This is a genomic window from Nocardioides astragali, assembly GCF_024436375.1.
GTDB lineage: Bacteria > Actinomycetota > Actinomycetes > Propionibacteriales > Nocardioidaceae > Nocardioides > Nocardioides astragali.
Map to the genome: position 1 here is coordinate 56081 of NZ_JAFMZM010000004.1, position 458456 is coordinate 514536.

Consider the following 458456-nt stretch of genomic DNA (forward strand, 5'->3'; position numbering starts at 1 on the left):
GACCCCAGGTGGGCCGACGCGCTCGACCAGTTCCGGGAGCGGCCACTGGACGGCCGGGCCCTGCAGGTCGTGAAGCCGTGGCGCCGGGTCGTCCGCTGCTAGCCAGCGTGCCCGCGCGCCCTAGACTCGCACCGAGATGACTGACCTTCCCCCCGACGCCACCCAGGCCCCCCCATCCATGGAAGCGCGCCCGGCCGAGACCTTCGCCGAGGTCGAGGACGCCCTGCTGTCGCGCTGGCCCGAGACCAAGCTCGAGCCCAGCCTGGACCGGATCCGTGCGTTCACCGAGCTGCTCGGCGAGCCGCAGGGCTCGTTCCGCTCGGTGCACCTGACCGGCACCAACGGCAAGACCAGCACCAGTCGGATGATCGAGACCCTGCTGCGGGCCCTCGACCTGCGCACCGGCCGCTTCACCTCCCCCCACCTGGAGCGGATGAGCGAGCGGATCAGCATCGACGGTGAGCCGTTGGACGACGAGGCCTTCGTCCGCGCCTTCAACGAGGTCGCCCCCTACACCCACCTGGTCGACTCCGAGCAGGACCACCCGCTGAGCTTCTTCGAGACCATCGTGGCGATGGCGTTCGCGGCCTTCGCCGACGCGCCGGTCGACGTCGCCGTGGTCGAGGTCGGGATGGGCGGCACCTGGGACGCGACCAACGTCATCGAGGCCGACGTCGCCGTCGTGCTGCCGGTCGCGATCGACCACGCCAAGTACCTCGGCGACGACGCCGCCACGATCGCTGCCGAGAAGGGCGGGATCATCAAGCCGGGTTCGGTGGCCGTGCTGGCCGAGCAGACCCCGGAGGTCGCTGCCGTCCTGCTGGCGCGGGCCGCCGAGGTCGGCGCCACCGTCGTGCGCGAGGGCATCGAGTTCGGCGTGGCCGCCCGCACGCCCGCCGTCGGCGGCCAGGTGGTGTCGCTGCAAGGCCTGCGCGGTCGGTACGACGACGTGTTCCTGCCGCTCTACGGCGCGCACCAGGCCCAGAACGCCGCCGTCGCCCTGGCCGCGGTCGAGGCCTTCGGCGCCGGCGCCCTCGACGAGGACCTGGTCCGGGCGGCGTTCGCCGAGGTGACCTCACCCGGCCGCCTGGAGATCATCCGGCGCAGCCCCACGATCGTCCTCGACGCGGCCCACAACCCCCACGGGGCCGAGGCCGCGGCCGCCGCCCTGGAGGACTCCTTCGCCTTCAGCCCGCTCGTCGGCGTCATGGGCGTGATGGAGGACAAGGACCACGAGGGCCTCCTCGCGGCCTTCGAGCCCCACCTGACCTACCTGGTGTGCACGCAGAACTCGACCGGGCGCTCGATGTCCGCCGCCGCCCTGGGGCGTACAGCCGTCGAGGTCTTCGGCGAGGACCGCGTCAGCGTCGTGCCCGACCTCGCCGAGGCCATCGACCGAGCCGCCACGCTCGCCGAGGCCGCCGAGGCGATCGACGTCTCCATCGGCGCCGGGGCGGTGCTGGTCACCGGCTCCGTCGTCACGGTGGGCGAGGCGCGCGCGATGCTGAAGGGCCGCCGATGAGCGACCAGCTCCCCGCGGGTCCTCCCGAGCGCGTCACCAACACCGAGCGCTCGCCACGGCGGGGCATGTGCGCAGCCGTGCTGAGCCTCGAGGCGATCACGCTCGGACTGACCACCCCGGTGATGATCACGATCGCCGACGTCGCGACCGGTACGGCCGTCACCATCGGGCTTGGGCTGGCGGTGGTGTGCCTGCTGCTGGCCGGCATGCTGCGCGCCGAGTGGGCCTACGTCGCGGGCTACGTCGTGCAGGTCGCGGCCATCGGCCTCGGGTTCGTCGTCACCGCCATGTTCGTCCTGGGTCTCGCCTTCGCGGCGCTGTGGGCCGCCGCCGACCTGCTGGGCCGCAAGATCGAGCGGGAGCGCGCCGAGGCCTGGGCGGCCTGGCGCGCCGAGCAGGGGTGAGCCCGGGGGCCAGCGAGCAGGTCGACGCTGGCTAGGCTGCGCCCATGACCGACGTCCAGCGTTCCCTCGTCCTCGTCAAGCCCGACGGCGTCCGCCGCGGCCTCTCGGGGGAGATCCTGCGCCGGATCGAGGCCAAGGGCTACACGCTCGCGGCCGTCGAGCTGCGCACCGCGACCTCCGAGATCCTCGCTGCCCACTACGCCGAGCACGAGGGCAAGCCGTTCTACGGTCCGCTCGTGGAGTTCATGCTCTCCGGCCCCGTGCTCGCCATGGTCATCGAGGGACAGCGCTGCATCGAGGGCTTCCGCTCGCTCGCCGGTGCCACCGACCCGACCGTCGCCGCACCCGGCACTATCCGCGGCGACCTCGGCCGCGACTGGGGCCTGGCCGTCCAGCAGAACCTCGTGCACGGCTCGGACTCCGAGGAGTCCGCGGCCCGCGAGATCGGGATCTGGTTCGCCGACCTCGCCTGAGCCCGTCCGGCCGCAGGACGTGTGACGATCCGGCCGACCAGTTCGCCACACCTCCCGTGACCCGCGCGTGTCCTGCCGGGAACCGGCAATTTCGCTACCTACCCTGAGTCACGGGTCGACTCACGGCAGCGCGGTCGTCCCCTCTTCCCGGAACGACCCGACCTGCGAGGGCAGCAGCGGCATGGCACACAGCATCATCGGCCGAGACATGGCCGTCGACCTCGGCACCGCCAACACGCTGGTCTATGTCCGCGGCAAGGGCGTCGTCCTCGACGAGCCGTCGGTCGTCGCGATGAACACCACGACCGGGGAGGTCCTCGCCGTCGGCCACGAGGCCAAGCGGATGATCGGCCGCACCCCGGACAACATCGCCGCCATCCGCCCGCTGAAGGACGGCGTCATCGCCGACTTCGAGGCGACCGAGCAGATGCTGCGCTACTTCATCCACCAGGTGCACCGACGCCGCTACTTCGCCAAGCCGCGCATGGTCATCTGCGTGCCGAGCGGGATCACCGCCGTGGAGCAGCGCGCCGTCAAGGAGGCCGGCTACCAGGCCGGCGCCCGCAAGGTCTACATCGTCGAGGAGCCGATGGCGGCCGCGATCGGCGCCGGGTTGCCGGTGCACGAGGCCACCGGCAACATGGTCGTCGACGTCGGCGGCGGCACCACCGAGGTCGCCGTGATCAGCCTCGGCGGCATCGTGACCAGCCTGTCGGTGCGCACCGCGGGCGACGACCTCGACCAGGCGATCATCGCGTGGATGAAGAAGGAGTACTCCCTGATGCTGGGGGAGCGCACCGCCGAGGAGGTCAAGATGACCCTCGGGTCCGCCTTCCCGCTCCCCACGGAGCCGGATGCGGAGATCCGCGGTCGCGACATGGTCTCCGGCCTCCCGCGCACGGTCGTCGTCTCCAGCTCCGAGCTGCGCCAGGCCCTCGAGGAGCCGCTGCACGCCATCATCGACGCGGTCCGCTCGACGCTCGACCAGACGCCGCCCGAGCTGGCCGGCGACATCATGGACCGCGGCATCGTGCTCACCGGCGGCGGCGCCATGCTCCGTGGCCTCGACGAGCGGCTGCGCCACGAGACGGGCATGCCCGTCCACGTGGCCGAGGACCCGCTGTCCTCGGTCGCCTACGGCGCGGGCAAGTGCGTCGAGGAGTTCGAAGCCCTCCAGCAGGTCCTCGTCTCGGATCCGAGGCGCTTCTGATGGGCGCCAGCTGATGGGGAGCCTGGGGGGACACGACGGCCGCGAGCGCCGCTGGCGCGGCCTGGACGGTCTCGAGTCGCGCAACCGCCCGCCCCGCTCGCTGCTGGTCGCGCTCCTGCTCGCCAGCGTCACCCTCATCACGCTCGACGTGTCCGGCGGGGGCAGCTCGCCGCTGGAGCCTGCCCGCCGGGTGGTCGGCGAGGCGTTCGGTCCCGCCGAGTCGGCCGCGGCCGCCGCCGTACGCCCCTTCACCACCGTGCCCGCCTGGTTCCGCAGCAAGGGCGACCTCGCCGACGAGGTCCGTGACCTGGAGGCGAGCAACGCCGAGCTCCGTGGCAAGGTCGAGCTCGCCGGCTTCGACCGCAACCGCCTCGAGCAGTACGACGGCCTCACCACGGCCGCCGAGGACCTGGGCTCGGCCCTGGTCCCGGCCCGCGTGGTGGCCCTCGGATCGCGCCAGTCGCAGAGCTTCACCGTGACCATCGACGCCGGCGCCGAGGCCGGGGTCGGTCCGGACATGACCGTCGTGAACAACGACGGCCTGGTCGGCCGTGTCCTCCGCGTCACCCGCAGCACCGCCACCGTGCTGCTGATCATCGACCCCGACTCGACCGTCGGCGGCCGGGTCGGCTCGAGCATGGAGATCGGCTTCGTCAACGGCAGCGGCTCGCTCGACCAGGACGCGAGCCTCGACCTGCGCCTGGTCGACGACGCGTCGGTGCCCGCCCGCGACGACACGGTCGTCACCTGGGGGAGCACCACCGGCCCCTATGCCCCGGGCGTGCCCATCGGCACGATCACCGAGGTCTACAGCTCGTTGCGCGAGGCCTCCCAGCGCGCGGTCGTGAAGCCGTTCGTCGACTTCTCCGCCCTCGACGTGGTGGGCGTGATGGTCCCCAGCGGTGCCGAGAGCGACCGGGCGATCGTCGAGGCCGACGGGAGCCTGCGATGACAACAACTCGTTGGCTGGCCGCATTCGCTGCCGTCGTGGTCGCCCTGGTCGTGCAGGTCTCGCTCTTCCCCCACCTGGCCTGGAACGGCATCGTGCCCAACCTCTGCCTGCTCGTGGTCGTCGCGGCCGCGCTAACGGTCGAGGCTCCGTTCGCGCTGGTCCTGGGCTTCGCCGCAGGCCTCACGCTCGACCTGGCTCCTCCGGCCGACCACATCGCCGGGCGGTGGGCACTGGCCCTGACGATCGCGGCCTTCCTCGCGGCGCGGGTGCGCCAGGACGTGAGACCGACCGCCCTCGCCGTCGTCGGCACGGTCGCTGCCGCGTCCTTCGTGGCGACCTCCCTGTTCGCCCTGTCGGGGGTGCTGCTCTCCGACCCGGCGATGTCGGTCGCCGGCCTTCTGGAAGTCGTCCTGGTCGCCCTTGTGTGGGACGTGCTGCTGACCCCGTTCGTGCTCCCGCCGCTGATGAAGCTCTTCTCGCGGCTCAGCCCTCAATGGGCGACGCAGTGAGTCGCACCACCAGCAGCCGGTTGCGCCTGGTCGTCGTGCAGGCGCTCGCGTTCTCACTGTTCGCGACGCTCTTCGTCCGGCTCTACTACCTCCAGGTCGTCGGCGGGGAGTCCTACCAGGCGCAGGCCGCCAACCAGTCGGTCCGCGACATCGTCGTCCAGCCCCAGCGCGGCCTGATCGTCGACAGCCAGGGACGCCCGCTCGTGGCCAACCGCACGTCCTGGGTGATCTCGGTCGACCGCACCCTCCTCGGCAAGCTCGAGCAGGACCAGCGCACCGAGCTGGTCCGCCGCGTCTCGGTCGTCGTCGGCGCCGAGCCCGAGGACGTCGAGGCCCGCCTCGTCACCTGTGGTGACCCCGGCAGCGTCCGCGACGTCTGCTGGAACGGCTCGCCCTACCAGCCGGTGCCGGTCGCCACCGACGTCTCCAAGGACGTCGCGCTCCGCGTGCTGGAGCAGCCCGAGGACTACCCCGGTGTGCTCGCCGAGCAGCAGAGCGTCCGCTCCTACCCGCGCCCCTACGGCATCAACCTCGCCCACGTCCTGGGCTACCTCAGCCCGATCACCGAGGACGAGTACGACCTCGCCACCGACCGCGACGACCGGTCCCTCAACGGGGCCTCGGTCGTCGGCCGTGCGGGCGTGGAGAAGGAGTACGACGAGTGGCTGCGCGGGCTCCCCGGCTACCGCCGCGTCGCCGTCGACTCGATGGGCCGGGTGCTGGGCGACGACTCCGTCGTCCAGAGCACGCCCGGCGACACCCTGGTCACCTCCATCGACGCCAAGGTGCAGGCCGTGGTCGAGCGCCAGCTCGCGGAGCGGATCGCCTTCCAGCGCACCCAGCTCGACCCGGTCACCGGGCGCAAGTACGCCGCCGACTCCGGCGCCGCGGTCGTGCTCGACGCGAAGACCGGCCGGGTCGTCGCGATGGCCAGCCAGCCGACGTACGACCCGGACGTGTGGACCGGCGGCATCAGCGAGTCCGAGCTCCAGCACCTCTACTCCGAGAAGGCCGGCACACCCCTGCTCTCGCGCGCCACCCAAGGACAGTTCGCCCCGGGCTCGACCTGGAAGCCGTTCATGACCGCCGGAGCGCTCACCAATGGCTACTCGATGGACACCACGCTCCCGTGCTCCTCGGGGTTCCAGGTCGGCAACCGGGTGTTCAAGAACTACGAGTCCGGTGCCTACGGCAACATCGGCTTCGCCAAGGCGCTCGAGGTCTCCTGCAACACCTTCTTCTACCGGGTCGGCTACGACTTCTGGCAGCGGTTCGGCAGCGACCCGGCCGACATCGACGCCCGGGACCCTCTGGTCGAAGAGGCCAAGGAGTTCGGCTTCGGCTCGCGCACCGGCATCGACCTGCCCGGAGAGGCTCCGGGCCGCATCGCCGACCGGCACTGGAAGCGGGCCTACTTCGAGTCGCAGAAGGACTACTACTGCGACCTGAGCAGCAAGCCACAGACGAAGGACACCAGCGACTTCGTCTACAAGTTCGCCCGCGAGTTCTGCCTCGAGGGGAACCTCTACCGGGCCGGCGACGCGGTCAACTTCTCCATCGGGCAGGGCGACACGATCGTCACACCGCTCCAGCTCGCCCGTGCCTATGCCGCGCTGAGCAACGGCGGCACCCTTTATGCCCCCACGATCGCGAAGGCGCTGGTGAGCCCCGAGGGTCAGGTGCTGCGCCGGTTCGCGCCCCGCAAGGTGGGCAGGGTGGACGTGCCGAAGAAGTACCTCGACTACATCGACGGCGCCCTCCAGAACGTCTCCCGCGTCGGCACCATGGCCTGGAAGCTCGTCGGCTTCCCGCTCGACGAGGTGACCATCCGGGCCAAGACGGGCTCCGCCGAGGTCTACGGCAAGCAGACGACCGGCTGGGTCGCGTCCTACACCGAGGACTACGTCGTGGTGATGATGATCAGCCAGGCCGGCACCGGCTCCGGCTCCACGGGCGACGGCATCCGAGCCATCTGGGAGGCGCTCTACGGCGTCGACGGCGAGACCGTACGCCCCGCGCGGGCGGCGACGCCCGGCACCATCCCGCCGGCGAGGCTGCCGCAGTTCCTCGACGACGGGTCGATCATGCCGCCGGCAGTGGGGGAGTGAGCGCGATGACCGCCCTGTCCGCCCGCCCGGCCCGGCCCGGCACAGCCACGAGCAGCCTGCGCGCGCCCGGCCTCGACTGGCTACTGATGCTCGCCACCCTCGCGCTGGTCACCATGGGCACGCTGCTCGTCTGGTCGGCGACCTCGACGCGGGCCGACCTCACCGGCGGGGACGCCAACGCCTACCTGCGCAAACAGCTCGTCAACGTCGCGATCGGCCTCGTGCTGATGGTCGCCGTCATGGCCACCGACCACCGGTGGGTGCGCATCCTGGCGCCCCTGGCCTACGTCGCGAGCGTCACCGGCCTGGTGCTGGTGCTCGTCGCCGGCAGCACGGTCAACGGCTCACGCTCCTGGCTCGAGCTGGGCGGCATGTCGATCCAGCCCTCCGAGCTCGCCAAGCTCGCCGTGGTCATCGGCATGGCCCTGGTCGTGGCCGAGCGCACCGAGCGGCGCTGGGGGCGGGGTGTCGGCACCCTCGAGGTGGTCGCGATGCTCGGCATCGCCGGCGTCCCCGCCGTGCTGATCCTGCTTCAGCCTGACCTCGGCACCATGCTGGTCCTCTCCGCGACCGTCTTCGGCGTCGTCGCGGTCGCCGGTGCCGGACGCTGGTGGCTGGGCGGACTGACCCTCGGCGCCGTGGCCGGAGCAGCCGCCGCGGTGTCGATGGGCGTGCTGAAGCCCTACCAGGTCGACCGGTTCATGGCCTTCACCAACCCCGGCCTCGACCCACGCGGCGCCGGCTACAACACCGAGCAGGCGCGCATCGCCGTCGGCAACGGCGGACTGTTCGGCCAAGGGCTCTTCGAGGGTTCGCAGACCCGGTCCGGCTTCGTGCCCGAGCAGCACACCGACTTCATCTTCACCGTGGCGGGCGAAGAGCTGGGCCTGGTCGGAGCGGGCGTCGTGATCCTGTTGCTGGCCGTCGTGGTCTGGCGCGCCCTCGCGATCTCGGCCGCGGCGGGCGACCTGTTCGGCCGGGTGGCCGCGGCGGGCATCGCCTGCTGGTGGGGCTTCCAGGCCTTCCAGAACATCGGCATGTGCCTCGGCATCATGCCGGTCACCGGCGTCCCGCTCCCGTTCGTCTCCTACGGCGGCAGCTCGCTCTTCGCCGGCATGCTGGCGCTGGGACTGCTGCAGAACATCCACCTCAGGTCGTCGGGATCGGTGCCCTCGCGCCTGCTGGCGTCGGCCACCCTCCGGCGCTGAGCAGGCCCCGGCACTGACTGCCCCGCGCGGTATCCGGACGGCCTCAGTCGCACGTGTCCGGGGTCCTCAGCCGTACGTCGGCCCACAGCCGGTGGTGGTCGGAGGCCCCGGACGCCGCGACCTGGCTGAGGAGCGGGCGCAGTCCGCGCACGAAGAGGTAGTCGATCTTGCGGCCGCCACGGCTCGTCGCCGGGCGGCCCTGGCCGGTCGCGGTCCACGTGTCGGTCAGCTGGCTTGCGATCGCGCCGACGACCGCCGAGGCCGGCCAGGCGTTGAGGTCGCCGCCAAGGATGGTGGGGACCCGGTCCGCGGCGATGATCCCGGCTACCTGCCGCGCCTGCGCGAGGCGTACGGCGGGGTGCGTGGCGTCGAGGTGCGTGTTGTAGACGCGAACCGCCTGCCCGGACACCTCGATGGTGACCCACTGGAGGCCGCGGGCCTCGGACCGAGCGCTGCGCACGAGCGACACCCGGCCCTGCTGCACGATGTCGAACCGGCTCAGGATGAGGGTGCCGTACTGCCCCGAGCCGCGGGCCAGGTTGGCGCTGAACGCCCCGTCCATGCCCACGGCGTCGGCGAGCACCTCGGCCTGGTCGACGGCGCCGCTGCGCACCATCCGCCGATCCACCTCCTGGAGCAGCACGACGTCGGGGTCGAGCTCGAGGATCTCCTCGGCGACGGCGTTGATCGTGCCGGTCGAGCGGTGGGTGTTGAAGGACAGCACGCGCAGCTCGACCGGACGGAGGAACTGCTCGCAGACCAGCTCGTCCAGGCCCTCCGGTGGTGAGGGGATCGTCTCGGGGGCGGTGGTGGGCGCCTCGGACCCCTCTGGATCCGCGGGAGCCTCGGGGAGCTCGGTGGAGGTCGGGACCGGCTCGTCGACCTGCGCTGCCCTCTCCGCCGCCTGGTCGCGCAGGAACAGGAACGCGAGCACGGCGAGGACGAGCACGGCCGCGCCGATGCGCAGCCACTCCTCGCGCCGCCCCATCTCGTGTCCCCCCATCGGTTAGGCCGCACCCCCCGCGGCGACGTAACCTAGATGATCGCCCATGAGGGCAACCGTCCCCGGCAGCGTCTGCTGTGCTTCCGTCCCACATCGAGGTGTTCTACGCATGTCCGTCGCGTCGGTCTTCCCGCGTCTGGAGGCCAAGCTGCCGTCGGTGCAGAAGCCCATCCAGTACGTCGGCGGTGAGCTGAACTCCGTCGTCAAGGACTGGGACTGCGCCGCCTCCTCCGAGTCGGGCGGACCCACTGTGCGGTGGGCCCTGATGTACCCCGACGCCTACGAGGTCGGGCTGCCCAACCAGGGCGTCCAGATCCTCTACGAGGTGCTCAACGAGCGCGACTGGATCCTGGCCGAGCGCACCTACTCGGTGTGGCCCGACATGGAGAAGGTGATGCGGACCGGTGACGAGATGGGGCAGATCCCGCAGTTCACCGTCGACAGCCACCGCCCAGTCGGCGCCTTCGACCTCTTCGGCCTGAGCTTCTCCACCGAGCTCGGCTACACCAACATGCTCAACGCCCTCGACCTCGCCGGGATCCCGCTGCACGCGGCTGACCGGGGCGAGGACGACCCGATCGTGATCGCCGGCGGCCACGCCGCCTTCAACCCCGAGCCGATCGCCGACTTCGTCGACGCTGCGGTGCTCGGCGACGGCGAGGAGGTCGTGCTGGCGATCTCCGAGGTCGTGCGCGAGTGGAAGGCCGAGGACCGTCCGGGTGGCCGCGATGAGCTGCTGCGTCGCCTCGCGGTCACAGGCAACATCTACGTCCCCCGCTTCTACGACGTCGCCTACGCCGAGGACGGCTCGATCGAGGCCGTCGTGCCCAACCGCCCCGGCATCCCGTTCAGGGTCCGCAAGCACACGCTCATGGACCTCGACCAGTGGCCCTACCCGGCCAACCCGCTGGTGCCGCTGGCCGAGACCGTCCACGAGCGGTTCTCGGTCGAGATCTTCCGCGGCTGCACCCGCGGCTGCCGGTTCTGCCAGGCCGGCATGATCACCCGCCCGGTGCGCGAGCGGTCGATCAAGACCATCGGCGACATGGTCGAGAACGGCATCCGCAAGACCGGCTTCGAGGAGGTCGGCCTGCTGTCGCTCTCCAGTGCCGACCACACCGAGATCGGTGAGGTCGCCAAGGGGCTCGCCGACCGCTACGAGGGGTCCAACGTCTCCCTCTCGCTGCCCAGCACCCGCGTCGACGCCTTCAACATCACCCTCGCCAACGAGTTCTCCCGCAACGGCCGGCGCTCGGGCCTGACCTTCGCGCCCGAGGGCGGCTCGGAGCGGATGCGCAAGGTGATCAACAAGATGGTCACCGAGGAGGACCTGATCCGCACCGTCGCGGCGGCGTACTCCCACGGCTGGCGACAGGTGAAGCTCTACTTCATGGTCGGCCTGCCGACCGAGACCGACGACGACGTCCTCCAGGTCGCCGAGCTCGCGAAGAAGGTCATCGCCAAGGGCCGGGAGGTCTCCGGGCGCAACGACATCCGCTGCACCGTCTCCATCGGCGGCTTCGTGCCCAAGCCGCACACCCCGTTCCAGTGGGCCGCGCAGCTCGACGACGTCACCACCGACGAGCGCCTCAAGAAGCTGCGCGACACGGTGCGCGACGACAAGAAGTACGGCCGCGCCATCGGGTTCCGCTACCACGACGGCAAGCCCGGCATCGTCGAGGGCCTGCTCTCGCGCGGCGACCGCCGCGTGGGCCGGGTCATCGAGGAGGTGTGGCGCGACGGGGGTCGGTTCGACGGCTGGAGCGAGCACTTCTCCTACGACCGCTGGATGGGCGCCGCCGAGCGGGCACTGGCCGGCACCGGCGTGGACGTCGACTGGTACACGACGCGTGAGCGCGACTACGACGAGGTCCTCCCGTGGGAGCACCTCGACTCCGGACTCGACAAGGACTGGCTCTGGGGCGACTGGGAGGACGCGCTGGCGACCGCCGAGGGTGCCGACATCGAGATCGAGGACTGCCGCTGGACGCCGTGCTACGACTGCGGTGTCTGCCCGGAGATGGGGACGGAGATCCAGGTCGGTCCGACGGGGCAGCAGCTGCTGCCGCTGAGCGTCGTCTGACGCTCCGCAGGCTCGGCGGGCTGCAGACCTCTGCGAGCGAGAGGTCCGCAACGTATAGCCTGAGCCCCGCACATCGCCCGCCGTCAGACAGGGGAACGCTCACATGAGCGAGGGAACGCCCTCGGAGGACTACTCCGGCACCTACTACGACGACGCACACCTGGGCGGTTACGACAACTACTCGTGGGACAACGAAGAGTGGCGGACGTTCTTCCTCTCGCTCGCGGACCGGGTCGTGGGGATCGTCAACCCGCGCTCCGTCCTCGACGTGGGGTGCGCGCGGGGGCTGTTCGTGCAGGCGCTGGCGGCCAAGGGACTGCAGGCGTCGGGGATCGACATCTCCGAGCACGCCATCGCGAGCGCTCACGTGGACGTGCGCGACCGTCTTCGTGTGGCGTCGGCCACGGAGCCGTTCGAAGGACACTACGACCTGGTTGCCTGCATCGAGGTGCTCGAGCACATGGGCCCGGTCGACGCCCAGCGCGCGATCGACAACATCGCCGCCGCTACCGACCTGGTGCTCTTCTCCTCCAGTCCGACCGACCATGACGAGCCCACCCACATCAACACGCGTCCGGCTGAGCAGTGGGCCGCTTGGTTCGCCGAGCGCGGCTTCTTCCGCCGCACGGATGTCGACCTGTCGTTCCTGTCCCCGTGGGCAGTGCTGTTCGAGCGGCGTGAGCTCACGCTGCACACGCTGGCGCACCGATATGAGCAGCAGCTCGCCGCTGTCAACACCGAGCTGATGGAGAAGCGGCAGGCGCTGCTCGAGTCGCACCGACGCATCAGCTCCCTCAATCAGCAGCTGGAGTCCGGTGTCTCCAAGAAGATGGCCGAGCAGGCCGCTCAGGTCGAGCACTGGCAGGCCGAGGTGCTCGCAGCTCGTCATCAGCTGCTGACGACCCGCGACCACGTGATCGGCACCGAAGCCCAGGTGGCCCGTCTGACCGGCGACGAGCAACGACTCCGCCGCGAGCTCGCCCAGGCTCGCAAGCAGCTCGTCAACGTGCGCGGACGGCTGAAGGAGACCCGGGGCCGGGTCGAGCGGCTGACCCGGAAGAACCGGCAGCTCGCCGCGGAGATCGAGGCGGTCCGCTTGCGACCGTCGTTCGCCCGGCGGGCAGCGCGCAAGCTGCTGGGCGGCCCCCGGTGAGAGGACCTCTCTTCTCGATCGTCACGCCGGTCTACGAGCCGCCCCTCGACGTGCTCGCCGACACGATCGCCTCGGTCCTGGCCCAGGATCACGAGGACTGGGAGTGGATCCTGGTCGACGACTGCTCGCCGAGCGAAGCGGTGCGGGAGCTCATCCGGGAGCAGGCCTCGGCCGACCCTCGCGTGCGGCTCCTCGAGCGCGGGACGAATGGACACATCGTCGCGGCGTCCAACGACGGGATCGACGCGGCGCGGGGCGAGTTCATCGTGCTGCTCGACCACGACGACCTGCTGACAACGGATGCCCTGTCGGCCAACGCCCTGCAGATCGAGGCGCATGAGGACGTCGACTACCTGTACTCCGACGAGGACAAGATCGATGACGAGGGCATCCTCTACGACGAGTTCGCGAAGCCTGACTGGTCGCCCGAGCGCCTGCGCGGTCAGATGTACACCTCCCACCTCTCCGTGATGCGCACCGAGGTCGTGCGCCGCGTGGGCGGGTTCCGAGAGGGCTACGACGGCTCCCAGGACCACGACCTGGCCCTGCGTGTGGGAGAAGTGGCACGTCGAGTCATCCACATCCCTCGCGTGCTCTACCACTGGCGGGCCGTGGTCGGGTCTGCCTCGGCGGACATCAACGCCAAGCCCTACGCCACGATCGCGGGCGCGAACGCCGTGCAGGACCACATGGACCGCATCGGTCTCGCGGCGGAGGTCGGACAGGGGCCGGTCCCCGGCCACTACCGCATCACGCGCCGGCTCGATCCCGACGTGCGGGTCTCGGTGGTCATCCCCACCATCGGCCAGTCGGACCTCATCTGGGGCTCGCGGCGGGTGATGGTGGTCGAGGCCGTACGGTCGCTGCTCGACCAGACTGCCCACGACAACCTCGAGGTCGTCGTCGTCTACGACGAGCCCACCCCGCCGGAGGTGCTGCGGGAGCTCGAGCGAGTGGCGGGCGACAGGCTGGTCCTCGAGCGGTTCACCCGACCCTTCAACTACAGCGAGAAGATGAATGTCGGCTGCCTGCGGGCGACAGGCGACAGGCTCGTGTTCCTCAACGACGACGTCGAGGTCATCTCGCAGGGGTGGCTCGAGCAGCTCGTGGCGCCCCTTGACGAGCTCGACGTGGGTCTGACCGGTGCCCGCCTCTACTTCGGTGACGACACGGTGCAACACGCTGGCCATGCCTATGCCCAAGGCCACTACCTCCACCCGTTCAGGGACCTGCCGCGCGAGTCCTACGGGCCCTTCGGCGCCCTCATCATCAACCGTGAGGCGAGCGGCGTGACCGCCGCCTGCGCCGCGATGCGTCGCGACACCTTCATCGAGATCGGGGGCTTCTGCGAGTCCCTGCCGGCCAACTTCAACGACGTCGACCTCTGCTACAAGGTGCGCGCTCAGGGCCAGCGCATCGTCTACGTCGCCTCCGTCGAGCTCTACCACTTCGAGTCACGCAGCCGCGAGCGCGTGGTCCACGACTGGGAGCGCTCCGTGGTGCGCGGCCGGTGGGGCATCCCGCTCGAGGACCCGTACGTCCGGGGTCTTCGACGTGCCCCGGCCGGGCGAGGCGCCGGCGCAGGCAAGGGACCGGACAAGGGATCCGGCAAGGGAGCCGGCAAGGGATCCGGCAAGGCAACCCGCAAGGGCGCCGCCGGGGCGGCTGGTCGCGCCGTCTCGTCGTAGGCCGGATCCTCGACTCCGGCCTCGACCAGGACTGGCTGTGAAGCGACTGGGAGGACGCCTGGTGGTCGCCGTGCAGCGGCAGGCACCCTCAGCCTAGGATCGCCTCTCGTGTCCTCCACCAAGCCGGCGCAGAAGCCCCGTGCGATGCTGCCGGTGCTGGCGGCCGCCGGTGCCAGTGGTGTCGCCGGCTACGTGGTCCTTGTGCTGGCGGCCCGCGTGCTGGACCCGGCGACCAACGCGACCTTCCTCGTCTACTGGGGGGCGCTCTTCGCCGTCTTCGGCGCTCTGATCGGCGTGACGACCGAGACCACACGCGCCGTGTTCTCCGCCGGTGACAGCGGCTCCGCCCGGGTGGTCCCACTGGCCCTCGGGCTGGGTGGAGCGATCGCGCTGCTGGTGGGGCTGTCGGGTCTGGCGTGGGCGTCGCGGCTCTTCGGTGACGCGTGGCCCGGGCTGGTTGCGGCCATGGTCGTCGGCATCGTGCTCTTCACCTCGCACGCGGCACTCGTCGGCTCCGCGGCAGGGAGCGCGGCCTGGGCCTCGTACAGCCTGCTCGTCGGATCCGAGGCGGTCTGCCGTCTGGTCCTCTGTGCCGTGGCTGCGGTGGTCGGCGCCCAGCTGGTCGGCCTGGCGTGGGCCGTCGCCCTGGCGTGTGGGACGTGGCTGCTGCTGGTGCTCGCCCACCCGCGCTACCGGCGACTCATGTCTGTGCGCGCTCGCGGTAGCCGGGCGAGCCTGATCCGGCGCATGCTGGTGGCCTGCTCGGCGTCAGGGGTCTCCGCCCTGCTGCTGGTCGGTTACCCCGTTCTGCTCCGGGTGACGACACCATCCGACGTCTTCGCGGGCGCCGCTCCGATCGTGCTGTCTGTCTCGCTGTCGCGAGCCCCCCTGATGGTGCCTCTCGGGGTCTACCAGAACGTGCTGGTGACGCGGGTGATCAGCGACGGTGTTCCAGTGATCCGCCCGGTGCTCGCCGGCCTCGCCGCCGGGACCGTCATCGGAAGCGGCCTCGCCTGGCTGGCCGGGCCGTGGCTGCTGCACCTCGTCAATCCCGCTTACGACGTCTCGGGACCGGTGTTCGCGGCTCTGGTCGTGTCGGCTGGACTCATGGCCACGCTCACCATCACCGGCGCCGCGACCGTCGCCCTGGACCACCACGATGTGTACCTCGCCGGATGGATGGCGGCGACCGTGGTGTCACTGCTCGTCCTGCTGTTGCCCGCCGGCCTGGAAGGCCGGGTGATCTCGTCCCTGGTCGCCGGCCCGCTGGTCGGCATGGCGGTCCACCTCCGCTGGGGCCTGCACCGCAGGGGCTAGGCTCCGCGCGATCGCTCGCCCACGCCATGCCCGCCCACGCCATGCCCCGTCGCCGTCCCACACTTCGTCCCGGAGGAGTCATCGTGCCCGGTCGTCCGCTCGTCCTCGTCGACATGCTGTCCTACACCGGCACGAAGGGCGGAATGGAGACCTACACCCGGGAGCTCTACCGCCAGCTCGGCGCCATGGACACCGGCCTGGAATTCGTTGCGCTCGCGAGCAAGGAGGGCGCACGCCTGGACCTGTCGTGGTTCCCCGGTGAGGTCATCAGGTCGGGGATCAGCGGCGAGAACCGTTTCGTGTGGGCCTTCGGGGAGCTGGTGGCCTCGAGCTGGTTCGCCCGCCGCCGGCGTGCCGACCTGGTGCACTCGCCCGCCACGCTGGGACCCATGTACACCTCCATGCCGACGGTCATCACGATCCACGACATGCTCTACTGGAGCAACCCCGAGCTGATGTCGACCCCCATGTACACGCGACCTGTCATGTGGATGGAGAAGCGCGGAGCGGCCAACGCCTCCCATGTCATCACCGACAGCGACGTCTCCGCCAACGAGATCGTCAAGTACCTCGGCTTCCCGCGCGAACGGCTGCACGTCGTGCCGCTCGCCGCCGGCCGCCCCGCAGCCACGGCCGCGTCCCAGCAGACCGAGAACCTCGTCCTGGCAAGCGGCCAGCGCCGACCTCACAAGAACTGGGAGCGACTGATCCGGGCCCTGGCCCTGGTGGAGGAGGACGTCCGCCCGCGGCTCGTGATCACCGGTGCCCGTGGGGAGGACCCGCTCGCCCCGGTCGTCGCGGAGACCCGCATGGAGCGCTGGGTCGAGCTCCGGGGCTGGGTCGACGACGACGAGCTGGCCGACCTCCAACGCCGGGCACGCGCCCTGGCGTTCCCGACCCTCGCCGAGGGCTTCGGCCTCCCGATCCTCGAGGCGATGTCCCTGGGGTTGCCCGTGCTCGCATCCGACCTCCCGGTGCTTCGGGAGGTCGGTGGTGACGCGGCCATGTGGTTCGATCCGCTGGATCTGGAATCGATCGCCGATGCGCTGCGCACGGCTGCCACACGTCCCGACGTGCTGTCGGCGCTCGCCGCGGTGGGGCTCGAACGCGCGCGCCTCTTCAGCTGGGAGCGAGTGGCGCGCGAGACCCTCGAGGTCTTCCACCGCGCACTGACGGACCATCGCTGATGGTGCTTCTCCGTGATCCGGCTGGAAGGCCCTCGGCGCCAGCACGTCCGCGTCCCGGACGACCCCGGTTCGCGCGAGGGTTCGCAGGCGGCGGCGAGGCAGTAGTGCACAATTGCCGCACGTCGTGGTGGCCGGAAGGATGCCGCGCGACGTTCGCCAAGCGGAAGGCACAAGCGGCATGCTCCTGAGGTATCTGGACCAGTTGCCAGACAGGTTCGTGAAGTTCCACCAGAGGACGCCGTTCGTCCTCGCGATCCTGCGGCCGGTGCGGCCGCTGCTGATCAAGACCTTCCAGAGCATCCAACGATGGCTGAAGGAGCGCGACATCCGCAGGCGCAGCCGGGTCGAGGAGATGTCATCACGCGAGCAGCTCGAGGAGTTCTTCGACACTCTCCGCGCCTACGATCCGGGCCTGCCGATGATCCGGCTCGGCGGCCAGGGCGATGGAGGGTACGTGGTTCCTGACGACCTGGACGGTCTGGCCGCGTGCATCTCGCCGGGCGTCTCGACCGTGGCAGACTTCGAACTCGCTCTGGCCGGGCGCGGAGTACCCTCGTTCATGGCCGATGCGTCGGTCGATGCCGCGCCTGCGGATCACCCGCTCTTCGACTTCGAGCCAACCTTCGTCGGAACGGAGGACGCTCCTGGCTGGACGACGCTGGAGAGCTGGTTGCGCCGGAAGGCACCGGACACCGGCGACCTGCTCCTGCAGATGGACATCGAAGGGGCCGAGTGGCCCGTCCTGGGGGCGGTGGACCGCGAAACCCTGCTGCGGTTCCGCATGATCGTCCTCGAGCTCCACGACGTGCACAAGGTCTTCCTCCGCAGCGGCCTGGACGAGGTGGGTCAGGTGCTGAGGAAGCTCCTCGACGACTTCGAGATGGTCCATGTCCACGCCAACAACAACCTGCAGCCAGTTCGTCGTCATGGCTACGAGGTTCCTCCGGTCCTGGAGATGACCCTCCTACGGAAGGACCGCGTCCGGCGCAGGACGCCGGTCGACAAGCTTCCCCATCCGCTCGACGTCCGGAACAACGCGTTCGTGCCCGAGCTCGTGCTCGCCCCCTACTGGTACGCCTGAGCTCCGCCCCGCAGGGGCCCAGACGTTCTGCCGCACCTCGCGGGGGGGGGCATGGGGGTCCTTACCGTGCCACAGCGTGCATCATCACCTGCCGGAGCACCGCTGCGTCTCGGAGCCGGGCGGCCTCGGGAAGGAAGGTGAGCGCGTGCAGCCGCGAGGTCCATCGCCGCTGGGCCGCCCGTCGTGCCCTCGTCCAACCGACGCGCTGCATCTGCTCGGCGGCCTCGGCGAAGTAGCGTCGGTCCTGTGCGAACCTGGTGCCGTCGCGGAGGGCGGCGCCCGACAGGCTGCTCGCGTGACGCCGGTAGGCGAAGGTGACCGCGGGATCCAGCACGAGCGACGAACCGTCGGCCACCAGGTCGATGACCAGAGCGAGGTCGAGGATGATAGGAAGGTCCTGGCGGAAAGCATGCTGCTTGACGCGCGCCGTGCGGAAGACGAGCGAGGGCCAGTAGAGCCAGTTGCCCCGCAGCAGACTGGCGGCCAGCTCTTCGCCCGCAAGCAGGACCGGCTCGCGCACCGACGGAGTCAGCCAGCCCTTGACTCGGTCGCCCAGCGGGGAGATCGTCGCGCCGTCGGCGTCGATCACCCGCACGCCCGGCTGGAAGACGTCGGCCTGAGGGAACTTCATCAGCAGCGCGCGGGATCGCGAGACGAACTCCGGCTCGAGCAGGTCGTCACTGCCGAGGAACATCACGGCATCGCCGCCGGCGAGCTCGAGGCAGCGCTGGAAGTTCGCGGCGATGCCGAGGTTTTCCTCGTTGCGCCGGTAGCGGATGCGCGGGTCGTCCTCGGCGGCGAAGTGCTCGGCTACGGTCCGATCGGGGTAGCCGTCGTCGACGACGGTCACCGTCCAGCGCGGGTCGTCCTGGGCGCGGACGCTCTCGACCGTGGCGTAGAGCAGATCGGGGTCGCCCCAGTAGGGGATGAAGATCTCGAGGTCGGAGGGTTCGAGAGACGCGCTCACGTCGAGGACTCGTCGCGCGTCGGGTCCTCGGGCCGGTTCTGGCCTTCGACGCGCTCGATCTCTAGCCGGAGCAGGGCCACCTCCTCGGCCAGCGTGCGCGTCCTCTCCTCGAGCCGGCTCAACTCGGAGCTGTGCTGCAGCGTCAGCACCAGGATCACGATGGCGGCCCCGAAGAAGAGCAGGTTGGCGGGCACCTCGAGGCCGAGGGCGTCGGACGTCTTCACCAGCAGGACCGGAGCCGCCGCGACGGTGATGACGGCAATGGCGACCACGGCCCAGATCAGCGCGTACTTCTCGCGGAGACGGTGCCGGCGCATCAGCTCGAAGAGTGCTAGCAGGACGATGGCCGACCCGGCGATGCCAAGGATCGTGCTGCCGCTCATGGCTGCCCCTCCCTCTCCGCGTCGGGGAGCTGGACGGGGCGCTCCGGGGCAACCGCCGGACCCGGGGAGTCGATGCCTTCGTCGAACTGGGCCGGCCAGTCGCGTACCAGCGCGAGCATGAGTGCGACCACCGCACGGAAGAGGTAGACCGCCGCCTTGAGGGGCGAGTGGGAGGCCTGTCCGCCCGACCGTGGCCGCATGGTCACGGCCTCCTGGGTGATGCTGCATCCGGCGCGAGCGGCGATGACAAGGGACTCGACCGTGTCGCCGAGGTACTCGGCAGGGTAGTGCTGGGCGAAGAGCGCGATGGCGCGGCGATTGGAGACCCGGAAGCCCGAGGTGACGTCGGTCAGCTTGGTGCGCGCGAGCCGGGACAGCACCCGTGCGAGCAGCACCATCGCCCACCGGCGCGGCCCGCGGACCTTGTAAGGGTCGTCCGCGGTGGCGAAGCGGGCACCGATCACCACGTCGGCGCCGGCGAGGCGCTCGACCAGCCGGGCGAGGTAGCGCGGGTCGTGCTGGCCGTCCGCGTCGATCTGCACGGCGACGTCGTAGCCATGGCGCAGGGCGTACCGGTAGCCCGTGCGCATCGCGCCGCCCACGCCGAGGTTGAACGGCAACTGGCACACCATGGCGCCGGCGTCGGCTGCGACGTTCGCAGTTCGGTCGCCGGACCCGTCGTCGACGACCAGCAGGTCCGCCCACGGCACGGTGTCGCCGATCTCGCTCAGGGTGCGGGCGATGCTCTCCTGCTCGTTCCAGGCGGGGACGATGATGAGAGTCCTGGGATGGTCGCCGGCTGCGGACACGGGCGGGATGCTACCAATCGGGCGGTCCGGCCCGGGCCGCATCACACCTCTCCCAGCGCGAGCGCCAGGCCCCAGGTCACCACGCCGAGCGCGAGCAAGCCGTATCGCATCCATGCGCGCCGGGTATCCACGAGCAGGCCGGCCGACAACAGCGCCCACGGCAGTAGGGAGTTGGCGTAGCGGCTGGGGAGCGGGACGTAGTTGTTCTCGACGAATCCCACCACGATGGCCAGCGCGGGGGCGGCGAGCACGGCGACGAGCACGGTGCTCAGGCCGACGACCCGGTGCGCGGCGCGGACCCCCTTCGAGAGCGCCAGCCCGGTGGCGCCGCCGATGGCGAGTGCGGTGACGGCGGCGTAGACCGGCAGGCTCGCGGGCCCGGTGGCGTACGGCGAGGTGGCGCCGCCGCCCAGGTTCGGGAGGAAGTTCCCGAACTCCACGAGGAGGTTCGCGCCCTTCAACGGAGCGCCGAAACCGAAGGACGGCTGCTCACCGACGGAGAGCGCGGACCGCAGCGCGAGCCATCCCGCCTGAGCGAACACTGGAAGGACCACGGTCGCCAGCGCGGAGACGGAGCGCCGGTCGGTGACGAAGGACCGGAGCCGGGGCACCGCCCTGACTCCTCCAAGATCTGGTCCACGGTTCAGTCCCAGCGCCGCCGCGAAGAGGAGCACCAGCGCCGCCGCACCGAATCCGATCAGGTTCTGAAGCTTGAAGAGTGTGGCGACCACGGCTGCGACGGGCAGGAGGACGAGGGAACCGCGCGCTCCGTCGAGGGCGCGCATGGTGAGCCACGCTGCCAGCGCGCCGGCGGCGAGTGCCGTGGCGTCGGTCGAGATGTACGTCGTCCCCCAGTACGCCGCGAGGGAGCCGACGAGGACGAGGCCGAGGCCGACCGCGACCGGGATGGGGACCCTGGCTCGCCGCAGCGCGAGGTAGAGGAACACGGCGCCGAGGCTCAGCCAGAAGCCGCCCACGGCCCGGCCGGCGCTGACGAAGTCGACGCCTGCCCAGATCAGTGGCTGCGCGAGGACCCGAGTGATGGCGAAGTAGAGCGGCGTGTAGAGATCGGCCGTGGTGCCACCTGCGAGCGGGTACCCCACGCTGTTCGGCTTGCGGCACCCCTCGGGGTTCGGCGGCATCTCCGGGATGAGACGCACGCCGTGGCACACCATGTACTTCCGGGCCAAGAGAGGCATGTCCTCGCCGCGGCGCACGATCCCGTGGTCGGCGACCTTCGCGTAGTACCCCACGTACTGGTACTCGTCGATCGGGGACATCATCTCGTGCTCAGCGACCTGCTCCGACGTGAACACGAAGGAGGCCACGATCAGCGCCAGCACGGCGAGGAGGTCCCCTCGCCGACGCACCCAGGACGCCTTCGTTCCCCCGCCCTCTGCTTGTTCCATGGGACCGGACCCTAGCCAAGCGGAGTGCCGCCACGGAATTCAACGGGTCTAGCCTTGACGCCCGTGCCCCAGAACCAACCCGAGCAGCAAGCTCCTCCGGTCCAGCGCCTCCGCGTGCGCTACGCCAAGCGCGGCCGGCTGCGCTTCACCAGCCACCGTGACTTCAGCCGAGCGTTCGAGCGCGCGGTGTTCCGGGCGCGGATCCCCATGGCGTACTCGTCCGGCTTCAACCCGCACCCGCGCATCTCCTACGCCGGCGCCGCGCCCACCGGCTCCGCGAGCGAGGCCGAGTACCTCGAGCTGGCGTTGGCCGAGGTGGTCGTGCCGGCCGAGGTGCACGCCATGCTCGATGAGGCGCTGCCGCCCGGCCTGGACGTCCTCGAGGTCGTCGAGTCGCCTGGAGGATCGCTGTCCGACCTGCTCGAGGGCAGTCGCTGGCGCATCGACCTCGCCGCCGACGGGGCGGCAGCGGCGGACGCCGTCGCCCGCTTCCTCGCCGCGGACGAGGCTCTCGTCGAGCGGATGACCAAGAAGGGGATGCGCGAGTTCGACGCCCGCGGCGCGGTGGTGTCCCTCGTGGTGCTGCCGGCCGACGACCCGGGACGTACGTCGCTCGACGTGGTGCTGCGGCACGGGACCCCGGCCGTACGCCCCGACGACGTCCTGCGCGGGCTCGAGACCGTGGCCGGCCTCCCGGCGGGTGAGGCCCCGATGATGACCCGACTGGCCCAGGGGCCGCTGCTCGACTCCGGCGAGGTCGGCGACCCGCTGGCCGGTCACGCATAGGGGCTCTCGGCGGCCGGTGTGCGATACTCGCCACGTTCGACGCCCGGGCAACTTCCGGGACCACGTCGAGCCGACGACGTTCTCGCCGGTCACCCCAGTGGCAGGCACCCCGGGTGGGTGGACGTCACCGGACCGCGACGCGGCCACAGGAGTCGGTGACAGCGACTCAGGGGTGGCCCGGCGACCGCGGCAGGTGGCAGACAGCCTTCGGAGACGCACACGCGGAGGGTGTCGCCGCCACTGAAGCTTTGCGTCCCCGGGATCGCCAACACCGAGAGCGGTGGACGCCGTACCGGCACCGTGACGGTGCCCGAGGAGCACGACATGCTCGATTCCGACCAGCCCGACCGGACCGACACCACACTCGGCGACACTCCCGACTCGTCGCCTGACACGCCGGCGGCAGCCGCGCTGCCCGTGGTGACGAGGCGTACGCGCAAGGCGCCGGCCAAGAAGGCCGCCGTAGCCCCCGAGTCGTCCACCGACGCCGTCGCGGACCCGCTCGCCGCCCCGCCCGCCAAGAAGGCCCCCGCTCGCAAGGCACCGGCGAAGAAGGCCGCCGCCAAGCGCACCCCCGCCAAGAAGACCGACGCCGCCGCCGGTCCGGGAGTCGTCGAGGCAACCGAGGCGCCCGAGGCAGCCGAGGCGCCCGAGGCGCTCGACATCCCCGCCCAGGACGAGGTCGCCGCGCCGGCGAAGAAGGCCACCGCTCGCAAGTCCGCAGCGAAGGCCACGGCCAAGAAGACGACCCCCCGCAAGTCCACCGCCAAGAAGGCAGCCCCGGCTCCGGAGCAGTCCGACGAGGCCGCCGAGGCCGCCGAGGCGACCCCCGCCGACGAGACGCCCGCTCACGCGGTGCTCTTCCAGGCACCGGTCGCCACGACCACCCGGCGTACGCGCCGGCGGGCCGAGCCCGTCGCCGACGAGCCGTCCGAGGACGCTGCCACGGCCGAGCCCACCGCCGCGGACGAGTCGGACGAGACGTCCGCCGAGGCTCCCGCCCAGCGCGAAGGCAGGAAGCCGGCCGCCAAGAAGGCCGCCGCGAAGAAGGCGGCCAGCAAGAAGTCGGGCGGCAGGAACGCCGCCGACCTGACGTCCGACGTGGCATCCGACGTGGCATCCGACGTGGCATCCGACGAGGCGGACGAGCTCGACGAGCCGCTGCCGGCGCCGACCGACGACGAGGACGAGTCGCAGGACGCGACGACCCAGGACGACGAGTCGGGTGAGGGCGAAGGTGGTCAGGCGCGCCGTCGTCGCCGCCGCGGCGGTCGTCGTCGGCGCAAGTCCTCCGACGACAACGGCGACGGCTCCGACGAGTCGGGCTCGGCCGATGCCTCCACCGACGCCTCCGTCGACACCTCCGGTGCCACTGCCGAGGCGGCCGCTGCCACCGATGACGAGCCCGGGTCGGACGACGCGGGGGAGGGCAACGGCGAAGGCACCTCTCGTCGCCGCCGCCGTCGGCGTCGCTCGGGCGACGACGGTGCCGCGGACGACGCCGAGCCCAACACCGTCACCCGCGTGCGCAAGAGCCGGACCGCCGAGGACCAGATCACGGCCGTCGCCGGCTCCACCCGGCTCGAGGCCAAGAAGCAGCGCCGGCGCGAAGGACGCGAGGCCGGCCGCCGCCGTGCGCCGATCGTCAGCGAGGCCGAGTTCCTGGCCCGCCGCGAGTCGGTCGAGCGCGTCATGGTGATCCGCCAGCGCAAGGACCTGATCCAGATCGGCGTCCTGGAGGACAAGGTGCTCGTCGAGCACTACGTCGCCCGCGAGTCGCAGACCTCGCTGATCGGCAACGTCTACCTCGGCCGGGTCCAGAACGTGCTGCCGTCGATGGAGGCCGCCTTCATCGACATCGGCAAGGGCCGCAACGCGGTCCTCTACGCCGGTGAGGTGAACTGGTCCTCGCTGGGCCACAAGGAGGGCCAGCCCCGCAAGATCGAGTCCGTCCTCTCCAGCGGCCAGATGATCCTGGTCCAGGTCACCAAGGACCCGATCGGGCACAAGGGAGCTCGCCTGACCAGCCAGATCAGCCTCGCCGGCCGGTTCCTGGTCTATGTCCCCGACGGCACCACCTCCGGCATCTCGCGCAAGCTGCCCGACACCGAGCGCAACCGCCTCAAGACCCTCCTCAAGGAGATCGTCCCCGACACCGCCGGCGTCATCGTGCGCACCGCGGCGGAGGGTGCCAGCGAGGAGGAGCTCACGCGTGACGTCGAGCGGCTGAAGTCGCGCTGGGAGGACATCGAGAAGAAGTCCACCAACAAGGGCTCCGGCCCGCAGCTGCTCTACGGCGAGCCCGACCTCACCCTGAAGGTCGTGCGCGACCTGTTCACCGAGGACTTCGCCAAGCTGGTCATCGAGGGCGACGACGCCTGGGACACCGTCCACGGGTACGTCGAGTCGGTGGCACCGGACCTCGCCGAGCGGGTCGAGAAGTTCGAGCGCGGCAACACCGGGGGCGACATCTTCGCGACCTACCGGGTCGACGAGCAGATCCAGAAGGGCCTGGACCGCAAGGTCTGGCTGCCCTCCGGTGGCTCCCTGATCATCGACCGCACGGAGGCGATGACCGTCGTCGACGTGAACACAGGCAAGTTCACCGGCTCCGGTGGCAACCTGGAGGAGACGGTCACCAAGAACAACCTCGAGGCGGCTGAGGAGATCGTGCGCCAGCTCCGGCTGCGCGACATCGGCGGCATCATCGTCGTCGACTTCATCGACATGGTCCTCGAGTCCAACCGCGACCTCGTGGTGCGCCGGCTCGTCGAGTGCCTGGGTCGCGACCGGACCCGCCACCAGGTCGCCGAGGTGACCTCCCTCGGTCTCGTGCAGATGACGCGCAAGCGGATCGGCACCGGACTCGTCGAGGCCTTCAGCGAGAACTGCGAGCACTGCCAGGGCCGGGGCGTGGTCATCAAGGACCAGCCCGTCGACCCCCACGCGAAGTCCGACGAGGGCGACGGTCGGCGCACGAACGGCCGCCGTCGCGGTCGACGGGGCGCGGGCGACGAGGGCTCCGACAAGCCCACCGAGCAGACCACCAGCGCTCCCTCGCCCAAGGTCATCGCCGCGATGGCGCGGCACGAGAAGGCGGCCGAGCAGACCGACGACGCCCCGACCGAGGCTGAGGCTTCCGACGAGGCTCCGACTGGCGCAGCCGAGGATCCCACTGCGACTCCGGCTGAGGTTCCTGCCGAGGCTGCGGCCGAGTCCCCTGAGGCTCCGGCCGAGGAGACCCCGGCTGAAGCTCAGACCGAGACTCCGGCCGAGGCTCCTGCCGAGACCACGGCTGAGGCTCCTGCCGAGACCCCGGCTGAAGCTCAGACCGAGACTCCGGCCGAGGAGGCTCCGGCCGAGGTCGAGAAGCCGCGCGTTGTCACGCGTACGCGCCGTCGCGCAGCCAGCCGCCCTGCGGGCCCCCCGGCGCTCCCTGACGCGCCGGTGACCTCGGTCGCCGCCGGCAGGCTGCCCGAGTCCGGGCTGGTCGAGCCGGGCACCGTGGCCGTCGAGCCCGGCGTCGGGACGCTGACCGCGGAGCCCGCGTCCGAGGCACCGACGGTGGAGCACGTCCCGATCAAGAAGAAGGGCTCACGCAAGCGCTGAGCCTCTTGGGGAGGTGGCCGGGCGTCGTTTTGCCCGGTCGCCACCCGATCCCGTAGTCTTGACCCTCGGTGTTCGACACACCGATCCCTGCGCGCCCGCCACGCGGCGTACTCGCCCGAAGTTCAGGCGGTGTTGTGCGCAGACCGACGTTTCCGCAGTTCTGACGAGGAGAGTGGCCGTGTACGCGATCGTGCGCGCTGGCAGCAAGCAGCAGAAGGTTGCCGTTGGCGACGTCATCGAGATCGACAAGACCGACGTGGCCGCGGGTGACACCATCACCCTTCCCGTCGTCATGGTCGTCGATGGCGAGAAGGTCACCGCGACCGGCCTCGACAAGGCGAGCGTGACCGTCGAGGTCACCGGTGCCACCAAGGGCCCCAAGATCATCATCCAGAAGTACAAGAACAAGACCGGCTACAAGAAGCGCCAGGGTCACCGCCAGAAGTACACCCAGGTCAAGGTCACCGACATCTCCCTCTGAGCCCGCGCTCGAGGTCGACCACTCATCCCAGACTCTTCGAAGCAGAAGGACTGAACAATGGCTCACAAGAAGGGTGCCGCGAGCACCAAGAACGGTCGTGACTCCAACGCCCAGCGCCTCGGCGTGAAGCGCTTCGGCGGCCAGACCGTCCTGGCCGGCGAGATCATCGTCCGCCAGCGTGGCACGCACTTCCACCCGGGCACCGGAGTGGGCCGTGGCGGCGACGACACGCTGTTCGCCCTGCAGGCCGGCGCCGTCGAGTTCGGCACCCGCCGCGGTCGCAAGGTCGTCAACATCGTCCCCGGCGAGTGACGTCACCGCGACACTGAGCACTTCTGCGAAGGGCGTCCCTGTCTGGGGGCGCCCTTCGCGGCTTTCGAGGCTCCCGCCTCACCACTGACAAGGACATCCCATGGCCATCCCCACGTTCGTCGACCACGTCACGCTGCACCTCGCAGCCGGACGAGGTGGCAACGGTGTGGCCTCGGTGCACCGGGAGAAGTTCAAGCCTCTCGGCGGCCCTGACGGCGGCAACGGAGGTCAGGGCGGGTCGATCATCCTCGAGGTCGACACGAGCGTGACGACCCTCGTCGACTACCACCACAGCCCCAAGCGACGCGCCGAGAACGGCGGGCAGGGCGCCGGTGACCACAAGAACGGCGGAAACGGCAAGGACCTGGTGCTGAAGGTCCCCGACGGCACCCTGGTCAAGGACGCCGACGGCAACGTGCTCGCCGACCTGGTCGGCCACGGCACCACTCTCGTGATCGCCCAGGGCGGTCGCGGTGGGCTCGGCAACGCCGCGCTGGCGTCCTCCAAGCGCAAGGCCCCCGGGTTCGCGCTGCTCGGCGAGCCCGGCGACGAGCTCGACGTACGCCTCGAGCTGAAGGTCGTGGCCGACATCGGCCTCGTCGGCTTCCCGAGCGCCGGCAAGTCGTCCCTGATCGCGGCGATCTCCCGGGCCCGGCCCAAGATCGCCGACTACCCGTTCACCACGCTCATCCCCAACCTCGGGGTGGTCACTGCCGGCGAGACGACGTTCACCGTCGCAGACGTGCCGGGCCTGATCGAGGGAGCGGCGGAGGGACGCGGCCTGGGCCACGACTTCCTGCGCCACATCGAGCGCTGTGCCGCACTCGTCCACGTGGTCGACACGGCCACGATCGAGCCGGGCCGCAACCCTCTCGACGACCTCGACATCATCGAGGGTGAGCTGGCCCGCTACGGCGGGCTCGAGGACCGGCCCCGGCTGGTCGCCCTCAACAAGATCGACGTGCCCGACGGCCACGACATCGCCGAGATGGTCGTCGAGGAGCTGCGAGGGCGCGGCCTGCAGGTCTTCGAGGTCAGTGCGGCGTCGGGAGCGGGCCTGCGCGAGCTGACGTTCGCGATGGCGGAGATCGTCACGGCCTCCCGGGTGGAGACGCCCGAGGTCGAGGCCCAGCGCATCGTGCTGCGGCCGCCGGCTGTCGACGGTGGAGCCGACTTCGAGGTCCTCGCGACCGACGACGGCTGGCGGGTGCGGGGCGCCAAGCCGGAGCGCTGGGTGCGCCAGACCGACTTCAGCAACGAGGAGGCCGTCGGCTTCCTCGCCGATCGCCTCAACCGGCTCGGCGTCGAGGTCAAGCTCGTGCAGATGGGCGCCCAGGAGGGCGACACGGTGCTCATCGGCCCCGAGGACAACTCGGTCGTCTTCGACTTCAAGCCCAGCATCGAGGCCGGTGCCGAGATGCTCGGCCGTCGCGGTGAGGACGAGCGGCTGCGCGAGCAACGCCCGGCCCGCACCCGTCGCCACGAGATCGACGAGGCGATGGAGACCAAGGCGGAGGAGGAGGCGCGCGCCGACGTGGCCCGCCGCCTCGACGCGGAGCGGAAGAAGGGTCCCAACCGCAGCACCGGCAGCTCCGGAGTGGGTCCGATGTCCTACGAGATCGGCACCAAGGACGACCCCGACTGGGACGGCAGTGACGACTGACCGCTCGGCCCTGGTCCGAGGCGCCCGGCGCATCGTGGTCAAGGTCGGCTCGTCGTCGCTGACCACCGCCGCCGGCGGGATCGACCCGGCCCGGGTGCGTCAGCTGGTCGAGGTCCTGGCCGCTGCGCGCAGTGCGGGTGCCGAGGTCGTCCTCGTCTCCTCCGGGGCGATCGCGGCGGGACTGGCGCCGCTGGGCCTCACCAAGCGGCCCAGGGGGCTCGCGGCCCAGCAGGCGGCCGCGTCCGTCGGCCAGGGCCTGCTGGCCCACCGCTACCAGGAGGAGTTCGCCCGCCATGGCATCGTCACGGGCCAGGTGCTGCTCACCGTCGACGACGTGACCCGGCGCGCCCACTACCGCAACGCCCACCAGACCTTCGCCAAGCTGCTCGAGCTCGGCGTGGTCCCGATCGTCAACGAGAACGACACCGTCGCGACGTCCGAGATCCGGTTCGGCGACAACGACCGGCTGGCCGCCCTCGTCGCCCACCTGGTCCACGCCGACCTGCTCGTCCTGCTCTCCGACGTGGACGGCCTCTATGACGGGCCGCCCAGCCGCCCCGGCTCGCGACTCATCCCAGTCGTGCGCTCCGAGGCCGACCTCGCCTCGGTGACGATCGGCCCCGCAGGGTCCTCCGGTGTCGGGACCGGCGGCATGACGACCAAGGTCGAGGCCGCTCGCATCGCGACGGGCGCCGGCATCGACGTGGTGCTCACCTCGGCGGACCAGGCAGCCCCGGCACTCTCGGGCGCCGAGGTCGGCACGCTCTTCGCGTCGACCGGCAAGCGACGACCCACCCGGCTGCTGTGGCTGGCCCACGCGACGTCCGGCCAGGGCACCCTCACGCTGGACGCCGGTGCCGTACGCGCGGTGGTGGAGCGCCGCGCCTCCCTGCTGCCGGCCGGCATCACCGCCGTCGGCGGCGGCTTCGTGGCCGGCGATGCGGTGGACCTGCTCGCACCCGACGGGACCGTCGTGGCGCGCGGGCTGGTGAACTTCGACGCCGAGGAGCTCCCGGCGCTGCTTGGCCGCTCGACCAAGGAGCTCAAGGTGGCCCTCGGTGCGGCGTACGAGCGCGAGGTCATCCACCGCGACGACCTGGTGCTGCTGTAGCGGCTCAGTCGCCGCTGCGGGCGGCCACCAGAGTGGCGTCGAACGCCTGCAACAGGTCGATCACCGCTTGCCGGGGGACCTTCGGCGCCTTGACCCCCAGGTTCCCGAACTCGACGGCGGCAAAGGTCGCCAGAAGCTCGTCGGAGTGGACGAGCGCGCTGCTGGCCGTGCCGCTGGCGGGGACCACGATGGCGATTCCGGCGTCGCCCTCGTCCACCGGGAAACGGTTCTCACGCTGCGCCGGCCGGGCGGCGTCCGCCACGAGCGCATCGGCCTGCTCCTGCGGGATCGGGCCGGCGGTCAGTCGGAGCAGGCGGTCACGCTCGGGGTTGCGGTAGAGGCACTGGATCTTGCCCGCCCCGTCGTCGGAGCCACGTGCCGTGGTCGCCTGGCCGATCACTGCCCGGACCTGGGGGTCGTCCGGGCGGGGGCACGCCTCGGGCAGCAGCACCCGAGGCTGCTCGTCGCGTTCGAGCGACAGCGAGTCGAGGACGGCAAGCAGCTGGTCGGTGGTCTTCTTCCGCTGGGCTGCGCTCCCTTCGTCGAAGCGGCGGGCCGCGCTGTCCTTGACCAGCACCCAGAAGCCCACCTCCTCGTTGGCGTGGTATCCGTAGCCGTTGACGGTGGTGAAGTCCGACGTGGTGATGGCGGCGTAGCCGCGGTCGGTCGCCGTCCCACCGGCCGAGCCAAGGATCTCGTTGACGTCGGTGGGCCCGAACTTCCCGAGGAACCAGCCCCACGCCGCGACGTCGACCTCGCCGCCGTCCTTGTCGGGATGGCTCACGACGCAGCCGTACTTGGTGGTGTCGTCCACGACGAGCGCACCGATCGCGTCGAGCAGGGTGATGGAGCTGGTCAGCTCGGTGTGCAGGCGGACCGACACGCGCTGGGCCGCGGGGACGAAGGAGCGCCACTCCTCCGGGGCGAGGCTCTCGCACGGGTTGATGTTCTCGACCGCGGCGCCGTCGGCGGTCGGCTCGGGCTCCGCAGGCTCCGTCGATCCGTCGGCCTCAGCTGGATCGTCGGTGTCGGTGGACTCCGACGTTCTGTTCGTGGGCTCGCCCTCCCCGTCCGAAGGATCGGACGACCCGCCGCTGCAGCCGGCGAGGAGCAGTGCGGCGAGCAGCGCAGCGAGCAGGGGGCGGAGTCCGGGACGGGCAGGCATCGTCATGGTCGGAATCCTGCCCACTCGCCCGCCAGGTAATCCTCCCGGAACGGGCGACTCGACCTCGGTCGACTCAGTCCTCGGCGAGCGCCTCCTCGATCTCGTCCATCGCGCTGGTGAAGGCCCCGGCCAGGTCGACGTCGTAGGCGTCGGCGAGCGTCAGCACGCTCCAGAGGCAGTCGGCGAGCTCGTGGGCGAGCGCCTCGTCGAGGTCGTCGCGCGGGCGGACGCCCGCCTTGCCCTGCACGAGCTTGGCCAGGTCCCCGACGTCGCCGAGGAAGCCGAGCATGATCTCCTCGGTGCTCCACGAACGGCCGTAGGTCGACGCCTCGACCTCGGCGTAGCGCGACCTGACCGCGCGAGCGCGCTCCTGCATCTGCTGGAAGTCCATGCGGGGGAGTGTGGCCTATCGGAACGTCCGACCGAGACCCAGTGCCCCCGCCAGCTTCGCGGCGAAGGGAGCCCGCTCGTCGGCGCAGACCCAGCGAGCCGCACGGTGCTGCTCGTAGAGCCGATAGCCCAGGAAGCGTGGAAAGACGTGGACATGCAGGTGCCAGACGTCCTGGTTGCCCGCCGGCTCGTTGTGCTGCCGGGTCGAGGTGCCCTCGCACGCGTAGGCGGCGCGCATGGCCACGGCCACGCGCTGCGTGAGGTCCCAGACCGCGTGGCCGACGTCGGCCGGGATGGCGTACAGGTTCTCGTGATGCGCGCGCGGTCACCAGCGCGGCTCCGGGATTCCCTGGCCACCACTTGGGTGAGATGCGGGCGTAGGCGTGCTCGGTGACGGCGACCACGTCCTCGGGCTGGTTGTGCTCGTTGTGGATGCCGTGCTGGATGCCGCAGAACGGGCAGTCGTAGCCGTCCGGCTCGTGGGTGCCGTGCCGGGCCCAGTGCGTGTCGTCCACGCGGTCAGCGTGCCATCCGTCAGCGAGAGCAGGGCGGCCGGCCCGGGGACTAGCGTCGGGGCATGAGCGTCGAAAGGGAGCCGCTGCACCGGACGCCCGCCGAGATCGCCGAGGACGAGGAGTTCTTCCGGTGGTACGGCGACTGGGCGCCGCTGGACCCGGCGGGGCTCGCTGACTTCATGGCCGGCTTCTCACGCCCATGGTGGATCGTCGGCGGCTGGTCGATCGAGGCGTTCACCGGGGTTCCCCGGGAGCACGAGGACATCGACCTCTCGATCCTGGCCTGCGACCTCGATGCCTTCCGCGAGCACGTCGGCGAGGAGTGGAACCTGTGGAGCAACCACGGGGGCACCCTCCGCCCGTTCAACGACCGCCACCCGGAGGTGCTCGACGTGCACAGCCAGGTGTGGGTGCGGCGCAGTGCCGCCGACCCGTGGGTGATCGACCTCCCGATCACGCCCGACCGCGCCGGCCTCTGGACGAGCAAGCGCGACCCCGACCACGTCGCCCCGCTCGGCGACGTCACGTGGGCGGCCGAGGACGGGCTCCGGTACTTGCGACCCGAGATCACCCTGCTCTACAAGGCCGTGCTGCACCGTCCCAAGGACGACCGGGACCTCGCCATGACGTGGCCGCTGCTCGGTGCGGAGCAGCAGGCCTGGCTGCGCGAGGCCGTGGGCCGGCTCTACCCGGGCCACGACTGGGTGGGGCTGCTGGCCTGACTCAGGCAGACCGCGCCCATGCCAGCGCTTCGGCCACGATCTCCTTCGTCGACATGCCGAGCTCCGCCCGGACGCGGGCCTCGACGTCGGCGGGGAACGGGGCGCCCCTGCGACGGAAGCTGTTCATCAGGTCCCACAGCACGTCGTCGCCGCGCGTGCTGGCGAGGTAGTCGCAGGCAAGGTGGGCGAGCGCGTAGTTGAGCCGGGACCGACCCTGGTAGAAGTCGCGCCCCGTCGGCAGGTTCCGCGGTGCCATCGACCCGAGCTGCTGGGCCAGGCCACGGCGGCGCTGGTGCACGGCGTAGACCGCTGAGTAGGCCACGTAGTCCGCCACGCCCTCGCTCAACCACCGCGGACTGCCGTTGTCGGAGGACCCGAGCGCGACGTGCACGAGCTCGTGGCGGAAGAGGATGCCCTGCCACTCCCCGCCGTCGGTGTGGACGGGATTGACCGCGAAGCGGTGGGCCGCGACCTTCTTGCCTCCCGGCCGCGCCATGACCGGGAACGCGATGCCGGCCGTCCGGTCGATCGACATCGAGCTCATCTTGTCGATGGCGTCGACGTCGCTGATGTCGTAGGCGACGACCCGGCCGGACCACGGGGGGACGAGCGGCTCGATGGCGTCGCGGGCCGCGACGATGGCGTCCTGCAGCTCGGCCGCCTCGTCCTTCGTCTCGTCGTCGAAGACACCGAGCACGCCGTCGGACTCCTCGACGGTGATGGCGGTGACGTCCCACGGCGCCGGCAGCCAGCCGGTGAGCGCGTCGTTCTGGAGGTTGCGGTCGCTCGCGAGCCGAACCTCCTCCTCGTCGCCCACGAACGTGTAGATCAGCGGCTGGGTCACGGCGTGCTTGTCGTAGCCGTCGAGGCGCATCGTGAAGTCGACCGGGAGCTGGAGGTCGCCCTCGCCGTGGACCCGCGTCATGACGCCCTCGTCGCCGAGCTCGAGGGACATGTCGGTGGCGGGCAGTCGCGCGAGGTTGTCCCACCACCGGGCCTGCGTCCTCGCGAACTCCTTCGCCGAAGGGTCGATGGTGGCCAGGAACGCGTCGCGGTCACCGTCGACCAGGGCCTGCTCACGTGTCTCCACGAGCTCGAGCGCGGCGTCGCGGAGGGACTCGTCCATGCCCGCGGGCGGTCCGGAGCGCTCCGGCAGACCGGGGTGGCTGGGCTCGTCCGGAGCGGGCGCACCGCCCTGGCAGGCGGCAGTCGGCAGCAGGAGGAGGCAGGCGAGCCAGGCCCGAGGTGCGCGCATGCGCGGAGCCTAGGTCCTCGTGGTGACACGCGAAACGGCCTCGCGGGGTTTCCCCGTACGCTTGGCGGGTCATGACCGATCGGATCGTCTACCTCGACCATGCCGCGACCACGCCGATGCTGCCGGTCGCGGTCGAGGCGATGACCCGCCATCTCTCGGGTGTGGGCAACGCCAGCTCGCTCCACGCGTCCGGGAGGGCCGCGCGTCGCGTGGTCGAGGAGTCGCGGGAGACGATCGCCGGTGTCATCGGTGCCCGCCCCGGCGACGTGGTCTTCACCTCCGGTGGCACCGAGTCCGACAACCTGGCGCTGAAGGGCATCTTCTGGGCCCGCCGCGAGCAGGACCCCCGTCGTACGCGCATCCTGGCCACCGCCATCGAGCACCACGCCGTCCTCGACCCGCTCCTCTGGCTGGGGAGGTACGACAACGCCGAGGTCGAGCTGCTCCCCGTGTCCGCCGAGGGCGTCCTGGACGTTGAGTCGCTGAGAGACTCAATCGCCAGGGACCCGTCCTCGGTGGCCCTGGTCTCGGTGATGTGGGCCAACAACGAGGTCGGCTCGCTCCAGCCGCTCGACGAGGTGGTGGCCCTGGCGGCCGAGCACGAGATCCCCGTGCACACCGACGCCGTGCAGGCGCTCGGGCAGGTGCCGGTCGACTTCGCCGCCTCGGGCGTCGACGCGCTGACCTTCACCGGTCACAAGGTCGGTGGCCCCTACGGCGTCGGCGCGCTCGTCGTACGCCGTGACCTGCCCGTGAGCGCGCTCGTCCACGGCGGCGGGCAGGAGCGCGACATCCGCAGCGGCACCCTCGACATCCCGGCGATCGCCGGCCTCGCCGCCGCGGTCGAGGCCTCGGTCAAGGCGCAGCACGAGCACGCGGCGCGGCTGACCGACCTGCGCGACGACCTGGTGCGCCGGGTGATCGAGGTCGTCCCCGACGCCCACCTGCACGGCGCGCCGTCCGGCCCGCGCCGCCTTCCCGGCAACGCGCACATCGGCTTCCCCGGCTGCGAGGGCGACTCGATCCTCATGCTGCTCGACGCCCGCGGCATCGAGTGCTCCACCGGGTCGGCCTGCTCGGCCGGGGTGCCGCAACCCTCGCACGTGCTGCTCGCGATGGGCTGCGACAACGACCAGGCCCGCCACTCGCTCCGCTTCACTCTCGGCCACACCACCACGCCCGCCGACGTCGACGCGCTCGTCGAGGCGATCGGCCCGGTCGTCGAGCGCGCGCGGGCCGCCAAGGGCCTGTGATGGCGCGCGTCGTCGCCGCCATGTCGGGCGGAGTGGACTCGGCCGTCGCCGCCGCCCGTGCCGCGGAGGCCGGGCACGACGTCACCGGCGTGCACCTGGCGCTGAGCCGCAACCCGGCGTCGTACCGGTCCGGAGCCCGTGGCTGCTGCACCATCGAGGACAGCAACGACGCGCGCCGCGCCGCCGACGTGATCGGCATCCCGTTCTACGTCTGGGATCTCTCCGACCGCTTCCACGAGGACGTCGTCGAGGACTTCATGGACGAGTACGCCGCCGGGCGCACCCCCAACCCCTGCCTGCGCTGCAACGAGAAGATCAAGTTCGCCGCGGTGCTCGACCGGGCCCTGGCCCTGGGGTTCGACGCGGTCGCCACCGGCCACTACGCGCAGCTGCGGGCCGGCTCCGACGGACTGATCGAGATGCACCGTGCCGCCGACCACGCGAAGGACCAGTCCTACGTCCTCGGCGTGCTCACCCAGGAGCAGCTGCGGCACTCGATGTTCCCGCTGGGCGACACCGACAAGCCGGCCGTGCGCCGCGAGGCCGAGGCGCGTGGGCTCCTCGTGGCCGACAAGCCCGACTCCCACGACATCTGCTTCGTCGCCGACGGCGACAACGCCGGCTGGCTGCGCGAGAAGCTGGGCGACCGCGCTCCCAACCACGGGGGCGACATCGTGGACGCGACCACGGGCGAGACCGTGGGCAGCCACACGGGGTCCTACGGGTTCACGATCGGCCAGCGCCGCGGGCTGCGGCTCGGCACACCCGCCGCTGACGGCAAGCCGCGATTCGTCCTCGACATCGAGCCGGTCAGCGGCACGGTGACCGTCGGCCCCCGCGAGCGCCTGAGCGTCGACCACATCACCGGCACCCGGCCGCGCTGGTGCGGCACCGTGCCGGAGCGGGTTGAGGGGACCGTCCAGCTGCGCGCCCACGGTGCCGAGCACCGCGCGGTCGTGCACGTGTCCGGGGACCGGGTCGACATCGACCTGGTCGACCCCGCCGAGGGCATCGCGCCCGGACAGGCAGCCGTGATCTACGACGGCACCCGGGTGGTCGGGTCGGCCACCATCGAGGCGACCCGCTCCGTCGAGGCGCTGAGGTGAGCGCGCTGGCCGAGCGGGCCGGTGCGTTGCTGGGGGCCAAGCACACGACGTACGTCGTCGCGCTGGTGACCCCGGGCGGGGCCGAGGTGGACGCGATGGGGACCGACGTGCATGCCGACGTCGAGCTCGGGTCGGTGAGCAAGGGGATCACCGGGCTGCTGTGGCGCGACTCCGTCGATCGCGGCGAGGTCGCCGAGGAGGCCGTGCTGGAGGACCACCTCGACGTCCCCTCCACGTTGGCCGGGATCCGGCTGTCCGCGTTGGCCACGCACACCTCCGGGCTGCCCCGTCTCGGCGGCTCCGACGTGCTGCGCCGGTCGTGGGAGCTGTGGCGCCGCGGCCGCAACCCCTACCGGGAGGACGTGGCCGGCCTGTTGGCCCAGCTCGAGGACGTGAAGGTCGGCAAGGCCAGGCCCGCCTACTCCAACCTCGGCTTCCAGCTGCTCGGTCACGCGGTCGCCGCGGCCACCGGGTCGTCGTACGCCGACTTGGTCGCCAAGCGGATCGCCGCTCCGCTCGGGCTGGTTGACACCTATGTCCCCACCGCTGCCGACGAGGTCAGGTCAGGTGCCGTCACTCCACGCAACCGCGCCGGCCGGGAGGTCGACGCGTGGGCGGGCGAGGGGATCGCCCCTGCCGGTGGCGTGCGCTCCTCGGCCGCCGACCTCGCGATCCTGCTCCGGGCGTTGCTCGACGGCACGGTCGCCGGGGCCGACGCACTGGAGCCCGTCGCTCCGTTCACGGGCAAGCTGCGGATCGGTGCAGGGTGGTTGTCCGGCCCGCTGCTGCGCCGCACCGTGACCTGGCACAACGGCGGCACCGGCGGGTTCCGGTCCTTCGTCGGGATCGACCGCGACCACGGCGTCGGCGTGGCGCTGGTGAGCGCCTCGACGCGGTCCGTCGACGGCGCGGCCGCCCGTCTGCTGGCCGAGGCAGGCGACGCCGCATGAGCACCGCGACATCGATCGGGTCGATGCCCGGTGCCGAAGACGGCGACTACGCCGAGGCCGTACGCCTCCTGCTGGGGGAGCTGCCCGACCTGCCGCACGTGCCGGAGCTGCCGGGCCGCGGAGTCACCGCCGCCATGACCGGGCGGGGCCTGGCCGTCGTCGACGGGCTGGCCGCCGACCTGCAGCCGGCCGGCTGGCGGCTGACCGACGCCAGCGGTGTCGACCACCGACGGGCGCGCTCGCTGCTGGCGCAGGACCTCGACGTGGTCGAGGAGCAGGCGCAGGACTACGCAGGCGCCTTCAAGACCCAGGTCACCGGCCCATGGACGCTGGCCGCCACCGTCGAGAAGCCCCGCGGCGACAAGGTGCTCAGCGACCACGGCGCCCGGCGTGAGCTGGCCCAGGCGCTGGCGGAGGGGATCGGCACCCACCTGGCCGACCTCCGCCGCCGGCTGCGCGGGGTGGACCGATGGGTCGTGCAGGTCGACGAGCCGGCGCTGGCCGCGGTCGTCGCCGGCCAGGTGCCCACCGCCAGCGGCTTCGGACGTCACCGACGCGTCCACCCACCGGAGGCCTCCGCCCACCTGGAGTGGGTGGTCGCCGCGATCACGGACGCCGGCGGAGAGGCGTGGGTGCACTCGTGCGCTCCGCAGACCCCTTGGTCGCTGGTGGCCGGCACGGGCGTTGCCGGGATCTCGGCCGACCTCGACATGCTCGGTCCGAGCGACCTCGACACCTTCGCCGAGGTGCTGGAGTCCGGGCGGACGGCGGCCCTGGGCGTGGTGCCCTCGACCGATCCCGCCAGCGTGCCGTCGGACGCGCGCGTGACCGAGCGCGTGCAGCGGTGGCTCGACATGCTCGGGCTGGACCCCGAGGTGGTGGAGCGGCTCGTCATCACCCCGTCCTGCGGCCTGGCCGGGGCCGGCCGCGAATGGGCCACCCAGGCCGTACGCCTGTCAGCGACGGTCGCGCGAAACCTCTGACCGTGCCGGCGTCACGGGTCTGCGTGGACGCCCAGCACCTCGAGCGCCGAATCGGCGGCCACGTCGTGCCAGCGGCGTGACCCGGTGATCATGTAGTGGCCGAGTGCTCCCATGTCGTGGAGCTCCGCGCTGCGGGCGACGGGCCGCGCGCGCTCGACGTAGCGGGCGGTCTCCGCGAACGACGTGATGCGGTCGCGACGACCGTGCGCCGCCACGAGCCTCCGGCCCGCGAGGGTGGAGACGGGGTCCTGGGCCGACCACCAGGGCGCGAGCCCGACCACCCCGCGCACGGACGGGTCGTCGGCCACGTGCACCGCCACGCGAGCGCCCATGGAGTGGCCGAGCAGGACGACCGGGACCGCGCCGTGGGTGGCGCGCACCGTGTCGAGCGCCCACCGTGCGTCGGCGGCGCGGTCGACGCCGCCGTTCCACCCGCGCTCGAGGTAGCGCACCAGCCAGACGCCGACACCGGCCTCGTGAGCCCGCGCCGCGATGCTGCGCTGGAGCCACAGCGCGCGCCCCCACGAGGCGCTCCGTCCGTCGATGGCCTCGCTGGAGCGCGGCTTGCCGCCGTGGAGCACCAGGATCACCGCCCGAGCGGCGCCCGGTGCGTCGTACGTCGTGAGGTGCGGATCGGTCACGAGTCTCCTTCGGAGCGGCGGCGCAGTCCGGATGGCCAGGCCGTCGGCGTACTGGGATGCGGACGAGGGAGGACCGCCGTCACCGGAGATCCTCCCTCGCTCGTCATGCGGGTCGTGCGGACGATCAGTGTGCGACGACGCCCTCGGGGCCGTCGGTCGCGAGCTCCTCGTGCTTGACGTCGAGGAAGATCCAGATCACCACTGACGCGGCGAGCATCAGGATCGAGCCCACCAGGAAGGCCTGCGTCGAGCCCTCGGTGAAGATCTGCAGCTCGGCGATCCGTTGCATCTGCTCCGCCACCTCGGGAGAGGGCGCCTGTCCGCCGGCGGCGGCAGCGGCCCCGGCGAGGTCGGCACCGCGGTCCTTGAAGGTCTGCGTCGCCACGGTCGCCAGCACGGCGAGCCCGAGCGCCCCGCCGACCTGCTGGGCCGTGTTGAGCACGCCCGAGCCGATGCCCGACTCCTCGGCCCGGAGGTGGTGGACGGCGGTCAGGGTGACCGGCACGAACGTGAGTCCCATGCCGAACGCCATCAACGTGATGTAGGGGAAGAGATCGACGAGATAGGTCCCCGTCAGCTCGCGGACCGGGAACGAGGTGTCGTAGGGCAGCCTCGAGAACCCGAACAGCGCGGCTGCCGCCAGCAGGGTGCCGACACCCGAGATGATGCGCGGGTCGATCCGGTTGACGAGGTTGGACGCCATCCCGGCGCCGACGACGATGCCCACGGTGAACGGCAGGAACGCCACGCCGGCCTTGAGGGGGCTGTAGCCCATGACGTTCTGGATGTATTGGCTCAGGAAGAAGAACATCGCGAACATCGCGGCGGGCGCCAGGAACATCGCGACGAAGCTCGACGCGCGGGTGCGGCTGGTGAAGATCCGGAACGGCAGCAAGGGGTGCGCGACTCGGCTCTCGACGACGCCGAAGACGAGCAGCAGTGCGGCGCCGGCGATCAGGCTGGCGACCGTGTAGGTGTCGGACCAGCCCTCGCTGCCGGCCCGGGAGAGGCCGTAGACGACGCCGAGCAGACCGGCGGTGCCGGTGACGGCGCCCGGGAGGTCCAGCTCACCGGGGTGCGACTCGGACTCGTTGAGGAAGCGGGGCGCCAGCAGCGCCGCGACGATGCCGATCGGGACGTTGATGAGGAAGGTCAGGCGCCAGCCGTCGATCTCCATGCCGAGGAACTCGGGCGAGGTCCCGGTGAGCCAGCCACCGAGGATCAGGCCGACCGCGGCACCGGCTCCGGACATGGCGGCGTAGACCGCGAACGCCCGGTTGCGCGCCGGCCCGGCGGGGAAGGTCGTGGTGATCAGGGCGAGCGCTGCGGGGGAGGCCAGCGCGGCGCCGAGGCCCTGCAGTCCGCGGGCCGCGAGGAGCAGCGGCTCGTTGGTCGCCAGCCCGCCGAGGAGGGAGGCGACGGCGAAGACGACGAGGCCGACGATGAAGATCCGGCGGCGGCCGTAGAGGTCGGCGAGGCGCCCGCCGAGGAGCAGGAGGCTGCCGAAGGCGAGGGCGTAGCCGGTCACGATCCACGACAGGTTGGCGTCGCTGATGCCCAGGTCGGTCTGGATGTAGGGCAGCGCGATGTTGGCGATGCTCGCGTCGAGCACGACCATCAGCTGGGCGATCGAGATCAGGACCAGGGCCCAGGTGAGGTTGAGCTCGCGTTGTGGCTTGGCCACCGCCTCCGGCGGTGGGGTGGTGCTCGTGGTGTCGGTCATGGAATTCCTTCGTGAGTGGTGGTGAAAGTCCAGCAGAGGGGTCAGACAGTGGGGTCCGGACCGGGAGGCAGCGGGCCGTGCTTGGCCGCCGGGAGGATGACCTCGTCGAGCACGCGGCCCACCAGCTCCGCGGTCACGGCCTCGCCGAGCAGGAACGCGCGGTGCAGGACGATCCCGGCGAGGGACGGAGCAAGGATCGTGAGGTCGACGTCCGGGTGGACCTCGCCACGGTCGCGGGCTCGCTCGTAGATCGCGTAGGAGGTCGCGACCTTGGGGGCGATGAAGTCGCGCCGGTAGACCTCCGCGAACTCCGGGTCGCGTCCCATCGCGGTGACGACGGCGGTGAGGACTGACTTGGCGAGTGGGTCGTTGAGCCCGCCGATGCCGCAGTAGGCCGCCAGCAGGTCGCCGCGGAGGGTGCCGGTGTCGGGGACGACCGGCTCCCCGCCCTTGAGCGCCAGGATCGCGGCGACGACGAGCTCGGGCTTGCCCTTCCAGCGGCGGTAGAGCGTCGCCTTGGACGCCTTGGCGCGAGCGGCGACCGCATCCATCGTCAGCAGGTCGTAGCCCACCTGGTCGAGCACCTCGAGGGTCGCCTCCAGGATCTCCTTCTCGCGCTCGCCCGCCACGCGGGGACGGGTGCCGGTCTCGGTCGGGGTCATGCTCGCTCTCACGTTCGTGGGATGGATCGGAGGAATGAAACGAAACAGTTCCGTTTCGCTGAACAGGACCCTAGGCAGATCTATTCCGATGGAACAAATGAGTTTCATCCGGTCCAGACCGCCGCGCGGCTCGGGCCCCGGCGTGGGTCGTGGGTGCGTGTCGGCGGCGTTCGGCAGACTGTGCCCATGAGCACGTCCGACGAGACCCAGCTCGACTCCGGCCCCGCCTCCGCTGTCGCCACCGCCCCTCCTGAAGCGCGCGAGCGCCATCGCGAGCTCAGCGAGCAGGTCGACGACGCCCGCTGGCGCTACTACGTGCTCGACGACCCGACACTGTCCGACGCCGACTTCGACGTCCGGATGCGCGAGCTGGAGGCGCTCGAGGACGAGTTCCCCGAGCTGCGCACGCCCGACTCGCCCACCCAGAAGGTCGGCGGAGCGGTCTCGACCGAGTTCACCGCGGTCGACCACCTCCAGCGCATGGAGTCGCTGGACAACGCCTTCACCAGCGACGAGCTCGCCGCGTGGCACACCCGCATCCTGCGCGAGGGCATCGAGTCCCCGGCGCTGCTCTGCGAGCTCAAGGTCGACGGCCTCGCCATCAACCTCCTCTACGAGGACGGCCGCCTGGTCCGGGCACTGACCCGCGGCGACGGGCGCACCGGTGAGGACGTCACCCCCAACGTCAAGACGATCGCGTCGGTGCCGCACCGCCTCACCGGCTCCGACGAGCACCCCGTGCCGGGCCTGGTCGAGGTGCGGGGCGAGGTCTTCCTGCCCAGCGCCGCCTTCGAGCGGCTCAACGCCTCGATGGTCGATGCGGGCAAGCCGATGTTCGCCAACCCACGCAACGCGGCGGCCGGATCACTGCGGCAGAAGGACCCCCGGGTCACCGCGACGCGCGACCTGGGGATGGTCTGCCACGGCATCGGCGCGCGCGAGGGGTTCGAGCCGACGGCGCAGAGCGCGGCGTACGACGCGCTGCGGACGTGGGGGCTGCCCACGTCGGAGCAGGTCCGGGTCGTGCCCACCCTCGCCGACGTCCAGGACTTCATCACCCACGTGGGCGAGCACCGCCACACCATCGTCGGCTACGAGATCGACGGTGTCGTGGTGAAGGTCGACGACGTGGCGCTGCAGCGGCGGCTCGGCTCCACGAGCCGGGCGCCCCGCTGGGCCATCGCCTTCAAGTACCCGCCCGAGGAGGTCAACACCCTCCTCAAGTCGATCGAGGTCAACGTCGGCCGCACCGGCCGGGTCACCCCCTACGGCGTCATGGAGCCCACCAAGGTGGCCGGGTCGACGGTCGAGAACGCCACGCTGCACAACGCCCACGAGGTCAAGCGCAAGGACGTACGACCCGGCGACACCGTCATCCTGCGCAAGGCCGGCGACGTCATCCCCGAGATCCTGGGGCCGGTGCTGGCGCTGCGCCCCGACGGCCTCGAGCCGTGGACGATGCCGACGGAGTGCCCCGCGTGCGGGACGCCGCTCGCGCAGCAGAAGGAGGGCGACAAGGACCTGCGCTGCCCCAACCACGAGCGGTGCCCGGCGCAGGTGCGCGAGCGCGTGTTCCACGTCGCGGGTCGCGGCGCCTTCGACATCGAGGGCCTGGGCTACGAAGCAGCCGTCGCGTTGCTCGAGGCGGGCGCGATCACCAACGAGGGCGACCTGTTCGACCTCGACGAGGCGGCGCTGCTGACCGCGCCGCTGTTCACCCGGGCGCCCAAGAAAGGGGAGGAGGGCCCACAGCTCTCCGCCAACGGCGTGCGGTTGCTGGCCAACCTACACGAGCGCAAGACCCAGGTGCCGCTGTGGCGGGTGCTGGTCGCGCTGTCGATCCGGCACGTCGGCCCGACCGCTGCCCGCGCCCTGGCCAACGAGTTCGGCTCCATGGCCGCGATCCGCGAGGCGTCGGAGGAGACACTGGCCGGCGCCGACGGTGTCGGACCCACGATCGCGGCCTCGGTGCGCGACTGGCTCGACGGCGAGGCCGCCCACTGGCACAACGCCATCATCGACTCCTGGGCCGCGGCCGGGGTCGCGATGGCCGACCAGCGCGACGAGTCCGTCCCCCGCACCCTCGAGGGCCTGACGATCGTGGCCACCGGGTCCCTGCTGCACTACACCCGCGACTCGGTGAAGGAGGCGATCATCAGCCGCGGCGGCAAGGCGTCGGGCTCGGTGTCCAAGAAGACCGACTACGTCGTGGTCGGTGACAACGCCGGGTCCAAGGCCGACAAGGCCCAGCAGCTCGGGGTCCGGGTGCTCGACGAGGACCAGTTCACGGTGCTCCTGGAGTCGGGGCCCGAAGGGCTGTCGACCTAGGCGCAGGTTTGGGACACGATGAACGAGGTAGGTACACCTGAACGACCATCACCTCGGGAGTCCACATGCGTCTCGTCCCCACCCTCCTCGCCGCCGCCGCCCTGGCCGCCCCGTTCGCTGCTGCGCCCTCCGCGCAGGCGGCCGTCACCTGTGCCGGGCTGAAGGCGACCGTCGTCGGCAACGACAAGGCCAACGCCATCAACGGCACGGCCAGGCGGGACGTGATCGTGGCGCGCGGCGGCAACGACCGCATCCGTGGCCTCGGGGGCAACGACGTGATCTGCGGCGGCGACGGCGCGGACACGATCCTGGGGGGTGACGGCAACGACCGGATCTGGGGCGAGACCGACTCGCTGCGGATCGACAAGTTCGGCCGGATCGTGAAGACCGGTGACACGATCTCCGGCGGCGCCGGCGACGACGCGATCGACCTCGGCTACGACGCGCGCCCCGCGGGTGAGGGCACCCGGGTGCTGCTCGACGGCGTCTCGTACGCCAACGCGCCGGCCGCGGTCGTGGTCGACTTCCGCGCTGCCGCCACGGTCCCCATCGCGGCGGAGGGCAACGACACGGTCACCGGGTTCGACGGTGGCATCCGGATCTTCGCCTCGCCGCTGGGCGACACCATCAAGGGCACCAACTCCGCCGACGCGCTCTTCGCCCGTGGCGGTGACGACACGATCTTCGGTCGCGGCGGCGACGACACGATCGGCGCCGACACCGCGGGCACGGTGGGCAACGACCGGCTCTACGGCGAGGCCGGTGACGACACCCTCAGCGGCACGGTCGGCATCGACACCCTCGTGGGCGGCAGCGGCGGCGACACGCTCACCTCCACCTCGGAGAACCACCAGGTCCTCCGCGGTGGCAGCGGGGTCGACACCATCACGTTCCCGATCCCGATCGAGTCGGGCTTCGTGGCCAAGGGCCACGGCGGGCAGGACAAGCTGCGTCTGCTGCCCCACTCCAACCCGGCCCTCAAGCCCACCGTGCGGATCGACCAGAAGAAGAAGTCGACGATCCGCGACCTGCAGCCCTACACCCTGGAGGGCAAGATCACCGGGTTCAGCGACGTGCTGCTGCCGACGCGCGCCCTCTCGATCTTCAAGGGCAGCAACGACTCCGAGATCATCACCGCCGACCCCGACTACCGCGCCATGATCTACGGCCGCGGCGGCGCCGACGTGATGACCGGCTCCGAGGAGCCCGACCGCCTCGACGGCGGCCGGGGCTTCGACATCGCCCGCGGACGCGGCGGCAACGACACCTGCAAGGCGGCGGAGAGGCGCTCGAGCTGCTGAGCCGTACCGGCCTGCTACTCCTCGCGTGGGACACGGACGCGGACGCCCTTGACGACGAGGACGGCGGCGATCGTCGCCAGGATCGGTAGCCCGGGAAGGTCGCCCACCACCGCCAGGACGAGCGCGGCCGGGTAGAGCAGCACCACCGCCGCGATCAGCAGGGCAGGTGTGGTTCCTCCGCTCCAGCGCACCAAGCCCCGCCACAGGCGCTCGGCCAGGTGGTCGCGTTCGGCCGGCTCGGGCGCGGTCTCGTCGGGTTGCGGGAGGTGCAGGTCGTCCTTCACCAGGTCGTCGAGACGCCGTACGTGCTCGTCCCCCCGTGCCCATGCCGTGGGGACGAAGGTGAAGCCCCACCCGTCGTGGAGGACCAGGCGACGCGCACCGTTGTCCCACGTGAAGTAGCCGGCCAGGTCGCCGAGGTCGTACTGGTAGTGGTGTCGCGAGTCGCCCACGGTCAGCATGGTGTCGGTGACGCCCAGCCGGTGGTCGTCGGCAGGCCAGCTGGCGCTTCTCGTGCCCTTCGCCGGCGTGGCCACCACCGGCTGCTCGCTGAGCGTGAGTCGGCGGTGGGGCGCCGTGCCCGGCGGCGCGCCGACGATGAGGCTGTCGCGAAGCTCGCTCAGGGCAGGTACGAGCGTGTCGACCTCGATCGCATCGTGCTCGGCGAGCACGTCCTCGAGCTGCTCGACCGGTCGTCCCTGCAATGCCTGGGCCGCGGCCCGGTGCGCGAGGAAGCCGATGTTGTAGGGGTCGGTGAAGGCCTGCCGCGCCGCAGCCTTGACGTCGGCGAGGGCCTCGGGGTCCGGCCCGTGCGTCGCGAGGGCGTCGGTGAGGTCGATGACGTTGCCCAGCAGGGACGGCGCAGTCGTCGGGCTGACGTCCGCCCCGGCAAGCACGAGCGCGTGGTCGGCGTCCACGGCCTCGTAGAGCGAGTAGGGGGCGTACGACGTGCCGTCCTGCTCGCGCAGCCGGCGTCGCAGCGCGTCCTCGAGCATGTGGGCGGCGAACGTGTGGGCGGCCGACCGGGTGACGACGCCGGAGAGCACGAGTCCGACCGGCTCCATGTAGGCCGTGCGCGGATGCTCGACCGGGACGGCCGCAGGAGCGCTGCGTACGCCGTCGCCCTCGGCCAGGTCGAGACCGAGGTCTGCCGGGGGAGGCCCGTCCAGGGCCAGGCTCGCGTTGCTCGCGACGAAGACCGACCGGGCAAGACCGTGGAGGAGCTCGGGCGTGGCGCGGCCGAGGGCGACGTCGTCGTACGCCGCGAGCCCGGGGCCGCGGGCGCCGTAGCGCTGGCCGAACGCCCGGTGCACCGGCCCGCCACGCGTCGAGGCCTCGGCGGCGAGGACACGTCGCTCCCGGTCCAGCTCCGCCATGTCGGGCGAGGTCAGGCGCCTGGTGACCTCGGCGAGCGCGGTGACCACCTGCTCCGCGGGCCCGTGGAAGGTGAACGTGGTCTCCAGCGTCGAGACGGATCCGTTGACGGCCAGGCTGCCTCGGTGGAGCCCATGCAGCGCCAGGTGCTCGAGGAGATGCAGCCACCCGGCGGTCGTCAGGACCTCGTCGGCCCGGCCCGCCCTGAACATCAGGGTCGCCAGCAAGGTGGGCCGACCGGAGTCGACCCACATCGTGCGAACCCCGTCCACGACCGTCTCGCGCACCAGCGTCATGGTCCTCCCCCGTCAGACAGTGAGGCGGAGACTAGTGGCTCGGGCGGGCCGGTGGGGAGATGCCCGGTCGAGTCTGCCCCCGGGTCGCCGCGAGTCCTCTTCCGCCCGCCAGCGTGGCGGTGCAGGATGCGAGCATGTCGCGCGCCAGCCGGTTGCTCGTGCTCGCGGCCGCCTGGGTGGCCCCGGCCGTCTGGGTGGTGGCCAGCCTGCTGGTCGGTCCGTCGGACGGCAGCAGCGTGACCTCCTCCCCGGCACCGACGGGGACTCGCTGGGGCGACTCGGTCCTGGTCGCACGCACCTTCGGTGGAACACCGCTGCTCCCGGGGGACGAGGTGCTGGCCGTGGAGGGGCGGACGATCCCCGACTGGGTGGGCGGCGGAACGACACGAGAGATCGGCGACGTGGTCCGCTACGAGGTACGACGTCCGGGTCCCGGGCTCGACCGGATCCAGCAGGTCGACGTGACCTTGACGCGGTACGACGTCGTGGCCGCGGTGCGCGCCGAGCCGCAGGTGGTGCTGCTGTCCGGGCTCCTGCTCCTCGCCGGCTCCGTCGTGTTCTGGACCCGGCCCAGGGACTCGGCGGCCCGGGCGTACCTCGCCGCGACCGCGTTGTTGCCCGCGCTCGCGACCTCCGCCCCGTTCGGGCCCGGGGTGATCGACCTGGCCGGGGGTGCTGGAGTGTGGCGCCCGGTGCTCGGTGAGGCCATCGCCGCGCTCGGCCTCGTCGCCCTCGTGCTGTCCGTGGCAGGGCTGGTGGACATCGGTCGGCGACGTCGGTGGGTCCTGGCGGCCGCCCTCCTCGCGCCGCTCGCCGGGTACGGCGCCTGGCTGGGACTCGCCCTCGGTGGCGCAGGCTCGCCACCTGCCCGGCTCCAGGTCCTGAGCACTGTCGCGGTGCCCGCGCTGTGGGCGTCCGTGGCTGCCCTGCTGGTCGTCGCTGGCCTCGCGCACACGCGCGCCGAGCGTCGCGAGGACGTCCTCGCGACCCGCCTGGTGCTGCTCGGACTGGGGGCGGGGACGGGTGCCTGGGTGCTGCTCGGCCAGGTGCCCGTCTGGGTCACCGGTAGCGCGCCGGTGCGTGGGGACGTCCTCGCCGGCCTCGCGGCCGGTGTCTCGCTGGGATGCCTCGGCACGGCCGCTGCGCGCTACCGGCTCGCCGAGATCGAGCCACGCGTGCGGCGCGGGCTCGTCCAGGCCCTCGTGCTGGTCGTGATCGGCGCAGCGTTCGTCGGCCTGGTGCGGGCCGTGGACGTCGCCGTCGACATCTCGACGGGGTCGATGCTCGCCGGCGGGCTGGTCGCGCTCCTGCTGCTGCCCGTGGCCGTGGCCGTGCAGCGGGCGGTGCGCCGACTGGTCTACGGCGACCGGGAGTTCCCGGACCGGGTGGTGTCCGACCTGCGCCGGCTGGACGCCCTGACGGCTCCGGAGGACGCCCTGCGCGAGGTCCTCGAGCTGCTGGCCCGTCGTCTCCACCTCTCCTTCGCCGCCGTCGACGTGTTCGCGACGCCGACCTCGCAGCCGATCGCTGCCGCCATCGGGGCGCCGTACGGCCTGCCTGCGACCGTGGACCTCGTTGTCGGCGGGGCGACTCTGGGGCGGCTGCGCGTCGAGGTCGACAGCAGTCACGACCCGTTCGGCCCGGGGGACCGACGGCTCCTCGAGGACGTCGGTGCCCAGGTCGGCGCCCTCGTCCAGGCGGTCACGGCGAACCGTGAGCTCCAGCAGTCCCGGCAGCGACTGGTCGCGGCCCGGGAGGAGGAGCGGCGCCGGCTGCGGCGTGACCTGCACGACGGCCTGGGTCCTTCGCTGGCGACCCTGGCGATGCGCCTGGAGAGCGCGACCGACCTCATCCACGCGGACCCGGCGCGCGCCGCCGAGCTGGTCGCTCGGCTCTCCGACCAGGCTCGCGAGGACATCGGGGAGGTACGTCGACTCGTCGAGGGACTGCGGCCCCCGGCCCTGGACCAGCTCGGGCTGGTCTCCGCGCTGCGCCACCGCGCCGCCGAGCACAACGAGGGTGCGGCGGCGGTGCGGGTGCCGTGGACGGTCGAGGCCGACGACGACCTGGAGCCGCTTCCCGCGGCGGTGGAGGTGGCGGCGTACCGGATCGTCGTCGAGGCCGTCACCAACGTGCAGCGGCACAGCCAGGCCGACGGCTGCCTGGTGCGGCTGACCCGCGAGGACGGTGAGCTCCGGATCGAGATCGCCGACACGGGCACGGGGCTGGCTCCGGAGCGTCCTGCGGGTGTAGGCCTGTCCTCGATGCGGGAACGCGCGGAGGAGCTCGGTGGCTCCTTCGAGACGGTGCCGCGTCCGGGAGGCGGCACCGTCGTGGACGTGAGGCTGCCACTCGGGGACGGGGAGCACTGAGGAGGGAGAATCGGCATGGAGAGCCACCGGGTGCTGGTCGCCGACGACCACGAGGAGTTCAGGCGCGGCCTGGAGGCCCTGCTGGCCGCGGCGCCCGCCATCGAGGTCGTCGGCACGGCAGCGGACGGCGCGATGGCGGTGGCACTCGCACTGGAGCTCCAGCCGGACGTCGTCCTGATGGACCTGCACATGCCGCGGGTCAACGGGATCGACGCGACGGCCCAGATCGTCCAGTCCTCACCCCACATCGGGGTGCTGGTGCTGACGATGATGGAGGACGAGGAGTCCGTGTTCGCCGCCGTGCGCGCCGGAGCCCGCGGCTACCTCCTCAAGGGCGCCCGACGCGGAGAGATCGTCCGGGCGGTGCAGGCGGTCTGCGCCGGCGAGGTGATCTTCGGTCCGGGCATCGCCGACCGGGTGATGTCGTACTTCTCCTCCGCTCGCAGCCGACCTGCTGCCGGTGCCTTCCCCGACCTGACCGAGCGCGAGCGGGTCGTGCTCGGCCTCATCGCGGAGGGGAAGGAGAACGGCGAGATCGCCCGGCAGCTGGGCCTGTCGGTGAAGACCGTGCGCAACCACGCGAGCAACATCTTCACCAAGCTCCAGGTCGCCCACCGGGCGCAGGCGATCGTCAAGGCGCGCGAGGCCGGCCTGGGGTGAGCGATCAGCCGGAGCCGTCGCGGCAGCCACCCTGGAGCCGCGCGTCCTTGAGCGCGTCGGCACCGACGGCGCGGGCCTGGTCGGTGTCCGGGAGGACGACGGCGGCTCCGAACTCCACCGCGAACTCGCCCTTGATGATGCAGGTCGTCGTCTTCTCGGGGTCGACCGTCGTGAGCGCCTGGACGAGGCGGAAGACCTCCGCCGGGGACAGGTCGGTCTGGAGGCCGCCGAGGGCGGCCAGGGCGGCACGCTCCATGAAGCCCTCCTCGTCCTCGGCGGCACGGAGCCGCTCCAGGACGCCGAGCAGCAGCCGCTGGTGGTTGGCGGACCTGTCGAAGTCACTGGCTCCCGGCAGGCCCTCCCGCGTGCGGACGTAGGCCAGGGCCTCCTGCGGGTCGAACGTGTTGCTGCCGCGTCGCACCCGGACCCCGCCGTCCTCGGTGGTGAACGCGAAGGGGGACTCGACGCGGACCTCTCCCACGGCGTCCATCATCGAGAGGAAGCCGTCGAACCCGGTCACCAGGACCAGGTCCGGCTCGATGCCGAGCAGGTCGTCCACCTCGCGTGCCGCGCCCTCGGGCCCACCTTCCTGCAGGGCGGTGCTGATCCGTGCGCGACCCTCCGGCAGCTCGACGTACAGGTCGCGGGGCAGGCCGATGGCCACCGAGCGCCCGGTGTCCCAGTTGACGCCGATGAGCTGGATGGCATCGGTGCGTCCCTGCATGACGTCCTCGCCGGGGGCGGCCTCGGAGCCGAGCGCCAGGACCCAGAGCACCCCCTCGCCCGCGTCGACGGCCTTGGCGGTGCCGATGGTCGTCAGGCTGATGGTCGTCGGGTGGACGGAGCCGCTCGGCACCAGTGCGGCCATCGTCAGGAGCAGGGCCAAGCGCGTGCGCGCGCGGAGCAGCCGCCTCATGGGAGCGACTCCGCGTCGACCTGGGCGCCGTTGTCGAACGCCACGTCGTAGCCGAAGATCGACCAGTCGCCGCGCTCGGCGTCGAGCAGGAAGCGGCCGTCGAGGACCAGTGGTCGCTTCGTGCCGTCCTCCATCGTGGCCTCGAACGCGAAGTGGACCGCCGCCGTGCCCCCGTGGACGTCGTCCCCCTGGGTGAGGAACGAGAGACGGGCCTCCAGCTCGGTCGCGCGTACGTCGGTGGCATCGCGGACGGTGGCGGCGGTGAGCTGGTCGATGTCCGCCGCGGCGGAACGGGCCGCACGGCTGGTAAAGGACTCGAAGGAGCTGACGAACTCCTGACGAGGGAAGTCCTGGAGGAACGCCTCGACCACATAGGCCGAGAGCACGTCGCCCACTTCACCCTCCAGCTCGGCACGGGTGCGCTCGTCGAGCTGGTCGGCCCCGCTGACGGTCTGCACGCGGAGCGCGGCCGACTCCGGCGTGGATGAGTCGCTGTCGTCCGGGGTGTCACCCGTCGAGCAGGCGGCCGCCAGCACCGTCACGGCGGCGACCGCACCCGTCCTCAGCACCGCGCGACCGGTGCTGCGTCGAGGCTGACCCATGCGAACCATCATGGCCGAACACGCGCCCCGTGTCTCAGCTCGCCGGGACCGTGTTGACCGGCGAGAGGTTGAACTGCTCGACGTTGTCCCGCGCCGGGTGCCGCTCGCCGACCGGTCCCCCCGCGAACTCGCGCAGCAGCGTTCCCGTCACCGTCCGCACGAAGCGGGCGGTGGCGCTGCCGAGCGGACGCTCGCACCGGTCGACGAGGGCACATCCCCACCGGAGGGTGCCGGCGTTGAAGATGCCGGCACCGGAGGAGGCGGTGTAGTAGACGGACTGCGCGGAGGTGGTGACGCCGCGGCACGAGTACGGCGAGTGGCTCAGGACCTGCAGCGGGCGCGGCAGACGTCCGTCCGGGTAGACCCGGTCCGCCTCGGGCCCCACCAGTCCGCTGACGTGGTCGCCGCGTCGCACGCCGGTGCCTCGGAAGCCCCACCAGGCGGGGCTGGCGATGACGTAGTCGGTGTCGACGGGGTAGCACTCGTACTGCATGCCGAGCAGGTCGTGCTCGGGGCGGGGGACCGGCGCCTCGCGGAACATCGCGGTCGCGTCGGGCGACCCCTGGGCGTACAGCGGGTCGAGGTGGGCGTCGTGCCGGTAGCCGACCAGCATCCGTGCCGGGCCGGTCGCGCTCGGCTCCAGGCGCACCCGCCAGTACATGGTGTTGGCACCCAGGAACGCCAGGTTGGTCCCGGCGTCGCGGGCATCGAGCACGGCCGCGCGCATCGACGTGGTCCAGTACTCGTCGTGGCCCATCGAGACGTACCCACGGGCGCCGGCCAGGGCGTCCTGCCTCGTGTGGAGGTCGACGTTGGTGAAGTACGACAGCGGGACCCCGGTCTGCTCGGCCCGGACGATGACCGGGATCGCGGCGGTGCGGTAGTCGTTGGCCCCGGTGGCGCCGTTGTAGGGCCGGTCGAAGCTGACCACGTGGCTGCGCGAGTCCCCGTTCGCACCCGCGTAGAGGCTGTAGCCACCCCACTGGTTGTAGGCCTGCCAGGTCGTGACCGGGGCCACGAGAGCGACGGTGCCGGCCGCGGAGGGGGAGGTCACGACGTACGGCACCTGCGTCTCCCAGCCCGTGTCGGTGCGCAGCCGGAAGACGTAGAACCCTGGTGTCCAGGTCGAGGTGTCGACGGTGAGGTCGCGAGTCCACGGCGCGACCACGGTGCGGGTCTCGTGCGAGGCGAACCGCGGCGGTGCCTGCTCGCGACCGAGCCGGAACCCCGACTCCCACACGAACGCGCCCGTCCCGCCCTCGTAGGACCCGATCCGGAAGGCGGCTGCCTCGTAGCCGCCCTCGGTGGTGGAGACCTTGAGCCCGACCCGGGTGCCGGGCACTCCGCTCGCGTGTGTCGTGTACGCCGCGACCTCACCGTCGCGGGACTGCCGGGAGATCCGCCAGTCCTCGGAGCCGCGCGGCTCGGGCTGGGGCTTGTCGTCGGGACTCGCCTCGGCGGCCCGAGGGCCGGGCAGCACCGCGCCGGCCGCCTGCTCGGTGTCCGGAGCCGGTGGGCGCGATGCTGACCCGCAGCCCACCAGGAGGGGGCACAGGACCAGCCCCGCGATCGCCACACCAGTCCTCATCCTGATCACCTCGACCCAAGGCGGCGGACCGTCCGGCGCCCTGAGATCGACGATTCGCCGGGGGCCTGTCCCGGCACATGGGGCAGCGATCCCGGCGGGCCGGGACGTTCGGGACGCCGACCCGACCGGGGGGCGGGACCGCGCGAGGCGTGGACCTAGGATTGCCCGCATGCCTGAGATCTCCCGGGCCGAGGTGGCGCACCTGGCCACGCTCGCCCGCATCGACCTCTCCGACGCCGAGCTCGACCACCTGGCGCCGCAGCTGAGCGTCATCCTCGAGTCCGTCGCCTCCATCAACGGGGTCGCGGGGGACGACGTGCCCCCCACCTCGCACGCGCTCCCGCTGACCAACGTCTTCCGCGAGGACGTCGTCGTCCCCGGCCTCACGGCCGAGGAGGCGCTCTCCGGCGCGCCGGCCGCCGAGGGCCATCGCTTCTCCGTCCCGCGGATCCTCGGGGAGGAGCAGTGACCTCCATCCGATCCACCGCCGCCGAGCTCGTCCAGGCGCTGGCGGACGGCTCGACCACCAGCGTCGAGCTCACCCAGCTCCACCTCGACCGCATCGCTGCGGTCGACACCACTGCTGACGGGCGGGGCGTGCACGCCTTCCTCCACGTGGACGGCGAGGGCGCCCTGGCCCAGGCTGCCGAGTCCGACGTCCGTCGCGCGCGCGGCGAGGTACGCGGCCCGCTGGACGGCGTACCGATCGCGGTCAAGGACGTGCTCACCACCCGCGGCCTGCCGACGACCTGCGGCTCGAAGATCCTCGAGGGCTGGATCCCGCCCTACGACGCCACGGTGGTCGCGCGCCTGCGGGCAGCCGGCCTGCCGATCCTCGGCAAGACCAACATGGACGAGTTCGCGATGGGATCCTCCACCGAGCACTCGGCCTACGGCCCGACCCGCAACCCTTGGGACCTCGACCGGATCCCGGGCGGCTCGGGCGGCGGCTCGGCGGCTGCCGTCGCCGCCTTCGAGGCCCCGCTCGCGATCGGCACCGACACCGGTGGCTCGATCCGCCAGCCCGGCGCCGTCACCGGAACGGTCGGCGTGAAGCCCACCTACGGCGGCGTCTCCCGCTACGGGCTGGTCGCCCTGGCCAACAGCCTCGACCAGGCCGGCCCGGTCACCCGGACCGTGCTGGACGCCGCGATGCTCCACGACCTGATCGGCGGCCACGACCCGCGCGACTCCACCTCGATCCAGCAGGCGTGGCCCTCCTTCACCGAGGCCGCGAAGGCCGGCGCGACCGGCGACATGTCGGGAGTCAAGGTCGGCGTCATCACCGAGCTCGCCGGCGAGGGCTGGCAGGCCGGGGTGATGGCCCGCTTCCAGGAGTCGGTCGACCTGCTGGTCAAGGCCGGCGCCGAGGTCGTCGAGGTGTCGTGCCCGTCGTTCGTGCACGCGCTCGCCGCCTACTACCTGATCCTGCCGGCCGAGGCGTCCAGCAACCTCGCGAAGTTCGACGCGATGCGCTACGGCCTGCGCGTGGTCCCGGACGGCGACCCGTCGGCTGAGGAGGTCATGCGCGCCACCCGCGACGCCGGCTTCGGCGACGAGGTCAAGCGCCGCATCATCCTGGGCACCTACGCCCTGTCCAGCGGCTACTACGACGCCTACTACGGCCAGGCGCAGAAGATCCGCACCCTCATCAGTCGCGACTTCGAGGCCGCCTTCGCCAGCGTCGACGTCCTCGTGTCACCGACCGCCCCGACCACGGCGTTCAAGCTGGGGGAGAAGCTCGACGACCCGATGGCGATGTACCTCAACGACCTCGCCACCATCCCCGCCAACCTCGCCGGCGTGCCCGGGATCTCGGTCCCCAACGGCCTCGCCGACGAGGACGGGCTGCCCAGCGGCTTCCAGGTGCTCGCGCCCGCCCTCGCCGACGACCGCGTCTACCGCGTCGGTGCCGCCCTTGAGGCCATGTACGCCGAGCAGTGGGGCGGCCCGCTGCTCGACCGCGCCCCCGGACTGGAGACCGAGTGATGACCGCCCCCGTGACCGACACGCTGATGCCCTTCGACGACGTGCTGGCGGCGTACGACCCGGCGCTCGGCCTCGAGGTCCACGTCGAGCTCAACACGGCGTCGAAGATGTTCTGCGGTTGCCCGGCCGTCTTCGGCGGCGAGCCCAACGCCGGCGTGTGCCCGACCTGCCTCGGCCTGCCCGGAGCGATGCCGGTGGTCAACGGCAAGGCCGTCGAGTCGGCCATCCGGATCGGCCTGGCGCTCAACTGCGACATCGCCGAGTGGTGCCGCTTCGCCCGGAAGAACTACTTCTACCCGGACATGCCGAAGAACTTCCAGACCTCGCAGTACGACGAGCCGATCTGCTTCGACGGCTACATGGACGTCGAGGTCGATGGTGAGACCGTCCGCGTCGAGATCGAGCGGGCCCACATGGAGGAGGACACCGGCAAGTCGCTGCACGTCGGCGGCTCCACTGGCCGCATCCACGGCGCCGACTACTCGCTCGTCGACTACAACCGCGCCGGCATCCCCCTCATCGAGATCGTCACCCGCCCGATCCTCGGCGCGGGGGGGCGGGCACCCGAGGTGGCGCGCGCCTACGTCGCCCAGCTGCGCGAGCTGATCGTGGCGCTCGGTGTCTCGGAGGCGCGGATGGACCAGGGCAACCTGCGTGCCGACGTGAACCTGTCGCTCGCACCCAAGGGCAGCGGCGTGCTCGGCACCCGGACCGAGACGAAGAACGTCAACTCGTTCCGCTCCGTCGAGCGGGCGGTGCGCTACGAGATGCAGCGCCACGCGGCGATCCTCAGCGGCGGCGGCTCGATCCGCCAGGAGACCCGTCACTGGCACGAGGACACGGCGATCACCACCAGTGGCCGTGAGAAGTCCGACGCCGAGGACTACCGCTACTTCCCCGAGCCGGACCTGGTGCCCGTGGCGCCGAGCCGGGAGTGGGTCGACGAGCTGCGCGGCACGCTGCCGGAGAACCCGACCGTACGACGCGCACGGCTGCAGGCCGAGTGGGGCTTCAGCGACCTCGAGATGCGCGACACCGTGGGCGCGGGCGCGCTCGGGCTGGTCGAGGAGACCATCGCCGAGGGCGCTGCTCCCCAGGCCGCGCGCAAGTGGTGGCTCGGCGAGCTCGCCCGCCGCAGCAACGAGGACGGTGTCGACATCGTGGACCTGCCGATCACCCCGGCCCAGGTCGCGCGCATCCAGGCGCTGGTCGACGACAGGACCGTCAACGACAAGCTCGCCCGTCAGGTCTTCGAGGGCGTGCTGGCCGGTGAGGGAAGCCCGGACGAGGTGGTCGCGAGCCGGGGGCTGGCCGTGGTCTCCGACGACGGTGCCCTCGGTGCCGCCGTCGACAGCGCCATCGCCGCCAACCCCGACGTCGCCGGCAGGATCCGCGAGGGCAAGGTCGCCGCGGCCGGTGCACTCATCGGTGTCGTGATGAAGGAGATGCGCGGGCAGGCCGACGCCGGCCGGGTGCGGGAGCTGATCCTGGAGAAGCTCGCCTGACCGTTGCCCCGGGAGGATTCTTCGCGGTCTAGACAACTTGTTATGGTCGTCGCGAGTCACATTGGTCACATCACCAACCAACGCTCGCATCAACCGGGACTGGCGGCTGCATGCCGTCGTGGGGTCCCCGCGAGCGGGAAGGAAGTCATGCACCATCGCATTCGACCCATCCGATCGGCCGCGGTCGCCCTGTCGACCGTGGCACTCGGGGCCGGCGTGCTCGCCGCTCCGCCTGCCTCGGCGGAGCCGACACCGGCCCTCCGTGCCGCCAAGGCAGCCGCGACCACCGACAGCACTCCTTCGACGATCGCCGCCGAGTGGGTCGCGGGGGAGCTCAGCAACGGACTCATGCCCGGCAAGGCCGGCCCGGACTTCGGCCTCACCATCGACACCGGCCTGGCGCTCTCGACGGTCGTCAGCCAGGGCGGCACCGTCACGGCGATCAACAACTCCCTCGAGCCGCGCATCGGCGAGTACGTCGGTGACGGGACGAAGGAGTCCTACGCCGGCCCGCTGGCCAAGGCCGCGACCTTCGCGCGCACGGCCAAGAAGAACCCCACCAGCTACGGCGGGCGCAACCTCATCACCGAGCTCGAGGCGCGCACTGATGACGCCGTGAAGGACGGCGTGCCGAACCCGATCGCCGGCCGGATCTCCGACAAGTCCGAGTTCGGCGACTTCGCCAACGTGGTCGGCCAGTCGTACGCCGTGCGCGCCCTGTCGCTGGCCAACTCCGCCGAGGCGGGTGCCGCTCGCGACTTCCTGCTCAAGCAGCAGTGTGCGTCGGGCTACTTCCGGCTCAACTTCGACAAGGCCAACGTGCCCAGCCAGTCGTGCACCGAGGGCGTCGCGGGCAGCGAGGCCGACCCCGACGCCACCGCCCTCGCGGTGATCAACCTGGTGGAGTCCGGCGACAAGAGTGCCGCGGTCCAGGGCGCTCTGGCCAAGGCGGGCACGTGGCTCGCCGGGCGCCAACGCAACAGCGGTGCAATCCGCAGCGCGGGCCCGGGAGCGTCGATCAACACCAACTCCACCGCCCTCGGCGGATACGCCCTGGGGCTGCTCAAGAACCGCGACGCGGCCCTCAAGGCTGCCCTGTGGGTCCGCAAGAACCAGCCGGTCGACAAGTACAAGTGCCGCACCGCGCTGACCAAGGACACGGGTGCCGTGGCCTACCGAAGGGACCGGGTCACCGCGGCCACCACCACCGGGATCCCGGCCGACGCCCGTGACGAGTGGCGCCGCGCCACTGCGCAGGCGATCCTCGGCCTCCAGTTCGCCCCGGCGAGCAAGGACAAGCTGCGGATCGTGTCCGTGCGTCGTCAGGCCCGTGCGGGCGACCGCGTCCAGTTCCGGGTCTTCGGCCTGGCGCCCAGCGAGAGCGCCTGCATGCAGGTCAAGGGTGACTTCCGTCGCGTGAAGGGCAAGAAGTCGGGCGCGATGATCGTGCGCAAGCTCACGCTGCCCACCGGAAACCAGCGGCGGGTCGCGCTCGTGAAGACCTCGGACGACGAGGCGCGCACGTCCCTCCGGGTCCGCAACTGACCCAGCAGCACCACCAGTAGCACCCAGCAGCACCGCACCACTTCGGCCCGGCGTCCGCGACGCCGGGCCGAAGTGCGTCCGGCGCGCGAGCGGGGTTACGCTTCGCAGGCCGACCCGTCCGGGACGGCACCCAACACGCCCGAGCTGGGGAAAGCCGGTCCGAAACCGGCGCTGACCCGCAACCGTGGGCACGGGAGCGATCCCGTGCGAGCCGGAACACCCGCCTCGACGCGTCATGATCACCATCGCTGTCGAGGCATGCAGCGGGCGGACCGGCACCTGCCGATTCCCTCACTGTCGCGGCGAGGGAAGGAACCATGAAGCTCTCCGCGTCCCGCGGCTCTCTCTCCCATCTCGCGCTGGCCGTCGCCATCACGGTGCTGGCCCAGCCCCTGTTCGCCACCCCGGCCCGGGCGGCCACCGACGTCCCCGCGCCGGCGGCCGCCCGTGCGGGGACAGGGTGGCTGGCCACGCAGCTCACGGACGGCGTCGTCCACAACGACACCTTCGATTTCGACGACCTCGGCATGACGATGGACCTTGGCCTGGCCATGGACGAGGTCGGTGACCTGGCCATGGTCCGCCAGCTCCGGTCGACGCTCTCGACCCGCGTCGGGGAGTACGTCACCGGTGGTGACTTCGGCAAGCCGGAGTACCGCCTGGCCGGAGAGCTCGCCAAGTCGCTCGTCTTCGCCCAGGTCAGCGGCGCCGACCCGTCGACGTACGGCGGTTTCGACCTGGTCGCCGAGGTCGAGGGGACGGTCGAGGCATCGGGCCCGAGCGCCGGACGCGTCGTCAACCACTCGCCCGACCCCGACGCCCAGGACCCGTTCTGGGACGACTACGCCAACACCTTCAGCCAGGTGCTCGCGGTGCGTGGCCTGTCCGCGGCCCGCTCGGCCCAGGCCGCAGCTGCCACCGACTTCCTGCTCAAGCAGCAGTGCGCCTCGGGCTACTTCCGGATCTTCCTCAATCCCGACCGGGCCGCCGCGAACCAGTCCTGCGTGGACGGCAGCGACCCGATCGACGTCGACGCCACCGCCTACGTCGTGAGCCATCTCGCCGCGATCTCCCCGCGCACGGCCGGAGTCGACGCCGCGATCGACAAGGCCGTCGCCTGGCTGCTCGCGAACCAGCGGACGGACGGGTCGTTCATCGGCAGCCCGACCGTGCCCGAGCCCAACACGAACAGCACCGGCCTGGCCGCGAGCGCCATCGCCGTCGCAGGCAGGTGCCAGCAGGCCGGCCGTGCCGCCGAGTGGGTGTCCACCGCGCAGGTCGGTGCCCAGCCGGGCGGTTCGCCGTTGGAGGGTGAGGTCGGCGCCATCGCGCGCACCCCGGAGAAGCTCACCGACGCCGGCGCCACCGGAATCACCGACGCCGCCCGCAGTGAGTGGCAGCGTGCCACCGTTCAGGCCGTTGCCGGCCTGGCGCACGCGCGCGGCTCGGCGACGACCCTGAGGGTCACGTCCTCGGGCACCGAGCCCGGCCAGGCGGCGACCATCACCGCGACCGGTGGGAAGGTCGGCGAGCGGTTCTGCCTGAGCGGTCCGGGCATCACGGGAAGCCGCACGGTCGTCGTGGGCTTCGACGGCGCCCTGACCGGCAAGGTCACGCTGCCTGCGGCAGCCGGCCCGGCGACGTACACCCTCACCGGTCGCGACGGCGCCACCACCCACACGGTGCCGGTCGCGTCGGCCATGGCGCTCGGCTCGGTCACTGGCGTGCGCCTTCTCGGTCCGGTGGGCTTCCGCCGAGCAGGCAGCTCGGCCGCGCTCGAGGTCCTCGGGGCCGCCCCCCACGCCCGCTTCACGCTGCGCGGACCGGGCGTCGACGTCACGGTGGTGACCGGCTCTGACGGTGCGCTGACCCGCACGGTCACTCTGCCCCGCGCCACGACGACGGCCTCGTACGTCCTGGTCGGCTCCGACGGGCAGGTCACCGACGCCACCCGCGTGCTCGGTCGTCGGACGTTGGCAGTGTCGGTCCGGGCCGCCGCCGGCCCGCGGACGCTGGTGCTGGTCCGCCGCCTGGCCGCCGGCGAGAAGGTGCGCCTCATGGTCGCGGGCCAGCCGGTCGCCCGGGGCCGCGCCAACGAGAAGGGTCGCTTCACTGCGCGGATCGAGCTTCCGCGGGGCCGTGCCAAGGCCCGGATCCGAGCGGTGGGCCAGTTCCCGGAGCTACGCTCAGGCTCCACCACCGTGGCAGTGCGATGAGAGGAGCCGCCGGACGCCGCGTGCTCACCGGCCTCCTGCTGCTGGGGGCCGGTCCGGGGTACGCCCTCGCGTCCGCACCGGCGGCGGGCGCTGCCACGTGCGCGTCCTCCGGCGGTGTGAGCGTCGTCGTCGACTACCGCGAGCTCGGTGGCAGTGCGATCAGCGCGTGCGCGGCCGACGGTGGCGGCAAGAGCGCGGCGGCGATCTTCGCCTCGGTGGGGGTCGAGATCAGCTACGCGACCAGGCAACCCGGCTTCGTGTGCCGGGTCAACGGCGTTCCGACCAGTGACCCGTGCGTGAACGCCTCTCCGGCCGACGCCTACTGGGGGCTGTGGTGGGCCGACGGCTCGAAGGCGTCGTGGGCGTACTCGTCCTCCAGCGTCGGCTCGCTGACCGTCCCCGATGGTGGATCGGTGGGCTGGTCGTGGCAGCAGGACCGCCAGTCCAGCGGCGTCGTCCCGCCGGGCATCGCCCCACCGGTGACGCAGTCGTCGACCTCCACGCCCAGCCCGTCGCCGACGTCGTCGCCCACGTCCTCGTCCCCGGCCTTCTCTCCGACAGCCACGCCGTCGAGCGGCGGCGGGTCCGGGGGTTCGAGCGGTGGCACGCCGACGGCCAGCCCGTCCCAGGGATCGGGCGGTGGCTCGGGCAGCGGTTCGGGCAGCGGTTCGGGCGACGGGAGCTCGGGAGGCTCGGGAGGCTCGGCAGACCCCAGCCCTTCCGCGTCCCCCCAGGCGACCCCGTCCAAGTCGTCGAGCGACCCCTCTGAGTCGCCCCTTGCCTCTGAGTCTCCCAGCGACTCACGGTCCAAGGGTGGCTCGGAGAAGGGCTCCGAGGACCCCTCCCTCGACGATGAGTCTCCCAGCGACTCACCGTCCAGTGAGGACGCCGACGCCGCCGACCTCGGCTCTGAGTCTCCCAGCGACTCAAGCGCAAGCAGCGCCGCAGAGGCGGGTTCGCCCACCGTCGACGAGCCGACGCGGGTCCCGGCCGCCGTCACCTGGAGCATCGTCGGCCTGCTCGCGATCGCGATCGCGATCAGTGCCGTCGTGGCGCGTCGTAGACGGGGGGTCTGACGCGCAGTGACCGGATCGGCCCCGCCATTGAGGGCGCTGCCGCGTGACCTGCACCCGATCGCCTGGTGGTCCTGGGCGATCGGGCTGGCCACCGCAGCGTCCCTGACCACCAACCCGTTGCTGCTGCTCCTCGTCATGGGGACGGCGACGGTCGTGGTCATGGCCCGCCGATCCGGTCACCCCTTCGGCCGCTCGTTCCGCCTCTACGCCCTGCTCGCCGCGGTGACCGTGGTGCTCCGCGTCGTGTTCCGGATCCTCTTCGGCGGTCAGGAGATCGGCCACGTGCTGGTCGACCTCCCGGAGGTCCCGCTCCCTGACTGGGCAGCCGGTGTCCGGCTGCTGGGCCCCATCACGAGCGAGGCCCTGCTGGCCGGTCTCTACGACGGGCTCCGCCTGGGCGCGATCATCCTCTGCGTGGGGGCAGCCAACTCGCTCGCCAACCCCAAGCGCCTGCTCGCCTCGGTGCCGCCAGCGCTCTACGAGGTCGGCACTGCCCTGGTCGTCGCAGTGACGATCTTTCCCCAGCTCGCCGACAGCGCGCGCCGCGTGCGGGCGGCGCAGGCCTTGCGGGGAGGCACGACGACACGTGTCGGCAGGCTCCGCCGTTTCCTGGTCCCCGTCCTGGAGGACGCGCTCGAGCGGTCCCTCGCGCTCGCCGCCGGCATGGACAGCCGCGGCTACGGCCGCTCCGGAGGCGCGACCAGGCGGCAGCGACGGGTCACCGGATCGCTTCTCCTGGGCGCCTTGACCGGCATCTGCGTGGGGACGTACGCCTGGCTCGACCCGACGGCACCGCGGGTCCTGGCCCTGCCGATGCTGGGTGCCGGGGTCCTCGTCGCGGTGCTCGGGCTGGTCAGCGCCGGGCGACGCGTCCAGCGGACCCGCTACCGTCCCGACCCGTGGCGGGCGCCAGAGCTGCTGACAGCAGGCATCGGGATCGCCGTGGCCGCGCTCGGCTGGTACGTCAGCCACACCCAGGTGGCGGTCGCCTACCCGGGCGTCGAGGTCGCGCCCTACCTCTCACCGCTGGCCCTCGTGGTCGGCCTGCTCGGCATCGTGCCCGCTCTCGCGACCCCGGTCCCGGCGACCGCCCTGTCCCGGATGGACGCCGCGCAGGAGGCGACGGCATGACCGACCACGGGGTGATCCAGCTCCGGGACATCTGTTTCCGCTACGACCGGCACGAGGTGCTGCGCCACGTGGACCTCACGCTCGAGGAGGGTGAGCTGGTACTCGTCTCGGGGCGCACGGGCGTCGGCAAGTCGACCCTGCTCGGCGTGGTGACCGGGCTCGTGCCGCGCTTCACCGGCGGCGTCCTCACCGGTGACGTGCTCCTCGACGGAGAGAGCATCGTCGCGCAGCCCCCGCGCGAGCGCGCCCACCTCGTGGGCTACGTCGGCCAGGACCCGCTGGCCGGGTTCGTCGCCGACACCGTCGAGGAGGAGCTCGCCTACGGGATGGAGCAGATCGGAACTCCTCCGGAGACCATGCGCCGCCGCGTCGAGGAGACCCTCGACCTGCTCGGCATCGCCGACCTGCGCGCCCGCGACCTGCGCACCCTCTCCGGGGGACAGCAGCAGCGCGTCGCGATCGGGTCCGTGCTCACCACGCACCCGCGGGTGCTTGTGCTGGACGAGCCCACCTCGGCGCTCGACCCGACCGCGGCCGAGGACGTCCTCGCCACGATCACGCGGCTCGTCCATGACCTCGGGCTGACCGTGCTGCTGGCCGAGCACCGCCTCGAGCGGGTCGTCCCGTTCGCCGACCGGGTCTGCCTGGTGACCGGCGACGGCGGGATCCGGACGGGCCCGCCCCACGAGGTGCTCGCGGACTCACCGGTCGTTCCGCCGCTGGTCGAGCTCGGGCGCCTCGCCGGCTGGGAACCGCTGCCGCTCACCGTCCGTGACGCGCGCCGCCATGCCCGCTCGCTCCCCGTGCTGACGGCTCCCGAGCCGGCGCCTGCGCCGGAGTCCGAGCCGCTGCTCACGGCGAGCGGGGTCACCGTCGTCCACGGCAGCACTGTCGCCGTGCGCGAGGTGGCGCTGACCCTGTGCGCCGGCCGGGTCACCGTCCTGATGGGACGCAACGGGTCCGGCAAGTCGAGCCTGATCTGGGCGCTCCAGGGCTCCGGCAAGCGGCGGTCCGGGACGATCGACGTGGCCGGCGACGACCCGGCCACGCTGGCGCCCGCCCAGCGTCGTACGCACGTGGGGCTGGTGCCCCAGACCGCCGCCGACCTGCTCTACCTCGAGACCGTCGCCGACGAGTGCGCTGCCGCGGACGACGGAGCGCACGCCGCCTCCGGGACCTGCCGGGAGCTGCTCGACCGGCTGGCCCCCGGCATCGACGAGGCCACCCACCCGCGCGACCTCTCCGAGGGCCAGCGCCTCGCCCTCGCCCTGTCGATCGTGCTCACCGCGCGACCGCCGGTCGTCCTGCTCGACGAGCCCACGCGGGGCCTCGACTACGCCGGCAAGGCCGAGCTCGCCCGGATCGTCGCCGACCTCGCTGCGGACGGGCGCGCGGTCCTGCTCGCGACACATGACGTCGAGTTCGCGGCGCACGTCGCCGACGAGGTCGTGGTGATGGCCGAGGGGGAGGTCGTCTCGAGCGGTCCACCGCGGCAGGTGCTGGCCGAGTCGCCGTCGTTCGCCCCGCAGGTCACCAAGGTCCTCGGGCCGCCGTGGCTCGTGGTCGAGGAAGTCGCCGCCGCCCTGGCGAGGGAGGGTCGGCGATGAGCACGGCCGAGCACACGCGCCATGAGCCGGTCCCGCGCGTCGCCCTGCCGATCGGCCCTCGCACCGCCGCCGTCCTCACCCTCGCCTCGATCGCCGGGCTGATGATGCTGTGCTGGCCCTTGGTGCTCGACGCCCAACCGGGGCAGCGGGTCGAGCCGCCGTTCGTCTTCCTGGCCCTGCTGCCCCTGGTGATGGTCGTGGTGCTCGCCGAGATGGGGGAGGGCGGCATGGACTCGCGCGTCCTCGCCGTCCTGGGGGTGCTCTCGGCGATCAACGCGGTGATGCGCGGCCTCGGCGCCGGCACGGGTGGCGTCGAGCTGGTGTTCTTCCTGCTCGTGCTGGGCGGCCGCGTCTTCGGCGCCGGCTTCGGCTTCGTCCTGGGCTGTACGTCGCTCTTCGCGTCCGCGCTGCTGACCGCAGGTGTCGGCCCGTGGCTGCCGTTCCAGATGATCTGTGCGGCCTGGGTCGGGATGGGTGCCGGCTTCCTGCCCCGACGCCTCGGTGGACGCGCCGAGATCGCGATGCTGGCGGCGTACGCCGTCGTGGCGTCCTACCTGTACGGCCTGCTGATGAACCTCAGCTACTGGCCCTTCGCCCTCGGCATCGTCGTGCCCGGGCACGAGGGCTCGCTGGCGTACGTCGCCGGCGCACCCGTGCTGGAGAACGCCCACCGGTTCGGCGTCTACACGCTGCTCACGTCAACCGGAGGGTGGGACACCGGCCGGGCGATCACCACCGCGATCGCGATCGTGGTCCTCGGTCCGGCGATCCTCACCACGCTGCGCCGCGCTGCTCGCCGCGCCGTCGTCAGGGCTGGATGAGGATGATCCGGTCGTCGGCCGGCGTCGGGTCGCCGCGGCCGTCCTGGTTGGACGTGGTCATCCAGATCGTGCCGTCGGGGGACGTGGTCACGGTGCGCAGGCGGCCGTAGTCCTCGGTGAAGTAGGCCGTCGGGCGCGACGCCTTGCCGTTGGCGGACACGGCGATCCGCCACAGCCGCTGGCCGCGCAGGCCCGCCATCCAGAGGTGTCCGTCGGCCCAGGCGAGGCCGCTCGGGGAGGCCTCCTCGACCGACCAGACCAGCTGCGGATCGATGAACTCGGTCCCGCCGCCGGTGCCCTCGACCTCGGGCCAGCCGTAGTTGCTGCCCTTCTCGATGAGGTTGAGCTCGTCCCAGGTGGAGTCGCCGAACTCGGAGGCCCAGAGCCGGCCCTCGTCGTCCCACGCGAGCCCCTGGACGTTGCGGTGGCCGAGCGACCAGACGGGTGAGTCGGGGTCGGGGTTGCCGGGGGCAGGGGCACCCTCGGGGGTGATCCGGAGGATCTTGCCGGCGAGGCTGCCAGGGTCCTGGGCAAGCTCCGGGTCGCCGGTCTCGCCGGTGCTGACGTACAGGTAGCCGTCCGGGCCGAACGCGATGCGCCCGCCGTCGTGGATGAAGCCGCGCGGGATCCCGTCGAGCACGACCGTGGGCTCGCCGAGGTCCATGCCGTCCAGCTCGGCGCTGAGCACCCGGTTGTCCGTGCCGGTCGTGAGGTAGAAGAACAGGGTCCGATCGGTGTCGAACGTCGGCGACACGGCGACGCCCAGCAGTCCGGCCTCGCCCTCCGGGACGGCAGCGGTGATCGCACCGAGCTCGTCGAGGGTGCCTTCCGGGGTGACGTGCAGGACCCGGCCGCTCATCCGCTCGGTGACCACCGCGGCGCCGTCGGGGAGGAAGTCGAGGCCCCACGGCACCTCCAGCTGGTCGACCAGCGCGCCCGCGGCCTTCGGCTCGCCGTTGCCCGTGCTGCCATTCGACTCACCCTCGGACTCGCTCGGTGCCGGCTCGCTGGGCAGGTCGGTCGGCTGCGTCGTGCTAGGCACGGGATCTGCCGACTCCTCGGCGCAGGCCGTCGTCGCTCCCAGCGTGAGCACCAACGAGGTGAGAGCGAGTCGCGATCTCATGTCGGCCCCTTCATGTCGCCAGTGTGCCCGGTGCCGCCGAATGGTCGGACGGGTGCTCGCCCGGCGCCGACCCGGAACGGGTGGCGCCGATCGACGCGGCGACGACGCAGGCGATCGCCACCCACTGGAGCGGCGACAGGTGCTCCTGCAGCACGACGATCGCGGCCAGCGCCGCCGCGGCCGGTTCCAGGCTCATCAGGATCCCGAACACCGCCGGGCGCAGGCTGCGCAACGCGACGAGCTCACAGCTGTAGGGAATGACCGAGCTCAGCAGCCCCACGAGCGCCCCGATGAGCAGGATGCGGCCGTCCCAGAGGCTGCTGCCGGCGGACAGCACGGCGGGCAGGGTCATGCCCGCGGCGGCGACGAGACTGGCGACGGCGAGGCCGTCGAAACCCGCCCACCGGCGGCCCGTGCTCGCGCTGAGCAGGATGTACGCCGCCCACGCGGCGCCGGCCAGCAGGGCGTACGCGACACCCAGGACGTCGAGCCCGGTGCGCTGGAACCCGAGGAGGGCGACGCCGAGCCCGGCCAGCAGGACCCAGACGAGGTCGCGCGCGCGCCGGGATCCGAGGACGGCCAGGGTCAGCGGGCCGATGAACTCGATGGTGACTGCGATGCCGAGCGGGATGCGGGAGAACGACTGGTAGATCGCCCAGTTCATGGTGGCCAGGCTGAGGCCGAAGCCCAGCACGATGAGCCAGTCCTGCCGACTCCGCCCGGCGAACCGCGGGCGTGCGACGGCGACCAGCACGACCGCGCTGGTGGCCAGGCGCAGCCACACCATCGCCGTCGGCGAGATCTCCCCGAACAGGCCCTTGGCGATGGCCGCGCCGAGCTGGACGGACAGGATCCCGATGAGCACCAGTCCCACCGGTCCGAGCAGGGTGCGGCTCGGTGGTGGGGTCACCCGACACAGCCTATTCAGCCGCGTGGTCGGTTCCGTCGCCCGCCTCGTCCAGGCTCGCCAGCGCCCGCTGGGCGTGCCGGGTCTCGGCCGCGAAGTAGTCCAGCCCCCAGTCCGCGACGAGCGCGGGGAACCGGAAGGGCTCGCCCGGGCGGTCGGCTCCGCGCAGGGCCTCGCGGACCTCGGCGAGGTCGTCGAGGGCGCCGTGGAGCTCGGCGACGTAGTCGTGGAGCATCTGGCGGGTCTGCGCCGCCTCGGTGACGTGGCCGACGAGCAGGCGCAGCAGGACGGGGTGCTTGAGCACCGGGAAGCCGGCCGGGGTGCCGTCCATCCACTCCCGTAGCGCCGTCTGCCCGGCGGCGGTGATGGCGTACGACGTCACCTCGCGCCCGCCGTCCGCGCGGGCCTGCGCCGCGACGAGGCCGTGCTCGGTGAGGCGACGCAGCACGGTGTAGATCTGGCTCGTCGCCGGGGAGACCCAGTAGAAGCGGAGCGTCATGTCGGCGCGCTGCTTGATCTCGTACCCCGTCAGCTCGTCGCCGAAGGTGAGGAGGCCGAGGATCGCGTAACCGGTCACCGGGATGTCTTGACTCATCTCTGTCGCAGAGTAGTGTTCCTAATCGGAATAGTCACGGAGCTGACCGCACCACCTGATCGGTCCTGGAGGCCCGGATGTCGCGCACCCTGCTCATGGTCGGAACCCGCAAGGGCATGTGGATGGGCACCTCTGACGAGGCGCGCACGTCGTGGGAGTGGACCGGACCGCACTTCCCGATGGAAGAGGTCTACTCGGTGATGATCGACAAGCGCGGGGACGCCCCCCGGCTGCTGGCCGGTGCGTCGTCGAGCTGGCTCGGACCGCAGGTCGGGCGCTCCGACGACCTCGGGGCGACGTGGGAGGAGACGCCCAACGGCGCCGCCCGCTTCCCCGAGGACACCGGTGCCACGCTGGCGCGTGTGTGGCAGCTGCAACCCGGGCTCTCAGCCGACGGCGGTGACGGCGTCGTGTGGGCGGGGACCGAGCCGGGGGCGGTGTTCCGCTCGACCGACCGAGGCGAGACGTTCTCTCTCGTGCGCGGGCTGTGGGACCACCCACACCGCGAGGAGTGGAACGAGGGCTTCGGCGGTCAGGCCTTCCACACGATCCTGCCCCACCCGCACGACCCCGCCCGGGTGCTGGTCGCCCTCTCGACCGGAGGCGTGTACGTCACTGCCGACGGCGGGGATTCCTGGGCTCCGTCGAACACCGGGGTGAAGGCCGAGTTCTTCCCCGGCGAGCGCAACTACCCCGAGTTCGGCCAGTGCGTCCACAAGGTCGCCCGCGACGCGGAGAACCCTGAGCGGCTCTACCTCCAGAACCACGGTGGCGTCTACCGCTCCGACGACGGCGGCGCCTCGTGGCAGGACATCGCCTCGACGCTGCCGACCGACTTCGGCTTCGCGATGGTGGCGCACCCGCGCCGCGGCGACACGGCGTACAGCTTCCCGATCGACGGTGCCGAGGGGCGCTGGCCGGTCGACGGCAAGGCGCGGGTCTACCGCACCACCGACGCCGGCTCCACCTGGGAGCCGCTGGGTGAGGGCAGCCTGCCCGACGGCTACTACGCCGCGGTCATGCGCGACGCGATGTGCGCAGACGACCACGACGACGTCGGCCTCTACTTCGGCGGACGCAACGGCGGCGTGTGGGCCTCGCCTGACGAGGGGAGCACATGGCAGGAGATCCACAAGGACCTGCCGGACGTCCTCGTCGTGCGCGCCGCGAAGATCGACTGAGCGCCGTTCGACGGGTCTAGGGTCGTCGTCATGGCTGAGTTCTCCCTCTCGCGCAGCATCCGTGTGCAGGCCGACGCTGCCCGCGTCCACGGCTTGGTCGACGACTTCCGCGAGTGGCAGAAGTGGTCGCCCTGGGAGGGCCTCGACCCCGACCTCAACCGCGACTACAGCGGGCCCGACCGCGGCGTCGGCTCGACGTACCACTGGTCGGGCAACAAGAAGGCCGGGGAGGGCGAGATGCGGATCACCGAGTCGACGCCGACGTCGGTCGTCGTGGATCTGCAGTTCCTCAAGCCGTTCAAGGCCAGCAACGTCACGACGTTCGCGCTCACACCTGTCGGCGACGCCACGGACGTGACCTGGACGATGACTGGCACCCGCAGCGCGATCATGGGTCTGATGGGCAAGCTCTTCTTCGACAAGGCGATCGGCGCCGACTTCGACAAGGGCCTCGCCTCCCTCAAGCGGGAGGCCGAGCAGGTCTGATCCTTGCGCCTGAGTCTCTGAGCGACTCACGGTCGAAGGCCCCTGTGTGCGCGCTCTCGCGCCCCCTTTTGTTTGAGTCTCTGGGCGACTCAAGCGCAAGGAAGCCCGGCGGAGGGTGAGGGCCGGGGCGGCGAGTGGCTCGGACGGGCCACGGATCATGCACAGGCACAGTGCGTGCGGCCGTCTGCCACCTTCCTGTGGAAAGCGCTGATCGGTTGTCCGAGCTGTCAGTTGTGATGTCGGGACGACACCGATCACACGGGGGACAGAGATGGGAAGCATGACCTTGACTGACAAGACGGCGTGGACCGACGAGGAGTACGAGTGGTTCTGCATGGGACCGTTCGACGGGGAGGTTCCTGGGCTCGTACGCCGCATCCGCCGCATCCTCGACGTGTCCCAGCGCGGGTTGGCGGAGCTGCTCAAGGTCTCTCAGTCGGTGGTCGCCAGGTGGGAGACCGGACGCACCAGCCCGCGTGTGGGTGTGGTGCACCACCTGCTCCGACTCGCCGGACTTCACGCGTGCTTCCACGACGACGAGACCGGCGAGGAGGTCGAGCCGATGCGGGACGACGGGGCGCGCGACCGCCGCGGGAGGCGCCACCCGGCACACGTGGACCTGAGCGTGATCGGTTGGTGGGCGCCGGCCGGGATGAGGTCGAGCATCGAGTACTACACCTGGCAGGACCGGTCCCGTGCCAGGCGTGACCCGAGGATCCGGTTCCGCACCTGCCGTCACCTCCGCCGCCTCGAGCGCCTGATGTACGGCACGCCCGAGGACCATCCCTCGCTGGACCAGCTCGCCGCCGAGGCGGAGCACCTCGACGAGGTGCGCGAGGAGCGGCGCCGGCGGGCGAGAGCCGGGTTGCGATGGCTGGCGGACCCCGGCTCGGGAGAGCCGCTCACCGCGTGACCCGGGTGAGACGCCGCCAGCCGCGGGAGGGGCCGCCCACTAGCCTGAGGCCATGACTCACGCTGCCGACGCCCCCGATCTCAAGCCCCGGAGCCGCGACGTCACCGACGGCCTCGAGCGGGCCGCGGCCCGAGGGATGCTGCGCGCGGTGGGCATGGGGGACGACGACTGGGAGAAGCCCCAGATCGGCGTCGCGTCCAGCTGGAACGAGATCACGCCCTGCAACCTCTCGCTCGACCGCCTGGCGAAGGCCGTGAAGAACGGCGTGCACGCCGCGGGCGGATTCCCGCTCGAGTTCGGCACCATCTCGGTCTCCGACGGCATCTCGATGGGCCACGAGGGCATGCACTTCTCGCTCGTCAGCCGCGAGGTCATCGCGGACTCCGTCGAGACGGTCATGATGGCCGAGCGTCTCGACGGCTCGGTCCTGCTCGCGGGCTGTGACAAGTCGCTTCCCGGCATGCTCATGGCCGCGGCCCGGCTCGACCTGGCCAGCGTCTTCCTCTATGCCGGCACGATCATGCCCGGCCAGGTCGACGGCAAGGACGTCACGATCATCGACGCCTTCGAGGCGGTCGGCGCCTGCCTGGCCGGCAAGATCTCCCGCGAGAAGGTCGACGAGATCGAGCGCGCGATCTGTCCCGGAGAAGGCGCGTGCGGAGGGGCGTACACCGCGAACACGATGGCGAGCGTCGCCGAGGCCATCGGCATGTCGCTGCCCGGCTCCTCCTCGCCGCCGGCGGTGGACCGACGTCGCGACGGGTTCGCCCACAAGTCCGGGGAGGCCGTGGTCGGGATGCTCCGCCAGGGCATCACCGCTCGCCAGATCATGACGCGCCCCGCCTTCGAGAACGCCATCGCGATGGCGATGGCGCTCGGCGGCTCCACCAACGCGGTCCTCCACCTGCTCGCCATCGCCCGCGAGGCCGAGGTCGACCTGACCCTCGACGACTTCACCCGCATCGGCAAGAAGGTCCCTCACCTGGCCGACATGAAGCCGTTCGGCCGCTTCGTGTGGACCGACTTCGACCGCGTCGGTGGCATCCCGGTCCTGCTGCGCGCGCTGCTCGATGCCGGTCACCTCCACGGCGACGTGCTGACCTGCACCGGCAAGACGATGGCCGAGAACCTCGCGGACCTCGACCCCAAGCCGCTCGACGGCGAGATCCTGCGCCAGCTCGACCGGCCGATCCACGCCACCGGCGGGCTGACCATCCTCAAGGGCTCGCTCGCTCCCGACGGCGCCGTGGTCAAGAGTGCCGGATTCGACGACTCGACCTTCACCGGCACGGCCCGTGTCTTCGACGGCGAGCGCAAGGCCCTCGATGCGCTCACCGAGGGCACGATCCAGGCCGGCGACGTCGTGGTCATCCGCTACGAGGGTCCGAAGGGGGGGCCGGGGATGCGCGAGATGCTGGCCATCACCGGCGCCATCAAGGGCGCGGGTCTGGGCAAGGACGTCCTCCTGATCACCGACGGCCGCTTCTCGGGCGGCACGACGGGTCTGTGCGTCGGTCACATCGCCCCCGAGGCGAGCGACGGCGGCCCGATCGCGTTCCTGCGCGACGGCGACCAGATCACGCTCGACGTCGCCAACATGACCCTCGACGCCCACGTCGACGAGGCCGAGCTGGCGAAGCGCGCCGAGGGCTGGGAGCCGCCGCCGCCCAAGTACACCCGCGGCGTGCTCGGCAAGTACCGCAAGGTCGTGCAGTCCGCCGCCCACGGCGCCGTCTGCTACTGACCGAGCACCGCCCACGGGCACGACAGGACGCCGGACAGAGCGCCGGACAGGGCGCCGGATAGGTTGCGGTGTTGTGAGCACCGCAGCACCCCTCGACGCCGCCGACCCCCTGGCGCACTTCCGCGAGCGCTTCGTCGGCGCCGAGTCCGACCTCGTCTACTTCGACGGCAACTCGCTCGGCCGCCCCGTGGCCGCCACGGCCGGGCGTCTCGGCGCCTTCGTCCGGGACGACTGGGGCGGCCGCCTCATCCGCGGGTGGGACGAGCAGTGGATGGAGCTCCCCACCCGCCTCGGCGACGACCTGGGCAGGATCTGCCTGGGCGCCGCGCCCGGGCAGACCGCCATCGGCGACTCGACCACGGTCTGGCTCTACAAGCTGATACGGGCCGCGGTCGACCACGTCGTCCGCACCGACCCGGCCCGCACCGAGATCGTCATCGACACCGACAACTTCCCGACCGACCGCTACGTCGCCGAGGGCATCGCCGCCGAACGCGGCCTCACCTTGCGCTGGATCGAGGTCGAGACCTCCGCGGGCGTCACCGCCGACCAGCTCCGAGAGGCGGTCGGCGAGCGCACCGCACTCGTCGTGCTCTGCCACGTCGCGTACCGCGCGGCCTGGCTCGCCGACGCCCCCGAGCTGACCCGGATCGCCCACGACGCCGGGGCGCTCGTGCTGTGGGACCTGTGCCACTCCGCCGGCTCGGTGCCTGTCGCCCTGGACGGGTGGGACGCCGACCTCGCCGTCGGCTGCACCTACAAGTACCTCAACGGCGGTCCCGGATCGCCGGCCTTCGGCTATGTGAACGCCCGTCTCCAGGCTGACCTCACCCAGCCGATCCAGGGCTGGATGGGTCATGCCGACCCGTTCCTGATGGGGCCTGGCTACGCGCCCGCGAAGGGCATGCGCCGCTTCATCTCCGGCACCCCGCCGATCCTCGGGATGGTCGCGATGCAGAGCATGCTCGAGCTGGTCGAGGAGGCAGGCATCGAGGCGATCCGCGCCAAGTCCGTCGCACTGACCTCGTACGCCGTCGAGCTCGCCGACACCACGCTTCCCGCGGTCACCCTCGCCTCGCCGCGCGACCCCGCGCAGCGCGGCGGCCACGTCACCCTCCACCACGACCGGATGCGTGCGGTGACCGCCCGCCTGTGGGAGCGCGACGTCATCCCCGACTACCGCGACCCCGGCGGACTGCGGATCGGCCTGTCCCCCCTGTCCACCTCGTTCGACGAGGTCGAGCGCGGCCTCGAGGCCGTGGCGACCGCGCTCCGGGAGACGTCATGACCGCCACCGAGCCGACCACCAACGCGTTCGGCCAGCGCCTCGGCCGGCCCGTCGACTGGACGCCCGCGCGCCCGCCCGAGAGGGCGACCCTCCAGGGCACGGGCGTACGCCTCGAGCCCATCGGTCCGCAGCACGTCGACGACCTGCACGCCGCCGTGTGCGGGGAGGACGACGAGCAGATCTGGACCTACCTGTTCTGGGAGCGCCCGCGCGACCGAGAGGCGATGGCGCAGATCGCCAGCCACGGGGCGGCCGACCCTGGACAGGTGATGTACGCCATCGTCCCGGTCGAGACCGGACGTGCAGCCGGCTTCTGCTCGCTCATGCGCATCGACCCTGCCATGGGCTCGATCGAGGTGGGCGGCATCGCCTTCGGTCGCCGGCTCCAGCGCAGCCGCGCGGCCACCGAGGCGATGGCGCTGCTCATGCGCCACGTCTTCGACGACCTCGGCTACCGCCGCTACGAGTGGAAGTGCGACAGCCTCAACGCGTCCTCGCGGCGCGCCGCGATCCGGCTCGGCTTCATCTGGGAGGGTCGCTTCCGCAACGCCGTGGTCTACAAGGGCCGCAACCGCGACACCGACTGGTTCTCGATCACCGACGGTGAGTGGCCGCGCGTCAGCAGGGCCCTCGACGACTGGCTCGACGACCGCAACTTCGACGCGATGGGTCGCCAGCGCGTACGCCTCGCCGCCCGTCCCCAGGAACAATGAGCAGGAGGACCGAGATGGACCAGCGCGTCAGCTTCATCACCCTCGTCGTGACCGACCTCGACGTCACGAAGCGCTTCTACGTCGACGGCCTCGGGTGGGAGCCCGAGCTCGACGTCCCCGGAGAGGTGCTGATGTTCCGGGTCGCCGACAAGGTCGTGCTGAGCCTGTGGGTCGAGTCGGCCTTCGTCGCCGAGGTCGGGCACGCGCCGGCCCGCGGTGGCGTACCCCCGATCACGCTGGCCCACAACCTCGCCACCACCGACGGGGTCGACATCGTCCTGCAGCAGGCAAAGGCCGCCGGCGCGACCCAGGTGGCCGACGCCGTCGAGCGCGAGTGGGGTGGCTACACCGGCTACTTCGCCGACCCCGACGGTTTCCGCTGGGAAGTGGCCTACAACCCGGGGGAGATCGGGCAGTCTGTGCTCCCGTGAGCGCGCCTCCCGGACCGACCGTCCCCGCCCTCCCGGCCGTTCCCGGCTGGGACGACTACTTCCTCGGCATCGCCGGGGCCGTCTCGGCGCGGGCCAAGTGCACCCGCCGACGGGTCGGGGCGGTGCTCACCATCGACCACCGGATCATCGCCACCGGCTACAACGGCGCCGCGCCGGGGGAGGCCGACTGCCTGCAGGGCGCGTGCCCGCGCGGCCAGCTGGGGTACGACGAGGTGCCGGGGCTCGGCGACTACGACCGGCCCGGCACGGTGGGCTTCTGCATCGCCATCCATGCCGAGGTCAACGCCCTGCTGTTCGCCACCCGCGACACCAAGGGCGCGACGGCCTACATCACCGATCCGCCCTGCCCGGGCTGCCGCAAGGCGCTGGCTGCGGCCGGCGTCGTCAGGGCCGTCTGGCCCGAGGGCGAGCACGACCGCAAGGGCCTCACGGCCTGGTGAGCCAGCCTCGGCTCAGTGGCGCCTGACCCAGATCAGCTCGTCCGAGTCCCACTTCTCCAGGGCCACCGGCACCAGCAGGGCACAGGCGTCCGAGGGGGAGCCGACTGTCAGGTCGCTCACGTGCGTGACGCCGTACGCCTGCCCCGCGGCGTTGTTGTGTGCGTCGACGCTCGAGTCCCTGTGGTGCGGGGTCCCCGCCTCCTGGGCGGCCGCGAGGGTGCGGGCCACGTCGCTGCCGAAGCGGGCGGTCAGCACCGCCTGCCACATGAAGTGCCGCATCGCGTTGACGCGACCCGGGACGCCCCGCCCGTGCGTCGCGGCGGCCCGCAGGGACGCCTGCGAGACGAGCAGCGCCTCCACGGCACCGGAGTGGCCCAGGCCGGCCTGGAGCGCCGCCGTGTAGAGGCGCGGCACCACCGTCGCGTTGTGCAGGGCCTGTCCCAGCAGGTCGGCGAGAGCCATGGAGCAACAGTGCCAGATTGAGGGGCCAGATTCGGAGGGGTGCCAGATCCGGGGGTGCCAGACTCGTGACATGACCTCGTCCGTGCTGCGCTTCCCACGTCCGCTCCGCCCCGGGGACCGGATCGGCGTCACCTCGCCGTCGGCCGGGGCGTCGGGTGATGCGGCGACCCGGATCGACTTCAGCGTCGAGTGGCTCCGCGGCCGCGGGTACGACGTCGTGGTGGGGGAGTGCATGGACGGCTCGGGCCTGACCTCCGCCCCCGCCGAGCAGCGGGCCGCCGAGCTGACCCGGATGCTGGCCGATCCCTCGATCGCCTGCGTGGTCCCGCCGTGGGGTGGGGAGACCGCGATCGACCTCGTGGACCTGGTCGACTGGGACGTCCTGGCCGCGGCCGAGCCCACGTGGCTGGTCGGCTTCTCCGACCTCGCCACCGTCCTCGTGCCGATCACCACCCGGCTCGGCTGGGCGACCCTCCACGGCGACAACCTCGCGGACACGCCGTACGCCGTCCCCGACGGGCTGGCGCACTGGCTCGACCTCGCGGGCGCCGAGGCTCCCGTCGTGCAGCGCGACTCCGGCCTGGTGGCCGGCTGGGTGCGGTTCGAGGACGATCCGCACGCCACGCGGTGGGCGCAGGTGGGGGAGGGACGCTGGGAGGTGCTCGGCGGCGAGGGTGCCGATGCGGACCGGGTCGACGTCTCCGGACGACTGATCGGCGGGTGCATCGAGACCATCGCCAACCTTGCCGGCACGCCGTACGGCGACGTGCGGGCGTGGGCCGAGGGGCTGGACGAGCCCACCATCGTCTACGTCGAGGCGTGCGACGAGCACGCGGTCAACATCTGCCGCTACCTGCACGGCCTGCGCCTCGCCGGTTGGTTCGACCGCGCCGCCGCCGTGCTGGTGGGGCGGACCACCGCTCCTGACCACCCACAGATGACGCAGCGCGAGGCGGTCGTCGACGCTCTCGGCCGCCTCGACCTGCCGATCGTGTGGGACCTCGAGATCGGCCACGTGCCGCCGCACCTGCCCCTGGTCAACGGTGCCCTGGCGCGCGTGGTCGTCGACGGGGACACCCACGAGATCACCCAGACCCTGGGCTGAGTCCGGGGCTGAGCAGTCGGGGCCGGCTTCTCAGGGGGTGGCCGCTGTCGGTCGGCCGTGGCAGGGTCGAGGTCATGAGCGATCCGAAGCAGAAGCTGACCGCCACGGAGGTCCGTGAGGCTCCAGGCCTCGACGACTGGCGCCACCTGCTCACGGGCATCCGTGCCCGGTTCCGCACGGGCGACTTCGCCACCGGCCTCGCGCTGGTGGACCGCATCGGTGCGGCCGCCGAGGAGGCCGACCACCATCCCGACATCTCCCTGACCTATCCCGAGGTCATCGTGACGCTGTCCAGCCACGACGTCGGCGGCATCACCAGCCGCGACCTCGAGCTGGCGCGCCGGATCAGCGGGTTCGCCGCCGAGCTCGGGGCTGAGGCCGACGTCTCGGGCCTCACCGAGCTCGAGCCGGGACTCGACACGTCCGCGCCCGAGCGCCTGGGTCCCTTCTACGCCGCACTCCTCGCCGGCGAGGTCGGCGGTGGTGGGCCCATCGACCCGAGCGGCCAGGTGCCCGGCCTGTGGTTCCAGGGCCCTGGCGACGAGGGCGACGCACCCCTGCCGCCGCAGGACCACGAGCAGCGCTGGCACCTCGACGTGTGGGTGCCCCACGACGAGGGCGAGCGGCGGCTGCAGGCCGTGCTCGACGCCGGTGGCACCCTGGTCAGCGACGCCGAGGCGCCGTCGTTCTGGGTCGTCGCGGACGCCGACGGCAACCGCTCCTGCATCTGCACCCGGCTCAACCGCTAGGGCGCCTCCGGGGAGCTGGCCACGCTCCACATGCTGGGACTCGCGTTCCAGATACTGGGACGCCTGTCACACTGGCTTGACGTCGGACCGTCCCGGCGACGACGGTTGTCGCATGCGCACCGAGATTCTTGTACGCACGCGACGCGTGAGCTGAGGTCACAGGCCGCAGGCACACGCGTCACCCCTCGTCGCCCACCGGGCCGAGGGGTTTTTTGTTGGGCAGAGCACGACCAGACGGAAAGACGAATCATGACGGAGCAGGGCGGACAGGGCACCGGCGCAGTCTCAGGGGCACAGAGCCTGGTGACTTCTCTGGAAGCGGCCGGCGTCACCGACATCTTCGGCATCCCCGGCGGGGCGATCCTTCCGGCGTACGACCCCTTGATGGACTCCACGCGGATCCGCCACATCCTGGTCCGGCACGAGCAGGGCGCGGGCCACGCGGCCCAGGGGTATGCCGCCGCGACCGGACGCGTGGGCGTCTGCATGGCCACCTCGGGCCCGGGTGCGACCAACCTCGTCACGCCGCTGGCCGACGCGCACATGGACTCGGTGCCCCTCGTGGCCGTCACCGGCCAGGTCGGCGCCGCGATGATCGGCACGGACGCCTTCCAGGAGGCCGACATCCGCGGCATCACGATGCCGATCACCAAGCACAACTTCCTCGTCACCGACCCGGCCGACATCCCCAGCACGATCGCGGAGGCCTTCCACATCGCCTCCACCGGGCGGCCCGGCCCGGTGCTCGTCGACATCGCCAAGTCGGCCCTCCAGGCGCAGACCACCTTCGCCTGGCCGACCGAGCTGCACCTGCCCGGCTACCGGCCCGTGACCACGCCGCACGCCAAGCAGATCAAGGAGGCGGTGCGCCTGATCAAGGACGCCCGCCGTCCGGTGCTCTACGTCGGCGGCGGCGTGATCCGCGCCGGCGCCTCCCGCGAGCTCGCCGAGCTGGCCGCCCTCACGGGGATCCCGGTCGTCACCACGCTGATGGCACGCGGCGCGTTCCCCGACAGCCACCCCCAGCACCTCGGCATGCCGGGCATGCACGGCACGGTGGCCGCGGTCGCCGGCCTCCAGAAGAGCGACCTGATCATCAGCCTGGGCGCGCGATTCGACGACCGGGTCACCGGCAACCTCGACTCGTTCGCCCCGCAGGCGCTCGTCATCCACGCCGACATCGACCCGGCCGAGATCGGCAAGAACCGCCACGCGGACGTGCCGATCGTCGGTGACTGCAAGGAGGTCATCGCCCAGCTCGTGGCCCGCCTGCAGACCGAGGGCGCCGACGGCGACTACGAGCAGTGGGTCGCCTTCCTGGCGGGGGTGAAGCAGAGCTACCCGCTCGGCTACGACGCGCCTTCCGACGGCTCGCTCGCCCCGCAGTACGTCCTCGAGCGGCTCGGCGCGATCGCCGGCCCCGAGGCGATCTACTGCGCCGGCGTCGGCCAGCACCAGATGTGGGCCGCGCACTTCGTCGGCTACGAGAACCCCAACACGTGGATCAACTCCGGCGGCCTCGGCACGATGGGCTTCTCGGTGCCCGCCGCGATGGGCGCGAAGGTCGGCATGCCGGACAGCACGGTCTGGGCCATCGACGGCGACGGCTGCTTCCAGATGACCAACCAGGAGCTCGCCACCTGCGCGATCAACGACATCCCGATCAAGGTCGCGATCATCAACAACGAGTCGCTCGGCATGGTGCGGCAGTGGCAGACGCTCTTCTACAACGAGCGCTACTCCAACACCGACCTGCACTCCAAGCGGATCCCCGACTTCGTCAAGCTCGCCGAGGCCTACGGCTGCGTGGGCCTGGCCTGCGAGTCGCCCGGTGACGTCGACGCCACGATCGAGAAGGCGATGGCGATCGACGACCGGCCGGTCGTCGTCGACTTCCGCGTCCACCGCGATGCGATGGTCTGGCCGATGGTGGCCGCCGGCACCAGCAACGACGAGATCAAGTACGCGCGCGACCTGGCGCCTGAGTTCGACGAGGATGATCTCTGATGAGCAAGCACACATTGAGCGTCCTGGTCGAGAACAAGCCAGGCGTCCTCGCCCGGATCGCGGGCCTGTTCTCGCGGCGCGGGTTCAACATCGACAGCCTCGCCGTGGGTCCGACCGAGCACCCCGAGATCTCGCGCATGACCATCGTGGTCAACGTCGAGGAGTCCCCGCTCGAGCAGGTCACCAAGCAGCTCAACAAGCTCGTCGAGGTCATCAAGATCGTCGAGCTCGACGGGTCGGGCTCGGTCAACCGCGAGCTCCTGCTGGTCAAGGTCCGCGCGGACGCGACCTCCCGCGGCGCGGTGCTCGACGCCGTACAGCTGTTCCGGGCCAAGGTGGTCGACGTCTCCCCCGAGGCGGTCACCGTCCAGGCCGTCGGCAACTCCGACAAGCTCGCCGACCTGCTCCGCGTGCTCGAGCCCTTCGGCATCCGCGAGCTCGTGCAGTCGGGCATGGTCGCGATCGGTCGCGGCTCGCGGTCCATCAGCGAGCGCCCGCAGCGCCCCGTCGCCGTACCCGCCCCACCCATGGCCATCTGACCTGAACCCTGATCCGTTCCCGAACCCCGAGAAGCACCCCACACGAAGGAGAGCCCCCAGTGGCTGAGATGTTCTACGACGACGACGCCGACCTGAGCCTGATCCAGGGCAAGAACGTCGCCGTGATCGGCTATGGCAGCCAGGGCCACGCCCACGCGCTGTCGCTGCGCGACTCCGGCGTCGACGTCCGGATCGGCCTGCAGCCGGGCTCGAAGAGCCGCGACAAGGCCGAGGCCGAGGGCCTGCGCGTCCTCACCCCCCGCGAGGCGGCGGAGGAGTCCGACCTGATCGTGATCCTCGCCCCCGACCAGCACCAGCGCACGCTCTACGCCGAGGAGATCGAGCCGGCGCTCACCCCGGGCGACACCCTGGTGTTCGGCCACGGGTTCAACATCCGCTTCGGCTACATCACCCCGCCCGACGGCGTCGATGTCTTCATGGTCGCCCCCAAGGGTCCCGGCCACCTCGTGCGTCGTGAGTACGTCGACGGCCGCGGCGTCCCGGTCCTGGTCGCGGTGGAGAAGGACGAGTCCGGCAAGGCCTGGGACCTCGCCCTCTCCTACGCCAAGGCGATCGGCGGCCTGCGTGCCGGCGGCATCAAGACCACCTTCACCGAGGAGACCGAGACCGACCTGTTCGGCGAGCAGGCCGTGCTCTGCGGCGGTGCCTCGCAGCTGGTGATGTACGGCTTCGAGGTCCTCACCGAGGCCGGCTACCAGCCCGAGGTGGCCTACTTCGAGTGCCTCCACGAGCTCAAGCTGATCGTCGACCTGATGTACGAGGGCGGCATCGCCAAGCAGCGCTGGTCGGTCTCCGACACCGCCGAGTTCGGCGACTACGTCTCCGGTCCCCGGGTCATCACGCCGGACGTGAAGAAGAACATGGAGGACGTGCTCGCCGACATCAAGAGCGGCGCGTTCGCCGAGCGCTTCATCACCGACATGGACAACGGCTCCCCGGAGTTCACCGAGTTCCGCAAGAAGGGGGAGACCCACCCCATCGAGCAGACCGGCCGTGAGCTCCGCAAGCTGATGGCCTGGGTGAAGTCCCACGACACCGACTACGTCGAGGGCACCGCCGCTCGCTGACCGAGCCCACGCGCGGACGACGTACGGCGCGCTGGACAGGACGAGTCTCCTGACCGGCGCGCCGTTCGCGCGTGCAGGCCAGCTACCCGGTGCTTCCTCCCGACCCGGCCGTGCGCGACGATGCGGTCATGAGTGAGACATCGACCTCGACCTCGCGCCGCGAGCAGACCCGCCGGCTCGGAGTCGAGACCACGGGCATCGAGATCATCGAGGAGTCCGAGCGCACCGCCCGGCCCCGGGACCTGTTCTGGCCGTGGTTCGCGGCCAACGTGTCGGTCTTCGGCATCAGCTACGCCTCGTTCGTGCTGGGCTTCGGGATCTCGTTCCGCCAGGCGCTGGTGGTGACGGTCGTGGGCGTCGTGGTCTCGTTCGCGCTGTGCGGGATCATCGCCATCGCGGGCAAGCGAGGCTCGGCACCGACCATGATCCTCAGCCGTGCGGCCTTCGGGGTCGACGGGCAGAAGGTGCCCGGCGTGATCTCGTGGTTGGTCTCGATCGGCTGGGAGACGTTCCTCGCGATCCTGGCCGTCCTCGCGACGTCCACGATCTTCGACCAGCTCGGCTGGTCGGGAGGTACGACCACCAAGGTCGTCGCGACCCTCGTGGTTGCGCTGCTGATCGTCTCGGCGAGCGTCGCCGGCTACCACGTCATCATGCGGATGCAGTCGGTCCTGACGTGGATCACGGGCATCGCGACCGTCGTCTACGTCGCTCTCACCCTCGACGAGATCGACTGGTCGTCGGTGAGCGCGATCCCCGACGGCAGCGCCCAGCAGATGGTGGGCGCCCTCGTGATGGTGATGACGGGCTTCGGCCTGGGCTGGATCAACATCGCCGCCGACTGGTCGCGCTACCAGCACCGCGACGCCAAGGGCTCGGCCATCGTCGGCTGGAACACCTTCGGCGGGGCGGTCGCGCCCGCCCTGCTGGTGGTCTTCGGCCTGCTGCTGGCCGGCTCCTCGCAGGAGCTGTCCGCAGGGATCGTGGCCGACCCCATCGGCACCCTCGGCACGCTGCTGCCGACCTGGTTCCTGGTCCCGTTCCTGCTGGCCGCCATCCTCGCGCTGGTGAGCGGAGCCGTGCTCGGCATCTACTCCTCGGGGCTGACGCTGCTGTCCCTCGGCGTACGCATCCCGCGACCCGCCGCAGCCTTCGTCGACGGCGTGATCCTGACGCTGGGCACCGTCTGGGTGGTCTTCTTCGCCGAGGACTTCCTCGGCCCGTTCCAGAGCTTCCTCATCACCCTCGGCGTACCCCTCGCCGCGTGGGCCGGGATCATGATCGCGGACATCGCGCTGCGTCGGCGTGACTACGACGAGGACGCGCTGTTCGACCCCAGCGGGCGCTACGGCGCGTTCGACTGGACCTCGATCGCCACGATGGTCGGCGCCTCGGTCGTGGGCTGGGGCCTGGTCGTCAACAACTTCGCCGCCGACGCGGCCTGGAACAACTGGCAGGGCTTCCTCCTCCACCCGTTCGGCCTCGGGACCTACGTCGACGACCCGGTCGCGCCCTACTGGGACGGCTCGTGGGCCTACGCCAACCTCGGCGTCCTCCTCGCCCTCGTGCTCGGCTTCGCCGTCACGTACGTCGCCAGGCGGGGCACCGTGCGCCGCCAGGAGTCCGACGCCTGAGTCCGCGACACGCCCGGGACTCGCCGTTGAGTCTCTGGGAGACTCAAGCGCAAGGACGGACGGGAACACGCAGGTCAGCCCCGGTGTTGGGCCGGTCGTGAAGATCGAGATCTGGTCCGACGTCGTCTGTCCCTGGTGCTACATCGGAAAGCGCCGCATCGAGAACGCGCTGGCCGAGTTCGGCCACGCCGAAGAGGTGGAGGTGCACTGGCGTTCCTACCAGCTCGACCCCGGTGCCCCGACCGAGCCGACCGAGGACACCACCACGATGCTGGCACGCAAGTACGGCCAGTCGCCCGCCGGGGCGAAGCAGATGCAGGACCGGGTGGAGGCCGTCGCGGCCGAGGAGGGCCTGATCTACCGCCTCTCCGAGACCCTGCACCTCAACACCGTCGACGCGCACCGCCTGATCCACCTCGCCCACGAACAGGGCGGCAACGAGCTGCAGGGTCGGGTGAAGGAGGCCTTGCTGAAGGCGTACTTCACCGAGGCGCGCAACGTGGCCGACCACGAGGTCCTGCGTGAGGTCGCCGTCGCCGCAGGTGTCGACGCCAGCCGCGTCGACGAGGTCCTGGCCGGCACCGAGTTCACCGCCGCGGTGCACGCCGACATCGAGCAGGCACAGGCGTACGGCGCCAGCGGTGTCCCGTTCTTCGTGATCGACGAGAAGTACGGCGTCTCCGGCGCGCAGCCGACGGAGGTCTTCACCCAGGTGCTCGAGCGTGCGTGGTCCGAGGCGCACCCCAGGATCGAGGTGCTCGCGGCCGGCAGCGACGGTGGACAGGAGTGCGGCCCCGACGGCTGCGCCATCTGACGTCCTCGCTGGTCGAGGAAGGACGAAGTCCTGTCGCGAGACCCGGGGCTACCGAGACGTCTCGCCGCGCGCCGCCTTCTCCGCAGTCGTCGCGACCCGCGCGGCCCGGGTCTCGGGCTTCTTGGCCAGGACGATCCAGGTCAGGATCAGCTTCTGCGCGGAGGGCGACCACGACTCCCAGTGCTCCCGCGAGCCCGGGTGGAGGTCGAAGGCCGCGGCCAGGTCGTCGGGCACGACCCGGTCCTCGACCGGGTCCATGAGCGTCCAGGCACCCGTCTCCTTGGCCGTTGCGACCGCCGCCGCACCGGCGGGCTCCATCAGGCCGGCCTCCTCGAGTCGCGAGATCCGGCCCTTGTTGATGCGGGTCCAGACACTGCCCTTGCGGCGCGGGGCGAACCACATCATCGAGCGGTCCTCGTCGACACCCTTGACCGTGGAGTCGACCCAGCCGTAGCGCAGCGCCTCCAGCACGGAGTCCTCGTAGGAGAAGGCCTGGTCGGCGGCACGCCGCATGTTGACCAGCCACACGCCCTGCGGCTGCCGGTGGTGCTCGCGCAGCCACGCGCGCCACTCCTCGACCGTGCTCGGCTCGACCCGCTCCGCGTCGTCCATGGCGCCCATCGGGTCATCCTAGGAGCCGCCGCGGAACAGACCGTGGGACGGGTTCGGAGGCTTCGCGTGTCGCGGGTACAGTGAACCGCGCACAGCGTCGTGCAGTCCCGGACACACCCTTGACCTCCGCGAGGACCCGCTGTGAGCGCACCCGCCAAGCCAGTCGTACTCATCGCCGAAGAGCTCAGCCCTGCCACCATCGAGGCTCTCGGCCCGGACTTCGAGATCCGCACCTGCAACGGCGCCGACCGCGCCGAGCTGATCCCCGCGATCGCCGACGTCGACGCGATCCTGGTCCGCTCGGCGACCAAGGTCGACGCCGAGGCCCTCGCTGCCGCCAACCGCCTCAAGGTCGTCGCCCGCGCCGGAGTCGGCCTCGACAACGTCGACGTGAAGGCCGCGACCCAGGCCGGCGTCATGGTCGTCAACGCGCCCACCTCCAACATCGTCAGCGCCGCCGAGCTCGCGGTCGCGCTCATGCTGGCCGCGGCCCGCCACATCAGCCCGGCCCACGCCGCGCTGCGGGGCGGCGAGTGGAAGCGTTCGAAGTACACCGGCATCGAGCTCTACGAGAAGACCGTCGGCATCGTCGGCCTCGGCCGCATCGGCGTGCTCGTCGCCCAGCGGCTCAGCGCCTTCGGCATGAAGGTCATCGCCTACGACCCCTACGTCCAGGCCGGCCGCGCCGCCCAGATGGGTGTCCGCCTCGTCGACCTCGACACCCTGCTCGCGGAGTCCGACTTCATGAGCGTGCACCTGCCCAAGACCCCCGAGACCGTCGGGTTGATCGGGGCCGACCAGCTCGCCGCGGCCAAGCAGAGCCTCGTGCTCGTCAACGCGGCGCGTGGTGGCATCGTCGACGAGGCCGCCCTCTACGACGCCCTCAAGACCGGCCAGATCGCTGCCGCCGGTCTCGACGTGTTCGCCAGCGAGCCCTGCACCGACAGCCCGCTGTTCGAGCTCGAGAACGTCGTCGCCACGCCCCACCTCGGCGCCTCCACCGACGAGGCCCAGGAGAAGGCCGGCATCGCGGTGGCCAGGTCGGTCCGGCTCGCTTTGAGCGGCGAGCTCGTGCCCGACGCGGTCAACGTCCAGGGCGGAGTCATCGCCGAGGACGTACGTCCCGGCATCCCGCTGACCGAGAAGCTCGGCCGGGTCTTCACCGCCCTCGCAGGAGAGGTCGCCCAGCAGCTCGACGTCGAGGTGCGCGGCGAGATCACCGAGTACGACGTCAAGGTGCTCGAGCTGGCGGCGCTCAAGGGCGTCTTCGCCGACATCGTCGAGGATCAGGTCTCCTACGTGAACGCGCCGCTCCTCGCGGCCGAGCGAGGCACCGAGGTGCGCCTGGTGACCGACGCCGAGAGCCCCGACCACCGCAACCTGATCACCATCCGCGGCACCCTGGCCGACAGCACCCAGGTGTCGGTGTCCGGCACCCTGGTGGGCATCGCCCAGAAGGAGCGCCTGGTCGAGGTCAACGGCTTCGACGTCGACATCGAGCCCACCACCCACCTGGCCTTCCTCACCTACGAGGACCGGCCCGGCATGGTCGGCACCGTGGGCCGGATCCTGGGCGACGCGGCGGTCAACATCGCGGGCATGCAGGTCTCGCGCCACGACAAGGGCGGCGCGGCCCTGGTCGCGCTGAGCGTGGACTCGGCCATCCCGGCCGACACGCTGGCCGAGATCGAGACGGCGATGAAGGCCTCCTCGGTGCGCGCCGTCGACCTGTCCTGACGAGTCGCTTCTAGGCGACCATCACCCGGCCGGCGGCGCTCTGCGTCGCCGGCCGGGCCGCGTGTGAGGACACGTGCTCCCATGCGGCGGCGAGGCGGCGTACGGCCTCGGCGAGGGTCTCGGGCGAGGCGGTCCACGGGATCCGGACGAAGCGGTCGAGCCCACCCTCCACGGCGAAGACCGGCCCGGGTGCGACCACCACGCCGCGGCGCTCTGCCTCCGCACTGGTGGCCGTGCCGAGGGCCTCGGGCAGCTCGCACCACAGCGCCAGCCCGCCGTCGGGCACCCCGAACCGCCACTGCGGCAGGTGCTCGCGCACGGCGTCCACGAGGGCATCGCGGCCCGTCAGCAGTCGCTCCCGGTGGAGCGGCAGCACCTCGTCGCGGTCCATCAGGTCCGCCAGCACGAGCTGCTCGAGGACCGGGGCACCGAGGTCGAGCCCGATCCGGGCATGGATCAGACGGTCCATCTGGGCCAGGGGAGCGCGCACCCAGCCCAGCCGCAGCCCACCCCAGTAGGCCTTGCTGGCGCTGCCGATCGTGATCGCGTCGTGGGCGTACGCCGCCAGCGGCGGCGGCATCTCGGCCGCCAGGCCGGGCCGCAGCGCCAGCGCCTGGTGGGCCTCGTCGGCGACCGCGACCGTGCGTGTGCGGGCCAGTGCGTCGGCGAGCTCCTCGCGCTGGGCCTCCGACATCAGGTGTCCGGTCGGGTTCTGGAAGTCGGGGATGAGGTAGGCAAGTCGCGGCGAGGACTGCCGGAGGGTGGCGCCAAGCGCGTCGAGGTCCCAGCCGTCGGGGTCGACGGTCGCGGGGACCAGCCGGGCGCCCGCATGCTTCACGGCCTGCGTCGCGTTGGGGTAGGTCGGCGACTCGACCACCACGCGGTCGCCCGGCGCGGTGAAGGCCTGGGCCACCACCGACGCGGCGGCGAGCGCACCGGCGGTGACCATGACCTGCTCGGGGAGCGTCGGCAGCCCGCGGGCGGCGTACGACTCCGCGATCCGCGCCTGCAGCACGGGGACCCCCAACGGGAAGTAGCCCGGGCCGCTGAGATAGGCGGGCAGCTCCTCCGTCGCGCGCTGGTAGGCCTCCACGAGCCCGGGCGGGGCGGAGTGTGCCGCGCAGTTGAGGTCGATGACGTCCTCGCCGCCGGTGCCCGGCATGAGGGCGCGGTCGTGGGCGCGGCGGTGCCCGCCGGGGACCTTCGTGTACGTCCCCGACCCCCGGCGCGCCTCGGCGTAGCCCGACTCGCGCAGCAGCTCGTAGGCCCGGGTCACCGTCGTGCGCGACACGTCGAGGGCACCGGTGAGCTCGCGCTCGCTCGGCAACCGCACCCCCAGGCCGATGCGACCGTCGCCGATCAGCACGCGCAGGCTCTCGGCCAGGCCGAGGTAGGCGGGGGAGCGCGGGAAGTCCCCCACGAGAGTGGCTACGCGCTGGGCACTGACGACAGGAGCCATGCAGGCCACTGTTCCACGATTGGCTATGTTGGGCAAGGCCAATCGCACGCACCATGGTCACATGAGCACGACACCCCTCGATCTCCCCGGCACCGTCCACGCCCCCCGCGGTCTCGTCGACCTCGGCCCCATCGCCCAGCTGCGCGCCGGCAAGCTGGCCCGGCGGCTGCCCCAGCTCTACCTCGGCCTCGTGCTCTACGGCGTCTCGCTGGCGCTGATGGTGCGGGGCGCGCTCGGGCTGGCGCCGTGGGACGTGCTGCACTCCGGCTTCATCCGGCACGTGCCGATGACCCTGGGGCAGGCGGTCGTGCTCTTCAGCTTCGTCGTGCTGGTGCTGTGGATCCCTCTGCGGGAGATGCCCGGGCTCGGCACGATCAGCAACGCCGTCGTCGTGGGCCTCTCCGCCGACGCGACCTTGGCCGTGCTGGACCGGCCCGACGCGCTCACGGCGCGGATCGCCCTGATGGTCGGCGGTGTCGCACTGTGCGGCTTCGCCAGCGCCCTCTACATCGGTGCCCAGCTGGGCCGGGGGCCACGCGACGGACTGATGACCGGCCTGGCTCGGCGGACCGGGCTCTCCCTGCGGCTGGTCCGCACGGGCCTCGAGGTCGGAGTCGTGGTGATCGGCCTGCTGCTCGGCGGCGTGCTGGGCATCGGCACCGTGGCCTACGCGCTGGCGATCGGGCCGCTGACGCAGCTGATGCTGCCGTGGTTCACCGTCGAGCTACCGAGCAGCCCAGTGGGCGGCGACCCGGCTCGCTGAGAGCGTGGAGTGGTAGATCGCGACGTTGTCGAGGTCACCGGTGAAGGCGGGGGTGTGGAACAGCCCGATGCTGCCCTGGCCGACCCGCCAGTACCCGGGGAAGTTCTGCACCACGGACGTGGCGCCGCTGACGGCCGCGACACCGTCGACGTAGATCGTGCTCGACCGGTTGGCCGTGCTGGTGACGACGAGGTGGTGCCAGGCTCCGTCGTTGAACGCGCGGGTGGTGGTGATCGTCTGGCTGCGCTTGGGCCAGAGCCCGAACGTCAGCCTCCCCGACGCCTCCATCGTGACGACCCGGTCGGCATCCGCGCCGAACGAGGAGTATCCGGTGTCGCGGTCGTCCTCGAAGCCGGCGAGGTAGCTCTGCGTGGTGGCGGTGGTGCGGAACCACAGCTCGACCGAGTAGGCGGAGGGAGCGGTCACCGGCTGAGGGCCCAGGATGACGCGGCCGCTCGTGTTGTCCAGGGCCGTGCCGGGGTTGTTGGGCAGGCCACCCTGAGCTCCGAGCGTGAGCGAGCCGAGGTACTCCCCGGTGCGGTTGTTGCCCGAGCGGTCGGTGGCGTACTTCGTACCGCCGGTCTCGTCGAGCAGCCACAGGCCGAAGGGCCGGTCGGTCAGCACTGCGCCGACGTAGGGCTGCGTCCATGTTCCGACGGTCCACTCGTTGCCGGAGTTGGTGGTCCGGTCGGTGAAGGTTGCGCCTGCCGCGCCACTCGTGCCGGCAGCGGCGGCACCCACGGCCACTGCGGTCGCCACGGCCACCTTGGCGCGGCGGGGGCGGGAGGGACCGTGGGAGTCGAGCCGCATCCCGGCCAGCAGGAACGCGGCGATGCTGAGGGCCAGCCAGGCGAGCAGCGGCACCCTGTCCCGAGTGCGGGCCCAGTGCACGGGCAACCCCACATAGGGGACGAGCAGGACCGCTTGGGCGCGAATGCCTGAGGTCTTCAGGGGCGTGATGTCGGTGACGCTGTTGGCGTCCCCCGCGGTGGTGTAGTCGCCGTCGTCGCGCTTCTCGACGACGCGGTGGACGAGCAGCCGCTCAGGACGAGTGGGGTCGTCGAAGACGTAGACGCGGCCCACGTGCACCCGGTGGTCGGCCGCGGTGGGCCGGGCCAGGACGACGTCGCCCACCGAGATCGAGGGTCGCATCGAGTCGGAGGCCACGACGTAGGAGCCCCAGCCCGTCACGAGAGGTGCCGCCGCGATCGCCACGAGCGTGAGCAGCAGCGCCCGGTAGGCGCGGCAGGCGAGCACGACGAGCAGCCGGGTCCATCCGGACCCGGCTGCAGCGCCGTCGTGGGACATGTGCACGTGTGCTCCGAGAGGTGGGGTGTCGCTGGGACCAGGGCGGCCGGCGAGCTCAGGACTCGGTGGTCCGCATCTCCCACTGGATGTCGACGCCGGTCTTGGCACCCTGCAGCTGGTCGATCTGGGCCTGGCTCATCCCGGTGGTGTCGAACTCCCAGGTGATCTGGTAGGTCCGGTTGCTCACGCCGGCGGGGACGTCCCACCCGCCGAGGGCGGTCTCGAAGGTGTTCTTCTGCGAGACCATGGAGAGCGGCGCATCGGAGACGATCACGCCGTTGTTGGCGTCAGCCAGGGCGGTGAAGCCGGTGCAGTCGGCGAAGGTGCCGCCGTTGCCGGCGACGATGGTGATCAGGAGCCGGTTCTCCAGGCCCTGGACCGAGGTGACCGGATTGATGGTGAAGCCCTTGACCGTGCTGGGCACGCTCGCGTCTGCGGTCACCTTGATGCACTTGGTCTCGCTGTCGCCGGGGAGCATGTTGGCGACCCGGAACCTGGCTTGGCCGTTGTCGTCGTCGGTCAGCCGGACCGAGCCGGTCGACCACTCGTTGCCCGAGTTGCGGGTCTGGCCGGTGAAGGCGGCGTACGACGCCTGGTAGACGAGGGCGCCGGCGGCGATGACGGCGACGGGCGTGGTCGCCGCGACCATGATCTTCTGGGCGCGACTGGACGGCTTCTTCATGGGTGCGTTTTCTCCAACCGAGATGTGCTGACGATCGGGCAGGTCCCCCTCGGGGCGCCCGGCACTGGGTGCACGCACAGGATGGAACAGGACGGTAAAGATTTCCGGCGTTCGGTAAAAACTGGTCCCTTTGGTATTGACAAGCCGCCCGCGGCCCACCCGCAGGGGTGGGCGGCGATCCGATCGCGACGAGGTGAGGACTCGCTCAGCCGGCCGCGGCCGACCGTGGAACCGTCAGCGGCGGGTCGCGATGACGGCCGAGGCGTCGGCGGCCACCATCACCTCGACCGCGGTGAACCGCTCGTCGGTGAGCCACTGCTCGCGCAGGGTGTCGACGCGCCCGTAGGTGATCGGCGGCCACGACTCGCACGGTGCGAAGTCGTCGAGCACGACGATGCCGCCGGGCTCGACGAGGTCGATGATCGTGTCGACGCCGACCTCCGAGGGGGTGCCGGAGTCGAGGAAGAGCAGCGAGAACGGCCCGCGGTCGCGCAGCACGTTCCAGTCGGCGGCCAGCACCTCGACCTTGGCGTCGTCCTCGAAGATCTTCGCGGCGGCGCCGGCCAGGGACTCGTCGAGCTCCGCGGTCAGGATGTGGGCGCCGTTGCGTACGCCGCTGCGCAGCCAGGCGGTGCCGACGCCACAGCCGGTGCCGAACTCGGCCATCGTGCCTCCGCGGGTCGCCGCGAGGGTCGCCAGCAGGCGGCCGGTCTCGTTGCGGCAGAAGGCGACGTAGCCCGCCTGGCGGCACACGTCGAAGGCACGGGAGACGACGTAGGGCAGTTCGGGAGGCGCAGACATGAGATCGCGAGTGTGTCATCCCTCCCGGCGAATCCCAGCTCCCGGTCCGACGTCTCACGATCTGACACATTTCGGAATCCGGATGCACGCGCCCGGTGAGCGGTCGTACAGTCAGCGCACCATGCGGAGCGTCTTCGTACTTATCGATCGCCGCGGCGGGGCCTGACGAAAGGCCACCTCGTCGCGGTGTTCGGCGTTGACGAGGTCCGCCGCCCGGCCTTTCGAATCGACTCAGTCGAGTTCGAAGCCGCCGCCTCTGCGGCGGGTCCAGCCTCAGGGCGCGCGATCCGCATCCTGGTTTTCCACGAACGCAGCGCTGGCCGGCAGTCGGGCCCCGGGCGATCCCCGCACTCCCGCTCCCTCACCCGCCGCGGTGTCGGTGGCTTCGGACTCACTTCCTCAGCAGTGCAACCAGGAGTGAGACCCATGTACGACCTGTATCCCGACTCATGGGGCCCCGCGGCCCACGACCCCGAGAACCCCCGCAGCGCGGAGAACACCGCCGCCGCCCTGCAGTCGGCTCTTGACCTGCGAGACAACGGCAGCCTGCGTCCCGACGACAACTAGATTCGCGGCATGCCCGACACCCAGCAGACCTCGCCCGACGTGAGCCGCACCTCGAGCCCGACCCTCGCCGTCATCCCCGGCGACGGCATCGGCCCGGAGGTGACCGCCGAGGCCCTCAAGGTCCTCGAGATCGCCTCGCCGGTGAAGTTCGAGTCGACGCGCTACGACCTCGGCGCCGAGCGCTACCTCGCGACCGGTGAGGTGCTGCCCGACTCGGTCCTCGCGGAGATCCGCGAGCACGACGCGATCCTGCTGGGAGCCGTCGGAGGCAAGCCCAACGACCCCAACCTGCCGCCCGGCATCCTCGAGCGCGGGCTGCTGCTGCGGCTGCGCTTCGAGCTCGACCACTACGTCAACCTGCGTCCGTCGCGGCTCTTCCCCGGCACGGCCTCACCCCTGGCCGACCACGTCCTCGAGCGCGGGGACATCGACTTCGTCGTCGTACGCGAAGGCACCGAAGGCCCCTACACGGGCAACGGCGGTGCCCTCCGCGTCGGCACCCCCGCCGAGATCGCCACCGAGGTCTCGGTCAACACCGCGTACGGCGTCGAGCGCGTGATCCGCGACGCCTACGCGCGGGCACAGAAGCGGCCGCGAAAGAAGCTGACCCTGGTCCACAAGACCAACGTCCTGGTCAACGCCGGATCCCTGTGGTGGCGGCTCTTCGAGTCCGTGGGCGCGGAGTACCCCGACGTCACCACCGACTACATCCACATCGACGCCGCCATGATCTTCATGGCCACCGACCCGGCCCGCTTCGACGTGATCGTCACCGACAACCTCTTCGGCGACATCGTCACCGACCTCGCCGCCGCCATCACCGGCGGCATCGGTCTGGCCGCCTCCGGCAACGTGAACCCCGACCGGACGACCCCCTCCATGTTCGAGCCCGTGCACGGCTCGGCCCCCGACATCGCCGGCCGTCAGCTGGCCGACCCGACGGCCGCGATCCTCTCCGGCGCGCTCCTGCTCGACCACCTCGGCCACGCCGAGGCGGCTGCCTCGATCGAGGCCGCCGTGCTGGCCGACCTCAGCGAGCGCGCACCGGGCACGAGCCGCGCCACGAGCGAGGTCGGCGACGCGATCGCCGCCCGCCTCTGAGCTCGCTCAGAGCCGCCACGTCGGTCGACCGCGCCCCACCCCTCTTGGATAGGTTGACCCCATGCAGATCAGCGCCACCGCCAACCCCGCTCCGGTCGACGACGCCCGGCTCGCCGAGATCCTCGCGAACCCCGGGTTCGGGCAGCACTTCACCGACCACATGCTCACCTACGAGTGGACGCCCCAGGACGGGTGGCACGACGCGCGCGTCACCCCCTACGGCCCGCTGACCCTCGACCCCGCGACGGCGGTGCTGCACTACGCGCAGGAGACCTTCGAGGGGATGAAGGCCTACCGCCACGACGACGGCTCGATCTGGACCTTCCGGCCCGAGCAGAACGCCGCGCGGATGGTGCGCTCGAGCGCCCGCCTGGCCTTCCCGGAGCTCCCGGTCGACGAGTTCGTCGCGTGCGTCGACGCGCTCGTCGAGGTGGACCAGCGCTGGGTGCCGGACAACTCGGCCGGCGGGGAGGGCGAGAAGTCGCTCTACCTGCGACCCTTCATGTTCGCCTCCGAGAAGTTCCTCGGCGTGCGCCCTGCCCAGCACGTCACGTTCATGGTGATCGCCTCGCCGGCCGGTGCCTACTTCAAGGGCGGCATCAAGCCGGTCAACCTGTGGCTGTCGGAGACCTTCACCCGCGCCGGTCGCGGCGGCATGGGCGCGGCCAAGACCGGCGGCAACTATGCCGCGTCCCTGGCCGCGCAGCGCGAGGCGATCGAGGAGGGCTGCGACCAGGTCGTCTTCCTCGACGACCAGGAGTTCCGCTACATCGAGGAGCTCGGCGGGATGAATCTCTTCTTCGTCCACGCCGACGGCCACATCGTCACCCCCGAGACCGGCACCATCCTCGAGGGCATCACGCGCGCCTCGATCATCGAGCTGGCGGGCAAGCTCGGCCACTCCGTGGAGGAGCGCAAGTTCTCCATCGACGAGTGGCGCGACGGCGTCGTCTCGGGCGAGATCACGGAGATCTTCGCGTGCGGCACCGCCGCCGTCGTCACGCCCGTCGGCGAGCTGCGCTCCCCGCGCGGGGTGACCGCCGCGCCGGCCAGCACCGAGCTGACCATGCGGATCCGCGACGCCCTCGTCGGGATGCAGTTCGGCCGCACCGAGGACACCTTCGGCTGGATGCACCGGGTCTGCTGACCCGCGCGGCCGGTCGGCTGACCGACAGGCCTGGCCCCGATCCACCCGCGCTTCTACTACGACGCGATCCAGTACGGCCCACTGCTCCTCGGCCTGCTGTTCCTCGTCGGGGGCAGCGTCCTCGCCGTGGTCACCGCCGTCCGACGGCCGAAGACGCGGTCCTGACCCCGCTGACGCCAGGCCAGCGAGGCGCGGCGCGGCGCGGTGCCGGGATCGACCGGATCGCTCGGCGCCGCCCGTATCCTCGTGTCGTGACGACGTCCCCGAAGGCGCCGCCGCCCGGCCTGACGGTGGGCGGCTACGCGTTGCGTGCCCGGCTCGGCGAGGGCGGCATGGGCGTCGTCCACCTCGGCCAGAAGCCGGGGGAGCGGCCGGTCGCGATCAAGGTGCTGCGCCCGCACATCGTCGGCGACGACGAGGCCCGCCGCCGGCTGGCCCGCGAGGTCAGCTCGCTGAGCCGGGTCCGCAGCCGTCGCATCGCCGAGATCGTCGACGCCGACCCGTGGGGCGAGATCCCCTTCGTCGCCACGCGCTACGTCCCCGGCCTGTCGCTGCACGACCACGTGCAGGAGGAGGGGCCGCTCACCGGCGACGACCTGGTGTGGTTCGCCGACTGCCTCGGCGAGGCGCTCGAGGCGGTCCACGACGTCGGGGTGCTGCACCGCGACATCAAGCCGTCCAACGTGATCATGGAGGGCCGCACGCCGATCCTCATCGACTTCGGCCTGGCCCGGGTCGCCGACGACTCCCGGATCACGATGACCGGTTGGCTGCTCGGCACGCCGGGCTACCTGGCGCCCGAGATCCTCTACGGCGACGACGCCACCGCCGCCTCCGACGTGCACGCGTGGGCGGCGACGGTCGCCTTCGCGGGCACCGGCCGCGCCCCCTTCGGCCGTGGTCCGTCCGTGGCGGTCATGGACCGCGTCCGACGCGGCGAGCACGACCTCTCCGGTCTCGACCCCGCGATGCTTCCGCTGGTCGAGGAGGCCCTGGCCCCCGCAGCCGAGGACCGCCCGTCGCTCGACGAGGTGCGCGACTGGCTGGAGGACCTGGCCGGTGGCCGCCCGCCCCGCCCCGCCGCGCCGATGACGCAGCCGATGGTGACCTCGATGTACGACGACCTCGCCGCGCCGACGCGCATCGGCACCGGCGTGGCTCCGGCAGCCGAGGACACGGTGCACTGGTCGGACGAGTGGAGCTCGCCCCTCGACGACTTCTACGACGACCGCCTCACCCAGGACGGGGGAGATGCAGGGACGGAACCCCATCGCCAGACGCGCGTCCTGCCCGACGGCACCACGGAGTACGTCTCCTCGGAGTACGGCCCCGTCCGGGAGCGCGTGCCGGCGGGGGAGCGGCTGCGGCGGGCTCTGACGCTGCTGGCCGTCGGAGGTGTCGCGACGGCCGGCATCACCTTCGCCCCCTACGTCGCCCTCGCCGCCATCTTCTTCACCGTCTGGCTGCTCCGCAGCGGCTCGAGGGCCGCCGCGTCGGCGGGCAACCGTCGGAGCCGGCGCGGCATCAAGTGGTACGACGGCATCCAGCTCCTCCTCGCCGCTCCCTGGCACGTGCTGGCCGGGCTGGGCGGGACCCTGGTCCTGCTGCTGTGGAGCCTGGGCATCGGTGCTGCCTTCGCCCTGCTCTGCTTCGCCGCGTCGGTGTCGATCACCACGTCGCTCGCTGTCATCGGGGCCGCGTTCACGATCGGGCTGTGGTGGGGGCCCGGATCCGAGCGCCTGCGCTCACCGGTCCACAGAGCCGTCGACCCGCTCGCCCGGCGCGGCGTGGCGTGGCTGTTGGTCACGCTCATGGTCGCCGCCGGGGCGTCCTTCCTCGGCGCGGCCGCATCCGCGCAGGGGCCGGTGTGGACCCCCGACGACTCGGCGCCCCTCTCGGACGTACGCCTTCCCGGCTGGCTCTGACCTCACGGCCGGTGCAGCGGGACCGGGCGCATCCGGGCGACGAAGAGTCGCCCACCGGCGGACCTCCGCCGAGACTCGACCAGCAGCTCGACCACGACCTCACGGCCGTCCCTCCGCAGCACCGGGACGACGACGGGACGGTCCAGGAGAGGACGGCGCCCGTTGCTGAGGTGCAGGGTGAACCCGGCCAGGTGCGCCTGGTGGTAGCGGGCGGGGATGATCGCCACCAGCCGCCGGCCCAGCAGCTCGGCCGGGTCCTGGTAACCGAGCAGCTCGCAGGCATCCGGGCTGACGACCACGATCCGGTTCGTGTCGTCCGCGGCGATCACGGCCTCCCCCTCGGACGCGGACACCTCGTCCCCTCCCGGAATCTCCTGGTGTGTGACGACCGGGACAGCCTCGGGGTCGCTCGACCACGACGTCGGCGGCTGGCCGTCGACCTGTCGAGACACCTCCCGGCACAGCCAGCGTCGCAGGCCACGTAGCTCGGGCTGGATCGGAGGAGTCAGGAACGCGCCAGAGTCTGCCAGCGCGAGGGCCGAGTCCATGGCCGCGTCGAGGACGGCGAAGTGGGGGACGGAGGGGCGAGGCACGCGGAGCACCTCCCGCGGCGACGACACCCCGGGTTCGACCGCGTGCGCCATCAGCTCCTCCGGGTCGTCGCCGAGATGGGGATCGGGCACGTGCTGGTGCAGGAGGGAGATGGCGTCACTGGCCGCCGCGTGCGCCTCCAGGGCATCCGTAGGGTCGTCGGCGTCGAGGCTGACGAGCAGGTACTCGCGGAGCAGCTCCTCAGCGTGCTCCTGCCACGCGGTGTGCAGCAGGAGCGGCACGTTGAGCAGGACGACGTCGACCGCGTCCTCGCCCGGCGCACCGGGAGACGTGCTGGCGGCCTCGGCGTCCGGAGGGGGCGACGAGGCGATCTCCTCCAGGCGGGTGCCGGAGTCGATCTCGAACCACACCGTCTTGCCGTCCTGGTGGGCGAGGGTTCCCCAGTCGTCGACGAGCTGGTGGAGCAGGCGCAGCCCTCGCCCGGTGCCGGCCGTCGTCGCGTAGGTGCGCGGGGCGGGCGGCTGCGTGCTGCCGTCCGTCACCTCGACGCGGAGCCCGGCATCTCCGACGGACGCGTGGAAGTCGATGGGCGTGCCCGCATGCACGAGCGCATTCGTCACCACCTCACTGACCAGGAGCTGCGCGGTCTCGACCAGGTCCTCGCGCCGTGCCTCCGTCAGGACGTCGCGCACCATCCTGCGCGCCGTGCCGACGCTGGAGGGGTGCGCCCGCAGGTGGGCACCGTCGTCACCCCAACGACGGGGGCGGCGAGGTGTGTCGCAACCCATCACGGCTCCTCCGCCCTGATCGCGTCGCGTGCCCACCGGAGTGCGCCCATACGTGTTCAACGACGCGGACGGTCGGAGGCTATCGCTCAGGGCGCGCCTTGATGTCCCGGGGGTGTCGGGACTCGCGACCCATGACAAGCCCCTCGCGCGGAACGAGTGTGGGGAAGCCGCTGATGGCACGACTTCAGGGAGGGTCGTCATGGTTCACGCACAAGCACTCGCTGCTCCTCAGGAGGCTCGTGACCGCCATCAGGTCGATGTCGTCCTCAAGGCTTCGCGCCACGTACCCGCGCTGGACGGGATCCGGGCCGTGGCCGTCACGGCGGTCCTTGGCTTTCACGGCGGGCTGCCGTGGGCGAGCGGCGGCTTCCTCGGCGTGGACGCGTTCTTCGTGCTCTCCGGCTATCTGATCACGGCGCTCCTGCTGGCCGAGTGGACTCGGAGCGGACGACGGATCGACCTGGCTGCGTTCTGGGGACGCCGGGCACGGCGTCTGCTGCCGGCGCTGCTCCTGATGGTCACGGCCGTGGCGATCGGGGCTCGGGCGCTGCTGCCGCCCCAGGAGGTTCGGTTGCTCCGCGGTGACGGGTTGGCGGCCCTCTTCTACGTCGCGAACTGGCGGATGAGCTCCCGTGGTGGTGACTACTTCGCGCAGACGTCTGCGCCGTCGCCGCTGCAGCACACCTGGTCGCTGGGCATCGAGGAGCAGTTCTACCTGCTGTGGCCACTGGTGCTGTGTGCGGTGCTGTGTCGGGGGCGGCGCCGCCCTACGTCGAAGCGAGCTCAGGCGGGCGGTCGAGCCCACCTGTGGTGGCTCCTCGTCGTGTGCGGCACGGGAGCGTTGGCTTCGACGGCGGCACTCGCGGCGGCGTACTCCCCGGACGACCCGGGCCGGGCCTACTACGGGACCGACACCCGCGGTTCCGGACTCCTGATCGGGGCTGCGCTCGCAGTCCTGCTGGCGCTCCGGAGCGAACGGCGCGCCGAGCCGGGCGGCCTGACGGCGGCGTCCGCCACCCCGCGGATGGTCACCGCAGGGTGGCGTCGAGTGGGCCTGGGTGGGGCGGCAGCGGTGGCGGCAGCGGGCACGGTGTGGGCGTCGACCCGTCTGTCAGGCACGGACGACGTGCTCTACCACGGAGGAATGGCCTTGTTCGCACTCGCGGTGGCGGCAGTGATCGCGCACGTGGTGCTGGTCCCGTCAGGGTGGTCCGCCCGCTTGCTCTCGGTGCCACCACTGCCGGCGCTCGGCCGGATCTCGTACGGCGTCTACCTGTGGCACTGGCCGGTGTTCATCGCCGCCAACGCCGATCGGACCGGACTGAGCGGGCTGCCCCTGTTCACGGTGCGTTGCCTCCTCACCGTGGCCATCGCGTCCATGTCGTACGTGCTCGTCGAGCGCCCGATCCAGCTCCGGGTGCGGCTGAGGCGGCCAGCCTTCGCCGCGACCGCGACCGGGCTCGCGGTCGCGGCCGGGGCGGTGGTGCTGGTCGCCACGACCGCGCCGCCTGCGCTTCCGGCGCAGCCGGCGGAGGTGTCGGTCGTCGACGCGGTGGACCGATTCCTGGAGGGCGACGGTGTCGCCGATGACCGCGGGAGGAGTCCGTCCACGAAGAGGACCGGCCCGCGTCAGTCCCCTGCGACGCCACCCCTGCATCACCGGCGTCCCGGACAGCCGGTGGTGGTCGACGTGTTCGGCGACTCGGTCGCCTGGACGCTGGTGAACTACCTGCCCGACCATCCGGAGCTCGACGTGCGCGACCGTACGCTCATGGGCTGCGGGGTGAGCAGGACTGCCCCCTTCCGCTACTTCGGCCGCGACTATCCCGGGTTGATGCCGACATGCCGGAGCTGGCCCAGGATCTGGCAGGCTGCCGTCGCCCGGGACGATCCGGACGTCGCGTTCATCCTGGTCGGGCGGTGGGAGACCATGGACCGGGTCCTGGACGGACGGTGGACGCACATCGGCGATCCCGAGTTCGACGCCCACCTGCGTGCCGAGCTCGAGCTGGCCATCCGCGTGGCCGGAGCGCGGGGGGCGCACGTGCTGCTCGCGACCGAGCCCTACAACCGGCGCGGCGAACAGCTGGACGGGAGTCTGTACCCGGAGGACGAGCCAGAGCGGGTGACCGCCTGGAACGACCTGTTGCGCGGCGTCGCGAGCCGCCATCCGAACGTGACCGTGATCGAGCTCGGCCGACGAGTCTCCCCGGAGGGTCGCTTCACCTGGACTGCCGGCGGCTACCAGGTCCGTTCCGACGGCCTCCACCTGACACCTTCCGGCGTCCAGGGCTGGATAGCTCCGTGGTTGCTTCCTCAGCTGGTAGGTGCCGTACCGGAGTGACGTGCTGTCGGGTCCCCCCTCAAGGGTCTTCCCCACTCGGTCTCGCAGCGCTACGGTCCCCCAACCACAGCGTTGAAAGGGACCACATGAACCTCAGCGTAAGCATTGTCGGGCGCCGGATCGGCGTCGCGATGACCGCACTCACCCTCGGCGTCGGCCTGGCCCACCCGGTCGCGGCGGCACCGGCCGGGGACAGCACCGACTGCATCGACTACGGCGATCTCGCGGACGCCCCCGCGGGCACCATCCCGCGTGACGACCTGCACACCGTGCACAAGGATCCGCTCGCCAAGGCGGTCAAGGCCGCCACGTCCGCCCGGGGCAAGGGCGGCCGGGACACCACGGCCGCCGCGTTCGCGCCGGTCACCATCCCGGTCCGCTTCAACGTCGTCTACAAGGACGTCGGCCAGGGCGGGGGCTATCTGTCCGACGCCCGGATCAACAAGCAGATCCAGGTGCTCAACAAGGCCTACGCCGGCACCGGGTTCTCCTTCGTGCTCGAGGACATCGAGCGCAAGGCCCAGCCCGAGTGGTTCAACCTCGTCTCCGCCAACGGGGCGACGCCGCGCTACTACCGCGGCAGTGGCAAGGAGGTGAAGATGAAGCAGTACTTCTACGGCGACAGCGACTCGGAGACGCTGAACATCTACACCGCCTCGCTCGCGCAGTTCCTGCTCGGCTGGGCCTACTACCCGTCCAGCTTCGACCCCGCCGCCACCGAGGGCAACCCGCTGCCGCAGTACCTCGACGGGGTCGTGCTCGACTACCGCACCCTGCCCGGCGTCAAGGGCGACACCGGTGACACAACGCGAGATTCGGTCTATGGCGAGGGCGACACCGCGACCCACGAGGTCGGCCACTGGCTCGAGCTCTACCACACCTTCCAGGGCGGGTGCACCGAGCCGGGCGACTACGTCGACGACACGGCCGCCGAGGCCTCACCGGCCTTCCAGTGCCCGATCGGTCGCGACACGTGCACGGACACGGGCGTCGACCCCGGCGTGGATCCGATCCACAACTTCATGGACTACACCTACGACGCCTGCATGTACGAGTTCACGCCCGGCCAGGCCACCCGGATGCAGACGGCCTGGACGAGCTACCGCGACATCCCGTAGCCCGAACACGCCCGGACGAGGACCCCGGCCCGGCAGCGGAGGCTCCCGCCCCCGCCGCCGGTCCGGGGTTCGTCTCGTCTACGCGGCGGGGTGCCGCGCCTTCCGGCGCCTGGTGAGGCGGTCCGGGACGGAGACGCCGGCAAGCAGCTGTGCCGCGGACTCGAGCTCGAGCTCCTGGATCCGGGTGCGGAGCCGGCTCTCGGCCGTGCGCCAGAGCGTGGCGGAGTGTGCGAACTGGTGCTGCGCGACGGTCCCCGGCGGAGCACCGTCGCGGCGGGCTTCCTGGGACAGCGCACGGTCGGCGAAGTCGTCAGCTGCTTCCTGCAGCTCACGAATCACCTCGGTCCGCTCGTCGAACGTGCCGCCGTTCATGCCTCGAGTGTCCGCGCGCGGCGTGTGCGTTTTCGGCTGAACACGCGAAAACGTACCGAATTTCGCGCGGTGGACCAGTCCACGACGACTCATCCGCTGCCTCGAGGTGCCCCGTCTCCGCGCCGCAGGAACATGCCCAACACGCGGTATGCGCCGCTCGACGTCCGCGTCGATGCTGATGGCGGGAGGACGTCGTCCACGTGCTCGAGGAGGGCGAGGCCATGACTCGCGTGGGGATCATTCGGGGAACGGGGCGCGCCGTCAGAGGTCCCGGATCCACAGCGGGCTCGCCGGCCCGGTGGCGGATGCTGCTCGCCACTCTGCTGGCCTCCACCAGCGTCACCGCTGTCGCGCTGGGGAGCACAGACGCACGTGGCGCTCTGCCCTCCGGTTTCCAGGAGACGGTGGTCCTCACCGGTCTGACGAACCCGACCGCGGTGCAGTTCGCCCCCGACGGCCGCGTGTTCGTCGCCGAGAAGCGGGGCGTCATCAAGGTCTTCGACTCGCTCACCGACACGACGCCCGACGTCTTCGCCGACCTCAACGTCAACGTGCACAACTTCTGGGACCGAGGACTGTTGGGGATGGCGCTCGACCCCGGCTTCCCGGCCGAACCGTACGTCTATGTGCTCTACACCTACGACCACGTCCTGGGATCCTCCGCCGCCGCCCCGCGCTGGGGAACCCCGGGTGTGTACTCCGACCCCTGTCCGAACCCACCGGGTGCCACTGCTGACGGGTGTGTCGTCAGCGGGCGACTGTCCCGGTTGCAGGCAGCGGGCAACACCAGCACCGGCCCGGAGCAGGTGCTGATCGAGGACTGGTGCCAGCAGTACCCGAGCCACTCGGTGGGCAGCATCGAGTTCGGCGCCGACGGTGCCCTGTATGCCAGTGGCGGCGACGGCGCGAGCTTCAACTTCGTCGACTACGGGCAGGACGGGTCCCCGGTGAATCCGTGTGGTGACCCGCCGGGCGCCGCGGGGACGCCCCTCATCCCCCCGACGGCCGAGGGTGGTGCCTTGCGCAGCCAGGACCTCCGCACCTCGACGGATCCGGTGTCCCTCGACGGCACCGTGATCCGCGTGGACCGCGCTACTGGTGCCGGCGTGGCGGGCAACCCGTTGGCGTCCTCCGCGGACCCGAACGCTCGCCGCATCATCTCCTACGGGTTGCGCAACCCCTTCCGGATCACCGCCCGGCCGGGGACGAACGAGATCTGGGTGGGTGACGTCGGCTGGAACGACTGGGAGGAGATCAACGTCATCCCCTCGGCCGGCCAGATGCAGAACTTCGGGTGGCCCTGCTACGAGGGCGCGCAGCGCCAGGCGGGTTACGACGGCGCCAACCTGAGCATCTGCGAGAACCTGTACGCCTCGCCCGGGGCGGTGACGGCACCGTTCCACGCCTACCACCACAACGCCCGTGTCGTGCCCAACGAGTCGTGCCCGGTCGGGAGCTCCTCGATCGCCGGACTGCAGTTCGAGTTCGCTGCCGGCCAGCACTCCTATCCCGCCGAGTACGACGACGCGCTCTTCTTCGCCGACTACTCCCGCGACTGCATCTGGGTCATGCCCAAGGGAGCCGACGGCAAGCCAGCCCCCGGTCTCGTGCGGACCTTCGTCTCAGGTGCGGCGAACCCCGTCAACCTGCAGGTCGGACCCGGCGGCGACCTGTTCTACGTCGACTTCGACGGCGGGACGATCCGGCGCATCACCTACCAGTCCAGCAACCAGGCGCCAGTGGCCGTGGCCACCGCGACGCCCACCTCCGGGGCGGCTCCGCTCACCGTGGCGTTCGACGGGACAGCGTCGCACGACCCGGACACCGGCGACGTCATCACCTACGCCTGGGACCTCGACGCCGACGGGGCTTTCGACGACTCGACGAGCCCACAGCCGACGTACACCTACACCGTCTCCGGCACCTACGCGGCGTCGCTGCGGGTCACCGACAGCAAGGGCTCCACGGCCTCGGACACGGTCGTCATCTCGGTCGGCAACACGGCTCCGACGCCCACCATCAGCACGCCCGCGTCCGGGACCACCTGGAAGGTCGGCGACGTCATCAGCTTCTCCGGCTCAGCGACCGACGCCCAGGACGGCACCCTGCCGCCGTCGGCGCTGTCGTGGAAGCTGCTGATGCAGCACTGTCCGTCGAACTGCCACAGCCACGAGATCCAGACGTGGGCCGGGGTCGCCGGCGCCTCGTTCACCGCTCCGGACCACGAGTACCCCTCGCACCTCGAGCTGCGGCTCACCGCGACCGACTCCGGCGGAATGTCGGCCACCCAGACCGTCCGGCTGGATCCGCGCACGGTCTCGCTGACGTTCCAGACCAACCCGGGTGGGCTGTCCCTCACCGTCGGAAGCAGCACGTCCAAGGCATCATTCACCAGGACGGTCATCGTCGGATCCAGCAACTCGATCAGTGCCCCGTCGCCCCAGAAGAAGGGCTCCAAGTCCTACCAGTTCGTGTCCTGGTCCGACGGGGGTACGCAGACCCACAACATCATCGCTCCCGCGACCAGCCAGACCTACACGGCGCGGTTCCGCTGATCGGAGGATCTCCGTGCTGGCCCTCAGTCCACCAGGTACTGGTCCGCCCACGCACTGATGATCCGCGCCGCCCGCTTGGCCTGGCCCGGTGCGGTGAGGAGGTGGTCAGACCCCTCGAGCGAGACGAAGCTGCGCGGGTGCCGGGCCGCCTTGAAGATCTCGCTCGCGTTGGCGATGCCGACAGTGTTGTCGGTGGGGGAGTGCATCACCAGCAGCGGCCGACGCAGGCCGACGATCGCGTCGTGCAGGTGCGCGCGGCGTACGTCCTCGACGAACTCACGCTTCAGCTGCAGGGTCTTGTTGCCGAACCGCGCGGGTGCCTCGCCCTCGGCCAGCACCCGCTCGACCACGGCGTCGTACTGGTGCTCGACGTGGGAGGGGTCGTACGGCGCGCCGACGGTCGCGATCGCCCGAGCCTGGGGGACGTCGCGTGCCGCGGCGATCACCGCCGCGCCGCCGAACGAGTGGCCCACCAGGAGCTCGACGTGGCGCCCGGTCGACTCCAGGAAGCGCGCGGCCTGCGCGGTGTCGGCGACCTTGTGGGAGAAGGACCCGTCGCCCCAGTCGCCCTCGGAGTCGCCGAGGCCGAGGTTGTCGAAGCGCAGCATCCCGATGCCTTCCGCCGCGAGCTGCTTGCAGATCCGCGCGGCCGCGGGGCAGTCCTTGCCGAGGGTGAAGCCGTGGGAGAACACACCCCAGCCCCGGACATCTCCCTCCGGGAGGTCGAGGAGACCCGCGAGCGTCTCGCCGGAGGTGCTGGGGAAGCTCACGCGCTCGGCCATGCCGACATCGTGCCCGATCAGCGGCGCTCACGCGCGGCGCAGCCGATGCACGTCCGCGCGGCCGGCAGGGCCTCGAGCCGGGCCTCGCCGACCGGCTCGCCGCAGCGCTCGCACACGCCGTACGTCCCCGCGTCGAGGCGGGCGAGTGCGGCGTCCACCTCGGCCAGGTGGTGGCGCACCTGCTGGACCAGCGCGCCGATCTGCGAGCGCTCGAACGCGATGGTGTGGCCCTCGGGGTCGTGCTCGTCGTCGGCGTTGGTGTCGAGGGACGCCGCGACGACGTCGTCGAAGTCGCTCGTCAGGCTCGCGAGGCGCGACGTCGTCCGACGCCGCGCCTCCTGCAGCCTCTCGCGTGCCTCCACATGGCCATCATGGCTGTCGGCACCGACTGCTTGAATGCGGGCATGAGCCTGGTGACGTGGCAGGACCTCTGCATCGACGCCCTCGACGTGGACGCGCAGACGCGCTTCTGGGCCGCGGTCAGCGGGCTGGAGGTCGCCGACGCCGAGCCGCCGGCTCGCCTCGCGGGCCCGACGAGCAAGCACACGCTCTGGGTCAATCCCGTCGACCGACCGCACCGCACCAAGAACCGCACCCACCTCGACATCGACTGCGCCTCGGTCGCGGAGCTGGTCGCCCTGGGGGCTCGCGTGCTGGCGCCGTCGGAGGAGACCGGCGTCGGATGGACCGTGATGGCAGACCCGGAGGGCAACGAGTTCTGCGCGTTCGTCCGGAGCGCCGACCGGCTCCCCGACTACCGGCTGCACGGGATCGGCATCGACTGCCGCGACCCCGAGACCCTCGCGCGCTGGTGGGGCGAGGCCTTCGGCGCCGACCCCGAGCACGACATGACGTACGACGGCTGGACCCTCACCGGCGTCGCGGTCGACGAGCGGATGACGCTCGACTTCAATCCCGTCCCCGAGCCGAGGACGGAGCCAAACCGCCTGCACTGGGACGTCGTCGGACGCGTCGACGACCTGCTGGCGCGCGGCGCGACCCACCTGTGGGACCAGCCGACGTGGACCGTGCTGGCCGACCCCGAGGGCAACGAGTTCTGCGTCTTCCCTCCCGACTGATCCGGTCTGTGCCCACGGGGCTAGGACGTCAGGACCAACCGGAGGTCCGCACCGAGGATCCCGGCCAACCGGCCGGCCTCCTCCTCGAGCGCCGCGTCGGGCCGTGGGCGATCGTCCAGCCACGTCACCGTCAGCTCGTCACGTCGGCGCGACCAGGTGCCGCACACGACCCCGCCGGCGGTCACCGGGTTGGCCTTGCGTGTCATCAGGTCGCGTCGCGGTGACGGGGTGACGTGGACGTCCTTGGTCCCTGGACCCATCACCCACTGGTCGTGCCCGGGGAGGAAGCGCACCGCCGCGGACGGCCGTGCGAGCGCCAGCGCATCGACGTCCTCGTGCAGGACGTACGCCTCGGTGCCCTCCAGGTCGATCGGGACCAGTCGGTCCCCGAGCTCGGCGAGCCAGCTCCCGAGCCGCTTCCGACCGGCGCTCAGCCCGTCGCCGAGCCAGTGGTGGAGGTTGTCGAGCGGTGCCGGTCCGTAGGTCCGGAAGTAGGCGGTGATCGCTCGCGGACCGGCCTCGTCGAGGTCCGGGATGCCCGCCCACCTCGGGTTGTCGGCGAGGCTGTGCAGAAGGCGCTGTCCGTCACGGACCGCGCCCAGGCTCGCGTCCCCCTGCCACGTCAGCGGCTTGATCAGGGTGCCCGCGCCCTCGTCGAAGACCGGCTGCAGGTGACGGTAGGCACGCTGCCGGGCCAGCGCTTGGCCCAGCTCGGGCACGGTCAGCGGTCCGTCGGCCAGGGCCTCGCGCACCGCGGCCCGGAAGTCGGGCCAGTCCGAGGGAGTGAGCCGGTAGTGGTCGACCCAGCTCTGCAGCTCCCACTGGCGACCGGCGGCCCGGAGTGCCAGGTAGGTGCCGCCCTCCTGGGGGGACAGGTAGTGCATGGCCCCGCGGAGCGCGAACATCTTGATCACCTCGCCGTCGTCCAGCGCACGTGCCAACTCGCCCGGCTGCGACACCTGCCGGCGCGTGCGCACGGCGAGCTCGGCGAGGGACTCGTCCATCGCGAGCACCGCACCCAGGCGGCGTACGACGTCGGCGGGCGACGCGGTGCCCACCGGTTCGAGGAACTGGCGCTCCATCCGCCAGGAGAGCGCCTGCCGCCATGTCGTCGCTGCCTCGGTCGCCCGCGTCATCCCGGCAGCCTCGCACGCGTCGCGGACGCCAGGCGTCCGGCTTCGGACCGGATCGCGAGACGTCGATCTCACGCCGAGCGAATCGGGCACCATCGTCTCGTGACCACCAGCACGATCTTCATTGCCTAGCGCGACGGGACTCCCCGCCGCGCCGACCTCCTGCACCCCAGGAGGTTTTTTTGTACCCACTGACCGAGAGAACTTCCGATGGACCTGCACGGCGCGTTCCACGTCTACGACACCACCCTGCGCGACGGCGCCCAGCAGGAGGGGCTCAACCTGTCCGTCGCCGACAAGCTGAGCATCGCCAGGCAGCTCGACGACCTGGGTGTGGGCTACATCGAGGGCGGCTGGCCGGGCTCCAACCCCAAGGACACCGAGTTCTTCCGCCGCGCCGGTCAGGAGCTGGAGCTGCGCCACGCCAAGCTCGCGGCGTTCGGCGCGACCCGGCGCGCGGGCGTACGAGCCGCGGACGATCCGCTGGTCGCCGCCCTGCGCGACAGCGGGGCGGGTGTCGTCACCCTGGTGGCCAAGTCGCACGACCGCCACGTCGAGCTCGCGTTGCGCACCACGCTGGAGGAGAACCTCGCGATGGTGTGCGACACCGTCACCCACCTGCGCGAGGAGGGGCAGACCGTCTTCCTCGACGCGGAGCACTTCTTCGACGGCTACCGCGGCAACCGGGCGTACGCCCTGGAGGTGCTGCGCACCGCGGCCGAGGCCGGTGCCGAGGTCGTCGCGCTCTGCGACACCAACGGCGGCATGCTGCCCGACTGGGTCTCCGACGTCGTCCTCGACGTGATCGAGTCGACCGGCGCGCGCGTCGGCATCCACGCCCACAACGACAGCGGGTGCGCCGTCGCCAACTCCCTCGCCGCCGTCGCCGCCGGCGCGACGCACGTCCAGGGCTGCATCAACGGCTACGGCGAGCGCACCGGCAACGCCGACCTCGTCACCGTCGTCGCCAACCTCGAGCTCAAGCTCGACCGCAACGTCCTGCCCCCCGGCCTGCTCCGAGACGCCACCCGCATCGCCCACGCCGTCGCCGAGGTCACCAACGTCCCGCCCGCCTCACGCCAGCCCTACGTCGGAACGTCGGCGTTCGCGCACAAGGCCGGGCTCCATGCGAGTGCGATCAAGGTCGACCCCAACCTCTACCAGCACATGGACCCGGTCGGCGTCGGCAACGACATGCGCCTGCTCGTCTCGGACATGGCCGGCCGCGCCTCGATCGAGCTCAAGGGCCGCGAGCTCGGCTACGACCTGTCCGACGACCGCGAGCTGGTCACCCGTGTGACGGCGCGGGTCAAGGAGATGGAGCAGAACGGCCACACCTTCGAGGCGGCCGACGCGTCCTTCGAGCTGCTGCTCGCCGAGGAGGTCGAGGGCACCCGTCCGTCGTACTTCGACGTCGAGTCGTGGCGGGTGATCACCGAGACCCGTCCCGACGGCGAGGCGATCTCCGAGGCGACGGTGAAGCTACGGGCGGAGGGCGTCAGGTACGTCGTCACGGGTGAGGGCAACGGCCCCGTCAACGCCCTCGACGCCGCACTGCGCGAGGCGATCGGCCAGGCCTTCCCCGAGGTCGCGAAGTTCGAGCTGATCGACTACAAGGTCCGCATCCTCGACCAGGGCCACGGCACGGACGCCATCACCCGCGTGCTCATCGAGACCACCGACGGCGAGTCGTCCTGGGTCACCGTCGGCGTCGGCGCCAACGTGATCGAGGCCTCGTGGGGTGCGCTGGTGGACGGGCTGACCTTCGGCCTGCGGCGCCACCACCGCTGAGCTCAGGCGCCGACCACTCGGCGTACGAGGTCGTCCCAGCCCGCCTCGACCCGCTCGACCGGGATCCGGTCGCGGGTGACCTGCTGCTCCAGCACCACCGCCTCGAGTGGTGCGAGCAGGGCCGTGGCGAGCAGCTGCAGGTCGCCGTCGACGCCCAGCTCGCGGAGAAGGTAGCGCGCGTGCAGGTTGGCGAACGACATCGCGGCCACCGACCGTTGGCCCGCCTTGCCGGCGGCCTCGATGAGGGAGGCGTGCGTGAGGTTGGTCCGCAGTCGCGAGTGACCGAACGCCAGCAGCCGCTCCATCGCCGGGGCGCCCGGCCCGAGCGGCGGGGGGCCCGAGAGCACCGATGCCTGCCACTGCGTCTCGGACGTGTTCAGCACCGCGGCCATCAGGCCCTCGCGGCTCTCGAAGCGCCGGAACAACGTCCCCTTGCCGACCCCGGCCTCCGACGCGACCGTGTCCATCGTCACGCTGTCGACCCCCTGCGTCTCCACCAGGCGGAGCGCCGCTGCGAGGATGGCCTCGCGGTTGCGCGCCGCGTCGGCCCGCTCCCGGGCGGGCTCGTCGGCCAGGGGGAGCAGTCGGGTCACGCCGCCAGCCTAGGCACGGAGAAACTTCGTCCGCATCGGAATAGAAGCGGACCGCGGTCCGTTTAAGCCTGCATGACTACTGACAAGCAGACCCGTGTCGCCGTCCTGCTCGGCTCCACCCGCGCCGGAAGCCTCAACCGCCGCATCGCCGAGCACCTCCGCGACCACGCCCCCGCGGGTGTCACCGTCGACGTCGTCGAGGGCCTCGACGACGTCCCGTTCTACACCGAGGAGCTCGACGGCGAGACCGCGCCCGCCAGCGCCTCCGCGCTGCGCCAGGCCGTCGCCTCCGCGGACCGCGTCCTCGCGGTAACGCCGGAGTACAACGGCACCATGCCGGCCGTCCTCAACAACGCCATCGACTGGCTGTCGCGCCCCTACGGCCAGGGCGCCATCGTCGGCAAGCCCTTCGCGGCCATCGGCGCCACCCCGACGCCGTACGGCGGCAAGTGGTCGCACGAGCACGCCCGTCACTCCGCCACCATCGCCGGAGCCGTGGTCGTCGACGGGATCGTCGTCGACGTGGCCGCCCTCGAGGGTGACCCGCTGGCCGACGAGGCGTCGGTCCAACGCCTGCTCGGTGCCCTCGACGACCTCGTCGCCCACCAGGTCGAGGCCGCCGTCGCCTGACCCGGACCGACCGAGCCCGGCCAACTGGCCTGTGGGCCGGTACGGTCGGCGTGTGCTGCACGACCTGACCGCGCTCGAGCAGGGCGACGCCGTACGCAACGGTGACGTGTCGCCGCTCGAGCTGGTCGAGCACTACGCCGGCCGTGCCGACCGGGTCGGTGCGTTCGTCACGACCACCCACGAGCTGGCTCGTGACCATGCGCGCCGGCTCACTGTGACGGGACGACCTGCGGACGCCGGTCCGCTCTGGGGCGTCCCCACGGCCATCAAGGACCTGCACCCCACGGCCGGGGTGCGCACCACCTTCGGCTCGGCGGCGTACGACGACTTCGTGCCGCAGGTGTCCGACGAGCTCGTCGTCTCGATCGAGGCGGCGGGCATGCCGAGCCTCGGCAAGACGAACACCCCGGAGTTCGGCTCGCCCTGCTACACCGAGCCCGACGTCGCCCCGCCTGCGGTGACACCGTGGGACACCACGCGCACCGCCGGCGGGTCGTCCGGTGGTGCCGCGGCCGCGGTCGCCGCCGGGCTGCTGCCGGTCGCGCCCGGCTCCGACGGGGGCGGCTCCATCCGGATCCCCGCCTCCTGCTGCGGACTCGTCGGCCTCAAGCCTTCGCGCGGGCGGGTCAGCGGAGCCCCGATGTACGGCGACCCCGTCGGTCTCGCGACCGCCGGCACGCTCGCGCGTACGGTCCGCGACGCGGCGGCGCTGCTCGACGTCCTGGCCGGCCGTCGGGTCGGTGACCCCTTCTGGGCGCCGCCGCCGTCCGCATCCTTCCTCGCGGCGTGTGACCGGGACCCCGGCAGGCTCCGTGTCGGGCGCTTCGCCGTCCCCGTCATCACCGACACCACCGTCGCCCCGTCGAGCGTCCTCGCCTGGGATGACGCGTCCCGGCTGCTGGAGTCGCTCGGCCACGACGTCGAGGGCGTGGCGGTCCCGATCCCACCCGAGGCGGTCGCCGACTTCGAGACCTGTTGGGCGGTGCTCACCGCGCTGTCGCCGGCGCCGCCGGGTCGCGAGGACCGGCTCCGTCCGCTGACCCGCTGGCTCGCCGAGCGCGGGCACGCGGTCAGCGGCCCGGAGTTCGGGCTGGCCATCGGTCGGCTGCGCCAGCACGCGGCGGCCGCGCTGGCGTCGCTGGCGCCGTACGACGTCGTCCTCACCCCGACCCTCGCGGCCCCTCCGGTCGAGGTCGGAGCGTTGCGCGACGACGCCGACCCCGCGCGCGACTTCGCCAACCAGAAGGCCTTCACGCCCTGGACCAGTGCGTGGAACGTCACCGGGATGCCGGCCGTCTCGCTGCCGCTGCACATGACCGGCGACGGCCTGCCGGTCGGGGTGATGCTGGCCGCGCGGCCGGCCGAGGAGGAGCTGTTGCTGTCGGTCGCCGCGCAGGTCGAGGCGGCTGCCCCATGGCTGGACAGACGACCGCCCGGCTGGTGAGGTGGCGGCATGGGTGAGCTGACGCCGTACATCTGCGTCGCCGACGCGCGCCGCTCGATCGAGTGGTACGTCGACGTGCTCGGAGCCCAGGTGGTGTTCGAGCCGATCGTCATGGACGACGGCCGCATCGGTCACGTCGAGCTCGCCGTCGGTGACGGGCGCTGGATGATGTCCGACGAGTTCGCGAGCGCCGGAGTGGCGGCGCCCGACACGTCCCGCGGTGCGGCGATCTCGCTGCACCTCGAGGTCGACGACGTCGATGCGGTCTGCGAGCGCGTGGTCGGGTCCGGCGTCACGCTGGACCGGGGCCCGGAGGACAGCCCGCCTGCGGGGCGGGTGGCGGTGTTCCGCGACCCGTTCGGGCACCGGTGGTTCGTCAACCAGCCGCTGACCGCGACCTGAACGGCGTTCAGGTTAGGGTGGTCGCGAACGCCTCGTCGACGTAGGACCCAGGCCAGGAGGGTGTGTGGCTCACAACCGCAGCGACGTGCTGGCGCACGCCGTCACCCTGCTCGACACCCACGGACTCGCCGCGCTGACCATGCGCAGGCTGGGGGCCGAGCTCGGCGTGCAGCCGAGCGCGATCTACCACCACTTCGCCAGCAAGCAGGCGCTGCTCGCTGCGGTCGCCGACGAGATCCTGGCCCGTGGTGCCCGTCCGAGGACGGCGGCTGAGTGGCCCGACCAGCTGCGCGAGGTCTGCTCGGAGCTGCGCCACGCGATGCTCGCCTGTACCGACGGCGCCGACGTCGTCGCCACGGTGTGGGCCTTCGGCCTCGGCGCGGAGGCGCCGGTGAAGGAGATGGAGGCGATCCTCACCTCCGCCGACGTTCCGGACGAGCTGGTGGCCGTCGCGTCGCGGACGCTGGTCCACTACGTCTTCGGGCACGCCTTCGAGGAGCAGACCGCGCGCCAGGCGGTCAGCCTCGGCGCGGTCGAGCGGTCCCTGGAGTCGCTGCCCGACTTCGACCTGGGGCTCGCGCTGGTCATCGACGGCCTGCGGGCCCGCCTCCACGGGGCGGCTTGAGCGGCCCCCGGTCCGCTCGACGCGCGGCATGACGCGCGGCAGGCGACCACGACGCGCACCCAGTCGTCAGGCGGAGGTGTCGACAGCGGCGCCGTGGAGCTCCGCGAGGAGCACGGCGCCGGCGAGGTCGAGCCGGGTCCCCTTGAGCACGGCCGCGGAGAGGTCGACGCCGTCGAGGCTCGCGCCGCGCAGGTCGGCTCGGTCGAGGTTGGCCTCCCTCAGCAGCGCACGGTCGAGCCGAGCCCGGGCCAGGGTGGCGAGGGTGAGGTCGGACATCGACAGGTCGGCCTCGCGGAGGTCCACACCAGAGAGGTCGAGCCGCGAGAGGTTCGTGCCGCGGATCGTGACGCCGAGCCACGAGCCGCCGGTCACCGTGAGCGGTCGGAGCACGCACTCGGAGAAGACGCTGCCGACCAGCTTGCAGCCGTCGAGCGTCGCGTCGAAGAACGACGTACGCCGGAAGTCGCAGCCGACGAACGCGGTCGCGGTGTGGGTCGAGGCGTTGAAGCGCCCGCCGTGGAAGGTGCACCGCTCGAACGTCGCGCCCGACGTGGTGGCCTCGGAGAGGTCGACGTCGGTGAAGGTGCACTCGACGAAACGGGCCGCGCCGAGGTCGTCGCCATACCAGTCGTCGCCCCGGAAGTGCTCGCCTGTGGCTGTCCGGGGCTCGGTCACGGCAGCCACCGTATCCGCGGCGCCGGACGGATAGGGTCATCCCCGTGATTGCGTCCCACCGACACCGCTTCATCTTCCTCAAGACCCGCAAGACGGCGGGAACGAGCGTGGAGATCGCCCTGTCCAAGGTGTGCGGACCCGACGACATCATCACCGAGATCAGCCCCGAGGACGAGGCGCTGCGCCAGGCCGCCGGTGGCCGGGCGCCGCAGAACTTCGAGTCGCCGCCTCTGCCGCGCAAGGCCTACAACCACATGGGCGCCAAGGCCACGCGAGACCTGGTCGGGGCGGAGGCGTTCGCCGACTACTTCACCTTCGCGATCGAGCGGAACCCGTGGGACGCGGTCGTCTCGCTCTACTTCTGGAAGTACAAGGACCGCCCCGAGCTGCCGGACTTCGAGGCCTACGTCCAGGAGATCTGGATCGAGCAGCTGGCCAACAACCGCCGGCTCTACCGCATCGGCGGCAAGATGGCGCTCGACCGGGTGCTGCGCTACGAGAGCCTCGACGCCGAGCTCCGCGAGGTCTGGGAGCAGCTCGCCCTGCCCGGTACGCCGGACCTGCCGCGCGCCAAGGGCAACGCTCGCCCGGCGGGGCACTACCGGGAGCTCTACACCGACGCCTCGCGCGAGCGGGTGGCGACGGTGTTCGCGGACACGATCGAGACCTTCGGCTACGAGTTCTGATGTTCGCGCCCGGCGAGGTGATCTCGCGACGCGAGGTGCTCCACGGCGAGCTGTGGCTCTCGCACCCCGTGACGGTGGTCGCCGACGACGGCGACGTCCTGGCGACGCGGCTCGACCCGGGGTCGCCGTTCACCTTCCCCGACCACCCGTTCGGGTCGCATCCGTGGCGCGCACACGCGCAGTGGGGCGGCTCGACCGTCCTCCACCTCACCCGGGCCGGCACGGCGTACGGCGTGTGGAAGTTCTTCGACACCGACGGCACGTTCCGTCACTGGTACGTCAACTTCGAGCCGCCGCTCACGCGCGTGCCGGGCGGCTACGACACAGGTGACCACGGCCTGGACCTGATCATCCATCCCGACGGTCGGCGGGAGTGGAAGGACGTCGAGGACCTCCACCACCAGCGGGCCGAGGGCCGGATCTCGCTCGAGACGGTCGGCGAGGTGCTGGCGACCGCCGCTGGGCTGGTGGGGCTGCTCGATGAGGACCGGCGCTGGTGGGCCGGCTGGGACGACTGGACGCCTTTCGGCTAGGTCGAGGTCCGCTCGCACATGGTGCGAGTGGACGTCGACCTAGGCCGACGCGAGCAGACGCTCGCACTCGGCGATCAGCCTCGCCCGCAGGGGAGCGCCCCGCTCGGCGAACCCGCGCTGCGCCTCGACGTACGCCGCCTTGCCCTCCGCCGTCTCGATCGTGACCGGCTCGAAGCCGAGGTCGGCGAGGTCGTACGGCGCCGCGCGCATGTCGAGCACGCGGATGTCGCGGGCGAGCTCGAAGCAGTCGGCGACCAGCTCGCTGGGAACCATCGGGGTGAGCCGGAAGGCGTGCTTGTAGAGGTCCATCCCCGCATGCAGGCAGCCCGGCTGCTCGAGCTCCGCCCGGTCGTCACGACCCGGCTGGAGGGTGTTGAGCGGGCGCGCCGACGGGGTGAAGAAGCGGAAGGCGTCGAAGTGCGAGCAGGCGATCCGGTGAGACTCGACCACTGCGTCCGTGCCCTGCTGTCCCAGTCGCAACGGCCAGTCGTGGCGGGTCCCGGACCCGGACTGGGAGGCCCGGTGGACCATCGCCCACTCGTGCAGGCCGAAGCAGCCGAACTGCGGTGCGCGCCCCGCGGTGGCGGTGAGGAGGGTGTGCAGCTGCGTGATGAGCGGCCTCTGCGAGGCGAGGTACGACGACGAGACGGCGACGGGGTCGGGGGAGTAGCCCTTGAGGTCGGCGTAGTCAGCTGCGTCCTCGAGGGCAACGCCGAAGCCGGGGTGCCACCGCCGCAGCTGCGCGGGACGCTGGGAGTAGTAGGTGAAGAGGAAGTCGTGGACCGGGTGCTTGACCTTGTCGGCCCGGCGCGCGAGGTGCGGCTCGACGAACTCGTCGACGCGAGTGGCGTGGGCGTCGGCCAGGGGACGCCACTCGGCCGCGGGAAGCACCTTCACTGGCCCGAGTCTAGGGCCAGACCAGTGGCTCATCCGCTCGACCCAGGAGCCGATCGAGCGGACACTGACGAGATGGACAGCGACCGCAGTGCCGGCCTCGACCGCGCGCACGCCCTGGCTCTCGAGTGGCACGCCTCGCTCGCCGACCGCCCGGTGCCGCCCCGCCTGACGACCGAGGGCGTGGCCGGGCGCCTCGACCCGGTCCTTCCCGACGGTCCGACCGATGCGGCGACGGTCGTCGACGAGCTCGCCGAGGCCTGCGGCCCGGGGCTGACGGCGATGCCCAGCGGTCGGTTCTTCGGCTTCGTCATCGGCGGCACCCACCCCGCAGCGCTCGCCGTCGACTGGCTGGTGAGCGCGTGGGACCAGAACTCCGGCCTGCGCATGCTGACCCCCGCCCACTCCGCGATCGAGGACCTCACCGAGACGTGGCTGCTGGACCTGCTGGGCCTGCCTCCGGGCAGTGCCGTCGGCTTCGTGACCGGCGGGACCATGGCCAACTTCACGTGCCTCGCGGCGGCTCGCGACGAGGTGCTGCGTCGCCACGGCTGGGACGTCGCGGCACAGGGACTGACCGACTCACCCGGCGTACGCGTCCTCGTCGGGGCCGAGCGGCACGACACCATCGACCTGGCGCTGCGCTACCTCGGGCTCGGCTCGCCCGAGCCGGTCGCGGCCGACGACCAGGGCCGCATCGAGCCCGCCGCCCTGGCGGCCGCCCTCGACGCGGGCGACGGTCGCCCCACGATCGTCTGCCTCCAGGCCGGCAACGTGCACTCCGGCGCGTTCGACCCGTTCGAGGCGTGCATCGCGGCGGCGCACGACGCAGGCGCGTGGGTCCACGTCGACGGGGCCTTCGGTCTCTTCGCCGCCGCCTCGCCGGCGCGGCGCTACCTCGTCGCGGGCCAGGACGCCGCCGACTCCTGGGCGACGGACGCCCACAAGACGCTCAACGTCCCCTACGACTGCGGCCTGGCGATCGTCCGCGACCGGGCAGCACTGCGCGCGGCGATGGGCATGCACGGCGACTACCTCATCCACGACGCCGCCGGGGAGCCGTTCGACAAGGTCCCCGAGATCAGCCGCCGCGGCCGCGCGTTCCCGGTCTGGGCGGTGCTGCGCTCGCTCGGCCGCGACGGCGTCGCGGCGCTGGTCGACGGGTTCTGCGACCACGCGCGGACCTTCGCCGACGGCATCGCGGCCATCGAGGGGGCCGAGGTGCTCAACGACGTCGAGTTCACCCAGGTCTGCGCGACCTTCGGCGACGACGAGCGCACCCGCGCGGTGGTCGATGCGATGCTCGCCGATGGCACGGCGTGGACGACGGGCTCCCGGTGGCGCGCCCGCGCGGTCCTGCGCGTCAGTGTCAGCAACTGGTCGACGACGACCGAGGACGTGGAGGCCAGCCTCGCCGCGCTGCGGCGCGCAGCCGCTCGATAGGCTCGCGCGCATGCGCATCTGTCGGTTCAGCACGGGCGAGGAGCCGCGGTTCGGCGTCGTCACCGGGGAGGTCGACCAGTTCGGCCAGCCCGCCGAGGACTCGGTCGTGGTGGCCCTCGTCGGCGACCCGCTCTACGTCGGGATCAAGCTCCTCGACGAGGAGCACAAGCTCAGCGACGTACGACTCCTCGCGCCGATCATCCCGCGCAGCAAGGTCGTCGGCATCGGCCGCAACTACGCCGCCCACGCAGCCGAGATGGGCGGAGAGGTGCCCGCGGAGCCGCTGATGTTCCTCAAGCCCAACACCACGGTCATCGGTCCCGGCGACCCGATCTACTACCCGCCCCAGACCTCCGACCTCCACTACGAGGGCGAGCTCGCCGTCGTCATCGGGCGCATCTGCCGCGACGTCCCGGTCGAGCAGGCCACGGACGTGATCTTCGGCTACACGATCGCCAACGACGTGACCGCGCGTGACCTGCAGAAGTCCGACGTGCAGTTCACCCGGGCCAAGGGCTTCGACTCCTTCTGCCCACTGGGACCGTGGATCGAGACCGACCTGGACCCGCAGGACTTCGCCGACGGCCGCGAGGTGCAGACCTACCTCAACGGCGACGTCGTCCAGGACGGCACCACCGCCGACATGATCTTCGACGTGCCGAGCCTGGTCGCGCACGTCTCCTCCGTGATGACGCTGCTGCCCGGCGACGTGATCCTCACCGGCACCCCCGCGGGTGTCGGTCCGATGCATGTCGGTGACGAGGTCGAGATCTCGATCGCCGGCATCGGCGCCCTGACCAACCCCGTAGCCAAGAGAGCCTGAGCACCCACATGTCGTCGCCCGTCCGCGTCCGTTTCTGTCCCTCGCCCACCGGCTCCCCGCACGTCGGCCTCGTCCGCACGGCCCTGTTCAACTGGGCCTTCGCGCGCCACCACGGCGGTTCGATCGTGTTCCGCATGGAGGACACGGACCGGGAGCGCAGCACGCAGGAGTCCTACGACGCGATCCTGGAGCTGTGGCGCTGGCTCGGCCTCGACTGGGACGAGGGCATCGAGGTCGGCGGACCCCACGGTCCCTACAAGCAGAGCGAGCGCGGCGACATCTACCGCGACGTGCTCGCCCGCCTGGCCGAGTCGTCCTACACCTACGACTGCTTCTGCACTAACGACGAGGTCACTGCTCGCCGCCAAGCCTCCGGCTCGAAGATGCAGGGGTACGACGGCTTCTGCCGGGACCTGTCCGCCGAGCAGCGGGCCGCCTTCGAGGCCGAGGGACGCTCGGCCGTCGTGCGGTTCCGGATGCCCGACGGCTCGATCACGTGGAACGACCTCGTTCGCGGCGACATCACCTTCGAGACCGAGAACGTGCCCGACTACGCGCTCTCGCGCGCCAACGGCGACCCGCTCTACACGCTGGTCAACCCGATCGACGACGCGCTGATGGAGATCACCCACGTCCTGCGCGGCGAGGACCTGCTCTCGAGCACCCCACGCCAGCTGGCGCTCTTCGAGGCGCTCGTCGCACTCGGCATCGCCAAGGAGGTGCCGGCCTACGGCCACCTGCCCTACGTCATGGGTCAGGGCAACAAGAAGCTGTCCAAGCGCGACCCGGAGGCGCACGCCCTGGCCTACCGCGAGCAGGGCTTCCTGGCCGAGGGCCTCCTCAACTACCTCGCGCTCCTGGGCTGGGCGATCGCCGCCGACCGCGACGTCTTCACGCTTGCCGAGATGGTCGAGAAGTTCGACATCTTGGACGTCAATCCCAACCCCGCGCGCTTCGACCTCAAGAAGGCCGAGGCCATCAACGCCTCGCAGATGCGCCTGCTCTCCGTCGAGGAGATCACCCACCGCGTCCTGCCCTTCCTCAAGGACGCAGGCGTGGTCGGCGACCCGGTGTCCGCCGCGGACGCGCAGCTGCTCGAGCTCGCGATGCCGCTGGTCGCCGAGCGGATCAACAAGCTCGCCGAGGCACCGGCGATGCTCGGCTTCCTGTTCGTCGACGAGGCCGACTTCGAGCGCGACGCCGACGACGTCGCCAAGCTGCTCGACGACACCGGCCGCGGCGTCGTCAAGACGGCGTACGACGCTCTCGCGGGGCTGCACGTGTGGTCGACCGCGGCCATCGAGGAGGCGCTTCGGGTGGCGCTGATCGAGGGCATGGAGCTCAAGCCGCGGGTGGCCTTCGGCCCCGTCCGGGTAGCGGTCACCGGCAAGCGCATCAGCCCGCCGCTGTTCGAGTCGATGGAGCTGCTGGGCCGCGAGCGAAGCCTGGCGCGCCTGCAGTCCGCGCTGGCCTGACGAGGGCGTCGTGACCACTCCGCTGGCGCCGGACTTCCGGCCGCACTACCACCAGCTGCACCGGGTCGGGCGTCCCGGCTGGTGGCGCTCGCTGGTCGGGGCGCTGCTCCTGCTGGTGCTCGTCTTCGGAGTCGTGCCGCTGGTCCTCGGCGCGATCGCGTTCGTGCTCCTGCTGGCGGTGGGGAACAGCTCCGCCGAGGCCGGCGCCATCCTCGACGTCACAGCAGAGACCACGCCGACGGGGCTGGCGCTGCTCAACATCGTGATCGCGGCGGCGATCCCGCTCACGTGGGCGGTCACGTGGTGGCTGCACCGGCTCAAGCCGCGATGGCTGTCGTCGGTCGGTCCGAGGCTGCGCTGGCGCTACCTCCTCGTCTGCCTCGGCCTGTCCGTGGTGGCGCTGCTGGCGTCACTGGGCGTCAGCCTGCTGCTGCCACTGGCGCCGGGCGAGGCACCCATCGGCGAGGTCAACGAGCTCACCTCTCGCACGCGCGACTTCATGCTGGTGATCCTGCTGCTCACGCCGCTCCAGGCGGCCGGCGAGGAGTACCTCTTCCGCGGCTACCTGACCCAGGCCTTCGGGTCACTGGTGTGGGCGCGGCGGGCCTCGCAGGTGCTCGCCGTGCTGGGACCGGCGCTGATCTTCGCGCTCTTCCACGGGCTCTCCCAGGACGCACCGGTGTTCTTCGACCGCTTCGCCTTCGGAGTCATGGCGGGCATCCTGGTCATCCGCACCGGCGGCCTCGAGGCCGCCATCGCGATGCACGTCCTCAACAACTTCCTGGCCTTCGGGCTCGCCCTCGCCTTCGGCGACCTCACCACCGCGCTGACGGCCACGGGGGACAGCAGCTGGTGGATGATCCTCTCCACGCTGACCCAGTCGCTGGTCTACCTCGCGCTCGCCACGTGGCTCGCGAAGGTCATGGGGATGGTCGACGTGGGTCCGCCGATCGGGCAGATGCTGCCGCCCCCGTCGGGGGACCCCGTTTTGGAGGCCCCGCCTCCGCGCGTGTAACGTTCGGGATCGGTTCTGCAAGAACCGCGTGGTGGTCAGGACGATCGCACAAGGTCGGTCTGATACCCCCATGGGGTATGGTGTAATTGGCAACACGGCTGGTTCTGGTCCAGTTGTTCTAGGTTCGAGTCCTAGTACCCCAGCGAGTCCGGGCCGTCAGGTTCGGATTTGGTGCGTCACTCCAACTTCGGTAGAGTTTCGCCCGCCGCTCGTCGAGCGGCACCTGCAAGCCCCCGTCGTCTAGCGGCCTAGGACGTCGCCCTCTCACGGCGGTAACGCCGGTTCAAATCCGGTCGGGGGTACCAACGCAGAACGAAGGGCCCGGTCTCCGACCGGGCCCTTCGTCGTGCGGTCCTTCGTCGTGCGTGGGCTAGCATCCGCGACCATGAATTCCGGGGCACGACTCGTTGCCGGCATCGACTCATCGACCCAGTCCTGCAAGGTCGTCGTCCGCGACGCCGCGACCGGAGCACTCGTGCGACAGGGGAGGGCCTCCCATCCCGAGGGCACCGAGGTCCACCCGGACCACTGGTGGACGGCCCTCAACCAGGCCGTCGAGGCGGCCGGCGGGCTCGACGACGTGGCCGCCGTGAGCATCGGGGGCCAGCAGCACGGCATGGTCTGCCTCGACGAGAGCGGCTCGGTCGTACGCCCAGCCCTGCTCTGGAACGACACCCGTTCCGCCCCTGCGGCCCGCGACCTGGTCGACGAGCTCGGCGGACCCGATGCGGGCGGACGTGCCTGGGCCGAGGCCGTCGGCGTCGTACCCGTGGCGTCGTTCACCGTGACGAAGCTGCGCTGGCTGGCCGAGCACGAGCCGGAGCACGCCCGGCGCACGGCGGCGGTGTGCCTGCCCCACGACTGGCTGACGTGGAGGCTCTCGGGCAGCACCGACCTCGCCGACCTGACCACCGACCGCAGCGACGCCAGCGGGACCGGCTACTGGTCCGCCGCGACTGGGGACTACCGGACCGACCTCCTCCAGCGCGCCTTCGGCTCGGTGCCGCACCTGCCGCGCGTGGTGGCACCCGGCGCCGTGGCCGGCACGACCCGGGACGGGACGGTCCTGGGAGCCGGTGCGGGGGACAACGCGGCCGCCGCGCTCGGGCTGGGTGCCGGCGAGGGCGACGTGGTCGTCTCGATCGGCACGTCGGGCGTGGTCACCGCAGTGACGAGCACGCCGACCGTGGATCCGTCGGGCGCGGTGGCGGGGTTCGCGGATGCCACGGGGCTGTTCCTCCCGCTCGTCGCAACTCTCAACGCTGCCCGGGTCCTCGACGCCGCCGCCCGACTGCTGGACGTCGACCACGCCGCCCTGTCGGCGTTGGCGATGGCGGCACCGTCCGGCGCCGGCGGACTGGTCCTGGTGCCCTACCTCGAGGGCGAACGCACCCCCAACCTCCCCGACGCGACGGGCTCGCTGCACGGGCTCACCCTCGCCACGGCGACGCGTCCGATGCTGGCCCGCGCCGCCGTGGAGGGCCTCTTCTGCGGCCTGGCCGACGGCCTCGACGCCGTCGTCGCGGCGGGAGTCGACCCCTCGCGGGTGCTGCTCGTGGGCGGTGCCGCTGCCTCCGACGCCGTGCGCACCGTCGCCGCCGAGGTGCTCGGCGTGCCGGTGGACGTGCCGCCCCCCGGGGAGTACGTCGCCGACGGCGCGGCGCGCCAGGCGGCCTGGGCCGAGTCCGGTGCCGATGCTCCGCCCGTCTGGGAGCGGGAGGGGACGCGGCGCTACGAGGCCGAGCCGGTCCCGCACGTGCGCGCGCGGTATGCCGCCGCCCGCGACAAGCACCTCGAGCGGCCGGTCTGAGAAAACCTGCAAGCAGGCCTTGACGTGACGTGTGTCACCGACTTAGTTTGGCGGTCCATCAAACTAATCAGTGACGCAGGTCACAGCAAACGATCGAGGGTCTCCGATGCAGGTGCGCGACAGCTGGCAGGCAGCCGGCTCCGGCGGTGCCGACCAGGGCACCGTCCGCCGCGCGAACCTCAGCCTGCTGCTGCGCAGCCTGCGTGACGGCGGTCCTCGGTCCCGCGCCCGCCTGGCCGCCGACCTGGGCCTCAACAAGGCGACCGTCTCCAGTTTGGTCGGCGAGCTGATCGACCGCGGCCTCGCCCGCGAGGGGAGTGCCGAGCGGGGGGCCGTGGGCCGCCCGGGCACGATCGTGGAGGTCAACGGCAGCGGTGCCTTCGGGGTCGGGGCCGAGATCAACGTGCACCACGTCAGCACGCTGGCGGTCGACCTCGCGGGCACCAAGGTGAGTGAGCGGCGTACGTCCGTCGACACGCGGGGGCTGCGACCCGAGCAGGTCGTCGACAGGCTCGTCGAGCTCCTGCAAGGGACGCTGGGCGACCTCGACGAGCTCGGCGCGGTCCCGGTCTCCGTCGTCGTCGGCGTCGCCGGCCTCGTCGACCGCGACCGCGGCACGGTCTCGGTCGCACCCAACCTGGGATGGCAGGGCGTCGAGCTCGCCGGCCTGCTGCGGACCAAGCTGGGCGACCCCGCCTACCTCGTCGACGTGGACAACGAGGCCAACCTCGCCGCCGTCGCCGAGGCCACCCCGGGGGATCCCGACCGGCGCGACATCCTGGTCGTCCACGGCGAGGTCGGCATCGGCGGCGGCATCGTCGCCGACGGCCGTCCCTTCCAGGGCCGCCTCGGCTTCGCCGGGGAGTTCGGGCACATGGTCGTCGACCGCGGTGGTCGCCGGTGCGGATGCGGGCGTACGGGCTGCTGGGAGACCGTCATCGGACTCAGCAGGCTGATCGAGGTGGCGACCGACGAGGGCGACGCCCTGCGCTCCCCGGACCTGGGCCTGGAGGCGAAGGTCGAGGAGATCAACCGCCGCGCGGCAGCCGACGACGAGCGCATGCTCGACGCCCTGCACGAGGTCGGGCGCTGGGTCGGCATCGGTGCCGCCGCCCTCACCAATGCCCTGAACCCCGGGATGATCGTCCTGTCCGGCTACCTCGGCGAGGTCGGCGAGTGGTTCCAGGACGACGTCGAGACCGAGCTCGCCAGCGGCGTGCTCGCTCCCGACTCCGGGGGCACCCGCATCGGCCTCTCGACCCTCGGGTTCTCGGCGGCAGTCTGCGGTGCTGCGGCCGTTGCCATCGAGCACGTCTTCGACGACCCGACGCTGGTGCGCCGCGCGACCGACTCCCTGGAGGCGATGTCATGACAGAGACCCCGACCGCCCGCTCGGGCCAGCCGCTCCTGGAGATGCGCGGCATCGTCAAGCGCTTCCCCGGTGTCCTGGCACTGGGCGGCGTCGAGCTCGAGGTGCGCGCCGGCGAGGTGCACTGCCTGCTGGGCCAGAACGGCGCCGGCAAGTCGACGCTCATCAAGGTGCTCTCGGCCAGCTACCAGCCCGACGAGGGCGAGATCTTCTGGGAGGGCCAGCCGGTCTCCCTCACGACCCCGCAGGCGGCCATGGACCTCGGGATCTCCACGATCTACCAGGAGCTCGACCTCGTCCCCGACCTCAGCGTCGCCGAGAACATCTTCCTCGGCCACGAGTTCAGCACGGCCGGCTTCAGCCAGCGCGGCGAGACCACCCGGCGGGCACGGGAGCTGCTCGCCCGCCTCGGCCACCGGGAGATCCCCGCGGGCCGGTCCGTGGGGCGGCTCTCACCCGCCGCCCAGCAGATCGTGAGCATGGCCCGTGCCCTGTCCCACGACACCCGCCTGCTCATCCTCGACGAGCCGTCGGCCGTGCTCGACCAGGGCGAGGTCGACAACCTCTTCCGCGTGATCCGCGACCTCACCGCCGAGGGCGTCGCGATCGTCTACATCTCGCACCGTCTCGAGGAGATCCGTCAGATCGGCGACCGGATCACCGTGCTCAAGGACGGCAGCACTGTCGCGACCGGACTCGCCGTGGCGGACACCCCGACGTCCGAGCTGATCAAGCTGATGACCGGGCGCTCGATCGAGTACGTGTTCCCGCCGCGAGGAAAGGCCGTCCCGAGGTCGGCCGAGCCCATCCTCGAGGTGAGCGGCCTCGAGCTGCCCGGGGTCTTCTCCGGAGTCGACCTGAGCGTCCGGGCCGGGGAGATCGTTGGTCTCGCCGGACTCGTCGGCGCGGGCCGCTCGGAGATCCTCGAGACGCTCTACGGCGCGCGCCGACCCTCCGCCGGGACCGTGCGGGTCAACGGGCGCGAGCTGCGGCGCGCCTCGGTCCCAGCCGCGGTCAAGGCCGGCGTCGGCCTCTGCCCGGAGGAGCGCAAGAGCCAGGGCCTGCTGCTCGACCAGGCCGTCTACCGCAACATCACCATCTCCACGCTGGGACGCTTCGCACGTCTCGGCTTCCTCGACAGCCGGGACGAGCGCCGCCGCGCGGCCACGGTCACGGAGTCGCTGGACGTACGTCCCGCAGGCGTCGACCGGCTCGTACGCCTCCTCTCGGGCGGCAACCAGCAGAAGGTCGTGCTGTCCCGCTGGCTGCTCCGGGAGTGCCGGGTGCTGCTGCTGGACGAGCCGACGCGCGGCGTCGACGTCGGTGCCCGCGCCGAGATCTACGCCGTGGTCCGTTCGCTGGCCGACTCCGGTGTCGCAGTCGTCGTCGTGTCGAGCGAGGTCGAGGAAGTGCTCGGGCTCGCGGACCGGGTGCTCGTGGTCCGCGAGGGCCGCGTCGTGCACGAGGGTCCGGCGGACGAGATAGACGAGTCCCGGGTCCTGGATCTGGTCATGGAAGGAAAGGTCGCATGAGCGAGCAGAGCACGAGCCCGGGAGCCGACAAGGGGCCCGACACGGGCGCCGTCGAGAACACCGTGGCCCCCACCACCGACACCGTCCGCGTCGAGACGGCGGCCGCCGAGACCGAACGGGACACCGGCGGCGGGCTGATGAGCGGGTCCTTCGGCCGCAACATCGGTCTGGTCCTGGCGCTGCTGCTGATCTGCGCCGCGGGGGTGATCACCGCGGGCGACCGGTTCGCCAGCATCGACAACAGCCTGACGATCCTCCGGTTCGCCGCCACCATCGGCGTGGTCAGCATCGGCATGACGTTCGTGGTCACCGGCGGCGGTTTCGACCTGTCGGTCGGCGCGATCCTCGCGCTCGCCTCGGTGTGGTCGACGACCTTCGCCACGCAGAACATGGCCGAGGACACGCACTGGATCCTCATGGTGTTCGCCGCGCTCGCCGTGGGCGCCGGGTGCGGTCTCGTCAACGGGGTGGTGATCGCCTACGGCAAGGTCGTCCCGTTCATCACGACGCTGGCCATGCTGGCCGCCGCCCGGGGGCTGGCGGAGATCATCTCCGAGCGGCGTACGCAGATCGTGCGCAACGAGGGCTTCAAGGACTTCTTCTCCGCCGACGTCGCGGGTGTCCCGCTGATCGTCGTGATCTTCGTGCTCGTCTCGGCAGGCGGCTGGGTGCTGCTCAACCGCACCACGTTCGGCCGGCGCACCCTCGCGGTCGGCGGCAACCCCGAGGCGGCGCGCCTCGCCGGCATCAACGTCAACCGACACACGGTGATGCTCTACGTCCTGGTCGGGCTCTGCTGCGGCCTCGCCGCGCTGATGCTCATCGGTCGCACGTCCACCGGCAGCTCGACGCACGGTGACCAGTACGAGCTCGACGCCATCGCCGCCGTGGTCATCGGCGGCACCCTGCTCTCCGGCGGGCGCGGCACCATCGTCGGCACCGTCCTCGGCGTCCTGATCTTCTCCACGTTGAGCAACGTCTTCACCCTCAACAACCAGGACACCTCGACCCAGGCGGTCGCCAAGGGCCTGATCATCGTCGTCGCCGTGCTGCTCCAGCAGCGTCTGGCCCGCCGCGCAACCACGACCTAGCTACCGCCACCCACGACTCGGGAACACCGCACCACACAGCAAGACCAGCACCACCCGCATGGCCGGTCAGCTCGGGCGCCCGGCACGGCACCACCGCACCCAACCAGACCCAAGGAGCACATCTCATGCGACTGCGCACCACTACCCAACGGCAGCAGAGCCGCCGCTACCCCGGCCTCGTGGTCGGCGCGGTCGCCGTCCTGGCCCTCACCGCCTGCACCGGCAGTGCCGAGGACGCCGCCGACGACGACGGTGGCGACTCCACCCCCGTGGCCGCCGCCGGCAGCAATGACGAGGAAGGGGACATGGTCACCATCGGCTTCTCGGCACCCGCGGCGGACCACGGCTGGATGGGCGCCATCACCGAGAACGTCCGCGACCTCGCCGAGCAGTACCCCGACATCGACCTGCAGATCGCGGAGGGCACCAACGACGTCAACCTGCAGATCAGCCAGGTCGAGACCTTCATCAACGACGAGGTTGACGCCATCGTCCTCCTGCCGTTCGACGGGGCCGCGATGACGCCCATCGCCCTCGAGGCCATGGAGGCCGGGATCCCCGTCATCAACGTCGACCGCGAGTTCGACGACCCCAACGCCGCCCGCGTCACCGTCCTCGGCGACAACTACGGCATGGGGGTCTCGGCCGGGCAGTACATGTGCGAGCAGTTCGGCGACAAGCCCGACGCCGTCATCGCCGAGATCGCCGGCATCGACTCGCTGCCGCTGACCCAGGACCGCAGCCAGGGCTTCGAGGACGCCCTCGCCGAGTGCGACCTGGAGGTCTCCAACCGCGTCGCGGCCGACTTCACCGTCGAGGGCGGCGAGGAGGAGGCGGCCAAGCTCCTGCAGGCGGCTCCGAAGATCGACGGCCTCTGGAACCACGACGACGACCAGGGCGTGGGCGTGCTCGCGGCCATCGAGAACGCCGGTCGTGACGAGTTCGTCATGGTGGGCGGCGCCGGCTCGGCCAACGCGATGCGGGAGATCCAGGACGACAGCGGCGTCCTCAAGGCGACGGTCATCTACCCGTCGACCCAGGGTGCCGACGGCGTCAAGCTCGCGCGGCTGCTCCTGCAGCAGAAGGCGATGAGCGACCTCGACGAGGTCGAGGTGCCCCGCACCATCCAGCTCTACGCCCCGGTCGTGACCTCGGACAACGTCGACCAGTACATCGACTCCGCCTTCGAGTCCTGACCGACCGGCCCGCGGCGGCTCTCCGGACCGGAGAGCCGCCGCGGACCCACCCGGCACCGTCTCTCGGCCGGTGTCGCCTGCCCGCTCCCGTCCCTTCGCCCCTGCACGAGGAGGTCCGATGACCACCGCTCCTGACGCCCCCGGCGTCGAACCTGACCTGTCGGTCGGCATGGTGGGGTACGCCTTCATGGGCGCCGCGCACTCCCAGGCCTGGCGCACCGCCCCCCGGTTCTTCGACCTCCCGCTGCGACCCCGGATGACGGCCGTCGCCGGCCGGGACGAGGCCCGCGTCAAGGCCGCCGCCGCCCGCCTGGGGTGGGACTCCACCGAGACCTCGTGGCAGTCCCTGATCGAGCGGGACGACATCGACCTGGTTGACGTCTGCACCCCGGGAGACACCCACGCCGAGATCGTCATCGCGGCCTTGGAGGCCGGCAAGCACGTCCTGTGCGAGAAGCCCATGGCCAACACCGTCGATGAGGCCGAGGCGATGACCCGGGCCGCCGAGAAGGCAGCGCTGTCCGGCGTCCGCTCGATGGTGGGCTTCACCTACCGACGCGTGCCCGCCATCGCGCTCGCCCGCCGGCTCGTCGCGGACGGGCGCATCGGCACCCTCCACCACGTGCGTGCGCAGTACCTCCAGGACTGGATCGTCGACCCCGAGGCACCGCTGTCCTGGCGTCTCGACAAGGACAAGGCCGGCTCCGGCGCCCTCGGTGACATCGGAGCCCACATCATCGACCTGGCGCAGTTCATCACCGGCGAGAGCATCAGCCGCGTCTCGGGCCGGCTGTGCACCATCGTCGACGAGCGACCCCTGCCGAGCGAGCACTCCGGTCTCTCCGGCAAGGCCGGCACGGGAACGGGCAAGGTCACCGTCGACGACGCGGCAATGTTCCTCGCCGAGCTCACCGGGGGAGCACTGGGCGTCTTCGAGGCCACCCGGTTCGCCAACGGGCGCAAGAACGCCATCCGCATCGAGGTCAACGGCTCCCGGGGCAGCCTGGCCTTCGACTTCGAGGACATGAACCTGCTGCACTTCTTCGACGGCACCGAGGACGCCGGCACCGCCGGCTTCCGCCGGATCATGGTCACCGAGGAGCAGCACCCCTATGTCGGTGCCTGGTGGCCGCCCGGCCACATCATCGGCTACGAGCACAGCTTCATCCACCAGGCGGTCGACCTGGTCCGCGACATCGCGGCCGGCACCGACCCCACCCCATCCTTCGCCGACGGCCTCCAGGTGCAACGCGTCCTGGCCGCGGTCGAGACAAGTTCCGACACCGACTCGTGGCAGGAGATCCCCACATGACCGACTACACCCCCACCCCAGAGGACAAGTTCTCCTTCGGTCTGTGGACCGTCGGGTGGCAGGGCACCGACGTGTTCGGCCCGAGCTCGCGCCCGTTGCTCGACCCCGTCGAGGCGACGTACCAGCTCGCCGAGCTCGGTGCCGCCGCGGTCACCTTTCACGACGATGACCTGCTCCCCGACGAGGCGGACCGCGACGCGACCCTCGAGCGCTTCGAGAAGGCGCTGGCTGAGACCGGTCTTGCGGTCGAGATGGTGACCACCAACCTGTTCAGCCACCCGGTGTTCAAGGAGGGCGCGCTCACGGCCAACAACCGTGAGGTGCGTCGCTACGCCCTGGCCAAGGTGCTGCGCAACATCGACCTGGCCGCCTCGCTGGGCGCGAAGACGTTCGTCCTCTGGGGCGGTCGCGAAGGTGCCGAGCACGGCGCCGCCAAGGACGTCCAGGCGGCGCTCGACCGCTACGCCGAGTCGCTCAACCTGCTGTGCTCCTACGTCAAGGAGCAGGGCTACGACATCCGGTTCGCCCTCGAGCCCAAGCCCAACGAGCCGCGCGGCGACATCCTGCTCCCCACGATCGGCCACGCCCTCGCCCTCATCTCCGAGCTCGACGAGCCGTCCATGGTCGGGCTCAACCCCGAGGTCGGGCACGAGGAGATGGCGGGCCTCAACTTCGCTCAGGGCATCAGCCAGGCGCTGTGGCACGACAAGCTCTTCCACATCGACCTCAACGGCCAGCACGGTCCCCGCTTCGACCAGGACCTGCGCTTCGGCGCCGGCAACCTCCGTGGTGCGTTCTGGACCGTCGACGCCATCCTCGGAGCGGGGGCGGGCAAGGCCTACGACGGTTACGTCCACTTCGACTACAAGCCGCCGCGTGCCGAGGCCATCGACGGCGTGTGGGACTCCGCGCGGTCGTGCATGCGCAACTACCTCATCCTCCGCGAGCGGGTGCAGGCCTTCCGGGCCGATCCCGACGTGGCCGCGGCGCTCACCGCCGCCGAGGTGGAGACCCTGAGGACGCCGACCCTCGCCGACGGTGAGTCGCTGGCCGACCTCCGCGGCGCGTCGTACGACGTGGACGGCCTCGCTGCCCGCAGCGTCGGGATGGAGGCCCTCGACCAGCTTGCCCTCGAGCACCTGATGGGGGCCCGCTGACCCCTGTCCCGCGCCCGGTCGGCCGCCGAATCCGGCTGGGCGCACACCGCACGACAGGGGCCGAACGCCCGGGGACCCGCCCTGGAACTCACGGAGCGCATCCGTCGAACACTGAAGGAGTCCGTGGTGGACACCGTCCTCATCACGCGTCTGCGTCTGCTCGTGGCACTCATCGTCGCGGTCGGACTGACCGTACCTCTGGCGCTCGCGCCAGCATCCGCACACGAAGGGCACGGGGAGACTGACCCCTTCGACGCGCTGGTCTTCAGCAAGACCGCAGGCTTCCGGCACGGGTCGATCCCGGTCGCGGTCGCCGCCATCGAGCAGCTCGGTGCGGACCACGGCTTCACCGTGACCGCCACCGAGGACGCGGCGGCGTTCACGGACGCCAACCTCGCGCAGTACGAAGTGGTGATCTGGGTCTCGACCACCGGCGACGTGCTCAACGACTCGCAGCAGGGTGCGTTCGAGCGCTACATCCAGGGCGGCGGCGGCTATGCCGGCATCCACTCGGCCTCCGACACCGAGTACAGCTGGCCGTGGTACGGCGACCTGGTCGGCGCCTACTTCAAGGACCACCCCGCCAACCAGACCGCGGCCGTCAAGGTCGAGGACCCGGCACACCCGTCGACGGCGGGCATGGCGCCCACCTGGAACAGGTTCGACGAGTGGTACAACTACCAGTCCAACCCGCGTGGCGACGTGCACGTGGTGGCCTCGCTCGACGAGTCGAGCTACGCCCCCGGCGGGGGCGCCATGGGCCACGAGCACCCGATCAGCTGGTGCCAGGACTACGACGGCGGCCGTTCCTGGTACACCGGCATGGGCCACACCGACGAGAGCTACGCCGAGCCACAGTTCCTCACTCACATCCTCGGGGGCATCCGCACCGCGGCCGGCGTCCAAGCGGGCGACTGCGCGGCCTCGCTCGACAACTCCTTCGAGAAGATCACCCTCGACGACAACACCGCCAACCCGATGGAGCTCGACATCGCCGACGACGGTCGGGTCTTCTACATCGACCGGGGAGGTGACGTCCGCGTCATCTCCACCTCGGGGACCGTCTCGACCGCGGGTCACCTCAACGTGACCACCGTCCAGGAGTTCGGCCTGCTCGGCCTGGCTCTCGACCCGGACTTCGCGACCAACCGCCACCTCTTCGTCTACTGGTCCCCGGCCAACGAGCCCACCCAGGACCGCGTCTCGCGCTTCACGCTCACCGCGGGCGGCACGCTCGACATGGCCAGCGAGAAGGTCGTGATGGAGCTCGACGTCCAGCGTGCGGAGTGCTGCCACGCGGGCGGTGCGCTCGAGTTCGACAACGACGGCAACCTCTACATCGCGACCGGAGACAACACCAACCCGTTCGCCTCCGACGGCTACGCGCCGATCGACGAGCGCGCCGGTCGCGCCAGCTGGGACGCCCAGGGCACCTCGGCCAACACCAACTCGCTCAGCGGCAAGGTCCTGCGGATCACACCGCAGGCCGACGGCACGTACACGATCCCCGCCGGCAACCTCTTCCCGACCGGGACGGCGAAGACCCGCCCCGAGATCTACGGCATGGGCTTCCGCAACCCGTTCCGCATCGGGCTCGACGAGCAGACGGGCAACGTCCTGGTCGCCGACTACGGCCCCGACGCCGGCTCCGCCAGCGCCACCCGCGGGCCGGGTGGACGCGTGGAGTGGAACATCCTGTCGCAGCCAGGCAACTACGGCTGGCCGCAGTGCGTGGCGGCCAACACGCCCTACATGGACTACGACTTCGCCACCGGGCAGTCGTCGGGCGCGTTCAGCTGCGCCAACCCGGTCAACAACTCGCCCAACAACACCGGCCTCACCAACCTCCCGCCGGCGATCCCGGCGACCATGTGGCAGGGCAACGACGGCACCGCCAACCCCGAGATCGGGCAGAGCGGCGCCCCGATGACCTCCGGCACCTACGCGTACGACGCCGAGCTGGAGTCCGACCGCAAGTGGCCGGCGTACTTCGACGGCAAGGCGGTGTGGGCCGACTGGAACAACAGCCGGATGTTCACCGTGCTGATGAACGCCGACCACACCGATGATGTCGACGTCAGCCGGTTCCTCCAGACCATGCCGATGACGCGTCCGCACGCGCTGCAGTTCGGCCCGGACGGTGCGCTCTACATGATCGAGTGGGGCAGCGGGTTCGGCGGCAACAACGCCGACTCCGGCATCTACCGGATCGACTACGTGCAGGGCAATCGCGCTCCGATCGCAGAGGCCTCGGCCGACAAGACGTCGGGCCCGACACCGCTGACGGTCCAGTTCAGCAGCGAGGGGTCTCGCGACCCCGACGGGTCGCCCCTCACGTACTCGTGGGACTTCGACGGGAACGGCACCGCCGACTCCATCGAGGCGGACCCGAGCCACACCTTCACCGACGCCGGTGAGTTCGAGGTGCAGCTCACGGTCACCGACGAGGCGGGCCGCACGGGTGTCTCCAACCTCACCATCGTCGCGGGCAACACCGCGCCGGAGATCGAGGTCGTGCTGCCGCGCAACGGCGGGTTCTTCGACTTCGGCGACTCGGTGAAGTACGAGGTCACCGGGTCCGACGCCGAGGACGGCAGCATCGACTGCGAGCGGGTCGTCGTGCAGCCTGCGCTCGGCCACGACCAGCACAGCCACCCCTACGGCCAGTACAGCGGCTGCACGGGCGTCATCGCGATCCCCGGCGACGAGGGTCACGTGGGCGCCAACATCTTCGGCACCGTCGCCGTGCGCTACACCGACGAGGGCGCCGCGGGCACCGTCCCGGTCACCACGGAGACGGTGGTGATCCTGCACCCGAAGCGCCGCGAGGCGGAGTACTTCGAGCAGACGGGTCGCCTCGAGGACTCGACATCGGGCGGCAGCCCGGGAGTCCAGGTCGAGGACACTGGTGACGCGCAGGGCGGCAGCAAGAACGTGGGATTCATCGAGGCAGGCGACTGGTTCGGCTGGGACGTCATGAACCTCACGGGGATCGACACGATCTCGATGCGGGCAGCTTCCCCCCTGGGAGGCGGGGCGCTGTACGAGGTGCGTACCGGTGACCCGGACACGGGGGAGACGGTGGCGACCATCCAGGTGGCCAACACCGGTGACTGGCAGACCTACCAGAACTTCTCGGCCGAGGTCACCGGCGACACCACCGAGGTGAGCGGTCCGCTCTACTTCGTCGAGATCAGCGGCGGCAGCAACATCAACTGGATCGACTTCGGCGGCCGCGGCGCGACCGACAACCAGCGGCCGAGCATCTCGGTCGAAGCCACGCCGGTCAGTGGTACGGCACCACTGGAGGTCGACCTCTCAGCCACCGTGGCAGACCCGGAGGGTGACACCCCGCTCACCGTCGACTGGACCTTCGGCGACGGGGAGTCCGGCCAGGGGGCCGACGTCTCGCACACCTACACCGAGCCGGGCACCTACACCGCCCAGGCCACGGTGACGGACTCGCGGGGCGCGGTCAACCACGACAACGTGGAGATCACGGTCTCTGGTGGCGGCCTCGGCTCGTGCTTCTCGGGCCGGTCCGACGACTTCACCGGCACCACGCTCGACCACGAGCGGTGGGACAGCATCGTGCGGGAGAACCAGGACTACTCGGTGTCCGACGGCCAGCTGCACCTGCCGCTGACCGCCACCGACATCCACGGTGGTGGCACGGCGACCAAGACGCCGAACATCATCCTGCAGCACCTGCCCGGAGGGGCCTTCGAGGTCACCACCAAGATGACTCTCGAAGCACGCCGCCAGTACCAACAGGCGGGCCTGATCCTCTACGGCGACGACAACAACTACCTGAAGATGGTCATGCAGGGTCGTACGTCGACCCCTGATGCGGCCGGACGGGTGTTCCAGTTCCTCGGCGAGATCGGTGGCAACCCGACCGAGACCAACACACCCGCACTGGGCGCGGCGTTCCCCGACACCTTCTGGGTGCGCATGTCGAGCAACAACGGCCTCGACGTCAGCGCGTCGTACAGCACCGACGGCATCACGTTCACGCCGATGCCGGGAGCCACCCGGTCCCTGGCCGGCGTGAACGAGCCGCGAGTCGGCCTGTTCGGTGCGGTCAACCAGGAGGCCGCGCTGCCGATCACCGCCCACTTCGACAACTTCCGGATCACGCCCGACGACAGCGTCGCCGCGCCCGACCCGGACGACGAGTTCGGCGGTGACTCCCTCGACGCCTGTCGCTGGAACGCCATCGTGCGTCCCGACGCGGCAGATGTCCGGGTCACGGGCGGCAAGCTGGAGATCGACACGCCCAACGGCGACATCTACGGGGCGGGCAACACCGACCCGAAGAACTTCGTGCTGCAGCAGGCGCCCGAGGGCGACTGGGTGATGGAGACGAAGGTCGACGGGTCGGCGCTGGACGAGCAGTACCAGCAGGGCGGCCTCATCGCCTACGCCGGTGACGACGACTACGTGAAGCTGGACTACCTCACCACCAACACCGCGGGTTCGGCGCTGCAGCGCAACATCGAGCTCCGCAGCGAGGTCGGCGGAGCCATCCAGAACCCGCAGCCCAACGCCAGCCCGGCTCCCACCCAGGGGGTCTGGCACCTGCGGCTGACCAAGTCGGGCGACGACTACACCGCGGCCTACTCGGCGGACGGCACCGCGTGGACGACGCTGGGTACCGTCACCAACGCCAGCCTCGCGGCGGAGAACCTGCGCATCGGGCTCTTCACGATCGGCACCGCCCAGGCGGCGTCGAAGACCGTGACGTTCGACTACTTCCACCTCGACACCGGCGACGAACCGCCGGTCGACGAGACCGCTCCGGAGGTGTCGGCCGCCGTGCTCGGCTCGTTCGCGGGCGACGTCGAGTCCCTCGCGGGCAACGAGATCGGCGGCGAGGCCACCATGGACGTTGCCGCGGACGGGACGACGGCGACGCTGTCGCTGACCGGGCTCGACCCGGAGGGCGTCTACCAGTCGCACCTCCACGTCGGCACGTGTGCCTCGCCGGGCCTGCACTACATGGACGACCCCGAAGGGCCCGGGATGCCGCCCAACGAGCTGTGGCCCGTCTCGGAGGGGATGACTCCCGGCGCCGGCGCCACCATCGAGGTGGCCGCTGACGGCACGGCCGAGGCCGCGGCCACGGTGCCGTGGGCCGCGCGGGTCGAGGCCCGGGCCCTGATGATCCACGACGAAGGAGCCATGGTCGCCTGTGCGACGCTGTCACTGGCCGGTCCGGCCGAGGTGGTGCTCGACGCCACCGACGACCAGTCGGGCCTCGACTCCCTCGACTATCGGGTCGACGGCGGCGAGTGGACGGCGTACGACGAGCCGTTCACGCTCACGGAGCCGGGCTCCTACACCGTGGACTGGCGCGCGGGCGACGTCGCGGGCAACGAGACCACGGGATCGTTCCCGGTCGTGGTGCCCGAGGAGGACGTGGTGGAGCCCCCCACCGGGGACACCACCCCACCGGTCGTGCAGCTCGACCTACTTCCTGCCGGCCCGGACGGGACCGCCGGCTGGTACCGCAGCGAGGTCAAGGTGAAGGCCGGAGCCACGGACGAGAGCCCGGGGTCCCCCAAGGTGGAGTACCGGATCGACGGCGGTGCCTGGACCGGCTACGACGGCGCCTTCTGGATCCGTGACGACGGCACGCACCAGGTGTCCGTCCGCGCCACCGACGCGGCGGGCAACACCTCCGCGCCCCTCACGCGCCAGGTGTCGCTCGACCGGGTGGCGCCGACGGTCACGGTGACCGGCCTCAAGGACGGCGCCGAGCTCGGTCTCGCCGACCTCAGGTCGGTCTCCGTCGCGGCCGGCGACGTCACCTCAGGCCTCGCCACGACGTCGATCACCCTCGACGGCTCGGCGATGACCTCACCGGTCGCGGTGGATGCTGTGTCGCTCCTCACCGGATCGCACACCCTGCGGGTGACCGCGACCGACAAGGCGGGGCACTCCACGACGACGGCACTCGTCTTCGAGGTGGTGGCGACCTACGACGGAGCGTTCGAGCTGGTCCACCGGCTGAAGAAGGACGGCCTGGTGTCCAAGCCGAAGGCCAAGAAGCTGGTCACCGCCCTGCTGGCCGCCCAGCGTGCCGACGTACGGGGTCAGGAGAAGAAGGCACGCAAGGCCCTCACGACGTTCGTCAAGGTCGCTCGGACCGTCGGCGACACCACCGCCCGCACGGCACTGGTGGACGCCGGGAAGGAGCTGCGCGCCGACCTGTGAACCCAGCTCCCGTGCGCACAGCCGCGCACGGCACCGCTCGTCCGTGGCAACGGGCCGACCGGTTCCCCCGAACGACATCGCGTTTCGGCGACGCGGTGCGGGGGACCGGCCGCCCCACGCCCGACGGGGCGCCGCCCTCCGGGGCGGTGCCCGCGGCCGGTGCCGGGACAGCGCGCTCCGTCCCGGCATCGGTTCGCACCAGTCGTGTCGCCGCCCACCATCACGCACCACACCACTTGCCGAAGCGCCACCATCACAACCTGAGGAGCACGCATGCCACGCCCGATCACCCTGTTCACCGGCCAGTGGGCCGACCTGCCGTTCGAGGAGATGTGCAAGCTCGCCTCCGGGTGGGGCTACGACGGCCTCGAGATCGCCTGCTGGGGAGACCACTTCGACCCGTGGGCCGCCGTCGAGGACGACTCCTACGTCCCGGCGAAGCTGGAGATGCTCGAGAAGTACGACCTGCAGGTCTTCGCGATCAGCAACCACCTGAAGGGTCAAGCCGTGTGCGACGACCCGATCGACGAGCGGCACCGCGGCATCCTGCCCGACAGGATCTGGGGCGACGGCGACGCCGAGGGCGTACGGCAGCGTGCGGCCGAGGAGATGAAGATGACCGCCCGCGCGGCGCGCAAGCTGGGTGTCGACGTCGTCGTCGGGTTCACGGGCTCGTCGATCTGGAAGTACGTCGCGATGTTCCCCCCGGCGTCGCAGGACCTCGTGGACGCCGGCTACGAGGACTTCGCCAACCGCTGGAACCCCATCCTCGACGTCTTCGACAGCGAGGGCGTGAAGTTCGCCCACGAGGTCCACCCGTCCGAGATCGCCTACGACTACTGGACGACGGTTGCCGCCCTGGAGGCGGTGGACCACCGCGAGGCGTTCGGCCTCAACTGGGATCCGTCGCACTTCGTGTGGCAGGACCTCGACCCGGTGGGCTTCCTGTGGGACTTCAAGGACCGGATCTACCACGTCGACTGCAAGGACGCGAAGAAGCAGGTCGGCAACGGTCGCAACGGACGCATGGGCTCCCACCTGGCCTGGGCCGACCCGCGCCGCGGGTGGGACTTCGTCTCCACCGGCCACGGCGACGTGCCGTGGGAGGCGTCGTTCCGGATGCTCAACACCATCGGCTACGACGGTCCCATCTCGGTCGAGTGGGAGGACGCCGGCATGGACCGCCTGGTGGGCGCTCCGGAGGCGCTGGAGTTCGTCCGTCGGCTAGCGTTCGACGCGCCGTCGGCGGCCTTCGACGCCGCATTCTCGACCACTTCCTGAGGGCGACGGCTCGATGACCGCACCGACAGGAGACGCGAGGACGCCATGACGAGCAACGAGACGAGCGAACAGGCCAGCGACGAGACCAGGAAGCCCGCCGATGCGGCTGAGCGGACCGGGGTGTGGTTCGTCGGTGCCCGCGGGTCGGTGGCGACGACCGCGGTGGTCGGTGCTCTGGGCGTGTCCCACGGGCTCGCGCCGACCACCGGGCTCGTGACCGAGCACCCGGAGCTCCTCCCCGACGGGCTCCCGGACCTCTCCAGCCTCGTCTTCGGCGGACACGACGTCAGCTCGCAGTCACTCCTCAAGAAGGCCGAGGCGCTGGCGGCCGGCGGCGTGGTTCCAGCAGCCGTCGTCAGCGCCGTCTCCGCCGAGGTGGAGACGGTCGACGCCGAGGTGCGGCCAGGACACGTCTCCGGGGAGGAGAGCACGGCGGAGGCGGTGGAGCGCCTCGCCTCCGACATCGCGAGCTTCCGGGACCGGCACGGGCTGGCCCGGGTGGTGGTGGTCGACGTCGCGAGCACCCAGCCCCCGGTCGACGACCCCGAGCAGATGGTGGGCCTCGAGGACCCCCTGCCGGTCGGGGCGGTCTACGCGCTCGCGGCCTTCCGGGCCGGCGCGCCCTTCGTGTCGTTCACACCCAGCCCCTGCCTGCGACTGCCCGTCGTGGTGGAGGCGGCCGAGCGCAGCGGCCTACCGTACGCCGGGTGCGACGGCAAGACCGGTGAGACGCTGATGAAGTCGGCCCTCGCGCCGATGTTCGTCATGCGAGCACTCGAGCTTCGCTCGTGGACGTCGGTCAACCTCCTCGGCGGCGGTGACGGGGAGACCTTGGCCGACCCGGAGGCCGCGCGGAGCAAGACGTTGGCCAAGCGTGAGGGGCTCGACGCCATCGCCGGGAGGCCGGTCCCTGGCCCGATGCACATCGACCAGGTGGAGGACCTGGGGGAGTGGAAGACGGCCTGGGACCACGTGCGGTTCGACGGGTTCCTGGGCACCCGCATGACCCTGCAGTTCACCTGGCAGGGATGTGACTCGGCCCTGGCTGCGCCGCTGGTGCTCGACCTGGTGCGTCTGGTGTCCGCGGCACACGCCGCCGGACGGTCGGGACCGCTGCCCGAGCTCGCCTTCTTCTTCAAGGACCCCATCGGCGCGACCGAGCACCGCTTGTCGGAGCAGTGGCGCGACCTCGTCGCCTGGCGCGAGGGACTGATCGCGTGACCGCTCTCCCTGCAGCGCGAGACCTGGCCGAGCTCGTGCGGCTGCCGGCAGCCCTGTCGGTCCCCGGCGACGCGTGGTCCGGAGCGGCATGGGCCACCACGTCACCGGGCCGCGGTGACGCGGTGACGCCGCTCGGATCCGTGCTCCTCTACTGGTCCGGCATGGCCCTCAACGACTGGGCCGACCGGAAGGTCGACGCCGTCGAGCGTCCCGAACGCGTGATCCCGTCGGGCCGGGTGACGCCCGCAGCCGCACTCGTGGTCGCGGGCCTCCTCGGCGCTGCGGGCGTCGCCGTGACCGCCGTCGCCGGCGGTCACCGGGCCTTGAGGTTCAGCGTCCCCCTCGCGCTGCTCATCGTCACCTACGACGTCGCCGCGAAGGACTCCCCGGCGGGCCCGCTCGTCATGGCGTCCACGCGCGGACTCGACGTGCTGCTCGGCGGCGCCGCGGCACCCGGGCAGGCCGGCGCCCCGGCCGCTGCCGTCGCCGTGCACACCGCCGGGGTCACGCTGCTCAGCCGCGGCGAGGTGCACGGCACCAGTCCTCTGACCGCGGTCGCGGCCCTGACGGCGACCGGCACCGCGATCGGCGTCCTCGTCTCGACGATGGCGCGCGACGAGGTCCCCCTCGGTCACCGGCGCCTCGCCCTCGGGTTCGCTGCGCTCTACGGCGCCGCCGTCGGCGTACCCCAGGCGCGGGCCGTCGCCACGCCGGACGCCACCCGGGCACGCGCGGCGACGGGCGCCGGCATCGGGGGGCTCACGCTCCTCCAGGCCGCCTGGCTCGCCGCCCGCGGGCGGGTCGTGCCTGCGCTGGTCGTGGCGACCGCCGGTCCCCTGCTCCGCAGGGCGGCACGAGCAGTGAGCCCGACATGAGCGTGCGACTCGGCTACGGGCTCAACGGCTTCGCCGGGCACCGCCTGGTCGACGCCTGCAGCGTGGTCTCCGCCCTCGGTTACGAGGGCGTCGGGCTGACCCTGGACCAACCCCACCTCGACCCCTACGGCGACCTGCCCAGCCAGGTGGCCCACGCCCGGCGCTGCCTCGAGGCGAACGGCCTTGCTTCCGTGGTCGAGACGGGGTCGCGCTACGTGCTCGACCCGTGGCGCAAGCACGAGCCGACGCTCGTCAGCGACGAGGGCCGGGAGCGGCGCGTGGACCTGTTGCGCCGCGCCGTGCGGATCGCCTTCGAGCTGGGCTCGGAGGGGGTGTCGTGCTGGTCCGGCACGGCGCCGGCCGGCGTCGGAGCAGACGTCCTGTGGAGGCGGGTGGTCGACGGCCTCGGACCGGTGCTCGACGACGCCGCGAAGATGGGGGTCCCCGTCTGCGTGGAGCCCGAGCCCGGCATGTTCCTGGCGACCCTCGACGACGTACTGGCGCTGAGGGAGCGGCTCGGCCAGCCCGAGCACCTGCGCGTGACGCTCGACCTGGGCCACCTGGTCTGCAACGAGCCACGCACGCCCGCCGACACCGTGCGGCACGCGGGAGCCCTCCTCGGCAATGTGCAGGTCGACGACATGGTCCGCGACGTGCACGAGCACCTCGAGCTGGGCACCGGGGAGCTCGACCTCGACAGCGTCCTGGGCGCCCTCGTGGAGGCGGAGTACGCCGGCCTCGCCTGCGTCGAGCTGCCGCGCCACTCCCATGCGGCCCCGGTCGTGGCGGCGTCGACGATGGAGGCGCTGCGGGCCTCGCTGGACCGGCTCGGACTCGCCGCCGCCACGAGGAGTGCCCGATGACGTACGTCCGTCCGCTCGTGCCCTCGGAGCAGCTGCGCGCCGCGCTCACCGAGGACGCCGGACGGGCACTCGACGACATGCTGGCCGAGCTGGTGGCCCGGCCCACCACCCTCGGCGTCGTCTTCCCGGCGGCGGCGCGGCGCACTGCCCGTGGCTCGCTCGGCGACGACTGGCTCCTGGTCGAGGACGCCGTGCGGGTCGAGCTGGTGGCAGCGGCGGCGGCGCACCTGGCTCCCGACGCGCTCCACGCCGAGCTGGAGCAGCTCTACCGCTATGGCGACGCGGACGAGAAGCGCGCCGTGCTGCTCGCCCTCTCCTGCCTCGACGACCCAGGGCTCGACGACACAGGCCTCGACGGGTCGGCGCTGCTGCTCGACGCGCTCCGCACCAACGACGTCCGGCTCGTCGCGGCGGCCATGGGTCCGCACGCCAGCCGGCTGTCGCCCCACGACTGGAGGCACGGCGTGCTCAAGTGCCTCTTCGTCGGCGTCCCCCTGCACAGGGTGACCGACCTCGCCCGGCGTGCCGATGCCGAGCTCGCCGCGATGGTGCGGCGCTACGTCAACGAGCGCGAGGCGGCAGGTCGACCGGTGCCGGACGACGCCCTCCTCGTGCTCGACCTGGGCACCCCGGTCCCGACCACGACCACGACCACGACCACCGGCCTGGAGGGCTGAGATGCGCATCTTCGATCCGCACATCCACATGACGTCGCGCACCACTGACGACTACGAGCGGATGCACGCGGCCGGAGTACGCGCCCTGGTCGAGCCCGCGTTCTGGCTCGGGCAGCCGCGGACCAACGTCGGGTCCTTCACCGACTACTTCGACGCCCTCGTGGGCTGGGAGCGGTTCCGAGCCGCGCAGTTCGGCATCACGCACCACTGCACCATCGCGCTCAACCCGAAGGAGGCCAACGACCCCCGCTGCGCCGGGGTCCTCGACGTCCTGCCCCGCTACCTGGCCAAGGACGGGGTGGTCGCCGTCGGCGAGATCGGCTTCGACTCGATGACCAGTGCCGAGGAAAGCGCGTTCCGGCGCCAGCTCGCCCTCGCCGTCGAGTTCGCGCTCCCTGCCATGGTCCACACCCCGCACCGCGACAAGGAGGGAGGCACCCGTCGCACCCTCGAGCTGGTCGAGGAGTCCGGCATCGACCCGGGCATGGTCGTGGTCGACCACCTCAACGAGCTGACGGTCGCCCCGGTGGACGCGCACGGTTGCTGGATGGGGTTCTCGATCTACCCCGACACCAAGATGGACCCCGACCGCATGGTGCGGATCCTCCAGGATCGTGGCACCGACAGGGTGCTGGTCAACTCGGCCGCCGACTGGGGACGCAGCGACCCGCTGCTCACGCGCGCGACCGGAGACGCGATGCTCGCCGCCGGCTTCACCGACGACGACGTCGACCGGGTGCTCTGGCGCAACCCCGTGGAGTTCTTCGGGCAGAGCGGGCGGCTGCTGCTCGACGAGCTCGCGGGCGCCTCGACCGCGTCCACCGTCGATGCCTCGTCGACGTTCGAGGGCAACTCCGTCCTGCGTGGCCAGCAGGTCACCTGATGCGGCTGCGCCACCGCGACGGCACCGTCGTCCACCTGGGCTACGGCACCAACGTGCTGCCGGCCGAGGACGTCGAGGGCCTGGTCGCCCAGGCCACCGGCATGGGTGATCGGATCCGCCGGGCGCTCGACGGCGTCCCTTCGGCCGGCCTCCCTGGCGGGCGCGTCGGGCTCGGGCTCTGGCTGCCGGCGGGCGCCGCTCACCGCCTTGCCGCCGACCCTGACGGTGTCCGCCTCGTCCGGAGCCGGCTGGCCGAGCACGGTGTGGAGGTCGTGACCGTCAACGCGTTCCCCTTCGCCGCCTTCCAGGAGGCCGTGGTCAAGCACTCCGTCTACCTGCCGACCTGGACCTCCCGCGAGCGCCTCGACTACACCCTCGCCGCCGCGGAGGTGCTGGCCGGCCTGCTGCCCGACGACGCCGACCACGGCTCCATCTCGTCCCTGCCCCTGGCGTGGCACAGCCCGTGGTCCCGGGACGACCAAGGGCTCGCCGAGACCCACCTCGCCGAGCTCGCCACCGGACTGGCCGCGCTGGAGGCCACGACGGGACGACGCGTGGTCGTCGGCCTCGAGCCCGAGCCGGGCTGCGTGATCGAGACGGTGGAGGACGCCGTCGACCGGCTCGCGGCGGTCGACCGCGAGTGGATCGGGGTGTGCCTCGACCTGTGCCACCTCGCCGTCGGCTTCGACGACTGCGAGCGGGCCCTGCGCCTGCTGGACGAGGCCGAGCTGCGCGTGGTCAAGGCGCAACCGGCGTCGGCTCTCGTCGTCGACGATCCCGCCGACCCGGAGACCAGGGGCGCGCTGGCGTCGTACGCCGAGGACCGGTTCCTCCACCAGGTGCGGCAGGCTCGCGGACAGGGTCACTGGATCGCAGGCCGCGACGACCTCTCCGAGGCGCTCGACGGTTCCCGGGGGCTTGCCACGGATGAGCCCTGGCGGGTCCACTTCCACGTGCCGGTGCACGCGGACCCGCGGCCGCCCCTCCGCACCGGCCGCGAGGAGCTGCGTGCCTCGCTCGCGGCGCTCGTCGGCGGTCCTTCGGCGCGGGTCGACCACCTCGAGGTCGAGACGTACACCTGGTCGGTGCTGCCGGGTGGCGCCCCAGCCGACGACGACGCGCTCGCGGCCGGGCTCGCGGCCGAGCTCGCCTGGGTGCACGACGAGCTCGTCGGCCTCGGCCTCACCCCACTCTGACTCCAGCTCCCACCCCTACTCACCCTTCTCGGAGGACCTGATGGACAAGCTTCTCGTCGCTGACGTGGTCGGACTCACCCCCGACCTGCTCCAGCACATGCCGCGCCTGCGGAGCCTGGCCGACGCGGGGTCGTCGGCCGTCCTCGAACCGGTCCTGCCGGCCGTCACGTGCAGCGTGCAGTCGACCTTCCTGACCGGCCTGACCCCGGCCGGACACGGCATCGTCGGCAACGGCTGGTACTTCCGCGACCTCGGCGAGGTCCACCTGTGGCGCCAGCACAACCGCCTGGTGCAGGGCGAGAAGCTCTGGGAGACGATCCGTCGGCACCTGCCCGGCTACACCGTCGCCAACGTGTGCTGGTGGTACGCCATGGGCGCGACGACGGACTGGACCGTCACCCCCCGCCCGATCTACTACGCCGACGGCAAGAAGGCTCCCGACTGCTACACGCGACCGCCGGAGCTGCACGACGAGCTTGTCGCCGAGCTCGGCGAGTTCCCGCTGTTCCAGTACTGGGGGCCCACGGCGTCCATCCGCTCGACGGAGTGGATCGTCGGCGCGGCGCGGCACCTGATGCCTCGCGCCGACCTCACCCTCGCCTACCTCCCGCACCTCGACTACGACCTCCAGCGGTTCGGGCCCGACGCGCCACAGGCCCGACAGGCTGCTCGTGCCGTCGACACCGCCCTCGCTCCGCTGCTCGACGACGCCGCGCGGCTGGGCGCCCGGGTCGTGGTGCTCTCGGAGTACGGGATCACCCGGGCGGACACGCCGGTCGACGTCAACCGGGCACTGCGCGCCGCCGGGCTGCTGGAGGTCTACACCCAGGACGGCATGGAGTACCTCGACCCGTGGGCCTCGCGAGCGTTCGCCGTCGCCGACCACCAGGTGGCGCACGTCTACGTCGCCGACCCGGCGGACCTCGAGCGGGTGCGGTCGGTGTGCGCGGGCCTCACCGGGGTGGCTGACGTGCTCGACAAGTCCGGCCGGGCCGAGGTCGGCCTGGACCACGAGCGCGCGGGCGAGCTCGTGCTCGTCGCCGAGCCGACCGCGTGGTTCACCTACTACTACTGGGAGGACGACGACCGCGCACCTGACTTCGCCCGAGGCGTCGAGATCCACCGCAAGCCCGGCTACGACCCCGCCGAGCTGCTCTTCGACCCGGAGGACCGGCTGGTCAAGGCGAAGGCCGCCCTCACGCTGGCCCGCAAGGCGGCGGGCCTGCGCTACGCGATGAAGGTGGTGCCGCTCGACCCCTCTCCCGTGCGGGGCACGCACGGTCGGCTCCCTGCGCGCGACGCCGACGCCCCGATGATGCTGTGTGACCGCCCCGGGGTGCTGGGCGACCGCGTCGCGGCCACCGATGTCCGGGACCTGCTGCTCGACCTGGTGGGCGTGGGGGCCGGGACACCGGCCGGCTCGCCGGTCCCGTGACAGCCGGGGACGACCTCCTCGAACGCGTACGGCAGCGGCTCCGGACGCCTCCGTCGTGCGGAGTACCCGCCGTGGACCGGCTGGTCGTCGATGCCTTGCGACCGGGCAAGCTGCTGCGTCCGGACCTCGTGGTGCGCAGTGCGGCCGCTGCCCTCGGAGGTCCGGACCCGGATCCTGACGCGGAGCGTCGCGTCGTCGAGGGCGCGCTGTCGGTGGAGCTGCTGCACGTGGCCACGCTCGTGCACGACGACATCATCGACACGTCCCTGGTGCGCCGCGGACGGCCGTCGGTGGTCGCGAGCGGGGGAGTCGCGACCGCGATCGTCGTCGGCGACCTGCTGCTCGCCCGTGGCGCAGCCGCGGCCGCAGCGTCAGCAGCGGGGGCTCCTGCGGTCTGGTCGCGTGCGCTCGACTGCATGGCGGCCGGTCAGCTCCGCGAGGTGGGCCTCACCGCGGCGCCGTCGATCCAGGCGCACGCCGAGTACGCGTCCCTCAAGACGGCCGAGCTGTTCCGGTCGAGCGCGGAGATCGGTGCGCTCGCGGCAGGTGCTGCTCCCCATGTCGTCGAGGCCCACGGCGCGTTCGGGCTGCACTTCGGCATGGCCTTCCAGCACGTCGACGACCTCCTCGACACCATCGGCGACCCGCGCCGGATGGGCAAACCGGTCGGTGCGGATGCAAGGAACGGCGTCCCGACAGCGGTGTCCCTCCTGTCCGAGGACGACTCGCTGGAGGACGTGGCGGGCCTCGTCGCCGCCGAGCTCGACGCGGCTCGAGCAGCGCTGCCACCGGATCGCCCTGCCGCGGCCCTCGGCGCGTGGGGAGCGGCAGCACTGCGTCGTGCGTTCGACGCCTCGCTCCCCGAGAAGGATCGGGGTTGGGCCGAGTCGCTGAGCCGGGCCTTCGACAGTCTCGAGCACGAGTCCGGCTCCCACCGGGCCGCGAAGCTCAGGGCATGACACACCTCTCCGACCCCCAGAGTCCCTCCCAGAGCAACGCCTAGGTCGCCTGCTTCGGGTGATCCTCGGGACCCGGGCGAGCGCAACGATCGCACCATGAGTGGATCGGTGATGGTCCTCGTCGGGCTGCTGCTGGCGCTGGCAGGGATCTGGTCGATCCGCCTCGTCCTGGTGAGTTCGGGCGCGGGCGCCTCCTGGCTGCTGGCCGACGCGTTCGGGGCCGGTACGGCGACCGGCCTTGCGCTCGCCGCGGCCGGCGGCGTCCTCGCCTTCGTGACCGGCCTGCTCGCGGCGCGTGTGGTCTTCTTCGTCGTGGGCCTGGTCGTCGGGGCCGTCATCGGGGCGCGTCTGTTCGCGATCCTCGACACCGGCGAGGCGAGCGTCCTGCTGGCCGCCGTCTTCGTGCCTGCCGTCGCCGTCGTCGGAGGCGTGGTCATCGGGCGGTGGCGCGAGCGGGTGGTCGGCTGGGCAACGGCATTGGGGGGCTCGGCCCTGGTGCTCGCCGGCCTGGGCCGCCTGGATGCCGACACCCCAGACGTGCTCAGCGACCCCCGGGGGTACGGCGAGCAGGGACTCGCCGTCGTGGCATGGGCCGCGCTGGCCGTCCTGGGTCGCCTCGTCCAGCAACGCGGCATCCGGCCTCGCGCGCGAACGGGGACGTCGTGACGGGCGCGAATGGGGGACGGGTGACGCCCCACCGGTGCCGGATGCCGACGCGGACCAACGCACCCGTCCGGTCTGGATCCGGCCGGTGCTCGTCATCGTCGTCGTGGCGGTGTGCGGCTGGCTTGCTTCGACGTTCCTCGGTGCCATCGACTGGGCGTCCGTCGGGAAGGCGCTGAGTCGGTTGACGGCGTGGCAGATGCTCGTGCTGGTGGCGGTGCTGCTCGTCCGCCAGACGCTCAACGCGCTGCCGCTGGCTCTTTTCATCGAAGGTCTCGGCGCGGCACGCGCTCTGTTGAACGACCTCGTGGCCTCACTCATGGCCGTCGTCGCGCCGCCACCGGGTGACATCGTCGTACGGGTGGCGATGTTCCGTACGTGGGGCATCGATGCCTCGCGCGGACTCGCCGGGGCGACGATGAACATGGTGGCGTTCTACGTCAACCGCTTCGCTGCTCCCGTCGTCGGCCTGGTCGTGCTCGCCGCCCTCGGCAGTGGCACCCAGCGGGTGGCGGCCGCGATCGCAAGTGGCGTGGTCGCCCTCGTGATGGCGGTGGTGATCTCCCTCATGGTCCGTCGGGAGCGGTTCGCCGCCAGGCTGGCACGGGCGTCTGGGAACGTCGCCCGCCGCGTCCGGTCCTCCGTGGACCCGGAGGCGTGGGTCGGTGCAGCGACCGGGTTCCAGGAGCACGTCTCGGCGGGCTATCGCCGTGCGTTCCCGCGCTCGCTGCTCGCCCTGACCGCGATGGTGCTCTCGGACGCCTGCATCCTGCTGCTGGCTCTCCGGTTCGTGGGCGTCTCCGCGCCTCAGGTGCCGGCCTACGAGGTCGTCGGCATCTTCTTCCTCGCCTACCCCCTGACCCTGCCGCCGATGATGGGCCTGGGCATCTACGACGTCGTCCTGCTCGGAGCCTTCATGGAGCTCGGTGGTGCGGCCCTCGAGCCCGAGCTGGTGGCGGCGATCACGGTGTGGCGGGCCGTGACCCTCCTCGGTCCCGTCCTGATCGGGGGGATCGTGACGCTCGTGTGGCGAAGTCGACCGCGAGGTTCACCAGGAGCGGTGTCGTGACCGAGCAGCCCGCGACCGCGACGGTGCCGGCCTGGGTCGTCGCCCATCGGGCCGACGTGGTCGATCTCTTCGTCTACGTGGTCGTGCTCAACCTCGCTGTGGAGCACGTCCCCGCCGTGATCAGCGAGGGTTTCACCCTCTCGCTGCTGACAGCTGCCCTCCTCAAGGTCACGCTCGAGCTGGTGATCCTCCTCAAGGGCCTCGTCCTGGCTCGCCTTCGCGCGGCAACCACGCGGCGGGTCCAGACGACCTCTGCCGTCATGCTGTGGGTGGTGGCGGCAGGGAGCAAGCTCGTCGTGCTCTGGCTCATCGACATCGTCTTCGGAGGGTCGGTCAGCCTGGGGGGCTTCATCCCCGTGACCCTGCTCGTCCTCGTCCTCCTGATGTCGCGATCCGCTGTGAGGCGGCTGCTCTACGGGGCACCCGCTCTGGAGGAGGGCTGACTCATCGGACCTCGAGGAAGAGCCCCCGGCCGTCCCTGGTCACGACCAGGAGGTGCTCGTGGAGATCGACATTGTGGGCGGGCCCGTCGAGGAGTGCCAGCACGGCCCGCTCCGTCTGGCGCGCGGGGCCGGTGCAGCGTCCGCGCTGGACCGTGGTGTTGGCGAACGCCAGGGTCGTCGCGACGACGCTGACGGTGGTGCGACCGCTCCGGCACCCGGTGAAGAGACGGCTGAGGCCTTCGGGACCGACATCGAGCCTCGGGCGGCGGGTGTTGACCGGAAGTCGGGAGACGGCGCCGTCGGACACGGTGCCGATGACGGTCCAGGTGCGTCCGAGCAGGCCGACGAGGTCGTCCGTCGGCGCGCTGGCCAGCTCGATGGTGACCCCGTCTCCCTCCAGTGTGAGCGCGTCACCCTCCGCGGTCGCCGTGACGCCGGACGTGAGCAGGCCGGCGAGCCACTCGTCCTGCTCGCCCAGCTCGGGGTCGCACATCATCCTGGTGGCGGCCGGCTCCTCGGCCCAGGCGAGGGTGGCGCCGTCCACCTCGAGGGACCCGAACAACGAGTTGCACCCCGCCCAGACCGACATCGTGCCGTCCTCGAACGTCATCTCGATGGCGGACCCGGGCGCCAGCTCGCGGCCCTCGACCGACGTCGACGCGTACGACATCCCGTCCAGCGCGGCCGGGTCGAGGGTGGCGCTGGCGGGCTCCGGTGATGGCGGGGACGAGGTCGAATCTCCGTCGGAGTCATCGGCGCACGCGACGAGCATCCCTGCGACGAGCAGTGCGGCACCGAGCCGGGCGAGCCGCTGTCGGCCTCCGCACACGTGGGACATGACGGGTTCTAGTCCGCGAAGACCTCGCGGATCGCGGCTTCCTGCGCGTCACTGAGGTTGGTGAAGATGAGCTCGGGCCGCTGGTCCGCGAACGCGTCGCGGACCTTGTCCATGACCGCGTCGGACGACATGACGAACAAGGCGGACGTGCCGGGGGAGACCCCGTCCCGGACCTTGTCGATGAAGCGGTCGTCGATGCCGACGTCCCGCAAGGAGCCGGCGAGTGCTCCTGACGCGGCGCCGACGGCGGCGCCCAGGAGCGGCACGAAGAAGATCAGGCCGAACAACAGGCCCCAGAACGCCCCGCCCAGGGCGCCGGCTCCTGCGAGGTTGTGCAGCTGGCGGGTCCTGGGGCGCTTCCTGCCCTCCTCCCATCTGACGGTCGCGGCGTCGTGGATCGTGATCAGGTGCTGGGTGGAGAGGTCTGCCAGCACTTTGGTCGCCGCGTCGGCGCCCTCAGCAGTGTCGAACCTCCAGACCGTGAGGGTGCCCATGCTCGTGTCCTTCGCTTGCGACCTTGCTGACCTGTCCACGAGTCTGGTGAGTGCCCGGACCCGCGACCTCCCCCGATCCGGGGGACAGGTTCGTGCCACCCCCACTCGGCCGCGTACGTGCCGTACGGCGCAGTGCCGCACGGGTCGCTTGTCGCGGGCCGGCCTCGCCCGGAACGGGGGACCCGCTCGCGGTGCCCAGCGCCGGAGGATCGGCCCATGGGCGATCGTGTCCCGCTTCCGCAGCGTGAACCGTCGCTGCTCGACGCCCTGGTCCCCCTGACGACCCTGGTCCTGCTGATCGGCGGTTCGCTGGCGCTCTTCGGGCTGGACGCCCTCGACGGGCCCATCCAGGTGGCGCTCGTCCTCTGCGCGGCGGTAGCGGCACTCACGGCACTCACGAACGGTCACTCCTGGGCGGAGGTCCAGACGGCCGGGCAGGGTGCGATGGCATCGGTCACCAGTGCCGTCTTCATCCTCCTCGCGGTCGGGGCGCTGATCGGCACCTGGAACCTCTCCGGCACGATCCCCACGCTCGTCTACTACGGGATCCAGGTGCTCTCGCCCGGCTGGTACTACGCGGCGAGCGCGATCATCTGCGGGGTGGTTGCGCTGAGCATCGGCAGCTCGTGGACGACGGCCGGCACGATCGGCGTGGGCTTGGTGGGGATCGCCACCATGCTCGGCGTCTCTCCGGCGATCACCGCCGGAGCGGTCATCTCAGGTGCCTACCTCGGCGACAAGACCTCACCCCTGTCGGAGACGACGGTCCTGTCCGCACAGCTGGTCAAGGTGGACGTCCACGACCACATCAGGCGTCAGGTCTGGACCTCGGTGCCGGCGTTCGCGGTCGCGCTCGTCGTGTTCCTGGTGCTGGGCTGGACGCACACGGGCCAGTCCGAGGACACCGTGTCGACCACCACCGAGCTGAGCGCCCTGTCCGAGGTGTTCTGGATCAACCCCGTCAACCTCCTCCCGCTGGTCCTGCTCGCCTATCTCTCCATCCGGAGGGTGCCCGCCTCCCTCGCGCTGCTCGGCTCGGCCCTGTTCGCGGGGTTGATGGCGGCCTTCACCCAGCCCGACGTGGTCGCAGGCTTCGTCAGCGGCACGGGGTCCGTCGTGACCGACGCCGTCAAGGCGACCTGGCAGGCCATGGCGACCGGCTTCGACATGAGCTCCGGCGTCGCCGACGTCGATCGACTGGTGTCGCGTGGCGGCATGGCCTCCATGCTGCTCACTCTCTGGCTGATCTTCGGGGCTGTGACCCTCGGTGCCCTGCTGGAGCACTTCGGCCTGATCGCGCGTCTGGTGGATCCGATGATCTCCTCTGCGAGGAGCACCGGACGGCTCTTCCTGACCGTCTTCGCGTGCGGCTTCGGCCTCAACGTCGTCGCCGGGGACCAGTACATCGCACTGGTGCTTCCCTCGCGCGTCTTCCGCATGGAGTTCGCCGAGCGCGGCCTGGCCCCGACCAACCTGTCGCGGCTGGCCGCCGACAGCGGCACCGTCACCTCGCCGTTGGTGCCGTGGAACTCCTGTGGGGCATTCATGGGCGCGACCCTGGGCGTGTCGACCTTGTTGTACGCGCCGTACGCCGTCTTCTGCTACGCCAGCCCGATCCTGAGCGTCCTCTACGGCTACACCGGTTTCCGGATCGAGAAGATCACGCCCTCCGACACGGCCAGGGAGCTGACATGACCACGTCCGAGAAGGCATCGACCGAGACCGAGGAAGGCGGTGCGGTCCAGAAGATGACGCTGCCGACCCTGACCGCGATGGTCATCGGCGGCATGGTCGGGGCCGGCGTCTTCTCCCTCCCTGGGCGGTTCGGCGTCGCCACCGGGATCCTGGGATCCCTGATCGCCTGGGCGATCGCGGGTGCCGGCATGCTGATGCTCGCGTTCGTCTTCCAGAACCTGGCGCTCCGCAAGCCCGAGCTCGACTCCGGGGTGTTCATCTACGCCAAGGCCGGCTTCGGCGACTACGCCGGGTTCAACTCCGCGGTCGGGTTCTGGGCGAGCACGGTCGCCGGCAACGCGTTCTACTGGGTGTTCATCACCGCGACGCTGGGCGCGTTCTTCGACGGCTTCGGCGACGGGGACACGGTGCTGGCACTGCTGCTGTCCACCGTCGGGGTGTGGGCATTCCACGTCCTGATCGCCCGCGGCGTGCGCGACGCAGCGGTCATCAACCGGATCGTCACGATCTTCAAGATCCTGCCGATCCTCGTCTTCATCGTGGTCCTCCTCCTCTCGCTCGACGCCGGTGTCTTCGCCGACAACTGGACCGCGTACGGGTACGGGGACCTGGGATCGCTCGACGAGCAGGTGCGCAACACGATGATCATCACGACGTTCGTGTTCCTGGGCATCGAGGGCGCCAGCGTCTACTCCCGCTATGCCACGAAGCGCGAGGACGTCGGCAGGGCCACCGTCATGGGGCTCCTCAGCGTGCTCTCGATCTTCTCACTGGTGACGCTGTCGAGCTATGCCGTGATGCCGCAGCCCGAGATCGCCGGCACCCGACAGCCGTCGATGGTCGGGCTGTTCGCGCACGTCGTCGGCGACTGGGGTGAGGCGTTCATCAGCATCGCGGTCATCGTGTCGGTGCTGGGTGCCTACCTCGCCTGGACGTTGATGGCTGCCGAGGTGATGTACATCCCGGCGCGCAACCAGGACTTCCCCGAGTTCCTCGGCCGCGAGAACGACAACGGCACCCCGATCACCGCTCTCGTGGTCACCTCGATCGCCGTCCAGTCTGTGCTGCTCCTGACCCTCGTCGTCGCGGACGCGCTGAACTTCCTCCTCGACCTGTGCACCAGCCTCGCGCTCGTGCCGTACTTCCTCGCTGCCGCCTACTCCCTGAAGCTCTCGCTGACAGGGGAGGGCTACGAGGGGGAGTCACGTGGGGTGCAGCGCAGGGAAGGGATCATCGCCGGGATCGCGACGGTCTACACCCTCTTCCTGTTCGATGCCGCCGGCCTCGAGTTCCTGCTTCTCTCCGCGGTGATCCTCGGGCCGGCCTCGCTCCTCTACGTCAAGGCCCGCAGCGAGTCCGGCCGCCGACTGTTCACTCCCACCGAGATCGGCCTCTTCGTCATCATCGTGGCCGCCGGCGTCACGGGTGTGGTCGGCCTGTGGACGGGCCGGATCACCCTCTGACCACCACCAGGAAGGAATCGGACATGACCACTGAGCAGACGCCTCCGCCGGAGGCACCAGGAGCCGGCGCCTCGTCGGCGTACGGCGTTCACTCTGAGGTCGGAACGCTGCGCAAGGTGCTCGTGTGTGCCCCCGGGCTGGCGCACCGCCGGCTCACGCCGACCAACTCCGACGCGTTGCTCTTCGACGACGTCATGTGGGTGGACAACGCCCGGCGCGACCACGCGGACTTCGTCACCGAGCTGAGGGCGCGCGGTGTCGACGTGGTGGAGCTGCACGACGTCCTGGCCCAGACCATGGCGGTGCCCGGCGCGAAGGACTGGTTGCTCGAGCGGAAGATCACCGCGAACGAGGTCGGCCACGGACTCGTCGACGAGACCCTTGCCTTCCTCCGGACCCTGGACGACGCCCGGCTCGCGGAGCTGCTCATCGGCGGACTGGCGACCAACGACCTTCCCGACAACTTCCGCTCGGGCTTCGTCGCCCTGGCCCGCGAGACGACCGGCTCGCGTGAGTACCTGATGCAGCCGCTCCCCAACACCCTCTACACCCGTGACACGACCTGCTGGCTGTACGGCGGCCTGACCATGAACCCGCTCTACTGGCCCGCTCGACACGACGAGACGCTGCTCTACAAGGCGATCTACCAGTTCCATCCCGACTTCGTCGGCGCGAAGGTCTGGTGGGGTGACCCCGAGATCGACTGGGGACTGGCGACCATCGAGGGCGGCGACGTGATGCCGATCGGCAACAAGACCGTGCTCATCGGCATGAGCGAGCGCACCTCGCGCCAGGCCATCACGCAGGTCGCCAAGGCGCTCTTCGAGCAGGAGGCCGCGGAGTGCGTGGTCGTGGCAGGCATGCCCAAGCTCCGGGCGGCGATGCACCTCGACACAGTGATCACGTTCGCCGATCGTGACCTCGTCACCTACTTCCCGGGAATCGTCGACGGGATCCACGCCTTCACGCTGCGTCCCAGCGACGGCGAGCACGGCATCGAGGTCACTGACGAGGGCGACCGGATGTTCGTCGACGTGGTCGCGGAGGCCTTGGGCCTGAAGGCGTTGAGGTCGGTGGAGACGGGAGGAGACGTCTACGCGTCGGAGCGCCAGCAGTGGGACAGCGGCAACAACGCGGTCGCCGTGGAGCCGGGCGTCGTGTTCACCTACGACCGGAACACCTACACCAACGCGTTGCTCCGCCGTGCCGGCGTCGAGGTCATCCCGATCGTCGGCGCCGAGCTGGGCCGGGGGCGGGGTGGCGGTCACTGCATGACCTGTCCGATCACCCGCGACGCGGTGGACTACTGACGCGCTCGGCGCTCGACCACGCGGATCCCGAGCAGTCCTCGATCACGCCCGACCTGCAGCGCTTCGGCACGTCGTTCCACCCCCAGCTTGCGGTAGATGGACGCCAGGTGCGTCTTGACCGTGTTCTCGGTGACGAAGAGGGCTCGCGCGATGTCGCCGTACGAGCCGCCCAGGGCCAGCTGCTCGAACACCTCCGACTCCCGAGGCGTCAGGTCGGCTATGAGCGGAACACTCGAGGTCCTTTCGCGCGCGGGTGGTACGGCGTGTGCCCCCGCCCGGGCCGCCTCGAGGAGAGGACGACGGCGGGCGAGGTAGGTGAGCTCGTAGGACTCCATGGCCGCCAGCGCCTCGGCGGCGAAGGGATGTGCGTCCTTGCGCCGGACCTCCTGCTTGAGGCTGTCGAGGAAGTCGTCGCCGGCGCGAAGTGCGGCGGTGAGAACATGGAGGTGCCGGTGGGTGGCCACGGTGGTCAGCAGGTGGGGCAGAGCAGCCCGGGCGCCACCGGCGTCGCCGGCGAGGAAGAGGAGGGTGAGCCGCACCGCTTCCACTCCCGACCGGATCAGCAGGCGCGGAGACGGAGTGACTGCGAGCTCGTCGAGGATCTCGATGGCCTCGGTCACCTTGCCGTCGAACGCGGTGCGGACCGCTGAGAACAGCCCGGCCTCGGTGGCGCAACCCAGGGTGAGGAGGGAGTCGATCTCCTCCGCAAGTGCCACATCGTCGCCCGCGGCAACGGCGAGCTGCGCCTTGGTGGCGCCGACGAGCGCGAGTGCGAAGGCCGGCACAGGTGTGGGCACGGCGAACGGCCCGGCCAAGGTCCGCTCCGCGTCCTGAAGGTGACCGCCCTCAAGGAGGAGCCGCGCGCGGAGGACCGTGCCCAGGACCACGACCAACGGGTCATGTGGTGCCGCTGACGTGCGAGCGCGCTCCAGGTCCGCTGCCGCCGCCTCGAGGTCGAGGGCTTGGAACTCGGCCCACGCCAGGGCCAGCCGGGAGCGGTGCGCGTTGATGTCGTCATCCAGCTCGCTCGCGACCGCCAGCCGGAGGCATTCCGCGGCATGCGTGAGTGCCGACTGCATCGCGCCCTCGGCGGCGTCGAGGAGGGCACACTGACCGAGCGCCTCGACGATCAGCTGCTCGTAGCCCAGCGACCTGGCCATGGACAGGGCCTCACGCGAGTGACGCAGGGCAGTCTCCAGATCCCCCTGCCAGCACTCGGCGGCCCCCAGCTCGAGCAGGGTCGCGCAGGTGCGGACGATCGACAGAGTCGATGCACCGGAGGACTCGAGCACGGCGTGAGCCGAGGCGATCGCCGTGCCCAGGTCGGCCCAGCCGAGTCGGGCCTCCCATAGGCGCAGCCGGGTGACGTCGGCACGCAGCTGGACGTCCGCCGGCGCGCTCCCGGGCGCGCCCTCCGGGCCCGTGGCCGCCAAGCCGATCTCGGCGCTGGCGACGAGACTGACTGCTTCGCCGAGGTCGTTGGTCTGGATGCGGCACAGCGCCTCGATACCGAGCAGCTGCGCGTGGGTCGAGCGGTAGGCCGGCGACAGGTGACGCAGGCCGTCATCGACGACATCGACCCGCCCGAGGGCGAGCAGGTCGGGCGCAAGGTCCAGCAGGACGGAGCCGAGCAGCCGCTCCTCCCCGCTCAACATCGCATGCCGCAGGGCCTCGATCGGGTTGCCCGTCGCGCGGGCGAAGGCGGCTCCGCGCACATGAGCGTCGCTGATGGCCTGGGGGGTGCTGTGCATCGCCTGACGGCGCAGGGCCTCGACCAGGAGCGGATGCAACCGCCACACGAGCCCGCCTCCGGCGCCATCCGGGTAGGCCGTGACCAGCAGCCCGGCTCGAGCGAGGTCGGTGAGCCGTTGGTCGGCGTCGGCATGTCCGGACAGGGTGATCGCGGACTCCGCTGTCACCTCGGCCTCGTCACAGATCGACATCAGGACCTGACGCGTGTCCTCCGACAGTCCGTCCAACGACTCGCTCAGGAGGTAGTCCAGGACCGGTTGTTCTGTCGAGCGCATCATGAGGTGCGCGGTCCGAGGATCTTCGGACGCGTCCAGCGTGCGTGCCGCCAGGATCAGCGCCGCCGCCCAGCCTCGCGTGTGCTCCTGCAGCTGTGCCACGTCGGCCGCCGTCGCACGCGGAGCATGCGACCGGACGAGCTCTGCGGCCTCGTGGTCGTCGAAGCCCAGCTGACCGGCTCGGATCATGACGAGCCGCCCCGCGAGGTCGAGCGGAACCAGCGGGAGGGGGAGGTCCCGCCGGCTGAGCAGCACGAGCCGGACGGCCTCCGGGACCGCTGACAGCACGTGGCCGAGCAGCGTGAGGCTGTCCACGGGAAGCTCATGGGCGTCGTCGATCACGATCGTCACCGGCGCAGTTCCGGGAGGGACACGCGATCGCAGCGCGCCCACCGCCAGCTCGAAGCCGCTCGCCTCGCCGTGGGTCTGCCGCACCTCGTCCGTGGTCGTCTGCGCCAGCCCCACCGCTGAGAACAGAGCCGGGACCACCTCCTCGGGCTCGGCCGCGGACAACCAGTGGACTCCCGGACCTGACGTGCCACCTCTGCGGGCCCATTCGGCAGCGAGGACCGTCTTGCCCGACCCGGCCGGGGCGACGACGAACGTCAGTGCGGCCGCGCGGTCGAAGAGCCTGGTGAGCCGCTCACGTGGGACAAGACGGTCCGGCGGTGCTGGTGGGCCGTGGGGCGAGGGCGCCGGCGACTGCTCGCTCCCGTGCAGATCCCAGGCCACGCCTGCCTCCCAGTGGACACCGCGGGTGCGGCACCTGTGAGAACGGGTGCGTCCGAGCGCCGCCAGGGTGCCGACCTACATCAGTGTTGACCGCCCGCCTGCCAGCGTCAACCAGCGCCATGGTCGCCCCCCTCGGGTGACGCGCCGCAGTCGTTCAGCGGCGACGCTTGACCACATCCCCTTGAGACGAGGTGTGCGATGGCCCAGTACGTGATCCGTGTGCGAGGCCGGCTGTCCGCAGAGCTGACCGAGAGCTTCCCGTCGCTCGAGGTCGTGCCAGCCGCTCCGATGACGGTGCTCCACGGGCATCTTCCCGACCAGGCGGCGCTCGGAGGGGTGCTGACCCACCTCGACCTGCTCGGCGTCGAGATCCTGGAGGTGCTCCAGGTGCCACCAACCTCGGCGCCTGTGGGCGGATCGGCCTCACCGGAATCGGGTGAGACGCATGCCGTTCACGAGCCCTAGCCCTGCAGCGGCGGTCGTCGAAGAGGGTGGGCCGGCGGCCGAGTCCCCGGGACTGATCGACCGGATCGGCGGGCTCGTGCGCCGCTGCCACCTGCTGCCGGCCGGGGTCGCGTTCGCAGTCCTGTTCGTCTGCCTCTCGCTGACGCCGTCGCTGCTGCCGCGGCCTCCCTTGTTCCAGGGCATCGTCAGCGGCGCGGCGGGCGCATCGGGATACGGGTTCGGAGTGTTCGTCGCATGGTGCTGGAGAGGGCTCCGGGACACGCAGCGCGAGCCCTGGCCGGGGTGGGCACGCTCGGTGCTCCTGGTCGGGAGTGCCGCGGCGCTCGTCACGAGCCTGGTGCTGGGCGTCCGGTGGCAGGACGAGGCACACCGGCTCGCCGGGACGGAGGCGACCCCGGTGGCGTACGCGCTCCTGGCGCCCCCGGTCGCACTGCTGGTCGCCGCTGCCCTGCTCGCCCTCGCGCGCGGGGTCAGGGCGGTGACCCGCAGGGCGGCGGGACTGCTCGAGCGCCGTCTCAAGCCGTCCGTGGCGCGAGTCCTGGGGGTCGTGCTGGTGGGCATCGTCGCGTGGAGCCTGGTCAGCGGAGTGGCCGGCGACGCGGGGCTCCGAGCTCTCGACGCCTCCTTCGCCATCCGTGACCTGGAGACTCCGTCGGGGGTCGTGAGGCCCACGACGGCCCTGCGCTCGGGCAGCGAGCAGTCCCTGGTCGAGTGGGACTCACTCGGCCGGGAGGGCCGGACCTTCGTCGGCCGCGGCCCCACGGCGGACGAGATCGCCGAGCTCACGGGTCGACCCGCGATGGAGCCGATCCGGGCCTACGCCGGGCTCGGCAACGCCGAGGACGCCGAGGACCGGGCCGCCCTTGCGGTGGACGATCTCGAGCGCGCCGGCGGTTTCGATCGGCAGCACCTGCTCGTGGTGACCACGACTGGCACCGGGTGGGTCGAGCCCAGCGCCGCGAGCGGGTTCGAGTACGTCACCGGCGGGGACTCGGCGATCGTCGGCATGCAGTACTCACACCTCGCCTCCTGGCTCTCCTTCCTCGTCGACGCCGCCCGGGCGCGGGAGGCCGGGCGAGCCCTGTTCGACGCCGTCTACGAGCGCTGGTCCGTCCTTCCGCTCGACGATCGTCCCGAGCTCTACGTGTTCGGCGAGAGCCTCGGCTCGTTCGGAGCCGAGGAGGCCTTCAGCGGTGAGTTCGACATGAACAACCGGACTTCCGGCGCACTGCTCGTCGGGCCGCCCAACTTCAATCCGCTCTACCGCAGCTTCATCGACGACCGGGACCCTGGTTCCCGAGAGGTCGAGCCTGTCTACCGCGGGGGGCGGATCATCCGGTTCACCACGCGAGCGGAGCGTCCGCAGCCGGAGGGTGAGCTGTGGCCGGGGAGCCGGGTGCTCTACCTCCAGCACGCCTCCGATCCCGTCACCTGGTGGAGCACGGACCTGCTGCTGACCCGGCCGGACTGGCTCGAGGAGACGCGCGGGGACGACATACCGGGCAGCATGCGATGGATGCCGTTCGTCACCTTCCTGCAGGTGTCCGCCGACCTCGCGGGGGCGTTCTCGACCCAGCCGGCGCACGGACACAACTTCTCGGGTGAGCACGCCGCCGGGTGGGTCAACGTCGTGCAGCCTGAGGGATGGACGCAGGACATCACCGAACGACTCCGACAGGAGCTCGCCCGTTACCCGTGAACCGCCGCCCCGTCGTTGAGGTGCCGCCTCCGCACCAGGAATCCGACGATGACCAAGACCACGCCCCAGACCGCCGCCACGAGTCCCAGGACCACGGCGAGCCCGACCGCGGACCTCCCCGGGTTCAGCACGAAGAGCAGCCCGAGGACGACGTCGACCGCGCCGCTGAGGAGCATGCCTGCACGTGACTCGGCCTCGCGGTCGAGCAAGGCGACCACGGCCTCGAGCAGGCCGCGGGCGATCAGCCAGATCCCCAGGACGCGGGTGAGCGTGACGGCGGTGAGACCCGGATCGGAGACCGCGAGCGCACCAGCGAGGAGGGCGACGATGCCCATCGCCCCGAGGACGGGGCGGACCGGGGAGCGCGGCGCCCCGAAGGCCTGGACGAGAGTCAGGGCACCGTCCGCCAGGGCCCAGACGCCCCAGAGGAGGGCGAGGGCGGTCGCAGTCGAGAGCGGGAAGAGCATCGCGACCACGCCGAACACGACAGCCAGCCCGCCGCGCACGACGAGGTGTGACCACGTCATGTCCCAGAGCCGCCACGCCATGTCGACCTCCCGTCGGGCCGTTCCAACATGAACCGTAGGACGCGACGCACGGCGCCTGCCTCCCCCTCGACGGGTGGCCCGGGTCACCCGGTTCCGGTGAGCCTGTGTGCGGCGGCTCCGTCACCTGTCGTGTCCGTTTTCCGCTGGTGAGTGTCGGTGGCGCCGGTCAGACTGGTCGCATGACGCCGACCGGACACCTCGACACCGAGGCCTGCTACCGAGCGGTCCAGAGCCGGGACCGCCGCTTCGACGGGGTCTTCTACACCGCCGTCCGCACGACCGGCATCTACTGCCGACCCTCGTGCCCGGCGCGCACGCCGGCCGCCGCCAACGTGACGTTCCACGCCACGGCGGCGAGCGCCCACTCCGCCGGCTTCCGCGCCTGCAAGCGCTGCCTGCCCGACGCGACGCCGGGCAGCCCCGAGTGGGACGTCGCCGCCGACGTCGCTGGCCGGGCGATGCGCCTGATCGCCGACGGCCTCGTCGACCGCGAGGGCGTCGACGGGCTGGCCCGACGGGTCGGCTACACGCCGCGCCACCTCGGCCGCCTGCTCACCCAGGAGCTGGGCGCCGCGCCGCTCGCCCTGGCCCGCGCCCGCCGGGCGCAGAGCGCTCGCGTGCTCATCGAGACCACTGACCTGCCACTCACCGACGTGGCGTTCGCCTCCGGGTTCGCCAGCGTGCGCCAGTTCAACGAGACGCTGCGCGAGATCTACGCCGCGTCACCGACGGAGCTCCGCGGACGCCGGGGCGGGTCCCCGACCAGGGGCGCGGTCACCATGCGGCTGCCCGTCCGCACACCGTTCACCGGCCGTGCGCTGTTCGACTTCCTGGCGCTGCGGGCGGTCCCGGGGGTGGAGGTCGTCGTCGGCGACGTGTACGCCCGCACGCTGCGGCTGCCGCACGGCCCCGGCATCGTCCGGCTGCGGCTGCCCGACTCCGACGCGGTGGGCGAGACCGCGGTGGCCGAGGCGACGTTCGAGCTCGCCGACCTCCGCGACCTCAGCGCCGCCTCGGAGCGCACCCGCCGCCTGCTCGACGCAGACTGCGACCCCGTCGCCGTGGCCGCGGCGCTCGGTTCCGACGACGTGCTCGGTCGGGTCGTCAGCAGCGCGCCCGGGCTGCGGGTCCCCGGCCACGTGGACGGCGAGGAGGTCGCGGTGCGCGCCGTGCTCGGCCAGCAGGTCAGCGTCGCCGGCGCCCGCACGGTGGCAGGCCGGTTCGTTCAGCAGTGGGGCGAGGCGGTCGAGACCGACGTGCCCGGGCTCACCCATCTCTTCCCCTCGAGCGCGACGCTCGCCGAGCAGGACCCCGAGGCCCTGCCGATGCCGCGAGCACGCGGGCGGGCGCTCGTCGGGATGTGTGCCGCCCTGGCCGCCGGCGACGTCGTGCTCGACCGCGGCGCCGACCGCGAGGACGTACGCGCCTCACTCCTGGCCCTGCCCGGCATCGGTCCCTGGACCGCCGACTACATCGCGCTCCGGGCGCTGGGCCACCCCGACGTGTTCCTGCCGACGGACATCGGCATCCGCGACGCACTCATCGCGCTCGGGCAGGACCCGGGTCGCGCCGCCGACCTCGGCGAGAGGTGGCGCCCGTGGCGGTCCTACGCCCAGGTGCACCTCTGGAACACTCTGACCCGGATCAAGGAGAACTGACATGTGGACCGTGATGCCCTCGCCCATCGGCGACCTGCGGGTCGTGGAGCGCGACGGCTCGATCGTCGCGATCGAGTTCTGGCCGTTCCGTCCGCCGGCTGACGGCCGGCCCCTGGGGGCTCGCTCCGACGACGAGCCGGTGCTGGCCGAGGCGGTGCGCCAGCTGACGGCCTACTTCGCCCGTGAGCTCACCGACTTCGACCTCCCGCTGGCACCGATCGGCACCGACTTCCAGCGTCGGGTGTGGGGGCAGCTCGCGAAGATCGCCTACGGCGACACCGCGTCCTACGGCGAGATCGCCGGGCGGCTCGGCATGACCAACGCCGCGTCCCGTGCGGTCGGCCTGGCCAACGGGCGCAACCCGATCCCGATCGTGGTGCCGTGCCACCGGGTCATCGGCGCCAACGGCACCTTGACCGGCTACGCCGGCGGCCTGGAGCGCAAGCAGCAGCTGCTCGAGCTGGAGCAGGACGCGTTGTTCTGATCCGGCGTGCTCAGCTGGGCGACCACTGCGGGTCACGGCCCGAGCGCGCCAGCACCTGGTCGAAGGGGGAGGCGTCGGGGCCGACGGCGACGGAGGGGCCGAACATCCCGGGCGTGCCGCCCTCGTCGAACCCCTCGACGAACGACATGAGCGCACCGGCGGTCGCGTCGTCGCAGTCGTAGCTCTGGCCGGTCGCGCGGGCGAGGTCCCACCCGTGGAGCACGATCTCGTCGAGTGCGACGAGGCCGCAGACGTCTCCGGGCAGGTCGACGCCACCGGCGCGCGTCATGCCTTCCCACGCACCGGAGTCACGCCAGGCGGCCACCAGCCCCGGGACCCCCTCCGCCAGCGACTCACGCCACCCGGCCTGCGCGTCCGGCCAGCCGGAGTCGTCGGGACTGGTGTCGGTCAGCGGGCCGAAGTCCTTGGCGGCCGCCGCGCGGAAGGCGATGGTCAGGCCGACGAGGTGCCCGAGGAGCTGACCGACGGTCCGCCCCTCGCACGGTGTGGGCGAGGCGAGCTGGTCGTCGTCGACGTGGGCAGCGACGTCCGACAACCGCTGGCCTGCAGGTCCGAGATCCACGAGGTCTGCCATGGTCCCCACCCTGCCGCAGGCCACCGACGCTGTGAAGGCGCGACGGGGCGAGCTACTCCGCGGCAGCGCGGCGCAGCGACTCCGACAGCCGGTCGGCCGCCGCGAGCACGGCAGGTGCGTGCATCCGGCCGGGCTGGCGCGACAGGCGCTCGAGAGGACCGGACACCGACACGGCGGCGATCACCTTGCCCCCGGGGGAGCGCACCGGCGCGGAGACCGAGGCGACGCCCTGCTCGCGCTCGCCGACCGACTGCGACCAGCCGCGACGGCGGATGCCGGAGAGGGCGGTGGCGGAGAAAGCGGCGTTCTGGAGGCCGCGGTGCATCCGCTCCGGGTCCTCCCACGCCAGCAGGATCTGGGCGGCGGAGCCGGCGTTCATGGTGAGCTGCGAGCCGACCGGGATCGTGTCGCGGAGACCGGAGGGGCGCTCGGCCGCGGCCACGCAGACGCGGTGCTCGCCCTGGCGGCGCCAGAGCTGGGCGGACTCGCCGGTGATGTCGCGCAAGCGGGCCAGGACCGGGCCGGCGGCGGCCAGCAACCGGTCCTCGCCGGCGGCGGCGGAGAGCTCGGCGAGGCGCGGACCGAGCACGAACCGGCCCTGCATGTCGCGGGCCACGAGACGGTGGTGCTCGAGGGCGACCGCGAGACGATGGGCCGTCGGCCGGGCCAGGCCGGTGCCGGCCACGAGACCGGCCAGGGTGGCCGGTCCGGCCTCGAGTGCGGCGAGCACGAGAGCGGCCTTGTCGAGCACGCCGACGCCAGATCCGTTGTCCATATACCGATATTCTCATCTCAGAGAGTGGGATGCAAGCGTTATCGTCATGCAAACGCCTGAAGTGAAGGAGATCGAGTCGTGGGCAAGACCCTGTCCGAGAAAGTGTGGGACGAGCACGTCGTCCGCAGCGCCGCCGGAGAGCCCGACCTCCTCTTCATCGACCTCCACCTCCTGCACGAGGTGACGTCGCCGCAGGCCTTCGACGGCCTCCGTCTCGCCGACCGCACCGTACGCCGTCCCGACCTGACCCTCGCGACCGAGGACCACAACGTGCCCACGCTCGACTGGGACAAGCCGATCGCCGACCCCGTCAGCCGCCTGCAGGTGGAGACGCTGCGCAAGAACGCCGCCGACTTCGGCGTACGCCTCCACCCGCTCGGCGACATCGAGCAGGGGATCGTGCACGTCGTCGGGCCGCAGCTCGGCCTCACCCAGCCCGGCATGACGATCGTGTGCGGCGACTCGCACACCTCGACCCACGGTGCCTTCGGCGCGATCGCCTTCGGCATCGGCACCTCCGAGGTCGAGCACGTGCTCGCCACCCAGACGCTGATGCAGGCGAAGCCGAAGACGATGTCCGTCACCGTCAACGGCAGCCTGCCCGAGGGTGTCACCGCCAAGGACCTGGTGCTGACCCTCATCACCCACACCGGCACCGGTGGCGGCCAGGGCTACATCGTCGAGTACCGGGGCCAGGCCATCGAGGAGCTCTCGATGGAGGGCCGGATGACCGTGTGCAACATGTCGATCGAGTGGGGCGCCAAGGCCGGACTCATCGCCCCCGACCAGACGACGTTCGACTACATCGAGGGCAAGCCCGAGGCGCCCAAGGGTGCCGACTGGGATGCCGCTGTCGCGCACTGGAAGACCCTGCGCACCGACGACGACGCGGTGTTCGACAAGGAGATCGAGCTCGACGCGTCCACCATGACGCCGTTCGTGACCTGGGGGACCAACCCCGGCCAGGGCGCTCCGCTGGGTGCGTCGGTCCCGAGCCCCGACGACTTCGACGAGCCCAACGACAAGATCGCGACCGAGAAGGCCCTGCACTACATGGGTCTCGAGGCCGGCACCCCGCTGCGCGAGGTCAAGGTCGACACCGTCTTCGTCGGCTCCTGCACCAACGGCCGCATCGAGGACCTGCGCCTGGCCGCATCGATCCTCGAGGGCCGCACTGTCGCCGCCGACACGAGGCTGCTGGTGGTGCCGGGCTCGGTGCGCGTACGCCTGCAGGCCGAGGCGGAGGGCCTGGACAAGGTGTTCATCGCCGCCGGCGCCGAGTGGCGCGGGGCCGGCTGCTCGATGTGCCTGGGCATGAACCCCGACCAGCTCGCGCCGGGTGAGCGCAGCGCCTCCACGTCCAACCGCAACTTCGAGGGACGGCAGGGCAAGGGCGGTCGTACGCACCTGGTCTCCGTGCCGGTCGCCGCGGCGACCGCCGTGCGCGGCACCCTCTCCAGCCCCGCCGACCTGCAGGAGGTCTGACCCATGGATGCGTTCACCACCCACACCGGCGTCGGCGTCCCGCTGCGACGCAGCAACGTCGACACCGACCAGATCATCCCTGCTGTCTACCTCAAGCGCGTGACGCGCACGGGCTTCGAAGACGGGCTCTTCGCGGCCTGGCGCAACGATCCTGACTTCGTGCTCAACAACCCGACGTACGCCACGGGCTCGGTGCTGGTCGCCGGTCCGGACTTCGGCACCGGCAGCTCGCGCGAGCACGCGGTGTGGGCCCTGCAGAACTACGGCTTCCGCGTCGTCATCTCCTCACGGTTCGCCGACATCTTCCGCAGCAACTCCGGCAAGGCCGGACTGCTCGCGGCGCAGGTCGACGAGAAGGTCGTGCAGCGCCTGTGGGACTGGCTCGAGGACAACCCGGGCGGCGAGATCACCGTCGACCTGGAGAGCCGCACGGTCCGCGCCGGCTTCGGTGAGGACGCCGTCGAGGACTCCTTCGACATCGACGACTACACGCGCTGGCGGCTGCTCGAGGGCCTCGACGACATCGGGATCACCCTCGGCCATGACGACGACATCGCCGCCTTCGAGGCGACGCGACCGAGCTGGAAGCCCGCCACTCTCTGAAAAAACCCCAACAAATAAGGGCGATGGTGATTGTGGTCACCCTTCCATGTGCCTAGCGTGCCTCGCAGAGGGTCGAGCACGAGCTCGGCATCCCATGGTTCATTGGAAGGGAAGCTAGTGAACAAGTCAGAGCTCATCGACGCGCTCGCCGCGCGTTACGAGGGGAACCGCAAGCAGGCAGCCCACGCACTGGAGTCGGTGCTCGACACCATCACCCGTGAGGTCGCCAAGGGCGAGAAGGTCGCGATCACCGGCTTCGGCTCGTTCGAGAAGGCGGTTCGCAACGCGCGCTGGGTCCGCAACCCGCAGACGGGCGAGCGCATGAAGTCCAAGAAGAAGTCCGTGCCGAAGTTCTCCGCAGGCAAGGAGCTCAAGGACGTCGTCGCGGGTGCGAAGAAGCTACCGAAGCTGACGGCGGCCAACATGCCCAAGCCGCCGGCCGGCGTGCGTGCTGCTGCTGCCGCTGTGTCGGGAGCCGCCACGAAGTCGGCCTCCGCGGCCAAGAAGGCTGCGCCCGCCAAGAAGACTGCGAGCAAGGCTGCACCGGCCAAGAAGACCGCGGCCAAGAAGTCGGCTCCGGCCAAGAAGACCGCAACCAAGGCGGCGGCTCCGGCCAAGAAGACCGCGACCAAGGCGGCACCGGCCAAGACCGCGGCCAAGAAGTCGGCTCCGGCCAAGAAGGCTGCGCCTGCCAAGAAGGCTGCGGCCACCACCACCAAGAAGGCGGCACCGGCCAAGAAGACCGCTGCCAAGAAGGCTCCCGCCAAGAAGGCACCGGCCAAGAAGACCGCGAAGAAGTCCTGACCGCGCAGCACTTCTGCGGCTCAGCCAGGAGAGAAGGCGGGTCACCCCTGTGGGGTGGCCCGCCTTCCGCTTGCCCGGGAGGTGTGCGGCCCGACGCCCGCCACGAGTGCGGCGCCGAGGTCGGCCAGGTCGTCGACGTCCGCGCGCACGCTGGGTGCGTCCGATCCCACCTCCGCGGCCCCCGAGTCGGCGTGCCTCGCCGCGGAGTCGAGGCCGAAGCTCGGCGCGAACCGCTCGGCTGCGGCGGCGTACAGCGTGGTCCCGACGCCGGCGCGGTCGCGCACGAAGACCGCGCGTCGCGTCGCCACCTGCTCCACGACCTCCGAGAGCACGTCGCCGAGCTCCGCCGGTCGCAGTGCCGGCAGGTCGGCGCACAACGCCACCGGCACTGCGTCAGGCCAACGGCGTACGACCTCGGCGGCGGCCTGGACCAGCGTCGCGTTGAGGTCGTCGCTCGCCCCGTCGGGCATCACCGCGCACCCGAGGGCCTGCATCGCGGCGGCGAGGCGGAAGTCGTCGGTGACGACCAGGACGGCTTCGACGCCCGGTGTGGACACGGCCGCTTGCACGGTGTCGAGTGCGAACGCCTCGGCCAGCTCGCGCCGTTGCTCGTCGGTCATCCCGACAAGCCGGGACTTGCCGAACGACGGTGGCTTGACGGGTACGACGACCACGCAGCGCGTGGGTGCGGCACCAGTCGGCACGGAGCTGGGCAGGGGCCTGGGCGTCGGGCTGGACATCGACACGATCCTCCCACTCCGGACGTGCGCGGCGCAGACGGCCGGCAGCGAGTGAGACCGAGTAGCCTGCTCGCGACGCAGGGAGCGTCCGGGCCGGGCCCGCGAGCAGGCTGAGGGGGAACGGGTGCGCGTCAGGAAGCTGGAGAAGCGTCGTGGCTGGGCCTTCACGGTCGCCGCGTCGATCCTCAAGCCCACGTTGCTCAGCGCGTCCTCCCGCACCTGGATCGACGGCGAGAAGATCCCTGCCAGCGGCGGGTGCATCGTCGTGCTCAACCACATCTCGCACCTCGACCCCCTGTTCTCGGCGCACTTCGTCTACGACCACGGCCGACTGCCGCGCTACCTCGCGAAGTCGGGACTCTTCTCGAACAAGTACCTCGCGGGCTTCCTCACGTCCGCCGGGCAGATCCCCGTGGAGCGACTGACCCGCAACGCGGTCGGGGCCTACGACGCAGCGGTGAAGGCGATCGGCGAGGGCGAGTGCATCGTCGTCTACCCCGAGGGCACGTTGACCCGTGATCCCGACCTCTGGCCGATGAAGGGCAAGACCGGTGCGGCCAGGATCGCCCTCGCGACCGGCTGTCCCGTGATCCCGGTCGGCCACTGGGGGGCGCAGGAGATCCTGCCGCCCTACACGAAGACGCCTCACCTGCTCCCGCGCAAGAACATCGTGATGAAGGCCGGAGACCCGGTGCAGCTCGACGACCTGGTCGCGCAGCCGCACACCGCCGAGACCATCGTGCAGGCCACCGATCGGATCATGACCGCGATCACCACGATCGTCGCCGACCTGCGCGGCGAGACCGCCCCGACCCAGAGGTACGACCCGCGCGCCACCGGCGTACGGGAGATCGGGAACCCGGCAGACGACGCCCGCAGGGCAAGCCACCGTTCAAGGAGGAAGCGCAGCCGATGAGCAAGATCGCCGTATTCAGCGCCGGATCGTGGGGCACCGCCTTCTCGTTGGTCCTGGCCGACGCGGGCAACGACGTGACCCTCTGGGCACGCCGGGACGAGGTCGTGGACGCGATCAACGATCGCCGCGAGAACACCGACTACCTGCCGGGGATCGAGCTGCCGCCCTCGATCAGCGCGTCCACCGACCCCGAGCAGGTGGCCGCCGACGCCGACGTCGTCGTGCTGACCGTCCCGTCGCAGAGCCTTCGCGAGAACCTCGCGTCCTGGGCGCCGATCCTGCCGTCCGACGCCACGCTGGTCTCGCTGATGAAGGGCGTCGAGCTCGGGACGTTGATGCGGATGAGCGAGGTGATCCAAGAGGTCACCGATGCCTCCGCCGAACGGATCGCCGTCATCAGCGGACCCAACCTGGCCCGCGAGATCGCCCGCCGCGAACCCGCCGCGTCCGTGGTCGCGTGCCTCGACGAGGAACGCGCCAAGCAGCTGCAGGCGATCACCCACGGGCCGTCGTTCCGGCCCTACACCTCGGTCGACGTGCTGGGCTGCGAGATCGGCGGCGCCTACAAGAACGTCGTCGGCCTGGCCGTCGGCATGGCCGTCGGGCTCGGCTTCGGCGACAACACCACGGCGTCGGTGATCACCCGCGGCCTGGCCGAGACGGCTCGTCTCGCTACGGCCCAGGGGGCCAACCCGCTCACCCTGATGGGCCTGGCCGGGCTGGGCGACCTCGTTGCGACGTGCTCCTCGCCGCTGTCGCGCAACCGCACCTTCGGTGAGCGGCTGGGCCAGGGGATGACCACCGAGGAGATCTACGCCTCGACCCGGCAGGTCGCCGAGGGCGCCAAGTCCTGCAAGTCGCTGCTCGCCCTGGCCGAGCGCACCGGCGTGGACGCCCCCATCGCGGCCGCCGTCGACGCGGTCGTCGACGGGAAGATGACCGCGCTCGACATGATGAACTCCTTCATCGCCCGGGACACCAAGGCGGAGATGGGCTGATGGCTGTGCTGTTGGCGCTCGCTCCGCTCGCGTGTGCTCGACGCCCCTGAAGACGTCGTCTTCCCTCCTCGCTCGACGGCGCTGCCTCGCTGCGCTCGGCACGCTTGCTCGCTCCTCAGTCCAGACAGGCCGGGGCGACGAGCGCGTGAGCTGAGGTGGTCGGTCACCTGACGGCGGTCGCCCGTTCCTTCATGCGTAGCGAGCGCAGCGAGCAAGCCGAGGAGGGAAGACAGCGCCTTCAGGGGCGCCCGAGCAACGCGCGAGCGGAGCGAGCGCCGATGAACTAGCCCACGCACCCGTCCAGGGCTGCGCGCAGGTCCTCCCAGAGGTCCTCGACGTCCTCGACGCCGACCGAGAGCCGCACCAGCCCGGCGGGGATGGTCGCGGCCTCCGCCTTCCAGCGGCGCCGGCGCTCCAGCGTCGACTCGACTCCACCGAGCGAGGTGGCGTGCACCCACAGGCGGGTCTTGCGGCTGAGCAGGTCGCCGGCCACCTCGCCCTGGGAGAGGACGATGCTGACGATCGCGCCGAAGCCGGGGTAGCGGACCTCGGACAGCGCAGGGTGCTCGGCCAGTCGGCGTACGAGCTCCTGCGCGTTGGCCTGCGCGCGCTCGACGCGCAGGTGCAGCGTACGCAGGCCACGCAGGGTCAGCCAGGCCTCGAACGGGCCGGGGATCGCGCCGACGAGGTCGCGGCGTCCCTTGAGCACGGCATGGAGGTCGTCGTCCCTGGTGACGATCGCGCCCATCTGCACGTCGGAGTGGCCGGCGAGGTACTTGGTCGCCGAGTGCAGCACGAGGTCGACACCGTCCTCCAGGGGGCGCTGGAGCAGGGGAGTGGCAAAGGTGTTGTCGACGACGACGTAGGCACCGGCCTCGTGCGCCGCGGCCGTGATGGTGGCGATGTCGGCGATCTCGAGGGCGGGGTTTGTGGGCGACTCCAGCCACACGAGCGCCGCGTCGGCGCACGCGGCGACCACGGCCTCGGTGTCGGTGATGTCGACGAGCTCGGCCCTGAGCCGCCCGCGCGACTCCAGGTCGGCAAGCTGCATGATCGTGCCGGTGTAGGCGTGCCGGGGTGCCACGACCTTGCCGTCGGCTCCGACGAGGTCGAGCACCGTCGATGCCGCGGCCAGGCCCGAGGAGAAGGTCAGGCACCGTCCGCCCTCGAGCGCGCCGAGCGCGTCCTCGAGGGCGGTCCACGTCGGGTTGCCGTAGCGGCCGTACTCCACGTCGCCGCCCGCGACGTAGGTCGAGGCCATCGTGATCGGCACGTTGAGCGGGGCGTCCGGAGTCTTCTCGGGACGACCGGCGGTGACGGCGATCGTGCCGGGCCGGAGGGGCGAGCTCGATGTCGGGTCTGCAGCCATGCGCGCCAGCGTAGGTGGATAGGGTCGTGGCGATGAACGACACCTCCCCAGGCAGCACCCCGCGCAAGCCCCGCGTCGCCGTCGTCTTCGGCGGCCGCTCCTCCGAGCACGGCATCTCCTGCGTGACCGCGGGGAGCGTGCTGGCCGCGATCGACCGCGAGGCGTACGACGTGGTGCCGGTCGGCATCGCCACCGACGGGCGGTGGGTGCTGGAGGCCGACGAGCCCGCGCGGCTCGCGATCCACGGCAAGGACCTGCCCGAGGTCGACGCCGACCGGTCGCCGGTCGCCCTGATGGGGGCGCGCACGGGCACCGACCTGGTGGTCGCGGAGCCGGCCAGCGTCCCCTCGGTGATCGGGGAGGTCGACGTCGTCTTCCCACTGCTGCACGGGCCGTGGGGCGAGGACGGCACGCTGCAGGGCCTGCTCGAGATGGCCGGGGTGCGCTACGTCGGGTCCGGCGTGCTGGCCTCCGCCGTCGGCATGGACAAGTCCTTCATGAAGATCGTGCTGCAGTCGGCCGGTCTGCCGGTCACACCCGGCATCGTCGTCACCCTCACGGAGTGGCAGCAGGACCCGATCGGCTGCCGCACGCGCGTGGAGGAGCTCGGGTTCCCGTCCTTCGCCAAGCCGGCGCGGGCCGGGTCGAGCATGGGCATCAGCAAGGTCCACGACTCCTCGGAGATCGATGACGCGCTGGAGGAGGCGTTCCGCCACGACCCCAAGGTGCTGGTCGAGCAGTCGATGGAGGGCGCCCGCGAGGTGGAGTGCGGCGTCCTCGGCACTCTCGAGGGACCGCCCGAGACCTCCCGACCCGGCGAGGTCCGCACCGGCGGCGACCACGAGTTCTACGACTTCGAGGCCAAGTACCTCGCCGACCAGCACACCGAGATCGACATCCCCGCCGACCTCCCCGCCGAGACCGAGCAGGAGCTCCGCGTGATGGCGGTCCGTGCCTTCGAGGCGCTGTCCTGCGAGGGCCTGGCCCGGGTCGACTTCTTCGTGATGCCCGACGGGTCGCTCGTGATCAACGAGCTCAACACGATGCCGGGCTTCACGCCCACCTCGATGTATCCCCAGCTCTGGGCGGCCACCGGGATGACCTATCCCGAGCTCGTCGACCGGCTCGTCCAGCTGGCGCTGAAGCGCGACACCGGCCTGCGCTGACCGTCTGCAGGGCCTACAGGCAGGGGAGTCCCTCGGACAGGTGCTCCTTCAGCGCCCGCGCGAGCTCGGCCAGGGCGCGGTCGACGCCCTCGGTGCGATGCCGCGCCGGCACCCGCACCTCGACGTACGGCGCCAGGGTGAGGGCGATCGGCGTCGCGTCCTCGTCCAGGTCGGAGAGCTGGTCGTCGGTGACGTACCAGCCGACGCCCTTGATCACGCTGCACGCGGCGGCCGGCTCGTAGTCGGTCGGCTCCGGGACGCCGCACGTGAGGACGTACGCCGGATCGCCCCAGGCCGCGCCCAGTGCGTCGTCCGGCTCGACTGCCTGACGGCGCTCCCCGGCCAACGTGTCGGGAAGGTCGTCGACGAGCGCGCGGCAGGCAGCGCGGTCGGCCTCGGAGAGCTCGTGCTCGTCGATCGACACCGTGTCGCTGCTGCAGGCAGCCAGCAGGCACAGGACCGCGGACGCGACGACGCCCCGGCCCAACGGAGGGCCGAGGCGTCGTCGCAGGCGCACGTGTGTCGTCAGATGTGCACGACCGGGCAGGTCAGGGTGCGGGTGATGCCGTCGAGGTTCTGCACCTTCGACACCACGAGCTTGCCCAGCTCGTCGACGTTCTTGGCCTCGGCGCGGACGATCACGTCGTAGGGACCGGTGACGTCCTCAGCAAGCGTGACGCCGCTGACCTGAGCGATGGCCTTGGCCACCTCTGCGGCCTTGCCGACGTCGGTCTGGATCAGGATGTAGGCCTGGACGACCATCGTGGACTCCTCGGTCTCTTCAGCGGGTGTGACCGGGCCAACCTACCGCGCGACGCGGGCGGCCCGACAGGGGACGGGTGACTGTGATCACTGGCGCGGTCTGGTGGGATGGAGCCATGGCCCAGACAGCGGATGCAACGCTCGGCGAGCTGGGCGAGTTCGCCCTGATCTCGGAGCTGGTGAAGATCTTCGAGGGCGACGAGCACGTGCTGGTCGGGCCCGGTGACGACGCGGCGGTGCTGCGGATCAAGCACGGCCACGTGGTGGTCTCCACCGACCTCATGGTCGAGGGCCGGCACTTCCGCCGCGACTGGGCCAGCGCCTCCGACGTGGGCCACCGGGCCGCCGCGCAGAACCTCTCCGACATCAACGCGATGGGCGGCACCGCGCGGCACCTGACGATCGGGTTGGCCGCCCCCGCCGACCTCCCGGTCGCGTGGGCGCTCGACTTCGCCCGGGGCTTCGCCGAGGAGTGTGCGAGCGTCGGAGCCACCGTCGTGGGCGGCGACCTCACGCGTGCCGACGAGGTCGTCATCGCGGTGACAGTGCTCGGCCAGTGCACCCAGGCGCCCGTGCTTCGCTCGGGCGCACAGCCCGGCGACGTGCTCGCGCTGGTCGGTCGCCAGGGCTGGGCGGCCGGCGGGCTGGCCGTCCTGGGCCGAGGATTCCGCTCGCCGCGCGTGCTGGTGGAGGCCTACCGTCGCCCCGAACCGCCGTACGCCGCGGGCAGGGAGGCTGCCGAGGCCGGTGCGACCGCCCTGATCGACATCTCCGACGGACTGCTCGCCGAGGCCGGCCACCTCGCGGAGGCCAGCGGCGTCGCCATCGACGTACGTCGTGACGCCTTCGAGATCCCCGAGCCCCTCCAGGCCGTGGGTGCGGCGCTGGGCGCCGACCCGCTGCAGTTCATCCTCGCCGGGGGCGACGACCACGCCCTGCTCGCGACCTTCCCCGACGTCGCGTCGGTGCCGGCGGGGTGGCAGGTGGTCGGCGAGGTGCGGGAGGGCCAGGGCGTCACGGTCGACGGCGGCGAGCACGACGGCCCGACCGGCTGGACCCATTTCTAGCCCGCGCGTCCCCCAGGACGACGAAACCCCCGCCGCAGAGCGACGGGGGCAACGTGCGGACGTCAGGTCAGCGGGCGACCTTGCCGGCCTTGAGGCAGCCGGTGCAGACGTTGAGGCGCTTGGGCGTACCGTTGACGGTTGCCCGGACCCGCTGGATGTTGGGGTTGAAGCGACGCTTCGTGATCTTGCGCGACCAGGGACGGTTGTTTCCGAAGCCCGGCTTCTTGGCGCAGATGTCGCAGACGGCAGCCACCGTGCACTCCGATCCGTTCGAGGTTGATGTCATGGAGGCCCGCACCGCACGAAGGCGGAAACAGGCAACCGCGCAAGAGTAGCCGAGGATCTGCGGCGAGATGAAATCGCAGCACGGTCGGAGCGGGGCACTACCCTGTGGCGCGCGACACAGTGCAGCATCTGCACAGCAGATCCGTCCACACACCAGCCCACACGACACGCCCAGTCAGGCGGCCAGAGCACAGACCCGGGAGCACAGCGACTCGATGGAGCCAGTCACCCACGGCATCACCCTGGACGGGATCGCGCGGTTCGTGGACATCGCGACCGACGCTCTGTCCTCGGCGCGTGAGGAGATCGACGCCCTCAACGTCTATCCGGTCCCCGACGGCGACACCGGCACCAACATGTTCCTCACCGTCTCGGCCGCCCGCGACGAGCTGCGCGCCGCCCGCGCGGCCGACCCCGACCTCGGCCTCGAGGAGGGCATGGCGCTCCTCGCACGGGCCGCCCTCATGGGCGCGCGCGGCAACTCCGGTGTGATCCTCAGCCAGATGCTCCGGGCCTACGTCACCCACCTCGCTGGCGCCGGCACCGACGACCGCCGCGCCCAGACCATCGCCGCCGCCATGTCGTCGGCCACCGACGCCAGCTACGCCGCGGTCGGCACGCCGGTCGAGGGCACCATCCTCACCGTGGCCCGCGCCGCGTCCGACGCTGCGCTCGCGGCGGCCGAGAGCCCGGATGCCCGCGCCCGTGACGTCTTCACCGCAGCGGCGGCTGCCGCCCGCGTCGCTCTGGCCCGCACACCCGAGCAGCTCGCCGTGCTCGCCCAGGCGGGCGTCGTCGACGCCGGCGGACGCGGCCTCACCGTCGTGCTCGACGCCGTCGAGACGACCGCCACCGGCCGGCGCCCGATGCCGTACGCCGCTCCGATCGGCACGCACCACATCCCCGTCGCCACGGCCGTCCCGAGCGACGACCTCACCGAGGACGGACCGGCCTACGAGGTGATGTACCTCCTCGAGACCAGTCCGGACGAGGAGGACGACGCGATCCTCGCGCTCCGCAAGACGCTGGCCGGGCTGGGGGACAGTCTGGTCGTCGTCGGCGGTGGCGGGCTGTGGAACGTCCACGTGCACGTCGACGACGTGGGCGCCGCGATCGAGGCCGGCATCACGGCGGGTCGTCCCCACCGGGTCCGGGTCACGCACTTCGCGGAACAGATCGCCGATCACCGCCAGAAGGCCTCGACGCGCACCGGGCGCAGGGTCGTGGCGGTGGCCGCGGGCCCGGGGCTGTCCGCGCTCTTCGAGTCCGCGGGCGCCGTCGTCGTCCTGGGCGGACCCGGCCAGCGCCCCTCCACGGGTCAGCTGCTGGAGGCGATCACCACCTGCGGGGCGGCCGAGGTGGTCGTGCTCCCCAACGACGGCGACACGGTGCGTGCCGCCGAGATCGCCGCCCGCACCGCCGAGGCCGAGCACGACGTCGCCGTCGAGGTCATCCCGACCCATGCCCAGGTGCAGGGACTCGCCGCGATCTCGGTCCACGAGCCGGGACGCGCCTTCGACGCCGACGTCCGCGAGATGACCGCAACCGCCCGTCACGCCCGCCACGGAGCGGTCACGGTCGCGTCCCGCCAGGCGATCACGATGGCCGGCCCCTGCGAGCCTGGCGACGCCCTCGGCGTCATCGCCGGCGACTTCGCCGTGGTCGGCTCCGACCTGGAGACGGTTGCCAATGACGTGCTCGAACGCCTCCTGGCCGGGGGTGGCGAGCTGGTCACCATCGTCTCGGGCGAGGGCGGTGTCGAGCTCGCCGACCGGGTCGCCGCACGCGTCGAGGAGCGCCACCCGCACGTCGACGTCGCCGTCCACGACGGCGGCCAGCCCCGCTACCCCCTCCTCGTCAGCGTCGAGTGAGCGGCCGCTAGCACGATGGTCTCGATCACGCCGGACAGCCCGGTCGGAGCGGTCTTCGGCAACCACCACAAGAAGCGCAAGCTGGCCGAGGAGGGCCTCGGCCTCCGCACCGTCGGCGACCTGCTCCGGCACTTCCCGCGCCGCTACGTCGCCGCCGCGGAGCTGTCCGAGGTCACCACGCCCGTGGTCGGCGAGCAGCTGACCATCGTCGGCGAGGTGCGCTCGTGCGTGAGCGCCCCGTTCACGGCCGGCAACCGCCGCCAGTGGCGTACGACGATCCGGTTGCGCACCGACGGCCCCGACTTCTCCGTGACGCTGTTCAGCCCCTACAAGAACCTTGCCGACCGGCACGAGTCCGAGTTCGGGGTGGGGAGCAGGGCCCTCTTCACCGGCAAGGCCAAGCAGTTCCGCGGCAGCTGGCAGCTCGAGCAGGCCCATGGCTTCGCCCTCGACGGCGAGGAGGGCGCGATGCTGAGCAAGCTGATCCCGGTCTACCCGCTGACCGCCAAGCTCTACACCTGGGACCTCCACAAGGTCATCAGCGCCGCCCTCGACCTGGTCACCGGGGTGCCCGACGTCTTCACCCCCGAGCTGCGCGAGCGGTTCGAGCTGCTCACGGTCATGCAGGCGCTGCGCTGGATCCACGGACCCGACGACTGGAGCCAGCTCGGTGCGGCCCAGAAGCGCTTCCGGTTCGAGGAGGCGCTGGTGCTCCAGCTGGTGCTGGCCCGCCGCCGGGCAGCCCACCGCGAGCAGGGGGCCCGGGCGCGGCCGGGTCGTCCCGACGGGCTGCTCGCCTCCTTCGACGACCGGCTGCCCTTCGAGCTCACCGGCGGGCAGCGCGAGATCGGTGACCTCGTCGCCGCCGAGCTCGGGCGAGACCACCCGATGAACCGTCTCCTCCAGGGCGAGGTGGGCTCCGGCAAGACGCTGGTCGCGCTGCGCGCGATGCTGCAGGTCGTCGACTCCGGCGCCCAGGCCGCCCTCCTCGCCCCGACCGAGGTCCTCGCCCAGCAGCACCACCGCTCGATCTCGGGCCTGCTGGGAGACCTCGCGCAGGGCGGGATGCTCGGCGGCGCCGCCGACGCGACCAGTGTCGTGCTGCTCACCGGGTCGATGGGCAAGGCAGCCCGCCAGGAGGCGATGCTCAGGATCGTCACCGGCGAGGCAGGGATCGTCATCGGCACCCACGCGTTGCTCGAGGACCGGGTCGAGTTCGCCGACCTCGGCCTCGTGGTCGTCGACGAGCAGCACCGCTTCGGCGTCGAGCAGCGCGCCGCGCTCACCGACAAGGCCGGCACCCCGCCGCACGTCCTGGTCATGACCGCGACCCCGATCCCGCGCACGGTCGCGATGACGGTGTTCGGCGACCTCGAGACCTCCGTGCTCGCGGAGCTCCCCGCGGGCCGCGCCCCGATCCAGACCAACGTGGTGCCGCTGGCCGACCAGCCGGGCTGGATCGAGCGCGTGTGGCAGCGGGTCCGCGAGGAGGTCGAGAAGGGGCACCAGGTCTACGTCGTGTGCCCCCGCATCTCCGGTGACTCCGGCGAGGAGGGCGAGACCGACCAGGTCGACGTCGACGACGAGGGGGCCGAGATCCCGCCCAAGCGGGCGCTCGCCGCCGTGGAGGAGGTCCACGCCGAGCTCACCTCCGGGCCGCTGGCCGGACTGCGGACCGCCGTCCTCCACGGCCGCCTCGCCCCCGACGAGAAGGACCGCACCATGCGGGCGTTCGCCGCCGGCGAGGTGGACGTGCTCGTCTCCACCACCGTGATCGAGGTCGGGGTCGACGTCCACAACGCGACCGCGATGGTGCTCCTCGACGCCGACCGCTTCGGCGTGTCCCAGCTCCACCAGCTGCGCGGCCGCGTCGGCCGAGGCGGCCTGCCGGGGCTCTGCCTCCTGGTCTCCCACGCCGAGGTCGGGTCGCCGGCCCGCGACCGGCTCGACGCGGTCGCCTCCACGACGGACGGCTTCGAGCTGAGCCGGGTCGACCTGGAGCAGCGGCGCGAGGGTGACGTGCTCGGCGCCAGCCAGTCCGGTTTCCGCTCGGGGCTGGTCTCGCTGCGCGTGCTGCGCGACGAGAAGACGATCGTGCGTGCCCGCGAGGCCGCAGAGGCGCTACTCTCCGAGGATCCCGCGCTCGCGCAGGCTCCTGACCTGGCCACTGCCGTCGCCGAGGTCGAGCGCTCCGCTGCGTCGGCCTACATGGACAAGGGCTGAATGGAGAAGGGCTGAGCGCGACGACATGACTCGGATCATCGGGGGAACGGCGGGGGGCCGCCGTCTGGAGACACCGCGTGGCCAGACGACCCGGCCCACGAGCGACCGCGTCCGCGAGGCACTGTTCTCCGCGATCGAGGCGCGCACCGGATCCCTCGACGGGCTGCGCTTCCTCGACCTCTACGCCGGCTCCGGTGCGGTCGGCCTCGAAGCCTGGTCGCGGGGAGCCGGTGTGGTGACCATGGTCGAGCAGGACCGGCGTACGGCGGCGCTGATCACCCGCAACGCCGCCGGCTTGGGCTTCTCGCGTGCCCGCGTCCTCGCCGCGAGCGTCGCCACCGTGCTCCAGTCCCCGCCGACCGCCCCCTACGACCTGGTCTTCCTCGACCCGCCCTACCCGATGCCCGACGCCGACGTCGCCGCCGACCTGGCGGCGCTCGTCTCCCAGGGCTGGCTGGTGCCGGGTGCCCTGGTGATCGTCGAGCGGGCCGCCAAGCGCAGCGAGGTCGCCTGGCCCGACGGCATCGTCGAGGAACGCACGAAGCGCTACGGCGAGACCGCGCTTTGGTACGGTCACGCCACCCCGGCACCCTGATCGATCCCGCTCAGGAGCCCCCCGCTCGAAGGGAGTCCCGCGTGCGTCGCGCTGTCTGCCCCGGGTCCTTCGACCCGGTGACCAACGGCCACCTCGACATCATCGAGCGCGCCGCCAGGCTCTTCGACGAGGTCGTCGTCGCCATCGGTGTCAACATGTCGAAGAACCGCCTCTTCACCCCCGACGAGCGCATCGCGATGCTCGACGAGGCGACGGCCGGCATCCCCAACGTCCGGGTCTCCGGGTTCGACGGCCTCATCGTCGAGTTCTGCCGCGAGCTCGACGCGGTCGCGATCGTCAAGGGCCTGCGTGGGGCGGGCGACTACGAGTACGAGCTCCCGATGGCCCAGATGAACTCGCACCTCACCCACGTCGAGACCGTCTTTTTGCCCGGTGCGGTGGGCAACGCGTTCGTCTCCTCCAGCCTGATCAAGGAGGTCGCGGCGCTCGGCGGCGACGTCCGCGGACTGGTCCCGGAGGCGGTCCACGAGCAGCTCGTACGCCGCCTGGCCGAGCGCAGGACCTGACCCGCGGGTCACCCGTTTTGCCCCGTCGAGGGGGCGACGGATACGATTCGGAGGTTGTGTTGGTGTCCAGATGTGGGAGTTCGACGTGAACAGCCTGGACCCGAGGGCGCCGCTCGTGCTCGATACTCGCGAGCTCGGCCGCCGCCCGGGGTCCCAGCGTGAAGTCGAGCTCACAGTTCCGGCGCCGGCACAACTTGGCATCGAAGTCCTCTCTGTCCCCGAAGGATCGCCGGTCGAGCTCGACCTGCGGCTGGAGGCGGTCATGGAGGGTGTGTTGCTCACGGGCACGGCCACGGCCACGCTCGCGGGGGAGTGCGTGCGGTGCCTGGAGCCGATCGAGGACGAGATCCTCGCGCGGTTGCAGGAGCTGTACGTCTATCCCGACCAGCACGCCAAGGCCACGGAGCACGACGACCGTGACCTCGACGACGAGACCAGCCTGCTCGAGGACGACCTGCTCGACCTCGAGCCCCTGCTGCGGGACGCGGTGGTGCTCGCACTGCCGTTCCAGCCGCTGTGCACCGACGATTGCCCCGGGTTGTGCACCGAGTGTGGTGCGCGGCTCGCGGACGACCCGGACCACACGCACGACGCACCGATCGACCCGCGGTGGGCAGGGCTGGAGAAGCTCCAGCAGGACGCCCAGGACCACCAGGACTGACCGACCACCTCGCCGGGATCCCCCGGCTGAAGCAAGCAACAGGAGACCACCATGGCTGTTCCGAAGCGGAAGATGTCGCGCAGCAACACGCGTCACCGCCGTTCGCAGTGGAAGGCCGTCGCGCCTGCCCTCGCGACGTGCGCCAACCCCGCCTGCGGTGCCAAGCACCTCCCGCACCGTGCGTGCGGCCAGTGCGGCCAGTACGGCGCCAAGGCCGACCGTCGCCAGGTCCTCTGACCACCGACGAGCTCCGCACAGCGCTCGGTGATCCGGTCCTGGATCCCGGGCTGCTGCAGCGCGCCCTGACGCACCGCTCGTTCGCCTACGAGAACGGGCAGATCCCGACCAACGAGCGCCTGGAGTTCCTCGGTGACTCGGTGCTCGGGGTCGTGGTGACCGAGACGCTCTACCGCGAGCACCCGGACTTCTCCGAGGGGCGCCTGGCCAAGCTGCGCGCCGCGGTGGTCAACGCGCGCGCCCTGGCCGACGTGGCCCGTCAGATCGACCTCGGCCGGCACATCATGCTCGGGCGCGGCGAGGAGACCACCGGCGGCCGGGACAAGGCCTCGATCCTCTCCGACACCGTCGAGGCGGTCATCGGCGCGATCCACCTCAGCGGCGGGATGAGCGAGGCCGCCAAGGTGATCCACCGGCTCTTCGACCCCGTGATGGAGGCCGCGGCGTCGATGGGCGCGGGCCTGGACTGGAAGACCTCCCTCCAGGAGCTCTCCGCCGACCTCGGGCTCGGCGTGCCCGAATACCTCATCGAGGACGACGGCCCCGACCACATGAAGACCTTCGTCGCCCGCGTGCGCGTCGGGGACCAGGTCCTCGGCAACGGCAACGGCCGTTCCAAGAAGGAAGCCGAGCAGGGCGCCGCGGAGACGGCCTACCGCGAGATCCGGGCCGCGCACCCGTCGGCCTCGACCGACGTCGCCACTGCCGACGTCGCCACTGCCGACGTCGCCACTGCCGACGTTCCCACGGTGGCCGGCTCGCGTGTCGACGGCCACCCGGCCGACGTCCGCAGCCCCGACGCCTGACCCGTGCCCGAGCTCCCCGAGGTCGAGGTCGTCCGGGCCGGCCTCGAGCGCCACGTCCTCGGCAGCACCATCGAGGCCGTCGAGGTGCTGCACCCGCGACCGGTCCGCCGTGACCACCGCGGCTCGACGGGCTTCGTGGCCGCGCTCGTCGGCCAGCGCATCGACGCCGTGCGCCGGCGCGGCAAGTACTTCTGGCTCGCGCTGGCTCCCACTCCCGGACAGCAGAGCGGTGATGCCCTGCTGGGTCATCTCGGGATGAGCGGGCAGATGCTGCTCGACGAGCCCGGCGCCCCGGACGAGCGACACCTGCGGGTGCGCTTCGGCCTCGTGGACGCATCCGGACGGCACCTCGAGATGCGCTTCGTCGACCAGCGGATGTTCGGCGGGCTGATCGTCTCGGCCGGGGGGGCCGAGCTGCCGACCGAGATCGTGCACATCGCCCGCGACCCGATCGACCCCGAGTTCGACGACATCGAGTTCGTGCGGCGGGCACGGCGGCGGACGTCCGGCATCAAGCGGCTCCTGCTCGACCAGGGACTGATCTCCGGGGTCGGCAACATCTATGCCGACGAGGCGCTCTGGCGCGCCAGGCTCCACGGCGAGCGCCCGGGGGACCGCCTCACCGGCCCGGTCCTGCGCGAGCTGCTCGGCCACGTCCGCGCGGTGATGGGCGAGGCGCTGGCGCAGGGCGGCACCTCCTTCGACGCGCTCTACGTCAACGTCAACGGCGAGTCCGGCTACTTCGACCGCTCGCTCGACGCCTACGGGCAGGAGGGCGAGCCGTGCCGCCGCTGCGGTACGCCGATCCGACGGGTCGCGTTCATGAACCGGTCGTCCTACTTCTGCCCGCGCTGCCAGCGACCGCCCCGGTCACGCTGAGGCACGTCCACGGATTGACCCCGACCCGGAGGGGTGCGACTCTTGGAGATGGCCGTTTCGCGGTCATCCCGTTTCCTTGTCTGGAAAGGCTCCCCATGGCCAAGGCGCTGATGGGTCATGTGAACAGCGACGTACGAACCACCACGGTGCTCACCGTGGAGAACCGCCGTCTGAGGCGTCGGGTCGAGGACCTCGAGGCGCTGGTCCTGCGCCTCCAGGCCGAGAACGACCGCCTCGCAGCGGCGGCGCGTCACGAACGCCCCGCCGAGGACCTGCAACCTGCCTGACATCGCCGCCTGATATCCCGGTGCGCGCGCCGGCGGCAGCGACGTAGGCTCACCGACTTGTGAGCCCAACGAGTCGGTCGCAGAGCGACCTCCTCAGGAGGAGCCGCATCGTCGAGACCGTCTTCCCGGCGCGGCTCGGCACCGGGTTCCGCTGGCTGGTCGGGTCGTCGTGGGTGACCAACCTCGGTGACGGGGTGCTCATGGGAGCCGGCCCGCTGCTCGTCGCGTCGCAGACCCGGAACCCGATCCTCGTCGCCGCGGCCATGGTGGCCCTCCAGGCGCCGTGGCTGCTCGTGGGGCTGTTCGCCGGCGCCCTGGCCGACCGCCTCGACCGGCGCCTGGTGATCATGACGGCCAACGCCGTGCGCGGGTTGGTCTTGGCGGGCCTCTGCGCCGTGATCGCGACCGGGCACGTCAACATCGCCCTCGTCCTCGTCGCCATGCTGACGCTGGGCACGGCGGAGACCTTCGTCGACGCCACGGCGGGGACGCTCACGCCGATGCTCGTCGAGAAGCGCGACCTGGGCATCGCGAACTCCCGCCTGATGGCCGGGATAATCACCGGCAACCAGCTGGTCGGCCCCGCTGTCGGAGCCCTGCTCTTCACCGTCGGGATGGTCTGGCCGTTCCTCGCGACCGCCGTCTGCATCGCTGTGGGCGTGGTCCTCGTGGCGCGGATCGGTACGCCGCCCGGTGCCGTCCGGCAGGCGGTCGACACCCACATCCGGCAGGACATCGCCGAGGGGGTGCGGTGGCTGATGGGCAACCCGCCCGTCCGCACCCTGGCGATCATCATCGTGGTCTTCAACGTCACGTGGGCGGCGCCGTGGTCGGTCCTCGTGCTGTGGGCGCTCGAACGCGTCGGCATCGACGAGGGCGGCTTCGGCCTGCTCATCACGGCGTCCGCGCTGGGGGGCCTGTTGGGGACGTTCTCCTACGGACGGCTCGAGAAGATGGTGCCGCTGGCGACGCTGATGCGGATGGTGCTGCTGGCCGAGGTGCTGTTCCACCTGGCGATGGCACTGACGACGTCGCCGTGGACGGCGTACCCACTGATGTTCTTCTTCGGTGCGTACGCCTTCGTCTGGGGCACCCTCTCGCAGGCCGTCCGCCAGCGGGCGGTCCCCAGCGAGCTGCAGGGACGCGTCGGCTCCGTCTACATGATCTGCGTGATGGGCGGCATGCTCATCGGCTCGGCTCTGGGCGGCGTGATCGCCGACCTGGGAGGACTCACCGCGCCGTGGTGGTTCGCCTTCGTCGGGGCGGGCGTGACGCTGGCGCTGGTGTGGCGCTCGCTCGGGCACATCGCCCACAACGACGAGGTCGCAGCCGCTCAGGCGTGACGCCCCTCCGGGCCGGCGCCCTGTGGCCCCATCTCAGGCGTGCCACGATGAGCCGGTGGAAGCACTCGCTGAGCTCGTCGAGTCCCTTCCGGCCGGGGTGGTGGCGACCGATCCAGCGACGACGGAGGGCTATCGGTTCGACTGGTCCCGGGACACCGGCGCCGGCACGCCGATCGCGGTGGTCCGGGCCGAGGACGCGAGCCAGGTGCAGATCGCGGTGCGCTGGGCGGCCAGGCACGGCGTGCCGGTCGTTCCCCGCGGGGCCGGGTCGGGCCTCTCGGGCGGAGCGAGCGCGGTGGACGGCGGCATCGTGCTCAGCCTCGAGCGGATGCGTGCGATCGAGATCGACGGCGACTGCCAGGTCGCCGTGGTCGAGCCCGGCGCCTTCAACGCCGAGGTGAAGGCGGCTGCTCGCGAGCACGGCCTCTGGTATCCGCCGGACCCGTCGTCCTACGAGATCTGCTCCATCGGGGGCAACGTCGCCACCAACGCGGGCGGCCTCTGCTGCGTGAAGTACGGCGTGACCACCGACTACGTGCTCGGCCTCGACGTGGTGCTCGCCGACGGCACGCTCGTCACCCTCGGCGGCAAGCGGATCAAGGACGTCGCCGGGCTCTCGCTGGTCAAGCTGTTCGTGGGCTCGGAGGGGACGCTGGGGATCGTGACCCGGGCGATCCTGCGGCTGGTCCCGCCGCCGCTCCCGCCGGCGACGCTGGTCGCGTCGTTCGCGTCCGTGGCCGACGCGGCCACTGCCGTTGTCGCCGTACGCCGCACGCTGCGTCCCTCGATGATGGAGCTGATGGACCAGGCCTCGATCAACGCGGTCGAGGACTTCTCCCCGCGCGGCCTGGACCGGTCGGCCGGCGCCCTGCTGCTGGTGCAGTCCGACGCACCGGGCGACGCCCGCGTGGTGGAGATCGCCGCCGTGGAGGCGGCCTGCGAGGCGGCCGGGGCGATCGAGGTCGTGGTCACCGACGACCCCGAGGACGGGGAGATGTTCGTGTCGGCGCGGCGGGCGGCCTTCCCGGCCGTCGAGGCCAGGGGCGCCCTCCTGCTGGAGGACGTCGGGGCTCCCGTTCCGCTCCTGCCCGACCTGCTCGCAGCCGTGGCGGCGATCGCGGCCGAGCACGACGTGGAGATCCCGGTCGTCGCCCACGCCGGCGACGGCAACACCCACCCGATCATCGTCTACACCCCTGGTGACGCGGACTCCGAGCGTCGGGCCCGGGCGGCCTTCGACGACATCATGCGCGCCGCCATCCGCCTCGGCGGCACGATCACCGGAGAACACGGCGTGGGCCGCACCAAGAAGGCGGCACTTCCCGACCAGCTCGGTGACGACGTGATGGCGTTGACCCGGAGGGTGAAGGACGCGCTCGACCCGGCGGGCATCCTCAACCCGGGGGCGATCCTGTGACCGGGCGCCGTGTCCGGGGTCTACGGTCGGCACCATGATCCGCGAGCGCCACCTCTTCGGTCCCGGCCCGTCGAACCCCTACCCCGAGGCCACCCGGGCCCTGGCTGAGCCGCTGCTCGGCCACCTCGACCCGGAGTTCCTGCGGATCATGGACGAGACGTGCGAGATGCTGCGGACGGCCTGGGGCACGTCCAACGCCCGCACCCTCCCGCTGAGCGCCACCGGCTCGGCCGGCATGGAGGCGGCCTTCGTCAACACCGTCCACCCCGGCGACGTCGTCGTGGTCGCGGTCAACGGCCTCTTCGGCCAACGGATGACCGACGTGGCTGCCCGCTGCGGTGCCGAGGTGGTCTCCGTCGACCACGAGTGGGGCCAGCCGGTCGACGTCGACCGCGTCCTTGCCGCGCACCCGTCTCCGGCGATCGTCGCCGCTGTCCACGCCGAGACCTCGACGGGCGTGCGCTCCGACATCGCCGCGCTCGGCGCTGGCCTCCGTGCGCAGGGGGCTGACGCGCTGCTGCTCGTCGACGCGGTCACGTCGATCGCGGGCATCGAGCTGCGCGCCGACGACTGGGGCGTCGACATCGGCTACGCCGGGACCCAGAAGTGCCTGGGCGTCGCTCCCGGCCTGGCGCCGTTCACGATCAACGACCGTGCGTTCGCGCGTCGGGTGGAGAGGCCGCGCTCGTGGTACCTCGACCTCGGCATGCTCGGTGGCTACGCCGGCGAGGCCGGGGTGAAGGACGGCGGCGCGGGGCAGCGGACCTACCACCACACCGCGCCGACCGCGATGGTCGCCAGCCTCCACGCCGGCCTGACCCGCATCCTCGACGAGGGCCTCGAGGCCGTGTGGGCACGGCACCAGGCCGCAGGCGACGCGCTCCAGTCCGGCCTGGAGGAGATGGGGCTCGAGCTGTTCGCCGCGCAGGGCCACCGGCTCCCGGAGCTGACCACCGTGAAGGTGCCCGACGGCGTCGACTCCGCCGCCGTGCGCCGCGAGCTGCTCGAGCGGCACGGCATCGAGATCGGCGCCGGCGCCGGGGCGTACGCCGCCAGCGTCTGGCGCATCGGCCTCATGGGTCGCAACGCTCGCCCCGACGCCGTGCTGCTGGTGCTCGCGGCCCTGCGCGACGTCCTCGGTCGCTGACCGCGGCGACGTAACGAGGGCCGAGGCCGCTCGTTGGACGGGCATGCGCCTTGCCACCCCCGCCCGCCTGGCCGCAGCCGGGCTCCTGACGCTCTCGATGGTCCTCGCCGGCGGAGCCGCGCACGCCCACGGCGACCGCGACCGTGCCGAGCGGATGTCCCAGATGTACGACGCCGGGCTCTCCGTGCCGTTCATCAGCTCGCCCAACGTGCGCCTCGCCGCCATGCGCCCGGGCAGCGCCGGCGTGTCCGGCTGCTTCCTGCACTCCGCGCCCTACTTCGTGATGTCCGGGCTCGACGACGTCACGGTCTACGACATCAGCGACCCCGTGGCGCCCCGCGAGGTCGGCTCGATGCCGAGCGCGCAGTTCGAGAACGAGGCCATGAACTGCGGGGAGCGCAAGGTCTCGCGCGAGCGCACCGAGCGGTTCGCGATGATCGGGGTCGACCTCTACCAGGCGTCGCCCGACGACCTCGAGCACGTCAACGACCCGGTGCGCGGCGACTACGAGCTCGTCATCGTCGACGTCACCGACCCGACCTCGCCGCACGTCCGCTCCAGGGTCAGCGCCACGACCAGCACGCACACGGTGACGTGCATCGACGGCACCGACTGCCGCTACGCCTACTCCGCCGGGGACGACTCCGAGGTGCCGGGCCAGGGCAGCTTCTCGGTCTTCGACCTCACCGACCTCGACAACCCCGTGGAGGTCGACAGCGACGCGGCCACGGCGGGCATCCAGCCGTTCCGCTCCGACGCGGTGGGCTGGGGCGGGCACAAGTGGAACGTCGACGCGGCGGGGTACGCGACCCACACCGGTGCGGGGGGCTCGTACATCTACGACGTGCGCGACCCGCTGCACCCGGTCGAGGTGGCCAACACCGGCGCGGCCGGCGACTCGGCGCGCGAGGGGGCGGTCAACCACTACAACGACTTCATCCACCACAACAGCTTCCGGCCCAACGCGAAGGCCTTCCGCGCGGAGGCGCCGCCGTCGCTGGCCAACGGCAACATCCTGCTCGTCACCGAGGAGGACTACGAGGACCCGGACTGCTCGACCGCGGGCTCGTTCCAGACGTGGCACGTCAAGCGCCTCGACGGCTCCGAGGGCTCGATCGTGCCGCTGGCCAAGCTCGAGCTCGCGGACCTCGGCACCTACCCCCTCCCAGTGGGCACCTTCTGCTCCGCGCACTGGTTCGACTACCACCCCAGCGGCGTCGTCGCGGTCGGCTTCTACGGCGGCGGCACGCAGCTCATCGACGTCACCGACCCCGCGCAGCCGGTGAGCCACGGGCACGCCTCGTGGGGCGCGTCGGAGGTGTGGGACTCGATGTGGGTCCCGGTCTACAACCGCAAGGGTGTCGCGACCTCCCAGCGCACCAACCTGGTCTACTCGGTGGACCTCGTCCGCGGCCTCGACGTCTACGTCGTCGACGTGCCCGGGGACGGGCTCGGCACCCTGCCGTCGGTCGGGAGCACCGCGAGCGTGGCCTTCGCCCCCGTGCTGTTCGTCGGAGGCAGCTCCGTGGTCGCGTTGCTGGTGCATCGACGCCGCCGTCGCGCCTGATCGGGACGCGCCCGCCCGACGGCTAGGGTGAGCAGACCGAGCGCTTCCCCCGGTGTCTGAGAGGATGCCGCGTTCGCACCGACCGTCCGATCGCCGGGAGCAGCCCGTTGTACCTGAAGAGCCTGACGCTGAAAGGGTTCAAGTCCTTCGCGTCATCCACGACGCTGCAGCTCGAGCCGGGCATCACCTGCATCGTCGGCCCCAACGGGTCGGGCAAGTCCAACGTCGTCGACGCGCTCGCGTGGGTGATGGGCGAGCAGGGCGCCAAGAGCCTGCGCGGCGGCAAGATGGAGGACGTCATCTTCGCCGGCACCTCCGGCCGCCCGCCCCTGGGCCGGGCCGAGGTGCAGCTGACCATCGACAACACCGACGGCGCGCTGCCGATCGACTACGCCGAGGTCACGATCAGCCGCACGATGTTCCGCAACGGCGGCTCGGAGTACGCGATCAACGGCCACGGCTGCCGCCTGCTCGACGTGCAGGAGCTGCTCAGCGACTCGGGCATCGGCCGCGAGATGCACGTGATCGTCGGGCAGGGGCAGCTCGACACGATCCTCCACGCGACCCCTGAGGACCGCCGCGGCTTCATCGAGGAGGCCGCCGGCGTCCTCAAGCACCGCAAGCGCAAGGAGAAGGCGCTCCGCAAGCTCGACTCCACCGACGGCAACCTCACCCGGCTCGCCGACCTGCTCTCCGAGATCCGACGCCAGCTCAAGCCGCTGGGCCGCCAGGCGGAGGTCGCCCGGCAGGCGGCCACCGTGCAGGCGGACGTGCGCGACGCCCGGGCCCGGCTCCTCGCCGACGACCTCGTCACCGCTCGCACCGCGCTCGAGCAGGAGATGGCGGACGAGTCCATCCTCCTCCAGCGCCGCGAGGAGGTGGAGGCCGCCGTCGCTGCCGCCCGTGAGAAGGAGGCCCGCCTCGAGGCGGCCCTCCGCGACGACCTGCCGCGCCTCGCCGCCGCCCAGGAGACCTGGTTCGCGCTGTCCGGGCTGAAGGAGCGACTGCGGGGCACCGCCTCGCTCGCCGACGAGCGGATCCGCAACGCCGCCGGTGCGTCCGAGGCCGACACCGTCGACTCGGGGCGCGACCCCGACGACCTCGAGGCCCAGGCCGAGCGCGTGCGCCAGCAGGAGGCCGAGATCGCCGAGCAGGTCGAGCAGCACCGCGAGGCGCTCGACGCCGCGGTGGTCCTCAGGCGGGCCGCCGAGGAGGCCGCGGCCGAGGAGGAGCGGCGCATCGTCGGTCTCCAGCGGGCCGCCGCCGACCGCCGTGAGGGACTGGCCCGGCTGACCGGCCAGGTCAACGCGCTGAAGTCCCGGGCCGAGGCCGCCGACGCCGAGATCCGGCGCCTCACCGACGCCCGCGAGGACGCCGCCACCCGCGCCGAGCGCGCCCAGCGCGACTTCACCGCCCTCGAGACCAGGGTCGCCGGCCTCGACGCCGGCGAGGAGGGCCTCGACTCCGAGCACGAGGAGGCGGTCGCCGCCCTCGACGAGGTCGAGGAGCAGCTGGCCAAGGCCCGCGAGGACGCCCAGCAGTCCGACCGCGACCGCGCCGGACTGATCGCGCGACGCGACGCCCTGGAGCTCGGCCTCAACCGCAAGGACGGCGCCGGCGCGTTGCTCGCCGCCACCGACAAGGTGGGCGGGCTGCTCGGCTCGGTGGCCGCACTCCTCGACGTCGACCACGGCTACGAGGCCGCCGTCGCCGCCGCGCTCGGCAGCGTCGCGGACGCGGTCGTGATGGCCGATGCCGACGCCGCGGTCCGGGCGATCGGCCACCTCAAGGACGACGACCTCGGCCGGGCCGGCCTGCTGCTCGGCGGTGCGCCGCAGGGCGACCCCGACTGGCCCGACCTGCCCGACGGAGCGACGTACGCCGTCGACGTGGTGACCGCGCCCGACGACGTACGACCTGCGCTCACGCGGCTGCTGCACCAGGTCGCCGTCGTCGACGACCTCACCGCCGCCCGCCGCCTGGTCGCGGAGCTGCCCGGCGTGGTCGCGGTGACCAAGGAGGGCGACCTCCTCGGGGCGCACTTCGCTGCCGGCGGCTCCAGCAGCCAGCCCAGCCTGATCGAGATCCAGGCGGCCTTCGACGAGGCGAGCGCCAGTCTCGCCGAGGCGACCGCGACGACCGAGCGCCTGGGCTTCGAGATCTCGAGGCTGGAGGCCATCCGCCACGACACCCTCAAGCGGGTCGACGTCGCGCTGGCCAAGCTCCACGAGTCCGACGCGACGCTGGCCGCCGTGGCCGAGGAGCTCGGCCAGTACGGCTCGCAGGCCCGTGCCGCCAAGGGCGAGGCCGACCGGCTCGAGCGGGCGATCGCCACGGCCACGGAGGCTCGTGAGGCCGACCTCGCCGGCCTGGCCGACCTCGAGGCCCGGTTGGCGGCCGCCGAGGACGTCACCGACGAGGAGCCCGACACCTCGGAGCGCGAGAGGCTCGCCGAGAAGGCCCGCGAGGCCCGTCAGGCAGAGATGGATGCCCGGCTGGCGCTGCGCACGGCCGAGGAGCGTGCCCGCGCGCTGCACGGCCGGGCCGACTCGCTGCTGCGTGCCGCCCAGGCCGAGCGGGACTCCCGCGCCCGCGCGACCGAGCGGCGCGAGCGACTGATCCGCGAGGGCCGCGCCGCGCAGGCGGTCTCCGTCGGCGTCCGCGTCGTCCTGCACCAGCTCGAGCGCTCGGTGATGCTGGCCGCCGACGAGCGGGCGGCGGTCGAGGAGTCGCGACAGGGGAGCGAGCAGCAGCTCATGGCGGTGCGGACCTCGCTGCGCGACCTCGCCCGCGAGCACGACGAGCTGGTCAACTCCGTGCACCGTGACGAGATGGCCCGCACCCAGCAGAAGATGCGCATCGAGCAGCTCGAGGAGCGTGCGCTCGAGGAGCTCGGCCTCGACCCCGACGGGTTGGTCAACGACTACGGACCCACGACCCTGATCCCGTTCTCCGGCGAGGTGCCCGAGGGCGAGGAGGCACCCGAGCCGGCCGCGTTCGTCCGCGAGGAGCAGGTCAAGCGGCTGCGCACCGCCGAGCGCGCGCTCTCCATGCTCGGGCGGGTCAACCCGCTCGCGCTGGAGGAGTTCTCGGCGATGGAGGAGCGTCACAAGTTCCTCACCGAGCAGCTCGAGGACCTCAAGCGCACCCGCAAGGACCTCCTCGACATCGTGAAGGAGGTCGACACCCGCGTGGAGCAGGTCTTCACCGAGGCCTACGCCGACGTCAGCAAGGCGTTCGACTCGACCTTCGCGCGGCTCTTCCCCGGTGGCGAGGGCCGTCTCGTGCTCACCAACCCGGGCGACATGCTCTCCACCGGGGTCGAGGTCGAGGCCCGACCGCCGGGCAAGAAGGTCAAGCGCCTGTCGCTGCTCTCCGGCGGCGAGCGCTCCCTGGTCGCCGTGGCCTTCCTGGTGGCACTGTTCAAGGCCCGCCCCTCGCCGTTCTACATCCTCGACGAGGTCGAGGCCGCGCTCGACGACACCAACCTCGGTCGCCTGCTGGAGATCTACGAGGAGCTGCGCGAGAACTCCCAGCTCCTGGTCATCACCCACCAGAAGCGGACCATGGAGGTCGGTGACGCGCTCTACGGCGTCACCATGCGCGGCGACGGCGTCTCGGCCGTGATCAGCCAGCGTCTGCGCGACGCCGAGTCGGCGTGAGCCCCCAGACATGACGGATCGGCCCTTGAGGGGCGACTACGTCGCCTGGCGCACCGCCACGACCCGGTGGCGCGACGACGACGCCTACGGCCACCTCAACAACGCCACCTACTACGAGCTGTTCGACACCGCTGTCAACGCCTACCTCTACGACGCGACCGGGGTCGACGTGCGTGCACTCCCGCAGATCGGCGTGGTGGCAGAGACCGGGTGCCGCTACTTCCGCGAGATCGGGTTCCCCGAGCCCATCGAGATGGGCCTGGTCGTGGACAAGGTGGGCACCAGCTCGATCATCTACCGGATCGGGCTCTTCCAGGGCGCCTCGGACGAGGCAGCGGCCGAGGGCCGCTTCGTGCACGTCTACGTCGACAACTCCCGCGGTGCCGGTGCCCGGCCGGTGACGCCGATGCCGGACGTCGTGCGGGAGGCCGTCGTACGCCTGCTGCGGACGTGAGCGACACCCGGTCACGCGATGACCGGAGCCCGCGCGGTCTGTGTCATGGTGGATGCGTACGGCACACAGCTGGTGCAACCCCACCCCTCGGGAGAATCCCATGACCGCGATCGTGATCATGCTCGTCCTCGGCCTGCTCGTGGCGGGTGCTGTCGTCGTCTACGTCGCCTACCCGCACCGCGGCGAGGAGATGCCCGTCGTGCCGCAGCTCGGCGACGCGATGCGCAAGGGCGTCGACTCGCTGCCCACCCTCGAGGACTCCGAGTCCCGCGTCTGAGTCCCGCGTCCGAGTCCGTTGACCGGGTGACGCCCGGCGCGGCGCCACTCGTCCGGTCCACGCGGGACTAGCGTGCAAGGCGTGACCGGCTCACGCCACACGACTCACAAGGCCTACTGCGCGGCCTGCGGGTCGATGGTGTCGCGGAGGTTCCGGCCCGGTCCCGACGGCCGTCCGGAGGCCACGTGCCCGCGCTGCGGCAGCCTCGAGCGGCACCGGTTCCTCTCCCTGCTGCTCGGCGCGCTCGCGCCGGAGCTGCGCGACCTCGACACAGTGGTGGAGATCGCCCCGTCGCGGCAGTCGACGGTCCTGCTCGACCGCCTCGGGGCACGCCGGCGGGTCAGCTTCGACGCCGGCTACGACGCCCGCGCCGTCGACGCCCTGGCCAGCCTCACGCGGCTGCCCCTACGCGACGGATCGGTCGACCTCCTGGTCTGCTACCACGTGCTCGAGCACGTGCCCGACGACTGCGCCGCCATGCGCGAGATCGCCCGCGTGCTGAGCCCGCGGGGCATCGCCCTCCTCGAGGTGCCGATCAAGGTCGGGGTCGTGACCGAGGAGGACCCGACAGCCACTCCCGAGGAGCGCGCCCGACGCTTCGGCCAGCTCGACCACGTGCGGTGGTACGGCGACGACTTCGACGCGCGCCTCTCCGCGGCGGGCCTCGCCTCGGTGCGCGTGACACCGCCGGCGCTGGTGGGTGAGGCGGCCGTCGAGTGGTTCCGGCTGATGGCCCACGAGGTGGTGTGGGTCGTGCACCCGGGTCGGGAGACGTCCTCCCCGATGCTGCCGGGCGGCACCGGTTCGGGTCTCACCGCCGCCTTCGACGCGCTGCTGGCCGACCTGGCGCGCGCCGAGGACAGGCTCGACCGAGCGCGCGAGCGTACCGACCGGCTCGCTACCCAGCGCGACGCCCTGCAGGCCCAGCTGGCCCAGGAGCGCGGGCCGCACGGATTCGCCATGCTCACCCGCCTCCGCGGCGCCGTACGCCTCTGATTGGATTGGGCCATGGGTGACTGGCTCTATCTGATCATCGGCATCGCCGTCGTCGGCGTGCTCACGCTCGCCGGCCTGCTGACCTCCGGGCGACGTCGCGGCTCCAGGCCCCGGCCCGGGGGCACGGACGTCATCGTCCCGTCCCCGGCGGAGAGCGACACCACCACCGAGGCAGCCCCGGAGCCCGCGGTCGAGACGGGGGTCGGAGCCGCCGTCGAGCCGGTCGAGGCCCCGGCCCTCGAGAAGCCGGAGGGTACGGCGTCGCGGATGGTGCGGCTGCGTCAGCGGCTCTCACGCTCGCAGGGCGGGCTCGGCAAGGGCCTGCTCGCCCTCCTGAGCCGCGACAAGCTCGACGAGGACACCTGGGAGGCGATCGAGGACACCCTCCTCACCGCCGACATCGGCGTCGCCCCCACCCAGGCGCTGGTCGAGCAGCTGCGCACCCGGCTGCGCGTGGAGGGCGGGCAGCGGCCCGACCCCCGAGCCGTGCTGCGCGAGGAGCTCATCGAGCTCGTCGGCACCGACCTTGACCGCCGCGTGCAGGTCACCGGCGCCGACGGCAAGCCGGGCGTCGTGCTCGTGGTCGGTGTCAACGGCGCCGGCAAGACGACCACCGTCGGCAAGATCGCCCGGATCCTGGTCGCCGAGGACCTGTCGGTGACCCTCGGCGCGGCCGACACCTTCCGTGCCGCGGCCGTCGACCAGCTCGCCACCTGGGGCGAGCGGGTCGGCGTCGAGGTGATCCGCGGTCCCGAGGGCGGCGACCCGGCCAGCGTCGCGTTCGACGCGGTCAAGCACGGCGTCGACCACGGCATCGACACGGTGCTCGTCGACACTGCCGGTCGCCTGCAGAACAAGGCCGGCCTGATGGACGAGCTGGGCAAGGTCAAGCGGGTCATCGAGAAGCTGGCCCCGGTCACCGAGGTGCTGCTCGTCCTCGACGCCACCACGGGCCAGAACGGCCTCGTCCAGGCTCGGGTGTTCAGCGAGATCGTCGACGTCACCGGCATCGTGCTGACCAAGCTCGACGGGTCGGCCAAGGGCGGGATCGTGGTGCAGGTCCAGCGCGAGCTCGGCGTGCCGGTCAAGCTCGTTGGGCTCGGCGAGGGACCCGACGACATGGCGCCGTTCGACGCCGCCGCGTTCGTCGACGCCCTCCTGGGCTGACCTGACGCTTCTGCACCGCGTGGACGCGCCGACCTGGCGCTTGTGCACAAGCGCCGGCTCGGCGGCTCAGCCGCGGGCGAGCAGGTGGCGTACGGCGTCGTCGACGAGCGTCTCGGCGCGCTTGTCGAAGCTGTGCTCGGCCATGATCCGCATCGCGATCTGGCGGCGCGTGGCGTTGTCGGGGAAAGCGTCGTAGGGCGGCGTGACGAGCCGGGCCAGCTCCCGCTCGTTGTCGAAGGGCAGCACCAGCCCCGAGAAGGTCTCCTCCAGCCCGTCGATGCGGTCGCTCAGGATCCGCGCGCCGCACGCGGCCGCGTCGAAGAGCCGGTTGGAGGCGAAGCTGTCGCGGCGCATGTCGAGGTGGTGGTCGTTGAGCACGACACCGGCCGAGGCGTAGAGGACGCCGACCTCCTCGTTGGCTACCCCGCCGGAGGCGATCTGCTCGCGCTCGACGAACTCGGTCCAGTCGTTGCCGTGCAGCGTGAGGGGGGCGCCGATGGCGAGCGCGCTGCGGACGGCGTAGCGGTAGATCCCCCGTGAGTTGCCGACGAACAGCAGCTCCGGGCCGGTGTCCGGCTCGGCCCGGTCGGGGTGGAACCACCGGGTGTCGGTGCACTGGAGCAGCGGCTTGATCGTGGTGCCCCACTCGCGGGTCATCCGCGCCGACCAGCTGGTGCTGGCGGCGTAGACGAGGTCGAAGTCGGCGACCTCCTCGGGGCTGATCATGTCGGGGTGGCTGATGATCCACTCGACGTTGAGCAGCCCGGGGCGGGGGGTGACGCGGTCCAGCCCGCGCAGGACGAGGAGCACGTCGTCGTGGTCGCGGGAGTCGCGCTCGCGGGCGTCGCGACGGTCGGTCGCCACGTGCTGGCCGCGGCGCTCGAGGGCATCGGCGAGCGAGCGGGCGAAGTAGGTGTCGCCCCAGCGGTCACCCCGGGAGGCGGCTGGGGAGGCGATGTCGATGGCCCACCTCAGGCGCGGCGGCGACTCGTGGATCCCCTGCACCGATCGCACGACCAGGTCGGGGACCAGCACGGACGGGGCGGTCCGGTCCTCGGGATAGGCCGAGATCCGGCGGTTGCGCTGGTCGGTCACCTCGAGCCCGGCCTGGAGCAGCAGGTCGGCCGCGCGGTCCGGGGGAGGTGTGGCGGACCCGGCCCGCAGCGATGCCATCGCGCCGATGAGCTCCTCGGGGGTGGCGTACGGCGTGCGGGAGGTGATCACGGTCTCGGGCACGACGACCGACTCGCCGAGCCCGGCCTGCCGGGCGCGCAGGCCGAGGTCGGTCTCGGCCAGGACGGAGCTGAACCGAGCGCTGAGCCCGCGCAGGGCGACAGCGGTCTGCGTGCGCAGGGCCACCATCGGCGCGGCGGGGGCGGCCACCTCGCACTGTCCGATCCGCACCGCGTCGCTGACCGGGAGGCCGGCGAGGAACAGCTCGGGGTTGGGGTTGACCTGGCTGAAGCGGGCTCCGGCGCTGAGGATCACGCCGTCGAGGTCGACCACCAGCGGCTGCGCCACCGCCACGCCGGGCTCGTGCACGACCGAGGCCAGGCGTTCGGCGATCGGCTGCCGCGGCGGCATCGCCTCCGGTCGGACCAGGAGGACGGTGCTGCCGGCGGCCAGCGAGATGCCGACGTTGGTGGCGGCCGACGTGGAGACGCCGGCGGGCACGGAGACGAAGCGCGCGCCGGAGATGATCGCGGCGACGGAGGCGGCCAGCACGTGGTGGGCGCGGCGCAGCCGGACCCCGACCAGGATCAGCTCGGAGCCCTCACGGGGCACCGAGCTCAGCCACTCGACGGTGCGGCGTGGCTCGATGCCCAGCGGCAGGACGTGGCTGACCAGGTCCTCGGACGTCTCCCGGCCCGCTGCCGCGTCCCAGTCGACCAGCTGGCGCTCCAGGACGACGGAGTCCCAGTCGTCGCCGAAGCCGGTGGCGGGCGTCTCCGGCCGCTTCAGGACCGGTACGTCGACCGCGAGCAGCTCGTGGTCGCGCGAGAGCCGGAGCAGGAGATCGCGCTCGGCGGAGCCCCCGAGGCTCTCGTCGAAGCCCCCGACGTCCTTGATGGCGGCGCGCCGCAACAGCGCCGTCGTGAGGTCGACCGGGCGACCGCCCACCAGCTCGATACGGTCTCGACCGACGGCCCCCGCGCCCGCCAGGACGGCCGCGGCGCCGGTGTGGTGGGCGTGGGCCAGGAGCTCGCCCAGCATCTCGGGGAGCCACTCGCGCCCGAGGGGGAGGAAGGCGACGTGCTCGGCGGTGCTGTGCTCGAGCGCGGCGTTGAGCGCGCGAGCGTGCCCGCAGCGCGTCTCGCGCACCAGCGTGATGCGGTCGTCGAAGGCGGCCATGCCCTGCAGCACGGCGGCCGTGTCGTCGGCGGACCCGCGGTCCACGGCCACCAGGTGCCAGTCGGCGAAGGTCTGCGCCTGCAGCGACGCGACGGTCTCGTGCACCAGCGGCCCGGCGTCCTGGGCCGACATCACGACCGTGACGGCGGGCGAGGTGCCGAGGCCGGCCGAGAGCGCGGGTGCCGGGCCGACCAGCTCGGGACGGTCTCGGACGACCTCGGCGCGCCAGGCGGCGGCGGCCTCGATCGCGGCGGCGCGGTAGGTGCCCCACGAGACCTTCTTGGGCAGGATGCGCGTCGGGAGCGGGGTGCCGGGGCCCGAGACGGAGAGCCAGTAGGACAGCGCGCCGTAGGGGTGGTGGCGCGCCTCGGGGTGGGCCGCGAAGATCAGGCGGGGGTCGGCCAGCGGATGTGGGGCGATCCGGTTGCGCCGCCGCCGCTCGGAGACGTACCAGAGCACCGGGTGCTGCCCCAGCCGCTGCCACGAGCGGCGCCGGCCGATCCACTGCGCCTCGAACAGCGGGTGCGGGGACACGTCGCCCGCGTGCACGGCGGCCCGCGCCGCCTCGTGGGGCGACTCGAAGGTGGTGCCGAGCTGGGCGGCGACGTAGTCGGCGTCGATCAGGCCGGAGTCGACCAGGACCTCCTCGGCGTCGTCGAGCCTCACCTGCTGGCGACGCTCAGCGCGCATCGGAGTACCTCACCCGCGGGAACAGCGGCTCGAGCGCGAGCGGTGTGGGCAGCAACCGCTCGGTGTCGCGCAGCGGGTAGTACTGCGCGGTCTCCTCGAGGAACTCCCGCACCCCCGCGAACCGCTGGGGGAAGCGGCGTTCGCACAGCTCGAGGAGCCGTCGGGCATCCAGGTTGTAGGGGTCATAGCGCAGGGTGTCGATCTTGACGTAGGGGAGCCGAGCGTTGTCGAGCACTCGGTCGGCCAGGCTCCGTGCCGGGTTCCACGGCTCGTTGGCGCGCTCGCGCCACTCGCGGACCTCGGCCCGGTTGCGCGGGAAGTGCGAGCGGTGGGCCGCCCACCAGCGCATCCGCTCGCGGGCGATGCGCTGGTCCTCCGGGGTCTCGACGAAGTAGGTGTCGGAGCTGAAGCCGGCCTCGTAGAGCCGCCGGGACATGCCGACCTCGTAGCGCTTGATGACCTGTCGGCGCTTGGAGATGGGCTCCATCTCCTCCCAGAAGGTGGTGAACGCGCGCGAGCCGACGACCCACGGGCGGAAGGCGATGAAGAAGGACTGGATGTGCGGCGCGACGCGCTCGGCGGCGGTGAGCCCCCAGAAGTCGCACGGGCGCGTGGCCATCGCCTCGAACACGGGGTCATAGCTGTCGAGGGCGAAGACGTAGGTGTCGTTGCAGACCACCACCTCGTCGTACGCCGTCAGGTCGCCCGCGGCGTCGAGGCCCACCTTGTAGCTGAAGAAGTCGTAGCCGTAGTTGGCGCGCTCCACGACGACCGCCCGCTCCGAGAGCCAGGAGCGGGCTGAGTCCTGCAGCTGGGCGGTCGTGCAGACCAGGAGGGTGTCGACCGACGCAGCCAGCGCCTCGACCTGCCCGCGTACGTGCGGTCGCAGCTCTCCGGCGACGTCGTAGTGCGCCATCACGGCCAGTCTGGACACGGCCGAACACTAACAAGGAGCGGTCGTGGGCCGATCTGTTCACACTCCCGTAACACAGCGGCCGATTACGTAGCCTGCGCGCAACATGCGTCGCGGCCCGGCGAAACCTCCCCACCGCAGGCTTCGGATGAACATGTGGGCCCCTGCATGACACCGGCGTCATGAGCTCGGCGGACCACATCCCGTACGTTTCCTGGAGGTTCTGTGGACGGCTATTACGCCTTCATGCTGGTGGCGACTGCCTTCGTCCTGATGATGACGGTGCCCGCACTGGCCCTGTTCTACGGCGGCATGTCCCGGTCGAAGTCCGTGCTCAACATGATGATGATGTCGTACGTCGCGGCCGCCATCGTGGGCATCCTGTACGTCGCCGTCGGCTGGTCGATGGGCTTCGGCGGTGAGGGCACGTTCTTCGCCAACCCGTTCGAGCTGTTCTGGCTCGACGGCGTCTCGACCGGCGACTACGTCTTCGTGATGTTCCAGATGACCTTCGCGATCATCACCGCCGCGCTGATCAGCGGCGCGGTCGCCGACCGGATGAAGTTCTCCGCGTGGGTGGTCTTCGTCCCGCTGTGGTCCCTCATCGTCTACTTCCCGATGGCCCACATGGTCTTCAGCTGCACGGACAACTCGCTCATCTGCGGCCGCATCGGCGCCCAGGACTACGCCGGGGGCACCGCGGTCCACATCAACGCCGGTGTCGCGGCCCTCGTCCTCGTGCTGCTGCTCGGCAAGCGGATCGGCTGGCCCCGCGAGCAGATGCGCCCGCACAACCTCACGCTGACCATGCTCGGCGCCGGTCTGCTGTGGATGGGCTGGTACGGCTTCAACGTCGGCTCGATCGTCTTCGGCGACGACCCCGAGACCCAGTTCCCGCTCGAGACGGGGCGTACCTTCGCCACGACGACGCTGGCCACCATGGCCGCCATCCTCGGCTGGCTGCTGGTCGAGCGCCTGCTCCATAAGAAGGCCACGTCACTCGGCGCCGCCTCCGGCATCGTCGCGGGCCTCGTCGCGATCACCCCGGCCACGGGAGCGGTCAACCTCTCCGGTGCGGTGGCCATCGGCCTCATCGCCGGCGGCGTCTGCGCCTGGGCCGTCGGCCTGAAGTACAAGCTCGGCTATGACGACTCGCTCGACGTGGTCGGCGTGCACCTGGTCGGTGGCATCATCGGCACCGTGCTCATCGGTGTCTTCTCCACCTCCGACGGCGCCGGCGGCGTCGACGGCCTCCTCTACGGCGGCGGGCTGGGCTCGCTGGGCGACCAGGCCCTCGGTGTCGTGGTGGCCGTCGTCTACTCCGGCATCCTCACCGCCGTCATCGCCCTGGCCATCAAGTACACGATGGGCCTGCGCCTCGACGAGGAGGACGAGGTCAACGGCATCGACCTCGCCGCACACGGTGAGACCGCCTACGACCTGCACAGCGGGACCAGCGGCAGCGGCAGCGTCCTCGCCGCCAGCACCTCCGCCAGCACCCCGACCAGCACCAAGGGAGTGAACGCATGAAGCTCGTGACCGCGGTCATCAAGCCGCACAAGTGGGAGGACGTCCGCGAGGCGCTCGAGACCTTCGGCGTCGCCGGGATGACGGTCTCCGAGGTCAGCGGCTACGGCCGTCAGAAGGGCCACACCGAGGTCTACCGCGGTGCCGAGTACGACATCGCGCTCGTGCCCAAGATCCGCATCGAGATCGTGGTGGACGACGCCGACTCCGACGACGTGGTCGGGATCATCGTCAAGACCGCGCAGACCGGTCGCATCGGGGACGGCAAGGTCTGGGTCAGCCCGGTCGACACCGTCGTCCGGGTTCGGACCGGCGAGCAGGACGCGTCCGCGCTCTGATGGCCACCCTCTCGGGGCCTCTGCCGTGACCGCAGCACAACGCCAGACCAGGGCCACCTCGGCCGACGAGCTCTGCCGGCAGGCGTACGCCGCCTCGGGCGGGCCCGCCACCGGGGTGGCCCTGGTCGCGGTCGGGGGCTACGGGCGCGCCGAGCTGGCCCCGCACTCCGACCTCGACGTGGTGCTCGTCCACGAGGACGACGTCGACCTCGGTGAGCTCGGCAGCGCGCTGTGGTACCCCCTGTGGGACTCCGGGCGCCGGCTCGACCACTCAGTGCGCTCGATGAGCCAGATGCTGGAGGCGGCCGCCGACCTGCGCGTCGCACTGGGCCTGCTCGACGCGCGGCACCTGGCCGGCGACCCCGGGCTGACCCTGCGCCTGCGCACGACGATGCTCGCCGACTGGCGGCGCCAGGCCCGGACCCGACTGCCCGAGCTCAAGGCCCTCACGCACAAGCGCCACGACGTGACCGGAGAGCTGGCGCACGCCTCCGTCCCCGACGTCAAGGAGGCCGAGGGCGGGCTGCGCGACGCCGGCGTGCTCAAGGCGATCGAGGCCAGCTGGCTGGTCGACGCCTCCACACCCGCGCTCGAGGCGGCTCGCCAGATGCTGCTCGACGTGCGCGACGAGGTCCACGACGTGGCCGGTCGTCCCAGCGACCGCATCGCCCCGGAGATGTGGGGCCCGCTCGCGCAACGCCTCGACCTCGCCGACCCGGAGGCGGCGCAGCGGCACGTGCGCTCCTTGGGCCGGCGGATCGCCCACCTCTCACGCCTGGCCTGGCGGCGTACGGACGCGGTGATGTCGCGGACGACGGGGGAGAAGGGACGTCGTACGCCTGCCCTCGAGCGCGTGGCTCCGGGGATCGCGCTCTCGCGCGGCGAGGTGGTGCTCGACGCCGGCACCAAGCCCGGCGACGACCCGACCCTGCTGCTGCGTGCGGCCGCCGAGGCGGCCAGCCGGGACGCGGTCCTGGCCCCCACCACTGCCGCCCGGCTCGTGCGGGAGGGAGCCGAGCTTCCCGTGCCGTGGCCGGCCCCGGCCCGCGACGCGCTCGTCAGGCTCCTGGCCAGCGGCCCCGGCCTGCTCCCGGTCTGGGAGACGCTCGACGAGATCGACGGCATCGAGACGTTCCTGCCCGAGTGGGAGCAGATCCGGCTGCTGCCGCACGCGTCGGCGATCCACCGCTTCACGGTGGACCGCCACGTCGTCGAGACCTGCGCCGAGGCCGGAGCGCTCATCCGCAGCGTCCGCCGACCCGACCTGCTCCTGGTCGCCGCGCTGCTCCACGACATCGGCAAGGGCTCGCTGCACGACCACTCCGTCGCCGGCGAGCCGCTGGCCCGCAAGATCGTCGCCCGGATGGGCTTCACCGACCTCGACGCGGAGGTCGTCGCCTCCCTGGTCCGCTGGCACCTGCTGCTCGCCAACCTCGCGACCACGCGTGATCCCGACGACCCGGCCACCACCGCCGAGCTGCTGACCCACGTGCCCGACGGGGCCAGCCTCGAGCTGCTCCGGGCGCTGACCGAGGCGGACGCCCGGGCCACGTCCTCGGCCGCCTGGACGACGTGGCGGGCCTCGCTCATCGATCGGCTCGTCTCCCGCGCCGGCCACGCCCTCGGCGCGGAGATCTCCCACGTCGTGCCCTCGGAGGCCCTGCCGATCCCCGACGTCGTACGCCGTGAGCCCGGCGCGGTCTCCGTCGAGGTCACCCCCCACGAGGTCGGCGCGACCATCACGGTGGTCTCGGCCGACCGGGTGGGGCTGCTCGCCGATGTCGCCGGGGGGCTGGCCGCGCTGCGGGTGCCGGTGCACGCCGCACGGGCGTGGGCGCAGGTCGACAGCGACGGCGAGTGGGGCGTGAGCGCGTGGGAGGTTCCCGACGCCTACCTCGACGCCACCGTCGTCCGCGACCGGATCCGGCGCGTGGTCGAGGGCAGCCAGCGCCTGCCCGAGCTGCCGGTGCGCGCGCCCGACGAGCTGCCGCCGATCGTGGAGGTTCGTCCCGACGCCTCCCGGGCCTCGCTGGTCCTGGAGATCCGCACGTCGGACCGCCCCGGCGTGGTCCACCGCGTGCTGACCACCCTCGCCGGGCTCGGCCTCACCGTGGCCTCCGCGCACGTCTCGACGCTGGGCCCGCAGGCGGTCGACGTGTTCTACGTCCAGGAGGTCGGGGGCGTGCGTCCCACCGAGGAGCGCGCAGCAGCGGCCGCGCACGCCGTACGCACTGCGCTGGGCGGCTGAGACCGCGTTCCGCGTCGAGGCGGAACGGCGGGGGTGGGGCGGTTAGGCTGGCACGTCGTACCACCTATGACTTCAGCCACGACTTCAGCCATGACTTCAGCCATCGATGCGAGGGACTGACCCACACCGTGTTCGCCACACTCTCCGACCGCCTTGCCGACACCTTCAAGAACCTGCGGGGCAAGGGCCGGCTCTCCGAGGCCGACATCGACGCCACCGCACGTGAGATCCGCATCGCACTGCTCGAGGCCGACGTCGCGCTGCCCGTCGTCAAGGAGTTCGTGGGTGCGGTGAAGGAGCGGGCCCGCTCCGAGGAGGTCAGCGGCGCGCTCAACCCGGCCCAGCAGATCATCAAGATCGTCCACGAGGAGCTCGTGACGATCCTCGGTGGGGAGACCCGCCGGCTGCGCTACGCGAAGTCCGGCCCGACCGTCATCATGCTCGCCGGCCTCCAGGGCGCCGGCAAGACGACGCTCGCGGCCAAGCTGGCGCTGTGGCTCAAGGGGCAGGACAAGACCCCGATGCTGGTCGCCGCCGACCTGCAGCGCCCCAACGCCGTCCAGCAGCTCCAGGTCAACGGCGAGCGCGTCGGCGTGCCCGTCTTCGCCCCCGAGCCCGGCAACGGCACGGGCGACCCGGTCGACGTCGCGCGCGCCTCGATCGAGGAGGCCCGGCGCAAGCTCCACGACGTCGTCATCATCGACACCGCCGGGCGTCTCGGTGTCGACCAGGCGCTGATGCAGCAGGCCGCCGACATCCGCGACGCGGTGCAGCCCGACGAGGTGCTCTTCGTCGTCGACGCGATGATCGGCCAGGACGCGGTCACCACCGCCCAGGCCTTCCTCGACGGAGTCGGCTTCGACGGCGTGGTGCTGACGAAGCTCGACGGCGACGCCCGCGGTGGCGCGGCCCTCTCGATCCGCTCGATCACGGGCAAGCCGGTCATGTTCGCCGCCAGCGGCGAGAAGATGACGGACTTCGACCTCTTCCACCCCGACCGGATGGCCTCGCGCATCCTCGACATGGGCGACATGCTCACCCTGATCGAGCAGGCCGAGAAGGCCTTCGACTCCGAGCAGTCGCTGAAGGCGGCCGAGAAGCTCGCCACCAAGGGCGGGTTCACGCTGGAGGACTTCCTCCAGCAGATGATGCAGATCCGCAAGCTCGGCTCGATGACCAAGATCATGGGGATGCTCCCCGGCATGGGGCAGTTCCGCGACCAGCTGGAGAACTTCGACGAGCGCGAGATCGACCGCATCCAGGCGATCATCCAGTCGATGACCCCCGCCGAGCGGGACAACCCCAAGATCATCGACGGCTCCCGCCGCGCCCGCATCGCCAAGGGCTCGGGCCGCCAGGTCTCCGACGTCAACCAGCTCGTCGACCGCTTCTTCGAGGCGCGCAAGATGATGGAGCAGATGGCGCGCGGGGGTGGGGTGCCGGGGATGCCCGGTGTGCCCGGGATGCCAGGCATCGGCGGCGGCAAGCGCGCCGGCGCCCGCCAGCAGCCCCAGGCCAAGGGCAAGAAGGGCAAGAAGCGGGTCTCGGGCAACCCGGCCAAGGCCGCCCAGCAGAAGGCCGCCGAGCAGGCCGAGAAGGCCGCCAACCCGTTCGGCAACCCCGATGGCGCCGAGGTCGACTACGAGAAGGCCGCCGAGCAGCTCAACCTGCCCAAGGACTTCTCCCAGTTCCTGAAGTGACCACCCTCGTCGTCGACGGTGCCAACGTCGTCGGGTCCGTGCCGGACGGCTGGTGGAAGGACCGGGCGGGCGCCGCACGCCGCCTGCACGAGCGGCTGCTGGTCGCCGACACGGCGTACGACGAGATCGTGCTGGTGCTCGAGGGACAGGCGAAGGCCGGCGTGCGCGCGGGCCGTGACGCCCATGTCACGACCGTCCACGCGACGCGCGACGGCGACGCCGAGATCCGGGAGCAGGCCCGACGGGCTGCTGAAGCCGGTGAGCGGGTCGCGGTGGTGACGGCCGACCGGGCGCTGGCCGCCAACGTGTCGCCCGTCCAGGTGCTGAGCCCGTCGTGGTTGCTCGACCGGCTCTGACCACGCGGACGGCACGGAGACATGACAGTGGCGCCGCCCCGAGGGGCGACGCCACTGCTGATCAGCGGACCGGGTCGGTCACTGGATCGGTTCGATCACACGCCCAGGTTGAGCAGGCCGAGGATCTGGTTGAGCAGGGTGCGCAGCTGGCCGAGGAGTCCGGCGAGCGGGCCCCCGTCCAGCAGTCCGGCCACGGCGCAGAGCAGGTTGCCGAGCAGGTTGCCGGGGCCGGGGACGGCGACGATGTCGAGCACCACGCGGTTGAGGTGGATCTCGAGGCCGAGGATGTTGAGGTCCAGCGGGCCGAGCACCAGGTTGAGGATCTCGCACTGGGCGGCCCGGTTGGCAGTGCGGGCGTCGGTGACGGACTGGCCGTTGATCTTCTTGACCGGGATCTTCTTGATGCCGGCGAACTTCGTGCGCGAGCCGTCGGCGTCGGTGATCTTGCCCTGCAGGAAGCCCTTCGCGTAGAGCACGCCGTCCCGCTCCACGAACCGCGTCGGCGTGAAGGAGCCGGTCACCTTGCCGCCCTCGGACGTGCGACCGACGACCGTGCTGGTGATCTTGCCGAGGTCGGACTTGCCCACGACCGACCTCGTCGACTGCGTGTCGGACGCGGCCGAGGCTGCGCCGATGCCGACCGAGCTGAGGCCCACGGCCATGACGAGTGCCAGGACGCCTGTGGTGAGCGCCGTGGAGATACGAGATGCGAAACGTGTGGTCATGCTTCCCTCCAACGTTGATGTCAATCGCGGCGCAGCTGGTAGCCGTGCCGTCTGAAGCCCCTCCCGCTGGGGGCGATCACGCCCCGGACATCGTGTTCGACGCTAAGTGGTATGGACCACACGCCACACCCCCGTGAGGGTGGTGGTCGCCCAGGGCCGGATTCACCGCTCGAGAGTCACGCCCTAGGGTCGATCCCATGACTGCCCTGCGCTTCCGAGGCCCGGTGCTGCCGGACGGAGAGGCCCACGACCTCTACGTCGTGGACGGCCGGATCACCTACGAACCGCAGGCCGGGGCCGACACGGTCGCCGAGGGTTGGATCGTGCCGGGCCTGGTCGACGCCCACTGCCACCTCGGGCTCGACGACTTCGGAGCGGTGGACGAGGCCGCGACCGAACAGCAGGCGATCGACGACCGCGACGGGGGAGCGCTGCTCATCCGAGATGCCGGCTCGGCCGCCGACACCCGCTGGGTGCACGAGCGCGACGACCTGCCGCGGCTGATCCGCTGCGGACGCCACATCGCCGCCACCAAGCGCTACATCCGCGGCTACGCCCACGAGGTCGAGCCAGGGGACCTGGCCGCGTACGCCGCCCAGGAGGCACGCAACGGCGACGGCTGGGTCAAGCTGGTGGGCGACTGGATCTCGCGCGACGAGGGGGACCTGGCGCCGTCCTTCCCGGCCGAGGCGTTCGCCGATGCCATCGACGCCGCCCACGCCAACGGGGCGAAGGTCACCGCGCACTGCTTCGGCCACGGCGTCCTCCCCGGCCTGATCGAGGCCGGCATCGACTGCATCGAGCACGGCACCGGACTCACCGAGGACCTCATCGACGCCATGGTCGAGCGCGGCACCCGCTTGGTGCCCACGGTCATGCAGCTCGACAAGTTCCCCGAGCATGCGGCGGCGGGGGAGGAGAGGTTCCCGGCGTACGCCGCGACGATGACCGACCTCTACGCCCGGATGCCGGCCACCATCATGGCCGCCTACGAGGCGGGGGTGCCGATCTACGCCGGCTCCGACGGTGGCGGCATCAGCCGGCACGGCAACATCGCGGGCGAGATCGAGGCCCTGGTGCGCATCGGGATGCCGGCGCGCGACGCCCTCGGCGCCGCGAGCTGGCGGGCGCGCGAGTGGCTCGGCGTCGACGGCCTGACCGAGGGGGCGTCGGCGGACTTCGTGGTCTACGACCGCAACCCCGTCGAGGACCTGTCGGTGCTGCGTACGCCGACCCGCGTGGTCCTTCGCGGGCGCAGCGTGGTCTGAGGCGAGCCACCACATGACGAAGGGCGGCCACCCGGCAGGGTGACCGCCCTTCGAAGGACGCGACTTACGTCAGGAAGCCGTGGTCTCGGCCTCGGGCTCGAGCTCGGCCTCGGCCGCCTGCACGTGCGTGCGCACGGCCCGGATGTCGGCCTTGGTGCTGGTGGCGGTGATCTCCAGCGCCGCTGCCTCGGCGGCGGCGAGGTGCGCGACGGCCTCGGGGTCGGCCGCGGCGGCCTCCTCGAGTCCCTCCACCTTGTCGAGGACGTTGACGACGATCCGGAGGTTCTCGACGCGGAAGGAGCGCAGCTCCTTGCGGGCGGCGCGGGTGTCGACGGTGCTGTCGGCGGCCTCGACGCTGGTCTTGAGGCCGTCGAGGGCGGTGCGCGCGTCCGTCACGTTGGAGACGAGCTCGGCCTCGGTGTCGTCGGCCAGGTCCTGGACCGCGGTGCTCGTGGACAGCCGAGCCAGGCGCGCGTCCTTGCCGGCGATGTCCTTGAGGAGCTGCTTGGTCTGGGCCTTGACCGTCTTGGGCGTCGCCGGCGCTGCCTCGGCCGTGGAGGCCAGGGCGGACGGGGCGGCCAGCGCGGCGGTCGCGAGGGCGGCGGCGGAGAGACGTCGTGCGTGGTTCATCGAGAGTGCTCCTGGGGGTTGGGATGGAGTACTGACCCCGCCGAGTGTGCTGCAGACAACTGGTCTAGACAACTTGAACTCTCAGACGTCGATGACGTCGATTTCCGGACCGGGTTCGTAGACCACCAGCGCACAGTTGGACTTCACCTGCTCGTCGCCGACCTGCTCGCCGCTGCGGCGGTCGATGACACGACGCCAGATCTGGTTGCGCCGGAAGACCTGGCCGTCGCGCCGCAGGAACTGCTCGCCGCGCGCCTCGACCGCGAAGGAGTGATCGGGGCGTACGTCGCTCCGGAGCTGGCCGTGCAGGTAGCGCTCGCCGACCCACGTCCGGAGCTGGAAGGTCTGGTCGGTGTCGTTGCGCACCACCAGGTCGACGTAGTTGTAGACGATGGAGCAGCCGACTCCCCACGGCAGCACGCGCCCGCGGTCGGGGAACGGGTCGAAGGAGTGTTCCGAGCGCTCGACGACCGTCAGCCGGGAGTGCAGCACCATCCAGTGGACGAGGTTGGCCAGCTGGCAGATGCCACCGCCCACACCGGCGTCGGCCGAGCCGTTGGAGAGCCTCATCCCGTCCACGTAGCCCTTGCGCCTCGTGCAGTTGCCCACCACCCGGTTGAACGAGAACGTCTCACCCGGAGCGATCACCAACCCGTCCATCCGCGACGTGGCGAGCCTCAGGTTGGTGACCTTGTTGTGCTGCAGGTGCATCCGGTCGGGATCGAGCTCGCGCAACAGCAGCGACCCGTGCTGCTTGAGACGCACGGGCAGGTCGTCGGTCCGGTGGCGCGCGGCCCACACCACCCGCCCCGACCACGCGTCCCGCACCCACTGCGTACGCCGTCGCGCGCGGTGCACCAGCATCGCCGCGGGGAGCAGCCACGGATGGCGCTGGGTCAGGCGCGGGGGCGCGGTGAGGCGAGCCGGGAGCTCCAGCGGCTCCAGTGGCCCGGGCGGCGCGGTGGTCACGTCTCGGAGACGCCGCGGACGCCCGTTTGGTTGCCTCGAAACGATTTGCACCCGGGTCAGCGGATCCACTGGGATGGAGAGATGAGTACCGCTGCCGACCTCTTCCCGCCCCTCGGGCTCACCATCGAGGCCGGTCCGGTGGTGCTGCGCGGCCTCTCGGACGAGATCCTTCCCGAGCTGTGCGAGCTCGCCGTGCGAGGCATCCACGAGGCCGACGCGATGCCCTTCTACTTCCCGTGGACCGACGCGCCGCCCGAGCAGCTCGCCCGCAACACCGCGGCGTACCACTGGCGCGCCCGGGCGGACTTCGGACCGGCGGCATGGGGGCTGCACCTCGCGGTCTTCCACGAGGGTCGACTCGTCGGCACCCAGGGCTTCGAGACCTCCGACTACCTCGTCACCCGCACCGGCGAGACGGGGTCGTGGCTCGGCCGGGAGTTCCAGGGACGCGGCATCGGCACCGCGATGCGTCAGGCGATCTGCGCGTTCGCCTTCGACCACCTCGACGCCGCCGCGGTGACGTCGGGCGCCTTCCTGGACAACCCGGCCTCGCTCGCGGTCTCCCGCAAGCTCGGCTACCAGCCCAACGGGGTCCGGCGCCTCAAGCGCCGCGAGGGGGAGCTCGCGCTCAACCAGGGGCTCCTGCTCACGCCCGACGACTTCGTCCGCGGCCCACATCCCCTCCGAGTGTCCGGGGTGCCGGAGCTCCGGGCGTGCATCGGGCTCGACGGGTAGCCTGCGAGTCGACAGATCGGCGTCCCGCCAGCCGAGCGGGGCCGATTGGTCGCGGGGGCCGAGCCTCTGGCAGAATCTCTCCTTGTGTCCTGCGCGCCCGGACCCTCTCATCCGAGCGACGCAGCGCCCATCGAGTGACCAGACCCGGTGCCCCACCTGGCGAGGGTCGCTCACCCACGACAACTTCTGAGGAGACACCACAAACGTGGCCGTCAAGATTCGTTTGAAGCGCCTGGGCAAGATCCGGGTGCCGCAGTACCGCATCGTCGTCGTCGACTCGCGCAAGAAGCGCGACGGTCGAGTGCTCGAGGAGATCGGCAAGTACCACCCGAAGGAGGAGCCGTCCTTCATCGAGGTCACCTCCGACCGTGCGCAGTACTGGCTCGGCGTGGGCGCCCAGCCCACCGAGGCCGTCGAGGCGATCCTCAAGGTGACCGGCGACTGGCAGAAGCACAAGGGCCTGCCGGGCACCGAGGGCACCCTCAAGGTCAAGGAGCCCAAGCGCGCCAAGATCGACATCTTCAACGAGGCGCTCAAGGAGGTGTCCGCCGAGTCCAAGGGTTCGGCGACGACCTCCAAGAAGAAGGCCGACAAGGCCGAGAAGGTGGAGAAGGTCGAGAAGGTCGAGGAGCCCGCTGCTGAGGCGCCTGCCGCCGAGGTCCCCGCTGCGGAGACGCCCGAGGGTGCCGCCGAGGCCGCGGAGGCCACCGAGACGGTGACTGCCGAGGACGCCGGCAAGAGCGAGGCGTGAGCGACGTGCTGGCCGAGGCTCTCGAGCACCTGGTCCGTGGCATCGTCGACCACCCCGACGACGTCGTGGTCCGCGACAAGCAGCTGCGTCGTGGCTCGATCCTCGAGGTCCGGGTGCACCCCGACGACCTCGGCAAGGTGATCGGCCGCAACGGCCGCACCGCGACGGCGTTCCGCACCGTCATCTCGGCCCTCGCGGGCCGCGGCGGTGCGCGGGTCGACTTCGTCGACACCGACCGGCGGCGCTGACCACCGCACGTACAGCCTGACCGACGGGCGCCACCCTGCTGGGGTGGCGCCCGTCGTCCATTCCCGGGCTGGGGCCGGCTGTGTCGGTTTCCCCGGTTACCCGGGGAAATGGGCGGTTACCGGCCGAAACTTCGCGGGTGAGGCTCCAGTTTCCCCGGGTACCCGGGGATCGCAACCGGGGCGCTAGCCTCACTCCGTGAGCGATCAGGAACCAGGTGACATCGAGGTCGTGGTCGGCCGCATCGGCAAGCCCCACGGCATCCGGGGGGAGGTCACCCTCGACGTACGCACCGACGAGCCCGACCGGCGGTTCGCGCCCGGCACCACGCTCCGGGCGGAGGCGCCCGCCGGGGCGGACCGCCGGCCGACCGCCCTCACCGTGGGGCGCGCGCGCTGGCACCAGAGCACCCTGCTCGTCACCTTCGAGGAGCTCCCCGACCGCAACGCCGCCGAGGCCGTGCGCGGCACCGTCCTGTACGCCACGATCGGCCACGACGAGAAGCCCGAGGACCCCGAGGAGTACTACGACCACCAGCTCGTCGGGCTCGCGGTCGTCGACCTGGACGGCACCCTGCTCGGTGAGCTGAAGGCGGTGGTGCACGGTTCCGCGCAGGACCTGCTGACCGTACGCACCCCCGACGGGCGCGACGCCCTCGTGCCCTTCGTCTCCGCGCTCGTCCCCGAGGTCGACCTCGACGCCGGGCGCGTGGTGGTCGCCGACCGCCCGGGTCTGGTCACGCCCTTCCCCGACGACGTACCCGACGACGCTGCAGAGGACCAGACGTGAGGATCGACGTCGTCACGATCTTCCCCGACTACCTCGCCCCACTGGGCCTGAGCCTGCCCGGCAAGGCACGCGACAAGGGCCTGCTCGACGTCGCCGTCCACGACCTGCGCGACTGGACGACGGACCGTCATCACACCGTCGACGACACGCCCTACGGCGGCGGCGCGGGGATGGTCATGAAGCCGGAGCCGTGGGGGCAGGCGCTGGACGCCGTCGCACAGGGCGCCACGATCGTCTTCACCACGCCCAGCGGCGAGCCATTCACCCAGCAGGTCGCCCAGGAGCTGAGCGGTCACGAGCACCTGGTGTTCGCGTGCGGGCGCTACGAAGGCATCGACCAGCGGGTCGTCGAGCACGCCGCGACCCAAGGCACGGTGCGTGAGATCTCGCTCGGCGACTACGTCCTCAACGGCGGGGAGGTCGCCGCGCTCGCGATCATCGAGGCGGTCGTGCGGCTGCTCCCCGGCTTCATGGGCAACGCCGAGTCGCTCGTCGAGGAGTCCCACGCCGACGGCCTGCTCGAGTACCCCGTCTACACCAAGCCCTCCTCCTGGCGGGGCCGTGACGTGCCCGACGTGCTGCTCTCCGGGGATCACGCGAGGATCGCTGCCTGGCGCCGCGAGCAGGCCGCGCGTCGCACCGCCGACCGCCGGCCCGACCTGTTGCCGCCGACCGGCGCGGTCACCGGCCTCCCCGACCTCGACGTGCGTCCTGCGGTCCCCGCCGACGCCGGCGAGCTCTACACGCTCCAGCGCGCCTGCTGGCTCCAGGAGCTGGAGGCCAACCCCGGCGTGGACATCCCGGCGCTGCGCGAGTCGCTGGACGACGTACGCCGCGGGCTGGGGGAGTGGACCGTGATGGTGGCCCGCGAGCCCGTCTCCGGACGCCTGGTCGGAGCGGTGCGCGGCCGGGTGGACCGTCACGGCGAGTGGGACATCGGCCGGATCATGGTCGCCCCCGACCTCCAGGGGCGCGGCCTCGGTCGCGCGCTGCTCGAGCTCGTCGAGGCTCTCGCGCCGCCGGAGGTGGCGACGTACGTCCTGTTCACGGGGGCGGGTTCGACCGACAACCTCCGGATGTACAAGAAGGCGGGCTTCCGCCTGCGACCGGACCGCAAGGCTCCGCCGGGAGCCGTCGTGCTCACCAAGCAGGTCTCCCGGCGGATTTCACGCTGACCGTCCCGCTCTGGCAGACTTCGCTCTTGGTCCGCTCGAGGCCAGGGTCGCCCGGACTCATCCCATCGATGCAGCACCCCGGGGTCCCGCCGAACCGCACCTGCCACAGGGGGCGCACCGGCCGGCCAGCACGAGCACCAACCGAATCCACCAGCACCTAGATTCCGCGGTTGACCTGTGGCACTCGCGAGGAGCAGTCATGACCAACGTCATCGCCGACATCGGCAACACCCTCAAGCGTGACGACGTCCCGGCCTTCCGCGCCGGCGACACCATCAAGGTCCACGTCAAGGTCATCGAGGGCAGCCGCTCGCGCGTCCAGGTGTTCCAGGGCGTCGTGATCCGCATCCACGGCTCCGGCATCGGCCGCACCTTCACCGTCCGCAAGGTCTCCTTCGGCGTCGGGGTCGAGCGGACCTTCCCGCTCAACTCCCCGATCTTCGAGAAGATCGAGGTCGTGACCCGCGGTGACGTCCGACGCGCCAAGCTCTACTACCTCCGCAACCTCCGCGGCAAGGCCGCCAAGATCAAGGAGCGCCGCGAGGCGTGAGTTCAACCAGAGACTGGTTAGTCTCTGCGCGTGACTTCTGACGACCGCGGTTCCACGTCCGCCACCATGGACGAGGCGCCGCGGTCGCCGCGTTCGGGCCGCAAGACCAAGCGCAAGCAGCTCCCGCTGTGGCAGGAGACGATCCTGCTCCTCGGGGTGGCGCTCGTGCTGGCCGTGGTGATCAAGACGTTCTTCGTCCAGGCCTTCTACATCCCGTCGGAGTCGATGGAGCCGGGGCTGATCCTCAACGACCGGATCCTCATCCAGAAGGTGTCCTACTGGGGCGACGACGAGCCCGAGCGCGGCGACGTGGTCGTCTTCAAGGACCCGGGCGGCTGGCTCAGCCCGGTCGACGCGGCCGGCCCCACCAACCCGATCGCCCAGGCGATGGCCAAGGTCGGCCTCTACCCCACCGGCGGGCACCTCGTGAAGCGCGTCATCGGCGTCGCCGGCGACACCATCCAGTGCTGCGACGAGGAGGGGCGGCTCCTGGTCAACGGGCAGCCGCTCGACGAGGCCGACTACGTCAAGCGGATGGGCGCCAAGTGCAACGGCCCGATGCCCACCAACGGTGCCTGCGACGAGGACTGGAAGGTCGGTCCGATCCCCGAGGGCCACATCTTCGTGATGGGCGACAACCGGTCCCGCTCCGCCGACTCCTCCCAGCACATGTGCAGCACCGACGAGACCGAGTGCGTCCCGGGCGACGAGTTCATCTCGGTCGACCTCGTGGTCGGCAAGGTCTTCGTGCTGCTCTGGCCGGCCGATCGCTTCCGCTGGGACACCCGTCCGGCCACGTTCGAGGACGTGCCGGACCCGTCCTCGTGAGCGGTGGTCCGATGACGGCGCCCCTGCCCTCGCCGCTCCCGTCGCCCCCGCCCTCGCAGGGCGCGGTGACCGTACGCCGTGACGCTGGCCTGTACGGCTACGAGCGCGCGCTGCGTCGAGCCGGCCTCGAGCCCATCGCCGGCGTCGACGAGGCGGGTCGCGGCGCCTGCGCCGGTCCGCTTGTCGCCGGAGCCGTCGTCCTGCCGCCCGGCAAGGCGGGCATCGTGCCCGGGCTCGCCGACAGCAAGCTGCTGACCGAAGCCGCCCGCGAGCGCGTCTACGCCCAGGTCGTACGCCGTGCCCTGGCCTGGTCGGTCGTGGTGATCGAGTCCGAGGAGTGCGACCGGCTCGGCATGCACGTCGCCAACGTCGAGGCGCTGCGACGCGCGGTGGCCCGCCTGGAGACCCGTCCGTCCTACGTCCTCACCGACGGCTTCCCCGTCGACGGCCTCGGCGTGCCGGGGCTGGCGGTGTGGAAGGGCGACCGGGTGGCGGCCTGCATCGCCGCGGCCTCGGTCATCGCGAAGGTGACCCGCGACCGGCTGATGGTCGACCTGCACGGCTCGTGGCCGCAGTACGACTTCAAGACCCACAAGGGCTACTGCACCGCCGAGCACGACGCGGCGCTGGCCGAGCACGGCCCCTCGCCGGTGCACCGGATGCGCTTCGTCAACGTACGCCGCGCCGCAGGACTCGAGCCGCTGCCCGAGCCCGGGACGGACCCGGCCACTAGTGTCGGGCGTGAGCAGCTGGGCACGTCCCCGGTAGGACTGGAGCTGGGCACGACGGAGGAGGACGCATGAGCGCCGAGGATCTCGAGAAGTACGAGACCGAGATGGAGCTCACCCTCTATCGCGAGTACCGCGACGTGGTGGGCATCTTCAAGTACGTCGTGGAGACCGACCGTCGCTTCTACCTGTGCAACCAGGTCGACGTGAAGGCCCGCTCGGAGAGCGGTGACGTGTTCTTCGAGGTGTCGATGACCGACGCCTGGGTGTGGGACATGTACCGACCGGCGCGCTTCGCCAAGAACGTGAAGGTGCTGACGTTCAAGGACGTCAACGTCGAGGAGCTTGCCCCCCGGGAGATCGACCCGCCCAAGGACTGACGGGCCACCAGCCGTCCACAGGTGGCGTGGTTCCGGCTGTCTCCACAGGCGCGTCCCCGGCCCTCTCGGCAGCGTCGGTGCCGCGCGGTCTGCTGGTGCCTTCCCGATCCTGCCCGACCGGAAGGCACCCACGATGGCCCGATCCGCTGCCGCTTCTCCCTTCACCCCTGACCCCGCCGCCGAGCGCAAGCGGCTGCTGGGTCAGCGTGGCGAGACGATCGCGGCCCGACACCTGACCCAGCGCGGGATGGTGCTGCTCGACCGCAACTGGCGGTGCGAGGTCGGCGAGATCGACCTGGTGCTGCGTGACGGGCAGGTCCTGGTGATCTGCGAGGTGAAGACCCGCACCTCCACCGACTACGGCTCACCCCTCGAGGCCGTCAGCCAGGTCAAGGCCGACCGGCTCAAGCGGCTTGCCTTCCGCTGGTTGCGCGTCCACGACTGCCACCCCGACGACGTCCGCGTCGACATGGTGGGGGTGCTGGCTCCGCCGGGGCGCCCGGTCGAGGTCGAGCACGTGGCGGGGATCGGCTGATGGCCTTCGCGACCGCTCGCACCCTGGCGCTGCGCGGAGCCGACGGGCACGTGATCGACGTGCAGGTCGACGTCTCTCCGGGCGTGCCGGCGACCACGCTGGTCGGCCGGGTCGACAAGAGCTTGTCCGAGGCACGCGATCGCGTGCGGATGGCCATCAACAACGACTGCGGCCGCTGGCCGGCCACCAAGCGGGTCACGGTCCTGCTCTCCCCGGCCGACCTGCCCAAGGCCGGCACCCACTACGACCTGGCCATCGCGATCGCGGTGCTGGCCGCGGACAAGGGGCACGAGGAGCTGGCGCCCGACCTGCTGGAGGGCTGGGCCTTCATCGGGGAGCTCTCGGTCTCCGGTGGGCTGCGACCGGTCCCGGGCGTGCTGCCGATGGTGATCGCTGCGGCCGCGCACGGCATCGACCGGGTGTTCGTGCCGGAGCCGCAGGCCGCCGAGGCCGGGCTGGTGCCCGGCATGACCGTGTTCGGGGTGCGCTCGCTGGCGCAGGTCTCGGCGGTCCTGCGTGGGGCGGAGGTGCCGGAGGCGCCACCGGTGGTCGGCCCCTCGGCCAGCCCGCTGGCCACCTGGCGGGGCGAGGGTCGCCTCGACGACGTCGACCTCGCCGACCTCGACGGGCTCGACGACGTCCGCTACGCCGTCGAGGTCGCCGCCGCCGGCGGCCACCCGCTGATGCTCATCGGACCACGCGGCACCGGCAAGACTTCGATCGCCGAACGGATCCCGACGATCCTGCCTGACCTCACCACCGAGCAGTCCCTCGAGGTCACCGCGCTGCACTCCGTGGCGGGCATCCTGACCGAGGGCTCGGGACTGCTCCGCCGACCGCCGTGGTTCGCGCCGCACCACAGTGCCAGCGCCGCCAGCGTCCTCGGCGGAGGCTCGGGCAGGGTCCGCCCCGGACAGGTCAGCCTCGCCCACCACGGCGTCCTGTTCCTCGACGAGTTCCCCCACTTCCGCGCCGACGTGATCGAGGCGATGCGCCAGCCGCTCGAGTCCGGCGAGGTGACGATCGCACGTGGCGAGGAGGCGGCGACCTATCCCGCTCGCTCGCTGGTCGTGCTGGCGGCCAACCCGTGCCCCTGCGGCAACTTCTACGGCCACGCCGGCGGGTCGCACGCCTGCGAGTGCAGCGAGGTCCAACGGGCCCACTACCAGCGCAAGCTCTCCGGACCGATCCTCGACCGGGTCGACATCTGGATGCAGGTCCGGCCCCAGGGCCCCGGTCGCGGGAGAGGCTTCTCGGGGCCTGCGGAGTCCTCCGCCGACGTACGAGCCCGGGTCGAGGACGCTCGGCGCCGCCAGGCTCGGCGATACCGCGACTGTTCCTGGCTGCTCAACGCTGCCGTGCCCGGTCCGGTCCTGGAGGAGCGCTGGCCGCTGCAGCCGGCGGCGCAGCGCCTGGTCGAGAAGGAGATGGCCGAGGGCCGGTTGACGCGCCGAGGACTCACGCGAGTGCACCGCCTGGCCTGGACGGTCGCCGACTGTGCCGGGGTGGAGCGTCCCGGCACGGCCGAGGCGACTGTCGCGCTGGTCCTGCGCTCCGCCGACCCCGCACGCAGCCTTCCTGCCGACGTCGTACGCGGGATGGCGTCGTGAGCTCCGCGGCGAGGGGTTGTCGCCCAGGCACAGGCTCCGGCGCGAGCGACGCCGACCGGCTGGCGAGGGTCGTGTTGAGCCGTGCCGTCGAGCCCGGGGACCGCACCACGTCCTCGCTGGTGCGACAGATCGGTCCTCAGGGGGCAGTCCGCGAGCAGCTCGCACCCAAAGCGGACAGTGGTCTGCCCGACCGCCTGCGAGAGGTCGACCCCGTCCGTGAGCTGGAGCAGGCCGAGCGTCAGGGCATCCGATTCCTGGTGCCGGGCGACCCCGAGTGGCCGCAGGGGCTCGACGACCTCGACCACATCGACTCCGTTCAGGCCCTTGGCGGCACCCCGCCCGGGCTGTGGGTCAAGGGGCCGATGCCGTTGACCGAGCTGGACACCTCGGTGGCCGTCGTGGGTTCGCGAGCCCTCTCGGTCTACGGCGACGAGGTCGCCCGCGCCATCGCCGGGACGGTGGCCGGGGCGGGGGTCCCCGTCGTCTCGGGTGGTGCGAAGGGCATCGACTTCGCGGCCCACGACGCGGCGCTCCTCGCCGGTGGCGCGACCGTCGCCGTCCTGGCGTGCGGGGTCGACCGCGTCTACCCCGAGCAGAACCGTCGGCTCCTGGCCCACCTCGCCGCCGAGTTCGCCGTGGTCTCCGAGCAGCCTCCCGGCTCCGCCCCGACGCGGATCCGTTTCCTCGCCCGCAACCGCCTCATCGCCGCCCTCACCCGCGGCACCGTCCTGGTCGAGGCCGCGCTGCGCAGCGGGGCCCTCAACACAGTGGGCTGGGCGGAGCAGCTCAGCCGGTCGGTGATGTGCGTGCCCGGCCCCGTCACGAGCTACGTCTCCCAGGGCGTGCACGAGTGGTTCCGACGAGGGGGAGCCTCGTTGGTCACCCACGGCGCCGAGGTCCTGGAGGTCGTCGGCGCAGCCGGCGAGCACCTGGTGGTGGCGCCTCGCGGCGAGGAGCGGCCACGCGACCAGCTCAGCCGCTCCGACCAGCTGGTGCTGGAGCAGGTGCCGGTGAGCTCGCCGGCCTGTGTGGTGTCGATCGCCCGGCTGTGCTCGCTGCACATCCGAGACGCCGACTCCGCGCTGCGTCGGCTGGAGTCGTCCGGGTTCGTGCGGGAGGTCGAGGGCGGATGGCGACTCGCAGGTGCCAGCTGACGCGCGTCCGCGCGCCTACGATCGCGGTGTGAGCGACGAGCAGGACACCGACGGCGACGACCTGGCTGGCCTGCCCGAGTCGATGGTGCGCCTGCTGGGCGACTACGAGCGCCACCTCGTCTCCGAGCGCGACCTGACGCCCCACACGGTCCGCGCCTACCTCGGCGACATCTCCAGCCTGCTCGACCACTGTGTCCGCCTCGGCCTCGACGACGTGGTCGACCTCGACCTCCGCACCCTCCGCAGCTGGCTGGCCAAGCTCCAGACGACCGGCCGCAGCAGGTCGACCATCGCCCGACGAGCCACGGCGGCACGGGTGTTCACCGCGTGGCTGCACCGCACCGGTCGGCTGCCCGCCGACCCTGGGGCTGCCCTGGGGTCACCCAAGAAGCACAAGACACTGCCCGCGGTCCTGCGGGCCGACGAGGCGGAGGCGCTGATCCGCTCCGCCGCCGAGCTCGCCGACGACGGCACCCCGGTCGGGATCCGCGACGTGGCGATGCTGGAGCTGCTCTACGCGACCGGCATCCGGGTCGGGGAGCTCGTCGGGCTCGACATCGACGACGTCGACGCCGAGCGCCGGGTGGTGCGCGTCTTCGGCAAGGGGCGCAAGGAGCGGTCCGTGCCCTACGGCACGCCGGCCGGTCGTGCGGTCGAGCGGTGGCTCACCTCGGCGCGCCCCTCGTTGTGGGTCGAGGGATCCGGGGCGGCGCTGTTCCTCGGGATGCGCGGACGCCGGATCGACCAGCGCGCGGTCCGCGACCTGGTGCACCGGCGCATCGCCGACGTAGCCGGCGCGCCAGACATCGGCCCGCACGGCCTGCGCCACACCGCCGCCACCCACCTGCTCGAGGGCGGGGCGGACCTGCGCTCGGTGCAGGAGCTGCTGGGGCACGCCTCCCTCGCGACGACCCAGCTCTACACCCACGTCACCACCGACAGGCTGCGCCGGGCCTACCAGCAGGCCCACCCTCGGGCTTGACCAGAGCCAGCACGGACCAGGTCAGACCAACAGTCCACCGGCCGCCGCAAGGTGTCCAGCGGGGGAGTCCACGGCAGTCGCATCGGCAGTCGGAGGGCCGCCGGCTCGTCGCGCCACAGGGGCAGCAGACGCACCGGCCCGGTGCCGATCAGGGTCAGCGGATCGACGTACGCCTCACCCTCGATCAGGCCCCAGTGCAGGCACGCGGCGGGGAAGCAGTGGCTGTCGGTGACGACCAGGCGGCCAAGCACGTCTCCCGCCGCCACCGGTTGGCCGCGCTCCACGGAGGCCACGACCGGCTCATAGGTCGTACGGCGCCCTCCGTGCAGCACCGTGACCACGGGCTTGCCCCCGATCGAACCCGCGAACCCGACCGTCCCAGGCAGTGCGGCCCGGACAGCCTGGCCGGCAGCGCCCGCGAGGTCGACGCCCCGGTGCCCGGACGCGTAGGGGTGGGGAGGTGGCTCGAAGCCGCGCACCACCTCCGGCTCAGGGGCGAGCGGCCACACGCCGTCCGGCTGCTCCGGTCCCGCCGACGCGGGCGCGGCGAGGACGTGGAGGACGGCCAGGAGGACGATGCCGACGACGGTTCTCATCCGGCGATCCTGGTCCCGCCCCGGTGCTCGGGCGACCACGGTCGCCCTCGCCTGTGGATCGGCGGCACGGACCGGGGGCTGGGGACGTTTCCGGGCCACGTGCTCACGCTCAGCCCACGCGTGGTTGGGGCGCGCACAGCGATTCGCGCCCCGAGGAATCGGTGGCCTACCATGTGCGGAGCAGTCCACCCGGACTGACTTCGCACGCTCGCAGACCGCGTCGGAATGCTTCCCGGTTCCGGATCGCCCGTGGGCGTCGGTCCTCAGTTCCCACCAGCTCCACCGGTGCGGATCGGACCGGCGTGTGAGCGTCAGGGCACTCGGCACCCGCCGAGCGCAGCAACTGAAAACAACAGGAGTCCCGCTCCCGGCTCGCACCTGATTCAAGGTCGGGCACATCGGTGGCGCCTCCGCGAAAACAGGAGAACCCATGGCAGTCGTCACCATGCGCCAGCTGCTCGAGAGCGGCGTCCACTTCGGTCACCAGACCCGTCGTTGGAACCCCAAGATGAAGCGCTTCATCATGACCGAGCGCAACGGCATCTACATCATCGACCTGCAGCAGTCGCTCGCCTACATCGACCGCTCCTACGCGTTCGTCAAGGAGACCGTCGCCCGCGGCGGTGTCGTGATGTTCGTCGGCACCAAGAAGCAGGCCCAGGAGGCCATCGCCGAGCAGGCGACGCGCGTCGGCATGCCCTACGTCAACCAGCGCTGGCTCGGCGGCATGCTCACCAACTTCCAGACCGTGCACCAGCGGATCAACCGCCTCAAGGAGCTCGACGAGATCGACTTCGACAACGTCGCCGGCTCCAACCGCACCAAGAAGGAGCTCCTGCAGATGAAGCGGGAGCGCGACAAGCTCGACAAGACCCTCGGCGGCATCCGCGAGATGTCCAAGGTCCCCTCCGCCGTGTGGATCGTCGACACCAACAAGGAGCACCTGGCTGTCGAGGAGGCGCGCAAGCTGCGGATCCCGATCATCGGCATCCTCGACTCCAACTGCGACCCCGACCTGGTCGACTTCCCGATCCCGGGCAACGACGACGCCATCCGCGCGGTCGGCCTGCTGACCCGCGTGGTCGCCGACGCCGTCGCCGAGGGCCTCATCGCTCGCTCCGGTGCGAAGGCCGGCGACGCTGACGAGACCGTCGGCGCCGAGGAGCCGCTGGCCGAGTGGGAGCGCGAGCTGCTCACCGGTGACGCGGACAAGGCGGCCGCTGCCGCCACGGGCGACGCCGCCGCCGAGACCCCGGCCTCCGAGGCCACCGGTGCCGCGTCCGAGGCCCCCCAGGCCGACGCCGCTGCCGAGGCCGCGACCGAGGCTCCCGCCGAGACCGAGGCTGCGACGGAGGCTTCCGCCGAGACCGAGGCTCCCGCCGAGGCCGAGGCTGCGACCGAGGCTCCGGCCGAGGCCGAGGCGAAGCCGGCCACGAAGGCCGCCAAGAAGGACTGATCGACGGAAGCCGGCCACGGGGACACCCGTGGCCGGCCTTCGCTCGTCCGCCCGACCACCCCAGAACCGAAGGAAGAAGGATCATGGCCGACTTCACCGCCGCCGACGTCAAGAAGCTCCGTGAGCTGACCCAGGCCGGGATGATGGACTGCAAGAAGGCGCTCACCGAGGCCGACGGCGACTTCGACAAGGCCGTCGAGCTGCTCCGCGTCAAGGGTGCCGCCAAGGCTGCGGCCCGCGGCGCCGAGCGCGAGACCGCCGCGGGGCTCGTCGCCACCGCCGGCAACGCCCTGGTCGAGCTCAAGAGCGAGACCGACTTCGTCGCCAAGAACGAGGACTTCATCGCCAAGGCCCAGCAGATCGCCGAGGTCGCCAACACCGTGAAGGCCGCCGACACCGCTGCCCTCAAGGCCGCCGAGCTCGACGGCAAGACCGTCGGTGAGGTCGTCGAGGACCTGGCCATCACCATCGGCGAGAAGATCGAGCTGGGCGAGGTCGCCTACTTCGACGGCAACACCGTCACCTACATGCACAAGCGTGCCGCCGACCTGCCGCCCGCCGTGGGCGTGCTTGTCGAGTTCGAGGGTGACGAGGCCGCCGCCCGTGCCGCCGCGATGCAGATCGCCGCGATGAAGGCGCAGTACCTCACCCGCGACGAGGTCCCCGCGGACGTCGTCGAGTCCGAGCGCTCCATCGCCGAGCAGAAGACGCGCGAGGAGGGCAAGCCCGAGCAGGCGATCGCCAAGATCGTCGAGGGTCGCCTGGGCGGGTTCTACAAGGAGATCGTGCTCCTCGAGCAGGAGTCGGTCACCGAGTCGAAGAAGTCGGTCAAGGCCGTCCTCGACGCGGCCGGCACCACCGTCACGCGGTTCGCCCGCTTCGAGGTCGGCGCCTGACGCACCTGGGCACCCCAGGAGCCCTGAGCCACCGCTCACCCGAGCACTGACCGGGGCCCGTACGCACTGCGTACGGGCCCCGGTTGCATTTCCCCTGGGTCCCTCTGGTCACCGACCTGTCGCGTCCACGCGCCCGCTCGGGGTGTCACGCCACTGGTCGAGCGCGCGGGTTCGCCGCCTGTCTCTGCTGTCGAGTAGGTTTCTCGGGACCACGTGGCGTGCGAAGGGATCGAAGTTGACGGCCTACGACCGAGTTCTCCTCAAGCTCTCCGGCGAAGTGTTCGGTGGTGGTGAGGTGGGGCTGGACCTCGACGTCATCAACACCTTGGCTGCCGAGATCGCCGAGGTCGCCAAGGGTGGCGTCCAGATCGCCATCGTCGTGGGCGGAGGCAACTTCTTCCGCGGCGCCGAGCTCCAGCAGCGGGGCATGGAGCGCGCCCGCGCCGACTACATGGGGATGCTCGGCACGGTCATGAACTGCCTCGCGCTCCAGGACCTGATCGAGAAGCACGGGGTGGAGACGCGCGTCCAGACCGCGATCACCATGGGCCAGGTCGCCGAGCCCTACATCCCGCGCCGCGCCATCCGCCACATGGAGAAGGGCCGCGTCGTGATCTTCGGCGCCGGTGCCGGGATGCCGTTCTTCTCCACCGACACCGTCGCTGCCCAGCGTGCGCTGGAGACCCGCTGCGAGGTCATCCTGATGGGCAAGCAAGGTGTGGACGGCGTCTTCGACTCCGACCCCAAGACCAACCCTGGTGCGGTGCAGTTCGACCGCCTCACCTACGACGAGTACCTCGCCCGGGATCTCAAGGTCGCAGACGCCACGGGCATCGCCATGGCGCGCGACAACAGGATGGACATGGTCTTCTTCAACCTGTCCACCCCCGGCAACATCGTGCGCGCGGTCCGAGGTGACAAGATTGGCACGCTGGTGAGCAGCTCGGCCTGACCTGGGCGCCACCACCCGCACTCCACGTACGACGAGAGAGAGCTCACCGTGATCAACGACGTCATGAACGATGCCGACGCCAAGATGGGCAAGTCCGTCGAGGCGACCCGCGAGGAGTTCGCCGCGATCCGGGCCGGCCGCGCCAACCCGGCGATGTTCGCCAAGATCACGGCCGACTACTACGGCACCCAGACTCCGCTGCAGCAGCTGGCGAGCTTCACCTCGCAGGACGCGCGCACCATCTTGATCCAGCCCTTCGACATTGGTGCGATGGGCAACATCGAGCGCGCGATCCGCGACTCCGACCTGGGCGTGAACCCCGCCAACGACGGCAAGGTCCTGCGCTGCGTCTTCCCCGAGCTGACCGAGGAGCGCCGCAAGGAGTACATCAAGCTCGCCCGGTCCAAGGCCGAGGACGGCCGTGTTTCCGTGCGCAACATCCGCCGGACGGCCAAGCAGGCGCTGGAGAAGCTGGAGAAGGACGGCGAGGTCGGCAAGGACGACGTGACCGGCGCCGAGAAGCGCTTGGACGCGATGACCAAGACCCACACCGACAAGATCGACGACCTGCTCAAGCACAAGGAAGCCGAGCTGCTCGAGGTCTGAGCTCCCCCTATGACGACATCCGACTCTTCGGCCGCGCCGGCCGCCCCGAAGAAGGATCACGGCCGTGCGGGTCGCGACCTCCCGAAGGCCATCACCTCGGCGCTCGTGCTGGTCGCGGCGATCCTGCTGTCGCTCTTCTTCTGGAAGACGGCGTTCATGGGCATCGTGGCGGTGGCCGTCGCGGTGGCCGTGTGGGAGCTGCACCGCGGCCTCGCGGCCAAGGGTCTCGACATCCCGGAGCAGCCGCTCATGCTCGGCGGGGTGGTGATGGTCGGTGTCGCCTACTTCTGGGGCGCCCCCGCGCTCGTCACCGCCACCGCCGTCACCGCACTGGTGGTCATGCTGTGGCTGCTGCGCCGCGGCGTCGACGGCTACGTCAAGAACGCCACCGCGTCGGTGTTCACGATCGTCTACGTCCCGTTCCTCGCGTCGTTCGTCGCCCTGCTGCTCTCGGAAGGGGGATCCACCCCGGCGTTCGGCCTCGACCTCGACGACGCGGGTGTGCGCGGCGTGATCACGTTCATCGCCATCACCGTGGCCTCGGACACAGGTGGCTACGTCGCGGGCGTCCTGTTCGGCAAGCACCCGATGGCCCCGGTCATCTCGCCCAAGAAGTCGTGGGAAGGCTTCGCCGGGTCAGTGGTGGTCTGCATCGCGGTCGGCGTGTGGCTGGTGACCGCGTTCCTCGGCGGCGACTGGTGGGTCGGCGTGCTCCTGGGAGTGATCTCCGCCGTGATGGCCACGCTCGGCGACCTCTGTGAGTCCGTCATCAAGCGCGACCTGGGCATCAAGGACATGAGCCAGGTGATCCCCGGCCACGGCGGTCTGATGGACCGGCTGGACTCCTTGCTCGCGACGGTCGCCCCGATCTGGCTGATCCTCTACTACCTCGTCTTCTGATGCGCCTTCTCGTCACGGGTGGACGAGGCGGTTACCTCGGCCGACACGTCGTCCGCGCGGCACGTGAGGCGGGGCACGACGTGGTGGCCGTCGGCTCCGTCGACGCCGACGTCCGCGATCGCGCGGCGGTGCACGCGCTGGTGGCGCGGCACGCCCCGGATGCGATCGTCCACACGGCCTACGACCAGTCCGACTGGGACGTCACGGCGACCGGGGCCGCCCACCTGGCGCTCGCGGCCGCCCGCCACGGGGTCCGGATGGTGCTCGTCTCCTCCGACGCGGTCTTCAGCGGCCGGTCCCCTGCGTACGACGAGTCGGCACGACCCGACCCGATCACCGCGTACGGCGCGGCCAAGGCGGCGGCGGAGACGGCCGCCCTGGCCGTGGTGGACGACGTGGTGGTCGCTCGCACGTCCCTGATCTGTGGCGACGGCCGGTCCAAGCACGAGGACCTGGTGCACCGAGCCGTCGGCGGTGCCGACGTGGCCCTGTTCGAGGACGAGGTGCGGTGTCCGGTGCACGTGGGCGACCTGGCGAGCGCCCTCGTCGAGCTGGCTGCGGGCAGCCGTCGCGGTGTCCTGCACCTCGGCGGTGCCGACGACGTGAGCAGGCTGGAGCTCGGGCGCCTGGTCGCTGTCCGCGACGGCCTGGATCCATCCGCGTTGCGCGCAGGCAGGCGCGCCGACCTCGAGGATCCGGGGCCGATCCGCGTGCGCCTCGACTCCTCCCTGGCAGGGCGGACGCTGGTGACCAGGCTCCGCGGGGCGAGAGAGTTCCTCGCGCCATGACCCTGTTCCTCGTGCGCCACGGGCGTCCTCTCGCGGCGCCCGGCGTGTCCGCCGCCGAGTGGGACCTGGACCCAGCGGCGTACGACGACGTGTGGGCGCTGCGATCCTCGGGCCGTCTCCCGGCCAGGGCCGCGTGGTTCACCTCGCCCGAGCCGAAGGCGATCCAGACCGCCCAGCTGCTCACCGACGCCGACGTGGGTGTGCTGCCGGACCTGCACGAGCACGAGCGGTCGGGGGAGCGGATCGAGGACTTCCCCGGCGCCGTACGTCGAGCCTTCAGGCGACCGGACGAGCCGGCGGTCGAGGGCTGGGAGCCGCTGACCTCGTGCCGCGAGCGCGTCGTCCCAGCCGTACGCCGGGTGCTGGAGGTGCACGGCGACGAGGACGTGGTCCTCGTGGGGCACGGCACTGCCTGGACCCTCGTCGTCGCGGACCTCACCGGCCAGCCGCCCGACCTCGCCCGCTGGGAGATGCTGGCCACGCCCGACCTGATCTCCGTCGATGCCTGAGCCGGGATCTCCGTCGCCGGGCGTGCCCACCGGCGCCGCCGGATCTCGAGCCTCTAGGGTGGCGGCGTGGAGACCGACGAGATGAGCCAGGTGGAGGAGCCGCGCGAGCGACCCTTCGAGTGGTGGCACCACAGCCACCCCACGTTCGCAGGCATCACCGGTTTCTTCGCCGGCATGCTCTTCGTCACGGCCGTCCCCGGCGCCTTCGTCGGCATCCTGCGGCTCCTCTTCACCTACGAGACGGCCGAACAGCTGTTCCCGTTCGTGCTCCTCGCGCTCGCGCTGCCGATCTTCTTGCTGATCAAGCGCAAGACCCGTCGCTTCGCTCAGTTCATGTTCGTCGGCATGGTCGTGACCGCGCTCGTCGTCCTCGGCGTCGCCTCGCTGGTGCTCTACTTCATGGTCGACGCCTGAGCCCTGATCCACGAATCTCTCGCCTGCTGCGCGTCACCATCCGGGCGCGTTGGCTGCGTTGTCGCACACTCGACGGGCCTCCGGCCCGCCCTCGGCACTCCGCCTTGCCACCGCAACCGCCTGGTGACGCTCGCGACGGCGTCGATTCGTGGATCAGGGCTGGCCGCTGAATCGCCCCCGTGCCGCCGGAGGTGGGAGGATCGGTGCGATGTCCCCCTCAGACCCCGTGCAGCCGGATCAGCCGATCAAGACCCTGCCGCTCGTCTTCGACGAGCCGCGCGGCCGCAAGAAGCCGCCGCGGCACCTCGCCGACCTCGACGAGGCCGGTCGCAAGGCGCTGCTCGAGGAGATGGGCCTGCCCGGCTTCCGCGCCAAGCAGCTCTCGATGCACTACTTCGGGCGGCTGGCCGACGACCCGGCGACGATGACCGACCTGCCCGCCACCCAGCGCGACGAGCTGGTGGCAGCGCTGCTGCCCGCACTCATGACCCCGCTGCGCACGATGGAGGCGGACAAGGGCACCACGCGCAAGACGCTGTGGAAGCTCTTCGACGGCGCCCTCGTCGAGTCGGTGCTCATGCGCTACCCCGACCGCGCCACCGTCTGCGTCTCCAGCCAGGCCGGCTGTGGGATGGCCTGCCCGTTCTGCGCCACCGGCCAGGGCGGCCTCCAGCGCAACATGTCGACCGCCGAGATCGTCGAGCAGGTCGTCGCCGGTGCCCGGTCCATGGCGCGCGGCGAGGTCCCCGGCGGCCCGGGTCGGGTCTCCAACGTGGTCTTCATGGGCATGGGGGAGCCGCTGGCCAACTACAAGGCCGTCATCGGAGCCGTACGCCGCCTCGTCGACCCCTCGCCGGCCGGTCTCGGCATGAGCGCCCGCGGGATCACCGTCTCCACCGTCGGCCTCGTGCCCCGGATCCGCCAGCTGACCGAGGAGGGCATCCCGGTCACCCTGGCGCTGAGCCTGCACGCGCCCGACGACGAGCTGCGCAACGAGCTGGTCCCGATCAACACCCGCTTCTCGGTCGCCGAGACCGTCGAGGCCGCCTGGAACTACGCCGCCACGACCAAGCGTCGCGTCTCGATCGAGTACGCCATGATGCGCGGCATCAACGACCAGGCCGAGCGTGCCGACCTGCTGGGCGACGTGCTCAGCTCCTACGGCGACTGGGGCTGGGTGCACGTCAACCTCATCCCGCTCAACCCCACGCCGGGATCCAAGTGGACCGCCTCGGACCCCAAGGACGAGCGCGAGTTCGTCCGGCGTCTCGAGGCCAAGGGCATCCCGACCACGGTCCGCGACACCCGCGGCCGCGAGATCGACGGAGCCTGCGGCCAGCTCGCCGCGACCGAAGCCTGACGCTCGCTGTTCACGTGTCGGCCGCGTCGACACCACGAGCCGTTGCGGACGCCTTCGTAGCGTCCGTGCCATGGACCTGCTCGAGAGGCGGCGTCGCAGCCGCACCGTTCCGGCACACCTCGTCACTCTTCCACGGCCCGCGACCTCGAAGCTCCGCGTCCTGGTCGTCACCGAGTCGTTCCTGCCCCAGGTCAACGGCGTCACCAACTCGGTGCGCCGCGTCCTGGAGCACCTCGCCGCCGAGGGCCACCAGGCCGAGCTGATCGCGCCGACCGGCCCGGAGGCGTACGCCGGGTTCCCGGTCACCCACGCACGTGGCGCGAACCTGCCGTTCTACGCCGAGTTCCGGATCGGCCTGGAGACCCGCCGCCGGCTCCGTGCCGCCATGCAGCGGTTCCGGCCGGACGTCGTGCACATCGCCTCGCCTGCCGCCCTGGGCTACCAGGCCGCGAAGGCCGCGCGCTCGCTGGGCATCCCCACCGTCGCGATCTACCAGACCGACCTCGTGGGGTTCGCCGACCGGTACGCCGTCCCTGGGGGCGCCCGCGCGATGGAGTCCCTCACCCGGCGGATCCACCTCGGCGTCGACCGCACACTGGCGCCGTCGACCGCGAGCATCGACCAGCTCCACCGACTGGGCATCAGCGACGTGGCGCGCTGGCCGCGGGGGGTGGACCAGGTCCTCTTCGACCCGGCGCGGCGCGACGAGTCGCTCCATGCGGAGCTCGCGCCGCACGGCGAGCAGCTCGTCGGCTACGTCGGCCGGCTGGCCCCCGAGAAGGAGCTCGAGCTTCTCGTCCACGTCGACCGGCTGCCGGGAGTCCGACTGGTGCTCGTCGGCGGCGGCCCCGAGGAGGCCAGGCTCAGGAGGCTGCTCCCCGATGCCGCGTTCCTCGGCGTGCTGCACGGCGACGAGCTCGCCCGCGCCTACGCCACCCTCGACGTCTTCGTGCACACGGGGCGCCACGAGACCTACTGCCAGTCGGCCCAGGAGGCGCTGGCGAGCGGCGTACCGGTGGTGGCGCCCCGGGCCGGCGGTCCGATCGACGTGGTCGACGACACCGTCGCGGGACATCTCTACGAGCCCGGGAGTGCCGAGGAGCTGGTCGCCCACGTCGAGCGCCTGGTCACGCACCCGGTGCTGCGGTTGCGGATGGGCCGCGCGGCACGGCACAGCGTGCGTGACCGGACCTGGCAGGCGGTCAACGACCTGCTCCTGAGCCACTACCGCGACGTGGCCGCGCCCGTCGTCAGCCGGCGCCGCGCGGGGTGAGCGAGACCCTCTCCACGGCCTCGTCGATGCTGTCGACGAGGTGGACGTGGGGCTCCATCGCCCGGCCGCGCGCCAGTGCCTGGAGCAGGGGCCAGACCGGCAGCTCCTCGGTCCAGTGCCGTCGCCCGACAAGCACCATCGGCGCGAGCGACGACTCGTCGGCGTAGTAGTTCTCGCAGGCGTCCTGGAAGACCTCCTGCACCGTGCCTCCGGCACCCGGCAGGAACACGATGCCTGCGTTGCAGATCTCGAGCAGCAGCGCCTCGCGCGGCGCGTTGCGGAAGAACTTCGCGATCGCGGTCGCGAAGGCGTTGGGCGGCTCGTGGCCGTAGTGCCAGGTCGGGATGCCGAGCGAGTCGCGGCCACCGGCGGTCGTCCCGACCACCCCGAGCGCAACCCGCGCCCAGGCGCCGATGTCGGGCCGGAACGAGGGCACCTGCGCGACGGCCGCCAGCGCGGCGTCCAAGTCACCGTCGGGGACGAACGCACCCAGGTTGGCCGCCTCCATCGCACCCGGTCCACCACCGGTGGCCACGACCAGGCGCAAGCCGAGCGCGTGGCCGAGCCGCGCCGCGTCGGCGTACGTCTCGCTGCCCCGCTCGATCGCGTGCCCGCCCATGATCCCCACCACGTCGCGACCGGCCACCCACTCCGTGAGCGCCGCGTCGACGTGGTGGTCGTGGAGCGCCTTCGCCAGCGCGTTGTCGGGCCCGCCCGCGCTGCGCGACCAGGCGTACGCCCGCGCGTCGAGGCAGTCCTCGTAGCGCGGGGCGTCGTAGAGGTCGCCCGGCGAGTAGAGCGTCGCGCGGTAGGGGTTGACGGGGATCCCCGGGATCGCGTGCAGCACGATCCCGCCGGCCCGACGTACGGCGTCGTCCTCGCCGTCGGCGAACTCGCAGCCCAGGAACAGCGCCTGGGCCAGGGACCGGTCCAGCAGCTCGGGACCGCGCGAGCTCAGGTCGAGCCCGACCACGCGCCAGCCCGCCAGCGACCTCACGCCGGTCGCCAGGCGACGGTCGAGGTCGGCCAGTGAGGTGACGTCGAGGACGCGTCCGCGGCTGTGCTTCACGCACGCCAACCTATGCCGCTGCGTTCCCGAGTCAGAACGCGTGCGCCATCAGGTCCCCGAACAGCTCCTGCTCGTCGACGTCGAGCCCGCGAGAGCGGAACCAGCCGCACATGTTGGCGCAGTCGCGGAGCAGGAAGTCCATGCCGCGCGGGTTGCCCACCAGGTCGACCATCTGCGGGAGGTCGATGATGACGAGCCGCTCGCCGGCGGCGAGCGTGTTGTAGGGCGACAGGTCACCGTGCACCAGCCCCGCCTGGACGAGCGTGCCGAGCGCGTCGCGAAGCTGGTCGAAGTAGCCCTGGACGACCCGGGGCTCCGGGCGGACCTGGGACACGCGCGGCGCGGTCTCCCCGTCGAAGGTGATCCACTCCATCATGATCTCGGTCTCGTCGATCTGGACGGGGTAGGGGACCGGCAGGCCGAGCTCCCAGCAGCGGCGCAGCGCGTTCCACTCCGAGATCGCCCACTCGCCGGCCGCGACCTGGCGGCCCCACGTCGACTTGCGCTTGAGGGCGCGGTTGTCGCGTGAGCGCTTCATGGACCGGCCCTCGGTGTAGGACGCAGCGCGGTGGAAGGTCCGGTGGTCGGTGTCGCGATAGCGCTTGGCCGCCATCACGACGCCACCCTCGCTGTCGTGAGGATCGGAGCGCTCGACCAGGAAGACGTCGGCCTCCTTGCCGGTCTTGAGGTCGCCGAGCTCGGTGTCGATGGCGCCGCTGGACGTCACGACCCAGTCGGGGCGCGGCTCGGGACCCCTCATCAGGGCTTCGAGGTCCTCCCAGCGGGACCATCGTTGGCCGTCGCCGAGCTCGTCGGCGTAGGCGTCGTAGGTGAAGACGAACGAGTCGTCGATGCCCTCGGTGGGCAGACGGTCGTCAGGCCGGAAGAAGTCCTCCGGAAAGGATCGGTCGAGGTGAGACATGTCGTGCGACAAGGTGGGTGCTCCGTGTGTGTGAAAGGTGGTCGGCGGGCAGGCCGAGGACAGTGATCGACATGTCACGACTCCTTTCACAGGCGGGCGGCGCGAGTCGGCGCCCGGAGTACGCCGTCCAGTCTGACGCAGGCACCGGCACGCCGCACCCGGTTTTGTCGGCTAGGTTCAGGCGGTGACCACGCGAACCTTCCACCGGCCCCTCCTGGCTGTCGCGCTGTGCGGAGCGATGACCGTCGCCCTGCCCAGCCTCACGGCGTCCGCAGGCTCCTCCCGGACCGCCGACGAGCGGGTCGACGGGTCCTCCGGCATCGGCGACCCCTACTGGCCGCTCGACGGCAACGGCGGCATCGACGTGGCGTCGTACACCATCTCCAACCGCTACGCGCTCGCGACCAAGCGCCTCAGCGGTCGGACGTCTGTGCGGCTGACCGCGACGGATGACCTCACCAGCTTCTCCCTCGACTTCCTCCTGCGCGTCTCGAAGGTGACCGTCGACGGGGCGAGTGCCACCTTCGACCGGACCGACGGCGGCCACGAGCTGCGGATCGCCCCCGCCGAACCGCTCGCCGCTGGGACGGAGCACACCGTCGTCGTGCGCTACGCCGACCACCCGGCCAAGTACTCCTACGCGGGTGAGAGGAACTGGCTGGCCAGCAAGCGCGAGGTCGTCACCATGAACGAGCCGCACATGGCGCCATGGTGGTTCCCCTCCAACGACCACCCGCTCGACAAGGCGATCGTCGACGTCAGGATCCAGGTGCCCAACGGCCGTGAGGTGATCTCCAACGGCAAGCTGGTCGGCCGCAAGGTCCGCAAGGCCTCGACCACCTGGCACTGGCGCGCCGACGAGCCGATGGTCCCCTACCTCGCGTTCTTCGCCGCCGGTGACTTCACGATCGCCCGGGGCAGGCACCAGGGGCTGCCCTGGCTGGTGGCTGTCTCGCAGCGCCTCAGCAAGGGCGACCAGCGGGCCAGCATGCGGTTGATGAAGAAGACCCCGGCCATCGTCGCCGGGCTCGAGAAGGACCTCGGCGACTACCCGTTCTCGGTCGTGGGCGGCATCACCACCGGGCTCAACCCCGGCTTCGCGCTGGAGAACCAGACCCGTCCCACCTATCCCGCCGTCGGCGGCAGCTACACCAGCCTCGTGGTGCACGAGCTCGCCCACCAGTGGTTCGGCGACGACATCGCCGTGCAGGGCTGGCGCGACATCTGGCTCAACGAGGGGTTCGCCACCTTCATGGAGTGGCGCTGGACGGAGACCCACCGCGGCCGCTCGGCCGCTCGGATCCTGCGCAGCTACTACGACAACGTTCCGTCGACGTCGGACTTCTGGAGGGTGACCGTGGCCGATCCCGGCGCCACCAAGGTCTTCGACGGTGCGATCTACGGCCGAGGTGCGATGACCCTGCAGGCCCTGCGCAACCGCGTCGGCGACGCGACCTTCTGGAAGATCGTCCGCACCTGGATCCGGGAGCAGCGCGGCGGCAACGGATCGACCGAGGAGTTCGAGGAGCTCGCCGGCCGCGTCACGGGTCAGGACCTGGGCAGCTTCTTCACCGCCTGGCTGCGGACGCCGTCGAAGCCGGCGATGACCGCGGACAACGGGCTGTCCTGACGGTGTCGCCCGTGAGAGAGGTGGCCTGGTTCCGGCCGCCGGCTGACGACGCCGGCACCCTCAACGCCTGCTACAACGCCCTCGACATCCATGTCATCCGAGGTCGCGCCGACGACGTCGCCCTCGTCGATGCGGACGGCGAGTGGACGTTCGCACGACTCCTCACCGACGTGGCCGCCTGCGCCGGGGTGCTGCAGGCGTTCGGCGTCGGGGTCGGCGACCGGGTCGCGGTCGGCGACCTGTCGCTCCGGACGTTGGTCACCGTGGTGCTGGCGATCGCCCGCGTGGGCGCGGTGGCGGTGTACGACAACTCGGCCGCTCCGGACGCCCCGGTGCGGGTCGGCAGTGCGGACGGGGCCGTCACGTTCGGCATCGACGACGAGGAGGTGCCGTGGGACGTCGCGCTGCGCGCCGGGCGGACCGACCCGGCGCCGTGCGCCGACGTACCAGGTGACGCGATCCTCTCGTGCCACGGTGACGACACCCTGTCCGTGCTCGAGGCGCTCGGCGCGACGGACGGGCCGACGCCGACCACGGCCGGTGCCGCCCTCGTCGAGGTCGGCGGCCTGGAGATGTGGTCGTTCGCCGGGCGGTAGCCGGCTAGCGCTGCTTGCGCAGCCACTTGGCCAGGTCGTCGTACTCGCCCGAGGCGTTGGCGTAGAGCGCGACGTTGCGGGCAGTCTCCATCCAGGGTCCGATCGAGGGTCGGATCTCGCTGAGTGCCTGGTCGAAGTCCGCCATGCCGATCATCCGCACCTTTCCGGAGCCGACGGACTCCATGAGCGCGTTCTCGGACGCCGATTCGCACAGATGGGCGAGGTCGGCGCCGCTGAAGCCTTCGGTGGCCTTGGCCAGCCGTCGGGTGTCGATGCGCTCGACGGGCCGGTCGCGCAGGTGCGTGCGCAGGATCGCCTCGCGCGCCTCCCGGTCGGGCGGAAGCACGAGCAGGGTGCGGTCCAGGCGACCAGGTCGGCGCAGGGCGGGGTCCACGTCCCAGGGGTGGTTGGTGGCGGCGAGGACGAAGACGCCCTCGTTGTCCGATCCGACGCCGTCGAGCTCGGTGAGGAGCTGGTTGACGGTCGTCCGGGTGCCGGAGTTGCGGGTCAGCGACCGCTTCTGCCCGATCGCGTCCAGCTCGTCGAGGAACAGCACGCAGGGGGCCGAGCTGCGGGCGACCTCGAACAGCTCCTTGACGTTGCGCTCGCTCTGCCCGATGTACATGTCGAGCACATCGGCGAGCGAGACGTGGATGAACGAGGCGCCCAGCTCGCCGGCGACCGCCTTGGCGAGGTACGTCTTGCCGCATCCCGGCGGGCCGTAGAGCAGCAGCCCGCCGCGGAGGGACTTGCCGTAGAGGCGGCGCAGCTCGGGGTTGCGCAGCGGCGCCAGGAAGCTCGCCTCGAGGCGCTTCTTGACCTCGCTCAACCCGCCGACGTCGGCGAGGCGGATGCCGACCAACTCCACGTCGTACGGCGCCGGGCCGGGGTCCTCGGTGGAGCCGTCGACGAACATCGGCCCGACGGTCTCCCCGACGTCGGACTCGGCGGCGTGCCAGTCGAACTCGGTCGGCACGGCAGGAGAGCGGGGCTCCCGGGCGGTCTGGTCGCCACTGCCGCTCGCTGTGTCGACCGGATCGTCATCGGGCCGTGGTGCCGACGCGGTGCCCATCGCGCGCGACATCACGTCTCGGGCCTCGAGGGAGCCCGGCTCCGCGGCCAGCACGGTGGCGGCGTGCTCGACGGCCTCGGGCCCGCGCCCGGCGTCCACGAGCAGGCCGGCGAGGTGCAGCCGGAGCGTCAGGTCAGCGGGGGCAGCTCGTACGGCGGCGCTCAGGCTCTCGATCAGTCGCTCGTCCACCCGGCCACCCTAGGAGGACGATCACCTGCCGCGCACCAGATTGACCGCGGCGTAGCCGATCCACCCGATCACGCACACCATGCCCAGGACCCGAAGGACGCCGCCCAGCATGATCCCCGCGGCGACCGCCACGGAGTGGGGCGCGAAGGCGAGCAGCAGGACGCCGACGGACAGGAGCAGGAGCAGGCCGATGAGGTACTTGCCCTGCCAGCGCGCCCGGCCCCAGATACCTCGACCCCACTGGCTCACGCCACGGGGGAGCTGCTCGCGGACCCGGTGGACCAGCAGCCCCACGACCGCGACGTAGGCCAGTCCGCTCACCGCGCGGGTCCACCACGGCGCCTCCGTGGCCAGGAGGATGCCGAGCACGATGGCCGCGCCGAACAGCGACCAGACCACCCGCCTGCCGAGCAGGAACAGCACGATGTCGAGGTTCTGGTGGAGGCGCTTCTCCTGGGGGTCGTTGCCGACCGCCGAACGGAGCAGCCCCGCCGCGCGCCGCAGCTGGCCGCGGTCCAGCTCGGTGGCGGCGAGGTTGTTCTGGGCCAGGGTGTGGTGCGGGTCGATGGCCAGCGCGTTGCGGAAGGCGGCCTGGGCACCGGCGGGGTTCCCGAGCGCGTCGAGGCACAGGCCGACGAGGTTGTGGGCGTCGGGGTTGTGCGGCGCGAGGTTCACCGCCCGCACCCCCGCGTCGTACGCGTCCCGGACCCGGGGTCGAGGCAGGGCCAGCAGCGCCCGGGCGTACTGGTAGTGCGAGGTGAAGTCGTGCGGAGCCAGCTGCACCGCCCGTTCGGCGGCTGTGAGCGCTCCCGCCCCGTCGCGGCGGTCGCAGAGGATGTCGGTCAGCACGTGGTAGCCGCCCTCGTGCTCCGGCGCCAGCACCAGAGCGCTGCGGACGGCCTGCTCGGCCTCCTCGTGCCGGTCCTGGCGATTGAGCGCCCGGCCCAGGCCCAGCAGCGCCGGCACCGACTCGGGGTCGGTGGCGAGCACGTCGCGGAAACGCTGCTCGGCCTCGACGTCGCGGCGCAGGTCGAGGAGGCTCTCGGCGTGGGCGATCGCTCGCCAGTCCCCGATCACGTCAGGACTCCTCGGGCGAGTTCGGGCCGACCGATCGCATCATGAGGAGAACCCCGAGCGCGAGCAGCGCAGCGAGGGTCGAGAGGGCGAGTATGAGGGCAACCCGGGACGGGGGAAACCAGGCCACGCCACAGACTCCCAGCACGGACCATCCGAAGATCAGGACTGGAAGCTCATGTCGCGTGGTGCGGCGCGGAACCATCAGGCGCCACGAGCCTCGAGGCAAGTTCCTGAAGGGCGGGACGAGCGGGCCAACCGCAGCGAATGCGGCGCCGCCGGCCAGGGGAACGAACACTGAAGACGGGATCCAGAAGTACAAGGTGCCGAGGATGATCGTCGTGAGTGCCGCGACCAGTGCCGTGTGCAACAAGACCGTCGCAGCAGCTCTCCCGAGGCTCGCGTGGAGCTCGTCCTCCTGGGGGCTCGTGGCCAGGGCCCGGCTGAGAGTCAGGGCGCCGTCCGCCAGCTCGCCTCGGTCGAGCTGGAGGGAGGCGAGGTTGCGCTGGGCGTGGGCGTGCTGGGGATCGATGGCCAGAGCGTTGTTGAAGGCCCTCTCCGCTGTCTTTACGTCATCGGCCCGCCACCGGGTGATGCCGTACATGTTGTGTGCGTCGGCTTCATGGGGGGCGAGCGTCACTGCTCGGTGGGCAGCCAGTTCAGCCACCCGCCGGGAGTCCTCCCCGCCCATGTCCAGACGGGCGCCGGCCACAACCAGGTGAGTCGTCCAGTCATCCGGGCTGAGCGCGACTGCCCGCAGGGCGACGTCGTAGGCGTCATGGGCATGTCTGGCCTCGAGCAGCACCGCGGCAAGCAGGATCATGTGCTCGACCTCGTGGGGATCGAGTCGAACCGCCTCTCGTGCGGGGTGCACAGCCTCCGCCGGTCGGCCCTGGATGAGCAACGCACGAGCCAGCAGGTGCACGAGGTGTGCTGAGCCCGGGTCGGTGGCCAACGCGCCGCGCACTGATCGCTCGGCCTGTTCGCCACGGCCGAGCTCCAGCAGGGCCTCGGCGTGAGCGATCTGGCGGTCGTGATCATCCACGCCGCCCATCCTGACAAACTGACCGGGTGACTGTCCGCGACATCGTGATCCTCGGCTCGACCGGATCCATCGGCACCCAGGCTCTCGACCTCGTCCGGGCCAACCCCGACCGGTTCCGGGTGGTCGGGCTCACCGCCGGCGGCTCCCAGCCCGAGCTGTTCGACGCCCAGGTCGCGGAGTTCGCACCGGCGTACGCCGGGGTGGGGGAGGACGCCTCGACCGAGGCGGCCGCACGGGAGTGCGACGTCGTGCTCAACGGCATCACCGGGGCGGTCGGACTACGGCCGACGCTCGCCGCGCTCGACGCGGGCAACACCCTCGCCCTGGCCAACAAGGAGTCGCTCATCATCGGTGGACCACTCGTCAAGGAGCGTGCCCGGCCGGGCCAGATCGTCCCCGTGGACTCCGAGCACAGCGCCATCGCGCAGAGCCTGCGCGCCGGCTCCGCCGGTGAGGTACGACGTCTCGTGCTGACGGCGTCCGGCGGCCCTTTCCGCGGGCGGAGCGCCGCCGAGCTGGCCGACGTCACTCCCGAGCAGGCGCTGGCCCACCCCAACTTCGCGATGGGCCGGGTGATCACCACCAACTCCGCGACCCTCGTCAACAAGGGTCTGGAGGTGATCGAGGCGCACCTGCTCTTCGACGTCCCCTTCGACCGCATCGACGTCGTCGTGCACCCGCAACAGCTCATCCACTCGATGGTCGAGTTCGTCGACGGGGCCGCGGTCGCGCAGCTGGGGCTTCCGACGATGCTGGTGCCGATCGCCATCGGCATGGCCTGGCCCGACCGGGTCCCCGACGCGGAGACGCCGATCGACTGGACGAAGACCTCCGACTGGCGCTTCGAGCCCCTCGACGACGAGGTGTTCCCCGCGGTCACCCTCGCCCGGGCGGCGGGGGAGCGCGGCGGCACCGCCCCGGCGGTCTACAACGCCGCCAACGAGGTCGCCGTCGACGCGTTCCACGAGGGCCGGCTGCGCTTTCCCGACATCGTGACGACGGTTTCGCGGATCCTGGACGCGCACGACGTACCATCGAGGGAGCACTTCACCGTGGACGACGTCCTCGCCGCCGATGCTTGGGCGCGCGCAGAGGCCGCTGCCCTCATCACCTGACAAGGACTCGCCTGCATGACCGCCGTGCTCTACACCCTTGGTGTCGTCACCTTCGTCGTGGCGATCCTCGTCTCGATCGGGCTCCACGAGTTCGGTCACCTGGTGCCGGCCAAGAAGTTCGGCTGCAAGGTGCCGCAGTGGTTCATCGGCTTCGGACCGACCGTGTGGAGCAAGCAGATCGGCGAGACCGAGTACGGCGTCAAGGCGATCCCGCTCGGCGGCTACGTCAAGATCGTCGGGATGCTGCCCCCGGGGGCGGCCGGCCTCGTCGAGGAGACGACGTACGACGAGGACGGCGAAGCGGTGCACAAGGTGCGGCGCTCCAACACCGGCCTGTTCACGCAGCTGATCTCCGACGCCCGCGCCGCCGAGTGGGAGTACGTCAAGAAGCACGACACCGACCGGCTCTTCTACCGCCTCCCGTGGTGGAAGAAGGTGATCGTGATGGCGGGCGGGCCGATGGTCAACATCGCCATCGCCCTGTCCCTGTTCGCGATCCTGTTCGCGACGTACGGCAACCCGCGCGACCGGGTCGTGGAGCCCACGGTGGCGTCGGTGCCCGAGTGCGTGATCCCGGTGGAGGAGCTCGGGCGCGACTGCACCGCCGCCGATCCCGCCACGCCGGCCAAGGAGGCCGGGATCCGGCAAGGCGACGAGATCGTCAGCTTCAACGGTGCGCCTTTCCGCGACTGGGACAGCTTCCAGTCGCAGATCCGTGCCAACGCCGACGGCGACGCGGTGATCGAGGTCCGCCGCGACGGCGAGCTGCTCACCTTGACCACCAACACCACCGTCACCCTGCGCCGGACCTCGATCGAGGACCAGACCCTCACCGAGGTCGGCTTCCTCGGTGTGCAGCCCGAGAGCCACCTCCGGACCGGTGGCCTGCTCTACACCGCCGGCCAGATGGGGACGATGACGGTCGAGACGGTCCAGGCGCTCGGCCAGCTGCCGGTCAAGGTCTACGAGGTCGGTCGCGCGGTCGTCGGGCTGCAGGAGCGCGACCCGCAGAGTCCCGTCTCGATCGTGGGCGGTGGCCGGTTCGCCGGTGAGGCCGCGTCCAGCGACGACTTCCCCCTCCTCGACAAGCTCGTCACGCTGCTCTTCCTGATCGCGAGCTTCAACTTCTTCATCGGCATGTTCAACTTCGTGCCGCTGCTGCCGCTCGACGGCGGCCACATCGCCGGTGCGCTCTACGAAGGTCTCAAGCGCGGCGTCGCCCGGCTGCGCGGTCGCCCCGACCCCGGCCACGTCGACGTCGCCAAGCTGCTGCCGGTCGCGTACGTCGTCGGGTTGGCGATGCTCGTCATGGGCGTGGTCCTGATCGTCGCGGACTTCGTGGTCCCGCTCCACATCAGCTGAACGTCGCCGAGTCGGGCCAGGGAAGGTCCGCCTCCTAGACTGACGCCATGACTGCCGTCGGCCTGGGCATGCCTGCCCTCCCCCCGCCCGTGCTGGCTCCGCGCCGCCAGACCCGCCAGATCAAGGTGGGGTCCGTGGGCGTGGGCAGCGAGTCGCCGATCTCGGTGCAGTCGATGACCACGACGCTGACCTCCGACGTCAACTCGACGCTCCAGCAGATCGCCGAGCTCACCGCCACCGGGTGCGACATCGTCCGCGTCGCGTGCCCGAGCCAGGACGACGCCGACGCGCTGCCGCAGATCGCGCAGCACTCGCAGATCCCCGTGATCGCCGACATCCACTTCCAGCCCAAGTACGTCTTCGCGGCGATCGACGCCGGCTGTGCGGCGGTGCGGGTCAACCCGGGCAACATCCGCAAGTTCGACGACCAGGTCAAGGAGATCGCCCGGGCGGCCAAGGACCGCGGCACCTCGATCCGCATCGGCGTCAATGCCGGGTCGCTCGACAAGCGGATCCTCGACAAGTACGGCAAGGCCACCCCCGAGGCGCTCGTCGAGTCCGCCGTCTGGGAGGCGGGCCTCTTCGAGGAGCACGACTTCCACGACTTCAAGATCTCCGTCAAGCACAACGACCCCGTCGTGATGGTGCGCGCCTACGAGCTGCTGGCCGAGGCCGGTGACTGGCCGCTGCACCTCGGCGTCACCGAGGCCGGCCCGGCCTTCCAGGGCACCATCAAGTCCGCGGTCGCGTTCGGCCACCTGCTCGGCCAGGGCATCGGCGACACCATCCGCGTCTCCCTGTCGGCGCCCCCGGTGGAGGAGGTCAAGGTCGGCCTCCAGATCCTCGAGTCGCTCAACCTCAAGCCGCGCCGCCTCGAGATCGTCTCCTGCCCGTCCTGCGGACGCGCCCAGGTCGACGTCTACAAGCTCGCCGAGGAGGTCACCGCCGGCCTCGACGGGCTGGAGGTGCCGCTGCGCGTCGCGGTCATGGGCTGCGTCGTCAACGGACCCGGCGAGGCCCGGGAGGCCGACCTCGGTGTCGCCTCGGGCAACGGCAAGGGACAGATCTTCGTCAAGGGCGAGGTCATCAAGACGGTGCCCGAGTCGCAGATCGTCGAGACGCTCATCGAGGAGGCCATGCGCCTCGCCGAGGGGATGGAGCCGGTCGACGGCGCGGAGGCGACGGTCAGCGTCAGCTGAGAGCCGTGCCTTAGGCTCGCGACGTGCTGAGGACCCGCGAGCAGGTGCGCGTGCTGGGCCCGGGCGACCGGGACCGGTTCGTGGCGCTCGCCGAGCAGGACCCGGTCGTCAACGTCTTCGCCGACTACCGAGCCCGACTCACCAACCTCGACGAGCGGTGGCTCGGCGGGCAGGTCTGGGGCCGGTTCGAGGGCGAGGAGCTGGTCGCCGGCTGCCACCTGGGCGCCAACCTCGTACCCGTGCAGTGCAGCCCGGACGACGTGGGCGCGTTCGCCGACGTGGCGCTGCGCCGCCGCGGCACCGTCGGCACCATGGTCGGTCCCCACGACGTCGTCGCGGCCCTGTGGGACCTGGTCGAGGCGCGGTGGTCGCGACCGCGGGAGATCCGGTTGCGCCAGCCGCACCTGGAGATGCACCACCTGTCGTCGGTGGCGCCCGCGGCCGACGTACGGCTGACGACGCCTGGTGACCTCGAGGCGCTCTACCCCGCGTGCGTGGCGATGTACACCGAGGAGGTCGGCGTCTCGCCCGAGAACGACGCGGGTGGGGGCGACCTCTACCGCGCGCGAGTCCAGCAGCTGATCGGTCGGGGTTGGTCGCTGGCCAGCTTCGACGAGCACGGGGTCGTGTTCAAGGCCGAGATCGCCTGCGTGACGCCGTACGCCGCCCAGGTGCAGGGCGTGTGGGTGCGTCCCGACCGCCGCGGGCAGGGCCTGTCGGTCAGCGGCATGGCCGCCGTCGTCTCCCACGTGCTCGGCTCCGGGATGGCGCCGGTCGTCTCGCTCTACGTCAACGAGTGGAACGCGCCCGCCCGCGCGGCGTACGAACGTGTCGGTTTCGAGCAGACGGCGACCTTCGCGACCCTCATGTTCTGAGCGGGATCACTCCGGCAGCGCTACTCCGGTAGCGGAACCGGGTCCGACGCGGCCTGGCATCGCCTCGCGGAGCAGCGCACCATCGCCGTGCGGGTCGTGCCGTCGACCCGGAAGCTGATTGCGGTGTCGGTCTCGAAGACGATGTCCGTGAAGCGCTCGGCCGTCCAGCGGCCGAGCTGCCGGCCCGCGATGGTCCGGAGGATGAGCAGCCGGACCCTTCCGAAGGACGGGTCGACGCGCCGGTCGGTCGTGACGATCCGGCGGCCGTCGGGGGAAAGGGCGACCACGCGCTCGTCGCACGACTTCCACAGGCGTCGGTGGGGTGTCGAGAGCCGCGCGACGAACGTGCAGTGCTCGCCGGGTGCCGTCCACCCCGCGGCGATGTCCTCGTCCAGGCTGCCGACCTGCAGGTGCCACTTGTCGTCGATGACGGTGCGCAGTGTGTCGCGCCTCCAGTTCCACACCATGACCCGGCCGCCGTCGCCCCCGATCAGCATCCGGTCGCCCGAGAGGTCGACGGGGTGCGCGAAGCGGCCGACGTTCTCGTCGACCCAGCTCCGGAAGACACGCGACGCAAGCCGCTTGCCGTCCCTGACTCGACGCACGCCGACAGCCGTGACCCCGTCGCCGGCGAGGGACGCCGTGCCGTAGAGCCGACCGTCGGTGCTGACGATGGTGTCCTCGTCGGCACCCGGCAGCCTGCGCTTCGCGCCGTCGTGATCGAGGAACACCGCGTCGGCGAAGCGGCGGTCACGCACGATGTATCCCCCTCGCGCCGGGGCGACCAGCTCCGGGCGTTCGAGGGGTACGTCGATGCGGCGGGCGCCGTCGACGATCGTCGCGCCGTCGATGTACGGCCGGGCCAGGTCGGCGCCGCGGGGGAGCGACCCGGGCTCGAGGCCGGGTGCAGAGGCAGTGGCTGGCGCCACCGGTGCCAGCAGCAGGGCGATGGTGACCAGGGCGGCTCGTGCGTGGTGGCTCACGGAACTGAGTGTGTTCGAGCATGAGACGCCACGGCAAGAAAAAAAGTTCGGCGCCGATGTATCAGCACGGCACTTGCCCCTACCTGAGTTGACATGGGGACAATGGTCACCATGTCAGAGCACCGAGGAGCTGGGGGGCAGCTCGAAGAGTCGCCGTGGGACAAGGCCAGGGGGGCGTTCGTGGCGTGGCGTGCAGGGGACGCCACCGCCGTGGACGATCTGGTCTCCGCGATGACTCCGGTTCTGTGGCACGTGGTGAGGGCCTACGGACACGACCGCGAATCGGCTGAGGACGTCATTCAGGCGACGTGGCTGGGTTTCGTGCGCCTCCACCAGACCATCGAGGACCCGCAGGCGGTCGCGTCCTGGCTGATCACGTCAGCCAGGCGCGGCGCAGCCGCCCATGCCAGGACCGCACGCCGTGCGGCCCCGGTGGAGGACGAGACGCTCGCCTCCGTCCTGCCCGACGAGGTGTCGGCAGAGACGGTCGCGGTGCTCGACGACGAGGCGTCACGGCTGTGGGGAGCCGTGACGACCCTCGACGAACGCTGCCGCAAGCTGCTGCGCGTCATCGCTTTCATGGACCGACCCGACTACCACTCCCTCAGCCAGGACCTCGACATGCCAGTCGGGAGCATCGGCCCCACCCGGGCACGCTGCCTGGCCAAGGTACGCACCGCACTGACGACAGGAGGCGAGCGATGACGACTGGGGACAACCGCCTCCTGGACGACCTTCGAGACATGTGGCGACTGGTCGACCCGCCGCCGCCCGGACTCACCGCGACCATGATCGCCACCGTCGCGGCCGCCGACCTCGACGACGAGTGGGAGCTGCTCGTCCTGGTCCGCGACTCGGCCGACGAGCCGGCCGCGCAGGTGCGGGGGCTCGGCACCGCCCGGATGCTCTACTTCAACGCTGCCGAGGGATGGTCGCTCGAGGCCGAGATCGACGGGGACCAGGTCAGGGGCCAGCTGCTCGACCTCGACGACCTGTCCGGGGTCGAGGTCACGCTCGAGACCGCCGCCGGCGAGTCCTGGACGACCGGGCTCGACGAGGTGGGCTTCTTCTCGATCCAGGCCGAGGCCACCGGGTCGATCCGGTTCACGGTCCGCCGCGGGCAGGCCGTCGCCAGCAGCCGCTGGGTCGAGATCTGATCCTCAGTAGTCGGAGAGGTCGAACTCTTGGTGGGGCCCCACCATCGGGTCGGAGTCGTAGGTCGAGGTCGCCAGGACCGCGTCCCGCGCCTCCGCTGCCGATGACCCGGTCCGCGAGATCTCCCGCGCGATCATCCCCGCCACGAGCGGCGCCGCGAAGGACGTGCCGCTCCAGCGCGCCAGGCCGGTGCTGAAGACGCGGATGTCGCCCTTGTCGGGACTCTCGTGGCACTCGAACGTGCCGTCCGGGAACGCGTTGACCAGGTTGCGACCGAGCGCGTAGACGTCGGCGGAGACCCCGAAGTTGGAGAAGTCGGACACGCGGCCGTCGCGGTCGAGCGAGCCGACCCCGACGCACCACTCGAAGGCGGCCGGCCAGAAGGGCGCCGACCAGGAGTCGTTGCCGGCAGCGGCCACGAGCACGCAGTCCCGCTTGCGCAGCCGGGTCCGGTAGAAGGTGTCGAGCGCGATGGACGGGTGGTCCATCCGGGTGCGACACCCGGCCGACAGGTTGATGACCTGCGGGTCGTGGGTGAGTGCCTCCTCGAGCTGGAGGACCAGGTCGGACTCCAGGACGCCTCCGCCACCGACACCGCCGATCGCGAACCCCTCGACGAAGACCTTCGTCTCCGGCGCCACGCACCGGACGACACCGGCGATGAACGTGCCGTGCCCGGCGTAGGGCCGCAGGTCCGGGCCGTTGAGCTCGTCGTCGCCCTCCACACCCTTCAGCCACGGTGTACGCGGGTCGGTCGCGGCCGGAGGGTGCCAGCCGGTGTCCACGACCACGACGCCGACCTCGCCGCCCTTACCCTGCGGGGCCTCGGGCGGCCAGGGCTCCTTCAGACCGGTCTCCTCGGGCTCGACCGCTGGGCACATGGTCCCGGGTCCGCCCGGCGTCACGTGCACCCAGTGATCGGGGGATGCTGCGCCGCGGCGCATGCCGTTCTCCTCGAGCAGGTCCAGGATGTCCGGCACGGTCTGCCGGTCGCCGCGTTCGGGCAGCACGTAACGCAGCAGCTCGCCGTCGAGGAGCTCCGCGTCCCGGCGAGGGGTGCCCTTGAGGACACCCTCGTCGAGCTGGGCGATGCCGCGGTCGAACGCGTCCGCATCGGCCGACCTCACGAGCACCCGGTCGGGGTGGTAGACGAACGTGAAGTCGGCAGGTGCCTCGGTGTCCCACTCCACCTGCCCGCCGGCCGCCTCGCGGAAGTCGCGGAGCTGGTCGGTGGTCCGTCGTCGCTTGTCGCTGCCGATCTTCCAGTCACCCATGGCGCGACGCTAGCGGCCCGCGGGCGAGGCCGTCGCGATTTCGTGGCAACTGGAGGGCGCGATCGGCGAGGATGGCCCGACCATGATGACCAGGGGCGAGGCGGAGGAGCTGCTGCGCACCGTCTTCGCCGATCCCGAGGCCTCGCGAGCCGCGGCTCTCGACACCCTCGTCCCGGACTCCGATCCGGCGGTGTCCTCGATCGGCCACCAGGTCGTCGGCATCGTGCTGCGCGACCGCGGCGATACGGATGCGGCGCTGCATGAGCTGCGTACGGCGCTGCGCCTGGCGCGGCGGTCGGGTGACGAGGAGCGGTGGGGCGACGCGCTCGCGACGCTCGGTGGAACGCTGAGCATGACCGGGCGGGTGTCGGAGGGACTGCGCAAGCTCGACAAGGCTGCGTCGGTCCTCCGCGGTGTGCCCCGCGGTCGCGCCCTGGTGCGTCGGGCGTGGGTCCTCGGCCACCTGCTCGCCCGCTTCGAGGACAGCGCCGCTGACCTGCGCGAAGCGAGAAAGCTCTTTGCCGGCGCGGGGGACCACGTCTGGGAAGGACGCGCCCTCAACCTCGAAGGGCTGATGGACATCGGGCTGGGCGACCTCGAGGGTGCCGCGCAGGCGTTCGCCGCCTTCGGCGAGCTCGCCTCGTCGGTCGGGGACGACTACGACGGTGCCCTCGCCCAGCACAACACTGGCTGGCTGGGATACGTCCGCGGCGACCTGCCGCTGGCGCTGGAGCTGTACGCCGATGCCAGCGCGCGGTTCAACGCGATCGGGGTGACCAGCGTTGATCTCGAGTGGGACCGGTGCCTCGCCTTCCTGGCCGCGGGCCTGGCGACCGACGCGCTCGAGGTCGTCGAACACGCACTTGTCGCGCGGCCATTGCTGGGCCGGGAGGAGGCGGACCTGCTGGTGGCTGTCGCGGAGGCGGCGATCGCTGCGGGGGACTGGTCGCGCGCGACGACAGCGGCGGACGAGGCGAGCCGGCTCCTGGGGAGGCAGGCGCGGCCCGTCCACCAGCTGCGGGCAGACCTCCTCGCCCTGACCGCGCGCGCCGAGGCCGGCCAGCGCGCCGCGCCTCTACTCCGGCGGACGGAGCATCTCATCGCCAAGTCGCGCGCGGCGCAGGTCTCCGAGCTCCCGCAGGCCCTGTTGCTGGGTGCGCGCCTCGCCGGTGCGGTCCGATCGCCTCGGGCGGTCGCGCTGATGGAGGCCTGGCTCGACGAAGCAGCACAGGTCCGCAGGAGCACGTCGGGCAGGACCCGGGTCCTTGGGTGGCTCGCCCTCGCCCAGCGCCGTGCGATCGCGGGGGACTCGGGCGGGGTGCTGCGGGCCTGCGACCTCGGACTCAGGGCGCTCGACGAGCAACAGGCCACCCTCGGCAGCCAGGAGCTGCGCGCCGTCGCGTCGGGCCACGGCGCTCGGCTGGCCGAGCTGGGGACCCGGACGGCACTCGCCTCGAGCGACGCCCGCCAGCTGTTGCGCTGGTCCGAGCGGTGGCGGGCCACGTCCCTCACCGTCGCGTCGGCCTACGCCCAGCACGACCCCCGGACCACCGCAGACCTCGCTGCGCTCCGCGCCCAGCACCGGCGTCTGGCGGAAGCAGGCGCCGACGGCGCCCCGACCGAGCGGCTCCAGGCCCGCGCGTCCCGGCTCGAGCAGTCGGTGCGACAGCGCATGTTCCACCTGCGCGGCACCGGTGTGGCGCCGTCGTCGCTGGACGTGCAGCACCTGCTCGACTCCCTGGCCGAGGACGGCACGGTGCTGGTCGAGCTGGTCGAGGTCGAGGGCAGGCTCCACGCACTCGTGGCGGGGCGCGGCCGCGTACGCCACGTCGCGGTGGGTACCGCCGGCGATGCCGCGAAGGCAGTGGACTTCGCGCTCTTCTCGCTGCGGCAGGCGGCGCGCGGCCGACGGTCCCAGCTGGATGTCGCAGGCTCCCGCCTCCAGCGGGCGCTGCTCGGCCCGGCCGCGGACGCACTGGGCGAGTCCAAGGTCGTGGTCTCGGGCACCGTTGCCCTGCAGGCGGTGCCGTGGGGACTGCTGCCCGCCCTGGCCGCACGAGCGTTCACGAGCACGCCGTCGGCGCGGCTGTGGCTGCGGGCGAGGTCCGCGCAGCCCGCGGACGACGGCCGCCGCGTCATGATCGTCGGCCCTGGCCTGGGCAGCGGCGGCGCCGAGGTCCCGGCGGTGGCCGCGCAGGACCCGGACGCGGTGGTGATCGCCGGGCCGTCCGCGACCGTCACTGCGGCACTCGCCGCGCTGGAGGGCGCCGCGCTGGCCCACGTGGCCGCGCACGGCCACTTCCGCGAGGACAGCCCGCTCTTCTCCTCACTCACCCTTGCCGACGGGCCGTTGCTCGTGCACGACCTCCAGCGGCTCCGGCGCCCTCCGCACCGGGTGGTGCTCTCGGCCTGCGAGTCGGGCGTCATGCAGCCGGTCGGCGACCAGGAGCTGCTCGGCCTGGCCGCGGCACTGCTGTCGATGGGCACCGCCGGCGTCGTCTCGAGCCTCGCCGAGGTCGACGACGCTGCCACCGTCGAGGTGATGGTCGCGCTGCACCGCAGCCTGCGCGAGGGTGGTGGGCTCGGTGAGGCCCTGCTCGCGGCCCGCACGGTGGCCGCGGGGGATCCCGTGCTGACGGCCACCGCCGCGTCGTTCACGGTGCTTGGCACCTAGGGGGCCGTCACCGGCACCGGGTCGGTTGCGTTCTCGCAGGCGTCCAGGGTGCAGCGCACCGTGGCGAACTTCCTCTTCCCGTTGACGGCGAGCAGCACCGTCGCGGGCGACTCCCACTCCCAGCCGCTGAACCAGTTGGTCGTGTAGCTCGCCAGGCTGGTGCCGTCGACCTCGCGCAGGTGGATCTCGCCGGGGCCGAGCCCGTCGGTGAGGATGTGGAAGGTCAGCATCTCCTCGCCATCGGGGGAGATGGCCGCGACCCGGTCACGGCACGACTTCCAGACCTTCATGCGCGGAGCACTGAGCCGGACGAGCTTCGTGCACCCGCCGCGATAGGGGTCCTTGGTGTAGACGCTCAGCAGGTCGTGCTCGATGCTGGCGAGCCCGGACATCTTCTTCACGATCGTCCTGCTGTTCCCGGACGCCGGCTTCCACTGGAAGACCCGTGTGCCGCTGGCGAGGACCACACGCGTCGCGTCCACGTCGAGCAGGCTGACGTGGCGACCCGGTCCCTTCGACCCCAGGACCGTGCCGTCCGCGGCCGAGGCGGCGTACGTGATGACCTTGCGCCCCTGCTCGACGAACCGCTGCCACGCGAGGGTGCTGCCGTCGGCGGACATGATCACGGTCGAGGTGTCGATGTTCCTCAGCACGTCGACGACCGTGCCGTCCGTCCGCACGCGTACGACGCGCCGGTTGCGCACGCGGTCCACGTTGCTGGTGCCGACCAGCCAAGCGTCGCCCGACGGGCCGATGATCCGGGCCACGGTGCCGGGGAGCTCGACGCGCCGAGTGCCGTCGACGAAGTCGCCATCCTCGATGTGGGGGACCGCGATGTCGGCTCCGCGCGTCAGCTCGTGCGGCTGCAGCTCGACCGTGGGCTCTGCCGCCTGCGCAGGCAGCACCACCGTCGCCCCGGCGAGAAGGGCGGCGAGGGCGGCGGTGAAAGCGGTCAGCAGGACGCTGGTCGGACGTGAGCGGCGCATGGGTTCCCCAGGGTGTGGTGTCGGGTGGTGCGGTGCGGTGTCGTGAGGGAGACGTCTCCCGGTGACCTCGGGTTGCCCCCAGCAGCTAACTGGTTCGTTGCCGAGCAGGGCACACACCTATCCTTGCGCCATGACTGGCCGCCTCCTCCGCATGTCGTCCCTGTTCGTGCGCACCCTGCGTGACGACCCGAACGACGCCGAGGTGCCGAGCCACCGCCTGCTCGTCCGCGCGGGCTACATCCGCCGCGCCGCGCCGGGGGTCTACACCTGGCTGCCCCTCGGCCTCCGGGTGCTGCGCAAGATCGAGGCCATCATCCGCGACGAGATGGACGCCATCGGCGCCCAGGAGCTCTCGTTCCCGGCGATCCTGCCCAGGGAGCCCTACGAGGCGACGGGCCGCTGGACCGACTACGGCCCCAACATCTTCCGCCTGCAGGACCGCAAGGGCGCCGACTACCTCCTCGGCCCCACGCACGAGGAGATGTTCACCCTCGTGGTGAAGGACCTCTACTCCTCCTACAAGGACCTGCCCCTCTCGATCTACCAGATCCAGAACAAGTACCGCGACGAGGCGCGTCCGCGCGCGGGCCTGCTCCGCGGTCGCGAGTTCGTCATGAAGGACTCCTACTCCTTCGACATCGACGACGCCGGCCTGGCGAGGTCCTACCAGCTGCACCGCGAGGCCTACATCCGGATCTTCGACCGGCTCGGCTTCGAGTACGTCATCGTCAAGGCGACCTCCGGCGCGATGGGCGGCTCGGCCAGCGAGGAGTTCCTCGCCAAGGCTGAGGTCGGCGAGGACACCTACGTCCGCTGCACCCACTGCGACTACGCCGCCAACGTCGAGGCGGTCGCCGTCCGCGCGCCCGCGGCGATGCCGTACGACGACGTCCCCGCCGCGCACGCCGAGGACACTCCCGACACCCCGACCATCGACACCCTGGTCGACCACCTCAACGCCGAGTTCCCGCGCGAGGACCGGCCCTGGGCGGCCGGCGACACGCTCAAGAACGTGCTCGTGGTGCTCAAGCACCCCGACGGCACCCGCGAGCCCCTCGCCATCGGCGTGCCCGGCGATCGCGAGGTCGACCAGAAGCGACTGGAGGGCCAGCTCGAGCCCATCGAGGTCGAGGCCATGGACGAGGCCGAGCTCGCCAAGCACCCCGCGCTGGTCAAGGGCTACATCGGCCCCGAGGCGCTGGGCGAGGACTCCAAGTCCGGCATCCGCTTCCTCGTGGACCCCCGCATCGTCGAGGGCACCCGCTGGGTCACCGGCGCCAACGTCCCCGGCTCGCACGTCATCGACATGGTGGTCGGTCGCGACTTCGCGCCCGACGGGACGATCGAGGCCGCCGACGTGCGCGACGGAGATGCCTGCCCCAACTGCACCGAGGGCACGCTCGAGTCCGCCCGTGGCATCGAGATGGGCCACATCTTCCAGCTCGGCCGCCTGTACGCCGATGCGCTCGGGCTGCAGGTCCTCGACGAGAACGGCAAGCTCGTGACCGTCACGATGGGCTCCTACGGCATCGGTCCGTCGCGCGCGGTCGCGGCGATCGCCGAGGGCACGCTCGACGACATCGGCCTGTGCTGGCCGCGCAACGTCGCGCCCGCCGACGTCCACGTCGTCGCTGCCGGGAAGGACGAGGCCATCCACGCCGCGGCCGAGAAGCTCTCCGTCGACCTGGCTGCGCGGGGGCTCGAGGTGCTCCTCGACGACCGGGCCGGCAAGGTCAGCCCCGGCGTGAAGTTCAAGGACGCCGAGCTCATCGGCGTACCCACGATCGTCACGGTCGGGCGCGGTCTCGCCGACGGCACCGTCGAGGTCCGCGACCGCAGGTCCGGCGAGCGCGAGGAGGTCGCGGTCGACGCTGCCGCCGCCCACATCGTGGAGACGGTGCGTGGCTGACCCAGCGATCCAGGCCGTCATCTTCGACTGGGGCGGCACGCTCACCCGTTGGCACGACGTCGACTTCCACGCCGAGTCGGTGGCACTCGCCGCGGCCGTACGTCAGACGCCGTCGCCCGACGACGACCACCACGCCATCGCCGCGCGCCTGCACCGCGCCGGCGGGACCGTGTGGGGGCGCAGCCGCGACCACCAGCAGAGCGCGACGATCGCCGACCTGTTCGCCGAGGCCGGCCTCGACCACGACCCCGAGCTGCTGCGGGCCTACTACGAGTTCTGGGAGCCGCACACGCTCACCGATCCCGAGGCCCGGCCGATGTTCGAGGAGCTCCGGGCCATGGGCCTGCGCGTCGGCGTGCTGTCCAACACCATCTGGCCCCGCGAGTGGCACGTGGGGTTCTTCGAGCGCGACGGCGTCTACGACCTGGTCGACGGGGACGTCTACACCAGCGAGATCCCGTGGACGAAGCCGTCACCGCTGGCCTTCGGCGCCGCGATGGACGCCGTCGGCGTGTCCGACCCGGCCGCGTGCGTCTACGTGGGGGACCGGCTCTTCGACGACGTCTGGGGCGCGCACAACGCAGGTCTGCGCGCCATCCACGTCCCGCTCAGCAACATCCCGCCCGAGCAGGTGGGCCACACCGAGGGTGAGCCGGACGCGAGCGTCACCTCCCTGGCGGAGATCCCGGCCGCGGTGCGGGCCCTGGGGCGCACGCGAGTCTGAGGTCCCGGAGTCCCCGCTCTGCAACTTTGTGCGTTGCAAGAACATGCAAGCGAGTTTCTGTTACCACCGCGTGGAAATGGCTGCATGATTGTGCATGCGGCTCCACCGCCCCCACAGGAGGGGCCGCAATCGGGTGATGCTGACCAACCCCACAGAGCGGTCCGCGTCCTCGGCCATTGGGAAGGATCTCGGGACTTTCCCAATGGTTGAGGCCGCGGGCCGTTTCACCATTTTCGGGACGCTCCCTCCCGGTCGGCTCCCAGGTCGCGTCCTTCGGTGCGAGCACTGCTCAGGCCAGCTCGGGCGCTCCCGGCCACGTCCCCGCCGCACCGCCGAGCTCGACCTGCCACGTCGCCGACCAGGTCGCCTCGGTGAGCGCCCACTCCCGCACCGTGCCCGACGACTGGGCGACGAGGGCGAGGAGCCTCTCCACGGCGGCGACCTCCAGCTCCAGCGCCTCGGCCTGCACCTGCGCGCTGCGCAGCAGCCTGCCGTCGAGCTCGTACGCCGCCGCCGCTGCCACGGGCTGGCCGCCGGCCTCCTGGACGAGGAGGCGCAGCTGGTCGCGCCGTGACCGGTGCCGTCGGTAGGCCGCGGTCAGCGCGTCGTAGAGGGCCGGCGTCGCGGACTGCGAGGTGCGCGCGCCCAGGACGCCGTAGGTGTAGAGCGCGGCGTGCTCGTCGGCGAGCGTCGCCTGCAGGGCATCCAGGGCGCTCACGATGTCACCTCAGTGGCAAGGGCGGCACTGTGCTGGGAGGTCGAGGCGGCGATGCTGCCCAGCACCCGGGCGAGGTCGCCGCTGGCGGCGGCGAGGCAGCCCTCGCGCACCTCGCGCTGCAGCCGCTGCTCCGATCGCCTGACGGCTCCGAGAGCGGGCAGGATCTGCGCCGGCACCGAGACCGCGCCCGCGGTGGGCAGGTCGGCCTCCGGGACCGCGCCGACCAGGACCTCGAGGTGCTCGGCATGGGCGGTGCGGACCGGCCCCAGCCGGTCGGCGAGGCTCGGCACGGCGGCCGCCGCGGCGTCGAGGACGGACTGCGCGCGCACCAGCGCCGCGACGACGGCGGCGACCAGTGCGGAGTCCTCCGGGGGAGGCGGAGTCGCCGGCGACGACTCGCTCTCCCGCGGCGGGGGATCGATGTCGCAGGCCGCCAGGGCGAGGGGTGCCGCGAGTGCCGAGCCCAGCGTCGTACGACGGGAGAGCGGGCGTCCGGGCACCCTCGAACCCTAGGCCACCACCCGGCCTCCGGACCGCCAGGCCCGGACCGGTCGGCGGCGACTCACAGGCGTTCGGGCCGGGCCGCTATCGTGATCTCTGGACAACAGAACAAGGAGGTCGCATCCATGAGCACCCCCCACCAGGACGCCACCCGGAACCGCATCGAGGCGGAGCTGGTCGACCCCTTGAAGACGCTGGGCCTCGACGTCGAGGCCGTCGAGCTGACTCCCGCAGGCAAGCGCCGGGTCCTGCGCGTCGCGGTCGACAAGGACGGCGGCGTGACGCTCGACGACGTCGCCGACGCGACTCGCGAGGTCTCCCGCGTGCTCGACGACTCCGACGTGATGGGCGAGATGCCCTACACCCTCGAGGTCACCTCCCGAGGCGTCGACCGGCCGCTGACCCTGCCGCGCCACTGGCGCCGCAACGAGGACCGGCTGGTCAAGGCCACGCTGACCGACGGCACGATCCTGACCGGACGCGTCCTCGCCTCCGGCGACGCCGCCGTCACGCTCGACGTGGACGGCGAGCAGCACGAGGTCGCCTACGCCGACGTGGCCAAGGCCCTCGTGCAGATCGAGTTCAACCGCAAGAGCGAGAAGAAGGACGACTGATGGACATCGATCTGAGCATCCTGCGCATGCTGGAGCGCGAGAAGGAGATCTCCTTCGAGGTGCTGGCCGACGCCATCGAGCAGGCCCTGCTGACCGCCTACCAGCGCGCCACCGAGTCCCAGCACCCCGCGAGGGTCGAGCTGGACCGCAAGACCGGGCACGTCACGGTCTGGGCGCGCGAGGTCGACGAGGAGGGCAGTGCCGGACCGGAGTACGACGACACGCCCGCGGGCTTCGGACGGATCGCCGCCACCACTGCCAAGCAGGTGATGCTGCAGAGGCTGCGCGACGCCGAGGACGAGATCAGGTTCGGCGAGTTCTCCGGCAAGGAGGGCGACATCGTCTCCGGCATCATCCAGCAGGGCCGCAACCCCGACGACGTGATGGTCGACCTGGGCAAGCTCGAGGCGCTGCTGCCGGTGAGCGAGCGCGTACCTGGTGAGAAGTACGTCCACGGTGAGCGCATCAAGTGCCTCGTCACCTCGGTGCGCAAGGGTATGCGCGGCCCCCAGATCACGCTGTCGCGCTCGCACCCGACGCTGGTCAAGAAGCTGTTCGCCCTCGAGGTGCCCGAGATCGCCGACGGCACCGTCGAGATCGCCGGCATCGCCCGCGAAGCCGGTCACCGCACCAAGATCGCGGTCCACTCCACGGTCCCCGGTGTCAACGCCAAGGGCGCCTGCATCGGTCCGATGGGCCAGCGGGTGCGCAACGTGATGAGCGAGCTGCACGGCGAGAAGATCGACATCGTCGACTGGGCCGAGGACCCGGCCGAGCTGGTCGGCCACGCGCTGTCGCCCGCGCGGGTGACCAAGGTCGAGATCGTCGACCTGGCCACCCGCTCGTGCCGCGTGGTCGTTCCGGACTTCCAGCTCTCGCTCGCCATCGGCAAGGAGGGCCAGAACGCCCGCCTCGCGGCCCGGCTCACGGGGTGGCGCATCGACATCCGCTCCGACGAGGCTCCCGAGCCGGAGTGAGCCCCTGTGCGGCCGGCCGGCTCGCGGACGAGTCCGTGCCGGCTCAGCTGATCCAGACGTAGCGGTTCTCGGGACGGCCGGTGGCGCCGTACCTGGGGGCCACCCGCGCGCGGCCCTCGGCGACGAGGTGCTCGAGGTAGCGGCGGGCGCTGACGCGTGAGACGCCGAGCCGGTCGCCGATCTCCTGCGCGGAGGCGGACCCGGGGTGCTCGGCGAGCGCGTCCCGCACGGCCTCCATCGTGGCGATGGAGAGCCCCTTGGGCAGCGTCGCCGTGGGGTGCGCGCTGCGCGGAGTGGCGAGCAGGCGGTCGACCTGGTCCTGGTCGAGCGCCGTCGTCTGGGCCTCGGTGCGCCGGATCTCGGCGCGGTGCCGCAGGTAGTCGTCGAGCCGCTCACGGAGCACCTGCGCGGTGAACGGCTTGACGAGGTAGTGGAGCACGCCGCCGGCCATCGCGGTCCGCACGGTCTCCAGCTCGCGGGCGGCGGTGATCGCGATGACGTCGACCGGCCGGCCGGGACGGGCGCGAAGCTGCTGCAGCACCTCCAGCCCCGACATGTCGGGCAGGTAGACGTCGAGCAGCACGAGGTCGGGGTCGGTCTCGTCGACGAGCCGCAGCGCCTCGGCGCCGTCGTGCGCGACGCCGGCCACGGTGAACCCGCCGTGGAACTCCACGAACCCCCGGTGCAGCGCGGCGACCGCGAAGTCGTCATCGACGACGAGGACGCGGGGGCGGTCGGTCATCCGCCGCCTCCCGCAGGTGTCGGGTGCCGTGGCGGCGTCTGCGAAGCCTCCTGCGGTTTCCGTGCCGGCGAAGCGGTGGGGCGGCCGGCCGGGTGGGGGAGTCGTACGTCCAGGCGCGCGCCACCCGCTGCGGAGTTGGAGACGGCCACGTCGCCGCCGCGGCGGCGGGCGACGCGTCGCACCAGGGCAAGCCCGATGCCGCGAGTGCCGGCGGATCCCTTGGTGCTCCAGCCGGACTCGAAGATCCGGTCGCGGTCGGCCTCGGGGATGCCGGCGCCGTCGTCCTGGACGGTGACGACGGTGCCGTCGTCGTCCCGGCGCAGCGACACCTCGACCGTGCCGCCCGGCGCGCAGGCGTCGACCGCGTTGTCGACCAGGTTGCCGAGCACCGTGACCAGGTCGGCGCCCTCGGCGTCGACGACCTCGGACTCGGGGTCGACGACGAGGCGTACGCCGCGCTCCTCGCTGGTCGTGGTCTTTGCCAGCAGCAGGGCGACGACATCGGGGTTGGCGATCCCGGGTGCCACCGGAGCCTCGGTCAGCGATCCGCCGTGGCCGGTGCCGGCGATGAAGTCGATCGCCTCCTGGGTGTGGCCCATCTCGACCAGCCCGGAGATCACGTGCATCCGGTTGGAGAACTCGTGGGCCTGGGCGCGCAGCGCCTGGGTGACGTCGCGGGCCCCGTCGAGCTCACGCAGCGTCCGGAGCAGCTCGGTCCGGTCGCGGAGGATGAGCACGACACCGACCGCCCGGCCGTCGACCTCGGCGTGGCTGCGCTGGCCGAGCAGGATCCGCTCGCCGGCGAGCAGCATCCGCTCGCTGCTCTCGCCGTCGGCGCGCACCAGCGCGAGCAGGCTCGGTTCGAGCACGTCAGCGGCGCGCTTGCCGACGACCTCGGGGCCGAGGTCGAGGAGCCGCGCGGCCTGGTCGTTGACCAGCACGACGCGCTCGTGGTCGTCGACTGCCACGAGTCCCTCGCCGATGCCGTGCAGCATCGCCTCGCGAGTCTCCAGCAGCGAGGCGATCTCCTCCGGCTCCAGCCGGTAGATCCGCCGCCACACCAGTCGCGAGACCCACATCGCGCCGAGGGTGCCGACGAGCACGGCGCCGACCATCCACAGCGCCAGCCAGGGGAGGTTGTCGAAGAGGTCCGCGCGCAGCTCCGACTCGAGGATGCCGACGGAGGCGGTGCCGATCACGGTGCCGTCGTCGTCCTTGATGGGCAGCTTCACCCGCCACGACTCGCCGAGCGTGCCGGTCTGCGTGCCGACGTACATCTCTCCGGACAGCGGCACCGACGGGTCAGTGGAGACGCGTTCGTTGATCCGGTCCTCGTTGGGATGGGAGTAGCGGATGCCCTGGTCGTCGGTGACCACGACATAGGTGACGCCCGACGCCTGCCGGATGAGCTCCGCGATCGGCTGGATAGTGGCCGAGGGCTCGTCGGAGGAGAACGCCTCCACCACCGACGGCAGGGTGGCGACGCTCTGCGCGACGCCGATCATCTGCTGCTGGTAGGACTCCCGGATCTGCGCGGCCTGCATCAGCGTGGCCACCACGCCCACCAGGCACACGGTCGTCAGCACGATCACCAGCTGCAGCGCGAGCAGCTGGGTGCGCAACGACGCCTTCCGGACCATCGCGCCATTGTGCCGCAGGTCACAGCGCCGTCTCCGGGTCCGACCGCTCGACCAGAAGTTCCAATACGACCTATACGTCCGCAACGTTCTCGCCGCGACGCGACCGCTCCTACGGTTCCGGCACCTTGTGACGCCCGTCACGACCCCTTGAAGGAGTGCCACCCATGACCAGCACGCGGACCCATCGCCGTCGCCTCTCCGCCTCCGCGATCGCCCTCACCGGAGCGATCGTGCTCGCCGGCTGCGGCTCCCTCGGCGAGAGCGCCGCCGACGCCTCGGGCGACGGCGGCATCGATAGCCTGAACATCATCGTCCCGGCCGACCCGGGCGGCGGGTGGGACCTGACCGGCCGCGCGATGCAGGGCGTGCTCCAGGACAACGACCTGGTCGGCAATGCCCAGGTGGAGAACGTCACCGGCGCCGGCGGCACCACTGGCCTGGCCCAGCTCGCCAACGAGACCGACGAGAACACGCTCATGGTGATGGGCCTGGTGATGCTCGGCGCGGTGGAGACCAACCAGTCCGAGGCCACGCTCGAGGACGTCACCCCGATCGCTGAGCTGACGGAGGAGGCGCTGATCATCGTGGCGCCGGCGGACTCGCCGTACGAGGACGTCAACGACCTGATCGAGGACCAGACCGAGCGCGGCCAGGGCGTCTCGATCGCGGGCGGCTCTGCTGGAGGAGCGGACCACATCCTCGCCGGGCTGATGCTGCAGAACGCAGGGGTCGAGCCGGAGAGCCTCAACTACATCCCCTACTCCGGCGGCGGCGAGTCGCTGGCCGCGCTGCTCGGCGCCAAGGTGGACGCGGGCATCTCCGGCGTCGCGGAGTACGCCGCCCAGGTCGAGAGCGGCGAGCTCAAGGCGCTGGGCGTCTCCGGCGAGGAGCGTTCCGAGCTGATGCCCGACGTGCCGACGCTGACCGAGCAGGGCATCGACGTGACGCTCACCAACTGGCGCGGCGTGGTGGCCCCCGGCAACATCGACGACGCCAAGGCCGATGAGCTGACCCAGCTGGTCACCGACATGCACGACACCGAGGACTGGACCGGCGTCCTGGAGGAGAACGCCTGGGCCGACGCCTTCCTCACTGGCCAGGAGTTCGACACCTTCGTGGACGAGGAGATCATCCGGGTCCAGCAGGTCCTGCGCGACATCGGCCTGGTCGAGTGACCATGACCACCACGCGTCAGGAGCGCCCTGCGGAGCGCACCGTCCCCGTCGGCGAGCTCGGGTTCGCCGGCGGGGTGGTGGCCCTCGGCGTCTTCGCGCTGGTCCGGGCGGGCTCGATCAACGAGCCGCTCACCGCCGGCTCGATGGGACCCCGGGCGCTGCCCTACCTGGTCGGCGGGGCGTTGGTCCTGTCCGGTCTGGCCGTCGTGGCCGCCGTCCTGCGCGGCCACCGCGGTGAGGCTGAGCACGGCGAGGACGTCGCCGACGACGAGCACACCGACTGGCGCGTCGTCGGGATGCTCGTCGCCCTCTTCCTCGTCCACGTGTTCCTGATCATCCCGGCCGGTTGGCCCGTCGCCGCGACCGTGCTGTTCTCCGGCTCCGCGGTCGTGCTGGGCGCCAAGCCGTGGTGGCGGGCGATCGTGATCGGCCTGCTGCTGGCGCTGGTGCTGCAGGCGTCGTTCGCCGGTGGGCTGGGCGTCTCGCTGCCCGCGGGCCCGCTGCTCGAGGGGGTGTCGTTCCTCCGTGGATAGCTTCTTCGCCCTCATGGAGGGTTTCGGCACCGCACTGCAGCCGCAGTACCTGTTCCTCGCGCTGGTCGGTGTCTTCGTCGGCACTGCCGTCGGCGTGCTGCCCGGCATCGGCCCGGCGATGACCGTCGCCCTGCTGCTGCCCCTGACCTACAGCCTCGACCCGACCGGCGCGTTCATCATGTTCGCCGGCATCTACTACGGCGGGATGTACGGCGGGTCGACCACCTCGATCCTGCTGAACACGCCTGGCGAGTCCGCCTCGATCATCACCGCCCTTGAGGGCAACCGGATGGCGAAGGCGGGACGGGGCACGGCGGCCCTCGCGACTGCTGCGATCGGGTCCTTCGTCGCGGGCACGTTCGCCACGGTGGGGCTGACCTTCGTCGCCCCGATCGCCGCCGAGTGGGCCGTCAAGCTCGGGCCGGTCGACTACGTCGCGCTGATGATCCTGGCGTTCCTGACGGTCGGCGCGCTGCTGGGCAGCTCGATCGCCCGCGGCCTGGCCTCGCTGTCGCTGGGCCTGTTCATCGGGCTGATCGGCGTCGACCAGATCTCCGGGCAGCAGCGGTTCACCTTCGGCGTTCCCGTGCTCGGCGACGGGATCGACGTGGTCCTGGTGGCGGTCGGCCTGTTCGCCGTCGGCGAGGCGCTCTACGTCGGATCGCGGCTGCGCAAGGGCCCGGTCGAGGTCGTCCCGATCAGCAAGGGCTGGCGCAACTGGATGACCCGCGAGGAGCTGCGGCTCTCGTGGAAGCCGTGGTTGCGCGGCACCGCGATCGGCTTCCCGATCGGCACCATCCCCGCCGGTGGCGCGGACGTGTCGACCTTCCTGTCCTACGCGGCCGAGAAGAAGCTGGCGAAGGGCGAGCGCAAGGAGCAGTTCGGCCACGGCGCGATCGAAGGGGTGGCTGGACCGGAGTCGGCGAACAACGCCGCAGCGGCCGGCGTGCTCGTCCCGCTGCTGACGCTCGGCCTGCCGACCTCGGCGACCGCGGCGATCATGCTCGTGGTGTTCCAGCAGTACAACATCGATCCGGGCCCGCAGCTCTTCTCGGGCAATGCGGCGCTGGTGTGGGCGTTGATCGCCAGCCTCTACATCGGCAACCTGATGCTGCTCGTGCTGAACCTGCCACTGGTCGGCCTGTGGGTGCGGGTGCTGCAGATCCCGCGGCACTACCTCTATGCCGGCATCCTCACCTTCGCGGCGCTGGGCGCCTTCGCGGTGAACCGCATCCCCGCCGACGTGATGATCCTGCTGGTGATCGGCGTGATCGGGTTCTTCATGCGTCGTGTCGGCTACCCGATCGCTCCGATGGTGGTGGCGATGATCCTGGGACCGATGTTCGAGGCGCAGCTCCGACGAGCGCTGTCGATCTCCCAGGGCGACCCGGTGACGCTGGTGCAGTCGCCGTTCGCGGTGTTCGTGTACGCCGCGCTCGGGCTGGTCTTCGCGCTCTCGCTGTGGCTCAAGCGCAGGGAGAGGGAGACCGAGGAGGTCCTGGAGCACCTGGAGGACGACGAGCTCGTCTCCACCGACGAGAGGAGTGTGCGGTCATGACCGTGGTCGTGGGCTACGTCCCGAACGAGCTGGGGGAGGCCGCACTGTCAGCCGCCATCGACGAGGCACGGCGGCGCGGCTGCGACCTGGTCGCCGTCAACACCACTCGGGCCGACCGGCTCGTAGATCCACGCTATGCCCAGGACGCGCAGGCGGAGGCGCTGGAGTCTCGGCTCGAGGCGTCCGGTGTGCCGTACGCCGTACGCCGGTTCACCTCGACCGAGCTGGCCGCCGACGACGTGCTGACGGCCGCGACGGAGGTCGGCGCCGAGCTCATCGTGATCGGCCTGCGTCACCGGTCCCCGGTCGGCAAGCTGCTCATGGGCTCCACGGCTCAGTCGGTCCTGCTCGACGCCGAGTGCTCGGTGCTGGCGGTGAAGCTCCCGCGGAGACGGTGAGGTCACTGAGGTCACTGGGTTGTCGCCCGCCACTCGGCGGGCGACAACCCATTTCGCCCCACAGGGGTGCACGGAGTAGGGTGGACCGCAGTGGCCACCACGTCTGACACCCCTGCGCCCGGACCCGTCCGGACCTGCGTGGGTTGCCGGACCAGGGCCGCTGCAAGCGAGTTGCTGCGCGTGGTCGCAGGCTCGGATGCCGACGGCCGACCGGCCCTGGTGCCCGATCCGGATCACCGGGCACCCGGTCGCGGGGCGCATCTGCACCCCACGCAGGAGTGTTGGCAGCTCGCGGTGCGACGCCGAGCATTCTCCCGGGCACTCCGCTCGGGCGTGACGCTCGCCGATGCGCCGGTGGGGGACTACCTCGCCGCACGGCAGCAAGACCAGCACGACCAGTCCGAATCACAGCAGCACCGACCAGAAACTGGAGCACGCAGCTCATGAGCACTCGATGAGTAACTCGTAATGAGTGTGCACACCCACTAGCTGTTCCGTTTCCCTGCCTTCTGGGGTCACGGACCAGAAGGAGTAGAAACCAACCGTGGCAAAGACCCGAGTCCACGAACTCGCCAAGGAGTTCGGAGTCGAGAGCAAGTTCGTTCTCGAGAAGCTCAAGGAGATGGGTGAGTTCGTCAAGTCGGCATCGTCGACTGTCGAGCCCCCCGTCGAGATGCGCTTCAAGAAGCAGTACGGCGACGAGCTGAAGGCCGCTGCGGCCTCCGCTCCCGCCGCCGACACCGCGACCGAGGCGCCGGCCGAGAAGGCTGCCGCCAAGAAGTCCGCACCGAAGCCCGGCCCCAAGCCGGCCCCCGCGCCAGCAGCCACCGAGGCACCGGCCGAGGCTCCCGCACCGGCCCCCGTCGAGGAGGCCGCACCGGCTGTCAAGCCCGGTCCCAGGCCTGGCCCGAAGGCCCCTGCCGCCGAGCCCGAGGCTCCCGCGGCCGAGCCCGAGGCGCCTGCGGCCCCGGCAGCCAAGTCCGCCTCCCCGGCCCCGCGTCCGGTCGGCAGGCCCGGCGCCCCGCGTCCGGGCAACAACCCGTTCGCGCCCAGCCAGGGCATGGGTTCGCGCCCGGCCCCGCGCACCGGTGGTGGGGATGACACCCGTCCGCCGCGTCCGCCGGCCGGCGGCGACGCCCGTCCCGGCATGCCGCGCCCCAACCCGGCGATGATGCCCAAGTCTCCCGCTGCCTTCGGCAACGGTCCCGGCGGGCGTCCCGCCCGCGGTGGACCCGGTGGCGGTCCCGGTCGTCCGGGTGCCCCCGCCCGCGGCGGCGCTCCGGGTCGTCCGGGTGGCGCACCTGGTGGCGGCGGCGCGCCGGGTCGTGGTGGCCCGGGTGGCGCACCCGGCGGCTTCGGCCCCTCCGGCGGCGGTCGCCCCGGTGGCGGTCGTCCCGGTCAGCGTGGTCAGACCCAGGGTGCCTTCGGGCGCGCGGGTGGTCCGTCGCGTCGCGGCCGCAAGTCCAAGCGTGCGCGTCGCATGGAGTTCGAGGCCATGGAGGCCCCGACGATCGGTGGCGTGCGCGTCCGCAAGGGCAACGGCGAGACCGTACGTCTCCCGCGTGGCGCCTCGCTGACCGACTTCGCCGAGCGCATCAACGTCGACGCCGCTGCCCTGGTGCAGATGCTGTTCTCGCTCGGCGAGATGGTCACCTCGACCCAGTCCGTGGGCGACGAGACGTTCGAGCTGCTCGGTGAGGAGCTCAACTACGTCGTCCAGATCGTCTCTCCCGAGGACGAGGACCGCGAGCTGCTCGAGACGTTCGACCTCGAGTTCGGTGCCGACGAGGGCGACGAGGCCGACCTGGTCATCCGTCCGCCGGTCGTCACCGTCATGGGTCACGTCGACCACGGAAAGACGAAGCTCCTCGACGCGCTGCGTGACGCCAACGTGGTCGACAAGGAGGCCGGTGGCATCACCCAGCACATCGGTGCCTACCAGGTCCACACCGAGGTCGACGGCGCCGACCGCCGCATCACCCTGATCGACACCCCCGGTCACGAGGCGTTCACCGCCATGCGTGCTCGTGGTGCCCAGGCCACCGACATCGCGATCCTGGTCGTCGCGGCCGACGACGGCGTCATGCCGCAGACGGTCGAGGCGCTCAACCACGCCAAGGCGGCCGGTGTGCCGATCGTGGTGGCGGTCAACAAGATCGACAAGCCGGAGGCCGACTCGACCAAGGTCCGCGGCCAGCTGACCGAGTACGGCCTGATCCCCGAGGAGTACGGCGGCGACGCGATGTTCGTCGACGTCTCGGCCAAGGCCGGGCTCAACCTCGACAAGCTGCTCGAGGCGGTCGTCCTGACGGCCGACGCGTCGCTCGACCTGCGTGCCAACCCCACGCAGGACGCCCAGGGCCTCGTGGTCGAGGCTCACCTCGACCGCGGTCGCGGTCCGGTGGCGACGGTGCTGGTCCAGCGAGGCACGCTGCGCGTGGGCGACTCGATCGTGGCCGGTCCGGCTCACGGTCGCGTCCGCGCCATGCTCGACGAGCACGGCCACGAGATCACCGAGGCCGACCCGTCGCGTCCCGCGATGGTGCTGGGTCTCTCGGCGGTGCCGGGTGCCGGTCAGAACTTCATCGTCGTCGACGACGACCGGATGGCTCGCCAGATCGCTGAGAAGCGTGAGGCGCGCGAGCGTGCGGCCATGCAGGCCAAGCGTCGCGTGCGTCGCAGCCTCGAGGACTTCATGGCCTCCATGGAGAAGGGCGAGAGCCAGGAGCTCAACCTCATCCTCAAGGGCGACGTGTCCGGTTCGGTCGAGGCGCTCGAGGACGCGCTGTCCAAGATCGACGTGGGCGAGGAGGTCTCGCTGCGCGTCATCGACCGCGGTGTCGGTGCGATCACCGAGACCAACGTCGACCTGGCAGCCGCCTCCGACGCCATCATCATCGGCTTCAACGTCCGCCCGCAGGGCAAGGCGAGCCAGATGGCCGACAAGGAAGGTGTCGAGATCCGCTACTACTCGGTCATCTACCAGGCGATCGAGGAGATCGAGGCGGCCCTCAAGGGCATGCTCAAGCCCATCTACGAGGAGTCGACCCTCGGCCAGGCGGAGATCCGCGAGATCTTCCGCTCGTCCAAGGCCGGCAACATCGCGGGCTGCATGGTCACCTCCGGCCTCATCCGCCGCAACGCCAAGGTGCGGATCCTGCGCGACAACGCGGTGGTGGCCGACAACCTCGACCTCGCCTCGCTCCGTCGGGAGAAGGACGACGCGTCCGAGGTCCGGGAAGGGTTCGAGTGCGGCATCGTGCTCAAGAACTTCCAGGACATCAAGATCGGCGATGTCGTGGAGTCGTTCGAGATGCGCGAGATCCCGCGCGCCTGACACACCCACCTGTGGGATCTCCGGTTGGCCGGGGATCCCACAGGCTGTCGGCCCTTGCACGGGCGACAAGTTCAGTGATCCCCGATCAACCGGGGATCGCTCAAGCCAGAGGAAGCACCATGAGCAAGCGGAGCGAGCGAATCATTCAACACAGCGCAACACGTGCCTCATGGGCGCACGGAGCGAAGCGAGTACGTCCATGAGCAATCCCCGCGTCCGCAAGATCGCCGACCGCATCCAGGTCATCGTCGCCGAGATGCTCGAGCGCCGGATCAAGGACCCGCGGCTCGGCTTCGTGACCATCACCGACGTCCGCGTGACCGGTGACTCCCAGCAGGCGACGATCTTCTACACCGTGCTCGGCGCCGACGAGGAGCTCGCCAACACCGCCGCAGCGCTGGAGTCGGCCAAGGGCGTGATCCGCTCCGAGGTCGCCAAGCAGCTCAGCATGCGCATCGTCCCCTCGCTGACCTTCATCCCTGACGCACTCCCGGAGAGCGCCCGGGCGCTCGACGAGGTGCTGGCACGCGCCAAGCAGCTCGACGAGGAGGTCGCCGCCCAGCGTGGCACGACGTACGCCGGCGAGCCCGACCCCTACAAGAAGCCTCGCGAGGCAGGCGACGAGGACGACGAGCTCGATGACGAGCTGGACGACCTCGACCAGCCCGGCAACCTCGACGCTGGGGACGCCGGCGACGCCGACCGCGCCTGATGGTCGCCCCCGGTCTGGTCGTCGTCGACAAGTCCCCGGGCATGACCTCGCACGACGTCGTGTCCCGGGTGCGCCGGCTGGCCGGCACGCGCAAGGTCGGGCACGCCGGCACCCTCGACCCGATGGCCACCGGCGTCCTGGTGCTCGGCGTCGACCGTGCCACCCGGCTGCTCGGTCACCTGATGCTGACCGAGAAGGCCTACGACGCGACCATCCGCCTCGGTGCCGCGACGACCACGGACGACGCCGAGGGTGAGGTCGTCTCGACCCACCCGACCGACGGCGTGCGGGAGGACGCCGTACGTGCGGAGCTCGCGCGGTTCGTCGGCGACATCGAGCAGGTGCCGACCGCCGTCTCCGCGATCAAGGTCGACGGACAGCGCGCCTACGCCCGGGTGCGCGCGGGCGAGCAGGTCGAGCTGAAGGCACGACCGGTGACCATCCACGAGCTGGTGGTGCACGAGGTGTCCTTCCCTCCCGACCAGCCGTTTGTGGACGTACGCATCTCCGTGCGGTGCTCGTCGGGCACCTACATCCGTGCCATCGCGCGCGACCTCGGCCTCGCGCTCGGGACGGGCGGGCACCTGACCGCGCTGCGGCGTACGGCTGTCGGCTCCTTCGACCTGTCCGTGGCCCACACCCTCGACGAGTTGTCCGAGGAGCTCGCCGTGGTGCCGATCGCTGATGCTGCGCGGGCGTCCTTCCCCGCCGTCGACCTGGGCGCGGAGCTGGCAGCCGACGTGCGTTTCGGTCGTGCCCTCGACCTTCGCCTGCCCGCTGCGGGACCGCACGCCGTCTTCGCGCCGGACGGTGAGTTCCTCGCCCTCTACGAGCAGCGCGGGGAACAGGCCAGGTCCGTCGCGGTCTTCGTCGGCTGACCGGCGACGTCGGCCGGAACGACCCCCACCCCTACGGGTGTAAAGGTGGTCTTGACCACCTGAGAGGGGGCTGGCCGGACGCGAGGTCGAGGCGCACTCTTGAGGCCGGGGCCAGGGGTCGCAGGGTGCGAATCAGTGCCCGAAGGAGGTAGGGCATGTCCGTCAAGCGCATCACCGCACTGACAGCCAGCGTCATGATGCTGGCCGCTGGGGCGCTCACGGGGAGCACCGCCGGCGCTGCCGGTCAGGCTGCCGAACGGGAGACAGCAGCCGCCGCGGTCACCGTGAGCATCAGCGACACCCGCATGATCACCATGCCGGCGGTCGTCCAGCCGGGGGTCAACAGGTTCAAGGTCACCAGCGCCAAGCCCTCGGGGTTCCAGATCATCCAGCTGCACGAGGGCTACACCGTCGACGAGGCCGAGGCGGACGTCAAGGCGGGGCTCGACAGGGGCAAGCTCAAGGCACTCCGGCGCTTCGAGGCCAACGTCACCCTGGTCGGCGGCGTCCCCAGCGCTCCCGGCCGGACCGCTCGCTTCTGGGTCGACCTGGCGCCCGGCGACTACATCGCACTGGACACGTACGCCAGGACCAATGCGGCGAAGTGGTTCGGGTTCACCGCGGTAGGTGTCGACACCGGCGCCGTCATGCCGCAGGGCGCCACATTGAAGGCCGTGAAGAGCGCGAACTGGAGCAAGCGTCCGGCCGCCATCCCCAACAGGGGCACGCTCACCTTCAAGAACCGCTCGTCGCAGAACCACTTCCTCATCCTCGTGAAGATGAAGCAGGGCGCCACGCTCCAGGACCTCAAGGAGTTCCTGATGAGCGAGGAGGGGCCGCCCCCGTTCATCTTCAGGTACAGCATCGAGTCGGCGGTCATCAGCGGAGGCGAGTCGGTCGCCTTCAAGTACCGGCTGCCCAAGGGGACCTACGCCATGATGTGCTTCTGGCCTGATGCCTCCATGGGCGGCATGCCCCATGCCTTGATGGGCATGATGCGCACCATCCGGCTCAAGTAGCGCGGGGGGTTTGGGGGCGCGTGCACCGGGTCTTCCCCCGAGGGGAGGCCCGGTGCCGCGTGGCGCAGGCTCACCGCTGAGTACTGTTTGCCCGTGCAGATCTGGCGAGACGTCGACGACGTGCCGGCCGACCTCGGCCGCACCGTCGTCAGCATCGGCAACTTCGACGGCGTGCACCTCGGCCACGCGCACGTGCTGCGCGAGGCCCGCGACACTGCGAAGCGTCACGGCAGCGACACCGTGGTGGCCGTGACCTTCGATCCGCACCCCATGGCGGTGCTGCGGCCCGAGCACGCCCCGCCGACGCTCACCTCGATCCACACCCGGGCCCGGCTCCTGGAGTCCGCGGGCGTGGACGCGATCCTCGTGCTCGGGTTCGACCGCGAGATCGCCGGCTGGTCCCCGGAGGAGTTCATCGACCGGATCCTCGTCGACACGCTGCACGCGACCGCTGTCGTCGTCGGCGCCAACTTCCGCTTCGGGGCGAAGGCCGCCGGCGAGGTGGCGACCCTGGTCGAGGCGGGCGCCACACGTGGTTTCGAGACGATCGGCGTGCCGCTCGACGGCGGCCCGCAGGTCTGGAGCTCGACCTACGTGCGGCAGTGCCTGGCCACCGGTGACGTCGCGGGCGCTGCCGAGGCCCTCGGGCGCCCCTTCACCGTGCGGGGCACCGTGGTGGAGGGCGACAAGCGTGGCCGCGAGCTCGGCTTCCCCACGGCCAACGTGCCTGTCCCGCCGGTCGACGCGGCACCTGCCGACGGCGTCTACGCCGGCTGGCTGACCCGCCTCGACACGGGTGAGCGTTATCCCGCCGCGATCTCGGTCGGCACCAACCCGACGTTCGGCGGCGAGCGTGACCGCCGGGTGGAGTCCTACGTCCTGGACCGCGACGACCTCGAGCTCTACGGCGTCGAGGTCGAGGTCGCCTTCGTCGACCGGCTGCGCGGGATGGTGAAGTTCGAGGGGATCGAGGCGCTCGTCGAGACCATGCACGACGACGTACGCCGTGCGCGCGCGGTGCTGGGTGGGTGACCCTGGCCGCGGTCTGGACGCCGCGGACCTGACGGCGACCGAGGAGTGGTTCGTCGCGCACGGGTTGCCCTACTTCGTCGACGACATAAGGGCCGAGGTGCATCGCGGACTCGTCCGCCGTCGCCTCGTGCTGGTGGCGCTCGTGGCTGTGGTCCTGGCAGCAGCCGTCGTCGTGGGTTTCGCCCTCACCGAGCTCCAGTGGGATGACGGCCTCGTGCCGGGGATCAACGTCGGGCTGCTGAGCGTGGTGCTCTACGCGCTGTTCACGCTCCGTGCCTGGGTCATCGCCAAGTGGGCGGCGCAACGCACGTTCTCCAGCCTCGGCCTGCTCTTCCCGCTCGTCACGCGGGCGCTGCCGCTGCTGCTGCTGTTCATCACGTTCCTGTTCATCAATGCCGAGGTGTGGGAGGTGTCATCACGCCTGGACGGCCGCGTCATGTGGTTGACCGTCGCGCTGTTCCTCACCATCACCGTCGGCTTCCTGCTCGCGCGGTTGCCGGAGGAGCTCACCGGGTTCGACGACCACATCGGCCCAGACGAGCTCGGTCGCCACCTCGAGGGCACGCCGCTGGCGGGCTTCCGGCAAGCCCCCGGACAGGACGTGTCGGAGGACGTCGCGGTGGCCGGTCTGCAGAAGGCCAACCTGCTCCTGATGCTGCTGATCACCCAGCTCGTGCAGGTCGTGCTGCTCAGCCTGTCGGTCTTCGTGTTCTTCATCGTCTTCGGGCTGCTCATCATGGACCCCGAAGTGGTCCGGAACTGGACAGGCCTCAAGACCTTGACGGATCTGCCGTTCTCGGAGCGCGCCAACTGGGAGCTGGTGCAGGTCTCCACGTTCCTGGCCGCCTTCAGTGGCCTCTACTTCACGGTCTACGCCGTCACCGACGAGGTCTACCGCACCCAGTTCTTCAGCTCGATCGTGCGCGAGCTGGAGCGCGCAGTGAGTGTGCGAGCGGCGTACCGCTTGCTGCGGCGTACGCAGCACTGACCCCCACGTCGGCGGTGCGTGAGGGGCAATGTGCTGGCTGGGAGTCCCCCTGGGGCACCGCCTCCCGCGGCGCAATCGGCAGACACGCCGATGGGCGGCGCGCCAAGGGGGTTCTGGCTCGGCAGAAGCCCCCTCACGCACCGCCCATCGAGACGAAGGGTCAGGCGTCGAGGTCCTGCTCGACCAGCGCCGCGATCGCGTCGACCGCGGCCTGGTCGTCGCCGGCCACCTCCACGGTGGCACCGTTGCCGGCGCCGAGGGTCATGATCATCAGCGAGGAGCTGGCGTCGACTCCGTTGATGGTGACGTCCGAGCCGAGCTCACCGGCCTTCTCGGCGATGATCGCTGCGGGACGGGCGTGGAGGCCGACGGCGGAGCCGACGACGACGGACTTGCTGGGCATGGTTCTCCTTAGTGGGGGGAGGGTGTGCTCGGGTCGGGCAGGATCGGGTTGTCAGACAGTAGCGACGTCGGCGTCGCTGGTGCCGAGGGACTTCACCACGATGACAACGGCGGCGCCGACGACGACGCCGGCCACCAGTGCGATGAGGTAGCCCAGGACGCCGTCGACCGCGAAGAGGACGAAGATGCCACCGTGCGGTGCCCGCACGCTGACGTCCATGGCCATGGCCAGCCCACCGGTGACCGCGCTGCCGGCCATGATCGAGGGGATGACGCGCAGCGGGTCCGCAGCGGCGAACGGGATGGCGCCTTCGGTGATGAAGGAGGCACCCAGCAGCCACCCGGCCTTGCCGTTCTCTCGCTCGGGGATGGAGAACAGTCCGGGTCGGATCACGGTCGCCAGCGCGAGGGCGATCGGCGGGACCATGCCGGCGAGCATGACCGCGGCCATGATCCTGAGCTCGGGGGCGTCGTTGGCGAGGGCGGCGCCACCGACGCCGGCCGCCGCGAAGCTGTAGGCCACCTTGTTGAGCGGTCCACCCATGTCGAAGGCCATCATCAGGCCCAGGATGACACCGAGCAGGACAGCGCTTCCGCCGCTCATCGAGCTCAGCCCGTCAGCGAGCTGGTCCATCAGCCAGGCGATGGGCCGACCGAGGACGACGATCATCAGCAGGCCGACGACCACAGTGGTGAGCAGCGGGATGACGAGCACGGGCATCAGGCCCCGCGCCCAGGCCGGCACCTTCCAGCGCGAGATCGAGTGCGCCACGACCCCCGCGAGGACACCGCCGACGATCGCGCCGAGGAAGCCGCTCTGCGGCACACCGAACGCGGAGACGTCGGTGACCAGGCCGCCCATCACGAACCCGGGGGCGATGCCGGGGCGGTCGGCGATGGCGTACGCGATGTAGCCGGCAAGCGCCGGGACGAAGAACGCGAAGGCGATCTTGCCCAGCATGAACAGCGCGGCGCCGAGGTAGGCCAGGACGCCCGAGTCGAAGGGGACGTGGCCGAGCGTGGGCTCGCTGTAGGCCGAGAGGTCAGGCGGGCTGAAGAGGGTGCTGTCGGCCAGCACGGCTCCGGCGTGGTTGGCGATCTCGTAGCCGCCGAGCAAGAAGCCGAGGGCGATGAGCAGGCCACCGGCGGCGACGAACGGGATCATGTAGGAGACACCGGTCATCAGGACGCGGCGGGTCTTGGCGCCGAAGGACTCCTGGCCGGTCGACGTCGCGCCGGCCTCGCTGGCCGTCCCCTCGACCTTCGGCGCGCTGCCGGGGTCCGCGGCGTAGCGCAGTGCCTCGGCGACCATCGCGTCGGCGTCGTCGATGGGGCGCTTCACGCCGGAGCTGACCATCGGCTTGCCGGCGAACCGGGCGCGGTCGCGCACGCCGACGTCGACGGCGAAGATCACCGCTCCTGCCTGGGAGATGAGCTCGGGGGCCAGTGGCGTCGAGCCGGCTGAGCCCTGCGTCTCGACGTGGAGCTCGACACCCGCACGCTCGGCCGCGGCCTCGAGTGCCTCGGCAGCCATGTAGGTGTGGGCGATGCCGGTCGGGCATGCCGTGACCGCGACCAGGGACGGCTGGGAGTCCGATGCCGGAGTGGTTGCCGGGGTCGCGGCAGGAGCGGCCGCAGCAGGCGCACCAGCTGAGGCAGCGGGCGCCGCTGCCACCGGGGCGGCTCCGGGGGCGGGCTCGCCCAGCTCGTGCGTGACGACCTCGACGACCTCCTCGACCGACTCGGCCGAGCGGAGGGCATCAGTGAAGGCGGGCTTGACCAGCGCCCTCGCGAGCTTGGTGAGGATGGTCAGGTGGTCGGCGTCGCCGCCGGCAGGGGCCGCGATCAGGAAGGCCAGGTCGGCCGGGCCGTCCTTGGCGCCGAAGTCGACGGGCGGGTCCAGCCGCGCGAAGGCCAGGGTGGGCGTCTCGACGCCCGTCGTGCGGCAGTGCGGGATCGCGATGCCGCCCGGGAGTCCGGTCGAGGACGTGGTCTCGCGGGCGAAGGCGTCCTCGACCAGCTGGTCCACGCTGCTCGCGCGGCCGGCGTCGTCGACGACCGCGGCGAGGGCACGGATCACGTCGTGCTTGTCGGCACCCCAGTCGGCGCCGAGCCGCACGAGGTCGGTGGTGATCAGGTCGGTCATGCGGTTCCTCCGAGTGGAGTGACGCCGACGAGCTCCGTGCGGAGCTGCGACGGCTGGGGGATGGTGGTGCCGGGAAGACCTGCGGCGGCGCTGCCGTAGGCCACAGCCAGTGCCAGGCGCTCGGGTGCCGGAAGGCCCCGGATGTCGCCGAGCAGGTAGCCGAACAGGCTCGAGTCGCCGGCACCGACGGTGCTGACGACAGTGGTGGGGGGCGGGGTGGCGTGCCACGCCCCGTCAGCCGTCACCAGGACGGCTCCGTTGCTGCCGAGCGTTGCCAGGACGGCGCCCACACCCTGCTCGATCAGCTGTCGGGCCGCCTTCGCGGTCGCGACCGGGTCCGCCTCGAGGGCGTCGGGGTCACCGCCGGTGAAGGAGGCCAGCTCGGCACCGTTGGGCTTCATCAGGTCGGGTGCGGCCTCCGGCAGCGCCTCGACGAGCGCCTGCAGCGGCGCATCGCTGGTGTCGACGGCGACGTGGCCGCCCACGGTCCGCAGGCGTCGTACGAGGTCGGCGTAGAACGCGGGCGGGGCACCGGCGGGCAGCGAGCCCGCCAGCACCGTCCACGAGGCTCCGGCGGCACGCGCCACGATCGCCTCCGCCATCCGGGCCAGGTCGTCCTCGGTCACCTCGGCGCCGGGGGAGTTGAGCTTGGTGGTGGTGCCGTCGGGTTCGGTGATGGTGAGGTTGACCCGTACGTTGCCGGCGGGACGCACCGGGCGGCAGTCGATGCCGGCGCCGAGCAGCTCGAGGACGAACGGATCCTCCTTGAGGGCGGGTACGACGGCGATGCTGGGGATGTCGGCGCTCACCGCGGCGCGGGAGATGTTGACGCCCTTGCCGCCGGCCTGCGAGGTCACCGAGACCACGCGGTGGACCTGCCCGCGCGACAGTTCGCCGTCCAGCGCCACGGTGCGGTCGAAGCTGGGGTTGGGGGTCAGGGTCAGGATCATGCGATCACCACCTCGATTCCGGCTTGCTCCAGGGCACGGCGGTCCTTGGCCTCGATGTCGCTGTCGGTCACCAGCACGTCCAGGCTGTCGAGCGTCGCGAAGCGCACTGCGGTCTCCACACCGAGCTTGGTGGAGTCTGCCAGCACGACCGTACGCCGTGCGCAGGCGATGATGGCCCGCTTGGTCGCCGCCTCGTCGCTGTCGGGGGTGGTGAGCCCGTGCCCGACGGTGATGCCGTTGGTGGCCACGAAGGCCACGTCCGCGCGGAAGTCGGCGAGGGCCGCGACGGTGTCGGCACCGACCGCGGCATGGGTGGTGGGACGCACCCTGCCGGGGAGCAGGTGCAGCTCGATCTGGGGCAGTCCCGCCAGCCGGGTCGCGACGGGGACGGCGTGCGTGATGACCGTGAGGCGGTGGTCGCGGGGGAGTGCGGCCGCGAAGCGGGCGGTGGTGCTGCCGGCGTCGATGACGACGACCGAGTCGGGGGGCGGGAGGAGGGCGACCGCGGCGCTCGCGATGGCCTCCTTGGCCTGCGTGTTGGACTGGTCGCGCTCGCTGATCCCTGATTCGATGACGGTGAGCGAACCGGCGGGCACCGCCCCGCCGTGCACTCTGCGCACCAAGCCCATGCGGTCGAGGGTGGAGAGGTCACGGCGGACGGTCTCCGTCGTCACCTCGAACTCCTCGGCCAGCTGCACCACCGACAGGCGGCCACGGCGGCTGACGAGGTGGGCCATCGCTTGCTGGCGCTCTTCGGCGTACATGGGTCCCCTCTCCGAGGATCTGTGTATATGTTGTTTTAGTCCCGAATGTGTTGCTTGTCAACCGGACGTTGTTCTACGGTGTGTCCATGACCACACCCGCGAACACCCTGAGCGGGACCCCGGTCGTACCGGGTGTCGCCGCCGGTCCCGTCCTGCTCGTGCGTGGGGAGGTCTCGCCCGACGCCATCGCGCGCTACGGCGACGGCGACTTCGCCGACCCCGAGGCCGCGCTCGCGGCGTACGACGAGGCGGTGGCGGCGGTCGCCGACACGTTCTCCACCAAGGCGGCCTCCGCCCAGGGCGCAGCCGCGGAGGTGCTCACCGCGAGCGCCGGGCTGGCGCGCGACAAGGGACTGCGCTCGGGGGTGGCCAAGAACCTCCAGGCCGGGCAGGGGCCGGTGACGGCCGTGCAGGGGGCCGTCGACCAGTTCGTCACGATCTTCACGACCATGGGTGGCCTGATGGCCGAGCGGGTCACCGACCTGCGGGACATCGAGCGCCGCGTGGTGGCCCACCTCGTCGGAGAGCCGGCGCCGGGCGTACCCACGCCGACGGAGCCGTCGATCCTCGTCGCGGAGGACCTCGCCCCCAGCGACACGTCGGGCCTGGACCCCGAGCTCGTCACCGCGCTGGTCACCGAGCGCGGCGGAGCGACGAGCCACACCGCGATCATCGCGCGCCAGCTCGGCATCCCCTGCGTGGTCGGGGCGGCCGGCATCACGGCGCTGCCGGCCGGGACCTTCGTCGTCGTCGACGGAGAGGCCGGCACGATCGAGCAGGGTGCCGACCCCGACGAGGCGCGCGCTCGGGTGGAGGAGAGCCGCCGGGTCCGCGAGGAGCTCGCCCACTGGAGCGGCCCGGCCGCGACCGCGGACGGGCTGCCGCTCAAGCTGCTCGCCAACGTCGCCGACGGCGCATCCGCACAGTCCGCCAGCACCGAGCCCGTGCAGGGCGTGGGCCTGTTCCGCACCGAGCTGTGCTTCCTCGACCGGAAGGACGAGCCGAGCGTCGAGGAGCAGGCAGACATCTACGCCGAGGTCCTCGCGCCCTACTCCGACGGCCGCTACGTCGTCGTGCGCACCCTGGATGCCGGGTCCGACAAGCCGATCGCGTTCGCGACCCAGGCGGGCGAGGAGAACCCCGCCCTCGGCGTGCGCGGGCTGCGGCTCAGCTTCGACAACCCCGGCCTGATGGACCGCCAGCTCGACGGCATCGCGGCCGCGGCCGAGCGGACCGGCACCGAGACCTGGGTCATGGCCCCCATGGTCGCGACCGTGGCCGAGGCGGCGGACTTCGCCGGGAAGGTGCGTGCCCGGGGGCTCAAGGCCGGCGTGATGGTCGAGATCCCCAGCGCTGCGCTGCTGGCCCACCGCATGCTCGAGGTCGTCGACTTCCTCTCCATCGGCACCAACGACCTCACCCAGTACGCCATGGCGGCCGACCGCATGGCCACCGACCTGGCCCACCTCACAGACCCGTGGCAGCCGGCCGTGCTCCAGCTGATCGCGATCACCGCGCACGCGGGCCGCGAGGCCGGCAAGCCGGTCGGCGTGTGTGGCGAGGCCGCGGCCGACCCCCTGCTGGCCACGGCGCTGATCGGCATGGGCATCTCCTCGCTCTCCATGGCCGCGCGTGCCGTACGCCCGGTGGGCGCGCAGCTGGGCAAGGTCAGCCTCGAGACCTGCGAGGCCGCGGCCGAGGCCGTCCTGGGGGCGCCGGACCCGATGGCCGCCCGGACAGCGGTCCGCGAGCTGCTCGGACACTGAGCCCCCCGTGCCGACAACTCCTCGCCGTCAGGCGAGATCAGCCCCGGGAGACCTGCCTCCGGCCCGTGGCTGGCGCTGCCCTGGAGGCCCCATCCACCTCACCACGGAGGAAGCATGACATCAGCGTACGACCGGTACCGCGCGGCCGATCTCGACCTGCCAGAAGGCAGCTGGGCCTGGAACGTGTACGGCGCGGGCGCAGAGAACATGGGCAAGGATGACCAACCCGAGCTGCTGCCCATCCCCGCACCCGATGCCGACCAGATGCTGGTGCGCATCGACAGCGTGGGACTCTGCTTCTCCGACGTGAAGATCCTCCGCGCGGGCGGCAGCCACCCGAAGCTCTACAACCGCGACCTGTCCCAGGAGCCCACCCGACTGGGGCACGAGGTCAGCCTCACAGTCATCGAGGTCGGCGACAACCTCAAGGGCCGGTACCAACCCGGCCAGCGGCTGGCCGTGCAGCCCGACATCTACCAGGACGGCAGGAGCACGGCCTACGGCTACACCATCCCCGGCGGACTGATCCAATACCACCTGATGGGCTCGGAGATGCTCGACACCGACGATGGGGCCTGCCTGCTGCCCCTCCCTGAGACGATGGGGTACGCCGAGGGCTCCACGCTGGAGCCCTGGGGCTGCGTGATGGCTGCCTACACCCAACGTCGCCGCCTGGAGCCCAGGACCGGCGGAACCATGTGGATCGTCGGCCGGCCCGAGGACGAGCGGGAGTACCTCTTCTCCTCCGGGCTGGACGCTCCGGCCACCATCGTGATGACCGACGTGCCCGCCTCGGTGGAAGAGCTGGTGGAACGCACCTCGGCCATCAAGGTCGTGCGCAACGGCATCGGCGCCGATGACTACCAGGAACTGGTGGACGAGCTGACCGACGGCGTCGGCTTCGACGACATCGTCATGCTCGATCCTCGCTCCGCGGCGACGGCCGGTGCCGTGGCCACGCACATCGCCCGACGGGGCACGCTCAACCTGGTGGGCGAGACAGCCCTCGACGGCCTGGTGGACACCGACGTGGGCCGGCTGCACTACGACTACACCGCCTATCTCGGTGGCCGGGGCCCGGACATCGCCGCCTCCTACGGAGAGGCGCGCAACCGCTGTGACCTGCGTCCACGGGGCACCACGGTCTTCGTGGGCGCCGGCGGCCCCATGGGTCTGATGCACGTCCAGAGGGCCATCCAGCAGCCTGACGGCCCCAGCAAGATCGTCGCCACGGAGGTGAGCGACGAACGCCTGAAGAGCCTCGAGGACCGTCTGGCCCACCTGGCGCAGAGCAACGACTGCGAGCTGTTCACCTTCAACTCCCAGACCGCGGACCAGTCCCTCCACGACTTCGTCATGGGGATCACCGACAACCAGGGCGCCGACGACGTGGTCGTCAGTGTTCCGATCGCCGCCGTGATGGCCGAGGCCGACACACTGATGAGGTCCGACGGCATGCTGGTCTTCTTCGCCGGTGTCCCCAACGGCACGCTGGCACCGCTGAACCTGAGTGCGGTGTACCTGGACAACGCCCAGTACACGGGGACCTCAGGACTGACCATCCACGACCAGCAACAGGTGGTGGACCTGGCCAACCAGGGTGATCTCTCCCCGGGATCCATCGTGGGCGCCGTCGGCGGCATGCGGGCGGCCAAGGACGGCCTCCAGGCCCTGGTCGACGGAAGCTACTCCGGGAAGGTCCTGATCTTTCCCCAGATCCACGACCTCCCCCTCATGGGGCTCGACGAGCTGAAGGAGACGCTGCCGGACGTCGCCGAGAAGCTGGGACCAGGTGAGACCTGGAACGACGAGGCGGAGAAGGCGCTCTTCGACAGTCAGCTGAGCGGCTAGCGCGACCGGCGGCGACCTACCAGTCGCTGTCGGAGACACGCTCCTGCGGCCGATGTGGCAGCGAAGTGCCGCCCTTTCGAGCAAAGCCACAGACTCGGGCATGAATTCGTGCCCGAATGCTTGGCAACATGCCCGATCGTGAGGTTTACTGAAGCATCATGTGATCGGGGTCACCCCGAGCTTCGTCTGGAGGACATCAGCATGGCGACGACCACCACATCCACCCCGCCCGCCGAACGCGGAGGCGCACGCATCCGCGTGCAGAAGTTCGGCACGTTCCTGTCCAACATGGTGATGCCCAACATCGGGGCGTTCATCGCGTGGGGATTCATCACCGCACTGTTCATCGAGGTCGGCTGGCTCCCGTACTTCGGCTTCGACGACCCTGGCGGGTGGGTGGCCCAGGTGGGCGGCTGGGGGGAGTTCGCCGCTCCTGAGGGCTCCCCGATCGGCAACGGCCTGGTCAGCCCGATGATCATGTTCCTGCTGCCCCTGCTCATCGCCTACACGGGCGGCTACAACATCTACGACAAGCGCGGCGGCGTGGTCGGCGCCATCGCCACGATGGGCGTCATCGCCGGCACCGACATCCCCATGTTCATGGGCGCGATGATCATGGGCCCGCTGGGCGGCTGGTCGATGAAGAAGATCGATGCCATCTGGGACGGCAAGATCAGGCCCGGCTTCGAGATGCTGGTCAACAACTTCTCCGCCGGCATCTGGGGCATGCTCCTGACGGTCTTCGCCTTCTTCGTGATGAGCCCGATCGTCACGTGGATCGCAGACCGGCTGGGCGAGGCCGTCGACTTCCTGGTCACCAACAACCTGCTGCCGTTCACCGCGGTCATCATCGAGCCCGCCAAGGTGCTCTTCCTCAACAACGCCCTCAACCACGGTGTGCTGACCCCGCTGGGCGGGGCAGAGGTCCAGGAGGCCGGCAAGTCTGTCCTCTTCCTCCTCGAGGCCAACCCGGCCTCGGGTCTGGGCCTGCTGCTCGCCTACATGTTCTTCGGCAAGGGCATGGCGAAGGCGTCTGCTCCCGGCGCCGCGATCATCCACTTCTTCGGTGGCATCCACGAGATCTACTTCCCCTACGTCCTCATGAAGCCGAAGCTGATCCTCGCCATGATCGCGGGCGGCATGACGCAGATCTTCGTCAACGTCATCTTCAACACCGGACTGGTCTCGCCCGCGGCCCCCGGCTCGATCTTCGCGGTCTACGCGCAGACGGCGCGGGGCAGCTACGTGGGGGTCACGCTCTCGGTGATCCTCGGCGCCGCAGCCTCGTTCATCGTGGCCGCGATCCTGCTCAAGACGGACCGCACCGAGGAGGACGAGGAGGGTGATCTTGCCGCCGCCACGGCCTCCATGGAGTCGATGAAGGGCAAGAAGTCCATCGCCTCGTCGGCTCTCGGCGGGGCCGCTGGTCGCGACATCAAGAACATCGTCTTCGCCTGCGACGCCGGCATGGGCTCCTCGGCCATGGGTGCATCGGTGCTCCGCAAGAAGATCCAGCAGGCCGGACATCACGACGTGACGGTCGTGAACAAGGCGATCTCCAACCTGCGCGACGACGTCGACCTCGTGGTCACCCACCAGGACCTCACCGACCGGGCCCGCCAGAAGACCCCGTCCGCCATGCACGTGTCGGTGGACAACTTCATGGGCAGCCCGCGCTACGACGAGATCGTGGAGATGCTGGGTTCCTCCTCGGGCGGAGCCGCCGTGGCTGACGAGCCCGCAGTGGCGGCGGCCAACGTGCTGTCGCCCGACTCGATCGTCCTCGGCGGCAGCGCCCGGACGCGCGACGAGGCGATCGCCGAGGCGGGGCAGCTCCTCGTGGCGGCGGGCGCGGTCGACGCGTCGTACGTCGAGGCGATGCACGAGCGGGAGAAGTCGGTCTCGACCCTCATGGGCAACGGACTCGCGATCCCGCACGGGACCAACGAGGCGAAGGGCGCGATCAACCGTTCGGCGCTGTCGTTCGTGCGCTACGACGAGAGCATCGACTGGAACGGCAAGCCGGCCGAGTTCGTGGTGGGCATCGCCGGTGCCGGCGACGACCACCTGGCCCTGCTCCGCTCCCTGGCGACGGTCTTCGCCGACGAGTCGCAGGTGGCCCGCCTCCGTGCGGCCACCACGGCCGACGAGGTGCTCGCCGTGCTCGACGGCGTCGCTGTCTGACCCCCACGCCGCTCGTCACAGAAGGAGCCCCCGCCGGATCTGGCGGGGGCTCGTTCGTGCTCTGCGTGGTCAGTCCGCAGCGGTGACGCTCACCGGTACGCCGTTGAGGGCCGCGTTGCCGGACACGTCGAGCAGCTCGGGGTCGGTGAGGTCGTTGATGGAGACGCCCGGCACGTCGCGGCTGCGCTTCATCAGGACACCGTCACGCGCGTGCCCGTAGCCGTGGGGGAGTGACACCACGCCCGGCATCAGGTCCTCGGAGGAGGCGACCTCGACCTCGACCGACCCGACGCGAGAGCTCACCCGCACCAGGGCACCGTCGGCGATCTCGCGTTGGGCCAGGTCGGCCGGGTGCATCAGCAGCTGGTGCCGCGGCCGGCCCCTGGTCAGTCGCTCGGAGTTGTGCATCCACGAGTTGCAGTCCTGCTTGTGGCGCCGGCCGATCAGGAGCAGGTCGTCGCCGGCGGGCGCCGTCACCGCTGCGAGGCGAGCGACGTCCCGGACGACCAGGTCTGGAGCCAGGTCGACCCGCTTGTCCTTGGACGGGAGCCGCTCCGGCAGCTGTCCGCCGCGCAGCGGCCCGAGGTCGATCCCGGCCGGCCGGGCCCGGAGCTTGCGGAGGGTCACGCCACTTGACCCGCGCCGCAGGAGCTGGCCGACCAGCAGGGTCGGGCTCGCGGTGAGGCGAGCGCGCTGGACGAGCCGCTTCCTCCAGGGGGTCTTCCGGCTGAGCCGGGCGGTCGTGCGCAAGGTGATCTCCCGGAAGATCTGCCAGTCGTGGCGCTGGTCGGGCTCCTTGTCGAAGACCGCCGGGGTGAAGCGCGCGGTGTTGCGCACGGCCAGCAGGTGGAAGACGAGGTCGTAGTGGTCGCGCTCGAGCGACGTGGTCGGCGGCAGGATGACGTCCGCGTGCCGGGTCGTCTCGTTGACGTAGATGTCGACAGCGGCCATGAAGTCCAGCCCGCGCAGCGCCTCGTCGAGGCGTGACCCGTCGGGCGTCGACAGGACGGGGTTGCCGGCCACCGTCAGCAGGGCCCGGACCTGCCCGTCACCCGGCGTCTCGATCTCCTCGCGCAGCGCCGAGACGGGCAGCTCGCCGCCCGTCTCCGGCAGCCCGCGCACCCGTGAGCGCCAGACGTCGTGGTGGCCGCGGCCGATCAGGCCGGTGCCGACCGCGTCGATCGCCGGGCTGGTGAACATCGCCCCGCCCACCCGGTCGAGGTTGCCGCTGAGGATGTTGAGGCAGTTGACGGCCCATTGGCACACCGAGCCCCAGGGACCGGCGGACACCCCGAGGCGGCTGTAGACGACGCCCGCGTCGGCCTCCATCAGCTCCCGGGCCAGGCGACGGATCTCCGCGGCCGGCAGCCCGCTCATCGCCTCGGCCCGCTCGGGGGTGAACTCCGCGACCAGGTCGACCACGGTGCCCAGCCCGTCGACGTACGCCGCCACGGCAGGCGCGAGCTCGGGGGAGGCCTCGGCCGTGAGGACGTGCAGCATGGCGAGCAGCACCCAGGCGTCCGATCCAGGGCGCACGAAGTGGTGCTCGTCCGCGACCTTCGCGGTCTCGGTGCGGCGCGGATCGAGCACGACCATCCGTCCTCCGCGGGCGCGCAGGTCGCGCAGGCGCCGCGGGAAGTCGGGCACCGTCATCAGCGAGCCGTTGGAGGCCATCGGGTTGGCGCCGAGCACCAGGAACAACGACGTACGGTCGATGTCGGGGATCGGCAGGAACAGCTGGTGACCGAACATCAGGTGGGCGACGAGCTGGTGGGGTAGCTGGTCGACGGATGTCGCCGAGTAGCGGTTCTTCGTCCGGAGCGACTTGAACATCGCCGTGCCGTGGGTCATCGAGCCCAGGCTGTGCACGTTGGGGTTGCCGAGGTAGACGCCCAGTGCGTCGTCGCCGTGCTCCTCGACCACCCGGGCGAGGTTGTCGGCGACCAGGTCGAAGGCCTCGTCCCAGCCGATCTCCCGCCATGCGGCGTCCGGGCCGTCACCGACGCGGCGCACGGGCCGTCGAAGCCGGTCGGGATCGGCGTACACGTCGGCGATGGCGACGCCCTTGGGGCAGATGTGCCCCCGGGAGAGCGGGTCGGCCGGATTGCCCCGGACGCCGACGACGTCGCGTCCCTCGATGGTGAGCTCGAGGCCGCAGATGGCCTCGCAGAGGTTGCAGACACCGATGCGCTTCTCGCGCTGCGTGGTCACGGAACGATCCAAGCACGTCAGTGGCCCGGGGCGCATGACCGGCGTACGCCGCTGGCGTGGTCGCCCCGAAGGAGGTACCGCGCCCACGCAGGGTGGGGCACACTCTGCGCGGCCCGGTCACACCGGGCTCCCCCAAGAGAATGGAGCACGTCATGGGTTTCGGAGGGCCGATAGGCCTCATCGTCGTGGGTCTGATCCTGGCGCTCGCCTTCAACGAGCAGTCGGTGGGTCCGCTGGAGGTGACCACCCTCGGTTGGATCCTGGTGCTTGCGGGCGCTCTGTGGTTGGCGCTCACCGTGATGCAGCAGAACACCAAGCGTCGTCACACCACCACGGCCACCACGACCGACAGCCAGGGTCGCCAGGCCAGCACGCAGCGCACCACTGAGTCGGACCCGCCGCCCCCGCCGGCGGTCTGAGCGCAGTCCGGCTCGACTGCAGGTCTCGTGCTGCGCGGCGCGGATTGGGCCGAGGGTCCAGCGCCTCGATATGCTTCTGCGGTTGCCCCCACGGGCGACACGCCGTGTGAACGGCCGCGGATCCAGAGTGCCCCGGTGAACAGGCCCGGGCGCGCCGCGCAACGAGAACCGAAGGAGCCCCCATGTCGATTGGTACCGACGCGGAGACCAAGAAGAAGATCATCGCCGAGTACGCCCTCGCTGAGGGTGACACCGGTTCCCCCGAGGTGCAGATCGCGCTGCTCAGCCACCGCATCTCCCACCTCACCGAGCACCTCAAGACGCACAAGCACGACCACCACAGCCGTCGTGGTCTGCTGCTGCTGGTCGGCCAGCGCCGTCGCCTTCTCAACTACCTGCAGAAGACCGAGATCGAGCGCTACCGCTCGATCGTCGAGCGCCTCGGCCTCCGCCGCTGATCCACGGAGCGGCCCCCCGCACGCGGGGGGCCGCTCCGCTCCGTTTCCGGGGACGTCCGCCACGAGTGCACCGCGCTAGTGTCGGTCCCGGAGCACTCCACAACTGAACACACAACCATCAGGAGCGACCCGCACGTCCGGCTCGGTCCTCGGTAGTGGCCTTCAGATCATCCCGCCCTCGCACACGGGGACGGGAGAGCTGCGGGCCTCGATCGAAGACCGGCCCCCGCGGGGCTTCGACGCCCCACCCAAGAGGTGGACGCCGCGGATCGCTCCGCGAAGAGAAAGCAGGATCCTGCTTCCATGAGTGAACCCATCATCTCCGCCGTCGAGACCGTTCTCGACAACGGCTCGTTCGGCAAGCGCACCATCAAGTTCGAGACGGGCCTGCTCGCCCGCCAGGCGGCCGGCTCGGTCACGGCCTACCTCGACGACGAGACCATGCTGCTCTCGGCCACCACCGCCGGCAAGACGCCGAAGGACCACTTCGACTTCTTCCCCCTCACCATCGACGTCGAGGAGCGGATGTACGCCGTGGGCCAGATCCCCGGCTCCTTCTTCCGCTCCGAGGGTCGCCCGGGCGAGGACGCGATCCTCACCTGCCGCCTGATCGACCGTCCGCTGCGTCCGACCTTCAAGAAGGGCCTGCGCAACGAGGTCCAGGTCGTCATCACTGTGATGGCGCTCGACCCCGACCAGCCCTACGACGTGCTGGCGATCAACGCCGCGTCGCTCTCCACCCAGCTGTCCGGCCTGCCCTTCTCGGGTCCGGTCGGCGGCGTGCGCGTCGCCCTCATCGAGGGCCAGTGGGTGGCGTTCCCCAGCCACTCGCAGCTCGAGAACGCCGTCTTCGACATGGTCGTCGCCGGGCGGGTCACCGACTCCGGTGACGTCGCGATCATGATGGTCGAGGCCGAGGCCCCCGAGCAGGTCGTCGAGCTCATCCAGGGCGGCCAGGCGGCTCCCACCGAGGAGATCGTCGCCAGCGGCCTCGACGCCGCGAAGCCCTTCATCAAGCAGCTGTGCGAGGCGCAGTCGCAGCTCGCCGCCGAGGCCGCCAAGCCCGTGGAGGACTTCCCGGTCTTCCTCGACTACGAGGATGACGTCTACGCCGCCGTCGAGGCCGCCGTCAAGGACGACACTGCCGCCGCCATGACCATCGGCGACAAGCAGGAGCGCGAGTCGCGCACCGACGAGATCAAGGCCGGCCTGCTCGAGAAGCTCACCGGTCAGTTCGAGGGCCGCGAGAAGGAGATCGGCGCTGCGTTCCGCTCGCTGACCAAGAGCCTGGTCCGCGAGCGCGTGCTGCGCGACAAGGTGCGCATCGACGGTCGCGGCCTCGCCGACATCCGTCCGCTGCACGCCGAGGTCGGTGTGATCCCGCGGGTCCACGGCTCCGCGCTGTTCGAGCGGGGGGAGACCCAGATCCTGGGCGTCACCACCCTCAACATGCTCAAGCTGGAGCAGCAGCTCGACACGCTGTCCCCGGAGAAGCACCGCCGCTTCATGCACAAGTACGTCTTCCCGCCGTTCTCCACCGGCGAGACGGGTCGCGTGGGCTCGCCCAAGCGCCGCGAGATCGGCCACGGTGCCCTCGCGCGTCGTGCCATCCTCCCGGTGCTCCCGAGCCGCGATGAGTTCCCCTACGCGATCCGCCAGCTCTCCGAGGCCATGGGCTCCAACGGCTCCACCTCGATGGGCTCGGTCTGCGCCGCCACCCTGTCGCTCCTGCAGGCCGGTGTGCCGCTGAAGGCGTCCGTCGCCGGCATCGCGATGGGCCTCATCTCTGGTGAGGTCGACGGCAAGACGGAGTACGTCGCGCTGACCGACATCCTCGGCGCCGAGGACGCGTTCGGTGACATGGACTTCAAGGTCGCCGGCACGCGCGAGTTCGTCACCGCCCTGCAGCTCGACACCAAGCTCGACGGCATCCCGGCGGAGGTGCTCGCCAGCGCGCTGACCCAGGCCCGCGACGCGCGCCTGGCCATCCTCGACGTGATGGCCGAGGCCATCGACGCTCCGGAGGAGATGTCGGTCCACGCCCCGCGGATCATCACCATCCGCGTGCCGGTGGACAAGATCGGTGAGGTCATCGGCCCGAAGGGCAAGATCATCAACCAGATCCAGGACGACACGGGCGCGACGCTGTCCATCGAGGACGACGGCACGGTCTACATCGGTGCGACCAACGGTGAGGCGGCCGAGGCTGCCAAGAACGCCGTCAACGCGATCGCCAACCCGACCATGCCCGAGGTCGGCGAGCGCTACCTGGGCACGGTCGTGAAGACCACCAACTTCGGTGCCTTCGTCTCGCTCATGCCCGGCAAGGACGGCCTGCTCCACATCAGCAAGCTCCGCGCCCTGGCCGGCGGCAAGCGCGTGGAGGCCGTCGAGGACGTGCTGTCGGTGGGCCAGAAGGTCCAGGTCTCCATCGCCGAGATCGACGACCGCGGCAAGCTGTCGCTGGTCCCCGTGGTCGACGAGGCCGAGGACTCCTCCGAGGAGTCGTCCGAGGGTGCCCTCCAGGCAGCCGACGCCGAGTGACCTGATGCTCCACCCGCGACCGGCCGGCAGCCCTTGCCGGCCGGTCGCGGCGTTTCACCCCTCGTTTCACCCAGGAAGGACCCTCGTGCACAAGAACGGCACCACCCGCACCCTCATGACCGTCAAGGACGCCGACGGCGCGGTGACCTCACGCGTCCGGCGTACGGTCCTGCCGAGTGGGCTGCGGGTCGTCACCGAGCACATGGCCGGCTCCCGGTCGGCCAGCATCGGGGTGTGGGTCAACGTCGGCTCGCGCGACGAGACGCCTTCCTTGCACGGCTGCTCGCACTTCCTCGAGCACCTGCTCTTCAAGGGCACGCCGGAGCGGTCCGCGATGGAGATCTCCGTCGCGCTCGACGCGGTCGGAGGGGAGTTCAACGCCTTCACCTCCAAGGAGTACACCGTCTTCCACGCCCGCGTCCTCGACGAGGACCTGGCAACGGCCGTCGACGTGCTGGGCGACATGGTCACCGCCTCGACCATCACCGAGCCCGATGTCGAGGCCGAGCGTGACGTGATCCTCGACGAGATCGCGATGCACGACGACGACCCCGACGACGTCGTGCACAACCTGTTCGCCCACCAGGCGTGGGGCGACAGCCCGCTGGGTCGGCCGATCGCCGGCACCGAGGCCTCGATCACGGCGATGACGCGCGCCCAGATCCACCGCTTCTACCGCCGCCACTACCGACCCGACAACATGGTCGTCGCCGTGGCCGGCAACGTCGACCACACGACCGTCGTGCGGCAGGCCAAGCTGGCCTTCGGTCGCGGCGGCTTCCTCGAGGGCCAGGCCCTCCCGACGTCGCCCGACCAGTCGGAGCGCGCGCGCAAGGTGCAGGCGGGCGAGGCGCGTACGGTGCGCCCGCAGGAGCAGGTCAACCTGGTCCTCGGGGTCAAGGGCCTCACCCGCACCGACCCGCGCCGCTACGCCCTCGGCGTGCTCAACACCGCCCTCGGCGGCGGCACGTCCTCACGGATGTTCCAGGAGGTGCGCGAGAACCGCGGCCTGGCCTACTCCGTCTACTCGTTCGCCACCCACCATGCCGACGCCGGCGTCGTGGGGGTGTCGGTGGGCTGCCTGCCCGGCAAGTACGACGCCGTGCTGGAGACCGTGCGTGGCGAGCTCGCCAAGGTCGCTGCCGACGGCATCACCGCCGAGGAGCTCGAACGCGGCAAGGGCCAGCTCAAGGGCGGGCTGGTCCTCGGCCTCGAGGACTCCGGCTCGCGCATGTCGCGCATCGGCAAGGCCGAGCTGGTCTACGACGAGCTGCTCACCATCGACGAGGTCGTCCGTCGCATCGAGGCGGTCACCCTCGACGACGTCTCGGTGCTGGCTCGCGAGCTCTTCACGCAGCCCGAGATCCTCGCGGTCGTCGGCCCTGCCAAGTGAACCGACTGCGGCCGCTTCCCGGCTGACGGCTCGGCAGCAAGACGCTCACCTGCGGGCAATGATCCCGATGACCGGGGGAGCCTTCTGCTCGACGACGCTCACACGGAAGCCGCCGCGCAGCAGGTTCTCGGACGCCTTCTTGACGATGTTGGGGACCAGCTCGGGACGAGCGGCCTCGTAGAAGAGGTAGACGGCGCCGCCGGGCACCACGCGCTCGTGGAGCAGGGCGATCTCGTCGTCGCAGGCGCGGACCCAGAACAGGTTGACGTTGAAGGCGAACGCCTTGTTGAGCCGCTTGACCGGCACCCGCAGGGTCGCGAGGTCGATCTGGCGTACGACGAGGCGGCCGGCGTCGACGTACTTCTGGTTGCGGCGCTTGGTCCGGTCGACCCCTGACTCGGATCGGTCGATGGCGAACAGCTTGCCGGTCTCCAGCTTGCTGCAGATCGCCTCGGCTCCGGCGCCGTTGCCGCAGCCGATCTCGAGGACCTGGTCGCCCGGCTGGACGTCCATGAGGTCGACGGCCCACTTGATGCGCGGCGGGATGGTCGAGATGGGCATGGCGCACAGCCTGCCAGACAGGTGTTCACGAGTCAGCCACCGCCACTCGCGACCTGCCCACGACGATAGGTTGGGGGAGTGAGCCCACCGCAGTCACCGTCAGGCAGCAGCCCGATCCGAGTCGGCGTGCTGGGGGCACGCGGCAAGGTCGGCACGGAGGTCTGTCGCGCTGTGGAAGCAGCGCCCGACACGGAGCTGGTGGCCTCCGTCGACGCCGGTGACGACATCGAGGCGCTGGTCCACTCGCGCGCCCAGGTCGTCGTCGACTTCACCCACCCCGACGTGGTGATGGACAACCTGCGCTTCTGCATCGCCAACGGCATCCACGCGGTCGTCGGCACCACCGGCTTCGACCAGTCACGGCTCGACCAGCTCGACGCGTGGCTGGCGGACGCGCCCGGGGTCGGCGTGCTCATCGCGCCCAACTTCTCCATCGGCGCGATCCTGATGATGCGCTTCGCCGCGCAGGCGGCTCCGTTCTTCGAGTCCGTCGAGGTCATCGAGCTGCACCACCCGGACAAGGCCGACGCGCCCTCCGGAACGGCCAGGCGTACGGCCGAGATGATCGCCGCCGCCCGTCGCGACGCGGGCAGCGCCCCCATGCCCGACGCCACCACGACCGGCCTGGAGGGCGCGCGGGGCGCCGACGTCGACGGCGTGCGGGTGCACGGGCTGCGCGTGCGGGGGCTGGTGGCCCACCAGGAGGTGATCCTCGGAGGCGCAGGGGAGACCTTGACCATCCGGCACGACTCGCTGGACCGGATCTCCTTCACGCCCGGTGTCCTGGCCGGCGTCCGGGCTGTCGCCGACCACCCGGGGCTGACCGTGGGGCTGGACTCCTTCCTCGACATCGGCTGAGGTGCCCGTGACCTGTCGGGGTCAGACGAGCCGAGCCAGCGCCGCCACGACCGCCGCGCCCACGACCACGACCAGGAACGGCGCCCGCAGCAGCAGCGCGACCACGGCGAAGCCGAGACCGAGGACCCGCGCGTCGACCGTGAGCGACCTGCCGTCCGAGACGACCTGCACGGCGACCAGGGCCGCGAGCAACGCGACCGGGATCAGGTCCGCCACCCGCTCGACGGTCGGGTGCGCCAGCACCCGCTGTGGCAGCGACAGACCGGCGAGCTTGAGCAGGTAGCAGCCGGCGCAGGCCAGCAGGATCGCGGTCCACATCAGCGGTGACCTCCCGCGACGTCGTCCACCCCGGGGATCTCCGTGGGGTCCTGCCGCTTGGTCAGCACCCCGACCAGGACGGCCACCCCACCTGCCGCCAGCACCGGCACTCCGGGGGCGCTCAGCGGGACCATGGACAGCGCCACGACGGCCGCCAGGACACCCACGACGACGTTGCGGCGATCCTTCAGCCGTGGCCAGAGCAGGGCGAGGAACGCCGCCCCGACGGCGGCGTCGAGACCGAAGGTGCGCGGGTCGCCGACGGCCTCACCGGCGAACGCGCCGATCGCCGTGGAGAGGTTCCACAGCACGAACACCGAGACCCCGGTGGTGAGGAAGCCCAGGCGGGCGCCCTCCGTCGAGCTGCGGCTGACGGACATGGCGGTCGACTCGTCGATCAGCACGTGGGCCGCTGCCACCCGACGCCAGCCGCCCCACTTCAGCAGCGGCGCCATCCTCAGGCCGTACAGCGTGTTGCGGGTGCCGAGGAGCAGGGCGGTCGCCGCGCCGGACATGGGAGCGCCACCCGCGGCGACGACGCCGGCGAGGGCGAACTGGGAGGCTCCGGTGAACATCAGGAGCGACAGGACGCAGGTCTGCGCGACCGACAGGCCCGACGAGACCGCCACTGCGCCGAACCCGACGCCGTAGGCACCGGTGGCCACGCCCACGGCCACGCCGTCCCGGATGATTCCCGTACGCTCGCCGGGACTGAGGGCGGGCTCGAGCACGACCCGAGGCTAGGCGATGTCCCCGAGCATCTCCGACTCAGTGCAGCCGCCGCCGCGCCCGGGCGGGGCGGGCCTGGCGCTGGCGGAAGTCGTGGACCAGCGCGAAGGCTGCCGCCGCGCCGGCCACGGTGCCGGCCAGCACGCCGGCCCGGAGGTTGATCGGGACCTCGGGCATGGCACCGAGCCAGAAGCCGAGGCCGGTGCAGACGATGAGCGCTGCGAGGACGAGCGCGAGCTTGTGAAGAGCAGGAAGCGGACCGAACATCGCGAAACCCCCATGCAGGCCGGCGGGATAGCCGGACCTCCATAGTGCCGCGCCCCGGACGAAAAGCAAGACGAAAGGCAAGACGACAGGCAGGCGGCCTCAGCCGATGGCCGTGTGGAGGCGGACCTGCTTGACGGTCGTGGCGCCGGTGCCGTCGAGGTCGAGCTCGCGGTGCGCCGTGTCGGCGGCCCATCCCGCATCGGTGAGGAACCTCCGGAAGGCGTCGTCGCCGACGTTGACCCACGTCACGGCCCGAGTGAAGCGGTCGGCGGCCAGCGTGTCCACGGCCGCCTGCAGGAGGCGGGAGCCGTGGCCCTTGCCACGCTCGGCCGGGTCGAGGGTCACCTCGGCCAGCTCGCCGTCGGCCACCGGGTCACAGTCGGGGTCGACCGCGGGGGAGGTGAGGGCGAAGCCGACCACCCGGTTGCGCTCGAGCGCCACGAGCACGCGGTGCCGCGCATCCGCGGGCCTGGCGAGCACCTGGCGCCACTGGGCGCCGACGGCCTCGACGTCGGTCGGGAGGACCTCGGCGGGCAGCAGTCCGGCGTACAGGTCGGGCCAGGCGCGCACCTGGACGCCGGCGATGGCCTCGGCGTCGTCGTCCCAGGCGATGCGTACGGACACGTCGGCACTCGGCCCCCCGCCGGGAGCGGCGTGGGAGTGTTCCATCAGCGGGGGCTCATCGGTAGGTCTCGGGCAGCTTCTGGCCGATCTTGACCTGCGCCTTGGGCAGGCGCAGGAACTTCATCTGCAGCGAGCGCATCGCGGCGTAGAGGGTGGCGCCCTTGGTCGACTCCCCCGGGAAGCGCCGGGCGAGCTCGCGCCGCAGGCGCATGCGCAGCATGAAGATGTCGACGATGATCACCAGGATCGTGGTGAACAGCACGGTGTTGCCGAGCTGGATCATGCCCCGACTGCCGGAGTAGCCGAGGACCATCGAGACGACGAGCAGCGGGACCATCAGCTCGATGAAGGAGAACCGGGAGTCGACGAAGTCGCGGATGAAGCGGCGGACCGGTCCGCGGTCGCGGCTGGGCAGGTAGCGCTCGTCGCCGGTCTTCATCGCCTCCCGCATCCGGCGCGACGTGTCGCCACGGGAGGAGCGCTGGGCGGCCATCTGCTCCTTGCGGGTCCGCGGCACCTTGGCGCGGGCGCGTGCGGCTGCCTCCGCCTCCTTGCGCGACGGCGTGGGACGACCCTTGCCACCCGCCTTCTCGGGGGTCGTCGGGGACTCCGGCTCGGAACTGGTACGACGGAACACGCGCGCTGCCTTCAGATGGATCGGATGCGGTGTCCCAGCCTATCCTCGCCGGCCGGCTGGCACACGGTCGAGGGACGCCCTACCTCCGGCTTGGGTTTGGTCCTAGGCTGACTGCGACTGCACGTGCGACGTCGTCGACGGTGCAGGCGCGATCCAACGACACCGACGAGCACGACCCAGACATGACCGAGAGAGGGTTCCCACCCCGATGAGTCTCATGAAGCGCATCAGCCTGATCTTCCGCTCCAAGGCCAACAAGGCACTGGACAAGGCGGAGGACCCCCGCGAGACCCTCGACTACAGCTACCAGCGCCAGCTCGAGCTCCTCTCGAAGGTCCGCCGCGGGGTCGCCGACGTCGCCACCAGCCGCAAGCGGGTCGAGCTGCAGGTCAACCAGCTCGAGCAGCAGGCCGCCAAGCTGCAGGGCCAGGCCGAGAAGGCGATCGGCGCGGGACGTGAGGACCTGGCGCGTGAGGCACTGACCCGCAAGTCCGGGCTCGCCTCGCAGATCACCAACCTCAAGGAGCAGCAGGCCACCCTCCAGGGCGAGGAGGAGAAGCTCGTCCTCGCGCAGCAGCGGCTCCAGGCCAAGGTCGAGGCCTTCCGCACCCGCAAGGAGACGATCAAGGCCACCTACACCGCCGCCGAGGCGCAGACGCGCATCGGGGAGGCGATGTCGGGCATCGGCGAGGAGATGGGCGACGTCGGTCTCGCCATCCAGCGCGCCGAGGACAAGACGGCCCAGATGCAGGCGCGCGGTCAGGCCATCGACGAGCTGATCGCCTCCGGCGCCCTCGATGACGCCTCGCAGCTCAACGCCGGTGACGACATCTCCCGCGAGCTCGACGCCCTCAGCTCCGGCTCCGACGTCGAGGCGGAGCTGGCGCGGCTCAAGGCCGGCAACGCGCCGCCCCAGGCCATCGAGTCCGCCGAGGACGGCGGCGACATCCTGGCCGCCGAGCCGGAGGCCGTGCGGGCCGAGGGCGACACCAACGAGAGTGGGCGGGCATGATCGTCCGCATCCTCGGCGAGGGTCAGTACGACCTCGACGACCACGCTCTCGACGCCCTCAACGGTCTCGACACCCAGATCGAGCAGGCCATCGAGGCCGGTGACGAGGAGATGTTCCGCACGGCGCTCCAAGGGCTCCTGGCTGCCGTGCGCTCCAGCGGCACCCACCACGAGCTCGACTCCCTCGACGAGTCCGACCTCATCCTGCCGCCGCCGGACGCCACGATCGACGAGGTCCGTCAGCTCCTGGGTGACGACGGCCTGATCCCGGGCTGACGTCGGCCTTGGCCACCTCCCGCTTCATCAAGGACTCCGGGCTCACCGCCCGGATGACCCTCACCATGTTCCTGCTGGGGGCGCTGTTCGTGGGGCTCGTGGTCGCGGTGATCCAGTACGTCGGCACAGGTGCCGCGCCGCTGGTGGCCGTCATCGCGATCGGCATCGCGTTCTGGCAGTGGTGGAGCTCGGACAAGGTCGCCATGCGGGCGATGCGCGCCCGCGAGGTGACCCCGGAGGAGGCGCCGGAGCTGCACGGGATGATCGACCGCCTGTGCGCGCTTGCCGACATGCCCAAGCCCCGGGTGGGGATCGCGGACCTGTCGGTCCCCAACGCCTTCGCCACCGGCCGGTCACCCGACCGGTCCGTGGTGTGCGTGACGACGGGGATCCTGCACACCCTCGACGCCGAGGAGCTCGAGGCCGTCCTGGCCCACGAGCTGAGCCACGTCGCGCACCGTGACGTCCTCGTCATGACGGTGGCCTCGTCGGCCGGCATCGCGGCCGGGCTGCTGATGCGTGGGGCGCAGTACGGCGCACTCGGACGCCGCAACAACGGTGCCCTGCCCGCCGTGCTCGTCGCCATCGTGGTCAGCCTCGTCGTCTACGCCGTGAGCTTCCTGCTCCTGCGGTTGCTCTCGCGCTACCGCGAGCTCAGCGCCGACCGCGCGGGCGCCTACCTCACCCTCAAGCCCTCCGCCCTCGCGACGGCGCTGCAGAAGATCAGCGGTCAGGCGGCGTTGACCCCCCGGGACGACCTGCGGGCCGGCAACGCGGCCAGTGCGCTGTGCATCGTCCCAGCGCTGCGCGGCGGTGGAGCCTCTGGGCTGTTCGCCACCCACCCGCCCCTCCAGCAGCGTCTCGAGCAGCTGGCCCGCATCCAGGCCGAGCTGAGCCGGCCGGCGGGCTGAGGGGAGCGGGGGAGCGAGCGATGGGACTCTGGGAGACGATGCGGGCGCGTACGCAGCCCAAGCGCAACAACCTGGACGCGCTGTTCCTCGTGCCGAGTGCCGCGATCACGCTCCAGACCGCGCTCGGGTTCGAGCCGACGGGCTCCGGCTCCGTCTGCTACCGCTCCGCGGCCGGGGCTGCCTTCGCGCAGACGCAGGACGACGTGGTCGCCCTCATCCGTGACGACGCCGACGCCCCGGAGGTGACGGTCACGCAGGACGACTTCGGCTTCACCTGGCTGGTCGTCTCCGGCGACGCCTCCGACATGTCCGGCCTCTGCACCGACCTGCACGCCGTCAACACCACGCTGGAGCTCAACGGGTTCGAGGGCGGGCTCCTCTGCTCGATGGTGCCCTTCGCCAACGCGTCGGGCCAGCGGTTCGGGCTGACCTACCTCTACAAGCAGGGCACGTTCTACCCGTTCGCGCCCAGCGGTGAGCAGGCGCGTGACACGCTGCTCGAGCTCTCCGTACGCGACCTCCTGGCGCCCGAGCTGCCGATGGAGCCCGACCTGCAGCGATGGCTGGCCGTGTGGAAGGCGCCGGGGCTGTGAACGGGGAACGGGGGAACGCCCAGCAGCGCGACCAGCTGCTGGCCACCTACGACGTCCTCGACGGACGGGCGCGTCGCGAGCTGGGTGCGCTGGCCGACCTCGCGGCCCAGGTGTCCGGCGTGCCCTACGCCTCGGTCAACCTCCTCAGCTCCCACGCCCAGCACCAGGTCGCCACCTCCGGGTTCGAGGCCGCGGACCTCCCGGTCGAGGAGGTCATGTGCCGGGTGGTCGTCGAGACCGGCGAGCCGGTCATGCTGGAGGACGCCAGCCAGGACGCGCGCCTCACCCAACACCCCTGGACGACCGGCGAGGTCGCCCGCGTCAGGTTCTACGCGTCCCACCCTCTGCGTACGCCCACGGGAGCCGTGATCGGGACGCTGTCCGTGTTCGACCACGACCCCCATCCGGTCACCCCGGCGGCGGCCAAGGGCCTGTCCCAGCTCGCCGACCGGGTCGTGGACGTGCTGGAGCTCGAGCTGGCGTTGCGCCGGCTCGGCGAGGCGAACGCCCGCCTCAGCACCTCCAACGAGCGACTGGTCCACTTCGCCGGCCAGGTCAGCCACGACCTCAAGAACCCGCTGACCTCGGTCTCGCTGTCGCTGGAGTCCCTCGAGATGGACATCACCGACCCCGACCAGGTCGACACCCTCGCTCGCGCTCGTCGTGGGGTCGAGCGGATGAACGACCTGATCGACAACCTCCTGGCGTTCGCCTCCCAGGGTTCGCCTCCCGGGGAGGACCTGGTGGACCTCGGGGCCGAGCTGGCCCACGCGCTGGACGACCTCACCGGTCGCCTCGCCGACGCGGCCGTGGAGACCGACGACCTCCCGGTCGTCCGCGGCGACGCCGCCCAGCTGCGCTCGGTGCTCGTGAACCTCATCGACAACGCGGCGAAGTTCACCGTCGACGGGAAGAGGCCAGAGATCGAGGTCCGCTCCCGACCGCAGGTCGGGCGCAACCGGATCGAGGTGCGTGACCGTGGCCGAGGCGTCCCCGTGGAGCAGAGGGAGAGGGTCTTCGCGCCACTGGCCCGCCTCGACAAGTCCGTCGACGGTGTCGGCATCGGGCTGGCGACGAGCCGCCGGACCATCGAGGCGCACGGCGGCCATATCGGCGTGGAGGAACGCGACGGGGGTGGCTCGGTGTTCTGGTTCGAGCTGCCCGCGGTCGACGACGTCCTTGGGTAGGGAAGCCTGGCCCGCTTCATTTGGAGGGACGCGTACACGTTGCCGATCACGGTCCCGCCCAGCCAGGCGGTGAGCCGCTCCGCCTCGTGGTCGAGGGCCGCCCGGCCCTGCGGGCCGACGTCCTCGAGCAGGGACAGCCGGACCACTCCTGCGTCGTCCTGCACCCAGCACCCGACGATGCGCCCGTCCCACCACGCCGTGGTGCCGGCGTTGCCGTTGGTGTCGAACAGGAAGGGGACGTGGGCGGGGTCGAGGTAGAAGCCGCGTGACTTCCAGCCCATCACCGTCGGGTCGAGCGCCGGCAGCAGCGCCGCCCAGGGCTCGGCCGGTCCGATGTCGTCGGTGTCCTCCGGCAGCACCCACCCGGTGGTGCCGTCGTCGAGCGCCACCTCCACGGCCTCGACGTCCGCAAGGGCACGGGTCACGGCCGTCTTGGTCGAGCCCAGCCACCACTGGATGTCGCCGGTCGTGCCGGGGCCGAACGTCCACAGCCAGCTGCGGACGAGCTCGGCGTAGCCCGCAGCCTCCTCGAGCGGCTCGGGCACCTCGTGGAGCCAGTCCCGGGTCCGCAGCCAGGTCGGCTTGTTGAGGCGCCAGTGGCCCGCATTGCGGCCGCGCACGATCGCGCCCTCCAGCCCGAGGTGGGTCAGCACCCAGGGGGCGACGGAGACCGGGCGGTCCCACTTCTTGTCGGTCGTGCCGCCGATCATCCCCGCCAGCTCCGGCACGTCGGCGCGGAGCTGGGCGCCCGTGGCCGGTCCGTCCGCGAGCCGGGCCAGGACGGCGTGCCGGGCGGCGTCCAGCCAGGCCCCGCCATCAGGGGCGATGCCGGCCTCGGAGATCGCCTTGGCGACACGACGGCGCTCCGTGGCCGCGACCCGGGCCGAGGCACTGCCCCACGTCGCGGGCAGCAGGTCACGGGGGAAGACGAACAGCGTGCGTCGCATCGCGAGCTGCTTGACGACCAGCCGGTCGTCGTACAGGGCCTGGTCGACGTGCTCGGGCGTCAAGCCCTCGGAGCGGGCGGCGACGGCGAGGTGCACCGTTGCGGCTTCGGTGGCGTGCAGGGCCGTCATCGCCCGTGACACCGCGGTGACGTCGAGCAGCCGGTGGCCGGGTGCGAGCCCGTGGCGTACGCCGATCCGGCTGCGGCGCTCGGAGTCGCTGATCCGACGCACGCTCCTGCCCCCTGTCATGCCCCCGTCATCCCCCTCGTCCGATCAGTCGCGGTGGGACTTGCCCGGCAGGTCCAGCATCCGCTGCAGCGCCACGAGGGCGTCGGCCTCGGTCTCGGGGTCGACGGTGATCTGGTTGACGACGGTGCCGGCGACGAGGCTCTCCAGGGCCCAGACCAGGTGCGGGAGGTCGATCCGGTTCATCGTCGAGCAGTAGCAGACGTTGCGGTCGAGGAAGACGATCGTCTTGTCCGGGTGGGCGTCCGCGAGGCGCTGGACGAGGTTGAGCTCGGTGCCGATCGCCCAGACCGTGCCGGGCGGGGCGGCCTCGATGGTCTTGATGATGAACTCGGTCGAGCCGACCAGGTCGGCCTTGAGCACGACGTCGTGGGTGCACTCGGGGTGCACGAGGATGTTGATGCCCGGGTGCTTGTCGCGCAGCTCGTCGACGACGTCCGCGGTGAAGCGGCCGTGGACCGAGCAGTGGCCCTTCCACAGGATCATCCGCGCCCGCTGGAGCTCATCCGCACTGAGCCCGCCGCCGGGCTGCCTCGGGTCCCAGACCACGCACTCGTCCAGCTCCATGCCCATCTTGAGCACGGCCGTGTTGCGCCCGAGGTGCTGGTCGGGGAGGAAGAGGATCTTGGCGCCGTCGGCGAGGTCCGCCTTCTGCTCGAACGCCCACTCGAGCGCGACGTCGGCGTTGGAGGAGGTGCACACCACGCCTCCGTTGCGCCCGCAGAACGCCTTGATGTCGGCGCTGGAGTTCATGTAGGTCACCGGCACGACGCTGTCCTGGATCCCGGCGTCGGCCATGGCGTCCCATGCGTCCTCGACCTGGCGCAGTCGTGCCATGTCGGCCATCGAGCACCCCGCAGCCAGGTCGGGGAGGATCACCCGCTGCGTGGGGGAGGTCAGGATGTCGGCCGACTCGGCCATGAAGTGCACGCCGCAGAAGACGATGAACTCGGCATCCGGGCGCCCTGCGGCGTCGCGTGCCAGCTTGAACGAGTCGCCGGTGACGTCCGCGAACTGGATGACCTCGTCGCGCTGGTAGTGGTGGCCCAGGACGAAGAGCCGCTCACCCAGCGCGGCCTTGGCGGCGCGGGCACGCTCCACCAGGTCCGGGTCGGACGCTGCTGGCAGGTCGCCGGGGCACTCCACGCCGCGTTCGGCGTCGAGGTCGCGGCCCTTGCCGAGGGGGAGGAGCGGCAGGTCGACGGTGCTCATGCGGCCAATCCTAGGCGCCGCAGGGGAGCGCCTCCCGGGCGCGTGGCAGGGTGTGGACATGCCACGTCGCGGTGAGGTCCTGGCCCTGGTCCAAGCAGGCGGTCAGGGTTCCCGCATGGACGTGCTGACGCGCGAGCGGGCCAAGCCGGCGCTGCCCTTCGGCGGGGTGCACAGACTGATCGACTTCGCGCTGTCGGGCCTCGTGCACGCGGAGCTGGCCGACGTGTGGGTGTCGCTGGAGTACCAGGTCACCTCCATCGACGACTACCTCTCCGGGGGCCGCCCCTGGAGCCTGGACCGCAACCGGGGCGGCTTCCGGCGGATCGTGCCGCAGACCGGGACCGGGCCGGCGACCGAGAGCGGGTTCGCCCACGGCAACGGCGACCTGCTCCTGCGCATGTCGGCGGACATCGAGTCGTTCGGTGCGAGGACGCTCGTCGTCTGCAGCGCCGACCACGTCTTCAACATGGACCTGGCGCCCATCGTCGAGGAGCACGTCGCCGCCGATCGGGCCGCCACGGTTCTGACCACGGAGACCACCCTGAAGGACGCCGCCGACAACGTCGTGGTGCTCGCGCGCCGCGACGGCACCGTCACCGGGATCGAGCACAAGCCGTCGAAGCCCTCGGCAGGCACGGTTGCGACGGAGATCTTCGTCTACGACACCGAGACCCTGCTCTCGACCCTCCGCGCCCTGAGGCGCGAGCTGTCCGGCGAGCAGGAGGAGGACGGTGACAGCGGCATCGGCGACTTCGGCGAGCACCTGCTGCCGCGCCTGGTCGAGGGGGGTGACGTCGTCGCCGTCCCGCTCACGGGCTACTGGCGCGACGTCGGCCAGCCCAGCCTCTACCTCCAGGCCCACCGCGACCTGCTCGCGGGCAGGGTCGACGTCTTCGACCACCCGGACCGGCCCGTCATCTCCCACTGGCCCGACCGCCCGGCCGCTCGCCTACGGGCGGCGGGGGAGTGCCGCGACTCGCTCCTCTCTCCAGGAGCCGACGTCTCGGGTCGCGTCGTGGGCAGCGTGCTCGGTCCCGGGGTGGTCGTCGAGAAGGGTGCCGAGGTGCACGACAGCGTCCTCATGGAGGACTGCGTCGTGCGGGCGGGCGCCGTGGTGCGTACGACCGTGCTGGACGAGCGCTGCGAGGTCCGGGCGAGGGCGCAGGTCGGCGCAGAGCCGTCGCGCAGGCGCGCGCACGACGACGACATCGTGCTGGTCGGCCGCGACTCGCACGTGGCCGGCCGGGTGGCCCCGGGCGGGCGACTGGAGCCGGGGTCGGACCTCGCGTCCTAGAGCAGGCTGCCGTGGTGCAGGTAGGGCGTCGGGGGCTTCATCTGACGCACGCACAGGTAGCCGTTCTGGTAGATCGCGAGCCGCGCGGCCAGCCCCACGTCGAGCGCCCACTGGTTGGCCGCGGTGATGTGGTGGACCGACACCTCCCCGTCGGGCGGGGACGACGCCAGCGCCTCCCACAGCAGCTGCGCGGCCGTACGCCGGTTGGTGGCGGCGAGCAGGCAGGGCGACCCGTCGACGTCGACGTAGGCATAGCCCGAGCCGGTCGAGTGGTCGGTGACGAGCAGCCGGAACTGTTCCAGCAACAGCTCGTGGTCGCCGAGGTGGGCGGCCCCGCGAGTGCGGCGGTCGACGGAGTCGAGCAGGTCGACGTCGCCCGCGGTGCCCTCCCGCACCCGATCGACGATCGGGATTGCGCTTCGGTCGACGACGCCGGTCAGGAGCATCTGCGGGTGCAGGTCGAAGCCCGCCAGGCGGTAGAGGCGTACGGCGCCCGGGTCGGCGCTGGCGGCGAACATGCCGCGCAGGCATCCGCGTCCGTGGTGCATCGCAGCCGCCATCAGCTGGGTCCCGATGCCCTGACCCTGGTGTCCGGGCTCGACCGCGAACGACGCCAGGATCCACATCAGCTCGCGCACCCGGGACACCGCCCCGCCGACGACTCGGCCGTCCACCTCGGCGGTCCAGCAGCCTCCCGGGTCGGTCGCGAGGGCCTGCCTCGTGCGGTGGATCCAGTGTCCGTGGCGGGACGGGGGGCGTCGTACGGGGTCGGGCCAGGCGCGCTGGTAGGTGCGGGCATCGACCTCGTAGTAGCTGGTGGCCGTGATGTCGCCCATCGCCTCGAGGTCGTCCTCGCGCATCGGCCGGATGAGGGGCGCGGTCACGACACGTGAGCGGCGTACCGCTCGAGCAGCTGGTCCCAGTGCGTGTATCGCGCGCGGACGTCCTCGCTCCCCGCGGCCCACCCTCCGTGCTCGAGCCGCACGCGCGTGCCGTCCTCGCTCTCGGTGAAGCTGACGTCGAGGGTGGTCGCTGACTCCTCGTCGTGGCCGAGCCAGAACTGCTGGGAGTAGTGGCCGATCGGATCCCAGTCGGTGACGCGCCCCCAGACGTGCTGCTCGTCGCCGTGGATCATCGTGACGTCGCCGTTTGGATCGATGGCGATGCCGGCGAAGGTGGCCGGGTCCGGGCTCACCATCGGGTCCCACCACTCGCTCATCTGCGCGGTGAAGCCGACGAAGGCCTCCGTCACGGTGACCGGCACGGTCACCTCGGCGACGATCGGCTCCAAGCCGGGCGTGGATGGCATGGCTCCAGCATGCCCGACGCCGGGTGCCGGAGTCGCGGCCGCGGTCCTGGTGAAGGATGACGCCATGCGCGTCCTCATCGCCCCGGACAAGTTCGCCGGGACACTCACGGCCGTCGAGGCCGCCGAGGCCATCGCCGCGGGCTGGCGGCGCCAGGCTCCCGGTGACGACCTCGACCTGGCGCCGATGGCCGACGGAGGCCCGGGCTTCGTGGACGTGCTGCACGCGGCGCTCGGCGGCGAGCTCGCGGCCGTCACGGTGTCCGGGCCCCACGGCTCGCCCGTTCCGGCGGTGGTGCTGCGGGTGGGGGAGACGGCGTACGTCGAGAGCGCGCAGGCCGTCGGTCTGCACCTGGTCGACGGTGATCCGGAGACCGCCTCCAGCCGGGGAGTCGGCGAGCTGATCCTGGCGGCCGTGACCGGCGGGGCGCGGACGGTCGTCGTCGGGCTCGGCGGCTCCGGCACCAACGACGGCGGTGCGGGCGTCCTGGCCGCGCTGGGTGCGAGCTCCGACGGGGTGCTCGACGGCGGTCCCGCCGCCCTCGCCTCCGTCTTGCAGGTGGACCTGAGCGCTGCCCGCGCGTGCCTGTCCGGGGTCGCCCTCGTCGCCGCGAGCGACGTCGACAACCCGCTGACCGGGCTGTTCGGGGCGACCAAGACGTTCGGGCCCCAGAAGGGCATCGGCGAGGAGCGGATCGCCGAGGTCGACGGCTGGCTGGAGGCCTTCGCCACGGCGACCGACCGTCGTACGTCCCTGGAGAAGGGCGCCGGCGCCGCGGGCGGCATCGGCTACGCCCTGCTCGCGCTGGGGGCGTCGCGGCGGCCCGGCATCGACTTCGTCACCGACGCGGTCTCCCTGGCCGAGCGGGCCAGGCGTGCCGACCTGGTGGTGACCGGCGAGGGGGCCTTCGACTTCTCCTCCCGGGCCGGCAAGGTGCCTTACGGCGTGGCGGGCGTCGCGTCCGAGGCGCTGCGCCCCTGCATCGCCCTGGCCGGGCAGGTGCTCGTCGGCTCGCGCGAGATGCGCGCGCTCGGGATCGAGTCGGCGTACTCCCTCGTCGAGCTGGTGGGCGAGGAGCGGGCCTTGGGCGCGCCCGCTGACGCCCTCGCCCAGCTGGCGGAGCGGGTGGCCCGCACCTGGTCGCGCTGACCCGCCGCCCCGCTTCGGCGGTGACGGCTGGCGACACCGGTTCGGCCCCCGCGACGTCGTACGCCGCCACCCTGGGGGCACAGGGCCCGATCCGGGCACGAGGGCGGGGAATAACCCGGTGTGTGCGACCATTGGTACCTGCAGTACCCCGAGACTTTCTGGAGTGATGACATGACCGAGCAGGTCGAGACCACTGAGCGCCGCACCGACCAGATCAACCTGTCCGATGTCGCCGCCGGCAAGATCAAGAGCCTCCTCGAGCAGGAGGGCCGTGACGACCTGGCCCTGCGCATCTCCGTCCAGCCCGGTGGCTGCTCGGGCCTGCGCTACCAGCTCTTCTTCGACGAGCGGACCCTCGACGGAGACGTGACCACCGACTTCGACGGTGTGACCGTCGTGGTCGACCGGATGAGCGTCCCCTACCTCAACGGTGCCGAGATCGACTTTGTCGACACCATCGAGAAGCAGGGCTTCACGATCGACAACCCCAACGCCACGGGCTCCTGCGCCTGCGGCGACTCGTTCCACTGATCTGACGCAGACGAAGGGCCCCAGCCGGTTGGCTGGGGCCCTTCGTCGTTTCAGCGGGTGAGGCTCAATCGAGGTGAAGGTGGAGCGCGTTCGCCAGGCGCGCGGCGGCGTCCGAGACCCGGATCTCGGGCTTGCCGACCTCGGCGGGGTAGTCCTCGAAGCGGATGCTCGGCGGGGTCGCCACGGCGGCCTTCGCGGCACGCTCCAGACGCAGGTTGCGGCCGATCTCCTGGCAGTCCGCGGCGAGCTCGGCGGGAGTCCCCAGCTCGTCGTGGACCAGGTGCGAGGGGCGTCGAGAAGTCGTCATGGCGTCGACGTTATTGCCTACTGAGTGGTATCCCGAGGCGTACCCAGAGGTAGTGTTTCGCGGCGTGTCCCTCCTCGTTGCCGGATCCATCGCGACCGACCACCTGATGTCCTTTCCGGGCCGGTTCGCCGACAGCCTGGTCGTGGACCAGCTCGACAAGCTCTCGGTGTCCTTCCTGGTGGAGGACCTGGAGGTACGCCGCGGGGGCTGCGCGGCCAACATCTGCTTCGGGCTCGGCAACCTGGGGCTGCGCCCGGTGCTGGTCGGCGCCGTCGGCGAGGACTTCGCCGAATACCGGTCGTGGCTCGAGCGGCACAACGTCGACTGCGACTCGGTGCACGTCTCCGAGACGCGGCACACGGCCCGCTTCGTGTGCACCAACGACTCCTCGATGGCCCAGATCGCCAGCTTCTACGCCGGCGCGATGAGCGAGTCGCGCGAGATCGAGCTCAAGCCGATCGTGGACCGTGTCGGCGAGCCCGACTACGTCATCATCGGCCCCGACGACCCGCAGGGCATGCTCCGCCACACCGACGAGTGCCGCCAGCGCGGCTACCGCTTCCTGGCCGACCCCTCCCAGCAGCTGGCCTTCGGCGACGGCGACCTGATCCGCCCGCTCATCGACGGCGCGGAGATCCTCTTCTCCAACGAGTACGAGGCGAGCCTCATCACCCAGAAGACCGGCTGGAGCGCCGATGAGGTCCTCTCGCGCGTCGGCACCTGGGTCGTCACCCTCGGCCCACAGGGCGTACGCATCGACCGCGCCGGCGAGGAGTCCATCCTCGTCGCGGCCGTGCCCGAGATCGAGAAGGTCGAGCCCACCGGTGTCGGCGACGCCTTCCGGGCCGGCTTCCTCGCTGCCCTCAGCTGGGGCCTGGGCCACGAGCGCGCCGCACAGCTCGGCTGCCTGCTCGCTGTCTACGTGGTGGAGCAGGTCGGCACCCAGGAGTACCAGATCGCGCGCGGCGCCTTCCTCGCCCGCTGCGCGGCGACCTACGGCGACGCGGCCGTCGCCGACTTCGAGCCCCACCTCAAGACCATCCGCCCCTGACCGGTCGGCTCCTCCGGGTACCTAGGGACGTTCTGGTAGGCGTTCCGGCCCTTCCGCCGACCAGAACGTCCCCAGATTGCCGAACTGCGACTGCCGGCAACGATCAGCTGACGCGGCGTACGACGTAACGCGGGGCGCCGTCCGGGGCGGCGTCCGCCCCGACGTAGTCCTGTGCCTTCATCCGGCACCAAGCCGGGACGTCGACCGCGGCCGCCGGGTCGAGGGCGACCACCGCGAGCAGCTCGCCGACCTCGACGTCGGTGAGGTGCCGGGCGAGCTCGATGACCGGCATCGGGCACGGCATCTCACGGCAGTCGAGCTCCAGCGCGACGTCGCGGTGCGGATCGGGCGTCATCACAGGCCCACTCGTCCCCGCAGGTCGGCCACCAGCCCGGGCAGCGCGTCGCAGAAGGCGTCGACGTCGGAGCGGGTCGTCTCTCGCTGCAGCGAGAGCCGGACGTTGCCGTGGGTCAGCACGCCCATGGCCTCCAGGACGTGGCTGGGCGCGAGCGTCGACGCCGTGCAGGCGGAGCCGCTGGCGATGCCGAAGCCGCGCCGGTCGAGCTCGGTGACCAGCGCCTCGCCGTCGACGTAGAGGCACGAGAAGGTCACGAGGTGGGGAAGCCGCCGGTCGGGGTCGCCCACCACCTCCACGTCGGGCACCTCCGCGGCCACCCGACGCCGTACGACGTCGATCAGCTCGTGGTGCCGCGCGTTGACCTCGTCGCGCTCGGCGACCACGGCCTGCAACGCGGCGGCGGCGGCGAGCGCCGCAGGGAGGTTCTCGAAGCCGGTGCTGCGCTCGTCGGCCCGGTCGTCGGCGGGGAACGGGTTGCGCCACCGGGCCCGCTTGCGGACCAGCAGCACGCCGACCCCGGCCGGCCCGCCCCACTTGTGCGCGGACCCCGCGGCCGCGGCCCAGCCGGTGGGCAGCGCCAGGCGGCCCATCGAGGCACACGCGTCGGTGAAGAGGGGGACGTCGTCGGGCAGCTCGACCTCCCCGACGGGCTGGAGCGTGCCCACCTCGTGGTTGGCGGTCTGGAGTGCCACCGCACCCACCTCGGAGGCGGTCGCGGCCTGCGCAAGGACGTCCGCAAGGACGCGACCTTCCCTGTCGCACGGGACGGCCTCTCCGCGGGCGCCCCACTCCACGGCCCGGTGCACGGCCGAGTGCTCGACCGCCGGGTGGACGACCAGGTCCCCGCGCCGGGACCCGCGCACCAGCCCCAGCAGCCCCAGGTGCACCGCGTGGGTGCCGCTGGGGGTGAAGGTGACCTCGTCCGCGCGTACGCCCAGCGCGTCGGAAGTGGCCTCCCGCGCGTTGTCGAGCAGCAGCCGGGCCTCGCGGCCGGCGCGGTGCAGCCGGCGCGGGTCGGCGTACCCCCGGTCGAGCGCGGCGAGCAGGACCTGGCGCGCCGCTGGGTGCAGCGGCACCGCGGACGCGCTGTCGAGGTCTCCCCTTCCTGCCACAGGCCCGGTCACAAGGGCAACCTATGCCACCTGCGCTGCCGCCCGGCAGGACGATCGGACCGATCCCACGACACTCGACCCTGCCCCGCACACCCCGGCCCGATGGGGATACTCTCTGTTCTGTCGAGAAGGACCGAGAGAGAGGCTCGTCAGTGGGTCTGCAAGTCCCCAAGCTCTCAGGCGCGCCCGTGCGGCGCACGCTGAGGATCGCGCTGCTGGGCGCGACGATGCTGGTGCTGGCCGGGTGCTCCGAGGCCGACACGCACCAGATCAAGAACCTCGCGATGCCCGACCGCGCGAGCGCCCAGGGTCCCTACACCTACGAGCTCTGGAAGTGGGCCTGGGTCGCCGCGATGGTCACCGGCCTCATCGTCTGGGGCCTGATCTTCTACGTCGTGGTGAAGTTCCGCCGCCGCAGCGACGACGAGATCCCGCGGCAGACGCGCTACAACCTGCCGCTCGAGGTCTTCTACACGATCGCCCCGGTCCTGATGTGCGTCGTGTTCTTCTCCCACACCGTCCGCGTCCAGGACGTGATGACCGAGCTCGACGCCGAGCCCGACATGACCGTCGAGGTGACGGGCCAGCAGTGGTCGTGGACGTTCAACCACGGCATCGGCGAGCAGAACACCGACGCCACGGGCGTCGAGGGCGACTACGCCTACGACGAGTACGTCTACACCTCCGGTGACGGCAACGAGATCCCGACGCTGGTGCTCCCGGTCGACCAGCGGATCCAGTTCAACCTGCGCTCGCCCGACGTGATCCACAACTTCGGCGTGCCCTCCTTCCTGACCCGGATGGACGTCATCCCCGGACGCGTCAACAAGCTCCAGGTCACCCCGACCGTCGAGGGCACCTACGCCGGCAAGTGCTACGAGCTCTGCGGCGTCTACCACTCCCGGATGCTCTTCCAGGTCGAGGTGGTCAGCCAGGCCAAGTACGACGCCTACCTCGGCGAGCTGGCCGAGGCCGGCCAGTCCTCCGACGAGCCGCTCACCGGCGGCGCCAACGCCACCACGCAGACCGGACTCGGCGAGAGCCAGTCCCAGGAAGGAAGCCAGGAGTGAGCGCCGCAGCCGCTGCTGTCCCGCAGCGCAAGACCCTGGGTCAAAACGCAGTACGACTGCTGACCACGACCGACCACAAGCTGATCGGCAAGCTCTACCTGGCCACGTCGTTCGCGTGGTTCCTCGCCGCCGGCCTGATGGCCATGCTGATCCGCTCCGAGCTGGCCTACCCCGGCCAGCAGGTCGTCAACGAGCAGCTCTACAACCAGCTCTTCACCATGCACGGCACGATCATGCTGCTGCTGTTCGCGACACCGCTGTTCTTCGGCTTCGCCAACGTGATCATGCCGCTGCAGATCGGTGCGCCTGACGTCGCGTTCCCGCGCCTCAACATGTTCAGCTACTGGCTGTTCCTCTTCGGCGGGCTGATCGCCGCGTCCGGCTTCCTCACCCCGCAGGGGGCGGCTGACTTCGGCTGGTTCGCCTACACGCCGCTCTCCGACGCCGTACGCAGTCCCGGCGTGGGCGGCGACCTCTGGATCATGGGCCTCTGGATGGCCGGTCTCGGCACGATCCTCGGTGGCGTCAACTTCATCACCACGATCATCTGCATGCGTGCGCCCGGCATGACCATGTTCCGGATGCCGATCTTCGTCTGGAACACGCTGATCACCAGCATGCTCGTGATCATGGTGTTCCCGATCCTGGCGGGCGCGCTGCTCTCGCTGGAGGCCGACCGGATCCTCGGCGCCCACGTGTTCGACCCGTCGCACGGCGGGCCGGTCCTCTGGCAGCACCTGTTCTGGTTCTTCGGGCACCCCGAGGTCTACATCATCGCGCTGCCGTTCTTCGGCATCATCTCCGAGATCCTCCCGGTCTTCAGCCGCAAGCCGATCTTCGGCTACGTCGGCCTGGTCGCCGCGACCCTCGGCATCGCGATGCTGTCCGTGGCCGTGTGGGCGCACCACATGTTCGTCACCGGCGCGGTCGACCTGCCCTTCTTCTCGGGCATGACGTTCCTGATCGCGGTGCCGACCGGAGTGAAGTTCTTCAACTGGATCGGCACGATGTGGGGGGGATCTCTGTCCTTCGACACCCCGATGCTGTGGTCGATCGGCTTCCTCACGACCTTTCTCTTCGGTGGTCTCACCGGCGTGATCCTGGCCAGCCCGCCGCTCGACTTCCACGTGTCCGACTCCTACTTCGTGGTGGCCCACTTCCACTACGTCGTCTTCGGCACCGTGGTGTTCGCGATGTTCGCCGGCTTCTACTTCTGGTGGCCCAAGATGACCGGCCGGATGCTCGACGAGCGCCTGGGCAAGCTGCACTTCTGGCTGCTGTTCGTCGGCTTCCACACCACGTTCCTCGTCCAGCACTGGCTGGGTGTCGAGGGCATGCCTCGTCGCTACGCCGACTACCTGCCGGCTGACGGGTTCACCACGCTCAACCAGGTCTCGACCGTGGGTGCCTTCCTGCTCGGCGCCTCGACGCTGCCGTTCCTCTACAACGTCTACGTCTCCTCCAAGGCGCCCTTGATCGCCCTCGACGACCCGTGGGGCTGGGGTCGCTCGCTCGAGTGGGCCACCAGCAGTCCGCCCCCGCGTCACAACTTCCACATGTTGCCGCGGATCCGCTCCGAGTCGCCGGCCTTCGACCTGCACCACCCCGAGATCGCCCTGCTCGAGCTCGAGGAGAACGAGGCCGAGGGTGAGGGTGAGGTCGCCGACGCGCCCGAGGTCGCGGGTCGCGAGCAGATGCTGCGTGACCGCACCGACACGACCGAGGAGGAGAACCGATGAAGGCCGAGGCATGGCTGTTCGGGGTCACGACCGCGTTCGTGGCCGTCGTCGCACCCGCCTACTGGTTCCTCGCCGAGGATCCCACCGGCACCTCCGCGCTGGTGATGACCGCCCTGCTGACCGCGATGATCACTCTCTACCTCGGCTTCCACGCCTCCAAGATGGATCCGCGTCCCGAGGACCGCAAGGAGGGTGAGATCGCCGAGGGCGCCGGTGAGCTGGGCTTCTTCCCGCCCTACTCCTGGTGGCCGCTGTGGTGCGCCCTCGCGCTCGGCGTGATCGTCTACGGCACGGCGCTGGCGGCGTGGTGGCTGGTCATCATCGGGTTCACCCTCGGCGCGGTCGTGTTGTGCGGCTTCGTCTTCGAGTACTACCGCGGCGAGCACGCCCACTGAGCGTCCCGCCGACTTCGGCTGAACCCGTCCGCGTCGTACGCTGGGCGGGTTCTTCCGTTCCACGACCGTTCCGCGGTCCGTTCCTGCAGGGGGTCTCGTCGCATGCGCTCTCGCGCGTCCCGGTCCGCGTCCACGCGCCCCGCGCTCCGTCGTACGGCGGTCGCGGCGGCGTTGTTGGCCGTCACCGGCCTGGCCGGCTGCGACTCCGCGGTGGGCGGCTCCGAGAGGGGTCCGGGCACGACAGGGGCCTCCGAGTCCGCCAAGCCCGAGCCCGTACGCCTCACGACGAGCTTCCGCGACGCCGGCGCGGTCCCGATCGATGAGCCGCTGACGGTCGGCACCGACGGCGGGACCCTGGACACCGTCACGGTGACCTCATCCGGGAGCGGCGTCGAGGGTCGTGTCGAGGGCACCGTCGACGGTGGCTCGTGGACGGCCTCCACCCGGCTCGAACCCGGCACCGACTACGTCATCACCGCCTCCGCCACGCGCAGCGACGGGCGGACGGTGGAGCGCACCCGCAGCTTCCAGACGGTCGACCTCACGCTCGACGAGCAGACCTACCCCGCCGTGGCGCCGCTCGACGGCGAGACCGTCGGGGTCGGGATGCCGGTCATCGTGACCTTCGACCTGCCCGTCACCAACCGCGCCCGGTTCGAGAGGCACATGCACGTCACCAGCACGCCGGAGCAGCGCGGGTCGTGGTACTGGCTGAGCGACCACGAGGCCCACTGGCGCCCGACGTCCTACTGGAAGGCCGGCACGGACGTCTCGGTCGAGCTCGACGTCAACAGCCTGCCCGCGGGCAACGGGATCTACGGACAGGAGTCGCGCAGCATCGACTTCCACATCGGCGATTCGGTCGTCAGCAAGGTCGACGTCCGCACCCACACGATGCGGACCTTCGTCAACGGCCGGCTCGCCCGCACCATGCCGATCAGCGCCGGCAAGGCGGGCTGGGAGACGCGCTCCGGCACCAAGGTGATCATCGAGAAGTTCCGCCGCAAGCGCATGAACGCCGCCACCATCGGCGTCGACCGGGACGACCCGGAGTTCTACGACCTCTCCAACGTCCAGTACGCGCTGCGCGTGACCTACTCCGGCGAGTTCCTCCACGCCGCGCCGTGGTCGGCGGGCTCGCAGGGGAGCGCCAACGTCTCCCATGGGTGCGTGGGCATGAGCCTGGCCGACGCGCAGTGGCTCTACGACCGTACGAGCCGCGGGGACGTCGTCGAGGTCACCGGCTCGAGCCGCTCGATGACGCTGGACAACGGCTACGGGGACTGGAACCTGTCGCAGGCGGACTGGAAGTCCGGGTCCGCCCTCTCCTGACGCACACCGGAAATGGGCGGTGCAACCCCATTGAGGACCCGTAGCGTCCTGGGTCGGTCCGCAACGTCGCGGGCCAACTCATCAGAAGGAAGGACGATGGAGCACCTGACCCCGACGCTCGTGAACTGGGCGTCGATCCTGGAGGACAACACCCGAGCGCAGGCGGAGCAGACGGCCGCGATGCCGTTCGTCCACCCGCACGTCGCCCTGATGCCGGACGCCCACCTGGGCCTCGGTGCGACCGTGGGCTCGGTGATCCCGACCCTTGGTGCGATCATCCCGGCTGCCGTCGGCGTGGATATCGGCTGCGGGATGATCGCCGTGCGCACCCAGTACGCCGTGACGGACCTGCCTGAGGACCGCAAGCCTGTCCGGCAGGCCATCGAGCGGGCCGTCCCGCTCAACGCCGGCGCCGCGAACGCCAAGGTCAGCCGTGAGCACACCGAGAGGCGTCTCGAGCACCTGCGCGACCTCGCCTCGGCGGCTCGCTTCGACCCCGGGTCGTACGCCGCGCGGTGGGATCTGCAGCTGGGCACGCTCGGGTCGGGCAACCACTTCATCGAGATCACCGCCGACGAGGCAGGCGGAGTGTGGCTGTTCCTCCACTCGGGCTCTCGCGGCGTCGGCAACCGGATCGCGCAGAAGCACATCGCGGTGGCCCGCGAGGCGTGCGAGGGGGTGGAGCTCCCGCACCGGGACCTGGCCTACCTCACCGAGGGGACCGAGGAGTTCGACGCCTACATCCGCGAGATGCGGTGGGCGCAGACCTACGCGCTGCTCAACCGCGAGGAGATGATGGACCGGGTCGTGCACCAGTTCGCCGAGTGGGTCGGGGGAGACGTGGAGCGGCGGGAGGAGATCAACTGCCACCACAACTACACCGAGCCGGAGCACCACTACGGCCGGGACGTCTGGCTCTCCCGGAAGGGTGCGATCAACGCCGAGCAGGGACGGCCCGGGCTGATCCCGGGCTCGATGGGGACCGCGTCGTATGTCGTGACGGGCAAGGGGAACCCCGTCTCCCTCAACTCCGCGCCGCACGGCGCCGGCCGGGAGTACTCACGCACGCGGGCACGCAGGACGTTCACCGCCGAGGACCTGCGGCGCGCGATGGTGGGCATCGAGTACCGCGACACCGACGCGTTCATCGACGAGATCCCCGCCGCCTACAAGGACATCGACCAGGTGATGGCTGACGCCGCCGACCTGGTCGAGGTGTGCCACGTGCTTCACCAGATCGTCAACGTGAAGGGCGACTGAAAGGACGACTGAGCGCGTCCGGGGACATCAGGTACGCCGAGGGCCCACCGGGATCATCCCGGTGGGCCCTCGGTCTCGACCGTGCTCGACAGCGCCGATCAGTGGTCGCGCAGCGGGACCTCGTCGGTGTCACGCAGGCGGTGGTCGTCGAACTGGTGACCGTCGACCGGGTGGTCGAGCCCCGACTGGAGCTCCGCCTCGTGCTCGGCGTGGTGGTGGGCCGCCTCGAGCTCGGCCGCGGTGGGCTTCTGCACGTTGTGGCCATACATCCACGACGACAGCTTGGCGCGCAGCTTGTCCGAGCGGGAGTTGGGTGCCGCCACCCCGGCCGCGTCGGTGTCGCTGCCGACCGGGTGGATGTGGTCGCGATCGCGCGCCGTGAGGGTGTAGGCCGCCTTGGTGTTGATCGGCAGGTGCCGCTCGGCGTACTGGCCCTCGGGGGAGCGGGTGATGATGCCCGTCTCGTAGCCGTGGAGGAGCAGCTCGTTGTCGTGACGCTGCAGCGAGATGCACCAGCGTCGGGTGATCCAGAAGGCCAGGAGCGGACCCACGAAGATGGCCACCCGCATGAAGTAGGTGATCTGGTTGATGCTGGCGTGCAGCTTGATCGCGATGATGTCGTTGCCGCCCGCGGCCCAGGCCAGGCCGTAGAACGTCATCAGCGCCACCATGACCGCGGTGCGCGTGGGCGCGTTGCGCGGGCGCTGGAGGAGGTGGTGGTCACGCTTGTCGCCGGTGATCCAGCTCTCGACGAAGGGCAGGAGCATGAGGACCACGAGCATGAGCGGCGGCACGATGAGGATCGGGAGCATCACGTTCCACGAGATGGTGTAGCCGAAGATCACGCTCTCCCACCCGGTGGGGATGATGCGCAGCAGCCCGTCGGGCCAGCCCATGTACCAGTCGGGCTGCGAGCCGGCAGTCACCTTGGTGGGGTCGTAGGGGCCGAACTTCCACACCGGGTTGATCGACAGCAGTCCGCCCATCAGGGCGATGACGCCGAAGACCATGAAGAAGAAGCCGCCGGCCTTGGCGGCGTACACCGGCAGCATCGGGAAGCCGACGACGTTCTGCTCGGTGCGGCCGGGGCCAGGCCACTGGGTGTGCTTGTGGTAGACGAGCAGCAGCATGTGCACGGCGATCAGCGCGAGCAGGATGCCCGGGATCAGGAGCACGTGGATGATGTAGAGCCGCGGGATGATCGACTCGCCGGGGAACTCGCCACCGAACAGCAGGAACGACATGTAGGACCCGGCCACCGGGGTGGCCTTCAGGAACCCGTCCGCGGCGCGGACGCCGGTGCCGGACAGCAGGTCGTCGGGGAGCGAGTAGCCGGTGAAGCCCTCGAGGGTGCCGAGCAGCAGCAGGAGGCAGCCGATGACCCAGTTGAGCTCACGGGGCTTGCGGTAGGCGCCGGTGAAGGCGACGCGGAGCAGGTGCACCATCATCGCCGCGATGAAGATCATCGCCGCCCAGTGGTGCATCTGGCGCATGAGCAGGCCGCCGCGGACGTCGAAGGAGATGTTGAGCGTGGACGCCATCGCCTCGGACATCCCGATGCCGCGCAGCTGGTCGTAGGAGCCCTCGTAGGTGACGTGACCCATCGACGGGTTGAACCACAGCGTCAGGAACACGCCGGTGAGGAGCAGCACGACGAAGCTCCACAGCGCGATCTCGCCGAGCATGAACGACCAGTGGTCGGGGAAGACCTTGCGCAGGTTCTTCTTCATCATCGTCGCGAGGCCGAGGCGGTCGTCGGCCCACGAGGCCAGCGATCCGGCGGGGCCGGGCTTCGATGCGGTCGCGGCCTCAGTGCGGTTGCTCGTCGCGACCTTGCTGGTGTCGACGCTCACTGCTTCTCACGCTCCCAGTAGCTTGCCCCGATGGGCTCGGTGAAGTCGCTCTGTGCGACCAGGTAGCCCTCATCGTCAACCGCCAGGGGCAGCTGGGGAAGGGGGCGGGCAGCCGGACCGAAGACGACCTTGGCGCCGTCGGCGAGGTCGAAGGTCGACTGGTGGCACGGGCACAGCACGTGGTGGGTGGTGCGCTCGTAGAGGGAGATCGGGCATCCCACGTGGGTGCAGATCTTGGAGTAGCAGATGATGCCGTCGACGGTCCACTTGTCCGGCTGGGTGGCGGGGGTGAGGTCGTCGGGGTCCATCCGGACGATGATGATCGCGCCCTTGGCCTTCTCGGCCTGCTCCTCGGCACCGTGGAGCTCGTGGTAGCCGTTCTCCTCGGTGGGGAACAGCGCCTCGGGGGCTGCGTTGACCAGGTCGCCGACCTCGATCTCGCTGGCGAGGATGGGCGTGCCCGTGACGTCGCGCACCAGGCGCATGCCCGGCTCCCAGATCGTGTGGGCAAGCTTGCCGGTGTCGAGCGCGTCGCCGGGGGCGAGGTCGCGCAGCAGCACGACGGCGGGGAGGCCGAGCACGGCCATGGAGCCGATCATCGTGTTGCGCACCAGCGGACGACGGCCGATGCCGGACTCGGCGACCCCGTCGTTGAGCGCCTGGATGGTGGCCTCACGGTCCTCGGCGGGGGAGGCCGCGGGGTGACGCATCTCGATCATCTCGGCGTCGGCCATCAGCTTGCGCGCCAGGTGGATGATGCCGATGCCGATGAACAACAGGCTCAGCCCCAGCGTCACCCCGAGGGAGACGGTGGAGGCGCCCATGCCGGCGAAGGTGTCCCAGTTGTCACCGACCTCGAAGGAGAAGTAGGCGACCACGAAGAGGAGGGCACTGATCATGGCCGCGACGAACATCGCGGCGATCTGGCGCTCAGCGCGCTTCTCGGCCTTGGGGTCGACGTCGGTGGGGCGCCAGTGGTGTGGCGGGAGCCCGGGGTCGGCGATCGGGTCGGCCTCGTGGTGGACGGGCACGTGGGACTCGTCGTACGTCGCCGGAGCGGCCATGCCGGACGGGTCACCGTAGGGCTCGGGCGTGCCGTCGGGGGCGTTGACCAAGCGGTCGCTGTCGTTGCTCACGCGTTCACCTTGCTCTTCTTGCTCCGGGTCGTGTGCGAGGCGATCCACACGGCGGCGCCCACGAGCGAACCGATGCCGACGAGCCAGGCGAACAGGCCCTCGGACACCGGGCCGAGCCCGCCGAGGGTGAAGCCGGCGTACTCGGGCGTCTCCTGGATGCTGTCGAGGTAGGCGATCACGTCGCGCTTGTCCTCCGGCGTCAGGTTGCCGTTGCTGAAGTTGGGCATCTGCTGCGGCCCGGTCAGCAGCGCCTCGTAGATGTACTTGCCCTCCACGCCGTGCAGGTTGGGGGCGTAGCCGCCGCGCGGCATGGCTCCGCCGGCGCCGTTGAAGTTGTGGCACGCGGTGCAGTTGGTGAGGAAGATCTGCCCGCCGCGGGCGATCGCCTCCTCACGCTCCTCCTCCGACAGTCCCTCGATGGAGTAGTCGGACTCGTTCGGGATGGCAGGACCCGGCGCCAGCGAGGCGACGTACGCGGCCAGGGCGGCAGTCTCCTCCTCGTCGAAGACAGGCTCCTTGCGAGGCGCCTGCGCCCCGGGGCTGGCCATCGGCATGCGCCCCGTGCCGACCTGGAAGTCGACCGCCGCGGCACCGACGCCGACCAGCGACGGGCCGAGCTGGTAGCCGTCGCGGACCGTGGAGATGCCCTCGGCGTTCTTGCCGTGGCAGGTGGCGCAGCTCGTCAGGAACAGCTCCTTGCCCTGCGCGATCTGGTCGGTGTCACTGGCCTGGCTGTTGGCCGGGGCGGGGGCCAGCGCCGTGTAGAGGGAGCCGCTGAGCACGAGGCCCAGGAACAGCACGACGAGGCCCGCAAGAGGCCCCCGACGATGCCGGGAGAGCCGACCAGCGGTTCGGTTGAGCAACTGCACGATGAGTCCTTGCCGGTTGCGGACGGTGTCGGTTGTTTGGGAGTGCTTACTTGATGACGTAGATCGTGAAGAACAGGCCGATCCAGACCACGTCGACGAAGTGCCAGTAGTAGGACACGACGATCGCCGTGACGGCTTGCTCGTGGGTGAAGCGCCTGGCCAGGTAGGTGCGGCCCAGCACGAAGAGGAAGGCGATCAGGCCGCCGGTCACGTGGAGACCGTGGAACCCGGTGGTCAGGTAGAACATCGTGCCGTAGGCCGAGCTCGGGATGGTCATGCCCTCGTGCATCAGCTCGGCATACTCGAGCGCCTGGCCGCCGATGAAGACCGCGCCCATGAGGTAGGTGAGGATGAACCACTCGCGCAGGCCCCACTTGGCGACGTTGAGCAGGGAGCCCGTACGGCCGACCTGGCCGCGCTCGGCGGCGAAGACGCCCCACTGGCAGGCGAACGAGGACGCCACCAGGATCACGGTGTTGGCCGTGGAGAACGGGACGTTGAGCTTCTCCGTCTCCTGCGCCCACAGCTCGGGGCTCACCGCGCGGATGGTGAAGTAGGCCGCGAACAGGGCCGCGAAGAACATCAGCTCGCTGGAGAGCCAGATGATCGTGCCCACGCTGACCATGCTGGGTCGGTCGTGGTGCCCGTGCAGTCGGGAGGCCGGAATCGCAGTTGCTGTCGCCACGAGCGACATTATTGCTTCATCGGGAGGCGGAGGGCACCCCGACCCCCTGTGTTGTCCCGTCATAAAGTTCACAGCGTGCTGCTCGCCCTGTCCACGCTCTCCGAGGAAGCCTCCGAGGCCCTTCCGCGATTCACGCTGGGGCGCGTCTTCACCGACTGGGGGATCGACCCGATCCCCTTCGTCGTCACGGTCTGGGCCGTCGGCCTGTACGCCCTCGGGGTGGTCGTCCTGCGCCGCCGGGGCGACCGCTGGCCGGTCGGCCGGACCCTCGCGTTCGTGGGGTTGGGGATGGGCGCGTTCTTCTTCGCCACGTCGTCCGGCCTGGGCCGCTACGACACCACGCTGCTGAGCGTGCACATGGTCCAGCACATGCTGCTGTCCATGGTGGTGCCGCTGGCGCTCGCGCTCGGGGCGCCGGTCACCCTGGCTTTGCGCACGCTGCCGCCGGCACCCCGAAGGTGGCTGCTGGCGCTGCTCCACTCCCGGGTGGCGAAGGTGCTGGCGTTCCCGCCGCTGGCGTTCGTGCTCTACGTCGCCTCGCCCTGGGCGCTCTACTTCAGCTCCTGGTACGACGCCAGCCTGAGCTCGGCGTACGTCCACGAGATGATGCACGTGCACCTCGTGCTCGTCGGCACGCTCTTCTTCTGGCCGTTGATGGGCGTCGACCCGGTCCCGGGTCGCGTCAGCCACCCGTTCCGGGTGCTCCTGACGCTCATGACGCTGCCGTTCCACGCGTTCCTGGGTGTCACGATCATGGGCCAGACGACGCTGATCGGCGGGGCGCACTACCTCGAGCTCCGCGAGGGGCCGATGGGCTCCTGGCTGCCTCCGGTGCTGGACGACCAGCACCTGGCTGGCGGCATCCTCTGGGCCAGCGGCGACCTGATCGGCGTGCTGTTCTTCGCGGTGCTGTTCACCCAGTGGGTGCGCCAGTCGATGAGGGAGGCGGCACGGGAGGACCGTCGGCTCGACCTCGCCGAACGGCGCTCGGCCCCCTGACGGGGAGCGAGGCTCGGTGGTCGAGGCGCGAGCGCGCCGACGCACCGATACGATGCCCACGTGAGCACCGCCACTCCCGACAGCCGCCCGATCAAGGTCCTCGTCTACAGCGACGACATCAACACCCGGCAGCAGGTGATCCTGGCGCTGGGCCGTCGCCCCCACCCGGACCTCCCGGAGCTCGAGTACGTCGAGGTCGCCACGGAGCCGGTCGTCCTGCAGAACATGGACTCGGGCACCATCTCCCTCGCGATCCTCGACGGCGAGGCCGTACCGGCAGGTGGCATGGGCATCGCCAAGCAGCTCAAGGACGAGATCTACCAGTGCCCCCCGGTCATCGTGCTGACCGGCCGCCCGCAGGACGCCTGGCTCGCCACCTGGTCTCGCGCAGAGGCCGCCGTGCCGCACCCGATCGACCCGATCCAGCTCGCCGAGGCCGTCATCGGCCTGTTGCGCCCGTCGGTGCCGGCCACCACCTGACCTCCTCGCGGGTCGAGGAGGTTGCTCAGCAACCGTCTCGAAACCCGGCCACACGCACGTCCTGGCGATCTGAGGGTCTGAAACACTCGGGCCCATGTCCCACACCTGGCCCGACGTCCTCTCCACCCTGGTCGCCGGCAGCGACCTGACGACCGAGCAGGCGCGATGGGCCATGGACGAGGTGTTCGCAGGAGCTGCGACCCCCGTCCAGCTCGCCGGGCTCGTGGTCGCGCTGCGTGCCAAGGGCGAGACGGTCGAGGAGGTCTCCGGCATCGCCGCGGCCATGCTGGCCGCCGCCAACCCGATCTCGGTGCCGGGCCGGCTGCTCGACATCGTCGGCACCGGCGGCGACCGCTCGATGTCGGTCAACATCTCCACGATGGCGGCGATCGTCGCGGCGGGTGCGGGAGCGCGCGTCGTCAAGCACGGCAACCGGTCGGCGTCCTCGCAGTCGGGCTCCGCCGACGTGCTCGAGGCGCTCGGCATCCGGCTCGACCTCGCGCCCGCGCGGGTCGCCGAGGTGGCGGAGGAGGCGGGCATCACTTTCTGCTTCTCCGCGGCGTTCCATCCCGCCATGCGCCACGCCGCCGTGCCGCGCCGCGAGCTCGGCATCGCCACCACCTTCAACATCCTCGGTCCGCTGACGAACCCCGCGCGTCCGCAGGCGCAGGCCATCGGGTGTGCCGATCCCCGGATGGCACCGGTCATGGCCGGCGTGCTGGCCGAGCGCGATGTGGACGCCTGGGTGTTCCGCGGCGACGACGGGCTCGACGAGCTGACCACGACCACCACCTCGACCCTGTGGCGCGTGCACGGGGGAGAGGTCACCAGGCTGACGATCGACCCGGCCTCGGTCGGCATCGGCCGTGCGACCACCGAGGACCTCCGCGGGGGAGACGCCGCCCACAACGCCGACGTCGTACGCCGACTGCTGGCGGGGGAGACGGGTCCGGTGCGCGACGCCGTGGTGCTCAACGCGGGGGCGGCGCTGGCGGTCTACGACTCGCCGGACGACGACGACCTCGAGTCCGCCCTTGCCGCTGGAGTCAGCAAAGCTGCCCAGGCGATCGACTCAGGGGCGGCACAGGACGCGCTGGAGCGCTGGGTGGCTGCGACGTCGGGCTGACGTCAGGGTCAGCCAAACCAGTGAGCGCTCTTGCCCAGCATGCGGCCGCGAGGGGAGTAGACCACCTGGACCAGGCCCTGCTTGGTGCAGGGGCGGTAGTGGTACAGCAGGTTCGGGGCACCGAGTCCCGTCTCGCTACCCGCGGTATCGAAGATCTTGTGCACCTTGGTCATGGTCATGCCTTTGGTGACGCGGTCGTACTCGTGCCGGGAGACGCACCGGGGCGTGTCCGCTTGGGCCATGGGAACGGCGACTGTCGTTGCCGTGAAGGCAACAAGGATCGCGGCCGCGAGTCTGCGCATGGCGGGTCTCCTTCGTCGACAGTGCCGCCAAATCTAGGCGCGTCGCGCCGTCCGCGGAGCAGAATCGCCAGACTGGGACCTCAGGGGATCTCGAGGACGTACGACTCGCCTTCGCGCCGGAACCCGAGCCGGTCATAGTAAGCGCCCACCATTCCGGGTGGCGTCACCACGCGCCGCACCCCGCGCTCGCTGAGCAGACCGCTGCGCCGCCAGACGAACTCGCCGGGGGAGAAGTCGCGATAGCGCGGCGTGACGTAGTCGAGCATCACGTGGGCGGTCTCGCCATCCTCACGCAGCAGCACGACACCGACGGTCTCGTCCCCCTTCTGGACGAGGAAGGCGTCGTGCGTGGAGGACGGATCGTGGACGAACTCTGGGTTGAACTTGAGGATGTCGGCGCCGTGCACCCGCAGCACGTGCCGCAGGTACTCGTCCGTGGGAGTTACCTCGAGGACCTGGAACGCGGTCTCGTCGTGGCGCTCGCGCAGGAGCTGGACGATGAACCACGCGTTGATGGCGACCAGGACGGTGTTCATGCCGACCATGGGCCAGACCTCGAGCATCGCGTTGAAGACGATGAGGAGGACGCAGGCGATCGCGTTGAGGACGCGCAGGCGCAGGACGCTCGCTTGGAGGAGCGAGTAGACCAGCAGGGCGCTCCCGCCCCATCCGAGGACGTCGAGCCAGTGGTCAGCGAGCCAGGTCACGGCGGGGAGACTATCCCCCGCCGTGACGGCTCACGGCATCCTCGGACTACTTGACCGTGACGCTCCACTTGTCGGGCTTGACCAGAGGATTTCCGGCTTCATCCTTGATGCGGGTGTAGGTGAGCTTGATGAGGTAGGTCTTGCTGCGCTTGAGCCTGCTGGCCGGCTTGAGGGTGGCCTTGCGCCCGCCCTTGGTGATCGCCACCTTGGCTTTGAGCGGCTTCTTCTTCCCCTTCTGGTACAGGCGCATGGTCTTCTTGCTGACGCCCTTGACCTTCTCGCTGAACGTCGCGACGAAGACGGACTTCCGGGTCGCCTGTTCGCCGGGCTTCATGGTCTTGATGGTCGGAGGCGTTCCGTCCACGCGGAAGCTTCCATTCAGGCTCGTGCCGAGGGTCTTGCCGGCGGCATCGAGGGCGGTGACGGACCAGGTGTAGCTACCTGTGGCGACAGCCTTCGTCGTCGCGTAGGCGTTGCCCGGGGTGGAGACGTTCGCCAGCCGATCGCCGCTGCTGCTCGTCGCTGTGACGTTGTAGGCAGAGGCACCCGGGACGTCGGTCCAGGTGAACAGCACGCCGGCGGCCGGCTGCCAGGATCCGTTGGCCGGGGCGGTCAGCGTCGGGGCCGCACCGAGGGACCTGAACTCGAAGGGGGTGGACCACGGACCCGGGTTGCCGGTCGCGTCGGTGCGACGTACCCGCCACACGTAGGCCGTCGGGTCAGCCGGGATCGGCTGGGTCCACGTGTAGGCGGGTGTCTTCACGGTGGTGGTGAAGAGGCGGTTGACCGATGAGAAGGACCGGTCATTGTTCCGGTAGACCTCGACGGTGTAGCTCGCCGCGAAGGCCTGCGGTGCCCAGCGCAGCGGCACCGTCCCCGAGACGGTCGCCCCGTTTCCTGGCGACTGGAGATCGACCGCCGGGCTCTCCTTGGTCAGGGCCTGCACGGTGGACCAGGTGAGGCCCTGTCCTTCGGAGTCGGTCGCCTGGACCCGCCAGTAGAGGGTTCCCTCAGGGTAGAGCCGGTCCCAGGCGGTGTAGGTCGTCTGGTCGACGACCTGGTCGTCGAGGAGAGGAGCCTGGAAGGACGGCTCGTTGTCGACCTCGATGTGGTAGCCGCGAGCCGACTGGTTGCCGGTCTGGCCCAGCCACGGGGTGGCGAGGTTCGTGGCGCGGTAGTCGTCCCAGCTGAACGAGATCTCGGTCCCCGCGCCGCTGGAGGTGCTCAACCCCGTGACAGGCGGCGAGACCTTGCGGAAGGCCTTGGTGCCGAGCGTGAACGGGCTTGAGATGGGCTGCGGTCCGCACCCGCTCGCCGCGCACGCACGGACGTACCAGTGGTAGGCCTGGCCGGCGGAGCTGTCCGGCAGCGCCGAGACCTGGTCGCCGTGCGCCAGGGCCAGCATCGTGTTCGTGGTTGAGATCGGAACGCTCTTGCTGGCGAGGACGGACGTCGTGAACTTGTTGTCCTGGCCGATGTAGACGGAGTATGAGGTAGCGCCGGGCATCGGGTCCCACGAAAAGACAGGCGTCGTGGGCACGCTGTCACACAGGGTCGAGGCGCATCCGGACCCTCCGCCGGTGACGGCCACCTTCATGCCCTGGACCTCAGCGGTGGGGTCGAACGTCGCTGGGGGAGTCGAGGGCTGTGTCCAGTCGATCGCCTGCGGGACCGACGCGAACTGACCAGGCAGGCCGGTCTTCTCGTACGGCTTGTCGAGCGGACGGACCATCCAGTACGTCGTGCCGCTGGACTTGTAGCCGCAGTCATTGGCGCTCCGCGGCACGTAGGTCGTTCCGGAGGTGCGGCACGTGCGGGAATTGACCGAGAAGTTGAGGTCGCTCGCCACGATGAGCTCGTAGTCGGATGCCTGCGGCACAGGCGTCCACTCGTAGTACGGACGGGAGCTGGTCAGTGCGGCCGGCGACGAGTAGCTGCCGACGGGGTGGACTGCCTGCGGCTGGTGCTCGTAGACGCGGTTGAAGCCGAAGTTGGTCTGAGCCCAGCTCGTCGCCTGGCCGTTGAGGTCGATCGCACGCACACGCCACCAGAACTGGTCGTTGGCGAGGGTGGTGTACGGGGAGAAGCGGGTGCCCTGGACGCCCGAGGCGGTGGTCGTCGACCCCGGATCGAACGTGGGGCCGTCGGAGATCTGGACGTCGTACGCCCGTGCGCCCGGCACGGGCTCCCAGTCCAGCACCACGTCGCTCACCTTGGTGTCCACACTGTCGGTGGGGGAGACGAGAGACGGCTTGGCCAGGGGCAGAATGTTGAAGCTGAGGGGGTTGGAGGGCAGCGAGACAAGTCCGGCAGACTTGACGGCCGTCACCCGCCAGAACCAGTCACCCTCACCCAGCGGGTCGGGCACGACGAGGTTGGTCGCCTTGGTGGAGTAGGACTTCGAGCCGACGAAGTCGGAGTCGCCGTCCACCTCGACCGTGTACGACGTAGCGCCAGGGCTGCCCAGCCACTGGAGCAGCGGCGGGTTGCCCGGCTGGTCCAGGTTGGCGCCCCCGGCGGGGGCCGTCGGGACAGGCACGCTCACCGGTGACACGGTGATGGGGTCCCCCTCGCGCCACGCAGACGTGTCGGAGCCCTTCACGGTCCGCACCCGCCAGAACTGCTTCCCGGACCGGAGCGCGGCCGTCGGCGTTGCCCGGAAGTTCACGGTGCTGAGGGAGAGCTCGGGGGACCCGAAGCTGCTGTCGTTGTCGACCTGGACCTGGTATCCGGTCGCCTTGGCGACCGGCGCCCACGCGAGCGCTGGGACGCTCGCGCCCTCGGGTGTCGCGCTGAGGCCGGAAGGTGATGCGACGGCCGCCTGCGCGGTCGGTACAGCCATGGTCGTGGCGACCAGCGCCAGTGCGGCACCGGCCCCCGTGCGCGCGATGATGTTGGACATCCCGGAGAGTTCCCCTCGTGGTGTGGCTCAGACCCGGTCACGCTAGATCGCACGCGGGCACCGCGGTTCGGGAATGGCCCTGACTAGTCACAAATGACTAGAGGGTTCGTCCGATCGGTCAGCGGGGGGCTGGCGCTACGGTGATGCCATGATCACCGCCATCGTGTTCGTGAAGGCCGACGTCGCGCGCATCCCCGAGGTCGCGGAGGCGATCGCCTCCCTCGACGGAGTGAGCGAGGTCTACTCGGTGACTGGGCAGATCGACCTGATCGCCCTCGTACGCGTGCGCGAGCACGAGGACGTCGCGTCCGTCGTGGCCGACCGGCTCAACAAGGTCGAGGGTGTCACGGAGACCGAGACGCACATCGCCTTCCGCACCTATTCCAAGCACGACCTCGAATCGGCGTTCAGCATCGGGCTCGACTGAGACGTCCAACGCGATCGTCGGACGAGCTCACGGGAAGGGCTGCACGGACGGTGCTTCGTCGATCGTGAAGATCTTCATCACCCAGTAGTACTGGCCAACGATCCCCGCCACTGCGAGTGCGACCGGCACCAGCCACTGCATGAGGGAGTCGGCTCGACTGCCGGACGTCGTCCGCGGCTCGAGGAGCGGCGACAACGGGAAGATCGCCAGCAGGATGTAGCGCAGGATCCCGGCGCTCGGCTTCGTGGCGGCGAACATGTAGACCATGTAGATCGGTGCCCACCAGCGCACGGTCGCGGGGAGAGTCTTGGCGGTTGGACGGAGCGCAGCGTAGGCCACCAGCGCAAGGACCGGGAGGACGAATGCGCCGACGATTGCAGGGTTGGCCGCGGCGAGAGTGAGCCAGTTGACCGTGGCGCCGCCGAGCGACTTGTTCGTCGGCCAGGCGGCCATGGTCTCGGTGAAGGCGGAGGTATTGCGAGTCACGACCGCCGCGATGGCCGGCCACACGGCCGCCATCGCGACGCACGCGACGCACGCTACGGCTGAGACCACTCGCTCCCGGCGCGGGAACTCCACGACGTCGCGCCGGCGCCACCGCACGACCCACGTTGCGGCAGCGAGCAGGCCCAGGGGGAGCAGCAGCGGCCGCGTGACGGACAGGAGCGCGGCCCAGACAAGGAACCACCCGTGTCTCTGAGTGGACAGGGCGTGCAACGCGAGAACCACCAGCAGCAGCGACATCGACTCGGTGTAGGCGACCTGCAGGACCGGCGCCGACGGGAAGCAGCACAGGGCCAGGACCAGGGTCGTTGCTGCGTAGTCGTCCATCCATTCGCGCACCATGCCGTAGAGGACCACCATCGCGACGGCGCCGCAGGCGAGGCTCACGACCGTCGCCGCGAGCGGGAACTCGATCCTGGCGATCATCATCAGCAGCCGCACCAGGAACGGATAGCCCCCGCTGAAGGCCCACTCGTTCGGCACGACCTCCCCGCCGACCTCGGGCAGGGTGGTGGGATAGCCGTTCTCTGCGATCGTTCGGAACCACTGACCGTCCCAGTTGGAGACCACCCCGAGGTACCCGGGGGACTCGGGTGTGGGCGTGGTGAGCTTGTAGCCCGGCGTGGTGCTGGTGATCGCAGCCTGACGGCTCGCCCCGATGTGCAGCAGGATTCCGTCGATCACGCGGGTGATCGCGTAGATCACCAGGGGCACCAGCGTCCAGCGGTGTTCAGTGAGGCGTGGTCGTGGCATGGATTGCTTTCCCGGGACGGCGGACGAGGAGGTTGCGGCCGTGAGCGTACGCGCTCGGTCGGTCCCGGCGCGGGAGAACATCACTGGCTCCGAGGTCGGGGTCAGCGCACCGGTCGGTGCACCGGCGAGGGCAGTCTCTTCTCGTCGAACGGCACGAGGGAGAGCCTCGACTGGCTGGCCGCGTCGTAGAGGGCCAGGTGGCGGGCCGCCCCACCCAGCGGGCAGATCCACTCGCCGTCGACGTCGACGAGCCGGACGCCGGGCGACTCCAGCCACCGCAGGATCCGCTCGGACTCCTCCGCCGTGGCCGCCGGCACCGGTCCCGGCGCTCCGCTGACGGTCTCGGCGCTCGCGGTGAGCTCGCGGACGTACTGGTGGGCGTCGGCGCCTGATGGGATGACCCCGGCGGCGGCGAGACGGCCGTGTCGGACGACGTGGACCGACCATCGGCCGGTGTCCTCGCGTCGCGCGGCCACGATCTCCGGGCACCGGGTGAGGGCAGAGAGTCGCTGGGTGCGCGCGGCCGCGCGGACGAAGGTGGCGAGCCGGTCGCGGTGGACGCCTGCCTCCTCGAAGCGCTCCCGGTCCGCCAGAGCGGTCATCCGCTCGTTGATCGTCTCGACGACCTCGTCGGGACTCCGCAGCAGCGTGTCACGCAGCCGGCGTACGACGGCACCGTAGGTTGTCTCGTCGGTCGACCCGTCGCAGGGGGAGAGGCAGCGGCCCATCTCGGCCAGCACGCAGGCCGTGCCCGACGGGACCCGCGGCAACCGTCCGCCGCACTGGCGCACGGGGAAGGTCTCGTGGAGCGCGGCGAGGCACTTCTCCGCGGTCTTCTTGGACGAGAAGGGGCCGAGGTAGTCGGCGTCGTCGTCGAGCACCATGCGGACCAGGGACAGGCGGGGCCAGGCCTCGCGGGTGAGCTTGACGAAGTGGACCTTCTCGGGGAAGCGCGAGCGGCGGTTGTAGCGCGGCTTGTGCTCGGCGATCAGGCGCAGCTCACGGACCTCGGCCTCCAAGGGCGTCGCGCACTCGATCCCGGTGACCGAGGTGGCCAGACCGACCATCTCGCCCATCCGGGTCCGGGTCTCGGAGGAGGTGAAGTAGGTGCGGACGCGGGTGCGGAGGTCGCGGGACGTGCCGATGTAGAGGACGCGCGATCGGTCGTCGCGGAAGAGGTAGACGCCAGGAGCGTGGGGGAGGCCCTCGGCCAGGTGGCGCTTGCGGCGCTGGGCGGTGCTGACCCTGGCGGAGAAGGTCTGGAGCTCCTCCAGGGTGTGCACGCCGAGTCCGCCGAGTCGCTCCATCAGGCCGTGGAGGACGTCGACCGTGGCCCGGGCATCGGAGAGTGCGCGGTGGTTGGGGGTGGTCGAGGAGTTGAAGACCTTGGCCAACGAGGACAGCTTGCAGTTGGGTGCGTCGTCGCGGGTGATCACGCGCCGTGCGAGCTTGGCCGTGTCGAGCACCTCGAACCTGGGCCACGGACGGCCCTGCTCCCGGGCGAAGTGCTGGAGGAAGCCGACGTCGAACGGGGCGTTGTGGGCCACCAGGACGCACCCGGCGGCGAACTCGAGGAACGCCGGCAGTGCCGACTCGATCGGCGGCGCATCGTGGACCATCGAGTTGCTGATGCCGGTCAGCACGGCGATGAACGCGGGGATCTCGGCGTGCGGGTTGACGAGGGTCTGGAACTCGCCGAGCACCTCGCCCCCTCGCACCTTCACCGCACCGATCTCGGTGATCATCGAGCCGCCTGCGGCCGAGCCGCCGGTCGTCTCGAGGTCGACCACGCAGAAGGTGAGGTCACGCAACGGCCGCCCCAGCTCGTCGAAGCTGCGCTGCGCCTCCCAGCGGGACTGCTCCCGCATCGGTCGGTGGGCGGTGGTGCTCATGTCTGACGACGCTAGACGTGGCATCCGACAATGCGGCGGACGGCGCGCGCACTACGCTGACCCCGCCGACCCTCGACGAGACCCCCACCAGAGGAGCACCTGTGGCTGACGAGACCGCCGACCTCCGCGTCCCCGGCGCCGGCGAACGCTGGCGCTGCGCGGGCTGCGGCAACCTCACCCGCTTCGACGTCACCCGCACCCGCCGGACGACTGAGTACTGGCACTTCGACCTCGCAGGTGAGCACCAGGTCGAGGAGGAGATCGTCCTCGCGGAGGCCGTCGAGGCCGTCTCGTGCCGCTGGTGCGGTCGGGCCGACGCCATCGAGGTCGTGGATCGGGCCTCGGCCGACACCGCCGGCGACCCGGCCGCCGGCTGACGAGACGTCCGTGACTGTCCCGGAGGCACTGCCAGAGCGGCTCCGCCTGCGGGTGGTCGCCCTGGTCTCTGCGGTGCTGCCGACGGTCACTCCGGTGCCCGCGCCGCTGCGCAAGGTCGCCGGCTTCGCGCCCGCCCGGCGCGCGCGGCTCGGCGGCAGCGCCATCTGGGAGGCCCTGGCTGACGACGACTTCCGCGAGCGTGCCGCAGTCCAGGTGGCTGCCGTTCCGGCGGGCGAGGACAACCCAGTGGACGCCGCGGCCCGGGCGTGGCTCTCCCGCGACGAGGGCTGGGAGTCGCTGGTCACCGACCTCGTCGCGACCCTGGACGAGGCGGAAGCACGCGCCGACCAGTCCCAGGCCGAGCTCGGTCGTCTCGGCGCGCAGGTGGCGTCCCTCCAGGCGGAGCTGGCCTCGTCGAAGGCCGAGCATCGCGACGAGCTGGAGCGTGCGAGGGCTGACTACAAGGTGCTGCGGCAGCGGCTGGGTGACGCGCGCAGCTCGGTGCGGGCGGCCGAGGCCGAGCGTGACGCGGCCCTCGCCGTCCGCGACCAGGCGGTGGCAGCTGCTGAGGCCGCGACCAGAGCAGCCGATGCGGACGTACGCCGGCTCCGGGCCCAGCTCGACGAGGCGGAGACCGGGCTGGCGGCCACCCGCCGTGACGCGCGCTCGGAGCGGGACGCGGCGACGATCCGGGCGCGCCTGCTCCTCGACGCGGTGGTGGATGCCGCCACGGGCCTCCGTCGTGAGCTCGGCCTCGCGGCCGTCACCGGTTCGCCTGCCGACTCGGTGGAGGCGGCGCTCGCGGGCGTGGACGCCGCTCCCTCGTCCAGCGCGCCCGCGACCCCGGCGTTGCTGGAGCAGACACTCGGACTGCCCCGCGCTCGACTGATCATCGACGGCTACAACGTCACCAAGGAGGCCTGGCCCTCGGCCACCCTCGAGGCGCAGCGCAGCCGGCTGGTCGCCGCCCTCGGACCGCTGGTGGCGCGATCGGGGGCGGAGACCACGGTGGTCTTCGACGCCGCCGAGTCCACCTCCCGGACCGCCATGCCGGCCCCGCGCGGCGTACGCGTGGTCTTCAGCCCGGAGGGCGTGATCGCCGACGACGTGATCCGGCAGCTGGTGGCGGCCGAGCCACGCGGGCGCGTGGTCGTGGTGGTGACGGCGGACCAGGAGCTGGCGAAGGACGTCGTACGCAGCGGCGCCCGGGCGGTGCCGGCGTCCTCGCTGATCGGCGTCATCTCCGCGTGACGGACGTGGACACGGCGCGCCGCGACACGCCGCGGAGCCGTTGTCGGTGGCTCCTGTCACCGTTCGGAGCATGACGACACGGATCGACTGCGACACCTGCCAGGTGAGGGGGCTGCACTGCCACGACTGCGTGGTCATGGTGCTGCTGGGTCCGCCACCGGAGCTGACCATCGACGACGACGAGATGGCGGCGCTGGACGCGCTGGCCTCAGGAGGACTGGTGCCGCCGCTGCGGCTCGTGGATCCGGTCGCGGGCCCGGTAGTCGAGTCCGCCTGAGGCCCCAATCTGCCAAATTCGCCCCTGAGCGCGATGCGGAAGGGGATGATTCCCCCATGCGGGGGGAGCAGTGGACGTTGTCTCACCTGCCCGCACTGGACGGTATTCGCGGGCTCGCCATCGCCTTTGTCATGGTGGCCCACTCGCCGGTCTCCGGCATCCACGGTGCGGGGACCATCGGCGTCACGATGTTCTTCACACTCAGTGGATTCTTGATCACCGCGCTACTCCTGCAAGACATCCAGGCTCACCACAGGGTGCGGCTGGGGCGATTCTTCGTTCGGCGTGCCCGCAGGCTCGCGCCCGCACTCCTGCTGTTCCTGGCCGCGATGGGGGCCTTGGCGCTGATCTCGACCAGCCCGGTGATGCCGACGAGCAGCGACTTCTGGGGTGCACTGCTGTATGTCGGTAACTACACGAGCGCCATGGACGCACGCGACACGACGATCTCCCACACCTGGTCCCTGGCGGTGGAGGAACAGTTCTACCTCGTCTGGCCCTTGGTGCTGATGTGCTCTGCCCGCTTGTCCCGTGGTCGTTGGTTGGTGCCACTGTTGGCGACTCTCATCAGCTTCGCCATCATTGGTCGGTATCTCTCTTGGGACGGCGGGGCGGGGATCCTGGTCGTCTCGTTCGCCACCCATCTCCGCATGGACGGACTGCTGGTCGGATGCTTGTTGGCCGTGTACCTGCACCGTCGCGGAACGAATCGGGTTCCGACGGCGGTCCCTGTGGTCACCACGATTGCACTCGTGCTCCTGATGTTCGTCGGCATCCGTAGCGCGTTTCTCGTGGTCGTCACCGTGGTCCCGATACTGACGGCACTGATGCTTCTGGCTGCCACGAGTGGTGGTGCGGTGTGGCTAGCCGCGCGCCCGCTCCAGCTACTGGGCCAGCGCTCATATGGCATCTACCTGTGGCACTACCCGATATTCGCCCTTGCGGCGGCGGCAGACACGAAGTTCGGCGCGGCCGTGTGGGCGGGCGCACTGTCCCTGACCGCTCTGATCGCCCACCTCTCCTGGCGTTGCGTCGAAGAGCCGTTCCTCAAGAAAGATCCTCCGAATCGCCGCGAAGATTGGCGAGGGCTCCGCACGCGGTCTAAGGTGTCCCCTGACGTCCGTGGAAGTGGGTCACCCGGCCCGCGCGGGCGTCGCGCCGAGTCGTAGGCCACGCCCCTGCATCACCCGTGGTCGACGAGCCGGGGAACCACACTTCCCCCTGGGGTGAATCCCCTGCAAGGCGCACTGCGCAAGCGGTGCGTGGAGCAGGGGTAGGACATGTCGTGCCGAACCCGTCAGCTCACCTGGTAGGCGTACGACACCCCCGAGGAGTTCCCCCGCTCGTGGCTCACACCCGCAAGCGAGTAGGCGCGGCCGTTCTTGGTCTGTGCGCCATCGCTGCCATCGCATTCGTTCCCGCGACACCCGCCCAGGCCGACCCCGACATCAAGGACGTCAAGGCACGCGTCGACCGCCTCTACCACGAGGCGGAGGTGGCACAGGAACGCCTGCACGACGCCAAGCTCGACCTCGCTGACCTCCGTCGCGACCTCGCTGGCCTCAAGGCCGACCAGGCCCGTCAGGACGAGCGTCTCGACGTCGTGCGTGACCAGGTCTCCGACGCCGTCGTGCGACAGCTGGAGGGCGAGGGGATCTCCACCGTCGGCCAGATCGTCGTCTCAGAGAACCCGGGTTCCTTCCTCGACAGCCTGTCCACGATGTCGTCCTTCAACGACCTGCAGGCCTCCCTGCTGGCCGACTACGACACCGAGCTCGAGGCCCTCGAGATCCGTCGCGAGGCCACCGACGCGCGGACGAAGGAGATCGCCGAGCTCACCGAGCAGCTGAGCGTCGAGAAGGAAACCGTCGACGACAAGCTAGCCGAGGCCAAGAGCGTGCTCGCCGACCTCGAGGCCGAGGAGCGTGAGCGACTGCTCGCCTCGCGCGGCGCCACCACCCGTATGCCCAGCTCGGTCCCGGCCTCCGGCCGTGCCGCGGCCGCCGTCCAGTACGCCATGGCGCAGGTCGGCGACGCCTACGTCTACGGCGCGATGGGCGAGAACGCCTTCGACTGCAGCGGCCTGACGATGCGTGCCTGGGCCCAGGCCGGGGTCTCGCTGCCGCACTCCTCGAGCGCCCAGTACGGCTCGGGTCCGCACATCGCCGCGAGTGACCTCCAGCCGGGTGACCTGGTGTTCTACTACAGCCCGATCAGCCACGTCGGGATGTACATCGGCAACGGCATGATCGTCCACGCCGCCAACCCGGGTACCGGGGTCGCCGTCTCCGGCCTCTACTCGATGCCCTACGTCGGCGCGGTCCGTCCTGGCTGACCTGCAGACCTCGAAGGCCGGTCGTCCACTCCTGTGGGCGGCCGGCCTTTCGCTGTGCCTGGTCGCCGTGCTCGCGGTGGTGCTGACGCGGGGTCCGCATGACGTCGACCCGCGCCCTGTCGACGTACCCCGGGCCAGTCCTGCGGCCGCGGCAGCCGCCCTGACGGCGTTCGTGGACGCGGTGGACTCCCGTGATTCCGTGGCGCTGGCGTCCCTGGCGCCGATGGACGAGGCCGCCGCCGCCGAGCTTCTCTCGGGCATCGCTCGCAACGCCGACTCGCTCGACCTGCGCAGTGTGAGTGCCCGCTACGTCGACCAGGTGGGCACAGTAGCGCCCGACGGGACGTGGACGGGGATCGTCGAGCTCACGTGGCAGCTTGGCGGCATGGACCCGGCGCCGTCGACCGCCGACGTCGCCGTGGCGTTCGCACCCGACGACGTGGGCCTGGGCATCTCACGCTTCAGCTCCGGCGACGACAGCAGCGCACGGGTGCCGCTCTGGTTGCGAGGGCAGCTCTCAGTCGCCCGTGCCGACGGCGTCCTGGTCATGCTCGACGGGACCTGGCGCGAGGCCACATCCGTCGCGCAGCGTGTCACGCGCGGCATCGAGGTCGTCAACCGAGTCCTGCCGGAGTGGAGGTCGCCGGTGGTCGTCGAGGTGCCGGCCACCGCCAGTGACCTCGACGAGACGCTCGGCGCAGCCCCTGGGACGTACGCTGCGATCGCCGCGGTGACCACGACCGCGGGAAGCGGCACGGGTACGGACGCGCCTGTCCACGTCTTCGTGAACCCGGACGTGACTGCGGGACTGCGACGTGCCGGGGCGCAGGTGGTGTTGAGCCACGAACTGGTCCACGTCGCCACCGATGCGGCGCGCACCCCGATGGAGACCTGGCTGCTGGAGGGGTTCGCGGACTATGTCGCGCTGCGTGACACCAACCTTCCGGACCGGACGACGCTCGGCAGGGCGATCGAGCTGGCGCGCCGTGAGGGTGTGCCGGACGCGCTGCCGTCGGCTGCCGACTTCGACACCCGCGCGCGTGATCTCCAGGCGCGCTACGAGCAGGCCTGGTTGGCCTGTCGCATCGTCGCCGAGAGGCTGGGGGAGCAGGCTCTGGTGTTCATCTACGAAGCGGCAGCCGCTGGGGAGCCGGTCGATCGATCGCTGCGTCGTGCCGGCCTCCCGGCGGCCGAGCTCACGGGGGAGTGGCGCAGCCGTCTGCGGCAGCTGGTCGGATGAGTTCGCATCGACCTGGCACGTGCCGTCAGGACGAAGGCACGAGCAGCACGTAGCCCTCGTCCTCGGCGACAGACGTCCAGCCACGCTGGTCGACCAGTGCCGTCGCCAACGGTGAGTTGTCGAGGAGGACGGCGGCCTCGGGATCCCAGCGGTCGAACGTGTCCTCCCAGCCGCCGGCCACGGCCTGGGTGCGTCCGTAGTCGCGGAGGTGCTGGACGGAGTACGCCTCGGACATCCCGTCGACGACAGGTGTCAGGTGGGGGTGGCGCCAGCGCAACCAGCCGCCGAGCTTGTAGTCGTTGAAGACGACTCCTGGCTCGAGCGCCTCGAGACCGGAGTCGAGTCCCGCCGGGATCTTGGTCGGCTCCTCGGCGGTGTGCGGGACGACCAGTGCCGCGACGCCGGCGATCACGATGGCGCTGATCCGGAGCGACCACGATGCGCGAACAGTGGGCGCCTGGAGGTCTCGCCCCAAGAGGCTGTGGAGCGTGGCTGCGACCAGCGGGCTCACGGTCAGGGCACCGAGCGCGACTGTACGCGTCGAAAGCAGGATCCAACCCACGGCTAACGCCAGGAGCATCACCTCGGTCCACGGGATGCGCCGCGTGGAGCGGGACCACGCGACCACGATCACGGCGACCATGAGCGCTGCGACGGCTGGTCCGGGGGAGCGGAAGGACGGGGCTTGCCACTCGGTGATGAACGCACCCACGCCGGCTACTGCCAGAGGGGCTCCGAGAAGGGCTGGTCCGACGGGGGTCAGGGCCGCAACCACGACGCTCGCGAACGGGACGGCCGCGAGGCGTCGGGCGTTCGTGTGGTCGAGCCGCCCATCCAGCGCCAGACCGACCAGGATGGCGAGTCCGAGCACTGGCCCCACGAACCACATGCCGTGCGACATCGCCCAGACCCACGTCATGGGGATCAGCCACCACCGAGGCCTCAGGTCGCTCGTCGTGCCGCGCCACGCGAGGAGCGTGAGGACGAGGCAGAGATAGGTGACCATGTGCGGGCGGGGCGAAAGGCTCGCCGCCATCGCGACCACTGTGATTCCAGTGGTGAAGGCGGCCGGGACTGCGTCGGCCACGGAGCGCGTCAGCCGGTGCAGGAGCAGCACCAGCGCCATCAAGCTGAGCGTGAAGAGCCACGCGACGGCTGGCAACCCGGCGGCGCCCTGGGCGGACGCGACAACGATCTCCGTGAGCCACTGGGTCGGCACCCACGGCTGGTCCGAGACCGAGCTCCACGGCTCGGTCACGGAACTGACCGACCGCGCGTCGATGATCGCGTGCCCCAGAGTCAGGTGCCAGAACGTATCCGGGTCGGATATCGCCCTCGTGCCCTGTCGGGCGACGACCGCCAGGAACAGGACCATCAAGACGGTGGGAAGCCAGCCCGGCACGACCGAGGTCGACTCCGGCGTCGGAGCGTCTTCGGTTGTCGTGGTCTCCTCGACCTGCATGAAGCCTCGCCCGAGACTCGAGCCCGGAGCGGACGCCGGGCTGGGATACGTATGGGTGTGACTGCTCAGATGGCTGTGGTGAGCCAGGTGCTCAGGAAGTCGAAGTAGTCGTTGAGGGCGTCGCCGAACAGCGCGACCCCGACCACGATCACAATAGCGATGAAACCGACCAGAAGGCCGTACTCAGTAGCGGTGGCGCCACGCTCGTCGCGTTCGTGGAGCAGAGCATTGAGAATCATGCGGTTCCTTCCTCGGTATGCGGCGAGGCCGGCCACTCCGAGGGGAGTGGCCGGCCTCGTCACGATGGCGGTTGATCAGTCCCAGTTGGCGACGGTGTCGGACAGGCTGTCGAAGAAGTCGTTGAGGGCGTCGCCGAACAGGCCGACACCGACAACGATGATGAGGGCGATGAGGCCCACGAGCAGGCCGTACTCCGTGGCGGTGGCGCCCTTCTCGTCGCGCTTCGGGCCGGCGATCATGAGTGCGAAGAACTTCTCGAGCATGGTGTTTCCCCTTTGGTCTGTGATGAGTCTCGGTTCCGAGCCCACGAGGCCCGTCGAGAGAACTCTCCCAAGAACCAGGGACTGCCGAATCGGGTGATCGGCCGGGGATGCATAGTCCCTTGTGACTACGTCCGCGCCATCCCAGCGAGCCCTCGCATGGTCCGGTCCGGTGACGGCTCAGAACTTCTGGGGCGCGGCGCGGTCGAGGAGTCCCAGGCGCATCGCTGCCACCAACGCCTGGGCGCGATTGGCCGCGCCCAGCTTCTGGTAGATGTGGGTGATGTGGGTCTTCGCCGTGGACTCGCTCATGTAGAGGCTGCCGGCGATCTCGCCCGTGCCCAGGCCGTCAGCGAGCAGGGCCAGGACCTCTCCCTCGCGAGTGGAGAGCTTCGGTGGTGCGGGTGTGGTCGCCCGGCGCATCATCGCGGCGCTCAGGCCTGAGCAGAGGAACGTACGAGGCGCCACGGCCGCATGACGGGCGGCACTGACGACCTCGGTGGCCTTGCTGTCCTTGCCCACGAACGCGGAGGCCCCCGCCTCCATCGCGGCGAAGATCTGGTCGTCGCCGGCGTGCATGGTGAGGACCACCAAGCCGACGGTGTCGTTCGTCGCCCGCACCTGCCTCACCACCTCGAGCCCGTGGCCGTCCGGCAGCTCCAGATCGGTGACGATGACGTCCGGGCCGAGCTCGCCGAAGGCCGCGACACCCGCCGCCACCGACCCCGCCTGCCCGACGACCGTCATCTCGGCGTCGCGCTCGAACGCACGGGCGAGGCCCTGCCTGATCAGCTCGTGGTCGTCGATGAGCAGAACCTTGATGGTCATGCGAGCTCCTTCGTGGCGGCGGTCAGGGGCGGCGACTGGAGGCGGACGATAGTGCCTCCGCCGTCCCGGGAGGTGACGTCGAGCGAGGCTTCGATGCCGGCGGCACGCTCGTGCATGCTCTGGAGACCCCAGTGCCTGTCTTTGGGCTGGGCGTTGCCGACGCCGTCGTCCTCGACCTCGAGAAGCAGTGTGGAGCCGTCGGACACGAGCGTTACCCAGAGGTTGTCGGCATTGGCGTGCTTGCGCACGTTGCCGATGGCTTCCTGTGCCACGCGCAGGAGCTCGGACTCCGTGCGCGGCGGGAGCGCGGGACCGGACTCGTCGAGCACGAGGTTGACCCGCAGGTCCATGTCCTGGGTGACCTGGTGGACGTAGTCGGCGAGCGCCCCGGACAACCGGTGCTCGGCCACGTGGTGGCGCAGGTCCAGGATCGAGTAGCGGATCTCGGCAACGACCCGGCTGATTTCCTGGCGCATCGTGTCGGCCAGCGCGAGCGTCTCTGCCTCGTCCGAGACCGAGGCGATCTCGTCGACGAGGTAGCCGAGGGCGACGAGCTCCTGGGCCACTCCGTCGTGCATCTCGCGCGCGATTCGCTTGCGCTCCTCTGCTGTGGCGAGCCGACGCACCTCGTCGAAGAGGACAGCCGTGTCCAGGCGGAGGGCGAACTCGTCCGCCACGGTCTGGGCGATCGCTCGGGAGTCCGCGTTCCAGCCGCCCGGGCGCCGCAGGACCACGCTGCCGAGTTGGTGCCCGGCACCGCGGAGCCCGACGACCAGCACGTCGTGGACCCGGGGGTGGTTGGTCCCGACGGCGTGACTGGACAGAGACGTCGTGTCGCCGTGTCCGGCGAGCTGGACCAGCGGCGGCCCCCAAGCGTGGCCGTAGACGGCCACGTCCACCGCCCCGGTCCCGTCGCGCAACCGACCTACGAGCTCGGTGGAGAGCTTGACGCTGTCGAGTCCGACCTCGCCGCGACTGGCCAGGTCGTGCAGCTGGCTCATCAACTGGTGGGTGGCCACATAGGGGGCCTGGCTCTGCTCCAGCGTGCGGATGCTGCGCGTCTGGACGCCGGCCAGGACCCCGATCCCGAGACCTGTCACCAGCCAGAAGCCCACGGACTGAAGCACGTCGATGGACGGCGGGTCGCTCGACAGGCGGCTCCCGACGAGGACAGCGGCGGCCGACACCAGAAACGCGTTGGTGGCCAGGAGCCACCCATGCCTGATGCCGGCAACGAGGGGCGGCACGGCGAGGTAGAGCAGGATCGCCTCGTCCCGGGCCGGATCAGCCGCGACGACGGCACCCACGAGGAGCGACTCGACCACAGGCACCCAGCGTTGGAGACCGTCCGCGCCGACCCCCTCCACCAGGCTGGCCATGCTGGCGATGAGGCCGAGCACCAGGATCAGGACCGCAACGCGGCCCACGCCGCCGGCCGAGAGTGCTCGGCCGAGGACCAGCGCGATCGCGAAGACCCTGACCGCCGTGGTGATCCGCCACGTGCGTCGCGCAGAGTGCGTGGTCCCCACCGAGGCGACCAGGTCGAGGATCACTGGCTGCCGAACAGGTCGCCCATCGACAAGAAGACAGGGCCGATCACGACGATGAAGATGGTGGGAAGGATGAAGAAGATGACGGGGAAGAGGATCTTGACAGGCACCTTCTGGGCCGCTTCCTCGGCTCGCTGGCGTCGCTTGGTGCGCATCTCGTGGCTCTGGATGCGCAGCACCCGAGCGATCGGGATGCCCAGGCTGTCGGCCTGCACCATTGCGAGGCAGAACGACTTGAGGTCGGGAAGGCTCGTGCGCTCGCCCATCGCGCGCATCGCCTGGGCCCGTCCGATGCCGAGCTGCATCTCCTGGAGGAGACGCGCGAACTCCTCGGCCATCGGCCCGGTGGTGTTCTTCGCGACCCGCGCGACGGCGGCGTCGAAGCCGAGACCCGCCTCCACCGAGATGGTGAGCAGGTCGATCGCGTCGGGGAGGGCGTTGCGCATGAGGCTTGCGCGCTTGTCGCCCGCGTTCTTCAGCAACAGGTTGGGCAGGACGTAGCCGAACGCGGCGAAGCCTGCTGTGAAGAGCAGCACCTTGTTCAGGGGGTAGCCTCGCGAGAGGCAGAACAGGAAGCCCAGGCCCGCCAGCGCGCCGAGCCCCAGGACCTTGAGGCCGATGATGCGGTTGACGTCCCACGCGGGTGGATTGCCGGCGATGTCGAGACGGTGGGCGATCTTGTCGGCCGTGTCGGCGCGGGTGATCTTGCGGCCGATGCCGACGAGGCGCTCGCCGAGCGGAGCGATCACACGCTCCGCGAACGGCCGCTCCAGCTCGTCGGAGATGATGGTCGGGGCGGCGTTCATCGCTTGCACGGCCGCCACTGAGCGGGCCACCGCCCGACGCTCGGAGGTGAGCACGCCCACGATGGAGAACGCCAGCACCAGCGCGGCGAAGAGGAGTCCGGCTCCCAGCAACAGCAGCATGTCGGTCACACCTTGATCTTGGTGAGTCGGGACATCACGAAGCCACCACCGGCCAGCATGGCGACAGCGATGCCGAGAAGGATGTAGCCGGCGCCGGTGGTGTAGAGAGGCTCGACGAACTCGCCCTTGAAGAGGACCATGTAGAAGAACAGGGCGATGGGCATCGCCGTCAGCACGTAGCCCGAGAACCGGCCCTCCGCGCTGAGCACACGCACCTGACGGCGCAGGTACTCCCGGTCGCGGAGCGTGTCCGAGACCGTGTTGAGGAGCTCGGCCAGGTTGCCACCGACTTCGCGCTGGATCCGGATGGCCATGACGACCCACCCGAAGTCCTCGGACTCCATCCGCTCCGCGACGTTGTCGAGGGCCTCCTCGACGGGGATGCCCAGGCGTTGCTCGATGAGCGCCCGCCCCAGCTCGCCGGCCATCGGCTGGTGCCCCTCCCGGACGACGGTGTCGACGGCCTGGGGGAGCGAGAGCCCCGCCGAGAGCCCGCCGGCCATCAATGTCAAGGTCTCGGCCAGCTGCGCGTTGAACGCCGCCAGGCGCTTGGCGTGCTTGCGCCTGAGCCAGAACCACGGCAGCACGAGACCCACGATGAAGAGGAGCACCATGAGGACGCCACCCTTGACGATGAGACCGGCGAATGCCGCACCGACGGCGATCCCTGCGTGCAGCAGCAGCCATTCGGCTGGCTTCAGGGAGCTGCCTGCGCCGGCCAGCCGCTTGGTGAGCCGGTCCTCGAAGTCCCCCTTGACCATCTGCCCGGCCAGCCCGACGGCTGCGTCCTTCATGCTCCCTTGCGCCTTGGCCTGGCTTCGACGGCCCTTCGCGCCCGCAGCGGTGGTGCCTCCGCCATGCGAGAAGTAGTTGTTCAGGCGCTGGTCACTGAGTGACTTGCTGGTTCCGCCGCCGAGGGCGAAGGCGAGCACACCCGCAAGGCCGAGGCCGAACGCCAGCGCGCCGAGCAAGAAACCGCTTGGACCGATGAGGGGATCGCCGGGCTTGATCACCTGAGGCGTGTCCGGCGAGGCCGAGCTGGCCAGCGAGACGAAGGCGGAGTCAGTGAAGGTCGTGCTTCCCGCCGACAGCGTGGCCTCAACCGTCTGCTCGCCGGAGATGCCTGCCGGGAGGTCGAACGTGACCAGCACCTGGGAGGCAAGCGCCTCGGCCTGGGCCGAGAACACGGTGCCCAGGGCTTCGGGATCGGCCGGGATGACCTGTCCACCGGCGGCCGAAGCGAGGCCGTCGAGGGTCGCCTGCTGCTCGGCCGACTGCGCCAGGGCCACCACGTCGACGACCACGCCGGCGTCGCTCGCGGTGGTCGACAGCTCGTCGATCGTGGTGGTGCTGCCGGTGTCGGCGCCGTCGGACAGCACGAGGAGCGACCGCGCGCCCTCGTCCCCGGCGAGCTCAATGCCGGCGGCAACCGCGTCGTACAGCTTGGTGCCGGGCTTGAGCTCCACCGCGGCGAGCTCGTCGATGATCGACTCGTGGTCGGTGGTGGGGGAGACGGTCTCCTGCACCGAACCGGCGAAGGTGACCAAACCAATCTGCACGTCGTCGGGCGCTGCGGTCAGGAAGGAGTCGATCGCGGTGATCGCGGCGGTGAGCTTCTCGCCCGCCATGCTGTTGCTGGCATCGAGGACCAGCACCGTCGTCCGCTCGACCTGCCCGCCTTCGACGGTCTGGGCCGAGGCGTCGACCTGCTCCCCGTCGACCGTGACGCTGACGCTGTCCAGGTCGGCGGTGGCGCCTGCGGGAAGCCGGTCGACACCGAGCAGCATCGAGACCGTGCCCTCGTCGGACTGCACGTGGTCGATCGTGATCTCGTCGGCCGCGTGGGCGGTCGTCCCCGCGCCGGTCGCCACCAGGAAGAGGGCGGCCGCGGCGATCGCCGGGGCGAGCCTCACCTCACGCTCCCGCGCGTGGCGAAGACGGCCGGGTCGACGTGGACGCCGTGGTCGGCCAGGCGCTCCAGGAAGCGCGGACGAAGCCCCGTGGAGATCAGCTCGCCCTGGAACTTGCCGTGCTCGTCCACGCCGGCGGAGAAGTCGAACACGAAGACGTCCTGGGTGGTGATGATGTCGCCCTCCATGCCGACGATCTCGGTGACCGCGGTGATCCGGCGCGTGCCGTCCTTGAGACGGGTCTGCTGGATAATGAGGTCGACGGCGCTGGACACCTGCTCGCGGATGGCACGCACAGGGAGGTCCATGCCCGCCATGAGGACCATGGTCTCCAGACGAGACAGGGCGTCGCGCGGCGTGTTGGCGTGGAGCGTGGAGATCGAGCCGTCGTGGCCGGTGTTCATGGCCTGGAGCATGTCGAGTGCGGCGGCGTCACGGATCTCGCCGACGACGATGCGGTCGGGACGCATGCGCAGGGAGTTCTTGACCAGGTCGCGGATCAGGACCGCGCCCTTGCCCTCGATGTTGGGGGGCCGGGACTCGAGGCGCAGCACGTGGTCCTGGCCGAGCCTGAGCTCGGCGGCGTCCTCGATCGTGACAATGCGCTCGTCGTCGGGGATGAACGAGGACAGCACGTTGAGGGTCGTCGTCTTGCCGGCGCCGGTGCCTCCCGAGACCAGGATGTTGAGTCGGCCCTTGACGCACGCCTCGAGCAGGTTGGCCGAGGACTGCGTGAGGCTGCCGAAGTTGATCAGGTCCTGGACCGTGTAGGGGTCCTCGGAGAACTTGCGGATGGTGAGCTTCGAGCCGTCGAGCGCGAGCGGCGGGATGATCGCGTTGACACGGCTGCCGTCGGGGAGACGGGCGTCCACCATGGGGCTGGCCTCGTCGACGCGACGCCCGATCTTGCCGACGATCTTGTCGATGGTGCGTCGCAGGTGCGCCTCGTCGGAGAAGCTGGTGCCGGTCTTGACGAGCTTGCCATTGCGCTCGATGTAGATGCTGTCGTAGGCGTTGACCATGACCTCGGACAGCTCGCCGTCGCGCAGGAGCGGCTCGAGGGGACCGTAGCCCAGGATGTCGTCGGAGATCTCCTGGGTGATCCGGGTGCGGTCGGCGCCCGACATCACCACGTCGGTCGCGGCCACGGCACCTTGGAGCGCGAGACGGACGTTGCTCTCGAGCTCGCTCTGCGTCATGTGGACGTCGTAGAGCTTGGGGCCCAGCGACGCGACCAGCTGTGCGTGGACGACCCGCTTGACGTCCTCGAAGGGATCCCGAGCGACCTTCGCGGGCTTCTTGGGGACCGTCGACGAGGGCGCGGTGGCCGGCGACTTCTCCTGGGAGGGGTCGGGGCTCTCGGTGCGCGCTCGCTGGGCAGCGGCCAGTCTGTCGGTGAGACCCATGTCAGGCCTTCCTCAGTCGGAAACGGTTGGCGGAGGAGCGGGACTTGCCATCCGCGTCCGGCTCCTCCTGGGCGGCGCGGGCGGCGCCCGCGATGGAGCTGGCGAAGGCCTTGATCGCCTTGCTGTTGGGGTGGCTCGCGTAGGCCCGCACCAGTGGCTCGCCGCGGTTGACCGCGGTCAGCACCTCACGGCTGGAGACGAGCGAGCAGTCGGCCTTCAAGCCCAGGGTGGACTCGTACTCGTCGGTCGAGAGACCGACCTTGGCGTCGGCCCGGTTGAGGACGAAGCGCCACTTCTCGCGCGGGAAGTTGAGCAGCTCCAAGGTCTGCGTGGCGAGCTTGAGTCCCTTGAGGGCAGGGATGTCGAGCGTGCCGACGAGGACGAGCGTGTCCGTGCGGTCGAGGGCGGTCAGCGCGTGGTCGTCGAACACTCCCGAGGTGTCCACGACCACATAATCGTAGACGCGAACCAGGAGGTCCAGCAGCTTGGCGATGTCCTCGTTGGTCGCTTGGTCGGGAGAGTCGAGGTGGACGGGGGCTGCGACGACACCCAGCGTCTTGGAGTAGGGCGTCACCAGGGTCTCGATCGCGTCCACGTCGATCTCGCCGTGGAAGGCGGCCAGGTCGTTGAGCGTCCGCATAGGGGTGAGCTGGAGCATGATCGCGATGTCACCGTTGTTGACGTCGAGGTCGACGATGCACACTGAGCTGCCCTGATCGGCGAGCGAGACCGCGATGTTGGCCGCCATCAGGCTCTTGCCCACGCCGCCCTTGGTGGAGAAGACCGTGACCATCTGGCCCGTGGGCCGCTCAGCCTCCTCACGGGCGGCCTCGGCCCTCGCCTGGGCCTCGGAGAGGGCGGCGGTCGCGGCTGCCTGCGCGGCTGCCTGGGTCTCGTCCTCCATCGTCTGTGAGATGGCGGTCGAGACCGCACGAGCCCGGCTCACCGCTGTGGTGAGTCCCGCGAGGTCACGCGACTCCACGACCTCGCGCATGCCGCTGCGCAGCGCGGTCGAGAGGGCGTGCGCGTCCACCGTCTCGCGGAGGAGGATCACGCCGAGGTCCGGCTTGTGGACCCGGGCCCACTGGGCGAACACCGCGGCGTCGTCGACCGCGACGGACGGACCGATGACGATCGCGAACTCCTGGGGCGTCGCGGCGATGTGCTCGCCGAGCGCCGCCATGGACTCGAGGGGTACGGACCCGTGCAGCATCGCCTGCAGGACGCTCAGCCGAGAGCGGTCCGTCTCCACGATAGCTGTCATCCAGCGGCCCCCCTGAACGTCTCCGGCAGGATGTCGACGGGGTTGACGCCGGCCTTGTCCTGTGACTTCGTCTCGCCGCCGAGCAGCGCGATGGTGATCTCCGTGGTGCGGTCCGCGAGCACGAGCTTCTCGGCCTCCTCCTGCGTCACTGCCACGGTGAGGATCGTCTTGGGCACCTCTTCGACGACCTGGGCGCCTTCCTCGTTGGTGACGGTACGCGACGACACCGACGTGGTGCCGACTCCGATCACCGGGACACGCGCCAGGATGATCCGCGTCACCGAGGACAGGGTCTCCTCGGTCCCGTCGGGGAGCCGCCGGATGGGGGCGGCAGCGGTGCCGAAGATCGCCACCTCGGACCCGGGGTTGACGAAGCCGGCGACCCGCTCGAAGTCGGTGAGCTCCACGGAGACCGCCATCTTGTCGTCGGGGATCACCAGGCTCTGCACGTCACCCAGGGTGCCGAACCGGTCGGAGATGATCTGCTCCCCGGGGTAGACGCTACCGAGGGCGACGAGGTCGGTGATCGACTCCGTGCTGTCGAGGGCACCGGCGACCATGTCGTCGCGGCGCACCTCCTTGGCCTCGAACTTGCCGGCCTCCTGGGCCGCGCTGACCGTCTCACCGGCCTCGATCACGGCGGTCGCGGTCAGGACCTCGACGAGCTCCTGACCCTTGGCAGCGCGGTCATCGATGCCCTGGACGTAGAGCACGATCATTGCGGTTCCGACGGCGGCGATGAGGACGGCAGCGATGAGGAGCGCGGAGCGGCGAGCCATGAAGTAGTTCCTTCACTCAAGAGTGGACTGGGGGAGATGCTGAAGGGTGGGTGGACGTCGTCAATCGACGAGGACGATGACCTTGGTTCCGGAGCCGATGTAGTCGATCTCGCCACCGCTCGATGGCGCGAACTCCGGCAATGCCCTCTCGTCGAACAGGATTACGTGCAACTCGCGCAGACCCGAGGGGGCAGCTACCAGACCATTGTGCTCGCTGACCGTCCCAGGGGACTGCTCAGTCGCCGAGACGGCTTGATCGGTGATGAATCCCGGTCGGAAGGCCACGATCGGCCAGCTCTTCTTCCCGGTCGCCGGCTCACGCTGGACGATCGGAATCCAGAAGTAGCGCGGTGAGTTGAAGATGTCGGCGGACAAGGCTTTCTCGCCGACGCTGCCAGCGGTTGCATTGATCAGGTCACTGATTCGAGCGTTGTTGATGATGAAGCAGCTGAGCAAGTCGTCGTTGATGTTCTTGGACTTGATGGTCGTCGGCGTGCGCGAGTTGTCACCGGTCCGGCTGCACCCGCTGGTCGAGTCCTTGTCGAGCCGACCCGCTTTGCCGCCCTTGCCCGAGATCAGGCCGTCATTGGTCTGTGCGATCTTCACCCCAGGCTCTGAGGCAATGCAGTTGGTTCCGTTGACCGGGGCGGTCTTGGACTCGACGCTGCCCGTGTCGCCGCTGCACTCACCTGAGGGAGCAGGATGGATGGCCAGTGAGGGCTGGGGGCCGAAGATGATGTTCCACTCCAGGTCGAATGACGTGTCCGTCCTGGGCAGGTCAATGGTGCCGTAGTTGCCCTCGAGGCTTCCCGCACAGTAGGCGCGCGGTGCGCCGACGGTGAACCTCTGGGCCGATGCTCGTTCGGAGTAGTCGCTTCCTTTGAGCACCCGGACGAACCACACGTCCTCGATGTCGAGGACAGCAGCAGGAACGTTCACGACGATCGTCGTGGAAGTTGCGCTGACAAAGCTGGTCGCCGGCACCTCGTGATGGTCCGGTGGCCCCCCCGCACCCGTGAACGTGACAGCCGTCGCGCCCGTCAGGTTGCTCCCGGTGAGCGTCACCTGCGTCGCGGCACTCGGGGTCGACTGGATGTCTGGGCTGATGGTGAAAGTAGCAGTGTTGTGCGCAGCCGAGTCGGGTGTCAGGGGCGGGACCGCGGGCGTCGGGGCCGGTCCGCTGTCGTCCCTGATGATCTGGGGTCCATAGTCACAACCCGTTACGCCGTACATGGGGAGCCCATGGTTGCGCGACGGCGACTTGATCTGAGCCGAGGCGTTTGCCGGCACATCGAGTGAGTCGCCGGATTCGAAAGCCTTCCCCATGGTGAGCTCGACGATCGCGCGGGGCGCGATGAGGTTCACCCTCCAGTTCCCCGGACAGGAGATCTCTCCATCGATCGGGTCGCCGTCGTCGAGATCCATCGTGACCTGGCCATGTACCTCATTGGCCGCCTTGACGAGGAACTCCTCTGCCTTCGTCACGACCTCGGTGTTGCATCCCGAGGCCTTGGTCAACTCGGCGGCGGCGGCCATCACAGCCATGTCCACGTTGCTCTGCAAAGCAGAGCGCTTCGCGTAGGCCTGACCCATGTCAACAGCCACCGCGCCGGCCATGAAGAGAACAACCGCGAAGATGGCAACCATCACTGCGGTTGCGCCGCGCTCGTCTTGCACTCGTTGACGCATGAGTCAGCACCCCCCTGCCGGAATGTTCTCGATGCGGGCTGTGGCCCGCTTGGTGATCTGAGGAAGGGAAGGCAGGAGTCCCGGAGCGATGGCACGCGCCGTCAGTCGTACCCGAACGGTGACGTCGTCGCCGACTTTTGCTGTCGTCGGTACGACGGGGTCGAATACTGCCGTAATGCTTGTTCCAGCGCCCCCGACGCGATTCACAGCTCTCGTCGTCGCGGCGGTGGTGCACGGGTTGACGGCAGCCGCGCGGGCACCTTCACGCGCAGCGTGAGAAGCCACTTGGTACGCCCACATCCAGAGACTCATCTGGATGATCATCAGGATGAGGGTCATCAGCACCATCGAGACCAAGGCGAACTCGACCGCCGCGGCTCCCCGCTCTCGGTCTTTGCGTCGACGCAACACTGGCATCCCTCTCGCCGGTTCCATGTGGGGGAACCCGAATTCTCGCAGCGCCAAGAATTTAGTCCCGGCGTGACCCGGGTGGGGGCTAAACCGCCCAAACCACCCGAACATAGTCCGGTCATGGCCCGAAATGACTAGTTCGACCTAGTCATTGTCCTGCCCGGCAGCGTGAAGTCCAGTGCCGAAACCTGCTCAGCCGACGTAGAGCGCCTAGATCTCGACACGCGCCTCGCGGACCACCATGTTCCGCTTGAGCTTGAGGCTCGGCGTGAGCTGGCCGCCCTCCTCGGTCCGCGCCGGGGGGATCGTGTACTTGGGGATCGCCTCGGCCTTGGAGACAGCGTTGTTGGCCTCGTCGACCGCCACGCCGGGTGTGCGGCGAGACCGCTGGTTACTCGACAAGGGCGAGGACCTTGGTCCCGCTCCCTGTGTAGTCGATCTCGCCCCCGATAGGCGGGGCTGTGCCGGGAAGAGCGGACTCGGGAAACAGTACGACGTTGATCTGCTCGATGTGGCCGGAATGGAACGTCAAACCGTTGTGTCCGGAGATCGCGCCCCGAGCGGTGGCAGTGGCTGCCATGGACTCGTTGGTGATGAACCCCGGCCGGAAGGCGATGATCGGGTAGGCGCCGGAGGCTCCATTTGCCGCCTCGACGGGAATGACTGGGATGAAGAAGAAGCGCGGGGAGTCGAAGATGTCCGCCGAGAGGATGTTGTTCTCCCCAGCCACGACATCGCCCACCGAGTGCCCGCCCACGATGTAGCAGCTCAGCAGGTCGTCGTTGAGGTTCGGTGATTCCGGGGTCCTGTCGCTCCCGCCGTTTCGATCACAGCCCGGCGTGGTGTCTGCATCAAGACGCCCGGGAGTCGAGCCCGACCCGTTGACGAAGCCGTCCGTGGCTGCCTCGTTCGGGAAGCCCGGATCGGTGCTGACGCAGTCGGTGGGGCTGACGGGGGCGTGGTCGGAGTCCACAGGAGAGCAGGGGACCAAGATGGAGGCATTGATGGTGAGGTGGGGCATGACGCCCCTGATGATGTTCATCTCGACCCATGCACCGTTGGGCACATCGTTGCGCGCCAGGCGGAGCGTGCCGAAGTTCCCACTGACCATTCCGTCGCAGAAGAGCAGGTCGCCGACGGTGAAGGGCGCTGAGTCCTGGTACCTGGTCCAATGGACGACGCCTGTCGGACTCGTGAACTGGACTCGGACCCACCACACGCCATTGGCGGCCAGCACCTCCGCGGGGACGGTAGGTACAGAGATGCTGAAAGCCTTGTAGCCACCACCAGTGGTGTCGGGAACAGTGGCGGTCCCCGCAGCCGTGTAGCTGGTGCCGTCTGCGTTGTAGAAGACCGCTTGCGCTGTCCAGCCCTTGACGTCCTTCACATCGCCGGTCAGCACAACCGGGTACGGCGTCGGCACGTCGCTGTCCACGTCGTTCGGGGTGACGACGAGGGCCTGCTGAAGATCGGCGTCGCCCACCGGAGTCGTAGCGGGAGCGGCGGAGACAGGGGCAGGTCCCGGCGGCGGGTCGGTCAGTACCTGTGAGCCGGAGTCGCAGCCGGAGACGGCGTACATCGGCAGGGTGTTTGTCTGGCTGGGGGACTTGATTTGAGCCGAGGCGTGTGCCGGCACTTCGAGTGAGTCGCCGGATTCGAAAGCCTTCCCCATGGTGAGCTCGACGATCGCGCGGGGCGCGATGAGGTTCACCCTCCAGTTCCCCGGACAGGAGATCTCTCCATCGATCGGGTCGCCGTCGTCGAGATCCATCGTGACCTGGCCATGTACCTCATTGGCCGCCTTGACGAGGAACTCCTCTGCCTTCGTCACGACCTCGGTGTTGCATCCCGAGGCCTTGGTCAACTCGGCGGCGGCGGCCATCACAGCCATGTCCACGTTGCTCTGCAAAGCAGAGCGCTTCGCGTAGGCCTGACCCATGTCAACAGCCACCGCGCCGGCCATGAAGAGAACAACCGCGAAGATGGCAACCATCACTGCGGTTGCGCCGCGCTCGTCTTGCACTCGTTGACGCATGAGTCAGCACCCCCCTGCCGGAATGTTCTCGATGCGGGCTGTGGCCCGCTTGGTGATCTGAGGAAGGGAAGGCAGGAGTCCCGGAGCGATGGCACGCGCCGTCAGTCGTACCCGAACGGTGACGTCGTCGCCGACTTTTGCTGTCGTCGGTACGACGGGGTCGAATACTGCCGTAATGCTTGTTCCAGCGCCCCCGACGCGATTCACAGCTCTCGTCGTCGCGGCGGTGGTGCACGGGTTGACGGCAGCCGCGCGGGCACCTTCACGCGCAGCGTGAGAAGCCACTTGGTACGCCCACATCCAGAGACTCATCTGGATGATCATCAGGATGAGGGTCATCAGCACCATCGAGACCAAGGCGAACTCGACCGCCGCGGCTCCCCGCTCGTCATGCGTGCGTGAACGCAACACGCGAGACCCCTCTCGCCAGACCCCTGGAACCCGAGTCCTGAATTACATGAACTTAGGCACGGGGTGACGCGGGCGGGGGCTGAACCGGGCGAACGCCCCCAAACATAGGGGTGACCTTGAATGAAATAACCGGTCAGACGGCGTCGTTGTCTAGCCCGGGGAGCGTCAGGGCAGTGTTGAGGCCTGCTCAGCCGAGGTAGAGCGCCTCGATCTCGGCTCGCGCCTCGCGGACCACCACGTTGCGCTTGAGCTTGAGGCTCGGCGTGAGCTGGCCGCCTTCCTCGGTCCACTCGGCAGGCAGGATGGTGAACTTGCGGATCGCCTCGGCCTTGGAGACGGCCTTGTTGGCCTCGTCGACCGCGTCCTGCACCGCCGCCACGAGGTCCTCGTCCTCGAGGAGGTCGGTCACGCGACCGGACTTGCCGTGCTGCTCCGCCCACGCGGGGAAGGTCTCGCGGTCGATGGTGACAAGGGCGCCGATGAACGGCTGCCCGTCGCCGACGACGAGGCACTGGTCGACCAGGGCGTGCGCCCGGAGGCGGTCCTCGAGCACCGCCGGCGCCACGTTCTTGCCCCCGGCCGTCACCAGGATCTCCTTCTTGCGGCCGGTGATCCGCACGAAGCCCTCGTCGTCGACCTCGCCGACGTCGCCGGTGTGGAACCAGCCGTCACGGTCCAGGACCTCGCCGGTCGCGGCCTCATCGCCCCAGTAGCCTGCGAAGACCTGCCCTCCCTTGAAGAGCAGCTCGCCGTCGTCCCCCACCCGCACGCTCGTGCCGGGGATGGGGCGTCCCACGGTGCCGACCTTCTGCGCGTCCGGGAGGTTCGCGGTCAGGGCCGCCGTGGTCTCGGTGAGGCCGTAGCCCTCGAGCACGGTGAGGCCGACGCCGCGGTAGAAGTGGCCGAGGCGGTCACCCAGCGGCGCGCCACCGGAGATGGCGTACGAGCAGCTCCCGCCGAGCGCCTGCCGGAGCTTGCCGTAGACGAGCCTGTCGAAGAGCGCGTGCTGCGCGCGCAGTCGGACGGGGACCTTCGTGCCGTCCAGGGCACGCGACCAGGCGATCGCGACGTCGGCCGCGCGGTCGAAGACCCTGCCGCGACCGTCGGCCGTCGCACGCTGGGAGGCGGTGTTGAAGACCTTCTCGAACACCCGGGGCACGGCGAGGATGAAGGTCGGCTGGAACTCGCCCAGGTCCGCAACGAGGTTCTTGATGTCGGCGCTGTGGCCCATCCGGGCGCGGCTCTTGACGCAGCCGACCTGGATGATCCGGGCGAAGACGTGGGCCAGGGGCAGGAAGAGCAGCGTCGACGCGTCGTCGGTGTCGAAGAGCTCACCGAGCTCGTCGACCGCCACGCCCAGCTCGAACATGAAGTTGCCGTGGGTGAGCATGCAGCCCTTGGGCTTGCCCGTGGTGCCGCTGGTGTAGATCAAGGTCGCCAGGTCGAGGGGCGTCGCCGACGTACGCCGCTGCTCCAGCACGTCGTCGGAGATGTCGGAGCCGAGGCGGCCGAGCACGTCGACGGCGTTGTCCTGGATCGACCACACGTGCTGCAGCTCGGCCAGGTCGTCCGACTGGCGTGCCTCCCGGACCCGGGCCAGGTGGTCGGGGCCCTCTGCCACGACGGCGCGGGCCGCGGAGTCGTGGAGGATCCAGCCGATCTGCTCGGCCGACGAGGTCTCGTAGATCGGGACGGTCACGGCCCCGGCGAACCAGATGGCGTAGTCGAAGAGCGTCCACTCGTAGCGGGTCTTGGACAGCAGGGCGACGCGGTCGCCCACCTCGACGCCGGCGGCGATCAGGCCCTTGGCGACCGCGCGCACCTCCTCGTGGAACTCCGATGCCGTCACGTGGACCCATCCGTCGCCGGTGCGGCGGCTGAAGACCGCCGTCGAGCCCGCTTCGCGGGCGTTGGCGACGACGTCGTCCGTGAGGTTCCCGGTCGTCGGGATGGCGATCGAGAGCGGCGCGGAGAACTCACGCACGAGGGGACCTCCTGGGTTGCGGTCGACTGCGAAGCGCAGGTTATCGCCCGAGCCGGTACCCCTCAGCCGCCCGGGGCGGTCGGCTAGGCTCCGGCCATGGCCGAACAGACCTCCTCGTCGATCACGATCGACGCCCCGCCGGCCGACGTCATGGCCGTCATCGCGGACTTCGAGTCCTACCCCGCCTGGGCCAAGGGCGTGAAGACCGCCGAAGTCACCGCGGAGGCGGTCGGCGGTCGCGCCGAGCAGGTCTACTTCTCGCTCGACGTCTCGCCGATCAAGGACGAGTACACCCTGGCCTACGTCTGGGACGACGACCGCGAGGTGACCTGGACCCTCGTCGAGGGCAACATGCTCAAGGCCCTCGACGGCGCCTACACGCTGCGCGACAGGGGTGACGGCAGCACCGATGTCACCTACCGCCTCGCTCTCGACGTCAGCATCCCGCTCATCGGCATGCTCAAGCGCAAGGGCGAGAAGATCCTCATCGACACCGCGCTGAAGGGCCTCAAGAAGCGCGTCGAGTCGCTCTGACGCGCGGGTCCGGGATGCGGATCCTCCTCTTCACCGGCAAGGGCGGGGTCGGGAAGTCCACCCTCGCCGCCGCCACGGCGTGTGCCAGCGCCGCAGCCGGGCATCGGACGCTGGTCCTGTCGACCGACGCCGCCCACTCGCTGGCGGATGCGCTGGACGTGCCGGCCAGCGGTGAGCCGGGCGAGGTGGCGCCGAACCTCTGGCTCCAGCACGTGGACGCCCAGGAGCGGTTCGAGCGGTCCTGGCGCGACATCCAGGGCTACCTGATGAGCGTGCTCGACGTGGCCGGCGTGGACCCGGTCGCCGCCGAGGAGCTCACCGTGATCCCCGGTGCCGAGGAGGTGCTCGCCCTCCTGGAGGTCCGCGCCCAGGCCCGGTCGGGGGAGTGGGACGTGCTGGTGGTGGACTGCGCGCCCACCGCGGAGACCCTGCGGCTGCTCGCCCTCCCCGAGGCGCTGGGCTGGTACATGACCCGCGTGCTGCCCGTCGAGCGACGCGTGGTCAAGGCCCTCAAGCCGGTGCTGACTCGCGCGGCGGGGGTGCCGATGCCCGACGACTCCGTCTTCGACGCGATCGAGCGGCTCCACGCCGAGCTCGACGACGTACGGACCGTGCTGACCGGACCCGACACGTCGGTCCGGCTCGTCCTCACTCCCGAGTCCGTCGTGCTGGCCGAGGCCCGGCGGGCCTACACGTTCCTGACGCTGTTCGGCTACACCGTGGACGCGGCGATCGTGAACCGCGTCTTCCCCGCCGGCGGCGCCGACACCTGGCGTACGACGTGGGTGGAGGCGCAGCGGCGGATCCTGGCCGACGCCGCCGACTCGTTCGCCGGCCTGGACCTCCGGACCTCCGTCTACCGCGCCTCCGAACCGGTGGGACGGGATGAGCTGCTCGATCTCGCGCACGCGGTGTACGGCGAGGCCGATCCGCTCGCCGGCGGCTCTGCGCGCCCCCCGATGAGCGTCCGGCCGATGGCGAGCGGACTGGTCCTCACGCTTCCGCTGCCGTTGGCCGACCAGGACGACGTACGCCTTGCCCGCAAGGGTGACGAGCTCGTCGTGTCGGTCGCGTCGTATCGTCGTCTCCTGACGCTGCCCTCCGGGTTGGCGCGGCACCGCGTGGCGGGTGCCCGCGTGCACGGCGGGGAGCTGCAGGTCAGGTTCAGCGATCCCGCGACCGACCCCGCCCCATCGACCGTCCGTCCAGCAGCCGAGGAGACCATGTGAGCGACGCGGGTGACGCCCACGACGTCGGGTCGCTCGGTGAGGAGGCCGCCAAGCTCCTGGGTGCCCTCTCCGGCTGGGCCCGCGAGCACGCGGAGGAGACGGGCGATGCGTTCTCAGGCTGGGCGGGCCACGCCGCCGCGTCCGCGCACGACCTCAACGAGCACCTCGCGACGGGGTCGGCCGAGTGCACCGTCTGCCCGGTCTGCCGCGCCGTCCATGCGGTCCGGCAGCTGAGTCCCGAGGTGACGTCCCACCTGGCCGCGGCGATGACGTCGCTCGCGCAGGTCGCTGCCGCGGTCATGTCGACGCCTGACCCTCGCGCCCCGGACCGGCCTCGAGACGGTGGCGACGTCGAGCACATCGATCTGGGCGCCGAGTGGCCCGAGGACGAGTGAGCCACGGGCAACGCACCCTCGTCGGTGCCGTCCACTGAGTCGTCCCGCACCTGGTCGCCGTCCAGCTGGGACCCCGGGCAGGCATGGTCGGCGCTGCGCCGCTCGTCTCGTCACCCCTGGGGGCAAAACGGCGCGTCAGTCGTCGAGACGGGCCGCAGCAGGAATAGCCGGTACTGCCATGCGGGGAGCGGCTCCAGCTCCGTCTGCGCCTTCTCGGAACCGAAGGTGACGGTCTCGCCGTGCAGGACTCCGGTGACCTCGAGCCCCGGACGGTCCATCGCGATCCTGCGCAGTGCGACGAGCGGGACAGCGAGGTCGTTGTCCGCCCCAGCCTGGAGCTCGGGGTCGGTGGAGGAGACGAGGGTCACCATGTCGTCCTGCCAGTCCGTCACCCGCCAGGACGGCATGAACAGGTGGTTGGGGTCGGGAGACTCCGTGCGGAGGTTGGAGAACATCGTGTTGGTCCCTGTGGTGCGCAGACCGAGGTAGGGGTTGAGGACCCAGACCAGGGCGAGCAGCAGGACGGGCACGTGCAGGAGCTGGATCCGCCCCAGGCGAAGCCGACGTCCCGACCCGTCGGCCCGTTGCTCGCGGACAGCGAGGGCGGTCGCCAGCAGGACGGGGACGAAGTAGAACTGCTCGAGGACGTACAGCGTGGCCAGGGGCACCGGGCCGAGGACGTGGCCCCCGAACCCGAGGACCACGAACGCGAGGACGGCGGTGACCGGGGGGCGTCGTCGTGCGTCCCGCACGACGGCCGAGCGACCCGCCCACGAGGACGTACGGTCCAGGACCCGGCCGATGACCTCCGGTCGGAGGAACAGGAAGAAGAGCGCGTAGACGGTCGAGGTGTAGTCACCGACGACGATGATCGGACTGGCGCTGAGGCTGAAGTGGAAGGCAAGGCCGAGCAGGACGCCCCAGGTCCGGGTGCGGGGGATCACGAGGAGCAGGAAGATCAGGCTCTCGGTCGCGAGCGCGCCGTAGTTGACGACGTGACTCTCCGCCAGCGGCCCGGCCAGACCGAAGGTGACGAGCCCGGCGATCGCGTTGGCGCAGCTCGTCACCGGATCGAGGAACGTGGTGTTCCACTTCGACAGGGCCGCGGCGGCGTAGGCAATGAGCAGGAGGGTCCTGGCCGTGGGGAACGCCTTGGCGATCGTCTCGAGCGACGTGGAGCGTCCCACGAGCATCGTCAGCAGGATGGCCAGGTTGACCAGTGCGACCAGCGCCCAGTGGTCGGGGCTGAACGGCATCTCGACGGTGTGCTCGATCACCTGCGCCACGAGGAGAATGGCGAACAGGGGGCCGGCCTCCGGGCGCAGCAGCACCGCGATCGCGAGCGCGACCACGGCGATGTTCCAAGGCGTGTTCAGCGCGTTCCGCTCCGCGATCAGGAGATGGAGGATGTGCGCGATCGCCCACATGCGGACGAACAACACCGTCGCTCGGTGTGCTGGCTCTGTCGTCACGTCGGACGACGCGGCCTTGTCGACTTCGCTGCTCATTCCTTGTCCCGGTTCCTGGCGCGGGCGCTGGCGGGCCCGGACGATCGCCCCAGCGAGGCTAGTCAGTCTGGCCGGTTCTCGCGGGAGAACCGTCAGGCCCGGCGATAGTCCGGCACGAGCTCCAAGGCCAGCTGCTCGAGGAACAGGCCGACGTCGGCGACGATCCCGCGCCCCGGGTTGGAGCCGCGATCGGCGATCTTGGTGACCGTGCGCGGGTCGATGTCGACGCACACGAGCGGCACCCTGGCCGGCAAAATGTTGGCGGTGGCCACCGAGTAGAGCTGGGTCGCCAGCATCACGCAGTAGCCGATGTCGTGGATCTCGGCACGCATCGCCCGCTGCCCGTCGACGACGTCGGTGTAGACGTCCGGCAGCGGGCCGTCGTCGCGGACCGAGCCGACCAGGACGTACTGCTTGTCGTGCGTGACGAGGCCGTGCATGATCCCGCTGGTCACGGCCCCTTCGGCGACGGCCCGCGCGATGGAGCCCGACTTGCGCACCGTGTTGAGCGCCCGCACGTGGTGCTCGTGCCCGTGCTCGACTCCCTGGGCCTTGCTGAGGTCGATTCCCAGGGTGGATCCGTAGAGCGAGGACTCGATGTCATGGGTCGCGAGCGCGTTGCCCGCGAAGAGGGTGTCGACGAAGCCGGCACCGATCAACGCGACCAGCGCGGGCACCGCACCGGTGTGGACCACCTCCGGTCCGGCGACCCAGAGCAGACGCTTGCCGTCGGCCTTGGCCCAACGCATGCCGTCGGCGACCTGGCGAACGACCACGGTCTGGGGCTTCTCGACAGCATCGCCGTCGGACGCCGCGAGGGTGGCGCCGTCCCCTGTCGACTGGCACGGGACGGACACCAGGATCCCGGAGGCGCCCACAAGCACTCGCATGCCCACCTCCACCTCGGACAGGGGCACGGTGCGCACCCTGGTGCCGCCGTCCGGGGCGGCGGCCACGACCAGTCCGCAGTTCATCTCGGGGTTCTCCACGTCGTACCAGAGACCGTCGAGGCACACCCGCGTCTCGAGGTTGGTCGTCGAGTAGAAGCCGTCGGGCAGGACTCCTGCCCGCTCGGCGACGCCGACCACTGCCTCGCCCGGGTCGAGCTGATTGACACCGCGGGTCTGGAGGCGCATCAGGAGCCGTTGGAGCGACTCGGCGTCCTCGGCCTCGATCGTGATCCTGGCGCTGCTGGGGTCGTCGGCCTCGTGGCCGACGTCGAGCTCGTCGATGGCGTAGTCGGCGCCGTAGTGACGGATGTCGTCGAGGATGCGTGACAGGATGCCGCTGTCCATCAGGTGTCCCGTGACCTCGACCGTCTCGCGCGCACCCACGAGGAATGACAGTACTTGCTCGGAGCCCGCACGAGTTCTGCGCCGCTCGATGAGCGCCACTCGCATTCCACGGAAATGTGTATGGAACGGCGCGAGAGTTGGGAGGATTGGCCAATGGTCTCGAGGACGCTGGACAGCACGTCCGCAGGCTTGCGGAGGCGCACTCCGAAGGCTTCCGGGAAAGATGGGCGACCAACATTTCCCGAGCTCTTGTTCGGGGCAGCGACCATCGCCCTGTTCGTCATGTTCTTCTCGATGGTGTTCATCGCCCGGCAGCCGCTGGGCAACCCGGACACCTGGTGGCACCTCGTGATGGGGCACGCCTACCTCGACGGCACCTCGGTGCGCCACCCTGGACCGATGTCGCCGTTGGGCACGGAGGACTGGCGCTCCAGGGACTGGCTGTCCCAAGTGCTGATGGCGCTCTTCGACGATGCGTTCGGGCTGCCGGGGGTGGCCTGGCTCCTCGGTCTGGCTCTGGTTGTCCTGTTCATCGCGTGCTTCCGCCTGTGCAGACGACTCGTCCCGTTCGGTCCCGCGGTGGTCGCCACCGGCCTGGCGTTCTTCAGCATGATCGGGAGCCTCTCGCCTCGCCCTCAGGTCGTCAGCTTCATCCTGCTCGTGGTCACCCTCGGGGCCCTCCTGCGCACCGCTGAGGACTTGCGTCCCCGGTGGTGGCTGGCTGCTCTCACGGCCGTCTGGGCCTGCTCGCACGGCTTGTGGTTCCTGTCCCCGGGGCTTCAGCTGGTCTTCTTGTTGGGCCTCGTCATGGACCGTCGACTCGGCAGGAAGTCGTTGCGTCCGCACGTGTTGCTTCTCGGCGTGTCAGTCGCAGCAGTGGCCCTCACCCCGAACGGAGTGCACCTGCTCACGCATCCCACAGGGCCGAGCATGGACATCGCTCACTACATCCAGGAGTACGAGCCCACGTCGTTGAGCTTTCCGCCTTACGCAGCGGCATTGCTGATGGGATTCGTCGTCTGCCTGACATGGGCCCGTCGAGGAAACGGATCCTGGCTATCGGTCATGCTGGTCGGTCTCGGCATCTTCCTCGCGCTCTACGGAGGACGAACCATCCCCTTGGGTGCGATCCTGCTGGCGCCGTTCTTCGCCCGCGCGATCAACACGTGGTGGCCGAAGACCCAGGCGTTCGTGCCTCTCGCGACTGAACGCGTGGTCGTCTACGGCAGCGCGCTCGCGGCACTCGTAGCCCTTGCGCTCATGGTGCCGAGCTCCGCGGCGGCGCCGGACGACTACTTCCCGACGTCGTACGACAGTCAGCTGTCCGTGATTCCGGACGACGCCGTGCTGATCAACGAGCTGGGCGACGGCGGCTACCTCGCGTGGAAGTACCCGGACCTGAGGATCGTCGGGGACGGACTGACTGATCAGTACTCGGTCGAGTGGCTCGAGAGCTGGTTCAAGGCCCGCCTAGGCGAGCCAGGATGGGACGAGTTCGTCCAACGATCCGGTGCCGACTACGCCCTGTTGGACGACTCGTCGCCGTTGCGGTTGGGGTTGATGAGCCTGGGCTGGTCCATCGTGCAGGAAGGCCAGGATCGGGTCCTTCTCACGTCACCCGATCGCTAGCCGGACGTCACCTGCGTCGTGTCGTCGGGTTCCTCGAGGACGCGTGACCCTACAGTTGCGGCCGTGCGCTCGCTCACTGGTTCCCGGCTCGACTGGGCGGCCGCACTCCTGCTTGTGCTGGCAACTGGAGCTCACGCCATTCCCGCCTTCCGACGGCCTGTCGCCACTCTCGACGAGATCATCGTGCTCGACTACCCGGATGTGGTGAGTCGCGGCGCGACTCCAAACGTGGACTTCTACACGGCATACGCCCGCTTGGGCTATGACTTCCTCGGCGTGTGGTACCGAGTCCTCGGCTACACCCTGACGAGCGAGCGCCTGGCCGGCCTCCTCTACCAGGTAGCGGTCGTGGTGGGAGTCTGGGCGCTCACCCGTCGCTTCGGCGATCGGATCGCGATCGGTTCCGGGCTGCTCTGCATCGTCCTGATGCCCACCGACCTCACTGCCTTCGCGTGGCTGGGAGGTCTCGCGCTGGCCGTGTGGTCACTCGTCCTCGTACGCTCGGAGGCCGGTCGGCTGTCCTGGATGGTGGGAGGCCTGCTGGCGGGGCTGTCAGTGGGATGGCGCTACGAGATGACTCTCGTCGTCGGGTTGGCACTGCTGCCCTTCATCTGGCGACACCCCCGAGCGCCGTTCGTGGTCATGGGCGGCCTTGCAGGGTTCATGCCGACTGCTCTGCACCTGCTCGACGTGGGTGGAGCTGCGTGGGACAACGTCAGTGGACGCATGGGAGTCAACTTCCAACTGGAAGCCAGCTCGGTGCCGGTTCACGTCTACCTGGGCCTTGCCGTCGGCTCGACCGCGCTGGCAGGCATCGCGGCCCGCGCGTTCATGTGCCGGACTCGAGAGGACTGGGCGTGGGTCCTTGTGTGCCTGGCAGTGCTGCCGCAAGCCCTGCAGCGAATCGATGTCTACCACTTCGGGTTCGCGGCCGTGGTCATCTATCCCCTTGCCTTCGCGGCCGGAATGGACCTCGCGCGTCGCTGGACGGACCGGCTGCACGTGCGGCTCGTGGCCTCTGCTCTCGCCATCCTCCTCACGGTGCCGGCGTTGTTCCTGGTCGGGTGGGTGGTCACCGCGTCGACTCGCTTCGAGACACAGTCGATCGCGAGTGGCTCGCGGACGATCACGGTTCGGGCAGATCGAGCGGAGGCCACCCAGGCTCTCCTCGACGACGTGCGCGACGTCGTGCCGCCTGGATCTGACCTGTTCGTCGGTACCGATCAGATGGGGCGAACGTCGTTCAACTCCTTTCCTATCTACTACCTGCTGTCCGAGGACTACCGGTTCCCCAGCTACTACTTGGAGCTGGCCGCCGGTGTCGCCGAGCGCGATCGTTCGGGACTGTCGGACGACATCCGCAGCGCAGATGCCTTGATCCTTGCGACCTTTGACCCCGAGGTGGGAGATCGACTCTTTCCGTTCGCGCCGAAGGGCTTCACCGAGCACAACCAGACGGTGCGTGAGCACTTCGAGCAGGTGAGCACGCACGGCGCTCTGACGCTCTACGTCAGGCGGAGCTAGCCATCCGCCGGGGTCAGATGCGGGAGCCGTCGTCCCACGGGTCTCGCGGAGCCCGCGGCATCTCGCGGACGAGGTAGAGGAAGCCCCCGACGAACCACACGACCAGTGTCCAGCCGACCAGCGAGGGCACGTAGACGGAGAGCAGTCCGATGAGCAGCGCGAGGACGGGCGGGACGAAGATGCCGGCCCAGGCGAGGCCGCGCTGCCAGGTCCGTGGGTGGGGGAACGGCGGTGGGGCGGGGGGCTCGAAACGTTCGACGGCAGGGACCTCGTCCGCGGGCTCCTCGGTCTCGTCGATGTCGTCGGCGACAGGCTCGGGCGTGCTGGCCTCGTCGAGCTGCGCCCGCCGACGGTCTTCCCCGGACGGGTCCTCCTCGTCCAGGGACGGGCGCTCACCGTAGTGCTCCACGATCTCGCGCCACGCCAGCTCGGTGCGGCTCTCGTCGCCAGGCGTCGTCACGTCATCACGGTACCCGGGACGTGGTTCCGAGACTCGCTGGGCTCACGCCTGGACGGGCAGTGGAAGTGGTGCACACTGTGCGCTGTGAAGTTCCCGTTCCGCGGCGCTCCTGGCGCAGCACTCGACCCCGCCCTCGTCGCGCCCATGTCCACGCCGGCCCGGCCCGAGCTCACCGGCGGTCGCCGCATCGGGGTGCTCGTCCAGCACGGGTTCACCGGCAACCCGGTGTCGATGCGTCCGTGGGCCGAGGACCTTGCTGCCCGTGGGTACGCCGTCGAGATGCCGTTGCTGCCCGGCCACGGCACCCACTGGCGCGACCTCAACAAGGTCACCTGGGCCGACTGGGTGGCGACGGTGGAGGGGGCTTACGAGAAGCTCGCCTCCGAGAACGACCAGGTGGTGGCGGTGGGTCTCTCCATGGGCGGCGCGCTGTGCCTGCGGCTGGCTGCGGACAAGGGCGACGGACTGGCCGGCGTCTGCGTGGTGAACGCCGCGGTCGACACCCTCCGCAAGGACGTCAAGCTGCTGCCGCTGCTCAAGCTCGTGGTGCCGGGCTTCCCGGGCATCGCCAACGACATCAAGAAGCCGGGCGCCGACGAGCACGGCTACCCGACCACCCCGCTCAAGGCCGCGGCGTCGATGTTCGCCGGCTACGCCGACCTACGCCGCGACCTGCCCAAGGTCACCATCCCGGTGCTGTTCTTCCGCTCCGCCGAGGACCACGTCGTCGACATCTCCAGCTCACGCGCCCTCAACGCCGGCCTGTCGTCCAAGGACTTCGAGGAGCGGGTGCTGGCGGACAGCTACCACGTCGCCACCCTCGACAACGACGCACCGCGGATCTTCGCGGAGTCGGCGGAGTTCATCGAGCGGGTCACCCAGCGTCAGCAGGGATAGGGTCGGGGCGTGCTCTATTGGTTCCTGAAGTGGATCGCCCTCGGGCCTGTTCTGCGACTCGTCTTCCGGCCCAAGGCCTACGGGGTGGAGCACGTGCCGGAGGAGGGGCCCGCGATCCTCGCCAGCAACCACCTGTCCTACGCCGACTGGCTGTTCATGCCCCTGACGCTGAACCGCCGCGTCACCTTCGTCGCGAAGGCCGAGTACTTCACGACTCCCGGCATCAAGGGCTGGTTCCAGAAGAAGTTCTTCTCGGGGGCGGGCCAGGTGCCGATCGACCGCTCGGGCGCCAACGCGGCCGAGGGCGCGATGAAGTCGGCGATGAAGATCCTCGCCGAGGGTGACCTGTTCGGGATCTATCCCGAAGGCACCCGCTCGCACGACGGCAAGCTCTACCGCGGCAAGACCGGGGTCGCCCGGCTGGCCCTCGAGACCGGCGCCCCGGTCATCCCGTGCGCCGTCGTCGGCACGGACGTGGTCGCCCCGGCCGGCAAGGTCTACGGCTCGTGGACGCGCCCGACCGTGCGCTTCGGCAAGCCGCTCGACTTCTCGCGCTACGCCGGCATGGAGAACGACCGCTACATCCTGCGGTCGATCACCGACGAGATCATGTACGAGATCATGCGCCTGTCCGGCCAGGAGTACGTCGACCTCTACGCCAGCAAGGCCAAGGAGCTCGACAAGGAGAAGGCCAAGCAGGCCGCCGCCGAGCAGGCCAAGCAGGCCGCCGCCGAGCAGGCCGAGCAGGACAAGGCCGGCGACGGGCCGGAGCAGAAGGCGTCCTGAGCGCGCACGCCCACCCCCGGACCGCCGCGCCGCGGACGGACTCCGCGCTCGCCGTCGAGGACCGGCTCTACTCGGCGCTCGCCATCGTGCGGGTCGTGGTGACCATCAACATGGTCGGGCTCAACGCCTATCGGCGCGACACCTTCCAGCACCCGACGCTCGGCCTGGCCGTCGTCCTGGCCCTCGTCGCCTGGACGGCGGCCGCGATCTGGCTCTACCACGACCGCGCGAGGCGTACGAGCCTCCTGCTGGTCGCCGACCTCGCGATCGCGGTGGCCGCGATGGCCCTGACACCGCTGGTGAAGACCCCCGACTTCAACGCCACGATCCCGGGGTTCTGGGTGATGGGCGCGTTGCTGGCCTGGGCGATCCACTGGCACTGGAAGGGCGGCCTCGTCGCTGCGATCGCGCTGTCGGTGACGGACCTGCTGCCGCGCTCCGATCTCGACCAGGGCAACTACGGCAACGTCTTCCTGGTGCTGATCGGGGGACCGATCGTCGGCTACATGTGCGAGTCGCTGCAGCGGATGGCCCGCGAGCGCGACGCAGCCGAGCGCGCGGCCGCCGCGGCCGAGGAGCGGACCAGGCTGGCCCGGGCCGTGCACGACGGCGTCCTCCAGGTGCTGACCATGACCCAGCGCCGAGGAGCGGCCGCGGGGGGCGAGTGGGCGGATCTGGGCAGGCTCGCAGGCGAGCAGGAACGCAGCCTGCGCTCGCTGATCCGGCAGCAGGACACCCTGCCCACCGCGGCCGAGGGACGGGTGGACCTCGCCGGGGCACTGGAGGCGATGGCCACCGCCCATCCCGTGCGCGTCGACGTCGCGACGCCGGGAGGCGCACTCCTGGTCGACGCGCATGTGGCGACAGAGACGGTGGCCGCGGTGCGCGCCTGTCTCGACAACGTGCTCGCCCACGTCGGCCCCGAGGCGAGCGCCTGGGTGCTGGCCCAGGCAGCGCCCGACGCGATCACCATCTCGGTGCGGGACGACGGACCGGGCATCGCGTCCGGGCGGCTGGAGCAGGCCGAGGCGGAGGGACGCCTGGGTGTCGTGTCCTCGATCCGCGGGCGCATCGAGGAGCTCGGTGGCACGGCCACGATGGAGAGCGGGTCGTGGGGCACCGAGTGGGAGCTCACGGTGCCGCTAGCGTGACCGGGTGACCATCCACACCAGCCACCCGTTCCTCGAGCCCGAGGGGGACCGCGATCCCGTACGCCGCCTCCGGGGGCGGGTCGGCGGCACCGTCTCGCTGTGGACGGCCGGCTTCTCGACCGGCGACCGGGCCGGGCTCACGGTGTCGTCGTGGATGGTCGCCGGCGGCGAGCCCGGCCGGGTGCTCGCGCTGCTGGACCCGGACGCCGACCTGACCGACGTACTCCTGGCCACGGGCCGCGGCGTCGTGCAGCTGCTGGCGTGGGAGGACCGCGACCTTGCCGACGTCTTCGCCGGCGCGCCGGCGCCCGGCGGCCCGTGGCGGCTGTCGGAGTGGGTGGCGACCGACCACGGACCTCGGCTCGCGCACGCCACGACCTGGGCGTCGGTCAGCGTCGAGTCCGCGGTCGAGGTCGGCTGGTCGGCCCTGGTCACCTGCGTCCTGGAGGAGGTCGTGGTGGGTGAGGATCCGGCCCCGCTGGTCCATCGGCGCGGTCGCTACCTGCCTCCGGGCGGGTAGCGGTCTAGGCTTCCCTCATCTCTGGGAGGGGAGCCATGGTGCGAGTAATGGTGGTCGACGACCACCCGATGTGGCGGGACGCGGTCGAGCGCGACCTGCAGGCGGCGGGGCACGACGTGGTGGCGGTCGCGTCCAACGGGCGCGAGGCGATGGCGCGGTTCCCTGCGTCCGCGCCGCAGGTCGTCGTGCTCGACCTGCAGCTGCCGGACAACACCGGCGTGCAGGTGACGAGCATGATGCTCGAGCACGACCCGACGGCACGCGTGCTGATCCTCTCGGCCAGTGGCGAGCAGGGCGACGTGCTCGAGGCGATCAAGGCCGGCGCGACGGGCTACCTCGTGAAGTCGGCCTCCAGCGCCGAGCTGGTCGACGCGGTGACCCGGGTCGCCGAGGGCGAGGCCGTCTTCACGCCCGGTCTGGCCGGGCTGGTCCTCGGCGAGTTCCGTCGGATCGCAGACGGCCCACCCGACGACCCTCGGGACCAGCTCACGGAGCGCGAGACCGAGATCCTCAAGATGGTCGCGACCGGCATGAGCTACAAGCAGATCGCCTCGCGACTGGTGCTGTCGCACCGCACCGTGCAGAACCACGTCCAGAACACCCTGCGCAAGCTCCAGATGAACAACCGGGTCCAGCTGACGCGATGGGCCATCGAGCACGGTCTCGACACCGAAGGCGAGTGATGACGGGGAGTGACCTCGATGCCTACCTTGAGGCCTACCTCGCCCGTCTCGGCCTGACCGACCGCCCGCCGACCACGCTGGCGGGGTTGCGCGAGGTCCACCGGGCACACGTGGCACGGATCCCCTACGACAACCTGTCGACCATGCTCGGTCGGCCCGACCCGGTCGAGCCCCCCGCAGGCGCCGCCCGAGCGGCGAACGGGGGACGGGTGGGCTACTGCTTCCAGCAGAACGGCGCCTTCGAGTGGCTGCTGACCCAGCTCGGGTTCTCGGTCAGCCGGCGACACGGTCACGTCTGGTTCCGTCCCGACGAGAAGCTCGGCACTGCTCTCAACCACCTCGTGCTCGTCGTCTCCGGCCTCCCGGCCGCCGACAACCCCGGCGGCCACTGGTGGGTCGATGCCGGCCTGGGGGAGGGCTTCGCGGAGCCGCTGCCCCTGGTGCGGGGCGACCACGTCGTCGAGGGGTGGTCGTTCGGCATCGGCGCCGGCTACGGCGCGCAGGCAGCGGGCCGGCCCACGGGCCCCGCGGCGTGGACGTACCGCCACCTGCCCGGTGGTGTGCTGCGCGGCATCGTGGTGACCTCGCGCGACCACTCCGCCGCGGCGATCGCCGACTCCCACCGCGCTCTGAGCGCCGGCGACGACTCGCCGTTCCGGCGCGTCGTGGTGGCCCAGCGCATCGTCGGCCCCGAGCAGCTCACCATCCGCGGGCTCGTGCACCAGGTCCTCACCCCGACGACGCGCGACCAGCGCGACCTCACGTCGTACGACGAGTGGCGGGCCGCGCTGGTCGACGACCTGTTGCTGCCGGTCGACGACGTGACGGACGACGAGTGGTCCTCGCTGTGGGACCGCACCCTGACTGCGCACCGCGCCTGGGACGAGGCAGGGCGACCGTGACCGCCTGGCGGCGCGCGACCGCGGACGACGCGGTCGCCCTCCGCGACCTCGAACGAGGTGCCAGCCGTGCCGGCCTCGCGCACGTGTTCGGCGACCTGCCCTATCCGGACGACGACGTGCTGGCCCGCTGGGTGCTGCTCCTCGAGGACCCCGAGGTCGTCGTCGAGGTCGTCGACGACCAGGGCCTCGTCGCCCTGACCGCTCACGACGGATCCAGCCTGCGCCACCTCGCCGTGCGACCGGACCATTGGGGCTCGGGGCTGGGGCGGGAGGGCTTCGCGCGGGCCGAGGCGGCCGGGGCGCGCCGACTGTGGGTGCTGGCCGACAACACCCGCGCGCGAGGCCTCTACGAGTCGCTCGGCTGGACGCCGAGCGGCGAGAGCCAGGAGTGTCCCTGGCCGCCACATCCGACCGAGCTCGAGTACGCCGCCCCCGCGGCTCCCTAGGATCACTCCATGTCCGCATCGTCCGACCCGATCCTGGAGATCGCCGACGACCTCTATGCGCTGCCGCTCGCCGACTTCACGCCCGCGCGCGACGCGCTGGTCAAGGAGCACAAGGCTGACAAGGACCTGGCCTCCTCGATCAAGGCGCTGCGAAAGCCCTCCGTCGCGGCGTGGGTCGTCAATTTGCTCGTGCGACGCGATCCCGACCAGGTCGACCAGCTGCTCGCCGTCGGGGCTGCCCTCCGCGACGCTCAGGAGAACCTCGACGCGACCCAGTTGCGCGAGTTCACCAAGCAGCGCCGCCAGCTCACTGCCTCGGTGACGACTGCCGCCCGCCGGATGGCGCGCGAGGAGGGCCTCAAGACCACGCAGGCGGTCGCCGACCAGGTCGAGGCCACCCTGACCGCGGCGATGCTCGAGCCGGACGCGGGCAGGGCGGTGCGCAGTGGCCTGCTGGTGACGTCACTGGAGGCCACCGGCCTGGGCGACCTGGACCTCGGCGGGGCAGTGGCGCTGCCGAAGGCTCTCGGCTTCAGTGCCAAGGCCCGCCCCGCGGCGGCACCGGACCCGACCCAGCGGCCCCAGCTGCATGTCGTACCCGACCCGGATGCGGACGCCAAGGCGCGGGCGGCCGCGGACGAAAGGATCGCCGAGGCCCGCGGCGTGCTGACGGAGGCCGAGAAGGAGCACCGCTCGGCGCGACGGGCCGTGGAGAAGCTCCAGGCCCGGACCCTGCAGCTGCAGGCGGAGATCGCCGAGCTCCGCAGCCAGATCGCTGCCCTGGAGGAAGAGGTCGAGGAGGTCGACGACGAGCTGGGCGAGGCCGAGGCGGTGCAGGCCGAGGCCGAGGACGCCGTCGAGGAGGCCAAGGCCGAGGTTGAGGCGGCCCGCGCCGCGCGTGGCCGGTTGCCCTGAGCTCTGGACTGGAGGCGTTCCCAGTGTCCGCCTACGACTCAGCGACCGCCTGGCAACGAGGTGGCACGTAGCTGGCTGTCGATGTCGTCGACGGTCCTTCTCAGGCCCACGAGGAAAGGCGTGCGGGCAAGGCGGTCGATCTCTGGCCAGACCTCGGACCTGACCCGCAAGTCCCGGACCTGAGCCGTCCTCGAGCTGGGTGTGGTCAGCAGTGGACGCCTCCGGAAGGCGCGAGTCGACTCGCCGATGATGGCGCCCACCGAGCGCGACTGTCCGGAGGCGACGATCTTCGTGACGACCGCTCCTGCTGGCTCAGCCGCCACCCGGGACAGGCATGCACAGACCACTTCTGCTGCATCGGTGACGAACACGTAGTCACGCAGGCTGTCCAACGAGACGTGGATGCCCAACGGCTGTCGATTCAGGTGCGTCAGGCACAGCTGGGACACCAGCCCTTGGGGTTTCCGCAGGTTCTGCCCCGGGCCGTAGATGTTCGCGATCCGCCCGAGGCACACCCTGGTGCCTGCGGCGCTCATCGGGGAGACCGCAGCCTCGATCCTGAGCTTGGCGTGCCCGTACGCATTCACGGCAACGGCGGCCGACGCCTCTGTGTATGGCGGCTCATCGGGGGATCCGGCGTAGGCGCCCCCCGCTGAAGAGGCGATGAACGCGGCGGCAGGCGGACGAGGCATGCGCCGGATGAATTCCGCGAAGCACTCCACCTCGGCGTCCAGATCCGCAGCGCTGCTGCCTATGACGCCAGCACCGGCGCACCAGGCAAGTCGCCACATCGGCGTGTCCTGCGCTGCACCCTCCGCCGCTTCGAGCAAGGCTTGCACCGCGTCCTCATGACTTCCCCACGGGACGGACACTGTACGCACCGACTCGCCTCGAGAGTCGAGGGCGGCCTCGACTCCGCGCCCAAGAAGTCCTCTCCCGACCAGCAGGGTGGTCATTGCTGGTCGCTGACTTCCCGACCCAACGGCCCCTGCCCCCGATCGGCCACCATCAGGTAGAGCGGCTTGCCGAGCGCCATGTTCACCGCAACCCCGACGTACTCCGCGACGATGCCCACCGCAAAGAGGATGATCCCCAACCCGATCAGCGCGACGACCATGACGGATGTCCAACCGGCGACGGGGATCTCCCCGAAGATCCGGAGCCCGATGATCACCACGGCGAAGGAGAAGCCCAGCATCGCGAACAGCACGCCGACGACGCTGACGACCCGTAGCAGCCGCGTACCTCCCGTGAGGACCATCCGACGGTAGTGCGACAGCAGCGATCGGAGTCCGTAGCCCGACGGACGCACCTCGGTCGCAAGCGTGACGGGGCAGGTGGCCACACGACGCGAGACCCAGCTCAGGGCGACGTCGAGGTAGACCCCCGAACCGGCGTACGCGGCCACGCTTCGAGCGATCTCACCCAGGACGAGGCGAAAGCTGCTGAACCGGGGCGCATCGCTGTTGGCCGTCATCCAGCGGAGTGATCGCTTCGCCATACGTGACGCGAGGTTGCGCATGCTGCCGTGCGGTGGAGCGTTCACCGGTTCGCCGTAGACCACGTCGGCCTGCGCGGACAACGCGACGTCCAGCATCTTGGCGACGTCAGACGGATCGTGCTGGCTGTCTTCGTCCAGTGTCAGTACCCAGTCGCCGCCCGACGACGACATACCGGCCAGCGTAGCTGCATGCTGCCCGAAGTTTCGGCTCAGCCACACCGGCCTGACCCAGTCGTGCTTCTCGGCCAGAGCGCGGATGACCTCGTCCGATCGATCTGGCCCACAGTCGTGGACGAGGACCAGCTCGGCCACTCTCATTCGTCGGCCCCCGGGCGTCTCCAGCTCGTGGATCATGGGGGCGATGGCATCGACGAGCTGGTCCAGGCACGTCTCCCCACGGTAGACAGGCACCACGACGGACAGGGTGTGAACGTCGCTCATGACGCCACCAGCTCGGCAGCCGATGCCGGCTTCTCCGCCGCAAGGATGACCGAGGATCCGAAGGGCAGGTCCCACCGCGCAACGAGACGGCGGTCGACGGCAGTGGCAGCGTCGAGGATCCGTTCTTGTACCGGACTGATCACAGGCAGCTGCAGAGCTTCGGTGCCGGCGGTTGGTGCTTCACCTGCGCGCCTCTCTCTCAGACGTGTCACAAGCCGGGCGATGGCGAACGCAGGCAGTGAGCCGGCAAAGATGTAGGACGAGCGCATCACGGAGAAGCCGGCCCGCTCGGCTGCGGCGACGGCGCGACCTCGCGTGTACCGGCGATGGTGATGGTTGAGGTCATCGTGGCTGGTCCATGCCCATTGGTAGGCCGGCATACTGAGCAGCAAGGTTCCGCCGGGACGGAGCACCCGCACGAACTCGGACAGGGCTCCTTCCTCGGGCTCGAGGTGCTCCAAAACGTCGAAGGCAGCGACCACGTCGAACGACCCGCTGCGGAACGGCAGGGCAAGGGCGGACGCGCAGACGTCTCCCGGGCCGAGGCCTCGCGGATCGATGTCCATGGCGACGCGCAAGCCGCGATCCCTGAGCCAGGCCACGCTTGGCCCGTCTGCACTGCCGACGTCAAGGATGTGTGCACCAGCCGGCACATACCCTGCCAGCCCACGCTGCAGCAGATCCGAGCGGGTGCGGTACCACCAGTAGTCGGGGTTGTCCAGCGACGGTGAGCCTTGTTCCACGCACGCCATGCTCGCACGAACAAGCGTCATTGCACTGGTGATCGCGCCGAGCGAGCGACGTCGAAACGTCCTCGACCCTCTAGCCCGCCCAGCCCTTCGCGCGCTCGACCGCGTCGGTCCACCGTGCGTACGACGCGTCGAGCGCCGCGCGGTCGCCACCGGGCTCGAACCGTCGCTCGAGCGCCCACGTGTCGCGCAGCTCGTCGGTCGACGCCCAGACGCCGGTGCCCAGACCGGCGAGGAAGGCAGCGCCGAGTGCGGTGGTCTCCACGATCTCCGGTCGCTCGACCGCACGGCCGACCTGGTCGGCCTGGAACTGGCAGAGCAGGTCGTTGGCCGCGGCTCCGCCGTCCACGCGCAGCGTGGAGAGCTCCGGCAGGGTCTCCAGCACGTCGCGCACCTCGAAGGCGATCGCCTCGAGGGTGGCTCGGACGAGGTGGGCGCGCGTGGTGCCGCGGGTGATGCCGATGATCATGCCGCGGGCGTGTGGGTCCCAGTGCGGGGCGCCGAGGCCGGTCAGTGCCGGCACGAACACCACCCCGTCGGTGTCGTCGACGCTCTGCGCGACGGCGGCGGTCTCGGCGGCGTTGCCGACGATCTGCAGGCCGTCACGCAGCCACTGGACCGCCGACCCGGTCACGAAGATCGCGCCCTCGAGGGCGTACGTCATCTCGCCGCCGGGGGAGCGCCACGCGGCCGTGGAGAGCAGCCCCGCGTCGCTGCGCACGACCGAGGCGCCGGTGTTGGTGAGGATGAACGAGCCGGTGCCGTAGGTGCACTTGGACTCGCCCTCGTCGAAGCAGGTCTGCCCGAACAGGGCCGACTGCTGGTCGCCGGCGATGCCCGCGATCGGCAGGGACAGGCCGAGGAAGGCCGCCGGCTCGGTGGGGGCGACCTCGCCCCAGTTGGGCACCAGCTCGGGCAGCGCGTCGCGCGGCACGCCGAACAGCTCGCACAGCTCGTCGGACCAGTCGCCTGCCTCGAGGTCGAACAGCAGGGTCCGGCAGGCGTTGGAGACGTCGGTGACGTGCCAGGTGCCGCGGGTCATCCGGGCGATCAGGTAGGAGTCGACGGTGCCGACGGCGTACCGCCCGGACTCCACGAGGGCCCAGGTGTGGGGCTCGTGCTCGGCGAGCCACGTCAGCTTGGTGCCGGAGAAGTAGGGGTCGAGCCGCAACCCGGTCAGCTCGGCGACCCGGTCCTCGTGGCCCTCGGAGCGCAGCCGCTCGCAGATGTCGGCGGTGCGCCGGTCCTGCCACACGATCGCGCGGCGCGGGGACCCCAGCGTCTCACGGTCCCAGAGCACGATCGTCTCGCGCTGGTTGGTGATCCCGATCGCGGTCAGCTCCCCGGCGTCGACCTTCGTCAGCACCTCGCGCGTCGCCTCCAGGGTGGCCTGCCAGATGTCCTCGGCCGAGTGCTCGACCCACCCCGGCTCGGGGAAGTGCTGGCGGAACTCCTGGTAGCCCTTGGCCTCGATGTGCCCGTCACGGGTGACGACGACCGCGGTCACGCCGGTGGTGCCGGCGTCGATGGCGAGGACGCTCATGCCGTGTGGTCCCGGATGATGTCGAGGATGCGGCGGTCGATCCACGACGGCCGCGGTCCGGAGTCGACGCGCATCTCGTAGTTCTCCGAGCCGACCCACATGTGGAAGCTGTCCTTGCCGTCGGCTCGCGCCAGAGACTCGAGCTCGGCCATCAGCTCGTCGTCGATCGGCACCCGCTCCTGGGCTGTCGACGCGGTCAGGTAGAGCTCGTTGAGGTCCACCAGCCGGCCCAGCTCGGTCACCGGGTCGGTGTGGTCGTCGACGCGCAGGTCGACCGCGACGTCGTCGTGCCCGCCGTAGCCCGCCCCGTCGCGTACGACGAGCAGTGCCGCCGACTGCCGACCGCGCCGGTCACCGCCGGCGGCGTCGCCCGCGGCCAGGGCGGCGAGCAACCGGCGCTCGACCGGCAGGTCGGTCGAGTCCAGCCACGCCCGCTCCATCGCTTCCACGACCTCCGGTCCGGTGAGGATGTTGCCCTGGATGGCGTAGCCGCCGCGCTCGCCGCTGCGCCCAGTCACCCCGCCGGCCCAGTCGAAGCACTCCGACCCCGTGTACGTCGCTGCGTTGCCGTCGGAGTCGACGACTCCGACCTGCCGGTGCTCGCGGCCGTCGTCCTCCTCTACCAGGCGGTCAAGGGCGACCTGGGCGGTGGCGCCGTCGTCGAGGTGTGCCAGGGCGAGGTACTTGAAGGAGAGGTTGGCGTCGGCCTGGGTGGCGATCGCGCCGACCCCGGCCGCAGCCGCAGGCACCCCCGACCCGACGGCCAGGAACTTCGAGGCGACGGCCACGCCCCACGACTCGCCGTCGTCGGAGCGGGCCACAATGGAGAAGGTCATGTGCGGAAACATAGCCGCCCGAGGCAGTACGCCTGCCACGATGACGCCATGGACGGGGAGATCGTGCCGGAGCTGCTGGCCGGGGTGACGCCGGGGCGCACCCGGATCGAATGGGCCAGGATCGAAGCCTGGCTGGGCACGCCGTTGCCGGGCGCCTACCGGCAGCTGTGCGACCGCTTCGGCTCGCTCTACGTGGGTGACTGGCTGTGGCTGCACGCGCCCGTCCGGTTCACCGAGTACTCGCCCTTCGACCGTGAGCTCGCAGCAATCAGGTCCGAGGCGCGTGATGCCTGCGAAGCTACAGGCCTGCCGGCACCGGTCTTCCATCCGAAGAAGGGCGGCCTGCTGCCGTTCGGATCCTCTCGCGGGGGCGAGGGGGTCTTCTGGGACACCTCGGGTGAGGACCCCGACGACTGGCCCGTGGTCGTGCTGGCCCACGCTGCCGGTGCCTATGGCAACGCGCGCTGGGTTCGGTCCGGACTCACGCTCGTGCCCTTCCTCGAGGCGCTCGTCACGACCGGGGTGCGCGGCACCGACGGGGCGGAGTACGGCCCGCTTCCGGCGAGCATGGCGCGCGCGTACGTCGATGCGTCGACGTCGTACTGGACACCGCCGGACCGCGCTGCGAGGAGCGACCCGCGGCGCAAGGGGCTCACTGCCGGTTCGGGCCTCAAGGCACTGCAGGTGCTGGTGCCCCCGCAGCCGCCGAGCGCCGGACACCGGCCGCCCGAAGAGCGGGACGACCTTCCCGCCGACTATCTCGCGCTGATCGCGGCCTACGGGCCCGGCACCTGGCGTGGGTGGCTGCGGGTCGCCGCGCCTGCCGACCTGGGCCCGGGAGGTCGTCGTGAGATGCCCTGGGCGGTTGCGCGGCGAGACGACGACTTCCTCCCGTTCGCCGACTCCATCGACGGTGACGTCCTCGGCTGGGTGCGGCGCGGGGACCCTGACCGCTGGCCGATCGCGTGGGTGCCACGCCACGATGACCCCGGCCCGGCCCAGCAACTGACGTTCACGTCCGTGCTCCTGTCCTGGCTGCGCGGGAAGCCCGTGGGCACCGTCCTCGCGCCGCCGGACCCGGACATCGACCTCGTCGACCAGGCCACTTTCGAGCCGTGGACCGTCGGGTGAGCGCGCGCCCCTAGACGGTCAAGACGCTGTCGGTCGGATGGGAGAGGATGCTGACGTGCTGACCCGTCTCGGATTCCCCAGCGTCGGGGAGCATCGCAGGTTCGTGGCGGCCATCGTCGCCGACACCGTCGGCAGCGGGCTCTTCATGCCGATCACGCTGCTCTACTTCCTCGCGATGACCGACCTGTCGCTGGTGCAGATCGGGTCGGCGCTGTCGCTGTCGGCACTGCTCACGATGCCGGGCGCCTTCGTGATCGGGAGCCTGGTCGACCGTTTCGGCCCGCGCCGGATGATGCTCGTCGGCAACCTCGTGCAAGCCGCCGGGATGGTCGCCTACCTGTGGGCCGACTCGCTGCTCGTGGTGGCGCTGTGGACGACCCTGCTCAACCTGGGCCGCCAGGCGTTCTGGGGCTCCTTCGGCAACGTGGTCACCGCGATCTCCGCGCCGGGCGAGCGGGAGCTGTGGTTCGGCTTCCTCCAGGCGGTGCGCAACCTCGGCTACTCCGTGGGCGGGGTGCTTGCCGGCATCGCGCTGCAGATCGGCACCGACCTCGCCTACGAGTCCGTGGTCGTGGTCAACGCGGTGACCTTCGTCCTCGCGTTCGTGCTGCTCCTCGACGTGCCGGACCATCGCGTGGCGAGGGACGACGACGCACCGGTGGAGGGCTGGGGCGTGGTCCTGCGCGACCGCGCCTACCTCCGCCTCGTGCTCGGCCAGCTGGGCTTCGTGGCCGGGATGATGGTCCTCAACTTCGCGCTGCCGGTCTACGTCGCCGAGACGATCGACCTGCCCGGGTGGGTGGTCGGGGCGATCTTCACGCTCAACACCGCGATGGTCGGCCTCGGCCAGGGGATCGTCGTACGCCGCATGGCCGGGCGCGTCCGGGCGCGCATGATGGGCCTGGCGCAAGTCGTCTTCGTGGCCAGCTACGCCATGTTCGTCGTCGCCGGCTGGCTCCCGGTGTGGCTGGCCGTCGTCGTGATGCTGGTCGGTGCCGCGGTCTACACCGGCGGCGAGCTGACCGGCGGCCCGGTCTTCAGCGCCACCGCGGCAGAAGCCGCCCCCGACCACCTGCGCGGGCGCTACCTCGGCCTGTTCCAGCTCAGCTGGGGTCTCGGCGGGGCGGTGACCCCGGTCGCCTACACGTGGCTGCTCGCCCACGGGCAGACGACAGTGTGGTGGGTGCTCGCACTCGTCGCCCTCCTGAGCGCGGCGTACCTCCAGACGCTGCCGAGGGTGCTGCCCGCGGCGGGGCTGCGGGTGACCCAGCGGGCGGACTCATCGGCCTGACGGCGCCGCCAGCCGGAAGAGATCAGGCCTGGCCGGTCCCGGCCAGCAGCTCGGTGAACCACCCCTGGGTCGCGTCGAACGGCTTGTGCCCGGCGATCCGCTCGAACTCGATCGCGCGGAGCTCGTCACCGCGCTCCTCGTCGTGGCCGACCACACCCGGACGACCCTCCAGCGCGCACCTGACGGCGAGCTCGGCCATCTCCCGGATCAGGGCCCGGTCGGTGTCGTTGGCCGGCGCGGAGCGGGAGAAGTAGCCCGACTTCTGCACCATCTTCTTCTCGGCGCCGATCTCCTGGGAGAACCGGTCGGCGAAGTAGCGACCGGGGTTGATCGTGTCGATCTTGACGTGGCCGAACGGGTCGCGACCGACCTCCTCGCCGGCGGCCTCGAGGTCGGCGACGATGTCGTCGATCCCGGCGCCCTCGGCGAGGAAGATGTTGACGCAGCCGACCTCGTCCATGACCGTACGCAGGCGCTTCGCCTCGGCGGCCAGGTCGATGCCCAGCTCGGGGACGTACACCGCGTGGATCGCCCAGCGGCGGGGGTCGAGGCCGATGCCGGGCAGCCACTGCTGCTCGGCGTGCCACGCCATGTAGTCGCGCGCCGCTGCCGCGGTGAGCCAGCCGGACGCGCGGCCCATCACCTCGTGCACGATGAGCATGCGCGGGTTGGAGCCGTGCTCGGCCAGCACGTTCTGCGCGAAGCGCGACGCCTGCTGCGCGGCGGTCAGCGCGCCGAGGCTCTGCCGGATCGGCACGATGTCGTTGTCGATGGTCTTGGGCAGCCCGACCACGGTCAGCTCGGAGCCCTGGGTGCGCAGGTACGCCGCCAGGTCGGCTGCCGCGGTGTTGGTGTCGTCGCCGCCGATGGTGTGCAGGACGTCCACGCCATCGGCCTGCAGGCGCGCCGCGGCCACTTCCAGCGCCGACTCGTCCGGACCGATCAGGTGACGCTTGCGGCAGTCCTCGTCGTTGGTGAGCTTGACGCGGCTGTTGCCGATCGGGCTCCCGCCGAAACGGTGCAGCACCGCCGCGCCCGCGCGCTCGTCGGGCCCGATCGTGATGCTGTTGCCGGTGAGCAGGCCGTGGTAGCCGTGCTTGTAGGCGATGATCTCGATATCGGGGTCGGTGGCGTCGTAGGTCTCGATGAGAGCACCTACTGCGGAGGACAGGCACGGGGCGTAGCCACCGGCCGTCAGGAGCGCAACACGAGTCGGCATGGGCAGCAGGGTAGTTAGATCGATCCAACACCGGAAGGGTGCCCGCCCAGTGGTCATCCGGCGCGCCCAGCCGTGGCGACACGCCCGCGGTGGGTTCGCGCGGTGGTTGCCTACCGCCGCACGTGGGGTTCATTGTGAGATCACCGTGCAGGCGCGCGGCAGGACGAACGGGAGTCTCGATGAGCGCGACGGAAGCCACTCAGCACGACGTCAACGGACGGGAGCCGGAGCTCAGGCGGGTCATCGGCCCCAGGCTGCTGCTGCTGTTCATCGTGGGCGACATCCTCGGCACCGGGGTCTACGCGCTCACCGGAAGCGTCGCCGGGGAGGTGGGGGGCGCCGCGTGGGCGCCGTTCCTGGTGGCGTTCGCCGTTGCCACGATCACGGCCTTCTCCTACCTGGAGCTCGTCACGCGCTACCCGCAGGCAGCCGGCGCCGCGCTCTACACACACAAGGCCTTCGGCATCCACTTCGTCACGTTCCTCGTCGCCTTCACGGTGATGTGTTCCGGGATCACCTCGGCGTCGACCGCGTCCAACGCATTTGCCGGCTTCCTCAACGACGGCTTCGACCTCGGCTTCGAGGTGGGAGGCGTCGGCATCCTGATCACCGCTCTGGCCTTCATGACCCTCGTGGCTGCTGTCAACTTCCGCGGGGTCGGTGAGAGCGTCAAGGCCAACGTGGTGCTCACGCTCGTCGAGCTGTCCGGCCTGCTGATGATCATCTTCATCGGCCTGTACGCCGTGACCCAGGGCAACGCCGACTTCTCCCGCGTCGTCGTGTTCGAGAGCCCCAGCGACCGCAACACCTTCTTCGCCATCACGGCCGCCACGTCGCTCGCGTTCTTCGCCATGGTCGGTTTCGAGGACTCGGTCAACATGGCCGAGGAGTGCCAGGACCCGATCCGCGACTTCCCCAAGATGATGCTCACCGGGCTCGGCGCCACCGGCCTCATCTATGTCCTAGTGTCCATCACTGCAGTGGCACTGGTTCCGGTGGGCGACCTCACCGACCCGGAGAAGGGATCGGCGCTCACCCAGGTCGTGGCCGCTGGAGCGCCCGACCTCCCCTTCGACACGATCTTCCCGTTCATCGGCATGTTCGCCGTCGCGAACTCGGCGCTGATCAACATGCTGATGGCGAGCCGACTGCTCTACGGCATGGCCAGGCAGGACGTGCTGCCCCGGACGCTCGGCAAGGTGCACGCGACTCGTCGTACGCCGTGGGTCTCGATCCTCTTCACCACCGCGATCTCCTTCGGCCTGATCATCTACGTCGTCCGGGCGAGTGCGTCCGAGGAGGGAGCGACGTCCGTGGCCCTCCTGGGCGGAACGACCGCGCTCCTTCTGCTGTGCGTGTTCACGGTGGTCAACATCGCGCTGATCGTGATTCGGCGCCGTCCCGGCAGCGAGGACCACCCCCACTTCACGGCACCGACCCTCCTGCCCTACCTCGGTGCCGTCACCTGTGCGTTCCTGGCCGGGCCATGGGCGCGCAGCGACGAGCAGCAGGAGCAGTACGTGATCGCAGGATTCCTGCTGCTCGCCGGGGTCGTGCTGTGGGCCCTCACCTGGCTCACCAACCGCGGCATACGTGCCAAGAAGACCGGCTTCCGCGACATCGAGCACATGGAGGACGACGTCCACTGAGGGCAGCGACACACGGCCGGTGCCTGCCGGCCGTGTCATGCCCTCCGTCTACGGTGGGCGGGTGACACGACGACCTCTCGGGACGCTCCTGGTGCTGATGGTCGCCTCGGCACTGGGCTGCACGTCGGTCAGTCCGCCGTCGCCGTCGGCGAGCGCCACACCGGGTGGCGACTATCCCGCTCCGACCGAGCCGGCGACCGCCCTCGAGCGCGGCGGGCCGCGCGACCGACCGCCGGTGCCCGGCGCTCCCGAGCTTCCCGGTGCCTACCGCTTCATCTCCACCCCCGACTTCCTCAACCAGGACGTCGCCGACCTGACCGCGGCCGGGCGTGAGCAGTTCATCGACAAGAGCACCGGTGAGGTCGCCAACTCCACCAATGCCGAGTACGACGCAGCGCTGGACCACGTGATCACCGAGATGGCCTCCCACGGGACCGACGACGTCCTCATCGCCGGTGACCTCGTGGAGGGTCGGTGGGGCCGTGACGACTCCCGCACCGGCGTGTTCGGACCGGTGAAGACGCAGGCACAGCGCCTGCGGGCCTGGCGGCGGGCAGCCGACGTCTACTACCCGGCCCACCGTGAGCGCTTCACGTCCCACGGCCTGACGATCTACCCGGCGGTCGGGGACCACGAGGTCGGGGACGACCCGTGGCAGGCGCGACGCGACTCCTGGATCGACTTCAAGCGTCGCCACGTGCCGCAGTTCAAGCGGCTCTACGCCGACCACATGATGACCGACGCGGACGGCCGGGCCCGGTTCGTCGACCGCCCCCGGGGCCCGGCGCGCCCCACCGCCTACGCCGTGCGCCTCGACCCCCACGTCCTCCTCGTCACGATCGACGTGTTCGAGAGGCGCGGGGGAGACGTCCACATGTCCGTCGACCCGGCGCAGCTCACGTGGCTGCGCACGGTGCTCCGGCGGGCACGCAGGGCCGACGTCCCGTGGGTGATGGTGCAGGGTCACACGCCGATGACGACCGACGTCCGCAGCCGCAACTCGACCCACCTGGTCTACGAGGACGGCACCGAGTCGGACCTCTGGCGGACCATGGTCAGGGGTGGCGTGGACGTCTACCTCAGCGGCGAGGTCCACGACCAGACGGTCCACGTCTTCGACAAGATCCTGCACGTCTCCCACGGCTCGCTGTTCTACCGGGGCGAGGCGTCGTACGTCGTCGGGCAGGCCACCGCCGACCAGCTCGTCCTGGAGAACCACCAGTTCCGCGGGACCATCGGCTTCGACGACCGGCTCTGGACCACGTCGAGCCAGGGGGCGCCCGGCCACATCAGCTACCCCTACCCCTCGATCGTCACGGGCACCCTCGTCGCGCGGCGGACGTCGTCGGGCGGCCTGGCTGTCGAGGACGCCGAGGGCGTGCTCGCGCCCAGGTCCTGACGCCGATCAGCCCCACCCCATCCACGGGGCGGCGCTCAGGGGTCGGTCACGGTTCGGGCGCGACGGCCGTCGAGCCGTACCCTTGTGTGGTGAACCTTCACGACGCCTCGTCCCTCACGTCCTCAGGACAGGCCGCCATCCCCACGCTCGAGCAGCTGCACGCGCTCGGGCCCCGCCAGCAGCCGACGTACCCTGACGCCGCGGCGGTCCAGGCGGCCGTCGACCGGCTCCGGACCGTGCCGCCGCTGGTCTTCGCCGGTGAGTGCGACGACCTGACCGAGAAGCTCGCCGCGGTCGCCCGCGGCGAGGCCTTCCTGCTCCAGGGCGGCGACTGCGCCGAGACCTTCGCCGGCGTCACGGCCGACAACGTCCGCAACAAGCTGCGGGTGCTGCTCCAGATGGCGGTCGTGCTGACGTACGCCGCCTCCGTGCCCGTGGTCAAGCTCGGCCGCCTCGCCGGTCAGTACGCCAAGCCGCGCAGCTCCGACGAGGAGACCCGCGACGGGATCACCCTCCCGGCCTACCGCGGCGACGCGGTCAACGGCTACGACTTCACGCCCGAGGCCCGCATCCCCGACCCGCAGCGGCTGGTCGACGTCTACAACTCGTCGGCGGCGACGCTCAACCTGGTCCGCGCGTTCGTCACCGGTGGCTACGCCGACCTGCGCCAGGTCCACACCTGGAACACCGACTTCGTGCAGAGCTCGCCCTTCGGCCAGCGCTACGAGGCGGTGGCCGACGAGATCGAGCGCGCGCTGACCTTCATGAAGGCGATCGGTGCCGACCCCGACGAGTTCCACCGCGTCGACTTCCACTCCAGCCACGAGGCGCTGCTGCTCGAGTACGAGCAGGCCCTGACCCGCATCGACTCGCGCACCGACCAGCCCTACAACGTCTCGGCCCACTTCGTGTGGATCGGCGAGCGCACGCGCCAGCTCGACGGTGCGCACGTCGAGCTGCTCTCCAAGATCCGCAACCCGATCGGCATCAAGCTCGGCCCGACGACGACCCCGGACGACGCGCTGGCCTACGCCGCTCGCCTCAACCCGGACAACACCCCGGGCCGGCTCACCTTCATCACCCGCTTCGGCGCCGGCAAGATCCGCGACGGACTCCCGCCGCTGGTGGAGAAGGTCACGGCCGAGGGCGTCCAGGTCGCGTGGGTCTGCGACCCGATGCACGGCAACACCTTCGAGGCGTCCTCGGGCTACAAGACGCGACGCTTCGACGACGTGATCGAGGAGGTGCAGGGCTTCTTCGACGTCCACCGCAGCCTCGGGACCTGGCCCGGCGGCGTCCACGTCGAGCTCACCGGCGACGACGTCACCGAGTGCGTCGGCGGCGGCGAGGAGATCGACGAGGCCGGTCTGGCCAACCGCTACGAGTCGGTCTGCGACCCGCGCCTCAACCGCGTGCAGTCTCTCGAGCTGTCCTTCCTCGTCGCGGAGATGCTGCGCAAGGCCTGACCTGCCGCCGCACCCCGCCAGCTCGCGTGCTCGAGCGGACCCACGTCCGCTCGACGCGCGGCATGCCGGGCAACAGGCGTCCATAGCGCGCGACCAGTTGGGTAGGTTCGGCCCGTGATCGACCTCCGCTCCGACACCCTGACCCGGCCCACCGACGGGATGCGCGAGGCGATGGCCCGCGCCGAGGTCGGTGACGACGTCTACGCCGAGGACCCGACCGTCCTGGACCTGCAGGAGCGGGTGGCGGCGATGTTCGGCCACGAGGCGGCGCTGTTCACCCCCACCGGGTCGATGGCCAACGTGCTGGCCGTCGCATCCCTCGTCTCACCCGGCGAGGAGGTGCTCTGCGAGTCCTCGGCCCACATCGCGCGGGCCGAGCTCGGGGCGCACGGCGCGATCTCCGGCATCACCATGCGCACGTGGACCCGGGAGCGTGGGCAGGTCGACCTGGCCGCGATCGAGCAGCTCCACGCCCCCGACATGGGACCGTTCTTCGTCCGGACCGCTGCCGTGTCGGTGGAGAACACCCACAACTTCGCGGGTGGCTCCGTCCTGCCGATCGACGACCTGCGCGACCTGCGCTCCTGGGCGGACACCACCGGCACCAGGATCCACCTCGACGGTGCCCGGCTGTGGAACGCGCACGTCGCGACAGGGACGCCGCTGTCCGACTACGGTCGCATCGCCGACGTGCTGGCGGTCTGCCTGTCCAAGGGCCTCGGTGCACCCATCGGCTCGCTCATGGTCGGCTCCGCCGACGCCATCGACGAGGCCCGCGTGCGCCGCAAGCGGATGGGCGGCGGCATGCGACAGGTCGGCGTGCTCGCGGCCGCCGGGACGTACGCCCTCGACCACCACGTCGAGCGGCTGGCCGACGACCACGCCCACGCGCGGCTGCTCGGCGAGGCGCTCGGGCTCGACCCGGCGACCGTCGACACCAACATCGTCGTCGTCGAGCGTCCCGACGCCGCCGCCTTCGTGGCGCGGGTCGCCGAGGAGGGCGTCAGGATCGCCGCCGTGGGACCGCGCGCCGTACGCCTCGTCACCCACCTCGACGTCACGAAGGCCGACGCCGAGCGGGCCGCGGCGATCTTCGCGCGCCTGGCGTGATCATTCAGTCGGCGGCGCGCCACTCCAACCGGTGGATGATCTCGCCCTCGTGGAGCGCGGCGCGCTCACCGGTGTCGGCGAAGCCTCGGGCGGTGTAGAGCCGTCGGGCCCGGCGGTTCTCCTCGCGCGTCCACACCGAGAGCCGGGTCCACCCTGGGCCGTGCTCGCGACGCTGGAGCGAACGGACGAGCGCGCCACCGACGCCGCACCCCCACAGCGCGGGATCGACGAACAGCATCGAGAGGTGCCCGGACGCGGGTGCGAGGACGCCGTCGTCCCGGAAGGGCTCGGCGACGAGCATCCCCGCGACGCGGTCGCCGTAGTGGGCGAGCAGCGCGACGTCACCGGCCTCGACCCGCGCTTCCACCTTGGCGGCCACCCGCTGCATGCGCTGCGGTGACGGTGGGCGGCCGGTGGCCAGCCGCGCTGCCACCCAGACGTCGACGGCCAGCTGTCGGGCCGCCGCGTCCGTGATCGGCGTGATGACGGTCCGGGGCATGGCGGTCGTGCTCAGCCGGCTCGCTGCCCGATGATCGAGACCTCGCTGATCGCGGTGTAGTCACGGCCCAGGGTGCCGCTGCCGGGAGGCGTGACCGACCCGATCGTCAGCGTCACCGTGCCCGTCCGCACCGGCGGCACCTTGAGGAGCTGCAGGTCGGGGCGCTCGGCGAAGGTCTGCTCCACCGTCGTGCCGTCCTCGAAGCCCCACGTCACCGCGAGGATCCGGCGGTTGTTGGGATACCAGTCCACCCCGGCGACCTGCTTGGCATAGCCGTTGATCAGCCCCACCCGCTGGACGACGCCTGGCTGCGCGAGCGTGATGGTGATGGTCTGCCCGGAGGCATCACCGGCCATGCGCCACGTGGTGCTCGGGTTGCCGTCGTGCATCTGGGCGCCCTCGTAGGCCACGAGGTTGCCGTCGAAGTCGGTCGTCGGCGGAGCCGTGGCCGGTACGTCGAACGCGGCGCCGGTGGCCAGGTTGATGCGCTTGCCGACACCCTGCGGTTCCTCGGAGGTCTCGGGTGCGGTCTCCTCGGAACTCTCGGAACCCTTCTCGGGGGCCGGCGCCGACGACTCGCTGGTGGTCGGCTCGGTCGCGATCTCGTCCTCGCCGTCGGTGCCGAGGACCCGGAGCAGGACGACAACCACCACCACCAGCAGCACGGCACCGACGACCCAGCCGATCCACGCCTGCCCGGTCACCGGGTCGTCGCTCTCGAGCTCGTCGACCTCCTCGTAGGGGAGGAGGTCCAGCTGCGGGTCCCAGTCGGGCTCCTGCGGTGGAGGCACGACGGGCTGGGTGGCCGTGGCGGTCTCCGCGCGCGGGTCCGGCACCGGCACAGGGGTAGGGTCGGCGGCCTGGACAGGAAGTGCCATCGGCTCCGGGGTCGCAGCGGGCGGAGCGGCGCGGGTCGCAGCGGGCGCGGGGTGATGTGCGTCGGGCGTGGTCACGACCGGTGCAGGGGCCGGCTGGCCGATGGGGTGCCCGCAGTTGAGGCAGAACCGGCCCACGCCGAGCTCTGCCCCGCACAACACGCACGTGTCCACGAGCACACGATAAGGGGGTGGCTCCACCCGGGGACCACCTCTGGGGATCAGACCGCGATGTGCGGGACCTCGCCCTCGACCACGCGACGGGGGGCGAGCTCGACGGTGAGCATTGCGGCAAGCACCATCCCGCCCCCCAGCAGCAGCCGGGACGTCAGGTCCTCACCGCCGAGCCACACCGCGAAGAACGACGCGAACACCGGCTCCATGCTCATGATGATCGCGCTGCGCGTCGGCGGCAGGTGGGCTTGGGCCCAGGTCTGTCCGAGCAGGCCGAGCGCGCCGACGACGACGGCCATGTAGACCACGGACATCCAGTCGCCCGCGCGGTCGGGAAGCACGATCCCGTCGTGCGCCGTCGCAAGGGTGCAGAGCATCGCGATGACGATGATCTGGAGGATCGTCATTCCCACGGCGTCCTGGGCGGTGGACCACGCCCCGAGACCGACGATGTGCAGCGCGTAGAGCACCGCCGAGGCCAGCGTGATCAGCTCGCCGTAGCCGATGCTGAACCCGTTGAGCGCGAGGACGCCGAGGCCGACGGTGGCGAGTGCGACGGCCGCCCACGTGATCGGAGGGATGCGGGTGCGCAGGATCGCGGCGGCGAGCAACGGGGTGCACACCACGTACAGGCCGGTCACGAAGCCGCTGATGCTCGCCGGGGTGTGGGCGAGCCCGGCGGTCTGCAGGATCTGGGCGACACCGTAGAGAGCGCCGAGGACGACGGCGTGCTTGCGCACCACGGGCGAGAGCCGGCCGAGCGCCTTGGGGGCGACGAGGACGAGCGCCACCGAGGCGATCGTGAACCGGAGGGCCAGGAAGTCCAGTGTCGGCACCCGGTCCAGGAGGTCCTTGATGAGGAAGAACGTCGAGCCCCAGCAGGCCGCCAGGCCTAGCAGTGCGGCGGCCGCCAGGAGGGTCGTACGCCGGGTGTGCTCGGGACTCACGCGGGAAGGCTAGGGCATGTCTCTCAATCCTCGGCCACCGCGCAGCAGGCCATGGGATTGAGAGCCATACCCTGAGACGTCAGACGAGGAACAACGTGATCGTCGAGCCCTTGGGCACTTGCTCTCCCGCTCCGGGGTCGGAGCTGGAGACGTAGCCGAGGCCCAGGTAGACGTCGGACTCCTCGGTCTTGACCTTGAAGCCGAGACCCTCCAGCAGCTCGGTGGCGGCCTCCACCCCCATCGCCTGCACCGTGGGGACCTCGACCAGCTCGGGTCCCTGCGAGACGACGAACGAGACGGTGTCGCCGCGGAAGAGCGTGCCGGTGCTGGGGTCCTGGGAGATGACGTGGCCCTCGGGGACGGTGTCGCTGAACTCCTCCCCGGCCACGGACACCTTCAGCCTGCGAGTCTCCAGGGCGGCCAACGCGTGGTCGAACGACTTGCCGGTCCAGTCCTTGATCGTGATCGGCTTGCGCCCGCGGCTGAGCACGAGGTCGACGGTGGCGCCGGGCTTGAGGGTCGTCCCGGCCTTCGGGGAGGTGCGGATCACCTGCCCCTCGGGGACGGTCTCGCTCCAGCGGCCGGTGCTCTTGCCGAAGGCGAGGTTGGTCGCGGCGAGCGCGTCCTGCGCCTGGTCCTCGGTCTGGCCCTTCAGCTGCGGCACGTCGTAGCGCTCAGGGCCGAGCGAGAGGGTCAGGGTGACCGTTCCGCCGTCGAGCACCTTGCCGCCGGGTCCGGGATCGGTCGTGATGACCATGCCGGCGGCGACGTTCTCGGAGTACGCCGGCTCGCCCGCCTCGGCCTCGAGGCCGGCCGCCTCCAGCTTGGCGCTGGCCGCGGCCTCGTCGAGCCCGAGCACCGCCGGGGTGGTCGTGTAGCGCTCCCAGCCGAACCACCAGGCGCCCAGTGCGATGCCTCCGACGAGCAGCACCGCCAGCAGGAGGCTGACCGGACCCTTCACGGAGCGGCGACGGGCCGTGGTGGTCACGGGCGCCACTCGGCTCGGTGCCCGCCCGGGCGAGGGCCGCCGCGTGGGGACGCTGCGGACCGGCATGGCGGTGGTCGGGGGGGCCTGGTCGGACGGCCTGGGCGCAGCGCCCACTGGGACTGGCGTCCGTGGCACCGGGTGCCGCTCGAGGGCGGTCGTCCGGTCGGGGCTGCCGTCGTCGACGAGACCCGAGTCGCGAGGGTCGACCTGGGTCAGCAGGGCCAGTGCGCCGGCGTCGAAGGGCTCGGGGGTGGTGTCCTCGCGCCGGTCGGCAGGGTCGTCGTCCGACACCGGGGCCTGGCGGGGGAGCAGGTCGGCGGCGAGCTCGGGATCGCTGGCGAGTCCTTCGCGGATCGCCTGCTCGACGCGGTGCAGGTGGTGCAGCAGGACCGTCGCGTCTGCCGGGCGCTGGTCGCGGTCACGGGAGGTGGCCCGGGCGACCAGGGCGTCGACATAGTCGGGGATGCCGGGCTCGAGGAGCGAAGGCATGGGCACGTCGTGGTGCACGTGCCGGTAGGCGACCTGGATGGGCGACTCGCCTTCGTGCGGCTTGTTGCCGGTCAGCAGCTCGTAGAGCACGACGCCCGCGGCATAGACGTCGGCGCGCGCGTCGGCCCGGCCGTCGACGACCAGCTCGGGGGCCAGGTAGGACACGGTGCCGATCAGCACCCCGCCGGTCGCGGTGTGCTGGGTGTCGGCACTGATCGCCTTGGCGAGGCCGAAGTCGGCGACCTTGACCCGGCCGCCATGGGCCTCGTCGGCGATCAGCACGTTCTCGGGCTTCACGTCCCGGTGGATCAGGCCCGCCCGGTGAGCCGCCGCCAGTGCGGAGACGACAGGCTCCAGGAGCGCCAGAGCACGGCGGGGAGGCATCGGCGCCTCCTTGCGGATGACGTCGCGCAGCGTGTGGCCAGGGACGTACTCCATGACGAGGAAGACGGTGTCCTGCCCGTCCGAGGTGTCGTCACCTTGGTCGTAGACGCCGACGACGTGCGGGTGGTTGAGCCGAGCCGCGGCGCGGGCCTCACGGACGAACCTCTCGGCGAAGTCCTGGTCGTCACCGAGACCGGGATGCATCACCTTCACCGCGACCGTGCGGTCGAGGCGGGTGTCGGTGGCCTCGTAGACACTGGCCATGCCACCGCGCGCCACCCGGGCGCCGACGCGGTAGCGACCGTCGAGCAGGCGACCGACCAGAGGGTCGCCAGCGACGCCGGACGCGGCCGCGCGGGCGTGCTCGGGTGGCTCCACTGGTCGACCTCCAGAGCCGGATCGGAGTGGGACGGGGAAGGATCCGGCGCTCCTACTCTACGGAAACGACGCGGGTGGCCACGCCCAGGCGGCGTTCCGGCGTGGCGCGTGTCCCGCCGGCGGCGAGCCGCGGTCTGCTCAGGAGGGCGGGCGCCCGTCCTCCAGCCGGCGCTTGATGGCCACGACGTTGCCGACGTACGCCTTGGTCTCCTCGTAGAGCCCGTGGCGCTGCACTGCCCCCAGGCCCTGGTAGTAGGCGCCGATCTTGTGCGTACGACGGTGGGTGTGGTGCGACAGCACCCGCAGGAGCAGCACGCCTGCCGTGGCGTTGTCGCCGAGCTTGCGCAGGTCCAACGGGCGGCCCGCGTAGTTCTCCATCCAGCGCGCCGTCGGCGGCAGCACCTGCATGGCGCCGATCGCGCGAGCGCTCGACACCACGCCCATCTGCCAGCCCGACTCCTGCCAGGCGATGGCCAGTGCGAGGTGCGGGTCGACGTCGTGGTGGCGCGCAGCGCCGGCGATCACCCGGCGCACCAACTCGTGTTCGCCGTCCGGGTGCTGCCACATCCGGGGGGTGCGGCCTTCGTTCCTCACGACGGGGATCACGATCCGCTGACCGACGCGCAGGGTGCCGCTGGGTCCGAGGTGGTTGTGGGAGATGAGCTCGGCGGTCCACGCGTGGAAGCGCACAGCCAGGCTCGAGGCGGTGTCGCCGGGCTTGACGACGTACGACACCGGCGTCCGGCCGGCGGGCAGCCGCTCGTGGTCGGCGTGAGCGGGCGCGGCCACCAGCGTCGCCGCGATGGTCGCGACGCTGAGGGTGAGGCCGACCAGCCATCGGGCGGCCGGTCGGGGGGAGCTGGCTCGGGGCAAGCATCGGAGCACGGGTGCCTCCTCGTCTCGTCTGCTGCGCCCGAGGTCCGGAGAGCCGCGGGAGGGAAGCGCGCGAACGAGCCATCGACGGTAGCGATGCGCGGGCGGTGGCGCGAGGCGCCGGGTGGGTCGGGCGTGTCGCGCGTGACAGACTTCCGACATGAGTGATGTCCCCCTCGCCGACCGTGACCTGGCCACCCTCGTCCCGGAGTGGCTCGACTGGTTCCAGGCGGCCGAGCTGCTCGGCGTGACGCCCGGCAAGGTGCGCACGATGATCCGCGAGCACGAGCTCGCCGCCGCCGTCTCCGAGCCGGGCGCCGGCCCGCGCGTGCCGGCCGACTTCATCCAGGACGGTCTCGTGGTCAAGGGGCTGCCCGGCCTGCTGACCCTGCTGCACGACCACAGGTTCGACGACCGCGAGTGCATCGCCTGGCTCTTCACCGACGACAACCTCCCGGGCCGGCCCATCGACGCGTTGCGGGAGAACCGCGGCAGCGAGGTCAAGCGCCGGGCGCAGGTGCTGGAGTACTGATAGACCGTAGGAGCGAGGCCACGACGAAGGGATTGGCATGAGCGAGCGCAGCGAGCGAGTCATCCAACACAGCGCGACTGGTGCCTCATGCGCGCACGGAGCGAAGCGAGGACGTGCATGAGCGAGCGCAGCGAGCGAGTCATCCAACACAGCGCGACTGGTGCCTCGTGCGCGCACGGAGCGAAGCGAGTACGTGCATGAGCGGATTGGCAGCCCTGCTGGCCGGGCACGAGGCGCCCGGGATCTACCGCTGGCACGGGGCGTTCGACGTCGCCGACGTCCGCCACGCCGTCGAGCACGCCGGCTGGGGGTTCGGGCACGTCGACGGCTGGACGGCCGGCGACAGCAAGGCCGCGTTCCTGGCCGCAGTCGGGGAGGCGCTCGACTTCCCCGACGACTACGGGCAGAACTTCGACGCGCTCGCCGACTGCCTCCATGACGTCGGCCGGGGCGTGGGTGGCGTGGTGCTGCTCTGGGACGGCTGGGGCACCCTCGCCCGCGCCGACCAGCGGGCCTTCAGCGTCGCGCTCAGCGTGCTGGGCTCGAGGGTCAACGCTGACAAGGGGATGCCGTTCTCGGTGCTCCTGAGGGGCGAGGGCCCCGACGTGCCCGGTCTCGCCAGCCTGGACTGAGTAGCCGCCGCGGCAGCCGCTCAGACCGTGCGCTGGGTGGCCGCGGCCGCCAGCTCGGTCAGCACGGCGCGGGCCTGCTCGTCGACGTCGGCCGCCCGCAACGCCTCGACCGCATGGTCGGCGAGCTGCCCGATGACCGCCTCGACCTGCGCCCGGGCGCCGGAGGCCTCGATGATGGCGCGCAGCTCGTCCACGTCGGCCTGGCTCAGCGGCGTACCGAGGGCGCTGTCGAGGCGCCGGGCCGCGGCCGGGGAAGCAGCGTCGAGCGCCAGCGCGACGAGCACCGTGCGCTTGCCCTCCACCAGGTCGTCGCCGGCGGGCTTGCCCGTCACCTCGGGGTCACCGAAGACGCCGAGCAGGTCGTCGCGGAGCTGGAAGGCCTCGCCGAGCGGCAGGCCGAAGCGGCTCAGCTCGGCGATCCGGGCGGCGTCGGCGCCGGCGAGCCCTGCGCCGATGTGGAGCGGCCGCTCGATGGAGTACTTCGCCGACTTGTAACGCAGCACGGTCATCGCGGTGTCGACGTCTGCACGACCGCGGGCCTGGACGGACACGTCGAGGAACTGGCCGGCGATCACCTCGTTGCGGCACAGCTCGAAGAGGTCGAGGCCCGCGACGATGCCGTCTGCACCCAGCCCGCTGTGCCGCAGCAGGTCGCCCGCCCAGCCGAGCAGGAGGTCGCCGAGCAGGATCGCCGCCGCTGCGCCGTACTGCTCGGGGTCACCACGCCAGCCGGCAGTGCGGTGCTCGGCCTCGAACGCGCGATGCGTCGCGGGCCGGCCGCGCCGGGTGTCGGAGGCGTCCATGTAGTCGTCGTGGACGAGGGCGCTGGCGTGCAGCATCTCCAGCGAGGCGCAGGCGCGGGCGAGGGCCGGTCCCAGGGGAGTGGTGTCGGTGGCCTCGGGACGGATCGCGCGGTAGCCCCAGTGGCAGAAGGACGCCCGGAACCGCTTGCCTCCGCGCACCGCCGTACGCGCCCCAGCGATGAGGCGGGTGGCGTCCGGACCGAGTGGCGCCAGCTCGGATTCCCGCTCGTCGAGGAAGGCGTCGAGCACCTGCTGCACCTGGTCGCGGAAGGCTGCCGGGTCCCAGGTCGTCACACGTTTCAGCCTAGCCAGTGGACATCCGGGCCGACGCGGCGCACCGATCCGTAGGCTGGGAGCCATGACGACCGGACGGGGCCTGAGCATGCGCGAGCTTCTCGAGCGCGGCGAGCGGTCCTTCTCCTTCGAGTTCTTCCCGCCCAAGGACGAGGCCGGCGAGGAGCAGCTCTGGCAGGCGATCACCGAGCTGGAGCCCTACGGCCCGACCTTCGTGTCGGTGACCTATGGCGCGGGCGGGACCACCCGCGACCGCACCGTCGCCATCACCGAGCGCATCGCTCGGGAGACCAGCCTGCTGCCGGTGGCACACCTGACCTGCGTGGGCCACACCACCGACGAGATCAGTGCGATCCTCGACGAGCTCAAGGAGGCGGGCGTCACCCACGTGATGGCGCTGCGCGGCGACCCGCCGACCGGCCCCGGCACCCCGTGGACGCCCACCGAGGGCGGGCTGACGTACGCCAACGAGCTCGTCGCGCTGATCCACGAGCGGGCCGACATGCGCATCGGCGTCGCGGCCTTCCCCGAGGGCCACGTCGACGCGGCCGACCTCGAGACGGACGCCCGCGTGCTCAAGGCGAAGTACGACGCCGGCGCCGAGTTCGCCGTGACCGACATGGTGCTGCGCGCCTCCGACTACGTCGCGCTGCTCGAGCGGGCCGCGGCGGTCGGGGCCGACTTCCCGATCATTCCGGGCATCATGCCGATCCTCAACCTGCGCTCGATGCAGCGGATGGTCGAGTTCTCGCGTCGCCAGCTGCCCGAGGAGATCACTGCCCGCCTCACGCCGTACGCCGACGACCCCGCGCGGCTTCGCGCGGAGGGGATCGCGATCGCGACCGAGCTCTGCGAGGCGCTGCTCGACGCCGGTGCGCCGGGCCTGCACTTCTACACGCTCAACCGGTCGAAGGCCACGCGCGAGATCTTCGCCAACCTGCGCATCACCGTCTGAGCCCGCTTCCGCCTGCCCTTCCTCCTGAGCGCACTACGGTGAGGGTCATGCACACCGTCACCGTGACCGGAACCGGCACCAGCAAGGTCGCGCCCGACACCGCGGTCGTCCGTCTGGCGGCGGTCGCGCGCGGGTCGGGCGTCGCCGAGGCCTACGACGCCATGTCGGACAGTGCCGCCTCCCTGGTGGAGGTCGCCGCACGGCACACCGAGGAACGGCGCATCGCCTCGACCGGGATCACCGTGTGGCCCGTCCACGACCACGAGGGCCGTCGCGAGGGCTACGAGGCCCGCCACGCCTACGCGATCGGCTGCGGCGACCTGGCCGAGGCGGGCGCCATGCTCCGTGAGCTGGCCCGCGAGGTCGGCGACAGCCTGGCCGTCGACAGCGTGGGGCTCGAGGTCACCGAGGGCCACGGGGCCGGCAGCAAGGCCCGCGAGGCCGCCTTCCACGACGCCCGCGAACGCGCGGCCGCACTCGCGCGGCTGGCGGGTCGGGGTCTCGGCGCCGTTCAGACGATCGCCGAGGCAGACGCTGGTGACGGAGGCCCGGGCACGCCGAGGCTTGCGATGATGCGCGACTCCGCGGGCGGCCTGGAGCCGGGCGAGGCGTCGGTGACCACGAGCGTGACGGTGGTCTGGGAGCTCGTGTGAGGCTCGGTCTGAATCCACCGATCTCTCGCCTGCTGCGCGCCACCATCCGGGCGCGCTGACTGCGTTGTCGCACACTCGACGGGCCTCCGGCCCGCCTTCGGCACTCCGCCTTGCCATCGCACCCGTCTGGTGACGCTCGCGACGGCGTCGATCGGTGGATTCAGGCCCGTCCGACGACCTCGGCCACCAGCGCTGCGCTGAGTCCGGCGAAGGGCAGCCCGGAGCCGGTCGTCGCGTGCGCGCCCGCCGTCAGGACTCCCGGGACCGGCGTCCGCGGACCCAGCCGCGTCCGCGCTGTGCGGGGTCCCTGCCAGAGCACCCCGAGCGGGGAGCCGCCCCACTGCTCGACGAGGTCGCGCGGCGAGCGGTCGACCCGGGCGATGACCTGCCGGCGGACGTCGAGCCCGTGTCGGGCCAGCGCGGTCAGCACGTCCTCAGCCAGGCGGCCCCGACCCAGCACCGTCCAGGCGGCGCCGCGGTCGGTTGTCCGCCCGCCCGTGCGCACCACGAGCATCGGGTCTCCGTGCAGGACCACCTCGTGGGGCAGGTCGGGCACCGCGCCCTCCAGCCCGACGTGGCACACCACCGGCGGGATCGCGGGCATCGTGCGACGGACGTACGACGCCAGCGTCGGGAGCCGGCGCGGATCGATCGCGACGACCACGTGGTCGGCGACGACCTCGCCCTGGGCGGTCCGCACCGCCGCGACCCGACCACCCCGAAGCACCAGGTCGAGCGCCTCGGTGCCGGTCAGCACGGTGACTCCGCGCAGCGCCAGCCGGTCGGCCATGGCCGTGCCGAGTGCAGCCAGGCCGCCCGGGACCGTCCAGGCGCCGAACCGCTGCTCGAGGTAGACGTCGACGCCGGCGAACGCCGGCGCGTCGCGCAGCTCGTGGCCGTCCATGACGAGCCGGTGCCCGGCCACCAGGCGCAGCCGCTCGTCGCGGAACCTCCGGCGCAGCCGCTTGTCCAGCGACTCGCGCTGGGCGAGCAACGAGGTCAGCTCGCGCGGTGCCACGTCGTCGTCGAAGGGGCGCTCGAACCACTCCTTGCGCAGCAGCTCCCAGGTGTCGCCGTACGACGCCACGTGGTCGACCCACTGCTGACCGAGCCCGGGGCCGAGGTCGTCGAACGCGGCGAGCTGGGCGGCGCGCGAGCCGCCGGGCAGCCGCAGGGATGAGCCGTCCTCGAACCGGTGCTCGCGCACGAGGTCGAGCGGCTGGAGGTCGACCTCGCGCTCGAGCGGGCGGCCCGACTTGCGGAAGAGGTCGCGGATGACGGCGGGCAGGAGCGTGGTCGTGGGGCCGGCGTCCCACGCGAAGCCGTCGAGCTCGACGGTGGTCAGGGCACCGCCCAGGACGGCCGCGCGCTCCAGCAGGGTGACGTCGTGGCCGAGCTTCGCGAGCCGGGCCGCGGCGGCCATGCCGCCGAAGCCGCCACCGATCACCACGACACGAGCCACGGGGGAACCCTAGGGCGTGGCTCTGGCTCGGCCGTGCCTGGACGTCACGCCTGGGCGGCCTGCTGGATCGGGTCCTTCTTCTTCCACCGGCGCCACCCGCGGCGGATCACCCGACCGAGGAGGAACAGCATGACGAGGCCGAGCAGCAGCAGCACCCCTGCGATCGCGGCGGCGGCCTCCGGGTGCTCGAGGGCGAACCACACCACGCCGAGCACGGCGGCGTCCTCGGTCAGGCTGGCCACGATGTTGCTGGCAGGCTCGGGGGAGGAGTTGATGGCCAGCCGCCCGCCCGCCTTCACCAAGTGGCTCAGCAGGGCCGTACCGCCTCCCACCACGCCCAGGACCGCCTGGTCGAGCGAGGACGCGTCGCCGGCGAGCAGGACGCCGATGACCGCGCCCGCCGTCGGACGGATGGCCGTGGAGATCGCGTCCCAGGTCGAGTCGATGTAGGGGATCTTGTCGGCGATGAACTCCATCGCGTAGAGGAAGCCCGCCACCGCAAGCACGTCCCAGCGCGCCAGCACGTCGGGGATGTCGGTGAAGGAGCCGAGCCGGTCGGAGACGCCCAGGACGAGGACGACGAGGTAGGCGTTGATGCCGCTCGCCCATCCGCTGGAGAAGGTCAGTGCCAGAGCGTCCACGGGTGCATCTTCTCAGTCCACCTGCACCTCGACGGCGTCCGTCATCGCCATCAGCTCGTCGTAGGTCGAGGAGAAGACCGCCGCCGGGTGGCCCGCGGCGGCCCACACCACCTCGTGCTGCCGCAGCCACGGATCGATCCAGGTGCGGATCGGTGCGGGGTGGTCGATGGGGGAGACCCCGCCGATGACCTGCCCCGTGTGGCGGCGTACGAAGTCGGGGTCGGCCCGCGCGAGCCGCTCGACGCCGATGCGCTCGGCCACCGCCGCGGTGTCGACGCGGTGGGCGCCCGAGGTGAGGATCAGGACCGGCTCGCCGCCGGCGTCGAAGAGCAGGCTGTTGGCGATGGCGCCGACCTCACACCCCAGTGCCGCCGCGGCGAGTGCGGCAGTGTGGGCGCTGTCGGGCAGGATGACCACGTCACCCGTCCCGCCGCGCCGGGTGAGCTCGCCTCGAAATGAGGTGATGGATGCGTGCTCGATCGACATGATGCGAGCCTAGCGACGAGAACCGATGAACCTCAGGGGGTTATGCATGGCGCGCGACCGACCCGGACCCGTGGTCAACAGCATGCGAGTGCTGGGCCTGATCGTGGCCACCTCGGGGGTGATCACCCTGCTGACGTGGCTGATGCGTGACGAGGTGATCCTCGGGTGGGCCGAGGGCAACCCGTCGGCCCAGGAGATCCTGGCCCAGGGCGGCATCGAGCAGCTGCGGGACAGCCCGATCGTGCCCGGCTTCGTGGCGCTGGCCGTCGTGGCGTTCGTCGGGTTCGCCGCGCTGGCCGTCGTCCTCGCCTCGTTCTTCCTCGGCGGCCACGGCTGGACCCGGCTGGTGCTCACCGCCACCGCCGGGGTGGGCGTGCTGGTGGGCGCGGTCTGCCTCGACGCCCACCTCCCCACGATCTTCGTCGTGCTGTCCGCGCTGATCATCATCGAGGGCCTGGTGCTCTCCTACTTCCTCTGGCACCGCGAGACCACCGCCTACCTCCGCGAGGTCTGAGCGGGGCTCGTCCCCATCTCGTCCCCATCTCGTCCCCATCTCGTCCCATCTCGTCCCATCTCCGCGCTGGCCCTTGACGGGCTGTCGGTGGGGAGGAGTACCGTTCTGGGTGTTCGAACAGATGTTCGATGCGACCCGGGTGGCGGTGACCTCGACCCCCACCTCCACCCGGGTCGGCCCAGGGGTCGATGAGTGTCGAGGAGGCGCGATGAGACAGTACGACGACCCCGTCGAGGTGCGGCGAGGCGAGGCGGAGGACCCCGACCAGTTCCTGTGGCGCGGCCGGCTGTGGAAGGTGCGCGCAGTCGTCGCGCACTGGGTGGAGACCGGTCCGTGGTGGCAGGCGACCAGTGGTGATGTTCAGCGTGGCGCGATGACCGACCTGGTCGCCGAGCGGGAGCTGTGGCGGGTGGAGGCCGGCCGCGGCGCGCAGACCCGGGACAGCGAGCAGGAGAGCTACGGCGTCTTCGACCTGTCCTTCGACTGGACCGACGGGCGCTGGCAGCTCGTCGGCTGCCTGGACTGAGGGGGGCGCCGACATGACGACATCGACGACCTCCCGGACCAACCCCAGGACGAGCCAGGCACCGGGTCCGCACGTCCTCCCGGCGACCGCGCACTCCTACCTCGAGCGCTCCGCGACCTCGCTCCGCGACGCCATCACCGCACGCGACGTGCCCACGCGCTACGCCTGCGCCCACGTCGCCGCGCTGTGCGCCGCGGCCGCCCTGCTCGCGGCCCGGGCCCGCCCCGCCCCGCGGGGCCGACGGCAGAAGAACGCCTGGGTCCTGCTGACCGAGGTCGCCCCGGAGCTCACGGAGTGGGCGAGCTTCTTCGCGGCCGGTGCCGCCAAGCGGGCCGCCGCCGAGGCCGGTTCGACCCGCGCTGTCACCGAGCGCGAGGCCGACGACCTGGTCCGCGACGCCGACCGGTTCCTGGCCGTGATCGAGCAGGCGCTCGGGCTGGTGCCCCACGCCAGCGTGGCGTGAGGTGTCGCCTGACCCGTTCGTCCATCTCCACGTCGCCTCCGGCTTCTCCCTGCAGTACGGCGCGTCCCACCCGCACGTCCTGGTGGAACGGGCCGTCGACCAGGAGATGGACACCCTCGCCCTCACCGACCGCGGCGGCACCTACGGCGCGGTGAAGTTCGTCCGCGCCGCCCGGTCGGCGGGCATCCGGCCGGTGCTGGGGGTCGACCTGGCCGTCGCACCGACGACCGGCTCGCCCGGCGGGCCCCTCGACTGCACCCGCCCCGCTCCCCGTCGTACTCCCGTGCGAGGTGGCGCGGCCCGGGACCCGTCGCTGCAGCAGGGCGGCAGCGCTCGGGTGACGCTCCTGGCGAGCGGCAAGGCGGGCTGGGCGGCGCTGTGCCGGATCGTCTCCTCGGTCCACCTGACGGGGGAGCGCGGACGTCCGGTGGCCGGGGTCGAGCTGCTGGCCCCGCACCTCGCCGGCGGTGACGTGCTGGTGCTGCTCGGACCCTCCTCGGAGCTCGGGGTCGCCGCGACCCGGCGGCGCGACGACCTGGGGCTGGCCGCGATCGCGCCGTGGCTCGAGGTGGTGCCGCGCGAGAACCTCGTCGTCGAGCTCGTCTCCCACCGGCTCGGCGCCCGCGGGGGGCAGTGGGGCCCGGGCACCTCGCCCCATGCGGCGCGGATGGCCGGCATCGCCCGCACCGCGGGCCTCACCACGGTGCTGACCAACGCCGTGCGCTACGCCGACCGCCTCGACGCCCCGACCATCGACGTCCTCGACGCGGCCCGGCGACTGGTCCCGCTCGGCTCGTCCCACCTGCGCGACGTCGGCCCCGGCGGCAGCCGCGGCAACGCCGAGGGCTTCCTCAAGTCCGGCAAGCAGATGCACGAGATCGCCGAGGAGGTCTGCCGCCTCGCCGGTCTGGGGCACGACAGCGACGACGAGGCCAGGCGGCTGCTCGCGCGCACTCGCGCGGTGGCCGACCGGTGCGCGCTGGACCCCCGCACCGACCTGGGCATCGGGGAGATCCACTTCCCGGAGTTCACCCTGTCCGACACCTCGGCTCCTTCGGCCGACGCCGCCCTGCGTGAGCGGTGCGAGGCGGCGATCGGCACCCGCTTCGGCTCGGCGCCGAGGATGCGGATCTGGAAGCGGCTCGACGACGAGCTCGAGACCATCCGGGCCCTGGGCTACGCCTCCTACTTCCTGACCGTCGCCGACGTCACCGACCTGATCGGCGAGATGGGCATCCGTCGCGCCGCCCGGGGGTCGGGTGCCGGCAGCCTGGTCAACTACCTGCTGCGCATCTCCGGCGTCGACCCGATCCGCCACGGCCTGCTGATGGAGCGCTTCCTTTCCCCGCTGCGGGCCTCGTTGCCCGACATCGACGTCGACGTCGAGTCCGCCCGGCGCGAGGAGGTCTACCGCGCGATCCTCGACCGCTTCGGCGGGGAGCGGTGCGCCTGCGTCTCGATGATGGACACCTACCGTGTCCGCCACGCAGTCCGTGACGTCGGCGCCGCGCTCGGCATGCCGCCGGGGGAGGTCGACGCCATCGCCAAGGCGTTCCCCCACATCCGGGCGCGCGACGCCCGGCTGGCGCTGCGCGACCTGCCCGAGCTGCGGGTCAGCGGACTGGGCGACGGCGCGCTCGACCGCTTCTTCAGCCTGGTGGAGAGGCTCGACGGGCTGCCGCGCCACATCGCGGTGCACCCCTGCGGCGTGCTGCTCTCCGACGCCACGCTGCTCGACCGCACCCCGGTGGAGGCGTCCTACGCCGGGTTCCCGATGAGCCAGTTCGACAAGGACGACGTCGAGGAGCTCGGACTGCTCAAGCTCGACGTGCTCGGCATCCGCATGCAGTCGGCGATGGCCCACGCGGTCGCGGAGGTGGAGCGCGTCGACGGGGTCAGCGTCGACCTCGACGACGAGGTGCAGGTGCCCTTCGACGACGCCCCGACCTTCTCGATGATCAGCGAGGCCAAGACCCTCGGCGTCTTCCAGATCGAGTCACCCGGCCAGCGCGAGCTCGTCGGCAAGTCCGGGATCGAGTCCTTCGACGACATCATCACCGACATCTCGCTCTTCCGCCCCGGGCCGGTCAAGAGCGACATGATCACCCCCTACCTCGAGGTCAAGCAGGGCTGGAGGAGCGCCCACTACCTCCACGACGACCTGCGCCCCATCCTCGAGCAGACCCGAGGTGTGGTGGTCTTCCACGAGCAGGTGATCGAGATCATCGCCCAGCTCGCCGGTGTCACCAACGCCGAGGCCGACGAGAAGCGGCGCGCTCTCGGCGACACCGACGGGATGGCCGAGACCAGGGCCTGGTTCTACCCCCGCGCCCTCGCCCAGGGCTACGACCTCCCGCTGGTCGAGCAGGTCTGGAGGGTCCTGGAGGCCTTCGCCTCGTTCGGCTTCTGCAAGGCCCACGCCGCCGCGTTCGCGCTGCCGACCTACCAGTCGGCCTGGCTCAAGGCGCACTGGCCGGCCCACTTCCTGGCCGGGGTGCTGACCCACGACCCCGGCATGTACCCCAAGCGGCTGATCCTCGACGACGCCCGCCAGTTCGGGGTCGGCGTGCTCGGGCTCGACGTCAACGCCAGCACGTCGTCGTACGTCGTGGAGCGCAGCGATCCCGGCAGCACCCTCGCCGGACACGCGATCCGGCTCTCGCTCTCCGACGTCAAGGGCATCAGCGTGGCCGAGGTGTCGCGCATCGTCGCGGCCCGCGACGGCGCCCCCTACGCCTCGCTGTCCGACTTCTTCCACCGCGCCCGGGTCTCGCGACCGGTGCTCGAGCGGCTGGTGCTGGCCGGTGGCTTCGACACGGTCTACGGCATCGCGTCGGGTGAGCAGGCGGTGCATCCGCGCGGGCGGGTGACCCGGCGCGACCTGCTGCTGCAGGTGGCCGAGCTCGACCTGCACGCCCGCGCGGTCGACCGGGCCTCGCGGGCCCGCGGGCGCGGGCTGGCGAACCGGCGTACGCCACTGCCCGCCACCGTCACCGCCAGCGAGGCGGCCGACCGAAACAGCTCCGACCCGACCGTCCGGGCGGGTTCCGACCCCCTCGAGCGGCACCCGCTGAGCGACGCCGGGGTGTGGGCACGGGCGGCTGCGCAGTCGCGGGCCGCCCGCCCCGTGACCGAGGCCGACTCGGTGCAGCTCACGCTCCGGCTCGGCGACGAGCCGGGCGAACCGGGGGAGCGGCCCACGGGCCTTCCCGAGATGACCACGCTGGAGCGGATGCGGGCAGAGCTGGAGATCCTCGGGCTCGACGTCAGCCAGCACGCCGTCGCCACCTACGACCCGTTCCTCGACGCGCTCGGCGTGACCCGCAGCCGCGACCTGCTGCGCCGCCGCAGCCGTGCCGAGCTGCTGGTCGCGGGGGTCAAGGTCGCCACCCAGACGCCGCCGATCAAGTCCGGGCGCCGCGTGGTGTTCCTGACCCTCGACGACGGCACCGGGCCGGTCGACGCGACCTTCTTCGACGATGCCCAGGGCCCCTACGCCGCCACGGTCTTCTCGTCGTGGCTGCTGCTGGTGCGCGGCGAGCTGCGGCGCACGGGCCGTCGAGGCGTCTCGGTGCGCGCGACCGGGGCCTGGGAGCTGCCGGCCCTGCACGAGCTGTGGCAGCGCGGCCGCACCAGCGACGAGGGGCTCGCGCTGGTGCGCGCGGAGCTGGCCCGGGCGCCGGAGACGAGCGGGGAGGAGCCGGCCCAGCGCCGGGTCCTCGTGCACACCAGCGGCTTCCAGATGTCCCCCTACTCCGACATCCTGCCGGCCGGCGACTCCGTCAAGGGCGTCGCCCGACACCTGTGGCACCGCAGTCCGGGGAGCCCCGGATGACCCACCCCACGAAGCCGACTCGCTGCGCTCGCGCCTCCGCGGGGACCCCGGGGATGATCCACCCCCCTCCGACGGTCCTACTAGGGTTGCCCCCATGCCGCAGCCCTCTGCCAGCTCATCTGCCAGCGAGCGACGCCACTCGGTGCGCACCGGGGTGGTGTGGGACGGCGTACGCCGGGTGCTGGACGAGGCCGGCGCCGGCGACGAGCAGCAGGCCCGCATCGTCGACATCGGGGGTGGCACCGGCGGCTTCGCGGTGCCGCTGGCCGAGCTCGGCCACCACGTCCAGGTCATCGACCCGAGCCCCGACGCCCTGGCCTCCCTCGACCGGCGTGCTCGCGAGGGCGGGGTCGCCGACCTGGTCAGCGGCCAGCAGGGCGACCTGGCCGACCTGCCCAGCCTCGTCGACGAGGCCGACCTGGTGCTGTGCCACGGGGTCCTCGAGATGGTCGACGACCCTGCGGCCTCCCTCGCGGCGATCGCCGACGTGCTGCGCCCCGGCGGGCACCTCAGCCTGCTCGTGGCCCAGCGTCACGCGGCCGTCGTGGCGCGCGCCATGGCGGGCCACTTCCAGGCCGCCCGTGAGCTGCTGGACGGCGACTCGACGACCGTCTCGGCCGGACGGGGAGGCCGTCGCTTCACCCACGACGAAGTGGTCGACCTCGTCGCCGCGGCCGGGATGCAGCTCGTGTCGGTCCAGGCCGTGCGGGTGTTCGCCGACCTCGTGCCCGGCAGCCTCCTCGACCTCGAACCCGGTGCCGCCGCGGCACTCGTCGAGCTGGAGCGTGCGGTCGCCACGCGCCCCGAGTACGTCCCCCTCGCGGCCCAGCTGCACGTCATCGCCAGTCGCTGACCGCACCGGCGTTCAGGTCGTCGGGTGGTCCCGGTGACAGACACGCCGATCCTCCACGTCGACATGGACGCCTTCTATGCCTCCGTGGCGTTGCGCGAGCGGCCCGACCTGGTCGACCAGCCGGTGGTGGTGGGCGGCGGTGGCGGCCGGGGCGTCGTGCTGGCCGCCAACTACGTCGCCCGCCGCTACGGCGTCCGCTCGGCGTTGCCGATGACCCGGGTCCGACGGATGTGCCCCCACGTCGTGGTGATCGAGCCCGACTACGCCACGTTCACCAGCGTCTCTTCCTCGGTCATGGAGACCTTCCGCGAGGTCACGCCGGTGGTGGAGGCGATGTCCTTGGACGAGGCGTTCCTCGACGTGCGCGGCTCCACGCGCCGCCTCGGGCCACCGGCCCGGATCGCCGAGCGGCTGCGCTCGACCATCCACGACGAGCAGGGCATCACCTGCTCGGTCGGGGTCGCGGCGTCGGTGTCCGTGGCCAAGCTCGCCAGCAGGCGCGCCAAGCCCGACGGCGTGATCGTGGTGCCGCCGGCCGAGGTGACCTCCTTCCTGCACCCCCTCGACGTGGGAGAGCTCTACGGCGTGGGGGAGAAGACCCAGGCGCTGCTGCACCGGTTCGGCCTGCTCACTGTCGGCGACGTCGCGCACACCCCGCTCCGCACCCTCCAACGCGCCGTCGGCGACCACCTCGGCCGCGAGCTCCAGCACCTCGCCTGGGGCACGGACCGCAGCGAGCTGACCCCACGGGCCGGACCGCACGAGCCCGAGCGCTCCATGGGCGCCGACGAGACCTTCACCCGCGACACCGACGACCGGGAGGTGATCGTCCGCGAGCTGCTGCGCCTCTCCGCCCGGGTTGCCGGACGGATGCGCTCGGCCGACGTGGCGGGCCGGACGGTCACCCTGAAGGTCCGCTTCGCCGACTTCACCACGATCACCCGCTCGCGCACCTTGCCCGAAGCCACCGACGTCACCGTCGAGATCCACCGGGCGGTGACCCGTCTCTACGACGCGCTCGGGCTGCAGCGGGCCCGCCTGCGGCTGGTCGGCGTACGGGTGGAGGGCCTGGTTCCGCGGGCCACCGTGCACCGCCAGCTGGTGCTGGGAGAGTCCGAGCACGGCTGGGCCGACGCAGACCGGGCGGTGGACCGGGCGACCCGCCGGTTCGGGACCGCAGCCGTCCGCCCCGCGAGCCTGGTCTGACCCGGGGGACGTCCCCGGCTCGACACAGCCGGGAGATCCGGCCCGGGGGTGTGACCCACCCCATTCGTGGGGGTGAATTTTCGGCAGGACGCCTACCGTAGGTGCAGCAGCGTGCCTAGACTTGGGAGAAGAGGTGAGGAGGTAACCGTGGAGCTCTCCGAAGAAGAACTGCGACTGCTCGAGCAGATGGAGCGCGCACTCGTCGAGGAAGACCCCAAGCTCGCCTCCACGCTGCGCGGAACGTCCTTCCAGCGCGCCGCTCGGCGCCGCATGATCCTGGGTGGCGTCATCCTGGTGGCCGGCATCGGCATGCTGATCGTGGCCGTGCTGCTCGACCTGAGCGCCGCCCTCCAGACGGTCGTGGGTGTGCTCGGCTTCGTCGTGATGCTCGGTGGCGCGATCCTCGCGCTGACCTCCACCCGCGCGCCCCACGCCCCCGCCGCCAAGGTGCGTGCCGCCGGCCGCACCGGCTTCGGCGTCGTCGACGGCGGTCGTCCGCACCGCCCCGTCCGCCAGCGCTCGGGCAGCCCCTTCATGGAGCGCATGGAAGAGCGGTGGCGTCGACGCCGCGAACGCGGCTTCTGACGCGCTCCAGCTGATCCCTCCCGCTTCGCCGGGCTGCCCGAACGCGACGAAGCGTCCGCATCACTGGTCCCGGAGCGTCGCAGCGGCCCGTCCGTGTCGCCTCAGCCGACGAGCTCGTCGACCGTCCGGGTGGTCTCATGGCCCACCGGGGTCTGGGTGGAGCGGGACTCCGAGCGGGAGCGAGGGCGCCAGGACGTACGCCGTCCCACGACCGAGGCCGGCCACCAGGCGGCGCGACGTACGTCGTGGGGCGTGACGCCGGCGGCAAGCGACTGCTCGACCAGGATCGCGTCCTCGCGGAACCGTTCGGCGGTGAAGGTCTCCGGATCGCGGGCGTAGCGGCTTCGCTCGAGGGCCAGCACCAGGCGGTCGAGGGCCTGCGCCGCTTCCGGCGCCTGGTCGCGTCCCCGACGCGGGCGGTCGGGTCGGGCGCTTCCGGTGAGCGGCATGGCGAGGAGCCGGCCGAGCCAGTCGCCGGCACGACGCGGCGAGCGCCCGACGGGCCAGGCGTGGCCCAGGTCCCGCGCCACGTCGCGCAGCTCGACCCAGAGGTCCTCGATGTCCCCCGCGAGCCGGCGCCGGCGCCGCGCGCCGCGCACCAGGCGGGGCGTGAGCAGCAGCAGGGCCACGAGAGCCAGGCCGACGAGGCCGGCGAGGACCGGCACCCACGGGATCGACGACGACTCGTCGTCGGCAGCTCCGGCGTCGGCGCCGGCGGTCTCACCGCGCTCGGGCAACAGCTCGGTGGAGCGGCTCGCGCTCGGCGACGCGGTCTCGGGGACCGCGGCGAACTCGGTCGTGGTGTAGCCGGGGGCCTGGCCGGCCCGGGCCTGCGGAGTCGGCTCGAAGCGCACCCACCCGGAGCCGGGGAAGTACAGCTCGGGCCAGGCGTGCAGGTCGTGGGCGGAGAACTCCCACGCGCCGTTGGTGGCGCGGTCGGGCTCGAGGAAGCCGATCGCGACCCGGCTCGGGATGCCGATGACGCGCGCCATGATCGCCATCGACGCGGCGAACTGCTTGCAGTAGCCCGACTTGTCGTCGAGGAAGGCGAGCAGGTCTGCGTCGCCACTGCCGGCTGACGCGGCCTGCGCCTGGTCGTAGCGGAAACCGCCGTCCTCGCGGAACCACTGCTGCAGCAGCTGTGCCTTCTGGAAGCGAGTCGGGGCGTCGGCGGTCACGCTGGCCGCGAGCCGTCGGATCTCGTTGTTGAGGCTGGGCGGGAGGTCGGTGAAGATGCCCGCGACGGACCCGGCGCCGGACACCGCCGAGTTCATGGACTGGGGGTCGTAGTCGAGGTCGACGCCGGTGAAGTCGTAGGTCAGGCCCGCGGTCGTGACGTCGTCGCGGGCGGCGATGAAGTCGCGGGTGTTGACGTCGTAGCGCCAGTCGGTGCCGGCAGCGACCCGCGTGGTCTGGGCGGTCGTCGGCAACCAGGACGAGGCGAAGTCGGGGCCGATGCGGACGTCGTACTTGTGCTCGTCGCGGGCCAGGCTCGTCGTGACCCCGTCGAGAGGCGGCAGGGCACCCGTGGCTGTCTGCGTCTCGGGGATCTCGCGGTCACCGGGCGTCCACGACGAGCCGTTGAACCGGGTCATCACCGAGAGGCGGAGGTAGGTGGGCCTGGGGCCGGAGGTCGTGACCCACAGCAGCGGGATGTCCTCGCCGCGACTCAGGTTGCGTTCCAGGTCGAGCGTCGGGTCCTTGACCTCGACCTCGCGCGTGCCCGGTCCGTTGCCGTCGAAGACGCTCATGGACATCGTCGGCACCGCGACAGGTACGACGACGGCCAGCGCGATCGCTGCCGCACCCAGTCCGATGGCGGTGTTGGTGATCGCGCCGGTGCGCACGGAGAACGAGCTCTTGTCGCCGTCGGGCGCGCGGCCCCAGCTGGCGACGTGGTCGCTGTGCTGGAGGAAGACGAGGGTGAGGAAGAGTCCTGCGACGACGGCGAAGAGCCACCACGAGACCGCCTCGCCGGTGACGGCGACCGGCAGGGTGTAGGCCGCCAGGAGCACGAGGCCGGCCACGGGTGCGCGGCGCAGGCTGCATGCGATGACGTCCACGAGGATGACGACCAGCGCGCCGCCGATCAGCAGCAGCGGGTGCACCGGCGGCACGCTGAGCTCGATGGGCGCCGCGTAGTGGCGCGATGTCTCGAGGGCGTCGCGCAGCGAGGCCATGAACTCGTCGACGTTGCCCGGTGTCGGGATCGGGGAACCCGTCGTGGTGCCCAGGACCAGGAGCCCGCCGAGGACGACCTGCCCGGCCACGACGGCGGCCACCGGGAGCCGGCTCCAGCGGGCCACTGCCCCGAGACCGGCCACCACGACGCCGATGAACAGCAGGGGGATGCTGACGCGGGGGAAGCCCTCGGTCAGCACGCGCCACGACAGCACGGTCGTCCAGGCCGCGAGGAGTGCGATGCCGGACACCCGCAGCTGGTGCGGAAGGTTGCTCCAGGAGGCCTTCATCGTGCCGCTCCCGCCACTGCCGTGGCGCGGCTCTGCAGCAGGCCGAGCTCCTGCCAGGCCGCGTCGATACGGTCGCGGGGACCAAGGGTGACCGAGCGCCAGCCGGTCGAGGTCAGGTGCGCCGCCGCGCCGGGTCCCGGTTGCACGGGCAGGTGCGGCGCCCAAGCGTCGACATCGAGCGCGATGGCCAGGCTCGAGGACGCATGGTGCTGCAGCCGCCGCAGGAACGGCAGGTCCGGCTCGCCGAGGCCCCCGAAGACACCGACGACGAGGCCGCCGTGCCCGGGCTCGGCCAGCCACTGGGTGTCAGGCGTGGGGGAGTGGTCGAGCTGGACGACGGCCAGGGCCTCGAGCAGGGGGATGGTGCTGGCCTCGGCGGCCTGGGAGTGCCACGTGGTCTCCCGGCTGTCGCCGGACGCGGTGACCAGTCGCACCGTGTAGCCGTGGTGCGTCAGGTGCACCGCGATGGACGCGGCCGCCGAGACCGCGCCCTCGAGGGAGCTGGCTGCCCCCTGCCCGCGGTGGGAGGTGCCACGGTTGTCCAGGAACACCGTCGCCCGGGACTGCCAGGGCTGTTCCTCGCGTCGGACCATGAGCTCGCCCACGCGCGCCGAGCTGCGCCAGTGGACCCGCCGCAGGTCGTCGCCGCGGCGGTACTCACGCACCGTCACGTCCTCCGCGCTGCCGGTGGCGAAGGCTCGCGGGCGGTTGTCGCCCGATCCTGTCCAGGCTCCGCCCAGCGGGATGTTGGGGAGGGGGCTGGTGCGCGGCGTCACGGTCAGGCGCGTGGTCGCGTGGAACGTACGACCCAGCTCGACGAGTCCGAAGGGATCGGTGACCCGCACCGACATCGGGCCGATCTCGAACTGGCCGCGCAGCTCCGAGCGGACCTGGTAGGTGGCGTGGCGGCGCCAGCCGTGGCCGAGGCCCTCCAGCACGAACCGCGGCCGGGTGCCCAGGACGTAGGGGAGCCGCTCCTCGAGGAGCAGCACCCCGGTGGGGGTGCGCGACTCGTTGGAGACGGTCAGCTCGACCGTCGCGGGCTGGCCGGCGGCGACGAGCTGGGGGGAGAGCGTACGGACGAGCGCGAGGCGGTAGCGGGAGCGTCCGACCCACCAGGCCGTCAGCAGGGGCAGCGCGGCGACGAGCACGCCGATCCGCACCACGGACGAGTGGCCGACCACGATCGCGGCCACCATGGTGGTGATCCCGGCGGCCAGGAACGCCCGTCCTCGGACGGTCAGTGCAGCGAGGGCCTCACGCACGGCTGGCGTCGGGGACCGGCACCGACTCCACGATCCCGGACAGGATCGCCGAGGTGGTGCGCCCGCTCATGGTCGCTTCGACATTGGGCAGCAGCCGGTGCGCCAGCACCGGCGAGGTGATGCCGTGGATGTCGTCGGGGAGGACGTAGTCGCGGCCCTGGATCGCGGCGACGGCCTTGGCGGCCCGCACCAGGTGGAGCGTCGCGCGGGGCGAGGCGCCGAGGTGCAGGTCGTTGCTGTTGCGGGTCGCGGTCGTCAGCGCTACGGCGTAGCGGTGGACAGCCGAGGACACGTGCACCCGGCCGACGATCTCGATCACCTTGCGGATCTCGCCGGCGTCGGTGACCGGCTCGAGGTCGTCGAGCGGGTTGTGGGCGGTGTGACCCTCGAGCATCGCGATCTCGGCGGCCTCGACGGGGTAGCCGACCGACACTCGAGCCATGAAGCGGTCGCGCTGGGCCTCGGGGAGGGCGTAGGTGCCCTCCATCTCGATCGGGTTCTGGGTGGCGATCACCATGAACGGCTTCTCGAGCATGTAGGTCGCGTTGTCGACGGTGACCTGGCGCTCCTCCATGGCTTCCAGCAGGGCCGACTGCGTCTTCGGGGAGGCGCGGTTGATCTCGTCGCCGACCACGATGTTGGCGAAGACGCCGCCCGGCCGGAACTCGAACTCCCGGGTGTCCTGGTTGAACACCGAGACCCCGGTGACGTCGGAGGGCAGCAGGTCCGGGGTGAACTGGATGCGCCGCACCGAGCAGTCGATGCTGCGTGCCAACGCCTTGCTCAGCTGCGTCTTGCCGACCCCCGGCACGTCCTCGATGAGCAGGTGGCCCTCCGCGAGGAGGACGACGAGCGCGGCGTTGACCACGTCAGGCTTGCCGGCGATCACCCGCTCGATGTTCTGGCGAACCACACCGGTCACCCGGTGCACGGTGTCCAGGTCCGGTGCCTGCCCAGATGCCCCAGTGGTCACGTCTGCCAATCCCCTCGTTCGCCCTGCACACCACGGTATGTGGTCCGCGCAACATACCTGTCCACAGGCCCTCGAGGGGCACGGCGGCGGCCGACCGTTACCGGAGTCGTTCCTGGCACTCCACCACCCGCGCCGCGCCGGCGGGCCCGTTCTCCCCACTTTCCACCACCACCGGTCGCCGATTTCCCCCACCGGCACACCACCGGAGCCGTCCCGAGCGTGGATCTGCCCTCATTCACGCTCAGCACGCGTGCGAGCGACGTGGCGTGGCCAAGGGCGTCACCCGGCCCGCTGCCCGAAATTGACGCTTGCAACACGCTCGATCTGGTTGACGGTGGAGCGAAGTGGAGTAATGTGGTGCAAAGTGGGGGACAGGGTCGATCTTCCCGCCGAGCGAGCTGGAGGTGCCGGATGTTCTTCGGCACCTACACGCCCAAGCTCGACGAGAAGGGCCGGCTCTTCCTCCCGGCGAAGTTCAGAGACGAGCTGACGGAGGGACTCGTGGTGACCAGGGGGCAGGAGCGCTGCCTCACTGTCTGGTCGCTGGAGGACTTCGGCCGGCTCACCGACCGGCTCCGCGAGGCGCCGGTCACCCAGAAGAGCACCCGCGACTACGTCCGCATGCTGTTCGCCGCCGCCAGCCAGGAGGTGCCGGACAAGCAGGGACGGATCAACATCCCGGCTCCCCTGCGGGAGTACGCCTCGCTCCGCAAGGAGTGCGTCGTCATCGGGTCGATGAACCGGATCGAGATCTGGGACCCCACGGCGTGGGCGACCTACTCCGAGGAGCAGGAGCAGAAGTTCTCCGAGCTCAGCGACGAGGTCTTCCCCGGAATCTGAGCAAGCACCACCACCACCAGCACCGACACCACCAGCACCGACAACGACAACTGACCATCGGACCCGCATCACCAGGTCTCGAGCCCGCTCCCTCGCGTGGCCATCTGGGGCACTTCCCCGGCACCAGAGGGCCACCCCATGCGCCAGGGAGCGGGCAGGGACCTGGTGCGGCGGCTCACCCCGTGCCACACGGCGGGGAGTGTCAGTCGCACCGCCAACCAGCACATGCACCCAGCACCAGCCACCAGCACCAGCCAGCAGTACCGCCGGCGCACTGCCGGACGACAGCAACAAGTGGGGTCGAGATCATGAGCACCACCCAGCCCTTGGGACGCACCGCAGCGGCACCGCCGCTACGGGTGCGTGACCAGGCGCGCGAGGCGGCCACCCTGATCGCGTTCTCCGCCGCCATGGCGTCCTGCCTGGCCCTGACGCTGCTCCTGCTGGCGCACCTGGGATCCCAGGGCTGACTCGATGATGACTCCCAGCCACGCCCCGGTGCTCCTCGACCGGGTCGTCGCCCTCCTGTCACCTGCACTCGTTGCCCCCGGCTCGGTCTACGTCGACTGCACGCTCGGGCTCGGTGGCCACAGCGAGGCCGTCCTCGAGCGGTGCCCGCAGGCCAGGGTCGTCGGCATCGACCGCGACCCGACGGCGCTGGCCATGTCGTCCGAGCGGCTCGCCGCCCACGGCGACCGCTTCACCGCGGTCCACGCGGTGTACGACGAATTGCCCGAGGTCGTCGGCACGCTCGGCCTCGACCACGTCGACGCCGTCTTCTTCGACCTCGGTGTCTCCTCCATGCAGCTCGACGTGCGCGACCGCGGCTTCGCCTACTCCGAGGACGCGCCGCTGGACATGCGGATGGACCCGACCACCGGCCAGACCGCCGCGGACCTGCTCAACACGGCGACCGCCCAGGAGCTGACCCGGATCCTGCGCGAGTACGGGGAGGAGAAGTTCGCCAGCAAGATCGCCCGCGAGGTCGTACGCCGTCGCGAGAGCACGCCGTTCACCACGAGCGCCGGTCTGGTCGAGCTGCTCTACGAGACCATCCCCGCACCCGCCCGGCGCACGGGGGGCCACCCCGCGAAGCGCACGTTCCAGGCCCTGCGGATGGCCGTCAACGACGAGCTGGCCGTCCTGCGCCGTGCCATCCCCGCCGCCATCGACGTGATCGGTGTGGGCGGGCGGGTGGTCGTGGAGTCCTACCACTCCCTGGAGGACCGTCTGGTCAAGCGCGCCTTCGCCGACGCCACCCGGCTCGACGTCCCGCACGACCTGCCGTTCGTGCCGGAGGGCGCCGAGCCCGCCCTGCGCCTGGTCACCCGTGGTGCCGAGCGGGCCGACGAGACCGAGATCGCCGAGAACCCCCGAGCAGCCTCCGTCCGGTTGCGCGCCGTCGAGCGCGTCCTTCCTACTCGCCCCCCGTCCCGCTCCCTTCCCCCTGGAGTCACCAGATGAGCAGTCCCGCCCTGCAGCCACGGACCCGTGTCACCCGGATCGCCCAGGAGGCCGTCGACAGGGCGCGCCTCACGGTCGTACCGCGGGTGCGCACGCGGGCTCCCCGGGTGCCCTTCGTGACCCTGGTGAGCCTGGTCCTCGTCGCCGGCATCGTCGGCCTCCTCCTCTTCAACACCTCCATGCAGCAGGCGTCCTTCGCCGCGTCCTCGCTCGAGACCCAGGCCGACACGCTCGCCGCGCGCGAGCAGACGCTGCGCATGGAGCTCGACGAGCTGCGCAACCCCCAGCGCGTGGCCATGGAGGCCCAGGAGATGGGCATGGTCATCCCGTCAGCACCGGTCTTCCTGGACCTCGAGACGGGCAGGACCATCGGCGTCCGGACCCCGGCCACCCGCGAGAACGCCATCCAGCTGCTGCCCCCGCCCCCGCCCAAGCCGGCGGTGCTCGCCCCCGAGCCCACGTACATCGAGGTCCCCGCGACCACGACCACGACCGACGACGTCCAGTCCGCGAGCGGCGACCAGCAGGCACGCGAGAAGAAGAACAAGAACAAGCACCAGCGCCAGCAAGGCAGGAAGAACCGCAACAGGTGACGGCGCGGTCGCCCAGATCCGCGTCGTCCCGCCTGTAGAAATGTCGTCAGGCCCACCACAGTCAGGAGTGGGGGCCGGGAATGAGGGAGATCAGTGCCCAGCACCCGCACCCGGCGCGGCGCCTCGCGCGGCGCCCCCATGCTGCGACTGCGCATCGGGTTCGTCCTCATCGCGGTGGTCCTGTCCTTCTTCGGCGCGCGGCTGGTGCAGCTGCAGGGCGTCGACCCGCGCTCGTACGCCGCCATGGCCGCCGCCGAAGGCGCGGTGCGCGTGCCGTTGCAGGCGGAGCGCGGCGACATCCTCGATCGCAACGGCATCCCGCTGGCCGACTCGATCAAGGGCAAGATGGTCGTCGCCGACCCGGAGCTGACCACCGACCAGGCGCCGGAGATGGCCCGGCTGCTCTCCGACCGCCTCTCCATCGACTACTTCAAGACACTCACCGCACTGCGCGGCCGCGCCGAGGGCAGCAAGTTCGAGTACGTCGCCCGGCGGGTTCCGAGCACCCTGGCGAGCGACACCGTCGCCGAGCTCGCCGAGGCGGGCTACGAGGGGGTCAGCCTGCGCGACGACCCGATCCGGGACTACCCGGCCGGCGACGTCGCGGCCAACCTGATCGGCTACATGGGCACCGACGAGCCGCTGGGCGGCTTCGAGCGCACCTTCGACAAGCAGCTGGCCGGCACCGACGGCGAGGCCACGTGGCAGTCGTCCTCCAGCAAGGGCGTACGCATCCCGCTGCGCGAGAGCACCTTGAAGGCCGCCCAGAACGGCGCACCCCTGCGCACCACCATCGACCGCGACCTGCAGTGGTTCACGCAGAAGGTGCTCGCCCAGGCGGTGCAGCAGTACCGTGCCGAGAGCGGCTCCGCCATCGTGATGGACACCCGCACCGGCGAGGTCCTGGCGCTGGCCGACGTGCCCACCTTCGACGCCAACAAGCCGACGGAGTCGCCGGAGGCCGACCTCGGCTCCCGGGCGATGAGCGACACTTACGAGCCCGGCTCGGTGCAGAAGGTCCTGACCGCCTCGGCCCTGATCGACGCAGGCAAGGCCTACCCGCGCCAGAAGTTCCGGGTGCCGCCAAACCTCGCCCGCCAGGACCGCGTCATCGGTGACTGGTTCGACCACGGCAACATCCGACTGACCCTGGCCGGCATCATCGCCCAGTCGTCCAACATCGGCACCGTGCTGGCCGCGGACGCGTTCTCGCCGCCCGAGCTGGTGGCCTACCTCCAGCGCTTCGGGCTGGGGCAGAAGACCGACATCGGCGTCCGCGGCGAGACGCAGGGCATCCTCACGCCCGGCGACGCGATGACCTCCCAGACCAAGGACCGAGTCGCGTTCGGCCAGTCGCTGTCGGTCAACGTCGCCCAGATGGCAGCCGCGGTCAACACGGTCGCCAACGGTGGTGTGCGGGTCTCGCCGAGCCTCATCTCAGGCTCGGCCGTCACCGACGACGGGCTCACGGTCGGCACCGACGTGGCCACGCGCACCCGCGTGATCAGCAAGCAGGCGGCCCGCGCGACCGCGAAGATGATGGAGAAGGTCGTCCACCCCGAGGACGGGGTCGCGCCCCGGGCCCAGGTGCCCGGCTACCTCGTCGCCGGCAAGACCGGCACAGCGCAGCGCGTTGCGGCCGACGGCACCGGCTACGACGGCAGCACCACCGTCTCCTTCGGCGGGTTCGCCCCGGCCGACGACGCCCGGTTCACGGTCTACGTCGTGGTCCACGCCCCCCGGGTCGACGGTGGTGGTGGCTCGATCGCCGGCCCGGTCTTCTCCCGGATCATGGGCTACGTCCTGGGCCGCTACGGCGTCGAGCCGACCAACGGCCGGCCGTCGCGTCTCCCGGTGGAGTGGTGAGTCGATACGCTCCAACGGTGCAGGAGTCAGTGGAGGCGTTGACGTGACGCGGCCGCGGCAGGCGCCCTCGACCGCGGCCACCGACCTCGCCGACTGGCTGGGTCGCAGCACCGACGTCTCCGTCCAGGGTGACCTCGACATCGCGGTCTCGGGCATCTCCCTGAGCACCGCGCGGGTGCGACCCGGAGACCTCTACGCCGCACTCCCGGGCACGCGTGCCCACGGCGCCGACTTCGCCGCCGACGCGTTCGCCGCGGGTGCGGTGTGCGTGCTCACCGACCCGGCCGGCCTCGACCGGCTGGCGGCGGCGACCCCGGCGATCGTCGTACCTGATCCGCGCCGGGTCCTCGGGCGCCTGGCCGCGCGGATCTACGGCAACCCGGCCACCGACCTGCGTGTCATCGGCGTCACCGGCACGCAGGGCAAGACCACCACCACCCGGATCCTCGAGCAGGGGCTCACCGCCTCCGGGGTGGCCTCGGCAGTGGTGGGCACGGTCGGCACCCGGATCGCCGGCGAGGACGTGAAGACCGAGCTGACCACGCCCGAGGCGCCCGACCTGCACGGCCTCTTCGCGCTCATGCGCGAGCGCGGCGTCGACACGTGTGCCATGGAGGTCTCCAGCCACGCGCTGGTGCTCGGGCGGGTCGACGGCGTGGTGTTCGACGTCGCGACCTTCCTCAACCTCGGGCGCGACCACCTCGACTTCCACCGGGACGTCGACGACTACTTCGCGGCCAAGGCCGGCCTCTTCACCCCGGAGCGGGCCGGAGTCGGGCTGACCAACGTCGACGACGAGTTCGGGCGCCGGCTGCTCGACGTGGCGACCATCCCGATGTCCACCTACTCCTCGCACGGCCGGGCCGCCGACTGGCGCGCCGTCGACGTGTCCCTCTCGCCGACCGGTGCCGACTTCACCGTCCTCGGGCCGGGCGTCGAGGTGAGCGCCGCGATCCACCTCCCGGGCGAGTTCAACGTGTCCAACGCGCTCGCCGCGATCGCCTCCGCGGCGCTGGCGGGACTCGACCCGCGCTCGGTCGCGGACGGCATCGCGCGCGTCGGCGGCGTACCCGGCCGCCTCGAGCAGGTGACGCGGGGCCAGGACTACACCGTGGTCGTCGACTACGCCCACAAGCCCGACGCGCTCGAGGCGGTCCTCGCCGCCCTGCGCGCGCTGACGCAGGGCCAGCTGATCGTCGTGGTCGGGGCCGGCGGCGACCGCGACACGATCAAGCGGCCGCTCATGGGCGAGATCGCGGGTCGGCTGGCCGACGTCGTCCTCGTCACCGACGACAACCCCCGCAGCGAGGACCCCGCGGCGATCCGGGCCGCGGTGCTCGAGGGCACCCGCGGTGGTCGCGCGGGCGTGGCCGAGATCGGCGACCGCCGACTCGCCATCCGCGAGGCCGTACGCCGTGCCGGGCCCGGCGACGTCGTCCTGATCGCAGGCAAGGGCCACGAGAGCGGCCAGGAGGTCGACGGGGTCGTGCACCCCTTCGACGACCGGGTCGTCGCTGCGGAGGAGATCGACGGCCGCGGGAGCTCCCGGTGATCGAGATGACGCTGGGCGAGATCGCCGACGTCGTCGGGGGAGTGGCCCACGGGGAGGCGACCGTGACCGGTGCGGCCTTCCTCGACACGCGCACGCCGGAGCCCGCCGGCCTCTTCGTCGCGATCGCCGGTGAGCGGGTCGACGGCCACGACCTCGCGGCCGCGGCCGGTGACGCCGGTGCCGTCGCGGTCCTCGGCACCCGGCCCACGGAGCTGCCCACCGTCGTCGTGGACGACGTGACCGCCGCCCTGGGCCGCCTGGCCCGCCACGTCGTGGACAGGCTGACCGAGGTGGTCGTGCTCGCCATGACGGGCTCCCAGGGCAAGACGGGCACCAAGGACTACCTCGCGCACGTGCTCGGCGAGGCCGGGCCGACGGTCGCCACACCGGGTAACTTCAACAACGAGCTCGGGGTGCCGCTGACGGTGCTCCGCGCCACGCCCGACACGCGCTACCTCGTCGTCGAGATGGGTGCCCGCGGCGTGGGGCACGTCGCCGAGCTGTGCGAGATCGCACCGCCTCGGGTCGCCGCGGTCCTCAACGTCGGCACCGCCCACATCGGCGAGTTCGGCAGCCGTGAGGCGATCGCGCGGGCCAAGGGCGAGATCGTCGAGGCGTTGCCGCGCGACGGGACCGCGGTCCTCAATGCCGACGACGACCTCGTCGCCGCGATGGCGACGCGGACCGTTGCCTCGGTCACGACCTTCGGCGGCGGCACCGCGGACGTCGCGGTCAGGGAGGTCACCGCCGACGAGCTCGGCCGGCAGTCCTTCGAGCTCGTCCATCGCGGCTCCGGTGCCACGGTGCACCTCGCCCAGGTCGGAGCCTTCCAGTGGCGCAACGCTGCCGCGGCCGCGGCGATGGCCCTGGCCGCCGGCCTCGACCTCGACACCGTGGCCGACTCCCTCGGTGACGCCGGACCGGCCAGCCGCTGGCGGATGGAGCTGACCGAGCGCCCGGACGGGCTGGTCGTGATCAACGACGCCTACAACGCCAACCCCGAGTCCATGCGCGCCGCCCTCGAGACGCTCGCCGGCATCGGGACCCGCAGCGGTCGGCGTACGGTCGCCGTGCTGGGCGAGATGCTCGAGCTCGGCGACGGTGCCGTCGCCGCACACACCGGCGTGGGGGCGTACGCCGCGGAGGCCGGGGTGGACGTGCTGCTCACCGTGGGACCTGCTGCCGCCGCCATCTCCCGGGGCTTCGAGGCGGCAGGAGCGAGGGGAGTGACGGCCACCACGGTGGGGCGTGACGCGGCCGTCGAGTGGCTGCGGCACAATGTCTCGGCTGCTGATGTCGTCCTGGTGAAGGCATCCCGGGGAGCGGCGCTGGAACTGATCGCCGACGACCTCATCGACCAAGGGAGACGCACCCCATGAGAGCCATCCTGTTCGGAGGAGGACTCTCCCTGCTGATCTCCCTGCTCGGCACGCGCTACGCGATCCGGTTCTTCACCCGGCAGGGATTCGGTCAGCCGATCCGTGACGACGGCCCCACCACGCACCACATCAAGCGGGGCACGCCGACCATGGGCGGCGCCGTCGTCGTGCTGGCGACGGTCGTCGGCTACTTCGCGGCCAAGGTGATCACCGGCCAGGCCCCCACCGCCTCGGCGCTCCTCCTCCTCTTCCTGCTGGTGGGGCTCGGCGTGGTCGGCTTCCTCGACGACTTCCTCAAGGTGAGCCGTCAGCACAGCACCGGCCTGCGCAGTCGCGCCAAGATGATCGGCCAGACGGTCGTCGCGCTGGTCTTCGGCTTCCTGGCGCTCTCGCCCGCGTTGGAGGACGAGCGGGGCTGGCGCCCTGCTTCGGACCACATCTCCTTCATCCGCGACTACGAGCGGTTCGCGCTGCCCGCAGTGCTCGGCCTGCTGCTGGTCTGGTTCATCGTCACCGGCTTCAGCAACGCGGTGAACCTCGCCGACGGCCTGGACGGCCTCGCGACGGGCGCGTCGATCCTGATCTTCGCCGCCTACACGCTCGTGAACATCTGGCAGAACAGCCAATCCTGCGCCCTGGAGGCCGGCCCCAAGTGCTACGAGGTCCGCGACCCGCTGGACCTGGCCGTCATCGCAGCGGCCCTCACCGGCGCCTGTTTCGGGTTCCTGTGGTGGAACGCCTCGCCGGCCCAGATCATCCTGGGCGACACGGGCTCCCTGGCCCTGGGCGGTGCGATGGCCGGCTTCGCGATCATGACCCGCACCGAGATGCTGCTGCTGGTCATCGGCGGCCTGTTCGTGGTGATCACCCTCTCCGTGATGATCCAGGTCTCGGTCTTCAAGGTCAGCCGTGCCAGTGGGTTGTTCCGGAGCATCTTCAAGGTCCAGCCGGGCCATCGCGTGTTCCGGATGACGCCGCTGCACCACCACTTCGAGATGCTCGGCTGGGAGCAGGTCACCATCGTGATCCGCTTCTGGATCGTCACGGGGCTGGCCGTCGCCACCGGCCTCGGCATCTTCTACGCCGAGTGGGTCGCCGGCATTGGGTAAGACCCCCGACGTGCAGTCGCTGGGGCGCGCCAGCGACTGGTCGCACGTCCGCGTGGTCGTCGCCGGCTTCGGCGTCTCCGGCTACGCCGCCGCCGACAACCTGCTGTTCCTGGGCGCCCAGGTGACGGCGCTCGACGAGGCCACGAGCGAGGAGAAGGCGGAGAAGGCCCGGCTCCTCGAGACCCTCGGTGCCACAGTCCGGCTGGAGCCCGGCGCGACCGCGCTCCTGCCCGACGAGGTCGACCTGGTCGTGACGTCCCCCGGCTGGAAGCCCACGTCACCGCTCCTGGCCCAGGCTGTCGAGCGCGGCATCCCTGTGTGGGGCGAGGTGGAGCTCGCGTGGCGGCTGCGCGACCCCGAGCGGGCCGCCCCCTGGCTGGCCGTCACCGGCACCAACGGCAAGACCACGACGGTGCAGATGCTCCAGTCGATCCTGCTCGCCGCGGGCCTGCGGGCTGCGGCCGTCGGCAACGTCGGACTGCCGATCGTCGAGGCCGTGATGGATCCCGAGCCCTACGACGTCCTCGCCGTCGAGCTGTCCAGCTTCCAGCTCCACTACACGCACTCGATGGCCGCGGAGTCGGCCGTCGTGCTCAACGTCGCCGACGACCACCTCGACTGGTACGACGACGAGCCGGGCGGTCGTACGGGCGGTCGTACGGGCGGTCGCACTGGGATGGAGCGCTACGCCGCCGACAAGGCCAGGATCTTCGAGCGCGTCCAGCGCGCGTGCGTCTACAACCAGTCCGACCCGGCCACCGAGGACATGGTCCGCGACGCAGACGTGGCCGAAGGAGCGCGCGCCATCGGGTTCACGCTCGGCATGCCGGCCGCCGGCAACCTCGGCGTGGTCGAGGACCTGCTCGTGGACCGTGCCTTCATCGAGGAGCGGGCCACCAGTGCCGCCGAGCTGTGCACCCTGGACGACCTGGCGTCGACCGCCCCCCACTTCGTCGCCAACGCACTGGCCGCCGCGGCGCTCGCCCGTGCCCACGGAGTCAGCCAGCAGGCAGTGCGCGACGGGCTGCGCGCCTTCCGGCCCGACGGGCATCGCATCGCCCACGTCGCCGAGGCCGACGGCGTGAGCTGGGTCGACGACTCCAAGGCCACCAACCCGCACGCCGCGCAGTCGTCCCTGCAGGCCTACGACCACGTCGTGTGGGTCGCCGGTGGCCTCGCGAAGGGAGCCCGCTTCGACGACCTCGTGGTCGCCGTCCGCGAGCGCCTGCGGGGTGTCGTGCTGCTGGGCCGGGACCGCCAGGTCGTCGCCGACGCACTTTCGCGACACGCGCCCGATGTGCCGGTCATCGATGTGGGTGCCGACGAGACTGGTGACCCCATGGAGCGCGTGGTCGACGCCGCTGCCGGGCTCGCCAGGTCCGGAGACACGGTGCTGCTGGCGCCGGGATGCGCCTCCATGGACATGTTCGCCAACTACGGCGCCCGCGGCGACGCGTTCGCGGCGGCCGTGCACCGCAGGATCGCCCGCAACGACTAGCCCGACGACCGGCCCGACGACACGGAGGGGAGCGCGAGAGACGTGACCACCGCGAACCCCGAGGACGTCCCGACGTCGACCCCGGCGTCGACGCGGCCTCCGCTCGGGGCGGGTCTCGCGGCCAGCTGGCGGTCCGTGCGAGAGGCGCTCGACAAGCCGCTCGCGTGCTACTACCTGCTGCTGGGCTCGTCGGCGCTGCTGCTGACCATCGGCCTGATCATGGTGCTGAGCGCCTCCAGCGTGCGTTCGTTCATCACCTACGACGACTCCTACGCCGTGGTGAAGCGACAGCTCCTCTGGGTGGTGATCGGGCTGCCCGCCGCGTGGGTGGCGTCCCGGCTGCCGATCAGGCACATCCGGCGCCTGGCCTATCCCGGCTTCATGCTGGCTCTCGTGCTGCTGGGGCTCGTGGCGAGGTTCGGCGTGACCATCAACGGCAACAAGAACTGGCTCGCGCTCGGGCCCTTCACCATCCAGCCTGCCGAGATCGCCAAGCTCGCGATCGTGCTCTGGGCCGCCAACATCTACGCCCACAAGGAGCGCCGGCTCCGCGAGCTGCACCATCTCCTCGTGCCCGTGGTCCCGGGCCTGTTCGCGGTCATCGGCCTGGTCCTCGTCGGGCGCGACCTCGGCACCGCCATGGTGCTCGCCGCGATCCTGCTCGGCATGCTCTGGGTCGTCGGCGCGCCGCTGCGGCTCTTCGGGCTCAGCCTCTCCGTGCTCGGCGTCGCTGCCGTCGCCCTGGCCGCCACCGACCCTGAGCGGCTCGAGCGGATCACCCACTTCACCGATCCGTTCAAGGACTACACCGACGCCGGCTGGCAGCCCGCGCACGGCCTCTACGCGCTGTCCACCGGCGGGTGGTTCGGCGAGGGCATCGGCGCCTCCACGCAGAAGTGGGGTGACCTCCCCGAGGCCCACACCGACTTCATCTTCGCCGTGCTGGGCGAGGAGCTGGGCCTGGCCGGCACCCTCCTGGTCGTCGGACTGTTCTTCACCATCGCCTACGCCGCGATCCGGGTGGCGCTCACCACCACCGACCCGTTCGTCCGCTACGCCACCTTCGGCATCGTGGTCTGGCTGCTCGGGCAGATGATCATCAACGTCGGCATGGTCCTCGCCGTCCTGCCGGTCATCGGCATCCCGCTGCCGATCGTCTCCTACGGTGGCTCGGCATTGCTGCCCTCCCTGGTCGCCCTCGGCCTCGTCATCGGCTTCGCCCGTCGCGAGCCCGAGGCCGCGGCCGCGCTGGCCGCGCGCCGACGCAACCGCTCCGCCGGTCTCTCCGCCGCCAACGTCTCCGCCTCCAACCTCTCCGCCTCTGGCCTCTCCGACCCGCATCGCTAGATTTGACCTGATGCGCGTACTCCTCGCCGGCGGCGGTTCCGCTGGCCACACCTCGCCCCTGCTCGCCACCGCCGACGCCCTGCGTCGGCTCGACCCGGCGACCCAGGTGACCTGTCTCGGCACGCGCGAAGGTCTCGAGGCGCGGCTCGTCCCGGAGGCCGGGCTGCCCCTCGAGTTCGTCCCCCGGGTGCCGCTGCCCCGCAGGCCCGGCCCCGACCTGCTCCGTACGCCGACCAGGCTGCGCGCCGCCCGTGCCGCGGCCCTCGACGTCATCGACCGGGTGCGCCCCGACGTGGTCGTCGGATTCGGTGGCTACGTCTCGGTGCCGGCCTACCTCGCCGCGCGCAAGCGCGGGCTCCCGATCGTCGTCCACGAGGGCAACGCGATCGCGGGCGTCGCCAACAGGCTGGGCGCCCGGATGACCACGCATGTCGCCACCAGCTTCCCCGACACCGACCTCCCGCACGCGGTCTGCACCGGTCTTCCCATCCGACGCCTCATCTCCACCATGGACCGGGCAGCGCTGCGCGCCGAGGCGCTGGCGACGTTCGGCCTGCGTGACGACCTGCCCACCCTGATGGTCACCGGCGGCTCGCAGGGCGCGGCGCGCATCAACGCGGCCGTCTCCGGTGCGGCGTCCGCGCTCGCCGACGCCGGAGTCCAGGTGCTGCACATCGTCGGCCCCAAGCACGAGCTCCGCGTCCGGTCGGGCGAGGTGCCCTACGTCGTGGTCAACTACGTCGACCGGATGGACCTCGCCTACGCCGCCGCCGATGCGGTGCTGTGCCGGGCCGGCAGCAACACCGTCACCGAGGTCTCCGGCGCCGGTCTGCCCGCGATCTACGTCCCGCTGCCGATCGGCAACGGCGAGCAGGCGCTCAACGCGCGACCCGTGGTCGGGGCGGGCGGCGGCCTGCTGGTCGCCGATGCGGCGCTGACCCCGGAGTGGGTCGCGGCCAGCGTGCCCGGCCTGCTCACCGACGCCGAGCGCCTGGCGGAGATGGGTGCCGCGGCGCGGGGAGTCATCCCGCTCGACGCGGACGAGAAGCTCGCCCGGATCATCCTGGCCGCCCCGACAGGCGGGTCGGCGGCGTGAGGATCCCGGTTCCCGACGAGATCCTCCCGGCCTCCGAGCTCGGTCGCGTCCACTGCGTCGGCATCGGCGGTGCCGGGATCTCCGCCATCGCCCGCATCATGGCCGCCCGCGGCGTCACCGTGACCGGCAGCGACGACCACGACACCCCGTTCCTGCCGTCCCTGCGCGAGCTCGGGGTCACCTGCCACCTCGGCTACGACCCGGCCCACGTCGGCGACGCCGACACCCTGGTCGTGACGACTGCCGCACGCGACGACAACCCCGAGGTGCTGGAGGCACGGCGCCGGGGGCTGCGGATCCTGCCCCGCTCGGCCGGGCTGGCCGCGGTGATGGCGGGATCACGCGTCCTCGCGGTCGCCGGCACGCACGGCAAGACGACGACCACCGGGCTGCTCACCGCGGCCCTGCTCGCCGCCGGTGCCGATCCGTCGTACGCCGTGGGCGGGGTGCTGACCGCGACGGGCCGCAACGCCGACGCCGGCACCGACGACCTGTTCGTGGCCGAGGCCGACGAGAGCGACGGGGCCTTCCTCGTCTACCGCCCGTTCGCCGCCATCGTCACCAACGTCGAGGCCGACCACCTCGACAACTGGGGCACCGAGGAGGCATACCACCGCGCGTTCGAGGACTTCGCCGACACCGTCGACCGGGCCGGGTTCCTCGTCTGTGTGCTCGACGACCCAGGCGCCGCCGAGCTGGCCCGCCAGGGCCGCGCGCAGGGGCTGGAGGTGATCACGGTGGGGGAGTCGGCCGACGCCGACCTGCGGGTCCATGACCTGCTCCTCGACGGCTCCACGTCGTCGTGCCGGGTCACCCTGGACGGGGACGACCTCGGCGAGCTGCGCCTGGGGATCCCCGGTCGCCACTACGTCCTCGACGCGGTCGCCGCGCTCGCGATGGGGCTGCGGCTGGGGTTCGGCTTCGACGCACTGGCCGAGGGCCTGGGCGGGTTCACCGGCACGGGTCGCCGGATGGAGCTCAAGGGAGAGGCCCGCGGCATCCGCGTCTACGACTCCTACGCCCACCACCCGGTGGAGATCCGCGGTGACCTCGAGGCCGCCCGCGCCCTCGCCGGCGGCGGCCGCGTGGTCGCCGCGTTCCAGCCCCACCTCGTCTCCCGCACGCGGGTCTTCGGCGAGGCGATGGGCGTGGCCCTGGGGGCCGCCGACGAGGTCGTCGTCCTCGACGTCTACGTCGCTCGCGAGGACCCCGACCCCGACGTGACCGGTCGTCTCGTCGCCGACGCCGTACCGCTGCCCGCCGACCGCGTCGCGTACGTCGACGGGCTGGCCGCAGCGGCGCAGGCGCTGGCCGGGCGCGCGAGACCCGGCGACCTGGTCATCACCCTCGGCGCGGGCGACATCACCAGCGTGGGCCCTCACGTGCTCGACCTGCTCGGGGGTGCCTGAGTGGAGCCGGAGGACCGCGCGACCCGACGCACCCGTCGCCGCTTCGCGCGTCGCCAGTGGGCCCGCCGCTGGCTCTCCCTGCGCTACGTGCTCGCCCTCGTCGCTCTCGTGGCGCTCGTCGCCACCTCGATCTGGCTGGTCTTCTTCTCCACGACGCTGCAGGTGAAGAAGGTCGAGGTCGCCGGCAACCATCTGCTCAGCGATGCCCGCCTGCGCGAGAGAGCCGACATCCCGCTCGGCGACCAGCTCGCCCTCGTCGACCTCGGTCGCGCCGACGCCCGCGTCGCCTCGCTGGCGGAGATCAGGTCCGTCGACGTCACCCGCACCTGGCCCGACGGGGTCCGCATCGAGGTGGTCGAGCGCACCGCCGTGGCGGTGGTGGAGCTGGCCGGCCGGATCCGCGGCCTGGACGCCGAGGGTGTGGTGTTCCGCGAATACCGGTCCGCTCCGCAGGGGATGCCGCGCATCCGGCCCGGGGGAGCAGCCGGCACCGACGCGCTCAAGGAGGCCGCGACCGTGGTGTCCGCCCTGCCGGAGGACCTCGCCGCGCGCGTCGACCACGTCGAGGTGGAGACCGTCGACCAGATCACGCTCGTGATGCGCGACCAGCGCCGGGTGATGTGGGGGAGCGCGGAGCAGTCCGAGCTCAAGGCACAGGTGATCGACCGCCTGCTCGCCGCGGAGCAGGCGAGCGTGTACGACGTCAGCGTCCCCGGGAACCCGACCGTCCGCTGACCGCCGGCCGGCTGTCCGCGAGGTGCGGGCAGCCGGCTCACTTTTCTTCGCCACCGGCGATTCGCGGGCGTGTCCGCCGCGGTTTCGTGGCGCGTGCTGCCTATGGTCTAGCGAAAGGCGAGGTTGACATAACTATAACCCTCAGGTTCACGGTTAGGGTTCCGGCGCCCGAGGGTCACGTAGTGCCGATCGCGTCACTTCCCGAGCTCGCACTCCGCACATCACAGTCCTCACACACAGTCCTCATTCACGTAGTCCCATCAAGGAAGGCCCTGGAGCCGTGGCAGCAGCGCAGAACTACCTGGCGATCATCAAGGTCGTGGGCATCGGTGGAGGTGGCGTCAACGCCGTCAACCGGATGATCGAGGTCGGCCTCAAGGGCGTCGAGTTCATCGCGATCAACACCGACGCCCAGGCACTCCTCATGAGCGACGCCGACGTCAAGCTCGACATCGGCCGCGAGCTCACCCGTGGGCTCGGCGCCGGCGCCAACCCCGACGTGGGCACCAAGGCGGCCGAGGACCACGCCGACGAGATCGAAGAGGTCATCAAGGGCGCCGACATGGTCTTCGTGACCGCCGGCGAGGGTGGCGGCACGGGCACCGGCGGCGCGCCCGTCGTGGCCCGCATCGCCCGGTCGCTCGGAGCCCTGACCATCGGGGTGGTGACCCGGCCGTTCGCGTTCGAGGGGCGCCGTCGCGCCAACTCCGCGGAGGAGGGCATCAGCCAGCTCCGCGAGGAGGTCGACACCCTCATCGTCATCCCCAACGACCGGTTGCTGTCGATCACCGACCGCAGCGTGTCCATCCTCGACGCCTTCAAGCAGGCCGACCAGGTGCTGCTGCAGGGTGTCTCGGGCATCACCGACCTGATCACCACCCCCGGCCTGATCAACCTCGACTTCGCCGACGTGAAGTCGGTGATGGCCAACGCCGGCTCGGCCCTCATGGGCATCGGCTCGGCCCGAGGCGAGGACCGCGCGGTCGCCGCCGCGGAGATGGCCGTCTCCAGCCCGCTGCTCGAGGCCAGCATCGAGGGCGCGCACGGCGTGCTGCTCTCGATCGCCGGTGGCTCCGACCTCGGGCTCTTCGAGATCAACGAGGCCGCGGCCCTGGTCTCGCAGGCCGCGCACGCCGAGGCCAACATCATCTTCGGTGCGACCATCGACGACGCCCTCGGTGACGAGGTCCGGGTGACCGTGATCGCCGCCGGCTTCGACGGTGGCATGCCCAAGCGTCGCTCGGACGGCAACGTGCTGCAGCGCAACCAGCCGGCCCAGACGCAGGAGCAGACCCGCGCAGCGGCCCAGCAGGTCGCGACCAGGGCTCCTGCGCCGGCGTCCGCCCAGGGTTCCTCGGCTCAGCCGCCGGCCCCGACGACGTTCGCACCGTCGACGCCGTCCCCGTCCCAGTCGCCGTCCCAGTCCCCGTCCCAGGACGGCCAGCCGGCGCCGGTCCGGTCGCAGCCGGCCAGGCAGGTGCAGTTCGACGACGACGAGCTGGACGTGCCGGACTTCCTCAAGTGACCCACCTGCTGACCACGCCGTGACCCTGCTGCGCCACCACGACCGGTTCGAAGGCGACCTCGTGATCGAGGTCGCCTTCACCGACGTCTCCCTCAGCCTGGGAGACACCGCGGATCCGGACGTGCGAGCCGCTGCCCTGGCTCAGGTCGCCGCGGAGTCGGGTGCGACCCCGGTGCTCATGCACCAGGTCCACGGCGCCGACGCGGTCCTCGTCGACGACGGGGGCTCGGGTCCGATGCCGACGTGCGACGCGCTCTACACGTCCCAGCCCGGCATCGCGCTGCTCGCCCGGGCCGCCGACTGCGTGCCGGTGCTGCTCGCCGACCCGGCGACCGGCTGGATCGCCGCGGCCCACTGCGGCCGCCCCGGGCTCGCGGCAGGGGTGGTGCCGCGGGTGATCGCCGCCCTGCGCGAGCGCGGTGCCGAGCCGGGCGTGGCCTGGATCGGACCGCACGTGTGCGGCGCCTGCTACGAGGTGCCCGCCGAGCTCCAGGACGAGGTGAGCACCCTCGTGCCCCAGGCCCGCTCCACGACGTCGTGGGGGACTCCGGCCCTCGACCTCGGGGCAGGTGTCCGCGCCCAGCTCGAGGGGGCCGGCATCACGGACCTCCGGGAGGTGGACGCGTGCACGCGCGAGGACCCCACCTGGCCGTCCCACCGCCGCGACGGTGCCGCCGCGACCCGGTTCGCCGGCGCGATCTGGAGCCACCCGTGACCGACGCGCCCACCCACCCCGACCGCCGCGACCAGGTGGCGGCCAACCTCGCCGCCGTACGACGACGCATCGCCGTGGCGTGCGATGAGGCAGGCCGCGACCCGGCAGAGGTCTCGCTCGTCGTGGTCACCAAGTTCTTCCCCGCTTCCGACGTACGCCTGCTCGCCGACCTCGGCGTCACCGACGTCGGGGAGAACCGCCACCAGGAGGCCCAGGCCAAGGCGGCCGAGTGTGCCGACCTCGGGCTGCGCTGGCACTTCATCGGGGGCCTCCAGTCCAACAAGGCCGGCGCCGTCGCGTCGTACGCCGACGTGGTCGAGTCGGTCGACCGGGTGAAGCTGGTCGCCCCGCTCTCCCGCGGCGCCCACTCCCGATCCCACGCCGTCGACGTCCTCCTCCAGGTCAGCCTCGACCCACCCGGAGCCGACCACCGCTCCGGTGCCGACCCCGGCGACCTCGACGAGCTCGCCCGCGCTGTGGAGGGGGCGGGCATGCTGCGACTGCGCGGACTGATGGCCGTCGCGCCGTTGGGGCACGACCCCGCCACCGCCTTCGCCCGGCTCGCGGAGATCCGCGAGGAGTTCGTGGCCGAGCACCCCGACGCCACGGTGCTCTCCGCCGGCATGAGCGGTGACCTGGAGGCGGCCGTCGCGCACGGCGCGACACACGTGCGTGTCGGCTCCGCGGTCCTCGGTCCGAGGCCTTCGGTCCAGTAATGTCCACAACAGTCAACAGGTGCCCGGATCCGGGCATCGGGTCTAGCGGAGGAACAGTCTCATGAGCGGCGCGATGCGCAAGATCGGCGAGTACCTCGGCCTGCTCGAGGACACCGGCCACTACGACGAGTACGACGGCGATCAGGAGACCTCGACCCACGACGCTGTCGACCAGCGCCCGGTCGCGCGCGACCGGCGCCCTGCCCCTGTGTCCGATCTCGCCGAGCGCCGCCGTCCGGCGCCGGTCCAGACAGGAGTCGTGGCCGAGTTGAGCCGCATCACCACCCTCCACCCTCGTAACTACAACGAGGCCCGCCTGATCGGTGAGAACTACCGCGACGGGACGCCGGTCATCATGAACCTCAGCGAGATGGACGACAACGACGCCAAGCGTCTCGTCGACTTCGCAGCGGGCCTGATCTTCGCCACTCGGGGCACGATCGAGCGGGTGACCAACAAGGTGTTCCTGCTCTCGCCGCCCAACGTCACGGTCGCGGCCGAGGACAAGGAGCGGATGGCCCAGGACGGCTTCTTCAACCAGAGTTGATCCATACTTCTCTCGTGTACGTCTTCGGTCTGGTCCTCTGGTACGTCCTGTTCATCTTCATCGGGCTGCTCTGGATCCGGTTCATCGTGGACTGGGTCCAGGTCTTCGCCCGGCAGTGGGAGCCGCGCGGTCCGCTCCTCGTCGCGCTCGAGGGCGTCTACTCCGCCACCGATCCGCCCATCGTGGCCCTGCGACGGGTCATTCCGCCGCTGCGGATCGGCTCGGTCGCCCTCGACCTGAGCTTCCTGCTCGTGATGGTGGCAGCGTGGCTGCTGCTCAACATCGTCGCCACCATCTTCCTTCGTTGAACCATCCGCCACACGGGTCACTGTGCCCCGGCCGGCGCCGGGCGCTATTGTCTCCTGACAGCAGAGCCACCGTGATATCGATCGTGAAAGTTTGGGTGAGGTCATGCCGCTGACGCCTGAGGACGTGAGCAACAAGCGCTTTACACCTGTTCGTCTCCGCGAGGGGTACGACATGGGCGAGGTTGACCAGTTCCTCGACGAGGTCGAGGCGGAGCTCGCGCGGCTCACCAAGGAGAACGACGACCTGCGGTCCAAGCTGTCGGCCGCACAGTCCGGTGGCGCCTCGACGTCTGCGCCCGCCGCGCCGTCGTTCGCTCCTGCGGCACCCGAGCCGGAGCCCGAGCCGGAGCCCGAGCCGGTGGCACCCGCGCGGGTCGCCGCTCCCGTGCAGACCTTGCGCGTCGAGAACATCGCCGACGCCTCCAACGCCGCGGCTCGCCTCCTCGAGATCGCCACCCGCAACGCCGACGAGCTCGTCGAGGACGCGAAGAACGAGGCCGACCGCATCGTCGGTTCCGCCCGCACCAAGGCCGAGCGCCTCGAGGCCGAGGCGAAGACCAAGGCCGACCGCATGGAGGCCGACGCTCGCCAGCGTTCGCAGATGCTCGACTCCGAGACCGCGGAGCGTCGCCAGCAGATGTTCGGCGACCTGGAGAAGGAGCGCGACAAGCTCAACAGCGACGTCGAGACCCTCCGCCAGTTCGAGCGCGAGTACCGCTCGCGGCTCAAGACCTACTTCACCCAGCAGCTCGAGGCCCTCTCCACGGGCAACGAGAGCCAGGCGCCGGTGGACAGCGGTCCCGGGCCCAAGCGCCTCCGCTCGGTGCTCGGCGACGACGAGGGCTGACCCTTCCGACACGCTCTCGACAAGCGCGAACGGCCGACCGAGAGGTCGGCCGTTCGCGCATTTCGGCGCGCCGGGTGTTGGTTCGCCTCGCGGCACCGGATAGCCTCCCTGCCACCGTGTGGTGACAGCCACACCCGATGCATGGCTGGAGGCCCTCGGAGATGGCTGGCAGTACGCGTAAGTCCCTCGCAGGCACCGCCGCGGCCGCCGCGAAGCGGGTGATCGGCCGACGCGGCTCGTCGACGGACGGCGTCCCCGCCAAGGCCGGCGCCGCGAAGTCGGTGGCGAAGAAGGCCGCTCCTGCGAAGAAGAGCGCGGCGAAGAAGGCTCCTTCGACGCCGGCCGCTCCCGCCAAGAAGGCGGCCGCGAAGAAGGCCGCTCCCGCGAAGAAGGCTGTCGCGAAGAAGACTGCCGCCACGAAGGCTCCCGCCAAGAAGGCCGTCGCGAAGAAGGCGGCGCCCGCGAAGAAGGCGGCGCCCGCGAAGAAGGCCGCTCCCGTCAAGAAGGCTGCCGCGAAGAAGGCCGCTCCCGTCAAGAAGGCTCCCGCCACCAAGGCCACCGCCACCAAGGCCACCGCCAAGAAGGCCACCGCCAAGAAGGCCACCGCCAAGAAGGCCACCGCCACGAAGGCTGCCGCGTCCAAGGCCCCGCCCGCCCCGGCGAAGAAGACCGCTGCGACGAAGACAACCCCCGCCCCGAACACCACCACGAACACCACGTCCACGAAGAAGGCAGCCCCAGTGAACGACGCGGCCCAGGCCAAGAAGTCCGCCCCTCGCAAGGCCACTCCCGCCAGGCTCGTGGTGCTCGAGGGTGAGGACGCCTGGACCCGTGGCGAGCTCAACGAGGTCGTCAAGGAGCTGCGCGAGCACCGCGAGCGCCTCACCGTCATCGTCGACCGGTCCGAGGAGGAGCTCGCCGGGCTCATGCGTGACGCCGGCGACGGTGCCGGCCACGACCAGGCCGACGTCGGCGCGACCAGCTTCGAGCGCGACCACGAGCTCACCGTGCTGGCCAGGGAGCGCGAGACCCTGGCCCAGATCGACCGGGCGCTGGCGCACATCGACGACGGCACCTACGGCGTCTGCGAGTCCTGCGGCAACCCCATCGGCAAGAATCGGTTGATGGCCGTGCCCCATGCCACACTGTGCATGTCATGCAAGCAGCGCGAGGAGCGTCGCTGAATCCCAGCGACCAGGTCGATCACGACCCGTCCCGTCGGCGCGTCGACGCACGACTGGTCTTCGCGGGGATGGCCCTGCTGGCCTACGCGCTCGACCTCGGCTCCAAGCAGTGGGCGCTGGCCTCCCTCGCCGACGGCGACATCGCGGTGCTCGGTGACTGGTTCACCCTCCACCTGACCTTCAACCCCGGTGCCGCGTTCAGCACCGGCACCGACTTCACGATCGTCTTCACCTGCCTGGCGATGGTGGCGGTCGTGGTGGTGCTGTGGCTCAGCCGGCGCGTCGTCAGCACGGGATGGGCGCTGGCGCTGGGACTCCTGCTCGGCGGCGTCGGCGGCAACCTCACCGACCGCGTCGTCCGCGAGCCCGAGCCCTTCCACGGGCATGTCGTCGACTTCTTGATGGTGCCCAACTGGCCTGTCTTCAACGTCGCCGACATCTGCATCAACATCGCGGCGGGGCTGATCATCCTGCAGACCTTCCGCGGGGTGGCCCTCGACGGCACCCGTGGCTCGGATGCAGGGTCTGATCCCGAGCCGGGCGCCACAGCATGATGACGCACGCCGAGCAACGCACCGTCTTCGTCCCCGACGGCCTGGCCGGCGAGCGGGTCGACGCCGCGATGGCGCGGATGTTCGGCTTCTCGCGCACCAGGGCCGCGGACCTGATCGCCCAGGGCCTCGTCGAGGTCGACGGCGCCGCGGTGGGCAAGAGCGACCGGGTGCACGCCGGATCGATGCTCGACGTGACCATCCCAGCAGAGACCGACCCGCTGGTCGTGGTCCCCGAGATCGTCGAGGGCATCCGGATCATCCACGACGACGACGCCATCGTGGTGGTCGACAAGCCGGTCGGCGTCGCGGTGCACCCCTCGCCCGGCTGGACCGGGAAGACCGTCGTCGGCCACCTCGCCGGAGCGGGTTTCCGGATCTCCACGAGCGGGGCCAGCGAGCGGCAGGGCATCGTCCAGCGCCTCGACGTCGGCACCAGCGGCGTGATGGTCATCTGCAAGTCGGAACGCGCCTACTCGGTGCTCAAGAACGCCTTCCGCCACCGCACCGTCGACAAGACCTACCACGCGCTGGTGCAGGGTCACCCGGACCCGCTGGCCGGCACGGTCGACGCCCCGATCGGTCGCCACCCCCACCACGACTACAAGTTCGCGGTCATGGCCGACGGACGGCACAGCGTCACCCACTACGAGACGCTCGAGGCCCACCGGTTCGCGAGCCTGCTCGAGGTCCACCTCGAGACGGGCCGCACGCACCAGATCCGGGTCCACATGAGTGCCCTCAAGCACCCGTGCGTGGGAGATCTGACCTACGGCGCCGACCCCACCCTCGCCAAGCGTCTGGGACTGGAGCGCCAGTGGCTGCATGCCATGCGGCTGGGGTTCGAGCACCCCGAGACCGGTGACTACGTCACCTACGAGTCCACCTACCCCGCCGACCTCGCGCACGCGCTCGACGTCATCCGTGATGAGCGCTGAGCTGGCCCTTCGCCCCGCCTCGGCGGCCGACCTGCCGATGCTGGCCGAGGTGCACCTCGCCGCGCGCCGGGCCGCCGGCGACGCGTTCCCGCATGCTGTCCACGGCGACGACGAGGTGCGGGCCTGGGTCGCAGGCTGGGACCTGACGGCGTACGACGTGTGGCTGGCCGCCTTGGGCGCCGAGGTGGTGGGCTACGCCCGCTGCACGCCGTCGTGGCTCGACGACCTCTATGTCCACCCCGACCACCAGGGCAGCGGGGTCGGCACGGCGCTCTTCGAGCTGGTGACCACGCTCCGACCCGAGGGCTTCTGCCTGTGGGTCTTCGAGTCCAATGAGCCGGCCCGTGCGTTCTACCGGCGGCGCGGCTGCCTCGAGCTCGAGCGCACCGACGGCTCCGCCAACGAGGAGCGGGCGCCCGACATCCGGGTGGCCTGGCCGGGGCCCGACCCGCTGGCCTTCCTGCGTGGCCTGATCGACGAGACGGACCTGGTGCTCGGCGACGTCCTCGCCCGTCGTACGGCCCTGACGCGCGCGGTGCAGTCGGTGAAGCCGTCGGTGGAGCGCGACCCGGTCCGGGAGGCCGAGATCGCCCGGCGCGTGGCCGCCGTGGTCCCCGAGCTCGGCGAGGAGCGCGTCGCGCGGATCGTCGACGTCATCATCGCCCAGTCCCTCGACGCGTCACGCCGAGAGTCCATCTGACGGGGCACTGACCGGGCACGCACCGGGCCCGCACCGGGCATGATGGGCCGGTGCTGCCACGTCCCGGCGAGCTCCTCCACTTCAGCGAGGACCCCTCGATCCGGACCTTCGTGCCGCACGTGGCTGCCACGGCGCTGCAGCCCGAGGCGTACGTCTGGACCGTCGACGCGCTGAACAGCCCGTGCTACTGGTTCCCGAGGCAGTGCCCGCGGGTGTGCTCGTGGGGCGACGGGGCCACGCGGGTGCACGCCGTCGAGGAGGCGTGGCTGCCCACGATGCGCACGACGGCGCTGTACGCCTACCGCTTCGCCGCCGCGGACTTCGAGCCCTTCGGCGACCGACCCCATGCCCACGTCGCCACGCGCCCGGTCGCGCCGCTCCGGCCGCCCGTCGAGGTCGACGACCTGGTCGGGCTGCACGAGGAGCACGGCATCGAGCTCCGGGTGATGCCGGCGCTGGAGGAGCATTTCGCCGGCGTCCGCGCGGCCGGGCTGGAGTTCTCGGCGATCCGGATGGGCAACGCCGGTGTCGGACCCGGTGGACCCTTCGCCACCCGTCGCTGAGGTCCCATCCGCTGGTGGGCAGAATGGGGGCCGTGCTGCTCTACGACGACGTGATCGAGGAGTACCGCGACTTCGCCTCCTACGCCGCGAGCGACTCACCGTGCTTCGAGGAGTGGGCCACCGGCGTCGCCGACGACCCGGAGGTGCTCGCCTGGCTGGAGACGCTGCCGCCGATCAAGCGCCAGCCCAACCTGGTCTTCGCGGCCGCTCGCTGGCACGGTGCGCCCGCCCCTGCCCCGTACGACTCCCTGCGTCGGGTGCTGCTCGAACGTGAGCCCGACGTCCGCGAGACCGTCATGTCCCGGGCGACGCAGACCAACGAGGTCGGCCGACTCGCCACGCTCGCGCCGGTGATGGGTCTGCTCGAAGGCCCGCTCGCGCTCATCGAGGTCGGCGCGAGTGCCGGGCTGTGCCTGTTCCCGGACCGCTACGACTACGCGTGGCCGCCGCTGGGCGGGCTGCGCGGCGGCGGGGCGGCGCTGCTGACCGCGGAGGCCACCGGTCCGCTGCCGGTCCCGGCGCGGCCCCTGGAGGTCGGCTGGCGGGGCGGCGTCGACCTCAACCCCCTCGACGTCACCGACCCGGACGCGATGGCCTGGCTGGAGACGCTCGTCTGGCCCGAGCAGGACCAGCGGCGGGAGCGACTGCGTACGGCCGTGGCGGTGGCGCGACGCGAACCCCCTGCACTGCGTCGCGCCGACCTCTTCGACGCCCTCCCCGCGCTGCTCGACGAGGCGGCACCGCACGGGACCCCGGTGGTGTTCCACTCGGCGGTCGTCGCCTACCTCGAGCAGGCCGAACGAGACCGGTTCCACGACCTGATGACCGGACTGGTGTCCGAGGGACGCTGCCGGTGGATCAGCAACGAGGGACGGGGCGTGCTGCCCCGCGTGAGCGGCAGCCACGTCCCCACAGGCAGGTTCGTGACCGCCCTGGACGGCGTGCCGCTCGCCTACAGCCACGGCCACGGGCACGCGATCGACTGGCTCTCCTGAGCAGGTGGCGCGTCTTGTCGGTGGCGCCCTGCACACTGACGTAGGCTGACGATTCTTCCCCCTCGAGTGCCCGCTGCGGCACTGCTGACTCGTCAGCGACGCCCCACCCCAGAAGTGACACCGTCAGCGACCCTGAAAGGTGCGGAAGTCCCCTCCATGTCGGCCGGCACCCACGACAACTTCGTGCACCTGCACGTGCACACCGAATACTCCATGCTCGACGGGGCATCGCTGCTGGACGGGCTGTTCGCCCGCACCAGCGAGCTCGGCATGCCGGCCATCGCGATGACCGACCACGGCAACCTGCACGGCGCCTACGACTTCTACTCCAAGGCGCGCAAGCACGGCGTGAAGCCGATCATCGGCATCGAGGCCTACCTCACCCCCGGCACCCAGCGTGGCGAGCGCCGCCGCGTGCGATGGGGGCAGGGTGACCTGGCCGAGGAGGGCGGCAACGACGTCGCCGGTGGTGGCGCCTACACCCACATGACCATGTGGGCCGAGAGCACCGAGGGCATGCACAACCTGTTCCGGCTGTCCTCGCGCTCCAGCCTGGAGGGCTACTACTTCAAGCCCCGGATGGACAAGGAAATCCTCGCCGAGCACAGCAAGGGGCTGATCGTCAGCACCGGCTGCCCCAGTGGCGCGATCCAGACGCGGCTGCGCCTCGGTCAGTACGACGAGGCGGTCCGCGAGGCCGCTGAGCTCCAGGACATCTTCGGTCGCGACAACGTGTTCCTCGAGCTGATGGACCACGGCATCGACATCGAGAAGCGCGTGCGCGACGACCTGCTGCGGCTCGGCAAGCAGATGGGCCTCCCGCCCATCGCCACCAACGACTCCCACTACAACAACCCCGAGGACGCCGCGGCCCACGACGCGCTCATCTGCGTCGCGTCCGGCAAGCGGCTCTCCGACACCAACCGGCTCAAGTTCGACGGCGGCGGCTACTACATCAAGTCGGCCGCCGAGATGCGCGAGCTGTGGGGCGACCGGTTCGGGATGCCCGAGGCGTGCGACAACACCCTCGCGATCGCCGAGCGGTGCGAGGTCGAGTTCACCGAGTCGACCGGCGGCTACATGGCGCGTGCCGATGTGCCGGCCGGCGAGACCGAGGAGTCGTGGTTCCGCAAGGAGGTCTGGCGCGGCATCGAGGCCCGCTACCCCGGCGAGCTGACGACCGAGGAGGTGCGCGAGCGCGTCGAGATGGAGCTCGCGATCATCTCCCAGAAGGGCTACTGCGGCTACTACCTCGTGGTCGCCGACTTCATCAACTGGGCCAAGGACAACGGCATCCGCGTGGGCCCCGGCCGTGGCTCGGGTGCGGGCTCCATCGCGGCCTACGCCCTGCGCATCACCGACCTGTGCCCCCTGGAGCACGGACTGTTCTTCGAGCGCTTCCTCAACCCCGAGCGCCCGTCGATGCCCGACTTCGACATCGACTTCGACGACGCCCGCCGCGGCGAGGTCATCTCCTACGTCAGCGACAAGTACGGCGCCGACCGCGTCGCCCAGATCGCCACCTTCGGGCGGCTCAAGGCCAAGGCCGCCATCAAGGACGCCGCCCGCGTCCTCGACCACGGCTTCGCGATCGGCGACCGGATCACCAAGGCCTACCCGGCCGACGTGATGGGCAAGGGAGTCGCGCTCAAGGACATCTTCAACGCCGACCACAAGCGCTACAACGACGGCGGCGAGTTCCGAGCGCTGCACGGCCAGGACCCCGACGTCCGCACGATCTACGAGACTGCGGTCGGCCTGGAGGGCCAGATCCGCAACTGGGGCGTGCACGCCGCCGGCGTGATCATGTCGAGCGAGCCGCTCATCGACATCGTGCCGATCATGGCCAGGCCGCAGGACGGCGCGGTCATCACCCAGTTCGACTACCCGATGTGCGAGTCGCTCGGCCTGGTCAAGATGGACTTCCTCGGCCTGTCCAACCTCCGCATCCTTGACGACGCGATCAGCAACATCGAGGTCAACCGCGGCGAGAAGGTCGTCCTGGAGGAGCTGGGCTTCGAGGACCGCGCGACCTACGAGCTGATGGGCCGCGGTGACACGCTCGGCGTCTTCCAGCTCGACGGCTCGGGCATGCGGTCCCTGCTCCGCTCGCTGCAGCCCGACGCATTCGCAGACATCACGGCCGTCAGCGCGCTCTACCGCCCCGGGCCGATGGGTGCCGACTCCCACAACAAGTACGCCCGCCGCAAGAACGGTCGCGAGGCGATCGAGCCGATCCACCCGGCGCTCGCCCAGGCGCTCGAGCCGGTGCTGGGGGAGACCTACGGCCTCATCGTCTACCAGGAGCAGGTCATGGCGATCGCGCAGGTGCTCGCCGGGTTCACCCTCGGTGCCGCCGACAACCTGCGCCGCGCGATGGGCAAGAAGAAGAAGGAGGAGCTCGACAAGCAGTACGCCGGGTTCCAGGCCGGCATGCTCGAGCGCGGCTTCCCGCAGCAGGCCATCGACAAGCTCTGGGAGATCCTGCTCCCGTTCTCCGACTACGCCTTCAACAAGTCCCACTCCGCCGCCTACGGCGTCATCACCTACTGGACCGCCTACCTCAAGGCCAACTACCCGACGGAATACATGGCCGCGCTCCTGACGTCGGTGAAGGACGACAAGGACAAGATGGCGATCTACCTCAACGAGTGCCGCCGGATGAAGATCCAGGTGCTGCCACCCGACGTCAACGAGTCCCACGCCAACTTCACCCCGGTCGGCCACGACATCCGCTTCGGCCTCACCGCCGTGCGCAACGTCGGCCACAACGTCGTCGCCGGCGTCGTCGCCGCCCGCGAGGAGAAGGGCCGCTACGCCGACTTCAACGACTTCATGGAGAAGGTGCCGGCACTGGTGTGCAACAAGCGCGTGGTCGAGTCGCTGATCAAGGCCGGCGCCTTCGACGACATGAAGCACAAGCGGCGCGCGCTCGCCGCGGTCCACGAGACGGCCGTCGACCAGTTCGTCGACCTCAAGAAGAACGAGGCGATCGGCCAGGACTCGCTCTTCGGCGGGCTCGGCGACGGTGATGACGACGTCGGCTTCGGGGTCAGCGTGACCATCCCCGACATCGAGGACTGGGACAAGATGACCCTGCTCGGCCACGAGCGGGAGATGCTAGGGCTCTACGTGTCCGACCACCCGCTCCTCGGCCTCGAGCACGTGCTGTCCCAGGGCGCCGACTGCACCATCGGCCAGCTCCTGCTCGACGAGGAGCGCGCGCACGGCTCGACCCTGACGGTCAGTGGGCTGATCACCTCGGTCCAGCGCAAGATCACCAAGCGCGGCGACCCGTGGGCGACGATCACGCTCGAGGACCTCGACGGTGCGATCGAGGTGCTGCTGTTCCCGAGCGCCTACACGCTCTCCTCGACGTTGCTGGTCGAGGACCAGGTCGTCCGGATCAAGGGACAGCTCTCCCGCGACAAGGACCAGCCCGAGCTGCGCGCCCAGGAGGTCACGGCCCCCGACCTCAACCAGGGCCCGGCCGGTCCCGTGGTGATCAGCCTGCCGTCGACCCGATGCACGCCTCCGGTGGTGGCGCAGCTCCGCGACGTGCTCGGCACGCACCCCGGCATGACGGAGGTCCAGCTGCGGCTGCTGACTCGCAGCTCCACCAAGGTGCTCCGGCTCGACGACAACCTGCGGGTCAGCCCGAGTCCCGCGCTGTTCGCCGACCTCAAGCAGCTGCTCGGTCCGGGGTGCCTGACCGGATGAGCGTGCCCTGGCGGTGGGTCGCCACCGTGCTCGCGGTGTTCCTCGGCGCCGGTGCCGTGGCGGGCGTGCTGTGGGAGTCCCTGTGGGACGCCCCGACCGGGCTGGCGTTCGAGGGCCGCTGGTACCTCGAGCCCGCCGGCCCGGACTTCACGTTCGAGGGCATCGCGCTGTTCGTGCTCATCGCCTTTCCGCTCGGCCTGGTCCTGGCGGTGCTGGCGGGCCTGCGACGCGCCCACGAGATGGTCACCGTGGTCACCGTGCTCGTGGCCGCCGCCCTCGCCGGGGTCGTGATGTACGCCGTCGGCAGCAGCCTCGGACCGTCCGACCCCCAGGCGCTCGCCGCGGGCGAGCCCGACTACACGCCCATCTCGAGCGGCCTGGGACTGACCGCTCCCGACCGCGGTCGGGTGCCCTACCACTCCACCGCGCTCGTGGCCTTTCCCGCGGGCGCGATGGCCGGTCTGGTCGCGATGTATCTCTTGGGAAGGTCGAGGGTTGATGGGGCGCGCTCGCGGGTAGGCTGACCGCGACCAGATTGGGGCGGGTCCGACCATCTCGGGCTCGCGTGACGGGGGAGCAGGACTTTCATGAGCATGACACCGGGTGGCCCGGAGTACCTGGACGACCAGGGCCCGATCGAGACTGCGCCCGCCAACGACAACCGCAAGCGCCTCATGGTGCTCGGCGCGCTCGTCGCCGGCGGTGCCGTCGTCGCCGGCGGCGCGTGGGCGGCCACCAGCTTCTTCGCGACCGGGTCCCAGCCCGCCGAGGCACTGCCGGACTCGACCATCGCCTACGCGAGTGTCGACCTCGACCCCAGCGGCGGCCAGAAGATCGAGGCCATCAAGACGCTGCGCAAGTTCCCGGCCTTCAACGACAAGATCAACCTCGAGACCGACGACGACCTGCGCGAGCGGTTCTTCGAGGAGCTCACCAAGTCCGGTGAGTGCGAGGGCCTCGACTACGTCGAGGACGTCGAGCCGTGGCTCGGGTCCCGTGCCGCGATGGCTGCCGTGGACCTCGGGGAGGACGAGCCGGCCGCGGTCGGTGTCGTCCAGGTGACCGACGCCGGCAAGGCCGAGGACGGCGTGACCACCCTCATCGAGGCGTGCGGTGGCACCGCCGAGGAGGGCAGCTCCGACAGCGCCGAGGGTGAGGGCGACGACGTCGGCGGCTGGGTCATCGAGGGTGACTGGATGGTCCTCGCCGAGACCGAGGAGATCGCCCAGCAGGTCGTGGACGCGGCCGACGGCGCTTCACTGGCCGACGACGCGTCCTACGAGCAGTGGACCGGCGAGGCCGGCGAGGCCGGCTTCATGTCCTTCTACGTCGCGAAGGCGGCCGCCCAGTACCTCGAGGACGCCGCGGGCATGGGCTCCATGCTCGGCGGCCTTCCGAGCACGACGGACGACTTCACGGCCGAGGACCCGATGGCAGAGGAGGAGGTGCCCGAGGGTCTCCAGAAGATGATCGACGACTTCGACGGCATGGCCGCCACCGTCCGCTTCGACGACGGCTCGGTCGAGGTCGAGTACGCCATGTCCAACTACCAGAAGGACCTGACCAGGTTCATGGAGAGCGACACGGGCGTCGGCATGGTCGCCAGCCTTCCGGAGGACACCGTCGCCGCGTTCGGCTTCTCTCTCAAGGAGGGATGGGCCGAGGCGGTCCTCGACTACGTCAAGTCCACCGTGCCGGAGGAGAGCGACACCATCGACGAGCAGCTCGCCCAGTTCGAGAGCGAGACCGGACTGACCTTCCCCGAGGACGTGGAGACGCTCCTCGGCGAGGGCGTGAGCGTCTCGCTCGGCAGTGGCATCGACCCTGACGCAATCACCAACGGCGGACCCGGCGAGGTCCCGGCGGGCATCCGCATCAAGGGCGACGCCGGCGAGATCCAGGCGGTGCTCGACAAGGTCGCCGAGCTGGCCGGGCCGGAGGCGGCCGAGTTCATGCAGGTCTCCGAGGGAGACGGCTACGCCGTGCTGGCGCTGCAGGACGACTACCGCGGCAAGCTCGAGAGCGGCGGCGACCTCGGCGACAGCGACGACTACTCGAAGGTCGTCGAGGACGGTGAGGCCCAGTCGGTGCTCTACGTCAACTTCGACGCCGACGACGACTGGCTGGTCCGGGTGACCGAGGACATGCCCGAGGTGAGCGAGAACCTCGCACCTCTCTCGGCGTTCGGCGTCAGCGGCTGGGTGGACGGCGATGTCGTCCACGGGATGCTCAAGCTGACGACCGACTGATCGACCGGCCCTCCCGGGCCGACCTCAGCGACCGATGGTGGCGGTCACCGCACAGGTGATCGCCACCAGGTCCCTCGGCGCGAGCTCGAGGTCGAAGCCGCGCCGGCCACCGGAGACCAGGATCGTGTCGTGGTCGAGTGCTGAGGAGTCCAGCACCGTCGGGTGCGTGCGCTTCTGGCCGACAGGAGAGATCCCACCGGCGACGTAGCCCGTCGCCCGCTCGGCGGCGGCAACCTCGGCCATCACCGCCTTGCTCCCGCCCAGCGTCCGCGCCAGGGCCTTGAGATCGAGCTGGCCCGAGACCGGGACGATGCCGACGACGAGACGAGCACGTTGTCCTGAGCCTGTCGAAGGGTCGAGCGAGGCGAGCAGGGTCTTGAACACCCGTGCCGGCTCCACCCCGAGGGCCTCCGCCGCCTCCAGGCCATACCCCGTCGCCCGCGGGTCGTGCTCGTAGGCCCGCACCTCGAAGGCGATGCCGGCCGCGGTCAGCGCGAGCGTCGCCGGCGTACCGCCGACACCGCGTGCCTTCGCCATCGACCAGCTTCGGCGTCAGTTGGGGGACCAGGCGGTCCGTGCCACCTGGGTGGCGGGCAGTGACGGGATGACGTTGATCGCCCGCAGCTCCTCGGTCAGCAGCCGGGTGACGAGCGCGAGACGCTCGGTGGCGTCGGCCGCCTCCAGCAGCGACTGCCGCTCGGCCATCGGCAGCGGAGTCAGCGCCGACAGGGTCCAGGCGAGGTAGTCCGGGTCGCGTGGCAGGGTCCCGCTGAACGGGTCACCCTGCAGCTCGGTCATCGCCGCCCGGAAGGCCGTGAACGTGGCGCGGGCCCGGTCCAGCACCTCGGCGGGCACCTCGACCTCGGGCTCTGGCAGCACCGCGACCACCCCTTGCGGGAAGTCTGCGCCTCGCTGCATCTCCTCCAGCATGAGGCGCTCGCGGGCGACCGCGACGATGTCGAACGTGCCGTCGTCGCGACGGTCGGCCTCGGTCAGCTGCAGCAGGCAGCCGACCCGGTAGACCGACTGGGCGCCGTGGTCGCCGACCTCGTACCCCTCGCGGATGGCCACCGTGCCGAACACGCGGGCAGCGGGATCCTCGACCGTGAGCAGGTGGTTGACCAGGAGCCGGTAGCGGTCCTCGAAGACGTGGAGCGGCACGCTCATGCCCGGGAACACCACGGTGTTGAGCGGGAACATCGGCAGTGGATCGCTCACCTGATCAACCTAACCTTCGTGTCCACGGTGCGCCCGCGCCGCGGGGCCGACCCGCCGGGGAACCTAGACTCGGGGCATGTCCCTGATCCGTCGCATCGACCTGAGGGGCGCCGATCCGGCGTCCGTCGACTACCGCGCGAGCGTGCCTCGCGCCGAGTTCGACGTCGAGGCCGCAACGCATCAGGTCCAGCCCATCATCGACGCGGTCCGGGCCCGCGGTGTGGAGGCGATCACGGAGTACTCGGCCCGCTTCGACGGGGTCGAGAGCGACGACATCCGCGTGCCTCGCGAGGCCCTCGAGGCGGCGCTCGCCCAGCTCGAGCCGGCCGTGCGCGCTGCGTTGGAGGAGTCGATCCGCCGGCTGCGCGCGACCAGCGAGGCCGAGCTGGAGCACGACGTGACCAGCCAGGTGTCGACGGGCGCCACCGTGACGCACCGCAAGGTGCCGGTCGACCGGGTGGGGCTCTACGTCCCCGGCGGTCTCGCCCCCCTGGTCAGCAGCGTCGTGATGAACGTCGTACCCGCCCAGGTGGCCGGGGTGCGCTCGATCGCGCTCGCGAGTCCGCCGCAGAAGAACCGCGACGGCCTGCCCGAGCCGACGATCATGGCCGCCTGCGCCCTGCTCGGCGTCGACGAGGTGTACGCCGTGGGCGGCGCCCAGGCGATCGCGATGTTCGCCCACGGCGCTGGTCCGTGCCAGCGCGTCGACCTGGTCACCGGCCCCGGCAACATCTATGTCGCGGCCGCCAAGCGCCTCCTGCGCGGTGTGGTCGGCATCGACGCCGAGGCCGGCCCGACCGAGATCGCCATCCTCGCCGACGACACTGCCGAGGCGGCGTTCGTCGCCGCCGACCTGATCAGCCAGGCCGAGCACGACCCGATGGCCGCCTCGGTCCTGGTGACCGACTCCCTCGAGCTTGCCGACGCCGTGGACGCCGAGCTCGACAAGCAGGTCTTCGCGACCCGTCACACCGAGCGCATCCGCACAGCGCTGGGCGGACGGCAGTCGGGCACCGTCCTGGTCGACGACATGGAGCAGGGCCTCGACGTCGTCAACGCCTATGCAGCCGAGCACCTCGAGATCCACACCCGCGACGCAGGCGCCCTCGCCGCCCGCGTCCGCAACGCCGGCGCGATCTTCGTCGGCCCCTGGGCGCCGGTGTCGCTGGGCGACTACTGCGCCGGCTCCAACCACGTGCTGCCCACCGCCGGCTGCGCCTGCCACTCCAGCGGGCTCTCGGTGCGGGCGTTCACGCGGTCCGTGCACGTCGTCGACTACTCGCAGGCCGCGCTCGCCGAGGTCGCCGACCACGTGGTCACGCTGGCCGAGGCCGAGGACCTGCCCGGCCACGGCCAGGCCGTGTCCGTGCGCTTCGACGACGTACGGTCGGATCGGTGACGCCGTCCTTCCCACCCCTGCGCGAGGAGCTGCGGGGGATCGAGCCCTACGGCGCGCCCCAGCTCTCCCTCGAGCAGGCGCCGGTGCAGCTCAACGTCAACGAGAACCCCTACGGTCCTTCCGCCGAGGCGGCGGCCGACATCGCGCGGGCGGTGGGGGAGGCCGCGGTCTCGCTCAACCGCTACCCCGACCGTGAGTTCGTCGAGCTGCGCGCAAGGCTGGCGGCGTACCTCTGCTCCTCCGGCGGGGCCGGCATCACGCCGGACATGGTGTGGGCGGCCAACGGCTCCAACGAGGTCATGCTCCAGCTGCTGCAGGCCTTCGGCGGTCCCGGCCGCGTAGCCCTGTCGTTCGCACCGACGTACTCGATGTATCCCGAGTACGCCCGCGACACCCACACCACGTGGGAGACCGGCCACCGCGCCGAGGACTTCTCGCTTGACCTCGACGCGGCTCGCCGCCTGGTCGAGGACCGGCGACCCGCGGTCGTGCTGCTACCCAGCCCCAACAACCCGACCGGCACCGCGCTGCCGCCGGAGGCGGTGGCGATGCTCTGCGAGGCAGCAGCGTCCTACGAGCCGGGCGGCATCGTGGTGGTGGACGAGGCCTACGGCGAGTTCCGTCGCGCGGGCACTCCCAGTGCGCTCGAGCTGCTGGGGGAGCACCGCAACCTCGTGGTCACCCGCACGATGAGCAAGGCCTTCGCCCTGGCGGGGGCCCGGCTGGGCTACCTCGCCGCCGACCCGGCGATCTGCGACGCGATCCGGGTCGTGCGGCTGCCCTACCACCTCTCGGCGGTCACCCAGGCGACCGCGCTGGCTGCCCTGCGGCACGCCACGGAGCTGCTCGGCCGGGTCGACGACCTGCGGGTGGAGCGGGACGCGACGGTGGTCTGGCTGCGCGAGCAGGGGCTCGACGTCGCCGAGTCGGACGCCAACTTCGTGCTGTTCGGCCGGTTCGCCGACCGGCACGCAGTCTGGCAGGGACTCCTCGACCGAGGGGTGCTGATCCGCGAGACCGGCCCCGACGGCTGGTTGCGGGTCTCGGTCGGCACCGGGGACGAGATGGCAGCATTCAGGCAGGCACTCACGGACGTGATCAAGGAGCAAGGATGAGCCGCACGGCCAGCATCGAGCGAAAGACCAAGGAGTCGCAGGTCACCGTCGAGGTCGACCTCGACGGCACCGGGCGCGCCCAGGTCAGCACCGGCGTGGGGTTCTACGACCACATGCTCGACGCCTTCGCGCGCCACTCCCTCCTCGATCTCGTCGTCCACACCAACGGCGACACCCACATCGACGCCCACCACACGGTGGAGGACACCGCGATCGTGCTCGGCCAGGCACTGCGGGAGGCGCTGGGCGACAAGTCCGGCATCCGTCGCTTCGGTGACGCCACGGTCCCGCTCGACGAGGCGCTCGTCCAGGCGGTCGTCGACGTCTCCGGCCGCCCGTTCTGCGTCCACACCGGCGAACCCGAGGGGCAGGCGTACGTCGCCATCGGTGGCGGCGGCGGGGCGGTGCCCTACCAGGGATCGCTCACGCGCCACGTCTTCGAGTCGATCGCCCACCACGCGCACCTGGGGCTCCACGTCCGGGTGCTCGCGGGCCGCGACCCGCACCACATCGTGGAGACCCAGTTCAAGGCGTTCGCGCGGGCTTTCCGCGACGCGATCGCCTTCGACCCGCGCGAGACGGGTGTGCCGTCGACGAAGGGGAGCCTGTGAGCGAGCCTGCGAGCTCACTATCGGGTTCTGTGACGTCCGAGGTCGTCGTCCTCGACTACGGCTCGGGCAACCTGCGCTCCGTGGTGCGCGCGGTCGAGCGCGCGGGTGCGTCCGTCACGCTGACCAGTGACTTCGAGGCCGCCCTCGAGGCGGACGGGCTCGTCGTGCCAGGCGTGGGGGCGTACGCCGCGTGCATGGCCGGCCTGCGCGCGATCAAGGGCGAGCGGATCATCGGGCGCCGCCTGGCCGGTGGGCGCCCGGTGCTCGGCATCTGCGTCGGCATGCAGATCCTGTTCGCCGGCGGCGTCGAGCACGGCGTGGAGACAGACGGCTGCGACGAGTGGCCCGGACTCGTCACCAGGCTCCAGGCAGACGTCGTGCCGCACATGGGCTGGAACACCGTCGAGGCGCCGGAGGGCTCGCGGCTCTTCAGCGGCGTCGAGGAGGAGCGCTTCTACTTCGTGCACTCCTACGCGGCCCGGAGCTGGGACCTGGTGACCAACACCCGCACGGCGGCTCCACTGGTGACGTGGGCCGAGCACGGTGGCGACCGCTTCGTGGCTGCCGTGGAGAACGGGCCGCTGTCCGCGACCCAGTTCCACCCGGAGAAGTCCGGTGACGCTGGGGCGGCGCTGCTGCGGAACTGGGTGGGGTCGCTCGGCTGACGTCCGTCAGTCGTGCCGGACGCGGGGTCCGAAGGGGCCGGTGTAGGCGACAGGGTCGTCGCTGCCCGTACCCCACACGTCGCTCCGGTATCGGTCCTGCACCGTCCGGAAGTTGCGTACGCCAGCCCGGACCCAGCGCGGACCACCGACACACGAGTGGGGGAGCTCCACTGACACCACGTCGCGATCGGTCGACCGGGTCATGAGGAGCTCGGGGCACGAGACGTGGAGCTGCACGGTGTAGTAGGTGCCGCACTCGTCCACGGACTCGGGCGGGCGGGCTGCGACGAGCAGGATGGTCTCGAGCGGGCCACGCTTCCGCAACCGCTGGATGGTGATCTCGTAGTCGCGGCGGTCGGTCTGCAGATCGAACGAGAGGTAACGGTCGCCCCACACGGGGGGTAGGTCCCGGAGGTGCGCGCGGACCTCGACTGCGGCTGCTTCGTGCCGCACCGACAGTCCGACGATGTCGGTCGCGGCGTCCTGGGGCGCCGTTCCTTCCTCCACGATGCCGCACGGAGGAGGGGCGGGCACAAAATGGATCTGCCGTACGTCGCCGTGCCTGTCGCCGCCCCACCACCGGTCAGCCGACGCCGCGCCGGCGGTCACACCGATCATGGTGGAGGCCAGTGACGCGGCCACCAGCGCATGTACGAGTCGCTGCATGTTCGATCCCCTCGTCGTCACGTGGATTCTGTCCGGAGGTGGTGCGGGCTGTCTGGGCGAACGACGCGTGTCGGTCGGATCTGTTGAGAAATGGTGTCGCCCCACCGACGGCTCAGCGTTAGCGTCTCGCCATGGCAGAGCAGCTGAGCATGAACCAGATCATCCACGCCGCGGTCCGCCGTGACGTCACGCGCACCGAGCAGGCACTGCGTGCTCTCGACGACGGGGACTCCGGGCGTGCCCGGGAGATCAAGGTTGCGTGGCGCAACCTCGTGCGCGAGCTCACCCACCACCACGAGGCGGAGGACGCGAACATCTGGCCGTTCCTCGAGCAGCGGGGCTTCGATCCCGCGCTGCTCGCGGAGATGGAGTCGGAGCACGCGGCGATGAAGCAGGCCCTCGGCTCAGCGTCGACGGCGATCGACGAGGTGGTGAAGGCGCCGACCTCTGCCCAGGCTGGTTCCGCCGCGGACGTCGTGGCCGACTGTGCCCGCGTGGTCAACGCGCACCTCGAGCACGAGGAGCGAGACCTCGAGCCGATCGCGGCGGGCCTGGAGGACGACCCGGAGTGGAAGGCCATGGTCAAGAAGCTCCGCCCGGCCAGCATCGTCGACGCCGCCAACGCGCTCGCCTGGATGCAGGACGGGGCAGGGGAGAGGGAGCGGTCGTCGCTTCGCCAGACCATCCCGGGCCCGGTAGTCACGCTGCTGACACTGCTGCTGGCCAGGCGCTACCGCCGCGAGGTCGCCCCGGTCTGGAGCTAGCCCGCCGCACCGCGCGTCCCGCTCGGGCGGTCGCCCGTCGGGGTTGAGGTGCGAGCGGCCATTCGGTGGTTGAGGTGCGAGCGGAGCGAGCCTCGAAACCACGCCCGATGGACGCCGCGATCTTGAGGTTTCCTGGACTCGCAGGCGGGGTCCGGTGTCGGTGGTTTTCTCTACACTCGAACACATGATCGAGAGGCTGGAAGCCGGGACCGAGGTCGAGGACGCCCTCAGCCCGACGGACCTGCTCGACGCGCTTCGTGAGCGGAAGGCCACCGAGGACCGCGCGGCCGCTGACCTGCTCGATCTCGCTGCCCGGTGGGCGGACCTGCACCCGCCCGAGTCGATCCACCACGCCGCGACCTTCACGAGTGGTCGCGGGATCGGTCTCGAGTTCGAGGAACCCATCGCCGGGGAGGGCTGCCCCACGGTGGCGGAGTTCTGCGTCGCCGAGCTCGGCACCGTCCTGGGCATCTCCACCGTGTCGGCGAAACGGCTGATCGGGCACGCTCTGGAGCTGCGGCACCGACTCCCGCGACTGTGGACGCAGGTCCAGTCGGGTGGGGTCGCACCGTGGCGGGCCCGGATGGTGGCCGAAGCCACGATCCACGCCACCCCGTCCCTGACTCCTGAGGCGGCCGCATGGGTGGATGCCCAGGTCGCTGCCGTGGCCGGTCGTGTCGGTCCCGCGCAGCTGGAGCGGCTGGTCGCCGAGACCATCAAACGGCACGAGCTCGCCGCCGACGATCCGGCGGCGGACCCGGAGGACGGTTACCTCTCGGTGGACCCGCGGCACGTCACGGTCCACGACGAGGACGTCCACTTCGCCGGCACCGTACGGATCGAGGCGGAGGTCGACCTGGCCGACGCCCTCGACGTCGACCGGGCCGTCGCCCACGGCGCAGAGCTGCGCAAGGCTCTCGGCTCGACGGAGTCCCTCGACGCCCGAAGGGCTGCCGCCCTCGGTGACCTCGCACGGACGCAGACCGCGCTCGACCTCCACACCCAAGGCAACACCGGCACGCGCGACGCGGACGGCCTGCCGGTCGCGCGAGAAGTCGTGCTGCACGCCCACTTCGACGCTTCACTTGATGGGCTGAGCACCGTCTTCGGGCCGACCGGGCGGCTCGAGGAAGGCCAACGCCTCCTGCTGCTCGAGCAGGTCCGGGCCTGGTGCGGCGACTCCCGCACGAAGGTCACCGTCAAGCCCGTCATCGACCTCAACGCTCACCTCGAAGCGTCCGGCTACGAGATCCCCGACCGGATCCGCGAGCAGGTCATTCTTCGCGACACGACCTGCGTGTTCCCGTTCTGCACTCGACCGGCGCGTGGCTGCGACATTGACCACGTCATCGAGTACGACCACGACGCCGACACAGAAGATCGCCCACAGCCCGGGCCGACCCTGACTCCCAACCTCGGTGCGTTGTGTCGGTTCCACCACCGCCTCAAGACCCACACCGCCTGGCACTACGACGTCATCGGACCCGGCGAGTTTGAGTGGACCAGCCCCCACGGCCACCGCTACCGCCGCGACCCTTCCGGGACCACCCCACTCGACCCGCCACCAGAACCAAGCCGGCGACCACGTCGACCATGACCCCGCCCCACACCCCGCCGCACCACACGGGCGGGGCTACAGGCGCGTCCGGGCACGCTGCGTCGACCGCGCCCAGGCGATCGCCTGGCGGACGTCCGCGCCGGCGCGGTCGTACCTCGGCCCCCCGCTGACGGGCGGGGTGCGGAGTGGTCGGCCGTGGCTCGGGCTGCTGGCCTGCGTCGTGCTCGTCATGGCGCTGCCGTTGCTGCTCGCACCAGCGCTGCGGCAGCGCTGGTGCGCCGGCGCGTTCTCCGAGCTGGCCGACTGGATCAACGACCCCCAGTGGTGAGCGCGCCGCACGCTGAGCCGTCTCGCCGCGTCCCTCCCGATCCAGCGTCCGGATTCCGCTCCCAGCCCAGGACGGGCGTCCCCCGACGCCGCCTCACCACTACCCCGTGCGTCGACCTGCCTCCGGTGTCACAGTGGTCGGGTGGTCGAGATGCGCCAGGTCGCCGTGGCCGGCACCCACGTCGAGGTCGAACAGCACGGCGAGGGTGAGCAGGTCGTCGTCGTGCAGACGGCGCTGACGTTCGACGAGCTGCGGCCACTGTCGATGGCGCTGGCGGACGCCGGGGGACTACAGGTGTGGCACGTGCATCGCCGGGGCTACGGAAACAGCGGGCCCGCTCCGCAGTCCTCGTCGGTGGACAGTGACGCCGACGTCGTCGCTGCCGTCCTGAGGGAGCTGGAACTGGGACCCGTGCACGTGGTGGGGGCCAGCTACAGCGCAGCCCTCGCGCTGACGCTCGCCGGCCTGCATCCGACCGCCGTGCGCTCGCTCGCGCTCGTCGAGCCCCCGCCGTACGCCACCACAGGGGCGGCGGACTTCCGCGCCGCCACGACCGAGCTCCTTGCACTGTGGTCCCAGGAGGATGGCCCGACGCGCGCACTCGAACGGATCATGGGTCAGATCGACGGGCCCGGATGGCGCGCCAACGCCGAGCGTGACCTGCCCGGGTCGGTCGCGGCGATGCAGCGCGACGCGGCTGCCTTCTTCGAGGCCGACCTCCCTGCCTTGCTGGAGTGGCGCTTCCCCCGAGCCGCCGCCGTACGTGTCAGCTGCCCCACGCTGCTCGTGGGCGGCGGCGACACGCGCGACTGGTTCACCGAGATGCTCGACCGGCTCGAGCGAGAGATCCCCACGACCTCGCGAGTGACGGTCCCCGGCGCCGGGCACAGCGCCGCCCTCACCCACGCCGCCGAGGTGGCCGCCGCGGTGCGCACCCACATGCGGGGCGTCTCGCGCGACATCGGTGCGCAGGAACGCGGCTCGGATCGCTCCTAGGATCGACCCATGCCCAGCACCCCCGAGCAGCCCTACCTCGAGCTCCTGCCCGCCGTCGACATCAAGGGCGGCCAGGCCGTCCAGCTGGTGCAGGGCGTGGACGGGTCGGAGAAGCGCTTCGGCGACCCCGTCGAGGCCGCGCTGCGCTGGCAGGAGGCGGGGGCGGAGTGGATCCACCTCGTCGACCTCGACGCCGCCTTCGGCCACGGCCACAACCGCGAGCTCCAGGCCACGATCGTCGGCACGCTGGACATCCAGGTCGAGATGAGCGGCGGCATCCGCGACGACGAGTCGCTCGAGGCGGCGATGGCGACCGGCTGCCGACGGGTCAACATCGGCACGGCCGCCCTCGAGCAGCCGGAGTGGTGCGCGCGGGCGATCGCGACGTACGGCGACCGGGTGGCCGTCGGCCTCGACGTGCGGGGCACGACCCTCGCGGCGCGCGGATGGACCCGCGACGGCGGCGACCTCTACGAGACCCTCGCCCGCCTCGACTCGGAGGGGTGTGCGCGCTACGTCGTGACCGACGTCAACAAGGACGGCATGCTCCAGGGACCCAACCTCCAGCTCCTCCGTGACGTCTGCGCCGCCACCGGCAGGCCGGTCGTGGCCAGCGGCGGAGTGACCACCCTCGACGACATCCGCGCTCTCATGGGGCTCGTCGACGAGGGTGTGGAGGGCGCGATCGCCGGCACGGCGCTCTACGAGGGTCGGTTCACCCTCGAGGACGCGCTCGCGCTGACGAAGGGCGCCTGAGCATGGAGTTCACCGACTACCACACCCGGCTGGCCGCCTACGCGCTCCTCCTCGACGAGGTCGACGGGCAGGAGCGGGTGCTGCTCGCGTGGTGGAACGGCGAGGGGCACAGCGACCCCGAGTGGACGCTTCCGGGGGGCGGGATCGAGTTCGACGAGTCGATCCGCGACGGCCTCGTGCGCGAGGCGTTCGAGGAGACCGGCTACCACGTCGAGCCGGGTCCGCTGCTCATCGACCACTTCTTCACCGCTCGCGGCAGGACCTTCGACGGCTGGATCCGCTCGCAGCGGTTCGTCTTCGAGGCGACCATCACGGGTGGGGAGCTGGGCACCACTGAGGTCGACGGCTCGACGGACCACGCCGCATGGGTGCCGCTCGCAGAGCTCGACGGGCAACCCCGCTCGGAGATCGTCGACGTCGCGCTGGCCGCGCGGCGGACCGAGGAGGCACGTCGATGAGCCTCGCGGTCCGCGTCATCCCGTGTCTCGACGTCGACGGCGGCCGGGTCGTCAAGGGGGTCAACTTCACCGAGCTCCGTGACGCCGGCGACCCGGTCGAGCTCGCGCGGCTCTACGACGCGGAGGGCGCCGACGAGCTGACGTTCCTCGACATCTCCGCCTCGCACGAGGGGCGCGCCACCACCATGGAGGTGGTCAGCCGCTGCGCGGAGGAGGTGTTCATCCCGCTCACGGTCGGCGGCGGGGTCAGCAGCGTCGAGGACGTCGACCGACTCCTGCGGGCCGGTGCCGACAAGGTCGCGGTCAACACCGCGGCGATCCACCGGCCTGAGCTGGTCGCTGAGATCGCCGACCGCTTCGGCAACCAGGTCCTGGTCCTGAGCGTCGACGCACGGCGCACCGGTTCGGACCAGCAGAGGACCCCGAGCGGCTTCGAGGTCACCACCCACGGCGGGCGCAAGAGTGCGGGCCTCGACGCCATCGAGTGGGCGGTGCGCGCCGCCGAGCTCGGCGCGGGGGAGATCCTGCTCAACGCCATGGACGCCGACGGCACCACCGACGGATTCGACCTCGAGCTCATCCGCGCCGTACGCCGCGAGGTGAGCATCCCGGTGATCGCGAGCGGGGGAGCGGGCGCGGTCGAGCACTTCCCACCGGCGGTCGACGCCGGCGCCGACGCCGTCCTCGCGGCCACCGTCTTCCACTTCGGGACCCTGCGCATCGGCGACGTCAAGACTGGTCTGGTCGCCGCCGGTCACCCCGTCCGCTGGGCGGGTCCGGAGTCGTAGGATTCGGCCATGCTGAAGACCTCCCGGCCCCTCGCCGTCGCCGCACTTGCGACCGCCGCGATCGCCCTGACCGCATGCGCCCCGACGGACGAGGCCGACACCGGCACCGACGCCACCGAGTCCGCCACGGAGACCCCGGCCGCCGACGAGTGCACCCCCGACTCGATGGAGACCATCACGCCGGGCACCCTGACCATCGCGACCGACGAGCCCGCCTTCGAGCCGTGGGTCGTCGACAACGACCCCACCAACGGGCAGGGCTACGAGTCCGCGGTGGGCTACGCGATCGCCGAGCAGCTCGGCTACACCGACGATCAGGTGAACTGGGTGCGGGTGCCGTTCAACAAGGTCGTCCAGCCCGGCCCGAAGGACTTCGACTTCGACCTCAACCAGGTCTCGATCACCGAGGCGCGCCGCAAGGCCGTGGACTTCTCCTCCGGCTACTTCGACGTCGTGCAGAGCGTCATCACCAACAAGGGGAGCGCGATCGACGGCGCGACCAGCGTCGCCGAGCTGGCCGACGCGAAGCTCGGCGCACAGGTGGGCACCACGAGCTACACGGCCATCACCGACCAGATCCAGCCTTCGCAGGATCCTCACGTCTTCGACACCAACGACCAAGCGGTCCAGGCCCTCAACAACGGCCAGATCGACGGCATCGTCGTCGACCTGCCCACCGCCTACTACATGACCGCGGTGCAGCTCGACGACGGCGTGATCGTCGGCCAGCTGCCCCTGCCAGAGGGCGAGCCCGAGCAGTTCGGGGCCGTCCTGTCCAAGGGCAGCCCGCTGACCGACTGCGTCTCGTCGGCCGTCGACGCACTGCGCGAGGACGGCATCCTCGACCAGATCAACCAGGAGTGGCTGGCCCAGCAGGGCGCTCCCGAGCTCTCCTGAGCACCGGGTCCCCGATGTCGGAGCAGCTGACCGGACAGGTCGCCGAGGACTGGCGCCCCTCCGAGGTGCAGCGCGAGCGTGACGAGTGGCGGCGACGCCGCACGCTGCGCAGCGCGGTGATCGCGGCCGGGAGCACGCTGCTCCTGCTGGGAGGCCTCGGCGGTGCCGTGGTCAGCTCGCCGGGCTGGCAACGGGTGCAGGAGACGTACTTCGACTGGGACAAGGCCGTCTCCTCGTTCCCAGCCGTGCTCGAGGGGCTGTGGCTCAACATCCGCGTGATGATCGTCTGCTGGATCCTGATCCTGGTCCTGAGCCTGACCGTCGCCATCGTCCGCACCCTCCGCGGGCCCGTGGCGTTCCCGCTGCGCCTGCTCGGCACGGCGTACGTCGACGTCTTCCGCGGCCTGCCGCTGCTGCTGGTGATCTTCCTGCTGGGCTTCGGTGGGCCGGCGCTGGGGTTGAGCGGGATGCCCAGGTCGCCGCTCTTCTGGGGCGGCCTCGCTCTGGTGCTGTCCTACTCCGCCTACGTCGCCGAGGTCTTCCGGGCCGGCATCGAGTCGGTCCACCCGAGCCAGCGGCTGGCCGGGCGATCGCTCGGGCTGTCCTACGGGCAGACGCTGCGCCACGTCGTCCTGCCGCAGGCCTGGCGTCGCGTGATCCCGCCGCTGATGAACGACCTGGTCTCGCTGCAGAAGGACTCCGGCCTGATCGCCGTGCTCGGCGTGTCCGACGCGATCCGCAAGGCACAGATCGAGACGGCGCTCGACTTCAACTACACGCCGTACGTCGTCGCGGGCGTGCTGTTCTGCTGCCTCACCATCCCCATGGCCCGGCTCACCGACCGGTACGCCCGCAAGAAGGGCTACCACGGAGCGGGAGGTCTCCTGTGAGCGAGCGTGCGAGCTCCTTGTCGGGCGCGAGCGGCACCGAGCTCCTGCGGCTGTCCGGTGTGCGCAAGTCCTTCGGCGACCACGTGGTCCTGCGCGAGGTCGACCTCACGATCGAGCCCGGCCAGTGCGTCGTCCTGATCGGTGCCTCGGGGTCGGGCAAGTCGACCCTGCTGCGCTGCGTCAACCTCCTCGAGGTCGTCGACGACGGCGTGATCACCTTCGAGGGCCGCGACATCACCGACCCGCAGGTGGACGGCGACGAGGTGCGCTCGCGGATGGGGATGGTCTTCCAGGCCTACAACCTGTTCCCGCACCTCGACGTCATCGGCAACGTCACTCTGGCGCTCCGCCTGGTGCACGGCGTCGAGGCCCGCGAGGCCCGGTCGCGAGGACTCGCGATGCTGGACCGGGTGGGCCTGTCCGAGAAGGCGCTGGCCAGGCCCGACGACCTCTCGGGCGGGCAGCAGCAGCGTGTCGCCATCGCGCGGGCGCTGGTGGCCAACCCGCGGCTGATGCTGCTCGACGAGGTGACCAGCGCGCTCGACCCGGAGCTCGTGGGCGAGGTGCTCGACCTGCTCACCGAGCTCAAGGGTGAGGGCGTGACCATGCTGCTCAACACGCACGAGATGGGCTTCGCCCGCGACGTCGCCGACCAGGTCTGCTTCCTCCACGACGGCCGGATCCACGAGCGGGGGAGTCCCGACCAGGTGATCGGTGACCCTCAGGAGGAGCGCACCCGCGCCTTCCTGTCCCGGATCCGCGCCTGACCACCCCTAGGGGCGTCGACGGGCCGAGGCGATTGGCTCGCTGTCGGTGGCGAGGAATAGCCTGACCGGGGTGGTCGGTTGCCTTGGGCAGCTGACACGAGCCAGACATCAAGGGGGCGGGCGACACCGGTGGGCGAGGATCCGGAGCTGCGGAGCACCACGACACTCGACGGCTTCCGCGTCCTGTGGGTCGGCATCAAGCGTGAGCCGCGCGTCTTCACCGTGGCCACCCTCGGCGCCGTGCTGTTCGGCGTGCTCACCGTCGCCGACGCCTGGGTGCTCGGCTGGTCCACCCAGCACGTCCTCATCCCCGCCTTCGACAACGGCGAGATCGGCACCTCCCTGCTCGTGTGGGTGGTCGCGCTCTTCATGGCGGTCGCGATCCTCCGCGCCATCGGCATCGTCGCCCGGCGCCTGGGCGGCGGCATCATGTACTACCGGATGCAGTCCCACACGAGACGCGGCGTCACCCGGCAATACCTCTCCCTGCCGATGGAGTGGCACCAGCGCCACCCGACCGGCCAGCTGCTGTCCAACGCCTACTCCGACGTCGAGGCGGCGTGGTCGCCGATCATGCCGCTCCCGATGGCGCTCGGCACCGTGGTCATGATGGTCATCGCGGTCGTGCAGATGTTCGTCGCCGACGTGGTGATGGCGCTGGTGGGCCTGCTCGTCTTCCCCGCGGTCGTCGTCGCCAACCTGCTCTACCAGCGCTATGCCTCGCCCCTCATGACGCGGGCGCAGGGCCTGCGGGCCGAGGTCAGCGAGATCGCCCACGAGTCCTTCGACGGGGCGATGGTGGTCAAGACCCTGGGCCGCGAGGTCGAGGAGACCGACCGCTTCCGGGCCAAGGCCCACGAGCTGCGCGACGTCAACATCCGCGCCGGCCGGATCCGCGCGGTCTTCGACCCCGCACTGGCCAGCCTGCCCAGCCTCGGTGTCCTCGTCGTGCTGGCCGTCGGGGTCTCGCGCGTCTCCAGCGGAGCCACCAGCGCCGGTGACGTCGTGACCATCGCCTACCTCCTCACCATCGTCTCCTTCCCGATCCGGGCCATCGGCTGGCTGCTGGGGGAGTTCCCCCGCTCGGTCGTCGGCTACCGCCGCGCCAAGGCGGTGCTCGACGCCCAGGGCAACATGGCCTACGGCGACGACGAGCTGCCCCGCTCCGACGTGGGCGCCCTGCTCCAGGTCGACGACCTGCACTACGCCTACGACGCCGATGCCCCGCTGTTGCGCGGGGTCGACTTCGACGTCCAGCCCGGCCGGACCGTGGCCCTCGTCGGCGCGACCGCCTCGGGCAAGAGCACGCTCACCAGCCTGATGACGCGGCTCGTCGACCCCGACTCCGGCCGGATCCGCATCGACGGCCACGACGTCAAGGGCCTGCGGCGCGGCGAGCTGCCGCGTGACGTCGCGCTCGTGCCCCAGACCGCGTTCATGTTCGACGACACGGTCCGGGACAACGTGACGCTCGGCGCCGACGTCACCGACGAGGAGGTGTGGGGCGCACTGCGCACGGCCCAGGCAGACGGGTTCGTCGCGGCCCTGCCCGACGGGCTCGACACCGAGCTGGGCGAGCGCGGCACGTCGCTGTCCGGCGGGCAGCGGCAGCGGCTCTCGCTGGCCCGCGCCCTCGTGCGTCGCCCTCGGCTGCTGATCCTCGACGACGCCACCTCGGCGGTGGATCCCGAGGTCGAGGCGCGGATCCTCGCCTCGCTCCGCGACGACGTGCACGGCTCGGCGGCGTCCCTGGTGGTCGTGGCCTACCGCAAGGCGACCATCTCGCTGGCCGACGAGGTGGTGCACCTCGACGAGGGCCACATCGTCGGCCGGGGCACCCACGCCGACCTGCTGGCCTCCAGCCCGGCCTACGCCCACCTCGTCAACGCCTACGAGGTGGAGGACGGGCTCGATGACGGGCTCGACACAGGGCTCGACGCCGATGTCGACGCAGGGGAGACCGCCCGATGAGCACCACGGCCCCCACGGCTCCCACCTCCGGCACCCGGATGGACACCGGCGAGGACATCGGCGCCATCGCCACGATCCGCCTCGGGATGAAGTACTCACCCGAGCTCCGCGAGGGCCTCGGCCTGACGATGCTGCTGGCGGTCATCTCCTCCTGCGGCCAGATCGTGGTGCCGATCGCGGTCCAGCAGACCCTCGACCGCGGCCTCAACGCACCCGGAGGCCCCCGTCTCGACTACGTCGTCTGGATGGGCGTGCTGGCGGCCGTCGCGATCCTGGTCACCAGCGTGGCGTCGTACGCCATGACGAGCCGGCTGTTCACCACCTCCGAGCACGGTCTCGCCACGCTGCGCACGAAGGCGTTCCGGCACGTCCACGACCTGCCGCTGCTCACCCAGAACACCGAGCGCCGCGGGGCCCTGGTCTCCCGGGTGACCTCCGACGTCGACCAGGTCAGCCAGTTCCTGGTCTTCGGCGGCCTCATCTTCGTCGTCAGCATCGGACAGATGCTGGTGGCCACCGTCCTGATGCTCGTCTACAGCTGGGAGCTGGCCGCGGTCGTCTGGCTCTGCTTCGCGCCCCTGTTTCTCTCCATCCGGTGGTTCCAGAAGAAGCTGTCCGCCGCCTACACCGTCGTACGCCACCAGGTCGGCGTGCTGCTGGGGGCGATCTCGGAGCCGGTCGTCGGCGCCGCAGTGGTCCGCTCCTACGGGGTCGAGGACCGCACCCAGGCCAGGATCGACACCGCGATCCAGGACTGGCAGAACGCCTACACCCACGCCCAGACCTACACCGTCACGTCGTTCTCCCTCGGCGGCATCTCCGCCGGCCTGGCCAACGCCGGCGTGATCGTGATCGGGGTCCTGCTCGGCTTCACCGGCGACATGACACCGGGCCGGGTGCTCGCGTTCGCCTTCCTGGTGTCGCTGTTCGTCGGGCCGGTGCAGATGGGCACGCAAATCCTCACCGACGCCCAGAACGCCATCGCCAGCTGGCGGCGCGTGCTCGGCATCCTGGAGACACCGGCCGACCTGGTCGACCCGGGGCCCGGGGGTGAGCAGCTGCCCCGCGGACCGATCGACGTACGTTTCGCCGATGTCTCCTTCTCCTACCCCGGCGGCCCGCCGGTGCTGCGCGACGTCGACCTCACGATCGACGCCGGCACGCGCGTCGCGATCGTCGGGGAGACCGGCTCCGGGAAGTCGACCTTCGCCAAGCTGTTGACCCGCCTGATGGACCCGGTCGACGGCGCGGTGCTGCTCGACGGCATCGACGTACGCCGCATCGACGCGCAGTCACTGCGGCGCAGCGTGGTGCTGGTGCCCCAGGAGGGGTTCTTGTTCGACGACACCATCACCGCCAACGTGCGCTACGGCAAGCTCGACGCGACCGACGAGGAGATCCGCGAGTCCGCGGTCCAGCTCGGCATCGACGACTGGCTGGCCGGCTTGCCGCGCGGCCTGCACACCGAGGTGGGTCAGCGGGGCGAGTCGCTGTCCGCAGGAGAGCGCCAGCTGGTCGCGCTCCTGCGCGCCCATCTCGCCGACCCCGACCTGCTCGTCCTCGACGAGGCCACGAGCGCCGTCGACCCGGCCCTGGAGATGCAGATCGGTCGGGCGTTGGAGCGGCTGATGCAGTCGCGCACCTCGGTGACGATCGCCCATCGGCTCTCGACGGCGGAGAACGCCGACGAGGTGATCGTGGTCGACAAGGGGCGCGTCGTGCAGCGCGGCCCGCACGCGGAGCTCGTCACCCAGAGGGGGAGCATCTACTCAGGGCTCCACGCGAGCTGGATCGCGCAGCACTCACACCAGTAGTCCTGCGAGGCAGGGCTCAGGAAGCCAGCACCTGCGAGATCAGCGTGTCGACGTCGAAGAAGTCCGACTCGGTGCCGGGGGCGACGACAGCGACGGTGCGCGCGAGGAAGTCGTTGACGTCGCTGGAGCGCGCCATGAGCACGAGGTGGCCATCGGGGGAGTTGAGCTCGATGCTGACCATTGCGCGGCCGCTGAGGCCGATCGCCGGAGCCACGTGCACGTCGCCCTCACCGACCGGGGACTCGGCGCCGCGCATGAGAAGGTCGCGACCGAAGGTCCAGACCAGGTCTCCATCGCCCGTGAGGAAGGTCATCGCCACCGCGAACGGGTCCGAGCTCCGGTATCCGAGCACGGTGTCGATCTCGTGACGGATGCCGCGCTCGTCCAGGCACTCGACCGTGATGTCCAACGCGACGTCGGACAGGGTGTGCCGGCCACCGGACATGTTCATCAGTGCTCCTTCGAAACGGTTCCTTGGTGCTGCGTGCTCATGAGACGGCACGGAGGGCCGCCCGTGATGCGAAACGGCAAAATCCACTGCAAAGCGGTCCAGACCAGATCTTGATAGTGACTGACGGCGTACTTGACGGTAACCCCGCGTTTCACGGTCAAACAAGGGGTGGCGCGCCGCCGGTTTTTCAAGGTCCGACGAGCGCTGGGGTGGGCCGTTATGGTCTCCGTATGACGGGGGCAGCCAGGCGCATCGTGCTCGAGACTCTGGGGTGGGTGCTGCTGGTGCTCGGGGTGGCGGCGATCTTCCTCCCCGGCCCGGGGTTGCTCGGCATCTTCGCCGGCCTGGCCCTGCTCTCGCAGCAGTACGACTGGGCCGAGCGGCGGGTAGAGCCGGTCCGGCTCCGCGCGCTGCTGGGAGCGGCCGAGGGTGTCGAGACCTGGCCGCGCATCATCGCCTCGTGCCTGGGCGCGGTGGTGCTGGCCGCGTGTGGCGTGTTGTGGATCATGAAGCCGCCCTCGCCGGCCTGGTGGCCGCTGTCCGACACTTGGTGGCTTCCGGGCGGCATCTGGACCGGCGTGACCCAGATCGGCTCCGCGGTGATCGCGCTGGCGCTCATCGCTTACAGCTACCGGCGTTTCCACGGCAAGCCGGAGGCCACGGACGAGCTGCGCCGCGAGATCAAGAGCGACGGCAAGAGCAAGGGCAAGAACGAGGGCAAGGCCAGGGGCAAGGACAGCGACCGGGATCGTCAGGAGCACCGGGCCTGACTGGCGCACCCTGATTCCTGGTGCGGGTCTGCCATGGGATATCGTTCCTGCGTCTCGGGCGATTGGCGCAGTGGTAGCGCGCTTCGTTCACACCGAAGAGGTCACTGGTTCGAACCCAGTATCGCCCACAAGAGAACATGCAGGTGAGAGGCCGGTTTCCACTCGGAAGCCGGCCTCTCGTGCAACATACGTGCAACAACGTTGCCGTGGGCTCCGGCCAACAGCCCACCGAGTGCTGGCCGTGGGCTGGTTCGGCCACACCAGGGGTCACCATCAAAACGCCGTGACAACTCTTAGCATCGCGCTGAGGGGATCTGCCGGGGTGCGGCCTCGAGGTCCTCGAGCTTGATGCGGATGGCGCGTTTCCCACAGCGGTAGGCGGGGAGGGTGCCGGCGGCGATCCAGCGTCGGATGGTCTTGACCGAGACCGACATGGCCTCGGCTGCCTCGTCGAGGCTGAGGTAGACCGGGATGGCGCGTCGCTCAGTCCGCGCCTTCGAGCTCCGCGCCCTCGACGGATCCGCAAGAAGGCCAACGAGGCGCAGGGCCGAGTCGCGAAGCCCTGACGAAGTAGTCGACGCCGGTCAGGCACATGACCCTTCCACCACGGCTTGCCTCGTGCTGTCGGGCATCTACGTCGCCTCGGCGACATCACCTCGTCGAAGCCCTCTTCCTCGGCCTGGCACCAGCCACGGGCTCACTGTCGGCGCATCAACGACGAGTTGGCGTGTCAGGCCTTCTTGTCGCGGCCGGTCAGGGCTTCGGCGGTGCCGATGAGCAGCACAGCGGCGACGACGGCAAGCACGAACCCGATGACGTTGAGCTCGAAGATGCCTCCGGTGCCGAAGAACTGGGCGATGAGCCCGCCGATGAGCGACCCGACGAGGCCGAGTCCGAGGGTGGCGAGGATGCCGAGGTTCTGCTTGCCGGGCTTGATGAGGCGTGCGAGGGCCCCGATGACGAGGCCGGCGACAAGGAAACCGATCATGGAACTGCTCCTGGTGGTGGCGGCGGGGTGGCCAGCGGTTGTCGCGAAGGACAGAACGTCTTCATCCTAGGCGTCGCGGTGAGGCACCAGCTGGGCTCGCCTGCAGGAAACGGGGCTCCGACGTCGACCGCCGGCATCGGAACGGCTATCGGATCAACGACAACGCGTACTGCGATGGCCATTGTCAGCGGGACAGGTCTGCGCTCACGATTCGTGGGGCGACGTTGCTGCGCGGGTCCGTGGGAACGGGACCGTATGGCCAGCCACCGGGCAGCTCTTGGACAACCGTGACGAACTCGCACGTCCCGAATGGATCGACGATGTCGAGAGGGTCGCGCCAGCCGACGAAGATCACCTGGTCGTTGGTGCCCTGCTCCTGGTCGCCGTCGTCGCAGCGGATCTTGTCGACCATGCCGTCGGGCAGGACGTAGATCGTGTCGTCGCCCTGCTCGGTGAAGACCTTGTCGGAGCCGGGGCCGAGGAACACGACGTCGTTGCCTTCGTCGCCCTTGATCAGCCAGTCGTTGCCGTCGCCGTCGATGAGCACGTCGTCGCCGGGACCGCCCTGGATGGCGCCGTCGTCGCCGGGGCCGCCGTCGATCCAGTCGTTGCCGGCGCCGCCTATGTGCTTGTCGGAGCCGTCGCCGCCGAAGAGCCGGTCGTCGCCGTCGTTGCCGCCGATGATGTCGTTGCCGGCCTCGCCGTAGACGGTGTCGTGGCCGACGTTGGCCGAAAGGATGTCGTCGCCCTCGCCGCCGTAGAGGACGTCGTCGCCGGAGCCGCCATCGATCTTGTCGTTGCCGAGCCCGCCGGCGACGAAGTCGTCGCCCGGCTGCGCGGTGATCCAGTCGTTGCCGGAGTCGCCGTACACGATGTCGTCATCGTTGCCCCCGTAGATGGTGTCGTCACCTCCGTAGCCACGCACGCGATCGTTGCCGCCGAGCGCCATGATGTAGTCGGCGCGAGCCTTGCCTGTGATGACGTCGTCAGTAGTGGTTCCGCGCATGGGCGCCGCGAAGGCAGGCGTGGCGGCCGCGCTGACGGCCAGCAGCGCCAAGGCACTCAGACGCAAAGCGGCTTTCACTTGAGTTCTCCTCCGAATCAGACCTCATTGTGGGAGAAACCTTGATGCTTTGTTGGGGTTTTGCACGAACTAGCGAAGGTGAGTGCTTCCCGGGGTGAAAGGAGTCGCGCTCCCGCTCCGGGGGCGGCCGCTGTTAGCGGGGGCGCGACAAGGACCGCGGACGCGAGCTGGGCCCAGGGGCGCGCCGTCGGGACTACGCGTCGCGGTGCAGCGTCAGCCGGGTGACCCTGCTGCCGATGATCTGGGCGACTTCGAGGATGCCGCCGTCGACAGCGACGCGCTCGCCGGGCACCGGGATGTGGCCGAGCGCCGCGATGACGTAGCCGGCCACGGTCTCGTAGGGGCCCTCGCGAAGGGTGATGCCAGTGGTCTTGGCGAAGTCCTCGAGGCTGACGCCGGCGTCGATGTCGGTGACGTCTGCCGAGGCGTCGGGTTCGGCCACGTCGTACTCGTCGCGGATCTCCCCGACGAGCTCCTCGACGAGGTCCTCGAGCGTGACGATGCCGTCGGTGCCTCCGTACTCGTCGACGACCACAGCCAGGTGCACACCCTCTTGGCGCATGGTGGCTACCGTGGGCAGGACGAGCTTGCTCGCCGGGAGGGTCAGGATGGGACGAGTCAGGTCGGAGACGTGGCGCGCGTCGTCGGCCTCGATGCCGAGCAGGTCGCGGACGTGGAGGAACCCGATGATGTCGTCGAAGTTTTCGCCGGTGACCGGGTAGCGCGAGTACGGCAGCGTCTGCACCTCGCGGGCGGCTTCCGCGACGGGCGTCGTGCCGTCGATGAAGGCCACGTCACCGCGGGGGCGCATGACCTCGACGATCTTCATCTCGGTGGCGGCGAAGACGTCGCTGAGGATCTGCCTCTCGTCCTCGGTGAGGTCCTGGTGGGTCGAGACCAGATCGCGCAGCTCCTCTTCCGACAGCTGCTCGTTCGTGGCGTGCGGGTCACCACCGAGCAGGCGCACCAGGGCATTCGTGGAGAGGGACAGGAGCCAGATGACCGGACGCATCAAGGTGGCGAACCGGTCGAGGACGGGTGCCACGGCCAGTGAGATTCCGGCGGACTTCTGCAGCGCCAAGCGCTTGGGGACCAGCTCCCCGAGGACCAGCGACAGGTAGGCGATGAGAAGGGTGAGGAGCACCAGCGCCGTGTTCTCGGCGGCGTCCTCACCCATGCCGGCCCTGACCAGGTAGGGGGCGAGGTCCGGTGCGAGTGTCGAGCCGCCGTACGCGGCGGAGAGGAACCCGGCCACGGTGACGCCGATCTGGACTGCCGCGAGGAAGCGGTTGGGGTTGCGCGCCACCGCCGCCACCCTGGCGCCACGGCCGCCGTCGCGCGCCATGGCGGTGATCTGGCTCTCGCGCAGCGACACCAGGGCCATCTCGGTGGCTGCGAAGACACCGCCAATCAGGACGAACAGGACAACCAGAGCGAGGTTGACGAAGGTCTGGCTGTCCATCAGGACCGTTCACCCCCGTTCGTCGGCGCGGGTGAACGGTCGCTACTTCGGGGGTCGTCCATGCGCGTCATCGTACGAGGGAGCCCGCATGACCCACGGGTCTAGGGCGAGACCTGTGTGGTCGACACAGCCAGTGGTCCAGCCTCGTTCAGGTGGCCGCGGCGCCACAGGCGGTGTACGACGAGGCCGGCGACGACGGCTCCAGTGGTGCCGAGCGCCAAGTCGCCGAGAGTGTCGGCGTAGGCGAAGGTGCGTTCGGTGGAGCGGCTGATGAAGGCGAAGTACTCGCCGATCTCCCACGCGATGGCTGCCGTGGCGCCGAAGGCGAGCGCGCGTTCCAGGGTCCGGCCCAGCGTGCTGCTTCCGGGAAGGGTGAGGAGGATGACGGCTGCGGCGAGGAGGCCGTTGTTCATGAAGTGCATCCAGTCGTCGAACCACACGACCGTGTCATAGAAATCGAGGCGGTTGCCGAGGATGTCGGTGAAGCAGGTGATGGTGATGAGCAGGTCCGGCAACCACGGGAACGAGATGCGGTCGCGCCACAACGTCCACCACAGCAGTGGCACGGTGAACGAGGCGAGCGGGTAGCCCACGGCGCGCAGGCCGGCGGCCTTGTCACGCAGGTGGCTCTGGTCGGGGTACGCCACGGCCAGGAAGAGCAGCAGCAGGAGAGCACCCTTCGCGAACACGTTGGCGGTCTTCGCGAGCGTCGGCGTGACGGTCGTCTCGATGGCTACTTCACTCACGTACACCCCGCTCACGGCCTCCACGCGGTGCGGAAGCATGGGCCGAAGTCTCCCATCCCGGCTCCCCCCGGGGGTCGCTGCGTCCGGCCCCGCGCTATAGGGAGTTGCTGCCGAGCGCTGCGGGATGGGGCCTGGCGAGTTACGGTCGGGGCATGCCGTGGGTCGTACGACAGGGGTTCGAGCTGTGGTGCTTAGGCGTGGTGTGCCTGCTTGTCTCGTCCGCGTCGTTACCAGGTGCGCTGATGGTGCGGGTGGCGGCTGACGTGTTCGGAGTGGGTGGTATTGCGCTGGTCGCGTTCGGCGTGCTTCGACTCGGCGACTGACGGACTGAGTCAGCAGGCTTGGCTCGCGCAGGCGTGTGGAGCAAAGGTGGCTGGGCGGCTTCGTGGAACCCCTGATAGACCGGCTACTACGTGCGTTTGAACCGCAACCATCCAGGCAGCCCGACGGTCGATCCTGGACGTCATCATCGAGTCCGTGCAGGAAGCGGTCGACCTGCTGCCCGAAGGCTCCGCCGGCCGAGAGCGGGTCGAGGAGACCCGCGCCTACTTCCGCTTCATCCAGGAAGACGCCATGGAGCTCGACCGCCGGTGGCGCGAGTGGCGCCAAGCGCACCGGTGACGACCGGTCGTCCGGGCACACGCGGGACGGGCCTTCGACCCCTACCGGTCGTCCGTGGCCCGGAGTTCGAGCTCTCGGTGCTCGGGTGTCTCGGGGCACAGGACACCCGGATACGACGCGTGCAGTCCGGAAGGGCACTCACATCTGGAATCGGTAGCCCAACCCCGGCTCGGTGACGAAGTGGCGCGGTCTCGACGGATCGACTTCCAGCTTGCGACGAAGTTGTGCCACGTAGAGCCGCAGGTTGCCGTGGGCGGTCTCATAGCCGGGACCCCAGACCGCGCTGAGGAGAGCTGCTTGGCTGAGGAGGCGCCCGGGGGATTCCAGGAAGGCCTCCAGGAGACGCCACTCGGTGGGCGTCAAAGTGCTCCTCGTGTTTCTTGCCTGCGCGGGTGAGGGTGATGCGTTTGGCAACGAGGTCGATTTCGGCGCCTCCGAAGCAGACGGGGTCGATCTCTTCGGGCGCGGTTCGGCGGGACATGGCGCGCAGCCGAGCCAGGAGCTCATCCATTCCGAAGGGCTTGGTGACGTAGTCGTCGGCGCCGGCGTCGAGGGCGTCGACCTTGTCGGTGCTGTCTGTGCGTCCGGAGAGGACGAGGATCGGCGCGTGGCTGGTGGCGCGTAGCTGAGCGATCACCTGGACACCGTCGAGGTCGGGCAGCCCGAGGTCGAGCACGACGATGTCTGGTTCCCTCGCGTCGGCCCGCAGGAGTGCTTCTTCGCCGTCTGACGCGGCGTCGATGTCGTAGCCGCTGGCGCTCAGGGTGATGGCCAGGGTCTCCCAGCCTGTAGTACCAGTCGTCGACGAGGTCGGCGGTGAATGTGCTTTGCGAAGACAGCAGGCAGGGCGGTTCTCGTTGACGTCGGTGCGGTGCCTGCCCCGCGCAAGGCGGCCGGTGCCGTCACCCCGTCTCGGCGCAGGTCTTTCGCCATTGACAGGAATGTTAGCGCTAACAGAGAGTGTGACCCCCCTCACTTCGCCTGGCTGGAGCCCTCATGACCCCGACCGTCCTCAGCCCGACCTCCCTCAGCCTCGGTCGCCGCGCGATGGGCGTCCTCGTGTCGCTGATCGTCCTGGTCGCCGTCTTCGCGCTCCCCTCGCTTCCGGCAACCGCGGCGACCGTCCTCGACGACCCGGCCCTGATCCTCGGGTTCGAGGACGACCTCGTCGACGCCGGCCCGGCGGCGCATTCGGTGCAGGCTCGCGCCGTGGGGGGAGCCCAGCCCTCGTACGCCTTCGTGCCAGGCGTCAAGGAGGGCACCCGGGCGCTCCAGCTGACGACCGGCACCTACCTCGACCTCGGCACCAGCGTCGACCTCCAGCCTTCCGCGCTGACCGTGTCCTTCTGGATCAAGCCGGCGACCCCGATGTCCGGGGAGCAGGTGATCACCTGGAGCAAGCAGGCCTACAACTCGGACGGGTGGTACCTCTCCTCGGAGGGCAACGCGTCCCCTCTGGCCATCTCCGTCGGACCGGGCGGAGCGCAGCCCTACAAGATCCGCGTGACGTCCGCCGACCGGGCGGCCTTCTTCCCGGCCGGTCAGTGGACCCACGTCGCTGTCTCCTACGACAGCACGACGAAGGTGGCGAGCTTCTACCGCAACGGTGTTCGCGTGCCGTCGTCGGTCGCGCAGCCCGTCGGCGGCGCATCCACCGGCGTGATCACGGGATCGCAGTCCCTGCCGAAGACGATCGGCTTCAACGGCCCCCAGTACAACGGCGCCTTCCTCACCAGCGCGCTCGACCAGTACGGGCTCTTCCAGGGCGTCGCGACGACCAGCGACGTCGTGTCGCTCTACGAGCAGGGTGGCGGCACCCTCGACAAGACTGCGCTGGCCGAGGCGGCGGCGAGCGACATCAACGTGCCCGACACCGCGATGGTCGGGCTGGCGCTGCCGACCGAAGCCGCCAACGGCGCGGAGATCAGCTGGGAGTCCAGCAATCCCGACGTGATCAGCGCCCAAGGCGCGGTGACGCCCCCCGCGAGCGGCGAGGACGACGCCACGGTCACCCTCACCGCGACGGTCCGCTTCGCCGACGGCGACCCGGTCACCCGCGAGTTCGTGGTCACCGTCCCGGCGCCGCGAGAGGTGCTGGACGACAGCGGCCTGGGCGTCCGCGTCGACGACGAGTACCTCGACAACGCCGCCGCCAAGGAGCAGGAGTACCTCACCAGCCTCGACTCCGCGAAGTTCCTCTTCTGGTTCTACAAGACCGCGGGCCTCACCCCGCCGACGGACTCGGGCTACGGCGGCTGGGAGGACGGCAGCAAGAGCGGCAACTTCCGCGGTCACGCCTTCGGTCACTACATGTCTGCACTCGCGATGTCCTACGTGAGCACCACCGACGACGCCGTCCGGGCCGACCTCCGAGCAGAGATCGAGGAGGCAGTCGCCGGCCTCGCCGAGGTGCAGGCGACGTACGACGGCACCAGCCGCGCGGGCTACGTCGGCCCGTTCCGCGACACGGCGCTCGACGCCGTCGAGGGCCGCGGCACGTCCGATGACGCGGTGATCGTGCCCTACTACAACCTCCACAAGGTCCTGGCCGGGCTGCTCGACATCGACAAGTACGTCGGTGGCGCCACCGGTGACCAGGCGCTGGAGATCGCCGAGGGCTTCGGGGAGTACCTCCACGGCAGGGTCTCGACCCTGAGCGACACCTCCGTCATGCTCCGCACCGAGTACGGCGGCATGAACGACGCGCTCTACGAGCTCTACGTCCGCAGCGGCGGCAACCCGCACTACAAGGTGGCTGCCGAGGCGTTCGACGAGGTCACGCTGTTCCGTCAGCTCGCCAACGGGCAGGACGTGCTGTCCGGCAAGCACGCCAACACCACGATCCCGAAGCTGATCGGAGCGCTCAAGCGCTACACGGTCTTCACCGAGAACCCGGACCTCTACGCGCAGCTGAGCGAGCAGGAGAAGGCAGACCTGCCGATGTACCTCCAGGCTGCGCAGAACTTCTGGCAGATCGTGGTCGACGACCACACCTACGCCACGGGCTCCAACAGCCAGGCCGAGCACTTCCACGACCCCGAGTCGCTCTACGAGTTCGCGACCCAGAAGGGCTCGACGGGGAACGCGGAGACCAGCGAGACCTGCAACGAGTACAACATGCTCAAGCTGTCGCGGGAGCTGTTCAAGCTCACCCAGGACGTGAAGTACGCGGACTACTACGAGAACACCTTCCTCAACCACGTCGTGTCCTCGCAGAACCCCGAGACCGGCATGACGACGTACTTCCAGGCGATGGCACCGGGCTACTACAAGCTCTACTCGCTGCCGTTCACCCTGTTCTGGTGCTGCACCGGCACCGGCATGGAGAACTTCTCCAAGCTCGGTGACTCGATCTACTTCACCGGCGCCGACAGCATCTGGGTCAACATGTTCTTCAGCTCGCGGTTCGAGGACGACGAGACGAACCTCGCCGTCACCCAGGTGGCCGACCTCCCCACCAGTGACACCGTGACCTTCCGGATCGACGCCGCCGACGGCGGCCAGGTCGCGGCGGACGCCGAGCTGCGGCTGCGGGTTCCGGACTGGGTCGACGGCGGTCCCGGACTCGCGGTGAACGGTGCCGACGTCGAGCCCGTGATCGACAACGGGTACGTCGTCCTGACCGGACTGAGCGCGGGGGACGAGGTCGCGTACCGGCTCCCCATGCAGGTCCAGGTGATCGCCACCCCCGACAATCCCGACTTCTTCGCCTTCAAGTACGGCCCGACCGTGCTCAGCGCCGGGCTGGGGACCAAGGACCTCGAGAAGTACAACCAGGTCGGGATCCTGGTCCGGGTGCCTGCGCTGGACCCGGATGCCCAGCAGACCATCGTGGTGAAGGCCGACTCGGTCGCGGAGTGGAAGGCCGCCATCGCCGAGAACCTGGTGCGGGTGGAGGACTCCGAGGACGGACAGGTGCGGTTCGAGCTGCGCAACACGGTGGACGGTGACGGGCTGGTGTTCTCCCCGCACTACCGGCGCCACGGCGAGCGCTACGGCCTCTACTTCCGCTACGAGACCGAGGACTCCGAGGCAGCCCAGCAGCGCATCCTCGACGCCAAGGAGCGGATGCGCGAGGACCGGATCGTCATCGACAGCCTCGACAGCTTCGACAACAACAACTTCGAGAACGCGAAGAACCTCGAGGCGTCCGCCTCGTCGTCGGTCGGAGCGTTCAACGGCCGACAGTTCCGGCACGCGCCGGGACCCGACGGCTGGTTCAGCTACGACCTCGAGATCGATCCAGCGCAGCCGACGAACTACCTGCGGACGCGCTACTACTCCGGCGACCAGGGGCGGACCTTCGACGTCTACCTGAACGACGTGAAGCTGAAGACACAGACGATCACCACCGCCGCCGGCACCAACGTCTTCTACTTCCAGCTCGACGAGATCCCGCGCACCCTCCTCGACGCCCCGCGCTGGAAGGTCGACAGTGTCGGTGACCCGGTCCTGGACGAGAAGGGCGACCCGATCCCGGTCGTGACGGTCCGTTTCCAGTCGACCGGCGGCTGGGCCGGAGGGGTCTTCGGCGTCGCGACGACCGGCCCGCCCGAGTACGACGACGACGCCCGGCTCTCGGGGCTCGGCTCCGAGGGCGGCGAGCTTGCTCCGGCATTCGATCCTGACGTGGCCGACTACACCCTGACCGTCCCTCGCGGGACCACCGAGGTCGACCTCGAGCTCGCCCCACACCTCCCCAGCGGTCTGGTGAAGGTCGACGGGATCCTGGTCGACGACACGCTGCCGCGGTCGGTGGACCTCGACGGCGACGGGTCCACCACGGTGGTGATCCAGTCGATCGCGGAGGACCACACCACGGCGAAGACCTACACGGTGGATGTCATCGAGGGCGACGACGCCACCCCGGTGACCCCCACGCCGACCCCGACGACCACGCCGACCCCGACGACCCCGACCCCCACCGCCGTCACGCCCACGCCGGCCAACGCGCCGGTCGCCACCACTGCCCCCGTCATCACGGGACAGGCCATGGCCGGGCGGCGTCTGCAGACCACGACCGGCACGTGGGACCTCGCGCACGCCGACCTACGCCTCCAGTGGCTCGCCGACGGTGTGCCGGTCGACGGCGCCACCGGAACGACGTACCAGGTGGGCAAGGCGGACGTGGGGAAGCGGCTCTCGGTCCGGGTGACGGCGACGGCCGCCGGCCGAGCGCCGGGAGTCGTCGACAGCGCGACCACCGAGCCGGTCCGACGCGGCGCGTCGCGGACGGTGGTCGACACTGGACGGCGCCTCGTCGAGGCGGGACGGGCGGTCCGCGTCGTCGTGCGGGTCGCCGCGGTCGGCCTGTCGCCCTCCGGACGGGTGAGCGTCTACGACGACGGCCGGCTCGTCGCCCGTCCCCGCCTCACGGACGGGGTGGCGAGATTCGCCCTCCGTCTCGAGGGCGCCGGGCGACACACGCTCGTCGTCCGCTACCGGGGGACGAGCTGGCTGGCGCCGAGTCGCGACAGAGCGACGGTTCGGGTCCGCTGACAGGACGCGTCTGAGCCGGCGCGGGCCGCGGAGGTGGTTACGCTTCGGCATGACGAGTCTCGGGGAGTCGGCTGCAGGTCGCGGGCCGTGGGCGGAGTTCTGGACGGCGCCGCCGGCGGTCCGGGTGTATCTGGCCGCCGTGGGTGTGGCGGCTGTGGTGCTTCCGTTCGGGCTGCGCGGCATCGGCCCGCACGACCCGTCCTGGGCGGATGTGGGGACCGCGACGATGCTGGTGCTCGTCTCGGTGCTCAACGTCGAGATCGGGCGTCGCCTGGCAGGCGGCCTGGCCCGGACGCACCAGCCCCACAAGGCACTCTCAGCCTGGGCGTTCGCCTCGGCGTTGCTGCTGCCAACGCCGTGGCTGCTCGTCGTGGTGCCGCTCACCTATGCCCATGCCCGATGGCGAGGGATCCGGGTGCCGCTGTGGAAGTGGTTCGGCTCGGGCGCCTACCTGGTGCTGGCCGCCCTGGCCGCCGCTGCCACACGGCACGCCACCCTGGGAGACACGACGAACTGGATGGCGGGGGACGGCCGGCAGGGCATCCTCGCGATGCTGGTCGCCGCGCTCGCGTTCCTTGCGGTGGAGAGCCTGCTCTTCGCCGGTAGTGCGGTACTCGGGTCGGCTGAGGACGAAGCGTGGCTGCGACAGACTCTCAGCGGCATGTCGTTCTACGCCACCGAGGTCGGGGTGCTGCTCATCGGCGGACTCCTGGCGGCCGTGTGGACGGGAGGGGCGTGGTTCGTCCTCCTCTTCGTCCCGATCTATGCGCTGGGCCAGCGCGCCGCGCTGCACGAGCCTCTCCGCGAGCGAGCAGAGACGGCCATGCAGCTGGCGGCCCGGAACCACGACCTCGAGCTCGCCAACCAGTTCAAGATCGACCTGATGGGCGTCCTGGGCCACGAGATCGGCAACCCGCTGACAGCCATCCTGGCCCACGCCGAGATGGGTCCGGACGCGGCGGACTCCGGCGACACCGCGTTCGTCAGCGAGTCGTTCGCCGTGATGGCGAGGAACGCCCACCAGATACGCCGCGTGCTCCACGACCTGTTGGGCCTGGTCAGCAGCGACCGCGGAGCCCTCACCGCGTACCCCGAGCCCACCCGGCTGCATCCACACCTCACGGCGGCGGCCACATCCCAGCGACCGGAGGCGAGACCGACCGTCGAATGCCCCGAGGACCTGAGCGTCCTGGTCCAGCCCGGCCATCTCGACCAGATGCTCGCGAACCTGTTGACGAACGCCGTCAAGTACGCCGGCGGCGCATCCAGGGTCACCGCGCGCACGGACGGCGCGGGAGTGGTCGAGATCTCGGTCGTCGACCACGGCCCGGGAGTGCCCGAAGCCTTCCGCGACCACCTCTTCGAGAGGTTCAGTCGTGAGGCGGACACGGCTGGCAAGGTGATGGGCGCGGGCCTCGGCCTCTTCATCACGCGCGAGCTCGCCCGGGCCAACGGCGGGGACGTCACCCACCGCCCAGCACACCCGCGCGGTGCACAGTTCTCCATCCTGCTCCCTCAGGGGTTCACACAACCATCCTCGCCGTGACTGTCGTTCTGGGGCGAGCGTTGCGCGCTCACGACTAGACTCTGTTCGTGAACACGGTTCCCGTCATCGCCTACTTCGCGGGTGATCCCAGCAGGACCTATCAGCTGGTCCAGTGGCTCGAGGTCCTCGAGCTGCTGAACGACGTCCACCCGGTCTGCGTCGTCCTGCGTGACCCCGCCTCGGCACCGGTGATCGAGTCGCGGACGCACCTGCTCGTGTTCACCGCCGCGACCCTCCCCGAGCTCACCGAGCTCTACGCCGCGCTGGACGCGCGGGTGGTGCTCTACTGCAACAACTCGGTGCAGAACTTCGAGTCCCTGCTCGACGGCCGCCGGCTGCACGTCCACGTCAACCACGGGGAGAGCGACAAGCAGTCGATGGCGAGCAACAACGCCAAGGCCTACGACCGGGTGTTCGTGGCGGGGGAGGCCGCCGTCCAGCGCTACGTGTCCGGCCTGCTGGAGTTCGATGCGAGCCGACTGGTGCGTGTCGGTCGGCCGCAGCTCGACCTGCGCCGGACTCCGTCGGTCGCACCCAGCGCACGACGGACGATCCTGTACGCCCCCACGTGGGAGGGCGACGCCGACTACAACGACTACACGTCGGTCGACATCATGGGCGAGTCCATCGTTCGCGCGATCCTGGCCGTGCCTGACGTCCGCCTGGTCTACAAGCCGCACCCCAAGATCACGACGAGCCGCACTCCTGCCGTGGCCCGAGCGCACCTGGACATCCTTCGGGTGATGGCAGAGTCCTCGCGGCGCGACCCCTCAGCCGGTCACGTCCCCGTGCTGGGCGGCGACATCCTCGCGGTCATGCTGGGGTGCGACGCGATGGTCACGGATGTCTCCTCGGTCGGGCTCGACTGGCTCTACCTGCACACGGACAAGCCGATCTTCCTCACCGATCGCCACGGCGACGTCGAGCAGCTGCGAGAGCAGATCCCCATCAGCCGGTGTGCCGACATCGTCCACGAGGACGACGTGGAGGACCTGACTCGACTCCTGAGCGACCGGCTCGAGCGCGACGAGCACCACCTTGCCCGGATGGCGATGCGCCACCACTACTTCGACGACCTCCACGTGGGTGACAGCACGGCCCGGTTCCTCGGCGCGGTGTCCGAGCTGGTCGCGCTGTGCGAGCAGCTGCTGCGAGGCGAGGGACGACCCGAGGGAGCGGCCACCGCCGGGTGACTCACCCCCGGTCCCGCGAGCCGGCATGTCCGCGGCGTGACGCCGCTGTCATCTCACGTCGCCCAACCGGTGCTGCAGGAAGCCGTTCCAGAACTTGCCACCCGGGTCCACTTCTCGCGCCAGGTCGACGAACGAGGTGAGCTTCGGGTGCACCCGCTCCAGGACGCAGGAGCCGAGTGAGAAGTACTTGCCCCAGTGGGGCCGGGCCTGCAGAGGCATCAATGCCTCCTCGACCAGCTCGACGGCGGCGTGCACAGCCTCGGGACGACGGGCCCACGTGAAGTGGAACGCGGCGACGTCCTGGTCGTAGGCCCCGCTCAGCCACAGGTCGTCGGCTGCCACCGTTCGCACCTCACTGGTGAGCAGGACACCACTCAGCTGGCGCCCGATGCGGCGGAGTGCGGCGACGGCCTGGGGCGCATGAGCCCTCGGCACGAAGTACTCGCTCTGGATCTCCGCGCCGTGACTGGGGGTCGCGTCCCACCGGAAGTGTGCGAGCCGCTCGTGCCACGGGCCGGGCTCGCGCTGCCCCGTGACCGCTCCCGCGTCACCATCGGGCAGCATGTGGAGCGTCGTCCCCGACTCGACGGCGTCGTAGAGACCTCCGACCGGTGGTCGTCCGTCGCGGGACTTCACCCACACCTGGTCCACCTGATCGGTCCAGCGGGTGAACATGCTGACGCTGTAGCCGGCCGACATGACCTCGTCGAAGTGCCCGTCGAGTGCGTCCCAGGAGAGACCGGTGAACTGGGTGCCCAGGACCTCGTACGCCGGCTCGACCCGGAGAGTCAGCCGATGGACGACACCCAGCGCACCGAGCGAGACCACGCTGCCGGCGAAGTCCGCGTCGCCGCGGGCAGTGCTCCACGTCTCGCCGTCCGGCCCCACCAGGTCCATCGCGGTGACCGATGCCGACAGGCACCGGTTGCCGTCGCCCGAGCCATGGGTCCCGGTGGCGACCGCTCCCGCGATCCCGAGGTGCGGCAGCGAGGCGAGGTTGGCGAGGGCCCACCCGCCGCGAGCCAGCTGGTCCGCCAGACGCGCGTAGGTCACACCGGCGCTCACCGACACGGTCAGACTTCCGGGGTCGACCTCGATCACCTCAGGGAGCCCCGCGAGCTCGACGAGCACCCCTGTGGTGTCGGGAAGGTCGCTGAAGGAGTGCCGGGTCCCCAGAGCGCGCACCTTCTCGTTGCTGGCGACCACCTCGCTGAGCTCGG

426 protein-coding genes, 3 tRNA genes, 4 pseudogenes and 1 riboswitch (2 of these 434 running past the window's edge) are annotated in these 458456 nt (G+C 71.0%); of the genes and pseudogenes, 295 read left to right on the forward strand and 138 right to left on the reverse strand.

The genetic code is table 11. From position 1 onward, the window contains the following. The 9 genes from J3P44_RS13560 to rodA all read left to right on the forward strand — a co-directional run. Positions 1–102 carry the end of a hypothetical protein gene (locus J3P44_RS13560; RefSeq protein ID WP_255890955.1) on the forward strand. 912 nt of this gene lie to the left of the window's left edge, so the window shows 102 of its 1014 coding nt (coding positions 913–1014); the start codon falls outside the window, past its left edge; it ends in the stop codon at positions 100–102. Positions 103–136: 34 nt separating this feature from the next. Continuing rightward, positions 137–1522: a bifunctional folylpolyglutamate synthase/dihydrofolate synthase gene (locus J3P44_RS13565; protein ID WP_255890957.1), complete on the forward strand. Its 1386-nt coding sequence runs from the start codon at positions 137–139 to the stop codon at positions 1520–1522. Further along, a complete protein-coding gene (locus J3P44_RS13570; RefSeq protein WP_255890958.1) occupies positions 1519–1926 on the forward strand; it encodes a DUF4233 domain-containing protein in 408 nt (135 codons plus the stop codon). Before J3P44_RS13565 ends, J3P44_RS13570 begins: the two co-directional genes overlap by 4 nt. Positions 1927–1970: 44 nt before the next feature. After that, positions 1971–2399 (forward strand): nucleoside-diphosphate kinase, encoded by a 429-nt coding sequence (gene ndk, locus J3P44_RS13575; protein WP_255890959.1) that lies wholly within the window; start codon positions 1971–1973, stop codon positions 2397–2399. Positions 2400–2580: 181 nt separating this feature from the next. Next, on the forward strand, positions 2581–3609 hold the full coding sequence (locus J3P44_RS13580; RefSeq protein ID WP_255890960.1) for a rod shape-determining protein: 1029 nt from the start codon (positions 2581–2583) through the stop codon (positions 3607–3609). Positions 3610–3622: 13 nt separating this feature from the next. Continuing rightward, positions 3623–4561, forward strand: a complete 939-nt coding sequence (gene mreC / locus J3P44_RS13585; RefSeq protein WP_255890961.1) for a rod shape-determining protein MreC — start codon at positions 3623–3625, stop codon at positions 4559–4561. Beyond that, complete coding sequence (gene mreD / locus J3P44_RS13590) at positions 4558–5070, forward strand: rod shape-determining protein MreD (RefSeq protein ID WP_255890963.1); 513 nt, start codon at positions 4558–4560, stop codon at positions 5068–5070. Before mreC ends, mreD begins: the two co-directional genes overlap by 4 nt. After that, positions 5067–7178: a penicillin-binding protein 2 gene (gene mrdA, locus J3P44_RS13595; RefSeq protein ID WP_255890964.1), complete on the forward strand. Its 2112-nt coding sequence runs from the start codon at positions 5067–5069 to the stop codon at positions 7176–7178. Before mreD ends, mrdA begins: the two co-directional genes overlap by 4 nt. Positions 7179–7183: 5 nt before the next feature. Further along, positions 7184–8386, forward strand: coding sequence for a rod shape-determining protein RodA (gene rodA / locus J3P44_RS13600; RefSeq protein ID WP_255890965.1), 1203 nt, complete (start codon positions 7184–7186; stop codon positions 8384–8386). 43 nt (positions 8387–8429) lie between these two features. Here rodA and J3P44_RS13605 read toward each other — a convergent pair whose 3' ends face one another. Continuing rightward, positions 8430–9374 (reverse strand): endonuclease/exonuclease/phosphatase family protein, encoded by a 945-nt coding sequence (locus J3P44_RS13605; protein WP_255890966.1) that lies wholly within the window; start codon positions 9372–9374, stop codon positions 8430–8432. 124 nt (positions 9375–9498) lie between these two features. Between J3P44_RS13605 and J3P44_RS13610 the strand changes: the two genes are divergently transcribed. The 6 genes from J3P44_RS13610 (at position 9499) to J3P44_RS25540 (ending at position 17898) form a co-directional block, all read left to right on the forward strand. Beyond that, positions 9499–11472 carry a TIGR03960 family B12-binding radical SAM protein gene (locus J3P44_RS13610; RefSeq protein WP_255890967.1) on the forward strand — a complete coding sequence of 658 codons (1974 nt, stop codon included), beginning with the start codon at positions 9499–9501 and terminating at the stop codon, positions 11470–11472. A gap of 103 nt (positions 11473–11575) precedes the next feature. After that, a complete protein-coding gene (locus J3P44_RS13615) occupies positions 11576–12625 on the forward strand; it encodes a class I SAM-dependent methyltransferase (RefSeq protein ID WP_255890969.1) in 1050 nt (349 codons plus the stop codon). Next, complete coding sequence (locus J3P44_RS25535; RefSeq protein ID WP_255890970.1) at positions 12622–14313, forward strand: glycosyltransferase family 2 protein; 1692 nt, start codon at positions 12622–12624, stop codon at positions 14311–14313. Before J3P44_RS13615 ends, J3P44_RS25535 begins: the two co-directional genes overlap by 4 nt. A 108-nt stretch (positions 14314–14421) precedes the next feature. Beyond that, complete coding sequence (locus J3P44_RS13625; protein WP_255890972.1) at positions 14422–15630, forward strand: hypothetical protein; 1209 nt, start codon at positions 14422–14424, stop codon at positions 15628–15630. Positions 15631–15713: 83 nt separating this feature from the next. Beyond that, positions 15714–16817: a glycosyltransferase family 4 protein gene (locus tag J3P44_RS13630; RefSeq protein ID WP_255890974.1), complete on the forward strand. Its 1104-nt coding sequence runs from the start codon at positions 15714–15716 to the stop codon at positions 16815–16817. 217 nt (positions 16818–17034) lie between these two features. Then, positions 17035–17898: an FkbM family methyltransferase gene (locus J3P44_RS25540; RefSeq protein ID WP_255890975.1), complete on the forward strand. Its 864-nt coding sequence runs from the start codon at positions 17035–17037 to the stop codon at positions 17896–17898. Between the two features lie 61 nt (positions 17899–17959). On the opposite strand, the gene J3P44_RS13640 is transcribed toward J3P44_RS25540, so the two are convergent. From J3P44_RS13640 to J3P44_RS13655, 4 genes are read right to left on the reverse strand one after another with little or no spacing between them, the layout of a single operon-like run. Further along, entirely contained in the window at positions 17960–18865 is a 906-nt protein-coding gene (locus J3P44_RS13640; protein WP_255890976.1) for a glycosyltransferase family 2 protein, read from the reverse strand. After that, positions 18862–19248, reverse strand: coding sequence for a DUF2304 domain-containing protein (locus J3P44_RS13645; RefSeq protein ID WP_255890977.1), 387 nt, complete (start codon positions 19246–19248; stop codon positions 18862–18864). The genes J3P44_RS13640 and J3P44_RS13645 overlap by 4 nt, the downstream gene beginning before the upstream one ends. Next, positions 19245–20057, reverse strand: coding sequence for a glycosyltransferase family 2 protein (locus J3P44_RS13650; protein WP_255890978.1), 813 nt, complete (start codon positions 20055–20057; stop codon positions 19245–19247). The genes J3P44_RS13645 and J3P44_RS13650 overlap by 4 nt, the downstream gene beginning before the upstream one ends. Before the next feature lie 41 nt (positions 20058–20098). Further along, a complete protein-coding gene (locus J3P44_RS13655; protein WP_255890979.1) occupies positions 20099–21466 on the reverse strand; it encodes a hypothetical protein in 1368 nt (455 codons plus the stop codon). A 63-nt stretch (positions 21467–21529) separates the two neighbouring features. Between J3P44_RS13655 and J3P44_RS13660 the strand changes: the two genes are divergently transcribed. From J3P44_RS13660 to proB, 6 genes and pseudogenes are all read left to right on the forward strand, one after another. After that, a complete protein-coding gene (locus J3P44_RS13660) occupies positions 21530–22252 on the forward strand; it encodes a TIGR03936 family radical SAM-associated protein (RefSeq protein ID WP_372496577.1) in 723 nt (240 codons plus the stop codon). Positions 22253–23242: 990 nt separating this feature from the next. Then, positions 23243–25282: pseudogene (locus J3P44_RS25875) on the forward strand (Rne/Rng family ribonuclease); the annotation flags it as partial. A 757-nt stretch (positions 25283–26039) separates the two neighbouring features. Further along, on the forward strand, positions 26040–26342 hold the full coding sequence (rplU, locus tag J3P44_RS13670; RefSeq protein WP_255890981.1) for a 50S ribosomal protein L21: 303 nt from the start codon (positions 26040–26042) through the stop codon (positions 26340–26342). A 57-nt stretch (positions 26343–26399) separates the two neighbouring features. Next, a complete protein-coding gene (gene rpmA / locus J3P44_RS13675) occupies positions 26400–26654 on the forward strand; it encodes a 50S ribosomal protein L27 (RefSeq protein ID WP_255890982.1) in 255 nt (84 codons plus the stop codon). Positions 26655–26754: 100 nt separating this feature from the next. After that, entirely contained in the window at positions 26755–28317 is a 1563-nt protein-coding gene (gene obgE, locus J3P44_RS13680; protein ID WP_255890983.1) for a GTPase ObgE, read from the forward strand. After that, positions 28307–29428: a glutamate 5-kinase gene (gene proB, locus J3P44_RS13685; RefSeq protein WP_255890985.1), complete on the forward strand. Its 1122-nt coding sequence runs from the start codon at positions 28307–28309 to the stop codon at positions 29426–29428. The genes obgE and proB overlap by 11 nt, the downstream gene beginning before the upstream one ends. Before the next feature lie 4 nt (positions 29429–29432). On the opposite strand, the gene J3P44_RS13690 is transcribed toward proB, so the two are convergent. From J3P44_RS13690 to J3P44_RS13700, 3 genes are all read right to left on the reverse strand, one after another. Beyond that, entirely contained in the window at positions 29433–30599 is a 1167-nt protein-coding gene (locus J3P44_RS13690; RefSeq protein ID WP_255890986.1) for a hypothetical protein, read from the reverse strand. Positions 30600–30666: 67 nt separating this feature from the next. Continuing rightward, a complete protein-coding gene (locus J3P44_RS13695) occupies positions 30667–30984 on the reverse strand; it encodes a MazG nucleotide pyrophosphohydrolase domain-containing protein (protein WP_255890987.1) in 318 nt (105 codons plus the stop codon). A 15-nt stretch (positions 30985–30999) separates the two neighbouring features. Further along, positions 31000–31287: an HIT family protein gene (locus J3P44_RS13700; protein ID WP_305122494.1), complete on the reverse strand. Its 288-nt coding sequence runs from the start codon at positions 31285–31287 to the stop codon at positions 31000–31002. A gap of 273 nt (positions 31288–31560) precedes the next feature. Between J3P44_RS13700 and J3P44_RS13705 the strand changes: the two genes are divergently transcribed. Next, a complete protein-coding gene (locus J3P44_RS13705; RefSeq protein WP_255890988.1) occupies positions 31561–32220 on the forward strand; it encodes a nucleotidyltransferase domain-containing protein in 660 nt (219 codons plus the stop codon). Between the two features lies 1 nt (position 32221). On the opposite strand, the gene J3P44_RS13710 is transcribed toward J3P44_RS13705, so the two are convergent. Further along, on the reverse strand, positions 32222–33475 hold the full coding sequence (locus J3P44_RS13710) for a basic secretory family protein (RefSeq protein ID WP_255890989.1): 1254 nt from the start codon (positions 33473–33475) through the stop codon (positions 32222–32224). Between the two features lie 71 nt (positions 33476–33546). Between J3P44_RS13710 and J3P44_RS13715 the strand changes: the two genes are divergently transcribed. From J3P44_RS13715 to J3P44_RS13730, 4 genes are read left to right on the forward strand one after another with little or no spacing between them, the layout of a single operon-like run. Then, positions 33547–34728, forward strand: a complete 1182-nt coding sequence (locus J3P44_RS13715) for a cysteine desulfurase family protein (RefSeq protein ID WP_255890990.1) — start codon at positions 33547–33549, stop codon at positions 34726–34728. Beyond that, entirely contained in the window at positions 34728–35834 is a 1107-nt protein-coding gene (mnmA, locus tag J3P44_RS13720; RefSeq protein ID WP_255890991.1) for a tRNA 2-thiouridine(34) synthase MnmA, read from the forward strand. The genes J3P44_RS13715 and mnmA overlap by 1 nt, the downstream gene beginning before the upstream one ends. Then, the gene (locus J3P44_RS13725) at positions 35831–36784 is read left to right on the forward strand and encodes a serine hydrolase domain-containing protein (RefSeq protein ID WP_255890992.1); all 954 of its coding nucleotides are present in this window, start codon (positions 35831–35833) and stop codon (positions 36782–36784) included. Before mnmA ends, J3P44_RS13725 begins: the two co-directional genes overlap by 4 nt. Next, positions 36781–37767, forward strand: coding sequence for a uroporphyrinogen decarboxylase/cobalamine-independent methonine synthase family protein (locus J3P44_RS13730; RefSeq protein ID WP_255890993.1), 987 nt, complete (start codon positions 36781–36783; stop codon positions 37765–37767). Before J3P44_RS13725 ends, J3P44_RS13730 begins: the two co-directional genes overlap by 4 nt. A gap of 11 nt (positions 37768–37778) precedes the next feature. Here J3P44_RS13730 and J3P44_RS13735 read toward each other — a convergent pair whose 3' ends face one another. From J3P44_RS13735 to J3P44_RS13745, 3 genes are all read right to left on the reverse strand, one after another. Further along, the gene (locus J3P44_RS13735; RefSeq protein ID WP_255890994.1) at positions 37779–38408 is read right to left on the reverse strand and encodes an alpha/beta hydrolase; all 630 of its coding nucleotides are present in this window, start codon (positions 38406–38408) and stop codon (positions 37779–37781) included. Positions 38409–38532: 124 nt separating this feature from the next. Then, positions 38533–40131 (reverse strand): MFS transporter, encoded by a 1599-nt coding sequence (locus J3P44_RS13740; protein ID WP_255890995.1) that lies wholly within the window; start codon positions 40129–40131, stop codon positions 38533–38535. A 41-nt stretch (positions 40132–40172) separates the two neighbouring features. After that, complete coding sequence (locus J3P44_RS13745; protein ID WP_255890997.1) at positions 40173–40793, reverse strand: TetR/AcrR family transcriptional regulator; 621 nt, start codon at positions 40791–40793, stop codon at positions 40173–40175. Positions 40794–40979: 186 nt separating this feature from the next. Between J3P44_RS13745 and ligA the strand changes: the two genes are divergently transcribed. Further along, the gene (gene ligA, locus J3P44_RS13750; protein WP_255890999.1) at positions 40980–43121 is read left to right on the forward strand and encodes an NAD-dependent DNA ligase LigA; all 2142 of its coding nucleotides are present in this window, start codon (positions 40980–40982) and stop codon (positions 43119–43121) included. Positions 43122–43186: 65 nt separating this feature from the next. Next, positions 43187–44422 carry a calcium-binding protein gene (locus J3P44_RS13755; RefSeq protein ID WP_255891000.1) on the forward strand — a complete coding sequence of 412 codons (1236 nt, stop codon included), beginning with the start codon at positions 43187–43189 and terminating at the stop codon, positions 44420–44422. 14 nt (positions 44423–44436) lie between these two features. Here the strand turns inward: J3P44_RS13755 and J3P44_RS13760 are convergent, their stop codons facing one another. Next, the gene (locus J3P44_RS13760) at positions 44437–46083 is read right to left on the reverse strand and encodes a peptidase M16 family protein (protein ID WP_255891001.1); all 1647 of its coding nucleotides are present in this window, start codon (positions 46081–46083) and stop codon (positions 44437–44439) included. Positions 46084–46226: 143 nt separating this feature from the next. Here J3P44_RS13760 and J3P44_RS13765 point away from each other — a divergent pair, with 143 nt between their 5' ends. Together J3P44_RS13765 and J3P44_RS13770 are read left to right on the forward strand one after the other, a co-directional pair. Continuing rightward, the gene (locus tag J3P44_RS13765) at positions 46227–48464 is read left to right on the forward strand and encodes a sensor histidine kinase (RefSeq protein ID WP_255891002.1); all 2238 of its coding nucleotides are present in this window, start codon (positions 46227–46229) and stop codon (positions 48462–48464) included. A 15-nt stretch (positions 48465–48479) separates the two neighbouring features. After that, positions 48480–49124 carry a response regulator gene (locus tag J3P44_RS13770; RefSeq protein ID WP_255891003.1) on the forward strand — a complete coding sequence of 215 codons (645 nt, stop codon included), beginning with the start codon at positions 48480–48482 and terminating at the stop codon, positions 49122–49124. Between the two features lie 4 nt (positions 49125–49128). Here J3P44_RS13770 and J3P44_RS13775 read toward each other — a convergent pair whose 3' ends face one another. From J3P44_RS13775 to J3P44_RS13785, 3 genes are read right to left on the reverse strand one after another with little or no spacing between them, the layout of a single operon-like run. Beyond that, positions 49129–50040, reverse strand: coding sequence for an LCP family protein (locus J3P44_RS13775; RefSeq protein WP_255891004.1), 912 nt, complete (start codon positions 50038–50040; stop codon positions 49129–49131). Next, a complete protein-coding gene (locus J3P44_RS13780; RefSeq protein WP_255891005.1) occupies positions 50037–50642 on the reverse strand; it encodes a hypothetical protein in 606 nt (201 codons plus the stop codon). The genes J3P44_RS13775 and J3P44_RS13780 overlap by 4 nt, the downstream gene beginning before the upstream one ends. Positions 50643–50676: 34 nt before the next feature. Next, positions 50677–52230, reverse strand: a complete 1554-nt coding sequence (locus J3P44_RS13785; RefSeq protein ID WP_255891006.1) for a N,N-dimethylformamidase beta subunit family domain-containing protein — start codon at positions 52228–52230, stop codon at positions 50677–50679. Positions 52231–52399: 169 nt separating this feature from the next. Between J3P44_RS13785 and gatC the strand changes: the two genes are divergently transcribed. The 9 genes from gatC to J3P44_RS13830 all read left to right on the forward strand — a co-directional run bounded on the left by gatC (position 52400) and on the right by J3P44_RS13830 (position 64120). Next, on the forward strand, positions 52400–52699 hold the full coding sequence (gatC, locus tag J3P44_RS13790) for an Asp-tRNA(Asn)/Glu-tRNA(Gln) amidotransferase subunit GatC (protein ID WP_255891007.1): 300 nt from the start codon (positions 52400–52402) through the stop codon (positions 52697–52699). Beyond that, positions 52696–54219, forward strand: a complete 1524-nt coding sequence (gene gatA, locus J3P44_RS13795; RefSeq protein WP_255891008.1) for an Asp-tRNA(Asn)/Glu-tRNA(Gln) amidotransferase subunit GatA — start codon at positions 52696–52698, stop codon at positions 54217–54219. Before gatC ends, gatA begins: the two co-directional genes overlap by 4 nt. Continuing rightward, complete coding sequence (gene gatB, locus J3P44_RS13800) at positions 54219–55724, forward strand: Asp-tRNA(Asn)/Glu-tRNA(Gln) amidotransferase subunit GatB (RefSeq protein WP_255891009.1); 1506 nt, start codon at positions 54219–54221, stop codon at positions 55722–55724. Before gatA ends, gatB begins: the two co-directional genes overlap by 1 nt. A gap of 147 nt (positions 55725–55871) precedes the next feature. Next, the gene (locus J3P44_RS13805) at positions 55872–57269 is read left to right on the forward strand and encodes a prenyltransferase/squalene oxidase repeat-containing protein (RefSeq protein ID WP_255891010.1); all 1398 of its coding nucleotides are present in this window, start codon (positions 55872–55874) and stop codon (positions 57267–57269) included. A gap of 317 nt (positions 57270–57586) precedes the next feature. Then, positions 57587–59485, forward strand: a complete 1899-nt coding sequence (locus tag J3P44_RS13810) for a prenyltransferase/squalene oxidase repeat-containing protein (protein ID WP_255891011.1) — start codon at positions 57587–57589, stop codon at positions 59483–59485. After that, on the forward strand, positions 59482–60561 hold the full coding sequence (locus J3P44_RS13815; protein ID WP_255891012.1) for a hypothetical protein: 1080 nt from the start codon (positions 59482–59484) through the stop codon (positions 60559–60561). The genes J3P44_RS13810 and J3P44_RS13815 overlap by 4 nt, the downstream gene beginning before the upstream one ends. Positions 60562–60567: 6 nt before the next feature. Beyond that, positions 60568–61692 (forward strand): energy-coupling factor transporter transmembrane component T, encoded by a 1125-nt coding sequence (locus J3P44_RS13820; RefSeq protein ID WP_255891013.1) that lies wholly within the window; start codon positions 60568–60570, stop codon positions 61690–61692. Then, the gene (locus J3P44_RS13825) at positions 61689–63299 is read left to right on the forward strand and encodes an ABC transporter ATP-binding protein (RefSeq protein WP_255891014.1); all 1611 of its coding nucleotides are present in this window, start codon (positions 61689–61691) and stop codon (positions 63297–63299) included. Before J3P44_RS13820 ends, J3P44_RS13825 begins: the two co-directional genes overlap by 4 nt. Further along, the gene (locus J3P44_RS13830; RefSeq protein ID WP_255891015.1) at positions 63296–64120 is read left to right on the forward strand and encodes an ECF transporter S component; all 825 of its coding nucleotides are present in this window, start codon (positions 63296–63298) and stop codon (positions 64118–64120) included. The genes J3P44_RS13825 and J3P44_RS13830 overlap by 4 nt, the downstream gene beginning before the upstream one ends. Here the strand turns inward: J3P44_RS13830 and J3P44_RS13835 are convergent. Genes J3P44_RS13835 through J3P44_RS13845 form a run of 3 tightly spaced genes read right to left on the reverse strand, consistent with a single transcriptional unit; the run spans position 64107 to position 66745 of the window. After that, complete coding sequence (locus J3P44_RS13835) at positions 64107–65243, reverse strand: PQQ-dependent sugar dehydrogenase (RefSeq protein ID WP_255891016.1); 1137 nt, start codon at positions 65241–65243, stop codon at positions 64107–64109. The two genes, J3P44_RS13830 and J3P44_RS13835, sit on opposite strands and share 14 nt — an antisense overlap. Before the next feature lie 10 nt (positions 65244–65253). Beyond that, entirely contained in the window at positions 65254–66153 is a 900-nt protein-coding gene (locus J3P44_RS13840; RefSeq protein ID WP_255891017.1) for an EamA family transporter, read from the reverse strand. A gap of 10 nt (positions 66154–66163) precedes the next feature. Continuing rightward, on the reverse strand, positions 66164–66745 hold the full coding sequence (locus J3P44_RS13845; protein ID WP_255891018.1) for a PadR family transcriptional regulator: 582 nt from the start codon (positions 66743–66745) through the stop codon (positions 66164–66166). Positions 66746–66822: 77 nt separating this feature from the next. Here J3P44_RS13845 and J3P44_RS13850 point away from each other — a divergent pair, with 77 nt between their 5' ends. From J3P44_RS13850 to J3P44_RS13885, 8 genes are all read left to right on the forward strand, one after another. Continuing rightward, the gene (locus tag J3P44_RS13850) at positions 66823–67926 is read left to right on the forward strand and encodes a WD40/YVTN/BNR-like repeat-containing protein (RefSeq protein WP_255891019.1); all 1104 of its coding nucleotides are present in this window, start codon (positions 66823–66825) and stop codon (positions 67924–67926) included. A gap of 30 nt (positions 67927–67956) precedes the next feature. After that, positions 67957–68412 (forward strand): SRPBCC family protein, encoded by a 456-nt coding sequence (locus tag J3P44_RS13855; RefSeq protein ID WP_255891020.1) that lies wholly within the window; start codon positions 67957–67959, stop codon positions 68410–68412. Between the two features lie 280 nt (positions 68413–68692). Continuing rightward, the gene (locus J3P44_RS13860; RefSeq protein ID WP_255891021.1) at positions 68693–69325 is read left to right on the forward strand and encodes a helix-turn-helix domain-containing protein; all 633 of its coding nucleotides are present in this window, start codon (positions 68693–68695) and stop codon (positions 69323–69325) included. A 52-nt stretch (positions 69326–69377) separates the two neighbouring features. Next, positions 69378–71069: a dihydroxy-acid dehydratase gene (gene ilvD / locus J3P44_RS13865; RefSeq protein ID WP_255891022.1), complete on the forward strand. Its 1692-nt coding sequence runs from the start codon at positions 69378–69380 to the stop codon at positions 71067–71069. A gap of 73 nt (positions 71070–71142) precedes the next feature. Beyond that, on the forward strand, positions 71143–72357 hold the full coding sequence (locus tag J3P44_RS13870; protein ID WP_255891023.1) for a kynureninase: 1215 nt from the start codon (positions 71143–71145) through the stop codon (positions 72355–72357). Next, positions 72354–73070, forward strand: a complete 717-nt coding sequence (locus tag J3P44_RS13875) for a GNAT family N-acetyltransferase (RefSeq protein WP_255891024.1) — start codon at positions 72354–72356, stop codon at positions 73068–73070. The genes J3P44_RS13870 and J3P44_RS13875 overlap by 4 nt, the downstream gene beginning before the upstream one ends. A 14-nt stretch (positions 73071–73084) precedes the next feature. Then, positions 73085–73501, forward strand: coding sequence for a VOC family protein (locus J3P44_RS13880; protein ID WP_255891025.1), 417 nt, complete (start codon positions 73085–73087; stop codon positions 73499–73501). Then, a complete protein-coding gene (locus J3P44_RS13885; protein WP_255891026.1) occupies positions 73498–73962 on the forward strand; it encodes a deoxycytidylate deaminase in 465 nt (154 codons plus the stop codon). Before J3P44_RS13880 ends, J3P44_RS13885 begins: the two co-directional genes overlap by 4 nt. Positions 73963–73974: 12 nt before the next feature. Here J3P44_RS13885 and J3P44_RS13890 read toward each other — a convergent pair whose 3' ends face one another. Beyond that, positions 73975–74424, reverse strand: a complete 450-nt coding sequence (locus tag J3P44_RS13890; RefSeq protein WP_255891027.1) for a DUF6973 domain-containing protein — start codon at positions 74422–74424, stop codon at positions 73975–73977. A gap of 70 nt (positions 74425–74494) precedes the next feature. Here J3P44_RS13890 and J3P44_RS13895 point away from each other — a divergent pair, with 70 nt between their 5' ends. The 7 genes from J3P44_RS13895 (at position 74495) to J3P44_RS13925 (ending at position 82360) form a co-directional block, all read left to right on the forward strand. After that, positions 74495–75529: a S66 family peptidase gene (locus J3P44_RS13895; RefSeq protein WP_255891028.1), complete on the forward strand. Its 1035-nt coding sequence runs from the start codon at positions 74495–74497 to the stop codon at positions 75527–75529. Between the two features lie 74 nt (positions 75530–75603). Beyond that, positions 75604–76278, forward strand: coding sequence for a 4a-hydroxytetrahydrobiopterin dehydratase (locus tag J3P44_RS13900; RefSeq protein WP_255891029.1), 675 nt, complete (start codon positions 75604–75606; stop codon positions 76276–76278). Between the two features lie 249 nt (positions 76279–76527). Continuing rightward, positions 76528–78285, forward strand: coding sequence for an acetolactate synthase large subunit (locus J3P44_RS13905; protein WP_255891030.1), 1758 nt, complete (start codon positions 76528–76530; stop codon positions 78283–78285). Next, positions 78285–78824 (forward strand): acetolactate synthase small subunit, encoded by a 540-nt coding sequence (gene ilvN, locus J3P44_RS13910; RefSeq protein ID WP_255891031.1) that lies wholly within the window; start codon positions 78285–78287, stop codon positions 78822–78824. The genes J3P44_RS13905 and ilvN overlap by 1 nt, the downstream gene beginning before the upstream one ends. Positions 78825–78883: 59 nt before the next feature. Next, complete coding sequence (ilvC, locus tag J3P44_RS13915) at positions 78884–79912, forward strand: ketol-acid reductoisomerase (protein WP_308212266.1); 1029 nt, start codon at positions 78884–78886, stop codon at positions 79910–79912. A gap of 128 nt (positions 79913–80040) precedes the next feature. Further along, the gene (locus J3P44_RS13920) at positions 80041–81546 is read left to right on the forward strand and encodes a purine-cytosine permease family protein (protein ID WP_255891032.1); all 1506 of its coding nucleotides are present in this window, start codon (positions 80041–80043) and stop codon (positions 81544–81546) included. A 97-nt stretch (positions 81547–81643) separates the two neighbouring features. Next, complete coding sequence (locus tag J3P44_RS13925; RefSeq protein ID WP_255891033.1) at positions 81644–82360, forward strand: DsbA family oxidoreductase; 717 nt, start codon at positions 81644–81646, stop codon at positions 82358–82360. A 48-nt stretch (positions 82361–82408) separates the two neighbouring features. Here J3P44_RS13925 and J3P44_RS13930 read toward each other — a convergent pair whose 3' ends face one another. Then, the gene (locus tag J3P44_RS13930) at positions 82409–82981 is read right to left on the reverse strand and encodes a YdeI/OmpD-associated family protein (RefSeq protein WP_255891034.1); all 573 of its coding nucleotides are present in this window, start codon (positions 82979–82981) and stop codon (positions 82409–82411) included. A gap of 132 nt (positions 82982–83113) precedes the next feature. On the opposite strand from J3P44_RS13930, the gene serA reads away from it, so the two are divergent. Then, complete coding sequence (gene serA / locus J3P44_RS13935; protein ID WP_255891036.1) at positions 83114–84709, forward strand: phosphoglycerate dehydrogenase; 1596 nt, start codon at positions 83114–83116, stop codon at positions 84707–84709. Between the two features lie 10 nt (positions 84710–84719). Here serA and yczR read toward each other — a convergent pair whose 3' ends face one another. Next, on the reverse strand, positions 84720–86168 hold the full coding sequence (gene yczR, locus J3P44_RS13940) for a MocR-like transcription factor YczR (RefSeq protein WP_255891038.1): 1449 nt from the start codon (positions 86166–86168) through the stop codon (positions 84720–84722). Between the two features lie 61 nt (positions 86169–86229). Here yczR and yczE point away from each other — a divergent pair, with 61 nt between their 5' ends. Then, positions 86230–86931: a membrane protein YczE gene (yczE, locus tag J3P44_RS13945; RefSeq protein WP_255891039.1), complete on the forward strand. Its 702-nt coding sequence runs from the start codon at positions 86230–86232 to the stop codon at positions 86929–86931. On the opposite strand, the gene J3P44_RS13950 is transcribed toward yczE, so the two are convergent. The 3 genes from J3P44_RS13950 to J3P44_RS13960 all read right to left on the reverse strand — a co-directional run bounded on the left by J3P44_RS13950 (position 86893) and on the right by J3P44_RS13960 (position 89722). Then, the gene (locus J3P44_RS13950; protein ID WP_255891614.1) at positions 86893–88239 is read right to left on the reverse strand and encodes a signal peptidase I; all 1347 of its coding nucleotides are present in this window, start codon (positions 88237–88239) and stop codon (positions 86893–86895) included. The genes yczE and J3P44_RS13950 overlap by 39 nt on opposite strands. A gap of 55 nt (positions 88240–88294) precedes the next feature. After that, the gene (locus tag J3P44_RS13955; protein WP_255891040.1) at positions 88295–88921 is read right to left on the reverse strand and encodes a hypothetical protein; all 627 of its coding nucleotides are present in this window, start codon (positions 88919–88921) and stop codon (positions 88295–88297) included. 234 nt (positions 88922–89155) lie between these two features. After that, positions 89156–89722, reverse strand: a complete 567-nt coding sequence (locus tag J3P44_RS13960) for an O-methyltransferase (protein ID WP_255891041.1) — start codon at positions 89720–89722, stop codon at positions 89156–89158. Positions 89723–90148: 426 nt separating this feature from the next. Here J3P44_RS13960 and J3P44_RS13965 point away from each other — a divergent pair, with 426 nt between their 5' ends. The 4 genes from J3P44_RS13965 to J3P44_RS13980 all read left to right on the forward strand — a co-directional run bounded on the left by J3P44_RS13965 (position 90149) and on the right by J3P44_RS13980 (position 94462). Next, a complete protein-coding gene (locus J3P44_RS13965; protein ID WP_255891042.1) occupies positions 90149–90289 on the forward strand; it encodes a hypothetical protein in 141 nt (46 codons plus the stop codon). 9 nt (positions 90290–90298) lie between these two features. Next, on the forward strand, positions 90299–91390 hold the full coding sequence (locus J3P44_RS13970; RefSeq protein WP_255891043.1) for a 3-isopropylmalate dehydrogenase: 1092 nt from the start codon (positions 90299–90301) through the stop codon (positions 91388–91390). A 61-nt stretch (positions 91391–91451) separates the two neighbouring features. Then, complete coding sequence (locus tag J3P44_RS13975; protein WP_255891044.1) at positions 91452–92537, forward strand: branched-chain amino acid aminotransferase; 1086 nt, start codon at positions 91452–91454, stop codon at positions 92535–92537. Between the two features lie 251 nt (positions 92538–92788). Continuing rightward, complete coding sequence (locus J3P44_RS13980; RefSeq protein ID WP_255891045.1) at positions 92789–94462, forward strand: serine/threonine-protein kinase; 1674 nt, start codon at positions 92789–92791, stop codon at positions 94460–94462. A 2-nt stretch (positions 94463–94464) separates the two neighbouring features. On the opposite strand, the gene J3P44_RS13985 is transcribed toward J3P44_RS13980, so the two are convergent. Continuing rightward, positions 94465–95802 (reverse strand): PAS domain S-box protein, encoded by a 1338-nt coding sequence (locus J3P44_RS13985; RefSeq protein WP_255891046.1) that lies wholly within the window; start codon positions 95800–95802, stop codon positions 94465–94467. Between the two features lie 199 nt (positions 95803–96001). Here J3P44_RS13985 and J3P44_RS13990 point away from each other — a divergent pair, with 199 nt between their 5' ends. Both J3P44_RS13990 and J3P44_RS13995 read left to right on the forward strand, forming a co-directional pair. Then, positions 96002–98146: an acyltransferase family protein gene (locus J3P44_RS13990; protein ID WP_255891047.1), complete on the forward strand. Its 2145-nt coding sequence runs from the start codon at positions 96002–96004 to the stop codon at positions 98144–98146. A gap of 86 nt (positions 98147–98232) precedes the next feature. After that, entirely contained in the window at positions 98233–99264 is a 1032-nt protein-coding gene (locus J3P44_RS13995; protein WP_255891048.1) for a zinc metalloprotease, read from the forward strand. 78 nt (positions 99265–99342) lie between these two features. Here the strand turns inward: J3P44_RS13995 and J3P44_RS14000 are convergent, their stop codons facing one another. After that, positions 99343–99636, reverse strand: coding sequence for a hypothetical protein (locus J3P44_RS14000; RefSeq protein WP_255891050.1), 294 nt, complete (start codon positions 99634–99636; stop codon positions 99343–99345). Positions 99637–99941: 305 nt separating this feature from the next. Here J3P44_RS14000 and J3P44_RS14005 point away from each other — a divergent pair, with 305 nt between their 5' ends. Next, positions 99942–102191, forward strand: coding sequence for a PQQ-dependent sugar dehydrogenase (locus tag J3P44_RS14005; protein WP_255891051.1), 2250 nt, complete (start codon positions 99942–99944; stop codon positions 102189–102191). Positions 102192–102214: 23 nt separating this feature from the next. Here J3P44_RS14005 and J3P44_RS14010 read toward each other — a convergent pair whose 3' ends face one another. Continuing rightward, entirely contained in the window at positions 102215–102973 is a 759-nt protein-coding gene (locus J3P44_RS14010; RefSeq protein ID WP_255891052.1) for an alpha/beta hydrolase family protein, read from the reverse strand. Between the two features lie 17 nt (positions 102974–102990). Continuing rightward, a complete protein-coding gene (locus J3P44_RS14015) occupies positions 102991–103335 on the reverse strand; it encodes a TraR/DksA family transcriptional regulator (protein ID WP_255891053.1) in 345 nt (114 codons plus the stop codon). Positions 103336–103377: 42 nt separating this feature from the next. On the opposite strand from J3P44_RS14015, the gene J3P44_RS14020 reads away from it, so the two are divergent. Beyond that, complete coding sequence (locus tag J3P44_RS14020; protein ID WP_255891054.1) at positions 103378–104052, forward strand: VOC family protein; 675 nt, start codon at positions 103378–103380, stop codon at positions 104050–104052. 20 nt (positions 104053–104072) lie between these two features. On the opposite strand, the gene J3P44_RS14025 is transcribed toward J3P44_RS14020, so the two are convergent. Further along, entirely contained in the window at positions 104073–105188 is a 1116-nt protein-coding gene (locus tag J3P44_RS14025) for a DNA glycosylase AlkZ-like family protein (protein ID WP_255891055.1), read from the reverse strand. A gap of 207 nt (positions 105189–105395) precedes the next feature. Between J3P44_RS14025 and cimA the strand changes: the two genes are divergently transcribed. Further along, positions 105396–106976 carry a citramalate synthase gene (cimA, locus tag J3P44_RS14030; RefSeq protein WP_255891056.1) on the forward strand — a complete coding sequence of 527 codons (1581 nt, stop codon included), beginning with the start codon at positions 105396–105398 and terminating at the stop codon, positions 106974–106976. A gap of 2 nt (positions 106977–106978) precedes the next feature. On the opposite strand, the gene J3P44_RS14035 is transcribed toward cimA, so the two are convergent. Continuing rightward, the gene (locus J3P44_RS14035) at positions 106979–107569 is read right to left on the reverse strand and encodes a TetR/AcrR family transcriptional regulator (RefSeq protein ID WP_255891057.1); all 591 of its coding nucleotides are present in this window, start codon (positions 107567–107569) and stop codon (positions 106979–106981) included. Positions 107570–107641: 72 nt separating this feature from the next. Here J3P44_RS14035 and J3P44_RS14040 point away from each other — a divergent pair, with 72 nt between their 5' ends. From J3P44_RS14040 to J3P44_RS14055, 4 genes are all read left to right on the forward strand, one after another. Then, positions 107642–108199 (forward strand): NADPH-dependent FMN reductase, encoded by a 558-nt coding sequence (locus J3P44_RS14040; RefSeq protein ID WP_255891058.1) that lies wholly within the window; start codon positions 107642–107644, stop codon positions 108197–108199. A 52-nt stretch (positions 108200–108251) separates the two neighbouring features. Continuing rightward, a complete protein-coding gene (locus J3P44_RS14045; protein WP_255891059.1) occupies positions 108252–109643 on the forward strand; it encodes an amidase in 1392 nt (463 codons plus the stop codon). 9 nt (positions 109644–109652) lie between these two features. Then, entirely contained in the window at positions 109653–110045 is a 393-nt protein-coding gene (locus J3P44_RS14050; RefSeq protein WP_255891060.1) for a VOC family protein, read from the forward strand. A 64-nt stretch (positions 110046–110109) separates the two neighbouring features. Continuing rightward, entirely contained in the window at positions 110110–110670 is a 561-nt protein-coding gene (locus tag J3P44_RS14055) for a TetR family transcriptional regulator (protein ID WP_255891061.1), read from the forward strand. A gap of 66 nt (positions 110671–110736) precedes the next feature. On the opposite strand, the gene J3P44_RS25545 is transcribed toward J3P44_RS14055, so the two are convergent. Then, positions 110737–111345, reverse strand: coding sequence for a pentapeptide repeat-containing protein (locus J3P44_RS25545; RefSeq protein WP_255891062.1), 609 nt, complete (start codon positions 111343–111345; stop codon positions 110737–110739). Between the two features lie 44 nt (positions 111346–111389). On the opposite strand from J3P44_RS25545, the gene J3P44_RS14065 reads away from it, so the two are divergent. After that, complete coding sequence (locus J3P44_RS14065; RefSeq protein WP_255891063.1) at positions 111390–112031, forward strand: sulfotransferase family protein; 642 nt, start codon at positions 111390–111392, stop codon at positions 112029–112031. Then, positions 112031–112564, forward strand: coding sequence for a ribonuclease FAU-1 family protein (locus tag J3P44_RS14070; protein WP_255891064.1), 534 nt, complete (start codon positions 112031–112033; stop codon positions 112562–112564). Before J3P44_RS14065 ends, J3P44_RS14070 begins: the two co-directional genes overlap by 1 nt. A gap of 39 nt (positions 112565–112603) precedes the next feature. On the opposite strand, the gene J3P44_RS14075 is transcribed toward J3P44_RS14070, so the two are convergent. After that, positions 112604–113461: a 3-methyladenine DNA glycosylase gene (locus tag J3P44_RS14075; protein ID WP_255891065.1), complete on the reverse strand. Its 858-nt coding sequence runs from the start codon at positions 113459–113461 to the stop codon at positions 112604–112606. Positions 113462–113533: 72 nt separating this feature from the next. On the opposite strand from J3P44_RS14075, the gene J3P44_RS14080 reads away from it, so the two are divergent. The 26 genes from J3P44_RS14080 (at position 113534) to J3P44_RS14205 (ending at position 145465) form a co-directional block, all read left to right on the forward strand. Further along, positions 113534–114901, forward strand: coding sequence for a pyridoxal phosphate-dependent decarboxylase family protein (locus tag J3P44_RS14080; RefSeq protein WP_255891066.1), 1368 nt, complete (start codon positions 113534–113536; stop codon positions 114899–114901). Between the two features lie 10 nt (positions 114902–114911). After that, complete coding sequence (locus J3P44_RS14085; protein WP_255891067.1) at positions 114912–115724, forward strand: fumarylacetoacetate hydrolase family protein; 813 nt, start codon at positions 114912–114914, stop codon at positions 115722–115724. Positions 115725–115732: 8 nt separating this feature from the next. Next, entirely contained in the window at positions 115733–117199 is a 1467-nt protein-coding gene (gene gltX, locus J3P44_RS14090; RefSeq protein ID WP_255891068.1) for a glutamate--tRNA ligase, read from the forward strand. A 10-nt stretch (positions 117200–117209) separates the two neighbouring features. Further along, entirely contained in the window at positions 117210–118214 is a 1005-nt protein-coding gene (locus J3P44_RS14095) for a CPBP family intramembrane glutamic endopeptidase (protein ID WP_255891069.1), read from the forward strand. A gap of 71 nt (positions 118215–118285) precedes the next feature. Next, positions 118286–118357: transfer RNA gene (locus tag J3P44_RS14100), tRNA-Gln, on the forward strand. An 86-nt stretch (positions 118358–118443) separates the two neighbouring features. Further along, positions 118444–118519: transfer RNA gene (locus J3P44_RS14105), tRNA-Glu, on the forward strand. Between the two features lie 80 nt (positions 118520–118599). After that, entirely contained in the window at positions 118600–120024 is a 1425-nt protein-coding gene (gene xylB / locus J3P44_RS14110) for a xylulokinase (protein WP_255891070.1), read from the forward strand. 106 nt (positions 120025–120130) lie between these two features. After that, positions 120131–121396: an ROK family protein gene (locus J3P44_RS14115; protein ID WP_255891071.1), complete on the forward strand. Its 1266-nt coding sequence runs from the start codon at positions 120131–120133 to the stop codon at positions 121394–121396. Beyond that, positions 121393–122925, forward strand: a complete 1533-nt coding sequence (locus J3P44_RS14120) for a sugar ABC transporter ATP-binding protein (RefSeq protein WP_255891073.1) — start codon at positions 121393–121395, stop codon at positions 122923–122925. The genes J3P44_RS14115 and J3P44_RS14120 overlap by 4 nt, the downstream gene beginning before the upstream one ends. Further along, positions 122922–124016, forward strand: coding sequence for an ABC transporter permease (locus J3P44_RS14125; RefSeq protein WP_255891074.1), 1095 nt, complete (start codon positions 122922–122924; stop codon positions 124014–124016). The genes J3P44_RS14120 and J3P44_RS14125 overlap by 4 nt, the downstream gene beginning before the upstream one ends. Before the next feature lie 125 nt (positions 124017–124141). Beyond that, positions 124142–125212 carry a substrate-binding domain-containing protein gene (locus J3P44_RS14130; protein WP_255891075.1) on the forward strand — a complete coding sequence of 357 codons (1071 nt, stop codon included), beginning with the start codon at positions 124142–124144 and terminating at the stop codon, positions 125210–125212. Positions 125213–125330: 118 nt separating this feature from the next. Next, positions 125331–126524, forward strand: a complete 1194-nt coding sequence (locus J3P44_RS14135; protein WP_255891076.1) for a Gfo/Idh/MocA family protein — start codon at positions 125331–125333, stop codon at positions 126522–126524. Continuing rightward, the gene (gene xylA, locus J3P44_RS14140) at positions 126521–127681 is read left to right on the forward strand and encodes a xylose isomerase (RefSeq protein WP_255891077.1); all 1161 of its coding nucleotides are present in this window, start codon (positions 126521–126523) and stop codon (positions 127679–127681) included. The genes J3P44_RS14135 and xylA overlap by 4 nt, the downstream gene beginning before the upstream one ends. A 126-nt stretch (positions 127682–127807) precedes the next feature. Continuing rightward, positions 127808–133900 (forward strand): ThuA domain-containing protein, encoded by a 6093-nt coding sequence (locus J3P44_RS14145; protein ID WP_255891078.1) that lies wholly within the window; start codon positions 127808–127810, stop codon positions 133898–133900. A gap of 273 nt (positions 133901–134173) precedes the next feature. Continuing rightward, entirely contained in the window at positions 134174–135181 is a 1008-nt protein-coding gene (locus J3P44_RS14150; protein WP_255891079.1) for a sugar phosphate isomerase/epimerase family protein, read from the forward strand. A gap of 45 nt (positions 135182–135226) precedes the next feature. Further along, positions 135227–136402: an inositol-3-phosphate synthase gene (locus J3P44_RS14155; RefSeq protein WP_255891080.1), complete on the forward strand. Its 1176-nt coding sequence runs from the start codon at positions 135227–135229 to the stop codon at positions 136400–136402. Further along, complete coding sequence (locus tag J3P44_RS14160) at positions 136399–137277, forward strand: SCO3242 family prenyltransferase (protein ID WP_255891081.1); 879 nt, start codon at positions 136399–136401, stop codon at positions 137275–137277. The genes J3P44_RS14155 and J3P44_RS14160 overlap by 4 nt, the downstream gene beginning before the upstream one ends. Continuing rightward, complete coding sequence (locus J3P44_RS14165) at positions 137274–138140, forward strand: sugar phosphate isomerase/epimerase family protein (RefSeq protein ID WP_255891082.1); 867 nt, start codon at positions 137274–137276, stop codon at positions 138138–138140. Before J3P44_RS14160 ends, J3P44_RS14165 begins: the two co-directional genes overlap by 4 nt. After that, entirely contained in the window at positions 138137–138817 is a 681-nt protein-coding gene (locus J3P44_RS14170; protein WP_255891083.1) for an EboA domain-containing protein, read from the forward strand. Before J3P44_RS14165 ends, J3P44_RS14170 begins: the two co-directional genes overlap by 4 nt. A gap of 1 nt (position 138818) precedes the next feature. Next, a complete protein-coding gene (locus tag J3P44_RS14175) occupies positions 138819–139700 on the forward strand; it encodes a TatD family hydrolase (protein ID WP_255891084.1) in 882 nt (293 codons plus the stop codon). Then, a complete protein-coding gene (gene eboE / locus J3P44_RS14180; protein ID WP_255891085.1) occupies positions 139700–140896 on the forward strand; it encodes a metabolite traffic protein EboE in 1197 nt (398 codons plus the stop codon). Before J3P44_RS14175 ends, eboE begins: the two co-directional genes overlap by 1 nt. Positions 140897–140936: 40 nt before the next feature. After that, positions 140937–142331 carry an alkaline phosphatase family protein gene (locus tag J3P44_RS14185; RefSeq protein ID WP_255891086.1) on the forward strand — a complete coding sequence of 465 codons (1395 nt, stop codon included), beginning with the start codon at positions 140937–140939 and terminating at the stop codon, positions 142329–142331. Positions 142332–142402: 71 nt separating this feature from the next. Beyond that, positions 142403–143290: a polyprenyl synthetase family protein gene (locus J3P44_RS14190; RefSeq protein WP_255891087.1), complete on the forward strand. Its 888-nt coding sequence runs from the start codon at positions 142403–142405 to the stop codon at positions 143288–143290. Positions 143291–143386: 96 nt separating this feature from the next. Beyond that, positions 143387–143956, forward strand: coding sequence for a hypothetical protein (locus J3P44_RS14195; protein WP_255891088.1), 570 nt, complete (start codon positions 143387–143389; stop codon positions 143954–143956). A 34-nt stretch (positions 143957–143990) separates the two neighbouring features. Beyond that, entirely contained in the window at positions 143991–145022 is a 1032-nt protein-coding gene (locus J3P44_RS14200; protein ID WP_255891090.1) for a lysylphosphatidylglycerol synthase domain-containing protein, read from the forward strand. Beyond that, complete coding sequence (locus J3P44_RS14205; RefSeq protein ID WP_255891091.1) at positions 145019–145465, forward strand: hypothetical protein; 447 nt, start codon at positions 145019–145021, stop codon at positions 145463–145465. The genes J3P44_RS14200 and J3P44_RS14205 overlap by 4 nt, the downstream gene beginning before the upstream one ends. A gap of 1 nt (position 145466) precedes the next feature. Here J3P44_RS14205 and J3P44_RS14210 read toward each other — a convergent pair whose 3' ends face one another. Both J3P44_RS14210 and J3P44_RS14215 read right to left on the reverse strand, forming a co-directional pair. Continuing rightward, positions 145467–146303 (reverse strand): META domain-containing protein, encoded by an 837-nt coding sequence (locus tag J3P44_RS14210; RefSeq protein ID WP_255891093.1) that lies wholly within the window; start codon positions 146301–146303, stop codon positions 145467–145469. Positions 146304–146311: 8 nt separating this feature from the next. Continuing rightward, entirely contained in the window at positions 146312–146797 is a 486-nt protein-coding gene (locus tag J3P44_RS14215) for a DUF1269 domain-containing protein (protein WP_255891094.1), read from the reverse strand. Between the two features lie 216 nt (positions 146798–147013). Here J3P44_RS14215 and nhaC point away from each other — a divergent pair, with 216 nt between their 5' ends. From nhaC to J3P44_RS14230, 3 genes are read left to right on the forward strand one after another with little or no spacing between them, the layout of a single operon-like run. Next, positions 147014–148492 (forward strand): Na+/H+ antiporter NhaC, encoded by a 1479-nt coding sequence (gene nhaC, locus J3P44_RS14220; protein ID WP_255891095.1) that lies wholly within the window; start codon positions 147014–147016, stop codon positions 148490–148492. Then, positions 148489–149955, forward strand: a complete 1467-nt coding sequence (locus tag J3P44_RS14225; RefSeq protein ID WP_255891096.1) for a basic amino acid/polyamine antiporter — start codon at positions 148489–148491, stop codon at positions 149953–149955. The genes nhaC and J3P44_RS14225 overlap by 4 nt, the downstream gene beginning before the upstream one ends. Positions 149956–149978: 23 nt before the next feature. Then, complete coding sequence (locus J3P44_RS14230; RefSeq protein ID WP_255891097.1) at positions 149979–151265, forward strand: arginine deiminase; 1287 nt, start codon at positions 149979–149981, stop codon at positions 151263–151265. Here the strand turns inward: J3P44_RS14230 and J3P44_RS25550 are convergent. Then, positions 151259–154024: a LuxR C-terminal-related transcriptional regulator gene (locus J3P44_RS25550; protein ID WP_255891098.1), complete on the reverse strand. Its 2766-nt coding sequence runs from the start codon at positions 154022–154024 to the stop codon at positions 151259–151261. The genes J3P44_RS14230 and J3P44_RS25550 overlap by 7 nt on opposite strands. 198 nt (positions 154025–154222) lie before the next feature. Between J3P44_RS25550 and J3P44_RS14240 the strand changes: the two genes are divergently transcribed. Both J3P44_RS14240 and J3P44_RS14245 read left to right on the forward strand, forming a co-directional pair. Continuing rightward, a complete protein-coding gene (locus tag J3P44_RS14240; protein ID WP_255891099.1) occupies positions 154223–154489 on the forward strand; it encodes a DUF8691 family protein in 267 nt (88 codons plus the stop codon). Beyond that, the gene (locus J3P44_RS14245; protein ID WP_255891100.1) at positions 154470–156188 is read left to right on the forward strand and encodes an alpha/beta hydrolase; all 1719 of its coding nucleotides are present in this window, start codon (positions 154470–154472) and stop codon (positions 156186–156188) included. Before J3P44_RS14240 ends, J3P44_RS14245 begins: the two co-directional genes overlap by 20 nt. On the opposite strand, the gene J3P44_RS14250 is transcribed toward J3P44_RS14245, so the two are convergent. Next, positions 156179–156736 (reverse strand): HdeD family acid-resistance protein, encoded by a 558-nt coding sequence (locus tag J3P44_RS14250; protein WP_255891101.1) that lies wholly within the window; start codon positions 156734–156736, stop codon positions 156179–156181. The genes J3P44_RS14245 and J3P44_RS14250 overlap by 10 nt on opposite strands. A 179-nt stretch (positions 156737–156915) precedes the next feature. On the opposite strand from J3P44_RS14250, the gene J3P44_RS14255 reads away from it, so the two are divergent. Together J3P44_RS14255 and J3P44_RS14260 are read left to right on the forward strand one after the other, a co-directional pair. Further along, positions 156916–158394, forward strand: a complete 1479-nt coding sequence (locus tag J3P44_RS14255) for a DNA-3-methyladenine glycosylase 2 family protein (protein WP_255891102.1) — start codon at positions 156916–156918, stop codon at positions 158392–158394. Between the two features lies 1 nt (position 158395). Next, entirely contained in the window at positions 158396–158878 is a 483-nt protein-coding gene (locus J3P44_RS14260) for a methylated-DNA--[protein]-cysteine S-methyltransferase (protein WP_255891103.1), read from the forward strand. Between the two features lie 10 nt (positions 158879–158888). On the opposite strand, the gene J3P44_RS14265 is transcribed toward J3P44_RS14260, so the two are convergent. Together J3P44_RS14265 and J3P44_RS14270 are read right to left on the reverse strand one after the other, a co-directional pair. Next, entirely contained in the window at positions 158889–159473 is a 585-nt protein-coding gene (locus tag J3P44_RS14265; protein ID WP_255891104.1) for a TIGR03086 family metal-binding protein, read from the reverse strand. Between the two features lie 52 nt (positions 159474–159525). After that, complete coding sequence (locus J3P44_RS14270; protein ID WP_056602619.1) at positions 159526–160248, reverse strand: IclR family transcriptional regulator; 723 nt, start codon at positions 160246–160248, stop codon at positions 159526–159528. A 78-nt stretch (positions 160249–160326) separates the two neighbouring features. Between J3P44_RS14270 and leuC the strand changes: the two genes are divergently transcribed. The 3 genes from leuC to J3P44_RS14285 all read left to right on the forward strand — a co-directional run bounded on the left by leuC (position 160327) and on the right by J3P44_RS14285 (position 163140). Continuing rightward, the gene (gene leuC, locus J3P44_RS14275; RefSeq protein ID WP_255891105.1) at positions 160327–161733 is read left to right on the forward strand and encodes a 3-isopropylmalate dehydratase large subunit; all 1407 of its coding nucleotides are present in this window, start codon (positions 160327–160329) and stop codon (positions 161731–161733) included. A 3-nt stretch (positions 161734–161736) separates the two neighbouring features. Then, positions 161737–162336: a 3-isopropylmalate dehydratase small subunit gene (leuD, locus tag J3P44_RS14280; protein WP_255891106.1), complete on the forward strand. Its 600-nt coding sequence runs from the start codon at positions 161737–161739 to the stop codon at positions 162334–162336. Positions 162337–162453: 117 nt separating this feature from the next. Next, positions 162454–163140: an HU family DNA-binding protein gene (locus tag J3P44_RS14285; RefSeq protein ID WP_255891107.1), complete on the forward strand. Its 687-nt coding sequence runs from the start codon at positions 162454–162456 to the stop codon at positions 163138–163140. A 41-nt stretch (positions 163141–163181) separates the two neighbouring features. Here J3P44_RS14285 and cofC read toward each other — a convergent pair whose 3' ends face one another. After that, positions 163182–163880 carry a 2-phospho-L-lactate guanylyltransferase gene (gene cofC / locus J3P44_RS14290; protein WP_255891108.1) on the reverse strand — a complete coding sequence of 233 codons (699 nt, stop codon included), beginning with the start codon at positions 163878–163880 and terminating at the stop codon, positions 163182–163184. Positions 163881–164004: 124 nt separating this feature from the next. On the opposite strand from cofC, the gene J3P44_RS14295 reads away from it, so the two are divergent. Further along, positions 164005–164796, forward strand: coding sequence for a lysophospholipid acyltransferase family protein (locus J3P44_RS14295; protein WP_255891109.1), 792 nt, complete (start codon positions 164005–164007; stop codon positions 164794–164796). Beyond that, positions 164793–165794: an NAD(P)H-dependent glycerol-3-phosphate dehydrogenase gene (locus J3P44_RS14300; protein ID WP_255891110.1), complete on the forward strand. Its 1002-nt coding sequence runs from the start codon at positions 164793–164795 to the stop codon at positions 165792–165794. The genes J3P44_RS14295 and J3P44_RS14300 overlap by 4 nt, the downstream gene beginning before the upstream one ends. A gap of 283 nt (positions 165795–166077) precedes the next feature. Here J3P44_RS14300 and J3P44_RS14305 read toward each other — a convergent pair whose 3' ends face one another. Next, positions 166078–167163: a trans-sulfuration enzyme family protein gene (locus tag J3P44_RS14305; protein ID WP_255891111.1), complete on the reverse strand. Its 1086-nt coding sequence runs from the start codon at positions 167161–167163 to the stop codon at positions 166078–166080. A gap of 32 nt (positions 167164–167195) precedes the next feature. Here J3P44_RS14305 and J3P44_RS14310 point away from each other — a divergent pair, with 32 nt between their 5' ends. Next, the gene (locus tag J3P44_RS14310) at positions 167196–168329 is read left to right on the forward strand and encodes a D-alanine--D-alanine ligase family protein (RefSeq protein ID WP_255891112.1); all 1134 of its coding nucleotides are present in this window, start codon (positions 167196–167198) and stop codon (positions 168327–168329) included. Between the two features lie 13 nt (positions 168330–168342). Here J3P44_RS14310 and J3P44_RS14315 read toward each other — a convergent pair whose 3' ends face one another. Beyond that, positions 168343–168846, reverse strand: a complete 504-nt coding sequence (locus J3P44_RS14315) for a DUF3515 domain-containing protein (protein ID WP_255891113.1) — start codon at positions 168844–168846, stop codon at positions 168343–168345. An 8-nt stretch (positions 168847–168854) separates the two neighbouring features. Next, entirely contained in the window at positions 168855–169091 is a 237-nt protein-coding gene (locus J3P44_RS14320) for an Lrp/AsnC family transcriptional regulator (protein WP_091196254.1), read from the reverse strand. A 116-nt stretch (positions 169092–169207) separates the two neighbouring features. Here J3P44_RS14320 and J3P44_RS14325 point away from each other — a divergent pair, with 116 nt between their 5' ends. Beyond that, positions 169208–170158, forward strand: a complete 951-nt coding sequence (locus tag J3P44_RS14325) for a thiamine-phosphate kinase (protein WP_255891115.1) — start codon at positions 169208–169210, stop codon at positions 170156–170158. A 67-nt stretch (positions 170159–170225) separates the two neighbouring features. Here the strand turns inward: J3P44_RS14325 and rpmB are convergent, their stop codons facing one another. Next, positions 170226–170411, reverse strand: a complete 186-nt coding sequence (gene rpmB, locus J3P44_RS14330; protein WP_191279348.1) for a 50S ribosomal protein L28 — start codon at positions 170409–170411, stop codon at positions 170226–170228. A 247-nt stretch (positions 170412–170658) separates the two neighbouring features. Here rpmB and J3P44_RS14335 point away from each other — a divergent pair, with 247 nt between their 5' ends. From J3P44_RS14335 to ftsY, 18 genes are all read left to right on the forward strand, one after another. Next, entirely contained in the window at positions 170659–172314 is a 1656-nt protein-coding gene (locus J3P44_RS14335; protein ID WP_255891117.1) for a DAK2 domain-containing protein, read from the forward strand. A gap of 15 nt (positions 172315–172329) precedes the next feature. Continuing rightward, positions 172330–174537, forward strand: a complete 2208-nt coding sequence (locus J3P44_RS14340; RefSeq protein WP_255891118.1) for an ATP-dependent DNA helicase RecG — start codon at positions 172330–172332, stop codon at positions 174535–174537. Between the two features lie 25 nt (positions 174538–174562). Then, positions 174563–175132, forward strand: a complete 570-nt coding sequence (gene rsmD / locus J3P44_RS14345; RefSeq protein WP_255891119.1) for a 16S rRNA (guanine(966)-N(2))-methyltransferase RsmD — start codon at positions 174563–174565, stop codon at positions 175130–175132. Positions 175133–175173: 41 nt separating this feature from the next. After that, the gene (gene coaD, locus J3P44_RS14350) at positions 175174–175659 is read left to right on the forward strand and encodes a pantetheine-phosphate adenylyltransferase (protein ID WP_255891120.1); all 486 of its coding nucleotides are present in this window, start codon (positions 175174–175176) and stop codon (positions 175657–175659) included. An 85-nt stretch (positions 175660–175744) separates the two neighbouring features. After that, on the forward strand, positions 175745–176320 hold the full coding sequence (locus tag J3P44_RS14355) for a YceD family protein (protein WP_255891121.1): 576 nt from the start codon (positions 175745–175747) through the stop codon (positions 176318–176320). A 51-nt stretch (positions 176321–176371) separates the two neighbouring features. Further along, a complete protein-coding gene (gene rpmF, locus J3P44_RS14360) occupies positions 176372–176557 on the forward strand; it encodes a 50S ribosomal protein L32 (protein WP_207082025.1) in 186 nt (61 codons plus the stop codon). After that, complete coding sequence (rnc, locus tag J3P44_RS14365) at positions 176512–177363, forward strand: ribonuclease III (RefSeq protein ID WP_372496579.1); 852 nt, start codon at positions 176512–176514, stop codon at positions 177361–177363. The genes rpmF and rnc overlap by 46 nt, the downstream gene beginning before the upstream one ends. A 3-nt stretch (positions 177364–177366) precedes the next feature. After that, a complete protein-coding gene (mutM, locus tag J3P44_RS14370; RefSeq protein ID WP_255891122.1) occupies positions 177367–178242 on the forward strand; it encodes a bifunctional DNA-formamidopyrimidine glycosylase/DNA-(apurinic or apyrimidinic site) lyase in 876 nt (291 codons plus the stop codon). A gap of 95 nt (positions 178243–178337) precedes the next feature. Next, complete coding sequence (locus tag J3P44_RS14375) at positions 178338–178529, forward strand: hypothetical protein (RefSeq protein ID WP_255891123.1); 192 nt, start codon at positions 178338–178340, stop codon at positions 178527–178529. 59 nt (positions 178530–178588) lie between these two features. Next, positions 178589–179872, forward strand: a complete 1284-nt coding sequence (locus J3P44_RS14380; RefSeq protein WP_255891124.1) for an MFS transporter — start codon at positions 178589–178591, stop codon at positions 179870–179872. 55 nt (positions 179873–179927) lie between these two features. Further along, the gene (locus tag J3P44_RS25555) at positions 179928–181289 is read left to right on the forward strand and encodes an FAD-binding oxidoreductase (protein ID WP_255891125.1); all 1362 of its coding nucleotides are present in this window, start codon (positions 179928–179930) and stop codon (positions 181287–181289) included. Positions 181290–181323: 34 nt separating this feature from the next. Next, positions 181324–182436 (forward strand): pyridoxal-phosphate-dependent aminotransferase family protein, encoded by a 1113-nt coding sequence (locus J3P44_RS14390; protein WP_255891126.1) that lies wholly within the window; start codon positions 181324–181326, stop codon positions 182434–182436. Between the two features lie 43 nt (positions 182437–182479). After that, the gene (locus J3P44_RS14395) at positions 182480–184003 is read left to right on the forward strand and encodes an LVIVD repeat-containing protein (RefSeq protein ID WP_255891127.1); all 1524 of its coding nucleotides are present in this window, start codon (positions 182480–182482) and stop codon (positions 184001–184003) included. A 107-nt stretch (positions 184004–184110) separates the two neighbouring features. Continuing rightward, a complete protein-coding gene (gene smc / locus J3P44_RS14400) occupies positions 184111–187665 on the forward strand; it encodes a chromosome segregation protein SMC (protein ID WP_255891128.1) in 3555 nt (1184 codons plus the stop codon). 10 nt (positions 187666–187675) lie between these two features. Then, positions 187676–188119, forward strand: a complete 444-nt coding sequence (locus J3P44_RS14405; RefSeq protein WP_255891129.1) for an acyl-CoA thioesterase — start codon at positions 187676–187678, stop codon at positions 188117–188119. A 100-nt stretch (positions 188120–188219) separates the two neighbouring features. Next, the gene (locus tag J3P44_RS14410) at positions 188220–188396 is read left to right on the forward strand and encodes a hypothetical protein (protein WP_255891130.1); all 177 of its coding nucleotides are present in this window, start codon (positions 188220–188222) and stop codon (positions 188394–188396) included. Between the two features lie 81 nt (positions 188397–188477). Then, entirely contained in the window at positions 188478–189392 is a 915-nt protein-coding gene (locus J3P44_RS14415; RefSeq protein WP_255891131.1) for a methyltransferase domain-containing protein, read from the forward strand. A 12-nt stretch (positions 189393–189404) separates the two neighbouring features. Beyond that, a complete protein-coding gene (ftsY, locus tag J3P44_RS14420) occupies positions 189405–190559 on the forward strand; it encodes a signal recognition particle-docking protein FtsY (RefSeq protein WP_255891132.1) in 1155 nt (384 codons plus the stop codon). A 66-nt stretch (positions 190560–190625) separates the two neighbouring features. Here ftsY and J3P44_RS14425 read toward each other — a convergent pair whose 3' ends face one another. Then, a complete protein-coding gene (locus J3P44_RS14425; protein WP_255891133.1) occupies positions 190626–193601 on the reverse strand; it encodes a glycosyltransferase in 2976 nt (991 codons plus the stop codon). Further along, a complete protein-coding gene (locus J3P44_RS14430) occupies positions 193591–194535 on the reverse strand; it encodes a rhamnan synthesis F family protein (RefSeq protein ID WP_255891134.1) in 945 nt (314 codons plus the stop codon). Before J3P44_RS14430 ends, J3P44_RS14425 begins: the two co-directional genes overlap by 11 nt. A 204-nt stretch (positions 194536–194739) precedes the next feature. Between J3P44_RS14430 and J3P44_RS14435 the strand changes: the two genes are divergently transcribed. The 5 genes from J3P44_RS14435 to J3P44_RS14455 all read left to right on the forward strand — a co-directional run bounded on the left by J3P44_RS14435 (position 194740) and on the right by J3P44_RS14455 (position 200683). Further along, the gene (locus J3P44_RS14435) at positions 194740–196044 is read left to right on the forward strand and encodes an ammonium transporter (RefSeq protein WP_255891135.1); all 1305 of its coding nucleotides are present in this window, start codon (positions 194740–194742) and stop codon (positions 196042–196044) included. Next, positions 196041–196379: a P-II family nitrogen regulator gene (locus tag J3P44_RS14440; RefSeq protein ID WP_091196194.1), complete on the forward strand. Its 339-nt coding sequence runs from the start codon at positions 196041–196043 to the stop codon at positions 196377–196379. The genes J3P44_RS14435 and J3P44_RS14440 overlap by 4 nt, the downstream gene beginning before the upstream one ends. Positions 196380–196404: 25 nt before the next feature. Continuing rightward, positions 196405–198627, forward strand: coding sequence for a [protein-PII] uridylyltransferase (locus J3P44_RS14445; RefSeq protein ID WP_255891136.1), 2223 nt, complete (start codon positions 196405–196407; stop codon positions 198625–198627). A 128-nt stretch (positions 198628–198755) separates the two neighbouring features. Beyond that, entirely contained in the window at positions 198756–200327 is a 1572-nt protein-coding gene (gene ffh / locus J3P44_RS14450; protein ID WP_255891137.1) for a signal recognition particle protein, read from the forward strand. After that, positions 200324–200683: a hypothetical protein gene (locus tag J3P44_RS14455; protein ID WP_255891138.1), complete on the forward strand. Its 360-nt coding sequence runs from the start codon at positions 200324–200326 to the stop codon at positions 200681–200683. Before ffh ends, J3P44_RS14455 begins: the two co-directional genes overlap by 4 nt. A gap of 95 nt (positions 200684–200778) precedes the next feature. On the opposite strand, the gene J3P44_RS14460 is transcribed toward J3P44_RS14455, so the two are convergent. Continuing rightward, on the reverse strand, positions 200779–201408 hold the full coding sequence (locus J3P44_RS14460) for a hypothetical protein (RefSeq protein ID WP_255891139.1): 630 nt from the start codon (positions 201406–201408) through the stop codon (positions 200779–200781). A gap of 197 nt (positions 201409–201605) precedes the next feature. Here J3P44_RS14460 and J3P44_RS14465 point away from each other — a divergent pair, with 197 nt between their 5' ends. Further along, positions 201606–202676, forward strand: a complete 1071-nt coding sequence (locus J3P44_RS14465) for an amidohydrolase family protein (protein WP_255891140.1) — start codon at positions 201606–201608, stop codon at positions 202674–202676. A gap of 69 nt (positions 202677–202745) precedes the next feature. Here J3P44_RS14465 and J3P44_RS14470 read toward each other — a convergent pair whose 3' ends face one another. Both J3P44_RS14470 and J3P44_RS14475 read right to left on the reverse strand, forming a co-directional pair. Then, entirely contained in the window at positions 202746–203306 is a 561-nt protein-coding gene (locus tag J3P44_RS14470) for a hypothetical protein (protein ID WP_255891141.1), read from the reverse strand. Positions 203307–203387: 81 nt separating this feature from the next. Further along, on the reverse strand, positions 203388–204275 hold the full coding sequence (locus tag J3P44_RS14475) for a VanW family protein (RefSeq protein WP_255891142.1): 888 nt from the start codon (positions 204273–204275) through the stop codon (positions 203388–203390). Positions 204276–204356: 81 nt separating this feature from the next. On the opposite strand from J3P44_RS14475, the gene J3P44_RS14480 reads away from it, so the two are divergent. The 13 genes from J3P44_RS14480 to J3P44_RS14540 all read left to right on the forward strand — a co-directional run bounded on the left by J3P44_RS14480 (position 204357) and on the right by J3P44_RS14540 (position 214738). Next, positions 204357–205010, forward strand: a complete 654-nt coding sequence (locus J3P44_RS14480; RefSeq protein ID WP_255891143.1) for a GNAT family N-acetyltransferase — start codon at positions 204357–204359, stop codon at positions 205008–205010. A gap of 205 nt (positions 205011–205215) precedes the next feature. Then, positions 205216–205761 (forward strand): 30S ribosomal protein S16, encoded by a 546-nt coding sequence (gene rpsP, locus J3P44_RS14485; RefSeq protein ID WP_255891144.1) that lies wholly within the window; start codon positions 205216–205218, stop codon positions 205759–205761. A 5-nt stretch (positions 205762–205766) separates the two neighbouring features. Then, positions 205767–206009 (forward strand): RNA-binding protein, encoded by a 243-nt coding sequence (locus J3P44_RS14490; protein ID WP_255891616.1) that lies wholly within the window; start codon positions 205767–205769, stop codon positions 206007–206009. A gap of 196 nt (positions 206010–206205) precedes the next feature. After that, entirely contained in the window at positions 206206–206796 is a 591-nt protein-coding gene (gene rimM / locus J3P44_RS14495) for a ribosome maturation factor RimM (protein ID WP_255891145.1), read from the forward strand. Beyond that, positions 206793–207971 carry a tRNA (guanosine(37)-N1)-methyltransferase TrmD gene (trmD, locus tag J3P44_RS25560; RefSeq protein WP_255891146.1) on the forward strand — a complete coding sequence of 393 codons (1179 nt, stop codon included), beginning with the start codon at positions 206793–206795 and terminating at the stop codon, positions 207969–207971. Before rimM ends, trmD begins: the two co-directional genes overlap by 4 nt. Positions 207972–208170: 199 nt before the next feature. Beyond that, positions 208171–208521 (forward strand): 50S ribosomal protein L19, encoded by a 351-nt coding sequence (gene rplS, locus J3P44_RS14505; protein WP_255891147.1) that lies wholly within the window; start codon positions 208171–208173, stop codon positions 208519–208521. Positions 208522–208551: 30 nt separating this feature from the next. Further along, entirely contained in the window at positions 208552–209349 is a 798-nt protein-coding gene (lepB, locus tag J3P44_RS14510; protein ID WP_255891148.1) for a signal peptidase I, read from the forward strand. Between the two features lie 11 nt (positions 209350–209360). Further along, complete coding sequence (locus J3P44_RS14515; RefSeq protein ID WP_255891149.1) at positions 209361–210152, forward strand: ribonuclease HII; 792 nt, start codon at positions 209361–209363, stop codon at positions 210150–210152. Continuing rightward, the gene (locus J3P44_RS14520; protein ID WP_056602535.1) at positions 210149–210457 is read left to right on the forward strand and encodes a DUF2469 domain-containing protein; all 309 of its coding nucleotides are present in this window, start codon (positions 210149–210151) and stop codon (positions 210455–210457) included. Before J3P44_RS14515 ends, J3P44_RS14520 begins: the two co-directional genes overlap by 4 nt. Before the next feature lie 133 nt (positions 210458–210590). Next, positions 210591–210992, forward strand: coding sequence for a YraN family protein (locus tag J3P44_RS14525; protein WP_255891150.1), 402 nt, complete (start codon positions 210591–210593; stop codon positions 210990–210992). Continuing rightward, positions 210992–212602, forward strand: a complete 1611-nt coding sequence (locus J3P44_RS14530) for a YifB family Mg chelatase-like AAA ATPase (RefSeq protein WP_255891151.1) — start codon at positions 210992–210994, stop codon at positions 212600–212602. The genes J3P44_RS14525 and J3P44_RS14530 overlap by 1 nt, the downstream gene beginning before the upstream one ends. A 71-nt stretch (positions 212603–212673) precedes the next feature. Continuing rightward, complete coding sequence (dprA, locus tag J3P44_RS14535) at positions 212674–213756, forward strand: DNA-processing protein DprA (protein ID WP_372496580.1); 1083 nt, start codon at positions 212674–212676, stop codon at positions 213754–213756. Between the two features lie 82 nt (positions 213757–213838). Then, positions 213839–214738, forward strand: coding sequence for a tyrosine recombinase XerC (locus J3P44_RS14540; RefSeq protein ID WP_255891617.1), 900 nt, complete (start codon positions 213839–213841; stop codon positions 214736–214738). Here the strand turns inward: J3P44_RS14540 and J3P44_RS14545 are convergent. After that, positions 214711–215334, reverse strand: a complete 624-nt coding sequence (locus J3P44_RS14545; protein WP_255891153.1) for a M23 family metallopeptidase — start codon at positions 215332–215334, stop codon at positions 214711–214713. The two genes, J3P44_RS14540 and J3P44_RS14545, sit on opposite strands and share 28 nt — an antisense overlap. A gap of 430 nt (positions 215335–215764) precedes the next feature. Between J3P44_RS14545 and rpsB the strand changes: the two genes are divergently transcribed. From rpsB to J3P44_RS14595, 10 genes are all read left to right on the forward strand, one after another. Continuing rightward, complete coding sequence (rpsB, locus tag J3P44_RS14550) at positions 215765–216790, forward strand: 30S ribosomal protein S2 (protein ID WP_255891154.1); 1026 nt, start codon at positions 215765–215767, stop codon at positions 216788–216790. Positions 216791–216873: 83 nt separating this feature from the next. Next, a complete protein-coding gene (tsf, locus tag J3P44_RS14555) occupies positions 216874–217686 on the forward strand; it encodes a translation elongation factor Ts (protein ID WP_255891155.1) in 813 nt (270 codons plus the stop codon). A 235-nt stretch (positions 217687–217921) separates the two neighbouring features. Continuing rightward, positions 217922–218638 (forward strand): UMP kinase, encoded by a 717-nt coding sequence (gene pyrH, locus J3P44_RS14560; RefSeq protein ID WP_255891156.1) that lies wholly within the window; start codon positions 217922–217924, stop codon positions 218636–218638. Positions 218639–218689: 51 nt separating this feature from the next. Next, the gene (gene frr, locus J3P44_RS14565) at positions 218690–219244 is read left to right on the forward strand and encodes a ribosome recycling factor (protein ID WP_255891618.1); all 555 of its coding nucleotides are present in this window, start codon (positions 218690–218692) and stop codon (positions 219242–219244) included. A gap of 9 nt (positions 219245–219253) precedes the next feature. Beyond that, entirely contained in the window at positions 219254–220144 is an 891-nt protein-coding gene (locus tag J3P44_RS14570; RefSeq protein WP_255891157.1) for a phosphatidate cytidylyltransferase, read from the forward strand. Then, complete coding sequence (locus tag J3P44_RS14575) at positions 220144–220932, forward strand: sugar nucleotide-binding protein (protein WP_255891158.1); 789 nt, start codon at positions 220144–220146, stop codon at positions 220930–220932. Before J3P44_RS14570 ends, J3P44_RS14575 begins: the two co-directional genes overlap by 1 nt. After that, positions 220929–221441 (forward strand): histidine phosphatase family protein, encoded by a 513-nt coding sequence (locus J3P44_RS14580; protein WP_255891159.1) that lies wholly within the window; start codon positions 220929–220931, stop codon positions 221439–221441. The genes J3P44_RS14575 and J3P44_RS14580 overlap by 4 nt, the downstream gene beginning before the upstream one ends. Before the next feature lie 66 nt (positions 221442–221507). Continuing rightward, complete coding sequence (locus J3P44_RS14585; protein ID WP_255891160.1) at positions 221508–221855, forward strand: hypothetical protein; 348 nt, start codon at positions 221508–221510, stop codon at positions 221853–221855. A 208-nt stretch (positions 221856–222063) separates the two neighbouring features. Beyond that, positions 222064–223215 (forward strand): dual-specificity RNA methyltransferase RlmN, encoded by a 1152-nt coding sequence (gene rlmN, locus J3P44_RS14590; RefSeq protein WP_255891161.1) that lies wholly within the window; start codon positions 222064–222066, stop codon positions 223213–223215. A gap of 70 nt (positions 223216–223285) precedes the next feature. Beyond that, positions 223286–224488, forward strand: coding sequence for a glycosyltransferase family 4 protein (locus J3P44_RS14595; RefSeq protein WP_255891162.1), 1203 nt, complete (start codon positions 223286–223288; stop codon positions 224486–224488). Here J3P44_RS14595 and J3P44_RS14600 read toward each other — a convergent pair. Together J3P44_RS14600 and J3P44_RS14605 are read right to left on the reverse strand one after the other, a co-directional pair. After that, entirely contained in the window at positions 224466–225557 is a 1092-nt protein-coding gene (locus J3P44_RS14600) for an LOG family protein (RefSeq protein WP_255891163.1), read from the reverse strand. The genes J3P44_RS14595 and J3P44_RS14600 overlap by 23 nt on opposite strands. A 31-nt stretch (positions 225558–225588) precedes the next feature. After that, on the reverse strand, positions 225589–226479 hold the full coding sequence (locus J3P44_RS14605; protein ID WP_255891164.1) for a serine protein kinase RIO: 891 nt from the start codon (positions 226477–226479) through the stop codon (positions 225589–225591). Between the two features lie 184 nt (positions 226480–226663). Here J3P44_RS14605 and J3P44_RS14610 point away from each other — a divergent pair, with 184 nt between their 5' ends. Beyond that, entirely contained in the window at positions 226664–228109 is a 1446-nt protein-coding gene (locus J3P44_RS14610; RefSeq protein WP_255891165.1) for a M1 family metallopeptidase, read from the forward strand. A gap of 11 nt (positions 228110–228120) precedes the next feature. Next, positions 228121–228705 carry an AMP-binding protein gene (locus J3P44_RS14615; protein ID WP_255891166.1) on the forward strand — a complete coding sequence of 195 codons (585 nt, stop codon included), beginning with the start codon at positions 228121–228123 and terminating at the stop codon, positions 228703–228705. A 4-nt stretch (positions 228706–228709) separates the two neighbouring features. Here the strand turns inward: J3P44_RS14615 and J3P44_RS14620 are convergent, their stop codons facing one another. Genes J3P44_RS14620 through J3P44_RS14630 form a run of 3 tightly spaced genes read right to left on the reverse strand, consistent with a single transcriptional unit; the run spans position 228710 to position 232085 of the window. Then, positions 228710–229966, reverse strand: a complete 1257-nt coding sequence (locus J3P44_RS14620) for an AAA family ATPase (protein ID WP_255891167.1) — start codon at positions 229964–229966, stop codon at positions 228710–228712. Positions 229967–229987: 21 nt separating this feature from the next. Continuing rightward, positions 229988–231043 (reverse strand): tetratricopeptide repeat protein, encoded by a 1056-nt coding sequence (locus tag J3P44_RS14625; protein ID WP_255891168.1) that lies wholly within the window; start codon positions 231041–231043, stop codon positions 229988–229990. Position 231044: 1 nt separating this feature from the next. Then, entirely contained in the window at positions 231045–232085 is a 1041-nt protein-coding gene (locus J3P44_RS14630; protein WP_255891169.1) for a tetratricopeptide repeat protein, read from the reverse strand. Between the two features lie 26 nt (positions 232086–232111). On the opposite strand from J3P44_RS14630, the gene dxr reads away from it, so the two are divergent. Genes dxr through J3P44_RS14650 form a run of 4 tightly spaced genes read left to right on the forward strand, consistent with a single transcriptional unit; the run spans position 232112 to position 236636 of the window. After that, a complete protein-coding gene (dxr, locus tag J3P44_RS14635) occupies positions 232112–233200 on the forward strand; it encodes a 1-deoxy-D-xylulose-5-phosphate reductoisomerase (protein WP_255891170.1) in 1089 nt (362 codons plus the stop codon). Between the two features lie 15 nt (positions 233201–233215). Next, positions 233216–234562: a M50 family metallopeptidase gene (locus J3P44_RS14640; protein ID WP_255891171.1), complete on the forward strand. Its 1347-nt coding sequence runs from the start codon at positions 233216–233218 to the stop codon at positions 234560–234562. A gap of 47 nt (positions 234563–234609) precedes the next feature. Beyond that, a complete protein-coding gene (gene ispG / locus J3P44_RS14645) occupies positions 234610–235761 on the forward strand; it encodes a flavodoxin-dependent (E)-4-hydroxy-3-methylbut-2-enyl-diphosphate synthase (protein ID WP_255891172.1) in 1152 nt (383 codons plus the stop codon). A 23-nt stretch (positions 235762–235784) separates the two neighbouring features. Next, a complete protein-coding gene (locus J3P44_RS14650) occupies positions 235785–236636 on the forward strand; it encodes a GNAT family N-acetyltransferase (RefSeq protein ID WP_255891173.1) in 852 nt (283 codons plus the stop codon). A 20-nt stretch (positions 236637–236656) separates the two neighbouring features. Here J3P44_RS14650 and J3P44_RS14655 read toward each other — a convergent pair whose 3' ends face one another. Then, positions 236657–237619: a hypothetical protein gene (locus J3P44_RS14655; protein ID WP_255891174.1), complete on the reverse strand. Its 963-nt coding sequence runs from the start codon at positions 237617–237619 to the stop codon at positions 236657–236659. A 111-nt stretch (positions 237620–237730) separates the two neighbouring features. Between J3P44_RS14655 and J3P44_RS14660 the strand changes: the two genes are divergently transcribed. Further along, entirely contained in the window at positions 237731–238324 is a 594-nt protein-coding gene (locus J3P44_RS14660) for an RNA polymerase sigma factor (RefSeq protein ID WP_255891175.1), read from the forward strand. Further along, positions 238321–238776, forward strand: coding sequence for a hypothetical protein (locus J3P44_RS14665; protein ID WP_255891176.1), 456 nt, complete (start codon positions 238321–238323; stop codon positions 238774–238776). The genes J3P44_RS14660 and J3P44_RS14665 overlap by 4 nt, the downstream gene beginning before the upstream one ends. A gap of 3 nt (positions 238777–238779) precedes the next feature. Here J3P44_RS14665 and J3P44_RS14670 read toward each other — a convergent pair whose 3' ends face one another. Further along, positions 238780–240048, reverse strand: a complete 1269-nt coding sequence (locus J3P44_RS14670; RefSeq protein WP_255891177.1) for a S8 family peptidase — start codon at positions 240046–240048, stop codon at positions 238780–238782. Positions 240049–240130: 82 nt separating this feature from the next. Here J3P44_RS14670 and J3P44_RS14675 point away from each other — a divergent pair, with 82 nt between their 5' ends. Further along, positions 240131–242722 carry a CHAT domain-containing protein gene (locus tag J3P44_RS14675; RefSeq protein WP_255891178.1) on the forward strand — a complete coding sequence of 864 codons (2592 nt, stop codon included), beginning with the start codon at positions 240131–240133 and terminating at the stop codon, positions 242720–242722. Here J3P44_RS14675 and J3P44_RS14680 read toward each other — a convergent pair. Then, positions 242719–243708 carry a hypothetical protein gene (locus J3P44_RS14680; protein WP_255891179.1) on the reverse strand — a complete coding sequence of 330 codons (990 nt, stop codon included), beginning with the start codon at positions 243706–243708 and terminating at the stop codon, positions 242719–242721. The two genes, J3P44_RS14675 and J3P44_RS14680, sit on opposite strands and share 4 nt — an antisense overlap. Before the next feature lie 130 nt (positions 243709–243838). On the opposite strand from J3P44_RS14680, the gene J3P44_RS14685 reads away from it, so the two are divergent. Beyond that, a complete protein-coding gene (locus J3P44_RS14685) occupies positions 243839–245617 on the forward strand; it encodes a proline--tRNA ligase (protein WP_255891180.1) in 1779 nt (592 codons plus the stop codon). Beyond that, positions 245610–246341: an HAD family hydrolase gene (locus J3P44_RS14690; protein ID WP_255891181.1), complete on the forward strand. Its 732-nt coding sequence runs from the start codon at positions 245610–245612 to the stop codon at positions 246339–246341. The genes J3P44_RS14685 and J3P44_RS14690 overlap by 8 nt, the downstream gene beginning before the upstream one ends. A gap of 289 nt (positions 246342–246630) precedes the next feature. Here the strand turns inward: J3P44_RS14690 and J3P44_RS14695 are convergent, their stop codons facing one another. Both J3P44_RS14695 and J3P44_RS14700 read right to left on the reverse strand, forming a co-directional pair. Next, on the reverse strand, positions 246631–247059 hold the full coding sequence (locus tag J3P44_RS14695) for a DUF4439 domain-containing protein (protein ID WP_255891182.1): 429 nt from the start codon (positions 247057–247059) through the stop codon (positions 246631–246633). Further along, positions 247056–247559 carry a hypothetical protein gene (locus tag J3P44_RS14700; RefSeq protein ID WP_255891183.1) on the reverse strand — a complete coding sequence of 168 codons (504 nt, stop codon included), beginning with the start codon at positions 247557–247559 and terminating at the stop codon, positions 247056–247058. Before J3P44_RS14700 ends, J3P44_RS14695 begins: the two co-directional genes overlap by 4 nt. Positions 247560–247685: 126 nt before the next feature. On the opposite strand from J3P44_RS14700, the gene rimP reads away from it, so the two are divergent. Then, entirely contained in the window at positions 247686–248174 is a 489-nt protein-coding gene (gene rimP / locus J3P44_RS14705) for a ribosome maturation factor RimP (protein ID WP_255891184.1), read from the forward strand. Next, positions 248174–249151: a transcription termination factor NusA gene (gene nusA / locus J3P44_RS14710; RefSeq protein WP_255891185.1), complete on the forward strand. Its 978-nt coding sequence runs from the start codon at positions 248174–248176 to the stop codon at positions 249149–249151. Before rimP ends, nusA begins: the two co-directional genes overlap by 1 nt. 43 nt (positions 249152–249194) lie before the next feature. On the opposite strand, the gene J3P44_RS14715 is transcribed toward nusA, so the two are convergent. Beyond that, the gene (locus J3P44_RS14715) at positions 249195–249893 is read right to left on the reverse strand and encodes a response regulator (protein WP_255891186.1); all 699 of its coding nucleotides are present in this window, start codon (positions 249891–249893) and stop codon (positions 249195–249197) included. Next, on the reverse strand, positions 249890–251533 hold the full coding sequence (locus J3P44_RS14720; protein ID WP_255891187.1) for an ATP-binding protein: 1644 nt from the start codon (positions 251531–251533) through the stop codon (positions 249890–249892). Before J3P44_RS14720 ends, J3P44_RS14715 begins: the two co-directional genes overlap by 4 nt. Before the next feature lie 164 nt (positions 251534–251697). Between J3P44_RS14720 and J3P44_RS14725 the strand changes: the two genes are divergently transcribed. The 11 genes from J3P44_RS14725 (at position 251698) to J3P44_RS14775 (ending at position 263163) form a co-directional block, all read left to right on the forward strand. Next, complete coding sequence (locus J3P44_RS14725; RefSeq protein ID WP_255891188.1) at positions 251698–252708, forward strand: Bug family tripartite tricarboxylate transporter substrate binding protein; 1011 nt, start codon at positions 251698–251700, stop codon at positions 252706–252708. A 2-nt stretch (positions 252709–252710) separates the two neighbouring features. Continuing rightward, positions 252711–253241: a tripartite tricarboxylate transporter TctB family protein gene (locus tag J3P44_RS14730; protein WP_255891190.1), complete on the forward strand. Its 531-nt coding sequence runs from the start codon at positions 252711–252713 to the stop codon at positions 253239–253241. Continuing rightward, a complete protein-coding gene (locus J3P44_RS14735; protein ID WP_255891191.1) occupies positions 253234–254799 on the forward strand; it encodes a tripartite tricarboxylate transporter permease in 1566 nt (521 codons plus the stop codon). Before J3P44_RS14730 ends, J3P44_RS14735 begins: the two co-directional genes overlap by 8 nt. Then, the gene (locus J3P44_RS14740; RefSeq protein WP_255891192.1) at positions 254796–255197 is read left to right on the forward strand and encodes a universal stress protein; all 402 of its coding nucleotides are present in this window, start codon (positions 254796–254798) and stop codon (positions 255195–255197) included. The genes J3P44_RS14735 and J3P44_RS14740 overlap by 4 nt, the downstream gene beginning before the upstream one ends. A 138-nt stretch (positions 255198–255335) precedes the next feature. After that, the gene (locus tag J3P44_RS14745; RefSeq protein ID WP_255891619.1) at positions 255336–255644 is read left to right on the forward strand and encodes a YlxR family protein; all 309 of its coding nucleotides are present in this window, start codon (positions 255336–255338) and stop codon (positions 255642–255644) included. A gap of 97 nt (positions 255645–255741) precedes the next feature. Continuing rightward, a complete protein-coding gene (infB, locus tag J3P44_RS14750) occupies positions 255742–258534 on the forward strand; it encodes a translation initiation factor IF-2 (protein ID WP_255891193.1) in 2793 nt (930 codons plus the stop codon). 199 nt (positions 258535–258733) lie between these two features. Continuing rightward, positions 258734–259246, forward strand: a complete 513-nt coding sequence (rbfA, locus tag J3P44_RS14755; protein ID WP_255891194.1) for a 30S ribosome-binding factor RbfA — start codon at positions 258734–258736, stop codon at positions 259244–259246. Beyond that, positions 259246–260124 carry a tRNA pseudouridine(55) synthase TruB gene (gene truB, locus J3P44_RS14760; protein WP_255891195.1) on the forward strand — a complete coding sequence of 293 codons (879 nt, stop codon included), beginning with the start codon at positions 259246–259248 and terminating at the stop codon, positions 260122–260124. Before rbfA ends, truB begins: the two co-directional genes overlap by 1 nt. Positions 260125–260279: 155 nt before the next feature. Then, a complete protein-coding gene (locus J3P44_RS14765) occupies positions 260280–261143 on the forward strand; it encodes a hypothetical protein (RefSeq protein ID WP_255891196.1) in 864 nt (287 codons plus the stop codon). A 93-nt stretch (positions 261144–261236) separates the two neighbouring features. Beyond that, positions 261237–262175, forward strand: a complete 939-nt coding sequence (locus J3P44_RS14770) for a bifunctional riboflavin kinase/FAD synthetase (protein ID WP_255891197.1) — start codon at positions 261237–261239, stop codon at positions 262173–262175. Beyond that, entirely contained in the window at positions 262168–263163 is a 996-nt protein-coding gene (locus J3P44_RS14775; RefSeq protein WP_255891198.1) for a hypothetical protein, read from the forward strand. Before J3P44_RS14770 ends, J3P44_RS14775 begins: the two co-directional genes overlap by 8 nt. Before the next feature lie 160 nt (positions 263164–263323). Here the strand turns inward: J3P44_RS14775 and J3P44_RS14780 are convergent, their stop codons facing one another. The 4 genes from J3P44_RS14780 to J3P44_RS14795 are packed head-to-tail and all read right to left on the reverse strand — an operon-like array spanning position 263324 to position 267425. Continuing rightward, positions 263324–263566, reverse strand: coding sequence for an HPr family phosphocarrier protein (locus J3P44_RS14780; RefSeq protein WP_255891199.1), 243 nt, complete (start codon positions 263564–263566; stop codon positions 263324–263326). Between the two features lie 51 nt (positions 263567–263617). Continuing rightward, complete coding sequence (locus tag J3P44_RS14785; protein WP_255891200.1) at positions 263618–265711, reverse strand: PTS fructose transporter subunit IIABC; 2094 nt, start codon at positions 265709–265711, stop codon at positions 263618–263620. Further along, a complete protein-coding gene (locus J3P44_RS14790; RefSeq protein WP_255891201.1) occupies positions 265708–266661 on the reverse strand; it encodes a 1-phosphofructokinase family hexose kinase in 954 nt (317 codons plus the stop codon). Before J3P44_RS14790 ends, J3P44_RS14785 begins: the two co-directional genes overlap by 4 nt. Next, positions 266658–267425 carry a DeoR/GlpR family DNA-binding transcription regulator gene (locus J3P44_RS14795; RefSeq protein ID WP_255891202.1) on the reverse strand — a complete coding sequence of 256 codons (768 nt, stop codon included), beginning with the start codon at positions 267423–267425 and terminating at the stop codon, positions 266658–266660. The genes J3P44_RS14790 and J3P44_RS14795 overlap by 4 nt, the downstream gene beginning before the upstream one ends. Before the next feature lie 86 nt (positions 267426–267511). On the opposite strand from J3P44_RS14795, the gene ptsP reads away from it, so the two are divergent. The 3 genes from ptsP to J3P44_RS14810 all read left to right on the forward strand — a co-directional run bounded on the left by ptsP (position 267512) and on the right by J3P44_RS14810 (position 273226). Then, the gene (gene ptsP, locus J3P44_RS14800) at positions 267512–269191 is read left to right on the forward strand and encodes a phosphoenolpyruvate--protein phosphotransferase (protein WP_255891203.1); all 1680 of its coding nucleotides are present in this window, start codon (positions 267512–267514) and stop codon (positions 269189–269191) included. 114 nt (positions 269192–269305) lie between these two features. Continuing rightward, a complete protein-coding gene (locus J3P44_RS14805; RefSeq protein WP_255891204.1) occupies positions 269306–271042 on the forward strand; it encodes an alcohol dehydrogenase catalytic domain-containing protein in 1737 nt (578 codons plus the stop codon). A gap of 201 nt (positions 271043–271243) precedes the next feature. After that, positions 271244–273226 carry a PTS mannitol transporter subunit IICBA gene (locus tag J3P44_RS14810; protein ID WP_255891205.1) on the forward strand — a complete coding sequence of 661 codons (1983 nt, stop codon included), beginning with the start codon at positions 271244–271246 and terminating at the stop codon, positions 273224–273226. Positions 273227–273295: 69 nt separating this feature from the next. On the opposite strand, the gene J3P44_RS14815 is transcribed toward J3P44_RS14810, so the two are convergent. Further along, positions 273296–275437, reverse strand: a complete 2142-nt coding sequence (locus J3P44_RS14815) for a molybdopterin-dependent oxidoreductase (protein WP_255891206.1) — start codon at positions 275435–275437, stop codon at positions 273296–273298. Between the two features lie 152 nt (positions 275438–275589). Here J3P44_RS14815 and J3P44_RS14820 point away from each other — a divergent pair, with 152 nt between their 5' ends. The 4 genes from J3P44_RS14820 (at position 275590) to J3P44_RS14835 (ending at position 280251) form a co-directional block, all read left to right on the forward strand. Then, positions 275590–275856, forward strand: coding sequence for a DUF6458 family protein (locus J3P44_RS14820; protein ID WP_255891207.1), 267 nt, complete (start codon positions 275590–275592; stop codon positions 275854–275856). A 182-nt stretch (positions 275857–276038) separates the two neighbouring features. Then, entirely contained in the window at positions 276039–276314 is a 276-nt protein-coding gene (gene rpsO, locus J3P44_RS14825) for a 30S ribosomal protein S15 (RefSeq protein ID WP_305122462.1), read from the forward strand. Between the two features lie 303 nt (positions 276315–276617). Then, positions 276618–278858, forward strand: a complete 2241-nt coding sequence (locus tag J3P44_RS14830) for a polyribonucleotide nucleotidyltransferase (RefSeq protein ID WP_255891208.1) — start codon at positions 276618–276620, stop codon at positions 278856–278858. A 115-nt stretch (positions 278859–278973) separates the two neighbouring features. Then, positions 278974–280251, forward strand: a complete 1278-nt coding sequence (locus J3P44_RS14835; protein ID WP_255891621.1) for a M16 family metallopeptidase — start codon at positions 278974–278976, stop codon at positions 280249–280251. Between the two features lie 45 nt (positions 280252–280296). Here J3P44_RS14835 and J3P44_RS14840 read toward each other — a convergent pair whose 3' ends face one another. Further along, positions 280297–280812: a class I SAM-dependent methyltransferase gene (locus J3P44_RS14840; RefSeq protein WP_255891209.1), complete on the reverse strand. Its 516-nt coding sequence runs from the start codon at positions 280810–280812 to the stop codon at positions 280297–280299. A gap of 114 nt (positions 280813–280926) precedes the next feature. Between J3P44_RS14840 and dapB the strand changes: the two genes are divergently transcribed. Continuing rightward, entirely contained in the window at positions 280927–281670 is a 744-nt protein-coding gene (gene dapB / locus J3P44_RS14845) for a 4-hydroxy-tetrahydrodipicolinate reductase (protein ID WP_255891622.1), read from the forward strand. A 21-nt stretch (positions 281671–281691) separates the two neighbouring features. On the opposite strand, the gene J3P44_RS14850 is transcribed toward dapB, so the two are convergent. The 5 genes from J3P44_RS14850 to J3P44_RS14870 all read right to left on the reverse strand — a co-directional run bounded on the left by J3P44_RS14850 (position 281692) and on the right by J3P44_RS14870 (position 284245). Beyond that, positions 281692–281988 (reverse strand): AzlD domain-containing protein, encoded by a 297-nt coding sequence (locus tag J3P44_RS14850; protein WP_255891210.1) that lies wholly within the window; start codon positions 281986–281988, stop codon positions 281692–281694. Next, on the reverse strand, positions 281988–282719 hold the full coding sequence (locus J3P44_RS14855) for an AzlC family ABC transporter permease (RefSeq protein ID WP_255891211.1): 732 nt from the start codon (positions 282717–282719) through the stop codon (positions 281988–281990). Before J3P44_RS14855 ends, J3P44_RS14850 begins: the two co-directional genes overlap by 1 nt. A 37-nt stretch (positions 282720–282756) precedes the next feature. Further along, entirely contained in the window at positions 282757–282984 is a 228-nt protein-coding gene (locus tag J3P44_RS14860; protein ID WP_255891212.1) for a hypothetical protein, read from the reverse strand. A gap of 99 nt (positions 282985–283083) precedes the next feature. Next, positions 283084–283653, reverse strand: a complete 570-nt coding sequence (locus J3P44_RS14865) for a GNAT family N-acetyltransferase (protein WP_255891213.1) — start codon at positions 283651–283653, stop codon at positions 283084–283086. 10 nt (positions 283654–283663) lie between these two features. Then, positions 283664–284245, reverse strand: a complete 582-nt coding sequence (locus J3P44_RS14870) for a DUF3043 domain-containing protein (RefSeq protein ID WP_255891214.1) — start codon at positions 284243–284245, stop codon at positions 283664–283666. Positions 284246–284453: 208 nt separating this feature from the next. Between J3P44_RS14870 and J3P44_RS14875 the strand changes: the two genes are divergently transcribed. The 5 genes from J3P44_RS14875 to J3P44_RS14895 are packed head-to-tail and all read left to right on the forward strand — an operon-like array spanning position 284454 to position 288223. Then, a complete protein-coding gene (locus J3P44_RS14875) occupies positions 284454–285257 on the forward strand; it encodes a PspA/IM30 family protein (protein ID WP_255891215.1) in 804 nt (267 codons plus the stop codon). After that, positions 285254–285532, forward strand: coding sequence for a PspA-associated protein PspAA (gene pspAA, locus J3P44_RS14880; RefSeq protein WP_255891216.1), 279 nt, complete (start codon positions 285254–285256; stop codon positions 285530–285532). Before J3P44_RS14875 ends, pspAA begins: the two co-directional genes overlap by 4 nt. 8 nt (positions 285533–285540) lie before the next feature. Continuing rightward, positions 285541–286443 carry a zinc metalloprotease HtpX gene (htpX, locus tag J3P44_RS14885; protein WP_255891217.1) on the forward strand — a complete coding sequence of 301 codons (903 nt, stop codon included), beginning with the start codon at positions 285541–285543 and terminating at the stop codon, positions 286441–286443. A gap of 20 nt (positions 286444–286463) precedes the next feature. Then, a complete protein-coding gene (gene pspAB, locus J3P44_RS14890; protein WP_255891218.1) occupies positions 286464–287036 on the forward strand; it encodes a PspA-associated protein PspAB in 573 nt (190 codons plus the stop codon). Continuing rightward, complete coding sequence (locus tag J3P44_RS14895; protein ID WP_255891219.1) at positions 287033–288223, forward strand: sensor histidine kinase; 1191 nt, start codon at positions 287033–287035, stop codon at positions 288221–288223. The genes pspAB and J3P44_RS14895 overlap by 4 nt, the downstream gene beginning before the upstream one ends. Before the next feature lie 122 nt (positions 288224–288345). Here J3P44_RS14895 and J3P44_RS14900 read toward each other — a convergent pair. After that, positions 288346–289419: pseudogene (locus tag J3P44_RS14900) on the reverse strand (winged helix DNA-binding domain-containing protein); the annotation flags it as partial. Between the two features lie 24 nt (positions 289420–289443). Further along, on the reverse strand, positions 289444–290628 hold the full coding sequence (nadA, locus tag J3P44_RS14905; RefSeq protein ID WP_255891220.1) for a quinolinate synthase NadA: 1185 nt from the start codon (positions 290626–290628) through the stop codon (positions 289444–289446). Between the two features lie 58 nt (positions 290629–290686). On the opposite strand from nadA, the gene J3P44_RS14910 reads away from it, so the two are divergent. Then, complete coding sequence (locus J3P44_RS14910) at positions 290687–291922, forward strand: glucose-1-phosphate adenylyltransferase family protein (RefSeq protein WP_255891221.1); 1236 nt, start codon at positions 290687–290689, stop codon at positions 291920–291922. Here the strand turns inward: J3P44_RS14910 and J3P44_RS14915 are convergent. Continuing rightward, the gene (locus J3P44_RS14915) at positions 291919–292806 is read right to left on the reverse strand and encodes a GNAT family N-acetyltransferase (RefSeq protein WP_255891222.1); all 888 of its coding nucleotides are present in this window, start codon (positions 292804–292806) and stop codon (positions 291919–291921) included. The two genes, J3P44_RS14910 and J3P44_RS14915, sit on opposite strands and share 4 nt — an antisense overlap. Next, positions 292803–293231: an SRPBCC domain-containing protein gene (locus J3P44_RS14920; RefSeq protein ID WP_255891223.1), complete on the reverse strand. Its 429-nt coding sequence runs from the start codon at positions 293229–293231 to the stop codon at positions 292803–292805. The genes J3P44_RS14915 and J3P44_RS14920 overlap by 4 nt, the downstream gene beginning before the upstream one ends. Before the next feature lie 64 nt (positions 293232–293295). Between J3P44_RS14920 and J3P44_RS14925 the strand changes: the two genes are divergently transcribed. Then, on the forward strand, positions 293296–294378 hold the full coding sequence (locus J3P44_RS14925) for a glycerate kinase family protein (RefSeq protein WP_255891224.1): 1083 nt from the start codon (positions 293296–293298) through the stop codon (positions 294376–294378). A 171-nt stretch (positions 294379–294549) separates the two neighbouring features. After that, complete coding sequence (erpA, locus tag J3P44_RS14930; protein ID WP_207081919.1) at positions 294550–294909, forward strand: iron-sulfur cluster insertion protein ErpA; 360 nt, start codon at positions 294550–294552, stop codon at positions 294907–294909. Positions 294910–294973: 64 nt separating this feature from the next. Here erpA and J3P44_RS14935 read toward each other — a convergent pair whose 3' ends face one another. Beyond that, entirely contained in the window at positions 294974–295216 is a 243-nt protein-coding gene (locus J3P44_RS14935) for a hypothetical protein (RefSeq protein WP_255891225.1), read from the reverse strand. A 64-nt stretch (positions 295217–295280) separates the two neighbouring features. Here J3P44_RS14935 and J3P44_RS14940 point away from each other — a divergent pair, with 64 nt between their 5' ends. Then, complete coding sequence (locus J3P44_RS14940; protein ID WP_255891226.1) at positions 295281–296267, forward strand: carbohydrate kinase family protein; 987 nt, start codon at positions 295281–295283, stop codon at positions 296265–296267. Between the two features lie 103 nt (positions 296268–296370). On the opposite strand, the gene J3P44_RS14945 is transcribed toward J3P44_RS14940, so the two are convergent. Next, entirely contained in the window at positions 296371–296622 is a 252-nt protein-coding gene (locus tag J3P44_RS14945) for a sulfurtransferase TusA family protein (RefSeq protein WP_255891228.1), read from the reverse strand. Beyond that, on the reverse strand, positions 296622–297749 hold the full coding sequence (locus tag J3P44_RS14950) for a cysteine desulfurase family protein (RefSeq protein ID WP_255891230.1): 1128 nt from the start codon (positions 297747–297749) through the stop codon (positions 296622–296624). Before J3P44_RS14950 ends, J3P44_RS14945 begins: the two co-directional genes overlap by 1 nt. 176 nt (positions 297750–297925) lie before the next feature. Between J3P44_RS14950 and ctaC the strand changes: the two genes are divergently transcribed. The 5 genes from ctaC (at position 297926) to J3P44_RS14975 (ending at position 303533) form a co-directional block, all read left to right on the forward strand. Next, positions 297926–298807, forward strand: a complete 882-nt coding sequence (gene ctaC, locus J3P44_RS14955) for an aa3-type cytochrome oxidase subunit II (protein WP_255891231.1) — start codon at positions 297926–297928, stop codon at positions 298805–298807. Beyond that, positions 298804–300546: an aa3-type cytochrome oxidase subunit I gene (ctaD, locus tag J3P44_RS14960; RefSeq protein WP_255891233.1), complete on the forward strand. Its 1743-nt coding sequence runs from the start codon at positions 298804–298806 to the stop codon at positions 300544–300546. The genes ctaC and ctaD overlap by 4 nt, the downstream gene beginning before the upstream one ends. Beyond that, positions 300543–300941, forward strand: coding sequence for a cytochrome c oxidase subunit 4 (locus J3P44_RS14965; protein ID WP_255891235.1), 399 nt, complete (start codon positions 300543–300545; stop codon positions 300939–300941). The genes ctaD and J3P44_RS14965 overlap by 4 nt, the downstream gene beginning before the upstream one ends. A gap of 102 nt (positions 300942–301043) precedes the next feature. Further along, complete coding sequence (locus J3P44_RS14970; RefSeq protein WP_255891236.1) at positions 301044–302273, forward strand: L,D-transpeptidase; 1230 nt, start codon at positions 301044–301046, stop codon at positions 302271–302273. Positions 302274–302369: 96 nt separating this feature from the next. Further along, entirely contained in the window at positions 302370–303533 is a 1164-nt protein-coding gene (locus tag J3P44_RS14975; RefSeq protein WP_255891237.1) for an RtcB family protein, read from the forward strand. 98 nt (positions 303534–303631) lie between these two features. On the opposite strand, the gene qcrB is transcribed toward J3P44_RS14975, so the two are convergent. From qcrB to ctaE, 4 genes are read right to left on the reverse strand one after another with little or no spacing between them, the layout of a single operon-like run. Next, positions 303632–305386: a cytochrome bc1 complex cytochrome b subunit gene (gene qcrB, locus J3P44_RS14980; RefSeq protein ID WP_372496582.1), complete on the reverse strand. Its 1755-nt coding sequence runs from the start codon at positions 305384–305386 to the stop codon at positions 303632–303634. Next, on the reverse strand, positions 305383–306522 hold the full coding sequence (qcrA, locus tag J3P44_RS14985; RefSeq protein ID WP_255891238.1) for a cytochrome bc1 complex Rieske iron-sulfur subunit: 1140 nt from the start codon (positions 306520–306522) through the stop codon (positions 305383–305385). The genes qcrB and qcrA overlap by 4 nt, the downstream gene beginning before the upstream one ends. Continuing rightward, positions 306519–307391 (reverse strand): cytochrome bc1 complex diheme cytochrome c subunit, encoded by an 873-nt coding sequence (qcrC, locus tag J3P44_RS14990; RefSeq protein ID WP_308212273.1) that lies wholly within the window; start codon positions 307389–307391, stop codon positions 306519–306521. The genes qcrA and qcrC overlap by 4 nt, the downstream gene beginning before the upstream one ends. Before the next feature lie 46 nt (positions 307392–307437). Continuing rightward, positions 307438–308139 (reverse strand): aa3-type cytochrome oxidase subunit III, encoded by a 702-nt coding sequence (gene ctaE / locus J3P44_RS14995; protein ID WP_443678175.1) that lies wholly within the window; start codon positions 308137–308139, stop codon positions 307438–307440. Between the two features lie 12 nt (positions 308140–308151). Here ctaE and J3P44_RS15000 point away from each other — a divergent pair, with 12 nt between their 5' ends. The 3 genes from J3P44_RS15000 to trpD all read left to right on the forward strand — a co-directional run bounded on the left by J3P44_RS15000 (position 308152) and on the right by trpD (position 310681). Continuing rightward, positions 308152–309075, forward strand: coding sequence for a cytochrome c oxidase assembly protein (locus tag J3P44_RS15000; RefSeq protein WP_255891240.1), 924 nt, complete (start codon positions 308152–308154; stop codon positions 309073–309075). A gap of 60 nt (positions 309076–309135) precedes the next feature. Continuing rightward, complete coding sequence (locus J3P44_RS15005) at positions 309136–309555, forward strand: Rv3143 family two-component system response regulator (RefSeq protein WP_255891241.1); 420 nt, start codon at positions 309136–309138, stop codon at positions 309553–309555. Positions 309556–309649: 94 nt separating this feature from the next. Then, the gene (gene trpD, locus J3P44_RS15010; RefSeq protein WP_255891242.1) at positions 309650–310681 is read left to right on the forward strand and encodes an anthranilate phosphoribosyltransferase; all 1032 of its coding nucleotides are present in this window, start codon (positions 309650–309652) and stop codon (positions 310679–310681) included. A gap of 8 nt (positions 310682–310689) precedes the next feature. Here the strand turns inward: trpD and J3P44_RS15015 are convergent, their stop codons facing one another. From J3P44_RS15015 to J3P44_RS15025, 3 genes are all read right to left on the reverse strand, one after another. Next, positions 310690–310983, reverse strand: coding sequence for a hypothetical protein (locus J3P44_RS15015; protein WP_255891243.1), 294 nt, complete (start codon positions 310981–310983; stop codon positions 310690–310692). 80 nt (positions 310984–311063) lie between these two features. After that, positions 311064–311690: a YgjV family protein gene (locus J3P44_RS15020; protein ID WP_255891244.1), complete on the reverse strand. Its 627-nt coding sequence runs from the start codon at positions 311688–311690 to the stop codon at positions 311064–311066. 46 nt (positions 311691–311736) lie between these two features. After that, positions 311737–314592 (reverse strand): Ig-like domain-containing domain, encoded by a 2856-nt coding sequence (locus J3P44_RS15025; protein WP_255891246.1) that lies wholly within the window; start codon positions 314590–314592, stop codon positions 311737–311739. A gap of 148 nt (positions 314593–314740) precedes the next feature. On the opposite strand from J3P44_RS15025, the gene J3P44_RS15030 reads away from it, so the two are divergent. After that, positions 314741–315019 carry an Lrp/AsnC family transcriptional regulator gene (locus tag J3P44_RS15030; RefSeq protein WP_129457122.1) on the forward strand — a complete coding sequence of 93 codons (279 nt, stop codon included), beginning with the start codon at positions 314741–314743 and terminating at the stop codon, positions 315017–315019. 27 nt (positions 315020–315046) lie between these two features. Here the strand turns inward: J3P44_RS15030 and J3P44_RS15035 are convergent, their stop codons facing one another. Then, positions 315047–316276 (reverse strand): putative hexosyltransferase, encoded by a 1230-nt coding sequence (locus J3P44_RS15035; protein WP_255891247.1) that lies wholly within the window; start codon positions 316274–316276, stop codon positions 315047–315049. Between the two features lie 101 nt (positions 316277–316377). Then, positions 316378–318168: a DEDD exonuclease domain-containing protein gene (locus J3P44_RS15040; protein ID WP_255891248.1), complete on the reverse strand. Its 1791-nt coding sequence runs from the start codon at positions 318166–318168 to the stop codon at positions 316378–316380. A 101-nt stretch (positions 318169–318269) separates the two neighbouring features. Here J3P44_RS15040 and J3P44_RS15045 point away from each other — a divergent pair, with 101 nt between their 5' ends. The 6 genes from J3P44_RS15045 to J3P44_RS15070 all read left to right on the forward strand — a co-directional run bounded on the left by J3P44_RS15045 (position 318270) and on the right by J3P44_RS15070 (position 323649). Continuing rightward, complete coding sequence (locus J3P44_RS15045) at positions 318270–318545, forward strand: hypothetical protein (protein ID WP_255891249.1); 276 nt, start codon at positions 318270–318272, stop codon at positions 318543–318545. A 10-nt stretch (positions 318546–318555) separates the two neighbouring features. Continuing rightward, on the forward strand, positions 318556–319797 hold the full coding sequence (locus J3P44_RS25565) for an NYN domain-containing protein (protein ID WP_255891250.1): 1242 nt from the start codon (positions 318556–318558) through the stop codon (positions 319795–319797). 70 nt (positions 319798–319867) lie between these two features. Beyond that, entirely contained in the window at positions 319868–320074 is a 207-nt protein-coding gene (locus tag J3P44_RS15055; RefSeq protein WP_255891251.1) for a hypothetical protein, read from the forward strand. A gap of 56 nt (positions 320075–320130) precedes the next feature. Further along, positions 320131–321243, forward strand: coding sequence for an acyltransferase family protein (locus J3P44_RS15060; RefSeq protein WP_255891252.1), 1113 nt, complete (start codon positions 320131–320133; stop codon positions 321241–321243). Continuing rightward, positions 321233–321388: riboswitch (cyclic di-AMP (ydaO/yuaA leader) on the forward strand. Its footprint overlaps the gene before it by 11 nt. 31 nt (positions 321389–321419) lie before the next feature. Beyond that, the gene (locus J3P44_RS15065; RefSeq protein ID WP_255891253.1) at positions 321420–322409 is read left to right on the forward strand and encodes a C40 family peptidase; all 990 of its coding nucleotides are present in this window, start codon (positions 321420–321422) and stop codon (positions 322407–322409) included. A 67-nt stretch (positions 322410–322476) separates the two neighbouring features. Next, positions 322477–323649 (forward strand): hypothetical protein, encoded by a 1173-nt coding sequence (locus J3P44_RS15070; protein ID WP_255891254.1) that lies wholly within the window; start codon positions 322477–322479, stop codon positions 323647–323649. 25 nt (positions 323650–323674) lie between these two features. On the opposite strand, the gene J3P44_RS15075 is transcribed toward J3P44_RS15070, so the two are convergent. The 16 genes from J3P44_RS15075 to J3P44_RS15150 all read right to left on the reverse strand — a co-directional run bounded on the left by J3P44_RS15075 (position 323675) and on the right by J3P44_RS15150 (position 340804). Then, positions 323675–325111 carry a hypothetical protein gene (locus J3P44_RS15075; protein ID WP_255891255.1) on the reverse strand — a complete coding sequence of 479 codons (1437 nt, stop codon included), beginning with the start codon at positions 325109–325111 and terminating at the stop codon, positions 323675–323677. Between the two features lie 65 nt (positions 325112–325176). Next, complete coding sequence (locus J3P44_RS15080) at positions 325177–325350, reverse strand: Flp family type IVb pilin (RefSeq protein ID WP_255891256.1); 174 nt, start codon at positions 325348–325350, stop codon at positions 325177–325179. Positions 325351–325425: 75 nt separating this feature from the next. Continuing rightward, entirely contained in the window at positions 325426–325614 is a 189-nt protein-coding gene (locus J3P44_RS15085) for a Flp family type IVb pilin (RefSeq protein ID WP_255891257.1), read from the reverse strand. 177 nt (positions 325615–325791) lie between these two features. Continuing rightward, entirely contained in the window at positions 325792–326439 is a 648-nt protein-coding gene (locus tag J3P44_RS15090; RefSeq protein ID WP_255891258.1) for a response regulator transcription factor, read from the reverse strand. Next, positions 326436–327968: a sensor histidine kinase gene (locus tag J3P44_RS15095; protein ID WP_255891259.1), complete on the reverse strand. Its 1533-nt coding sequence runs from the start codon at positions 327966–327968 to the stop codon at positions 326436–326438. Before J3P44_RS15095 ends, J3P44_RS15090 begins: the two co-directional genes overlap by 4 nt. Positions 327969–327988: 20 nt before the next feature. After that, a complete protein-coding gene (locus J3P44_RS15100) occupies positions 327989–328915 on the reverse strand; it encodes a type II secretion system F family protein (RefSeq protein ID WP_255891625.1) in 927 nt (308 codons plus the stop codon). 5 nt (positions 328916–328920) lie between these two features. After that, a complete protein-coding gene (locus tag J3P44_RS15105; RefSeq protein ID WP_255891260.1) occupies positions 328921–330828 on the reverse strand; it encodes a type II secretion system F family protein in 1908 nt (635 codons plus the stop codon). Continuing rightward, a complete protein-coding gene (locus J3P44_RS15110) occupies positions 330825–332231 on the reverse strand; it encodes a TadA family conjugal transfer-associated ATPase (RefSeq protein ID WP_255891261.1) in 1407 nt (468 codons plus the stop codon). The genes J3P44_RS15105 and J3P44_RS15110 overlap by 4 nt, the downstream gene beginning before the upstream one ends. A gap of 1 nt (position 332232) precedes the next feature. After that, complete coding sequence (locus J3P44_RS15115; protein WP_255891262.1) at positions 332233–333495, reverse strand: CpaE/TadZ family protein; 1263 nt, start codon at positions 333493–333495, stop codon at positions 332233–332235. Then, a complete protein-coding gene (cpaB, locus tag J3P44_RS15120) occupies positions 333492–334274 on the reverse strand; it encodes a Flp pilus assembly protein CpaB (RefSeq protein ID WP_255891263.1) in 783 nt (260 codons plus the stop codon). The genes J3P44_RS15115 and cpaB overlap by 4 nt, the downstream gene beginning before the upstream one ends. 60 nt (positions 334275–334334) lie before the next feature. Further along, positions 334335–335951, reverse strand: a complete 1617-nt coding sequence (locus tag J3P44_RS15125) for a TadE/TadG family type IV pilus assembly protein (RefSeq protein WP_255891264.1) — start codon at positions 335949–335951, stop codon at positions 334335–334337. Positions 335952–335966: 15 nt separating this feature from the next. Next, positions 335967–336485, reverse strand: coding sequence for a TadE/TadG family type IV pilus assembly protein (locus J3P44_RS15130; RefSeq protein ID WP_308212274.1), 519 nt, complete (start codon positions 336483–336485; stop codon positions 335967–335969). 99 nt (positions 336486–336584) lie between these two features. Further along, on the reverse strand, positions 336585–336776 hold the full coding sequence (locus tag J3P44_RS15135; RefSeq protein WP_255891643.1) for a hypothetical protein: 192 nt from the start codon (positions 336774–336776) through the stop codon (positions 336585–336587). Beyond that, positions 336766–338397, reverse strand: a complete 1632-nt coding sequence (locus J3P44_RS15140; protein ID WP_255891266.1) for a TadE/TadG family type IV pilus assembly protein — start codon at positions 338395–338397, stop codon at positions 336766–336768. The genes J3P44_RS15135 and J3P44_RS15140 overlap by 11 nt, the downstream gene beginning before the upstream one ends. A 15-nt stretch (positions 338398–338412) precedes the next feature. Beyond that, positions 338413–338820: a TadE/TadG family type IV pilus assembly protein gene (locus J3P44_RS15145; RefSeq protein ID WP_255891267.1), complete on the reverse strand. Its 408-nt coding sequence runs from the start codon at positions 338818–338820 to the stop codon at positions 338413–338415. Between the two features lie 187 nt (positions 338821–339007). Then, positions 339008–340804 carry an AMP-dependent synthetase/ligase gene (locus tag J3P44_RS15150; RefSeq protein ID WP_255891268.1) on the reverse strand — a complete coding sequence of 599 codons (1797 nt, stop codon included), beginning with the start codon at positions 340802–340804 and terminating at the stop codon, positions 339008–339010. Between the two features lie 96 nt (positions 340805–340900). Between J3P44_RS15150 and J3P44_RS15155 the strand changes: the two genes are divergently transcribed. From J3P44_RS15155 to J3P44_RS15165, 3 genes are read left to right on the forward strand one after another with little or no spacing between them, the layout of a single operon-like run. Continuing rightward, entirely contained in the window at positions 340901–341338 is a 438-nt protein-coding gene (locus J3P44_RS15155) for an SRPBCC family protein (protein ID WP_255891269.1), read from the forward strand. A gap of 14 nt (positions 341339–341352) precedes the next feature. After that, the gene (locus J3P44_RS15160; protein WP_255891270.1) at positions 341353–342567 is read left to right on the forward strand and encodes an ArsA family ATPase; all 1215 of its coding nucleotides are present in this window, start codon (positions 341353–341355) and stop codon (positions 342565–342567) included. Beyond that, entirely contained in the window at positions 342564–342962 is a 399-nt protein-coding gene (locus J3P44_RS15165; RefSeq protein WP_255891271.1) for a hypothetical protein, read from the forward strand. The genes J3P44_RS15160 and J3P44_RS15165 overlap by 4 nt, the downstream gene beginning before the upstream one ends. A gap of 110 nt (positions 342963–343072) precedes the next feature. Here the strand turns inward: J3P44_RS15165 and J3P44_RS15170 are convergent, their stop codons facing one another. Both J3P44_RS15170 and J3P44_RS15175 read right to left on the reverse strand, forming a co-directional pair. Continuing rightward, positions 343073–344470: a hypothetical protein gene (locus tag J3P44_RS15170; protein ID WP_255891272.1), complete on the reverse strand. Its 1398-nt coding sequence runs from the start codon at positions 344468–344470 to the stop codon at positions 343073–343075. 92 nt (positions 344471–344562) lie between these two features. After that, entirely contained in the window at positions 344563–345804 is a 1242-nt protein-coding gene (locus J3P44_RS15175) for an ornithine cyclodeaminase family domain (RefSeq protein WP_255891273.1), read from the reverse strand. 243 nt (positions 345805–346047) lie between these two features. On the opposite strand from J3P44_RS15175, the gene J3P44_RS15180 reads away from it, so the two are divergent. Together J3P44_RS15180 and J3P44_RS15185 are read left to right on the forward strand one after the other, a co-directional pair. Beyond that, on the forward strand, positions 346048–347394 hold the full coding sequence (locus J3P44_RS15180) for a hypothetical protein (RefSeq protein WP_255891274.1): 1347 nt from the start codon (positions 346048–346050) through the stop codon (positions 347392–347394). Positions 347395–347457: 63 nt separating this feature from the next. Further along, the gene (locus tag J3P44_RS15185) at positions 347458–348918 is read left to right on the forward strand and encodes a glycosyltransferase family protein (protein ID WP_255891275.1); all 1461 of its coding nucleotides are present in this window, start codon (positions 347458–347460) and stop codon (positions 348916–348918) included. 13 nt (positions 348919–348931) lie between these two features. Here the strand turns inward: J3P44_RS15185 and J3P44_RS15190 are convergent, their stop codons facing one another. Next, positions 348932–349378, reverse strand: a complete 447-nt coding sequence (locus J3P44_RS15190; protein WP_255891276.1) for a hypothetical protein — start codon at positions 349376–349378, stop codon at positions 348932–348934. Between the two features lie 84 nt (positions 349379–349462). Here J3P44_RS15190 and J3P44_RS15195 point away from each other — a divergent pair, with 84 nt between their 5' ends. The 8 genes from J3P44_RS15195 to J3P44_RS15230 are packed head-to-tail and all read left to right on the forward strand — an operon-like array spanning position 349463 to position 355678. Beyond that, complete coding sequence (locus J3P44_RS15195) at positions 349463–350275, forward strand: alpha/beta hydrolase (RefSeq protein ID WP_255891277.1); 813 nt, start codon at positions 349463–349465, stop codon at positions 350273–350275. 9 nt (positions 350276–350284) lie between these two features. Beyond that, on the forward strand, positions 350285–351061 hold the full coding sequence (locus tag J3P44_RS15200) for a lysophospholipid acyltransferase family protein (RefSeq protein ID WP_255891278.1): 777 nt from the start codon (positions 350285–350287) through the stop codon (positions 351059–351061). Continuing rightward, a complete protein-coding gene (gene macS / locus J3P44_RS15205; protein ID WP_255891626.1) occupies positions 351058–352212 on the forward strand; it encodes a MacS family sensor histidine kinase in 1155 nt (384 codons plus the stop codon). Before J3P44_RS15200 ends, macS begins: the two co-directional genes overlap by 4 nt. Positions 352213–352216: 4 nt before the next feature. Next, positions 352217–352732: a flavin reductase family protein gene (locus tag J3P44_RS15210; protein ID WP_255891279.1), complete on the forward strand. Its 516-nt coding sequence runs from the start codon at positions 352217–352219 to the stop codon at positions 352730–352732. A gap of 35 nt (positions 352733–352767) precedes the next feature. Further along, positions 352768–353415 carry a response regulator gene (locus J3P44_RS15215; protein WP_255891280.1) on the forward strand — a complete coding sequence of 216 codons (648 nt, stop codon included), beginning with the start codon at positions 352768–352770 and terminating at the stop codon, positions 353413–353415. Further along, complete coding sequence (locus J3P44_RS15220; protein WP_255891281.1) at positions 353415–354317, forward strand: arylamine N-acetyltransferase family protein; 903 nt, start codon at positions 353415–353417, stop codon at positions 354315–354317. The genes J3P44_RS15215 and J3P44_RS15220 overlap by 1 nt, the downstream gene beginning before the upstream one ends. Beyond that, on the forward strand, positions 354314–354763 hold the full coding sequence (locus J3P44_RS25570; protein WP_255891282.1) for a GNAT family N-acetyltransferase: 450 nt from the start codon (positions 354314–354316) through the stop codon (positions 354761–354763). The genes J3P44_RS15220 and J3P44_RS25570 overlap by 4 nt, the downstream gene beginning before the upstream one ends. Before the next feature lie 9 nt (positions 354764–354772). Continuing rightward, entirely contained in the window at positions 354773–355678 is a 906-nt protein-coding gene (locus tag J3P44_RS15230; protein ID WP_255891283.1) for a hypothetical protein, read from the forward strand. A 38-nt stretch (positions 355679–355716) separates the two neighbouring features. Here J3P44_RS15230 and J3P44_RS15235 read toward each other — a convergent pair whose 3' ends face one another. From J3P44_RS15235 to J3P44_RS15255, 5 genes are all read right to left on the reverse strand, one after another. After that, positions 355717–356517, reverse strand: coding sequence for an NAD-dependent epimerase/dehydratase family protein (locus tag J3P44_RS15235; RefSeq protein ID WP_255891284.1), 801 nt, complete (start codon positions 356515–356517; stop codon positions 355717–355719). A gap of 113 nt (positions 356518–356630) precedes the next feature. Beyond that, entirely contained in the window at positions 356631–357620 is a 990-nt protein-coding gene (locus tag J3P44_RS15240) for a glycosyltransferase (RefSeq protein WP_255891285.1), read from the reverse strand. Next, positions 357617–358363, reverse strand: a complete 747-nt coding sequence (locus J3P44_RS15245; RefSeq protein ID WP_255891286.1) for a class I SAM-dependent methyltransferase — start codon at positions 358361–358363, stop codon at positions 357617–357619. The genes J3P44_RS15240 and J3P44_RS15245 overlap by 4 nt, the downstream gene beginning before the upstream one ends. Before the next feature lie 79 nt (positions 358364–358442). Continuing rightward, complete coding sequence (gene glpK / locus J3P44_RS15250) at positions 358443–359912, reverse strand: glycerol kinase GlpK (RefSeq protein ID WP_255891287.1); 1470 nt, start codon at positions 359910–359912, stop codon at positions 358443–358445. Then, complete coding sequence (locus J3P44_RS15255; protein WP_255891288.1) at positions 359909–360748, reverse strand: DUF1028 domain-containing protein; 840 nt, start codon at positions 360746–360748, stop codon at positions 359909–359911. The genes glpK and J3P44_RS15255 overlap by 4 nt, the downstream gene beginning before the upstream one ends. 48 nt (positions 360749–360796) lie before the next feature. On the opposite strand from J3P44_RS15255, the gene J3P44_RS15260 reads away from it, so the two are divergent. Together J3P44_RS15260 and J3P44_RS15265 are read left to right on the forward strand one after the other, a co-directional pair. Next, entirely contained in the window at positions 360797–361879 is a 1083-nt protein-coding gene (locus J3P44_RS15260) for an SMI1/KNR4 family protein (RefSeq protein WP_255891289.1), read from the forward strand. A 55-nt stretch (positions 361880–361934) separates the two neighbouring features. Next, positions 361935–363170, forward strand: coding sequence for an MFS transporter (locus J3P44_RS15265; RefSeq protein WP_255891290.1), 1236 nt, complete (start codon positions 361935–361937; stop codon positions 363168–363170). A gap of 22 nt (positions 363171–363192) precedes the next feature. Here the strand turns inward: J3P44_RS15265 and J3P44_RS15270 are convergent, their stop codons facing one another. Then, on the reverse strand, positions 363193–364389 hold the full coding sequence (locus J3P44_RS15270; RefSeq protein ID WP_255891291.1) for a pyrophosphate--fructose-6-phosphate 1-phosphotransferase: 1197 nt from the start codon (positions 364387–364389) through the stop codon (positions 363193–363195). 179 nt (positions 364390–364568) lie between these two features. On the opposite strand from J3P44_RS15270, the gene J3P44_RS15275 reads away from it, so the two are divergent. From J3P44_RS15275 to J3P44_RS15290, 4 genes are all read left to right on the forward strand, one after another. Then, a complete protein-coding gene (locus tag J3P44_RS15275) occupies positions 364569–366038 on the forward strand; it encodes an APC family permease (RefSeq protein ID WP_255891292.1) in 1470 nt (489 codons plus the stop codon). A 61-nt stretch (positions 366039–366099) separates the two neighbouring features. Next, positions 366100–367437 carry a metallophosphoesterase family protein gene (locus J3P44_RS15280; RefSeq protein ID WP_255891293.1) on the forward strand — a complete coding sequence of 446 codons (1338 nt, stop codon included), beginning with the start codon at positions 366100–366102 and terminating at the stop codon, positions 367435–367437. 89 nt (positions 367438–367526) lie between these two features. Then, positions 367527–368903, forward strand: coding sequence for a class II 3-deoxy-7-phosphoheptulonate synthase (locus J3P44_RS15285; RefSeq protein WP_255891294.1), 1377 nt, complete (start codon positions 367527–367529; stop codon positions 368901–368903). Between the two features lie 114 nt (positions 368904–369017). Further along, positions 369018–370013 carry a threonine aldolase family protein gene (locus tag J3P44_RS15290; RefSeq protein WP_255891295.1) on the forward strand — a complete coding sequence of 332 codons (996 nt, stop codon included), beginning with the start codon at positions 369018–369020 and terminating at the stop codon, positions 370011–370013. Positions 370014–370017: 4 nt separating this feature from the next. Here J3P44_RS15290 and J3P44_RS15295 read toward each other — a convergent pair whose 3' ends face one another. From J3P44_RS15295 to J3P44_RS15315, 6 genes and pseudogenes are all read right to left on the reverse strand, one after another. After that, on the reverse strand, positions 370018–370512 hold the full coding sequence (locus J3P44_RS15295; protein ID WP_255891296.1) for a GNAT family N-acetyltransferase: 495 nt from the start codon (positions 370510–370512) through the stop codon (positions 370018–370020). An 11-nt stretch (positions 370513–370523) separates the two neighbouring features. After that, on the reverse strand, positions 370524–371561 hold the full coding sequence (locus tag J3P44_RS15300; RefSeq protein ID WP_255891297.1) for an NADase-type glycan-binding domain-containing protein: 1038 nt from the start codon (positions 371559–371561) through the stop codon (positions 370524–370526). A 47-nt stretch (positions 371562–371608) separates the two neighbouring features. Further along, positions 371609–372508, reverse strand: a complete 900-nt coding sequence (locus J3P44_RS15305) for a DMT family transporter (RefSeq protein ID WP_255891298.1) — start codon at positions 372506–372508, stop codon at positions 371609–371611. 79 nt (positions 372509–372587) lie between these two features. Continuing rightward, complete coding sequence (locus tag J3P44_RS25880) at positions 372588–372776, reverse strand: PASTA domain-containing protein (RefSeq protein WP_443678176.1); 189 nt, start codon at positions 372774–372776, stop codon at positions 372588–372590. Positions 372777–372797: 21 nt separating this feature from the next. Further along, a pseudogene (gene pknB, locus J3P44_RS15310) lies at positions 372798–374747 on the reverse strand (Stk1 family PASTA domain-containing Ser/Thr kinase); the annotation flags it as partial. 138 nt (positions 374748–374885) lie between these two features. Continuing rightward, positions 374886–375632, reverse strand: coding sequence for a lytic transglycosylase domain-containing protein (locus tag J3P44_RS15315; protein ID WP_255891300.1), 747 nt, complete (start codon positions 375630–375632; stop codon positions 374886–374888). Positions 375633–375780: 148 nt separating this feature from the next. On the opposite strand from J3P44_RS15315, the gene J3P44_RS15320 reads away from it, so the two are divergent. Both J3P44_RS15320 and J3P44_RS15325 read left to right on the forward strand, forming a co-directional pair. After that, positions 375781–376152, forward strand: coding sequence for an Rv2175c family DNA-binding protein (locus J3P44_RS15320; RefSeq protein WP_255891301.1), 372 nt, complete (start codon positions 375781–375783; stop codon positions 376150–376152). 197 nt (positions 376153–376349) lie between these two features. Beyond that, entirely contained in the window at positions 376350–376784 is a 435-nt protein-coding gene (locus tag J3P44_RS15325) for a barstar family protein (RefSeq protein ID WP_255891302.1), read from the forward strand. A gap of 20 nt (positions 376785–376804) precedes the next feature. On the opposite strand, the gene J3P44_RS15330 is transcribed toward J3P44_RS15325, so the two are convergent. Beyond that, positions 376805–377881 (reverse strand): polyprenyl synthetase family protein, encoded by a 1077-nt coding sequence (locus tag J3P44_RS15330; RefSeq protein ID WP_255891303.1) that lies wholly within the window; start codon positions 377879–377881, stop codon positions 376805–376807. 64 nt (positions 377882–377945) lie between these two features. Between J3P44_RS15330 and metF the strand changes: the two genes are divergently transcribed. Together metF and J3P44_RS15340 are read left to right on the forward strand one after the other, a co-directional pair. Next, entirely contained in the window at positions 377946–378836 is an 891-nt protein-coding gene (gene metF, locus J3P44_RS15335) for a methylenetetrahydrofolate reductase [NAD(P)H] (RefSeq protein ID WP_255891304.1), read from the forward strand. Positions 378837–378883: 47 nt separating this feature from the next. Further along, positions 378884–379489 carry an SIMPL domain-containing protein gene (locus tag J3P44_RS15340; RefSeq protein WP_255891305.1) on the forward strand — a complete coding sequence of 202 codons (606 nt, stop codon included), beginning with the start codon at positions 378884–378886 and terminating at the stop codon, positions 379487–379489. 160 nt (positions 379490–379649) lie between these two features. Here the strand turns inward: J3P44_RS15340 and J3P44_RS15345 are convergent, their stop codons facing one another. From J3P44_RS15345 to J3P44_RS15355, 3 genes are read right to left on the reverse strand one after another with little or no spacing between them, the layout of a single operon-like run. Then, positions 379650–380951 (reverse strand): phytoene desaturase family protein, encoded by a 1302-nt coding sequence (locus tag J3P44_RS15345; RefSeq protein WP_255891306.1) that lies wholly within the window; start codon positions 380949–380951, stop codon positions 379650–379652. 44 nt (positions 380952–380995) lie between these two features. After that, positions 380996–381592, reverse strand: coding sequence for a DUF4126 domain-containing protein (locus J3P44_RS15350; protein ID WP_255891307.1), 597 nt, complete (start codon positions 381590–381592; stop codon positions 380996–380998). A gap of 12 nt (positions 381593–381604) precedes the next feature. Beyond that, positions 381605–382078: a YbaK/EbsC family protein gene (locus tag J3P44_RS15355; protein ID WP_255891308.1), complete on the reverse strand. Its 474-nt coding sequence runs from the start codon at positions 382076–382078 to the stop codon at positions 381605–381607. 46 nt (positions 382079–382124) lie between these two features. Here J3P44_RS15355 and J3P44_RS15360 point away from each other — a divergent pair, with 46 nt between their 5' ends. The 7 genes from J3P44_RS15360 (at position 382125) to J3P44_RS15390 (ending at position 390060) form a co-directional block, all read left to right on the forward strand. After that, positions 382125–382592, forward strand: a complete 468-nt coding sequence (locus J3P44_RS15360; RefSeq protein WP_255891309.1) for a hypothetical protein — start codon at positions 382125–382127, stop codon at positions 382590–382592. Between the two features lie 208 nt (positions 382593–382800). After that, positions 382801–383118, forward strand: coding sequence for a DUF6504 family protein (locus J3P44_RS15365; protein WP_255891310.1), 318 nt, complete (start codon positions 382801–382803; stop codon positions 383116–383118). A gap of 13 nt (positions 383119–383131) precedes the next feature. Continuing rightward, positions 383132–383581: an SAV_6107 family HEPN domain-containing protein gene (locus J3P44_RS15370; protein ID WP_255891311.1), complete on the forward strand. Its 450-nt coding sequence runs from the start codon at positions 383132–383134 to the stop codon at positions 383579–383581. Between the two features lies 1 nt (position 383582). Next, positions 383583–387416, forward strand: coding sequence for a DNA polymerase III subunit alpha (locus J3P44_RS15375; protein ID WP_255891312.1), 3834 nt, complete (start codon positions 383583–383585; stop codon positions 387414–387416). Positions 387417–387510: 94 nt separating this feature from the next. Then, the gene (locus J3P44_RS15380) at positions 387511–388269 is read left to right on the forward strand and encodes a methyltransferase domain-containing protein (RefSeq protein ID WP_255891313.1); all 759 of its coding nucleotides are present in this window, start codon (positions 387511–387513) and stop codon (positions 388267–388269) included. A 33-nt stretch (positions 388270–388302) separates the two neighbouring features. Beyond that, positions 388303–389475 carry a DNA polymerase IV gene (gene dinB / locus J3P44_RS15385; RefSeq protein WP_255891314.1) on the forward strand — a complete coding sequence of 391 codons (1173 nt, stop codon included), beginning with the start codon at positions 388303–388305 and terminating at the stop codon, positions 389473–389475. Between the two features lie 147 nt (positions 389476–389622). After that, positions 389623–390060 carry an SCO2097 family morphological protein gene (locus tag J3P44_RS15390; protein ID WP_255891315.1) on the forward strand — a complete coding sequence of 146 codons (438 nt, stop codon included), beginning with the start codon at positions 389623–389625 and terminating at the stop codon, positions 390058–390060. Positions 390061–390161: 101 nt separating this feature from the next. Here the strand turns inward: J3P44_RS15390 and J3P44_RS15395 are convergent, their stop codons facing one another. Genes J3P44_RS15395 through J3P44_RS15405 form a run of 3 tightly spaced genes read right to left on the reverse strand, consistent with a single transcriptional unit; the run spans position 390162 to position 394769 of the window. Then, entirely contained in the window at positions 390162–392531 is a 2370-nt protein-coding gene (locus J3P44_RS15395) for a transglutaminase TgpA family protein (RefSeq protein WP_255891316.1), read from the reverse strand. After that, positions 392528–393796, reverse strand: a complete 1269-nt coding sequence (locus J3P44_RS15400; protein WP_255891317.1) for a DUF58 domain-containing protein — start codon at positions 393794–393796, stop codon at positions 392528–392530. The genes J3P44_RS15395 and J3P44_RS15400 overlap by 4 nt, the downstream gene beginning before the upstream one ends. Continuing rightward, complete coding sequence (locus J3P44_RS15405; RefSeq protein ID WP_255891318.1) at positions 393789–394769, reverse strand: AAA family ATPase; 981 nt, start codon at positions 394767–394769, stop codon at positions 393789–393791. Before J3P44_RS15405 ends, J3P44_RS15400 begins: the two co-directional genes overlap by 8 nt. Before the next feature lie 411 nt (positions 394770–395180). Here J3P44_RS15405 and mraZ point away from each other — a divergent pair, with 411 nt between their 5' ends. From mraZ to J3P44_RS15545, 28 genes are all read left to right on the forward strand, one after another. Then, positions 395181–395609, forward strand: coding sequence for a division/cell wall cluster transcriptional repressor MraZ (gene mraZ, locus J3P44_RS15410; RefSeq protein WP_129428430.1), 429 nt, complete (start codon positions 395181–395183; stop codon positions 395607–395609). A 308-nt stretch (positions 395610–395917) separates the two neighbouring features. Next, on the forward strand, positions 395918–396079 hold the full coding sequence (locus J3P44_RS15415) for a hypothetical protein (protein ID WP_255891319.1): 162 nt from the start codon (positions 395918–395920) through the stop codon (positions 396077–396079). 4 nt (positions 396080–396083) lie between these two features. After that, positions 396084–397073 (forward strand): 16S rRNA (cytosine(1402)-N(4))-methyltransferase RsmH, encoded by a 990-nt coding sequence (gene rsmH / locus J3P44_RS15420; protein ID WP_255891320.1) that lies wholly within the window; start codon positions 396084–396086, stop codon positions 397071–397073. After that, on the forward strand, positions 397070–397666 hold the full coding sequence (gene ftsL / locus J3P44_RS15425) for a cell division protein FtsL (RefSeq protein ID WP_255891321.1): 597 nt from the start codon (positions 397070–397072) through the stop codon (positions 397664–397666). Before rsmH ends, ftsL begins: the two co-directional genes overlap by 4 nt. Before the next feature lie 93 nt (positions 397667–397759). Next, positions 397760–399532 carry a peptidoglycan D,D-transpeptidase FtsI family protein gene (locus J3P44_RS15430; RefSeq protein ID WP_255891322.1) on the forward strand — a complete coding sequence of 591 codons (1773 nt, stop codon included), beginning with the start codon at positions 397760–397762 and terminating at the stop codon, positions 399530–399532. 43 nt (positions 399533–399575) lie between these two features. After that, complete coding sequence (locus J3P44_RS15435; protein WP_255891323.1) at positions 399576–401084, forward strand: UDP-N-acetylmuramoyl-L-alanyl-D-glutamate--2,6-diaminopimelate ligase; 1509 nt, start codon at positions 399576–399578, stop codon at positions 401082–401084. Between the two features lie 5 nt (positions 401085–401089). Next, positions 401090–402463, forward strand: a complete 1374-nt coding sequence (locus J3P44_RS15440; RefSeq protein ID WP_255891627.1) for a UDP-N-acetylmuramoyl-tripeptide--D-alanyl-D-alanine ligase — start codon at positions 401090–401092, stop codon at positions 402461–402463. Beyond that, a complete protein-coding gene (gene mraY, locus J3P44_RS15445; RefSeq protein ID WP_255891324.1) occupies positions 402460–403572 on the forward strand; it encodes a phospho-N-acetylmuramoyl-pentapeptide-transferase in 1113 nt (370 codons plus the stop codon). Before J3P44_RS15440 ends, mraY begins: the two co-directional genes overlap by 4 nt. Beyond that, positions 403565–405070, forward strand: a complete 1506-nt coding sequence (gene murD, locus J3P44_RS15450) for a UDP-N-acetylmuramoyl-L-alanine--D-glutamate ligase (protein ID WP_255891325.1) — start codon at positions 403565–403567, stop codon at positions 405068–405070. Before mraY ends, murD begins: the two co-directional genes overlap by 8 nt. A 42-nt stretch (positions 405071–405112) precedes the next feature. Then, positions 405113–406417, forward strand: coding sequence for a putative lipid II flippase FtsW (gene ftsW / locus J3P44_RS15455; protein ID WP_255891326.1), 1305 nt, complete (start codon positions 405113–405115; stop codon positions 406415–406417). Between the two features lie 10 nt (positions 406418–406427). Then, positions 406428–407513 (forward strand): undecaprenyldiphospho-muramoylpentapeptide beta-N-acetylglucosaminyltransferase, encoded by a 1086-nt coding sequence (gene murG / locus J3P44_RS15460; RefSeq protein ID WP_255891327.1) that lies wholly within the window; start codon positions 406428–406430, stop codon positions 407511–407513. Continuing rightward, a complete protein-coding gene (gene murC / locus J3P44_RS15465; RefSeq protein WP_255891328.1) occupies positions 407510–408922 on the forward strand; it encodes a UDP-N-acetylmuramate--L-alanine ligase in 1413 nt (470 codons plus the stop codon). The genes murG and murC overlap by 4 nt, the downstream gene beginning before the upstream one ends. Then, positions 408923–409657, forward strand: coding sequence for a cell division protein FtsQ/DivIB (locus J3P44_RS15470; RefSeq protein ID WP_255891329.1), 735 nt, complete (start codon positions 408923–408925; stop codon positions 409655–409657). It abuts the gene before it with no gap. Between the two features lie 280 nt (positions 409658–409937). Then, positions 409938–411182 carry a cell division protein FtsZ gene (gene ftsZ / locus J3P44_RS15475; protein ID WP_255891330.1) on the forward strand — a complete coding sequence of 415 codons (1245 nt, stop codon included), beginning with the start codon at positions 409938–409940 and terminating at the stop codon, positions 411180–411182. Positions 411183–411201: 19 nt separating this feature from the next. Continuing rightward, positions 411202–411897 carry a purine nucleoside phosphorylase YfiH/LACC1 family protein gene (locus J3P44_RS15480; protein ID WP_255891331.1) on the forward strand — a complete coding sequence of 232 codons (696 nt, stop codon included), beginning with the start codon at positions 411202–411204 and terminating at the stop codon, positions 411895–411897. After that, complete coding sequence (locus J3P44_RS15485; protein WP_255891332.1) at positions 411894–412613, forward strand: YggS family pyridoxal phosphate-dependent enzyme; 720 nt, start codon at positions 411894–411896, stop codon at positions 412611–412613. Before J3P44_RS15480 ends, J3P44_RS15485 begins: the two co-directional genes overlap by 4 nt. 61 nt (positions 412614–412674) lie before the next feature. After that, complete coding sequence (locus J3P44_RS15490) at positions 412675–413160, forward strand: cell division protein SepF (protein ID WP_255891333.1); 486 nt, start codon at positions 412675–412677, stop codon at positions 413158–413160. 14 nt (positions 413161–413174) lie between these two features. After that, positions 413175–413468, forward strand: coding sequence for a YggT family protein (locus J3P44_RS15495; protein WP_255891334.1), 294 nt, complete (start codon positions 413175–413177; stop codon positions 413466–413468). Between the two features lie 103 nt (positions 413469–413571). Further along, positions 413572–414315 carry a DivIVA domain-containing protein gene (locus tag J3P44_RS15500; protein ID WP_255891335.1) on the forward strand — a complete coding sequence of 248 codons (744 nt, stop codon included), beginning with the start codon at positions 413572–413574 and terminating at the stop codon, positions 414313–414315. A gap of 161 nt (positions 414316–414476) precedes the next feature. Continuing rightward, entirely contained in the window at positions 414477–415499 is a 1023-nt protein-coding gene (locus tag J3P44_RS15505; RefSeq protein WP_255891336.1) for a TraR/DksA family transcriptional regulator, read from the forward strand. After that, on the forward strand, positions 415472–416053 hold the full coding sequence (gene lspA / locus J3P44_RS15510) for a signal peptidase II (protein WP_255891337.1): 582 nt from the start codon (positions 415472–415474) through the stop codon (positions 416051–416053). Before J3P44_RS15505 ends, lspA begins: the two co-directional genes overlap by 28 nt. After that, positions 416050–416988, forward strand: a complete 939-nt coding sequence (locus tag J3P44_RS15515) for an RluA family pseudouridine synthase (protein ID WP_255891338.1) — start codon at positions 416050–416052, stop codon at positions 416986–416988. Before lspA ends, J3P44_RS15515 begins: the two co-directional genes overlap by 4 nt. Continuing rightward, on the forward strand, positions 416978–417688 hold the full coding sequence (locus J3P44_RS15520; protein ID WP_255891339.1) for a GNAT family N-acetyltransferase: 711 nt from the start codon (positions 416978–416980) through the stop codon (positions 417686–417688). Before J3P44_RS15515 ends, J3P44_RS15520 begins: the two co-directional genes overlap by 11 nt. A gap of 50 nt (positions 417689–417738) precedes the next feature. Continuing rightward, positions 417739–418251 carry a DUF6886 family protein gene (locus J3P44_RS15525; RefSeq protein ID WP_255891340.1) on the forward strand — a complete coding sequence of 171 codons (513 nt, stop codon included), beginning with the start codon at positions 417739–417741 and terminating at the stop codon, positions 418249–418251. Between the two features lie 32 nt (positions 418252–418283). After that, a complete protein-coding gene (locus J3P44_RS15530; protein WP_255891341.1) occupies positions 418284–419246 on the forward strand; it encodes a DUF2332 domain-containing protein in 963 nt (320 codons plus the stop codon). A gap of 156 nt (positions 419247–419402) precedes the next feature. Beyond that, entirely contained in the window at positions 419403–422966 is a 3564-nt protein-coding gene (gene dnaE, locus J3P44_RS15535; RefSeq protein ID WP_255891342.1) for a DNA polymerase III subunit alpha, read from the forward strand. After that, positions 422963–423490 carry a hypothetical protein gene (locus tag J3P44_RS15540; protein ID WP_255891343.1) on the forward strand — a complete coding sequence of 176 codons (528 nt, stop codon included), beginning with the start codon at positions 422963–422965 and terminating at the stop codon, positions 423488–423490. Before dnaE ends, J3P44_RS15540 begins: the two co-directional genes overlap by 4 nt. Positions 423491–423553: 63 nt before the next feature. Beyond that, positions 423554–425215 (forward strand): DUF3352 domain-containing protein, encoded by a 1662-nt coding sequence (locus J3P44_RS15545; protein ID WP_255891344.1) that lies wholly within the window; start codon positions 423554–423556, stop codon positions 425213–425215. A 24-nt stretch (positions 425216–425239) separates the two neighbouring features. On the opposite strand, the gene ybaK is transcribed toward J3P44_RS15545, so the two are convergent. Both ybaK and J3P44_RS15555 read right to left on the reverse strand, forming a co-directional pair. Beyond that, positions 425240–425752 (reverse strand): Cys-tRNA(Pro) deacylase, encoded by a 513-nt coding sequence (gene ybaK / locus J3P44_RS15550; RefSeq protein WP_255891345.1) that lies wholly within the window; start codon positions 425750–425752, stop codon positions 425240–425242. A gap of 15 nt (positions 425753–425767) precedes the next feature. Continuing rightward, complete coding sequence (locus tag J3P44_RS15555; protein ID WP_255891346.1) at positions 425768–426433, reverse strand: LON peptidase substrate-binding domain-containing protein; 666 nt, start codon at positions 426431–426433, stop codon at positions 425768–425770. Positions 426434–426515: 82 nt separating this feature from the next. Between J3P44_RS15555 and hisD the strand changes: the two genes are divergently transcribed. The 4 genes from hisD to hisH are packed head-to-tail and all read left to right on the forward strand — an operon-like array spanning position 426516 to position 430223. Next, positions 426516–427832 carry a histidinol dehydrogenase gene (hisD, locus tag J3P44_RS15560; RefSeq protein ID WP_305122577.1) on the forward strand — a complete coding sequence of 439 codons (1317 nt, stop codon included), beginning with the start codon at positions 426516–426518 and terminating at the stop codon, positions 427830–427832. Beyond that, complete coding sequence (locus J3P44_RS15565; protein ID WP_255891348.1) at positions 427829–428947, forward strand: histidinol-phosphate transaminase; 1119 nt, start codon at positions 427829–427831, stop codon at positions 428945–428947. Before hisD ends, J3P44_RS15565 begins: the two co-directional genes overlap by 4 nt. After that, the gene (gene hisB / locus J3P44_RS15570; protein ID WP_255891349.1) at positions 428944–429558 is read left to right on the forward strand and encodes an imidazoleglycerol-phosphate dehydratase HisB; all 615 of its coding nucleotides are present in this window, start codon (positions 428944–428946) and stop codon (positions 429556–429558) included. The genes J3P44_RS15565 and hisB overlap by 4 nt, the downstream gene beginning before the upstream one ends. 29 nt (positions 429559–429587) lie before the next feature. After that, entirely contained in the window at positions 429588–430223 is a 636-nt protein-coding gene (gene hisH, locus J3P44_RS15575) for an imidazole glycerol phosphate synthase subunit HisH (RefSeq protein ID WP_255891350.1), read from the forward strand. A gap of 6 nt (positions 430224–430229) precedes the next feature. Here hisH and J3P44_RS15580 read toward each other — a convergent pair whose 3' ends face one another. Further along, a complete protein-coding gene (locus tag J3P44_RS15580) occupies positions 430230–430889 on the reverse strand; it encodes a hypothetical protein (protein WP_255891351.1) in 660 nt (219 codons plus the stop codon). 131 nt (positions 430890–431020) lie between these two features. On the opposite strand from J3P44_RS15580, the gene J3P44_RS15585 reads away from it, so the two are divergent. The 12 genes from J3P44_RS15585 to J3P44_RS15640 all read left to right on the forward strand — a co-directional run bounded on the left by J3P44_RS15585 (position 431021) and on the right by J3P44_RS15640 (position 442876). Continuing rightward, positions 431021–431653 (forward strand): hemerythrin domain-containing protein, encoded by a 633-nt coding sequence (locus J3P44_RS15585; RefSeq protein ID WP_255891352.1) that lies wholly within the window; start codon positions 431021–431023, stop codon positions 431651–431653. 184 nt (positions 431654–431837) lie between these two features. After that, entirely contained in the window at positions 431838–433250 is a 1413-nt protein-coding gene (locus tag J3P44_RS15590; protein WP_255891353.1) for an HNH endonuclease signature motif containing protein, read from the forward strand. Positions 433251–433389: 139 nt separating this feature from the next. Beyond that, positions 433390–433539, forward strand: coding sequence for a hypothetical protein (locus J3P44_RS15595; protein WP_255891354.1), 150 nt, complete (start codon positions 433390–433392; stop codon positions 433537–433539). Between the two features lie 150 nt (positions 433540–433689). Continuing rightward, entirely contained in the window at positions 433690–434535 is an 846-nt protein-coding gene (locus J3P44_RS15600; protein ID WP_255891628.1) for an alpha/beta fold hydrolase, read from the forward strand. A gap of 9 nt (positions 434536–434544) precedes the next feature. Continuing rightward, positions 434545–435291, forward strand: coding sequence for a bifunctional 1-(5-phosphoribosyl)-5-((5-phosphoribosylamino)methylideneamino)imidazole-4-carboxamide isomerase/phosphoribosylanthranilate isomerase PriA (gene priA / locus J3P44_RS15605; RefSeq protein WP_255891355.1), 747 nt, complete (start codon positions 434545–434547; stop codon positions 435289–435291). 2 nt (positions 435292–435293) lie between these two features. Beyond that, a complete protein-coding gene (locus tag J3P44_RS15610; protein WP_255891356.1) occupies positions 435294–435749 on the forward strand; it encodes an NUDIX hydrolase in 456 nt (151 codons plus the stop codon). Continuing rightward, a complete protein-coding gene (gene hisF / locus J3P44_RS15615) occupies positions 435746–436537 on the forward strand; it encodes an imidazole glycerol phosphate synthase subunit HisF (RefSeq protein WP_255891357.1) in 792 nt (263 codons plus the stop codon). Before J3P44_RS15610 ends, hisF begins: the two co-directional genes overlap by 4 nt. A 9-nt stretch (positions 436538–436546) precedes the next feature. Then, positions 436547–437434: an ABC transporter substrate-binding protein gene (locus J3P44_RS15620; protein ID WP_255891358.1), complete on the forward strand. Its 888-nt coding sequence runs from the start codon at positions 436547–436549 to the stop codon at positions 437432–437434. A gap of 14 nt (positions 437435–437448) precedes the next feature. Further along, the gene (locus J3P44_RS15625; protein WP_255891359.1) at positions 437449–438324 is read left to right on the forward strand and encodes an amino acid ABC transporter permease; all 876 of its coding nucleotides are present in this window, start codon (positions 437449–437451) and stop codon (positions 438322–438324) included. After that, positions 438321–439091 (forward strand): amino acid ABC transporter ATP-binding protein, encoded by a 771-nt coding sequence (locus J3P44_RS15630; RefSeq protein ID WP_255891360.1) that lies wholly within the window; start codon positions 438321–438323, stop codon positions 439089–439091. The genes J3P44_RS15625 and J3P44_RS15630 overlap by 4 nt, the downstream gene beginning before the upstream one ends. A 129-nt stretch (positions 439092–439220) precedes the next feature. After that, entirely contained in the window at positions 439221–441062 is a 1842-nt protein-coding gene (locus J3P44_RS15635) for an ABC transporter ATP-binding protein (RefSeq protein ID WP_255891361.1), read from the forward strand. Further along, on the forward strand, positions 441059–442876 hold the full coding sequence (locus tag J3P44_RS15640) for an ABC transporter ATP-binding protein (protein WP_255891362.1): 1818 nt from the start codon (positions 441059–441061) through the stop codon (positions 442874–442876). Before J3P44_RS15635 ends, J3P44_RS15640 begins: the two co-directional genes overlap by 4 nt. A 16-nt stretch (positions 442877–442892) precedes the next feature. Here J3P44_RS15640 and J3P44_RS15645 read toward each other — a convergent pair whose 3' ends face one another. Continuing rightward, entirely contained in the window at positions 442893–443327 is a 435-nt protein-coding gene (locus tag J3P44_RS15645) for an SsgA family sporulation/cell division regulator (RefSeq protein WP_255891363.1), read from the reverse strand. A 230-nt stretch (positions 443328–443557) separates the two neighbouring features. Between J3P44_RS15645 and J3P44_RS15650 the strand changes: the two genes are divergently transcribed. Beyond that, on the forward strand, positions 443558–444097 hold the full coding sequence (locus J3P44_RS15650; protein WP_255891364.1) for a PGPGW domain-containing protein: 540 nt from the start codon (positions 443558–443560) through the stop codon (positions 444095–444097). A 56-nt stretch (positions 444098–444153) separates the two neighbouring features. Beyond that, positions 444154–444225: transfer RNA gene (locus tag J3P44_RS15655), tRNA-Val, on the forward strand. A 165-nt stretch (positions 444226–444390) separates the two neighbouring features. Here J3P44_RS15655 and J3P44_RS15660 read toward each other — a convergent pair. From J3P44_RS15660 to J3P44_RS15680, 5 genes are all read right to left on the reverse strand, one after another. After that, positions 444391–444642: a helix-turn-helix domain-containing protein gene (locus J3P44_RS15660; protein WP_305122581.1), complete on the reverse strand. Its 252-nt coding sequence runs from the start codon at positions 444640–444642 to the stop codon at positions 444391–444393. A 185-nt stretch (positions 444643–444827) separates the two neighbouring features. Further along, positions 444828–445085 (reverse strand): GlsB/YeaQ/YmgE family stress response membrane protein, encoded by a 258-nt coding sequence (locus J3P44_RS15665; protein WP_255891365.1) that lies wholly within the window; start codon positions 445083–445085, stop codon positions 444828–444830. A 184-nt stretch (positions 445086–445269) separates the two neighbouring features. Then, entirely contained in the window at positions 445270–446169 is a 900-nt protein-coding gene (locus tag J3P44_RS15670) for a calcium-binding protein (protein ID WP_255891366.1), read from the reverse strand. 193 nt (positions 446170–446362) lie between these two features. Then, positions 446363–447631 carry a hemolysin family protein gene (locus tag J3P44_RS15675; protein ID WP_255891367.1) on the reverse strand — a complete coding sequence of 423 codons (1269 nt, stop codon included), beginning with the start codon at positions 447629–447631 and terminating at the stop codon, positions 446363–446365. Positions 447632–447732: 101 nt separating this feature from the next. Continuing rightward, positions 447733–448416, reverse strand: coding sequence for a DUF2238 domain-containing protein (locus J3P44_RS15680; RefSeq protein WP_255891368.1), 684 nt, complete (start codon positions 448414–448416; stop codon positions 447733–447735). Positions 448417–448529: 113 nt separating this feature from the next. On the opposite strand from J3P44_RS15680, the gene J3P44_RS15685 reads away from it, so the two are divergent. Both J3P44_RS15685 and J3P44_RS15690 read left to right on the forward strand, forming a co-directional pair. Then, positions 448530–448700: a hypothetical protein gene (locus tag J3P44_RS15685; RefSeq protein ID WP_255891369.1), complete on the forward strand. Its 171-nt coding sequence runs from the start codon at positions 448530–448532 to the stop codon at positions 448698–448700. A gap of 130 nt (positions 448701–448830) precedes the next feature. Further along, positions 448831–448998 carry a hypothetical protein gene (locus J3P44_RS15690; protein WP_504928409.1) on the forward strand — a complete coding sequence of 56 codons (168 nt, stop codon included), beginning with the start codon at positions 448831–448833 and terminating at the stop codon, positions 448996–448998. A gap of 138 nt (positions 448999–449136) precedes the next feature. Here the strand turns inward: J3P44_RS15690 and J3P44_RS15695 are convergent. Continuing rightward, positions 449137–449773 (reverse strand): annotated as a pseudogene (locus J3P44_RS15695) (response regulator). 221 nt (positions 449774–449994) lie between these two features. On the opposite strand from J3P44_RS15695, the gene J3P44_RS15700 reads away from it, so the two are divergent. The 3 genes from J3P44_RS15700 to J3P44_RS15710 are packed head-to-tail and all read left to right on the forward strand — an operon-like array spanning position 449995 to position 457236. Beyond that, on the forward strand, positions 449995–454497 hold the full coding sequence (locus tag J3P44_RS15700) for a beta-L-arabinofuranosidase domain-containing protein (RefSeq protein WP_255891371.1): 4503 nt from the start codon (positions 449995–449997) through the stop codon (positions 454495–454497). 49 nt (positions 454498–454546) lie between these two features. Then, positions 454547–456043, forward strand: a complete 1497-nt coding sequence (locus J3P44_RS15705) for a sensor histidine kinase (RefSeq protein ID WP_255891372.1) — start codon at positions 454547–454549, stop codon at positions 456041–456043. A gap of 47 nt (positions 456044–456090) precedes the next feature. Beyond that, positions 456091–457236, forward strand: a complete 1146-nt coding sequence (locus J3P44_RS15710; RefSeq protein WP_255891373.1) for a CDP-glycerol glycerophosphotransferase family protein — start codon at positions 456091–456093, stop codon at positions 457234–457236. A gap of 48 nt (positions 457237–457284) precedes the next feature. Here the strand turns inward: J3P44_RS15710 and J3P44_RS15715 are convergent, their stop codons facing one another. Then, a protein-coding gene (locus J3P44_RS15715; RefSeq protein WP_255891374.1) for an FAD-binding protein crosses the window boundary here: on the reverse strand, positions 457285–458456 show its 3' portion. The gene runs 67 nt beyond the window's last position; only the last 1172 of its 1239 coding nucleotides appear in the window; the start codon falls outside the window, past its right edge — the gene reads right to left on this strand; the stop codon is at positions 457285–457287.

What these genes read in the sequence shown, in the direction of transcription:
- J3P44_RS13805 (WP_255891010.1), top strand. Translation starts at nt 55,872, where the DNA reads ATGCACCATCGCATTCGACCCATCCGATCGGCCGCGGTCGCCCTGTCG.
- rodA (WP_255890965.1), top strand. Translation starts at nt 7,184, where the DNA reads ATGACCGCCCTGTCCGCCCGCCCGGCCCGGCCCGGCACAGCCACGAGC.
- J3P44_RS13960 (WP_255891041.1), bottom strand. Translation starts at nt 89,722, where the DNA reads ATGTCTGCGCCTCCCGAACTGCCCTACGTCGTCTCCCGTGCCTTCGAC.
- J3P44_RS15220 (WP_255891281.1), top strand. Translation starts at nt 353,415, where the DNA reads ATGACGGGGAGTGACCTCGATGCCTACCTTGAGGCCTACCTCGCCCGT.
- J3P44_RS14195 (WP_255891088.1), top strand. Translation starts at nt 143,387, where the DNA reads ATGAGTGGATCGGTGATGGTCCTCGTCGGGCTGCTGCTGGCGCTGGCA.
- J3P44_RS14255 (WP_255891102.1), top strand. Translation starts at nt 156,916, where the DNA reads ATGACGCCGACCGGACACCTCGACACCGAGGCCTGCTACCGAGCGGTC.
- pspAB (WP_255891218.1), top strand. Translation starts at nt 286,464, where the DNA reads ATGGGACTCTGGGAGACGATGCGGGCGCGTACGCAGCCCAAGCGCAAC.
- metF (WP_255891304.1), top strand. Translation starts at nt 377,946, where the DNA reads ATGACGACCGGACGGGGCCTGAGCATGCGCGAGCTTCTCGAGCGCGGC.
- J3P44_RS14240 (WP_255891099.1), top strand. Translation starts at nt 154,223, where the DNA reads ATGGCCCAGTACGTGATCCGTGTGCGAGGCCGGCTGTCCGCAGAGCTG.
- J3P44_RS13965 (WP_255891042.1), top strand. Translation starts at nt 90,149, where the DNA reads ATGTACGACCTGTATCCCGACTCATGGGGCCCCGCGGCCCACGACCCC.
- J3P44_RS13985 (WP_255891046.1), bottom strand. Translation starts at nt 95,802, where the DNA reads ATGGGTTGCGACACACCTCGCCGCCCCCGTCGTTGGGGTGACGACGGT.
- J3P44_RS14470 (WP_255891141.1), bottom strand. Translation starts at nt 203,306, where the DNA reads ATGAACCACGCACGACGTCTCTCCGCCGCCGCCCTCGCGACCGCCGCG.
- J3P44_RS15395 (WP_255891316.1), bottom strand. Translation starts at nt 392,531, where the DNA reads ATGAAGGCCTCCTGGAGCAACCTTCCGCACCAGCTGCGGGTGTCCGGC.
- eboE (WP_255891085.1), top strand. Translation starts at nt 139,700, where the DNA reads ATGCGGCTGCGCCACCGCGACGGCACCGTCGTCCACCTGGGCTACGGC.
- J3P44_RS13810 (WP_255891011.1), top strand. Translation starts at nt 57,587, where the DNA reads ATGAAGCTCTCCGCGTCCCGCGGCTCTCTCTCCCATCTCGCGCTGGCC.
- J3P44_RS13745 (WP_255890997.1), bottom strand. Translation starts at nt 40,793, where the DNA reads ATGACCCCGACCGAGACCGGCACCCGTCCCCGCGTGGCGGGCGAGCGC.
- J3P44_RS14790 (WP_255891201.1), bottom strand. Translation starts at nt 266,661, where the DNA reads ATGATCCTGACCCTGACCCCCAACCCCAGCTTCGACCGCACCGTGGCG.
- J3P44_RS14230 (WP_255891097.1), top strand. Translation starts at nt 149,979, where the DNA reads ATGACCACTGAGCAGACGCCTCCGCCGGAGGCACCAGGAGCCGGCGCC.
- ftsL (WP_255891321.1), top strand. Translation starts at nt 397,070, where the DNA reads ATGAGCAGTCCCGCCCTGCAGCCACGGACCCGTGTCACCCGGATCGCC.
- rlmN (WP_255891161.1), top strand. Translation starts at nt 222,064, where the DNA reads ATGTCCCCCTCAGACCCCGTGCAGCCGGATCAGCCGATCAAGACCCTG.
- J3P44_RS15500 (WP_255891335.1), top strand. Translation starts at nt 413,572, where the DNA reads ATGCCGCTGACGCCTGAGGACGTGAGCAACAAGCGCTTTACACCTGTT.
- J3P44_RS14135 (WP_255891076.1), top strand. Translation starts at nt 125,331, where the DNA reads ATGACCACCGCTCCTGACGCCCCCGGCGTCGAACCTGACCTGTCGGTC.
- J3P44_RS15415 (WP_255891319.1), top strand. Translation starts at nt 395,918, where the DNA reads ATGAGCACCACCCAGCCCTTGGGACGCACCGCAGCGGCACCGCCGCTA.
- rimP (WP_255891184.1), top strand. Translation starts at nt 247,686, where the DNA reads ATGAGCACCCCCCACCAGGACGCCACCCGGAACCGCATCGAGGCGGAG.
- tsf (WP_255891155.1), top strand. Translation starts at nt 216,874, where the DNA reads ATGGCCGACTTCACCGCCGCCGACGTCAAGAAGCTCCGTGAGCTGACC.
- J3P44_RS13890 (WP_255891027.1), bottom strand. Translation starts at nt 74,424, where the DNA reads ATGGCTCTCGCCGACCTGCTGGGACAGGCCCTGCACAACGCGACGGTG.
- J3P44_RS15295 (WP_255891296.1), bottom strand. Translation starts at nt 370,512, where the DNA reads ATGCCCCGGACCGTCATCACGCCGATCACGGACGCGGCGGCCCGACAG.
- J3P44_RS15540 (WP_255891343.1), top strand. Translation starts at nt 422,963, where the DNA reads ATGAGCGTGCCCTGGCGGTGGGTCGCCACCGTGCTCGCGGTGTTCCTC.
- J3P44_RS15580 (WP_255891351.1), bottom strand. Translation starts at nt 430,889, where the DNA reads ATGCAGCGACTCGTACATGCGCTGGTGGCCGCGTCACTGGCCTCCACC.
- J3P44_RS15110 (WP_255891261.1), bottom strand. Translation starts at nt 332,231, where the DNA reads ATGGGTCTCACCGACAGACTGGCCGCTGCCCAGCGAGCGCGCACCGAG.
- J3P44_RS14120 (WP_255891073.1), top strand. Translation starts at nt 121,393, where the DNA reads ATGACAGAGACCCCGACCGCCCGCTCGGGCCAGCCGCTCCTGGAGATG.
- J3P44_RS15100 (WP_255891625.1), bottom strand. Translation starts at nt 328,915, where the DNA reads ATGCTGCTGTTGCTGGGAGCCGGACTCCTCTTCGCCGCGCTGGTGCTG.
- J3P44_RS14320 (WP_091196254.1), bottom strand. Translation starts at nt 169,091, where the DNA reads ATGGTCGTCCAGGCCTACATCCTGATCCAGACCGACGTCGGCAAGGCC.
- J3P44_RS15115 (WP_255891262.1), bottom strand. Translation starts at nt 333,495, where the DNA reads ATGACAGCTATCGTGGAGACGGACCGCTCTCGGCTGAGCGTCCTGCAG.
- mraZ (WP_129428430.1), top strand. Translation starts at nt 395,181, where the DNA reads ATGTTCTTCGGCACCTACACGCCCAAGCTCGACGAGAAGGGCCGGCTC.
- gatC (WP_255891007.1), top strand. Translation starts at nt 52,400, where the DNA reads ATGCCTGAGATCTCCCGGGCCGAGGTGGCGCACCTGGCCACGCTCGCC.
- J3P44_RS15240 (WP_255891285.1), bottom strand. Translation starts at nt 357,620, where the DNA reads ATGAGCGACGTTCACACCCTGTCCGTCGTGGTGCCTGTCTACCGTGGG.
- mnmA (WP_255890991.1), top strand. Translation starts at nt 34,728, where the DNA reads ATGGCGCGCGTCGTCGCCGCCATGTCGGGCGGAGTGGACTCGGCCGTC.
- J3P44_RS15230 (WP_255891283.1), top strand. Translation starts at nt 354,773, where the DNA reads ATGTCCGCATCGTCCGACCCGATCCTGGAGATCGCCGACGACCTCTAT.
- J3P44_RS14175 (WP_255891084.1), top strand. Translation starts at nt 138,819, where the DNA reads ATGCGCATCTTCGATCCGCACATCCACATGACGTCGCGCACCACTGAC.
- ndk (WP_255890959.1), top strand. Translation starts at nt 1,971, where the DNA reads ATGACCGACGTCCAGCGTTCCCTCGTCCTCGTCAAGCCCGACGGCGTC.
- J3P44_RS13815 (WP_255891012.1), top strand. Translation starts at nt 59,482, where the DNA reads ATGAGAGGAGCCGCCGGACGCCGCGTGCTCACCGGCCTCCTGCTGCTG.
- J3P44_RS14595 (WP_255891162.1), top strand. Translation starts at nt 223,286, where the DNA reads ATGGACCTGCTCGAGAGGCGGCGTCGCAGCCGCACCGTTCCGGCACAC.
- J3P44_RS14395 (WP_255891127.1), top strand. Translation starts at nt 182,480, where the DNA reads ATGCGCCTTGCCACCCCCGCCCGCCTGGCCGCAGCCGGGCTCCTGACG.
- yczR (WP_255891038.1), bottom strand. Translation starts at nt 86,168, where the DNA reads ATGGCTCCTGTCGTCAGTGCCCAGCGCGTAGCCACTCTCGTGGGGGAC.
- trpD (WP_255891242.1), top strand. Translation starts at nt 309,650, where the DNA reads ATGTCCCACACCTGGCCCGACGTCCTCTCCACCCTGGTCGCCGGCAGC.
- J3P44_RS13770 (WP_255891003.1), top strand. Translation starts at nt 48,480, where the DNA reads ATGGAGAGCCACCGGGTGCTGGTCGCCGACGACCACGAGGAGTTCAGG.
- dnaE (WP_255891342.1), top strand. Translation starts at nt 419,403, where the DNA reads ATGTCGGCCGGCACCCACGACAACTTCGTGCACCTGCACGTGCACACC.
- J3P44_RS13780 (WP_255891005.1), bottom strand. Translation starts at nt 50,642, where the DNA reads ATGGGTCAGCCTCGACGCAGCACCGGTCGCGCGGTGCTGAGGACGGGT.
- J3P44_RS14245 (WP_255891100.1), top strand. Translation starts at nt 154,470, where the DNA reads ATGCCGTTCACGAGCCCTAGCCCTGCAGCGGCGGTCGTCGAAGAGGGT.
- J3P44_RS14520 (WP_056602535.1), top strand. Translation starts at nt 210,149, where the DNA reads ATGAGCGCCGAGGATCTCGAGAAGTACGAGACCGAGATGGAGCTCACC.
- J3P44_RS14720 (WP_255891187.1), bottom strand. Translation starts at nt 251,533, where the DNA reads ATGGTCCGGAAGGCGTCGTTGCGCACCCAGCTGCTCGCGCTGCAGCTG.
- J3P44_RS14125 (WP_255891074.1), top strand. Translation starts at nt 122,922, where the DNA reads ATGAGCGAGCAGAGCACGAGCCCGGGAGCCGACAAGGGGCCCGACACG.
- J3P44_RS14785 (WP_255891200.1), bottom strand. Translation starts at nt 265,711, where the DNA reads ATGACCGACCTGATCACCACCGACCTCGTGCGGCTCGGCGCCGACTGG.
- J3P44_RS14605 (WP_255891164.1), bottom strand. Translation starts at nt 226,479, where the DNA reads ATGTCTCACCTCGACCGATCCTTTCCGGAGGACTTCTTCCGGCCTGAC.
- J3P44_RS13875 (WP_255891024.1), top strand. Translation starts at nt 72,354, where the DNA reads ATGACCGCCACCGAGCCGACCACCAACGCGTTCGGCCAGCGCCTCGGC.
- J3P44_RS14675 (WP_255891178.1), top strand. Translation starts at nt 240,131, where the DNA reads ATGATGACCAGGGGCGAGGCGGAGGAGCTGCTGCGCACCGTCTTCGCC.
- J3P44_RS13785 (WP_255891006.1), bottom strand. Translation starts at nt 52,230, where the DNA reads ATGAGGACTGGTGTGGCGATCGCGGGGCTGGTCCTGTGCCCCCTCCTG.
- J3P44_RS14155 (WP_255891080.1), top strand. Translation starts at nt 135,227, where the DNA reads ATGACGAGCAACGAGACGAGCGAACAGGCCAGCGACGAGACCAGGAAG.
- J3P44_RS13655 (WP_255890979.1), bottom strand. Translation starts at nt 21,466, where the DNA reads ATGGAACAAGCAGAGGGCGGGGGAACGAAGGCGTCCTGGGTGCGTCGG.
- J3P44_RS14150 (WP_255891079.1), top strand. Translation starts at nt 134,174, where the DNA reads ATGCCACGCCCGATCACCCTGTTCACCGGCCAGTGGGCCGACCTGCCG.
- J3P44_RS14685 (WP_255891180.1), top strand. Translation starts at nt 243,839, where the DNA reads ATGACTGGCCGCCTCCTCCGCATGTCGTCCCTGTTCGTGCGCACCCTG.
- J3P44_RS14070 (WP_255891064.1), top strand. Translation starts at nt 112,031, where the DNA reads ATGTTCGCGCCCGGCGAGGTGATCTCGCGACGCGAGGTGCTCCACGGC.
- J3P44_RS14375 (WP_255891123.1), top strand. Translation starts at nt 178,338, where the DNA reads ATGGCCAAGGCGCTGATGGGTCATGTGAACAGCGACGTACGAACCACC.
- ligA (WP_255890999.1), top strand. Translation starts at nt 40,980, where the DNA reads ATGAGCACGTCCGACGAGACCCAGCTCGACTCCGGCCCCGCCTCCGCT.
- J3P44_RS14310 (WP_255891112.1), top strand. Translation starts at nt 167,196, where the DNA reads ATGAACGACACCTCCCCAGGCAGCACCCCGCGCAAGCCCCGCGTCGCC.
- J3P44_RS14020 (WP_255891054.1), top strand. Translation starts at nt 103,378, where the DNA reads ATGAGCCTGGTGACGTGGCAGGACCTCTGCATCGACGCCCTCGACGTG.
- xylB (WP_255891070.1), top strand. Translation starts at nt 118,600, where the DNA reads ATGAATTCCGGGGCACGACTCGTTGCCGGCATCGACTCATCGACCCAG.
- J3P44_RS14525 (WP_255891150.1), top strand. Translation starts at nt 210,591, where the DNA reads ATGGCCCGATCCGCTGCCGCTTCTCCCTTCACCCCTGACCCCGCCGCC.
- nusA (WP_255891185.1), top strand. Translation starts at nt 248,174, where the DNA reads ATGGACATCGATCTGAGCATCCTGCGCATGCTGGAGCGCGAGAAGGAG.
- J3P44_RS15040 (WP_255891248.1), bottom strand. Translation starts at nt 318,168, where the DNA reads ATGAGCACCACCGCCCACCGACCGATGCGGGAGCAGTCCCGCTGGGAG.
- J3P44_RS14050 (WP_255891060.1), top strand. Translation starts at nt 109,653, where the DNA reads ATGGGTGAGCTGACGCCGTACATCTGCGTCGCCGACGCGCGCCGCTCG.
- J3P44_RS15700 (WP_255891371.1), top strand. Translation starts at nt 449,995, where the DNA reads ATGACCCCGACCGTCCTCAGCCCGACCTCCCTCAGCCTCGGTCGCCGC.
- mraY (WP_255891324.1), top strand. Translation starts at nt 402,460, where the DNA reads ATGAGAGCCATCCTGTTCGGAGGAGGACTCTCCCTGCTGATCTCCCTG.
- ybaK (WP_255891345.1), bottom strand. Translation starts at nt 425,752, where the DNA reads ATGGCGAAGGCACGCGGTGTCGGCGGTACGCCGGCGACGCTCGCGCTG.
- rpsO (WP_305122462.1), top strand. Translation starts at nt 276,039, where the DNA reads ATGTCGATTGGTACCGACGCGGAGACCAAGAAGAAGATCATCGCCGAG.
- J3P44_RS15650 (WP_255891364.1), top strand. Translation starts at nt 443,558, where the DNA reads ATGACGGGGGCAGCCAGGCGCATCGTGCTCGAGACTCTGGGGTGGGTG.
- J3P44_RS13955 (WP_255891040.1), bottom strand. Translation starts at nt 88,921, where the DNA reads ATGAAGAAGCCGTCCAGTCGCGCCCAGAAGATCATGGTCGCGGCGACC.
- hisF (WP_255891357.1), top strand. Translation starts at nt 435,746, where the DNA reads ATGAGCCTCGCGGTCCGCGTCATCCCGTGTCTCGACGTCGACGGCGGC.
- J3P44_RS14025 (WP_255891055.1), bottom strand. Translation starts at nt 105,188, where the DNA reads ATGACGCGGGCGACCGAGGCAGCGACGACATGGCGGCAGGCGCTCTCC.
- J3P44_RS14340 (WP_255891118.1), top strand. Translation starts at nt 172,330, where the DNA reads ATGGTCTCGATCACGCCGGACAGCCCGGTCGGAGCGGTCTTCGGCAAC.
- J3P44_RS14665 (WP_255891176.1), top strand. Translation starts at nt 238,321, where the DNA reads ATGACGACTGGGGACAACCGCCTCCTGGACGACCTTCGAGACATGTGG.
- nhaC (WP_255891095.1), top strand. Translation starts at nt 147,014, where the DNA reads ATGGGCGATCGTGTCCCGCTTCCGCAGCGTGAACCGTCGCTGCTCGAC.
- mreC (WP_255890961.1), top strand. Translation starts at nt 3,623, where the DNA reads ATGGGGAGCCTGGGGGGACACGACGGCCGCGAGCGCCGCTGGCGCGGC.
- J3P44_RS14970 (WP_255891236.1), top strand. Translation starts at nt 301,044, where the DNA reads ATGCGCTCTCGCGCGTCCCGGTCCGCGTCCACGCGCCCCGCGCTCCGT.
- J3P44_RS15270 (WP_255891291.1), bottom strand. Translation starts at nt 364,389, where the DNA reads ATGCCGACTCGTGTTGCGCTCCTGACGGCCGGTGGCTACGCCCCGTGC.
- J3P44_RS13830 (WP_255891015.1), top strand. Translation starts at nt 63,296, where the DNA reads ATGAGCACGGCCGAGCACACGCGCCATGAGCCGGTCCCGCGCGTCGCC.
- J3P44_RS14405 (WP_255891129.1), top strand. Translation starts at nt 187,676, where the DNA reads ATGACGGATCGGCCCTTGAGGGGCGACTACGTCGCCTGGCGCACCGCC.
- J3P44_RS14225 (WP_255891096.1), top strand. Translation starts at nt 148,489, where the DNA reads ATGACCACGTCCGAGAAGGCATCGACCGAGACCGAGGAAGGCGGTGCG.
- cofC (WP_255891108.1), bottom strand. Translation starts at nt 163,880, where the DNA reads ATGTCCAGCCCGACGCCCAGGCCCCTGCCCAGCTCCGTGCCGACTGGT.
- J3P44_RS14965 (WP_255891235.1), top strand. Translation starts at nt 300,543, where the DNA reads ATGAAGGCCGAGGCATGGCTGTTCGGGGTCACGACCGCGTTCGTGGCC.
- rplS (WP_255891147.1), top strand. Translation starts at nt 208,171, where the DNA reads ATGACCAACGTCATCGCCGACATCGGCAACACCCTCAAGCGTGACGAC.
- J3P44_RS15440 (WP_255891627.1), top strand. Translation starts at nt 401,090, where the DNA reads ATGACGCTGGGCGAGATCGCCGACGTCGTCGGGGGAGTGGCCCACGGG.
- J3P44_RS13705 (WP_255890988.1), top strand. Translation starts at nt 31,561, where the DNA reads ATGAGCGTCGAAAGGGAGCCGCTGCACCGGACGCCCGCCGAGATCGCC.
- J3P44_RS15515 (WP_255891338.1), top strand. Translation starts at nt 416,050, where the DNA reads ATGATGACGCACGCCGAGCAACGCACCGTCTTCGTCCCCGACGGCCTG.
- J3P44_RS13850 (WP_255891019.1), top strand. Translation starts at nt 66,823, where the DNA reads ATGTCGCGCACCCTGCTCATGGTCGGAACCCGCAAGGGCATGTGGATG.
- J3P44_RS15025 (WP_255891246.1), bottom strand. Translation starts at nt 314,592, where the DNA reads ATGTCCAACATCATCGCGCGCACGGGGGCCGGTGCCGCACTGGCGCTG.
- J3P44_RS13895 (WP_255891028.1), top strand. Translation starts at nt 74,495, where the DNA reads ATGACCTCGTCCGTGCTGCGCTTCCCACGTCCGCTCCGCCCCGGGGAC.
- murG (WP_255891327.1), top strand. Translation starts at nt 406,428, where the DNA reads ATGCGCGTACTCCTCGCCGGCGGCGGTTCCGCTGGCCACACCTCGCCC.
- J3P44_RS15505 (WP_255891336.1), top strand. Translation starts at nt 414,477, where the DNA reads ATGGCTGGCAGTACGCGTAAGTCCCTCGCAGGCACCGCCGCGGCCGCC.
- J3P44_RS14410 (WP_255891130.1), top strand. Translation starts at nt 188,220, where the DNA reads ATGACCGCGATCGTGATCATGCTCGTCCTCGGCCTGCTCGTGGCGGGT.
- J3P44_RS13740 (WP_255890995.1), bottom strand. Translation starts at nt 40,131, where the DNA reads ATGACCGACACCACGAGCACCACCCCACCGCCGGAGGCGGTGGCCAAG.
- ilvN (WP_255891031.1), top strand. Translation starts at nt 78,285, where the DNA reads ATGAGCAAGCACACATTGAGCGTCCTGGTCGAGAACAAGCCAGGCGTC.
- J3P44_RS14580 (WP_255891159.1), top strand. Translation starts at nt 220,929, where the DNA reads ATGACCCTGTTCCTCGTGCGCCACGGGCGTCCTCTCGCGGCGCCCGGC.
- J3P44_RS15155 (WP_255891269.1), top strand. Translation starts at nt 340,901, where the DNA reads ATGGCCGAACAGACCTCCTCGTCGATCACGATCGACGCCCCGCCGGCC.
- J3P44_RS15685 (WP_255891369.1), top strand. Translation starts at nt 448,530, where the DNA reads ATGCCGTGGGTCGTACGACAGGGGTTCGAGCTGTGGTGCTTAGGCGTG.
- J3P44_RS15130 (WP_308212274.1), bottom strand. Translation starts at nt 336,485, where the DNA reads ATGTTCGGGTGGTTTGGGCGGTTTAGCCCCCACCCGGGTCACGCCGGG.
- J3P44_RS13605 (WP_255890966.1), bottom strand. Translation starts at nt 9,374, where the DNA reads ATGGGGCGGCGCGAGGAGTGGCTGCGCATCGGCGCGGCCGTGCTCGTC.
- gatB (WP_255891009.1), top strand. Translation starts at nt 54,219, where the DNA reads ATGACCGCCCCCGTGACCGACACGCTGATGCCCTTCGACGACGTGCTG.
- J3P44_RS14935 (WP_255891225.1), bottom strand. Translation starts at nt 295,216, where the DNA reads ATGACGACTTCTCGACGCCCCTCGCACCTGGTCCACGACGAGCTGGGG.
- J3P44_RS14440 (WP_091196194.1), top strand. Translation starts at nt 196,041, where the DNA reads ATGAAGCTCGTGACCGCGGTCATCAAGCCGCACAAGTGGGAGGACGTC.
- J3P44_RS15355 (WP_255891308.1), bottom strand. Translation starts at nt 382,078, where the DNA reads ATGTCGATCGAGCACGCATCCATCACCTCATTTCGAGGCGAGCTCACC.
- J3P44_RS13905 (WP_255891030.1), top strand. Translation starts at nt 76,528, where the DNA reads ATGACGGAGCAGGGCGGACAGGGCACCGGCGCAGTCTCAGGGGCACAG.
- ctaE (WP_443678175.1), bottom strand. Translation starts at nt 308,139, where the DNA reads ATGACGGGACAACACAGGGGGTCGGGGTGCCCTCCGCCTCCCGATGAA.
- J3P44_RS15590 (WP_255891353.1), top strand. Translation starts at nt 431,838, where the DNA reads ATGATCGAGAGGCTGGAAGCCGGGACCGAGGTCGAGGACGCCCTCAGC.
- J3P44_RS14515 (WP_255891149.1), top strand. Translation starts at nt 209,361, where the DNA reads ATGACGGCGCCCCTGCCCTCGCCGCTCCCGTCGCCCCCGCCCTCGCAG.
- J3P44_RS14910 (WP_255891221.1), top strand. Translation starts at nt 290,687, where the DNA reads ATGCCACGTCGCGGTGAGGTCCTGGCCCTGGTCCAAGCAGGCGGTCAG.
- J3P44_RS15320 (WP_255891301.1), top strand. Translation starts at nt 375,781, where the DNA reads ATGAGTGATGTCCCCCTCGCCGACCGTGACCTGGCCACCCTCGTCCCG.
- J3P44_RS14085 (WP_255891067.1), top strand. Translation starts at nt 114,912, where the DNA reads ATGCGCATCTGTCGGTTCAGCACGGGCGAGGAGCCGCGGTTCGGCGTC.
- J3P44_RS14540 (WP_255891617.1), top strand. Translation starts at nt 213,839, where the DNA reads ATGGTGCGCCTGCTGGGCGACTACGAGCGCCACCTCGTCTCCGAGCGC.
- J3P44_RS15325 (WP_255891302.1), top strand. Translation starts at nt 376,350, where the DNA reads ATGAGCGGATTGGCAGCCCTGCTGGCCGGGCACGAGGCGCCCGGGATC.
- J3P44_RS15365 (WP_255891310.1), top strand. Translation starts at nt 382,801, where the DNA reads ATGAGACAGTACGACGACCCCGTCGAGGTGCGGCGAGGCGAGGCGGAG.
- lspA (WP_255891337.1), top strand. Translation starts at nt 415,472, where the DNA reads ATGCAAGCAGCGCGAGGAGCGTCGCTGAATCCCAGCGACCAGGTCGAT.
- J3P44_RS15545 (WP_255891344.1), top strand. Translation starts at nt 423,554, where the DNA reads ATGAGCATGACACCGGGTGGCCCGGAGTACCTGGACGACCAGGGCCCG.
- rsmD (WP_255891119.1), top strand. Translation starts at nt 174,563, where the DNA reads ATGACTCGGATCATCGGGGGAACGGCGGGGGGCCGCCGTCTGGAGACA.
- J3P44_RS15255 (WP_255891288.1), bottom strand. Translation starts at nt 360,748, where the DNA reads ATGACCTTCTCCATTGTGGCCCGCTCCGACGACGGCGAGTCGTGGGGC.
- rpmF (WP_207082025.1), top strand. Translation starts at nt 176,372, where the DNA reads ATGGCTGTTCCGAAGCGGAAGATGTCGCGCAGCAACACGCGTCACCGC.
- J3P44_RS14780 (WP_255891199.1), bottom strand. Translation starts at nt 263,566, where the DNA reads ATGCCCAGCAAGTCCGTCGTCGTCGGCTCCGCCGTCGGCCTCCACGCC.
- rpsB (WP_255891154.1), top strand. Translation starts at nt 215,765, where the DNA reads ATGGCAGTCGTCACCATGCGCCAGCTGCTCGAGAGCGGCGTCCACTTC.
- J3P44_RS15060 (WP_255891252.1), top strand. Translation starts at nt 320,131, where the DNA reads ATGCGGGGGGAGCAGTGGACGTTGTCTCACCTGCCCGCACTGGACGGT.
- J3P44_RS15075 (WP_255891255.1), bottom strand. Translation starts at nt 325,111, where the DNA reads ATGCAGGTCGAGGAGACCACGACAACCGAAGACGCTCCGACGCCGGAG.
- J3P44_RS14810 (WP_255891205.1), top strand. Translation starts at nt 271,244, where the DNA reads ATGGCGACGACCACCACATCCACCCCGCCCGCCGAACGCGGAGGCGCA.
- J3P44_RS15180 (WP_255891274.1), top strand. Translation starts at nt 346,048, where the DNA reads ATGTTCTTCTCGATGGTGTTCATCGCCCGGCAGCCGCTGGGCAACCCG.
- J3P44_RS15055 (WP_255891251.1), top strand. Translation starts at nt 319,868, where the DNA reads ATGACGACACGGATCGACTGCGACACCTGCCAGGTGAGGGGGCTGCAC.
- J3P44_RS15035 (WP_255891247.1), bottom strand. Translation starts at nt 316,276, where the DNA reads ATGCCACGACCACGCCTCACTGAACACCGCTGGACGCTGGTGCCCCTG.
- J3P44_RS14975 (WP_255891237.1), top strand. Translation starts at nt 302,370, where the DNA reads ATGGAGCACCTGACCCCGACGCTCGTGAACTGGGCGTCGATCCTGGAG.
- J3P44_RS14830 (WP_255891208.1), top strand. Translation starts at nt 276,618, where the DNA reads ATGAGTGAACCCATCATCTCCGCCGTCGAGACCGTTCTCGACAACGGC.
- J3P44_RS13730 (WP_255890993.1), top strand. Translation starts at nt 36,781, where the DNA reads ATGAGCACCGCGACATCGATCGGGTCGATGCCCGGTGCCGAAGACGGC.
- J3P44_RS15665 (WP_255891365.1), bottom strand. Translation starts at nt 445,085, where the DNA reads ATGATCGGTTTCCTTGTCGCCGGCCTCGTCATCGGGGCCCTCGCACGC.
- J3P44_RS15640 (WP_255891362.1), top strand. Translation starts at nt 441,059, where the DNA reads ATGAGCACCACGGCCCCCACGGCTCCCACCTCCGGCACCCGGATGGAC.
- J3P44_RS14740 (WP_255891192.1), top strand. Translation starts at nt 254,796, where the DNA reads ATGACCGTGGTCGTGGGCTACGTCCCGAACGAGCTGGGGGAGGCCGCA.
- J3P44_RS15675 (WP_255891367.1), bottom strand. Translation starts at nt 447,631, where the DNA reads ATGGACAGCCAGACCTTCGTCAACCTCGCTCTGGTTGTCCTGTTCGTC.
- J3P44_RS13900 (WP_255891029.1), top strand. Translation starts at nt 75,604, where the DNA reads ATGAGCGATCCGAAGCAGAAGCTGACCGCCACGGAGGTCCGTGAGGCT.
- mreD (WP_255890963.1), top strand. Translation starts at nt 4,558, where the DNA reads ATGACAACAACTCGTTGGCTGGCCGCATTCGCTGCCGTCGTGGTCGCC.
- J3P44_RS14115 (WP_255891071.1), top strand. Translation starts at nt 120,131, where the DNA reads ATGCAGGTGCGCGACAGCTGGCAGGCAGCCGGCTCCGGCGGTGCCGAC.
- xylA (WP_255891077.1), top strand. Translation starts at nt 126,521, where the DNA reads ATGACCGACTACACCCCCACCCCAGAGGACAAGTTCTCCTTCGGTCTG.
- J3P44_RS14835 (WP_255891621.1), top strand. Translation starts at nt 278,974, where the DNA reads ATGACCGTCAAGGACGCCGACGGCGCGGTGACCTCACGCGTCCGGCGT.
- J3P44_RS14820 (WP_255891207.1), top strand. Translation starts at nt 275,590, where the DNA reads ATGGGTTTCGGAGGGCCGATAGGCCTCATCGTCGTGGGTCTGATCCTG.
- gltX (WP_255891068.1), top strand. Translation starts at nt 115,733, where the DNA reads ATGTCGTCGCCCGTCCGCGTCCGTTTCTGTCCCTCGCCCACCGGCTCC.
- rpmA (WP_255890982.1), top strand. Translation starts at nt 26,400, where the DNA reads ATGGCTCACAAGAAGGGTGCCGCGAGCACCAAGAACGGTCGTGACTCC.
- J3P44_RS15360 (WP_255891309.1), top strand. Translation starts at nt 382,125, where the DNA reads ATGGCGCGCGACCGACCCGGACCCGTGGTCAACAGCATGCGAGTGCTG.
- J3P44_RS15490 (WP_255891333.1), top strand. Translation starts at nt 412,675, where the DNA reads ATGAGCGGCGCGATGCGCAAGATCGGCGAGTACCTCGGCCTGCTCGAG.
- J3P44_RS14660 (WP_255891175.1), top strand. Translation starts at nt 237,731, where the DNA reads ATGTCAGAGCACCGAGGAGCTGGGGGGCAGCTCGAAGAGTCGCCGTGG.
- pspAA (WP_255891216.1), top strand. Translation starts at nt 285,254, where the DNA reads ATGATCGTCCGCATCCTCGGCGAGGGTCAGTACGACCTCGACGACCAC.
- J3P44_RS15370 (WP_255891311.1), top strand. Translation starts at nt 383,132, where the DNA reads ATGACGACATCGACGACCTCCCGGACCAACCCCAGGACGAGCCAGGCA.
- J3P44_RS14335 (WP_255891117.1), top strand. Translation starts at nt 170,659, where the DNA reads ATGGAGCCAGTCACCCACGGCATCACCCTGGACGGGATCGCGCGGTTC.
- J3P44_RS13835 (WP_255891016.1), bottom strand. Translation starts at nt 65,243, where the DNA reads ATGAGATCGCGACTCGCTCTCACCTCGTTGGTGCTCACGCTGGGAGCG.
- J3P44_RS14460 (WP_255891139.1), bottom strand. Translation starts at nt 201,408, where the DNA reads ATGACCACACGTTTCGCATCTCGTATCTCCACGGCGCTCACCACAGGC.
- J3P44_RS14260 (WP_255891103.1), top strand. Translation starts at nt 158,396, where the DNA reads ATGTGGACCGTGATGCCCTCGCCCATCGGCGACCTGCGGGTCGTGGAG.
- J3P44_RS14640 (WP_255891171.1), top strand. Translation starts at nt 233,216, where the DNA reads ATGACCGCCGTGCTCTACACCCTTGGTGTCGTCACCTTCGTCGTGGCG.
- J3P44_RS14305 (WP_255891111.1), bottom strand. Translation starts at nt 167,163, where the DNA reads ATGGCTGCAGACCCGACATCGAGCTCGCCCCTCCGGCCCGGCACGATC.
- J3P44_RS14425 (WP_255891133.1), bottom strand. Translation starts at nt 193,601, where the DNA reads ATGCGCGCTGAGCGTCGCCAGCAGGTGAGGCTCGACGACGCCGAGGAG.
- erpA (WP_207081919.1), top strand. Translation starts at nt 294,550, where the DNA reads ATGACCGAGCAGGTCGAGACCACTGAGCGCCGCACCGACCAGATCAAC.
- J3P44_RS13690 (WP_255890986.1), bottom strand. Translation starts at nt 30,599, where the DNA reads ATGACGATGCCTGCCCGTCCCGGACTCCGCCCCCTGCTCGCTGCGCTG.
- J3P44_RS13855 (WP_255891020.1), top strand. Translation starts at nt 67,957, where the DNA reads ATGGCTGAGTTCTCCCTCTCGCGCAGCATCCGTGTGCAGGCCGACGCT.
- J3P44_RS13975 (WP_255891044.1), top strand. Translation starts at nt 91,452, where the DNA reads ATGCAGATCAGCGCCACCGCCAACCCCGCTCCGGTCGACGACGCCCGG.
- cpaB (WP_255891263.1), bottom strand. Translation starts at nt 334,274, where the DNA reads ATGGCTCGCCGCTCCGCGCTCCTCATCGCTGCCGTCCTCATCGCCGCC.
- J3P44_RS14545 (WP_255891153.1), bottom strand. Translation starts at nt 215,334, where the DNA reads ATGAGAACCGTCGTCGGCATCGTCCTCCTGGCCGTCCTCCACGTCCTC.
- J3P44_RS15170 (WP_255891272.1), bottom strand. Translation starts at nt 344,470, where the DNA reads ATGAGCAGCGAAGTCGACAAGGCCGCGTCGTCCGACGTGACGACAGAG.
- J3P44_RS13950 (WP_255891614.1), bottom strand. Translation starts at nt 88,239, where the DNA reads ATGTCCCACGACGGCGCTGCAGCCGGGTCCGGATGGACCCGGCTGCTC.
- J3P44_RS13695 (WP_255890987.1), bottom strand. Translation starts at nt 30,984, where the DNA reads ATGGACTTCCAGCAGATGCAGGAGCGCGCTCGCGCGGTCAGGTCGCGC.
- J3P44_RS14080 (WP_255891066.1), top strand. Translation starts at nt 113,534, where the DNA reads ATGGACAGCGACCGCAGTGCCGGCCTCGACCGCGCGCACGCCCTGGCT.
- J3P44_RS14270 (WP_056602619.1), bottom strand. Translation starts at nt 160,248, where the DNA reads ATGGACAACGGATCTGGCGTCGGCGTGCTCGACAAGGCCGCTCTCGTG.
- J3P44_RS14795 (WP_255891202.1), bottom strand. Translation starts at nt 267,425, where the DNA reads ATGTACGCCGAAGAGCGCCAGCAAGCGATGGCCCACCTCGTCAGCCGC.
- J3P44_RS14925 (WP_255891224.1), top strand. Translation starts at nt 293,296, where the DNA reads ATGCGCGTCCTCATCGCCCCGGACAAGTTCGCCGGGACACTCACGGCC.
- J3P44_RS15620 (WP_255891358.1), top strand. Translation starts at nt 436,547, where the DNA reads ATGCTGAAGACCTCCCGGCCCCTCGCCGTCGCCGCACTTGCGACCGCC.
- J3P44_RS15380 (WP_255891313.1), top strand. Translation starts at nt 387,511, where the DNA reads ATGCCGCAGCCCTCTGCCAGCTCATCTGCCAGCGAGCGACGCCACTCG.
- J3P44_RS13995 (WP_255891048.1), top strand. Translation starts at nt 98,233, where the DNA reads ATGAACCTCAGCGTAAGCATTGTCGGGCGCCGGATCGGCGTCGCGATG.
- J3P44_RS13860 (WP_255891021.1), top strand. Translation starts at nt 68,693, where the DNA reads ATGACCTTGACTGACAAGACGGCGTGGACCGACGAGGAGTACGAGTGG.
- J3P44_RS15030 (WP_129457122.1), top strand. Translation starts at nt 314,741, where the DNA reads ATGATCACCGCCATCGTGTTCGTGAAGGCCGACGTCGCGCGCATCCCC.
- hisB (WP_255891349.1), top strand. Translation starts at nt 428,944, where the DNA reads ATGAGCCGCACGGCCAGCATCGAGCGAAAGACCAAGGAGTCGCAGGTC.
- J3P44_RS15215 (WP_255891280.1), top strand. Translation starts at nt 352,768, where the DNA reads ATGGTGCGAGTAATGGTGGTCGACGACCACCCGATGTGGCGGGACGCG.
- J3P44_RS14730 (WP_255891190.1), top strand. Translation starts at nt 252,711, where the DNA reads ATGACCACCACGCGTCAGGAGCGCCCTGCGGAGCGCACCGTCCCCGTC.
- J3P44_RS13930 (WP_255891034.1), bottom strand. Translation starts at nt 82,981, where the DNA reads ATGGGCGCCATGGACGACGCGGAGCGGGTCGAGCCGAGCACGGTCGAG.
- nadA (WP_255891220.1), bottom strand. Translation starts at nt 290,628, where the DNA reads ATGAGCACCGTCGACCTGCCGCTCCTCCCCCTCGGCAAGGGCCGCGAC.
- J3P44_RS14165 (WP_255891082.1), top strand. Translation starts at nt 137,274, where the DNA reads ATGAGCGTGCGACTCGGCTACGGGCTCAACGGCTTCGCCGGGCACCGC.
- truB (WP_255891195.1), top strand. Translation starts at nt 259,246, where the DNA reads ATGGTCGCCCCCGGTCTGGTCGTCGTCGACAAGTCCCCGGGCATGACC.
- J3P44_RS15680 (WP_255891368.1), bottom strand. Translation starts at nt 448,416, where the DNA reads ATGCTTCCGCACCGCGTGGAGGCCGTGAGCGGGGTGTACGTGAGTGAA.
- J3P44_RS15520 (WP_255891339.1), top strand. Translation starts at nt 416,978, where the DNA reads ATGAGCGCTGAGCTGGCCCTTCGCCCCGCCTCGGCGGCCGACCTGCCG.
- J3P44_RS14325 (WP_255891115.1), top strand. Translation starts at nt 169,208, where the DNA reads ATGGCCCAGACAGCGGATGCAACGCTCGGCGAGCTGGGCGAGTTCGCC.
- J3P44_RS15625 (WP_255891359.1), top strand. Translation starts at nt 437,449, where the DNA reads ATGTCGGAGCAGCTGACCGGACAGGTCGCCGAGGACTGGCGCCCCTCC.
- ptsP (WP_255891203.1), top strand. Translation starts at nt 267,512, where the DNA reads ATGACCACACCCGCGAACACCCTGAGCGGGACCCCGGTCGTACCGGGT.
- J3P44_RS13920 (WP_255891032.1), top strand. Translation starts at nt 80,041, where the DNA reads ATGAGTGAGACATCGACCTCGACCTCGCGCCGCGAGCAGACCCGCCGG.
- J3P44_RS13825 (WP_255891014.1), top strand. Translation starts at nt 61,689, where the DNA reads ATGACCGACCACGGGGTGATCCAGCTCCGGGACATCTGTTTCCGCTAC.
- J3P44_RS15080 (WP_255891256.1), bottom strand. Translation starts at nt 325,350, where the DNA reads ATGATTCTCAATGCTCTGCTCCACGAACGCGACGAGCGTGGCGCCACC.
- J3P44_RS14250 (WP_255891101.1), bottom strand. Translation starts at nt 156,736, where the DNA reads ATGGCGTGGCGGCTCTGGGACATGACGTGGTCACACCTCGTCGTGCGC.
- J3P44_RS14570 (WP_255891157.1), top strand. Translation starts at nt 219,254, where the DNA reads ATGACGACATCCGACTCTTCGGCCGCGCCGGCCGCCCCGAAGAAGGAT.
- J3P44_RS14010 (WP_255891052.1), bottom strand. Translation starts at nt 102,973, where the DNA reads ATGGCCGAGCGCGTGAGCTTCCCCAGCACCTCCGGCGAGACGCTCGCG.
- J3P44_RS14725 (WP_255891188.1), top strand. Translation starts at nt 251,698, where the DNA reads ATGACCAGCACGCGGACCCATCGCCGTCGCCTCTCCGCCTCCGCGATC.
- J3P44_RS14465 (WP_255891140.1), top strand. Translation starts at nt 201,606, where the DNA reads ATGACTGCCCTGCGCTTCCGAGGCCCGGTGCTGCCGGACGGAGAGGCC.
- J3P44_RS13970 (WP_255891043.1), top strand. Translation starts at nt 90,299, where the DNA reads ATGCCCGACACCCAGCAGACCTCGCCCGACGTGAGCCGCACCTCGAGC.
- J3P44_RS14575 (WP_255891158.1), top strand. Translation starts at nt 220,144, where the DNA reads ATGCGCCTTCTCGTCACGGGTGGACGAGGCGGTTACCTCGGCCGACAC.
- J3P44_RS15085 (WP_255891257.1), bottom strand. Translation starts at nt 325,614, where the DNA reads ATGCTCGAGAAGTTCTTCGCACTCATGATCGCCGGCCCGAAGCGCGAC.
- J3P44_RS14000 (WP_255891050.1), bottom strand. Translation starts at nt 99,636, where the DNA reads ATGAACGGCGGCACGTTCGACGAGCGGACCGAGGTGATTCGTGAGCTG.
- J3P44_RS13880 (WP_255891025.1), top strand. Translation starts at nt 73,085, where the DNA reads ATGGACCAGCGCGTCAGCTTCATCACCCTCGTCGTGACCGACCTCGAC.
- J3P44_RS14130 (WP_255891075.1), top strand. Translation starts at nt 124,142, where the DNA reads ATGCGACTGCGCACCACTACCCAACGGCAGCAGAGCCGCCGCTACCCC.
- J3P44_RS15340 (WP_255891305.1), top strand. Translation starts at nt 378,884, where the DNA reads ATGCACACCGTCACCGTGACCGGAACCGGCACCAGCAAGGTCGCGCCC.
- J3P44_RS14300 (WP_255891110.1), top strand. Translation starts at nt 164,793, where the DNA reads ATGAGCAAGATCGCCGTATTCAGCGCCGGATCGTGGGGCACCGCCTTC.
- J3P44_RS14170 (WP_255891083.1), top strand. Translation starts at nt 138,137, where the DNA reads ATGACGTACGTCCGTCCGCTCGTGCCCTCGGAGCAGCTGCGCGCCGCG.
- glpK (WP_255891287.1), bottom strand. Translation starts at nt 359,912, where the DNA reads ATGAGCGTCCTCGCCATCGACGCCGGCACCACCGGCGTGACCGCGGTC.
- J3P44_RS13990 (WP_255891047.1), top strand. Translation starts at nt 96,002, where the DNA reads ATGGTTCACGCACAAGCACTCGCTGCTCCTCAGGAGGCTCGTGACCGC.
- J3P44_RS14390 (WP_255891126.1), top strand. Translation starts at nt 181,324, where the DNA reads ATGATCCGCGAGCGCCACCTCTTCGGTCCCGGCCCGTCGAACCCCTAC.
- obgE (WP_255890983.1), top strand. Translation starts at nt 26,755, where the DNA reads ATGGCCATCCCCACGTTCGTCGACCACGTCACGCTGCACCTCGCAGCC.
- J3P44_RS13580 (WP_255890960.1), top strand. Translation starts at nt 2,581, where the DNA reads ATGGCACACAGCATCATCGGCCGAGACATGGCCGTCGACCTCGGCACC.
- J3P44_RS13715 (WP_255890990.1), top strand. Translation starts at nt 33,547, where the DNA reads ATGACCGATCGGATCGTCTACCTCGACCATGCCGCGACCACGCCGATG.
- J3P44_RS15260 (WP_255891289.1), top strand. Translation starts at nt 360,797, where the DNA reads ATGGACGGGGAGATCGTGCCGGAGCTGCTGGCCGGGGTGACGCCGGGG.
- J3P44_RS14715 (WP_255891186.1), bottom strand. Translation starts at nt 249,893, where the DNA reads ATGACCGACCGCCCCCGCGTCCTCGTCGTCGATGACGACTTCGCGGTC.
- J3P44_RS14875 (WP_255891215.1), top strand. Translation starts at nt 284,454, where the DNA reads ATGAGTCTCATGAAGCGCATCAGCCTGATCTTCCGCTCCAAGGCCAAC.
- J3P44_RS14945 (WP_255891228.1), bottom strand. Translation starts at nt 296,622, where the DNA reads ATGACGCCCGATCCGCACCGCGACGTCGCGCTGGAGCTCGACTGCCGT.
- J3P44_RS15015 (WP_255891243.1), bottom strand. Translation starts at nt 310,983, where the DNA reads ATGCGCAGACTCGCGGCCGCGATCCTTGTTGCCTTCACGGCAACGACA.
- cimA (WP_255891056.1), top strand. Translation starts at nt 105,396, where the DNA reads ATGGACCTGCACGGCGCGTTCCACGTCTACGACACCACCCTGCGCGAC.
- leuD (WP_255891106.1), top strand. Translation starts at nt 161,737, where the DNA reads ATGGATGCGTTCACCACCCACACCGGCGTCGGCGTCCCGCTGCGACGC.
- J3P44_RS13710 (WP_255890989.1), bottom strand. Translation starts at nt 33,475, where the DNA reads ATGCGCGCACCTCGGGCCTGGCTCGCCTGCCTCCTCCTGCTGCCGACT.
- J3P44_RS15610 (WP_255891356.1), top strand. Translation starts at nt 435,294, where the DNA reads ATGGAGTTCACCGACTACCACACCCGGCTGGCCGCCTACGCGCTCCTC.
- J3P44_RS14920 (WP_255891223.1), bottom strand. Translation starts at nt 293,231, where the DNA reads ATGCCATCCACGCCCGGCTTGGAGCCGATCGTCGCCGAGGTGACCGTG.
- J3P44_RS13845 (WP_255891018.1), bottom strand. Translation starts at nt 66,745, where the DNA reads ATGAGTCAAGACATCCCGGTGACCGGTTACGCGATCCTCGGCCTCCTC.
- J3P44_RS14805 (WP_255891204.1), top strand. Translation starts at nt 269,306, where the DNA reads ATGACATCAGCGTACGACCGGTACCGCGCGGCCGATCTCGACCTGCCA.
- J3P44_RS13565 (WP_255890957.1), top strand. Translation starts at nt 137, where the DNA reads ATGACTGACCTTCCCCCCGACGCCACCCAGGCCCCCCCATCCATGGAA.
- J3P44_RS15600 (WP_255891628.1), top strand. Translation starts at nt 433,690, where the DNA reads ATGCGCCAGGTCGCCGTGGCCGGCACCCACGTCGAGGTCGAACAGCAC.
- J3P44_RS14480 (WP_255891143.1), top strand. Translation starts at nt 204,357, where the DNA reads ATGAGTACCGCTGCCGACCTCTTCCCGCCCCTCGGGCTCACCATCGAG.
- J3P44_RS14680 (WP_255891179.1), bottom strand. Translation starts at nt 243,708, where the DNA reads ATGCGCCGCTCACGTCCGACCAGCGTCCTGCTGACCGCTTTCACCGCC.
- J3P44_RS14530 (WP_255891151.1), top strand. Translation starts at nt 210,992, where the DNA reads ATGGCCTTCGCGACCGCTCGCACCCTGGCGCTGCGCGGAGCCGACGGG.
- ilvD (WP_255891022.1), top strand. Translation starts at nt 69,378, where the DNA reads ATGACTCACGCTGCCGACGCCCCCGATCTCAAGCCCCGGAGCCGCGAC.
- J3P44_RS14865 (WP_255891213.1), bottom strand. Translation starts at nt 283,653, where the DNA reads ATGGAACACTCCCACGCCGCTCCCGGCGGGGGGCCGAGTGCCGACGTG.
- J3P44_RS14215 (WP_255891094.1), bottom strand. Translation starts at nt 146,797, where the DNA reads ATGGGCACCCTCACGGTCTGGAGGTTCGACACTGCTGAGGGCGCCGAC.
- J3P44_RS15585 (WP_255891352.1), top strand. Translation starts at nt 431,021, where the DNA reads ATGGCAGAGCAGCTGAGCATGAACCAGATCATCCACGCCGCGGTCCGC.
- rsmH (WP_255891320.1), top strand. Translation starts at nt 396,084, where the DNA reads ATGATGACTCCCAGCCACGCCCCGGTGCTCCTCGACCGGGTCGTCGCC.
- J3P44_RS14265 (WP_255891104.1), bottom strand. Translation starts at nt 159,473, where the DNA reads ATGGCAGACCTCGTGGATCTCGGACCTGCAGGCCAGCGGTTGTCGGAC.
- J3P44_RS14185 (WP_255891086.1), top strand. Translation starts at nt 140,937, where the DNA reads ATGGACAAGCTTCTCGTCGCTGACGTGGTCGGACTCACCCCCGACCTG.
- yczE (WP_255891039.1), top strand. Translation starts at nt 86,230, where the DNA reads ATGAGCACGACACCCCTCGATCTCCCCGGCACCGTCCACGCCCCCCGC.
- J3P44_RS13570 (WP_255890958.1), top strand. Translation starts at nt 1,519, where the DNA reads ATGAGCGACCAGCTCCCCGCGGGTCCTCCCGAGCGCGTCACCAACACC.
- J3P44_RS14210 (WP_255891093.1), bottom strand. Translation starts at nt 146,303, where the DNA reads ATGTCCCACGTGTGCGGAGGCCGACAGCGGCTCGCCCGGCTCGGTGCC.
- J3P44_RS14005 (WP_255891051.1), top strand. Translation starts at nt 99,942, where the DNA reads ATGCTGCTCGCCACTCTGCTGGCCTCCACCAGCGTCACCGCTGTCGCG.
- J3P44_RS14860 (WP_255891212.1), bottom strand. Translation starts at nt 282,984, where the DNA reads ATGTTCGGTCCGCTTCCTGCTCTTCACAAGCTCGCGCTCGTCCTCGCA.
- J3P44_RS14850 (WP_255891210.1), bottom strand. Translation starts at nt 281,988, where the DNA reads ATGTGGACCGCGATCCTGCTGGCCTGCGCCGGCTGCTACCTGCTCAAG.
- ftsY (WP_255891132.1), top strand. Translation starts at nt 189,405, where the DNA reads ATGGGTGACTGGCTCTATCTGATCATCGGCATCGCCGTCGTCGGCGTG.
- J3P44_RS14670 (WP_255891177.1), bottom strand. Translation starts at nt 240,048, where the DNA reads ATGGGTGACTGGAAGATCGGCAGCGACAAGCGACGACGGACCACCGAC.
- J3P44_RS13645 (WP_255890977.1), bottom strand. Translation starts at nt 19,248, where the DNA reads ATGAGCGGCAGCACGATCCTTGGCATCGCCGGGTCGGCCATCGTCCTG.
- J3P44_RS14840 (WP_255891209.1), bottom strand. Translation starts at nt 280,812, where the DNA reads ATGCCCATCTCGACCATCCCGCCGCGCATCAAGTGGGCCGTCGACCTC.
- J3P44_RS14040 (WP_255891058.1), top strand. Translation starts at nt 107,642, where the DNA reads ATGACTACTGACAAGCAGACCCGTGTCGCCGTCCTGCTCGGCTCCACC.
- J3P44_RS13610 (WP_255890967.1), top strand. Translation starts at nt 9,499, where the DNA reads ATGTCCGTCGCGTCGGTCTTCCCGCGTCTGGAGGCCAAGCTGCCGTCG.
- rbfA (WP_255891194.1), top strand. Translation starts at nt 258,734, where the DNA reads ATGAGCAATCCCCGCGTCCGCAAGATCGCCGACCGCATCCAGGTCATC.
- J3P44_RS13775 (WP_255891004.1), bottom strand. Translation starts at nt 50,040, where the DNA reads ATGAGGCGGCTGCTCCGCGCGCGCACGCGCTTGGCCCTGCTCCTGACG.
- priA (WP_255891355.1), top strand. Translation starts at nt 434,545, where the DNA reads ATGCCCAGCACCCCCGAGCAGCCCTACCTCGAGCTCCTGCCCGCCGTC.
- J3P44_RS14765 (WP_255891196.1), top strand. Translation starts at nt 260,280, where the DNA reads ATGTCCGTCAAGCGCATCACCGCACTGACAGCCAGCGTCATGATGCTG.
- J3P44_RS13755 (WP_255891000.1), top strand. Translation starts at nt 43,187, where the DNA reads ATGCGTCTCGTCCCCACCCTCCTCGCCGCCGCCGCCCTGGCCGCCCCG.
- J3P44_RS13615 (WP_255890969.1), top strand. Translation starts at nt 11,576, where the DNA reads ATGAGCGAGGGAACGCCCTCGGAGGACTACTCCGGCACCTACTACGAC.
- J3P44_RS15090 (WP_255891258.1), bottom strand. Translation starts at nt 326,439, where the DNA reads ATGACCATCAAGGTTCTGCTCATCGACGACCACGAGCTGATCAGGCAG.
- J3P44_RS13765 (WP_255891002.1), top strand. Translation starts at nt 46,227, where the DNA reads ATGTCGCGCGCCAGCCGGTTGCTCGTGCTCGCGGCCGCCTGGGTGGCC.
- J3P44_RS15275 (WP_255891292.1), top strand. Translation starts at nt 364,569, where the DNA reads ATGAGCGCGACGGAAGCCACTCAGCACGACGTCAACGGACGGGAGCCG.
- J3P44_RS15160 (WP_255891270.1), top strand. Translation starts at nt 341,353, where the DNA reads ATGCGGATCCTCCTCTTCACCGGCAAGGGCGGGGTCGGGAAGTCCACC.
- J3P44_RS15645 (WP_255891363.1), bottom strand. Translation starts at nt 443,327, where the DNA reads ATGAACATGTCCGGTGGCCGGCACACCCTGTCCGACGTCGCGTTGGAC.
- J3P44_RS15705 (WP_255891372.1), top strand. Translation starts at nt 454,547, where the DNA reads ATGACGAGTCTCGGGGAGTCGGCTGCAGGTCGCGGGCCGTGGGCGGAG.
- ispG (WP_255891172.1), top strand. Translation starts at nt 234,610, where the DNA reads ATGACTGCCGTCGGCCTGGGCATGCCTGCCCTCCCCCCGCCCGTGCTG.